The organism is Pseudomonas segetis (assembly GCF_900188155.1).
Classification (GTDB): domain Bacteria; phylum Pseudomonadota; class Gammaproteobacteria; order Pseudomonadales; family Pseudomonadaceae; genus Aquipseudomonas; species Aquipseudomonas segetis.
The window spans coordinates 882447-1281898 of sequence record NZ_FZOG01000001.1 but is presented as its reverse complement, the minus strand read 5'-3'; the positions used below and the strand labels follow the sequence as shown (position 1 = coordinate 1281898).

Annotated in this window: 325 protein-coding genes, 5 tRNA genes, 6 pseudogenes and 1 riboswitch (1 of these 337 only partly in view); of the genes and pseudogenes, 157 read left to right on the top strand and 179 right to left on the bottom strand. The window is 56.1% G+C overall.

Going from position 1 to position 399452, the window contains the following annotated elements:
• The coding region (locus tag CHB79_RS05740) for a TRAP transporter large permease subunit (RefSeq protein WP_141133416.1) at positions 1-401 on the top strand (401 nt) is incomplete at its 5' end.
• A 44-nt stretch (positions 402-445) separates the two neighbouring features.
• Here CHB79_RS05740 and CHB79_RS05735 read toward each other — a convergent pair.
• The gene (locus CHB79_RS05735) at positions 446-823 is read right to left on the bottom strand and encodes a Rho termination factor N-terminal domain-containing protein (protein ID WP_089359164.1); all 378 of its coding nucleotides are present in this window, start codon (positions 821-823) and stop codon (positions 446-448) included.
• A 178-nt stretch (positions 824-1001) separates the two neighbouring features.
• On the opposite strand from CHB79_RS05735, the gene CHB79_RS05730 reads away from it, so the two are divergent.
• On the top strand, positions 1002-1493 hold the full coding sequence (locus CHB79_RS05730) for an MgtC/SapB family protein (protein WP_089359163.1): 492 nt from the start codon (positions 1002-1004) through the stop codon (positions 1491-1493).
• A gap of 100 nt (positions 1494-1593) precedes the next feature.
• Here the strand turns inward: CHB79_RS05730 and CHB79_RS05725 are convergent, their stop codons facing one another.
• The 3 genes from CHB79_RS05725 to CHB79_RS05715 form a co-directional block, all read right to left on the bottom strand.
• A complete protein-coding gene (locus CHB79_RS05725; RefSeq protein ID WP_089359162.1) occupies positions 1594-2091 on the bottom strand; it encodes a YkgB family protein in 498 nt (165 codons plus the stop codon).
• 112 nt (positions 2092-2203) lie between these two features.
• Complete coding sequence (locus CHB79_RS05720) at positions 2204-3079, bottom strand: alpha/beta fold hydrolase (protein ID WP_089359161.1); 876 nt, start codon at positions 3077-3079, stop codon at positions 2204-2206.
• A gap of 291 nt (positions 3080-3370) precedes the next feature.
• On the bottom strand, positions 3371-4000 hold the full coding sequence (locus CHB79_RS05715; RefSeq protein ID WP_010678662.1) for a CGNR zinc finger domain-containing protein: 630 nt from the start codon (positions 3998-4000) through the stop codon (positions 3371-3373).
• A gap of 191 nt (positions 4001-4191) precedes the next feature.
• Here CHB79_RS05715 and CHB79_RS05710 point away from each other — a divergent pair, with 191 nt between their 5' ends.
• From CHB79_RS05710 to CHB79_RS05640, 16 genes and pseudogenes are all read left to right on the top strand, one after another.
• Positions 4192-5166 (top strand): zinc-binding alcohol dehydrogenase family protein, encoded by a 975-nt coding sequence (locus CHB79_RS05710; RefSeq protein ID WP_089359160.1) that lies wholly within the window; start codon positions 4192-4194, stop codon positions 5164-5166.
• A 74-nt stretch (positions 5167-5240) separates the two neighbouring features.
• Entirely contained in the window at positions 5241-5939 is a 699-nt protein-coding gene (locus CHB79_RS05705; protein ID WP_089359159.1) for an extensin-like domain-containing protein, read from the top strand.
• A gap of 400 nt (positions 5940-6339) precedes the next feature.
• The gene (locus CHB79_RS05700; protein WP_089359158.1) at positions 6340-7269 is read left to right on the top strand and encodes a LysR substrate-binding domain-containing protein; all 930 of its coding nucleotides are present in this window, start codon (positions 6340-6342) and stop codon (positions 7267-7269) included.
• A 240-nt stretch (positions 7270-7509) separates the two neighbouring features.
• Complete coding sequence (locus tag CHB79_RS05695) at positions 7510-8700, top strand: aromatic ring-hydroxylating oxygenase subunit alpha (RefSeq protein ID WP_010678658.1); 1191 nt, start codon at positions 7510-7512, stop codon at positions 8698-8700.
• A 10-nt stretch (positions 8701-8710) separates the two neighbouring features.
• Positions 8711-10156: an aldehyde dehydrogenase family protein gene (locus CHB79_RS05690; RefSeq protein ID WP_089359157.1), complete on the top strand. Its 1446-nt coding sequence runs from the start codon at positions 8711-8713 to the stop codon at positions 10154-10156.
• Between the two features lie 11 nt (positions 10157-10167).
• Positions 10168-10329, top strand: a pseudogene (locus tag CHB79_RS22160) (rubredoxin); the annotation flags it as partial.
• Positions 10318-11562, top strand: a complete 1245-nt coding sequence (locus CHB79_RS05685; RefSeq protein WP_245851365.1) for an FAD-dependent oxidoreductase — start codon at positions 10318-10320, stop codon at positions 11560-11562. The pseudogene CHB79_RS22160 and the gene CHB79_RS05685, both read left to right, overlap by 12 nt.
• Positions 11563-11572: 10 nt before the next feature.
• Positions 11573-12904, top strand: coding sequence for an NAD(P)/FAD-dependent oxidoreductase (locus tag CHB79_RS05680; protein ID WP_089359155.1), 1332 nt, complete (start codon positions 11573-11575; stop codon positions 12902-12904).
• Complete coding sequence (locus CHB79_RS05675; protein ID WP_089359154.1) at positions 12901-13293, top strand: ethanolamine utilization protein EutQ; 393 nt, start codon at positions 12901-12903, stop codon at positions 13291-13293. The genes CHB79_RS05680 and CHB79_RS05675 overlap by 4 nt, the downstream gene beginning before the upstream one ends.
• Positions 13294-13532: 239 nt before the next feature.
• Positions 13533-15086, top strand: a complete 1554-nt coding sequence (locus CHB79_RS05670; RefSeq protein WP_089359153.1) for a BCCT family transporter — start codon at positions 13533-13535, stop codon at positions 15084-15086.
• A gap of 324 nt (positions 15087-15410) precedes the next feature.
• Entirely contained in the window at positions 15411-15953 is a 543-nt protein-coding gene (locus CHB79_RS05665) for a fimbrial protein (protein WP_010678651.1), read from the top strand.
• A gap of 56 nt (positions 15954-16009) precedes the next feature.
• The gene (locus CHB79_RS05660; RefSeq protein ID WP_089359152.1) at positions 16010-16750 is read left to right on the top strand and encodes a fimbrial biogenesis chaperone; all 741 of its coding nucleotides are present in this window, start codon (positions 16010-16012) and stop codon (positions 16748-16750) included.
• Between the two features lie 222 nt (positions 16751-16972).
• Entirely contained in the window at positions 16973-19441 is a 2469-nt protein-coding gene (locus tag CHB79_RS05655) for a fimbria/pilus outer membrane usher protein (protein WP_089359151.1), read from the top strand.
• 150 nt (positions 19442-19591) lie between these two features.
• Positions 19592-20629 (top strand): fimbrial protein, encoded by a 1038-nt coding sequence (locus CHB79_RS05650; RefSeq protein WP_176443128.1) that lies wholly within the window; start codon positions 19592-19594, stop codon positions 20627-20629.
• Positions 20630-21017: 388 nt separating this feature from the next.
• Positions 21018-21758 (top strand): fimbrial protein, encoded by a 741-nt coding sequence (locus tag CHB79_RS05645; protein WP_176443127.1) that lies wholly within the window; start codon positions 21018-21020, stop codon positions 21756-21758.
• 223 nt (positions 21759-21981) lie between these two features.
• Entirely contained in the window at positions 21982-22998 is a 1017-nt protein-coding gene (locus tag CHB79_RS05640; protein WP_089359148.1) for a fimbrial protein, read from the top strand.
• A 70-nt stretch (positions 22999-23068) separates the two neighbouring features.
• Here the strand turns inward: CHB79_RS05640 and kce are convergent, their stop codons facing one another.
• Genes kce through CHB79_RS05625 form a run of 3 tightly spaced genes read right to left on the bottom strand, consistent with a single transcriptional unit; the run spans position 23069 to position 25667 of the window.
• A complete protein-coding gene (gene kce, locus CHB79_RS05635) occupies positions 23069-24001 on the bottom strand; it encodes a 3,5-dioxohexanoate:acetyl-CoA acetone transferase (protein WP_089359147.1) in 933 nt (310 codons plus the stop codon).
• A gap of 20 nt (positions 24002-24021) precedes the next feature.
• On the bottom strand, positions 24022-24939 hold the full coding sequence (locus CHB79_RS05630) for a 3-hydroxyacyl-CoA dehydrogenase NAD-binding domain-containing protein (protein ID WP_245851345.1): 918 nt from the start codon (positions 24937-24939) through the stop codon (positions 24022-24024).
• Positions 24936-25667, bottom strand: a complete 732-nt coding sequence (locus tag CHB79_RS05625) for a GntR family transcriptional regulator (RefSeq protein ID WP_010678643.1) — start codon at positions 25665-25667, stop codon at positions 24936-24938. The genes CHB79_RS05630 and CHB79_RS05625 overlap by 4 nt, the downstream gene beginning before the upstream one ends.
• Positions 25668-25868: 201 nt before the next feature.
• Here CHB79_RS05625 and CHB79_RS05620 point away from each other — a divergent pair, with 201 nt between their 5' ends.
• The 4 genes from CHB79_RS05620 to CHB79_RS05605 all read left to right on the top strand — a co-directional run bounded on the left by CHB79_RS05620 (position 25869) and on the right by CHB79_RS05605 (position 29483).
• Positions 25869-26852, top strand: a complete 984-nt coding sequence (locus CHB79_RS05620; protein WP_010678642.1) for a TRAP transporter substrate-binding protein — start codon at positions 25869-25871, stop codon at positions 26850-26852.
• Between the two features lie 64 nt (positions 26853-26916).
• Positions 26917-27408: a TRAP transporter small permease gene (locus CHB79_RS05615; protein ID WP_089359145.1), complete on the top strand. Its 492-nt coding sequence runs from the start codon at positions 26917-26919 to the stop codon at positions 27406-27408.
• 3 nt (positions 27409-27411) lie between these two features.
• Entirely contained in the window at positions 27412-28680 is a 1269-nt protein-coding gene (locus tag CHB79_RS05610) for a TRAP transporter large permease (protein WP_089359144.1), read from the top strand.
• Between the two features lie 35 nt (positions 28681-28715).
• Positions 28716-29483, top strand: a complete 768-nt coding sequence (locus tag CHB79_RS05605) for an SDR family oxidoreductase (protein ID WP_089359143.1) — start codon at positions 28716-28718, stop codon at positions 29481-29483.
• A gap of 96 nt (positions 29484-29579) precedes the next feature.
• On the opposite strand, the gene CHB79_RS05600 is transcribed toward CHB79_RS05605, so the two are convergent.
• Complete coding sequence (locus CHB79_RS05600) at positions 29580-31376, bottom strand: ABC transporter ATP-binding protein/permease (protein ID WP_089359142.1); 1797 nt, start codon at positions 31374-31376, stop codon at positions 29580-29582.
• A gap of 198 nt (positions 31377-31574) precedes the next feature.
• Here CHB79_RS05600 and fhuF point away from each other — a divergent pair, with 198 nt between their 5' ends.
• Positions 31575-32264: a siderophore-iron reductase FhuF gene (fhuF, locus tag CHB79_RS05595; protein WP_089359141.1), complete on the top strand. Its 690-nt coding sequence runs from the start codon at positions 31575-31577 to the stop codon at positions 32262-32264.
• A 10-nt stretch (positions 32265-32274) separates the two neighbouring features.
• Here the strand turns inward: fhuF and CHB79_RS05590 are convergent, their stop codons facing one another.
• From CHB79_RS05590 to CHB79_RS05555, 8 genes are all read right to left on the bottom strand, one after another.
• Positions 32275-33927 carry a cyclic peptide export ABC transporter gene (locus tag CHB79_RS05590; protein WP_089359140.1) on the bottom strand — a complete coding sequence of 551 codons (1653 nt, stop codon included), beginning with the start codon at positions 33925-33927 and terminating at the stop codon, positions 32275-32277.
• Position 33928: 1 nt separating this feature from the next.
• Positions 33929-37780, bottom strand: a complete 3852-nt coding sequence (locus CHB79_RS05585; protein WP_089359139.1) for a non-ribosomal peptide synthetase — start codon at positions 37778-37780, stop codon at positions 33929-33931.
• On the bottom strand, positions 37777-47988 hold the full coding sequence (locus CHB79_RS05580; RefSeq protein ID WP_089359138.1) for a non-ribosomal peptide synthetase: 10212 nt from the start codon (positions 47986-47988) through the stop codon (positions 37777-37779). The genes CHB79_RS05585 and CHB79_RS05580 overlap by 4 nt, the downstream gene beginning before the upstream one ends.
• Before the next feature lie 95 nt (positions 47989-48083).
• Positions 48084-62042 (bottom strand): non-ribosomal peptide synthetase, encoded by a 13959-nt coding sequence (locus CHB79_RS05575; protein WP_089359137.1) that lies wholly within the window; start codon positions 62040-62042, stop codon positions 48084-48086.
• Between the two features lie 52 nt (positions 62043-62094).
• Complete coding sequence (locus CHB79_RS05570; RefSeq protein ID WP_089359136.1) at positions 62095-65157, bottom strand: non-ribosomal peptide synthetase; 3063 nt, start codon at positions 65155-65157, stop codon at positions 62095-62097.
• Positions 65158-65267: 110 nt separating this feature from the next.
• The gene (locus tag CHB79_RS05565; protein WP_089359135.1) at positions 65268-66311 is read right to left on the bottom strand and encodes a TauD/TfdA family dioxygenase; all 1044 of its coding nucleotides are present in this window, start codon (positions 66309-66311) and stop codon (positions 65268-65270) included.
• A gap of 17 nt (positions 66312-66328) precedes the next feature.
• A complete protein-coding gene (locus CHB79_RS05560; RefSeq protein WP_089359134.1) occupies positions 66329-69766 on the bottom strand; it encodes a condensation domain-containing protein in 3438 nt (1145 codons plus the stop codon).
• Positions 69767-69773: 7 nt separating this feature from the next.
• On the bottom strand, positions 69774-70751 hold the full coding sequence (locus tag CHB79_RS05555; RefSeq protein WP_089359133.1) for a TauD/TfdA family dioxygenase: 978 nt from the start codon (positions 70749-70751) through the stop codon (positions 69774-69776).
• 259 nt (positions 70752-71010) lie between these two features.
• On the opposite strand from CHB79_RS05555, the gene CHB79_RS05550 reads away from it, so the two are divergent.
• The 4 genes and pseudogenes from CHB79_RS05550 to CHB79_RS05535 all read left to right on the top strand — a co-directional run bounded on the left by CHB79_RS05550 (position 71011) and on the right by CHB79_RS05535 (position 76052).
• Entirely contained in the window at positions 71011-73074 is a 2064-nt protein-coding gene (locus tag CHB79_RS05550) for a TonB-dependent receptor (protein ID WP_089359132.1), read from the top strand.
• Between the two features lie 299 nt (positions 73075-73373).
• Positions 73374-73628, top strand: a pseudogene (locus CHB79_RS05545) (molybdopterin cofactor-binding domain-containing protein); the annotation flags it as partial.
• 166 nt (positions 73629-73794) lie between these two features.
• Positions 73795-74571 carry a thioesterase II family protein gene (locus tag CHB79_RS05540; protein ID WP_089359131.1) on the top strand — a complete coding sequence of 259 codons (777 nt, stop codon included), beginning with the start codon at positions 73795-73797 and terminating at the stop codon, positions 74569-74571.
• A 62-nt stretch (positions 74572-74633) separates the two neighbouring features.
• Positions 74634-76052 carry a diaminobutyrate--2-oxoglutarate transaminase gene (locus CHB79_RS05535; protein WP_425439579.1) on the top strand — a complete coding sequence of 473 codons (1419 nt, stop codon included), beginning with the start codon at positions 74634-74636 and terminating at the stop codon, positions 76050-76052.
• A gap of 584 nt (positions 76053-76636) precedes the next feature.
• Here CHB79_RS05535 and CHB79_RS05525 read toward each other — a convergent pair.
• The 4 genes from CHB79_RS05525 to CHB79_RS05510 all read right to left on the bottom strand — a co-directional run bounded on the left by CHB79_RS05525 (position 76637) and on the right by CHB79_RS05510 (position 80111).
• Complete coding sequence (locus CHB79_RS05525) at positions 76637-77941, bottom strand: HipA domain-containing protein (RefSeq protein WP_089359128.1); 1305 nt, start codon at positions 77939-77941, stop codon at positions 76637-76639.
• Positions 77941-78255 (bottom strand): helix-turn-helix domain-containing protein, encoded by a 315-nt coding sequence (locus CHB79_RS05520; protein ID WP_089359127.1) that lies wholly within the window; start codon positions 78253-78255, stop codon positions 77941-77943. The genes CHB79_RS05525 and CHB79_RS05520 overlap by 1 nt, the downstream gene beginning before the upstream one ends.
• Before the next feature lie 201 nt (positions 78256-78456).
• Positions 78457-79587 (bottom strand): MFS transporter, encoded by a 1131-nt coding sequence (locus CHB79_RS05515; RefSeq protein ID WP_089359126.1) that lies wholly within the window; start codon positions 79585-79587, stop codon positions 78457-78459.
• Positions 79584-80111 (bottom strand): TetR/AcrR family transcriptional regulator, encoded by a 528-nt coding sequence (locus CHB79_RS05510; RefSeq protein WP_089359125.1) that lies wholly within the window; start codon positions 80109-80111, stop codon positions 79584-79586. Before CHB79_RS05510 ends, CHB79_RS05515 begins: the two co-directional genes overlap by 4 nt.
• A gap of 317 nt (positions 80112-80428) precedes the next feature.
• Between CHB79_RS05510 and CHB79_RS05505 the strand changes: the two genes are divergently transcribed.
• The 6 genes from CHB79_RS05505 (at position 80429) to CHB79_RS05480 (ending at position 88602) form a co-directional block, all read left to right on the top strand.
• Positions 80429-81343 (top strand): bestrophin family protein, encoded by a 915-nt coding sequence (locus CHB79_RS05505; protein ID WP_089359215.1) that lies wholly within the window; start codon positions 80429-80431, stop codon positions 81341-81343.
• Between the two features lie 536 nt (positions 81344-81879).
• Positions 81880-83136, top strand: coding sequence for an OprD family porin (locus CHB79_RS05500; protein ID WP_089359124.1), 1257 nt, complete (start codon positions 81880-81882; stop codon positions 83134-83136).
• Between the two features lie 351 nt (positions 83137-83487).
• Entirely contained in the window at positions 83488-83970 is a 483-nt protein-coding gene (locus tag CHB79_RS05495; RefSeq protein WP_089359123.1) for a formate dehydrogenase subunit gamma, read from the top strand.
• A complete protein-coding gene (locus CHB79_RS05490; RefSeq protein WP_089359122.1) occupies positions 83964-85523 on the top strand; it encodes a formate dehydrogenase beta subunit in 1560 nt (519 codons plus the stop codon). The genes CHB79_RS05495 and CHB79_RS05490 overlap by 7 nt, the downstream gene beginning before the upstream one ends.
• A complete protein-coding gene (gene fdhF, locus CHB79_RS05485; RefSeq protein WP_089359121.1) occupies positions 85520-88396 on the top strand; it encodes a formate dehydrogenase subunit alpha in 2877 nt (958 codons plus the stop codon). Before CHB79_RS05490 ends, fdhF begins: the two co-directional genes overlap by 4 nt.
• Complete coding sequence (locus CHB79_RS05480) at positions 88393-88602, top strand: formate dehydrogenase subunit delta (protein ID WP_089359120.1); 210 nt, start codon at positions 88393-88395, stop codon at positions 88600-88602. The genes fdhF and CHB79_RS05480 overlap by 4 nt, the downstream gene beginning before the upstream one ends.
• A gap of 10 nt (positions 88603-88612) precedes the next feature.
• Here CHB79_RS05480 and CHB79_RS05475 read toward each other — a convergent pair whose 3' ends face one another.
• Complete coding sequence (locus tag CHB79_RS05475) at positions 88613-89818, bottom strand: MFS transporter (RefSeq protein WP_089359214.1); 1206 nt, start codon at positions 89816-89818, stop codon at positions 88613-88615.
• A gap of 161 nt (positions 89819-89979) precedes the next feature.
• The gene (locus tag CHB79_RS05470; protein WP_089359119.1) at positions 89980-90900 is read right to left on the bottom strand and encodes a LysR family transcriptional regulator; all 921 of its coding nucleotides are present in this window, start codon (positions 90898-90900) and stop codon (positions 89980-89982) included.
• 200 nt (positions 90901-91100) lie between these two features.
• Between CHB79_RS05470 and CHB79_RS05465 the strand changes: the two genes are divergently transcribed.
• The gene (locus CHB79_RS05465) at positions 91101-92762 is read left to right on the top strand and encodes a VRR-NUC domain-containing protein (protein ID WP_089359118.1); all 1662 of its coding nucleotides are present in this window, start codon (positions 91101-91103) and stop codon (positions 92760-92762) included.
• Positions 92747-95041, top strand: coding sequence for an ATP-dependent DNA helicase (locus CHB79_RS05460; protein ID WP_425439570.1), 2295 nt, complete (start codon positions 92747-92749; stop codon positions 95039-95041). The genes CHB79_RS05465 and CHB79_RS05460 overlap by 16 nt, the downstream gene beginning before the upstream one ends.
• Here CHB79_RS05460 and CHB79_RS05455 read toward each other — a convergent pair.
• Positions 95015-95977: a LysR family transcriptional regulator gene (locus tag CHB79_RS05455; protein ID WP_089359117.1), complete on the bottom strand. Its 963-nt coding sequence runs from the start codon at positions 95975-95977 to the stop codon at positions 95015-95017. The two genes, CHB79_RS05460 and CHB79_RS05455, sit on opposite strands and share 27 nt — an antisense overlap.
• A 172-nt stretch (positions 95978-96149) precedes the next feature.
• On the opposite strand from CHB79_RS05455, the gene CHB79_RS05450 reads away from it, so the two are divergent.
• Positions 96150-97349: an MFS transporter gene (locus CHB79_RS05450; protein ID WP_089359116.1), complete on the top strand. Its 1200-nt coding sequence runs from the start codon at positions 96150-96152 to the stop codon at positions 97347-97349.
• Positions 97350-97361: 12 nt separating this feature from the next.
• Here the strand turns inward: CHB79_RS05450 and CHB79_RS05445 are convergent, their stop codons facing one another.
• Positions 97362-98297: a LysR family transcriptional regulator gene (locus CHB79_RS05445; protein ID WP_010678622.1), complete on the bottom strand. Its 936-nt coding sequence runs from the start codon at positions 98295-98297 to the stop codon at positions 97362-97364.
• A 147-nt stretch (positions 98298-98444) separates the two neighbouring features.
• Here CHB79_RS05445 and CHB79_RS05440 point away from each other — a divergent pair, with 147 nt between their 5' ends.
• Both CHB79_RS05440 and CHB79_RS05435 read left to right on the top strand, forming a co-directional pair.
• Entirely contained in the window at positions 98445-99506 is a 1062-nt protein-coding gene (locus CHB79_RS05440) for an HlyD family secretion protein (protein ID WP_089359115.1), read from the top strand.
• A 40-nt stretch (positions 99507-99546) separates the two neighbouring features.
• Positions 99547-100575 carry a DUF2955 domain-containing protein gene (locus CHB79_RS05435; RefSeq protein WP_089359212.1) on the top strand — a complete coding sequence of 343 codons (1029 nt, stop codon included), beginning with the start codon at positions 99547-99549 and terminating at the stop codon, positions 100573-100575.
• A gap of 125 nt (positions 100576-100700) precedes the next feature.
• Here the strand turns inward: CHB79_RS05435 and CHB79_RS05430 are convergent, their stop codons facing one another.
• A complete protein-coding gene (locus CHB79_RS05430; protein WP_089359114.1) occupies positions 100701-100907 on the bottom strand; it encodes a hypothetical protein in 207 nt (68 codons plus the stop codon).
• Positions 100908-101167: 260 nt separating this feature from the next.
• On the opposite strand from CHB79_RS05430, the gene CHB79_RS05425 reads away from it, so the two are divergent.
• Positions 101168-103279: a TonB-dependent siderophore receptor gene (locus CHB79_RS05425; RefSeq protein WP_089359113.1), complete on the top strand. Its 2112-nt coding sequence runs from the start codon at positions 101168-101170 to the stop codon at positions 103277-103279.
• A 17-nt stretch (positions 103280-103296) separates the two neighbouring features.
• Entirely contained in the window at positions 103297-104025 is a 729-nt protein-coding gene (locus CHB79_RS05420) for a DUF4198 domain-containing protein (protein ID WP_089359112.1), read from the top strand.
• Between the two features lie 52 nt (positions 104026-104077).
• Here CHB79_RS05420 and CHB79_RS05415 read toward each other — a convergent pair whose 3' ends face one another.
• From CHB79_RS05415 to gorA, 3 genes are read right to left on the bottom strand one after another with little or no spacing between them, the layout of a single operon-like run.
• Positions 104078-104455 (bottom strand): VOC family protein, encoded by a 378-nt coding sequence (locus CHB79_RS05415; RefSeq protein WP_089359111.1) that lies wholly within the window; start codon positions 104453-104455, stop codon positions 104078-104080.
• Positions 104456-104457: 2 nt separating this feature from the next.
• Positions 104458-105081 (bottom strand): trimeric intracellular cation channel family protein, encoded by a 624-nt coding sequence (locus CHB79_RS05410; protein WP_089359110.1) that lies wholly within the window; start codon positions 105079-105081, stop codon positions 104458-104460.
• Positions 105082-105095: 14 nt separating this feature from the next.
• Positions 105096-106454 (bottom strand): glutathione-disulfide reductase, encoded by a 1359-nt coding sequence (gene gorA, locus CHB79_RS05405; protein WP_089359109.1) that lies wholly within the window; start codon positions 106452-106454, stop codon positions 105096-105098.
• A 193-nt stretch (positions 106455-106647) separates the two neighbouring features.
• Here gorA and CHB79_RS05400 point away from each other — a divergent pair, with 193 nt between their 5' ends.
• On the top strand, positions 106648-107070 hold the full coding sequence (locus tag CHB79_RS05400; RefSeq protein ID WP_089359108.1) for a VOC family protein: 423 nt from the start codon (positions 106648-106650) through the stop codon (positions 107068-107070).
• A gap of 72 nt (positions 107071-107142) precedes the next feature.
• Here CHB79_RS05400 and galU read toward each other — a convergent pair whose 3' ends face one another.
• The 4 genes from galU to CHB79_RS05380 form a co-directional block, all read right to left on the bottom strand.
• The gene (galU, locus tag CHB79_RS05395) at positions 107143-107982 is read right to left on the bottom strand and encodes a UTP--glucose-1-phosphate uridylyltransferase GalU (RefSeq protein ID WP_087516843.1); all 840 of its coding nucleotides are present in this window, start codon (positions 107980-107982) and stop codon (positions 107143-107145) included.
• Positions 107983-108163: 181 nt separating this feature from the next.
• Positions 108164-109525: a UDP-glucose dehydrogenase family protein gene (locus CHB79_RS05390; protein ID WP_089359107.1), complete on the bottom strand. Its 1362-nt coding sequence runs from the start codon at positions 109523-109525 to the stop codon at positions 108164-108166.
• Positions 109526-109862: 337 nt separating this feature from the next.
• Positions 109863-110600: an LrgB family protein gene (locus CHB79_RS05385; protein WP_089359106.1), complete on the bottom strand. Its 738-nt coding sequence runs from the start codon at positions 110598-110600 to the stop codon at positions 109863-109865.
• Positions 110597-110962, bottom strand: a complete 366-nt coding sequence (locus tag CHB79_RS05380; protein ID WP_089359105.1) for a CidA/LrgA family protein — start codon at positions 110960-110962, stop codon at positions 110597-110599. The genes CHB79_RS05385 and CHB79_RS05380 overlap by 4 nt, the downstream gene beginning before the upstream one ends.
• A 312-nt stretch (positions 110963-111274) precedes the next feature.
• On the opposite strand from CHB79_RS05380, the gene ccoG reads away from it, so the two are divergent.
• Together ccoG and mapR are read left to right on the top strand one after the other, a co-directional pair.
• Positions 111275-112690, top strand: coding sequence for a cytochrome c oxidase accessory protein CcoG (gene ccoG, locus CHB79_RS05375; RefSeq protein WP_089359104.1), 1416 nt, complete (start codon positions 111275-111277; stop codon positions 112688-112690).
• 65 nt (positions 112691-112755) lie between these two features.
• On the top strand, positions 112756-114165 hold the full coding sequence (gene mapR / locus CHB79_RS05370) for a GntR family transcriptional regulator MpaR (protein WP_089359211.1): 1410 nt from the start codon (positions 112756-112758) through the stop codon (positions 114163-114165).
• A 66-nt stretch (positions 114166-114231) separates the two neighbouring features.
• Here the strand turns inward: mapR and CHB79_RS05365 are convergent.
• The 7 genes from CHB79_RS05365 to CHB79_RS05335 all read right to left on the bottom strand — a co-directional run bounded on the left by CHB79_RS05365 (position 114232) and on the right by CHB79_RS05335 (position 117989).
• A tRNA-Leu gene (locus CHB79_RS05365) sits at positions 114232-114318 on the bottom strand.
• Positions 114319-114430: 112 nt separating this feature from the next.
• Positions 114431-114504 (bottom strand) — tRNA-Cys (locus tag CHB79_RS05360).
• 41 nt (positions 114505-114545) lie between these two features.
• Positions 114546-114621: transfer RNA gene (locus CHB79_RS05355), tRNA-Gly, on the bottom strand.
• Between the two features lie 67 nt (positions 114622-114688).
• Positions 114689-115249, bottom strand: coding sequence for a CDP-diacylglycerol--glycerol-3-phosphate 3-phosphatidyltransferase (gene pgsA, locus CHB79_RS05350; protein ID WP_010678606.1), 561 nt, complete (start codon positions 115247-115249; stop codon positions 114689-114691).
• Positions 115250-115279: 30 nt separating this feature from the next.
• Positions 115280-117118, bottom strand: coding sequence for an excinuclease ABC subunit UvrC (gene uvrC, locus CHB79_RS05345; protein WP_029529346.1), 1839 nt, complete (start codon positions 117116-117118; stop codon positions 115280-115282).
• Positions 117105-117749, bottom strand: a complete 645-nt coding sequence (gene gacA / locus CHB79_RS05340) for a response regulator transcription factor GacA (RefSeq protein ID WP_089359103.1) — start codon at positions 117747-117749, stop codon at positions 117105-117107. The genes uvrC and gacA overlap by 14 nt, the downstream gene beginning before the upstream one ends.
• 152 nt (positions 117750-117901) lie before the next feature.
• Positions 117902-117989 (bottom strand) — tRNA-Ser (locus CHB79_RS05335).
• Positions 117990-118183: 194 nt separating this feature from the next.
• Between CHB79_RS05335 and CHB79_RS05330 the strand changes: the two genes are divergently transcribed.
• From CHB79_RS05330 to CHB79_RS05300, 7 genes are all read left to right on the top strand, one after another.
• A complete protein-coding gene (locus CHB79_RS05330) occupies positions 118184-118852 on the top strand; it encodes a Bax inhibitor-1/YccA family protein (protein ID WP_089359102.1) in 669 nt (222 codons plus the stop codon).
• 112 nt (positions 118853-118964) lie between these two features.
• Positions 118965-119357: a sulfurtransferase complex subunit TusD gene (gene tusD / locus CHB79_RS05325; RefSeq protein ID WP_089359101.1), complete on the top strand. Its 393-nt coding sequence runs from the start codon at positions 118965-118967 to the stop codon at positions 119355-119357.
• A 1-nt stretch (position 119358) separates the two neighbouring features.
• The gene (gene tusC, locus CHB79_RS05320; protein WP_089359100.1) at positions 119359-119715 is read left to right on the top strand and encodes a sulfurtransferase complex subunit TusC; all 357 of its coding nucleotides are present in this window, start codon (positions 119359-119361) and stop codon (positions 119713-119715) included.
• Positions 119715-120014, top strand: coding sequence for a sulfurtransferase complex subunit TusB (tusB, locus tag CHB79_RS05315; protein ID WP_089359099.1), 300 nt, complete (start codon positions 119715-119717; stop codon positions 120012-120014). The genes tusC and tusB overlap by 1 nt, the downstream gene beginning before the upstream one ends.
• Positions 120011-120346 carry a TusE/DsrC/DsvC family sulfur relay protein gene (locus CHB79_RS05310; RefSeq protein WP_010678599.1) on the top strand — a complete coding sequence of 112 codons (336 nt, stop codon included), beginning with the start codon at positions 120011-120013 and terminating at the stop codon, positions 120344-120346. Before tusB ends, CHB79_RS05310 begins: the two co-directional genes overlap by 4 nt.
• Entirely contained in the window at positions 120343-121326 is a 984-nt protein-coding gene (locus CHB79_RS05305) for a glycosyl transferase family protein (protein WP_089359098.1), read from the top strand. The genes CHB79_RS05310 and CHB79_RS05305 overlap by 4 nt, the downstream gene beginning before the upstream one ends.
• Before the next feature lie 120 nt (positions 121327-121446).
• A complete protein-coding gene (locus CHB79_RS05300; RefSeq protein WP_089359097.1) occupies positions 121447-122448 on the top strand; it encodes a glutathione S-transferase family protein in 1002 nt (333 codons plus the stop codon).
• A gap of 22 nt (positions 122449-122470) precedes the next feature.
• On the opposite strand, the gene cysG is transcribed toward CHB79_RS05300, so the two are convergent.
• The 6 genes from cysG to ftsK form a co-directional block, all read right to left on the bottom strand.
• Positions 122471-123865 carry a siroheme synthase CysG gene (cysG, locus tag CHB79_RS05295; protein ID WP_089359096.1) on the bottom strand — a complete coding sequence of 465 codons (1395 nt, stop codon included), beginning with the start codon at positions 123863-123865 and terminating at the stop codon, positions 122471-122473.
• Positions 123866-123929: 64 nt separating this feature from the next.
• On the bottom strand, positions 123930-125210 hold the full coding sequence (gene serS / locus CHB79_RS05290) for a serine--tRNA ligase (RefSeq protein ID WP_089359095.1): 1281 nt from the start codon (positions 125208-125210) through the stop codon (positions 123930-123932).
• A 166-nt stretch (positions 125211-125376) separates the two neighbouring features.
• Positions 125377-125751: a fluoride efflux transporter CrcB gene (gene crcB / locus CHB79_RS05285; protein ID WP_010484279.1), complete on the bottom strand. Its 375-nt coding sequence runs from the start codon at positions 125749-125751 to the stop codon at positions 125377-125379.
• The gene (locus tag CHB79_RS05280; RefSeq protein ID WP_089359094.1) at positions 125748-127073 is read right to left on the bottom strand and encodes a replication-associated recombination protein A; all 1326 of its coding nucleotides are present in this window, start codon (positions 127071-127073) and stop codon (positions 125748-125750) included. The genes crcB and CHB79_RS05280 overlap by 4 nt, the downstream gene beginning before the upstream one ends.
• Positions 127074-127092: 19 nt before the next feature.
• Positions 127093-127719, bottom strand: coding sequence for an outer membrane lipoprotein periplasmic chaperone LolA (gene lolA, locus CHB79_RS05275; RefSeq protein ID WP_089359093.1), 627 nt, complete (start codon positions 127717-127719; stop codon positions 127093-127095).
• A gap of 29 nt (positions 127720-127748) precedes the next feature.
• Positions 127749-130121, bottom strand: a complete 2373-nt coding sequence (gene ftsK, locus CHB79_RS05270; RefSeq protein ID WP_089359092.1) for a DNA translocase FtsK — start codon at positions 130119-130121, stop codon at positions 127749-127751.
• A gap of 274 nt (positions 130122-130395) precedes the next feature.
• On the opposite strand from ftsK, the gene trxB reads away from it, so the two are divergent.
• From trxB to infA, 4 genes are all read left to right on the top strand, one after another.
• The gene (gene trxB / locus CHB79_RS05265; protein ID WP_089359091.1) at positions 130396-131346 is read left to right on the top strand and encodes a thioredoxin-disulfide reductase; all 951 of its coding nucleotides are present in this window, start codon (positions 130396-130398) and stop codon (positions 131344-131346) included.
• 99 nt (positions 131347-131445) lie between these two features.
• On the top strand, positions 131446-132135 hold the full coding sequence (gene aat / locus CHB79_RS05260) for a leucyl/phenylalanyl-tRNA--protein transferase (protein WP_089359090.1): 690 nt from the start codon (positions 131446-131448) through the stop codon (positions 132133-132135).
• A gap of 54 nt (positions 132136-132189) precedes the next feature.
• Positions 132190-132897 (top strand): arginyltransferase, encoded by a 708-nt coding sequence (locus CHB79_RS05255; RefSeq protein WP_010483952.1) that lies wholly within the window; start codon positions 132190-132192, stop codon positions 132895-132897.
• A gap of 216 nt (positions 132898-133113) precedes the next feature.
• Positions 133114-133332, top strand: a complete 219-nt coding sequence (gene infA / locus CHB79_RS05250) for a translation initiation factor IF-1 (RefSeq protein WP_002553999.1) — start codon at positions 133114-133116, stop codon at positions 133330-133332.
• A 196-nt stretch (positions 133333-133528) separates the two neighbouring features.
• Here the strand turns inward: infA and clpA are convergent, their stop codons facing one another.
• Complete coding sequence (gene clpA / locus CHB79_RS05245) at positions 133529-135799, bottom strand: ATP-dependent Clp protease ATP-binding subunit ClpA (RefSeq protein ID WP_010483950.1); 2271 nt, start codon at positions 135797-135799, stop codon at positions 133529-133531.
• Positions 135800-135828: 29 nt separating this feature from the next.
• Positions 135829-136191 (bottom strand): ATP-dependent Clp protease adapter ClpS, encoded by a 363-nt coding sequence (gene clpS, locus CHB79_RS05240; RefSeq protein WP_010483948.1) that lies wholly within the window; start codon positions 136189-136191, stop codon positions 135829-135831.
• A gap of 232 nt (positions 136192-136423) precedes the next feature.
• On the opposite strand from clpS, the gene cspD reads away from it, so the two are divergent.
• The gene (gene cspD, locus CHB79_RS05235; protein ID WP_010483946.1) at positions 136424-136687 is read left to right on the top strand and encodes a cold shock domain-containing protein CspD; all 264 of its coding nucleotides are present in this window, start codon (positions 136424-136426) and stop codon (positions 136685-136687) included.
• A gap of 44 nt (positions 136688-136731) precedes the next feature.
• Here cspD and icd read toward each other — a convergent pair whose 3' ends face one another.
• From icd to CHB79_RS05210, 5 genes are all read right to left on the bottom strand, one after another.
• Positions 136732-137988, bottom strand: a complete 1257-nt coding sequence (icd, locus tag CHB79_RS05230) for an NADP-dependent isocitrate dehydrogenase (protein ID WP_089359089.1) — start codon at positions 137986-137988, stop codon at positions 136732-136734.
• Between the two features lie 170 nt (positions 137989-138158).
• Positions 138159-139310, bottom strand: coding sequence for a beta-barrel domain-containing protein (locus tag CHB79_RS05225; protein ID WP_089359088.1), 1152 nt, complete (start codon positions 139308-139310; stop codon positions 138159-138161).
• Between the two features lie 61 nt (positions 139311-139371).
• Positions 139372-141486, bottom strand: coding sequence for a type I secretion system permease/ATPase (locus tag CHB79_RS05220; protein ID WP_217898852.1), 2115 nt, complete (start codon positions 141484-141486; stop codon positions 139372-139374).
• A gap of 117 nt (positions 141487-141603) precedes the next feature.
• On the bottom strand, positions 141604-150366 hold the full coding sequence (locus tag CHB79_RS05215) for an Ig-like domain-containing protein (RefSeq protein WP_089359086.1): 8763 nt from the start codon (positions 150364-150366) through the stop codon (positions 141604-141606).
• 39 nt (positions 150367-150405) lie between these two features.
• Positions 150406-151758 carry a TolC family outer membrane protein gene (locus CHB79_RS05210; protein WP_089359085.1) on the bottom strand — a complete coding sequence of 451 codons (1353 nt, stop codon included), beginning with the start codon at positions 151756-151758 and terminating at the stop codon, positions 150406-150408.
• 879 nt (positions 151759-152637) lie between these two features.
• Here CHB79_RS05210 and CHB79_RS05205 point away from each other — a divergent pair.
• The 23 genes from CHB79_RS05205 to nuoN all read left to right on the top strand — a co-directional run bounded on the left by CHB79_RS05205 (position 152638) and on the right by nuoN (position 179191).
• Positions 152638-154863 carry an NADP-dependent isocitrate dehydrogenase gene (locus CHB79_RS05205; protein WP_089359084.1) on the top strand — a complete coding sequence of 742 codons (2226 nt, stop codon included), beginning with the start codon at positions 152638-152640 and terminating at the stop codon, positions 154861-154863.
• An 81-nt stretch (positions 154864-154944) separates the two neighbouring features.
• Positions 154945-155385: an NUDIX hydrolase gene (locus CHB79_RS05200; RefSeq protein WP_089359083.1), complete on the top strand. Its 441-nt coding sequence runs from the start codon at positions 154945-154947 to the stop codon at positions 155383-155385.
• 77 nt (positions 155386-155462) lie between these two features.
• Positions 155463-156596: a tRNA 2-thiouridine(34) synthase MnmA gene (gene mnmA, locus CHB79_RS05195; protein WP_089359210.1), complete on the top strand. Its 1134-nt coding sequence runs from the start codon at positions 155463-155465 to the stop codon at positions 156594-156596.
• Complete coding sequence (hflD, locus tag CHB79_RS05190) at positions 156593-157213, top strand: high frequency lysogenization protein HflD (RefSeq protein WP_089359082.1); 621 nt, start codon at positions 156593-156595, stop codon at positions 157211-157213. Before mnmA ends, hflD begins: the two co-directional genes overlap by 4 nt.
• Positions 157214-157397: 184 nt before the next feature.
• A complete protein-coding gene (purB, locus tag CHB79_RS05185; protein ID WP_010483925.1) occupies positions 157398-158768 on the top strand; it encodes an adenylosuccinate lyase in 1371 nt (456 codons plus the stop codon).
• Positions 158769-158845: 77 nt separating this feature from the next.
• Positions 158846-160012: a ribosomal protein uL16 3-hydroxylase gene (locus CHB79_RS05180; RefSeq protein WP_089359081.1), complete on the top strand. Its 1167-nt coding sequence runs from the start codon at positions 158846-158848 to the stop codon at positions 160010-160012.
• Positions 160005-160430 (top strand): GNAT family N-acetyltransferase, encoded by a 426-nt coding sequence (locus CHB79_RS05175; RefSeq protein WP_010483921.1) that lies wholly within the window; start codon positions 160005-160007, stop codon positions 160428-160430. The genes CHB79_RS05180 and CHB79_RS05175 overlap by 8 nt, the downstream gene beginning before the upstream one ends.
• A 62-nt stretch (positions 160431-160492) precedes the next feature.
• Positions 160493-161134, top strand: a complete 642-nt coding sequence (locus CHB79_RS05170; protein ID WP_089359080.1) for a DUF7931 domain-containing protein — start codon at positions 160493-160495, stop codon at positions 161132-161134.
• Positions 161131-161940, top strand: a complete 810-nt coding sequence (locus tag CHB79_RS05165; RefSeq protein ID WP_089359079.1) for a secretin N-terminal domain-containing protein — start codon at positions 161131-161133, stop codon at positions 161938-161940. The genes CHB79_RS05170 and CHB79_RS05165 overlap by 4 nt, the downstream gene beginning before the upstream one ends.
• 497 nt (positions 161941-162437) lie before the next feature.
• A complete protein-coding gene (locus tag CHB79_RS05160) occupies positions 162438-164033 on the top strand; it encodes an isocitrate lyase (RefSeq protein WP_010483916.1) in 1596 nt (531 codons plus the stop codon).
• A gap of 293 nt (positions 164034-164326) precedes the next feature.
• Positions 164327-164740 carry an NADH-quinone oxidoreductase subunit A gene (locus CHB79_RS05155; RefSeq protein ID WP_010483914.1) on the top strand — a complete coding sequence of 138 codons (414 nt, stop codon included), beginning with the start codon at positions 164327-164329 and terminating at the stop codon, positions 164738-164740.
• Positions 164741-164750: 10 nt separating this feature from the next.
• Complete coding sequence (locus CHB79_RS05150; protein WP_010483912.1) at positions 164751-165428, top strand: NuoB/complex I 20 kDa subunit family protein; 678 nt, start codon at positions 164751-164753, stop codon at positions 165426-165428.
• A 58-nt stretch (positions 165429-165486) separates the two neighbouring features.
• Positions 165487-167268, top strand: a complete 1782-nt coding sequence (gene nuoC, locus CHB79_RS05145) for an NADH-quinone oxidoreductase subunit C/D (RefSeq protein ID WP_089359078.1) — start codon at positions 165487-165489, stop codon at positions 167266-167268.
• Positions 167269-167270: 2 nt separating this feature from the next.
• Positions 167271-167765, top strand: coding sequence for an NADH-quinone oxidoreductase subunit NuoE (gene nuoE, locus CHB79_RS05140; protein WP_089359077.1), 495 nt, complete (start codon positions 167271-167273; stop codon positions 167763-167765).
• Positions 167762-169135 (top strand): NADH-quinone oxidoreductase subunit NuoF, encoded by a 1374-nt coding sequence (gene nuoF, locus CHB79_RS05135; protein ID WP_089359076.1) that lies wholly within the window; start codon positions 167762-167764, stop codon positions 169133-169135. The genes nuoE and nuoF overlap by 4 nt, the downstream gene beginning before the upstream one ends.
• Before the next feature lie 96 nt (positions 169136-169231).
• Positions 169232-171961, top strand: a complete 2730-nt coding sequence (gene nuoG, locus CHB79_RS05130) for an NADH-quinone oxidoreductase subunit NuoG (RefSeq protein WP_089359075.1) — start codon at positions 169232-169234, stop codon at positions 171959-171961.
• On the top strand, positions 171958-172950 hold the full coding sequence (gene nuoH, locus CHB79_RS05125; RefSeq protein ID WP_089359074.1) for an NADH-quinone oxidoreductase subunit NuoH: 993 nt from the start codon (positions 171958-171960) through the stop codon (positions 172948-172950). Before nuoG ends, nuoH begins: the two co-directional genes overlap by 4 nt.
• An 11-nt stretch (positions 172951-172961) precedes the next feature.
• Positions 172962-173510 carry an NADH-quinone oxidoreductase subunit NuoI gene (gene nuoI / locus CHB79_RS05120; RefSeq protein WP_010483902.1) on the top strand — a complete coding sequence of 183 codons (549 nt, stop codon included), beginning with the start codon at positions 172962-172964 and terminating at the stop codon, positions 173508-173510.
• Positions 173511-173518: 8 nt separating this feature from the next.
• Complete coding sequence (gene nuoJ, locus CHB79_RS05115; protein ID WP_089359073.1) at positions 173519-174028, top strand: NADH-quinone oxidoreductase subunit J; 510 nt, start codon at positions 173519-173521, stop codon at positions 174026-174028.
• Complete coding sequence (gene nuoK / locus CHB79_RS05110) at positions 174025-174333, top strand: NADH-quinone oxidoreductase subunit NuoK (protein ID WP_010483897.1); 309 nt, start codon at positions 174025-174027, stop codon at positions 174331-174333. The genes nuoJ and nuoK overlap by 4 nt, the downstream gene beginning before the upstream one ends.
• Positions 174330-176177, top strand: a complete 1848-nt coding sequence (gene nuoL, locus CHB79_RS05105) for an NADH-quinone oxidoreductase subunit L (RefSeq protein ID WP_089359072.1) — start codon at positions 174330-174332, stop codon at positions 176175-176177. Before nuoK ends, nuoL begins: the two co-directional genes overlap by 4 nt.
• A 15-nt stretch (positions 176178-176192) precedes the next feature.
• Positions 176193-177722, top strand: a complete 1530-nt coding sequence (gene nuoM / locus CHB79_RS05100) for an NADH-quinone oxidoreductase subunit M (protein ID WP_010483894.1) — start codon at positions 176193-176195, stop codon at positions 177720-177722.
• Between the two features lie 8 nt (positions 177723-177730).
• Positions 177731-179191 carry an NADH-quinone oxidoreductase subunit NuoN gene (gene nuoN / locus CHB79_RS05095; RefSeq protein WP_010483892.1) on the top strand — a complete coding sequence of 487 codons (1461 nt, stop codon included), beginning with the start codon at positions 177731-177733 and terminating at the stop codon, positions 179189-179191.
• A 59-nt stretch (positions 179192-179250) separates the two neighbouring features.
• Here nuoN and mntP read toward each other — a convergent pair whose 3' ends face one another.
• The gene (gene mntP, locus CHB79_RS05090; protein WP_089359071.1) at positions 179251-179814 is read right to left on the bottom strand and encodes a manganese efflux pump MntP; all 564 of its coding nucleotides are present in this window, start codon (positions 179812-179814) and stop codon (positions 179251-179253) included.
• Between the two features lie 7 nt (positions 179815-179821).
• Positions 179822-179988, bottom strand: a riboswitch (yybP-ykoY riboswitch).
• 173 nt (positions 179989-180161) lie between these two features.
• Positions 180162-181484 carry a Na+/H+ antiporter family protein gene (locus CHB79_RS05085; RefSeq protein ID WP_089359070.1) on the bottom strand — a complete coding sequence of 441 codons (1323 nt, stop codon included), beginning with the start codon at positions 181482-181484 and terminating at the stop codon, positions 180162-180164.
• A gap of 263 nt (positions 181485-181747) precedes the next feature.
• Between CHB79_RS05085 and CHB79_RS05080 the strand changes: the two genes are divergently transcribed.
• From CHB79_RS05080 to CHB79_RS22365, 3 genes and pseudogenes are all read left to right on the top strand, one after another.
• Positions 181748-182344 carry an NADPH-dependent FMN reductase gene (locus CHB79_RS05080; RefSeq protein ID WP_089359069.1) on the top strand — a complete coding sequence of 199 codons (597 nt, stop codon included), beginning with the start codon at positions 181748-181750 and terminating at the stop codon, positions 182342-182344.
• Positions 182345-182570: 226 nt separating this feature from the next.
• Positions 182571-183809, top strand: a pseudogene (locus CHB79_RS22370) (PDC sensor domain-containing protein); the annotation flags it as partial.
• Positions 183810-184199: 390 nt separating this feature from the next.
• Positions 184200-184715, top strand: a pseudogene (locus CHB79_RS22365) (methyl-accepting chemotaxis protein); the annotation flags it as partial.
• A gap of 70 nt (positions 184716-184785) precedes the next feature.
• Here CHB79_RS22365 and CHB79_RS05070 read toward each other — a convergent pair.
• The 4 genes from CHB79_RS05070 to CHB79_RS05055 all read right to left on the bottom strand — a co-directional run bounded on the left by CHB79_RS05070 (position 184786) and on the right by CHB79_RS05055 (position 187473).
• Complete coding sequence (locus tag CHB79_RS05070) at positions 184786-186120, bottom strand: sensor histidine kinase (protein ID WP_089359067.1); 1335 nt, start codon at positions 186118-186120, stop codon at positions 184786-184788.
• Positions 186117-186785, bottom strand: a complete 669-nt coding sequence (locus CHB79_RS05065; RefSeq protein ID WP_010483884.1) for a response regulator transcription factor — start codon at positions 186783-186785, stop codon at positions 186117-186119. The genes CHB79_RS05070 and CHB79_RS05065 overlap by 4 nt, the downstream gene beginning before the upstream one ends.
• A complete protein-coding gene (locus tag CHB79_RS05060) occupies positions 186786-187100 on the bottom strand; it encodes a PepSY domain-containing protein (protein ID WP_010483882.1) in 315 nt (104 codons plus the stop codon).
• Positions 187101-187164: 64 nt separating this feature from the next.
• Positions 187165-187473: a PepSY domain-containing protein gene (locus CHB79_RS05055; RefSeq protein WP_010483880.1), complete on the bottom strand. Its 309-nt coding sequence runs from the start codon at positions 187471-187473 to the stop codon at positions 187165-187167.
• A 196-nt stretch (positions 187474-187669) separates the two neighbouring features.
• On the opposite strand from CHB79_RS05055, the gene CHB79_RS05050 reads away from it, so the two are divergent.
• From CHB79_RS05050 to CHB79_RS05030, 5 genes are all read left to right on the top strand, one after another.
• Complete coding sequence (locus CHB79_RS05050) at positions 187670-188749, top strand: patatin-like phospholipase family protein (protein ID WP_089359066.1); 1080 nt, start codon at positions 187670-187672, stop codon at positions 188747-188749.
• 253 nt (positions 188750-189002) lie between these two features.
• Positions 189003-189272: a hypothetical protein gene (locus tag CHB79_RS05045; protein WP_010483876.1), complete on the top strand. Its 270-nt coding sequence runs from the start codon at positions 189003-189005 to the stop codon at positions 189270-189272.
• Positions 189273-189481: 209 nt separating this feature from the next.
• Entirely contained in the window at positions 189482-190477 is a 996-nt protein-coding gene (locus CHB79_RS05040) for a GlxA family transcriptional regulator (RefSeq protein ID WP_010483874.1), read from the top strand.
• Between the two features lie 85 nt (positions 190478-190562).
• Entirely contained in the window at positions 190563-190808 is a 246-nt protein-coding gene (locus CHB79_RS05035; protein ID WP_010483872.1) for a DUF1272 domain-containing protein, read from the top strand.
• A gap of 1 nt (position 190809) precedes the next feature.
• Positions 190810-191976, top strand: coding sequence for an MFS transporter (locus CHB79_RS05030; RefSeq protein WP_089359065.1), 1167 nt, complete (start codon positions 190810-190812; stop codon positions 191974-191976).
• 60 nt (positions 191977-192036) lie between these two features.
• Here CHB79_RS05030 and nfuA read toward each other — a convergent pair whose 3' ends face one another.
• On the bottom strand, positions 192037-192621 hold the full coding sequence (nfuA, locus tag CHB79_RS05025; RefSeq protein WP_010483868.1) for a Fe-S biogenesis protein NfuA: 585 nt from the start codon (positions 192619-192621) through the stop codon (positions 192037-192039).
• 153 nt (positions 192622-192774) lie between these two features.
• Between nfuA and CHB79_RS05020 the strand changes: the two genes are divergently transcribed.
• A complete protein-coding gene (locus CHB79_RS05020; protein ID WP_089359064.1) occupies positions 192775-193512 on the top strand; it encodes a DUF1223 domain-containing protein in 738 nt (245 codons plus the stop codon).
• A gap of 41 nt (positions 193513-193553) precedes the next feature.
• On the opposite strand, the gene CHB79_RS05015 is transcribed toward CHB79_RS05020, so the two are convergent.
• Complete coding sequence (locus tag CHB79_RS05015) at positions 193554-195839, bottom strand: fatty acid cis/trans isomerase (RefSeq protein WP_089359209.1); 2286 nt, start codon at positions 195837-195839, stop codon at positions 193554-193556.
• A gap of 162 nt (positions 195840-196001) precedes the next feature.
• Here CHB79_RS05015 and metH point away from each other — a divergent pair, with 162 nt between their 5' ends.
• Positions 196002-199706 (top strand): methionine synthase, encoded by a 3705-nt coding sequence (gene metH / locus CHB79_RS05010; protein ID WP_089359063.1) that lies wholly within the window; start codon positions 196002-196004, stop codon positions 199704-199706.
• A 63-nt stretch (positions 199707-199769) separates the two neighbouring features.
• Here the strand turns inward: metH and CHB79_RS05005 are convergent, their stop codons facing one another.
• Positions 199770-200072 (bottom strand): DUF1883 domain-containing protein, encoded by a 303-nt coding sequence (locus CHB79_RS05005; protein ID WP_010483862.1) that lies wholly within the window; start codon positions 200070-200072, stop codon positions 199770-199772.
• Between the two features lie 374 nt (positions 200073-200446).
• Between CHB79_RS05005 and CHB79_RS05000 the strand changes: the two genes are divergently transcribed.
• Positions 200447-201028 (top strand): GNAT family N-acetyltransferase, encoded by a 582-nt coding sequence (locus CHB79_RS05000; protein ID WP_245851339.1) that lies wholly within the window; start codon positions 200447-200449, stop codon positions 201026-201028.
• A gap of 26 nt (positions 201029-201054) precedes the next feature.
• On the opposite strand, the gene CHB79_RS04995 is transcribed toward CHB79_RS05000, so the two are convergent.
• On the bottom strand, positions 201055-201984 hold the full coding sequence (locus CHB79_RS04995; RefSeq protein WP_089359062.1) for a ZIP family metal transporter: 930 nt from the start codon (positions 201982-201984) through the stop codon (positions 201055-201057).
• 140 nt (positions 201985-202124) lie between these two features.
• Positions 202125-205304, bottom strand: a complete 3180-nt coding sequence (locus CHB79_RS04990; RefSeq protein WP_089359061.1) for a DUF1631 family protein — start codon at positions 205302-205304, stop codon at positions 202125-202127.
• Positions 205305-205477: 173 nt separating this feature from the next.
• Here CHB79_RS04990 and CHB79_RS22290 point away from each other — a divergent pair, with 173 nt between their 5' ends.
• The 4 genes from CHB79_RS22290 (at position 205478) to CHB79_RS04970 (ending at position 208897) form a co-directional block, all read left to right on the top strand.
• A complete protein-coding gene (locus CHB79_RS22290; RefSeq protein WP_010483853.1) occupies positions 205478-205942 on the top strand; it encodes an OsmC family protein in 465 nt (154 codons plus the stop codon).
• 81 nt (positions 205943-206023) lie between these two features.
• Positions 206024-206242, top strand: coding sequence for a DUF2970 domain-containing protein (locus CHB79_RS04980; protein WP_010483851.1), 219 nt, complete (start codon positions 206024-206026; stop codon positions 206240-206242).
• 515 nt (positions 206243-206757) lie between these two features.
• A complete protein-coding gene (locus CHB79_RS04975) occupies positions 206758-208416 on the top strand; it encodes a nitrite/sulfite reductase (RefSeq protein WP_010483847.1) in 1659 nt (552 codons plus the stop codon).
• A complete protein-coding gene (locus CHB79_RS04970; RefSeq protein ID WP_010483845.1) occupies positions 208400-208897 on the top strand; it encodes a DUF934 domain-containing protein in 498 nt (165 codons plus the stop codon). Before CHB79_RS04975 ends, CHB79_RS04970 begins: the two co-directional genes overlap by 17 nt.
• 67 nt (positions 208898-208964) lie before the next feature.
• Here the strand turns inward: CHB79_RS04970 and CHB79_RS04965 are convergent, their stop codons facing one another.
• Complete coding sequence (locus CHB79_RS04965) at positions 208965-209447, bottom strand: DUF1289 domain-containing protein (RefSeq protein ID WP_010483843.1); 483 nt, start codon at positions 209445-209447, stop codon at positions 208965-208967.
• Between the two features lie 547 nt (positions 209448-209994).
• Here CHB79_RS04965 and acnB point away from each other — a divergent pair.
• From acnB to alaC, 5 genes are all read left to right on the top strand, one after another.
• A complete protein-coding gene (gene acnB, locus CHB79_RS04960) occupies positions 209995-212595 on the top strand; it encodes a bifunctional aconitate hydratase 2/2-methylisocitrate dehydratase (protein ID WP_089359060.1) in 2601 nt (866 codons plus the stop codon).
• Between the two features lie 215 nt (positions 212596-212810).
• Positions 212811-214019 (top strand): CmpA/NrtA family ABC transporter substrate-binding protein, encoded by a 1209-nt coding sequence (locus tag CHB79_RS04955; protein ID WP_010483840.1) that lies wholly within the window; start codon positions 212811-212813, stop codon positions 214017-214019.
• A gap of 18 nt (positions 214020-214037) precedes the next feature.
• A complete protein-coding gene (locus tag CHB79_RS04950; protein ID WP_089359059.1) occupies positions 214038-214616 on the top strand; it encodes an ANTAR domain-containing response regulator in 579 nt (192 codons plus the stop codon).
• A 152-nt stretch (positions 214617-214768) separates the two neighbouring features.
• A complete protein-coding gene (locus tag CHB79_RS04945) occupies positions 214769-216133 on the top strand; it encodes a pyridoxal phosphate-dependent decarboxylase family protein (RefSeq protein WP_089359058.1) in 1365 nt (454 codons plus the stop codon).
• 111 nt (positions 216134-216244) lie between these two features.
• Positions 216245-217471 (top strand): alanine transaminase, encoded by a 1227-nt coding sequence (gene alaC / locus CHB79_RS04940; protein ID WP_089359057.1) that lies wholly within the window; start codon positions 216245-216247, stop codon positions 217469-217471.
• Between the two features lie 45 nt (positions 217472-217516).
• Here alaC and CHB79_RS04935 read toward each other — a convergent pair whose 3' ends face one another.
• Positions 217517-217909 carry a hypothetical protein gene (locus tag CHB79_RS04935; protein WP_089359056.1) on the bottom strand — a complete coding sequence of 131 codons (393 nt, stop codon included), beginning with the start codon at positions 217907-217909 and terminating at the stop codon, positions 217517-217519.
• Between the two features lie 186 nt (positions 217910-218095).
• Between CHB79_RS04935 and CHB79_RS04930 the strand changes: the two genes are divergently transcribed.
• The 10 genes and pseudogenes from CHB79_RS04930 to cobA all read left to right on the top strand — a co-directional run bounded on the left by CHB79_RS04930 (position 218096) and on the right by cobA (position 229099).
• On the top strand, positions 218096-218410 hold the full coding sequence (locus CHB79_RS04930) for a transcriptional regulator (RefSeq protein ID WP_010483831.1): 315 nt from the start codon (positions 218096-218098) through the stop codon (positions 218408-218410).
• Positions 218411-218791: 381 nt separating this feature from the next.
• On the top strand, positions 218792-220180 hold the full coding sequence (locus CHB79_RS04925; RefSeq protein WP_089359055.1) for a CmpA/NrtA family ABC transporter substrate-binding protein: 1389 nt from the start codon (positions 218792-218794) through the stop codon (positions 220178-220180).
• Positions 220181-220283: 103 nt separating this feature from the next.
• On the top strand, positions 220284-221273 hold the full coding sequence (locus tag CHB79_RS04920) for an ABC transporter permease (RefSeq protein ID WP_010483825.1): 990 nt from the start codon (positions 220284-220286) through the stop codon (positions 221271-221273).
• A gap of 16 nt (positions 221274-221289) precedes the next feature.
• Complete coding sequence (locus CHB79_RS04915) at positions 221290-222084, top strand: ABC transporter ATP-binding protein (RefSeq protein ID WP_010483823.1); 795 nt, start codon at positions 221290-221292, stop codon at positions 222082-222084.
• Positions 222085-222237: 153 nt separating this feature from the next.
• Positions 222238-222927 (top strand): polysaccharide lyase family 7 protein, encoded by a 690-nt coding sequence (locus CHB79_RS04910; RefSeq protein ID WP_010483821.1) that lies wholly within the window; start codon positions 222238-222240, stop codon positions 222925-222927.
• Between the two features lie 100 nt (positions 222928-223027).
• Positions 223028-223468 carry a thioesterase family protein gene (locus CHB79_RS04905; RefSeq protein ID WP_010483820.1) on the top strand — a complete coding sequence of 147 codons (441 nt, stop codon included), beginning with the start codon at positions 223028-223030 and terminating at the stop codon, positions 223466-223468.
• Positions 223469-224280: 812 nt separating this feature from the next.
• Positions 224281-225862 (top strand): annotated as a pseudogene (locus CHB79_RS04900) (NAD(P)/FAD-dependent oxidoreductase); the annotation flags it as partial.
• Between the two features lie 12 nt (positions 225863-225874).
• Positions 225875-227710: pseudogene (locus tag CHB79_RS04895) on the top strand (molybdopterin oxidoreductase family protein); the annotation flags it as partial.
• Positions 227711-227953: 243 nt separating this feature from the next.
• Positions 227954-228334: a (2Fe-2S)-binding protein gene (locus CHB79_RS22360; RefSeq protein ID WP_425439578.1), complete on the top strand. Its 381-nt coding sequence runs from the start codon at positions 227954-227956 to the stop codon at positions 228332-228334.
• Positions 228335-228361: 27 nt separating this feature from the next.
• The gene (cobA, locus tag CHB79_RS04890) at positions 228362-229099 is read left to right on the top strand and encodes a uroporphyrinogen-III C-methyltransferase (RefSeq protein WP_089359052.1); all 738 of its coding nucleotides are present in this window, start codon (positions 228362-228364) and stop codon (positions 229097-229099) included.
• Between the two features lie 90 nt (positions 229100-229189).
• Here cobA and CHB79_RS04885 read toward each other — a convergent pair whose 3' ends face one another.
• The 8 genes from CHB79_RS04885 to ppsA all read right to left on the bottom strand — a co-directional run bounded on the left by CHB79_RS04885 (position 229190) and on the right by ppsA (position 237190).
• Entirely contained in the window at positions 229190-230152 is a 963-nt protein-coding gene (locus tag CHB79_RS04885; RefSeq protein WP_010483812.1) for an OmpA family protein, read from the bottom strand.
• Positions 230153-230261: 109 nt separating this feature from the next.
• The gene (gene sigX / locus CHB79_RS04880) at positions 230262-230852 is read right to left on the bottom strand and encodes an RNA polymerase sigma factor SigX (RefSeq protein WP_029529340.1); all 591 of its coding nucleotides are present in this window, start codon (positions 230850-230852) and stop codon (positions 230262-230264) included.
• An 86-nt stretch (positions 230853-230938) separates the two neighbouring features.
• Complete coding sequence (locus CHB79_RS04875; protein ID WP_010483809.1) at positions 230939-231763, bottom strand: mechanosensitive ion channel family protein; 825 nt, start codon at positions 231761-231763, stop codon at positions 230939-230941.
• Positions 231764-232012 (bottom strand): hypothetical protein, encoded by a 249-nt coding sequence (locus tag CHB79_RS04870; protein WP_010483807.1) that lies wholly within the window; start codon positions 232010-232012, stop codon positions 231764-231766.
• Positions 232013-232067: 55 nt separating this feature from the next.
• A complete protein-coding gene (locus CHB79_RS04865; protein ID WP_010483805.1) occupies positions 232068-233063 on the bottom strand; it encodes a zinc transporter ZntB in 996 nt (331 codons plus the stop codon).
• A 64-nt stretch (positions 233064-233127) separates the two neighbouring features.
• Entirely contained in the window at positions 233128-233613 is a 486-nt protein-coding gene (gene rraA, locus CHB79_RS04860) for a ribonuclease E activity regulator RraA (RefSeq protein WP_089359051.1), read from the bottom strand.
• Between the two features lie 163 nt (positions 233614-233776).
• Positions 233777-234751 (bottom strand): alpha/beta fold hydrolase, encoded by a 975-nt coding sequence (locus CHB79_RS04855; RefSeq protein WP_089359050.1) that lies wholly within the window; start codon positions 234749-234751, stop codon positions 233777-233779.
• Positions 234752-234820: 69 nt separating this feature from the next.
• A complete protein-coding gene (gene ppsA, locus CHB79_RS04850) occupies positions 234821-237190 on the bottom strand; it encodes a phosphoenolpyruvate synthase (protein ID WP_089359049.1) in 2370 nt (789 codons plus the stop codon).
• Positions 237191-237367: 177 nt separating this feature from the next.
• On the opposite strand from ppsA, the gene ppsR reads away from it, so the two are divergent.
• Positions 237368-238186 carry a posphoenolpyruvate synthetase regulatory kinase/phosphorylase PpsR gene (gene ppsR / locus CHB79_RS04840; protein ID WP_010483799.1) on the top strand — a complete coding sequence of 273 codons (819 nt, stop codon included), beginning with the start codon at positions 237368-237370 and terminating at the stop codon, positions 238184-238186.
• A 96-nt stretch (positions 238187-238282) separates the two neighbouring features.
• Here the strand turns inward: ppsR and prpF are convergent, their stop codons facing one another.
• The 5 genes from prpF to CHB79_RS04815 form a co-directional block, all read right to left on the bottom strand.
• Complete coding sequence (gene prpF, locus CHB79_RS04835; RefSeq protein WP_089359048.1) at positions 238283-239464, bottom strand: 2-methylaconitate cis-trans isomerase PrpF; 1182 nt, start codon at positions 239462-239464, stop codon at positions 238283-238285.
• Positions 239465-239528: 64 nt separating this feature from the next.
• On the bottom strand, positions 239529-242123 hold the full coding sequence (gene acnD / locus CHB79_RS04830; RefSeq protein ID WP_089359047.1) for a Fe/S-dependent 2-methylisocitrate dehydratase AcnD: 2595 nt from the start codon (positions 242121-242123) through the stop codon (positions 239529-239531).
• A gap of 68 nt (positions 242124-242191) precedes the next feature.
• Complete coding sequence (gene prpC / locus CHB79_RS04825; RefSeq protein WP_089359046.1) at positions 242192-243319, bottom strand: bifunctional 2-methylcitrate synthase/citrate synthase; 1128 nt, start codon at positions 243317-243319, stop codon at positions 242192-242194.
• Between the two features lie 80 nt (positions 243320-243399).
• Positions 243400-244287 carry a methylisocitrate lyase gene (gene prpB / locus CHB79_RS04820; RefSeq protein ID WP_010483791.1) on the bottom strand — a complete coding sequence of 296 codons (888 nt, stop codon included), beginning with the start codon at positions 244285-244287 and terminating at the stop codon, positions 243400-243402.
• Complete coding sequence (locus CHB79_RS04815; protein WP_010483790.1) at positions 244284-245021, bottom strand: GntR family transcriptional regulator; 738 nt, start codon at positions 245019-245021, stop codon at positions 244284-244286. Before CHB79_RS04815 ends, prpB begins: the two co-directional genes overlap by 4 nt.
• A 293-nt stretch (positions 245022-245314) precedes the next feature.
• On the opposite strand from CHB79_RS04815, the gene rloA reads away from it, so the two are divergent.
• Genes rloA through CHB79_RS04800 form a run of 3 tightly spaced genes read left to right on the top strand, consistent with a single transcriptional unit; the run spans position 245315 to position 248373 of the window.
• Complete coding sequence (gene rloA, locus CHB79_RS04810; protein ID WP_089359045.1) at positions 245315-245851, top strand: retropepsin-like aspartic peptidase RloA; 537 nt, start codon at positions 245315-245317, stop codon at positions 245849-245851.
• Positions 245852-245856: 5 nt separating this feature from the next.
• Positions 245857-247383, top strand: coding sequence for an osmotic stress tolerance membrane protein RloB (gene rloB / locus CHB79_RS04805; protein ID WP_089359206.1), 1527 nt, complete (start codon positions 245857-245859; stop codon positions 247381-247383).
• Between the two features lie 3 nt (positions 247384-247386).
• The gene (locus tag CHB79_RS04800; protein WP_010483784.1) at positions 247387-248373 is read left to right on the top strand and encodes an alpha-L-glutamate ligase-like protein; all 987 of its coding nucleotides are present in this window, start codon (positions 247387-247389) and stop codon (positions 248371-248373) included.
• 82 nt (positions 248374-248455) lie between these two features.
• Here the strand turns inward: CHB79_RS04800 and CHB79_RS04795 are convergent, their stop codons facing one another.
• The 7 genes from CHB79_RS04795 to CHB79_RS04765 form a co-directional block, all read right to left on the bottom strand.
• The gene (locus CHB79_RS04795; RefSeq protein ID WP_089359044.1) at positions 248456-249607 is read right to left on the bottom strand and encodes a MalM family protein; all 1152 of its coding nucleotides are present in this window, start codon (positions 249605-249607) and stop codon (positions 248456-248458) included.
• Positions 249608-249620: 13 nt separating this feature from the next.
• Positions 249621-251213 carry an outer membrane protein transport protein gene (locus tag CHB79_RS04790; protein ID WP_089359043.1) on the bottom strand — a complete coding sequence of 531 codons (1593 nt, stop codon included), beginning with the start codon at positions 251211-251213 and terminating at the stop codon, positions 249621-249623.
• A gap of 16 nt (positions 251214-251229) precedes the next feature.
• Positions 251230-252234, bottom strand: coding sequence for a transporter (locus tag CHB79_RS04785; RefSeq protein ID WP_089359042.1), 1005 nt, complete (start codon positions 252232-252234; stop codon positions 251230-251232).
• A 56-nt stretch (positions 252235-252290) separates the two neighbouring features.
• The gene (locus CHB79_RS04780; protein WP_089359205.1) at positions 252291-253049 is read right to left on the bottom strand and encodes a C39 family peptidase; all 759 of its coding nucleotides are present in this window, start codon (positions 253047-253049) and stop codon (positions 252291-252293) included.
• A 77-nt stretch (positions 253050-253126) separates the two neighbouring features.
• Positions 253127-253570 (bottom strand): DUF6160 family protein, encoded by a 444-nt coding sequence (locus CHB79_RS04775; RefSeq protein WP_010483774.1) that lies wholly within the window; start codon positions 253568-253570, stop codon positions 253127-253129.
• A 225-nt stretch (positions 253571-253795) separates the two neighbouring features.
• A complete protein-coding gene (locus CHB79_RS04770) occupies positions 253796-256516 on the bottom strand; it encodes a winged helix-turn-helix domain-containing protein (RefSeq protein ID WP_089359041.1) in 2721 nt (906 codons plus the stop codon).
• The gene (locus CHB79_RS04765; protein ID WP_425439577.1) at positions 256513-259224 is read right to left on the bottom strand and encodes a winged helix-turn-helix domain-containing protein; all 2712 of its coding nucleotides are present in this window, start codon (positions 259222-259224) and stop codon (positions 256513-256515) included. The genes CHB79_RS04770 and CHB79_RS04765 overlap by 4 nt, the downstream gene beginning before the upstream one ends.
• A 167-nt stretch (positions 259225-259391) precedes the next feature.
• On the opposite strand from CHB79_RS04765, the gene pabB reads away from it, so the two are divergent.
• A complete protein-coding gene (pabB, locus tag CHB79_RS04760; protein ID WP_089359039.1) occupies positions 259392-260759 on the top strand; it encodes an aminodeoxychorismate synthase component I in 1368 nt (455 codons plus the stop codon).
• Between the two features lie 40 nt (positions 260760-260799).
• Here the strand turns inward: pabB and thrH are convergent, their stop codons facing one another.
• Positions 260800-261417: a bifunctional phosphoserine phosphatase/homoserine phosphotransferase ThrH gene (thrH, locus tag CHB79_RS04755; RefSeq protein WP_010483766.1), complete on the bottom strand. Its 618-nt coding sequence runs from the start codon at positions 261415-261417 to the stop codon at positions 260800-260802.
• A gap of 188 nt (positions 261418-261605) precedes the next feature.
• Between thrH and CHB79_RS04750 the strand changes: the two genes are divergently transcribed.
• Entirely contained in the window at positions 261606-262340 is a 735-nt protein-coding gene (locus tag CHB79_RS04750; RefSeq protein ID WP_010483763.1) for a phosphoadenylyl-sulfate reductase, read from the top strand.
• Positions 262341-262410: 70 nt separating this feature from the next.
• Here the strand turns inward: CHB79_RS04750 and cysB are convergent, their stop codons facing one another.
• From cysB to CHB79_RS04730, 4 genes are all read right to left on the bottom strand, one after another.
• Positions 262411-263385, bottom strand: a complete 975-nt coding sequence (gene cysB, locus CHB79_RS04745) for an HTH-type transcriptional regulator CysB (RefSeq protein WP_010483761.1) — start codon at positions 263383-263385, stop codon at positions 262411-262413.
• A gap of 125 nt (positions 263386-263510) precedes the next feature.
• Positions 263511-264023, bottom strand: a complete 513-nt coding sequence (locus tag CHB79_RS04740; RefSeq protein WP_010483759.1) for a universal stress protein — start codon at positions 264021-264023, stop codon at positions 263511-263513.
• A 135-nt stretch (positions 264024-264158) separates the two neighbouring features.
• A complete protein-coding gene (locus tag CHB79_RS04735; RefSeq protein ID WP_010483757.1) occupies positions 264159-265073 on the bottom strand; it encodes a 5'-nucleotidase in 915 nt (304 codons plus the stop codon).
• Between the two features lie 7 nt (positions 265074-265080).
• Positions 265081-266037 carry a putative 2-dehydropantoate 2-reductase gene (locus CHB79_RS04730; RefSeq protein ID WP_089359038.1) on the bottom strand — a complete coding sequence of 319 codons (957 nt, stop codon included), beginning with the start codon at positions 266035-266037 and terminating at the stop codon, positions 265081-265083.
• Positions 266038-266467: 430 nt separating this feature from the next.
• On the opposite strand from CHB79_RS04730, the gene CHB79_RS04720 reads away from it, so the two are divergent.
• A complete protein-coding gene (locus CHB79_RS04720; protein ID WP_010483751.1) occupies positions 266468-267544 on the top strand; it encodes a 3-deoxy-7-phosphoheptulonate synthase in 1077 nt (358 codons plus the stop codon).
• A 129-nt stretch (positions 267545-267673) separates the two neighbouring features.
• On the opposite strand, the gene CHB79_RS04715 is transcribed toward CHB79_RS04720, so the two are convergent.
• The 3 genes from CHB79_RS04715 to CHB79_RS04705 all read right to left on the bottom strand — a co-directional run bounded on the left by CHB79_RS04715 (position 267674) and on the right by CHB79_RS04705 (position 270683).
• Positions 267674-267952: a GNAT family N-acetyltransferase gene (locus tag CHB79_RS04715; RefSeq protein WP_010483749.1), complete on the bottom strand. Its 279-nt coding sequence runs from the start codon at positions 267950-267952 to the stop codon at positions 267674-267676.
• An 18-nt stretch (positions 267953-267970) separates the two neighbouring features.
• Positions 267971-269236 (bottom strand): hypothetical protein, encoded by a 1266-nt coding sequence (locus CHB79_RS04710; RefSeq protein ID WP_089359204.1) that lies wholly within the window; start codon positions 269234-269236, stop codon positions 267971-267973.
• A 70-nt stretch (positions 269237-269306) separates the two neighbouring features.
• On the bottom strand, positions 269307-270683 hold the full coding sequence (locus CHB79_RS04705; RefSeq protein WP_089359036.1) for a GntP family permease: 1377 nt from the start codon (positions 270681-270683) through the stop codon (positions 269307-269309).
• Positions 270684-271001: 318 nt separating this feature from the next.
• On the opposite strand from CHB79_RS04705, the gene CHB79_RS04700 reads away from it, so the two are divergent.
• Positions 271002-271253 carry an Lpp/OprI family alanine-zipper lipoprotein gene (locus tag CHB79_RS04700; protein WP_010483743.1) on the top strand — a complete coding sequence of 84 codons (252 nt, stop codon included), beginning with the start codon at positions 271002-271004 and terminating at the stop codon, positions 271251-271253.
• 121 nt (positions 271254-271374) lie between these two features.
• Here the strand turns inward: CHB79_RS04700 and CHB79_RS04695 are convergent, their stop codons facing one another.
• From CHB79_RS04695 to CHB79_RS04685, 3 genes are all read right to left on the bottom strand, one after another.
• Complete coding sequence (locus CHB79_RS04695) at positions 271375-272337, bottom strand: L,D-transpeptidase family protein (protein WP_089359035.1); 963 nt, start codon at positions 272335-272337, stop codon at positions 271375-271377.
• Between the two features lie 158 nt (positions 272338-272495).
• Positions 272496-272777 carry a hypothetical protein gene (locus CHB79_RS04690; RefSeq protein ID WP_010483740.1) on the bottom strand — a complete coding sequence of 94 codons (282 nt, stop codon included), beginning with the start codon at positions 272775-272777 and terminating at the stop codon, positions 272496-272498.
• Between the two features lie 63 nt (positions 272778-272840).
• Complete coding sequence (locus tag CHB79_RS04685; protein ID WP_089359034.1) at positions 272841-273458, bottom strand: arylesterase; 618 nt, start codon at positions 273456-273458, stop codon at positions 272841-272843.
• A 10-nt stretch (positions 273459-273468) separates the two neighbouring features.
• Between CHB79_RS04685 and CHB79_RS04680 the strand changes: the two genes are divergently transcribed.
• Genes CHB79_RS04680 through greB form a run of 3 tightly spaced genes read left to right on the top strand, consistent with a single transcriptional unit; the run spans position 273469 to position 277197 of the window.
• Positions 273469-274152, top strand: a complete 684-nt coding sequence (locus CHB79_RS04680) for an ABC transporter ATP-binding protein (RefSeq protein WP_089359033.1) — start codon at positions 273469-273471, stop codon at positions 274150-274152.
• Positions 274152-276656: an ABC transporter permease gene (locus tag CHB79_RS04675; RefSeq protein WP_089359032.1), complete on the top strand. Its 2505-nt coding sequence runs from the start codon at positions 274152-274154 to the stop codon at positions 276654-276656. The genes CHB79_RS04680 and CHB79_RS04675 overlap by 1 nt, the downstream gene beginning before the upstream one ends.
• A gap of 43 nt (positions 276657-276699) precedes the next feature.
• Positions 276700-277197, top strand: a complete 498-nt coding sequence (gene greB, locus CHB79_RS04670; protein WP_089359031.1) for a transcription elongation factor GreB — start codon at positions 276700-276702, stop codon at positions 277195-277197.
• A gap of 12 nt (positions 277198-277209) precedes the next feature.
• Here the strand turns inward: greB and CHB79_RS04665 are convergent, their stop codons facing one another.
• The 3 genes from CHB79_RS04665 to CHB79_RS04655 all read right to left on the bottom strand — a co-directional run bounded on the left by CHB79_RS04665 (position 277210) and on the right by CHB79_RS04655 (position 279759).
• Positions 277210-277524, bottom strand: a complete 315-nt coding sequence (locus tag CHB79_RS04665; RefSeq protein WP_010483730.1) for a hypothetical protein — start codon at positions 277522-277524, stop codon at positions 277210-277212.
• A gap of 291 nt (positions 277525-277815) precedes the next feature.
• Complete coding sequence (locus CHB79_RS04660) at positions 277816-278250, bottom strand: DoxX family protein (protein ID WP_010483728.1); 435 nt, start codon at positions 278248-278250, stop codon at positions 277816-277818.
• Between the two features lie 99 nt (positions 278251-278349).
• Positions 278350-279759, bottom strand: a complete 1410-nt coding sequence (locus CHB79_RS04655; RefSeq protein WP_089359030.1) for an MltF family protein — start codon at positions 279757-279759, stop codon at positions 278350-278352.
• Between the two features lie 324 nt (positions 279760-280083).
• On the opposite strand from CHB79_RS04655, the gene CHB79_RS04650 reads away from it, so the two are divergent.
• The 3 genes from CHB79_RS04650 to CHB79_RS04635 all read left to right on the top strand — a co-directional run bounded on the left by CHB79_RS04650 (position 280084) and on the right by CHB79_RS04635 (position 283539).
• Positions 280084-280908 carry a TatD family hydrolase gene (locus tag CHB79_RS04650; protein WP_089359029.1) on the top strand — a complete coding sequence of 275 codons (825 nt, stop codon included), beginning with the start codon at positions 280084-280086 and terminating at the stop codon, positions 280906-280908.
• A gap of 588 nt (positions 280909-281496) precedes the next feature.
• On the top strand, positions 281497-281940 hold the full coding sequence (locus CHB79_RS04640) for a putative pterin-binding protein (RefSeq protein ID WP_141133415.1): 444 nt from the start codon (positions 281497-281499) through the stop codon (positions 281938-281940).
• Between the two features lie 6 nt (positions 281941-281946).
• On the top strand, positions 281947-283539 hold the full coding sequence (locus CHB79_RS04635) for a GGDEF domain-containing protein (protein WP_089359027.1): 1593 nt from the start codon (positions 281947-281949) through the stop codon (positions 283537-283539).
• Here CHB79_RS04635 and CHB79_RS04630 read toward each other — a convergent pair.
• Positions 283523-284323 carry an acyl-CoA thioesterase gene (locus tag CHB79_RS04630; protein ID WP_089359203.1) on the bottom strand — a complete coding sequence of 267 codons (801 nt, stop codon included), beginning with the start codon at positions 284321-284323 and terminating at the stop codon, positions 283523-283525. The two genes, CHB79_RS04635 and CHB79_RS04630, sit on opposite strands and share 17 nt — an antisense overlap.
• A gap of 186 nt (positions 284324-284509) precedes the next feature.
• Entirely contained in the window at positions 284510-285283 is a 774-nt protein-coding gene (locus tag CHB79_RS04625; protein ID WP_089359026.1) for a CHAD domain-containing protein, read from the bottom strand.
• 227 nt (positions 285284-285510) lie between these two features.
• Here CHB79_RS04625 and CHB79_RS04620 point away from each other — a divergent pair, with 227 nt between their 5' ends.
• A complete protein-coding gene (locus CHB79_RS04620) occupies positions 285511-285831 on the top strand; it encodes a hypothetical protein (RefSeq protein ID WP_089359025.1) in 321 nt (106 codons plus the stop codon).
• A 21-nt stretch (positions 285832-285852) separates the two neighbouring features.
• Here the strand turns inward: CHB79_RS04620 and CHB79_RS04615 are convergent, their stop codons facing one another.
• The 7 genes from CHB79_RS04615 to selD form a co-directional block, all read right to left on the bottom strand.
• A complete protein-coding gene (locus CHB79_RS04615) occupies positions 285853-287835 on the bottom strand; it encodes a transglutaminase TgpA family protein (RefSeq protein ID WP_089359024.1) in 1983 nt (660 codons plus the stop codon).
• Positions 287832-288809 carry a DUF58 domain-containing protein gene (locus CHB79_RS04610; RefSeq protein WP_089359023.1) on the bottom strand — a complete coding sequence of 326 codons (978 nt, stop codon included), beginning with the start codon at positions 288807-288809 and terminating at the stop codon, positions 287832-287834. Before CHB79_RS04610 ends, CHB79_RS04615 begins: the two co-directional genes overlap by 4 nt.
• Positions 288806-289723 (bottom strand): AAA family ATPase, encoded by a 918-nt coding sequence (locus CHB79_RS04605; protein ID WP_010483706.1) that lies wholly within the window; start codon positions 289721-289723, stop codon positions 288806-288808. Before CHB79_RS04605 ends, CHB79_RS04610 begins: the two co-directional genes overlap by 4 nt.
• Positions 289724-289865: 142 nt before the next feature.
• Entirely contained in the window at positions 289866-290474 is a 609-nt protein-coding gene (locus CHB79_RS04600; protein ID WP_010483702.1) for a flavin reductase family protein, read from the bottom strand.
• Between the two features lie 35 nt (positions 290475-290509).
• Positions 290510-290788 carry a hypothetical protein gene (locus tag CHB79_RS04595; RefSeq protein WP_089359022.1) on the bottom strand — a complete coding sequence of 93 codons (279 nt, stop codon included), beginning with the start codon at positions 290786-290788 and terminating at the stop codon, positions 290510-290512.
• Positions 290789-290865: 77 nt separating this feature from the next.
• Positions 290866-291966, bottom strand: coding sequence for a tRNA 2-selenouridine(34) synthase MnmH (mnmH, locus tag CHB79_RS04590; protein ID WP_010483698.1), 1101 nt, complete (start codon positions 291964-291966; stop codon positions 290866-290868).
• Positions 291966-293000: a selenide, water dikinase SelD gene (gene selD / locus CHB79_RS04585; protein ID WP_010483696.1), complete on the bottom strand. Its 1035-nt coding sequence runs from the start codon at positions 292998-293000 to the stop codon at positions 291966-291968. Before selD ends, mnmH begins: the two co-directional genes overlap by 1 nt.
• 110 nt (positions 293001-293110) lie before the next feature.
• Between selD and CHB79_RS04580 the strand changes: the two genes are divergently transcribed.
• Entirely contained in the window at positions 293111-294142 is a 1032-nt protein-coding gene (locus tag CHB79_RS04580) for a patatin-like phospholipase family protein (RefSeq protein ID WP_010483694.1), read from the top strand.
• A 121-nt stretch (positions 294143-294263) separates the two neighbouring features.
• Here the strand turns inward: CHB79_RS04580 and CHB79_RS04575 are convergent, their stop codons facing one another.
• From CHB79_RS04575 to CHB79_RS04515, 13 genes are all read right to left on the bottom strand, one after another.
• A complete protein-coding gene (locus tag CHB79_RS04575; RefSeq protein WP_089359021.1) occupies positions 294264-295100 on the bottom strand; it encodes a 5'-nucleotidase, lipoprotein e(P4) family in 837 nt (278 codons plus the stop codon).
• Between the two features lie 204 nt (positions 295101-295304).
• Positions 295305-296393, bottom strand: coding sequence for an AI-2E family transporter (locus CHB79_RS04570; protein ID WP_089359020.1), 1089 nt, complete (start codon positions 296391-296393; stop codon positions 295305-295307).
• A 117-nt stretch (positions 296394-296510) separates the two neighbouring features.
• Entirely contained in the window at positions 296511-297284 is a 774-nt protein-coding gene (locus tag CHB79_RS04565; RefSeq protein ID WP_238530353.1) for a DUF4892 domain-containing protein, read from the bottom strand.
• 35 nt (positions 297285-297319) lie between these two features.
• Complete coding sequence (locus tag CHB79_RS04560) at positions 297320-297982, bottom strand: glutathione S-transferase family protein (protein WP_089359019.1); 663 nt, start codon at positions 297980-297982, stop codon at positions 297320-297322.
• Positions 297983-298032: 50 nt separating this feature from the next.
• Positions 298033-298902, bottom strand: a complete 870-nt coding sequence (locus tag CHB79_RS04555; RefSeq protein ID WP_089359018.1) for an alpha/beta hydrolase — start codon at positions 298900-298902, stop codon at positions 298033-298035.
• Positions 298899-299720 (bottom strand): alpha/beta fold hydrolase, encoded by an 822-nt coding sequence (locus CHB79_RS04550; protein WP_089359017.1) that lies wholly within the window; start codon positions 299718-299720, stop codon positions 298899-298901. The genes CHB79_RS04555 and CHB79_RS04550 overlap by 4 nt, the downstream gene beginning before the upstream one ends.
• Before the next feature lie 86 nt (positions 299721-299806).
• Positions 299807-300463 (bottom strand): LysE family translocator, encoded by a 657-nt coding sequence (locus tag CHB79_RS04545; RefSeq protein WP_089359016.1) that lies wholly within the window; start codon positions 300461-300463, stop codon positions 299807-299809.
• Positions 300464-300494: 31 nt separating this feature from the next.
• Entirely contained in the window at positions 300495-301304 is an 810-nt protein-coding gene (locus CHB79_RS04540) for an AraC family transcriptional regulator (RefSeq protein WP_010483683.1), read from the bottom strand.
• 99 nt (positions 301305-301403) lie between these two features.
• The gene (locus CHB79_RS04535; RefSeq protein WP_089359015.1) at positions 301404-301844 is read right to left on the bottom strand and encodes a hotdog fold thioesterase; all 441 of its coding nucleotides are present in this window, start codon (positions 301842-301844) and stop codon (positions 301404-301406) included.
• 81 nt (positions 301845-301925) lie between these two features.
• On the bottom strand, positions 301926-303593 hold the full coding sequence (locus tag CHB79_RS04530; protein ID WP_089359014.1) for an AMP-binding protein: 1668 nt from the start codon (positions 303591-303593) through the stop codon (positions 301926-301928).
• A 295-nt stretch (positions 303594-303888) separates the two neighbouring features.
• Entirely contained in the window at positions 303889-304350 is a 462-nt protein-coding gene (sixA, locus tag CHB79_RS04525) for a phosphohistidine phosphatase SixA (protein ID WP_010483677.1), read from the bottom strand.
• Positions 304350-304697 (bottom strand): DUF4389 domain-containing protein, encoded by a 348-nt coding sequence (locus CHB79_RS04520; RefSeq protein WP_010483675.1) that lies wholly within the window; start codon positions 304695-304697, stop codon positions 304350-304352. The genes sixA and CHB79_RS04520 overlap by 1 nt, the downstream gene beginning before the upstream one ends.
• A 45-nt stretch (positions 304698-304742) precedes the next feature.
• Complete coding sequence (locus tag CHB79_RS04515; protein WP_010483673.1) at positions 304743-305765, bottom strand: NAD(P)H-dependent glycerol-3-phosphate dehydrogenase; 1023 nt, start codon at positions 305763-305765, stop codon at positions 304743-304745.
• Between the two features lie 529 nt (positions 305766-306294).
• On the opposite strand from CHB79_RS04515, the gene fabA reads away from it, so the two are divergent.
• Both fabA and fabB read left to right on the top strand, forming a co-directional pair.
• Entirely contained in the window at positions 306295-306810 is a 516-nt protein-coding gene (fabA, locus tag CHB79_RS04510; protein WP_089359013.1) for a 3-hydroxyacyl-[acyl-carrier-protein] dehydratase FabA, read from the top strand.
• Between the two features lie 11 nt (positions 306811-306821).
• Entirely contained in the window at positions 306822-308042 is a 1221-nt protein-coding gene (gene fabB / locus CHB79_RS04505) for a beta-ketoacyl-ACP synthase I (RefSeq protein WP_010483670.1), read from the top strand.
• Positions 308043-308109: 67 nt separating this feature from the next.
• Here the strand turns inward: fabB and CHB79_RS04500 are convergent, their stop codons facing one another.
• Complete coding sequence (locus tag CHB79_RS04500) at positions 308110-308574, bottom strand: DUF3859 domain-containing protein (RefSeq protein ID WP_010483668.1); 465 nt, start codon at positions 308572-308574, stop codon at positions 308110-308112.
• Positions 308575-308659: 85 nt separating this feature from the next.
• Positions 308660-309703 carry an amidohydrolase family protein gene (locus CHB79_RS04495; RefSeq protein ID WP_089359012.1) on the bottom strand — a complete coding sequence of 348 codons (1044 nt, stop codon included), beginning with the start codon at positions 309701-309703 and terminating at the stop codon, positions 308660-308662.
• Positions 309704-309876: 173 nt separating this feature from the next.
• Here CHB79_RS04495 and CHB79_RS04490 point away from each other — a divergent pair, with 173 nt between their 5' ends.
• On the top strand, positions 309877-310743 hold the full coding sequence (locus tag CHB79_RS04490; protein ID WP_089359011.1) for a pirin family protein: 867 nt from the start codon (positions 309877-309879) through the stop codon (positions 310741-310743).
• Between the two features lie 94 nt (positions 310744-310837).
• On the opposite strand, the gene CHB79_RS04485 is transcribed toward CHB79_RS04490, so the two are convergent.
• The 5 genes from CHB79_RS04485 to CHB79_RS04465 all read right to left on the bottom strand — a co-directional run bounded on the left by CHB79_RS04485 (position 310838) and on the right by CHB79_RS04465 (position 315861).
• The gene (locus tag CHB79_RS04485) at positions 310838-311569 is read right to left on the bottom strand and encodes a dienelactone hydrolase family protein (protein WP_089359010.1); all 732 of its coding nucleotides are present in this window, start codon (positions 311567-311569) and stop codon (positions 310838-310840) included.
• A 70-nt stretch (positions 311570-311639) separates the two neighbouring features.
• Positions 311640-313544, bottom strand: a complete 1905-nt coding sequence (gene htpG / locus CHB79_RS04480; RefSeq protein ID WP_010483663.1) for a molecular chaperone HtpG — start codon at positions 313542-313544, stop codon at positions 311640-311642.
• Positions 313545-313653: 109 nt separating this feature from the next.
• On the bottom strand, positions 313654-314907 hold the full coding sequence (locus CHB79_RS04475) for an MFS transporter (RefSeq protein WP_089359009.1): 1254 nt from the start codon (positions 314905-314907) through the stop codon (positions 313654-313656).
• Positions 314908-314944: 37 nt separating this feature from the next.
• Positions 314945-315388: a PaaI family thioesterase gene (locus CHB79_RS04470; protein WP_010483660.1), complete on the bottom strand. Its 444-nt coding sequence runs from the start codon at positions 315386-315388 to the stop codon at positions 314945-314947.
• On the bottom strand, positions 315385-315861 hold the full coding sequence (locus CHB79_RS04465; RefSeq protein WP_010483658.1) for a PaaI family thioesterase: 477 nt from the start codon (positions 315859-315861) through the stop codon (positions 315385-315387). Before CHB79_RS04465 ends, CHB79_RS04470 begins: the two co-directional genes overlap by 4 nt.
• 203 nt (positions 315862-316064) lie before the next feature.
• On the opposite strand from CHB79_RS04465, the gene CHB79_RS04460 reads away from it, so the two are divergent.
• Complete coding sequence (locus CHB79_RS04460) at positions 316065-316355, top strand: hypothetical protein (protein ID WP_010483656.1); 291 nt, start codon at positions 316065-316067, stop codon at positions 316353-316355.
• Positions 316356-316427: 72 nt separating this feature from the next.
• Here the strand turns inward: CHB79_RS04460 and CHB79_RS04455 are convergent, their stop codons facing one another.
• From CHB79_RS04455 to CHB79_RS04430, 6 genes are all read right to left on the bottom strand, one after another.
• Entirely contained in the window at positions 316428-316820 is a 393-nt protein-coding gene (locus CHB79_RS04455) for an MAPEG family protein (protein ID WP_010483654.1), read from the bottom strand.
• Positions 316817-317551: a DUF599 domain-containing protein gene (locus CHB79_RS04450; RefSeq protein WP_010483652.1), complete on the bottom strand. Its 735-nt coding sequence runs from the start codon at positions 317549-317551 to the stop codon at positions 316817-316819. The genes CHB79_RS04455 and CHB79_RS04450 overlap by 4 nt, the downstream gene beginning before the upstream one ends.
• A gap of 131 nt (positions 317552-317682) precedes the next feature.
• Complete coding sequence (gene brnQ, locus CHB79_RS04445) at positions 317683-318999, bottom strand: branched-chain amino acid transport system II carrier protein (protein ID WP_010483651.1); 1317 nt, start codon at positions 318997-318999, stop codon at positions 317683-317685.
• Positions 319000-319329: 330 nt separating this feature from the next.
• Positions 319330-319902 carry an elongation factor P gene (gene efp, locus CHB79_RS04440; RefSeq protein ID WP_010483650.1) on the bottom strand — a complete coding sequence of 191 codons (573 nt, stop codon included), beginning with the start codon at positions 319900-319902 and terminating at the stop codon, positions 319330-319332.
• Positions 319903-319949: 47 nt separating this feature from the next.
• A complete protein-coding gene (earP, locus tag CHB79_RS04435) occupies positions 319950-321086 on the bottom strand; it encodes an elongation factor P maturation arginine rhamnosyltransferase EarP (protein ID WP_089359008.1) in 1137 nt (378 codons plus the stop codon).
• A 185-nt stretch (positions 321087-321271) separates the two neighbouring features.
• On the bottom strand, positions 321272-321481 hold the full coding sequence (locus tag CHB79_RS04430; protein ID WP_010483647.1) for a hypothetical protein: 210 nt from the start codon (positions 321479-321481) through the stop codon (positions 321272-321274).
• A 453-nt stretch (positions 321482-321934) separates the two neighbouring features.
• Between CHB79_RS04430 and aroQ the strand changes: the two genes are divergently transcribed.
• From aroQ to CHB79_RS04405, 5 genes are all read left to right on the top strand, one after another.
• Entirely contained in the window at positions 321935-322375 is a 441-nt protein-coding gene (gene aroQ, locus CHB79_RS04425; protein ID WP_010483645.1) for a type II 3-dehydroquinate dehydratase, read from the top strand.
• 5 nt (positions 322376-322380) lie between these two features.
• Entirely contained in the window at positions 322381-323238 is an 858-nt protein-coding gene (locus CHB79_RS04420) for a shikimate dehydrogenase (protein WP_089359007.1), read from the top strand.
• Between the two features lie 74 nt (positions 323239-323312).
• Entirely contained in the window at positions 323313-323840 is a 528-nt protein-coding gene (locus CHB79_RS04415) for a TRAP transporter small permease (RefSeq protein ID WP_010483641.1), read from the top strand.
• The gene (locus CHB79_RS04410) at positions 323837-325117 is read left to right on the top strand and encodes a TRAP transporter large permease subunit (RefSeq protein ID WP_089359006.1); all 1281 of its coding nucleotides are present in this window, start codon (positions 323837-323839) and stop codon (positions 325115-325117) included. Before CHB79_RS04415 ends, CHB79_RS04410 begins: the two co-directional genes overlap by 4 nt.
• A gap of 57 nt (positions 325118-325174) precedes the next feature.
• Positions 325175-326191: a TRAP transporter substrate-binding protein gene (locus tag CHB79_RS04405; protein ID WP_010483636.1), complete on the top strand. Its 1017-nt coding sequence runs from the start codon at positions 325175-325177 to the stop codon at positions 326189-326191.
• Positions 326192-326254: 63 nt separating this feature from the next.
• Here the strand turns inward: CHB79_RS04405 and CHB79_RS04400 are convergent, their stop codons facing one another.
• A complete protein-coding gene (locus CHB79_RS04400) occupies positions 326255-326923 on the bottom strand; it encodes a TetR/AcrR family transcriptional regulator (RefSeq protein ID WP_089359005.1) in 669 nt (222 codons plus the stop codon).
• A gap of 102 nt (positions 326924-327025) precedes the next feature.
• A complete protein-coding gene (gene quiC / locus CHB79_RS04395) occupies positions 327026-328951 on the bottom strand; it encodes a 3-dehydroshikimate dehydratase QuiC (RefSeq protein ID WP_089359004.1) in 1926 nt (641 codons plus the stop codon).
• Between the two features lie 754 nt (positions 328952-329705).
• Between quiC and CHB79_RS04390 the strand changes: the two genes are divergently transcribed.
• Together CHB79_RS04390 and CHB79_RS04385 are read left to right on the top strand one after the other, a co-directional pair.
• Positions 329706-330929, top strand: coding sequence for an OprD family porin (locus tag CHB79_RS04390; protein WP_425439576.1), 1224 nt, complete (start codon positions 329706-329708; stop codon positions 330927-330929).
• Between the two features lie 364 nt (positions 330930-331293).
• Positions 331294-332127 carry an aldo/keto reductase gene (locus CHB79_RS04385; RefSeq protein WP_089359002.1) on the top strand — a complete coding sequence of 278 codons (834 nt, stop codon included), beginning with the start codon at positions 331294-331296 and terminating at the stop codon, positions 332125-332127.
• A 70-nt stretch (positions 332128-332197) separates the two neighbouring features.
• On the opposite strand, the gene pcaC is transcribed toward CHB79_RS04385, so the two are convergent.
• The 14 genes from pcaC to CHB79_RS04315 form a co-directional block, all read right to left on the bottom strand.
• Entirely contained in the window at positions 332198-332593 is a 396-nt protein-coding gene (gene pcaC, locus CHB79_RS04380) for a 4-carboxymuconolactone decarboxylase (protein WP_089359001.1), read from the bottom strand.
• Positions 332594-332607: 14 nt separating this feature from the next.
• The gene (pcaD, locus tag CHB79_RS04375) at positions 332608-333396 is read right to left on the bottom strand and encodes a 3-oxoadipate enol-lactonase (RefSeq protein WP_089359000.1); all 789 of its coding nucleotides are present in this window, start codon (positions 333394-333396) and stop codon (positions 332608-332610) included.
• Positions 333397-333405: 9 nt separating this feature from the next.
• Positions 333406-334767 carry a 3-carboxy-cis,cis-muconate cycloisomerase gene (locus CHB79_RS04370; protein WP_089358999.1) on the bottom strand — a complete coding sequence of 454 codons (1362 nt, stop codon included), beginning with the start codon at positions 334765-334767 and terminating at the stop codon, positions 333406-333408.
• 107 nt (positions 334768-334874) lie between these two features.
• A complete protein-coding gene (gene pcaF / locus CHB79_RS04365) occupies positions 334875-336080 on the bottom strand; it encodes a 3-oxoadipyl-CoA thiolase (protein ID WP_089358998.1) in 1206 nt (401 codons plus the stop codon).
• A complete protein-coding gene (locus CHB79_RS04360; RefSeq protein WP_089358997.1) occupies positions 336077-336859 on the bottom strand; it encodes a CoA-transferase subunit beta in 783 nt (260 codons plus the stop codon). Before CHB79_RS04360 ends, pcaF begins: the two co-directional genes overlap by 4 nt.
• Positions 336859-337710 (bottom strand): CoA transferase subunit A, encoded by an 852-nt coding sequence (locus tag CHB79_RS04355; protein WP_010483617.1) that lies wholly within the window; start codon positions 337708-337710, stop codon positions 336859-336861. The genes CHB79_RS04360 and CHB79_RS04355 overlap by 1 nt, the downstream gene beginning before the upstream one ends.
• Positions 337711-337870: 160 nt before the next feature.
• Entirely contained in the window at positions 337871-339214 is a 1344-nt protein-coding gene (pcaK, locus tag CHB79_RS04350; protein ID WP_089358996.1) for a 4-hydroxybenzoate transporter PcaK, read from the bottom strand.
• A 185-nt stretch (positions 339215-339399) separates the two neighbouring features.
• On the bottom strand, positions 339400-340242 hold the full coding sequence (locus CHB79_RS04345; protein ID WP_010483592.1) for an IclR family transcriptional regulator: 843 nt from the start codon (positions 340240-340242) through the stop codon (positions 339400-339402).
• A gap of 99 nt (positions 340243-340341) precedes the next feature.
• A complete protein-coding gene (locus CHB79_RS04340) occupies positions 340342-341283 on the bottom strand; it encodes an AEC family transporter (protein ID WP_089358995.1) in 942 nt (313 codons plus the stop codon).
• Between the two features lie 10 nt (positions 341284-341293).
• On the bottom strand, positions 341294-342310 hold the full coding sequence (gene zapE, locus CHB79_RS04335) for a cell division protein ZapE (protein WP_245851336.1): 1017 nt from the start codon (positions 342308-342310) through the stop codon (positions 341294-341296).
• Positions 342311-342332: 22 nt separating this feature from the next.
• Positions 342333-342938, bottom strand: a complete 606-nt coding sequence (gene pcaG / locus CHB79_RS04330; protein WP_089358994.1) for a protocatechuate 3,4-dioxygenase subunit alpha — start codon at positions 342936-342938, stop codon at positions 342333-342335.
• Positions 342939-342949: 11 nt separating this feature from the next.
• On the bottom strand, positions 342950-343666 hold the full coding sequence (gene pcaH, locus CHB79_RS04325) for a protocatechuate 3,4-dioxygenase subunit beta (protein WP_089358993.1): 717 nt from the start codon (positions 343664-343666) through the stop codon (positions 342950-342952).
• 242 nt (positions 343667-343908) lie between these two features.
• Positions 343909-344841, bottom strand: coding sequence for a pca operon transcription factor PcaQ (gene pcaQ / locus CHB79_RS04320; RefSeq protein WP_010483583.1), 933 nt, complete (start codon positions 344839-344841; stop codon positions 343909-343911).
• 11 nt (positions 344842-344852) lie between these two features.
• Positions 344853-345722 (bottom strand): helix-turn-helix domain-containing protein, encoded by an 870-nt coding sequence (locus tag CHB79_RS04315; protein ID WP_089358992.1) that lies wholly within the window; start codon positions 345720-345722, stop codon positions 344853-344855.
• A 129-nt stretch (positions 345723-345851) separates the two neighbouring features.
• Between CHB79_RS04315 and pobA the strand changes: the two genes are divergently transcribed.
• The gene (gene pobA, locus CHB79_RS04310) at positions 345852-347036 is read left to right on the top strand and encodes a 4-hydroxybenzoate 3-monooxygenase (RefSeq protein WP_089358991.1); all 1185 of its coding nucleotides are present in this window, start codon (positions 345852-345854) and stop codon (positions 347034-347036) included.
• Positions 347037-347240: 204 nt separating this feature from the next.
• Here the strand turns inward: pobA and CHB79_RS04305 are convergent, their stop codons facing one another.
• From CHB79_RS04305 to CHB79_RS04295, 3 genes are all read right to left on the bottom strand, one after another.
• Positions 347241-348971, bottom strand: coding sequence for an amidohydrolase (locus CHB79_RS04305; RefSeq protein ID WP_089358990.1), 1731 nt, complete (start codon positions 348969-348971; stop codon positions 347241-347243).
• A gap of 49 nt (positions 348972-349020) precedes the next feature.
• Entirely contained in the window at positions 349021-350337 is a 1317-nt protein-coding gene (locus CHB79_RS04300; RefSeq protein ID WP_089358989.1) for an OprD family outer membrane porin, read from the bottom strand.
• A 603-nt stretch (positions 350338-350940) separates the two neighbouring features.
• Positions 350941-351030: transfer RNA gene (locus CHB79_RS04295), tRNA-Ser, on the bottom strand.
• 344 nt (positions 351031-351374) lie between these two features.
• Between CHB79_RS04295 and CHB79_RS04290 the strand changes: the two genes are divergently transcribed.
• The 3 genes from CHB79_RS04290 (at position 351375) to CHB79_RS04280 (ending at position 354023) form a co-directional block, all read left to right on the top strand.
• Entirely contained in the window at positions 351375-352064 is a 690-nt protein-coding gene (locus CHB79_RS04290; RefSeq protein ID WP_010483530.1) for a crotonase/enoyl-CoA hydratase family protein, read from the top strand.
• A gap of 145 nt (positions 352065-352209) precedes the next feature.
• Entirely contained in the window at positions 352210-352932 is a 723-nt protein-coding gene (locus tag CHB79_RS04285; protein WP_089358988.1) for a 1-acylglycerol-3-phosphate O-acyltransferase, read from the top strand.
• A 116-nt stretch (positions 352933-353048) separates the two neighbouring features.
• Positions 353049-354023, top strand: coding sequence for a magnesium and cobalt transport protein CorA (locus CHB79_RS04280; protein WP_089359201.1), 975 nt, complete (start codon positions 353049-353051; stop codon positions 354021-354023).
• 55 nt (positions 354024-354078) lie between these two features.
• Here the strand turns inward: CHB79_RS04280 and CHB79_RS04275 are convergent, their stop codons facing one another.
• Positions 354079-354804: an amidotransferase gene (locus CHB79_RS04275; RefSeq protein ID WP_089358987.1), complete on the bottom strand. Its 726-nt coding sequence runs from the start codon at positions 354802-354804 to the stop codon at positions 354079-354081.
• A gap of 315 nt (positions 354805-355119) precedes the next feature.
• Here CHB79_RS04275 and CHB79_RS22285 point away from each other — a divergent pair, with 315 nt between their 5' ends.
• From CHB79_RS22285 to CHB79_RS04265, 3 genes are all read left to right on the top strand, one after another.
• The gene (locus CHB79_RS22285; protein ID WP_274377954.1) at positions 355120-355248 is read left to right on the top strand and encodes a hypothetical protein; all 129 of its coding nucleotides are present in this window, start codon (positions 355120-355122) and stop codon (positions 355246-355248) included.
• 37 nt (positions 355249-355285) lie between these two features.
• Positions 355286-355480 (top strand): type III secretion system co-regulatory protein PtrC, encoded by a 195-nt coding sequence (gene ptrC, locus CHB79_RS04270; protein WP_010483522.1) that lies wholly within the window; start codon positions 355286-355288, stop codon positions 355478-355480.
• A gap of 200 nt (positions 355481-355680) precedes the next feature.
• Complete coding sequence (locus CHB79_RS04265) at positions 355681-355920, top strand: hypothetical protein (RefSeq protein ID WP_010483520.1); 240 nt, start codon at positions 355681-355683, stop codon at positions 355918-355920.
• Between the two features lie 58 nt (positions 355921-355978).
• Here CHB79_RS04265 and CHB79_RS04260 read toward each other — a convergent pair whose 3' ends face one another.
• Both CHB79_RS04260 and CHB79_RS04255 read right to left on the bottom strand, forming a co-directional pair.
• Complete coding sequence (locus tag CHB79_RS04260) at positions 355979-358123, bottom strand: 3-hydroxyacyl-CoA dehydrogenase NAD-binding domain-containing protein (RefSeq protein ID WP_089358986.1); 2145 nt, start codon at positions 358121-358123, stop codon at positions 355979-355981.
• A gap of 74 nt (positions 358124-358197) precedes the next feature.
• Positions 358198-359403, bottom strand: coding sequence for an acetyl-CoA C-acetyltransferase (locus tag CHB79_RS04255; protein WP_089358985.1), 1206 nt, complete (start codon positions 359401-359403; stop codon positions 358198-358200).
• A 737-nt stretch (positions 359404-360140) separates the two neighbouring features.
• On the opposite strand from CHB79_RS04255, the gene CHB79_RS04250 reads away from it, so the two are divergent.
• Positions 360141-360500 carry a rhodanese-like domain-containing protein gene (locus CHB79_RS04250; protein ID WP_089358984.1) on the top strand — a complete coding sequence of 120 codons (360 nt, stop codon included), beginning with the start codon at positions 360141-360143 and terminating at the stop codon, positions 360498-360500.
• Complete coding sequence (locus tag CHB79_RS04245) at positions 360497-361309, top strand: c-type cytochrome (protein ID WP_089358983.1); 813 nt, start codon at positions 360497-360499, stop codon at positions 361307-361309. The genes CHB79_RS04250 and CHB79_RS04245 overlap by 4 nt, the downstream gene beginning before the upstream one ends.
• Before the next feature lie 6 nt (positions 361310-361315).
• Here CHB79_RS04245 and CHB79_RS04240 read toward each other — a convergent pair whose 3' ends face one another.
• The 10 genes from CHB79_RS04240 to speE form a co-directional block, all read right to left on the bottom strand.
• Positions 361316-362050, bottom strand: a complete 735-nt coding sequence (locus CHB79_RS04240) for a proteasome-type protease (RefSeq protein ID WP_089358982.1) — start codon at positions 362048-362050, stop codon at positions 361316-361318.
• A 77-nt stretch (positions 362051-362127) separates the two neighbouring features.
• Entirely contained in the window at positions 362128-362925 is a 798-nt protein-coding gene (locus CHB79_RS04235) for a transglutaminase family protein (RefSeq protein WP_089358981.1), read from the bottom strand.
• Positions 362922-363872 (bottom strand): alpha-E domain-containing protein, encoded by a 951-nt coding sequence (locus CHB79_RS04230; protein ID WP_089358980.1) that lies wholly within the window; start codon positions 363870-363872, stop codon positions 362922-362924. Before CHB79_RS04230 ends, CHB79_RS04235 begins: the two co-directional genes overlap by 4 nt.
• A gap of 2 nt (positions 363873-363874) precedes the next feature.
• On the bottom strand, positions 363875-365284 hold the full coding sequence (locus CHB79_RS04225) for a circularly permuted type 2 ATP-grasp protein (protein WP_089358979.1): 1410 nt from the start codon (positions 365282-365284) through the stop codon (positions 363875-363877).
• A 217-nt stretch (positions 365285-365501) separates the two neighbouring features.
• Positions 365502-366236 (bottom strand): type 1 glutamine amidotransferase, encoded by a 735-nt coding sequence (locus CHB79_RS04220; RefSeq protein ID WP_089359200.1) that lies wholly within the window; start codon positions 366234-366236, stop codon positions 365502-365504.
• Between the two features lie 116 nt (positions 366237-366352).
• A complete protein-coding gene (locus CHB79_RS04215) occupies positions 366353-366700 on the bottom strand; it encodes a ribonuclease E inhibitor RraB (protein ID WP_010483500.1) in 348 nt (115 codons plus the stop codon).
• A gap of 348 nt (positions 366701-367048) precedes the next feature.
• Entirely contained in the window at positions 367049-367813 is a 765-nt protein-coding gene (locus CHB79_RS04210) for an SDR family oxidoreductase (RefSeq protein ID WP_010483498.1), read from the bottom strand.
• On the bottom strand, positions 367810-370203 hold the full coding sequence (locus CHB79_RS04205) for a flavin-containing monooxygenase (protein WP_176443124.1): 2394 nt from the start codon (positions 370201-370203) through the stop codon (positions 367810-367812). Before CHB79_RS04205 ends, CHB79_RS04210 begins: the two co-directional genes overlap by 4 nt.
• Before the next feature lie 257 nt (positions 370204-370460).
• Positions 370461-372542 (bottom strand): LTA synthase family protein, encoded by a 2082-nt coding sequence (locus CHB79_RS04200; protein WP_089358978.1) that lies wholly within the window; start codon positions 372540-372542, stop codon positions 370461-370463.
• A gap of 331 nt (positions 372543-372873) precedes the next feature.
• Positions 372874-373743: a polyamine aminopropyltransferase gene (gene speE / locus CHB79_RS04195; RefSeq protein ID WP_010483489.1), complete on the bottom strand. Its 870-nt coding sequence runs from the start codon at positions 373741-373743 to the stop codon at positions 372874-372876.
• Positions 373744-373974: 231 nt separating this feature from the next.
• On the opposite strand from speE, the gene CHB79_RS04190 reads away from it, so the two are divergent.
• Both CHB79_RS04190 and CHB79_RS04185 read left to right on the top strand, forming a co-directional pair.
• Positions 373975-374862 (top strand): DNA-3-methyladenine glycosylase family protein, encoded by an 888-nt coding sequence (locus tag CHB79_RS04190; RefSeq protein ID WP_089358977.1) that lies wholly within the window; start codon positions 373975-373977, stop codon positions 374860-374862.
• A gap of 2 nt (positions 374863-374864) precedes the next feature.
• On the top strand, positions 374865-375362 hold the full coding sequence (locus CHB79_RS04185) for a methylated-DNA--[protein]-cysteine S-methyltransferase (protein WP_089359199.1): 498 nt from the start codon (positions 374865-374867) through the stop codon (positions 375360-375362).
• On the opposite strand, the gene CHB79_RS04180 is transcribed toward CHB79_RS04185, so the two are convergent.
• On the bottom strand, positions 375357-375539 hold the full coding sequence (locus CHB79_RS04180; RefSeq protein ID WP_010483482.1) for a PLDc N-terminal domain-containing protein: 183 nt from the start codon (positions 375537-375539) through the stop codon (positions 375357-375359). The two genes, CHB79_RS04185 and CHB79_RS04180, sit on opposite strands and share 6 nt — an antisense overlap.
• A gap of 112 nt (positions 375540-375651) precedes the next feature.
• Between CHB79_RS04180 and CHB79_RS04175 the strand changes: the two genes are divergently transcribed.
• Complete coding sequence (locus CHB79_RS04175) at positions 375652-376080, top strand: group II truncated hemoglobin (protein ID WP_089358976.1); 429 nt, start codon at positions 375652-375654, stop codon at positions 376078-376080.
• Between the two features lie 62 nt (positions 376081-376142).
• On the opposite strand, the gene CHB79_RS04170 is transcribed toward CHB79_RS04175, so the two are convergent.
• Positions 376143-378446, bottom strand: a complete 2304-nt coding sequence (locus CHB79_RS04170) for a tetratricopeptide repeat protein (RefSeq protein ID WP_089358975.1) — start codon at positions 378444-378446, stop codon at positions 376143-376145.
• A gap of 369 nt (positions 378447-378815) precedes the next feature.
• On the opposite strand from CHB79_RS04170, the gene qhpR reads away from it, so the two are divergent.
• Complete coding sequence (gene qhpR, locus CHB79_RS04165; RefSeq protein WP_089358974.1) at positions 378816-379859, top strand: AraC-like transcriptional regulator QhpR; 1044 nt, start codon at positions 378816-378818, stop codon at positions 379857-379859.
• A gap of 69 nt (positions 379860-379928) precedes the next feature.
• Here qhpR and CHB79_RS04160 read toward each other — a convergent pair whose 3' ends face one another.
• Together CHB79_RS04160 and sohB are read right to left on the bottom strand one after the other, a co-directional pair.
• Positions 379929-380918: a YhdH/YhfP family quinone oxidoreductase gene (locus CHB79_RS04160; RefSeq protein ID WP_010483473.1), complete on the bottom strand. Its 990-nt coding sequence runs from the start codon at positions 380916-380918 to the stop codon at positions 379929-379931.
• A 68-nt stretch (positions 380919-380986) separates the two neighbouring features.
• Complete coding sequence (gene sohB, locus CHB79_RS04155) at positions 380987-382006, bottom strand: protease SohB (RefSeq protein ID WP_089358973.1); 1020 nt, start codon at positions 382004-382006, stop codon at positions 380987-380989.
• A gap of 364 nt (positions 382007-382370) precedes the next feature.
• On the opposite strand from sohB, the gene CHB79_RS04150 reads away from it, so the two are divergent.
• The 4 genes from CHB79_RS04150 to CHB79_RS04135 all read left to right on the top strand — a co-directional run bounded on the left by CHB79_RS04150 (position 382371) and on the right by CHB79_RS04135 (position 385637).
• The gene (locus CHB79_RS04150) at positions 382371-383081 is read left to right on the top strand and encodes a histidine phosphatase family protein (protein WP_010483469.1); all 711 of its coding nucleotides are present in this window, start codon (positions 382371-382373) and stop codon (positions 383079-383081) included.
• Positions 383082-383136: 55 nt separating this feature from the next.
• Entirely contained in the window at positions 383137-383448 is a 312-nt protein-coding gene (locus CHB79_RS04145) for an SCP2 sterol-binding domain-containing protein (RefSeq protein WP_010483467.1), read from the top strand.
• A gap of 330 nt (positions 383449-383778) precedes the next feature.
• On the top strand, positions 383779-384846 hold the full coding sequence (locus CHB79_RS04140; protein ID WP_089358972.1) for a phosphotransferase family protein: 1068 nt from the start codon (positions 383779-383781) through the stop codon (positions 384844-384846).
• Positions 384847-384869: 23 nt separating this feature from the next.
• The gene (locus tag CHB79_RS04135; RefSeq protein ID WP_010483463.1) at positions 384870-385637 is read left to right on the top strand and encodes an SDR family oxidoreductase; all 768 of its coding nucleotides are present in this window, start codon (positions 384870-384872) and stop codon (positions 385635-385637) included.
• Between the two features lie 72 nt (positions 385638-385709).
• On the opposite strand, the gene CHB79_RS04130 is transcribed toward CHB79_RS04135, so the two are convergent.
• Positions 385710-386357, bottom strand: a complete 648-nt coding sequence (locus tag CHB79_RS04130; protein WP_089358971.1) for a hypothetical protein — start codon at positions 386355-386357, stop codon at positions 385710-385712.
• 107 nt (positions 386358-386464) lie between these two features.
• On the opposite strand from CHB79_RS04130, the gene CHB79_RS04125 reads away from it, so the two are divergent.
• The gene (locus CHB79_RS04125; RefSeq protein WP_089359198.1) at positions 386465-387244 is read left to right on the top strand and encodes a TSUP family transporter; all 780 of its coding nucleotides are present in this window, start codon (positions 386465-386467) and stop codon (positions 387242-387244) included.
• Here the strand turns inward: CHB79_RS04125 and nudC are convergent.
• From nudC to CHB79_RS04095, 6 genes are all read right to left on the bottom strand, one after another.
• The gene (gene nudC / locus CHB79_RS04120) at positions 387212-388042 is read right to left on the bottom strand and encodes an NAD(+) diphosphatase (protein ID WP_089358970.1); all 831 of its coding nucleotides are present in this window, start codon (positions 388040-388042) and stop codon (positions 387212-387214) included. The two genes, CHB79_RS04125 and nudC, sit on opposite strands and share 33 nt — an antisense overlap.
• On the bottom strand, positions 388042-389718 hold the full coding sequence (locus CHB79_RS04115; protein ID WP_089358969.1) for a FimL-related protein: 1677 nt from the start codon (positions 389716-389718) through the stop codon (positions 388042-388044). Before CHB79_RS04115 ends, nudC begins: the two co-directional genes overlap by 1 nt.
• 50 nt (positions 389719-389768) lie before the next feature.
• Positions 389769-390581 (bottom strand): crotonase/enoyl-CoA hydratase family protein, encoded by an 813-nt coding sequence (locus CHB79_RS04110; RefSeq protein WP_010483453.1) that lies wholly within the window; start codon positions 390579-390581, stop codon positions 389769-389771.
• Positions 390582-390830: 249 nt separating this feature from the next.
• Positions 390831-393086 carry an Orn/Lys/Arg family decarboxylase gene (locus tag CHB79_RS04105; RefSeq protein ID WP_089358968.1) on the bottom strand — a complete coding sequence of 752 codons (2256 nt, stop codon included), beginning with the start codon at positions 393084-393086 and terminating at the stop codon, positions 390831-390833.
• 121 nt (positions 393087-393207) lie between these two features.
• A complete protein-coding gene (dnaQ, locus tag CHB79_RS04100; protein WP_089358967.1) occupies positions 393208-393984 on the bottom strand; it encodes a DNA polymerase III subunit epsilon in 777 nt (258 codons plus the stop codon).
• 51 nt (positions 393985-394035) lie between these two features.
• Positions 394036-394923, bottom strand: a complete 888-nt coding sequence (locus CHB79_RS04095) for a LysR family transcriptional regulator (protein ID WP_010483447.1) — start codon at positions 394921-394923, stop codon at positions 394036-394038.
• A gap of 116 nt (positions 394924-395039) precedes the next feature.
• On the opposite strand from CHB79_RS04095, the gene CHB79_RS04090 reads away from it, so the two are divergent.
• The 3 genes from CHB79_RS04090 to CHB79_RS04080 all read left to right on the top strand — a co-directional run bounded on the left by CHB79_RS04090 (position 395040) and on the right by CHB79_RS04080 (position 397730).
• The gene (locus tag CHB79_RS04090; RefSeq protein ID WP_010483446.1) at positions 395040-395738 is read left to right on the top strand and encodes a CoA transferase subunit A; all 699 of its coding nucleotides are present in this window, start codon (positions 395040-395042) and stop codon (positions 395736-395738) included.
• Positions 395739-395765: 27 nt separating this feature from the next.
• Positions 395766-396422 (top strand): CoA transferase subunit B, encoded by a 657-nt coding sequence (locus tag CHB79_RS04085; RefSeq protein ID WP_010483444.1) that lies wholly within the window; start codon positions 395766-395768, stop codon positions 396420-396422.
• Between the two features lie 108 nt (positions 396423-396530).
• The gene (locus CHB79_RS04080; RefSeq protein WP_089358966.1) at positions 396531-397730 is read left to right on the top strand and encodes an acetyl-CoA C-acetyltransferase; all 1200 of its coding nucleotides are present in this window, start codon (positions 396531-396533) and stop codon (positions 397728-397730) included.
• 14 nt (positions 397731-397744) lie between these two features.
• On the opposite strand, the gene rnhA is transcribed toward CHB79_RS04080, so the two are convergent.
• Both rnhA and CHB79_RS04070 read right to left on the bottom strand, forming a co-directional pair.
• The gene (gene rnhA, locus CHB79_RS04075) at positions 397745-398197 is read right to left on the bottom strand and encodes a ribonuclease HI (protein ID WP_010483440.1); all 453 of its coding nucleotides are present in this window, start codon (positions 398195-398197) and stop codon (positions 397745-397747) included.
• A gap of 55 nt (positions 398198-398252) precedes the next feature.
• Positions 398253-399029 (bottom strand): class I SAM-dependent methyltransferase, encoded by a 777-nt coding sequence (locus CHB79_RS04070; protein WP_089358965.1) that lies wholly within the window; start codon positions 399027-399029, stop codon positions 398253-398255.
• 77 nt (positions 399030-399106) lie between these two features.
• Between CHB79_RS04070 and gloB the strand changes: the two genes are divergently transcribed.
• Positions 399107-399452, top strand: the 5' portion of a protein-coding gene (gloB, locus tag CHB79_RS04065) for a hydroxyacylglutathione hydrolase (RefSeq protein WP_089358964.1). Its footprint extends 428 nt past the window's final position; only the first 346 of its 774 coding nucleotides appear in the window; the start codon lies at positions 399107-399109; its stop codon lies off the right edge, out of view.

Genomic DNA, 399452 nt, shown 5'->3' with positions numbered 1-399452 from the left:
AGCAAATCCCGCAGACCATCACCGCCTGGGTGATCGAAGCGGGCTTGCAGCCGTGGCAGTTCCTGTTGGTGGTGAACATCGTGCTGCTGGTGGCCGGTGCCTTCATGGAGCCCTCGGCCATCATCCTGATCCTGGCGCCGATCCTGTTCCCGATTGCGGTGCAACTGGGCATCGACCCGATCCATTTGGGCATCATCATGGTGGTCAACATGGAGATCGGCTTGATCACCCCACCAGTGGGCCTGAACCTGTTCGTTACCTCGGCGGTGACCGGCATGCCGCTGACCCAGGTCATCCGCGCCGCCTGGCCGTGGCTGATGCTGCTGCTCGGCTTCCTGATGGTGATCACCTACATCCCGGCCGTTTCAATGGCCCTGCCAAACTGGCTGGGGATGAACTGACCCAACGGCGCCTGCAGCCCCAGCAATGGGGCTGTGGGTGGCAGTCATCTAGCCTCGCGTAGCGCATCGAGCAATTGCTGTTTGCGCATGGTCGAGCGGCCAGCCAGATTGCGCTTGCGCGCCAGATCCATAAGCTCGGTCTTGGTCATTCGGTCCAGTCGTTGACCGGGTCGTGGCGTGCCTTTGCGCGTAGCCGCAGCCCGGCGTGCAGATGATCGGCGGGCGGCCTCTTTGCTGGCTTCATCAGTCTGTCGACCCGAACCGCCGGCCTTGTTGCCTCCGCCTGACTGCTTGTTCACCGTGGCCCAGGCCCGTGCTTGGGCCTCATCTTCTGGCACGCCCTTAGCCTTGTAGCTGTCTTCTATATGTTCGGCTTTACGCTTTTGTTTCTCGGTGTACTTGTCCTTGCTTGCGCGTGTCATGACATGTTCTCCCGATTTGCCGTGGTGCCGGATTGCCCCGCAGCGCATAAGGCAAGAGAACCTTGTAGCGGGGCTTTGGTTCCTGTGAGCGGATGGATGGAAGTATGCAGTGCTGAGTAGATGAACCTTTGCCGTGTTTTCACCTCAGAAACAGAAGGGTTCCATTCTGGAGAGGCTGATGGACATTAGCGAACGCATTATCGCGACCCTGATTCTCGAGTTTTCTGATCTTGGCCAAGTAGAGCAACTGACCCGGGCCAGCCTACGCCTGTTGTTGGCGATGTTCCTTGGCGGGCTGCTCGGCTACGAGCGTGAGGTGATGGGCAAGGCCGCAGGCATACGCACACATATGCTGGTGTGCCTAGGTGCGACTATCTTTGTGATGGCCCTGGAACAGGAAGGTGCCGAACATGACGCCATGAGCCGGGTCATCCAGGGGGTGGCCACGGGCATCGGTTTTGTTTGCGCGGGTACGATTCTCAAAGGTGACAGTATCGCCAACGTCAAGGGGCTGACCACGGCTGCCGGATTGTGGGCCTCGGCGGCCATAGGCGTAGCAGTTGGTCTGGGGCGAGAGGCAACTGCGCTGATCTCGACAGTTATCGTGCTATTGGTATTGCATGTGATGCCATTGCTTCAAGGCTCAAACACGGACGACAAAAAACACTAGATGCCCGGCGCCATGGCCGCCAGAAGCGAGGGAAGAGGTCACCCAGTCGACGGCTGTAGAGCGTCGACTGGGTGAACTGCAAGCGTCGCGTCGATCTCGGCTAGACGCCCAGGCCGCGCGCCGCAATAACACGGCTGACGTCTTGCTTGAGCAGGTAGACCGACACCGCCAGCAACACCAGGTCCTTCAACAGAAAAGCTGAAACTATGGTCATGGCGGGAAAACCGCCAGCACCTTGGTGCCAGGCACCCGGTGCAAAGGGAAAGATGCTAAGGGTGCCAAGGAAGGTCGCACATGACCCCAGAGCGCCAAGTACTCCCAGCTTTTTGTGCCAGAAGCCCATAAACAATAACGTGGCAAAGGTCCATTCCGAAGCACCTAGGAAAATGCTCGTGCCATTGACCCCGAATACTGGAATCGTCCAGGAAATAAGGGGGCCGTTATTGATCAGTGGCAGCAAATCAACTATTTCGGCTTCGAACCATTTGTCATAGCCAAACCACAGAAAAATGATCACCATCACGGTGCGGAGCAGATGGTAATCAAGGTCGCGCTTGAGAAGCCCCGAGCGGCCAAGCAGTTCTATAAAGTAATTCATGATCAACTCCAGACGTAATAGCAGGAAGCGGTGAGCACCAGGCTTCAGTGAAGAAATCGTTTTGGCTCTGGGCTTGTGCCATCCATGGCCGCAGTCGCCAGTACCGCTTCGCTTAGCCTATGGTTTGAATGATTCGCCGGGCAATGTGCTCAGCGTGAGTCTCAAGTGCGAAATGGCCGGTATCCAGAAGCTCGACAACCGCATTGGGGTTATCACGCTTGAACGCTTCAGCACCTGGTGGGATGAAAAATGGATCGTGCTTGCCCCAGATAACCAAGGTCGGGATCTTGTGACTGCGGAAGAATTCCTGGAACTCTGGGTAGCGCTCCAGGTTATTGGCGTAATCAAGAAACAGATCCAGCTGGATGTCCTTGTTTCCGGGACGCTCCATCAGCAGGGTATCGAGTCTGTATGACTCAGGTGCGACCAACTCTGGCCGCTCAACACCGTGCAGATACTGCCAGCGTGTACCTTCGAGACTGAGGACATTATCAGCGATCACTTGGCGATTGGCGGCAGTGGGTTCGGCCCAATAAGCCCTGATCGGAGCCCATGCATCACCCAATCCCTCCAGGTAGGCATTGCCATTCTGGCTTATCAGGCCTGTCACCCGGCCGGGGTGTTGCACAGCCAATCGCAAGCCCACTGGGGCGCCATAGTCAAAGACATACATTGAGTAGGCCTTCAGGCCCAACACCTCAACGAAATCCCCCAGCGTTTTGGCCAGGGCGTCAAAACTGTAGAGGTAGGCGCGCGAATCTGGCACCTCTGTGAAACCAAAGCCGGGCAAGTCTGGCGCGATGATGTGGTAGTGAGCCGATAGCAATGGAATGAGCTGGCGAAACTGATGCGAGGAGCTGGGATAACCGTGAAGCAACAACATCGTTGGCTTGTTCCGGTCTCCGGCTTCCCGATAGAACATGCTTACGCCATCGGCTTCGGCGAAGTTATAGGTGATCAACCTTGCGGTGTCATTTGCACTGGACATGATTTGTTCCTCAAGTGATGTGGGAATAAACACTGCATCTACGGAATAAACACTGGCATGGATTTAGTAACCTGTCAAAATGATTTTGAGAGGTTACTTGATTGTTCGGTTTTTATAACTGGACATGCCCAAGGCAAAACAGGCGCGAGGCGCTGTGCACGAAGCAATACAGGGACAGGGGGGAAGTCAGACGGCGTGTGGGCTCTACCAATGCCAGATCAGGCATTGGCAATCAGTTGAGCAGGTGGGAGCAGCGGCAGGCGAGCGCCCAAGGTAGGAGAGCGCGCTAATCTAGTCGTCAGTCGCTTTTTGGCGTTCGCGATGCGCCGCCGCTTTTGCACGATTGCCGCAGACTGACATGCTGCACCAACGACGCTTCTTGCCACGCGTATGGTCAACAAACATGAGGGTGCAGCGCGTTCCTTCGCAGCTTTTGATATTTGAGAAGTCTTCCTCGCAAATAAACCTAGCCAGCACTTCTGCAATGGGAAGGAGTAGTGCGTCAGGGGTCCGCCAACGCCGGTGAGACTGCAGCTCAAGCTGGGCAGGGCTGTGTTGAGACGCAGCTATCTGGCTGAACTTATCGTCCCTGTCCAGCAAACGGTTGAGGGTTGCCAGATCACTCAAAGCCTCGGTTGGCAGCGTGTTTCCAGCATATTTGGAGACAAAGGTCCTGAACCAGTCACGTAGCGCCCTGGTTTGTGTCGCAACGGCCTCCAACTCACCTGGCAACGCACCTGCCTCGATATGCGCCAGGGTTTGCGGGGCAACCCAGCCGGACTGCGCCAACCAATCAAGTAAGCCACGCGCATCGGCGAGCCAGTCGACCTCTTCATCGACAGGTGTGGCTATTGAGTTGAGGAAGTCCAGGGCTGGTGCATCAGCGACGAAAATTGCAGGCACAGCTGAGATAGGGGGCATTGGCTGCTCGCTTTAGGTCGGGTATGGCTGAAGGGTAACCAGACAAACTACCTTTGACAAGTTATACAGTCTTTAATAACCTGATTATTGCCTCTTGAGCGGTTACCGGTCGATTGGCCTTGGGCAGCTTGATCTCTCGGAGCACTGTCAAATCGAGCCGATGCCTTTGCGCACCCTGGAAGGAGAATTTTATGAAAGCGATCGTTCTGGAAAAATTTGGTGGCCTGGATAGCATGGTTTATAAAAATATTGCTGAGCCTGAAGACAAGGAAGGCTACGTCATTATCGAAATCAAGGCATTTGGTATTAACCATGCAGAGATGCATATGCGGCGTGGTGAATGGGCTGAAGCCGCTCCGGTAAGCGGGATTGAATGTGTAGGCATTGTTAAATCCTGTCCAGGAGGAGAGTTCCCTGTAGGGGCCAAGGTCGCCGCGTTGATGGGCGGGCTTGGCAGGACGATCAATGGCAGCTATGCCGAGTACACCCAGGCACCAGTCACCAACGTTGCGCTTATCAATGCCGATCTTCCATGGGCGCAGTTGGCTGCCATTCCTGAAACCTATGCCACGGCCTGGACCTGCCTGTTCCGCAATCTCGAAATCGAGCGGGGCCAGACGCTGCTGATCAGGGGCGCTACCTCTTCATTTGGGCAGGCTGCAATCAAGTTGGCTGTAAACGCCGGGATTCGCGTGATTGCAACAACCCGTAGCCAGAGGCGTGCACAGATGCTCAAGGCGCTCGGCGCTGCCGGTGTTGAACTTGAAGGGCCCGCCTTATCAACCCGTATTGCCGGGGCCAAAGGCTTTGATGCCGTGCTCGACCTGGTGGGCAACAGTACGGTACTCGACTCCCTGGCAATTGTGCGGCGCGGTGGTCGTGTATGCCTGGCAGGATGGTTGGGTGGGCTTGATCCTATAGGTGATTTCAACCCATTGCTGCAGATGGCGAGTGGCGTTTACCTGACATTTTTTGCAAGCTTCGTCTTTGGCACCCCAGGGTTTCCTCTCGCGGATGTGCCACTGCAAGCCATTGCCGAAGAGGCTGCCGCCGGACGCCTTGATGTAAAGCCATCACGGGTATTCGGATTTGAGGAGATTCACGAAGCGCACCGCGTGATGGAAGCCAATGAAGCAGAAGGCAAGATGGTTGTCGTTATGCGCTAATATCAAGGCCCAATGGCATATGCTTGGGACTGTCACAGGCTAGCTGGCACACCAATTTATAACCGGGAGTCGTCGTGCGGGTTGTGAAAGTGCTTTTGTTGTTGTCCGTGCTGGGCTTTGGCGTGCTGTTCGGAGTCTGGCGCGGTTGGGTGTCCTTGCCTGATGCCTGGAATCCATGGGCGCCACTGGATGTGGCCGCCCAACCCAATTGGCTGACGCGCTACAAGCTGATGCGGCTACGCAATGATCCGCAGCTCTGTGAGCAGGCCCTGGAAGGCTCTGGCTTGCGGTTTGTAAAGCAGCAAGACAGTCCCGCAGATGCACGTTGCCCGCTACAGAACGTGGTGCGGGTCCAGGGTGGCAATCCTGGGTTGAGCAGCAGTTTTCTGGCCAGTTGTCCACTTGCCGTGGCCTTTGCCTTGTTTGATCGCCATGGCTTGCAGCCGGCAGCGCAGGCTGTGTACGGGCAGCCCGTCAGCCAGATCGACCACTTGGGTAGTTTCGCCTGCAGGAATATTTACAACCGCAAGAACGGAGCCCTCAGCCGGCATGCAAGTGCCGACGCGCTTGATATAGCTGGTTTTCGTTTGGCTGACGGACGTCGCATCAGCGTACTCAAGGATTGGTCGGGGCAGGGGGAAGATGCACGCTTTCTGCGCCTGGCACGCGATGGTGCTTGTGAGGCGTTCAACGTGGTTCTGAGCCCTGATTACAACGCGGCACATCGCAATCACTTTCACCTTGATGTGGGATCATGGTGGGTTTGCCGTTGATCTGGGCCGGATGCCAGCACACATTGTGCTGGTCAGCTGAAGAAGAGCACGGCAGTGAGCCGTAGTTCCGCAGTCTTGAAGGCCAGAACTAACGCTTGATAGCAGATCTACTGTTCATGTCGAATCACCGTCATAGCCCCTTGCGGCGACTTGAAAGCATGCTGTCGCTGCATAAAAAAACACTGGCGGACTCTCTAGGGGATGGCGTAAAAAGCCATGCTTGCAGTAAACGACTCATCGGTCATTTTATTTTAAGCATGTTGATAAAGCCCGCTTTGCGCTCGCAAAAAGCACCTGTGCCTGCAGGTTCTTGAGCCCGACTCAAGTCGACTGGCTTTATCAAATCAGGCTTCAAAGTGAAGTGCGATGAGCTACAAACATAAGAATAAGTGGTCGCCTGATGAAAATTAATCCATTGCCACCCTTGAATAGCCTGGTTGCCTTTGAGAGCGCTGCTCGTAATTTGAGCTTCACCCTTGCCGCCCATGAACTCAATGTGACCCAAGGGGCGGTAAGTCGTCAGGTCAGGTTGCTGGAGGACTACCTGGGCAAGGCGCTTTTCGAGCGTACGACTCGAGCCATGAACCTTACGCCAACCGGTAACCAATATTACGAAGTCGTTCGCGAGACCTTGATTCAACTGGCCAGCGCCACTGGAGAAATTCGTCACTGGAAAGGTTCGCAGCAAGTCACGGTCGCGACCAGCACTGCGATGGCCTCATTGTGGCTGTTGCCAAAAGTAGCCGAGTTCCAGCGTGACAACGAAGAAATTGACCTGCGCATCATCGCCTACGATCACGTCAAGGATTACTCGCGGCTCGATTGTGACTTGGCGCTTTACTATTGCCGCACCTTGCCAAAGAACATGCAGGTCACTCCCTTGTTCACCGAGGAAGTATTCCCGGTGTGCAGCCCGGCTTATCTGGCCAAGCACCCTGAACTGGAAAGCGTTGAGCAGTTTTCATCCTGCACCTTGTTGTGGCTGGAAGACCCACAGCGCGATTGGATAGGCTGGTCGGAGTGGTTTACCCGGCTGGGTACAAAAATGGTCCAGCCACGGCATCGAATCAATATCAACAGCTACTCGATGTTGCTGCAGTCGGCCATAGGCGGGCAGGGCATCGCTTTGGCCTGGTCGAACCTGGTCGACAACCATCTGCAGACGGGCGCCTTGGTCCGCCCGGTTGAATCGACCTTGATGACCGAAGGGCAATTTTGCTTGCTCGAACCGAACAGTCGGGCTGCAACACGCCAAAGCGTGAAGCAATTTCGTTCCTGGTTAATTTCCCAACTACCGCTTGCCACAAGCGATCCTGAATCCGGCGCTTGATGGTTCAGGCAATAGTTTTTCTCTTCAATTAATGACTTTTAATCATATATAAAAATAATAAGTGCTCTTAGCAGCTTGCATAGGGCATTTAATAAATTATTAATGATTAAAAGTCATAAACGATCATGTAAAAAATCGTTTGTCGAAAATCGCTGTTTTTCTCGAAACTCGCGGTCAACGGAGCGTGGCTAATGCACCTGCCGAACTTGACCCAACCGTGCCCAGCAGGGGAGAAAAACAATGAACAATTCTATCTCTCAACGTATTCCGGTCCAGCAACTGGAAACCGTTCTCAACCCCATTCACCAAGCCACCGGGCTCAGCAATGAGTTCTATACCGAGCAGCGTTATTTCGAGTTAGAGCGTGATCAAGTCATGGGCAAGACCTGGGCATGCATCGGCTTTGCCAGCGATCTTGTACAGAAAGGGGCGGTCAAGCCAGTTGATTTCATGGGGCTGCCATTGCTGTTGATGCGTAATCGCGAAGGGGTGGTGCAGGTATTCCACAACGTATGCAGCCACCGCGGCATGAAACTGGTCGAAGAAGAAGGCGTTGTGCAAGGGGTCATCCGTTGCCCTTACCATTCCTGGACTTACGATTTGAATGGCGCACTGCGCGGCACGCCTCACGTGGGCGGAATCGACAAGCACAAGGATGAGCGTTTCGCTTGCGAAAAACATGGCCTTAAAGCGCTGCGCAGCGCGACCTGGATGGACATGGTGTTCGTCAACCTGTCGGGTGACGCTCAACCGCTGGAGGAAATGCTTGCCCCCCTGACCGACCGTTGGAGCCAGTTTCTGGGAGACGACGGCATGAGCCTGCTGCGTCGCCGACCAGGTTTCGATGCCACCACCCTGGATATCAACTGCAACTGGAAACTGGCCGTTGAAAACTACTGCGAGGCATATCACCTGCCTTGGGTCCACCCCAGCCTGAATACCTATTCACGCCTTGAAGACCACTACAACATCATGTTCGGCGACAACTTCGCAGGGCAGGGCAGCTACGCCTACAACCTGTCAGATGTAGCAGGCACGCATATGCCGAAGTTTCCGAGCTGGCCGCAAGACCGTCTGCGCAATGCCGAGTACGTAGCCTTTTTCCCCAACGTTCTGCTGGGTATTCAGGCCGATCACGCTTTTGCCATGCAACTGGAACCGGTAGCGCCGGGGCGCACCCTGGAACATCTACGTGTGTTCTACGTCGGCGATGAAGCGCTGAACGATGAATACGCTGCTTGCCGCAATTCAATTCTGGAGTCTTGGAAAGTGGTGTTCGCCGAAGACGTGAGTTCGGTGGAGGGCATGCAGAAAGGTCGTCACTCGCCGGGTTACAAAGGTGGTGCCTTCTCGCCCGAGATGGATATTCCGACCCATTTTTTCCATACCTGGGCTGCTCGCCAGTTCCTGGAAACCGACAAGTCGGCCTAAGGAGACAGACATGACCAACATCAATGCTCACTGGCTCAACTATATCGATGGAGAATGGGTCGATAGCGCCAATCAGCTCAAGGTGCATCAACCTGCCACTGGCGAACCATTGGCGACCATCGCCCAGGCCTCTGTGGTCGATGCTCAGCGCGCACTGGATGCTGCTCGCCGCTGCGCTGACAGCAACGAACTAAACCGTGTACGACCAGCTCAGCGGGTAACCTGGCTGTTGCAGATTGCCGCTGAGATCCGGGCGGTTGCCGAGGAGGGCGCCTGGGTGCTCTGCAAGGAAAACGGCAAAAGCCTCAATGATGCCCGTGACGAGTTCACCGAAGCTGCGCGTTACTTCGAATACTACGCTGGCATGGCCGACAAGATCGAGGGCACCTCGATCCCACTGGGCAATGGCTATATGGATTTCACCCAGTACGATCCGATGGGCGTGTCGGCGCAGATCGTACCCTGGAACTTCCCGGTATCCATTTGTGCGCGCTCACTGGCTCCGGCTTTGGCGGCCGGAAATGCGGTGGTGATCAAATCGCCAGAGCTGTCACCGCTTGGCATGTGCGTGTTGATCCGTGCAATTGCCAAAGTCGGGCTGCCCAAGGGAGCGGTCAACCTGATCTGCGGACGCGGCCGGGAAGTGGGTTCATACCTGGTCAGCAGCAAACAGGTGGATCAGATTGTATTCACCGGATCAGTTCCAACAGGGCAATCGATTCTGCACGCTGCGGCTGAAAACGCTACTCCGAGCGTGATGGAGTTGGGCGGTAAATCGGCGGCGCTGGTGTTTGCCGATGCGGATCGCCAACAGGTATTGAGCAGTGTCAAAAGCGGTATTTTCTTCAATGCCGGCCAGGTCTGTTCAGCCCTGTCGCGACTGCTCGTGCAGCGCGAGATCTACGATGAAATCGTTGATCTGGTTGTGAATATGGCCGAAGGCCTGAGTGTCGATATTGGCGAACACAATCCCGACCTGACGCCAGTAATCAGCGCCGGACAGCTTGCAGGCATCGAACAGCTGTGCCGCACTGCAGTTGAAGAAGGCGCAGTGATTGCCACTGGTGGCGAGTCCTTTAATGATCGCGCCGGGCACTTTATGCGGCCAACGGTGATACGCGATGTCAGCCCGCAAATGAGCATTGCCCAGGATGAAGTATTCGGCCCGGTGCTGGCGGTTATTCCCTTTGATAGCGAAGAAGATGCCCTGGCCATAGCCAACGGCACCGAGTTTGGGTTGGTTGCCGGTGTCTTCACCCAGGATATCAGCTGCGCCATGCGTTGCACGCGCCGCTTGAAAGCAGGCCAGGTGTTCGTCAATGAATGGTATGCCGGTGGTATCGAAACACCATTTGGCGGCGTCGGCTTGTCTGGTTTCGGCCGCGAGAAAGGGCAGGAAGCGCTCTACAGCTACGTTCGGACAAAAAACGTTGCCATCCGTGTTACCGGCGAGTAGCGGAGACGATCATGAAAAAGTGGTTATGTGTGGTTTGTGGCCTGATCTACGACGAAGCCGAAGGCTGGCCCAAAGATGGAATCGCTGCCGGGACGCGCTGGGAAGATGTACCTGAAGACTGGGTCTGCCCGGAGTGCGGCGTTGGTAAAAGTGATTTCGAAATGCTTGAAATCGACGAACCCGTCATTGCGGTAGCAACGCCAGCAGTTGCGCCCACGCCAATTGTTGAAGCGCCAGCAAGCGTGCAACCACGCCAGCCGATCGTGATCATCGGCAGTGGCTATGCTGGTTATGGTTTAGCCCAGGCGTTACGCCGGGCAGATGCCAAGGTTGAAATTCGTTTGCTTACCCAGGACTCCGGGCATTTGTATTCCAAGCCTGGACTGTCCATTGCTCTTGCCCAGGGCAAGAGCGTCGAAGGTCTTGCTAGCGAGTCGCCACTGGCTCTGGAAAAGCGTCTGAACATCCGCATCTACCCACACTGCAAGGTCGAGCACATCGACAGTGCCAAGGCTGTGTTGCATACCAGTTTGGGTGAGATGGAATATGGCCAGTTGGTGCTGGCCAGTGGCGCCGCACCCATTCGCCTGCCGATTGCAGGCGATAGCGAGGCCATGCTCAGTGTCAATAACCTGCAGGACTACCAAGCCTTTCGCCAGCGCCTGGCCGGTGCCAGGCATGTGGCGATCCTGGGGGATGGTCTTATTGGTTGTGAGTTTGCCAATGACCTGGTCGGCAAGGGTTATCAGGTCAGCGTCATAGGCCTGGGGCAGTGGCCTATGGAGCGCCTGCTACCGGCGCAGGCCGGACAGCATCTACAAGAGGCGCTGAGCGAGCAGGGCGTCAATTGGTACCTGCAAAACTCGCTGACGCAGATTGACCGGCTGGAACAGGGCTATAGGTTGCAGCTAAGTGATGGTCAAGAGCTGGAGGCCGACCTGGTGCTGTCTGCGGTCGGGCTACGACCCAACCTGCAGCTTGCGCAGAGCGCCGGGATTGCAACCGACCGCGGGATCAAGGTCGACGCGCACTTGCGGACCTCGGTGCCGGGCATTTATGCCCTGGGTGACTGCATTGAAATCGACGGGCAGTTATTGCCCTATCTGGCACCAATCAACCAGGGAATCCAGGCACTGAGCAAAACCTTGCTCGGACAATTGAGCGCGACTGACTACCCACTGATGCCGGTCATGGTGAAAACACCAGCGGCGCCCCTGTGCCTGCTACCACCTGCAACAGGTATCCAGGGAGAGTGGCGCTGCACCTCGACAGAAGATGGCATGAGCGCCGGGTTCTATTGCGCTGCCGGGAAACTGCATGGGTTCGTGCTGCTTGGACGCCAGGCCCAGTTGCAACGCAATAGTTGGCTGCAATCGTGCGAAACCGCGCAACAAGCCGTGGCCTGAGAGGCGCATCATGACGAATAAGAACGCAAATTTACCCTTGGACGACTCAAGTTGCGGCTGGTACAGCGCATTGCATGATCTGCCAGCCGCCAAGCGCCTGCAGGGCCAGCAGCGTGCAGACTACGCCGTCATCGGCGCAGGCTTTGCCGGCCTGGCTGCCGCCAGGCGCCTGGCCGAGCAACTGCCTGAGGCGCGCATCCTTTTGATCGATGCACAGCGCGTTGGGTACGGCGCTTCGGGGCGTAACTCGGGGTTTGTGATTGACCTGCCGCACAAGTTTGCCCTTGAGCATCCGGACCCCGCCCATAAGCAACGCCTGCTAGGGCTTAACCGTGCAGCAATCAGTCAATTGCAAGGCCTGGTCGACCAGCATGGCATTGATTGCCAATGGTCGCACGCCGGTAAATACCAGGGGGCGGTAGGTCCTCGCGGGCAAGCCTACCTTGAGCACTTTGCAAAACTGATGAAAGACCTCGGCGAGCCTTTTGAGTGGGTTGATCGCGGGGCATTAGCCAAGGTCATCGGCAGTCAACATTACAGCCAGGCCATTTTCACCCCGGGCTGCTACCTGATGCAGCCCGCCGCTCTGGTCAATGGCTTGGCTCGTAGCTTGCCGGCCAATGTCGAGTTGCTTGAAGAATCGCCCATCCAGCGGCTTGAGTCGGATGCCAATGGCGGCTGGGTTCTGCATGGCTCACAAGGCCGTATCACTACGCCAAAGCTGCTGTTGGGCACCAGCATATTTACTCAGGAATTCGGTTACCTGCGTAATCGCCTGCTACCAGTGATGACGTTTGCCAGCTGGACGCGGCAACTCACTGATGCTGAGCTCGCCGAGTATGGCGGTCAGCTGGATTGGGGCCTGACTCCGGCTGATCATGCCGGGACCACTGTTCGCATGACTCAGGATCGCCGCTTGATTATCCGCAACACCTACAAGCACGTTCCCAAGTACGGCCGTAGCACCAGTGATGCAATGCGCCAGCAAATTGCGCGAGATCATCGCAAGGCATTTGTGGCGCGCTTCCCGCAACTGGCCGCAGTGCCGTTTACCCATACCTGGGGCGGGGTGTATGCCATTTCTCGCAACTTCACCAACTTCTTTGGTGAGTTGCAGGACGGTGTTTTTGCCTCCGCTTGCGACAACGGTGTCGGCGCGGCATGGGGCACGATTTCCGGCACTTTGCTGGCCGATCTAGCCATAGGCGCAGACTCAAGCCAGTTGCGTGATATTCAAGCGGTTACCGGCATGCCATCGCTCAATCCGCCAGAACCTTTTCTGGGGTTGGGAGTGCGTTCACGCATTCGTTTAGCTGCATTCAACAGCCGGAGTGAAATATGAACAGCCCAACTTCGAGCGTAAAGGTTTCAGGCACAGGCCCGGTGTTGCAGGTTGACCACATGGATCTCGACTTCACCTTGCGCAGCGCCGGTCAGGGCGATGGACAAGCCTTTGTGGCCCGGGCTGTCAGCAACGAAGTCTCGCCCAATATAGGCATTGGATTTGCCCGGTGGGAAGGTGCGCAAGTGGCCTGGACGCTGCTCTATGACGAAGTGGTTTTTGTCATAGAAGGTTGCTTTGAGTTGCAGGCCAATGACCAGCTCTATCGCGTAACACCCGGGCAGTTGTTGTGGATTCCCGAGGGCACCGAGCTGGTCTATGGCGGCCATGCATTGTTCGGCTATGTAGTGCACCCAGGTGACTGGAAGCAACGTCATGGGCTTGTTTGATCAAGGCCAAGAGCCGCCGGTTTTCCAACTGCTCAACAGGATGGAAAACCTTGGCCATGGAAAAAATATCAGTGATAAAAAGTCATAAATCAACTCAATAAAATGGTTTGTACAGCGGTTGGACCTGACTGAATATCGCTCTCCAGCACAAGTCCGGAACCTTGCCTTGTGGTGATTTCGCATTGACGAAACACGCCCCGGAATTGCTTTGAATACAAAAATAATAGCGAGGCCTTGTAATGAAAGAGATAGCTGCAGAGGGTGCTCATGCGCCCGCATTCAATATGCGCATCATGGGGTTGAACTTCCATCGCGTGATCTTCCCTGCATCATTTTTTATCGTGCTGGCACTGGTATTGGCCGCGTTGTATGAGCCTGTTGCCTTTGGCCAGGCCCTTGAGGCGATCAAGGGCTGGATTCTCAAGAATTGTGATTGGTTCATCATGATCATGGGCAATCTGGCCGTGTTGTTTTGTGCCGGTATTGCCCTGTCGCCTTACGGTAGAATCCGCCTGGGCGGTGAGAATGCAAAGCCTGAGTTCAGCACGCTGTCATGGTTCTCCATGATGTTTGCCGCCGGCATGGGTGTCGGCTTGCTCTACTGGGGCGTTGCCGAGCCGGTTGCGCAATACACCGAATGGTGGAAAACACCACTCAACGTGGTTAAGAACACACCAGAGGCGGCTCATGCAGCAATGGGGGCAACCATCTTTCATTGGGGGCTGCACCCCTGGGCGATTTACCTGACAAGTGCCCTGGTAATTGGCTATTTCGCGTTTAACAAAGGCATGCCTTTCTCACTGAGCTCAGGCTTGAAGCCGCTAATAGGCGATGCCTACAAAGGCTTGCCTGGGCAAATCGTCGATGTATTCACAGTCGTGCTGACCGTGTTTGGCCTGGCTACTTCGCTGGGCCTGGGTGCCATGCAGGCAACCGCCGGCATCACCCATGTGCTGGGTATTGCCAACTCCTTCAGCTTTCAGTTGTTGTTTATTTTCACGGTAACCGGCCTTGCAGCTCTTTCATTATGGCGCGGCATGCATGCCGGGGTGAAACTGTTGAGCAACGTCAATATGCTGCTGGCGTTGGCGCTGTTCGTATTGGTGGCTATTGCCGTTGGCGTGGGAACCTTTCTTTCATCAGTGCTGACCGCAGCAGTGGATTATGTCGAGTACTTTGGCCCGCTGGCCAACTGGATCAATCGTCCAGACCCGGATTGGTTTCAAGGCTGGACGGTTTTCTATTGGGCGTGGTGGTGCACCTGGGGACCAATTGTCGGTGTGTTTGTGGCAAGGGTTTCTCGCGGTCGTACGCTGCGGCAATTGGTCTGCGTGGCAATGGTATTTCCAACCATAGCGACTGTTTTCTGGTTTGCCGCTTTTGGCCTTGGTGCCATCAATCAGGTCGCAGCAGGAGAGGGCGCACTCGCAGCAGGGCTGGCCGATATAAATATGGCATTGTTCCAGTTCCTGGAAGTGCTGCCGATGTCGACTATTACCTCCATGCTGGTGGTCGTGCTGCTGGTTATATTCATGGTCACATCGATGGATTCCGGCGCCCTGGTGGTTGATAACCTGGCCGCTGGTGGTGAGCCTGATACCCATGCGGGTCAGCGAATCCTGTGGCTGTTTATGGTGGCGTTGGTCACAGTCACTTTATTCGTGATTGGTGGCGACACTGCACTCAAGGGGATACAGGCTGGGGCTGTCGCGATGGGCCTGCCGTTCATGGCCATTATGCTGCTGATGATGGTCGGCTTTATCAAATCCCTCGTTACCGAGAGGCCAAGCTGAGTCCATCCCTTGGCTGATCAGCAATAACTTTCAAAACCGTTAGCGAGCAGTCGCTAGCGGTTTTTTTGCATCAGCGCTATTGCACTGGGCCATGCATTGATCTTGGCTGAAAGAATTATCAAACACCCCAGCTTATAGGATAAGCGCATAAATATTTCATCTGAGAATGAGATGCAGCCTTGCATTTCTCAGTATCTCGGAATTTTCCTACAGACCCCGAAGAAGCACACTACATCCAGCTGAGTAGTGGCAAAGTAACATTTGCGCCACTCCAAACCGAGGATGGTTCCGGAGTTTATTGAACAGATTCTATTGGAGTTTTACATGAAAACGCTTTCCGCTGCATTTCTGGGTCTTGCCAGTGTCGGTTTGCTGAGCGCCTCGGGCGCCTATGCTGCTGATGGCACTATCACCATTACTGGCCAAGTGGTTGACTCTTCTTGTGATATCGCTGTTAACGGTGCTACTGGCGACGCCACTGTCGTTCTGCCATCCGTATCCAAAACTACCCTGGCCAATCCAGGCGATACCGCTGGCGCGACTTCAGTGAGCATGTCGCTGACCGGTTGCCCCGCTACTGGCAGCGTACGTGCCTACTTCGAGGCCCTGAACGTCGACCAGGCCACAGGTTATTTGATCAACACCGCAGCTGCAACTCCTGCTGAGAATGTACAGGTACAGGTGACTGATGCTTCTGGCACCGGTATCGATCTGCGTACCAATGATAACAACAACTTCGTAGGTTTTACCGACGATGGTGGTACTGGTACCGCGAACCTTGAGTACGGTGTGCAGTACGTCGCCACCGATGCTGCGACAGCTGGTCAGGTAGAGACTCAACTGGTCTATAGCCTCGATTATCAGTAACTCGTTGCCCGGCCGTGGAAGTGATCTGCGGCCGGGGTATTCAGGAGGAGGTTGGTATGCGTAGCGCTCTGAGAAAAATGACATCCTGTTTGCTTGCGGGGCTATTGGTTGCTCCACTGATGGTGCAGGCAGGGGTTCAGATCGCAGGGACGCGCTTTATCTATCCGGCAGGTGAACGTGAGATCAACGTTCGCTTGACTAACACAGCCAATAAACCCGCATTGGTGCAGGCATGGCTTGATGCAGGCGATCCTTCGGTACAGCCAGGTGCCGAGCAGTTACCTTTTGTCGTGTTGCCACCCTTGGTACGGGTTGAAGCCAACAAAGGGCAGACGCTGCGTGTGGTACATGTAGGTGGTCAACTGCCAAAGGATCAAGAGTCGGTGTTCTGGCTCAATGTGCTGGAGGTACCGCCCAGGGCCGAGGGTACAGATGATCGCAACGTCATGCAGTTGGCATTTCGTACACGACTCAAGCTGTTCTACCGTCCCGAAGGGCTTCAGGGCAAGTTGCAAGATGCAGTTGAAAAACTGAGCTGGACACTGGTTCACGCCAGTACCGGTTATGCATTGCAAGCACGCAATGACTCCGCCTTTCATGTCAGTTTTGCCCATATAGAACTGAAGGCGGGCGGCAAGAAGTACAGCCTCGACAGCGGTGGCATGGTTGCACCGCGTGCGACGCAAGATTTTCCTTTGAAAGGGCTCAATGGCCCAGTTTCGAGCGGGCAAGTCCAGGTGAACTGGCTTGATGATTTCGGTGCTAGCCGAGAGCAGAGCTATGAACTGAAACGCTAGCCAAGGATTGCTGCTTTACCTAGCTATCGCTGGCGTCACTAAGTGAACTTGCCTGGTTTCCAGTAGGTGGGTTTGTTCGCCTCGCATAAAAGTCTTTCTGGAAGATTCTAGGTCATCAAAATGAAGATTTTCCGCTGCAGTCATGCAACGGGTGGGCAGACTGTTGCTTATGGAAAGCTACGGCTCACTCCTTTGGCACGGTTAATATGCACAATTATCGGCATGTCTTCAGCCGCAAATACACTGGCTGCTGTCGACCCTGTCGAGGTCGCCACCAGTCCTGTTTTCGATAGCGGTTTCTTGCGTGGAATGGGGCAGGATATCGACCTTTCGCGTTTTGCCAAGGCGGGCATTGTCGTGCCTGGCACCTACACCTTGAATATCACCCTCAACGGCAAGGAACGTATACGTCAGGACGTACGAGTAACTGACGTTGAAGGTAATCAACACTTCTGTTTCTCTACCGCAGACGCCAAACGTTGGGGCGCCAGGCTTGAACAGTTGCCCGACCAGGAGCAGGTTGCGCGAGTTCTGGCCAGCGATTGCGTTGAGGTACAGGCACTCATACCGGGCGCCAGCTTCAGTATGGACGTGGCCGAACTCAGCGGAACCTTGAGCATCCCCCAGGCTTATGCCGGGCGCGTCAAGCGCGGCTACGTCGATCCGACCGAGTGGGATGAAGGCATCACCGCCGCCATCCTCGGTTATCACGGCAACGTATTTCGCAACGAGCGCGATGGCGCGGATACCACCACCGACTACAGCGTAAACATCAATGCTGGGTTGAATGTAAGTGGCTGGCGCCTGCGCCATAACGGCAATTATCGCGACAGCGACGATGGCCCGAGCGAGTACAGCTCGCAAAACAGCTATGCGCAAACCGATATCGACATGTTGCAGTCGCAACTCACCCTCGGTGAATACTTCACTCCGGGCAGTGACTTCGACAGCATCCCGTTCACCGGTATCCAACTGGCCAGCGACGACAGCATGCTGCCGGAGAGCGAGCGTGGTTTCGCGCCTATTGTCCGCGGTACTGCCGAAACCAACGCCAAGGTCACCATCAGCCAGAATGGCAATGTGGTTTATGAGACCAGCGTGGCACCTGGTGCTTTCGTAATCGACGATCTCTACGCCACCGGTTATGCCGGTGACCTTGAGGTTACCGTCACCGAGGCAGACGGGCGTGAAAAAAGCTTTATCGTCCCCTTTGCTGCAGTGGTGCAAATGCTGCGTCCGGGTTCTTCGCGCTTTAACATCGCTTCGGGCAATTATCGCGATGACAACCTTGAAGATGAGCCCTGGTTCACCCAGGCCACTTATCGTCGCGGTATAAGCAACAAGCTGACCGCATACGGCGGCGGTATCCTTGCTGAAGACTACAGCTCGGCCCTGGCCGGTGCGGCTTTCGCTACCCCCATTGGTGCGGTGGCATTCGATGCAACCTTCACCCGAGCCAAAGGCTTGCCCACCATTGGCTCGGGCGAAGATGCCATAGGCGGCGACCTCAATGGTCAAAGCTACCGGATCAGTTACAGCAAGCTGCTGGACGCTACCCGTACCAATTTTTCCCTGGCGGCTTATCGGTTCTCAAGCGAGGAGTTCCTCAGTTTCGGCGACTTCGCCCGCCTGCGCGAGAACGCTGACTCGGCGTCATTGCGTGAACGCAACCGCTTTCAGGTCAATATCAGCCAACCGCTGGGTGATTACGGCGACTTCAACTTCACCGGCCTGACCCGCAACTATTGGGGCGATCAGTCCAACAGCACCACCTTCCAGCTCGGCTATGGCAAAGGCTTCAGTTGGGGCTATATGAACCTGACCGCCAGCCGCGAGATGCAGGACGGCGAGAACAATGACACCTACATGCTCAGCGCCAGTATTCCGCTGGGCTCAGGGGCGCGTCGGCCGATGTTGACCACCACGGCAACACTGGACGATGACAATAACAACTCGATACGTAGCAACCTTTCAGGCTCGGCTGGCGAGTACGGCGAAATGAACTACGGCGTGTACGCCAGTCGCTCGGAAACCAACAACGAGAGCGACAACACCTACGGTGGCAACCTCAACTATCGCACCTCCGCAACCCAGCTCGGTGCCAGCTACAGCCATGGTGATGACTACAAGCAATATTCAGGTTCGGCCACCGGTACTGTGGTCGTCCATTCTGGCGGCGTAGTGTTCAGCCCGGAACGTGGTGAAACCATGGCATTGCTGGTTGCCGAAGGTGCTCCAGGCGCAGAAATAACCAGCGGCCAGGGTAACCGTCTTGATGGCAATGGCGAAGCGCTAAAGGCAGGCCTGACGCCTTACCGTCATAACCCGGTTGGCATCAGCCCGCGCGGCTTGCCGGTGGATGTCGAGTTGCAAACCACTTCGCAGAATGCGGTGCCGCGCCGTGGCGCCGTGGTGCGGCTCGACTATGCAACCATTAGCGGCAAGCCGCTACTGCTACGGGTACAGAACCCCGAGGTGCCATTTGGTGCGAGCGTGGTTGATGCCGACAACCAGGCTGTCGCCATGGTCGGGCAGGGTGGTTTGATCTTCCTGCGTGGCGAGCACCAGGGTTTGAAAGTGGTGTGGGGCCAGTCCTCACAGGAATCCTGCCAGTTGAACTATCAAGTCCCAGCCGATGAGCAGGGCGACAATCCCTATGTGCAAGTGGAAGCAAGTTGTGCCCATGGTTGATGGGGCCAGCGTGTTCCACGCAATTATGTGTGGAACACGAATGTTATTTTTGGGTTTATCGATTTTTAATTCGAAGCAGTTATCAATATATGTTTAACCATGGGTTGTGCGTCTTACGGTGTGCCAGCTATGGAACGGATGGGTCTTCTGATGAAAACTTATAACTGTGCCATACGATCTTTAACTCACACAGAGACAGGCCGGATTCTTGCTTTAGTAGTCGCCTTGGGATGGTCATTTAGCGCCCATGCAGAGCCACCTGCCTGGCAGTGCGAAGGCGCGCCGGTGATAGAGCACAATAACGTGATTGCGCTTGATTTTACTGAGCAAGCATCAATAGGGGAGAGGGTTGATACAACGTTCAACACCGGGCAAGGTGGTGTAGGCAACTGCAATTGTCCAGAGTCTGGGAGTTACACCTCCTACTTCACTAGCACAACTGGCCTGACAGTGACATCGGATGGCTGGTTAAAACTCAACGATAATATAGACGCCAGACTCCGTATTTTTGTCTTGGGCTCTAATAATGTTCTCGTTCCCTTCAGCAAAGTGCCCAATACTGCGAGTTCACCTTGTTCACCTGAGAATGGCATTGTCAACGCCAGCACTGGTAGCCGAGGTCAAGTAGCCTTCAGGATTACTAAACCCTTCGTAGGCGAAATCATCTATTCAGGGCGCCTGGCCACTATGTATTGGCAGATCAATGACAGTAGCGCTGCAGTCGATATGAACTATCCCTACGCGCATGTTAATGCTGATATTAGGCTCAAGGTGCTTGCTTCTTGCCAATTCAGAGCAGGCGATACCTTCACCATTGACTTGGGCGACATCGACAAGGCGGCGCTGACCGAAGGCGGCCTGCCAAAATATGGCTTTACGCCCAAGTCCATTGACCTGAGCTTGGATTGCGTAAATATCGGTAGTTCCGGAAAGGTCAGCTACATGTTCCAGAGCGCCTCGGGTTCAGAGGGGAATCTCTTGTTGACCGACTTGCGAGGTCTAGGAATTGGATTGCACGATGGTGACGACAACCCTGTAGGTTTGGGCGCTGAAAATGCTATCGAAGTGCCTGTTGTTTCCGACACCACATCGTTTTTGCTCAAACCCTATCCTAGCAAGCTACCGGGGGCTGCTGTGGAAAGTGGGAGTTATACAGCGCAGGCAATTGTGACTGTTACTTTACCTTAGAGTATGCCGACAACAACTGAACATCGGTTGCTGGCTCTGACTAAGTATCTGATGTTATCTGCTTTAAGTGTTTTACTATTTACAATTGAGAAAAGCGATGAGCCGTAACTTACTATTTCTAACCATATGCTTGGTGGTGTCTCTTATCCTGATACCAGTCAAACCGGCCATGGCAGGTACCACGAACAATTGTAGCTCGGCTCAATTGCCCTGGAATGGTGTGCTTGATAGCGCAGCCGCAGAGAACCTACCGATAGGGTCTGTTGTTCCCGGTTCGGATGCCATGACTGTGGTGACTATCAATTGCACCAGTGCCTGGGACGACAATCAAGCCTATTGTGCAGGAAACTCTGGGTGGACTGTAAACCCGGTGGGAGGCGCAACACCAATGGAAACCACCATTCCTGGTGTCTATACCTATGCAGGCATGCCAAGTGGTATTGGCTACCAGTTCCTCGACGGCAGTGGGCAGTCATTGCCTTTGGACTCAACCAACCGACATGACACTGGGGTTCCCATACAAACGGGGGACCAGACGATTCCTTTGCATTTTCGTATGGTCAAGACTTCCAATGCCCTGTCATCAGGAAGTCTGAATATCCAGATGTATCTGAGTTGCAATGGCTCCGAATGGTCGAACCGCACCGCAGCCGGCAGCATATTAAATCTTACGGTCAACGCCGAGGTGATTACTGAAACCTGCAGTTTGGTGACTCCCGACGTCCAGGTGCAATTGCCAGAAGTTGCGCGCTCGGACTTCAAGGGTGGCGTTGGCAGCACTGCGGGCTCGACACCCTTTACCTTGGATTTTGAATGTGGTTCCTATGTCGACGCGCGTTTCAATATCAGCGACATGGCTGATCTTAGCAACACCAGCGATACACTGAAGTTAGTCTCCGGATCGACCGCCAGTAATGTCGGGGTGCGCCTGTTGCATCAGGACAGCCCTGTGTACTTGGCGCCAAACGAGGTGTTCGACCAAGGAGGTAGCCTGTTTCCTTTGCTCAACCCGCAAGCGGATACGAGCGTCATCAGCTTGCCGTTTACCGCCGAGTACGTACAGACAGGCGCACCAGTGAGGTCTGGCAGCGTGCAATCCCAAGCCGTTGTGACCATCAGTTACAACTGAGTAACAGTTAGCCATGCAGGCCAGAGTCAACCAAGGATGGATGGCTGCGACTACACTGGGATAGACTGATTCAGTAACTTGATGCAATGGAGTGTGCAAATGCCTGGACAGGCTACTGGGGATGATAAGCGCTTGACGCTTAGGTTGTTGTTCGGGCGGCAGGCTGAAACCTTGCGCAAGGCTGGAAAAAAACATAGGACAATCAGGCCAAAAGGGTGATGCAATGACATCGCGACATATGGCCGGTCAAGGGGATTGCCATGCCCCGTATACACTCAAGCACATTCGCCTAAAGTACCTGGCCGTCCTAATTGTCGCTTTGTTCCTGCCCTTAGTGCTCGGCACAGCCCAAGCTCAGTGCAAGTTTATCAACGGCTTTTCGGTTGAAAACAAGTACCTGGTGCCTAACTCTGGGGTTATTGCTTCAACGAATACGGCTTTTGGCACTCCAATTGGCGCCTATTCAGAACGGCCTAAATCGCTTTCGGCCAACTATGCCAATTGCACCAGCCCCGGCACCGCCAGCCGGACAGTTGCGGGTACGCTGCTCTCCAGCGAGCCTTACACTTACGCGACAGACAATCCTTCAGTTGGGATACGATTCTTCGATGACTCCGCTGCCTATGGTCGGCGTTATTGGGGAGGAGGGGCCGCAGAGTCGAAAACAGGCAACTGGAGCTGGATTGACGGACGGATTGGCGCCGAGCTCATTGCCCTTGGCCCACTGCAAACCACCAGGATCAATATCAGCGCCGTTGCAACGTTCTCCCTGGACGGCCTGGTTGTCATGACTGTACGGGTTGCCAGTGTGACAATCAGTGTACAGACATGCAAAACCTCGGATGTGGCGGTGGACCTCGGTGCGCAACTGGTTAGCAGCTTTTCCGGCCCAGGCTCTACGACGCCGGCGAAAGCCTTCAATATCGAGCTGACAAGTTGCCCGCCAGGTGCCGACGGCATTTTCTATCAGCTCGATCCACTCACAGCGATTCTTCCAGAAGTCGGCCAGTCGGTCGTAGCGCTCGACAGCTCATCATCGGCTACAGGAATTGGCATACAACTGCTCGATGGCAACAGCAATCCTTTCGCCCTGGCGACCAAAACGCAGTTGGCTGAGTACGACAGTGGCCGCGTGGCCGATTATTCGATTCCGTTCGCGGCCCGGTATTACCAAACAGCCTCTAAGGTGACCACTGGCACTGCCAATACAGCCCTGATTTTTACCATTACCTATCATTAATGCCCTAATCATCCGCCAGGTGCTGACAGGGCCTGGCGGATGATTGTGCTGGGGTTGTTTCCGAGAGGGCTTAAAAGGCTACCTTGCCAGGCCCCTTGAGTTGCAGCATTTCGCGTGCTTCATCGGGGGTGGCTATTGTCAGCCCCAAGCCTTCGATAACCTGCCTTGCAGCCAGTACCTGTTCTGCACTGCTAGTTGCCAGGCGACCAGGCCCAGCCCATAGCGAATCCTCAAGTCCAACACGTACGTGGCCGCCCATGGCAACCGACATTGCTGCGATTGGCAATTGATTGCGACCCGCCCCTAGAACCGACCACTCATAGGTGTCGCCAAACAGGCGGTCGGCCGTACGCTTCATATGCATCACATCATCTGGATGCGCGCCTATGCCTCCCATCAAGCCAAAGGCTGTCTGGATAAAAAGCGGACCGCTAACCAGGCCAGCATCGACGAAGTGCTTGAGGTTATAGAGGTGGGCAGTGTCATAGCACTCAAACTCGAATCGCGTGCCGTTGGCGCCCAGGGTTGTGAGCAGGTATTCAATATCCTCGAAGGTGTTGTGGAACAGAATGCCTTTGTCGCCAATGTAGTTGCGTTCCCATTCGTGCTTCAGTTGTCCTTCGAAGCGTTTAAGCATTGGAAACAGGCCAAAGTTCATCGAACCCATATTCAGAGAGGCAACCTCGGGCTGCCATTTGGCGGCGGGGCGAACCCGTTCCTGGATACTCATGGTCGGGGCACCACCGGTGGTGATGTTGACCACGCAATCCGAACGCTGCTTGATCACTTCCAGGAATGGCTGGAAGGCCTCGGCAGTCTGGTCGGGCCGACCATCTTCTGGATTGCGCGCATGCAGATGAACAATGGCAGCCCCCGCCTCAGCAGCGCCAATTGCCGCTTCTGCAATTTCATTGGCAGTAACGGGCAAGTACTCAGACATCGATGGCGTATGGATTGCACCGGTGACGGCACAGGTAATGATAACTTTGCGTTTGCTGGACATGATGACTTGTTCTCCTGATGCTAGTTGTTGGAATGAAGAAATCGGCTCAGTTGAGCCAGCAGCGCATCTCGCCGCAGACTTAGCTCCGGGACCTCGGATGGCGCAGGCATCTGGGCTGCAACTATTTGTGCAGCTCGTTCGCTAAAGGCTTCTCCACGGGCTGCGTTGTCGCTTAGGCGCGCCATGGTTGGGCCGTAGCGCTTGAGATAATCTTTCACTCCGCCAGGTGCGTTCAGGTTGATGGTTGCCATCGGGCCCAGAAATACCCAGCGCCGGCCCAGGCCATGACGGATAGTGTCATCCAGCCCCAGTGGGGTAACCACGCCTTGCTCGATTAGGCTCAATGCTTCGGCAAGGACGACGGCTTGCAGCCGGTTAAGAACGAAACCGTCGATCTCTCGGCTTAGCCGGACTGGCACCTGGGCCACGGCATGCATCAGTGCTTCAGCACGGTTCATTACCTCTGGTGCCGTGTCGGGGCCAGGGCATAGCTCGACGACTGGAATGACATGGGGAGGATTTACCGGGTGCGCCACTAGGATGCGTGCACGGCCAGCTAAGCCTTGGGCGAAGCTTGAAGCAACCAAGGCTGAGCTAGAGGAGGCGAGAATAGCCTGCGGTGCAGTGAGACGATCAAGCTCGGCGTAAATTTCACGCTTTATCTCAAGGTTTTCCGGGCCGTTTTCCTGCACCCATTCCACCTTGTCTACGGCCTCGGCCATGCTGCTCAAGACAGTTACATGGGCGAGGGCAGCAGGATCGTCGCCACTGCGGCGACATGTTTCCGAGAGTTCATCCATTACCCGTGCACGAACATCCTGATCCGGGTCCCACAGCCTGACGTCGCACCCTGCGCGGGCAAAAACCAAAGCCCAAGCGCGACCGATAAGCCCGCCTCCGATAATGGCGATGCACCGAGTTGTCTGCTCTTGGCTCACTTGGCCTCCCATTTGCGCAGTGCTTGGCACAGATCACTTGCCGCACCAGAAATGTCGCTGGCAATGGCCAGCTGCAGGGCGTCTGCATCACCAACCCGCAGGGCTTGCAGTGCTGCACTGTGGCTGGCCATCGAGTGCTCGAAATGCAGTGGCTCGGTCAAGGCAATGCGAATGAGCGGCCCAACCCGCAGCCACAGGCTTTCGATTTGGTTCATCAGTATTGGCCGATCGGCAGCGCGATAGATCAGCGAATGAAAACGCCAGTTGTTTTCAAGGTACATATCGACATCGCGGGTTTCAGTGGCGCGTGTCATCAGGTTGAAGGCGTTATTGATAACGCGCATCTGGGCTGACCCGATCCGATTGATCGCCTGGGCTGCAGCAAAACCTTCGAGGTTGACGCGAATATCGCGAATCTCAGTCAATTCTGCGTCGGTCAGGATAGGGACCCGCAGAACTCGATTACCGCCAAAGGTCTCCAGGCCGCCATCTCCCTCAAGCCGTCGCAATGCCTCGCGCACCGGTGTGACGCTGGTCTCCAGGACTGCCGCTGCCTTGCGCAGGCTGATCTCCTCGCCAGGATGGAAGTATCCGCTGATCAGTGCGTGACGAAGCGTTGCGTAGACCAGTGACTGCGCTGTTGCGCCTTCCTGAAGGGCCAGCGGTCCCAGTCGTGCCCAACTGTCATGTGGGCCATCTTTCGCCAGAGGTGGAGTTGACTGATCCAAAGTGTGATCTCGCTTTTATCGAATATTTTTTAGAATGCAGCACGAATCGAATATTAGTCAATCAATATGGGTTCTGCCAAACGTGTTGACGCTTCAAAGTCGCGTACATATAGTAACTGTGATCACGGTTTGTGACGATCGCTTAACCATTGATTGCCAATCAGCAGTCGAGAAATGGGTTTTCAGAGGAAGAATAAGAAAATGAAAAACTTTATTTTTGCCATCGCAGCCACGGCTGCCACCTGCTTCATGGCCAGCACTGCCACAGCTGAAGAAACCCGGGTGTTTGATGTGAGTCTGCCGCTGGGCAAGGAATCGCATCACGCCGTGGGTGTACTGAAATTCGGTGAAGAGCTTTCAAGGCTATCTAACGGACGTCTGACAATCCGCCCGCACTATGACAACGCACTTGGTGGCGAGCGTGAGGTAGTGGAGGGCATTGGCTTTGGCCTGATCGATATGGGCATCAGCTCGACTGGCCCCATGGGCGGTTTTGTCGATGAATTCATGCTGTTCGATCTGCCGTATATCTTCCGTACCCCTGAACAGGCCTACGGCTTTCTTGACAGCAAATACGGTGACCAACTGGCGAAAAAGCTGGAGGATCAAGTGGGTGTGAAGATTCTTTGCTGGATGGAAAACGGATACCGGCATAACACCAACAATGTGCGGCCCCTGCACACCCCTGATGACCTCAAAGGCATCCGCCACCGTACCCAGGAAAGCCGGGTACAGGTTGATACCTGGACAGCGCTGGGCGCTGATGCTTCCCCAATGGCCTGGACCGAAGTCTTTACCGCGCTGCAGCAAGGGGTGATCGATAGCCAGGAAAATCCGATCGCGACCATCTATGACGTCAAGTTCTACGAGGTGCAGAAATACCTGAACCTGACTCAGCATGTGTACTCGCCAGCCCCCTTCATGATGGGGGCGAAGCTGTTCAACTCCCTGTCCGAGTCAGACCAGGCGATCGTTCTCCAGGCTGCAAAAACGGCTTTGACGGTGCAACGCGAAGCATCCCAACGCATGGAGAAAGAACTTATCGTCAAGCTTGGAGAGCTGGGGATGGTTGTCACACGCCCGGATCTCGACGCGTTTCGCGAGCGCGTACAACCTGTGATCAGCAAGTGGAAAGAGAAAGTCGGCCCCGAATTGGTGGATGCCGCAATCAACTTCAAGCCTTGATTGCACGCTCTTTTAAGCGGGTCTTCTACCTGGCCCGCCACTTTGAATATTTCAGGAGATTCTCATGCAAGTCGTCATGCGCAAGCTAGTGCAGGGAGTGGATCGCATCAATTGGTTGTGCGGTTGGTTTCTGGCAGCACTGCTGCTGGTAATGACTGTACTGATCAGTTGGCAGGTCTTCGCTCGATACGTGATGGGGCACTCGCTCACATTCTCCGAGGAAGTGGCACGTTTCTCGATGGTCTGGATGACCATGCTGGGTGCGGCATATGCCTATCGACATGGTTCGCTGATTGCTGTCGAGTTGCTGTCGGGGTTTGCGAATGGTCGTTTTGCCCGGGAACTGCGCCTGCTGGTTGCGCTGGTGTCCTGCGTCTTTGCGTGGGTATTGCTGACAGAGGGACTTCACATCACGGAACGGGTAGTGGGGCAGACCTCGCCTAGCCTCAGAGTGTCGATGGGCTGGCTCTACGCCGCTGTTCCGGCGGGTGCGGCGATGATATTTATCAACGCCTTCGCGATCATCGCTGACACCTTTACCGCGAAAAAGGACTAGGTCATGGCCGCGCTTTTATTTGGATCACTACTATTATTGCTGGCCATCGGTGCGCCCGTGACTTTCGCGCTTGGGCTGGCGGCGATTATCGCAATCTGGATGGGCGATATCATGCCGATGCTGATCGTCCCACAAGAGATGATCCGTTCAGTCAATTCATTTCCGTTGCTGGCTATCCCATTTTTTATTCTCGCCGGCGACTTGATGCAGCGTGGTGGCATCTCGCACCGGCTGGTTGAGTTCTCGCGCACGCTGGTTGGCAGCATGAATGGCGGCCTGGCCATGGTTGCAATTGTCACATCGGCGTTTTTCGCAGCCATTTCAGGCTCTGGCGCAGCAACCACTGCAGCAGTCGGGGCAATCTTGATTCCGGCGATGATCAGCCAAGGCTACAGCGCTTCATATGCCGCAGCCAATCAGGCCGCTTCAGGTGCCCTGGGCGTGATTATTCCGCCGAGTATTCCGCTGATTCTCTATGCCATTGCCGCAAACCAATCCGTTGGCGCCATGTTCACCGCAGGGTTCTTGCCTGGGTTTGTCGTTGTTGGGTCGCTGATGATCTTTGCCTACTGCCGAGCACTGCAACATCCGGCAACCCGTGGCGAGCCTTCAAGTATCGGTGAAATATTCAGGGCAGGGCGCAAGGCTATCCTCGCTTTGCTGATGCCTGCGCTGATCTTGGGTGGCATCTATGGCGGCATAGTCACGCCAACAGAAGCAGCCGTTATTGCCGTGGTCTATTCATTCATAGTCGGGGCCGTTATCTACCGTGAGCTACCGCTGCGTGATATCCCGAATATCTTGCGCAGGTCCGCCATTACTTCGGCAGTTGTGCTGAGCATCATTGCCACGGCAGGTCTCTATGGACGAATTATCCTTTCCTTGCAGATTCCAGCGGCCATTTCAGAGCTAGTCGTCGGCGTCATCGAGAGTCCATGGCAGTTCATTATCCTGGTCAATGTGCTGCTGTTGTTTGTTGGAATGTTCCTCGAAGCAGCTGCTGCGATCCTGATCTTCACGCCTATTCTTCTGCCGATTGCCCTTAATTTCGGAATTAATCCAGTGCACTTCGGCATCATCATGGTGGTGAACCTGGCCATGGGCATGTTCACGCCACCGGTTGGGCTCAACCTGTTTATTGCCTCACAGATATCACGTACTTCAATCGCGAATCTGACACGGGCAATCCTGCCATTTGTCGCGCTTATGCTCGCGGTTCTGATGATTATCAGCTTCGTTCCCTGGCTTTCGCTGTCGATACTCGGCAGGTAGAACAGCCTCAATCTAATAATAAAGGAGTGCTTTAAATGGAGCTTTCTCTTACAGATGCCCGCATCATTGTCACGGCGGGCGCTGGCGGTATAGGGCGCGCGATTGTCGATGCTTTTCGCGAGGAGGGCGCACAGGTCGCCACCTGTGATATTGATGACTCAGCCCTTGCCACGTTGCCCGACGATGTCTTCAGACAGAAGGTGGATGTCGCGGATAGCCGTGCCTTGACGCAATTCATAGAGGCTGCCGTTAAGCACCTTGGCGGGCTTGATTGCCTGGTCAACAACGCTGGCATTGCTGGTCCTACAGGACGAATCGAAGCGCTTGAAGTTGGCCAGGTTGAGCAATGCCTGGCGATCTGTCTGACCAGCCAGTTCGTCACTATCGGTCGTGCCGTGCCGCACCTGCGACAGAGCCGGAATCCATCGATCGTTAATATTTCTTCGCTGGCCGGACGCCTGGGCTTCAAGCTGCGCAGCCCTTATGCCGCGGCCAAATGGGGCGTGATCGGCTTGACCAAGTCCATGGCGATTGAACTGGGACCAGACAAGATCCGGGTCAATGCGGTTCTGCCTGGTATCGTTTCAGGTGATCGCCAGCGCAGGGTGCTGGAAGCTCGCGCCGAGGCAAAAGGCGCTAGTTTCGAAGAGACAGAGCGTGAGGCGTTTTCATTTACGTCGATCCATGACTATGTCACTCCGCAACAGATCGCCGACCAGGTTGTCTTCCTGGCCAGCCCGCGCAGCAAAACCCTGTCAGGACAAGCCATTTCAGTGTGCGGAGATACGGGAATGCTTGGTTGATCAGAAGGTTGTTAAACGCAGGCCAGGTGGCCAGGGTATAGTCCGTTACGCTCGAGGCGGGTTGCAGCACCTCGAGCCAATGCCAAGATTACGACATTAATCAAACTCTAACTTTGTGTGGCTCAGTGTTTGCCCGGCTGTCATGCCATGCTGTCGCTTGTTCTCATCTGGGTTAGCTTTTGATCGCATCGGGGCACCGCAGTTCGCGGCTCGATACTCCCAGCGGTTCTCGCTCAGCAATTCCAAAACTTGCCGGTGGAAACGCTCCAGCGAAGCATTATGGCCGATGCTGATCAAGATGGTTTCGGGCAGTGCCTGCTTGAGCAACTGATAACAACCTTCCTCGTTCGCGGCATCCAGTGCCGAACTGCTTTCGTCAAGAAATAACACGGATGGGCGGGCCATCAACGCTCGCACGAAGGCGCAGCGCTGCTGTTCGCCGATGCTCAGGGTTTGCGCCCAGTCATGCACCTGATCCAGTTGCTCGATCAGGTGTTGCAGGCCGATTTGCTGCATGGTCTGGATGAGCGTGGCATCTTCTTCGCGCTGAGGTGGGTTTGGATACCAGAGCGCCTCGCGCAGGTTGCCCAATGGCAGGTAGGGTTTTTGCGAGAGTGTGAGCGCATGCTCCCGGTCGTAATAAGTCGAACCCGAAGCATGGGGCCACAGCCCTGTAATCGCCCGAACCAGCGTTGATTTACCATAGCCTGACGGTGCGCTGATCAATAGGCTGTCGCCGGGTTCGAGTGAAAGATTGAAGCCGTTGAGCAAGCGCCGACCACTTGGCAGCCAGATGGCTAAATCCTTGACCTGCAGAGCTTTGAGCTGATGCTTGTGCACGACCCCTGAGTTCACATCGACCTTGTCAAGACGTTTCTGGAAACCGATCAATCGGTCGATCACCGATTTCCACTCGGTCAATTCCGGGAACACCTCCACCAGGTAGGCAATGGCTGCGTGCACTTCACCAAAGGCGGAACTTATCTGAGTCAGGCGGCCGAGGGGGAATGCGCCAGCAAAGAATTGCGGTGCCATGATAAACATGGGAATAACCGTGGCGCTGCGCAAGTAGAAGGTTGAGTAACCCATGATCAGCTTTTGCTTTTTCACCAATTCCCAGAAGTTCTGCAGCGCAGCCTCCAGGCGTTGGTTGAAGCGGGCGTTCTCCAGCGTTTCGCCTTGATACTGGGCGACCGAGTCGGCGTTCTCCCGCAGGCGCATCAGGGAGAAGCGAAAGTCGGCTTCACGGCGCTGTTGAATGAAGTTCAGCCGGGGTAATGCACGCCCTAGCCAGAACGCGAAACCCGTGCCCAGCAGGGCATAAATCAATGCGACCCATACCAGCAAACCCGGAATGACCACGGACTCACCGGCGAACGGCACGTTGACCAGGCTAGAGGCTTGCCAGAGGATGTGCAGGAAGGAAAACAGCGACACCACGGATGTCATTAACCCCAGGCTCAGCTTGAGCGACTTGATGATGAACAGGTCAATGTCTTCGGCAATCCGCTGATCGGGGTTGTCGACGTCGGTTTCGGTCAGTTTAAGCTTTTGATAACGCTGCTTGCCCAGCCATTGCTCAAGCATGTTGTTGGTGGCCCAGCGACGCCAGCGCAAGGTTAATTTTTGCTGGAAGTGAAACGCCGCAACGGTAAAGCTTGCCAAGCCAATTTGCAGCAGGATGAACTGCACGCCACCCAGGAGAAAACCAGGATAATCCTTGGCCTGCAATGCGTTATAGAAGTGCAGGTTCCAGAAATTGTTGAGGATATTGACCCCCACCAGACACAGGTTCATTAGTACAGTGGCCAAAAGCAACAGCAGGGCCGGGTACTTTTGTTCAGAGACCCAGAAAGGCCGAGAAATGCGCCAGAAACTGCGGAGTGTATGCATAGGGGCTTGGGGAATCCGGTTGCTGACGACGTTGAGTTTGCACGGGCGGAAGGATAGGATTCGCCAATGCTAATCGTTTGCATTCAATAGTGAAAGTCACGGGAGCCCCATATCGAATTTCCAGAATGGCTAAATCAGGCCTGGCCGCCGATACAAAGGGTAATCCGGCATGACTCTGGTATTCAGTCGTCCATTGCATTGAGCCGGGTTGCCGAGTCCGAGACGCTGCTGCCCTTGCTGGCCCAATTCGCCTTGCTTTATCCAGGGATCAACCGCGCAGCGGTGGTTTCACAGTGGTCGATGAACTATATGAGCATTGTCCTGCCCGCCACTCTGGCCTGTGTCCTCACCCGTGACTGTGCGATCGATTTCTGGGGCGAGGGGGCTGTGTTGTTGCACGATAATGGGCAACCTCTGGCTCTGGGATTGCCCAGCCAACCCTCATATTTAGCCACCGAAGAACGTACGGACTATTGGTCACGGCTGACCCATGAACACCTGGCACCGCTTTTCACCACCCTTGCTGGTGCCGGGGGGCTGGCGCCGAAAATTCTCTGGGGCAATATGGTTGCCATCTGGGACGGGGCCTTCGCACGAATGGATGCCGATTTGTCCCGAGACGGATTCGCCAAGGCGCACCGCTGGCTGGAGCAGGCAACAGTGAACGATGGCCGCCTGAAATTACGGGGCCTGCAACGCATGGTTGAGTCCCCCGCGCCGCAGGTTTGTCCCTGTTTGCCGCTGCGCCGACATTGCTGCCTGCATTACCAATTGCATGCGCCCGTCGAGGGTCAGACGCCTGTGCTTTGTGAGTCGTGCCCCAAACTGCATCGTCTGCCCCTGGAAGAGCAGGTGAGTTACCTGCAATCCATCTATCAAGACGATTAAACCCTTGCCTCTATGAACAGGCCTCAGTCAGCGGGGGCGCTTTTGCGTTGGCTTGGGCTGTTATTTCGCTGAGTGCTCCGTGCTCGATACGAAGCAGTCGGTCGGCCAGATTGAAGTAGGCATCGTCATGGGAAATGACAATCACCAGTTTGTCGCGCTGACGCAGGTCGGGCAGGATTCGGGTGTAGAAAAAGTGTTTGAACACCGGGTCCTGGTCGGCGGCCCATTCATCGAACAGGTAGCAGGGACGGTCCTCCAGATAGGCACTGAGCAGGGCCAGGCGCTTGCGTTGACCGCTGGATAGCGCCAAGGTCGTCAACTGGCCGTTGTCGATTCGCACTTTATGATCCAGTTGCAGATGTACCAGATAGTCCTGTGCCTGCTGCACCAGTTGCGGATCATCACCATTGAGCAGGTTTTCGAACAGGCAAAAGTCGGTAAAAATCGCCGAGAAATGCTGCCGGTACTGGTGATTGTCGTGACTTGAGGACACTTGTTCGTCAAGCACGATATCGCCGCTTTCGGGGCGGTAAAGCCCGGTCAACAACAAGGCCAGGGTGGTCTTGCCACTGCCGTTGCCGCCGGTGATAAACACCGTCTCGCCAGCATTGAGACTGAGGTCGATGGGGCCGAGGGTGAAATGACCATCCTCGCGCTCGCGGTAGTAGGTATGGGTCACTTGCTGACACACCAAGCTACGAACCTGGGTCGCCGGGATTGATTCCACTGCCTCGTCGTTGGCTTGCATCTCGCCCTCCAGCGAGCGGATCTTGTTCAGCGCGACGCTGGCCCGGCCCAGGGTTGGCAATGCGTTCATCAGCTCCGAAAGCGGGGTGATCATGTAGAGAATGGTCAGGATATAGCCGGTGACGAGGCTGACGCCAAGGTCGATAAAGTGCGGTGCGGCGAACAACACTATGCCGATCAACAGATAGAACACGGCATTGCCCCAATTGAGCACCAGGGTATAGATGCTCATGCCTCGGACAAAGTCCCGACGGTACTGCTGGCTCACCGGGATAAGCAGGCGAGTGAAGAAGTGCTGCCGACGCGGGTGGTTGAGTTGCAGTTCCTTGCTGCCATCGGTGAGCAGACGGTATTGGTCGAACAATTGATCCTTGAGTTCGCGCGCCCGCGCAATCGAGGTCAGTGCGCGGCGTTGCGGCCAATTGAAGCTGAGGCTGCCCAGGACAATCAGCAGCAAGGTCAAACCGAGCAACGGCAGGCTGAGCCAGCCCAGATAGCCAAGGCATGCGGCGATGATCCCAACGTTGACCAGCAATATCGGCACCAGTTCGACCGCCTGGCTGATGGTCTGGGTGTCATCCGTCAGCATGGCCAGAAGCCGGTGCTTGCCCAGGCGTTGCAATTGCGCGAAAGGTGTTTCGATCAATTTGGTGCTCAGGTGCAGGCGCATGTCGTGGACGGCGCCTTGCCCCAGGCGTAGCAGGCTGACGTCAGCAATTACCCGCGAGATGGCGACCAGCAATACCAGCCCGGCAAAGTAGAGGCCATCGGCAGGGTGTAACTGATCAAACACTTCCAGGCTGTGGTTGATATTTGCGATCAGACCCGCCGCCGCCAGCCCGCAGATCAATCCCGTCAGGGTTGCAATCAATAGCACGCGCCATGAACGCTTGGCCATGAGTAATAACAAGTTCATTTCAAGCTGCTCCGTCAGTGGCGGTGGCTTCAAGGCGCGCAACCAGTTGCTGCTGTAGGCTGTGTTGTTCAAGGATGTTCAGGTGTTGGGCTTCAATGACTTCACAGGACACGGCTCCGCTGCTCAGGCGCTGCCAATGCGGGTCGGCGAAGTCATTATCGGCCAGGGTGTCGCTGGCCCACCAGACATGCACCGGGCAGCTTAGCTGCGGAGGCTGGAAAGTCGCCAGCAGATGCTGCGTATGTTGTTGGTAGCGCAGCCGTGTCTGCAGGTGTTCCCAACTGTCGCCATCCAGTTGCAGACCTTGCTGGCGGGCCCATTGGACCAGTTCCGGCAGCCGTGTCGATGGGGATAAGGCATTGAGTCGTTCCATCAAGACCTCCATGACAGGCGGCGGCAACTGGCGCAGCAGGACTTGGCTGTCCGTGGTCAGCGCTTGGGCCGCCGACTCCAGCAGCGCCTCGACGCTATCTTCCACGGCTGCTCGTTGGTATTGAGAGTCGATGATGCCAAGGAAAGCTACTTGTTCGCCCTGACTTTCCAGCTGCGCGGCTGCGCGAATCGCCAGCAGCCCGCCGAGTGAGAAGCCCAGCAGATAATAGGGACCATGGGGTTGCTGCTGGCGCAGGTGCTCGACATAAACCGAGCACAGGCTTTCGATATCACCGTCGAGTGTGGCGCTGTCCTGGGCCAGATAAGCCGCTTGCAAGCCCCATAGGTTCCAGGTTGGTAGCAGGTTTGGCAGTGTGCGGTAATCTTGCACATGACCGGTTGAGGGATGGAAGCAGAACAGGTTGGCATCGCTCGCAACAGCATCGGGCGCCGACAACCTGACCAGTGGCGAGAGCTTGAGCTGCGCCTGTACCAGCTCCGCAAAGGCTGCAACGCTGGGCGCGGTAAACACCGCGTTGACCGTCACCGGTGCCGACAGCGCCGTCTGCAAGCGACTGGCCAGTGTCACGGCTGCCAAGGAGTGGCCACCGAGGGCAAAGAAATCATCGTCGATTCCAAGCCGTTCCAGCCCCAGCACTTGCGCCCATACCTCTGCCAACAGTGCTTCAAGCGGCGTGCGCGGTAAGGTGCCGCCGACTGTGTCGAGCACTTTGTCAGCCCATTGCTGCAAGGTTTTGCGGTCGAGCTTGCCGTTGGCCATAAGAGGCAGCGTTTCGACGATGCGCAGGCTTGGCAGCATGTAATCCGGCAGACGATCCTGAGCTTGGCCATGAAGTTGTGCAACTGTCACCGAATGCCCGTGCTGCAGGGTCAGGAAGGCAAACAGCTGTTGGCCAAGTTCGCCCCTTGGCAGACATTCAACCGCAGCCTGGACCACACCGGGGAGGCTGGCCAACTGCGTCTGGATCTCGTCGAGTTCCACCCGAAAACCACGAATTTTCACCTGCCGGTCGGCACGGCCAGTGATTTCCAGGCTGGCGTCATGCCGGTAACGTGCCATATCGCCGGTGCGATAGAGGCGTTCGCCAGGAAACTGCGCAAGCTCGATAAAGCGGTCGGCATTTTGTTCTGTATCCAGATAGCCACGCGCCAGTTGCGGGCCTGCGATATAAAGCTCGGCGTTTTGTCCGGGAGCAGCCAGTGCTTGCTGGTCATCGAGCAGATACAGACGCATGCCATCTAGACGATCGCTCAGGGGCAAGCGGCGATAGTCGCAGGCCGGATCAGCCTTGTGCATCACCACCCCGACAGTGGTTTCAGTCGGCCCATAATGATTGAAGATCGTCAGCTCCGGTGCAAGATCGCGAATGCTTCGTAACAAGCGTTGCGAGCAAGTCTCGCCACCGAGGATCAACTGCTTGCGTGGCAAAAGCGCTGCACTTTGAGCGTGGTTTAACCAGGCGCCTAGCAGCGATGGCACGACTTTCAGGTGATCAATTGGATACTGTGCCTGCCAGGCTGCCCACGCCTTGGCGTCCATGGCGGTTTTCTTGTCCAGCAGGTGTAACTCGCCAGCGCTGAGCAGCGCCGGGAACAGCAATGTGTAGCCCAGGTCTGCCGCCAGCGAAGTAACTAGCGCACTGCGCTCGCCCGGCAACAGTTGCAGCCGCCGGGACACACTCTGAACATAACTGGCAAGTTGGCCGTGCTCGACTATTACGCCCTTTGGCGTGCCGGTACTGCCTGAGGTGAACAGCACATAGGCAGCGTCTTGCGGCTGGATTTCAATGTCTACAGCGGTCATTGGGCTCTGCTGCCATGCGGCTGCATCCCGCAGGTCAAGGCTGCCCGCCGAAGGTAGCGTTGGTGCGCTGCCAGCTGCGCCACTGAGTACAAAGACCGGCTGCGCCTGTTGCAGTATTGCGAGGGAGCGCTGCGCAGGTTGTTGAACATCCAGCGGAACGAAGGCCGCGCCGCTTTTGAGTACGGCTAGCATAGCCAGAACCATCTGCGCCGATCGATCCAGGTACAGGGCCACGCGGTCTTCGCGGCCTACACCTTGGGCCCGCAGGTAATGCGCCAGTTGGTTACTGCGGCTGTGCAGTTCGGCGTAGTTCAGGTGTTGGTTCTGGTCGCGCAACGCCACGCGCTCTGCAGTTTGTTCGGCACTCAGGCTGAAGCGCGTGGGTACACTGATAAAGGGCTGCGCAACAGCTTCCGGCGCAGGTTGAAGCGCATCCAATGTCGCAGCAAAACTCGGCGCCTGCAACGACAGATCGGCCAGCCTCTTGTCTGGGTTAGCCAGAGCGTCGAGCAACAGCGACTGAAATTGTTCCAGCAGGATCAAGGCCGCTTGTTCGCTGTAGCGGCTCGGCATATGGCACAGATTCAGGCGATAGCCGTTGGCGTTATTTTCGCAATCGATGCTTTCTGCGGTCAGAAGCAGTTCAATGCTCGGAGGAATGGCTTGAACGGCCAGCACTTTCATCCGTGATGCGGCATTGCCGAGTGTATAGAGCGGCTTGGGCAACCGTGCTCCCCACTGGAATCCATACTGCGCAGCGCTGGCTGGCAAACCAGTGTTTACGCCACAGTATTCCTGCCATTCGCAGGCTTGCTCGCAAAGTTCCTGCATCTTCGCAATCGCTTGGGCGAGTGTGTTGTCAGATGCAGCTTGCCAGCGCAAGGGCAGGGCCTTGGCGAACAGTCCCCAGCAATCTTCGAGCTCTTCATAGTCGTCACGACAATCGTGAACCCAGTTCAATGTCAGGGCCGGGGTGTCGCCGGTGCTCAGCCGCTGCAACAGCATACTCCAGGCGGTCATCAGCACCTGTTCGGCCGAGACGTCCTGACCCTGGCAATAATTATCCAGTGCTGCAGTCAATTGCGTGTTAGCGATCAGGCTGGTGATTACCGGGCTGTCGGTCTGGTCGGTGCGCAGCTGACGATAGAGCAGTTCGCTGCCGACCGGTTCGTCCAGTGTTTGGCTGGCCCAGACTCTGCGGCCGTGTTCGGCGTCTTCATCGGCTTGCAGTTCATGGAGCCAGGCACTGTATTGGGTATAAGTCATGGCTTCATCGTCGGCTGCCGGTGCATCCGTTGCAGCCAGTGCCCGCGCCAAACGCAGCAAAGTCCCGCGATCGGCGCTCAGGGCTGGCAATTGCAGCGTAACCCTGTGCAGATCAGCAGCCAGCGATTGCACCTCAACGTCAATAAGGCCAGTTGCAGAGGCCGGTTCAACAACCTGCAAAGGCATCAGCAATCCCGGTTCCGGACGAACACGCAAGCGCAGGGCCTCGTGGCAAGCGCTCAGGGCGGCGAGCCGTTCGTGCAAGTGCTCCAACTCCAGCGCACCGCTAATTTCCAGTTCCAGACGCACCGGAGCCAGCCCCGCCAACCACTGGCTGCGCTGCTGCGGCGACAGGGCGAAGGCGTGTTCAGGTTGCTCAAATACAGTCATGCCTGCACCTCCGTGCCTGTCAATGGCTTGGCTGCGGCTTGGCTGCTCGCCAGTTGCTCGCGATTCATCATTTGGCCCATGGCAACACAGATTTTGCGCTCGCCTTCAAATGGGTCCCGGGCATGGGCTACCAACATGTTGTCGAGCATGACCATATCGCCCTTGTGCCAGTCAAAACGCACTGCACAGTCCTCGTAGGCTGCACCAATGACGTCCATCACCTGATCTTCGATGACGCTGCCATCGCCGTAATACACGTTGCGCGGCAAGTTGCCGAGGCCGAACAGATTGATCAGATTGCTGCGCACCTCAGGTTCAAGGCATGAAGAGTGGTGCAGTTGCACCTGATTGAAGAATGACAATTGACCGGTCTCCGGATGTTCGATGATCGCCGGGCAGTGCTGGGCAATGCGCAGATTGTCGGGCCCCAGCCACTCCCACTGCATGCCTGAGTTCTGGCATTGGCGTTCTACTTCCTCGCGTTGCTCGGTCTTGAAAAAGTCTTGCCAGCGCACGTCCAGCTTGTCGGTGAAATGCCTTACGTAAAGCAGGCCCTGGGCCTTGAGGCGAGTGACAATATCCTCTGGCAGGCGCGCCAACACTTCGCGGCAATCGACAATGGGGGTGCAGCCGCCACGCGGGGCTGGCGTTTCACAATAGAACCACTGCTTGCGTGGCCATTGCGGCAAGTGCGAGCTCTCGTTGTGGAAGAGAATCATGTGCTGTTCCGGGTACGGGGTTGAATGGTAGATATTCTTGCCGGAGCTGTTTTTCGGCAGATCACCGTAAGTCCCGTAGAGGTCTGGCTCTATGGCTTGGGCGAACTGCTCGAAGGCAGCGGCATTTGGCAGGTTGAATCCGCGGAACAGCAAGCCTCCGTGGTTGAGCAGTTGTTGGTTGATCCACCCGCGGGCTTGCAACGCCCAGTGCACAGGGTCCAATTCAGCAAGCAATGGCTCGATTACCAGTGGCAAGGCTTGCCCATGACCCAAGGTGCGGGTGCGTACCTGTTCGTGCGCAACCTGGCTGACGGCTGTGGCACGGGTTTGCTTGAGCTTGCTCAATTTTGACTGCTTGCGCGCGCTGCGTGCCGCCACGTCGTTGCCCGGTGAGTCAGGCTGGGCGACTGCTGTGCTGTCAGTGGTTCTGGGCAGCTGCCACGACCACTGATCCAGTGCTTGCTCGGGCGCCGCAAGGATGCATTCCAGCAAGCTGGCGAAACCTTGCTCAAGGCGGCTGATGGTGGGCGCGGTCAAGACGCTTGTGCGATAGACCCAGCGCACATTCAGGCTTTGATCCGGGTTCTCTTCGACAAACACAGCCAGATCGAACTTGCTGCTTTGCTGGCCCGGCATCAGTTGTTCTTCAACCTCAAGCCCCGGCAGGCTGGCGCTGGAACCCGGTGTGTTCTGCATGACAAACAGCACCTGAACCAGCGGATTAACCCCCGGCGTGCGCGGCGGTTGCAGCTCCTCAACCAGCTTGTCGAACGGCACTTGCTGATGCTGGAAGGCTGACAGGCAGTCATCACGCAAGCGTTGCAGACGCGTGGTGAAGTGTTCGCCCTCGCTCATGCGGGCCCGAATTGGCAACACATTGACGAAGAAACCGATCAGGTTTTCCAGAGCAGGGTGCTCGCGGTTGGCCAGATCGGTACCGACGATAAAGTCGTGGCTGCCGGTGACGCGCTGCAACAGACTGTTGAAGGCATTGAGCAAGACCATAAACAAGGTTGCCCGCTGCTGCTGGGCATAGCCCTTGAGGGCCTGAGTCTGAGCCGGGGTGAAATGCTGCTCAAGCGCGGCGCCCTGATAATCAGGGCGTGCCGGACGCGGGTTGTCCAGCGGCAGTGGGATCAAGGTCGGCGCGCCGTCGAGCTGGCGACGCCAGTAGTCGATAGCGTGTGCCAGCAACCGCTGCTGTGCTTCGCTGCGTTGCCAACAGGCGTAGTCGGCGTACTGAACGGGTAGCGGTGCAAGGGTTGGTGTCGTGCCCTGAGTGAAGGCTTGATACCCGGCGATCAGTTCCTGCATCAGAATGCCCATGGACCAGGCATCGGTCGCGATGTGATGAAGTACCAACTGCAACACATGATCATCCGTGCCCAGACATAACAGACTGGCACGCAACATCGGAGCCTGTTGCAAATCGAACGGGCGGGCAGACGCTTCATCGATCAGGCGCTGAAGGCTTTGTAGCTGCTCTTCGCCCTGAAGGTGGGCCAGCTCGGTAGGCGTCAGGTCAATCACTGGCGTCGGGTTAATCACCTGGCAAGGCTGGTCGCCATTGAGTTGGAAAGCGGTACGCAATGATTCGTGACGCTCGAGTACCAGTTGCAACGCGCGTTGCAATGCCGCGATGTCCAGCGCGCCGCGCAATCTGGTGACAGCGCTCATGTTGTAGGCCGCACTCGGGCCTTCGAATCGGTCGAGGAACCACAGCCGTTGCTGGCTGTAGGACAGTGGCAGCGGCTGGTTGCGCGGCGCGAGGACAATTTCGCTCTCGCCATCGGCCTCAGTCTGGGCGTTACGTTGTTGATCGACCGCTTCGGCCAGCTGTTCCAGAGTGCCGCGTTCAAACAGAGTGCGCAGCGGCAGCTTGACGTCCAGCCTGCGGCGGATACGTGACAGGACTTGGGTTGCCAGCAACGAATGGCCACCAATGGCGAAGAAATCGTCGTGCACGCCGACTTTGTCCAAGCCAAGGATTTCCTGCCAGAGTTCAGCCAGTACCTGTTCAGTGGCTGTGCGCGGAGCCATGCACAGTTCCAGACCTTGCTCGGTCTGGGGCACGCCGAGAGCGGAAAGGGCGCGGCGGTCGACCTTGCCGTTGGCGTTCAGCGGCAACTGGGCCAGTTCCAGCCAACGGGCCGGAACCATATAGCTTGCCAATTGCTTGCCCAAATAAGCACTGAGTAGCTGCTGCGCTGACTCACCGCCCAGATCGGCGGTGCTGTCGAGCACATACCAAGCCACCAGTTGCAAGGCGCCACGTGCGTCGGGCAGTGCCAATACCGCCGCGCTGTCAACCGCAGGATGCTGCATCAGCCGGTTTTCGATTTCGCCCAACTCGATGCGGTAACCACGGATCTTCACTTGCTGGTCGCGACGACCAAGGTATTCGATCACACCATCGGCGCGCATGCGACCAATGTCACCGCTGCGATACAAGCGTGCCTGCGGCTCGAACGGGTGGGGAACAAAGGCCTCGCGGGTGCGCTCTGGGTCGCGTAGATAACCACGGCCCACGCCGACACCACCTATGCACAGTTCGCCGGGCACACTCACAGGCACGAGTCGTAGCGCCGAGTCGAGGACGAACACCTGATTGTTGGCGGTCGGACGGCCAATAGGCATATGCAGGCAATCATCGGCGGGCGGCTGGGTGATCGGGTGGAAGGCAACGTCATCCGAACACTCTGCCGGGCCATAGGCATTCATCATCGGGGTTGACGGAAAACGTGCAAGCCAGTCCCGTGCCAGTGCCGGTGGCAGTGCCTCGCCGGTTGGCAACAACCAGCGCAGGCTGGCCAGACGATGTTGCGGACGGTTTTCCTGGAGCATGCCGCGAATCAGGGCAGGCACGGTTTCCAGCAGTGTAAGGTGCTGTTCTTCCACGGCATCTAGCAAGGCAAGCGGATCATGGGCCTGGGTGTCGGGCAGGATGTGCACCGTGGCGCCAAACAGCGGTGCTGCGAGGAACTGCCAGACACTGATATCGAACGCTGGCGAAGCGGTCTGGGCGATACGATCGTCTTCGCTCAAGCCCAGGCTTGGCACTTTGCCGAACATGTTGTTGAGCATGCCGCGCTGTTCGACCATCACCCCCTTGGGCGTGCCAGTGGAACCCGAAGTGAAGATCACATAGGCCAGTTGATCAGGCTTATGTGAGTAGGTAACTGGCGGTTGCTCGTTGCTTTGCCACAGTGCTTGTACATTCAAGCAGTTGGGCTGCTTGCGCATCTGTGGCAGAACCTGATCCAGCGTCGGGGCCGCCTGCTCGCAGACCAACAACAGCGGCGCTTCACCCAGATCAAGCAGCTCCGCCAGACGGGTCGCCGGTTGCTGGATATCCAGCGCCTGGAAGGCAGCGCCGACCTTGAGCGTGGCGATCATCATGGTTAACAAGGCCAGGCCGCGTTCGGCAAACAACGCCACCAATGTTTCAGGGCCTGCACCGGCTGCTTGCAGCGCATGGGCGATATTGTTGGCGCGGCGATCCAGTTCAGCATAGGTCAGGGATTGCCCCTGGCATACGGCGGCAATGTGATGTGCGCGGTTGCGTACCTGATCGGCGAAAAGCGCGGCATAACCCCGTTCCAGCGGGAAGTCGACGGCGCTGTTGTTCCATTCGACCTGCAACGCCTGGCGCTCCATTTCGGGGAGCATATGCAAACAGCCCAGTTGGGCATCGGGCTGATCGAGCATGGCCGACAGCAATTGCACCAGATGGCCGAGCATCCGCTGCACGGTATCGCGGGTGAAACGCTGGCTGTCGTAGGACAAGCGAATGCCCAGCCGGTCACCCGGATAGAGCACCACCGTCATCGGGAAGTTGGTGTGCACCCGATCTTCATAGATGTCGATGCTAAAGGCATCCAACTGCACGCTGCTGATGTCCAGCGGGGCGTTTTCGAATACCACCAGGCTGTCGAATAACTGCTGGCCGCGCGGTACATCGCTGTAGCGCTGGATATCCACCAGGGATGCGCTTTCGTGTTCGCGCAATTGGGCATTGTGCGACAACAGCGCCTGTAGCCAGTCGGCCACCTTCGCTTGTGGGTCGACATCGATACGCAGGGGTAGGCTGTTGATGAACAGGCCGACCATTTCTTCAACGCCCGCCAGATCAGTGGGACGACCGGCCACGGTGACGCCGAACAGCACATCGCGGTTGCCACTGTAGCGCGACAGCAGCAACGCCCAGGCGCCTTGAATCCAGGTGTTGGGCGTCAGTTGGTAGGTCTGGCACAGCTGCTGCAAACGCTGAGTCTGGCTGATGCTCAGGGTCTGATCGAGATCGCCGACCTGTTCAGGAGCCTGTTCTTGGCGGTTCAGCGGGCTGTCTACATGCAGTGGCGTCGGTTCGCTGAACCCTGCCATTTGCGCCTGCCAGAAGGCGTGAGCGGCAGCCATGTCATGGCGTTCCAGCCAGCTCATGTAGCCATGGAACGAACGCAGCAGCGGACGGGCCACGGGCTCCTGACGCACTATTGCTTGATAAATCGCCAACAGGTCTTCCATCAGCAGGCCGAAGCACCAGGCGTCAGTCAGAATGTGGTGGAAGCTGCGCACCACGGCAAAACGGCGTTCGTCGAGCTGGAACACCCGCAGATGGGTCAAGGGTGCGCAAGCCATGTCGAAACCTTGCAGGCGTTGCGCTTCCAGCGCCTGATCCATCGCCAGCTGCTGTTGCTCGTCATCGAGGTGGCGCAGGTCTTGCCAGTCGAACGCCTGAGCGGTCTCGCGGTACACGCACTGCAGCGGTTCGTGATCGTCCTGCCACCAGAAGGCGGTGCGCATCATCGGATGGCGCTTGAGAAACAGTTGCCAGGCGGCTTCCATGGCCGGGCGTTGTAGCACACCGTCCCAACTGTAGCGTTGTTGCATTAGATAGATGCCACTGTGGGGTTGCAACAGAGTGTGCAGCAACATGCCTTGTTGCATGGAAGACAAGGGATAGACATCTTCAATGTTCGACCAGTCCAGCGCTTCGCAAGCCAAGGTTGCCGCCTGTTTATGGCAAAGCGGGAAGGCATGGCTTGCGGGTCGCAACTCGGGTTCAGCAAGGAGCCCGGCCAGTTCGGCCAGCTGTTGCACAAGGCAGGGCATCCAACTGGTGGCGAGCGTGCCTTCACCGCGCAGATGCAAGCAACCGTCCTGCCAGTGGGCGTCCAGAGTCAACGGGCTGCTTGGGGCGGTCGGCTGGCTTGCGGCCTCGACCTGCGCCAGCATGCCACGTTGTTCGCGATGGCTGTCGCGGTTACCCCGCCAGCGAATGCTGACTAAGGCGTTTGGCAGCTCGCCCAGCGGTTCCTGAAGATACGTATTGTCGGAGAGGTAACGCAATACACCATAGTCAGCGCCATGTTGCGGGTAGCTGCGTAGTTGCCCGGCCAATGCTTGTAAGCGTTGCAGCAAGCTGTCGCCTTGGGACTGGAGGAAGTAGGGGACTGCCAGCTCCAGCGGGCCGAGAATGCGTGCCGGATCGAGATCGGCCAAGGCAATCGGGGCGTGAACAGGCAGTTGCTCTGCTGCCGGGCGGTCGCCCTGAATATTCAATGCGACCAGACCCGCGCCGCATTGCGCTTGGCAATGTTCAACTACAGCGCTGGCCAGCAAACAGTTCCAGTCCAGATGCAGCACTTCGCCCAAACGCTTGATGTCGGCTGAGATACTGGCTGGAAGCTTTTCTTCAATCAGAGTGACCGGCTGTTGGCTGTCAGGCAATTGCACGGTGTCCATGCCTGCGTATTGCAGCCAGTGCTCCCAGACCTCATCCAGCGTATCGCCTTGGGCATAGCTGTGCTGGTGGCGGGTCCACTGGGTGAAGTCGCCACCGGCATAGGACAGCCGCACTGGGCGCTGATAGAGCAGTTGGCCCAGCGCCAGATTGAGATCGGTGAGCAGCAGCGGCCAGGACGCTTCGTCCAGAATCAGAGGATGAGCAGCCAGCAGCACATAGTGTTTGCCGTCATTCTCTAGCAGGCAGGCATGCAGTGTTTGCCCACGCGCCAGATCAAGGGCGTCGACACCTGCCTGAGCCATGGCCTGCAAGCGCGCTTGGTTGCAGTTGGTAAGGTTCTGGTGCTCGACGACCGGGGCCGGAGGGGAGACCAGTACTTGCTGCTGCCATTCACCGTCCGGCAAGGCCTTGAGTGCCAGACGCAGTGCTTGATGATGCTGTTGCAAGGCGGCGATTGCCTGGCCCAGCAGTTGGCTGTCAATGGCTTGACTGAGCGCGACACAACGCCAGGTGGCGTCCAGCGGACCTTGCTGCAAGCGCGCCAGTTGACCTGCGCCCAATGGCAAGTCGTAGCCGTCGGCAGCATTTTCAGTTACTGCGTGAGAGGCATCGGCACCTAGAACCCGGGCGATATCAGCGATGGTACGGTTTTCGAATAACTGGCTCGGGGTGAGCTTGAGTCCCTGCTGGTTGGCACGGGCGATGATTTGCAAATTGAGGATCGAATCGCCGCCGAGGGTGAAAAAGTTGTCATGCACGCCAATTCGTTCACGTTTGAGCACTTCCTGCCAGATATCCGCCAGCAGCGTCTCAACTTGATTGCGCGGCGCCACATGTGTGGCGCTGTCATCCGTCGGTTGTTGCGGCATCGGCAGGCGCTGAACATCGACCTTGCCGTTGCGGTTAAGCGGCAACTCGTCAAGGGTAATGAAGTGCGCAGGTACCATGTAATCGGGCATGCGTGCGCTGAGATCATTGCGCAGTTTGGTGGCTGAAATTGACTGGCTGGCGACCAGATAGGCCACCAGTCGCAGGCTGCCGTCCAGCTCCACGGCGCGTACCAGCGCCTGCTCGATCAGCGGCGACAGGCGCTTGATCTGTGCTTCGACTTCACCGAGTTCCAAGCGGTTGCCACGGATCTTGACCTGGCTGTCGACCCGACCGATAAACCCCAGCTGTCCGTCCACCTGCCAGCGCACGCGGTCACCAGTTCGGTACCAGCGTTGCTGGTCCTGATCCAGTTGGAAACGTTCGTCGGTAAGGTCAGGCCGGTGCAGGTAACCGCGGGCCAGAGCACCCTTGATGAGCAACTCGCCAGACACCCCGGTTGGTACCGGATGCCCGTTGCCATCGACCACTCGCAGTTGCCGGTTCGGCAGCGGACGACCGAGGGCAATGCTGCGCTGGCCTGCGCTCAGTTCGGTGGCAGTAGCCCCGACTGTCGCTTCGCTCGGCCCATAGTGGTTGAACACCTTGAGCTCCGGCGCCAGATGGTTGACTTGTTCCAGCAGCGCCGGGCTGAGTGCATCGCCACCAAAGACCAGCAGAACGCGGGGCAGCAGGCGTGCATCGGGAAGCGCCTGCAGCAACCCGGCCATATGACTTGGGGTGATCTTCAACACATCAACAGGGTGCTGATCGAACAAGTCAGCCAGTGCCAGCGGATTGAAGCCGATGTCCTCATCCACCAGCAACAGGCTGGCGCCACTGCAAAGGGCGCCGAACAATTGAGTGTGGCCAAGGTCTGCGGCGACACTGGACAGCAAGCCATAACGGGCTGCTGCTGGCGGGTTGAGGACGGTTTGCACCGCCGTCAGGTAATTAAGGATGGACTGATGCTCAACCACTACGCCCTTGGGCGTTCCGGTTGAACCTGAGGTGTAGATCACATAAGCAGCATCGCTCGGACTGTGCGTGACTGCGGGCGGGGTAGCTGGCTGCGTGGCGATGACCTGCGCCTGTTCCGCCAGCCATAGCACCGCGGTGTGCTCGGCGAGCCCCTTGAGCAAGGGCGATGGCGCCGCACCGATCAGCAGCGCGGCGCGGCTGTCATTCAGAACATCAGCCAAACGTCCGGCGGGTTGTTTGATATCCAGCGGCAGATAGGCCGCACCGGCCTTCAAGGTTGCAAGCAGGGCAATAACAAACTCGGTGCTGCGTTCCAGAGCAAGGGCTACAACGCTGCCATGGCTGATGCCCTGTGCGCGCAGGTAGTGGCTGAGGCGGTTGGCTTGCTGGTTCAGCTCTGCGTAGGTCAGCGCCACCTTGCTGTCACGGATTGCAATCTGTTCGGGGTGAGCCGTTGCCTGCTGTTCGAAACGCTGATGCAGGCAGACTTCAGGCACTGGCAGTTGCACGCCGCGCCCTTGCGCGATCAGGTGCTGAGACTCTTCAGGGCTGAGCCACTGCAGTTCGTTGACCGGGCATTGCGCTTGCGCCGTCATTGCCAACAGGATGTCGCGTAACTGGGCAGAGAGCACCGCGACTTCGGCATCGCTGAAGCGTGAACGGTTGTAGCTGATCAGATAGTGCAGTTGTTTGTCCGGCACAACGATCAGCGACAGCGGGAAATGGTTGCGGCCTTGGGTGAGCCTGATGCCGTCGTCTTGTTGGTCGCTTCTCGGGGCAGTGAAACTCAATCCGCCGGTGTCTTGATTGAGCGCGTCGGTGACCGGGAAATTCTCGAACACCAGGATCGAGTCGAACAGCGCCTGTTCAGCGGCAATGCCGGTCATCGCCTTGAGTTTGCCCAGCGGCAGGTAAGCGTGGTGACGCAAGTCGCTGTTGGTTTGCTGCAAGTGCTGCAGCCAGTTCACCAAGGTCGTGCCGTCAGCCCATTGCACGCGCAACGGCAGGGTATTGATAAACAGCCCGACAGTGCTGTCTACAGCAGCCAGGTTCTCGGGACGACCGGCAACAGTGACGCCGTAAACCACTTCGTCACGGCCTGCGTGTTGACCGAGTAGAAGCGCCCAGGCACCTTGGATCAAGGTATTGATGGTTAGGTCATTGGCGCGGGCGAACTGTGACAATTGCTCGGTTTCGCTGGCGGTCAGCAGGCTTTCACGTTCAGCGAAGGGCGCCCCGACAGGAGCAGCCTGGCGTTCGGCGAAGTTGGGCAGCGGGGTCGGTTCGCTGACCTCCTGCAACTGATCGCGCCAGAAGCCTTCGGTGGCGGTCATGTCTTGTTCCGCCAGCCAGGCGATGTAATCACGGTAAGGACGGGTTGCTGGCAGGTTGGCGGGGCGTGCATGGGCCTGTTCGTAATACAGCGCAAGCCATTCCTGAACAGCAATATCCACGCTCCAGCCGTCCATTAGGATGTGATGGAAGGTCCAGATCAGGTGCCAGCGTTCAGGGGCCAGGCGCACCAGGCAGACACGCATCAGCGGTGCATCATTGAGCTCCAGAGCTTGTGCACGTTGTTCCAGCGCCAACTGTTCAAGCGCGCCCTGTGGCTCGACACGGTCTTGCCAGTCCCGCTCGGTCAAGGGCAATGCCACTTCTTGCTGCACCACCTGATAGGCGTCGTCCAGGTCTTCCCAGAGAAAGGCGCTGCGCAATAAGGCGTGGCGTTTGATCAACGCCTGCCAGGCGCCACGAAACGCGCTCAATTGCAGGGGGCCATTCATTTCCAGGCTCAGCTGTTGGTAATACACCCGCGACTCAGGCTGGGCCACGCTGTGGAACAGCAGGCCATGCTGGGTGGGTGAAAGCGAGTAGATGTCTTCAATATTGTTCATGCTTGCTGATCCGTTTCAAAGGCTAGGAAAACTTAGTGAGTTCGGTTCAAGACCCGCGACAGCCAGGCAGTGGCATCGCGGGTGCTCGTCACTCGCTAGCTTTGGGAATTCTCTTTGGGCTTGAGTTTGCTCAACAGTTTGTCCAGGGACTTCTGATTCAACGCCTTGGCCAAAGGGAAGTCGGCTGGCATCAGCGCTCCCGCCTGTGGGTCGAGGCAATGCTCGACCAGTGCCTGCAAGTGCTGCAGCAAGCGCGCTGGCAAGTGGCTGTCGGTAGTTGGGCTCACGCTGTGCCATTGCAGATGCAGTGCACCATCCTCCAACCACGCCACCACTTCTCGACCATGGGTCACCCGGTTGGTAAGCGCTACTTCAGGCGGTGGAGTCAGGCTACTGGCGCGCAACCATCCCTCAGGCGCTTGTTCATGCCCCAGATAGTTGAACAGCACATCACCATGGCCAACCGGCAACTCACCGCGTTGGCGCAGGAGTCCGTAACCCAGTCCCATTCCCGGAACGGCGCGCAAGGCTTGCTTGGCATTGCGCACCCAATCAGCGTGCGCACCGCTGGAATTTACCCGCAGCGGATACAGGGTGGTGAACCAGCCGACGGTACGGCTGACATCCAGCCCGTCGAATGATGCATCACGACCATGACGCTCCAGATCGACCACTATGTCAGCGCGGTTTTCAGCTTCTGCCAGAGTGGCGGCGAGGGCGGCGATCAGCAGCTCTTCCGGTTGGGTGCGATAGGCTGCGTGCGACTCTGTCAGCCACTGGTGAGTGCGGGTTGCATCCCAGCGGGCGGATAGAGTCTGACGCTCGGCGACTGTGGCCAGCGGCGCAGGGGAAGCCGCTGATTGATCAGCCCAGTACTGTTGTTCAGCCCTGACCTTGTCGGCATGGGCTTGCATATGTTCGGCCCACTGACGGTAAGAGGTTGTCTTCGCTGGCAGGCTCGGGTTCTCACCACGCTCCAGGCCTTGATAAAGCTGCTGGAAATCTTCCAGCAACGGCGTCCATGACACCGCATCGATCACCAGATGATGAGCAACCAGATACAGGCTTTGCGGTTGACCCTCCAGCAGAGCGGCTGCAAACAGCGGGCCTTGCTGCAGATCCAGGCTTTGGGCGACATCCAGCAGTTGCTCCGGTCGCTCGCAACAGGTCAATTGTGCTGGCGACACTTGCGCGATGTGCGCTTGCCATTGGCCATCGACCTCAGAAAAACGCAGGCGCAAGGCGTCGTGATGAGCGATCAACCGATCCAGCGTGGCCTGCACCAAGTCCGGTTGTAGCAGACGATCACTGTCAGCCAGTACCGACTGATTCCAGTGCGCGGCCTGCGGTAGTTGTTGGTCGAAGAACCACTGATGCAAGGGCATCAGCGGCATCGAACCACTGACTTCACCTTGTTCAGCCTGACACAGCAACGGAGTGACCAACTGCGCGAGCGCCGCCGGAGTCGGCGAACGGAACAGGTCTCTTGGGGTAAGCGAATAACCTTGTTCGCGCAGGCGGGAGATCAGCTTCAGGCCAAGAATTGAATCGCCGCCCAAGGCAAAGAAACTGTCCGATGTACCGACCTTGCGGCCACCGGTCAGGGTTTCGCCAAGTAGCTCGCCAAACAACTGGCAAAGCAGGCTTTCCAGAGCATTGCGCGGTGCGGTGTAGTCACTTTGGGTTTGCGGCAATGGCAGCTTGGCCAAGGCTTTGCGGTCGATCTTGCCATTGCTGGTCAGTGGCATAGCCGGTACTTCGACCCACACCGCTGGCACCATGTACGCAGGCAACTGGGCAGCAAGCAATGCGGTAAGCTCAGGCTGCTTTGTATTGCTGCTGTAGAACGCCACCAACCGGTTATCCAACACCAGTGTGCAGGCGCCGGTTATTGCCGGTAAGTCGAGCAGCGCCGCATCTATTTCCCCAAGCTCGATGCGTTGGCCACGCAGCTTGACCTGATGATCAAGACGTCCCAGGTATTCGACATTGCCATCGGCCAGGAAGCGGCAGCGGTCGCCGGTGCGATACAGGCGATCACCCTCGACAAAGGGGCTGGCAAGGAAACGTTCCTGAGTCAGATCCGGGCGTTTCAGGTAACCACGGGCCACACCGACACCGCCGATATAGAGTTCACCGATACTGCCGATTGGCAGCGGCTGCATGCTGTCATCGAGGATATACAGGCGCAGGTTGGCGATTGGCTTGCCAATCGGCACTATCAAATCGTCCTTCGAGCAGCGCCATACCGAGACGTCGATGGCCGCTTCGGTCGGACCGTAAAGGTTGACCAGCACCGCCGGGTGCTTGCCCATGAAGCGACGCACCAGATCAACCGGCAGTGCTTCGCCGCTGGCAAACACCTGACGCAGGCTTTTGCAATCAGCCATGCTCGGCTCCTCGACAAAAGCGCGCAGCATCGAGGGCACGAAGTGCAGGGTGGTAACTTGTTCCTGCTGGATCAACCGGCTCAGATAAGCCGGGTCGCGATGGCCATCGGGGCGTGCCACCACCAGCGTTGCGCCCGTGATCAGCGGCCAGAAGAATTCCCACACCGACACGTCGAAGCTGTACGGCGTTTTCTGCAACACCCGGTCATTCGGGCCAATGGGGAAGGCGTCCTGCATCCAGTGCAGGCGATTCATCAAGGCGCCGTGCTCGTTCATCACCCCTTTAGGCTGGCCGGTCGAGCCTGAGGTATAGAGCACATAAGCCAGATCATTGGCGTTGACGCTGATTGGTTCACCTGTTTGAGCTTCTGGTAAGGCATCCAGCGTCCAGACGGTGTGACCGGCTGGCAATTTTGACAACCACTGCGCTTGGCTCAGGCTGACTTGCGCATCGGCGTCTTCGATCAGGAAGGCCAGCCGCGCGGCAGGCAATTCAGGGTCTAGCGGCAACCAGGCAGCACCTGCATGGACGATGCCGAGCAGGGCGACGACCATTTCAACCGAGCGCTCCATGCACAGTGGCACAATCGACTCGCGACCGATACCGGCACCGCGCAAGGCACGGGCCACATGCTGGGCACGCTGATCCAGCTCGGCGTAACTCAGGCGCTGGCCTTCAAATACAAGCGCCGTGGCGTCTGGGCTCAAGGCTGCTTGCTGGCTCAGGGCGATGTGAAGATTGCTCGGGCCAGGGTATGGACGTTCGGTGGCGTTCCAGCGCGCCAGTTGCTGCTGATCCTGTTGTTGCGGGAACAGCTCGACCAGTTTGCGCTGCGGTGCAGCCACCAATGCATCCAGCAAGGCGCACCATTGACTGCTCCAGCGCTGCATCGTGAGCGGCTCGTACAAAGCCGATTGGTATTCCAGACTCAGCGTCATGTCGTTGCCATCGTCCTGGACTTCCCAGCTTTGCTCGAACTTGGCGTCGATCACCGGCAGCATCTGCTCTTCGATATTCAGCCCAGGCCACTGGCTGCTTTGCATCCGGCCATAGTTGAGAGAGAACAGCACCTGGAATAGCGGTGTACGGTTGAGGTCGCGTTGCTGGGCGACAGCGCCGACTAATGTGGCGAACGGCAGATCGGCATGGGCTTGGGCTGCGCGCAGATCGGCTTCAAGGCTGGTGAGTAGCTGCTCTGCTGGCGCCTGCTGATCGACGTCACTGCGAATCACCAGGGTATTGACCAAACAGGCCAGCAGCGTCTGGGATTGCACTTGGTCACGTTGGTCCGCCGGGGTGCCAAAGCGAATCTCGCGCTGACCGCTGTATCGGGCCAACAGCGCGCTAAGGGCCGTGGCCAGCACCACATAGGCGGTGGTGCCGCGCTGGCGAGCGAACCGGCGGATATTTTCAGCACGCTGGCTGCCGAGATGCAGGGTCAATTGCCCAGCACTGCGATCAGCTTCGGCGCCGCGAGGATGGTCGAGGGGCAGGTCGAGTTGGTAATTGTCCTGGCCCAGATGGTTTTTCCAGTAATCCAGGCTGTGGTCACATCGCGCCTGGGTGTCCGGCTGTTGTTGCCACAGGGCGAAATCAACATAATCGATTTGCAGCGGCGTCCATCCAGGCGCCTGCCCGCGTACACCTGCGGCGTAGGCCTGGGTCAGTTCGTCAATAAGCAACTGCATGGCCCAACCGTCAGTGGCGCTGTGATGCAGACAGACCAGCAACAGATTTTCATCGCTGCCCTGGCGTTGCAGCAAGTGCGCACGCCAGGGCGCAGCAGCGGCCAGATCGAACGGTGCCATCAAGTTGTTGCGGGTTTCGGCACAAGTCGACGTCCAGTCTTGCGTTGCCACTAAACTGAGCGTCAGTTCAGGTCCATGGTCATCGATCAACAGTTGCGGCTCACCCTCGGTTTCGATAATACGGCTGCGCAGCACCAGGTGACGCTGGCTGAGCTGTGCGAAGGCTTCACGCAAGACCTCAACCTGCAACTCACCGCGCAAGACCAGGGCGAACGGCATGTGGTACTCACGGGATTCTGGCACCAAACGGCTAAGCATCCAGAACCGGCGCTGAGCCAGCCCCAGTGGCAATTGCGCCGGACGCGGTTGTGGGCTGATCGACTCACCCGGTGTGACCGCTTGCAGATGACCGGCCAGCGCCTTCACCGTTGGTTGGGCGAAGACCAGTGACAACGGCAGGGTTGCACCGAGACACTCGCGTACCCGTGCCACCAGTCGAGTGGCCAGCAAGGAGTGACCGCCAAGTTGGAAGAAGTGATCTTCGATACCCACGGATGAGCATTCAAGCAGTTCGCTGAACAACTGGCAGAGCACTGTTTCCGTGGCATTTCGTGGCGCGATCTGGCTCTGCTTGCCTTGGGCTTCTGGCAACGGAGTGGCGGCCAGTGCCTTGTGGTCGAGCTTGCCGTTATTGTTGAGCGGCAGACTGTCGAGCGCCACCAAGAGGCTGGGCTGCATATGGGCAGGCAGGCTGTCGTTCAGGGCTGCGCGAATGAAATCCTCATCGGCCTCACCGCACCAGAAACTGACCAAGCGCTGTTCAAGCAGCAAGGTAGCAGCCTCGCGTACGCCAGCCTGTGCCAGTAGCGCCGCATCGATCTCCCCAAGTTCAATCCGCTGGCCACGCAGCTTGACCTGATGATCGAGACGCCCCAAATATTCGATATTGCCGTCAGCCATGAAGCGGCAACGGTCGCCCGTGCGATACAGGCGATCACCTTCAACAAATGGGCTTGCAAGGAAACGTTCCTGGGTCAGATCCGGGCGTTTCAGGTAGCCGCGGGCCACGCCGACACCGCCGATATACAGCTCGCCGATGCTGCCGATTGGCAGCGGCTGCATGCTCTCATCAAGGATGTACAGGCGCAGGTTGGCGATTGGTTTGCCGATTGGCACTATCAAATCGTCCTTCGAGCAGCGCCATACCGAGACGTCGATGGCTGCTTCAGTCGGGCCGTAAAGGTTGATCAGCGCCGCTGGGTGCTGGCCCATAAAACGGCGCACCAGATCAACCGGCAACGCTTCGCCGCTGGCAAATACCTGACGCAGGCTTTGGCAATCGGTCAGGCTCGGTTCTTCGACAAAGGCGCGCAGCATCGAAGGCACAAAGTGCAGGGTGGTGATCTGTTCCTGCTGGATCAACTGGCTCAGGTAAGCCGGGTCGCGATGGCCATCGGGGCGCGCCACCACCAAAGTTGCACCGGTGATCAGCGGCCAGAAGAATTCCCACACCGAGACGTCGAAACTGTACGGTGTTTTCTGCAACACCCGGTCGTTCGGGCCAATGGGGAAGGCGTCCTGCATCCAGTGCAGGCGGTTCATCAAGGCGCCGTGCTCGTTCATAACGCCTTTGGGTTGGCCGGTGGAACCAGATGTGTAGAGCACATAAGCCAGATCATCAGATTTAACGCTGATGGGTTCACCCACTTCAGCATCCGGCAAGGCATTCAGCGTCCAGACGTTATGCCCGGCTGGCAATTTTGACAGCCACTGCGCTTGAGTCAGGCTGACTTGCGCATCGGCGTCTTCGATCAGGAAGGCCAGACGCGCGGCAGGCAACTCAGGGTCCAGCGGCAACCAGGCAGCACCGGCATGGACGATGCCGAGCAGGGCGACGACCATTTCAACCGAGCGCTCCATGCACAGCGGCACAATCGACTCACGACCGACACCGGCACCGCGCAAGGCACGGGCAAGCTGTTGCGCACGCTGATCCAGCTCGGCATAACTCAGACGCTGGTCTTCAAATACCAGCGCCAGTGCGTCTGGACTCAAGACGGCTTGCTGGCTCAAGGCCGTATGCAGATTGGTCGGGCAGGAGTACTGGCGTTCGGTGGCGTTCCAGTCAACCAGCTGCTGATTGCGCTGTGCCACAAGCAAGGGTGTCCAATCGCCGAGGCGGGTCTGGGGCGCGTCGAGCATGGTTTCGAGCAGTTGCTGCCATTGCTGCAACCAGCGCCGGGCCGTGGTTTCGCTGAACAGCGCGGCGCGGTATTCCAGCAACACCGACAGCACCTCTCCGTCGTGTACTTCCCAGTTCAGGTCGTATTTGGTGGATTGGGCGGTCACGGCCCGCTCGCTAACCTGCAATTGCGGCCAATGCTGGCTCGACGAATCGGCGTTCTGCATGGCGAACAAGACCTGGAACAACGGCGTCTGGCCGAGGCTGCGTGATGGCTTGAGGTGTTCCACGACCTGATCGAAAGGCACGTCCTGATGCTGCTGGGCATCCAGCACACGATTGCGCACCTGGCTCAGCAAGCCCTCGAAATCAAGGGCCGGATCAAGATCGGTGCGCATGACCAGTGTGTTGACGAAGCAGCCAATCAGCGGTTGCAGCTCAGCGAATGGACGCTGGGCCACCGGACTGCCAAGCCGCACGTCACGCTGGTTGGCGTAGCGTCCCAAAAGCAGTTGCGCCGCAGCCAGCATCAGCATGTACAGGGTGGCGCCGCGTTGCTGGGCGAACTGGCGCAGGCGCTCAACCAAGGCGCTCGGCAGTTGCAGTTGTACCGCGCCAGCAGTTGGATCGAGCTGGTTCGGACGCGCCTGATCGGTCGGCAGATCGAGTAAGTAATCGCCGTCTTCCAGTTGTTTGCGCCAGTATTCAAGCTGGCTGCTGAACGCTGCCTGTTGCTTGGGTTCGTGCTGCCAAAGGGCGTAATCAGGATATTGCAGGGCCAGCGCAGGCAGGGTCGCCGTGGAACCTTGGCACTCGGCGGTATAGAGCTGGCGCAGCTCATCCAGCAGGTTCTGGCTGGATGCATCGTCGGTGGCGCAGTGATGCAGGTTGAGCAGCAGCAGCGACTGAGCACAGTCGCTGCGTTGTATCAGCGCGGCCCGAATGGGTAGCTGGCTGGCGAGATCGAAACGGCGTCCGGTTTCCGCGTGGATCGCCTTGTCGGTCAGTTGCAGCCAGTGTTCGTCGCTGGTCGCCTGCAATACAGTCACTGGCAGCTCGATATCGACCTGAGGTTCGATGAGTTGCATCAGCTCGCCGTCGGCATCGCGCAAGATTCGGCTGCGCAGGACTTCGTGGCGTTGAACCAGACTGTTGAGAGCAGTTTTCAGGGCTTGGCTGTTGAGTTCACCTTCCAGTTGCACGGCGCTGACGACGTTGTATTCGCCACCTCCGGCACTCAGTTGTTCCAGAAACCACAGGCGTTGCTGTTCAAACGAAAGCGGCAGCCGCGCCGGGCGAGCTGCCGGGACAAATGCCGCCGCAGGTGCCTGCAGCGGATTGCCCAGCGTTGCGGCCAGTGCTTCAAGTGTCGGCTGTTCAAACACCGCGCGCAGCGCTGGCACTGTGGTGAATTGTTGGCGCAGTCGGGCAAACAACACCGCCGCCAGCAGCGAGTGTCCGCCGAGGTAGAAGAAGTGGCTGTCGCGACCGATCTGAGCAAGCGGTACTTTCAGCAGTTCGGACCAAAGTGCGGCGAGCTGCTGTTCGGCGACTGTGCGCGGCGGATTCTGGGCGTCAGGTGCGGCTTGAATCTCTGGTGCGGGCAAGGTCTTGCGATTAAGTTTGCCGTTATCGGTCAGCGGCAGCTCATCGAGCAATACGAACGCTGAAGGCACCATGTAGTCGGGCAGGGCAGCACCAATAGCCTTGCGCCAGGCATCGATGTCGGCTTGGGCATCGCAGGTGACGTAAGCCACCAAGCGCTTGTCCCCGGGATCGTCTTCACGGGCCAGCACCACGGCCTGGCGTACGTCGGGCTGGGCGCCGATCAGCGCTTCGATCTCGCCCAACTCGACCCGGAAACCGCGGATTTTAACCTGGTGGTCCATGCGTCCGAGGTATTCCAGCTGGCCGTCAGGCAACCAGCGCACCAGATCGCCGGATTTATACATCCGTGCGCCTGGCAGCGGCGAGAACGGATCGTTGATGAACACCTTTGCGGTCTGCTCAGCACGGTTGAGATAACCCAGGGTCACGCCAGCGCCGCTGATGTGCAGTTCCCCCGGTACGCCAACCGGCAACGGGTTGAGGAAAGGATCAAGAACATAAGTACGCACGTTAGCGATGGGGCGACCGATGATTGGCCGATCCGGGAAGTCGTCTACCGCGCAACCTGTGGCATCGACCGTGCATTCGGTCGGCCCGTAAGTGTTGAAGAAGCGGCTGCCAGCAATCGATGGCAGGCGTTGCCAGAGTTGCGCATCCACCGTATCGCCACCGAACAGGACAAAGCGCGGCAGATAGGTTTCGCCACGGCGTACGCCGTCGCTTTCGAGCAGGACCTTGAGCTGCGCCGGGGTGCATTCGAACGCATCCAGGCGGGTGTCGCGGAAGAACTGGGCCAATGCTTCGGGGTCGTAACGCACCGCTTCTGGTGTCAGGTACAGGCTGTGGCCGTCGAGCAGCAGGATGAGTTCCGCCACCGAGCTGTCAAAGGCGAATGAGTAGTTGAAACTGGCGCGCATTGGCTGGTCGGTATAGCGGCGGTACAGGCCATGAATGCGCGCCCAGGCCAGGTTGACCACCGATCCGTTGGTGACCAAAGTGCCCTTGGGCTTACCTGTGGAACCTGAGGTGTACATGATGTAGGCCAGATCATCCGGCCCGGCCAGTGGTGCTGGGTTGTTCTCTGGTTGATCGGCGAACAACGCGGCATCGCTGTCCAAGCGCAGACGCGGCAAATGGATGCCGAGTTCCTCCAACAAGCCATGCTGGCCAATGAGCAATGCTGGTTGTGCGTCTTCGAGCATGTACGCCAGACGATCCAGCGGATAAGTCGGGTCCAGCGGCACATAGGCGCCGCCAGACTTGAGAATGCCCAGCAACCCCACCAGCAGTTCCAGCGAACGCTCGACACAGAGCGCAACCGAACTATTGGCCACCACCCCACGACCTCGCAAGTAATGCGCAACCTGGTTGGCTCGGCGGTTGAGTTCACCGTAGCTCAGGCTCTGTCCTTCGAAGCACAGGGCATCACGGTTCGGAGTACGCTCGGCTTGCTGTTCAAACAGCTGGGCGAAGCACAGATGTTGCGGCACCGCCATTTCGGTACGGTTCCACTCGACAACGGTGCGTTGCCATTCCGCCTCCATCAGCAACGGCAAGGCTGCTACCGGACGCTGCGGCTCGGCGAGCATGTAGTCCAGCAAGTGCTCAAGGCGGGCCAGGGTTTGCCGCGCGCTGTCGGCAACAAACAGGTCGAGGGCGTACATCAACTCCAGTTGGATCGGTGCATTGGCTGGACAGAGCACATGCAGATCAAGGTCGCATTCGGATTGCTTGAGCGGCGTGTCAAGCGCTTCAAACTCAAGATCGGAGAAGCGCAGGCGCGACTCCATGGCTAGCTGTTGGGCGACCATCACCTGATACAGCGGTGCATGGCTCAGGCTGCGCGGCAGTTGCAGGCTGTCGACCAATTGCTCGAAGGGCAGATCCTGATGTTGCAGGCCTTCACGCAGACGCTTGGCCACCTGACTCACCAGCGCGGTGAAATCGGCGTGGGGTTCGAAGTCGGTGCGGATCGCCAGATTGTTGAGCAAAATGCCGAGCAAGCCTTCGGTACCCGGTTGTTCGCGATGAGTGACCGGTGTGCCGATCAAAACAGTGGCATCGCCGCTCAAGCGATGCATCAGCACGGCGAAACCAGCAAAGATCACCGTAAAGGGCGTGGTGCCCAGGCGACTGGCAAAGGCCTGCACCCGGCTGCTGAGTTCGGTGCTCAGTTCACGCTGTACGATGCCGGCGCGATAGCTTTGCACCGAAGGCCGCGCAAGGTCGGTGGGCAGCGCGAGCAAGGGGCTGCTGTCACTGTTGCTGCGATCCAGCGTTTGGCTCCAGTAATCGAGTTGGCGCTTGAGTTCATCACCTTGCAAATGCTCGCGCTGCCAAAGGGCGAAGTCGGCGTACTGCACCGGCAAATCCGGCAGTTTGGCCGCTGCACCATTGCAGCGGGCGTCATAACCCTGGGCCAGCTCACGCAGGGCGATGGTCGCCGACCAGGCGTCCGAAACCAGGTGATGCAGGGCAATCGCCAGCACATGCTCGCCCGGCGCCAGGCGCAACAAATGCGCGCGCAACAAAGGTGGGGTGCTGAGATCGAAGGGTTGGCTGAAGGCGTCTTGCAAGGCACTGAACTGCGCGCCTTCGCGGGCGGTGGTTGGCAAGCCGGACAAATCATCGAACGGCAAGGCAATGCTCAATGATTCGCTGATGTGCTGGCACGGTACGCCATCAATGTCTCGAATGCCGGTGCGGAGGATTTCGTGGCGGGCCAGCAGGTCATTAAGGCTGGCGTGCAGTGCCTGGATATTGAGATCGCCTTTCAAGCGCAGGGCGAAGGGAATATTGAACAGCGTGGTTCCGGGTGTCAGTTGCTCGATAAACCATAAGCGCTGTTGCGAGAACGACAGCGGCAACTGTGCTGGGCGCGGCAGGGTTTTCAATGCCGGGGCCACAGCGGATTGCGGCGTGGCGGCTTCTGCCTGGCGCTTGGCAATCGCCAGAGCAAGCAGCGCCACAGTGGGCTGCTCGAACAACAGTCGCAGCGGCAGGTCGAGTTTGAAATGGGCTCGCAGTCGCGCCACGATTTGTGTGGCCAGCAGCGAATGACCGCCGAGAGTAAAGAAGTTGTCTTCCACGCCAATGCTGTCGCGGCCCAGCACTTCGGCCCAGATCGCGGCTACAGCCGCTTCCTGTTCGTTGCGCGGGGCGACGCTTTGCTGGGTGTCGGCTTGCCAGTTCAGCTCCTGAGCAGCCAGAGCCTTGCGGTCGACCTTGCCGTTGGCGTTCAGGGGCAGACGGTCAAGGCAAATAAAGGCCGCTGGCACCATGTACGGCGGTAATTGCCCGCGCAGGTGCTCGCGCAGTTGGCTGCTCAGTTCGTCGTGGCCCAGACGCTCGTCGTGAGCCGAATAGTAAGCCACCAACCAGGCTTCGCCGACATGATTTTCCCGCAGCAGCACCGCTGCCTCACGCACGCTTGGATGTTGAGCCAGACGGTGTTCGATCTCCGTGAGCTCAATACGATGGCCGCGCAGCTTGACCTGTTGGTCGCGGCGGCCCAGGTATTCGATCAAACCATCGGCGCGCCAGCGTCCCAGGTCGCCAGTGCGATAGATCCGACCCTCGAGTTGCGGATGATCAATAAAGGCGTCGGCTGTGCGCTGTGGATCATGCAGATAGCCACGACCGACACCGACTCCCCCGACACAGATTTCCCCGGCTACACCAACTGGCAGCGGGCGCAGGGCTTCGTCCAGCACATAGAGGCGATTATTGGCTGTCGGCTGGCCAATGGGCATGTGGCTGACGTTGGCATCCGGTGCGGAAAAGATCGGTTGGAACGCCACATCATCGGCACATTCGGCGGGGCCGTAGGCGTTCATCAGCGGGATGTCCGGGAAGCGCGCGAACCAGTCACGAGCCACGGTCGGCGGCAGGGCCTCACCGGTAGGCATCACCCAACGCAGGTCAGGCAATTGCAAGTCGCAAGGGCATAGTGCGAGTAGCGTGCGCATCAAGCTCGGAACAGTTTCCAGCACACTCAGGCGCTCGCTGACCACTACCCGCAACAGGCGTTGCGGATCATGGGCCACCTCATCCGGCAGGATATGCACGGTAGCCCCCAGGACAGGCGCGGCAAGGAACTGCCAGACTGAAATATCGAAGGCCACCGATGCGGTTTGTGCAATCCGGTCTTCGGCATTCAGGCCCAGCCCAGGCACCTTGCCGAAGATATTATTGAGCATGCCGCGTTGTTCGATCATCACCCCTTTGGGCGTACCGGTCGAACCCGAGGTGAACAGCACATAGGCCAAACTTTCCGGACCACCGAGCCAGGGCAAGAGTGCATCATTGTTGGCTTGCCAACAGGCTTCGGCGAACAGGGCGTCAGGTGCCTGCTCTAGACCACTCAGCAACTGATCAAGCAAATTGCTGCACTCTTCAGTGGCCACTAGCAACGGTGCACGGGACAGCGTGAGGATTTCTCGCAGTCGCTCTGGCGGATGGTTGACCTCCAGCGGCAACATGGCGGCACCCGTCTTGAACACGGCGATCATCATGGTCAACAGCGCAAGGCCCCGAGGGGCGGCTAGCGCGACCAATTGATCTGCACCGGCGCCCGCTTCACGCAGGGCATGGGCCAAACATGTGGCGCGGCGATCCAGTTCGGCGTAGGTCAGCGACTCGGTATCGCAGACCGCGACCACCTGATCACCCCGTTGAGCCACTTGTGCGGCAAACAATTGAGCGTAGCTCTGCTCCAGCGGAAATGCCTGTGGGTTGTGTGCCCATTCGCCCAGCAGTTGTTGGCGTTCTTCACCGCTCAGCAGTTCGAAGCTGCCCAGCGCGGCGTCCGGTGCCGCGAGCATGCCGCGTACCAGACTGGCCAGGTGACCAAGCAGGCGCTGCACGGTTGCAGCATCGAAGCGGTCGCGGTCGTAGGACAGTCGAATACCCAGTTGTTCACCGGGCAGAATTACCAGGGTCAGGCCGTAATGGGTGTGAACGCTATGATCCATGCCATCAAGGCTGAACTGGAAACCGCCCTCGAGAATCTGTTCGTCGATAGGCGCGTTTTCAAATACCAGGATGCTGTCGAACAGGGTTTCACCGCGAGGAAAGTCGCTCCAGCCCTGAATATCGGTCAGCGGCGTGTGTTCGTAGTCGCGCATATCCAGGTTCAGCCCTTGCAGGGCGCCGAGCCACTGGCCAAGCGATGCCTCGGGGTCTACCGATACTCGCAACGGCAGGGTGTTGATAAACAGGCCGATCATCTCCGCCACACCGGTCAGTTCCGCCGGGCGCCCAGCCACGGTAACGCCGAACATCACGTCCCGTTGGCCGCTGTAACGCGACAGCAGCAGTGACCAGGCGCCCTGGAAGAAGGTATTGGGCGTGATTCGCTGGCTTCGGCAGAACGCGGCCAGCGCCTGGGTTTCCTGGGCGCTCAAGTGAATCAGCCGGTCGTCCACCAGCACTGCGTCGGTGTAGCGGTCGCGACTGACGCCGTTGTCCACCGTCAATGGCGTAGGTGCATTGAGCCCTTGCAATTGGCCGCGCCAGAACTGTTCTGCCTTGTTTGCATCCTGATGTTGCAACCACTGGATGTAATCACGAAACGGGCGTGGGCGCTTGAATTGCGGGATACGGTCGTTGCACAGCGCTTCATAGGCTTTGAGGAAGTCCACGGTCACCAGTGAAATGCACCAGGCGTCCATCAGAATGTGGTGGAAGCTGCGGATGAACTCGTAAGACTCATCGGCCAGCCGCACCAGGCGAAAACGGATTAGCGGTGGCTTCGACAGGTTGAAGCCGATTTTCTGCTCATCGGCCAGCAAGCTGCGAATCCGCGCGTCCTGTTGGTCTGGAGCCAGCCCACGCAGATCGATTGTGTCCAGCGGAACCTTGACCTCACGGTGGATCACTTGCACTGGCTGCTTCTGGGCTTTCCACTGAAAACTGGCGCGCAGGGAAGGGTGCAACGCCACCACTTGGCGCCAAGACTCAAGGAACGCCACTTCGTCGATGGCACCGCCGATGCGGTAACGGTCCTGCATCAGGTAGACGCCTGAGTCTTCATGCAACAGGGAGTGGAACAGCATCCCTTGCTGCAACGGCGATAGCGGGTAAACGTCTTCGATCGGGTTGCTGCTGGTTTTATCGTGAGTCATTTAAAGCGTCCTGCAAAAAGAGGGGCGACAGCGTGGCGAGCGGAGATAGCGGTCAAAATTCGGAATCATTGAGTTCGTCCAGCAGCGCCTGCATTTCGTCTTCGCTCAGGCCCGAGGCGCTGAACTCGCTGCTCTGGACCTGGGGCTGTATGGTGTCGGTGGTCAGCAACTGTGCGACCTCGGCCATTCCCGCAATGGTCTGGCGTTCGAATACATCTTTGGCCGACAGCGCGATGCCTCGTTCGCGTGCCTGGGCGACCACTTGCAAGCTGAGGATCGAGTCGCCGCCGATGGCGAAGAAGCTCTCGGTAACACTCACGGAAGGCAGTTTCAGGACTTTGCCGACAATCGATTGCAGGGTGCTTTCCATGTCGTTGCGCGGCGCTACATGGGCGCTTGCGTCGAGCTGGTCCGGGTCAGGCAACTGGCTCGGGTCAAGTTTGCCGTTGGGGGTACGCGGGAAGCTCGCCAGGGTCAGTACCTGGGCTGGCACCATGTATGACGGCAGGCGCTCGCCGAGGAAGCGCTTGATGGCCTCCGAGTTAGGTGCGTAGCCATGGGCGGCCAGAACGTAAGCCAACAGGCGTTTGCCCGTGGCGTGTTCCTGGACGATCACTGCAGCTTCACGCACATCGCTGTGGCTGCACAGTTGTCGCTCGATCTCGCCGAGTTCGATGCGGTAGCCCCGCAGCTTGACCTGATGATCCTTGCGGCCAAGGAACGTCAAGCGGCCGTCCGCCAGCCAGCAGGCGAGGTCGCCTGTGCGGTAGGCGCGGGTGCCATCAGCGAGGCTGATAAAGGCTTTGGCGGTTTCTTCGGGTTTGTTGCGATAACCTCGCGCCAGAGTTGGGCCTGCAAGTACGATTTCCCCCGGCTCACCGACACCGCAGGTTAGTCCATGCTCGTTCAACACCCGCAAGTCCATACCGGCAATCGGCCGACCGATGCTGAGGCTGCGGTTCGGGTCGAGCACTTCATAAGTGGCCCAGACAGTGGCCTCGGTGGGACCGTATTCATTGACTAACGCGGTGTTTGGCAAGGACTTGCTGTGCTGAGCAACCAGCGACGGCGGGCAGGCTTCACCGGCGACTATCCAGCATTCGAGGCTGTCGGCCCCGGCAGTGCGTTGCAGTTGTTCGAGCAGGGCTTGATACAAGGAGGGCAGCGACAGGCCATGGCTGACCCGGTGCTGGACAATCAACTGGGTCAATCTCGGCATCTCCAGTTCTTCGCCTGGGGCCGGTAATACCAAGCGGCCGCCTTGGGCCAGAGTCCAGAAAATTCCCGCCACCGAACTGTCGAAGGCAAACGACGACAGCAGCAAGTAAGCCTGCACTGGCGTGGCATAGGTGGCCATGCGCACCTGAGTCGAATAACTCAGGGCAGAGTGGCTGATTTCCACGGCTTTCGGCGCGCCGGTGGAGCCCGAGGTGTAGATCAGGTAGGCCAGATCATCGGCACCCGGCCAAGCCAGCGGTGGCAGGTCGTGGACATCGGTCGCGTTCAGGTCGTCGAGAACAAAGCGTTGCAGGCTGGCGGGTACGCTGTCGGCCAGTTCGGGGCTGACCACAATGTGTGCAATGGCGCTGTCGGCCAGCATGTAGGCGCGACGATCCGCTGGATAACTCGGATCAACCGGCAGGTAGGCGCCACCAGCTTTCAATACCGCGAGCATGGCGACTACCGCAGCATTGCCACGGGCAAACAGAATGCCCACAGGTACGCCGGGACCAATCCCAGCAGCCACCAATTGATGGGCCAGGCGGCTGGCGTTGGCATCAAGCGCCGCATAGCTCAGGTCGCCATCCTTGTCGCTCAGGGCGATGGTGTTTGGCTTTTGCCGCACTTGACGGTCGATCAGCTCGACCAAGGTCACAGGTTCAATAGCGGGCTGGGTCGCCTCGGCGCTGATGGTTTGCAATTGAAGCGGCCCAGCCAATGGCAGTTGCGTCCAGCCCTGTTGCGGTTCGTTCAACGCGCCTTGCAGCAGCTGTAACCATTGTTCGCCGAGGCAGGCTGCGGCATTGCCACTCAAAATATGGCTGTCGTAAATCAACTGAGCCTGAATAGCATCCGCTGCCTGATACAGATTCAGGCAGGCTTTCACTGGATTCAACACAGCGCTGGCATAGCGTTGCTTGGCATCGAGCTGACGCCAGGCGAATGCGTAGCCGCCATTGAGATCATGGGTGTAGTAATCCTGCCAACCTATGCTGCACTCAAGGCTGGCTGCGATAGTCTTGCTTTGCTCCAGCAACGTTGCCTGGGTATCCAGATCGAAACGCAGCGGCAGGCATTGCTCAAATAGGCCAAGCGCGCTTTCCAGCTCGGGGCCACGGTTTTCATCAATTACCGTCAGTGCAATCTGTTGTTGACCAGCGAGGCGTGCCAGCAAGACAGCCCAGGCCGTGAGCATCAGGTTCGATGTCAGAGCCGGGTGCCGGGCAAGCTGTGCGGGGAGGGTGAAGTCTAGTTGCTGCGGGGCAAAACCATCGCCCGAGGCGGACTCCAGCGATAACTGCAAGTTGGGTTGTTCACTTCCCGTCAGCTGTTTCCAGAAGGTCACGCCCGGATGGTCAGGCTCATCTTCGCTCAGGTTCCAGCGCCATTCGGCGTAGTCGGCATATTGCAAGGTTTCGGCGTGCTGAGTGTTGCTGTCTTGCAGCAATGCCCGGGCCAGCAGCTTCAAACTGCTCAGGTCGAAGTGAGTGCTGGCACCTGCCAAATCGAGCAGCGATTGTTCATCAGGTAGCTGTACCAGCGTCACTGTCAGCGGCTGCCTCCAGTCATGGGTTTGCTCGCGAAGGCGTGCCAGCGCCGCGTCCTGCGCGGCAGGGTCAAGGGCGCGCAAGTCGAGCACGGCAATGGGCAGTTCAACAAACTCATCGATCACCTGAACCGGATGACGCAGGCCCGGCACGGGCACCAGGCGGGTGCGCAGGATTTCACTGGCGGTGATCAGGTCGTTCAACCGTTGCGTGAGGATCTCGGCCGATACAGGAGAGCAGCAGTTCCACTGCAAATGGCAGCTCAATGAATGTTGGGCGCTACCGTTGATGTGCTGATACACCGAAGCCTGTTGCGGCGAAATACGAAAACCTTGGAGTCCGTTCATTTTTAACTCGACTGCAAAATGTGAGTAAATCCGGGCTGACCTGAGACAGGAATCCACTGACTGGAGTCAGTTGGGCCTTTGCTGTCTGGCTGGAGGCACCCATTGAAAGATCAAACAGCTACGTCACCTTGCAGCAGGGCTTCAGCCATGCCGGTGAGGATGGCGCGCTTGCCGGTAAAGGGTTCGCGACCGTGTACCGCGAGCATGTTGTCGATAAAGAGCACGTCGCCCTGTTGCCAGCTGAACCGCACCAGTGAGTCGAGGTAAGCGGCTCGTAATGACTCCAGCACCTCTGGCTCGATCAATTCGCCGTCGCCATAGAAAGTGTTGGTCGGCAGGTCGAGATCGGTGAAGTTGCTTTGCAAGGAGTCGCGAATAGCCGGTGGCAAGGTGCTGATGTGGAAGAAGGTGGCATGGTTGAACCAGACTTCTTCGCCAGTGCGCGGATGGCGCACCACGGCAGGGCCGCGTTGACGGGTTCGCAGGCGGTTGTTGGCCTTCCATTCCACTTCGATGCCGACAGTGGCGCAGTAGCTTTGCACTTCGTCACGGTCTTCGGACTGGAACACGCTTTGCCACGGCAGGCCGAAACCATCGCCGTAGTTGCGCACGTAGAGCACACCTTTTTCACGGAAGCGGGCTTCGATTTCCGGACTGATCCTTGCTTTAACCGCGCGGGTCGAACCAATCGGGGTTTCGCCGCCGGTCTCGGATGGGGTCTGGCAGTAAAAGAACAACCGCAGCGGGAAACGTGGCGAGTACGAATGCTCGTTGTGCGGGAAAATCATCTGGTCGGCTGGGTAATCGGTCGAGGTGTAGATGTTGCCGCCAACTCGGGTGCGCGGGGACGCTCGAAACATATACTCCAGCGCGCCGGGGGAGAGTGCGGCTATCACCTGATCGAACTGCTCCACCGACTGCACCGAAAACCCGCGAAACAGCAAGGCGCCGTATTGCAGCAGCTTGCGCTCCAGACTTTCACGTTCACCGGCCGCCCAGGCGGCCAGATCGACACCGCTGATCGCCGGTTCAATCACCAGCGGCAAGGCATAATCCGGGCTGAGCAGCCGCTCGCTGACCAACTGTTGCGAGACATTCATGGCTTTACGACGCACGCCGCCAAGAGCGCGAGACGGTGGGGGCACGATAGGCATAAAGGCATCCAACTCGGTTAGAGGGTCAATGAGCGGCGTTTGGCTTGCAGCAACGAGCTGCGACCGACCTGCGCACGGGATTGCTGTTGTTCACGCTGGAATTCCTGATCCCAGGTGGCGAGCCGTTCAGCGATTGCCGACAATGGCTGGTCCAGCAGCTTGTGGCTCTCATCCAACAGGCGTGTCCATAGTTGTTGCAGGCGCAGAGCCCGGTTCTGATCGAAAAACTCAGCGCGGAACTTGAGTGTCGCCTCGATACCTTCGCTGCCGTGAACCAGATCAAGCACCAAATGGAAATCCCCCGGCGCTTGCGTCACTTCAAGCCCGGTCATGTGTGCACCGGCGATAGCAGTCGGTGTCACTCGGGAAGGCTGGTAATTAAGCTTGACTTGGAACAACGGCGAGTGACCGGGGCGACGTTGCGGTGCCAGCGCTGATACCACCAGATCGAACGGCAGCTCTTGGTGGGCATACGCCAGACGCGCCTGATCGCGGACCTGCTTGAGCAAGGCAGCGAAAGTCGGATCGCCGCGCAGGTCGCAACGCAAGGTCAGCTGATTGACGAAGAAGCCAATCACCTCGTTGTGCTCAGCCAATGGACGTCCGCCGACATCGGTGCCCAGCAGAAACTGTTGCTGGCCACCCAATTGCTTGAGCACCAGTTGATAGCTCGCCAGCAGCAACATAAACAAGGTCATGCCTTGCTCACGGGCGACGAGTGACAGGGATTCGCAACTGGATTGGGCGAGTGTGAAGTTCAGGCTGTGGGCGCCATGGCCCGATCCAGTTCCGCCCAGTTCGATGCTTTGCGGTATATCCGCCAGATGTTCGCGCCAGAAGTCTTGTTCCGCCGCGATTCGTGCATCGCTCCAGTGTTCGCTTTCCCAAAGGGCGAAATCCAGGTACTGCGGCGGCAACTCGGCGGTGGATGTACCGGCCAGTTCCGCCAGCAGCAGTTGCGCCGAGCGTCCGTCGAAGGCGATGTGATGCAGACTCAATAACAGGTCGTGCTGTTCATCGTCGCGGCTGAGTAATTGCGCGCGCAGCAATGGGCCGCGCTGCAGATCAATTGGTGTGAACTGTTCCCGGGTCAGGCAATCAGTGAGCGCTTGTTGCTGCTGCGCTGCGGGTTGATCGCGCAGATCAATCCACTTCAGAGCCACAGCCTCAGTTGGCAAAATCCGTTGTTGCGGACCGTCTACACCATCGTTATATACGGTGCGCAATACGCTATGACGATTGACCAACGCATTAAGTCGCGACGCCAGGGTTTCAGTGTCCAGTGCGCCTTGCAGGCTCAGGTGAAATACCAAATTGTGCTGAGTGTCCTCGGGATTCAGTTGGCGCAGGAACCACAAGCGGCTTTGGGCAAAGGATTGACGGCCTTGCTCTTGGTTGGTGTGGCGGCGCTCGGTCAAGGTGTCTTCAGGGTGCGATGTGGGCTCGGCGAGGAAGGACAGCAGTTCCTGCGCCCAGTCGGCAAGGCTTTGCTCACCGAACAGTTGTTGCTTGTTCAGGTTCCAGCCCAGATCCGTGTGCAAACGCGCGGCGAAGTCGGCAATGCTGATGGAATCCAGCCCCAAGCTGATCAAACTATGGTCGAAGTCTACCGCCAGATACGGATTGACCTCGCGCAGCGTCTGTTCCAGCCATTGGCGGCAAGCGGGCAGGGCGGAAACAGAAGCATCGGCAACAGACTCGAAAAGCTGCGCACGGTTGAGGTGCTCGCCAGTGTCCGAGGTTTGGTCGCCGTGCTGGGCAATAATGGACAGGGTGCCAGCGGCCAACTGCTTGCGGGCGCCTTGGCGAGCGATCTTGCCGCTGGTGGTCATCGGGATGGTGCCAGCTTCCACTAACACGATCTGATCGATGCCACACTCGGCGGCATCCCGTACGGCGTTCTGCATTGAAGCAAACAGAGCTGGATGATGCGCTTGATCGACAAATTTTCGCTGCGGTTCAGCGACAATCACCAGTTTTTCGCGGCCCAGTAATGGGTCCATCTCAGAGAACGCAGCTATGCGCCCGGTGCGAATGCCCGGCTCGGCATCGGTAATGGCAAATTCAATATCGTGAGGATAGAGGTTGCGGCCATTGAGGATCAGCAGGTCCTTGAGCCGGCCGCAAATCACCACTTGGCCTTCATGGATAAAGCCCAAGTCGCCGGAGCGTAGATAATGCCCTGATTCACCGACGATGCGCGCCTCGAAGGCCTCGCGACTGGCTTCCGGGTTTTTCCAATAGGCTTCAGCGTTGCTCGGCCCGCTTAGCCAGACTTCGCCGATGCAATCAGCCGCGCACCGCTCATGACTGTGCGGATTAACGATGGCGATATCGTGCAAAGCTTGCGGATAACCGCAGGCGACAAACTCCACGGCAGGAGCTCCACCTGTTGCCAAGGCGACGCGACCGGCTTCCAGCGCGGACTTGTCCAGGCGCAGCACCACGGGCGCGGCATCGGCTGGCGTAGCACTGACACACAGAGTGGCTTCAGCCTGACCATAACCGGGGCTGATCGCCAACGGGTTGAGGCCGCAGGCGGCAAAGCGCTGGGCGAAGGTTTCGAGTGTGGCGGGGTGGATGGGTTCGGCACCGTTGATTGCATGCTGCCAAGCGCTGAGGTCAAGCTGAGCGATCAGGTTGTCGCTGACAACACGATTACACAGGGCGTAGGCGAAGTTGGGGGCGAAACTGGCGGTGGCGCGGTAACGGCTCAAGGCCTGCAACCATGTCGATGGTGCGTTGACAAAGGTTTGCGAGGCCATCAGGTAGCAAGGCATTCCGCTATACAGCGGTGCCAACAAACCACCGATCAAACCCATGTCGTGGTACAGCGGCAACCAGTTGACCATGCCGCCATGTTCATCAAAACCATAAGCCTGGCGCATCAGTTCAACATTGGCGATCAGGTTGCGTTGGCGCACCTCGACGCCTTTGGGCGTGCCGGTGGAGCCGGAGGTGTATTGCAGGAAAGCGACAGTTGCACCGTCCACATACGGGCGCGTCCAGGCACTGGCTGGCGGTGTGCCGAGATCCTCGATCGTCAAAACATCAATCTGGTTTTCGACCAGCTCCCGCAGGCTCTGGCAGTGATCTGACGGTGTGAGGATCAATGCCGGTTCGGCATCGACCACAACCTTGCGTACGCGATCAAGGTGACGAGGTTTACGCGATGGCGGTGGAAACAGCGGCACAGCGATCAGCCCGGCATACAAACAGGCGCAGAAGGCGCGGGCATAGTTGAGGCTACTGGGCAGCATCAACAATACGCGCTCGCCCGGCGCGTAGCGGGCCTGCAGCGCAGCCGCGAGAGACTGGCTCTGCTCGTGCAGTTGGGCAAAGGTCAGGGACTGGCCAATCTCGACGCCGTCCGGCAAGAAATGCAGGGCTGCGCGCTCGCCGAAACGTGCGGCATTGCTTTCCAGTACTTCGATCCAATGATTGAAAGAGAACATGTGCAATTCACGCCATGGCAACGATGACTTTGCGGTCACCGGTGTAAGGATTACGGCCGTGTGCGACCAGTCGATTGTCGAGCATCAAGATGTCGCCGGGTTGCCAGGGGAAACTGATGGCGGTCTGGCGATACACCTCGCGCACGCTGTCGAGCACTTCGTCAGGGATGGGCGAGCCATCGCCGAAATACACATGGCGCGGCAGATTTTCTTCACCTACGGCCGCCAGCAGACTGGCGCGCACACTGGGCTCGATGGCTGATACGTGGAACAGGTGCGCCTGGTTAAACCAGACCCATTCACCCGTCTCGGGATGCTGCAGCACTGCTTGGCAACGCTGACGGGTGCGCAGTTCGCCGTCGTCTTTCCATTGCCACTCGATGTCGTTATCAAGGCAGTAACGTTCGACCTGAGCGCGATCTTCGGTGTTGAATACTTTCTGCCAAGGCAGATCAAGCGCGCCGCTGTAATTGCGTACATAAAGCAGCTCGCGGCTGGCAAACAGTTCGCGTATGTCGCTGGGCATGCGTTGATAGATTAAGCGGCTGTCGGCAATCGGCGTTTCGCCGCCGGTTTCACTGGCCTTGATGCAGTGGAACCAGATACGCGAAGGCCATGGCCGGGTATAGGCCTGCTCATTGTGCAAGGGAATGAATTGATGGGCTGGGTATTCGGTGGAGCTGTACACCCCAGCGAAGACTTTGCTGCGCGGCGTAGAGCCAAACTCATAGCTGGCCAGCGGGGCGCCGAAACTGGCGGCGAAACGCTTGAAATCAATGGGAGTTGGGACGTTAAAGCCGCGAAACAGCACGCCGCCAACGGTGACCAGTGCATGGTCTAAGGTGCTGCGAATCGACGCATCTAGATCCTGAATAGACTGTCCCGGAGTTGCCTGTATCAGCACTGGCAACGTCTGTTCATGGCCAGTCCCTGGCGTATTGGGTAAGGGGTCGGAACGCCCGTTCAGGTGTTCGGTTGAAGTCATCCTAGCGCATCCTTTTGAGTCTCACTGCAGTCAGACGCTGTGGCGTAGGCAAACCTGGAAAACCTGGCAGAGGCCGCTACGCTAATTACGACTGATATGTATTCTCGCTTATCCACGACAGCATATTTATTACAAATGAGATTAATTATCAATCTTGTTTACTTTTTGTTTTCAGATTAAACTCCCGCAGGCTGGGGACAGCGGCGTTGTTCGGGACAATAGAAAAAAAACACTAATATTTGCCAAAGGAGAGCGGGGCGTGAACTTCAAGAAAAATACAATCGCACTGGCCGTGGGGTCGGCAGTGTGTCTGGCTAACAGCGGCGTATGGGCAGCCGAGGAGACGAACTCGGTGGAGCTGGCTCCGGTCACTGTGACAGGTGAGAAAATCAATCGCAGTCTGGAGCAAACCCAGTCGAGCGTGGCGGTGTTTACCGAGCAACAATTGCGCGAGAAACAGGACCATGACCTGGTCGATGTGTTCGCGCGCACGCCGGGCGTCTACACCCAATCCGGTAACGAAAACTGGGGTATCCGTGGCGTACCTGTGACTGGTTTCGACGAACAAGGGCCGGCCGCACTCAACGGTGCAGTTTCGGTATTCGTCGACGGCGCGGTGCAGCCCAACCGCACACTGACGCTAAGCCCCGTCCCTCTCTGGGATGTGGAGCAGGTGGAAGTGTTCCTCGGCCCGCAGTCCACCACCCAAGGCCGTAACTCCTTGGCAGGCGCGGTAGTTATCCAGACCAAGAATCCAACCTTTGAACCGAGCTTTTCCGCACAAGCCAATGGGGGCAACTACAACGAGCGCGGCGGGGCTGTCGCCGGTGGTGGCTCGATCATTGATGGCAAGATCGCTGGCCGTATCGCCGTCGATTACCAGGAAGGTGATGGCTATATCGAGAACCTGTTCAACGGTGATGATGCCAACAAGACTCGCACCGCAAATACGCGCGGCAAGTTGCTGATCCTGCCTAACGACGATACCGACGTGCTGTTGTCCTACGCTCACGGTGAAAGCCGCAAGGGCGATAATGCATCTATTCGTCAGGGTGGCAGGGTTCGTTATTACAAAATCGACTCCAACACCGAGGCTTACGACAAGCTCAAACAGGACACTTTCAGCGCCAAGGTAGATTACCGTCTGGATAATAGCTGGTCGATTACCAGCCTCACGGCAAATACCGATTCGGACTACGACGCGCGCCTGGACTTTGATCAATCGTCCTCGGCCGATCAGTTCGTATTGCGCAAGCAGGACGGTGGCTTGTTCAGCCAAGAACTACGCCTGAACTATGAAGGCGACACGGTGAAGAGCTTTGCTGGCCTCTATTACGGCCACAACACCAACGACTTCCACGACCGCTTGTACGCTGGTGATAGCTTGTTCGGTGTCGTCAAGGGCGACACCACCATCGAAAACAAGGCTGTTTTCGGTGAAGTTAACTGGACTTTTGTCCCGCGCTGGACCTTGATCACCGGCCTGCGCTACGACCACGAAACCAACGATACTAACGTCAAACAAGATGACTTCTCTGAGCCTGGCAAAGACAAGCAGACCTCCGATGCAGTCCTGCCAAAACTCGGCCTTGACTATGAGTTGGCTGCCCACCAATACCTTGGGTTCATGGTGCAGCGCGGCTATCGCGGCGGCGGCGTGAACGTTCGAGCTGGTAGCGGTCACGAATCCTACGATCCGGAATACACCACCAACTACGAGTTGTCCTACCGGGGTTCGTTCATGAATCAAACCCTGCGTACCCGCGCCAACATGTATTACACCGAGTGGAAAGACCAACAGGTCAGCGTGCTGAATCCGCAAACCGAGTTCCTTGAAGTATTCAACGCCGGTCGCAGTGACATCAAGGGCCTGGAAGTCTCTGTCGAAAAAGACTTCGGCCAACAGTTGACCCTGAACGCCGGTGCTTCCATAACCGATGGTGAATACAAGGACTTTGTCACCAGCGACGGCCGTGATATGAGCGGCGAGAACTTCCTGTTTTCGCCTAAGTACAAGATGACCATGGGCGCCACCTATCGCTGGAATGACCGCGTGACCCTGAACACCGACGTTGTCTATCAGAGTACTTCGCCTTCAGAATATGAGTTCGACGCCGCCGGCAAGGTCATTGACGAACACAAGAGCGACAACTATTGGCTGGCTAACGTCAATGCTGAGTACAAAGTCACCAAGAACGTCGCGGTTTCGGGCTACGTGAAGAACGTCTTTGACAAGGAATACATCACCAACAATCGCAATGACGACATCATTGATGCCGGTGCCCCACGCACCATGGGTTTGATTCTGCGTTACGACATGTAAAACCGCTGGACGCGGGGAAGCCAATTCTCCGCGTCCGGTTTCACCGCTGTCTGAATTCTTCAGGATTTAGCCAGCAGCTTTCAAGCTCAATCAGACTTGCCTCGTTGAGTCGTCATCTCTGTGTTTTAGAGCACTGCCTTGCACACATTTTCCACTTGAACCACTCCCGCCTCAGCGCCAGAAACGATGCGCGCTGTTATGACAGTTGCCACATCAGCTGTTAACCCAATCATTCTATCTGTTCACAGCCATACCGAGTCTGTCGGCGTGGGTTGCGCACTCGCCTGTAGCAGGCTTGCCGCACAGTAGCTGACCTCTCTGGTGATTGGAAGCGCGGACCTTTCACCGCCGAAGATGGCTCACGTCGCGCGCGGGGCGTAGCTATGGCTTCACCGTTCGGTACCGAAACGGCAGTGGTTGCCGAAGTGTCGATAGAAAATGGTCAGGTCAAAGTTCACGACATTTGGCAGGCAATTGACCCGGGCAGCATCGTCAATCCAGCCATCGTGGAAGCGCAGGTTAATGGCGCTGTGGCGCTCCTGATGATGCATACCAAGCGTTCTATTAACCCTTGATCTAGATGATTCGGCTGCAGAGGTGGGGGATTTGTTAAATTATTATTTAAAACGAATGATAGGTATTATCATTCGCATTAGATTATGTTTAGATTAGGCTCACGCTCGGGCGAACCATCTACTGCCTGCCAAATTAAGGACGCAAATGCCTGCTTCCCCCAATCCTTGGTTTTCACTGCTGCGTGGCACAGTTCCGCCCACGCAACGCCTATATTGCTTTCCCTATGCAGGGGCTGGGCACACTGTGTATCAGCATTGGCGTGCTCAATTGCCAGCGGAAATAGAGCTGGCACTGATCAAACTGCCTGGGCGCGGCGAGCGCTTCGGCGAACCTCAAGCCACTTCGCTTGATGCGTTGGTCGGCACGCTGGCTCAGGCAATAGCGCATGCAGAGCAGGGGCCAGAGCACTTTGCCTTCTTCGGCCACAGCATGGGGGCTCTATTGGCCTTCGAAACCGCGCGAGCCTTGCAAAAGCGCGGCTTAGTGCCTAATGCTTTGCTGGTTTCCGCGCGCACGGCACCCTCGGTTCATGGCTGGCGTGAGCGCCTGTCCGATCTGCCGGATGCAGCCTTTCTTGAGCATATCCGCAGCATGAATGGCCTGCCTCAAGAACTGTGTGACAACCCGGAATGGTTGGCGTTATTCCTGCCGATCATTCGCGCCGATTTCGCCCTTTGCGAGAATTACAGTTATCGCCCCGACCAGCCTTTGACCTGTCCAATCAGCGTACTGGCCGGTCGCGACGATGCCAACGTGCCTTTGGCATTGCTCGATGCCTGGGCCATCGAAACCCAGGCAGGCTGTCAGACCCAACTCTTCGCGGGCGGGCACTTCTATCTATTCGAGCGTCAAGCCGAGCTGCTGAGCCTGATTCAACACCAACTCGGCCCACAACGCCGATCCGGGTATGCCGCTATGTGAGGCAAGGCGCCGCTTTACCCAGACAAATTGCCACTCCCCAAGGGAAACTTATCGTGGAATCTATCCAGAACCTGCCCCCGTCCAGCACTACATTTAACCTTGAACACTTTCGTCAACAAGGCCTGCGTGACCTCAACAGCAATGCTTATTTGCAGCGTCAGACTGCCCGCGAATCCAATGCACGTTCATACCCGCGACGTATTCCTCTTGCGCTAAAGGAAGCTCACGGGCTTTATGTACAAGACACTCAAGGACAGCTGTTTATGGATTGCCTGGCCGGTGCCGGAACTCTGGCGCTCGGACACAATCATCCGCAGGCTATCGCAGCCATGCGCCAGACGCTGGACTCTGGTTTGCCTTTGCATACTCTGGACCTGACTACGCCAGTCAAAGATAGCTTTGTAGAAACTCTATTCGCTGCCTTGCCCGCCAGCTTTGCCCAGCACGCCCGCATTCAGTTCTGTGGCCCGACCGGAGCCGATGGCATAGAGGCGGCGCTCAAATTGGCTCGCACCGCAACCGGGCGCAACCCGATATTGTCCTTCTCCGGTGGCTACCATGGCATGACCCATGGCGCATTGAGCTTGATGGGCAATTTGGGGCCGAAACTGGCCTTGGGCGCAGCGATGGCGGAGGTGCAGTTCTTGCCTTATCCCTACGATTATCGCTGCCCCTTTGGCCTGGGTGGCGAGGCTGGAATAGACGCAGGTTTGCACTATATAGAGCAGTTGTTGAGCGACCCGGAATCCGGCGTATTACCTCCGGCAGCGGTGGTCGTCGAAGTAGTCCAAGGGGAGGGTGGAGTGATTCCGGCGCCAGTGCGTTGGCTCCAGGGCTTACGTCATCTGACCCGCAAGTACGGAGTCACACTGATCATTGACGAAGTGCAGACGGGCCTGGGTCGAACCGGCAGCCTATTTGCTTTCGAGCAAGCCAATATCGAACCCGATATTCTGGTGCTGTCCAAGGCAATTGGTGGGGGCTTGCCGTTATCCGTACTGGTTTACCGGGAAGAGCTGGATAGCTGGAAACCAGGTGCCCATGCAGGCACATTCCGTGGTAATCAAATGGCAATGGCTGCTGGCACAGCAACCTTGCGCCACATTATTAGCGAGAATTTGCCAGTTCATGCAGCCACTATGGGCGAACGCTTGATGAACCAACTGCGGCAATTGCAGGCTGACTATCCATGCATTGGTGATGTGCGTGGCCGTGGCCTGATGGTTGGCACAGAAATAGTCGGTGCCGCCGATGGTAACGCTGTACCGCCGGCGAACTCGGCACTGGCCTCAGCCATACAGCAACAGTGCCTGCGCCTGGGCATCATACTTGAGCTGGGTGGACGTCATGGTGCTGTGGTGCGGTTCCTGCCGCCGTTACTAATTCAGGCTGAAGAAATTGATTTGTTGGTCGAGCGCTTCCAACAGGCTTTGGATCAAGCACTGAAAGCAACCACGAGCAAAACACTGCAGATGGTTTAGTGTTTATGACCGGCAGCTCATTAGAGCTGCCGATTCCCAGTCATATCCAAAAGCTACGATTGGCTGAAATACTAGATCGCCGATTCGGTACGGTTCCTAAAGAGACTATTGCGCAGAAAACCTAAGGGTTGGATTATCAAGCCTAATTTCTATTTGGGGCTTTCCGATGTCCATGCAAGACCGAGATTGGTATCGCGCCGAGAAGCGTCAGGAACAAGCTGGTAATGCTCAGCAGGTACCATTCAAGCCAAAGCGCGCACGCCCGGTTTTCTTTGTTCACTATTTCGCTGGGTTTTGGCCCGGAATGATCTTCGGATTAATTTTAGGTTTCGCCTTAGGCGCTCTGACATAAAGCTTCACATAGAGCTTAGCGGATTTCATGCTGTACGCTTACTGGGAGGATTGCCGCAGATGATTGAGGCCAATGCTTCGCATAATGTATATTATGTTAAATTGAGTATTCTGTTTGAATGGCAGTCTTGTGGCTACGCCTCCGCCTCGTGTCTCGTTCTGATCAAATACATCCCAATGCTAATCAAGATGCACAAGCTCCGTCGTTCAGTCTTCAGCTTTTAAGTTGAAGCCTAACGCGCAAGCTGCGCTGTCATCTCGTTGATGACGATTGCATTGATACTTCGCAGCAGCCGAATCTCGCCTGCTAAGGTAGGCCCAAGTTCAGGTCTGTTCCTAAGCAGTTGTTTATTCTCATGGATGACTTCATCCAACAGCTTCGGTGCTTCTATGCCCAGGCGCTCTACTAGCTTTTGAATGTTGTCGCGCGCAGTTGTTGGTTTGATCCCCATGGATTCGCCGGCACTGACTAAGAGCGACACTGAAATATCCAACAGACGCTGCGCTCCGTTAATTGGCCAGGCCAACTCTGAACGTGCAGGCCACTGATCCTTCTCAAAAGCGCGTGTGCCATACACCGCTGTGCACAGCAAATCGTAGAACGGCGACAAATGCACAGTCTTTGCCGAGAGCAAGAAACTAAGATTTTTCAGGTGTGCATCCTCATTGCCCACCAGCACGTTAAAGATCAGCCATTGATACAACCGCAGCCTGGCCAGTGCTGCAGGTCTACACTGATTAGCCAGATCTGCAATGCGCTCCATGCTTCCAGCGCTGTATTTGAACTCTCTGGAAAGCCCTGTTAATTGACAGGCGTCGATACAGTGCAGGCGCGCCCATCTGTGCTCTTGTTCAAACCGGTCAAAACGCGTAATAAGGTACACCGGTTGCGGCACATACAGGCGATGCACACTAGGTACAGGTAACCCAACCCGCTCAGCCAGTTTCATCACGAACCACTCATTGATTACGCTGTGTGGCCAGGAGTCATCGGGGTGATCGGGCTTGAGTATATGGGTCGATGGCTCGCTCCCGGTTGGCTCAAATATCCGGCCATCTCTATATATGACAGCCACCTTGTGTTGCGCGCCCGCCAGGGACATCTTTTTGGCTGCCTGCTCAGCCAGGGGTATTCTGGGCATCGCCGTTATACGTTTCGACAGTTCAGCGTCGGGCAGTGCCGCCATGCTTCCAGGTCCGGGCTTTTGCCCTGGAGGCAAGAGCGTCAGGGAACCTGCTGACTCAGCGCCGAAATGCTGCAGCAAGGCGAAGGCATCCTCAATTGCAACATGTGCGGCTTTGGCGATGAGTTGCCGCTGCCCCTCCTCCGGCAACAGATTATCGAAATACCACTGCACTGGACGAGTCGTTGCACCGTCGCAATGCTCTTCGTTCTGGAGAGCAAGCAGTGGGCACAAAGGATGGGCTAACGGGTCGGCCAACCACTGTTCGCTGTAGCAAAAGGCCCATAAACCGTTGTTCTCGCGCAGCGTGCCGACAAGTGTCTGGTTGATCCAGGCATTGAGTGAGCGTTCCATCAACCCGCCTCAGGCTTATTGATTTTGGCTGTAGCTGTGGATTGAGCAGCCTTCTTCTGCGTGTCGGTGAGCACCTTTTGGATCTCGTCAGCGAATTGCTCCGGGACCTCGATCGTTATCGACAGGCCAAGCCCCTGCATCACTTGAAACAGCTTGCCCCATTGGACAGTTTCACCGCCACGCTCAACTTTACCGAGGAAGTTTTCCGAGACGCCGATAAGGCCTGCCGCATCATCTTGGCGTATCTGCATAGCCTTGCGGCTGGCTCGTATGAGTTGCCCAACTTGCTCAGCAGATTCGATGTCGATTTTCATTTGAAGACCTCTACTCGCAGCCTTGTTTGCATATACGCAAACAAGGAAAAATCCACACGCTTGTGTGGACTTTAGTTGATCAGCACCCAGGTTTCAATAATTCCGCACGATCATGAGGTTTTTATGTTTTACAGCTAATTTAAGCAATAATCCTCACAGGCATGAGGATTAACAGGGCAGCTAACCGATTTAGCACCGCGGCTAAGCCAAACACTGGCCTCTGCGCGCCAGCCCTGCTGTGCAGGCAAGACATGCAAACAGAGCAACCGCGTAATTGGCAGTGAGGTTATCCATCAACAAACCGAAAACCGGTGCGCCTGCAGTCTGCCCGATGGCAATACAAAGAAAGCCAATCATCAGCCCCGTGGCGGGACGCTCGGGTAAAGCCGAAACGCCCCAGACCAGGTAGACACCAGTAAGCATGATGTAGGCAGCACCGAAGAGAACCCCGCCAGCAACCGTCAGCGCTGGGGTGGTATTGGCGATTCCTATAAAAAGAATGCCGCAGGCCATGGCCGCCAGGAAGGCCCGATGTACCCGGTCAACTCCAAAGCCTGTAACCAGGCGCCCAGCCCCTGCCCCCACAATCCCGGCAGCACCTATTGCGATCCACAGCCACCCGGCACCAGATTCGCTCCAGCCCAAGCGTAGCCTGACCAGTTGGCTGCCAAATGACCAGATGGCGGTACTGGCGGCGCCCATCAGCAGCGATGCGATAATCAGACGCTTGAGCGCCCTATTGAATACAGGCAATCCCGTTACGCTATTCGTGATGGTTTTGGTCTTGGCCGGCATGCTCACCGCTGCGGCAATCGCCATGCACAACGCAAGTGCGGCAAAGACCGCGAATGCTAGTCGCCATTGACCACCCAGCATCAACGCTACTGGCCCCGAAAGCACAACACCGGCCCCGGTACCCGCATTAATGACTGTATTGATGGATTCCTGCCGATCGGGTTGGACCGCAGCGGCCACTGCGGCGGCCATGGGCGGTGACGCCAAGCCTGTGCTCGATCCTGCAAGCATCACGGCACACGCGAGCCAAAGTGAAGAAGGCGCAGTTGCAATTCCAACCATACCAATCGCCGCGACCAGCGCTGCGCCAATGGCAACGGCACGAGCACCTAAGCGCTCGGTTAGATGTGCAGACAGGATGATAGCGCCGCAATAGCCCAAAAAAGACCCTCCTGCTATCAATCCGCTCAATGTCGTAGACAAGGACAAATCAGCGTCGATCCGGGGCAGGAACAAACCGAAGGCGAAACGGGCCAGGCCATAACAAACGGCGATCAGCCCGAACCCTGTCGCAGCGAGGGATAAGCTCGACCTCATGACCTTGCCTTTTCCAGCAGTGCGACAGCCGCAAGGCGCGCTGACACTACGGCCTCTGCGCCACGATAGGCCGCTACAGCAGTTGCACCTTCAAATAAGATGAGGATTTGTTCAACCAAGGCCTTGTCGCCCGCCCCGCCGGTTTCAGACCTGACAATTTCCTCGATCTTTTCCCTTAGCCGGTCTTTATGGGCCGCTACAGCCTCGGCAATCTCCGCGATGTCGCCTCCGGTTTCGCCATGAGCGCGCAAGAACAGGCAGCCTCGACAACTCTCCAGCCTCAACCAATCTTCTAGCTTCAGGAACAGCTCATTGATGCTATCCACCTCCAGCCGGCTCATGAAGCGTTGGTCCCGCGCCTTGAGTACTTGGACGATCAGTGAATGCTTGCTTCCTGCATGCTTGTAGAGCGTTCTACTCGACATACCCGCGGCGTTGATGAGACGGTCCATTCCGGTGGCAGTGAAACCATGCCGATCGAAAAGGGATTCCGCAGTGCAAATAAGCTTGGTTATGGTATCCATGCCTTGAGAGTAAAACGATCATTTTACTCTGTCAAACCCACTGCATCGAACCTGCAAGTCCGCGTTCAGCATCAACAATGGTTATCAACTGTAAAAAAATATGACTGCAGCTTGATGGCCAGTTGCGGATCAATTTTGAGCTGTGCTCAAGCCAGTACAGGGGTTTCGCTCATGCAACTGTCCCCGAGCTGCAGCCGTGAATGAATCAGGCAACCGCAAAACCATCCGGATGAACTTGTTCACCGAACCTTTTGATCGCTTGAAGCGTCCGAGCTAGAGCATTGCATTGATGTTCAACGCAGATCAGAGGTTTGAGCTTGAAAGCAGCCATCGCCAAAAAATATCGCCTGATTATCAAAACCCTTGGCTATGTAGGTTGGTCGCTATTTTGGTTGTTGCTTTGGGATATCGCGATCACTGTGGACTTCATGTTGTTTCTCGACACCAGGGTCAAGCTGCCGCCGATGCCACTGACCTTATTGGGTTCTGCACTGGTGGTGCTGATCAGCTTCCGCAATAGCAGTGCCTACAATCGTTGGTGGGAAGCGCGAACGTTGTGGGGCGCGATGGTCAATAGTTCGCGCAGCTTTGCTCGTCAGGTTCTGGTGTTGCTGGATGACCTCGGCGATGAGATCAACCCGGTAAAATCGACTTTACTGCGACGCCATGTAGCCTATGTAAATTGCTTGGCAGCTCACTTGCGAGGCAAGCCGTGCCCCAAAGAGATCAATGCGTTTCTTCCCATGGAAGAGTTCGCCCGCTGTGGCACGACCAACAATTTTGCCAATGATATTCTTAATGGCTCTGCTGCCTTGCTCGCCAAAGAATACAAGGCCGGACGCCTGGATAGCATTCGTCTGGCGCGTTTGGAGTCAACCCTGGTTGATCTGTCCAACAGCCAAGGTGGGATGGAGCGCATTGCCAGCACGCCGCTGCCCTACCCCTATGTCTACTTTCCACGGCTGTTTATTTCGCTGTTTTGCGTGATAGTGCCGATAGGCTTGGTGGAGTCTTTAGGCTGGTTCACGCCCGTAGCCTCCACTGTGGTGGGTTTTATGCTGCTGGCAATCGAACAAATCGGCACCGACTTGCAAAGCCCATTTCACAACAGCAAACACCAGATCCAGATGGAATCCATCTGCGAAACCATTGAGATAAATCTGCAATCCATGCAGCGTGATGCACTGATTGCAGGCAGACACTTTACTCAATCGGAGTCGGCGCTTGCCTGATAATCCACATTGCCATGGATGAAGGCTTATGCCAAAAACCAATGATAACTACAATAAAATTGCAAGAGCATTTTAATAACTTATGGCGATTATCGAGCATTTCATTTTATGGCCGTAAGACATATTTAAATAAAACATGAAAACCACCTTAGGCGAAAACTGCTTACATCAGCAAAGCATTGATCCAAAAAGAAAAAAACCGCCTGTTAAGGCGGTTAAAAAACACAAAGGATTGATGAATGGAGCACGCTGCATTGCTGATGCAAAGCAATGCAGGTTCGTGAATTCATCAACGATAGAATACAGAGCCGAAGGGACAAGCAATTATCATAGATGCTGATAGTAAATATCATGTTCATCGAATAGATCGATTTTTCAATAGATGCTATTTATTTTCCGTCGCAACGAACGACCAAGTAGCTTATAAGATTGATGTACAACTCCCCCTGCCTTTTACGCCTAACGATGACATCCAAACCAAAGGCGATGTTATAGGCCACACTGTGAACAACTATTAGAAATCGCCAGGAGCAGCTATGTTCAATAAAACACTCATTGCAATCGCCTGTGCATGCAGCGCGATAGGGACCAGCGCTGCGTACGCCAGCGAGCAATCGGAATCCAAGGGGTTTGTCGAAGACAGCAGCCTCAATTTGTTGCTGCGCAACACCTATTTCAACCGGGATTACAAAGACGGGGTCAATGACGCCAAGACTTGGGGTCAAGGCTTTATCACCACCTTCGAGTCAGGTTTTACCCAGGGAACCGTTGGCGTTGGTGTCGATGCTTTCGGGTTGCTGGGCATCAAGCTGGACAGCGGACGCGGCCGTAACTATGGCGCGATGTTCGACACCTACAGCGATGGCCGCCCGGTCGACGATATCTCGCAAGCTGGCGCTGCAGTGAAACTGCGAATTTCCAACACCGTGATCAAGTACGGCAACCAGTTCCCTTCCCTGCCCGTTCTGGCCTATGACGACAGCCGCTTATTGCCACAGTCTTTCACCGGTACATTGGTGACCAGCAACGAAATTGAAGGCTTGGAGCTTAATGCGGGGCGTTTCACCGCTGACAGTCCAATGGCTGACTCCTCACGCGACCCTAATCACTTGAAAAGCATTGATGTTGTCGGCGGTACTTACGCTGTGACCGAGAATATCGTCACATCGCTGTATTACTCCGATGTCGAGGATGAGTTCGAGAAATCCTACGTCAACCTCAACTACAACCTGCCAATCGCGGCTGAGCAGGCATTGAATTTTGATTTCAACCTGTACCACACCAAATACGATGACGGCTCGATTGCCGCCACTGATTTCGGCGGTGATGGCGATAACGACCGCAACACCATCTGGAGCCTGGCAGCCAAATACAGCATCGGCGCCCACGCATTTATCCTTGCACACCAGCGCAGCTCTGGCGATGCTGGTTACGCCTATGACTACGGCGATGGCGGTAGCACTATCTATCTGGCCAACTCTTACTATTCCGACTTCAACCTCAAGGATGAAAACTCCTGGCAGGCCAGCTACGAGTTGGACTTCAGCGAGTACGGCGTACCGGGCCTGAGTTATAAGTTCGCCTATGTGCGCGGCGATAACATCGACAGCGGCACTGGCAGCGATGGCACCGAGCGTGAAATCTTCAACCAGGTCAGCTACGTGCTCCAGGATGGCCCGGCCAAGGATCTCTCCTTGCGTCTGCGCAACTCGATCTATCGCGCCAGCAATGATGTAGGTCCCGATCTGAACGAGATTCGTGCCTTTATCGAATACCCGCTTAGCATCCTCTGACCTGCTTGCCGCGCCAGGCCTTCTGGCGCGGTTTCCCTTCTAGCCGACTCACTGCATAGAGCTGTTATGCAGTCATTCATGATGAAATCGCTGCAGCTGGCCTCTGTGCAATGCAAGGGTCACAAGCAAGTCGGTTTCAGGATGTGAAAAGTCGCTCAGGCGCTATCTCCTGCCAACGGCAATGGCAAGCTAAAAGCCTAACTCGGACCAGGTACGCTCAAGATGCCTGGCCGAAGGACATAGTGGGCGATCGTGCAGACCGTATGCCGTGAAATGGTCCGTTCGCCGTAGCCAATGACTCCGAACGTCTAATCTTCAGATTAGTTGTTCGTGATGCCAAGGTACCTTTGTATGCCTGATGAAGCGTTGCATCTGCCCCTGATTAACCGCATTTTGGCTCTGGAGAAAGACACTCCAGGCAGCCTCTTGCCGATCCTCCATGCGATCCAGCAAGGGGCTGGCTACATTCCCAGTATCGCCGTGCCCGAAATCGCCCAGGCGCTTAACCTCAGCAAGGCTGAAGTCCAGGGCGTAATCAGCTTCTATCACGACTTCCGTACCACACCGCCAGCACAGCACATCTTGAGGCTGTGCCAGGCCGAGTCTTGCCAAAGCATGGGCTCTGGGCTTCTAGCCGCGCAACTCAAGGAGCGGCTTTCACTCAATGAAAGTGGCGACAGTGCCGATGCGCGGGTCAGTTTGCAGACGGTGTACTGCCTGGGCGCTTGCGCCTGCTCACCAGCCATGGAAATCGATGGCCGCCTGCACGCTCGCCTGACACCAGAGCGCCTGGACGATCTGGTCAACCGCTGTTTGGAGGGTCAGGCATGCTAAAGCTATTTATTCCCTGCGACTCACTGGCGCGCGCCGTTGGCGCCGATGAGGTTGCGACGGCCCTGACCCGAGAGGCGCAGCTCAGGGGGCTGCCTCTGGAGTTACAGCGCACCAGTTCGCGCGGGCTTTACTGGCTTGAGCCAATGCTGGAAGTAGAAAGCGCCAACGGGCGCCTCGGTTTTGGGCCTGTAACCTGTGCGGACGTGCCCAGCCTGCTGGATGCATTGACCGCTGGTTCAAATGAACACCCGCGGGCACTGGGCCTGGTTGAAGACATTGCCTACCTGAAAAGCCAGCAACGGCTGCTATTCGCCCGAGCAGGCATTACACGCCCGTTGTCACTGGATGATTATCTAGCCCACGCCGGTTTCAAGGGGCTGGAACAATCGATCAAGATGGATGGCGCCGATGTAGTGGCCGCCGTACTGGACTCAGGCCTGCGTGGTCGCGGTGGCGCAGCCTTCCCCGCCGGGATCAAGTGGCGCACGGTACGCGATGCACAAGCAGTGCAGAAATACATCGTCTGTAACGCCGATGAAGGTGATTCCGGCACTTTTGCCGATCGCATGTTGATGGAAGGCGATCCGTTTCTATTGATTGAAGGCATGACCATTGCTGGCCTCGCTGTTGGGGCGAGCAAGGGTTACATCTATGTGCGCTCGGAGTACCCGGACGCCATAAACACCCTGAATAATGCACTGGAAATAGCGCGTCAGGCTGGCTACCTGGGCACGGATATCTGTGCCAGCGCGCAGCCGTTCGACATTGAAGTGCGAGTGGGCGCAGGTGCCTATATTTGTGGTGAGGAAACTGCCCTGCTTGAATCGCTTGAGGGCAAGCGCGGTACAGTAAGACCCAAACCGCCACTGCCAGCACTGGAAGGCTTGTTTGGCCTGCCAACGCTCGTCCATAACGTCCTGACCCTAACCTCGGTGCCGGTGATCATGGCCCGTGGCGCGCAGTATTACCGCGACTTTGGCATGGGGCGTTCCCTGGGCACCATGCCTTTTCAACTGGCTGGCAATGTGCGTTACGGTGGCTTGGTCGAGCGCGCCTTTGGCCTGAGCTTGCGTGAACTTATCGAAGGCTACGGGGGTGGCACGGCCAGCGGTTTGCCATTGAAAGCGGCACAGGTTGGCGGGCCATTGGGCGCCTGGATACCTCCTGCGCATTTCGACACGCCGCTTGACTATGAAGCCTTGGCCGGGATCGGTGCCATGCTTGGTCACGGCGGCGTTGTGGTGGCCGACGAAAGCCTGAATATGGCGCAGATGGCCAGGTTCGCATTGCAGTTTTGCGCTGAAGAATCCTGCGGTAAATGCACCCCCTGTCGTATCGGCTCGACCCGTGGTGTTGAGGTAGTTGAGCGGCTGATAGCCAGCACCGCTCCTGCTGCCCGCGAGGAGCAGGCCCAACTGTTATGGGACCTGTGCGACACCCTTCAGTATGGCTCGCTTTGCGCATTAGGCGGGATGACATCCTATCCGGTCAGCAGCGCACTCAAGCACTTTCCCGCCGACTTCGGCATGGCCACCACGGAGGCCACCCAATGATTACCCTGTTCGATCCGAAAACTGATATCGACTACGGAACCCCCGCGCGTAAAAGCGCTGTAGAAGTCAGCCTGACCATCGACGGCCGCGAAATACGCGTGCCATCCGGCACTTCGGTGATGCGTGCGGCGGCCCTGCTTGGCAATCAAATTCCCAAGCTTTGCGCAACCGACAGCCTGGAGGCTTTTGGCTCCTGCCGCATGTGCCTGGTAGAAATCGAAGGCATGCGTGGTTACCCCGCGTCATGCACCACGCCTGTCAGCGAAGGCATGAAGGTGCGTACGCAGACCAGCAAACTGGCCGGGCTGCGGCGCAATGTAATGGAGCTGTACATCTCCGATCATCCGCTTGACTGCCTGACCTGCTCGGCCAACGGCAACTGCGAGTTGCAAACCGTGGCTGGCCAGGTCGGCCTGCGCGAGGTGCGATACGGCTACGAAGGTGCCAATCACCTGGATGAAGCCAAGGATACCTCCAACCCCTACTTCGATTATGATCCGAGCAAGTGCATTGTCTGCAACCGTTGCGTGCGCGCCTGTGAAGAAACCCAGGGCACCTTTGCCTTGACCATCAGCGGTCGCGGCTTTGAGTCACGAGTGGCTGCAGCAGGTGGCGATAACTTTATCGAGTCTGAATGCGTCTCTTGCGGTGCCTGCGTGCAAGCCTGCCCAACCGCCACGCTGATGGAGAAAAGCGTTGTGCAGCAGGGCCAGCCTGAGCGCAGCGTCATCACCACCTGCGCCTATTGCGGCGTGGGTTGCTCCTTCCGAGCAGAAATGAAGGGTGATCAACTGGTGCGCATGGTTCCGGACAAGAACGGCCATGCCAACCACGGTCACTCTTGCGTCAAAGGACGCTTTGCCTGGGGGTATGCCACCCATCCAGACCGCATCACCAAACCCATGATCCGCAAGCATATTGGCGACCCCTGGCAAGAGGTCAGTTGGGATGAGGCGGTCAATTACGCTGCCAGCGAATTACGCCGCATACAACTCAAGTACGGCCGCGACTCAATCGGAGGCATCACCTCCAGCCGCTGCACCAACGAAGAAACCTACCTGGTGCAAAAACTGGTTCGTGCAGCCTTTGGCAATAACAATGTCGACACCTGCGCGCGCGTTTGTCACTCGCCCACAGGCTATGGCTTGAAGCAGACCCTGGGCGAATCAGCCGGTACCCAGAGTTTCGACTCGGTGATGCAGGCCGATGTCATTCTGGTGATGGGTGCCAACCCCACGGACGCCCACCCGGTATTCGCTTCCCAGCTCAAGCGCCGTCTTCGCCAGGGCGCGCGCTTGATTGTGATTGATCCGAGGCGCATCGACCTGGTCGACTCGGCCCACGCCCGCGCTGAACTCCACCTCCAGCTGCGACCCGGCACCAACGTGGCCATGCTCAATGCCCTGGCCAATGTGATCGTCAGCGAGGGGCTGCTCAACCAGCGTTTTATTGAGGAGCGCTGCGAGGATGCGGATTTTGCCCGCTGGCGCGATTTTGTCAGCCAGCCGGAGCATGCCCCCGAGATCCTGGGCCCAATCTGTGGCGTGCCTGCCGAACAAATACGCGCAGCCGCCCGCCTCTACGCCACCGGTGGCAATGCAGCGATCTACTATGGCCTGGGCATCACCGAGCACAGTCAAGGCAGTACCGCTGTGATGGGCATTGCCAACCTGGCGATGGTCACCGGCAATATTGGCCGTGAAGGCGTTGGGGTCAATCCGTTGCGTGGCCAGAACAATGTACAGGGCTCATGTGACATGGGCTCCTTTCCCCACGAACTGCCCGGGTACCGGCATATTTCCAACGAGGCTGTTCGCAACGAATTCGAAGCGGCCTGGAATGTCAGCCTGCAACCTGACCCTGGGCTACGCATTCCGAATATGTTCGAGTCAGCCTTGGATGGCAGCTTCAAGGCGCTCTACTGCCAAGGTGAAGACATCGCGCAAAGTGATCCAAATACACAGCATGTGACAGCGGCGCTGTCGGCGATGGAATGCATTATCGTGCAGGACATTTTCCTCAACGAGACAGCCAAGTTCGCCCATGTATTTCTGCCGGGCAGTTCCTTTCTTGAGAAGGACGGCACCTTTACCAACGCCGAGCGCCGGATAAACCGGGTGCGCAAGGTCATGGAGCCGCTGGCTGGCAAGGCCGACTGGCAAGCGACCATGGCACTGGCCAATGCCTTGGGTTATCCGATGGACTACCGGCATCCTGCACAAATCATGGATGAAATTGCCCGCCTGACGCCGACCTTTTCCCGGGTGAGCTATGCCGAGCTTGATCGCCACGGTAGCTTGCAATGGCCATGTACCGACGAAGCCCCGGCAGGCACGCCAACCATGCACATCGAACAGTTCGTGCGTGGCAAGGGCCGTTTTATGCTCACCGGATACGTGCCCACCGAGGAAAAGGTCAACAGCCGCTTCCCGCTCCTGCTGACCACCGGCCGGATCCTCAGCCAATACAATGTCGGCGCCCAGACCCGCCGTACCGACAACATCGCCTGGCATGAAGAGGATCGCCTGGAAATCCACCCAAGTGATGCCGAGAGCCGAGGCATCAATGACGATGACTGGGTGGGTATTGGCAGCCGTGCCGGGCAAACCGTATTGCGAGCCAAAGTCAGCGAGCGAGTCGCGGCGGGCGTGGTCTACACCACCTTCCATTTTCCGGAGTCAGGCGCCAACGTAATCACCACAGATAACTCTGACTGGGCCACAAACTGCCCTGAATACAAGGTCACGGCAGTCGAAGTGTCGCGGGTTTATCACCCATCCGAATGGCAAAAGCGCTATCAGGCGTTCAGTGATGAACAGCATCGACTTCTCAAGCAGCGACGTCTGCCTGCAAAAGCCGGGGTGGCCAAATGAGCAATGAAAACCTGGTAAAAATGGCCAATCAAATTGCGCAATTCTTCGCCAGTGAAAGCGACACCGCCCTGGCGGTACGCAGCGTCCAGCAGCACCTGCAGAGCTACTGGACGCCAGCCATGCGACATGACTTGAGTGCTTTGCAAGCGCAGAATAACCTGCACCCGCTGGTTAAGGCTGCGCTGTCCGAATCAGGGGGCGTCTAGCCAGCCGAGTTCAGGCCTGGCTGGACGCATGCTCTTTAAACAGAAATACCAGCAATGCAATCAAGGGCAAGGCGCCGCCGGCAATCACAACCCCTGTCCAGCCTGCAGCCTCGTACAGGGGGCTGGCGATTGCCGAACCGATGGCACCACCGATAAATATAGTGGTCATGTACAGCGCATTGAGGCGGGCGCGGCTATGTGCGTCAAGCGCATACACCGCGCGCTGGCCCAGGACCATATTCATCTGGCAGGCGAAATCCAGCAGTACGCCAGTCAAGGCCAGGCCAATCACGCTGTAGCCCACGCCAGTCCAGCCAATCAGGAAAGCACCAGCAGCGATCAACATGGCCGCACCGGACGCCTTGTAGGTGTGCCCCGCATCAGCCATGCGCCCCGCAATTGGCGCAGCTAATGCGCCGATCGCACCGACCAGGGCGAAAATGGCGATTTGCGTCTGTGACAGGCCGTGATGACGCATCAGCTCGATCGGCGCAGCCGTCCAGAACAGGCTGAAACTGGCAAACATAAACCCTTGATACAACGCACGCTGGCGCAGCACTGGCTGGGTACGCACCAGGCTGATCAACGACCCCATAAGCCTTGCATAGGTGGTGTGCTGGGTTGGTTTGCGGGCCGGAATGGTCAAGCCCATGACCAGAATAATGACCAGCATCACAGCCGCTGCGCCGAAAAACACCATGCGCCAGCCAAAGTGATCCGCCACCAGACTGGAAATCGGCCGCGCCAGAAGTATGCCTAACAACAGGCCACCCATGATGTTGCCAACTACCCTGCCGCGACTTTCTTCCGGGGCAAGGTGCGCGGCCAGTGGGATCAGCATTTGCACTGAAACCGAGCTGAAGCCAATCAGCAACGATAACAGCAGGAACACATTGGGTTGCCTGGACATTCCCGCAGCCAATAAACAGGCACCCGCAATCAGGGCGCTGCCAATCATCAACTTGCGATTTTCAAAAAGATCGGCCAAAGGTACCAGGAGCAGGAGCCCGAGTGCATAGCCAATCTGGGTAAGCGAAACGATCAAGCTGGCGCCATCGGCTGAAAGCCCGATATCAGGCGCAATCAACTCGACAATTGGCTGTGCGTAATACAGGTTGGCGACTATGGCGCCACAGCAGAATGCAAACAGGGTAACCAAGCCACCCGTCAAGGTGTGTGTGGTCATGCGAGCCTGCACAGTCGTTGCATCGGTCATGGTAATTATCTCTTCGAAAAGGTGTAGCGCCCGGCCCGGCTCCATTAGCCTCGGCATTAGTGGCTTGCCGTGTCGAGCTGTGCAATCACCTTAGTGCCGCAGGGCGACCAAGAGAATGGGAAGGGCCTGCAACTCAGCATTGCATAAACTGCAATAGCGTATTATTCCGGCGTGGGATGGCTTGTTTCGGCAAGTATCTGTTGCAAGAACTCGATAAACACCCTCACCCGTGTCGACATCCTGTGATTGGGCAGATAAAGCACATTTATCGTTGCCTGTGCCTGGCCGGGGCTGACTTGATAGTCCTCCAACAGCCGCGTCAAACGTCCCGCTCTGACATCCTCCTCGACCAGCCAATCTGCAAGCAGCGCGATTCCACAGCCATCCAGTGCAGCCTGGCGAAGAGTGCCGGCATTATTGCTTCTCAAGCGACCTTGCACGGCTACGCTGATGCTTTGCTCAGCGCCCTCAAACACCCAGCTCGGCTTGCCGTTACCAAAGTCAAATGCCAGGCATTGATGCTGTGAAAGATCGGCCGGTTCAACGGGCAGCGAGTGCCTGGCCAGGTAATCGGGACTGGCAATGGCCCACCGCTGGAAATGGCCGATGGTTCGGCATACTACGTTGTCGTTGACCAACGCGGCGCCCAGTCGAACCGATAGATCGACACGCTGACTGAACAGGTCGATGATTTCATCACTCTGGGTCAGGTTGATTTCCAGGCGTGGATAACGCGCCAGCAGCCGGTGCAGCTGCGGAATAATTACGCTTCGGCCAAACTCGACCGGCACGCACACGCGCAACACCCCGACAGGCTCATCTCCCTGATCGGTAACCTCGGCATCCGCGTCCGCCACGGCATCAAGAATCAGCCGTGCACTGTTGTAGTAAACACCGCCAGCTTCAGTCAGACTGATTTGTCGCGTGGAACGGTTGAGCAATACGCTGCCCAAATCGGCCTCAAGCGAATCGACCATTCGCGTGACTGATGAAGTCGCCAGTCCAACCTTGCGGGCGGCGGCTGAAAACCCCTTGGCTTCGACCGTTTCGACAAACATGCGCATGGCCATGAGTTTATCCAAGGCGGTGATCCATCCATCGTCAGTTCAAGGAAGAATTGGCTTAAACGCCGTCCCTATTAAATCACGCCAGCGACCTGCTGAAGCAGATGAGCAACCATTGGGCGCCTACTGAAAATTAATACTGTATAAACAAACAGCCAAGGTTAAACTGTCGGGATAAATCGCAGCGCGCTTCCATCCACTGTGCATGGCGCTTGTCCATGCAATCAGCAACCGGCACGGCCATGCAGTCGCATCCCAGATTTTATTACCTATCCAATTTCAAGCAGGCGCTCTCCTGGCTGCAACAACGCTATGCCGATTTGCTCGATGAATCGGAATCTCGCTTTATCCAGCAATTCTCGCTCATCGATACTCAGTCGCAAGCCTTGCTGGTACGCATGATCATGCGCAAAGGCAGGCATTTCCGCCTCGACAAGCTGAACTATGAAGAAATTTCCTGCAGCCGTTCAGCGGCCCAGCCTTTGCTTGATGCTGGCTGGATAGAACATGACGCTGCTCTGAGCCTTGATGAACTGTTCAAGCTGTTGCGCAAAGATGAAATCCTTGTGCACCTGGGCGAAAAAACCGCACTTACATGTTCCATGAGCAAGACCCAGCTGTTTGAGCGGCTAGCTGATGAGCAGCCCGAACCACGCGCCTTCGCAAGTTGGTGCCCCAACAGTGCTGAGCAAATACTGTCGCTGACCATCGACCCGTTGTGCCAACGCCTGCGGCTGATGTTCTTTGGCAACCTGCGCCAGGACTGGTCAGAATTTGTCCTCGCAGAGCTGGGTATCTTTCGCTACGAGCAGGTCGAGCTTGGCGCCGATTCCCGCGCCTTTCGCTGCAGTGCCGATGTGGATTGCTACCTGGATCTGCATGAGTGCCGCGAGCAATTCGAGTCAGGCCAGGCAATTGAGCCCATTCTCCAACGCATCGGCAGCCTGCCCTGCGACACGGCCTTTCTCGCCGCGCGGCGCAACAAGCTGTTGTTCGCCATGGGACAGCAACTGGAGCGTGAGGCTCAGCTCGAAAGCGCATTGGCCTTTTATGCAGATTGTCGCTATGTCGGTGCACGGTTGCGACAGATCCGCGTATTGGAGCGACTAGGACGCCATCAGCAGGCCTATGAGCTGGCTAGCCAGGCGCTGCAAGCGCCGGAAAATGACGCCGAAGCCCAAGCAGTGGTCCGTGCCTTGACCCGTCTTGCTCGCCAGCTAGGCCTGCCACTTCCGGCCAAAGCCAAGCCTGCAAATCCGGCGCGAATTGACCTGGTGCTACCCAGGCCCGAGGCCCAAAGTGTCGAGTTTGCGGTGGCCCAACACCTCGATCAGCCCGATGGGCCGGTGCACTACGTCGAAAACAGCCTGATCTGCAGCCTGTTTGGGCTGCTGTGCTGGCAAGCCATTTTCGCGCCTGTGCCGGGTGCGTTTTTCCACCCCTTCCAGAGTGGCCCGGTCGATTTGCTCAGTAGCGAGTTTTATAGCCAGCGCCAGTCATTATTTGTACGCAGCCTTGAACTGCTGGAGTCAGAGGCTTACAAGGATGTGATACGGCAAAACTATGCCGAAAAATTTGGTATCCAGTCACCCTTTGTATTCTGGGCCGCCCTCGATCAACATCTGCTGGAGCAAGCCCTGGAATGCCTGCCCGCCGCGCACCTGCGGGCATGGTTCGAGCGCCTACTGGTCGATATCAAGGCCAACCGCGCGGGCATGCCCGATCTCATTCAATTCTGGCCCGAACACAGGCGCTACCGCATGATTGAGGTCAAGGGCCCGGGCGACCGTCTACAAGATAACCAGCGCCGTTGGCTGGCCTTTTGTGCCGAACACAATATGCCGGTGGATGTCTGCTACGTGCAATGGGCCGACGCTTGAAGTATCAGGTCGCGGTACGCGCGCTCTGCGAGTTTACCGCCAAGGTCGGTGACCTTGATTTGCGCTTCACGCCCTCGCCCACGGCCCAGGAAGGCATGGCCGGCCATGCCATTGTGGTCGCCAGGCGCGGACCGGGTTACGTCCCCGAATTACCTTTGAGCGGTGAACACCAGGGACTGCTCGTACGTGGACGCGCCGATGGCTACGACCCGGAGCAGAACCTGCTTGAAGAAATCAAGACCCATCGTGGCGATATCAGCCGTATACCTGCAAATCACCGGCTACTGCACTGGGCTCAGGCGAAAGTGTATGGCTGGTTGCTCTGCGCCGAGCGGGGGCTGCCGGAAATAAACCTGGCCGTGGTCTATTTCAATGTGCTGACCCAACATGAGACGGCCTTTCACCAAAGCCTCAGTGCCGATGAATTACAGGCCTTCTTCACCCTGCAATGCAGCCGGTACATCCATTGGGCGCAATACGAACAAGCTCATCGCCTGCGCCGCGACCAGTCGCTGCTAAACCTCAAGTTTCCCCACCCTGAATTTCGCAGCGGCCAGCGCCAATTGGCCAATGCCGTTTACCGGGCCGCGCGCGACGGCCATTGCTTGATGGCGCAAGCGACCACTGGGATTGGCAAGACACTGGGTACGCTGTTTCCTCAACTCAAGGCGTTTGCTGGGCAAAAGCTTGATCGCTTGTTCTTTCTGACAGCCAAGACACCGGGCAGGCGCTTAGCCCTGGATGCCCTGCGCACCCTGTGCAAACAGGAAGCCCTCATGCCGTTGCGAGTGCTCGAACATGTTGCCCGGGACAAAGCCTGCGAACATCCAGACAAAGCCTGTCACGGCGACGCTTGCCCACTGGCCAAAGGTTTTTATGACCGCCTGCCCGCTGCGCGCCAAGCGGCGCTCGAAGGGCAATGGCTCGACCATGCGCGTGTACGCAGCGTTGCCCTGGCGCATCAGGTTTGTCCGTACTACCTGAGCCAGGAGTTATGCCGCTGGGCCGATATTGTGGTTTGCGACTACAACTATTACTTCGACATGGGCGGCCTGCTGTATGGCCTGACGCTGCTCAGCGAATGGCGCGTGACCTTGCTGGTGGATGAGGCCCACAACCTGATTGAGCGGGCGCGGGGCATGTATACCGCAGAGCTCAACCAACAGCGTTTTGAAGCTGTGCGATCAATAGCACCACGGGTGATGAAGGCCCCGCTCGAGCGCATTAGCCGGCACTGGCGTCAATTGGAGCTTGAGCAAAAACTGGCGTATCAGGTCTATCCGATGGCGCCGGAGCTGTTTGTCATGGCGCTGCAAAAAGCCGTCAGCACCCTGACCGACCATCTCAGCGAACAACCCGCGGGCAACGCTACTGAACTGCTGCATTTCTATCTGGATGCCATGCTGTTTTGCCGACTGGCCGAGGCCTTTGGCCCTCACTCCTTGTTCGATATCAGCCGCGACGACAACTCTGGCTCGACCCTGTGTATTCGCAATATAGTGCCGGCCCCTTTCCTGGCGCCACGCTTTGAGGACGCACACAGCTGCACCCTGTTTTCAGCGACCTTGAGCCCGGCCGACTATTACGCAGACTTGCTCGGCCTGCCTGAAGATACGCCCTGGATCGATGTGGAATCCCCCTTCAGTGCCGAACAACTGCAGGTCCAGGCGATCAGTAATCTGTCCACTCGTTACGCCCATCGCGACTACTCCTTGCAGCCTATTGCGGCATTGATCGCCCGCCAATACGGGGAGAAACCCGGCAATTACCTGGCATTTTTCAGTAGCTACAGTTACCTGCAGGCGGCAATAGACGAACTGCGCCTGGCACATCCCGAAATCCCGGTTTGGCAGCAGTCCCGGCAGATGGGAGAAGCTGAGCGGCAAGGCTTCCTTGATCGCTTTACCACAAGCAGTCGAGGCATTGGTTTTGCGGTACTGGGCGGCGCATTTGGTGAGGGTATCGATTTACCCGGTGAGCGCCTGATTGGCGCATTCATCGCCACCCTTGGCCTGCCGCAAATCAACCCGGTCAATGAACAGGTAAAGCTGCGCATGGAAGCCATGTTTGGCGACAACAAGGGGTATGGCTACACCTATCTGTATCCGGGTCTGCAAAAGGTTGTTCAGGCCGCTGGAAGGGTTATTCGGACGGTGCAGGATCAAGGCGTGGTCTACTTGATCGACGATCGCTTCAATCAACCCGCCATTCGCAAACTCCTGCCGACCTGGTGGAAGGTCGATCGTTTTCGCTTACCGCTCAAGCCGGTGCACAGTTGAAGATCCAGATTTATCACGGACGCTACCCGAGGGTTTGAGCCTGAGGCTTAGGTATTCAACAAGCGCCTGGACCTTGGGCAGGTTTTCACGGCTTTTCAACCACACCAGGTTCATCGGCAAACTATCAGTGGCCAGTTGCGGTAACACTTCGACCAGGCTGCCTGCATCCAGATGCCCTTGGGTTAACCAGGTCGGCAGTTGGGCAATGCCAAGCCCGGCAAGCGCTGCCATCACCTCGCCTTCACCATCACCCACGGCAATATGTGCATGCATGACACGGCGTTCCATGTCGCCTGCTTGACGGCCCTTGAAAAACCAGGGACCAACCATGCCGTCACCCTGACAGTAACCAACGCAGCGATGCTGCTCCAGATCCAGTACGCTCAAGGGTGTGCCATGGGCCTGTAGATAATCTGGAGAGGCACAGAAAATAAGGCGTTGGCGGCCGAAATAACGGTGGCCTAAATTTGCAGCCCAGGCATCAGAGCCGCCGATACGCACTACGATGTCGATGCCTTCCAGGGCCGGATCTACAAATCGGTCAGAAAATGAAACCTGAGGATGCAAGCCCGGATGCTGCTCGACGAAGTCGAGGATCAAGGGCAATACATGTAAGCGGCCATACGAGGCAGGCAAGTCGATTCGTACCCTGCCCTGCGGTTCCAATTGCTCGGTGGTCAGTGTCAGCTCGACTTCTTCAAGATCATTCAGCACTGCGCTACAGGTGCGATAGAAGGTAGCCCCCGCCTCTGTCAGCGACAAACGCCGGGTGGTTCGCTGGAACAGGCGCACACCGAGTCGCCCCTCCAGCCGCGCGACACTTTTGCTGACCGCCGAACTGGTCAGGTTAAGGCGCTCGGCTGCCGCAGTGAAGCTGCCTAGCTCGGCAACGCCAACGAAAACATCAATGCCTTTGAGGCGCTCCGAGGAAAACATCGTCACTCCAATTTTGCCGGACTATTAGTGAATTATATTCAACTCACTTGGTAATTAATGCCACGAATATACGCAAAATTCTCTAATAAGCTAGGCGATCTTTAACCAGGCGGCGATCCATAAGCGCGAAAAACAGCCTGGTGCAAGATGCACCCACCACTGGAGTAACACAATGCCCCCCGTTGCAGTCGCGCATGTCCCGCATGCCAATGCCAGCCAGTCTCGTACTGGCGTGCAAATCCTGATTATGGCAATTGCGGCATTTATTATTGTCACCACCGAGTTTCTGATTGTCGGCCTGCTCCCATCATTGGCGCGTGATCTGAATATCTCCATCACCCTGGCCGGTCAGGTGGTGACACTGTTCGCCTTCACCGTGATGCTTTTCGGCCCCGTGCTAACCGCCAGGTTGGCTCATGTTGAACGCAAGAAACTGTTCAGCATCATTCTCTTGGTGTTTGCGGCAGCCAATGTGCTTGCAGCTGTGGCAACCAACATTTGGGTCTTGGCCCTGGCCCGTTTTATTCCAGCCTTGGCCTTGCCGGTTTTCTGGGGTACCGCAAGTGAAACGGCCGGGCAGCTGGCAGGCCCTGGCATGGCGGGCAAGGCAGTTGCCAGGGTCTATCTGGGAATTAGCGCCGCCCTTGTATTCGGTGTGCCGCTGGGAACTGTGGCGGCCGATACAGTAGGTTGGCGCGGTAGTTTCTGGATATTGGCGGGGATCTCCTTGTTGATCGCCCTGCTCATGCACCTGTTGATGCCAACTCTGCCTAGCTCGCCGACAAAACACCCGGGTGAAAAACAGACCCAGATTCTGCGCAACCCACGCTTTATTGCTCATGTGCTGTTGTCAGTCCTGGCCTTTACCGCGATGTTTAGCGCCTACACCTATCTCGCCGATGTTCTGCAGCGCCTGGCTGAAATACCGGAAAGTCAGGTCGGTTGGTGGTTGATGGCATTCGGCGCCGTCGGCATGATCGGTAATTACCTGGGCGGCAACATGGTCGACCGTACACCTTTGGGCGCCATGGTGCTGTTTCTGCTGGTGCTGGGCGCTGGCATGTTGGTGGCCATCCCATTCGCAGCAACAACTTGGGTGTTGGTCCTTGCACTGGCAGCGTGGGGAATTGCCTACACGGCGCTGTTCCCTGTGTGTCAGGTCCGGGTGATGCAGGCCGGAGCCAAGGCTCAAGCCTTGGCTGCAACCATGAATATCTCTGCGGCGAACGCAGGTATTGGTTTTGGCGCCATTCTGGGTGGGCTTGGCATCAGCCAGTTTGGTTTGCAGTCCCTGGGCATTATCGCCACGCTTATTGCAGCCTGCGGCGTGATCATGGCCTTGTTGATGATGCGCAACGGTTCCAGCCGCTGAACCAACACACAATCAGGCCCAGTATGCAGGGTTTTCCACTACCGCTCGATTATTGGCGAAGGCCTGGGGTATCTGCTCCTTGAGGAACTCGACCCAGGTCCTCACCTTGGCATCTAGAAATCGTCGTGAAGGATAGAGCGCATAAACCCCGCGCTCATGCAGCCGGTGTTCAACCAGCACCCGCACCAACTTGCCCTGCTGGAAGGCCTTGGCCGCAACCAGGTCCGGCAGCAGGCAAATGCCCATGCCTGCCGCTGCCGCCTGGGCCATCGCCTCGGCAACATTGACCTGGAAGGTTTCGCCGAGGCTGATTGCGCGCTCAACACCATTGTCATTGAAGGTCCAGCTGTCGCCGAACACAGGATCGATCAAACGCAGGCATCGATGCTCGGCCAGGTCATCCAGTGTATGTGGAATACCCCACTGCTCAAGATAAGATGGCGCCGCACACAACACGCTGTAGTTACAGCCCAGTAATTGCGCTACCAGTTCCGAATCCGGCAACTCGCGGGCCATGGTAAAGACCACATCCTGGCCATCATCAATAAGGTCCGGGTGGAACTGAGACAGGGTCATGTCGATGTGCACCTCGGGGAACAGCTCGCAATAGCGCGCGGCAAGTGGCGCCAAAAGCTGGGTGCCAAGCCCGGTGATCGAATGCACCTTCAATCGTCCTCGTGGCATCAAGTGCGCGCCGCTGGCTTCGGCGTTGGCATCCTCTATCTCATTGAGTATTTGCCGGCAGCGTTCGAGGTAGCGGCTGCCCACTTCGGTCAGGCGCAGACGCCGCGTGGTGCGCTGGAGCAACCTGGCTTGCAGATGGCTCTCAAGTTCAGAAACCAGTCGCGATACCTGGGCGGTTGAGAGATCAAGTACCTGCGCTGCCGCAGTGAAGCTGCCCGAGTCCACCACCCTGGCAAAAACTCGCATTGCCTGGAAAACATCCATCTACTGTTACCTTTCACGTAATTGTGCTTTGCACATTTCGCTTATTTTTACATTAATCAACAGAAAATATACTAGACCATTTGCTCGACTGGATTTGCGCCCTGCGCTGAATGTCCGCCCATCCAATGTGTCTTATTGAGGTAGTTAATGACTCCGGATCAACGATTTGCCCGCTGGGTACAAATCGCAATTGCGGCCTTGACCTGTTGCTTCATATATTTTCTGACCGCTGACCTGAGTATGCCGCTGACACCACAAGCCAAGCTGACCCGCTCAGTACTCAAGATCGCGCCGCGGGTATCAGGACAGGTCAGTGAACTGGCGGTGTTCAACAATCAACATGTGCAGCCCGGCCAACTGTTATTTCGACTCGACGCCCAGCCCTTTGAAGTGGAGGTCCGCCAGGCCGAATTGGCTGTCGAGCAGGCGCAACAGGACAACATGGAGCTTGATGCCCAGCTCAAGGCGGCCCAGGCTGAGGTCAGCGCCGCCAAGGCTAAAGCCACTGACCTGGCCGCGCAAAGCAAGCGCATGCACAGTTTGATCGGTCGCCAGCTGGTTTCGCGCCAGGCCTACGACACCCTTGAGGCACAACACCTTTCAGCACTGGCGCAAGTCAGTGCTGCCCAAGCCAAGATCACAGAACTCAAAGCCCGCCGCGGCACTAACGGCAATGACAACCTGCGTGTTCGCCAAGCGCGCAATGCCTTGCGCCGGGCTCGTTTGAACCTCGCATACACCGAGGTCCGCGCCCAGCACAGCGGCGTGATCAGCAACCTGCAACTCAGACCTGGCACCTATGTTGCTGCTGGTGCGCCCGTTGCCGCGATGGTTGAAGACAGTATCGACATCATTGCCGACTTCCGTGAGAAAGCCCTGCGTTATGTAGAACCTAAAACGCCGGCGGTGGTGGTGTTCGACGCCCGGCCAGGAGAGCTGTTCAATGCAAGAGTCGGGCATATCGATGCCGGTGTGCGCGAAGGCCAGATTGAAGCCAATGGCCAGTTGGCCGCGCCGGTACAGTCGGAACGCTGGGTGCGTGATGCCCAGCGCCAACGCTTGCATCTACAGCTCGATCAAGGATTACCCTTCACTTTACCTACTGGGGCCAAGGCCACTGTTCAGTTGATTCCGCTCGACAACGCTTTCGTTGCGGGCATTGCCAGGCTGCAAATCCGCATGATCAGTTGGCTGCACTATGTCTACTGATGCCAGGTCTACTGACACCAGCTCTGCCGATGTCAGCGTCATGCACGGCCACCAGCCATTGAGCGACAACGATTTACGCCAGTGCCTGCGCATAGCCACAGGCGGTGCCCTGGCCTTGTTGATCTGTAAATTGCTGAACCTGGAATATGGCTCGTTCTTCTGTGTTTACCCGATGCTGCTACTGGGGCTGGTTCCCAGGCTCAACGCGCACCTGATCCGCCAGTTCTTTGCCCAGGGGCTCGTCGTCAGCCTGGAAGTCGCCCTGCTCTATGGGCTGTTCGGCGGACGCCCCCTGCTCATGGTGCCGTTGGTGTTTCTGCTATTTTTCTATCGCTTTGCGCTGATGGCCAAAGGTCCATTGTTTTTATTCGGCGCGCTCGGCTCGGTATTTCTTTCCATACAGCTGAATTTCGCCAGCTACCCGCAAACCAATGTCATCGACATGCTCTGGTACAACAGCTGCGCAATTTTTCTGGCTGGCGCAATCGCCGGGTTGATGTTCTATCTGTTTCCCGACGTTGAGCCACGAGCGCCGCGCCAACCGGTCAGCAAGGACCTACCCAGTCGCCGCCACGAAGCATTGCTGGGAGCAACAGTGGCTACGCTGTCGTTCATGGTGTTCCAGAGCCTCAACCTGCATGACTCGTTGTCCGCTCAGGTTGCCAGCATCCTGGTTTTATTTCCGATGCATTGGAAAGGCGTACATTTTGCCGGTCGGGTGCGAGCCGTGGGCACATTGTTGGGCTGTACAATTGCCTTGCTGATGATGCTTTTGCTTTACAACCATCATGATGTGTTGCCGCTGGTGGTGCTGCTGGTATGGATTGCGGCAATGTTTTGCGCACGCTGGCATATGCTCGAGAACGGCGTGCCGGGCATAGGCTTCGGCGCACTGACCACACTGGCTATTTTGTTTGGTCAATCGCTGACGCCTGATCACGACATTATGTATGCAACCCTGTACCGTTTGAGTTCCGTTTGCATTGCGGTGCTGCTGACCCTGTTCAGCGTGTTTATCCTGCATCGCCTGCTCAATTGTTTCGCAAGCACCCGCCACTTCAGCCACTAAGGAGTCAGGCATTCGCCAATGGCTGCGGATTTCGGGCCAAAAAAAACCGCTCTGAATGAGCGGTCAAGAAAGACGTCGACAAAGGGGCGGGAGCAAAACAATCAACGTCTCGAAGTCACTGAGTCTCAGCTGTCTTTAGTGGTTTCAGACTGCTTTTTGCTGACGGTTTGAGATTGCTTGGCTAGCGTCTCGCGCTGAGCATTGTTATTGGCTTGCGCCTGCACTCGTTCATTTCGCGCAACAAAACTTGCAGACTCTTCAGCTTGGCTAATTTGCGAGAAAAGAAATGCAAATGCGCATAACGTGCTTGCAAAAATCAGATACGGCTTCATTTCATGACCCTCGAGCAATAATACGTCTGGATAGGTAGTCAGTTTATTGAGTGGTCATAGGTTGAAAAACCAGCAATCTAGCAAATTACTATTACCTGATATGCAACAGTCACTTTAAGTACCCTCCCACCAACCTCGCCCTCGCCTCTGCTATTGCCCGATTGGGTTAAAACACTGAAACATTCAGTTACTTGCGACTGATGGCATTCTGCAGCAATAGAAACGTTATACTGTTACATCTTGCATAAGGATGAGATGTAATGTCGCGCAAAATTGCCTGCATGGCCGGGCTAACCATCGGATTGTTCGGCGATGCCAGCTTCGCTGAGGAAAATAAAGACCAACTGCAACTTGAGGCCATGACCATTACCTCTGAATTCGACTATGAATCAGCCACAGGTCCGGTCGACGGCTACCAGGCAACCCGCTCTGCAAGCGCCACCAAGACGGATACCGCGATCAGAGATATTCCCCAGGCAATCAGTGTGATCCCCTCCTCGGTGCTTGAAGATCTCAACACTTCTGATGTCGAGCGCGCCCTGGACTTTGCTGGCGGCGTATCCAAACAGAATAACTTCGGTGGCCTGACCCTATACGAGTACAGCATTCGCGGCTTTGCCACTTCAGAGTTCTACAAGGATGGTTTCAGCGCCAACCGCGGCTATCCCACTACCCCAGACACGGCCAATATCGAGCGTATTGAGGTGCTCAAAGGTCCCGCGGCCAGTTTATATGGCCGTGGGGACCCGGGCGGTACGGTCAATATCGTTACCAAAAAGCCGCAGGCTGAAGCCTTTACCAAACTGCAGGCCAGTGCAGGAAGCTGGGACCAGTACCGTACGACCCTGGACGTCAATACACCGCTTGACCAGCAAGGCGACCTGTTATCGCGGGTCAATATCGCAGTAGAGGACAACAACAGCTTTCGTGACCATGTCGGCAGCGAACGCCTGTTCATTGCCCCTTCCTTCAGTTGGCAGATTGATCCAGACACACAGCTACTCGTCGAAACGGAATTCGTGCGGCACAGCTCAACCTTCGACCGCGGCATTGTGGTGCCGACAATGAATAAAAGCGGCCTGTCACGCAGAACCTTCCTCGGTGAACCCAATGACGGTGACATCGACAATGACAACAACATGATCCAGGCCGCGCTTGAGCATCACCTCGACGAGACCTGGTCCCTGCGCCTGGCGAGTCATTACAAGCAAGGTGAACTCTCCGGTTTCGCCAGCGAATCGCGCCCACTGAACGCCGACGGTCATTCAGTCAACCGCCGCTATCGTGAACGCGATAACGACTGGCATGACAGCGTTACCCAGCTTGAGCTGCGCGGTTTGTTTGATAGCGGCGACTGGCAGCACGAGTTGTTGATCGGCACCGAGTATGAAAACTACCGCAAGAATGAGCGTGTCACTACTATCGCTGGCAGCCCTTACGCTATCGATATCTACAATCCAATATACGGCCAGCCCAAGCCGGACGGCGCCCGCAGCGGTTCTGACTTTTATCTGCTGGTAAAAAGCCAGGCGTTGAATCTGCAAGATCAAATTGTCTTCAGTGAAAAACTCCGAGGCTTGATCGGTGCGCGCTTTGAACACGTCGAGCAACAGATAGATGACTACGCCGCCAACGCCAGCAGTGAACAGCGCCACGATGAAATAACTTACCGATCAGGCCTGCTTTACCAACTGACGCCTGAAATAGGCGTATTTGCCAATGCTTCGACCTCTTTCAAACCCAACAATGGCCTGGATGCCAGGGGCAAGGCCTTTGATCCGGAAGAAGGCATTGGCTATGAGCTGGGCTTCAAGACCGAGCTGTTCGATGACCGCCTGAGCGCAACCATCGCGGCATTTCATATAGAAAAGGAAAACGTGCTTGCGCTCGACCCCAGCACCGACTCAAGCCGGGCGATTGGTAAAGCGCGTAGCCAAGGCATGGATATCCAGTTCGCCGGCCAATTGAGCGACGCCATGCGGGTGATTGGTGCCTTTGCCTATATCGATGCCGAAGTCACCAAGGGCGATGCCAATATTCCGACCGGCAGCTCGCTGCTTGGCGTGGCAAAACGCAGCGGCAGTGTTCTGGCGGTGTATGAGTTTCAGGATGGCCTGCTGCGCGGCTCGGATATTGGCGCGGCCTACAGCTATGTCGGCGACCGTTCTGGCGAAGCAGGCACTGACTTTGAGCTTGATGCCTATCAGACCCTTGACTTGCTCGCCCATTACAAAGCCAGTGAAAACCTCACTGTCGGCCTCAACCTCAACAATATTTTTGATGAAAACTATTACGAACGCTCGTACAGCAGCTACTGGGTTGCTCCCGGCGCGCCCCGTAATTTCAGCCTGAGCCTGTCGCTAAACCTCTAGCCCTTTAAGGACTTCACATGCATCGCACACTTACAGCCGTATCGCTTTCACTGTTCGGGCTGATCTTTGCCAACGAAGCCATCGCCCATGGTCTATGGACCGAACAGCGGCGCGGCAATATCGAAACGGTCTACGGCCACGGGGCCGAAGATAACGCCTTTAAAGCCAGCAAGATCAGTGGAGCCTGGGCCTACAACACAAAGGGCAAGATGATTCCTGTCACCGTAGAGCGGCTCAGTGATCACGCACGGTTAGTGCCACTAAGCCCTCCCGCCATAATGGCCGTGGCGCTGGATAACGGCATGTGGTCACAAACTGCCGACAAGCAATGGATCAACCAGGGCCGTTCGAAAGTACCGGGGGCCATTGCTTCGCTGCAGACATTCAAATACAGCCTGGCGATCTACCAGGAAGGCGCTAAACTGCCAGCACTTGATCGCCTGAAACTGGTGATTGTGCCGCAAGCAGACCCGCTTGGCGTCGGGCCGGGCAAACCGCTGCCGGTGATCGTCAAGCTCAACGGCAAGCCGTTGGCTGGGGTCAAGTTGATTGGAGACTACCGCAGCGCCCCCGATGAGATCAGCGCTGAAACTGACGCCCAAGGTCGCGCCCAGGTTATCGTCAGGAACCAGGGACTGAACGTCATTGCCGCACAAACTGTGGTGCCAGTGGCCAACAACCCTGATATCAGTGAGCAGGGGTTTTTCACGTCACTGACTTTTGTCGGTGCGCCCCATCACGAGTAAGTGGTGATGATTCTGGTGCCTGGGTTCAGGTGCCAGAATCATTCTTGGCAACTTAGAGGTAATGACTGACTTCAATCAGGTTGCCGTCAGGATCACGAAAGTACAACGACTCAATTGGCCCGGTCGCACCTGTACGCTTAACCGGCCCCTCGGTGACAACCACGCCCTGCTCCGCCAAATGTGCCAGCACCTTGTCGGTTGGCCAACTGGTGATCAAGCACAAATCCATGGCCCCCGGAGTTGGTAACCTGGCCTTGGGTTCAAACTCCTTACCCAGCTCATGCAGGTTGAATTTCTGTTGGCCGAAGACCAGAGCACTGCGCCCTTTGCCAAAGGTTTCATGACGCACGCCCAGTACACGGGTATAGAAATCGACAGTCTTGTTGATACTGGCAACGGTGAAGACCAAGTGATCCAGGCGTTCAATCATGGTTAATCCCTATCGAGCAGGTGGAACCTGGGCAGCGAGAAATGCCAGCGAATGGCAGCCAGGCGCGTGGCCAGAACCGTCAGCATGGCCACCCCGGTGTCGAGCCAGGGCGGCGTCGCTAGCGCCCTTAGCGCAATAAACACCAAGGCGCCGGCAATGCACGCGGTGGCATAGATTTCTTTCTTGAAAATCAGCGGTATTTCATTGCAGATGATGTCGCGCATCACGCCGCCTGCGACGCCGGTAATAACCCCCATTATCACTGCCGTACTGAGCTGAAGTTCATGCTGGAGCGCCACTTCAGTGCCGTAGACTGTGAACACCGCCAGGCCAAATGCGTCGGCGATCAGCAGGCCTTTTTCGTGAATCGGCTGCGTTAGCCTGACCCAAACCACGGTACCAACCGCTGCAATTGACGCCACCAGGATATAGGTGTCATCACGAATCCAGCTCACAGGATGATTGCCGAGAATCACATCTCGCAATGTGCCGCCGCCCAATGCTGTGATGATTGCGATCACCAGTACACCGAACAGGTCCATCGACTTGCGCCCAGCCATAAGCGCGCCCGTAATAGCAAATACGGCCACGCCAAACAGGTCGGCGGCGTAGAACAACTGCGCCATGGTCACTGCTGCAATTACTCGGAAACAGCTGTGCGCATGGTGACAAACTCTTCTGCAGCCGTGGGGTGGACGCCAATGGTGTCATCGAAGATCGCTTTTGTCGCGCCGGCCTTGAGCGCAATGGCCAAGCCCTGGATGATCTCACCGGCATCAGGGCCAACCATGTGACAGCCCAGAACCCGATCAGAATCAGCATCAACCACTAGCTTCATCAAGGTGCGCTCAGTTGAGTCGCCGAGGGACAGTTTCATGGGCTTGAAGCGACTTTCGTAGATCTTGAGTTCGTGCCCTGCTTCGCGTGCCTGTTCTTGCGTCATGCCAACGGTGCCAATATTCGGCAAGCTGAATACCGCCGTTGGAATCATCTGATAGTCAACGCTGCGGTATTCATCGGCCTTGAACAACTGGCGCGCCACGGCCATGCCTTCAGCCAAGGCAACTGGGGTTAGCTGGACGCGTCCAATCACATCGCCGATCGCAAAGACCGACTGAGCCGTGGTCTTGTAGTGTTCATCAACCTCGATATAACCGCGCTTGTCGAGCTTGACCGAGGTGTTTTCAAGGCCGAGGTTGTCCAGCATTGGACGCCGCCCCGTGGCATAGAACACGCAGTCAGTTTCCAGGGTGCGGCCGTCATTCAAGGTGACCGACAAACTACCATCGGACTGCTTTTCGATTTGCTTGATATCGGCATTGAATTGCAGGTCAATGCCACTCTTGGTCAGCTCTTCTTGCAAATGCTTGCGCACTGAACCGTCAAAGCCACGCAGGAATAACTCACCGCGATACAACTGGGTCGTTTGTGCGCCCATGCCATTGAAGATAGAGGCGAATTCAACCGCAATATAGCCGCCGCCGACAACAATCACGCGCTTGGGCAACTGATCCAGGAAGAACACTTCATTTGAGCCAATGGCATGCTCGTGCCCTGGAATATCAGGAATGCTTGGCCAGCCACCGGTGGCGATCAGGATGTTCTTGGCGCTGTAGCGCTTGCCATCGAGCTCGACATGATGATCGTCGAGCATGCGCGCATGCCCTTCAAGCAGCGTAACGCCGCTGTTTTGCAACAGGTTGCGATAAACCCCGTTAAGGCGATCGATCTCACGATTCTTGTTGCTGATCAAAGTTGGCCAGTCAAACGATGGCTGGCCAACATTCCAACCAAAGCCTTTGGCCTGCTCGAATTCATCAGCAAGGTGGGCACCATAGACCAATAACTTTTTGGGTACGCACCCGACGTTAACGCAGGTACCACCCAGGTAACGACTTTCGGCAACCGCTACCTTGGCGCCGTAACCCGCTGAAAACCGAGCTGCACGGACACCGCCTGACCCCGCACCGATTACAAAAAGATCAAAGTCGTAAGTCATGACTACCCTCCTTAGAAAGGCCCAATCATAACCCAGCCAAACGCTGGAAAGACGCCGTAAAACTGACAAAGCCGGCATTATTGAGGCTAAAAGACTTGGCTCGCCCAGGTACAAGTCGCTGACCGGTGCCGGAGCCGGCGCCTGCAAAATTGCTGCAAGCGCCTAGGCTTAAACAATGCTTGGAGGAGGATTTATGCACCCAACCCTGACCCACATAGCCCTGCATGTTCCCGATCTGGACGCCTGTATTGAGTTCTATCGCGAGTTTTGCGCCATGGGCGTCATCCACCAAAGGGCTGGCAAAGGTTCACGTATTGTGTGGATGGCTGAGCCTGGTAAAGAGCACCAGTTTATCTTGGTCATGATGCCCGGCGGCCAGCAGCGCCAGTTGGCTGCGACTGATTACTCTCACTTCGGTTTCGCCGTTGAAAGTCGCGAGCAGGTCGATATGCTCGCCAACAAGGCGCGTGCTGCTGGGTGCCTGATATGGGAGCCTCGTGACGAGCCCTATCCTGTTGGCTATTACTGCGGCGTTGTTGATCCGGGTGGCAACTACATTGAGTTCAGTTATGGCCAGCCGCTTGGCCCTGGTTCAGAGCAGATGCCAATACCTTGAATGCAAAAGACCTCCGCCAGCTGGGCTAGCGGAGGTCTTTTACGGTATTGATCTACGGCTGGAGGCTGTAGATTATTTGGATTTACCCGTTTTATACAGGTGTTCAAAGCAGAAGTTGGTGGCTTCGATATAGCCCTCAGCTCCACCGCAGTCAAAGCGCTGGCCCTTGAATTTGTAGGCCAGCACACAGCCATTCTGGGCCTGTTTCATCAAGGCGTCGGTGATCTGGATTTCACCGCCTTTGCCTGGCTCCGTTTGTTCGATCAGGTCGAAGATATCGGGCGTCAGAATGTAGCGACCAATGATTGCCATATTGGTGGGCGCATCTTCTTTCTTCGGTTTTTCCACCATGCTGTTAACACGGTAGATGTCATCGCGGATCATTTCGCCAGCGATTACGCCGTATTTGTGCACTTCATCTTCTGGCACTTCCTGGATTGCCACGATCGAGCAGCGGAACTGGTTGTACAGTTTGACCATCTGCGCCAGAACGCCGTCACCTTCAAGGTTGAGGCACAAGTCATCGGCCAGAACTACCGCAAAGGGCTCGTCACCAATCAAGGGGCGGCCGCTGAGGATCGCGTGGCCAAGACCTTTCATCTCGACCTGGCGGGTATAGGAGAAGGTGCACTCATCGATCAGACGACGAATACCGACCAGGTATTTCTCTTTGTCGGTATCGCGGATCTGGTGTTCAAGTTCGTAACTGATATCAAAGTGATCTTCGAGCGAGCGCTTGCCGCGCCCTGTGACCATTGCAATTTCTGACAAGCCAGCGTCTAGCGCCTCTTCGACGCCGTACTGGATCAGCGGCTTGTTCACGATGGGCAACATTTCCTTGGGCATGGCTTTGGTGGCCGGGAGAAAACGTGTGCCGTAACCGGCTGCAGGGAACAAGCATTTCTTAATCATGGGACTCCATTTAGAGTTATTAAAAGCACCTTGGGAACCTCTAAAAAAGGTAACGAGCGACGATAGGACAAGGCAAAAAAGTGCGAAAAAGCGGAGTTTAGTGGCCTAAATGAGCATTTTTAGCACTTTTTTAACGCAGTAATATCTAGCGCAGTAGTTTTTCAGAGGCTCTCTTAGTCTATCAGGCCGCGCTAACCATACAACTGCCTAGCTGTGGCCTGCCGATGCCTCGATATAAAAAACCCAGCTCTGCAAGTTGCCTGGCATCGTAGATATTGCGTCCGTCGAACAGCACGGGCATGCGCATCATGCCGCGTATTCGCGCAAAATCCGGTTGGCGAAATTGCTTCCATTCAGTCACCAGTACCAGTGCGTCAGCACCTTGAGCTGCGGTGTAGGGTGAATCAGTTAGACTCAGTTGACCTGCTTGCAGTTCCATCTGATAGCGCATGGCTACTGCCGAGGTAGCGACCGGATCACAGGCTTTCACCGTTACCCCGGCAGCCAGTAATGCATCAATTAGCACCAGACTCGGCGCCTCGCGCAAATCATCGGTACCAGGCTTGAAGGATAAGCCCCAGATAGCGATGACACGGCCCTGCATAAACCCTGAAAAATGTTCACGCAACGCCTGGAAAAGCAGGGTTTTCTGCAAAGCATTGCGAGCCTCGACCGCACGCAAGATGCCTGGTTCTATGCCCTCTTGCTCGGCTGTTCGAATCAGTGCGCGTACATCCTTCGGGAAGCAAGAGCCGCCGTAACCGCATCCTGCGTAAATGAAATGCGTACCAATTCGCTTGTCACTGCCGATGCCACGGCGCACTTCTTCGATATCCACCCCCAGGCGCGTACAGAGCCCGGCCATCTCATTGATAAATGAGATCTTGGTCGCCAAAAATGCATTGGCGGCGTATTTGGTAAACTCTGCTGCACGAACGCTCATGCACAGCAAGCGCTCGTGGTTGCGAATAAAAGGCGCGTACAGACGGCGCAAGGTTTCGGTGTCCTGGCCGTCATCACAACCGATAATGACGCGGTCTGGCCGCATGAAGTCATCCAGCGCCGAGCCTTCTTTCAGGAACTCAGGATTACTGGCCACATTGACCTGGAATTTTTTATCGCGAGCAGCAAGCTGACGATTAATACGCTGGGCAACCCGCTCGCCGGTCCCGACCGGAACCGTGGATTTATCAACGATCAAGCAGCGACTTTGGATATGGCGACCCAGTTCTTCGGCGACATTGAGCACATGACACAGATCAGCTGATCCATCCTCCCCACTTGGTGTTCCCACCGCGATAAAGATCACCTGGGCCTGGCTGATGCCTTCAGCGAAATCCTGGGTAAAACGCAACTGGCCATTGTTCAAGTGCGCAGCAATCAATGATTCCAGGCCCGGCTCATATATAGGCACCCGCCCCTGACTAAGCAGCTGGAAGCGCTCGCTGTCTCGCTCTATGCAAGTAACTTGATTACCCATTTCAGCAAAACATGCTGCTGAAACCAGGCCCACATAACCAGCTCCGATCACGCAAATCCGCATCGTCATCTCTCCTTGGCAGTCACGACGATTTGAGCGAACTTCAATGGCAAGTCCGTGACCGGCATATGTCGATGCGATGACAAGGTGTTTGAATGGTTGTTGCAGAGCGCTCCGATAAAAAATGTCTATAAATTGATCAATTTGGACTCTGATGGCGTATTAATGGCAAAAAGTTCCCTTTAGATTCATTTTTTTGCCAAGTTTTTCACGAAATTTTCATAAATAAATCGTATGATCGGTACAGCTGAAGGATCAGCCCCATCAGCAAAAAGCCCGCTTCGGCGGGCTTTTTGCTAACTATTTGCTCAGTCACACAGTGGCTGTCGAGTTTTCTGCACTATTGGCTGCTATACAACCAGACCAACAGTGTTGCGGACAACGGCAAAAACACCGCCGTCAATGCGCCGAGCAAACTCATGGACAGGGCGGCAAACGCCCCACACTCCTCACCTTCCTCAAGCGCCCTAGCCGTTCCAATCGCGTGTGCATTCATGCCGTATGTCATGCCCCGTGCAGCTGGATGATCAACCCCCACCCAACGCAGCATAGTGGGGCCAATTGCGGTGCCAACAACGCCCGTGATCATGACAAAAACCGCCGATAACGCAGCAATGCCGCCAATCTGATCTGCCGCCAACATGGCAATCGGCATGGTGACCGACTTGGTAGCCAAGGTCAGCAGTATTTGCAGGTCAGCGCCCAGCAAATGGGCAATGGTCAGGGTCAGCAGCAAGGTAAAGACGCCACCGACAACAATTGTCAGGATTATTGGCCAGAACAGCAGCTGAATGCGCCTGAGGTTACGATACAAGGGCACGGCAAGCGCAACTGTCGCCGGCCCAAGCAACAATGCAATCGGCGCTGCGCCCTCGCGGTAAGTGTTGTAGTCGATACCGAGCAACAACAAGGTTGTTACCACGATGAGCATGGACACCAATACCGGTTGCAGTACCAGCCAACCGGTACGCCGATAGAGCGCCAGGGCCAGCTGAAAAGCAATCAATGTCAGGCCGATTGAAAACAGAGGATGCTGCTGAACTACCAACCAAGTGTTATCAACGGATGCATTGATCATGAGCGGCCATCCAGGCGACGCTCAATCCTGCGCGCAAGGGCTTGCATCAACCAGCCACACAGCGGAACGGTTATGAACAACGACAGAACCAATGCCCCGGCAATGGGCAGCAAGTTATCAAGCAACGCCTGACTGCTGGTGATAATGCCGGTGGCAGGCACGACCAACAGCAGTGGCAAATATTGTAGAAGCGTATTGGCGGCTGTATTGAGCGACTCATCGACCTTGCCGCGAACCAGGAGAAATACCAGCAGAAGCAGCAAGCCAATAATCGCGCCTGGCAGCGCTGGCAGTAATGCGTGGTTGATGGCAACCCCCAGGATCTGGAACATCACCAACCAGGTCAGACCTCTCAATAACACAGCGCTCTCCTTATTGTTCATGTGCTTTGCCGGGCGGCATGAAGCAGTGAAACGCCCACTATGGCCTAGCCCCGCCCAGCTAGCCAGACTCAGAAGCAATAAAAACCAGCAGATCAGTTTTCCAGGCGGATATCGATCTGTACCAACTTCTGTTTGCGCTGGAGCAAGTACGACTCAAGGCCCTTGCGCCGCATTCAACGTCAATGACGACCCATCTGATATGTATTTTATTTAAAAAACTGAGTCTGTTATCAGTACAGAAGTATCTTGATCATAGCCCTCGCCTGAAATACAGCCTGTGAGGCGCTAGCCATGACCGACCGCATCCCCGTCACGATAATCGACAGCATCGATTCATCTTCGCCGCTGCGCATTACCCCTGCGCAAGCCGGCGGCCCCATCCATACCCGAAGCTTTACTGGGCTTTACCGAAACTTGCGTCTCTATGGCGCCGGTTTTTTGTGCCTGCTCTACTTCGGCACAGCCTGGTTGAACTGGGGAGATCGTCAAGCGGTGTTGTGGGATCTTGCTGGTCGAAAATTCTATATTTTCGGCGCTACGTTCTGGCCCCAGGATTTTATTTTGCTCTGCGCCATCTTGATCATCGCCGCTTTCGGGCTGTTCTTTATTACAGTTTTTGCCGGACGCGTCTGGTGTGGCTACAGCTGCCCGCAGAGTGTATTTACCTGGATATTCATGCGGATTGAGCAATTTGCCGAGGGCGAACGTCATCAGCGCCTGAAGCTGGATGCCGCACCAGTCACGCTCAACAAGTTACTGCGACGCACGATCAAGCACGTCCTGTGGTTAGCGGTGGGCCTGGCAACAGCTCTGACCTTTGTTGGCTATTTCACCCCTATACGGCAATTGATAATCGACAGCCTGCAATTGAATATCGACGGCTCCACCGCGTTCTGGTTGCTGTTCTTTACCGCAGCGACCTATATCAATGCGGGCTGGTTGCGTGAAAAAGTCTGCCTGGACATGTGCCCCTATTCGCGCTTTCAAAGTGTCATGTTCGATGACAATACACTGGTGGTCTCATATGACAGCGCACGCGGCGAGTCGCGTGGCCCAAGACGCAAGGGCACTGACTCCAAAGCCCAGGGACTGGGGGACTGCATTGATTGCACAATCTGCGTCCAGGTTTGCCCCACCGGCATCGATATTCGTGATGGTCTGCAACTCAATTGCCTGAGTTGCGGTGCCTGTATCGATGCCTGCGACACAGTCATGGACAAGATGGGCTATGCGCGCGGACTGGTACGCTACAGCTCCGAGCGCGCACTAAATGGCGCAAAGACCCGACTGCTACGCCCTCGCCTTGTTGCCTATGCGGTTGTGTTACTGCTGATGATTGTCGGTTTCGCCTGGGCCTTGCAGGCGCGTGCGCTGATCTCGCTGGACGTCAGCAAGGATCGCGCTATGTTCCGTGAAAACAGCCAAGGGCAGATCGAAAATATCTACAGCCTGAAAATCATCAACAAAACCCAGCAGCCTCAACGTTACGCCATCGCACTCGGCGACAACTCCTCATTTGCCCTGCTGGGCCCACAACAGATCAAGCTCGCCCCCGGAGAGATTGTTGATATGCCAATCAGTGTTGTCTTGCTCAAGCCCGAGGCAGTTAAAAGCGCCGAACACCTGAGCTTTGTGGTAACCAATATGGAGATGCCCAAGCAGCAAGTCAGCACTGGAAGCACCTTTATTTCGCCCGTAGTTCGCTGAGCAATCGCATGCACAGTGCGCTGCCAGTAAAGTATGAGACCTTAACCACCGGCATTCAGAACACTATGAAACGCTACGAAAAAGTCGCGGACGAAATTGCAGAGCTGATACGTAGCTCGGTGTTGATACCGGGTGAACGCATACCTTCGGTGCGCCACGCCAGCAGGACATTCGGCGTCAGTCCTTCCACGGTATTTCAAGCCTATTACCTGCTTGAAGACCGAGGCCTGATCCAGGCCCGTGCCCGCTCTGGCTACTTTGTCCGGGAGCAGGCCCAGCAGCCGCTTGCTGAACCGGAAGCCATTCATCAAAAGGCCAACCCCACAGATGTTGATGTCAGCGACCTGGTCTTTTCGGTGCTGGGTTCACTCAAGGACCCGGACACTGTTCCCTTTGGCTCGGCATTTCCATCGCCCGATCTTTTCCCACTCGAGCGCCTGGCACGTTCCATGGCTCAAACCCTGCGCACCATGCCTGCCAGCGCAATCATTGCCGACATGACCGAAGGCAATCCCAACTTGCGCAGGCAGATTGCCCTTCGCTATATGCTCAGTGGCGTGATGTTGCCGGTCGAGGAGCTGGTTATTACCAACGGCGCGATGGAGGCACTGAACCTATGCCTGCAATGCGTCACCCAGCCTGGCGACCTGGTTGCCATTGAGGCCCCGGCGTTCTATGCCACATTGCAGGTACTGGAGCGACTCAAGCTCAAGGCGGTTGAAATCCCGGTCCACCCCCGTGACGGCATCGATCTCGACTGCTTGGCGCATAGCCTGGCGAACCTGCCGGTCAAAGCCTGCTGGTTTATGAGCAGCCTGCAAAACCCGGTGGGTGCAACGATGAGCGATGCTAAAAAACAAGCGCTCTATTCGCTGCTAAAACAGCACCAGGTGCCCATGATTGAAGATGATGTCTACGCCGAACTGAGTTTCAATGCACGACCGCCTCGCCCGGTCAAAAGCTATGATGAAGATGGCCTGGTCATGCATTGTGGATCCTTTTCCAAGTGCCTGGCACCTGGCTATCGCATTGGTTGGGTAGCGGCTGGACGCTTCGCCCAGCAAGTCAGTCGCCTGCGGCTGATGACCACAATATCGCCCTCGGTGCCCGCCCAGGCGGCGCTTGCAGATTATTTGCAGCACGGAGGCTATGACCGACACTTGCGTAAACTCAGGCACAGCCTGGAAACCCAACAGGACGCAATGCTTGCCGCGGCTGCACGGCACTTTCCCGCTACAACCCGCGTCAGTCGCCCGTCTGGCGGTTATTTTCTGTGGTTTGAATTTCCCAGGCAGGTTGACTCGCTGCGCCTGTTCAAGCTGGCTTTGGCCCAAGGTATCAGCTTGGCCCCCGGGCCTATTTTTTCCGCCAACCGCCAGTTCGGCAACTGCGCACGCTTGAACTGCGGTCATCCCTGGACCTCACGCAGCGAAGACGCAATGGCCACGCTCGGCAGGATAATTGCCTCGTTTTAAAGATTGCGCGGCACAACAAAAAGCCCCGCTGAGCAGTTAGCTCAACGGGGCTTTTTGTATCGAAGATGGTGCCCCGAGCCGGAATCGAACCGGCAAGACCTTTCGGTCGGCAGATTTTAAGTCTGCTGTGTTTACCAATTTCACCATCGGGGCGGTGTTGGTATCTTGCGTGGTTGAGGACTATATACAGCAGAGGCAGGCCTCGCAAGTCCCTATTTCACAATAAAAAAGCCTCGTAAATCATTGATCTACGAGGCTTTCTATTTGGAGGCTGAGGTCGGAATCGAACCGGCGTTCACGGATTTGCAATCCGGTGCATAACCACTCTGCTACTCAGCCTTGAAACTAAACGGGCCGCTATAAACGGCCCGTTGAAAAACTGGAGCGGGAAACGAGACTCGAACTCGCGACCCCGACCTTGGCAAGGTCGTGCTCTACCAACTGAGCTATTCCCGCTTGTCTTGTCGACGGGCGCCATTCTATATGTTCCGCGCCCGACGTCAACCCCTTGATTCAAAAAAGTTTATTTCTTTTCCACTGAAGGGCTCAGATGGGGCCAGGCCGCCAACAAGTAGTGCACCATCGACCACAAAGTTAGAACCGCCGCAACGATCAACAGCCCGTAGCCGAAAGCAACCCAGGCGGTAATCAACGGTGGATTGGCCAGCAGTATGACTAATGCAACCATTTGCGCAGCTGTTTTCCACTTGCCCAGGTTCGATACCGCCACATGGGCCCTTGCCCCCATCTCTGCCATCCACTCGCGCAGTGCCGAAACAACGATTTCACGGCAGATAATCACTGCCGCCGGCAGGGTAAGCCATAGATTGCTGTGCTCGGCAACCAGCAGCACCAAGGCCACGGCTACAATCAGCTTATCGGCCACAGGGTCCAGAAATGCCCCGAAAGGTGTGCTTTGCTGCCACAGGCGCGCGAGGTAACCGTCCAGCCAGTCGGTGATGGCAGCGATGGAAAAGACAATGCTCGCCGCCCAATAGCTCCATGAAAACGGGAGATAGAACAGCAGCACAAAAATAGGGATCAGCAGTACACGAAGTACTGTAAGCAGATTGGGGATATTCATCAGCACGACTGTTCAGGGTGAGCCGGCATTCTACTCGCTGTGCAATGCCGCATAAATGAGCTCTGCAAGCTTTTTGCTAATGCCGGGGGATTTAGCAATTTCTTCGATACTCGCACGCGACAACTCTTGCAGGCCACCAAAATGATTGAGCAATTCACGCCGACGCTTTGGCCCAACGCCAGCAACCCCCTCCAACGTTGAGGTACGCCGGGTTTTGCCGCGACGGGCGCGGTGGCCGGTAATTGCAAAACGGTGAGACTCGTCACGAATTTGTTGAATCAGGTGCAGCGCGGGCGAATTACCGGGCAAGGTAAATTCATGGGCAGCATCATTGAGGTAGAGGGTTTCCAGGCCTGGCTTACGGGTCGTACCTTTTGCCACGCCCAGGAGAATCAACTCCGGCACCGCCAACTCCTCAAGCACCTCACGAGCCATGGCCAACTGGCCCTTGCCGCCATCGACCAGCAGGATATCCGGCAGCTTGCCCTCGCCGTCCTTTACCTTGCTAAAACGCCGCGTAAGCGCTTGGTGCATAGCGGCATAATCATCGCCGCCGGTTATGCCTTCAATGTTGTAGCGCCGATAATCCGACTTAAGCGGGCCTTCAGGGCCGAACACCACACATGACGCGACCGTCGCCTCGCCGCTTGAATGGCTGATATCAAAACACTCGAGGCGCTGGGGGATCTCATCAAGCTTGAGCGCCTCGGCCAATGCCTCGAAGCGCGCCGCGACATGCTGGCGGTTGGCCAATCTCGCACTCAACGCCTGCTCAGCGTTGGTTACCGCCAACTGTTGCCAGCGCGCGCGCGTTGCTCTCACCCGATAGCTAATGGCAAGTTCACGGCCGCGCGACGCCTCAATGGCAGCTATCAGCGTTGGATAATCTTCATTCTGCACATTGACGATCAGCTCGGTTGGCAAATCGCGTTCGTGACTGCTCAGGTAATACTGCGAGAGAAACGCCAGCATTACGGCGCTGCTGTCTTCTTCGATGGCGACCTGTGGAAAGAAGTTTTTGCTGCCCAGCACCCGTCCGCCCCGCACCGTAATCAGATGCACACAGGCACCGCCCGGGGTCACGATGCTGGCGACCACGTCGACATCACCTGTACCGCCTTCCATGCTTTGCTGGTCTTGCACACGGCGCAGCAGTGATATCTGGTCGCGAAGCTCGGCTGCCCGTTCGAAATTGAGCTCTTCGGATGCTTTTTGCATGGCCGTGGACAGCTCGCCGGTGAGCGCATTGCTGCGCCCTTCGAGAAACATTACTGAGTGACGAACGTCCTCGGCGTACTCTTCAGGCTCGACCAGACCGACACAGGGCCCCTTGCAGCGCTTGATCTGGTATTGCAGGCATGGCCGGGTACGATTCTTGAAATAACTGTCTTCACACTGGCGAACCAGAAACGTCTTCTGCAACAAGCCCAGGCTTTCACGAATGGCCCCGGCACTTGGATAGGGGCCGAAGTAGCGACCTTTAAACCTTTTGGCTCCGCGATGAATACTGAGCCGCGGAAACTGGCCATCCGAGAGAAACACATAAGGATAGGACTTATCGTCTCGCAGAAGAATGTTATACGGCGGTCGCCACTCCTTGATGAGTGTCTGCTCAAGCAGCAGCGCTTCGGTTTCATTGGCGGTAATGGTGGTTTCAACTTGCGCAATCCTGGCCACCAACGCCGCTGTCTTAGGCGCCAAGCCGGTTTTGCGAAAGTAGCTGGACAGCCGACTTTTCAGGTTCTTGGCTTTGCCAACGTAAAGCAGCTTGCCCTCGGCATCGGACATCCGGTAAACCCCGGGACGCCCGCTGCAGGTAGCTAGGAAAGCGCTGGAATCAAAAGCGCCATGCTCATTACTGGGATGCATCGACCATGCCGTGGCGAACGGCCAGCAAAGCCAGTTCGACGTCACTGGTAATGGCTAGCTTTTCGAAAATGCGATATCGATAGGTATTGACTGTTTTCGGCGACAAGCAAAGCTTGTCGGAAATGCTCTGCACTTTTTGGCAGCCAGCAATCATCAAGGCGATCTGGATTTCGCGCTCTGAAAGCAAATCGAATGGAGAGTTGCTGCTTTGCGGCTGAAATGACTTCAGCGCCAGCTGCTGGGCAATTTGCGGGCTGATGTAACGCTGCCCTGCGAACACCATGCGGATTGCCTGCACCATCTCGTCCAGCGCTGCGCCCTTGGTCAGGTAGCCTGAAGCGCCAGCTTGCAGTAAGCGCGTGGGGAACGGGTCTTCCTCGCAGGCCGTCACGGCGACAACCTTGACGTCTGGATTACTGCGAATCAGTTTGCGCGTGGCTTCAAGACCACCAATGCCCGGCATCTTGACGTCCATGAGAATGACATCAGGCTTAAGCTCACGGGTCTTGAGTATTGCTTCTTCACCACTTTCAGCTTGACCGACTACGGCAAGACCTTCGATATCAGCCAGCATTCTGGTGATTCCGGTACGAACCAGGTCATGATCATCAACCACTAGCACTCGAATCAATGGGACACCTCGCTATACTTGCCGCATGATACAGCGGTCCATTTCATCTGTCTGGCAGCCCTGCCTATAAAGCGCGTGCGCTATCTCTAGCGTGGTGAATCGCAGCTCAAAGAGCAAGCGCTTGTTTGGCACTTGCTCTTTGAGCCAAAAGATGGCGGAAGCGTAGAGATTCGAACTCTAGGACAGTTTCCCATCGACGGTTTTCAAGACCGTTGCCTTAAACCACTCGGCCACGCTTCCAATATTGCATACGCAGTTCCGTTTAAGATCAACACATTAACTCTGGTTAATGTACTTCTCCCTGACTGCGGGCGGCAATCTTACCCGAACGAAACACGCTGTCAAACTCTCTGAAGCGTTTTTTTTCAACACAGTGCTAATATCGGTGTCAGTATCGCTTACGGAACCAATGGTTTTTTATTAGGAGTGAGGCCATGCAACAACAAAATTACGCAATCGACCACACGCAGGTCGAGCAACAGGAAGTAAGCCGCGTATTACGCAATACCTACGGCTTGCTGGCAATCACCCTGGCTTTCAGTGGCCTGGTCGCTTTCTTGGCACAGCGCGCCAACGTTGCCTACCCCAACTTCATTGTTGTGCTGGTCGGCTTCTATGGCCTGTTTTTCCTCACGGCAAAACTACGCAACTCGCCATGGGGCCTGGTTTCGACCTTGGCCTTGACCGGTTTCATGGGTTACACCCTTGGGCCAATCCTCAACCGTTACCTGGGCATGGCTAACGGCGCGGAAGTCGTCAGCTCGGCGTTTGCCATGACCGCCCTGGTGTTTTTTGGCTTGTCCGCCTACGTACTGACCACGCGCAAGGACATGAGCTTCCTCAGTGGCTTCATCACTGCAGGTTTCTTTGTCCTGCTCGGCGCCATGGTTGCTAGCTTCTTCTTCCAGATTAGCGGCTTGCAACTGGCGATCAGCGCTGGCTTCGTACTGTTCTCGTCGGTCTGCATCCTGTTCCAGACCAGCGCCATCATCCATGGTGGCGAGCGCAACTACATCATGGCCACCATCAGCCTGTATGTCTCGATCTACAACCTGTTCATCAGCTTGCTGCAGATCTTTGGCATCATGGGTAGCGACGACTAACAGTCACTACGCTTGCAAAAAGCCCGCTTTGTGCGGGCTTTTTCGTTGCTATGGCGAGCATCTTGGCGCGCCAGGCTTTATTATTCACAAAGTAATAACTGACTGGCCCACCATGAAATTCGCCATAGCATTGTTTGCAGCACCCCATCAGCCCTCCTCTCGTCGAGCCCTGCGCTTTGCCCAAGCGGTAATAGCACAAGGCCATGAGATAGTTCGGCTGTTTTTCTATCAGGACGGTGTATACAACGCATCTAGCGCAGTGGTCAGTGGCCAGGATGAAATTGATCTGCCCAGCCAGTGGCGTGAGTTCGTTGACCAGCATCAACTCGATGGCGTGGTCTGCATCGCCGCCGCATTGCGGCGCGGTGCGCTGAATGATGAGGAAGCTGCACGCTATTCGCGTACGGCTGCAAGTGTTCAGGCCCCGTGGCAGCTTTCCGGGCTGGGCCAATTGCATGAAGCCAATCAAATCGCAGACCGTCTAATCTGTTTTGGAGGCGCCTGAGGTGAAGTCCTTGTTGATCATCAATCGTCAGGCGCCCTGGTCTGGCCCCGGCGCACGCGAAGCGCTGGATATCGCCCTGGCCGGAGGTGCATTCGACTTACCCATTGCTATGCTGTTTCTTGACGATGGCGCATTGCAGTTGATGCCCGGGCAACACCCACAAAAACTGCAGCAGAAAGATTTGGGCGCAAACCTGCAGGCGCTGCCAATGTTCGGTGTCGACTCACTCTACGTCTCTGCGCGCAGCCTGGCTGAACGCGGCATGCCGCAAACTTCACTCACACTTCCCGCCGAAGTCCTGGATGACACGGCGTTACGCGCACTTATAGAGCGTTACGATCAAGTGGTGACAATCTGATGCCTACCTTGCACGTACTCTCCGACTCCCCGTTCACTGACGCCAGCCTCAGTAGCTGCCTGCGCCTGCTCAACGAAGATGACGGCTTGCTGCTCTGCGGTGATGCCGTTTACGCGCTGCTTGCCGATACTCCGCAACTGCAGGCCCTTGAGCTGATCCCTGACAGTATTCAGCTCTATGCGCTCGAAGAAGATGTCCAGGCACGCTCTATTGATGCCCCTGCCTGCGCGCAAGTGATCGATTACCCTGAGTTTGTCCGCCTAAGCCTGAAGTTCGCCAAGGTCAACAGCTGGTTATGAGCGAACTGACAGTTGCAGGGCAGATCATTGCCCTGGATAAAGACGGGTATCTATGCAAGCTTGATGACTGGTCTGAAGCCGTTGCCGCCGCGCTGGCCCAACGCGAGGCGCTGATCTTGACCGAAGAGCACTGGCAAGTGCTCAAACTACTGCGTGAGTTCTATGCCGAATTTCAACTCTCGCCCGCCAATCGCCCGCTAATCAAGTATGTAGCCCTCAAGCTCGGCCCTGAACAGGGCAACAGCCTGCACCTCAACCGATTATTCAATGGCACCCCCGCCAAACTTGCCGCCAAGCTGGCGGGACTGCCCAAGCCGACCAATTGTCTATGAAGCTTCAGACACCTGCAGAACACCCTTTCGCCCAGTTCGTTCGCATTTTGGGCAAAGGCAAGCGCGGCGCGCGCAACCTCACCCGCGACGAAGCCTATTCAGCCATGGGCATGCTGCTCGATGACAAGGTTGAAGACACCCAGCTCGGCGCCTTCCTGATGCTGCTCAGGCACAAGGAAGAAAGCGCTGAAGAAATGGCTGGCTTTGCCCAGGCGGTGCGCGAGCGCCTGAATGCGCCGGCAATAGAGGTTGATATCGACTGGCCCAGCTATGCCGGTAAAAAACGCCACCTGCCTTGGTTCCTGCTTGCAGCCAAAGCCCTTGCAGCCAACGGCGTGCGGATCCTCATGCACGGTGGCGGCGCCCACACAGCTGGCCGACTCTACAGCGAGCAACTGCTGACCCAGCTCGAGATCCCGCTGTGTCGGTCGTGGACGCAGGTTGATCAAGCGCTCAAGCAGCACTCGCTGGGCTTTATTCCTCTGGGAGACTGGTCGGCGCCACTGCAAAAAATGATCGATCTGCGCAATACCCTTGGCTTGCGTTCGCCTATCCACTCGCTCACCCGGATCATCAACCCCTTGAGTGCACGCTGCTGCCTGCAGAGTATCTTTCATCCCGGCTATCAGGCCGTACACCGCGAAGCCAGCCAGTTGCTTGGCGATTGCGCCATTGTGATCAAGGGCGAAGGCGGTGAAATTGAAATCAATCCTGATGCAACCAGCCATCTCTACGGCACCGCCAATGGCCAGAACTGGGATGAGGACTGGCCTGCCTTGTCTGCGCAACGCCATGTCAAACCAGAAAGTCTTGAGCCTGAACAACTACTGCGCTTTTGGCGCGGCGAGAGCGATGACAGCTACGCGAAGATGGCGGTAATCAGCACCATGGCGCTGGCCTTGCGCGGGCTTGAAACAAGCCGCGAGCTGGCTTTCGAACGCGCCGAGCGCTACTGGACAGCACGATTAACATCGAAATAATCGATCAAAACCTTGGGTAATTTGAGACTTTAAATCAATTTACCCACGTTAGACTGTGCCCATCAATCACTAGCAGGCCCGGCACCCATGCTGCCCGGCTTGCCTGAAAGGACACAGATCATGGGTTTATTAGTCGATGGCAAGTGGCAAGACCAGTGGTATGACACCAAAGCCGATGGCCGTTTCAAACGCGAAAACGCCCAGCGGCGTAACTGGGTAACTGCAGATGGCGGTGCCGGCCCCAGCGGCGACAACGGATTCAAGGCCGAGGCCGGGCGCTATCATCTCTATGTGTCACTGGCCTGCCCCTGGGCCCATAGAACCCTGATTTTTCGCCAACTCAAAGGCCTTGAGTCGTTGATTGATGTATCCGTCGTCAGCTGGCTGATGCGCGAAAATGGCTGGACCTTCGATAAGACCAAAGGCTCCAGTGGCGACAAGCTCGACGACTTCGAGTTGCTGCATCAGCGCTATACCCGCGATGACCCGCAATACACTGGCCGAGTGACCGTGCCTGTGCTTTGGGACAAGCAACAACAACGGATTGTCAGCAATGAATCCGCGGAGATCATCCGCATGTTCAATACAGCCTTCAACCACCTGACCGAAAACAACCTCGACCTCTACCCCGAAGCGCTGCGCGGCGAGATCGATCAGCTCAACGAGCGGATCTATCCGGCGGTGAATAACGGTGTGTACCGGGCAGGTTTTGCCACCACACAAGAGGCCTATGAAGAAGCCTTTGATCAACTGTTTGCAGAGCTGGATGCGATCGACGCGCTACTTGAGCATCGACGCTACCTGGCGGGGCAATACCTGACCGAAGCTGACTGGCGTCTGTTCACCACCATAGTTCGCTTTAACGCCGTGTATCACGGCCATTTCAAGTGCAACCTCAAGCGCATTGAGGATTATCCGAACCTGTCGAACTGGCTGCGCGAACTCTACCAATGGCAAAACATTGCGCCTACGGTCAATTTCGAACACATCAAGCATCACTACTACGCCAGCCATGCCACCATCAACCCAACAGGCATAGTGCCAAAGGGGCCGGGTCTGGATCTTTTGCGCGCGCATGACCGCTTGCGCCTGCCAGGCAAAGGCATCTTCAAAGCGGGCTGACACCCGCCCGATGGAGCAGCGCTCAGACCTTGGCCTGAGCGCCTTCAAACCATGCCAACTGCTCACGCAACTGCACCACTTCCCCGACAATCACCAGGGTCGGTGCGCGAACCTCATTCTCTGCAACCAATGCTGGTAAATCTGCCAGGGTTCCGGTGTAGACCCGTTGATTCTGCGTGGTGCCTTGCTCAATCAGGGCAGCCGGTGTGTTCGCGGCGCGGCCATGGGCAATTAATTGCTGGCAGATCACTGGCAAACCAACCAGGCCCATGTAGAACACCAGTGTCTGGCTCGAAGCGGTTAGCTCGCTCCATGGCAGGTCGCTGCTCCCGTCCTTGAGGTGCCCGGTAACGAAGCGCACGGATTGGGCATGATCCCGATGGGTCAAGGGGATTCCAGCGTAGGCCGCGCAACCACTGGCAGCAGTAATACCCGGCACAACCTGGAATGGAATGCCATGGGCAGCCAGTTGTTCGATCTCTTCGCCGCCGCGCCCGAAGATAAAGGGATCGCCGCCTTTCAGGCGCAGCACACGCTTGCCTTGCTTGGCCAGATCGACAAGACGCTGGTTGATCTGCTCCTGGGGCAATGCGTGATCCGAACGCTGCTTGCCCACATAAACCCGCTCAGCATCGCGCCGGCACAGCTCAATAATGGAGGGGGCAACCAAACGATCATAGAGCACCACATCCGCTTGCTGCATCAAGCGCAAAGCGCGGAACGTCAGCAAGTCGGGATCACCAGGACCCGCACCTACCAGGTACACCTCCCCCAGCATTTGCGGCGCGGCACCCTTGACCTTCTCGCTCAGCAAACGCTCACCTTCGTGCAACTTACCCGCGAATACACTTTCGGCAACCTGCCCCTGAAAAACATCCTCCCAGAACACCCGGCGCTGCTGGACATTTGGAAATAGCGTTTTGACCTGAGCGCGAAATTTTTTAGCCAGACCGGCCAGTTGACCGTAAGTCGATGGAATCCAGGTTTCGATCTTGGCGCGGATCAAGCGCGCCAACACAGGGGCATCGCCGCCGCTAGTGATGGCCACGATCAATGGCGAGCGATCGACAATCGCCGGAAATATCACGCTGCACAATGCCGGCGCATCTACCACGTTTACCGGAATACTCAGGGCTTGAGCCTGGGTCGATATTTGCGCGTTGAGCGGCTCATCATCCGTAGCTGCAATGATCAGGGCTACGCCTTCGAGATCTTGTGCCTGATAGCCGCGCAGCAACAACTCACCGCCGCCCGCCTCGACCATATCGCTGAGTTCCGTACGGATCTCGGGAGCGACTACACGCAAGCGCGCACCGGCATCCGCCAGCAAACGCGCCTTGCGCACGGCGACTTCACCACCCCCAACGACCAACACCAAGCGGTCCTTGAGTTTGTGGAACAAGGGCAGAAAATCCATGGCAGCCTCAACAGACAGCGAATCAAAGAGGCCAGGACGTTGGCACGCCTGGCCAAACCCAGTCTCAGCCTATGACTTCGATACCACCCATGTAGGGCTTGAGCACTTCTGGCACCTTGATGCTACCGTCAGCCTGTTGGTAGTTTTCCAGCACGGCAACCAGTGTGCGACCGACCGCCAAGCCAGAGCCATTAAGCGTATGCACCAGCTCAGGCTTGCCGGTTTCCGGGTTACGGTAGCGGGCCTGCATGCGTCGCGCCTGGAAGTCCCCACAGTTGGAGCAAGAAGAAATCTCGCGGTACTTATCCTGGCTTGGCACCCAGACTTCAAGGTCGTAGGTTTTGATCGCGCTGAAACCCATATCACCCGTGCACAAAGAAAGCACTCGATATGGAAGCTCAAGCAGTTGCAATACTTTTTCCGCATTGGCAGTGAGATCTTCGAGCGCCTGTTCGGAAGTGCCTGGCTCAACCACCTGGACCATTTCAACCTTGTCGAACTGGTGCTGGCGGATCATGCCGCGGGTATCACGCCCCGAAGCCCCTGCTTCACTGCGGAAGCATGGCGTGTGCGCCACAAACTTGAGCGGCAGTTGTTTGAAATCAAGGATTTCACCGGCAACGATGTTGGTCAGCGACACTTCAGCTGTTGGGATCAGGTAGAAATCAGCTTCACCCTCGCGGCTGATCTTGAACAGGTCTTCTTCAAACTTGGGCAACTGGCCCGTGCCCTGCAGCGCAGGCGCCTGAACCAGATAAGGTGTGTAGGCCTCTTCGTAGCCATGTTCGGCAGTGTGCAGGTTGATCATGAACTGCGCGAGCGCGCGGTGCAGGCGAGCAATCGGGCCACGCAGCAAGGCAAAACGGGCGCCGGACAACTTTGCAGCGGTTTCGAAATCCAGCCAACCATGCTGCTCACCCAGGGCAACGTGATCCTGCACCGAGAAATCGAACTCTTTTGGCGTGCCCCAGCGGCGGACTTCAAGGTTGTCGTCCTCGTCGGCGCCCACTGGCACGGACTCATGGGGCAGGTTTGGCAGGTTAAGCAAAATGCTATCGAGCTCGACCTGAATGGCATCCAGATCACGCTTGCCCTGCTCCAGTTCGCTGCCCATGCGATCAACTTCCGCCAGCAAAGGCGCAATATCTTCGCCGCGCTGCTTGGCCTGGCCAATGGACTTGGAACGTGCGTTACGCTCGGCTTGCAGTTGCTCGGTACGGGTTTGCAGGGTTTTGCGCTGCGCTTCAAGGTCTTCGAAACGCGCTACGTCGAGCTGAAAACCACGAGTGGCAAGGCGCTGAGCGACTGCTTGAAGTTCGGTGCGCACCAGTTTGGCGTCGAGCATGCTGATATCTCAATACAAAGGGTGTGAATTGCATGGCCGGGGCCATGAGACAGAATGGAGACAAGTTTAAGGGTTAGCGGCGCCGAGTGCTAAGCATGAGCCGAAAAAAATGCGAATCGCCGCCATTAGCCAGGCAAAAGACCTAAAACGGATGACACCGACCGAGTCATAAGCGGGTCAAGGACAACCCGCCCCACGCAGCCAGCAGCCCGCCAATCAAACTTGCCGCCAGGTAGCCAAAGGCAATCGCAGCCTGGCCGCCCTCAATCAACCTTATAGTTTCCAGGCTGAATGATGAAAAAGTCGTCAAGCCACCGAGTACGCCCACGGTAATGCCGGTCCGCAATTCGAGCGGAATATCGGTGCGCAACAAAAACAGCCCGCTTAACAGGCCAATCAAAAAACACCCGATAATATTGACGCTGAAGGTGGCCATGTAAAAATGCTGCGGCCAGTGGCGCTGCACCCAATAGCTGGTTAAAAAGCGCAAGGTACTGCCCAACGCCCCACCGGCAGCGACCGCAGCAACCACTTTGATCATGACTCTCTCCTTTTACGCGGGCTAGCGGCATCCTGCGCGGATAAATGCTTGAGCTTATCGCCAATTTTCAACTCAAGGCCACGGGGCACAGGCTGGTAATACTGGCGCGGCTCAAGCTGCTCGGGAAAGTAGTCTTCGCCAGCCGCATAGGCATCAGGCTCGTCATGGGCGTAACGATACTCATCGCCATAACCCAATTGCTTCATCAATTTTGTCGGTGCATTACGCAAATGCAGCGGCACTTCCATGGAGCCGTTTTCGGCCACGTCACGCATGGCGGCCTTGAACGCGCTGTATACCGCATTGCTTTTGGGTGCACAGGCCAGATAGACAATCGCCTGGGCGACTGCCAGTTCACCCTCGGGGCTGCCAAGGCGCTCCTGAACATCCCAGGCGGACAAACACAGGCTCAGGGCTCGCGGGTCAGCGTTGCCGATGTCTTCGCTGGCCATGCGCACCACTCGACGAGCAATGTACAGCGGATCGCAGCCGCCATCGATCATCCTTGCATACCAGTACAGCGCACCGTCAGGACTGGAGCCGCGCACCGACTTATGCAACGCGGAAATCTGGTCATAAAAAGCCTCGCCGCCTTTATCGAAGCGTCGACGACTGTCGCCCAGCAGGTCCCGTAACAACTCAGCGGTGATTTCCCCGCCGTCATCTGCCAGGTCTGCGGCATTTTCCAGGAAGTTAAGCAGGCGCCGGCCATCGCCGTCCGCTGCCGCCATAAGGATGGCAAAGCTTTCTTCTGGCAAGCTCAGCTGACGATCACCCAAGCCCTTGGGGTCATACAGGGCGCGGTCAACCAGCTTGCGCAGCGCTGCTTCATCCAGGCTTTTGAGCACATAGACCCGTGCCCGGGAAAGCAATGCGTTGTTCAGTTCAAAGGACGGGTTTTCTGTGGTTGCGCCGATAAAAATCAGGGTACCGTCTTCAACATAAGGCAAGAACGCATCCTGCTGTGACTTGTTGAAGCGGTGGACCTCATCGACAAACAGTATGGTTTGGCGCCCGTATTGCGCCGCATGTTGCTGCGCGACCTCGACCGCCTGGCGAATCTCCTTGACGCCGGAAAGCACCGCCGAGATGGTTTCAAAGTGCGCATCGGAAACCTGGGCCAGCAGTCGTGCCAGGGTGGTTTTACCCACACCAGGCGGCCCCCAGAAGATCATCGAATGCAGCGCGCCCTGCTCAAGTGCTTCGCGCAGCGGCTTGCCACGGGCGAGCAAGTGCTCCTGACCGACATACTCATCCAGCGTAGTGGCCCGCAAACGCGCGGCCAGGGGTTGAGCAACAGGAGCCTTGCGAAACAAATCCATAAAGGCGAGCTACGACCTCTTACTCTTGAATGACATCCGCGCCCTTGGGCACTTCGAAAGTGAATTCACTGTCCTTGATCGGCTGATTCATCTTCACATTGAGAAACAGGATGTTGGTACGCTGACCAATACTGTCAATCAACTGCATGTCATTGACAACGCCACTGCGAAACGACAGGCGCAGGTTATCGAACAAGGTGTCCTTGGACTTGGGCTTCAAGGTGAAATCGACCACGTTACCCGCCTCCTTGTAGCTGATATCAAAGCTTTCGCTGATCTTCGACACATCGCCAGACAACAAAAGTGCCGGGGTGTGGGTCAGGCGCTGATCCATTTTCTGGATGGTCACCTGCTCAAGATCCGGATCGTATAGCCAGACCTGCTTACCATTGGACACCAGCAACTGCTCTTGCGGCGCATCAGTGTGCCAGCGGAACAGGCCCGGGCGCTTTAGGGAAAGCTCACCGGCGGTTTCCTGCAACTGGCTGCCACTGCCATCGAGGGTCAACTGCGAGAAGCGCGCAGAAATGGTTTGCGCCTGGCTGAGCAGTTCAGTCAAACGCTTGACCGCGGCACTGTCATCAGCCATGGCATTGAGGCAAGTCAGGCTCAGCACACTCAGTAACAACATGCGGAAAAGGCGCATGGGACTCCTTAGGATCAGGTTGAAAACAATTAATCGCGAACAGGGCTTGGCGCAATAACTTCACGTGAGCCATTGGTACCCATTGAGGTTACGACACCGGCGTTTTCCATTGATTCGATCATCCGCGCGGCACGGTTGTAACCAATCTTGAGCTTACGTTGCACGGCTGAAATCGATGCGCGACGACTTTCAGTCACAAAGCGTACCGCCTCGTCGTAAAGCGGGTCATCTTCGCTGTCATCACCGCCTTCGCTGCTACCCTCAAAGCCACTGCCCGACTCTTCAACGCCAGCCAGGATTTCTTCGATATAGTCCGGTGTGCCACGCAGTTTCCACGCTTCGACCACGCGGTGTACCTCGTCATCCGAAACAAATGCGCCATGCACGCGAATCGGCAGACCGGTGCCAGGCGGCAAATAGAGCATGTCGCCATGGCCCAGCAACTGTTCGGCGCCACCCTGGTCGAGAATGGTCCGCGAGTCGATCTTGCTCGACACCTGGAACGCCATTCGCGTTGGGATGTTGGCCTTGATCAAGCCGGTGATCACGTCAACCGATGGGCGCTGCGTCGCAAGGATCAGGTGAATACCCGCGGCCCGGGCTTTCTGGGCGATACGGGCAATCAACTCCTCGACCTTCTTGCCGACGATCATCATCATGTCGGCAAATTCGTCGACTATCACCACGATTGTTGGCAACGGCTTGAGCAATGGTGCTTCGTCTTCCATGCTTTCACGGCGATACAACGGGTCAGGAATCGGCGTGCCCGCTTCTATTGCATCTTTGACCTTGCGGTTGAAACCGGCCAGGTTACGCACGCCCATCTTCGACATCAGCTTATAACGGCGCTCCATCTCGGCAACGCTCCAGCGCAGCGAGTTGGCGGCCTCCTTCATGTCGGTTACCACCGGGCACAGCAGGTGTGGAATGCCTTCGTAGATCGACAGTTCAAGCATTTTCGGGTCGATCATGATCAAGCGCGCCTCTTCTGGCGTCGACTTGAACAAAATAGACAGGATCATGGCGTTAACACCAACCGACTTACCGGAGCCCGTGGTACCGGCAACCAGCAAGTGTGGCATCTTCGCCAAATCGGTAATGACCGGCTTGCCGCCAATGTCGTGCCCCAGGGCCAGGGTCACTGGCGACTTGGCCTCATCGTATTCGGGGGAAGACAGGACTTCGGAGAAACGCACCATCTGCCGGTCTTCGTTGGGGATTTCGATACCAACGGTGGTCTTGCCAGGAATGACCTCGACCACGCGCACACTGATCACCGCCATCGAGCGCGCAAGGTCTTTTGCAAGATTGGAAATACGGCTGACCTTGACCCCGGCGGCTGGCTGGATCTCGAAACGCGTGATCACCGGGCCTGGATGGACCGACTCGACAACAACCTCGACACCAAACTCCTTGAGCTTGATTTCAACCAGTCGCGACATGGCCTCAAGCGACTCTGGCGAAAATTGCTTTTGGACTTTCTCGGCCGCATCAAGCAATGAGATGGGCGGCAAGGTGCCTTCGATCGCACTGTCGACAAACAACGGCACCTGCTTCTCTTTCTGCACGCGCTTGCTTTGCTCAGGCACTGCTGGCGCCGAAGGTGGCGTGATAATGGGCGCAGGACGCCCTTCACGGGCACTCATGTGCTTGCTCAGCGAATCCTCACGCTCGATAATGCGCTCCTTGGCCTTGACCTGGTCGCGCCGATCGCGAGCCACCGGAGCCGCCACTTGCGCCACTCGCTCATCAACCTCGCGCAACTGAATACGCAACTGCTTACGCTCGGTCCGGGCGCTCCACCAGCGATTGGCCAGGCTCTGGATCAGCTCAATCAAATCCAGGGTAATCTTGCCAGTCAGGTCCATGACCTTGAACCAGGACAAATCGGTAAAGATGGTCAAGCCAAACAGGAACAAAGCAATCAGCAACAGTGTGCTGCCTTGAACATTCAAGGCATTTTCAGCCAATTGGCCGATACTTTCGCCCAGCGCGCCACCTGATGAGGCGGGCATGCTGTTACCCGCCGGAAAGTGTATGTAGGCCAGCGCGGCTCCCGAGAGCACGAGGAACACCAGGCCAATCAAACGCCAGGAGAATAGCCAGCCACTCCACTGCCAAGGCTCATGCCGGGCACGAAACACCTGCAGGGTCTTGACCCCGAGCAACAGGGGAAACAGATAAGCAAAATAGCCCAGCGCCATGAACAGGATGTCTGCCGACCAGGCCCCGGCGCGACCGGCCGCGTTCTGCACCTGGGCGACATTGCTGGTGTGGGTCCAGCCCGGGTCATTCGGGTCGTAGGTCAGCAAGGCCATCCAGACGTACAGGCACAGTGCTCCGAGGGCAATAAGCGCCCCTTCCTTGAGTCGATACGGTAATTGCTGACGCCACATGGGCATTTGAGCTGTAGGGCTAGTTTTCTTCAAAACGCATCTGTTCCTGTGCCATGGCCTGCAACCAAGCCAATGGCGAGTTATGACTTATCCACCTATTGTACGGGTTTAGCGGCGCGACGCCATGCTCCATGCAGGCTTGCGCGTGGTTTTGCCGCAGACAATAGTCCTTGATTCCCGCTCAAGCCTGCTTCGGTGTAGCATAGCCGCCAAGCTATTTCCGCGCAGTTCAATTTGAGCATGCATTCTCTTTGGTGACAAAGGCTTATGAGGTGTTTCTATGAGCGAAGTCAAGCATTCACGTCTGATCATTCTAGGTTCCGGCCCTGCCGGCTACAGCGCAGCGGTCTACGCGGCACGGGCCAATCTCAAGCCTGTGATCATCACCGGCATCCAGCCCGGCGGCCAGCTAACCACCACGACCGAGGTCGACAACTGGCCGGGTGATGTCGAAGGCCTGACCGGGCCGGCGCTGATGGAGCGCATGCAAAAGCACGCCGAGCGCTTTGACACCGAGCTAGTCTACGACCACATCCACACCGCCGAGTTGCAGCAGCGCCCGTTCATCCTCAAGGGCGACAGCGGCACCTACAGCTGTGACGCCCTGATTATTGCCACTGGCGCCAGCGCCCAATACCTCGGCCTGCCATCGGAAGAAGCTTTCTCCGGCCGGGGTGTTTCCGCCTGTGCCACTTGCGACGGTTTCTTCTATCGCAACCAGGTCGTTGCGGTGATCGGCGGCGGTAATACTGCAGTCGAGGAAGCGCTGTACCTGTCCAATATTGCCAAGGAAGTCCACCTGGTACACCGCCGCGACAAGCTGCGCTCCGAGAAAATCCTGCAAGACAAGCTGTTTGACAAGGTTGCCAATGGCAATATGCGCATGCACTGGAACACTACCCTCGAAGAAGTCCTGGGCGATGCCAGTGGCGTCACCGGCGCGCGCCTGAAAAGCACCGAAACCGGTGAGACCCAGGACCTGCCGCTCGCTGGCGTGTTCATCGCCATTGGCCACAAGCCAAACACCGACCTCTTTCAGGGCCAGCTCGACATGCATGACGGCTACCTGAAAATCAAAGGTGGCAGCGAAGGTAACGCCACGGCCACCAGCATCGAGGGTGTGTTTGCCGCCGGCGACGTGGCTGATCACGTTTATCGCCAGGCCATTACCTCTGCAGGCGCCGGCTGCATGGCCGCACTGGATGTCGAAAAGTTTCTCGACGACAACTGATGACAGCCCAGCAGGCACGTCCTGCTGGCTTGTCAGGCACGGCTTACAGATGAACCGGGCGGCTGCGCATGCACCGCCCTACCCTTTCGGGCCAATTCAATGCTGACCTGGTTACAACGCGATTCACTGCACTTCCCAGCACTCGACAAAGCCCTGCAAGAACCCAACGGCCTGCTCGCAGCGGGTGGCGACTTGAGTGCAGAGCGCCTGATCATGGCTTATCGTCATGGATGCTTCCCCTGGTTTAGCGACGGCCAGCCGATTCTCTGGTGGTCGCCTGATCCTCGCACCGTCCTATTCCCGAACGAACTGCATATTTCGCGCAGCCTGGGCAAAGTAATGCGCCAGGGGCGCTACCGTGTCACCTTCGACCAGGATTTCGCCGCGGTCATTACTGCGTGCTCTGAGCCGCGTGCCTACGCTAATGAAACCTGGATCACCAGCAGCATGCGCAAGGCCTATCTGGAGCTGCACAAGCGCGGATTGGCGCATTCGGTCGAGGTTTGGCAAGACCAGCAACTGATTGGTGGCCTGTATGGCCTTGCGATGGGAAGGCTGTTTTTTGGTGAGTCGATGTTCAGTCGCGCCGACAATGCCTCTAAAGTCGGCTTTGTAACCCTGGTCGAACATCTCAAGGCCGCCGGCTTCGTGATGATCGATTGCCAAATGCCAACCCAGCACCTGCACAGTTTCGGCGCCAGGGCTATCAGCCGCGAACTGTTTGCCAGCACCTTGCGCCAAAACCTTGATCAGCCCTGCACAATTGATTGGCAATCCTGTATCGGCTAGTCGAGTTAGCTTGTCTGGCTTACACTGATTAAAGGCATTCCACGAGAGCCAAATATGACCGAGCTGGCCCGTCTGAAGTTTTATGCGACCCAGCCTCACCCTTGCAGCTATCTGCCCGACGAACAGGCGACAACACTGTTCCTCGACCCTAGCCAGCCAATGGATGGCCAGGTGTATGCAGAGCTATCGGAAATGGGTTTTCGGCGCAGCGGCGACCACCTGTACCGCCCACACTGCCAAGGCTGTACGGCGTGCGTGCCTGCGCGTATTCCTGCGGCTGATTTCAGCCCCAATCGCCAGCAGCGACGGATTATCAAGCGCAACGCTGACATTCAGGTCACAAGCGTACGCCCAAGCTTTACCGAAGAGTATTACGCGCTGTACTCGCGCTATATCGAGCAGCGCCATGCAGACGGTGACATGTACCCGCCCAGCCGCGAGCAGTTTTCGACCTTTCTGGTGCGCGACCTGCCTTTTTGTCGATTCTTCGAGTTCCGCCTTGACGGCCAACTCCTTGCACTCGCCGTAACCGATGTCTTGCCCAATGGTCTGTCTGCGGTCTACACCTTCTACGAACCTGGTGAAGAACGCCGCAGCCTCGGTCGCTTCGCAATTCTTTGGCAAATAGCCGAGACAGTCCGACTTGGACTGCACGCGGTGTACCTAGGCTACTGGATAAAAAACTGCAGGAAGATGAATTACAAGACTCAATACCGTCCGATTGAGCTCTTCATCAACCAACGCTGGCTGAGCCTTGTGTAACGCCAGGAATACTTTGCTGGAGTCATCGCACGGCTGATGGCGAATAACTAGCACTTAAATGCTGTTTTACCCGTTTTTGACCTTGATTGCCGACAGCTTGTTACCTTTTTCTGAGGATCACTTGGCGTAAGCACCTGTTTTCGGGCACAATGCACGCCGCTTTTGCCTGGCGCCAGTTGCACCGGGCCATTCATTGGATACCGAGGGCTTTACTGCATGTCGAAAGAAGACAGCTTCGAAATGGAAGGCACTGTCGTCGACACCCTGCCCAACACCATGTTTCGCGTGGAGTTGGAAAATGGGCACGTCGTAACTGCGCACATCTCCGGAAAGATGCGCAAAAACTACATCCGTATCTTGACCGGCGATAAGGTGCGCGTTGAGCTAACGCCTTACGACCTCAGCAAAGGTCGCATCACCTACCGCGCTCGTTAATACCTGCGAACCGCCTTGCGCCAACTGGGCCGGATCTATCAGGACGGCTTTTGCTTCGTCCTTGGCTTTTGCCTAGAACCTTAAGCGCAATGCACCTAGCACGTTTGCTCAAGCAGCAGATACAAAAAATGCCCGGTTATCAGCCGGGCATTTTTGTTGTTGCATCGACCAGGCGAACCTGGTCGAGCAATACCGATCAAGCCATCTCGGCCGTGGTTTCAAACTCGAAGGTCAGCTCACCGCCTTCAAGGTCGACATGCACCACACCACCATGATCTGACAACTCGCCAAACAGAATCTCTTCTGCCAGCGGACGCTTGATCTTATCCTGGATCAAACGTGCCATCGGACGAGCGCCCATGGTTGCGTCATAACCCGAATCCGCAAGCCATGTCCGTGCCGCCTCACTGACCTCAAGCATGACGCGCTTGTCCTCAAGCTGCGCCTGCAACTCGGTGAGGAACTTATCAACGATGCTCTTGATCACCTCGGTGCTCAAGCGACCAAACTGGATAATGGTATCCAGGCGATTGCGGAACTCGGGGGTGAAGCTCTTCTTGATGACTTCCATGGCATCACTGGAGTGATCCTGGTGGGTGAAGCCAATCGACGCACGGGCTGCTGTTTCTGCGCCAGCGTTGGTCGTCATGATCAGAATCACATTACGGAAATCGGCTTTACGGCCGTTGTTATCGGTCAATGTGCCGTGGTCCATCACCTGCAGCAGCAAATTGAACACCTCGGGGTGAGCCTTCTCGATTTCATCGAGCAGCAGCACGCAATGCGGTGTCTTGGTGATGGCTTCTGTCAGCAACCCGCCCTGATCGAAACCGACATAGCCCGGCGGCGCACCAATCAAACGCGAAACGGTATGGCGCTCCATGTACTCGGACATATCGAAACGAATCAGCTCGATACCCAGCGACTTGGACAACTGACGCGCGGCTTCTGTCTTGCCAACCCCGGTCGGACCCGCAAACAGGAACGAACCGACAGGCTTGTCTGGCGCCTTGAGTCCGGCACGGGAGAGCTTGATGGCAGTGGACAGCGAATCGATTGCCGCCTCCTGGCCAAATACGGTCAGTTTCAAGTCACGCTCAAGGTTGCGTAGCAACTCCTTATCAGAGCTGCTGACGTGCTTAGGCGGAATTCGCGCTATTTTAGCGACGATGTCCTCAACTTCAGCCACATCAATGCGCTTGACCCGCGTTTCGATTGGCTGCAGACGCTGGTAGGCGCCTGCCTCGTCGATCACATCAATGGCTTTATCCGGCATATGCCGGTCGTTGATGTAGCGCGAAGCCAGCTCGGCGGCGGCACGCAGGGCCTCGTCGCTGTACTCGATATTGTGATGCTGCTCGAAACGCGCACGCAGGCCACGCAGAATACTGATGGTGTCATCTACCGACGGCTCGACTACATCGACCTTCTGGAAGCGCCTTGCCAGCGCCCGGTCTTTCTCGAAGATCCCCCGGAACTCCTGGAAGGTGGTCGAGCCAATACAGCGGATTTCACCTGACGACAGCATGGGCTTGAGCAGGTTGGAGGCATCCATGACGCCGCCAGAGGCCGCACCGGCGCCAATGATGGTATGGATCTCATCGATAAATAAAATCGCGTGAGGGCGCTTACGCAGCTCGTTGAGCAACGCCTTGAGACGCTTCTCGAAGTCGCCCCGGTATTTGGTGCCGGCCAGCAGCGCACCGAGATCCAGCGAATAGACGATGCTGTCAGCCAGCAGATCCGGAACCTGGTTGTCGACAATACGCTTGGCCAGGCCTTCGGCGATTGCGGTTTTACCGACTCCCGCCTCGCCCACCAACAGCGGGTTGTTCTTGCGCCGCCGCGCAAGGATCTGCGCAACACGCTCAACTTCGGTTTCGCGACCAACCAGCGGATCAATACGCCCCTGGCGGGCTAGCTCGTTGAGGTTGCTGGCAAAGGAGTCCAGGGGATTGCCGGAAATCGAAGATTCACCGCCTTCTTCATCGCCCATATCCTGTTCACCGTCAGGCTGACCACCGTGCCCAGGCACCTTGGAAATGCCATGGGCAATGAAATTGACCACATCGATGCGCGCAACACTTTGCTGCTTGAGCAAAAACACTGCCTGACTTTCTTGCTCGCTGAAAATGGCCACAAGCACATTGGCGCCAGTGACTTCGCGCTTGCCGGAACTCTGCACATGGAACACCGCGCGCTGCAATACACGCTGAAAACCCAGGGTTGGCTGGGTTTCACGCTCTTCGTCGTGCAACGGGATCAGTGGCGTGGTTGAGTCAATGAACTCCAGCAAATCGTGCCGTAGCTTATCGAGGTTTGCACCACAGGCACGCAGCACGCTGGCTGCCGCCTCATTGTCCAATAGGGCCAGTAGCAAGTGCTCTACTGTCATGAATTCATGACGTTTTGTACGAGCCTCCTTGAATGCCAAGTTGAGGGTAACTTCGAGCTCTCGATTTAACATAGCTTCACCTCATGCCCAAGCGAACGGCATTAGCCGTCCTTCTCGATCTCACAGAGTAGTGGATGCTGGCTTTCTTTAGCGTATTGGTTTACCAGCATTGCCTTGGTTTCGGCAACATCGCGGGTAAACACACCGCATACGGCCCGCCCTTCTGTATGGACGGTCAGCATAATTTTGGTTGCCAGCTCGCGATTAAGGCTGAAAAACATCTCCAGCACCTCCACCACAAAATCCATTGGCGTGTAGTCATCATTAAACAAGACGACTTTGTACATTGGCGGCGCCTGCAGTGCGGGCTTTGACTCCTGCACAACCGTGCCTGTGGAGTCGTCCTCATGTTGTGCAGGTTGATCCTGATTGAATGTTAGTCGAATCTGGCTACTTGCATGCATGGTTGTAAAAGTTCGTTGTAGGGCGAATGGATGACCCAATCCAAAGTATGGTGCAGCTCACTGTTTATGCACTCAATCACCTTGACTATCGGCAAATCGGTGTTACAAACAATAAATACCCGGACTGGGTGTAAGGGGTTCCGCGCTTTACCCCACATATGGACTAAGGGATGGCGCGCAATCAAAGTGGATGATACCCCAGAGACGGGGTCCTTTGCAGAGGGATATCAGCATGCTAAGCGGTAAGGTCAAGTGGTTCAACAACGCTAAAGGTTATGGTTTTATCGTGGCTGATGGCGGCGATGAGGACCTGTTCGCCCATTATTCGGCGATCCAGATGGACGGCTACAAAACGCTGAAAGCCGGACAGCCTGTGAGCTTCGACATTATTCAGGGCCCCAAAGGACTTCATGCTGTCAATATCAGCAATGTCACAACCAGCACCGAGGCGCCAGCTACCGTCACTCAAACCCAAGATACGACAGCAGAAGCCTAGCCATGGATGAAAAAGCCGGTTAATAACCGGCTTTTTCTTGCCTGCTACATGTGCGAAATCATCTGATCTCCGAACTCAGAGCAAGACATCAGCTTCGAGCCCTCCATCAGTCGCTCGAAATCATAGGTCACGGTCTTGGCCTCGATCGCGCCCTCGGTCCCCTTGATCAACAAATCAGCCGCTTCGACCCAGCCCATATGCCGCAACATCATTTCGGCCGAAAGAATCAGGGAGCCCGGGTTGACCTTGTCCTGGCCTGCATACTTGGGTGCAGTACCGTGCGTCGCCTCGAACATGGCAATGGTGTCGGAAAGGTTCGCACCTGGCGCAATACCAATACCTCCCACCTCTGCAGCCAGAGCATCCGACAGGTAGTCACCATTGAGGTTGAGCGTGGCGATCACATCGTATTCGGCAGGACGCAATAAAATCTGCTGCAGCATCGCATCAGCAATCACGTCCTTGACCACGATGTTCTTGCCGGTTTTCGCGTTCTTGAATTGCATCCATGGGCCGCCATCGAGCAATTGGGCGCCAAACTCATCACGCGCGACTTCGTAGCCCCATTCCTTGAACGCACCTTCGGTAAATTTCATGATATTGCCCTTGTGCACCAAGGTCACCGAGCTGCGATCGTTATCGACCGCATACTGCAGCGCCTTGCGAACCAAGCGCTTGGTACCCTCAAGTGAAACAGGCTTGATACCGATACCGCAGTTTTCAGTGAAGCGAATCTTTTTGACACCCATTTCCTCCGTGAGGAACTTGATGACCTTTTCGGCTTCAGGTGAGCCGGCCTTCCACTCGACCCCGGCGTAGATATCTTCAGAGTTCTCGCGAAAAATCACCATATCGACATCGCCTGGCTTCTTGACCGGGCTGGGTACACCGGTAAACCAGCGCACCGGGCGCTGACAGACATACAGATCAAGCTCCTGGCGCAGCGCAACGTTCAGCGAGCGAATACCGCCGCCTACGGGGGTGGTCAACGGCCCCTTGATCGAGACGACATAGTCTCGCACCGCTTCCAGGGTTTCCTTGGGCAGCCAAGTGTCCTGATCGTAGACTTGGGTGGCCTTCTCGCCCGCAAAGACCTCCATCCAGGAAATCTTGCGCTTGCCGTCGTAAGCCTTGGCAACAGCTGCATCGACAACCTTGATCATGACCGGGCTGATATCGGCGCCGATGCCATCCCCTTCGATATAGGGAATAACCGGATTATTCGGGACGTTGAGCGACATATCTGCATTAACGGTAATTTTGTCACCGACTGCCGGTACCTGGATCTTTTGATATCCCATGCTGAACTCCTTTGCTTGAGTGAAACCTCTGGTTGCCTTTGAGCTTAGCCCAGTAAATCCGGGCAACCACTAACACTAGGACCCAGCCTACAGGTTTTGGTGCCTTTTGACGGCCCGCGGAGTGTTACTGAAACCTGCAAGGCCTCAAGCAACACAGCCCTGGCATGAACCTAGCGCTCGCGTAACGCCTCCCTGGCCTTGTTGAAGGGTTTGATCAAGTAGGTCAGGACTGTCTTTTTCCCCGTGGCGATATCGACAGTCGCAATCATCCCCGGGAAAATCGGAAATTTTTGATGCGCCTGGTTTTCCAGTTCAGCGGAATCCGTCTGGATATAGACCCGGTAATAGAACTCATCGCGCCTGACTTCATCCCGGATAGTATCCGGGGAGATGATCGCCACTTCCCCGGTCAAAGCGCCATAGATCGAATAGTCATAGGCCGTGATCTTGACCAATGCTCTTTGCCTGGGATGAATAAAGGCGATGTCTCGTGGCGATATTCGGGCCTCGACCAGAATACTGTCATCCAAGGGCACAATGGTCAGCAACTTGCCATTGGGCGGAATGACGCCTCCCGTTGTAGTGACCTCGACATCCTTGACGATGCCTCGTACAGGGGCCGCCAGAGTCGAACGACTCAGGGAGTCCTGACGGCCACGAATAACCGAACGCAGGGATTCGACATCTGCACTTGACCTGGCCAGTTCCTCCCGCGCCTTAACCAGGTATTGACTGCTGGTATCGGTCACCTTGTTTTGCAATTCGCTGATCTGCCGGCGCAAACGCAGTACATCCACAGCACTGGCCGCTCCTCTGGACACATAGGGCGCGGTCATGCGTAATTCTTCCCTGACCAGCTCAAGCTCGCGATTGAGCCCGGCCAGCGTGGTCTCCAGGCTATTACGTCGCGACCTGTAGAGCTGGGTTTCCGACTTGATCAACTGCGGCTGGGCTTCAAGCTCCGCAGGAAACGCAAGCGGCGTACCATCGACTTCAGCACGCAATCGCGAGGCTGTTGCCAGGGCAGCGGCATATCGGGAGCGACTCTCCTGCACAGCAGACTCAGACTTGATGATATCAAGCTGGGCCAGGGTCTGGCCCTTCTCCACGATGTCGCCCGTCTTTACATAAAGCTTTTTGAGTATGCCACCCTCAAGCGATTGAATGGTTTGCTCGTGGGCGGAGGGAACAATCTTGCCGATGCCTGTAGTGACCTCTTCAAGCTCAAAGTACCAGGCCCAGGCCAGAAAGCTGCCCAGCAACAGCAAGATGACGAGAATCGTGATGCTCGACCCTGGCAAGTGCTGCTCCCGATGGCGCATGGTTACCGAAGGTCTGGCTGATTGGGATTCGATATTCACAGCGCACCTGCTTGATAAATACTCAATGTCCCGCGACCCTTTTCAGGATTTCGTTCTTTTCACCGTCCATCAGGATTTTCCCGTTATCCAGGATGATGACCCGCTCGACCAACTCAAGAAGCGCGGGCCTGTGCGTTGCAAGGATCATGGTACGCGCCCCTAGCCAGTCCTTGAGTTGAGCAATGACTTCGCGCTCGGTCACGTCATCCATTGCCGCAGTCGGCTCGTCAAGCAGCAGGATATTGGGCTGGGTGAGCAGCATGCGGGCCAGGATCAATGCCTGGCGTTGCCCGCCCGAGAGACCGTAGCCACCTTCAAGAATCATGTAGTCGAGCGCCTTGGTCTGCTTCTGCACGAACCGCAGTGCACCGCTCATAAGCAAGGCCCGATAGATTTCATCATCCGTGGCAAGTGGTCGACCCATGGTCAGGTTTTCGCGAATCGAACCGAAGAACAACCTTGAGTTTTGATGCAAGAAACCCATGTCCCGGCGCAGATCGGCGGTATCCAGCGAGGTGATGGCAATATCATCCAGCAACAGCTGGCCATGGGTAGGGAAACGCATACCGGACAGCAGTTGCAAAACCGTGGACTTACCTGCGCCATTGCGGCCCAGAATGGCAATTTTCTCCCCTGCCCTGATTGTCAGTGCCGAAATACACATGTCCGAGGTTTTGCCATCGGGGTCGTAACGGAACTCCACCTCGCTGAGCTGATAAGTACCGCGCAAGCACGCCTTGTGTACCGCCTTGCCCCGCTCAGGTTGATCAATGGGCCGACTCATCAGCTCGTCCAGCCCCTTGCGTGCCACCTTGGCTTGCTGCCAGCGTGACAACACACCCGTGACCTGCGACAGCGGCGCAATGCTGCGTGACGACAGCAAGGTCATGGCAACCAGTGAGCCTGTGGTCAGATCGCCTTGTATGACCCTATAGCAGCCGATCAACAACACGGCACCGTAGACCAGGGTCGACACTTGCTGGGTCCAGGTCATCAGCAAGGAGGTCCAGAATCGTTGGGCCATGCTGATTTTCGCCGCAACCTCGTTGTTATGGTTCCATTGATTCTGGAAGCGCTGTTCCGCGCGCTGCAACTTGATATCCTCGATGCCTTCCACCGTCTCGACCAAGGTGGCATTACGTATGGCGGACTCGCGCATCCCGTCATTGCACAATCTGGCCAATGGCCGCTGCACCAGCAAGCCAGGAATCACCAGCATTGGCACCGCAGCCAGCACCACAAACACCAGCGGGCCACCAATCATCCAGAGGACAAATATAAACAAGAGGAAAAACGGCAGGTCCGCGACTGCGCCGATCGTTGTCGAGGTAATCAACTCCCGAACCTGCTCCAACTCACGTATCTGCGAAATAAAGGAGCCCGTTGACTTTGACCTCGCGCAGTTCCGGACCCTAAGCGCATGGCCGAGCACTCGATCGGAAATTCTAAGATCCGCCCGCCTGCCAATTGAGTCTGAAATGTGGGTGCGCACCATGCGCAGGATGAACTCGAAGACAACCGCCAACAGCAGGCCACCAAACAAGACCCACAAGGTTGGATATGACTGTGCCGGAATAACCCGGTCATAGACCTGCAGGGAAAATACGATACTGGCGAGTGCCAGGACATTCACGGCCAACGAAGCAGCAATAATCTCGCCGTAGCGTCGCCAGTCACTCAGTGCAATGTCCCAGAACCAGCTTTTCTTGTAGGGCTTGATGTATTCATCAACCCGAATGTCCGTGACAGTCGTCAGGGGCCGCAATATCAACAGGCGTTTAACCTGTTCGGACAGTTCTCTGACACTCATGCTCAGCGCCAGGCCAGCTTCATTGCTGAACTGCACTGAAACTTGCCCGGCATTGTCCATGCCATTGAGCACAGCGACATCACCATTGCGTAGCAGCACAATATACGGCAAGCGCCAGGGGTCCAGAAACTGCTCGGAGAATTCGGTGATATACAGGTCGAGCCCAAGCTGGCGCGCCATGTCTTCAAGCAGCAGGTCCATGGAAGTTCCTTGCTCCCAGCTTAGTGCAACCCGCACATTTTCCTCTGAAAAATCCAGGCGATAATGTTTGGCCACCATCAGCATCGCTGACAGCCATGATTCATGACTTGATGTTAAGCGACTCATTAAAGACATCCTGTCCAGCAATAGCCACGGTCCTGTGTTCGCGATTGCGAACGCCTGCGATTGAAAGCCTGTGCGTGTCAAAAGGGGCATATAGCGCCCCTTTTGACCTGGTCGCCATCAAACCAGCAATTGATGATTGGCCAGCAGCGTTGCCAAATCGACTTGCACGCCGCTTAATGAAACCACCGTAGTCGGCAGGGACGCGCTGCCAAGTCCGTCGTGATCGAACTGAATCTCAGTATTGGCGCCGTTTTGCAGCACATTGAGGTAGTCCTCGATGTTTCCTGTCGAAGCATCCAGCGTTGCCACTCCATCGACATAAGTGGCGCTGCCTGTGCCGGTGTAACCTGCGCTGTTGAGCAACTCGCTGATATCGATGCGATCCGTGTCGTCGGTGCCCTCCCAGGTGCCGATGGTAAAACCATGGACGCTATCGCTTCCGTTGCCCAGGGTTGGATCGAAGGTATTGAGCAGCTTGTATATCAGCGTGTCGTGCCCGCCGTTGCTGATATTGATGATGTCGTTACCACCACGGCCGTTGAACAGGTTGTCCCCGGTGCTGCCAGTGAATGTTTCGTCAAAGTCGCTACCGGAAACACCTTCAATATCCACAAGTTGGGACAGATTGAACCCAGTGTCCTGCACTGCGCTGGAGCTCAGGTCGACAGTGACACCACTGTTTGCGAGGCCGTAGTCGACAATATCCATCCCGCCACTGGCCGCAACCCAAGTACCGTGCCCAGAGCTGTAGTTCCAGCCACCTGCGCCGTTATAGGCGTCGGAGCCGGCTGTTGCCATGAATGTGTCGTTGTATCCGGTACCGATAAAGGCGCCATCATTGTTGGCATTACCCGCCTCGGCCGATAAAACGTAGTTATGCGCGGCATCGCCTGTGGTCAAGCTCCCCCAGCCAGTATTGAGGCTCTCGCCCACATCGGCACGCACACCATCGACGATGCGGACCAGCTTCACAGAATAGGTTTCGCTCGCGCTCAGGCCATAGAAGTTCAGCAGTGCCGAACTGTCATTCACACCGACTCCGGATTGTGGGTTAAGTATCTGGCTCGAGACTAATGCACCACCGCTGTCAAACAACTGCACAGTGTTGCCATAAAAAGCGTTGATGCCGTTCTGATCGAGTATCCGCAGGTGTAATGATGTCCCTTCGGCAACAGTGTTGCTGTTCTCCACCACAAAAGCGTTGCCATTGCTGGTAAAGCCAATGAGGTCGACAGCACCATCCCAGTCATAATCCAGTGCAGCCGCACCGGTCAGCCGCGAACCGTAGCTGTAGTCAAGGTTGGCATCGGTCCAACTCAAGCCATTGCCATTGTTGAGAATTATCTGGATGCTGTCGCCGTTGTTGTAGCCACCCATCTTGGCAATGTCGATGGTGCCGTTATGATCCCAGTCGACAGCCAGGGCAATGCGTGAACGGATATCCGGCCCTGCGCTGATTTCAACGAAGTTGTCCAAGGTCCCGTTGTTGTTGATTATGACCGCGGCCTTATTCGAGCTGGCAAAGTGCTGGTTAAGGTAGAGGTCGAGGTTGCCATCGCCATTGAAGTCGGCCCAGGTCATGCTCGTGCCTACATTGTCGACACCACCGCCATCATTGAACACATTGTTCACCACCTGGCCAATGCTCATGCTGCCATCGCCATTATTGGTGATGACACCAAGCGCGTAACCGTTACTGGCGCCTCCCCCATTGATCTGGGCCGTGATATCAATGGTGCCATCATTATTGATATCTACGCCGGACACGCTGGCACCAAAGGTATAGGACGGGGCTAAGCCACGAGTCGTGATGTCCTGCGTGAAGGTGCCGTCTTGATTGTTGTTGAACCAGCCGGCCGAATAGCTATCCAGGTTGCTGTCACCCAGTACCAGGTCGAGATAGCCGTTACCCGTGCGGTCATATGCGACAGTGCCGCCATAGAAGGTATCCAGACCTCCGTATGCGATTGTTTTGCTGGTATAGCTGCCACTGTCGTTCTGCCAGTATTGAAATGGCCGCGTGTAGTTACTTTGGGTCGCAAAGATATCCATATCGCCATCTCGATCCAGATCGAAATAGCTGTAGTTGACCGTGTTGCCAGTCAAGCTTTCCTTGACCAGAACATCGGTGCTGTAGGCGTTCAAGTCGCTACTGCGGTAAACAGCCGTGTTGGATACGATGTTCCACAGACCATTTTCGCCAATGCTGTAGCCCAGCCCTTCCTGGTTGGTTGTCCTGGTTGGAGGTGCAGCGCCAGCCCATTGCGTATCGATAGCCAGCTCAGCCACTACAACCTGCGCCCCGCTGAAGGTTTGGCTTGTCAGGTTGCCATTATTGCCCTCATTGACCACCTGAGCGATCACGTCATAGGTGTTGAGGCCAAGGGGGTGACTGCCAGGGATTTGCAGATACCAAGTGCGATTTTCCGGATCGATCACAACCCCGCCGTCACCATAGCTGGCACTGGACGAGTAGGTGATGCCATCAACCTCCACATACAGCACTTGCCCGGCACTCAGCTCTTCCATCAAGGTGCCGCGCAGCACAGGCGTTGTGTCCGAGGTCACTTGTGAATCAAGGGTGACAGTCCCCGGGGCGCTGGTATCCACATTCAAGGTGTAACCGGTCGATGTGGTCGTATTGCCTGCCGCGTCAGTAACCACCGCCTGGTAGTCGTATGAATTTGCATTTTGCAGGCCACTGAGCGCATAGGTCCAGGTAGTCCCGCTCACAGCTGCGGTGCCCAGATAAATACCATTCTGGAAAATCCTGAGTACTTCACCGCCTTGCAACTCAGCCGTAAGCCCACCCCGCAGGACCGGCGCGGTGTCGTCAGTAATGTTCTCGGTGCTCTGAATGCCCTGGCGCCCGCCCTGGTCGTCGTAGTAGCCGGTAATTGTTGCCTGCTCCAGCGGTGCAGTAGTGTCCACTACAACCTCTTGGCTTGTCATGGGGCCCATGTTTCCAGCCTGATCAATAACCCGGAGCTGGTAGCTATGGTTTCCATCGTTTAGTAAGCGCGAGTCGGCGTAGCTCCACTGGATACCATGAACATCAGTCAGGGTGGTCCAGGTAGCCCCCCCGTCAATGCTGATTTGTGCATATTCATCGCTTTCCAGCGCTTTGCCCAAGGTGCCAGACAACGTCAGGCTTGTATCTCGGGTGACAAAATCCGTTGCTGACAGTCCTGTGTCGTCGCTGATGCTGTCGACACCGACCAATGTGGTGGGCGCCGTGTGGTCGACCCTGACGATCTGCTGCTCGACCGGCCCCGAGTTACCGGCAAGATCAACAACTCGAACTTGATAGCTGTAAAAACCATCGGATAGCGAGCGGCCGTCGGTATAGCTCCAGGTCAAGCCACTGGGCACCAGACTGATCCAGGTGACGCCCGCGTCAAGGCTAATCTGTGCAACTTCATCTAGATGCAGGGCTGCACTGAGTGTGCCGTTCACCATTAGGCTGTTATCGCGGGTGATGTAGTCGGTTGCAGAGCCCCCGGTATCATCCGTGACGCTGTCAATGCTAATTGTGGTCAGCGGCGCGGCGGTGTCGACAACCACTGTTTGCGTATAGGTTGAGCCGATGTTGCCGGCCGCATCGATCACGCGCGCCGTGTATTGGTATGAGCCATCAACCAAGGCCCGGCTGTCGACATAATTCCAGCTTGTACCCGCAACGCTCAAGTCAGTCCAGTTCACCCCGCTGTCCAGGGTGATTTGCGCCCGTTCGTCAACCGCAAGCGGGCTGGATAAGCTGCCATTGACCCTCAGGCTGGTGTCCTGCGTGATGTAATCGGCGAATAACCCAGTGTCATCGGTGATGCTGGTGATGGCTATGGCTGATGCAGGCGCACTGGTATCAATCGTTACCAACTGGCTGGCGGTTGAGCCCAGGTTTCCCAGGGAGTCGATCACGCGAACTGCATAGTCATGGTTGCCATCAACCAGCACTCGGTTGTCTATATAGGTCCATGCCGTACCGGACACATGGTGGTCTATCCAGCTGGCTCCGCCGTCGAGGCTGATCTGCATCAGCTCGCCTGCCCCCAACGCAGCGCCCAGCGTCCCGTTGATCGCCAAGGCGGTATCATGGGTGATGAAGTCATTGCTGGATGAACCCGTGTCCTGGCTGATGCTGTCGATCGTCAGCGTCATCGATGGGCCACTGAGATCAACACTAAAAGAGCGATCGCTAAAACCGGTATTGCCCACGCTGTCTGTTGCCGCCGCGTGGATAGTGTAAACACCAGAATCGACCAAGGCAGCCAGGTCAGTCGTGCCTATCACCAGGCTCCAGCCATGGTCAGCTTGTACCGTGGCGCTGTAATCCTTGCCGTTTAGTGTCAGGGTGACGGTGCGCCCGACATCAACCGATGACGTACCCGAAATGACCTGGACGGAACCTTGCTCAAGCTTGCTGAGAATGTCGTCAACGGTGAAGCTGTCGATGGTTACACTGGGCGCATCCCCCTGCAGAGATACAGAAGCGTCTCGAGCTCCGCTGTTGCCGGCCTGATCAGTCACTGCTGCGCTGATTGTGTAGTTACCATCTGGCGTATACAGGAAATCACGCGCATCAACATTCACACGCCAGGCGCCATCATCGGCCACCACCGAGTGATAAGTACGACCGTTGAAAGCGACCTCTACAATTTGGCCCGGCTCGGCGTCAGTCGTGCCACTGATAACCTGCCCGGCTTTCTGTTCGGTTCCATCAATGACATTGTCACTGGCGACCGTATCAATGCTGACCGCAGGCGCATTGACATCCAGCGTCACGGGGCTCAGTTCAGTGACTCCACCGACAGTTGCCGTGATCGGCACAGTGCCACTTGCAATGCTGTTCCAGATGCTACCCGGTAGATCCAGCGACCAGTTCAGGTTGCCGTCAATGCTGGTGCTGTAGTGCTGGCCATCAATCTCGATGCTTAGGGCCTGACCAGCAGCAACGCCCGTGACATTACCGGTCAAGATCTGGGTTGCAGCTGCTTCGGCACTATTGATTGTGTTGTCGGCTGTTAGCGGGTCAATAGTAATCGTGGGCACAGCCCCATCAACGGTGATTGTTCGCATGCTGGTACCAAGGTTACCAATGGCATCGCTGCCCTGCGCGGTAATGGCCAGGTCGCCCTTGCCGAACGAGGCGACATCAGTGTCAGGCAGGCTAACACTCCATGCACCATTACCATCTACGCTGGCACTGTAGTTGCGCCCATTGAGGCTCACTTCTATGCCTGTACCTGCAGCCAGACCACTGGAAGTACCGCTGATATCAAGCGACTGCATCTTCTCGGCGGCACTGATCACATCATCGCCAGAGACCACACCGATAGTCACAATGGGGGGCTCCAGGACCACATTGGCCCCATGGCTCGCGCTGCCGAGATTACCCGCAGTGTCTGCGACGCTGGCATCAATGCTGACTGTGCCGGTCGGCAGTGCCGCTACATCGCCCCTGGGAATGGTTAGCCCCCAACTACCGTCAGCATTGACAGTGGTGGCATAGATCCGGCCTTCGAGACTGACCCTGATGACTTCACCACCCGCCAAGCCGCTGGTTCCACCTGTGATTTCAAGCGCCTGGTTGTGCTCGCTTGCATTGATGACATCATCACCGGCAACACTATTGATGGTCACAACCGGCGCCGTGAAATCCACGACAACATCGCGACTGGCGTAGGCATTGTTGCCTTCGACACTGGACACACTGGCGTCGATAGTCAGACTGCCCTCGGCCGCGGCCGACCATGCCGAACTGGGCAGGCTTACCGCCCAGGACAGGTCATCATTGACCGTTGCGGTATAGTCCGAGCCGTCCATGGACAAGTTAACGACCTGCCCTGGCTCAACATTGAGCACGCTGCCGCTAACCATGACACTGGCCCCAGCCTCAGCCGCGTTTATACGATCGTCACCGGCAATGGTATCGATGCTGATAACTGCGTTGAGCGTACCTATCACCACAGTGGTGTAGGTGATTGCCTGATTGCCAATGTCATCCACGGCTGATGCCGACAGTTTATGCTGGCCATCGTGCGCAGCGTCAAAATCACCAGGCTGGATCTCGGTACTCCAATTGCCATCAGCCGCTACAGTCGCCTGATAATCCTTGCCGTTAAGCACTACAGAGACAATTGCACCTGAGTCCAGGCCGGTGGAAGAGCCGCTGATTTCGACAGGGGCACTCTTTTCGACGCTATTGATAACGTTGTCACCGGCAACAGTGTCGATCCTGATGGTTGGCAACTGGGTATCGAGTTCAACGTCGTGATGCGTCGAAGCACCATTGCCAGCTGCGTCTGCAACCTGGGCAACGATGCTGTACTGTCCATCGGGCAGAGCTGCAATATCGGCAGCAGCAACGGAAAGACCCCAGTCACCATCAGCCCCGACAGCAGTGGTGTAATCCTTGCCATTGAGGCTGACTGTCAGGACTTCCCCGCCACTCAGTCCTCTTGCATGCCCGCTGACCTGAACTGCATCGGCTTTCTCGTTCGCATTGATGATGTCGTCGCCAGCAAGGCTATTGATGCTGATCACCGGAGCCGCCGTATCGACGGTCAACTCGCGCGACTGCTGCACACGATTGCCCGCTTTATCGGTGGTCGTTGCCGTGATCGATAAAGGGCCATCGGGAGCAGACGAAAAAATCGCGGAGGGAATGCTCAAGCTCCATGCTCCAGCCTCGCCAACCACGGCCTGGTAATCCTGACCATTTAGACTAATCGTCAGGGGCTGTCCTGCCTGTGCAGAAGTCACGCCACTGACCAGAAGATCCTGATTGACCTCCGAGCTATTGAGCAGATCGTCCTGCGCCAAGCTTGATCCATTGCCACTGGTGGTCGGGTCGATAACCAGTATCGGCGAGGTCAGGTCAACCTCAACGATCTGCCCACTGCGCGCAACGCTGCCTTGGGTATTGGTGACCTGAACCTCCAGGTTGCGATAGCCATCAGAGAGCCCCGCAAGGTCGGCAGCAGGCACGGCAACCGCCCATTCCCCGTCACCCGCTACTGTTGCTTGATATTGATGGCCCGCAAAGTTGATAACCACGACCTGGCCAGCTTCGACATTGGCTGTTGCACCCGAAAGCAGCAAGCCAGACCCTTGCTCGTCACTGTTGATGATGCTGTCCTGCGCCACGGCATTGATACTGACCGCAGTGTCAGCCAGATCAACCATGAGCTGATGATTGATCGCCACAGGGTCGCCTGAAGCATCGGCACTGCTGACATGTATGTCCAGCGGGCCTTGCGCATAGGTTGAAACGTCACTGGCCTGCAAACCAATCTGCCAACTGCCATCGGCATTGATTGCGGTCAGGTAGCTTTCACCCGCGATAGTGACTGTTACTGTCTGGCCGGGTGCAAGTCCGCTGCTTGTACCAAAGACAGCCAGGTCCTGGGCGTGTTCTATTGCGTTGATAACATCGTCGCCAGACAGGGTCGAGACGCGTAAGCCAGGCAGCCCCGCAGCAATCGAGATACCACGGCTAGCCTCGCCCGTATTTCCGGCAGCATCGGTAATGCTGGCGGTGATTGTCAGTGCGCCATCCCCCATTGCAGTCCACATGGCGCTTGGAATATCCACAGCCCATCTATGGTCAGCGCCCAACAAGACCTCATGCAGGGTGCCCCCAACATCGACCCTGACAGTCTGGCCTGCCTCAGCTCCCATCACTGAGCCACTGATGGTCTGGGCGGTCGTCACCTCCGAAGCATTCAGTACGTCATCCAGCGCGACGGCATTGATGCTCACAACCGGGGCCGAAGTGTCCACAAAAAAACCTTGTGAAGCCGCATACGAGTTCCCGGTAGGATCGGTAGCGCTCGCCTGGGCGGTGTAAAACCCATCATGCAGGCCAGCAACCACCTCGACTGGCAATTCGATACGCCACCCGCCGGCCTCGTCAACCTGGGTTATATAGCGCTCGCCTGCGATTGAAACCATGACTTGCGTACCTGATTCAAGGCCGGTTGCACTGCCGCTCAGGCTAAGGGGGGCACCCGCCTCGCTTTCACCAAGCTGGTTGTCGCCGCTTATGGGATCAATCGCCAGCTCGATGTTATTACCAAGAATTTCGATGCTGATCCTGCCTGCACTCAGAATGCTGTCACCACTGTGCTGGATTACTTCATAGCTATGTTGCCCCAGGGCCTGATCGGCAAGCGTGACGGTCCAGGTACCATCAGCACCTACCTCGGCACTGGCAACAACCACAGCCTGCTGGTTTATGATCTGGATGTTTGCACCGGCCTCACCGCTACCGCTGAATGTCGGACTCAGGTCATCGGTCCTGCTCCCTGAGGTCAACAAGGTCTGCAACTGGCCCTGGTTGTCAGTCGCTATAAATGAAGGCTGGGCAACTTCAGCCGGCAAGCTGTTATCGACATATTGAATCCGGTCATGTCCGCCACCGTCATCATCCAGCCCCGCCCCCACCAAGGCGCCACCCAAACCGGCACCAATCAGGCCCAACAGCCCATATCCAGCGAAGTCGTCGCTGCCATAGAGCAAGGGATCAATGCTGTTAAGCACTTCGACCTGGGGGGTTAGCGGCATCAACTGCCCCGGGGCAAGCCCGGGCATCTCGGCAAAGCTGACATGAATCAGCGCAGCGTTTTGATCTTGAAATACAAGCTCGCTGTGCTGCTGGGTTTCATCGACTTTGAAATAGTCATCACAACGAATGACGCTGCCATCCTTCATATGTATCAACAGATCATTCCCGTCTCGCTCATAACCACGAACATCGGAAATGGAGGCCTGCACTAATACAACACTGGGTTCATTCAATGTCAGGGTTAGACTGCCGTTGGCTAGCAGGTTGACTTTATTGCTGGCAGCGCGATCAATTACTTCAATAGACCTTTTCATATCAACTCTCCACCTCTGCAGTTAACCATTACACCGGGATTAAATATCTGGAAGCCCCTCCGGTGTTTCAGGCGTGTATATACCTAGCACATCGATAAGCCGATCAACGGCCGACGCGTAGTCAACCGCGGCATCCCAGCTATCAAACTCAGCGTTGAGCAAGGCCAGATGTGATTGATATAAATCCTGCTCGACACTAATAAGGTCGTTGACGCTGCGCCGACTAAGCTTGTATTCATCCAAGTAAACACCGCGTGCGCGCTTGGCCATTTCAAACTGGCGGGCACTGACTGCATAGTTGCTGCGCGACCCTGTATAATTTGAATGCGCCACCGAGGCATTGCTCATGGCATCAAACTTTGCCTTATTGATGTTCTGTTCAGCCGCAACTTTGGCACCCTCTGCCTGGGCAATACGCGCGGACACGGCACCGCCGGTATAAAGCGGAACATCAAGATTCAAATAGAGTTGATTATCCCAATAAGGATCGTTTTTATTTTGGTAACGCGTACGTCCCGCTTCGAGCTTGAGAGTCGGCAAGTACCCTGCTTTGTTTTTTGCAATAACCTTGACAGCCGCTTCGTATTCAGCCATCGCCCTTTTAACAGCAGAAATACCTGAATAGTCTATGGCTGCCACCTGCATTATTTGCTCGTTGAGCGCCACTGGCGGAGTGGCATAACTTACAGCTCGAACCCCGGTTAATACTTCGAGTTGTGCAATAGCTGTTTCTCTTTGGGTTGAAAACTGCTCGACCTGGGACTGCATGCTGGCAATTCTGGACTGAGCCTGCAGGTGATCCGAGCTGGAGCTGAGCCCGCTGGAGGAACGGACCCTGGCAATGCGGTCGACAGCCCGCAGCGACTGAACACCTTGTTCAGCAGCACGTTTCAACGCGCCAAACCGCTTGATCAACAAATAGGTTCTGGCCGTTTTTCCTGCCACCTCTCCCATGCTTTGCTGGAGCGCATGGATATAGCTCTGCTTGATACTTCTTTGCTGCAAGATATTGTTATGGGTTTTCCCAAAGTCATAAACCAACTGCGTCAACGTAACGCCGTAGGTTTTATCGGTGTAGTTATCATCCTCATTGGGCAGGCGGCCATGGGCACCACCGAATCCGGACTGCAATCCTATTTGTGGCTTCCATGCACTCTCGGCTTCATCGATCAACGCCTGGCCAATGCCAACCTGCGCAACCATACGGGCAATAGTCGGATCATGGGAAAAAGCCTGAATGACACTTTCGCGCAACGTCATGGTTTGCGCATCACCCAGTTCAGGCATGTCATAAGAAAGAGGTTCGGCTGCGACAGCTGTTGATATGAATGATCCACAAGCACCGACTAAAACAGCCCACGCAAAACGATTGAAGTACTGATAATGCCTCATCAACTCGTTACTCCCTGTAGTGAGCTGAGAATTCAACCATCCCTGAAACCAAGCATTTCATTTAAAGTGACGACAACCAAAACCAAACAGTCAGGCCGATATCATCACAAACAGCAACCTCCTATTGCATAAATAAAACCATCATATAAATACGCAACACTCCAAGCACGGAGCCTATATGAACTAAAAGATAGTCAAGCCTTTGCAAGGGTGCACGTAGGAAGCATCCCATGCCTATTATGAAAACTCCGATACATCGCGCATGATATATCGCACCGACTTACAACTTTCTGTCAATGAACACTTGCAATGCATGACTTACCCAACAGAACTTTAGAACTGAAACAGACACTTTATATTTACTGAACTGACCAGCTGCCCAGTCAGACGAACTGGAGTTCCAGTGCTGATTATTCAACCTGCCAAGCATGGGCGATTCCCTTGCCCCAAACGCCATTCTCTGCTGGCATGAGGTGGTTCAAGTACCCAGGCGTGGCAACAGCTCGCCTTGACCGCCCTTCGACCATTCGCACCGGCGCCTGGACCGGGACTACAGGCGTCATCATCAAGAGTGCTCGGCAACCGCCCGGGTTCTAGACCTTGGTCTACAGTTTGAAGTTCTTAGTTTGGGTTGCACGGTGCTATAATGCTCAGCCGTGACCTTACAGTCATAGAGAGCGGCGGGTTCGTAACAAGGCCTCCGCCTCTCGAAACGTCAGTCACTATCATCCTAGCGCTGGCGAATAACACTCTACTGGTACAACCAACCTTGCGTGGTAACTACTCGAATTCCGACTCAAGCCAAGCCGTTGAGTGGAAGTGCCTACAGGGCGCACCTCGAGATCATGTCCGCGCCTAGCAAAGAAGAGAGTTTTCTTGATGTCAAACCGCTCGAAGATCATCTATACCTTCACCGACGAAGCTCCAGCTCTCGCTACCTATTCGCTACTTCCTATCGTCAAAGCTTTCGCCGCCTCCGCTGACATTGATGTCGAAACCCGAGATATCTCTCTTGCTGGCCGTATCCTTGCTGCCTTTGCTGATCAGCTCGGCGCCGATCAACAGATCGAAGACGACCTAGCCAAACTGGCAGTGCTGGCCACAGAGCCAGAAGCAAACATCATCAAGCTGCCTAACATCAGCGCTTCGGTACCTCAGCTCAAAGGCGCCATTGCCGAGCTGCAAGCCCAGGGCTTCAATATCCCCAACTACCCGGAAGACGCCCAAACCGAACAAGACAAAGACACCCTGGCCCGTTACAGCAAGGTCCTGGGTAGCGCGGTCAACCCAGTCCTGCGTGAAGGCAACTCCGACCGCCGTGCACCAGCAGCGGTAAAGGCCTATGCCCGCAAGCACCCGCATTCGATGGGTAAATGGAGCATGGCTTCGCAGTCCCACGCCGACTACATGCGCGACGGTGACTTCTTCTCCAGCGAACAATCCTTCACCCAGGACAAGGCTGGCGATGTACGCATTGAGTTCGTCGGCAAAGACGGCAAGGTGCAGTTGAAGAAAGTTGTCAGCCTGCAGGAAGGTGAAATCTTCGACGGCATGCGCATGAGCGCTCGCAAGCTGCGCGACTTCTTCGAGCAAACCCTGCAAGACTGTAAAGAAACCGGCGTTATGTGGTCCCTGCACGTCAAGGCGACCATGATGAAGATCTCCCACCCGATCGTCTTCGGCCACGCCGTTAGCGTTTACTACAAAAAAGCCTTCGAGAAGCACGCCAAGCTGTTTGACGAGCTGGGTGTCAACCCGAACAACGGCCTCAACAGCGTCTACGAGAAAATCAAATCACTGCCAGCTTCGCTGCAGGAAGAAATTCTCCATGACCTGCACGAGTGCTACAGCGACCGTCCAGAAATGGCCATGGTTGACTCGGTCAAGGGTATTACCAACCTGCATATCCCAAGCGACGTCATCGTCGACGCCTCGATGCCAGCGATGATCCGCAGCTCGGGCCAGATGTGGGGCAAGGACGGCAAGCTCAAAGACACCAAGGCCGTCATGCCTGAAAGCACCTATGCGCGCATCTATCAGGAAATGATCAATTTCTGCAAAACCAACGGCGCGTTCGACCCAACCACCATGGGTTCGGTACCAAACGTTGGCCTGATGGCGCAAAAAGCTGAAGAGTACGGTTCCCACGACAAGACCTTCGAAATGGAAGCCGACGGCATCATGCGCGTCGTGCTGGCCGACGGCACTGTCAAGATCGAACACCAGGTTGAAGCCGGCGATATCTGGCGCGCCTGCCAGACCAAAGACGCGCCTATTCGCGACTGGGTCAAGCTGGCGGTTACCCGTGCACGCGCCTCCAACACCCCGGCCATTTTCTGGCTGGACCCAGAGCGTGCGCACGATGAGCAGCTCAAGCTGAAAGTAAATGCCTACCTCAAGGATCATGACACCAGCGGTCTGGAGCTGATGATCCTTGATTACAACCAGGCGATCCGCGTCAGCATGGAACGCATGATCCGCGGCCTCGACACCATCTCGGTCACCGGCAACGTACTGCGCGACTACCTGACCGACCTGTTCCCAATCATGGAGCTGGGTACTTCGGCCAAAATGCTTTCCATCGTTCCCCTGATGGCGGGTGGCGGCATGTACGAAACCGGTGCTGGCGGTTCTGCACCCAAGCACGTGCAACAGTTGGTCGAAGAAAACCACCTGCGCTGGGATTCCCTGGGTGAGTTCCTCGCACTGGCCGTTTCCCTGGAAGAAACCGGGATCAAGAGCAATAACCAGAAAGCCAAGATTCTTGGCACCACGCTGGATATCGCCACCGGCAAGCTGCTCGACAACGGCAAGTCCCCTTCGCGCCGCACTGGCGAACTGGACAACCGTGGCAGCCACTTCTACCTGGCGCTGTACTGGGCCCAGGCTCTGGCAGCACAGACTGAAGACGCCGAGCTGGCCGCCCATTTCGCACCACTGGCCAAAACCCTGGCCGAGCAAGAAGAAACCATCGTTGCCGAACTCAATGAAGTGCAAGGCAAGCCGGTTGATATTGCTGGTTATTACCGCTCGAACCCGGAGCTGACTGCCAAGGTCATGCGTCCGAGTGCAACCCTCAATGCGGCGATCAACCCTTTGATCTAAGCCTGCTGCGGGTTACAAGCAACTCCACAACCCCCGGCCAAGTGCCGGGGGTTGTGTTTTACGACAAACAAGGATCAGAACATGAGCTGGCAACCGCATATCACCGTTGCGACTGTTGTCGAAGACAACGGTCGCTTCCTACTGGTCGAGGAGCACGCCGAAGGCCGCCAGGTATTCAATCAGCCTGCAGGTCACCTTGAAGCCAATGAAACCATTGGCCAGGCGGCGCTGCGCGAAACACTCGAGGAAACCGGCTGGGAAGTCGAACTGACGGCCGTAACCGGCATTTACCTCTATACGGCACCGAGCAATGGCGTGACCTATCAACGCGTATGCTTTGCCGCCAAGCCCATCGCCCATCACACTGAGCTTGCCCTGGATGACGGAATCATTGGCCCACAATGGCTGACTCGCGACGAACTGGCCGCACAACCCGAACGCTGGCGTAGCGAGCTGGTATTGCGCTGCATTGACGACTACATCGCTGGCGAGCGGTTTTCCCTGAGCCTGCTTCGCGACTGAGTAGAACCTCAACCGTCGCCGCCAGCGGCGCATCCTGCTAGAATCGCGTCCTTTTGAGCTTCATGCCAGATACCGCCATGCAAACGACACCGCTTCACGACCCAGCCACAACCCGCGTAATCGTCGGCATGTCCGGCGGCGTCGACTCGTCTGTGTCCGCCCTGCTCCTGCTTGAACAGGGTTACCAGGTCGAAGGCTTGTTCATGAAGAACTGGGACGAAGACGATGGCACTGAATATTGCACGGCCATGGATGACCTGGCCGACGCCCAAGCTGTTTGCGACAAGATAGGCATCAAGCTGCACACTGCCAACTTTGCCGCCGAATACTGGGACAATGTATTCGAGCACTTTCTGGCTGAATACAAAGCCGGTCGCACCCCCAACCCGGATATCCTGTGTAATCGCGAGATCAAGTTCAAAGCCTTTCTCGATTACGCCCTGATGCTCGGCGCCGACCTTATTGCCACGGGCCACTACGTGCGCCGCCGCGACATTGATGGCCGTACAGAGCTGCTCAAGGGCCTCGACCCGAACAAGGATCAAAGCTACTTCCTGCACGCTGTCGGTGGCGAGCAAATCGCCAAGACCCTGTTCCCGGTGGGCGAACTTGAAAAACCACAGGTTCGTGAAATTGCCGAGAAATACCAGCTTGCCACGGCCAAGAAGAAAGACTCGACCGGCATCTGCTTTATCGGCGAGCGGCGCTTCAGCGACTTCCTCAAGCAGTACCTCCCCGCGCAGCCGGGAGATATCGAAACCACCGAAGGCGAAGTCATCGGCCGTCACCACGGCCTTATGTACCACACCATTGGCCAGCGCCAAGGCCTGGGCATTGGCGGCCTGAAGGACGCCAGCGACGAGCCTTGGTATGTGCTGCAAAAAGACCTGGAGCGCAATGTGCTGATGGTTGGCCAGGGCAATGATCATCCATGGTTATTTTCCAGCGCCCTGCTCGCCTCTGACATTTACTGGGTCAACCCGGTCGACCTGAGCCAACCCCTTGAGCTGACCGCCAAGGTTCGCTATCGCCAGGGCGACCAGCACTGCACACTGGAAAAAACCGCCAGCGGCTACCGGGCAACCTTCGCCATGCCGCAACGCGCTGTCACCCCAGGCCAATCCGTGGTGTTTTATAACGGTGAAATCTGCCTCGGTGGTGGCGTCATCGAAGTCGCAGAACCCTGGAGCAGCAAGGATATGCGTCGATGAACCAGACTCAAGAGCAACTTATCGCCCTTGGCGCTGTATTTGAAGCAGCCGTGCAGGTCGACAAACTCGCCCGTACAGGCCAGTGCAGCGAAGCGGTCACAGCCTGCCTGATCGGCAGCCTGCTGGTGCGCAACCCGGACTCGACCCTTGAAGTCTACGGCGGTGATGATCTCAACCTGCGCGACGGCTATCGTGCATTGATCAGCTCTCTGGAGCGCGACCCTGCAAGCCTGCAGCGTGAGCCACTGCGCTATGCACTGGCCCTGCTTAACCTCGAGCGCCAGTTTGCCAAGCGCGACGACCTGCTGCAGATCATGGGCAGCCGCCTCGACCAGATCCAGCAACAAGTCGAGCACTTTGGCATCACCCACCAGAACGTCATAGCCAACTGCGGGTCGCTCTATCAAGACACCATCAGCACCTTCCGTCAGCGCATCCAGGTGCAAGGCGATATGCGTCATTTGCAGCAAAGTGACAATGCGGCCAAAATCCGCGCCCTGCTGCTGACCGGTATTCGCTCAGCACGGCTTTGGCGTCAGCTGGGCGGTCACCGCTGGCAATTGGTTTTTGGTCGGAAAAAATTGCTCACCGAGTTATATGCCATGTTGCGTGGATGAGATATCCGCCGCAGCCTGTTGATTTAAATACGATTCAGTAATTTCGCAGCAATTGCCTGCAATCATGTGCATGGATTACGAAGACAGCTACCGCTGAACGGCCATCACCGAATGCGGAAACTCGCTTGTTTTCATGTATGATATGCGCCCTTTTCAATGCCCGACTGTCCGAGAACGCCTTCTTATGCAGCTTTCCTCGCTCACCGCGGTTTCCCCCGTTGATGGCCGCTATGCCGGCAAAACCAGCGCTCTGCGCCCTATTTTCAGCGAATATGGCCTGATCCGCTTCCGTGTAATGGTTGAAGTACGCTGGCTCCAGCGCCTCGCCGCCCATCCAGGCGTGCCTGAAGTGGCGCCATTTTCAGCCCAGGCCCAGGCTGTGCTCAACGAACTGGCAGAAAACTTTGCCGAAGAGCACGCCCAACGGGTCAAAGAGATCGAACGCACCACCAACCACGACGTCAAAGCCGTCGAGTACCTGCTCAAAGAGCAAGCTGCAAAGCTGCCCGAGCTGGACAAGGTCAGTGAGTTCATCCACTTCGCCTGCACCTCGGAAGACATCAACAACCTTTCGCATGCATTAATGCTGCGTGAAGGTCGCGACACTGTATTGCTGCCGCTGATGCGCCAGATTGCCGGTGCCATCCGCGAACTGGCGATCCGCTTTGCTGACGTGCCGATGCTCTCGCGCACCCACGGCCAACCGGCATCGCCAACAACCCTGGGCAAAGAACTGGCCAATGTGGTTTACCGCCTCGAGCGCCAGATCACCCAGGTTGCAGCAGTACCGCTGCTGGGCAAGATCAATGGCGCCGTGGGCAACTACAATGCCCACCTGTCGGCCTACGCCGATATTGACTGGGAAGCCAACGCCCGTGAGTTTATCGAAGGCGACCTGGGCCTGCAGTGGAACCCCTACACCACGCAGATCGAACCGCATGACTACATCGCAGAACTGTTTGACGCGACCGCCCGCTTCAACACCATTCTGATCGACTTCGACCGCGACATCTGGGGCTACATCTCGCTTGGTTACTTCAAGCAGAAGACCATCGCAGGCGAAATCGGCTCCTCGACCATGCCGCACAAGGTCAACCCGATCGACTTTGAAAACTCGGAAGGCAACCTTGGCATCGCCAACGCCCTGCTCCAGCACTTGGCTAGCAAGTTGCCAATCTCACGCTGGCAGCGCGACCTGACTGACTCCACCGTACTGCGCAACCTCGGTGTTGGCTTTGCTCACAGCGTTATTGCCTATGAAGCCAGCCTCAAGGGCATCAGCAAGCTGGAGCTCAACACCCAGCGCATTGCTGCCGATCTGGACGCATGCTGGGAAGTATTGGCTGAGCCAATCCAGACCGTGATGCGCCGCTACGCCATCGAAAACCCATACGAAAAGCTCAAGGAGCTGACGCGTGGCAAGGGCATCACCCCCGAAGCCCTGATGGACTTCATCGACGGCCTGGATATGCCAACCGAAGCCAAGGCCGAGCTCAAGCAGCTCACCCCGGCCAGCTACATTGGCAACGCGGTCGCCCAGGCCAAGCGCATCTAAGCAACCCAGCCGTTTAAACGCCCGGCAGTGCCGGGCGTTTTTATTTAAGGCTAAACATTAATTTCAAAGGCTTAGCGATGAATCCTGATAATCCACTGCAATTGCTGGGCGGCTTGACTCCTCGCGAATTCCTGCGCGACTACTGGCAAAAGAAACCCTTGCTGGTGCGCCAGGCAATCCCGGACTTTGAAAGCCCGATCTCGCCAGACGAACTTGCTGGCCTGGCCCTCGAAGAAGAAGTCGAGTCGCGCCTGGTCATCGAGCATGGCGAGCGCCCCTGGGAACTGCGCCGTGGCCCATTTGCGGAAGATGGCTTCAGTCAATTGCCGGAAAAGGACTGGACCCTGCTGGTCCAGGCCGTTGACCAGTTCGTCCCGGAAGTCGCTGAACTGATGGAAGGCTTCAAGTTCTTGCCAAAATGGCGCATCGACGACGTCATGGTCAGCTTTGCTGCACCCGGCGGCGGTGTCGGCCCGCACTTTGACAACTACGACGTTTTCTTGCTCCAGGGTTATGGCAAGCGCCGCTGGCAGGTTGGCCAGATGTGCGATTCCAGCAGCCCGTTACTCGAACACTCGGATCTAAAGATCCTTGCTGAATTTGCACACACTGAAGAATGGGTTCTCGAGCCTGGCGACATGCTGTACCTGCCGCCGCTCCTGGCTCACTGTGGTACCGCTGAGGATGATTGTATGACGTATTCCGTAGGCTTCCGCGCGCCTAGCGCCGCCGAAGTACTCACCCATTTCACTGACTTTTTAAGCCAGTTCCTGCCAGAGGAAGAACGCTACAGCGACGCTGATGCGCAACCCACCAGCGACCCCCATCAGATTCAGCACGACTCGCTAGACCGCCTCAAGGCGCTACTCAACCAGCACATGGGCGATGAGCGCCTGCTGATGACCTGGTTTGGACAATTCATGACCGAGCCACGCTATCCGGAGCTGGTCAATGGAATCGAAATCGACGAAGAGCAGTTCCTTGACCATATAGAAGCTGGCGCCATTATCGTACGCAATCCAAGCGCGCGCATGGCCTGGTCCGAAGTGGGCGACGGCCTGGTGCTCTTTGCCAGTGGTCACAGCCGCATGCTACCGGCCAACCTGCGCGAAATGCTCAAGTTGATCTGCTCCGCCGATGCCCTGCACATCGAAAACCTGGGCCGATGGCTGGCGGATGATGAAGGTCGCCTTCTGGTTCTGGAACTGATCAAGCAAGGCAGCCTGGAGTTTGCAGATGAATAAAATCAGCGTCCGGCTGGCCGACTGGAGCAAGGACAATGCCGATATCCGGCGTATTCGTGAAGCAGTGTTTATTGCCGAACAGTCCGTTGCGCCGGAACTTGAGTGGGACTCCGAAGACGCCCAGGCCTCGCACTTTCTGGCCTGCGAAGGTGATTATCCAGTTGGCACCGCTCGCCTGCTGGACGACGGCCATATCGGCCGTGTCTCGGTACTCAAGGATTGGCGCGGCCTGAAAGTCGGCGATGCACTGATGGAAGCAGCAATCGCCGAGGCCGAAAAACGTGGACTGCGCCGCCAAATGCTCAGCGCCCAGGTGCATGCCAGCGCGTTTTATGAAAGGCTAGGCTTTAATATTATCAGCGAAGAATACCTTGAAGCCGGTATTCCTCATGTCGATATGGTGCGCAACAGCGACTAAGAGACCGACCAGCACAGCGGTTAGTCTTCCAGCCGCTGTCCAGACAGGTTTCCGAGGTCACGATGGTCAATGAATCAGCCCCGAGCGACGCCCTCGACGAACAGCAAGCCGATGAGCTTCCTGTTATCGAGTTTGAATCGCCGGGGCTTTTTTCCGTGCACAATCCAGAGCCTTTAGTTGCCGCCAGCCAAAACCCCGAGCCTGCAGCCTTCCGGCTCGGCGAACATGATCAGCTTGAGCGTTTCGGCAACCAGGAGCAGGCTCGCGCCCATGCACTTGCCCTGCTGCAGCAAGCCAGACGCAGCCTGTGCATTTATAGCCAGGATCTCGAACCATGGCTTTATCATCACAGCAGCGTGCAGCAAGCCTGCACCGACTTCCTGCTGGCCAGCTCCAGAAATCGCCTGCGGATCCTGGTCAAAGACCTGAGCTTTGCCATCAGAGACGGTAACCGGCTTATTAGCCTGTCTCGACGTTTATCCAGTAACTTATTGATTCGTAAACTAAACCCTGATTATCCAATCGAAGATATCGGCTACCTTCTGGCTGACGACCGTGGCTTGCTGTTGCGACCCGAAGCTGATCAGTTTTCCGGTTATGCAAGCTATCAAGATGCGGGCCGGGTTCGACTGCGCCAAGCGCACTTCAACCAAGCCTGGGAGACCAGCATTACCGATCCTGACCTGCGGAGCTTTTTGTTATGACTGCGCGCCCCCTGCTGTTGGCCGCCCTGCTCTGCATTAGCCAAACGCTAATGGCAGAGACCCAAGTGATTGACCTGAACTTCCGCACGGCCGGTGAAATACTGCCGGTCATTCAATCGACCCTGGGCAGTGAAGGCAAGGTCACGCCCTACGGCAACAAGCTGATCATCAACAGTTCAACCGAGAAAATTGCCGAAGTCCGCAGCCTGCTTGAGCAGCTCGATACCAAGCCACGCCGCCTGTTGATCAGCGTCGACACCAGCGACTCAAATGTACAAAGCAACCGTGGCTACAGCACCAATGGCACTATTAGCGCGGGTAATGGCGAGGTGGTAGTCGGCCGTGGCGAGATCAATGGTCGCGACCAGGTGCGGATCATCAATCGCAGCACCAATAGTCGTGGCGGCGGCGTGCAACAGGTGCAAACCAATGAAGGCTATCCCGCACTTATACAGGTCGGCCAGAGCGTGCCACTGACCTCAACCGGCACCGGCCCTTACGGCCAGGTGTACAGCAACACCGAATACCGCAATGTCACGCGCGGCTTCTACGTTACTGCCAGCCTGACTGGCGACCAGGTGCATATCTCCCTTAGCAGCAATCGTGATCGAGTCAGCCAAAGCCGCCCCGATGTGATTGACCTGCAAAACACTGACACACGGGTCAGCGGACCTGTCGGCCAATGGATTACCGTCGGCGGTGTCAACGAACAAAACCAGAGCCAAGACAGTGATTTCCTGCAACGGCGCTCGACCCAAGGCAGGGAAGATATGACCCTGCGCGTCAAGGTCGATGTAGTCGATTAATGCCTGACCGGTACTGACTTGCCGGTCATCCAGATAATTATGTAGTAGTGATGAAAAACCACTACAAAACGTTTGACGAACGCCTGGCAGCGATGCATTATGGCCTCGCTCCCGCTAATCAGGGGCTCTGGAAAGAGCTTCCGGGTTGTTCAGGCTTACCGCCCGAACAACCCGTGTTGTAAAAGCCCACAAGGCAGATCGACGAGATTGCGACTGGAACGAAGTTGTCCTGAGGGACGGGGAAGCGCTTTCAACCGGCATGACCGTAACAGACACTGCATCGCCTGAGACATCCACGAGTCAAACGGCGAAAAATGACCCGCTCATGAGCAGATACTGGCGTCATATCACTGGTCGACATCCCCACCTCTGATCCAACTCCGTATTTAGTCACTTTCTCCTTATCTGTTGTGAGCCCCCGCTGCTGGCATCTGTCTACTACAGTTGCCGAGCGGGAAAGCGGTGCTCAACCAAACACATACTTTGAAGGATTGACCATGTCAGCTTATCAAAACGACATCAAAGCCGTTGCGGCCCTTAAAGAAGCCGCCGGCAACAGCTGGAGCGCTATCAACCCTGAGTCCGTTGCTCGCATGCGCGCTCAGAACCGCTTCAAAACCGGTCTTGATATCGCCAAGTACACTGCCGCCATCATGCGCAAAGACATGGCCGAGTACGATGCTGACAGCTCGGTCTACACCCAGTCGCTGGGTTGCTGGCATGGTTTTATCGGTCAGCAGAAGCTGATTTCGATCAAAAAGCACCTCAAAACCACCAACAAGCGCTACCTCTACCTGTCGGGCTGGATGGTTGCTGCACTGCGTTCCGACTTCGGCCCACTGCCTGACCAGTCGATGCACGAAAAAACCGCAGTATCCGGCCTGATCGAAGAGCTGTACACCTTCCTGCGTCAAGCCGACGCCCGTGAGCTTGACCTGCTGTTCACCGATCTGGATAACGCTCGCGAAGCTGGCGACAAGGCCAAGGCCGCTGAAATCCAGGACAAGATCGACAACTACGAAACCCACGTAGTACCAATCATTGCCGACATCGATGCAGGCTTCGGCAACCCTGAAGCCACCTACCTGCTGGCCAAGCGCATGATCGAAGCAGGCGCGTGCTGCATCCAGATCGAAAACCAGGTTTCCGATGAGAAGCAGTGCGGCCACCAAGACGGCAAGGTAACTGTTCCGCACGAAGACTTCCTGGCCAAGATCAACGCTGTTCGCTACGCCTTCCTCGAGCTGGGTATTGACGACGGTGTAATCGTTGCCCGTACCGACTCCCTGGGTGCAGGCCTGACCAAGCAGATCGCAGTGACCAAGACTCCGGGCGACCTGGGCGACCAGTACAACTCGTTCCTGGATTGCGAAGAAGTTTCGGCTGCCGACCTGGGCAATGGCGACGTTGTGATCAACCGCGGCGGCAAACTGCTGCGTCCTAAGCGCCTGCCAAGCAACCTGTTCCAGTTCCGCAAGGGCACAGGCGAAGATCGCTGCGTACTGGACTGCATCACGTCACTGCAGAACGGCGCCGACATGCTCTGGATCGAAACCGAGAAGCCACACGTTGGCCAGATCGCAGCCATGGTCAACCGCATCCGCGACGTGATCCCGAACGCCAAGCTGGTTTACAACAACAGCCCATCGTTCAACTGGACACTGAACTTCCGTCAGCAAGTGTTCGATGCATTCGTCGAGCAAGGCAAGGACGTGTCTGCATACGACCGCGCCAAGCTGATGAGCATCGAGTACGACAACACTGAGCTGGCTCAGGTTGCTGACGAGAAGATCCGCACCTTCCAGCGTGATGGTTCAGCTCAGGCCGGTATCTTCCACCACCTGATCACCCTGCCGACTTACCACACTGCTGCACTGTCTACCGACAACCTGGCAAAAGGCTACTTCGCAGACCAGGGCATGCTGGCCTACGTTAAAGGCGTCCAGCGTGAAGAGCTGCGCCAAGGCATCGCCTGCGTCAAGCACCAGAACATGGCTGGCTCCGACATCGGTGACAACCATAAAGAGTACTTCGCTGGCGAAGCGGCTCTGAAGGCTGGCGGTAAAGACAACACCATGAACCAGTTCAGCTAAGTCGAACCAGTTCAATCCACGGCTGTTAATGCGTGATAAAGCCCGGCACAACTACCGGGCTTTTTTTATTGGGCAGGCAAACAGAGCCATAAAAAACTGATCAAATGGTCAGCTTATTTGAATCCGTGCAGAGTTCGACTTAATATGGCGCGTATAAATAAACCTGCGCTGTTTGTTTTGGATACAATTTGGCGCAAATAGTCATACTTGCCTAGTATTGAATTGGCCGATGTGGCAAGATTCACCCCGAATAAAAATGTAACTAAAGTCTTCGGTTACGAGGTACGAATAGCATGTCAGACCCAGTCTCCAATTTTTCCCAAAACTGGGCGTTTGCTGTATTCATCCTCGGCGTTTTCGCCCTTATCGCCTTTATGCTCGGTCTATCCAGCTTGCTCGGCAGCAAAGCCTGGGGACGCAGTAAAAACGAACCTTTCGAATCGGGTATGCTGCCAACCGGCACCGCACGCCTGCGCCTCTCGGCAAAGTTTTATTTGGTCGCGATGCTCTTCGTGATCTTCGACGTTGAAGCCCTCTATCTTTTTGCTTGGTCAGTCTCCGTACGCGAAAGCGGTTGGGCGGGACTCATCGAAGCTACAGTCTTTATAGCAATTCTGTTGGCAGGTCTTGTCTACCTATGGCGAATCGGTGCGCTCGATTGGGCACCGCAGAGCCGTCGCGATCGACAGGCGAAGCTAAAACAATGAGGCTTTGGCGATGCAATACAACCTTACACGGATCGATCCGGATGCGCCTAACGAGCAGTATCCGGTCGGCGAGCGGGAGACCGTAGCCGATCCCTTGCTGGACGATCAGGTCCACAAGAACATCTACATGGGCAAGCTCGAAGACGTCTTGAGTGGTGCCGTCAACTGGGGTCGCAAGAACTCCCTTTGGCCCTATAACTTCGGGCTATCCTGCTGCTATGTAGAAATGACCACGGCTTTTACCGCCCCTCACGACGTTGCGCGATTTGGTGCGGAAGTTATCCGTGCATCTCCCCGCCAGGCCGACTTCATGGTCATCGCCGGTACCTGCTTCATCAAGATGGCACCGGTCATTCAACGCCTGTACGAACAGATGCTTGAGCCCAAATGGGTTATTTCCATGGGTTCATGTGCTAATTCAGGCGGCATGTACGATATCTACTCGGTGGTTCAAGGCGTGGACAAGTTCCTGCCCGTGGATGTCTACATCCCCGGCTGCCCGCCTCGTCCAGAAGCATTCCTTCAAGGTCTGATGCTCCTTCAGGAGTCAATTGGCCAGGAGCGTCGTCCGCTGTCTTGGGTCGTCGGCGATCAGGGCGTTTATCGCGCTGACATGCCTTCGCAAAAAGAACAGCGCCGCGCCGAGCGAATTGCTGTGACCAACCTGCGCAGCCCCGACGATGTATAAGCCAGGCTCATCAAGAAGCCTGCTTACCGATGCCGTACCCTGATTAGTGACTGAGACCATGACAGCTAATAGCGTTCTGTCCATCGCGCCCTATACGCCAGATGACCATAGTGTCATTGGCGAGTTGAGCGCAAAATTTGGCGCTGAGGCCTTCACCGTACAAACCACTCGCACAGGCATGCCAGTGCTGTGGGTTGCCCGTGAACAGCTGACCAATATCCTTACGTTTTTGCGCAACCTGCCGCGCCCGTACGTCATGCTGTATGACCTCCACGGCGTCGATGAGCGCCTGCGCACCCAGCGTCGTGGCTTGCCAGACGCCGACTTCACCGTGTTCTATCACCTGATGTCGATAGAGCGTAACAACGACGTGATGATCAAGGTGGCCCTGTCTGAAGGCGACCTAAACCTGCCCAGCATCACCAGCATCTGGCCGAACGCCAACTGGTATGAGCGCGAAGTCTGGGACCTGTACGGCATCCACTTTACTGGTCACCCTCACCTGACGCGGATCATGATGCCGCCCACCTGGGAAGGCCACCCGCTGCGCAAAGACTATCCCGCACGGGCCACTGAGTTCGACCCATTCAGCCTGACACTGGCCAAACAGCAACACGAAGAAGAAGCTGCACGTTTTCGCCCGGAAGACTGGGGCATGCAGCGCGGCGGCGCCCATGAAGACTTCATGTTCCTCAATCTGGGCCCCAACCACCCCTCCGCACACGGGGCATTCCGCATTATCCTGCAGCTTGACGGCGAGGAGATCGTTGACTGCGTCCCCGAGATTGGCTACCACCACCGTGGCGCCGAGAAGATGGCCGAACGCCAGAGCTGGCACAGCTTCATCCCCTACACCGACCGTATCGATTACCTCGGCGGCGTGATGAACAACCTTCCGTATGTACTCTCGGTGGAAAAACTGGCGGGGATCAAGGTCCCGGATCGGGTTGATTTTATCCGGGTGATGATGGCCGAGTTCTTCCGCATCACCAGCCACCTGCTGTTCCTAGGTACCTATATCCAGGACGTAGGGGCAATGACCCCGGTGTTCTTCACCTTCACTGACCGCCAACGGGCCTACAAGGTCATCGAAGCCATCACTGGCTTCCGCCTGCACCCGGCCTGGTATCGCATTGGCGGTGTTGCCCATGACCTGCCGCGCGGCTGGGACAAACTGGTCAAGGAGTTTGTCGACTGGCTGCCAAAGCGTCTCGACGAATATGAAAAGGCCGCGCTACAGAACAGCATCCTGCGTGGTCGCACCATTGGAGTCGCCCAGTACAACACCAGGGAAGCCCTGGAATGGGGCGTTACCGGTGCTGGCCTGCGTTCGACCGGCCTGGATTTCGACCTGCGCAAAGCACGGCCCTACTCGGGCTACGAACACTTCGACTTTGAAGTACCGCTGGCCAACAATGGTGATGCCTACGATCGCTGCATGGTTCGCGTGGAAGAAATGCGCCAGAGTATTCGGATCATCGATCAATGCCTGCGCAATATGCCGGAAGGCCCGTACAAGGCAGACCATCCACTGACCACGCCGCCACCGAAAGAGCGCACGCTGCGTGATATCGAAACCCTGATCACGCACTTCCTGCAAGTCTCGTGGGGCCCGGTCATGCCCGCCAACGAGTCGTTCCAGATGATCGAGGCAACCAAGGGCATCAACAGCTATTACCTGACCAGTGATGGCGGCACCATGAGTTATCGCACGCGCATTCGTACGCCAAGCTTCGCGCACCTGCAGCAGATCCCTCCGGTGATTCGCGGCAGCATGGTTGCAGACTTGATTGCCTACCTGGGCAGTATCGATTTCGTTATGGCTGACGTGGACCGTTGATTATGAATACCCTTATTCAGACTGACCGTTTTGCCCTTAGCGACGCCGAACGCTCAGCTATCGAACACGAAATGCATCACTACGAAGACCCACGCGCGGCCTCCATCGAAGCCTTGAAGATCGTGCAAAAGCAGCGTGGCTGGGTGCCTGATGGCGCCAGCGAAGCCATTGGCCAGGTGCTGGGCATTCCCGCCAGTGACGTAGAAGGCGTGGCTACCTTCTACAGCCAGATCTTCCGCCAGCCAGTGGGTCGCCACATCATCCGCGTGTGCGACAGCATGACCTGCTTTGTCGGCGGCCATGAAAATGTCCTGGCCAGTATCAAGGATCAGCTTGGCATCGAGCCAGGGCAAACCACCGCAGACGGTCGCTTCACCCTGCTCCCGGTGTGCTGCCTGGGCAACTGTGACAAAGCCCCTGCAGTCATGGTTGATGACGACACCTTTGGCAATGTCCAGCCCGACTGTGTTGCCAGCATGCTGGAGGCCTACTCATGAGCAACCAATTCAGTCGCAGTACCGAGGTGCTGACCTCCATTGGCCCGGCCAACCTGATCAAGCGCAGCGAAGAAACCCATCCATTGACCTGGCGCCTGCGCGATGACGGCCAACCGGTCTGGCTTGAAGAGTACCAAGGCAAGAATGGCTACAGCGCCGCCCGCAAGGCGCTGAGCGAGATGGCCCAGGCCGATATAGTGCAGCAGGTCAAGGATGCCGGCCTCAAAGGCCGTGGCGGTGCAGGCTTCCCAACCGGCGTGAAGTGGGGGCTGATGCCAGCGGATGAATCGCTGAATATCCGCTACCTGCTGTGCAATGCCGATGAAATGGAGCCCAACACCTGGAAAGACCGGATGTTGATGGAGCAACTGCCACACCTGTTGGTTGAAGGCATGCTCATCAGTGCCCGTGCCCTCAAGGCCTATCGCGGCTACATCTTCTTGCGTGGCGAATACGTCGACGCCGCCACCAACCTCAATCGTGCAATTGCCGAAGCCAAGGCCGCTGGCCTGCTGGGCAAGAACATCCTCGGCAGCGGCTTTGATTTCGAGTTGATCGTGCATACCGGCGCCGGTCGTTATATCTGCGGTGAAGAAACCGCGCTGATCAACTCGCTCGAAGGCCGTCGGGCCAACCCGCGCGCCAAGCCGCCCTTCCCTGCGGCTGTCGGGGTCTGGGGCAAGCCAACCTGCGTCAACAACGTTGAAACCCTGTGCAACGTACCGTCGATTATCGACCACGGCGTTGACTGGTACAAAACCCTGGCCCGCCCAGGCTCCGAAGACATGGGTACAAAACTCATGGGCTTTTCCGGCAAGGTCAGGAACCCTGGCCTTTGGGAGCTGCCATTCGGCGTGCCCGCCCGTGAGCTGTTCGAAGACTACGCTGGCGGCATGCGTGATGGCTTCACCCTGAAAGCCTGGCAACCTGGCGGCGCTGGCACCGGCTTTTTGCTCCCCGAACATCTCGATGCGCCCATGTATGCAGCGGGCATCGCCAAGGTCGGCACGCGGATGGGCACCGGCCTGGCGCTGGCGGTGGATGACTCGGTCAACATGGTGTCCTTGCTGCGCAACATGGAAGAATTTTTCGCCCGCGAGTCATGCGGCTGGTGCACGCCTTGCCGCGATGGCTTGCCCTGGAGCGTAAAAATCCTGCGCGCACTGGAGCGCGGCCAAGGCACCCGTGAAGACATTGAGACCTTGCTGGGCCTTGTGAACTTCCTCGGCCCGGGCAAGACCTTCTGTGCTCACGCACCGGGCGCGGTTGAGCCGCTGGGTAGCGCAATCAAGTATTTCCGCGAAGAGTTCGAGGCAGGTGTTTGCAGCTCGACTGCTCCGGCAACGACGGGGCAATTCGTCCCCGCGTAACGATTTCAGGCTCTGGCGGCCAGGTCAAACTGGCCACGGAGCAAACCGTTTTCCATTAGCCAAGCCCGCTTCGGCGGGGAAGAAGAAACCTCAACCATGGCCACTATCCACGTAGACGGCAACGATTTTGAAGTCGATGGTGCGGACAACCTGCTACAGGCCTGTCTGTCCCTGGGACTCGACATTCCCTATTTCTGCTGGCACCCCGCTCTTGGTAGCGTCGGTGCGTGCCGCCAGTGTGCGGTCAAGCAATACAGCGATGAGAACGACAAGCGCGGACGCCTGGTCATGTCCTGCATGACACCTGCGACCGACAACAGCTGGATCTCCATTGACGATGAAGAAGCCAAGCAGTTTCGCGCCAGCGTCGTTGAATGGCTGATGACCAACCACCCGCATGACTGCCCAGTGTGCGAGGAAGGCGGTCATTGTCACCTGCAGGACATGACCGTCATGACCGGTCACAATGCACGGCGCTATCGTTTCAGCAAGCGCACGCACCAGAATCAGGAGCTCGGCCCGTTCATCGCCCACGAGATGAACCGCTGCATCGCCTGCTATCGCTGCGTTCGCTATTACAAGGACTACGCAGGCGGCACCGACCTTGGCGTATACGGCGCCCATGACAACGTTTACTTCGGTCGCGTTGAAGACGGCACCCTTGAAAGCGAGTTCTCCGGCAACCTTACCGAGGTCTGCCCGACCGGCGTCTTCACCGATAAAACCCACTCCGAGCGCTACAGCCGTAAGTGGGACATGCAGTTCTCGCCGAGCATTTGCCATGGCTGTGCCAGCGGCTGCAACACCAGCCCAGGCGAACGCTACGGTGAAATCCGTCGTATCGAAAACCGCTTCAACGGCTCGGTTAACCAGTATTTCCTTTGCGACCGCGGCCGCTTCGGCTACGGCTATGTCAATCGCAAAGACCGCCCGCGCCAGCCGATGATGATGCTCAGCAAGATGAAAATGGGCATCGACTCGGCACTGGACCAGGGCGCCGCATTGCTCAAGGGCAAACGGGTCGTGGGGATTGGCTCACCACGCGCCAGCCTGGAGAGCAACTACGCGCTACGCGAATTGGTCGGTGCCGAGAACTTCTACTCTGGCATTGCCGCAGCCGAACAGGCCCACATCGCCATGGTGCTCGACATCATGCAAAACGGCCCGCTTCCGGTGGCCAACCTGCGCGATGTGGAAAGCCACGACGCCGTATTCGTACTGGGTGAAGACCTCACTCAAACCGCGGCTCGCCTGGCCCTGGCCCTACGCCAGTCGGTCAAGGGCAAGGCCACTGAGATTGCCGCCTCGATGAAAATCCAGGACTGGCACATGGCAGCGGTGCAAAACGTCGCCCAGGATGCAATCAACCCACTGTTTATTGCCAGCGTGACCGCCACCCGCCTCGACGATATCGCCGAGCAATGCGTACACGCCGCCCCCGATGACCTGGCCCGTATTGGCTTTGCCGTGGCCCATGCCATCGATCCAGCCGCACCCGCCGTAGCCGGCCTTGAGGCTGAAGCCGCCGAGTTGGTGCAACAGATTGCCGATGCCTTGCTCAATGCCAAGCGTCCGCTGTTGGTTGCGGGTACGTCCTTGGGCAACAAGGCTTTGCTCGAAGCTGCGGCCAATATTGCCAGCGCCCTGAAAAACCGTGAGAAAAACGCCTCGATCAGCATGGTCGTAGCCGAAGCCAACAGCCTCGGCCTAGCATTGCTGATGGGTGACGACTTCGCGACCAAGACGGTCGATGCCGCGCTCAACGCCCTGACCACTGGCGAGGCTGATGCACTTGTGGTGCTGGAGAATGATCTCTACCGCCGCGCCGATACCGCCAGCGTGGACGCTGCCCTTGCAGCCGCTAAAACCATTATCGTTGCCGATCACCAGCACACGCCAACGGTTGCCAAGGCGCATCTCGTGCTGTCGGCAGCCAGCTTCGCCGAAGCCGATGGCACCCTGGTGAGCAGCGAAGGACGCGCCCAGCGTTTCTTCCAGGTCTTTGAACCAAGCTATTACGACGACAAGATTCTGGTTCGCGAAAGCTGGCGCTGGCTACACGCCCTGCTCGCCACACGTCAGGGCCAGCCAGTCGATTGGACCCAGCTCGACCAAGTAACGGCAGCCTGCGCGGCAAGCAGCCCGCAATTGTCTGCCATCACCGAGGCAGCGCCAAACGCCTCGTTCCGCATCAAAGGCCTGAAACTGGCCCGTGAACCACTGCGCTACAGCGGCCGCACGGCGATGCGCGCCAATATCAGCGTGCATGAGCCGCGCCAGCCACAAGATAAAGACACCGCCTTTGCCTACTCGATGGAAGGCTATTCAGGCAGCAAGGAAGATCGCCAGCAAGTTCCATTTGCCTGGTCGCCAGGCTGGAACTCGCCACAGGCCTGGAACAAGTTTCAGGATGAAGTCGGCGGCCATATTCGCGCCGGTGACCCGGGCGTTCGCTTGATCGAGGCCAAGGGCCAGGCGTTGCCATGGTTTGCACCAACCGCTGCATTCAACCCGGCGCAAGGCACCTTGCAGGCTGTGCCGCTGCATCACCTGTTCGGCAGCGATGAAACCTCGGCAATGGCCGAGCCTATCCAGCAGCGCATCCCTGCGGCCTACATTGCATTGGCCAAGGAACATGCCGATCAGTTGGCCATCAATGATGGCGCCCTGGTCAGCTTCAGCATCAATGGCCAAACCCTGCGCCTGCCGGTGCGGATAACTGAAGAGTTGGCGATTGGTCTTGCCGGCCTGCCGGTTGGCCTAAGCGGTATTCCGGCCATTATTGCCGGCGCCAGCATCAGCAATCTGCAGGAGGCCGCGCAATGAGTTGGCTCACGCCTGAACTGATGGACATGCTGATTGCGGTGCTCAAGGCCGTGGTCATTCTCCTGGTTGTAGTCATTGCCGGTGCCTTGCTGAGCTTTATCGAGCGTCGTCTGCTCGGTTGGTGGCAAGACCGTTATGGTCCGAATCGTGTCGGCCCATTTGGTATGTTCCAGATCGTTGCGGACATGCTCAAGATGTTCTTCAAGGAGGACTGGACGCCGCCCTTCGCCGACAAATTCATTTTCACCCTGGCACCGATGATCGCCTTTGCCGCGATGTTGCTGGCCTTTGCGATTATCCCGATCAGCCCGAATTGGGGGGTCGCTGACCTCAATATCGGCATCCTGTTCTTCTTCGCCATGGCCGGTCTGTCGGTCTATGCCGTGCTTTTTGCGGGCTGGTCGAGTAACAACAAGTTCGCCCTGCTCGGCGCGCTGCGCGCATCGGCGCAAACCGTGTCGTACGAGGTATTCCTGGCCCTGGCCCTGATGGGCGTAGTGGCGCAGGTCGGCTCGTTCAACATGCGCGATATCGTTGAATATCAGGCCCAGCATCTGTGGTTCATCATTCCGCAGTTCTTCGGTTTCTGTACCTTCTTCATAGCTGCGATCGCGGTGACCCACCGTCATCCTTTCGATCAGCCAGAAGCAGAGCAAGAACTGGCCGACGGCTACCATATTGAATACGCCGGTATGAAATGGGGCATGTTCTTCGTTGGTGAATACATCGCCATAGTCACCGTCTCGGCGCTGCTGGTCACCCTGTTCTTTGGCGGCTGGCATGGGCCGTTTGGGCTGCTGCCACAGATTCCCTTTATCTGGTTTGCGCTCAAGACCTGCTTCTTCATCATGATTTTCATCTTGCTGCGCGCGTCTATTCCGCGCCCTCGATATGACCAAGTCATGGCATTCAGCTGGAAGTTCTGCCTGCCGCTGACCCTGATCAACCTGCTGGTGACCGGCGCATTAGTGCTGGCCTCGGCCCAGTAAGGAGTTTTTGCATGTTCACTTATATCAAGGACGTCGTTTACGGCACCTACACCCAGCTTCGCAGCATGGTGATGGTGTTCAGCCACGGCTTCCGCAAACGCGACACCCTGCAATATCCTGAAGAGGAGGTTTACCTGCCGCCGCGCTACCGTGGCCGGATCGTGTTGACCCGCGACCCTGATGGCGAAGAGCGCTGTGTGGCCTGCAACCTCTGTGCAGTCGCTTGCCCCGTTGGCTGCATCTCGCTGCAAAAGGCTGAAACCGAAGATGGGCGCTGGTATCCGGACTTTTTCCGGATCAACTTCTCACGCTGCATCTTTTGTGGTTTATGCGAAGAAGCCTGCCCAACCACCGCTATCCAGTTGACGCCCGACTTTGAGATGGGTGAGTTCAAGCGCCAGGACCTGGTCTATGAAAAAGAAGACCTGCTGATTTCCGGCCCCGGCAAGAACCCTGACTACAACTTCTATCGCGTTGCCGGTATGGCCATCGCCGGTAAGCCCAAGGGCGCCGCGCAGAATGAAGCCGAACCGATCAATGTGAAAAGCCTGCTCCCGTAAGGACGCATATGGAATTCGCCTTCTATTTCGCTGCGGGTATTGCCGTAGCCGCCACATTCAGGGTTATCACCGGCACCAACCCAGTGCATGCCCTGTTGTACCTGATCGTCTCGTTACTGGCGGTCGCCATGACCTTCTTTGCCCTTGGCGCACCGTTCGCCGGTGCGTTGGAGATCATCGTCTACGCGGGTGCGATCATGGTCTTGTTCGTGTTCGTGGTGATGATGCTTAACCTGGGCCCTGTTGCCGCCGAACAAGAGCGCAAATGGCTGAGCCCCGGTATTTGGGTCGGCCCTTCGATCTTGTCCTCGCTACTGCTGGCCCAGGTGCTCTATGCCCTGTTCAGTACCCCAAGTGGCGCGGTAATCGGCACCCAGATGGTCGATGCGAAAGCGGTCGGCATCAGCCTGTTTGGCCCCTATTTGCTGGTGGTCGAACTGGCTTCCATGCTGCTGCTGGCGGCGCTGGTCGCGGCCTATCACCTGGGCCGTCATGAAGCTAAGGATATGAAGCCATGAGTGCAATTCCAATGGAGCATGGCCTGGCGCTGGCCGGCTTGTTATTCAGCCTTGGACTGATTGGCTTGATGGTCCGACGCAACATCCTGTTCGTCCTGATGAGCCTTGAAGTGATGATGAATGCCACCGCCCTCGCCTTCGTGGTCGCGGGCAGCCGCTGGGTCCAACCCGATGGCCAAGTGATGTTCATTCTGGTGATCACTCTTGCAGCAGCCGAGGCCAGCATTGGCCTGGCCATCCTGTTGCAGCTGTATCGCCGCTTCAACACGCTCGATATCGACGCAGCCAGTGAGATGCGCGGATGAATCTATTATTTTTAACCTGCCTGTTTCCCCTGCTTGGCTGGCTTGCCCTGTCGTTCTCACGCGGACGAATCTCGGAGAACCTCGCCGCATTGATTGGCGTAGGCTCGGTCGGCCTCAGCGCCCTTACGACTGCCTGGGTCATCCTGCAGTTCAATATCAATCCACCGGCAGACGGCGTCTACACCCAGGTGCTGTGGCAGTGGATGAGCGTGGAAAGCTTCAACCCAAGCTTCACCCTGTACCTGGATGGCCTGTCGATCACCATGCTGGGTGTAGTGACTGGCGTAGGTTTTCTGATCCACCTGTTCGCCAGTTGGTACATGCGTGGTGAAGAAGGCTATTCGCGCTTCTTCTCCTACACCAACCTGTTTATCACCAGCATGCTGTTTCTGGTGCTGGGCGATAACCTGCTGTTCCTGTACTTCGGCTGGGAAGGCGTAGGCCTGTGCTCGTACCTGCTGATTGGTTTCTACTTCAAGCATCGCGCCAACGGTAATGCAGCGCTCAAAGCCTTTATCGTCACCCGTATTGGTGATGTGTTCATGGCGATTGGCCTGTTTATCCTGTTCCAGCATCTGGGCACGCTGAACATCCAGGAACTGATGATCCTGGCGCCGCAGAAATATGCCGCTGGCGACAGCTGGCTGTGGATTGCAACCCTGATGTTGCTCGGCGGTGCCGTAGGCAAGTCGGCGCAACTGCCGCTGCAAACCTGGCTGGCGGATGCAATGGCTGGCCCGACGCCAGTCTCGGCACTGATTCACGCCGCAACCATGGTGACCGCCGGGGTTTACCTGATCGCGCGGACCCACGGCCTGTTCCTGCTGACCCCGGAGATTCTGGAACTGGTGGGTATTGTCGGTGGCGTGACCTTGGTCCTGGCCGGTTTTGCGGCCCTGGTGCAGACCGATATCAAGCGCATCCTTGCCTACTCGACCATGAGCCAGATTGGCTATATGTTCCTTGCGCTCGGCGTTGGCGCCTGGGATGCGGCCATCTTCCACCTGATGACCCACGCCTTCTTCAAAGCCTTGCTGTTCCTGGCTTCTGGCGCGGTGATCAATGCCTGCCATCACGAACAGAACATCTTCAAGATGGGCGGGCTGTGGAAGAAGCTGCCACTGGCCTACGCCAGCTTTATCGTCGGTGGCTCGGCGCTGGCTGCATTGCCGCTGATCACCGCCGGCTTCTACTCCAAGGATGAAATCCTCTGGGAAGCCTTTGCCAGCGGTCACAGCTACCTGCTTTATGCGGGCTTGCTCGGTGCATTCCTGACCTCGATCTACACCTTCCGCCTGATTTTCATCACATTCCATGGCGAACCCAAGATCGAAGCCCACGCCGGGCACGGCGTTGCCCATTGGCTGCCGTTGACAGTGCTTATAGTACTTTCGACCTTTATTGGCGCGCTGATCACACCACCACTGGCTGGCGTGCTGCCGGAAAGTGTTGGCCACGCAGGTGGCGATGCACAGCACCGGCTGGAGCTGGCTTCGGGCCTGATCGCCATTGCCGGGATATTGCTGGCAGCGCTGTTATTCCTTGGCCAGCGCCGCGTTGCCAGTGCCATTGCCAGCAGTGCTCCTGGGCGTTTCTTGTCTGCCTGGTGGTTTGCCGCATGGGGGTTCGACTGGCTGTATGACTGGCTGTTCGTCAAACCCTACCTGCTCATTACGCGCCTGCTGGCTCGCGATCCTTTTGATCGCACGATCAGCATCATTCCGCGCAGCACACGAATCGCTCACCTGGCGCTGAGCCGCACCGTAACTGGTGGCCTGCGCTGGTATGCCATGTCCATTGCCGGGGGCGCCGTTCTCGTGCTTGCCCTGCTGCTTCTGAATTAAGGAAAACCGACAGTCATGATTCTGCCCTGGCTAATCCTTATCCCCTTTATTGGCGGCCTTTTGTGCTGGCAATTCGAACGCTACAGCAACACGCTGCCGCGCTGGATTGCCCTGTTCACCATGCTTTCGCTCTTTGTGTTGGCGCTCTGGCTGTGGATCACCGGTGACTTCACCCTTGCCCCGGCCCCGGGCGGCGATCCTGTCTGGGCGCACGAGTTCAAGATGCAGTGGATCCCACGCATGGGCATCACCATCCATCTGGCGATGGATGGCTTGTCGGTACTTATGGTAGTGCTAACCGGTCTGCTCGGCGTGTTATCGGTACTCTGCTCCTGGAATGAAATCCAGAACCGGGTAGGCTTCTTCCATCTCAACCTGATGTGGATTCTCGGCGGCGTGGTCGGCGTATTCCTCGCCGTCGACCTGTTCCTGTTTTTCTTCTTCTGGGAAATGATGCTGGTGCCCATGTACTTCCTGATTGCCTTGTGGGGACACAGTGGCAGCGAAGGCAAGACCCGGATCAACGCGGCAACCAAGTTCTTCATCTACACCCAGGCCAGCGGCTTGGTGATGCTCATCGCGATACTGAGCCTGGTATTCATCCACTTCCAGCAGACAGGCGACTGGACATTCAACTACGCCGACCTGTTGCGCACCCAGTTCGCCCCGCACACTGAATACCTGTTGATGCTCGGCTTCTTCGTAGCCTTCGCGGTCAAGTTCCCGGTGGTGCCCTTTCACTCCTGGCTGCCTGACGCCCATGCGCAAGCGCCAACGGCGGGCTCGGTCGACCTGGCGGGTATATTGCTCAAGACTGCGGCCTATGGCCTGATCCGCTTTTCTCTGCCGTTGTTTCCCAATGCATCGGCGGAATTCGCTCCGATCGCCATGTATCTGGGCGTATTTGCGATTATCTACGGCGCGCTGCTGTCCTTTGCCCAGACGGATATCAAGCGCTTGATCGCCTACTCCAGCGTTTCGCACATGGGCTTTGTACTGATCGCCATCTATTCGGGCAGTGAGATCGCCATGCAAGGCGCCGTGGTGCAGATGATGGCCCACGGTCTTTCAGCCGCCGCATTGTTCATCCTCTGCGGTCAGTTGTACGAGCGCCTGGGCACCCGCGATATGCGTCAAATGGGCGGTATCTGGGGGCGCATGCCTTGGCTCCCGGCAATCAGCCTGTTCTTTGCCGCTGCAGCATTGGGCATGCCCGGCACGGGGAATTTCGTCGGCGAGTTCCTGATTCTCATTGGTAGCTTCCCCGGTGCCCCATGGGTCACCTCGATCGCAGCGACCGGCCTGGTGTTTGGCTCGGTCTACTCGCTGATCATGATTCACCGCGCCTACTTTGGCCCGAGCAAATCAGATGAGCCCTTGCTCGGCTTGAAAGCACGCGAGCTGACCATGGTTCTGGGTCTTGCAGGCCTGCTGGTATTGCTCGGCGTTTACCCGCAGCCGGTGCTCGACACCTCCGCCGCCAGCACCCACGGTGTAGTGCAGTGGATGAGCAGCGCGTTTAATCAACTTGATCAGGCTCGGTAAGCAGTTTTATGGACTTCACGACTCAACATCTACTCGCCCTGCTGCCACTGCTGATCACCAGCCTGACTATTGTCGCGGTAATGCTGGGGATTGCCTGGAAGCGCAATCACGCCATGACCTTTGGCCTTTCGGTCATTGGCCTGAACCTGGCACTGCTTTCAGTGTTTGCCGCCACCAGCGTTGCGCCATTACAGGTAACACCGCTGTTGATGGTGGACAAGTTCGCCTGTTTCTACATGGTACTGGTGCTGGCATCGACCCTGGCCTGCGTGACCTTGATTCATGCCTACCTGGGCGGTGAATCCGGCAAGGGCTATCCCGGAAACCGCGAAGAGCTGTACTTGCTGATACTGCTCAGCGCGGCTGGTGGCCTGGTCCTGGTCAGCGCCCAGCACCTGGCGGGGCTGTTTATTGGCCTTGAACTGTTGTCCGTACCAAGTTACGGGATGATCGCCTATGCCTTCTTCAACAAGCGCTCACTTGAAGCCGGCATTAAATATATGGTGCTCTCGGCGGCAGGCTCGGCCTTCCTCTTGTTCGGCATGGCGCTGCTCTATGCCGAGTCTGGCAGCATGAGCTTTGCCGGTATCGGTCAAGCGGTGGCCGGTGGCGCACCCAGCCTGTTGGTCGAAGTCGGCTTTGGCATGATGCTGGTCGGCCTGGCCTTCAAATTGTCACTGGTGCCTTTCCACCTGTGGACAGCAGACGTCTATGAGGGCGCTCCTGCTCCTGTCGCAGCCTTCTTGGCTACCGCGAGCAAGGTGGCGGTGTTCGCCGTGCTGTTGCGCCTCTACGAGGTTTCGCCCGCTGCAAGTGGCGGCTGGCTGACAGAGTTGCTGACGGTTCTCGCCATCGCGTCGATACTCTTCGGTAACCTGCTGGCGCTTCTGCAAAACAACATCAAGCGACTGCTCGGTTATTCATCCATCGCTCACTTCGGTTATTTGCTGATCGCCCTGATCGCCAGCAATGGCCTGGCGATTGAAGCGGTGGCGGTCTACCTGGCCATGTATGTGCTGACCACCCTCGGCGCCTTCGGTGTTATCACCCTGATGTCGACCCCCTACAAAGGCCGCGATGCAGACGCTCTGTACGAGTACCGTGGCCTGTTCTGGCGCCGCCCCTACCTGACAGCGGTCCTTACGGTGATGATGCTCTCGCTGGCCGGTATTCCGCTCACTGCAGGCTTTATCGGCAAGTTCTACATCATCGGTGTCGGTGTCGAATCGCAGCAATGGTGGCTGCTCGGTGCACTGGTGCTCGGCAGCGCGATTGGCGTGTTCTATTACCTGCGGGTCATGGTCACCCTGTTCCTTGTCGAACCAAACCTGCATCGCCACGATGCGCCATTCGACTGGGGCCAGCGTGCCGGCGGCGTGATGCTGATGGTGGTTGCCTTCCTGGCATTCTTCCTCGGTGTTTACCCGCAGCCGTTGCTTGTGTTGCTGGCGAAGTTCAGCATCGGCTAGGCCTGTACTGCTGTACAAAAATGGAGACCCTTTGGTCTCCATTTTTGTTTACGCCCTGATTACACCGTCAGATGCTCGTAAAGAATCGCAGCGCCGACCAACATAAGCACAACGCCACCAATCATTTCCGCACGCTTGCCAACTGCATTGCCGAGCACACGGCCAAGCATCACGCCAATAGTGACCATTACCGTCGTGGCAAGACCGATAGAGGCTGCCGCGACCCAGATATTCACATCGATAAATGCCAGGCCCACGCCGACAGCCAAGGCGTCGATGCTGGTGGCAAAGGCGGTCACTGCCAGGATCAGGAATGAATGCTGGCTAGGCTTTTCGACCGATTCGTCATCGTGCTGGAGACCGTTGTAGATCATGTGCAGGCCCAGCACCAAGAGCAAGGTGAAGGCAATCCAGTGATCCCAGCGCTCAACGTATTGGCTGGCAACCTGGCCAATGCTCCAGCCAATGACTGGGGTTATTGCTTCGATCACACCAAAGATCAGGCCTGTGCGCAGGGCTTCGCTTAAACGCGGGTTATGCAGGCTTGCGCCTTTACCAAGGGCCGCTGCAAAAGCGTCCGTTGACATGGCCATGGCAAGAAAAAACAAGGAAATGGGATTCACGGTTAGAGTCCAGTCGGGCTATGAGACAACGACGCAACCACACGCCCGACTTTAGGCATGGATGCATCGCTGGTCTCGCCAACCAGAAGGTGTTCGTACCACGGCATGCTGCCGAGAATGTTGATACGAACGCTCTACGACCACAGGTCAAGAGCAGGCTACTCCCCAACAAGGAATGCCACTATAGCCGCTTGGCTAGAAAAAGACCACGCTCAAACTTCGATCGGCTGCTGGTGAGCTGGGCTGTTGAACCTGGCACGGGTGCCGCAAACCGATATAAAAACGCGGCGGCCAATTGCTTGGCCGCCGCGCTAATTCATCTTACAAACCGACTGCTGGACAATGCATCACAACACCATCGCCGCAATCCAGCCGAATACCAGCAAGGGGATGTTGTAGTGCAGGAATGTTGGAACAACACTGTCCCAGATATGGTTGTGCTGGCCGTCGACGTTCAAGCCCGAGGTCGGCCCCAGGGTTGAATCGGATGCTGGTGAACCTGCATCGCCCAAGGCACCGGCAGTACCAACGATGCTGACAATCGCCAGCGGGCTAAAGCCCAGTTGCAGGCCCAGCGGCACGAAGATCGCGGCGATAATCGGCACGGTCGAAAACGATGAGCCGATCCCCAGGGTGACCAGCAAGCCGACCAGGAGCATCAGCAATGCGCCCACACCCTTGTTATTGCCGATTAGTGCTGCGGCATCGTCAACCAGGTGCTTGACGTCACCAGTGGCCTTCATCACCTCGGCAAAACCGGCGGCGGCAATCATGATGAAACCGATCATGGCCATCATCTTCATACCTTCGGTAAACAGGCCGTCGGCCTCTTTCCAACGCACCACGCCAGATACCGAAAACACCACGAAACCGGCCAGCGCACCGATGATCATCGAGTCCAGCCAGAGCTGTACGACAAAGGCCACAGCCACAGCCACCGCGGCCACCAGCAGGCTGCGCGGATTGTATTTAACCTCGACACGCTCGACCTGTTCGATCTTCTCAAGGTCGTACACACGTTTTTTGCTGTAGCTGAACAGCACCGCGACCAACAAGCCACAGAACATCCCCAGGGCAGGCAACGCCATGGCATGGGTCACACTGATACCAGTGACATCAACCCCAGCCTTGGCGACGTTTGCCAACAGGATTTCATTGAGGAAAATCCCGCCAAAACCAACCGGCAAGAACATATAGGGCGTGACCAGGCCAAAGGTCAGCACGCAGGCAATCAGGCGCCGGTCGAGCTGCATTTTGCTCAAGATATAGAGCAGCGGCGGCACCAGCAGAGGGATAAAGGCAATGTGAATCGGCAACACGTTCTGCGACGCAATCGCCACGCACAGCAGCAAGGCGATCAACAACCACTTCAATGCCCCCGTTGCGCCACCTTGGTCCTTGTTACCAACCAGGGCAACGGCTTTATCGGCAAGCGCATGGGCCATGCCTGACTTGGCGATGGCCACTGCAAAGGCGCCCAGCAGCGCGTAAGACAAGGCAACGGTGGCACCGCCACCCAGGCCGTTATTGAAAGCCTCTAGCGAGCCATTGAGGCCAAGGCCGCCAATCATGCCACCGGCCAATGCGCCGACGATCAACGCCACCACCACGTGCACCCTGCACAAACTGAGGACCAGCATGATGCCGACCGCTGCTATGACTGCGTTCATCAATTGCTCCCTAGAGCTCGACTAAATAATGGGTCTGGTAACGCCTTCGATTCGGCGATCCGCAAAAAAAGCCGGGTACTCTGCCCCATGCGCTCCGGGCTGTCAAAACTTCTTGCCGACTGGCGCCTGATCGGCGATTTCAGGCGGTAAAAATCAGCATTACCAAGGGTTTGGCCTGATCAGCCAGTGCAATTGTCGCCTGCATACTTGATGTACAGACCACTAACTCGCTAGCCTGCGTTTTTCTACTCAGGGAGTGATGCATGCTTAATATCGCAATTGTCGCGGGTTCGAGTCGCAATAACAGTCAATCGGGAAAGGTGGCGCGGTTTCTTCGCAAGCGCCTGATGCAAATGAACCTGACCAGCGAAGCGCAAAGCCAGGTCATCGACCTGGGTCTTGCGCCCCTGCCGCTTTGGCCTGCAGAAGATGATGGTCCCTGGGGACTTTACAGTGAGCAACTCAAGAGTGCTGACGCCGTTATCATCGTCGCCCCCGAGTGGAATGGCATGGCTTGCCCGGCGATAAAGAACTTCTTTATCTACGCCAGCAAAACCGAACTCGCACACAAGCCAGGGTTGCTGGTCGGGGTTTCGTCAGGCATTGGCGGCAGTTCCCCAATCAGTGAACTGCGCGCTTCGAGCTACAAGAACTGCAGGCTATGCTATCTGCCTGAACACTTGATAGTGCGTCATGCCGAGCAGGTTTTGAACATGCCCGAGCCACAGTCCGAAGATGATCAACGCCTACGCGCACGGATTGATTACAATCTCGACATCCTCGGCAAATACGCCCAGGCACTTAAGCCTGTCCGCGAGTCCATCGACATGACCCAGGCAGCATTTACCAACGGAATGTAAGCCGCCTACCTGTAACAACAAGCCATGACAGCCCGGTTAACTCCGGGCTTTTTATTATTCTCAGGTGCCTCCGACACCAGAACAGCTTATTTCGAGACTTGAAAACCATTTTTGCCCGCCCCCGCTGCCCAGACGCAATAAAACCGTCACGCAGGTGAATTTCCTATAAAGAAATAAAGGACCTAGCCGATAGTCCGGTATCAAAGGTTTTCACAAGGGACACTGCATGATGTTCAACCGGCTCTCAATCCAACTCAAAATCACTTTGCTGGCAGGTCTATGCCTGGTTGCGATTGTGACCTTGTTGGTAGGTGCATCACTTTATCAAGCAAAACAGAGTGCCGACCTGGTCAGCTCATCAAGCAGCGAGATGCTTAAAGACAGTGCCGAGCTACGTCTCAAATCGCGCGGGGAACTGCAGGCAATCCGCATCCAGCGCTATTTCATGGACTCCTATCAATACGGCAAGGGGTTTTCCCGGCAGATCTTGTTCCTGCGCGAACAAGCCGAGAAACGCTTCCTTGATGCCTTTGACCTGCGTGAAGACCTTACCCGCCAGGTACGTACAAGCCTTGAAGCCAACCCGGCGATTCTCGGCCTGTACCTGATATTCGAACCCAACGCCCTCGACGGCAAAGACGAGTTGTTCTCCGATCAGGCTGAGTTGGGTAGCAATGAAAAAGGTCGGTTTTCCTTGTACTGGTCGCAGTCCACGCCTGGCCAACTGGAGTCGGAAACCCTGCCAGAGGAAGACCTCAACAAAACCGAGACAGGCCCTAGCGGCGATCCTTATAACGCCTGGTACACCTGCCCGCGCGACACTGCCCAGGCATGCGTGCTGGAGCCTTACTTCGATGATGTGGCAGGCAAGCAAGTATTGATGACCAGCATTGCATTTCCGCTACAAGTCGAGGGCAAAGTAATAGGCGTGGTCGGCCTGGACATCAGCCTCGACAGCCTTCAACAGTTGAGCACCCAGGCCAGCAGCGAGCTTTACGACGGCCAGGCACACGTCAGCATATTCAGCCCGGCAGGCTTGATTGCAGGCCACAGCCTGGACGCCAGCATGCTCAGCAAGTCGCTGGACAAAGCCTTTCCCGAGCAAAGCAACGAAATCCAGGCACTGGTCAGCGCCGGGAAATCAGCCGCGTTGCACCAGGCCGAGATGCTGCGTGTGGTCGAGCCATTCAAGCCGATCCCTGAAGCCAAACCCTGGAGCGTGATGATTCAGGTACCGGAACAGGTTTTGCTGGCCCCTGCCCTTAAACTCCAAGCTCAGCTTGATGAACGCAGCACACAAGACAGCACGGTAGCTCTGCTCATTGGTCTGGTTGCGGCAGTGCTCGGCTTGCTCCTGATGTGGCTGACCGCACGCGGCGTGACACGTCCGATCATTGGTGTATCGACCATGCTCAAGGACATTGCCAGCGGTGAAGGCGATCTGACCAAACGCCTGGCCTACACCAAAGAGGATGAACTCGGCGAGCTTGCAAGCTGGTTCAACCGTTTTCTCGACAAGCTGCAGCCGATCATCGCCGAGGTGAAGCGCAGCGTCGTAGACGCTCGGGCGACCGCTGACCAGTCGGCATCGATTGCCAGCCAGACCAGCGCGGGGATGCAACAGCAGTTCCGTGAAGTCGACCAGGTGGCAACGGCATTCCAGGAAATGAGTGCAACCGCCCACGATGTCGCGCAAAACGCAGCACAAGCCGCCGAGGCGGCGCGCAGTGCCGACCACGCGACCCGCGATGGACTCGGTGTTATCGACAAAACCACCTCATCCATTGAGTTGCTCGCCAATGAGATGAGCGTCGCCATGCAAGAAGTCGAAGGGCTTGCTGCCAGCAGTGACCAGATCGGCTCGGTACTCGAAGTGATTCGCTCTATCGCTGAACAAACCAACCTGTTGGCGCTCAATGCCGCGATTGAAGCGGCCCGTGCCGGTGAAGCAGGCCGTGGCTTTGCCGTGGTTGCCGATGAAGTGCGCAGCCTGGCCAAACGCACCCAGGATTCAGTCGAGGAAATTCGCCAGGTCATCGAAGGCCTTCAAAGCGGCACCCGTGAAGTGGTCAGCACCATGAACAGCAGTCACCGCCAGGCTCAGGGCAGCGTCGAGCAGGTCGAACATGCCGTTGCCGCCCTACAGCGCATCAGTGAGGCAGTCAGCATCATCACCGATATGAACCTGCAGATTGCCAGCGCCGCTGAAGAGCAAAGCTCGGTGGCTGAGGAGATCAATCGCAACGTGGCTTCCATCCGTGATGTCACCGAGTCGATCACCAGCCAGGCCGATGAATCCGCACAGGTCAGCCAGGACCTCAACCGCCTTGCCAACCAGCAACAAAGCCTGATGGATCAATTCCGCGTCTAGGCTGGATGTGGGCGGTTATCCGTACACTACGGATAACCGCATCACTGCAGATCAACAGGCGCAGCGTTTCTTACTTGGCCTTGATCGCCAACCGCCGGGACGGCAACAGGATGCACACGCTCAAGCCGCCCAGTGAGCTTTCCCCCAGGGAAATATCACCCCCCCAGGCATCAACGATATCGCGCACTATCCCCAGCCCTAACCCATGGCCGCTGACTTGTTCATCAAGGCGAATTCCACGGTTGAGTACATCCTCGCGACGTTCGGCATTGATACCTGGACCGTCATCCTCAATGACCAGGCGATAGCCATCGCTGCCCTGGCTTAGCTGCAGCTGCACCTTGGAATCAGCCCATTTACAGGCGTTATCCAGCAGGTTACCCAACAGCTCGAGCAGGTCTTCACGATCCCAGGGCAGGCGCAATCCTGCCGGGGCATTCCAATCAAGCTGTAAACCGCGGTTGTGAATCATCTGCAGGGTGCTGAACAGTCCGGGCAGCTCGGCAGCACAATCAAAATGGGCACCGGGCAATGCCTCGCCAGCAAGCCGGGCTTTATTCAACTCACGGCTCAACCGCTGCTCGATTTGCTCAAGTGCTTCTTCGAGCTTCTTGCGTAGCGCTGGATGGGCTTCAAGCTCGCTGCGCGATGACAGGTTCACCAATACCGCAAGCGGTGTTTTCAATGCGTGACCGAGGTTGCCCAATGCATTGCGTGAGCGGCGCAGCGTTTCTTCGGTATGCGCCAGTAGATGGTTGATTTGCTCGACCAGCGGCTCCAGCTCAATCGGCACCTGGCTGTCCAATTCATTGAGCTGGCCTTGCTGCAATTGGGCAATCTGCTTGCGGGTGTTCTCCAGCGGCCCAAATGCCCGGCGAACGATGCTGCGCTGCAGGATCAGGATCAGCAGCAAGGCGCCGAGCCCAAGTCCAAGGCCTATGACCTGGACATTGCGGACGCTTTTGAGAATGGGCGTGTAATCCTCGGCCACGTAGATGACCAGTTTCTGGCCGAAGCGTTGATAGTCGCCTCGATAGGTCAACAACTGCTGGTCCTGGGGGCCTTGGCTCAAACCTTCCTGCAACCCCGGCTTGTCGCCCGGCTGCAACTCGCTGTCCCACAGGGAACGGGAACGCCAGGTTGTGTCGGCAAAATCAATACGGAAATACAGCCCTGAATAGGGCCGCTTGTACGCCGCGCTCAGGCGTTGCTCGCTCAGTTGGAAACCCTGTGGGCCACGCACCATTGCAACGATCAGCGACTCGGCTTCGTCTTTGAGCCTGACTTCTATCTGCTCGCGCAGGCTGTGCTCGAACACCCACAACAAGGCTTGCGCCAGCAACAAGCCAACAACCACCAGGACCGCGACAAGCCCCAAGCTTAGACGCCGCTGAATGGACTTCAAGCGCTGGCACTACCGAATCGATAGCCTTGGCCACGCCGGGTTTCGATCACTTCCCGGCCGAGCTTACGGCGCAGATGGTTGACATGCACTTCGATCACATTGGAATCGCGCTCGGTTTCACCGTCATATAAATGATCGGCCAAGTGGCTTTTAGAGAGGATTTTGCCCGGGTGCATCATGAAGTAGCGCAACAAGCGAAACTCGGCAGCGGTGAGATCAATCTCGGTGCCCTGGCAGACAACACTTTGCCGCCCTTCATCAAGTTGCAGGCCAGCAGCCTCGAGCTGTGGCTGGTTGGCCAGGCCACGTGCGCGTCGCAACAAAGCCTGAATGCGCAGCTGTAATTCTTCGGGGTGAAAGGGTTTACTCAGGTAGTCGTCTGCACCGGCTTTCAAGCCTGCAATGCGATCAGACCAGGAATCGCGGGCGGTCAGTATCAATACCGGCGTTGCCAATGCGCCGCTGCGCCATTGTTGCAACACCTCAAGGCCTGGCAGGCCGGGCAATCCCAAGTCCAGAATTATCAAGTCATAGGGCTCGCTCGCCCCTTGATAAACCGCATCGCGTCCATCGGCCAGCCAATCCACGGCATAGCCTTGCGCAGTCAGGCTGGCGAGCAATTCATCGGCCAATGGAACATGATCTTCTACCAGCAACAAGCGCATTCAGTCGTCTTCCTCATCCTTCAGGATTCGCCCATCCCGGGCATCCAGTTCCAATTCTCGCACCTGGCCTTGCTGGGTCAGGAGCTCGATTTCATAGACTAGTACATCATCCTCTTCCTCAAGCTCGGCTTCCAGCAAGGTCGCTTGCGGATAACGCTCCATGGCCGGCCGCATCAATTGCTCGAGTGGCTGTATCACGCCTTCACGGCGCAGACGCAAGGCTTCATCCTGATCGAGGTCACGCGCATATGCACCCTGCGACAGGGCCAAAGCAAGCAACCCTGCCAACAGAAAGGTTCTAGCCAGGACTTTCATTAAAAACCTCTGAATTAAAGGTCACGCCGACGGCCGTCCGAGCGGACGCAGGCCCGAAGTGTATTTAATCGTCCTGATGGTTTTTTAGCACTTTGCCAGTAGTCGCATCGAGCTCGACATCCCATTTGATGCCGTCTTTGTCCATGACCTCAAGCTGATAGACGTATTTGCCGTATTCGTGCTCAAGTTCAGTTTCGCTGATGCGGCCACCGGGATGCAGCTTCAACACGCTCTGGTTGAGTGCCTGGAAGTCCTTGATGGTTCCCGCGTCCCGCAATTTAAGCGCTTCATCCGGACCCAGGTCACGGGCGTTGGCGATGCCAGTACAAAGCCCGAGCACGGCGATCATGCTAACAGTGGCAAGGCGTTTCATGGTCGGTCTCCCATAAGGTTACTGTCGATGCTGTGCAGCTTACGCAGCTTGACTTAAACCAACCTGAATTAGCCTACACAAGCCGACAACAAAGGTAGGAAAAGGCCTAAGTTAGAGCCTGTCATTCACCTGCTGAAGTCACTTGGCCTGCGTGCCATACCCTCTATAATCGCTGCCTTGGGTGATGGAGACCAACATGAGCGCGATTATTATCAAAACCCCTGCCCTGACAATCAAAGCAGGGTCACAGGCCATGGCGCGTATTCAAGAACGCGGCTTGCAACCTGCTGATATCAGTATTTTGCCAGGCGCAGCAGGCGGCCCCAAGGCGCTGGGGATTCAAGGACTCGATCTCGCCCTCTTCGGGGAGTGGTTGCCGAAAGCACCCCGCGAGCGCTCGCTGATCGGTGCCTCCATCGGCTCCTGGCGCTTTGCCAGTGCCTGCCTGCCGGATGCTGCGCAAGGTATACGCCGCCTGGGCGAGCTGTACACCTCGCAACGCTTTGCCAAAGGCGTGACCATGGCAGAGATCTCCCACAGCTGCCGGGTCATGCTTGATGAATTGCTTGAAGGCCAGGACACAGCTGTTCTGAACAACCCGCATTACCGGCTCAACATTGTCGTGGTTAAAAGCCACGGCCTGCTCGCCCACGATCACCGCGGCATGCTCGGACTGGGGCTGTCCTCGGTAATCGGCAACAACATGCTGGCACGCTCACGCCTGGCACGCCACTTTGAGCGAGTCATTCTGCATGACGCCAGGCTTGCCCCGCCCCTCCATCCGCTCACCGACTTCCCTTCGCGTTACTTGACCCTTGATGCCGGCAACCTGCGCCACGCGCTATTGGCCTCGGGCTCTATCCCAATGGTGATGGAAGGCGTGCGCAATATTCCAGGAGCAGGTGATGGTACTTATCGCGATGGTGGCTTGCTTGATTACCACCTGGACCTGCCGTACAACGGCGACGATATCGTCTTGTATCCGCACTTCACCGACAAGGTCATCCCGGGCTGGTTCGACAAGACCATGCCCTGGCGTCGCGGCAATAGCGAACGGCTGAAGAATGTGGTGTTGCTGGCCCCCTCCAATGAGTACTTGGCCAACCTGCCCTACGGCAAACTGCCGGACCGTAAAGACTTCACCCGTTTCCTGGGGGACGATGCCAGTCGTGAACGTTACTGGCGCGTCGCCATGCAGGAAAGCCAGCGCCTGGGCGATGAGTTCCTTGAATTGACAGAAACCGGCCGGCTAGGCCACGGGTTGATCCCACTATGAGTCTCAAGATCGTCTGATAAGCCTTTGATTAACCCTGAATCAAGCCCACTTGATTGGGCAATAAAAAACAAAAAATCTCGCGTTTTATTGCCGCCGATCAGTGCAAACACATTTTTAATGCAAAAATCCATCTTTTTTCGAACTGATATGTGACTTCCGGGTCAACACCGGTCATCAACACTGTGAAGAGTCAGTAAAGACGCGCTCTTGCTGGCTTTCACATTTTTGGGACTAACTAGGAGTCACTGACCCAATGGACGCACAATTGCGTTGCAACGAAGCACTACTGATTGTCGACCGCGCCTTCCAACCGTTCCACTGTGTGGCCTGGTCGCCACAAAACGGCTCCGACGAGCTGACACTGACTGTCCTCGACCACACCAGCACGCGCCTCCTGGGCCGTACCAAGCTGTCGAGCAGCACATACAGCAACCCTGAGCTACTGGCCAAGGTGCTTACAGAATCTCGTGAAGAGTTGAGCCGCAAAGGTTTCAACCTCGCACCTTGGAGCATGCCGGCTTAATTTTCCGCCTGCTTATCAGGCTACCGCTGCGCCGCTCAGCAATCCTTGAGCGCAGCGGTGCCTGAATGTTTGCCTGCTTCTGCCGGGAAGACCTGTTCTACATCAAGATATTTGGCAATATCTGTGGGATTACTGTCCTTGTTGCCATACAACCCTTGAGCGCACACTGTATCCATCGCTCATCGAGTCAATCTTGATCGGAACGCCCCATGGATGCGCTTAAAACAATTGCCTGCCTGATTTATCCCGACTTCATGAGCCTTGATGCAATAGGCCCATTGCAGGTCTTTGCCTCTGCCAACGTCGAACGCCAGCGCCAGGGTTTGCCTGCCTATTACCGAACCCTGCTGCTGGCTGAGCAGGCAGGTCCAATCCGCACATCCGCCGGTATCGAGGTTATTGCCGCGCAGGCACTGGATGAAATCCAGGCCAGTGAAATCGACACACTGCTGATTCCTGGTGGCATTGGCGAGCACCAGCAAGTGTGCAACCAGCGGTTACTGGACTGGTTGCGCTCGGCCGAACCACAGATCCGTAGGCTCGGCTCAGTTTGCTCCGGCGCGTTGATCCTGGCTGCCAGCGGCCTGCTTGATGGCCGTCGCGCCACTACCCACTGGGCAGACGTGGAGACCTTGCGTCGTGATCATCCGAATATCGAAGTGCTCGCTGACCAGTTGCATACCTATGACGCCCATGACACACAAGGCAATGCCCATCTGTTCACCTCGGCGGGCGTGACGGCGGGAATAGACCTTGCGCTGGCCTTGATCGAAGCGGATTTGGGCCGGGTAATCGCCTTGGCCGTTGCCCGTCGCCTGGTGATGTTTCTGCGCCGCCCTGGTGGTCAAGCACAATTCAGCGCCCTGCTCAGCCCGGAGCCAAGCCGGACACCGCGCTTGGCGGCGCTGCTTGATTGGATTCCAACCCGAATCGGTGAAGACTTGAGCCTTGAGGTTTTGGCCGCGCAAGCCTGCATGACGCCACGAACCCTGTCACGGGTGTTTATCCAGGAACTTGGCGTTGGCCCCGGCAAATACGTCGAGAAGGTCCGCCTGGAAGCCGCCCGCAATTTACTGCAGGACGCACAGGCCTCAATCAGTACCGTGTCCAGGCTCACCGGATTTGGTCACCCGGAAAACCTGCGCCGTACTTTCCAGAAGCATTTGTCAGTAAGCCCGCAGGAATATGCGCAGCGCTTTACCTGACTAGCTTGTCTTGGACACTCAGTGTCCGACCAATCCCTTGCTGATCCACCACTGATACTTCACAACCCTGAGGTAAGGACTTTTCATGCTCGAATTACGCCCAGACTGCGAATGCTGTAACCGTGATTTGCCCGGGGACAGCGATAGTGCATTTATCTGTTCCTACGAATGCACATTCTGTCAAAACTGTGCCACTGAGCGTTTACAACTTAAATGCCCCAACTGCTCGGGTGAACTGGTGCCACGCCCGCGCCGGGCGCTTGAAACGCAGCCGCAATCGCCCCCTGAACCCGAGCGTCCAAACACAAGGCCAGCCCAGGAGGATCACTGATATGGCATTGATCACTCAAGCAACGATTGGCCGGTTATTCATTTGCCAGGCCCTGTATTGGTGCTGCTCCATGATTGGCATCACCTTGACCGCCTTGATCGGCCTACAGCTCGCGCCATTGAACATTCTCGCCACCCTGCCACTGGCGCTACTGGTGCTGGGTAACCTGTTGGCGGTTCAGCCACTGTCGTTGTACATGCAACGTCATGGTAGGCGCGCAGGCTTACTGTTGGGTGCTGGTAGTGGCGTGCTCGGCGGCTTGATCAGCGCATGGGGCGTGTGGCTGGGAGACTTCAGCATTCTGTGCCTGGGAGCCCTGCCTATTGGTGCCTACCAGGCTTCGGCAATGTATTACCGCTTTGCCGCACTAGAAGCAGTACCCGAGTCAGCCAGAGGACGCGCCAGCGCCTATGTGATCGGTGGTGGCGTGATAGCCGCGTTGATTGCGCCCAGCCTGGCGCTTTGGTCGAAAAATGCATTGGACACACCTTTTACCGGTGCCTATCTGATGATGGCCGCCTTGGCCCTGGTTGCTGCTGGCGTACTCAGCCAATTGCCACAAGGCGCCATACCGACTGCAAGCACCGGCGGCTGGGCAGTCATGCGTGAGCTGTTGGGTCGTCCGGTGGTGCGTGCCGCTATCGCCACGACTGCCATTGGCCACGGCCTGATGATTCTGGTCATGAACGCCACACCACTGGCAATGCGCGACTGCGGTCTGTCCCTGGAAACCAGTGCACGGGTTATGCAATGGCACATGCTTGGTATGTTTCTGCCAGCATTTGTCGCCGGGCGTTTGGTCGATACGCTGGGTAGTCGGCGCGTTGCCGTGATCGGCAGCGGCGTGTTGTTAGTCAGTGCGTCTATTGCCATGAGCGGTATAGCCCGCAACCAGTTCTTGATCAGCTCGTTCTTGCTTGGACTGGGCTGGAACCTGATGTTGATCGCTGGAACCACTTTGCTCGCCCAGGGGCATACACCGGCTGAGCGGGGTCATGCTCAAGGTTTGATGGAGTTGAGCAACGGTTCGGTAGCAGCGAGCGCTTCATTTGCCTCTGGTGCATTGATCAGCGCAATTGGCTGGAATGCCGTCAATATCAGCATTTTGCCGCTGATCGTCATTGTGCTTTTTATGCTGATCCCTGGTAAGCGCACGCAACTGGCCTAAGCCGTTAGGCACCCACAACAAAGGCGCCATCAAGGCGCCTTTGTTCACTGCAATCGCTGCTTAGTAGTAAGCATTTTCCTTGTTGCTGTGATCGGTCACGTCACGAACGCCCTTGAGCTCAGGGATACGCTCAAGCAGGGTCTTCTCGATACCTTCCTTGAGCGTCAGGTCAGCCTGGCCACAACCTTGGCAACCACCGCCAAATTGCAGCACGGCAATTCCTTCGTCAACCACATCAATCAGGCTGACTTGGCCACCGTGGCTGGCCAGGCCCGGATTGATCTCGGTTTGCAGATAATAGTTGATGCGCTCATTGATCGGGCTGTCTTCATTGACCATCGGCACCTTGGCGTTGGGTGCCTTGATTGTCAGTTGGCCGCCCATGCGGTCAGTAGCGTAATCAACCACGGCATCTTCCAGAAACGGCTCACTTACTGCATCAATCCAGGCAGTAAAGCTGGCCAGGCCTAGCGCTGTGTCTTCTGGTTTCTGCTCACCCGGCTTACAATAGGCAATGCAGGTTTCGGCATACTGGGTGCCAGGCTGGGTAATAAATACGCGGATGCCGATGCCCGCTGTGTCCTGCTTGCTCAGCAAATCAGCTAGATAATCGTGGGCAGCGTCGGTAATAGTGATAGTGCTCATGGCAACTCCTCGCAAACATGGGTGCAGTGTACGCCAACAGGCACCATTTGATAAAGCCCGAGCATTTTTGTCGGATTAAATCCAGCTGTAACAACCCAGTCCTCCAGCCGTCCAGTCTTTATCACCACACTGGCTTAGCGGAGACACCCACCGATGAAAAAATCCTGGCAATTCTGGCCCGTCGTTTTGCTCCTGGGTTGCGCAATGGCCCAAGGCTCGGTGCAGACGCTGACCAGCGGCGAACAACCCACCAGCGTGCTGGAACTCTATACCTCCCAAGGTTGCAGCTCTTGCCCACCTGCCGAGAAATGGCTGTCATCCCTGGTCCAGTATCCTGATTTATGGACAAAGCTCATTCCTCTGGCCTTCCATGTCGACTACTGGGACTACCTGGGCTGGCAAGACCCCTTTGCCAACCAGAGCTATAGCGCCCGACAACGGGCCTATACGCGAACCGGGGGCACCCAGTCGGTCTATACACCTGGTTTCGTTGTTGCCGGTCATGAATGGCGTGGCTGGTTTCAACATCAACCACTCACCCTACCCGAACAGCAAGAAGCCGTTGGCAAATTACAACTAAGCCTTGATGACGATGACCTCAAAGTAGAATTCGAGCCTCGAAAAACGCCGCCCAAGGGGCTCCTCCTCTATGTCGCCCGCCTTGGATTTGGCATAGACACACAGATAACCAAAGGCGAGAACGCGGGCAAAACCATCAAGCACGACTTTGTCGTCCTGAGCCTGCAACAGGTCAGCGCAACCCGCGACAACCACTGGCGCACCAAGCTGCATAAGGATCCGCGCGGCGAGCGCCAGGCCGTGGTTGCCTGGCTGGGCGCACCAGGCGACCCAACGCCTTATCAAGCCGTGGGTGGCTGGATCAGCCCATAAGGCTCCATAGCCGCGCAGAGCGCCTGCGCGGCCATGATGACTCAGAGGTTCTCGTAGCGGTTCATGTCCAGCACACCCGTCTGTACTGGGTCAGTTTCCTCGATATAACGGGTCAGGTCATGGAAGTAGCGCCAGAAGTCCGGATGGGTCCGGCGAACGCCCCAATGGTCAACCACCTTTTCGAATGCCTCGGCATCCTTGGCCTGCTCAAGGGCGCTGACAAAGTCCGGCACCTCTTGCGCCGGTACGTTGAAGATAAAATTCGGGTAGCTGCTCATGATCCCTGGGTAGATGGTCAGGGTATCCAGCCCTGGCTCATAGCGCAGCCCTTCGCCCGCGATAAAGGCAACGTTGCTGTGCATGCGGTTGCGCAAAATGCTGTAGATATTGCGTTTGCCACCGGGCTCCTCCACCCGCAGCATTGTCGCTTCAGGTAACTGATGGATCACCTTTAGACCAGCCGCGGGCTTATTCACCAAACGGCTCAATGCTTGCTCGGCATGTTGCATCTGCGGATCGGAACTTGCCTGGTAGCAATGGCCGTCCAGGCAGCGGTTGATAGGGTCTGGCGCGACGTTCAGATCACCTGAACGCATCAGCAGTTGCTCTGCAAAATCACGCTTGGGATGCTTGGGATCAAGCGAAAGCGCGGTCTTGGTATCGGTGTCGATACCCTCGTAGTAGTTTAACCAGAGCTTCAGACGACCACTGTTGCGGTACCAGTCCTTCAATATCCCTTCGCGTGAGTCCGCCGGCATCAAGCGTAGAAAGTTCTGCTCGGCGCCGTTACGGATCAAATCAAAGTACAGCCGTGTTTGCGCCTGATGCGAGACATTGCCGAACACATCAAAATTGACCACCAGTTGATAGTAGGTGCGCTCCAGCAGTGGATAATCCATCCACCAGATGGTTTGCGGAATGCCACCAATCAGGCCTCGGCGTACCGTCGCACTGTCAAACTGACGAAAGATCGACAGCAGGGATTGATCATTTCCCGACCAGATATTGGACCAACTCGGTAGCGGCGCATCTTCATAACGATCTCGACGCAGCTCTTCATACTCATTGCGCTTGTCATGATAGTCATCCCACATGCCGACCAGGCTACCGATGTCATCGAACTGGCCAGGCATCGCCAGCAAGGGAGTCGCCTCTGCGCGATATTCCGGATCGGTGATGTACAGGTCGTGCTTGGGGTCCTGGAAGAACGTCCAGAAATTATCACGTATCACATCAGTGGCAATTTGACCTCGACAAACCGGGCCACGAATAAAGGTACGGACAAAGTACTCGGCATCATCGAGCATGAATTGATAACGGGCCTCGGCCGGGATCGCCTTGTAGGTCTCGAACGGATTGGCCCTGCGCTGTGCACCGTAGCCAGGTATCGCATCGGCCGTCCAGGATGAGTCAAGGAACATCGACTTGATATGCGCCATTTTCTTGCGACTCAACGCATAGGTAATATGAGTCTTGTGCACAATGACATCAGGCACCATCGCTATGCGGTAATAAAAGTCAGTGCCTGGATCTTCGTTGGGACGGCGGGTGGCGATTGGATCAATCGGTTTTCCGCTCGGAGTCCGTGAGCGCACCAATTGGAAAAAATGCCGGGTTTTGCCATCGTCAAAATACAAATGCGCAAGGAACAGGTGTTCGTAAAGCCAGCGCGAAACCAGTTCTTCACGCGCACCATGCTGGTTGAAGAACGCTTCCCATTCCTGCACCTGGGCTATTTCAGCTGGCGTGGCAACAGGCACTGACTTATCGACAGGCGCCCCACTGGCGAGCCAGCGTTGCAGGGTTTGGTAGTCTTCAGCTGTAAGGCCCGTCACCGCGAATGGCATGCCGACAGCGGGATTTTTTGCGGCAAACTTGTCGAAATCACCAGGCAAGGTGCATTGATTGACTCTGTTGATGCCAAGGTCAAGTTTTTCAGGCAGCTTGCTATTGGGGGCAAAGCTATTGTTGTCGTGCCCGAGCTTGAGCATGCGCGACATTAATGCAGCCTGGCTGCCTTGCTGGTCGAGTACCGAATTGAAGCCCTTGTTACGCCACTCGGTCACGGTATGGGCGTCGTAGAACAAACGCGTAGGGTCCTGGGCTTTTTTACGCGAGCCATCATATACAGGAGACTGACTGGCACCACGCTCTGCCCCTTCACCACTTTCAAGCTTGAGCTGGCAAGGTGCGTCATAGCAGGCATGGCAAGCAACGCAGTTTTTAGTGAAGATCGGCTGAATGTCTTTGCTGTAAGAAATTTGTTCGGCCGCCAGCAACGGGCTGGCCAAGGCAAAACATGCCGAGATAAATGAACGATACTGCATCACCACATCCTTATAGAGCGTTGCGGCGATTTTAGCCTCCAGCACTATTACGTGGCTATCGTCATCATCATGAATCAAATTCATGTTTATCCGCACGCGCTGCAAAAGCGTGCAGCTTTGCTATTATCGCGCCCTTCTGTATCCCGTAATTCTTAGGTATTCGTGTCCATGTCTTTGTCAGATCGTAGCGCCCGCACACTCGCTCTCCAGCAAGCCCTCAAGGATCGCATCCTGATCCTGGACGGCGGTATGGGCACCATGATCCAAAGCTACAAGCTCGAAGAACAAGATTATCGTGGCGAGCGTTTTGCCGACTGGCCGAGCGATGTCAAAGGCAACAACGACCTGCTTATCCTGAGCCGTCCTGACGTTATTGGTGCCATCGAGAAAGCCTATCTCGACGCAGGCGCCGACATTCTCGAAACCAACACCTTCAATGCCACCCGTGTATCGCAAGCCGATTACGGCATGGAGGCGTTAGCCTACGAGCTCAACGTCGAAGGGGCTCGTCTGGCGCGCCAGGTGGCCGATGCCAAGACCGCCGAGACACCAGATCGCCCAAGATTCGTTGCCGGGGTTCTCGGCCCGACCAGCCGTACCTGCTCGATTTCCCCAGACGTCAACAACCCAGGTTATCGCAACGTTACCTTCGATGTGCTGGTTGAAAACTACACCGAAGCCACCCGTGGCTTGATCGAAGGCGGCGCGGACCTGATCTTGATCGAAACCATCTTCGACACGCTCAACGCCAAAGCCGCCATCTTCGCGGTGCAGCAGGTGTATGAAGACCTGGGCGTTGAATTGCCGATCATGATCTCCGGCACCATTACTGATGCCTCAGGCCGCACCCTGTCTGGCCAAACCACTGAAGCCTTCTGGAACTCCGTGCGCCATGCCAAGCCCATTTCGGTGGGCCTGAACTGCGCCTTGGGAGCCAAGGACCTGCGCCCCTATCTGGAAGAGCTCTCCAACAAGGCTGAAACCCACGTTTCTGCCCACCCCAACGCGGGCTTGCCTAACGCTTTCGGTGAATACGACGAAACACCAGCTGAAATGGCTGCGGTGGTTGAAGAGTTTGCAGCTTCTGGCTTCTTGAACATCGTCGGCGGCTGCTGCGGTACCACGCCCGGGCATATCCAGGCGATTGCAGAAGCCGTCGCTAAATATGCACCACGCGCCCTCCCGGACATTCCCAAGGCCTGCCGCCTGTCTGGCCTTGAGCCCTTCACCATCGATCGCAACTCGCTGTTCGTCAACGTTGGCGAGCGCACCAATATCACCGGCTCGGCCAAGTTTGCCCGCCTGATTCGCGAAGACAACTACACCGAAGCACTCGAAGTCGCCCTGCAACAGGTCGAAGCCGGCGCCCAGGTGATTGATATCAACATGGACGAAGGCATGCTTGATTCAAAGCTTGCCATGGTCACCTTTCTCAACCTGATTGCCGGTGAGCCGGATATTTCGCGCGTACCTATCATGATCGACTCCTCCAAATGGGAGGTAATCGAAGCAGGCCTCAAGTGCATCCAGGGCAAAGGCATCGTTAACTCGATATCGATGAAAGAAGGTGTTGAGCAGTTCAAGCACCACGCCAAGCTGTGCAAGCGCTACGGCGCGGCCGTTGTGGTCATGGCCTTCGACGAAGATGGCCAGGCCGACACCCAGGCGCGCAAAGAAGAAATCTGCAAGCGCTCCTACGACATTCTGGTCGATGAAGTTGGCTTTCCGCCGGAAGACATTATCTTCGATCCGAATATTTTCGCCATTGCCACCGGCATTGAAGAACACAACAACTACGCTGTCGACTTTATCAATGCCTGTGCCTACATCCGCGACAACCTGCCCTATGCCCTGACTTCGGGCGGGGTATCCAATGTGTCGTTCTCATTCCGTGGCAACAACCCGGTGCGTGAAGCCATTCACTCGGTGTTCTTGTATTACGCGATCAAGAACGGCCTGAGCATGGGCATTGTCAACGCCGGGCAACTGGAGATCTACGACCAGATCCCGACCGAGTTGCGTGACGCCGTGGAAGATGTGGTGCTCAACCGCACGACCAATGGCACCGATGCCCTGCTTGCCCTGGCCGATCAATACAAGGGCGACGGCAGCGTTAAAGAAGCCGAGACCGAAGAGTGGCGTGGCCTTGCCGTGCAGCAGCGTCTTGAACATGCGCTGGTCAAGGGCATCACCGCGTTTATCGTTGAAGACACCGAGGAATTCCGCCAACAATGCGCCCGTCCGATCGAGGTGATCGAAGGTCCATTGATGAGCGGGATGAACATAGTCGGCGACCTGTTCGGCTCCGGCAAAATGTTCCTGCCGCAAGTGGTCAAGTCTGCACGCGTGATGAAGCAAGCCGTGGCCCACCTGATTCCGTTTATCGAAGCGGAAAAAGGCGACAAGCCGGAAGCCAAGGGCAAGATCCTGATGGCAACGGTCAAGGGCGACGTCCACGACATCGGCAAGAATATCGTTGGAGTGGTGCTCGGCTGTAACGGCTATGACATCGTCGACCTTGGCGTGATGGTGCCCGCCGAGAAAATCCTGCAAACCGCCATCGCCGAAAAGTGCGACATCATCGGCTTGTCCGGCTTGATCACGCCATCGCTCGATGAAATGGTCCACGTCGCCCGCGAAATGCAGCGCCAGGGCTTTACCCTGCCACTGATGATCGGCGGTGCGACCACATCCAAAGCCCATACTGCGGTGAAGATCGAACCCAAGTACCAGAATGATGCCGTGGTCTATGTGGCCGACGCCTCGCGCGCCGTGGGCGTTGCGACCCAGTTGCTGTCCAAAGAACTAAAGACCGCATTCGTTCAAAATACCCGTGAAGATTACGCCGTGGTTCGTGAGCGCACAGCCAATCGCAGCGCCCGCACCGAGCGCCTGAGCTACAGCGAAGCCATCGCCAGGAAGCCACAATTCGACTGGGCCAGCTATCAACCGACAGTGCCGACGTTCACCGGCGTCAAGGTTTTGGAAGATATCGACCTGGCGGTGCTGGCTGAGTTTATCGACTGGACGCCGTTCTTCATTTCCTGGGATCTGGCGGGCAAATACCCGCGCATTCTCACCGATGAAGTCGTCGGCGAGGCCGCCACTGCGCTCTTTGCCGATGCCCAGGAAATGCTCAAGAAACTGATCGATGAAAAACTGATCAGCGCCCGCGCCGTACTCGGCTTCTGGCCAGCCAGCCAGGTGCAAGACGACGACCTGGAGATTTATGGCGATGATGGCCAACCGCTGGCCAAGCTGCATCACCTGCGCCAGCAGACCATCAAGCCTGACGACAAGCCCAACCTTTCACTTGCCGACTTTGTTGCTCCCAAAGAGTCCGGCGTGCAGGACTATATCGGTGGATTTATCACCACGGCGGGAATTGGCGCAGAAGAAGTGGCCAAGGCCTACCAGGATAAAGGCGACGACTACAACTCGATCATGGTCAAGGCGCTGGCTGATCGACTGGCCGAGGCCTGCGCAGAATGGCTGCACCAGCAAGTGCGTAAAAACTACTGGGGCTACGACCCAGAAGAGCAGTTGAGCAATGAAGAACTGATCAAGGAAGCCTACAAAGGCATCCGCCCTGCTCCAGGTTATCCGGCCTGCCCCGACCATACCGAGAAAGGCACCCTGTTTGACCTGCTCAATGATAACCAGCAGAGCGGCGTGTTCCTCACCGAACACTATGCCATGTTCCCTGCGGCCTCCGTCAGCGGCTGGTATTTTGCCCACCCACAAGCGCAGTACTTTGCTGTCGGCAAGATTGATAAAGACCAGGTCGAAAGCTACACCGCACGCAAACAACAAGACCTGCGCACAACCGAGCGCTGGCTTGCCCCAAACCTGGGTTATGACGACTAGGTTTGACTGCACCTCAGCACAAAGAAGCCCGCAATTGCGGGCTTCTTTGTGCTTGACGCCAACTTAGCTGAACTTTGACTCGGAACGACGAACCAGTTTGATCGAGTGCTTGAGCGTAGGCTTGCGCGTAACGCTGATCGCCTTGCGCGAAACGGTATCAATCGTAATATTCCAGAAACCAGTGCTCGGCACAGTGATGCGCACCGGGAACTTATCGAACGCGCCACCATGATAGGTGTGACGCCCGCCGTTTTTGAAACTGCGGAAATTCGCGTCGTTCATCAGGCGGATATTGCAGGTTTGTGAACACTCGATAACGACCAGGTCGTCTTCATTGAGATGTTCACGCTGATGTATAAATTTCATCGACCGCTCCACGCAGCTGTAAGCAAACCAGTGACTAGTATATAGCCTGCACTGCCTAACCACTCTCTGAAAATCTCTGTACGCAGCCTGCATCGATGGATTCAGTGCATTTTGCGCTCATGATTGTGCTACAGAACCCGGAACAAACCGCTAAACTAAAGGGCCATTGCAACTGCCCAGGCCCGTGGTTTGTCCCTGAATACTGTTTATCTAGCGTTGCTGATGTTGTGCGTTACTGCGTCAGCTTCAGGCCGTGGCAGACAACAGCCAATTAACCGACGAGCAACTGGATAGCGCTTACCCAAGGCTTGAAGCAGCTGAAACAGCCGGATGGATTGACGGATCACACGCCTTGCTGGCCCTGTGTGGTTATCATGGACGCTATCACAGATGCCAACGCCCACCCGCCGCTTGATAAACCATTGCTGCTAACAGACTGCCAAATGTTGATTCGTGTACTAAAGCCCGCTGATGCCCACGCCTACAGATCCTTGATGCTGGCCGCCTACAGTGCCCATCCGGATGCCTTTTCCTCGACCCGCCACGAGCGTGAAAAGAAATCCCTGGCATGGTGGCAAGCTCGCCTGACTGATACCAAACAGCCAGGCTCGGTGGTTCTTGGGGCGCATGACGATACAGGCGCGCTATGCGCAGTGGTCGGCGTATCCTTCAAGAGCCAAGAGAAAACACGGCATAAAGCCACATTATTTGGCTTGTACGTTGCCCAGGACCATCGTGGGCAGGGCCTTGGCCGAAGCCTTATTGAACAGGCGCAACAGCTGGCAAGCAAGCGCGGTGGCATCAAGCTGATGCAACTCACCGTCAGCGAGACCAACCCCGCCGCCATTGCGCTGTATCGCAGTTGTGGCTTTGAGCAATTCGGCCTGGAGTCGATGGCAATAGCACTGGCTGACCGTTATATCAGCAAGCTGCATATGGCATGCCTGATTGACTGACGCTTGATTAACGACTCACCCCGGCATCACCCCAGAGCAGTATCAAGAAACATCATCAAGGCAAAACCGCCCATCAATCCCAGCGTCGCACTGGTTTGATGACCGTTGCGGTGGGTTTCCGGAATAATTTCATGGGATACAACGAATAACATGGCGCCTGCCGCCAAACTCAGGCTGATCGGGTAAGCCAAGGCATAGCCACTGGAAATACCCACGCCAATCAAAGCACCAATGGGTTCCATCAAGCCGGTTGCAATTGCGACCAACGCGGCAGTAAGCGTCGACAGCCCAGTGGTACGCAGCGCCAAGGCTACGGCCAGGCCCTCGGGTATGTCCTGGATCGAAATGGCACTGGCCAGTGGAATACCGACACTCAGATCGCCGCCAGCAAAACCGACACCCATGGCCATGCCTTCTGGCAGGTTATGCAACGTAATTGCAAATATGAACAACCAGACCCTGTTGATTCGCTCTGCGTTGGGCCCGCAAGGCCCGGTGCTTTCATGCTCGTGCGGGGTAAAGTGGTCCAGGCCGAGCATCAATAGCGTGCCAAGCCCCAGTCCAAGCACCACGGTTGCAGCCGATAAAATGCTACTGCCGGTTATATCTTTTGCAGCGTCCAGCCCAGGAAGAATGAGCGAAAATGAACTGGCCGCAAGCATCATCCCGGCAGCAAAGCCAAGCATGCTGTCCTGGGTACGGTTGCTTATTTGTTTAAGCGCAACGGCCAATACAGCGCCAAACCCTGTTGCCACAAAGCCTGCTCCGCCGGCATAGAATGCATAGCGCAGACGCTCGGTATGCTCAGCATCGGCCGCACTGAACACAGCACTGATCAGCAGGTATACAACCGCCAGTACCGCACCAAAAAAACCAGCCGTTACCCAAGGATTTGCCTGGGCTTGAGCAAGCCAGGCAGCCCGAAAGTTCGCATAGTCGGCTTGCGTTGAATCCATAGCAGTCAGCCCCCTGAAATTGAATGCTTACTATCTATGCGCGGGACTGCCTATACAAGGGTAAGGCGCTTATTACCACGATAGATGAAAAGCATCATGGGCTGGGGCCAACAGGCAATACCTGCCCACAATGCACACGGCTATGCATCAGCCAGTAAACCAACAAAGCTTCTTGGCATTTGCACTCCATAGCCTTGGACATAGTCCACGCCTATGTCGATCAATAGCTCGCGGATTTGTTGATTCTCAACGTATTCGGCCACGGTAACGCGACCCAACGTATGGGCCAGATCATTGATTGAACGAACCATCGCCAGATCGCTGGATGAATGAGCGATCTCACGCACAAAACTGCCATCAATTTTTACGATATCGACTGGCAAGCGCTTGAGATAATCAAACGAGGAGAAACCAACGCCAAAATCATCCAGCGCGAACGAACAGCCAAGCCTTTGCAAGCGACGCACCAGGTCTGCAACATTGGCCAGGTTGGCAACCGCCGTGGTTTCCGTAATTTCAAAGCAAATGCGCTGCGGCGCGACCTCGTAGCGCTCAAACAACTCCTCGACAAAAGCTAGCAAGCCGCCATCATTCAAACTGTTGCCTGATAAGTTGATCGAGATCGAAGAACAGCGCTGCCACAGATCCGGAGCTTTTTCGAGCTGGCTAAATGCCTGTTCAAGCACCCAGCGATCAACCTTGGCCATTCGGTTATAGCGTTCGGCAGCCGCTATAAAATCTTCGAGTGGCAGGTCGTTTTCCATTACCAGCAACAACTCGTAGTGAGGAAGTTGACGGGCATTGATGTCAGTCGTAGCAATCTGTTGAACCCTTAGCGAGAGCTCTTCACACCTGATGATCTGATCAATCCGTGCCGCGATCGCCAACAACCCCACTCGTTCATCATCAGCCGGAACACTATAGCGATGGACCCGGTTACGACCTGATTCCTTTGCGTGATTGCTCGCCGCATACAGGTTGCTCAACACACTGGCTACATCATGGCTTTCGGCGTTGCTGACGATGCCAATACTCAGGGTTACGGTATGGCTGTGCCCTTGCCAGTCGAACACTTCGTTTTCTATGCCTGCCCGTAGTTTCTCTGCCAGCACCGAGGCGCTGTCCTCATCACATTGCGGGATCATTGCAGCAAACTCGACTCCATCCAGGCGTGCAAGCACGCCTTGTTCGGGCAACATGCGCTGTAGTGCCTGGGCTACATGCTTGAGACACGCATCACCAGCCACCAAGCCCAGATGGCTATTCAAGACACTGAACTGGTCAATCTGCGCGAGCAAATAACTCACCCTGACTTCACTGGACAAGCTTTTGGCCACCACGGCTTCAAAACTTCGCCGATTGAGCAAGCCGGTCAGCTCATCGTGACTTCGCGCATGGCTGATTTCACGATACAGCCGGCCCACAATACCTTGCAGTGCGCGCTGGATAATCCCTTGATCACCGCCGTCATTTTGCGCAATCAACAACAGTCCTTCAGAGACGAGCTCGCTCAGCTCGGCGATTGTCAAATGGCTCACCTCGACGCCTTTCTTATCAACCAGCACATATTGGTCTTTTTGCGAGCTACGCCATACCAACTGCAATGGCTGGCCATCCGCATTTTCCAGCCAGTCGCCTTCCTCAAGGCTTTCAAGGGACGCCTGCCAACGCTGTAATTGCGGGGGCACTTGTGAACGGGGTATTTCAGGCGTATCCAGCTCGCCCAGCTCCACCTCGTGCCCAGCCAGCATCTGCTGGCGCATCCTTTCAAGTATCAGTTTGCAATTGGCATTGGCGATACCAAACTCGTCGAGCTTGCGCCCCATGCTGGAGAGCAGATGATCAACCTCCAGGCTGCGCTTACGTCTTTCTGACTCGTTTCTATGGGTACTTGAAGACAGCAGATATTCTGCCAACAAGCGGGTCAGCTCCAGATCAGCACGCCATTGATCCTCAACATCGGCCCGTATGAACCTGTACACCAACAAGTCACGCCAGCCAGCTTGCAGCCATTGCAGCAACAACTTTGGCGGCCGAGCACCAAGCACCTCAGTCAACCCTAGAGAAACGCTGCACCTGGCATTAAGCAAGGCTTCTTGCCCGCGATAGAGCTCCGCCACACGTTTGACACTGCGCCGGTATGCGCGCTGTTGAACCTCAAGCAGCTCGTCCAGTTCAGCATCAATGCTGGAGAATGAAAGGCTATTGCCCTGGTAGTGAGTCACCAGGTAGTCGATCAGGACCTCAAGGCGCGCCTCCAGCAACGGCTCGGATAACTCTGCCAGCGACAGCAAGCGGTCAAGCGTAGCGCGTACAGGGTGGTGCTTATCCGAGATGGCGGCAGGTTCTCGGAGCGTTGCATCCAACACCGGCAAAAGAAGCTTGTTCAATGCAGGCTTTAACGAGTCGGCCATGGCCTGTTCATGTTGCAATGACTGAAACACCCCACTGACCAAATGGGTGTCTTCGCGTTGACGCTCATTGAGGTAGAAACCGTTGCTCTCGAAATACTTAAGCAGGCTATCGGCTGTCCAGCCTTGCGCCGGCGGCGGGCACAGCAACAGGCGCTCAAGAACATCACGCTGGATGGGACTGACCGCCACCTCCTCAGCCTGCTTGAACTCAGCATTGCCGCTATCCAGGCTATCGACCCGATAATCAGCATCGCGCCCTTGCTGGACCGGGAGCATCGGTTCAGGCAAAAGCGGCGTTATCTGATGCCGATCAAACGCTGTGGCGAGCGCCGTGTAATAGGCAACTAATGACGCTGGTAGAACCGCACACATTTGCGTAAAAAACACATGACGAACAGCTTCATCGCCCTCACTCAGGCTCAATGCCTTGAGCCAGTGAAGAACTAAATAGTCGAGGGAAAATGGATTCTCGGCATTAGCAACATGCTGTCCAACCATCCGACTGAAACAGCCGCAGAGGTTAAACTCCTGCTCGGCCAAGGTCTCACGAAGATGACTCGCAAGGGCATTGGCCAGCAACTGGTCTTCTACGTCCGAAAATTCAAGCAACGCCAGCTCTTGCTCACCCATCAGGGCCTGTCGGGCAGAACTGGGCTTTCGCAACAGGGCACTGTGAATACTGCTGACGCATTCACGTATCGACCGCGCACCTTGAAACTTGCAAAGCTTATAAGCCTCTTCAAAGGCTTGCGCCTCCTGATTGGAGAGCGCCTGTGAGGATTTGTCCTTGAGCGCCGCCCTCAGAGCCCCAAGCACTTGATCGAGCGCTTGAGGCAGCCGAATCTTTACAATGGAACTGAGCACACTTGTAAGCGCAAGCGATGAAGTATTTGATGTCAAACACATGCCTCCTGCATGAGATTGCTTCCCTGCCGAGACCACTCGTTGCTTTTACGTTAAGCACCGAGCTGCCTTTCTAGCTGACGAGCATGTACAGGCATAAATATCTTGGAGCATTATGCCGGCTCCCCTAGTCTATGACTTAACACCTACTTCATGGTTCGTATAGAGGCGTTCAAATGGCGGAATACACAGCTAAAGTTATGTGGACCAGAGGCTCTCAAAGCTTCTTGGATAATCGCTACAGTCGAGCCCATAGCTGGCAATTTGATGGTGGCACGCAGGTGCCCGCATCCTCCTCCCCGCATGTTGTGCCATTGCCCTATTCCGATCCCGCTGCAGTCGACCCTGAAGAGGCATTTGTCGCCTCGTTATCGAGCTGCCACATGCTTTGGTTTTTAGCTATCGCCGCCAAACAAGGCTTTGCTATTGATCAGTACGAAGACAATCCGGTCGGGGTCATGGCCAAGGACGCACAGGGCCGAATGGCCATGACACAGGTAACCCTGTACCCACGGGTGACATTTACCGATAACAATCCAACCCCGGAGCAACTTGGCACACTGCATCACCAAGCCCATGAGCAATGCTTTATCGCCAACTCCGTGATCACTGCCGTGGACTGCAAGCCTGTGCTCGCTTGAACGCCCATTTGCTCAAGCATGACAGCACGCGCCAATAAACGGCTAAACTGAAGGCCACACACTCATGAACAGGGAACCCTTATGAGTGACAATCAAGATGACAAGCCGCTGACCATCTGGGAAATGCTGCAAAGCGTTTTCGCCGCCGCATTTGGCGTTCAGAGCGGTAAGAACCGGAGTCGCGACTTCAGTCGCGGCAAGCCGAGCCAGTTTATTATCCTGGGGCTGCTGTTCACGGCGGGCTTTGTTTTGTTGATCGCAGCCATAGTGCAACTGGTGCTGTACTTTGCCGGTGTATGAGCTGCGAGCGAGACAGGCCGGGGCATAAAACAAGCCGCACAGGAGTGCGGCTTGTTGTCATGTGCTCGCCTTGGCAGGCCTATTGATGGCTGACCCAATACACGGCGGTCGCCACGGCAATAACGATCAAGGCAAAAATAGCCTTGGCGTCGATAGCACTGTCGGCCGGATCTGGCTCTGTTTGATCATTCATAGGCACCCCCTCGCAGTTATTATGATTGTGGCTGTACGCCTTGAGTAAAGACCAGGTATGCGACTTGCTCAAGAGCTGTGGTTATGCATGCCTCGTCACTTAGAGCTTTAAGTTCTTTCCATATATTGAAACATCACTTTTGCGCATAACCCTGAACTGGTATCTTCCATCGCCTCCGTATGGAGTGCGCGGCCGTGCGCGCAGTTTTGCTGTAAATGGCTATTTATGCATTGCGCTAAATGGGTTGACCGAACAACTGTCGTCTTAATTGCCGGCGGCAAAACATAAATAGAAGCTATGCAGCCTGATAACAGGACCCGTCATGTACGTTTACGACCAGTACGATCAAACCATCATCGAGGACCGCGTCAAGCAGTTCCGTGATCAAACACGCCGTTACCTGGCTGGCGAACTGAGCGAGGCTGAGTTCCGCCCGCTGCGCCTGCAAAACGGTCTGTATATCCAGCGCTACGCGCCAATGCTGCGTATTGCGGTTCCCTATGGCCTGCTCTCTTCAAAGCAAGTGCGCAAGCTGGCAGACATCGCCCGCAACTACGACAAAGGCTATGCGCACATCAGCACCCGCCAGAACGTGCAGTTCAACTGGTGTGAACTGGAAGACATCCCAGAGATCCTTGCTGAGTTGTCGACCGTGCAAATGCATGCCATCCAAACCAGCGGCAACTGCATTCGCAACACCACCACCGACCAGTTCGCCGGTGTTGCCAAGGACGAAATCATCGATCCTCGCCCATGGTGCGAGATCATCCGTCAGTGGTCGACATTCCATCCGGAATTCGCCCATCTGCCGCGTAAGTTCAAGATTGCCGTCAACGGCGCCGTCAGCGACCGTGCAGCGATTGAAGTACATGATATTGGTCTTGAAGCGGTCAACAACGAAGTCGGTGAGCTGGGCTTTCGCGTATCCGTAGGTGGCGGCCTGGGGCGTACGCCCATTGTCGGCAGCTTCATCAATGAGTTCCTGCCTTGGCAGCACTTGATCAGTTACCTGGATGCCATCCTGCGTGTCTATAACCGCTATGGCCGTCGTGACAACAAGTACAAGGCACGCATCAAGATCCTGGTCAAGGCACTGACCCCAGAAGTCTTTGCCGAGCGTGTCAATGCCGAATGGGCACACCTCAAGGACGGGCCAACCACCCTGACCGAGGCAGAAGTCCAGCGTGTCGCGGCACATTTCGTCGACCCGGACTACAAGACCCTGCAAGACCAGGACGCCGAACTGGCCGCCCTTGACGCCGAGCATCCTGGCTTTGCCCGCTGGCGCCAGCGCAACACCTTTGCCCACAAAAAGCCGGGCTATGTTGCGGTCACCCTGTCGCTCAAGCCAACAGCCGTTGCGCCTGGCGACCTGACCGACAAGCAGCTCGATGCCGTTGCCGACCTTGCTGATCGCTACAGTTTCGGCGAAGTGCGCAACAGCCATAACCAGAACATTATCCTGGCCGACATAGAACAAGCCCAGCTTTTCACCCTCTGGGGTGAGCTGCGCGAAAAGGGTTTTGCCACGCCAAACGTTGGCCTGCTGACCGATATCATCTGCTGCCCGGGCGGCGACTTCTGCTCGCTGGCCAACGCCAAGTCGATCCCGATCGCCGAAGCGATTCAGCGTCGTTTCGATGACCTCGACTACCTGTTCGATATTGGTGAAATCGACCTCAATATCTCAGGCTGCATGAACGCCTGCGGACACCACCACGTAGGCCACATTGGCATCCTGGGTGTGGACAAGAAAGGCGAAGAGTTCTACCAGGTTTCACTCGGCGGCAGCTCTGGCCGTGACGCCAGCCTGGCCAAGATTCTCGGCCCGGCATTTGCGCAAGATGATGTGGCAGGCGTGATCGAGAAAATCATCAATGTCTACGTCGAAAAGCGTGACGATGAAGAAAGCTTCCTCGACACCTTCCGCCGTGTCGGTGTGGACCCGTTTAAGGAGCGCGTATATGCAGCGAATAATTAAGAACGGCCAGATCATCGACGAAACCTGGCATCTGCTGCCTAAAGACGCGACGCTCGAGGGCTTGTCAAACTGTGACGACCTGATCGTACCGTTGGAGCTGTGGTCCGAGCATGCCCATGCCCTCAAGGCCCGCGATGGCGGCCTGGGTGTTTGGCTCGAAGCCGGTGAAGAGATCGAAGAGATTGCCGACCAACTGGATAACTTCCAGGTCATTGCCCTGAATTTCCCAGCCTTCACCGATGGCCGCCACTCCTCGACGGCTTATATGCTGCGCACGCGTTATGGCTACAAAGGTGAAATTCGCGCCATCGGTGACGTACTGCGTGATCAACTGTTCGCCCTGCGCCGTTGCGGCTTTGATGCCTTCGCCCTGCGTGAAGACAAAGACCCGCAAGATGCCCTGCAAGCCTTTACTGAATATTCAGAGGTTTATCAGGCATCGAGCGATCAGCCTTTGCCATTGTTCCGCCGCCGTGCTTGATCGCGGCTTAACGCGGTAAAACAAAAAGCCCGACGCAGTGATGCATCGGGCTTTTTTACGACGCAATTTAAGGCTTTGGCTCGACGCTCAATGCATCACTGAGAAAGCCCGGGGCGATATAGCGCTCATAGTGCGCCTCGGAAAGAATGAAGAACTCACGATCAATGGCGTCGCGCAACTCCGGCAACGACCAATTGCGAAACTCGGGCAGCAACGCCATGCCATATGCTTCGAGCTGGTTGATCACGCGCGCGCCCCGGGCGATCAACTGATAAGCCCAGCAATAAGGCGACTGATTGGGCACAAAGCGAATCTGGCGCTGGACCAGCTGATCCCGTAATCGCATTGCATCAAACACTTCGACCTTAGCCTCCATGACCTGTACCAACAGCACCTCCAGACGCTGCCATACAGCTTGCTTGGCTTGCTCGTCGTAGCCATTCCAGGCAATCACCTCATGATGAAAACGCTTGCAGCCACGGCACACAAGGTCGCCATAGACCGTCGAGCACAGGCCAACACAGGGCGTTTTAATCGGCTGACTGGACATAACAAAAACAAGATTCACATGACTAACAGGCGGGCATATTAGCCCTTTGTCCAAGTCAGTTCACCCATGAAAAACTGTGTGAATAGATGTTTTTCTAAAAAGCCGTTTCAGGCAAAAGATGACAAAACGGCCATTATCCAGACTCACAAGACCCCAAAATGGGCTTGGAGAAGGCTTTTAGGAGGCTTTTGATTGTTTTTTGTACAAACATGCAGAATCAAGGCTTTAGCTTAACTTTACTTGCGCTTTCCAGTAGAATCGTCGGGCCTTTTATAGGCACCAAAGTCCGTTGGAAGCTGTTTTCAAAGCGTCACGAGCACAGTTAATCCTGCAGGTACGATGTTGGCACCGCTATTTGGTTACCCCAAATACTGGTGCCAGCCCTCATCGATCTCGTCCTGCCGGCGTAAAACTTTGAAAGCAGCTTCTGGAAGAAATCCCTGAAATCTCGGCTGATTGGCCCATAAAGCCTTTACAGCGCTTGATTCGGTGCTTTCTGGATATGCGTCCCGGACAGAATTTGGGACCACTGATGAGGGTAATAACTGTGCTTGAAGCCTATCGCAAACACGTAGCAGAGCGTGCCGCTCAGGGTATCGTGCCCCAGCCGCTGAACGCCGAACAAACTGCAGGTCTTGTTGAACTGCTGAAAAACCCGCCTGCTGGCGAAGAAGAATTCCTCGTCGACCTGATCACCAATCGCGTACCACCAGGGGTGGACGAAGCAGCCTACGTCAAGGCTGGTTTCCTCTCCGCTGTCGCCAAGGGTGAAGCAACCTCCCCCCTGATTGACAACAAGCGTGCAGTCGAACTGCTGGGCACCATGCAAGGCGGCTACAACATCGCCACCCTGGTTGAACTGCTCGAAGACGCGACCTTGGGTGCTGTTGCCGCCGAACAACTGAAGCACACCTTGCTGATGTTCGACGCGTTCCACGACGTAGCTGAAAAAGCTAAGGCAGGCAACGCCAACGCTAAAGCTGTGCTGCAGTCCTGGGCAGAAGGCGAATGGTTCACCAAACGCGCCCCGATCGCCGAGAAATACAGCCTGAGCGTGTTCAAGGTTACCGGCGAAACCAACACCGACGACCTGTCTCCGGCGCCTGACGCCTGGTCACGTCCAGACATCCCGCTGCACGCCCTGGCCATGTTGAAAATGGCTCGCGACGGCATCGTGCCTGAGCAACAAGGCGTGACTGGCCCACTGAAGCAGATCGAAGAGATCCGCGCTGCTGGCTTCCCAGTTGCCTATGTGGGCGACGTTGTCGGTACCGGTTCATCGCGTAAATCCGCAACCAACTCGGTATTGTGGTTCTTCGGCGACGACATCCCTTACGTGCCGAACAAGCGCGCAGGCGGTTTCTGCTTCGGTAACAAGATTGCGCCTATCTTCTACAACACCATGGAAGATGCTGGCGCCCTGCCGATCGAGTTCGACGTTTCCAACATCGCCATGGGCGACGTGATCGACGTCTATCCGTACGCCGGTAAAGTGTGCAAGCACGGCACTGACGAAGTTATCACCACCTTCGAACTGAAAACCCCTGTGCTGCTCGACGAAGTTCGTGCAGGCGGCCGTATTCCGTTGATCGTGGGTCGTGGCTTGACCGACAAGGCACGTGCTGAGTTGGGTCTTCCACCTGCTGACCTGTTCAAGAAACCTGAGCAGCCAGCCGACAGCAACAAAGGCTTCACCCTGGCGCAGAAGATGGTTGGCAAGGCTTGCGGCGTAGCAGGCGTGCGTCCAGGCACTTACTGCGAACCCAAGATGACCACCGTCGGCTCGCAAGACACCACAGGTCCAATGACCCGTGATGAACTGAAAGACCTGGCATGCCTGGGCTTCTCCGCCGACCTGGTGTTGCAGTCGTTCTGCCACACTGCGGCTTATCCGAAGCCAATCGATGTGACCACTCACCACACCCTGCCTGACTTCATCCGCACTCGCGGTGGCGTCTCGCTGCGTCCTGGTGACGGCATCATCCACAGCTGGCTGAACCGCATGCTGCTGCCGGATACCGTTGGCACTGGTGGTGACTCGCACACCCGTTTCCCAATGGGCATTTCGTTCCCGGCAGGTTCGGGCCTGGTCGCATTCGCAGCAGCCACTGGCGTTATGCCGCTGGACATGCCGGAATCCATCCTGGTTCGTTTCAAGGGCAAAATGCAGCCTGGTATCACCCTGCGTGACCTGGTCCATGCAATCCCTTACTACGCTATCCAGAAAGGCCTGCTGACTGTTGAGAAGAAAGGCAAGATCAACGCCTTCTCCGGCCGCATCCTCGAGATCGAAGGTCTCGACGAACTGACCGTTGAACAAGCGTTCGAACTGTCTGACGCCTCCGCAGAGCGCTCCGCTGCTGGTTGCACCATCAAGATGCCGGAAAAGGCAATTGCCGAATACCTGCAGTCGAACATCACCCTTCTGCGCTGGATGATCAGCGAAGGCTACGGCGACGCACGCACCATGGAACGTCGCGCTCAAGCGATGGAAGCATGGCTGGCCAACCCTGAACTGATGAGCGCTGATGCTGACGCCGAATACGCTGAAATCATCGAAATCGACCTGTCAGAGCTGAAAGAACCCGTTCTGTGCGCACCAAACGACCCGGACGATGCTCGTCTGCTGTCGACTGTTCAGGGCGAGAAGATCGACGAAGTGTTCATCGGCTCGTGCATGACCAACATTGGTCACTTCCGCGCTGCTGGCAAGCTGCTGGATAAAGTCAAAGGTGGCATTCCGACTCGTCTGTGGCTGTCGCCGCCGACCAAGATGGACGCTCACCAGCTGACTGAAGAAGGCTACTACGGCATCTTCGGCAAGGCTGGCGCACGTATGGAAATGCCGGGCTGCTCGCTGTGCATGGGTAACCAGGCACGTGTAGAGGCCAACTCCACCGTGGTTTCCACTTCGACGCGTAACTTCCCGAACCGCCTGGGTGATGGCGCCAACGTGTACCTGGCCTCTGCCGAACTGGCTGCGGTCGCTGCAATCACCGGCAAACTGCCGACGGTTGAAGAGTACATGGCGTATGCGAAAGACATCGACAGCATGGCTGCCGACGTTTATCGCTACCTGAGCTTCGACCAGATCGCTGAGTTCCGCGAAGCCGCTGCGAACGCCAACATCCCGGTCGTTCAAGCCTAAGCGTTAGCTGCATCGAAAGAGCCCCGCCCAGTGCGGGGCTTTTTTTTGCGTGCGATCAAGCTGTTGCTCAAGTCCGCTGGCACATGGATTGCTTTGCTAGGGACACTGCAAGCAGCTCCAGCTACGGAACTCGCTTATCGACAATGGCGTCGTCTCGGAACTGCTTTGCGCAGCGACTGAAACGGCGCTTTTTTGTGTTGCAAAGGGAATGCTAAATGGGTGATCAAACACTTAACCGCACAGATGTACTGGATTGGGTTAACGGCTCCGACGCTCCAGAAAAGAGCACGCTCAACCTGGGCTTTATGGCCCTGACAGACTCGGCGTCATTGATTGTCGCCGCCACGCAGGGCTTCGCCCAACCCTATGGCTTGACCCTCAACCTGCAGCGCCAATCATCCTGGGCCACCCTGCGCGACAAGCTGTTGAGCCGAGAGCTCGACGCCGCGCAAACGTTATACGGCCAAATCTACGGCACCCACTTGGGAATTGGCGTCCAGCCCACAGAGATGGCAATTCTGATGGGCCTTAATCACAACGGCCAGGCGATTAACCTCTCGGAACAACTCAAGTGCGAAGGCGTGACCAATGGCGATGCACTCAAGCAATACGTGCATCAAAGCAGTGCAAAGCTGACCTTCGCTCAAACCTTTCCCACAGGCACGCACGCCATGTGGCTTTATTATTGGCTGGCCAGCCAAGGCATACACCCGCTCACTGACGTCAATACCGTAGTGGTGCCGCCCGCACAAATGGTTGCACACCTGAACGCGCAACGTATCGACGGTTTCTGCGCAGGCGGGCCATGGGGAGCCCTGGCAGTAGATCAAGGCCAAGGTTTTACCGTGGCCACCAGCCAAGCGATCTGGCCAGACCACCCGGAAAAGGTATTGGGCCTGACGCGCGAGTTTGTCGAGCTTTATCCCAACACCGCCCGGGCCTTGACCATGGCCATCCTTGAAGCCAGCCGTTTCATTGACGAAAACCCGGAAAACAAACGCAGCACGGCCAAGCTGATCAGCAGCGCCGACTATGTTGACGCGCCCTTGTCTGCCATAGAACCGCGATTTCTTGGCCACTACCAGGACGGTCTCGGCAATGCCTGGGCCGACCCACATCCACTGCGCTTCCACGCCGGTGGCGCAGTCAACATGCCGTATTTATCCGACGGCATCTGGTTTATGACCCAATTCCGCCGCTGGGGCTTGCTGCGCGATGATCCCGACTACCTGGGTGTCGCGCAACGTATCCAGCAGATCGATATCTACAGCCAGGCGGCGCAGGCATTGAATATCCCGGTGCCACCTGCGATGCGCAGCAGCACCCTGCTCGATGGCAAAAGCTGGGACGGCAGCAACCCGGTGGACTATGCGCGAAGTTTTGCCCTTCACGCCTTGAGCGATAGCTCAGTCACCGCCCAATAACTGGCAGGAGGCCAAGATATGCTGCGCATACTGCTGATAAACGACACACCGAAAAAAGTCGGCCGGCTCAAAGCGGCACTGACCGAGGCCGGATTTGAAGTCATCGATGAGTCCGGCCTGACCATCGACCTGCCCGCTCGGGTTGAGGCTGTGCGCCCGGATGTAATCCTGATCGACAGTGAATCCCCCAGCCGTGACGTCATGGAGCAAGTGGTATTGGTCACCCGTGATCAACCGCGGCCAATTGTCATGTTCACTGACGAACACAACCCCAACGTCATGCGCCAGGCGATTCAATCCGGTGTCAGTGCCTACATAGTCGAAGGGATTCATGCCCAACGCCTGCAGCCCATACTTGATGTGGCCATGGCTCGCTTCGAGAGCGATCAAGCGTTGCGCGCGCAATTGCACGCACGGGACGCACAACTGGCTGAACGCAAACGGATCGAACTGGCCAAGGGCCTCTTGATGAAAATGAAGAGCTGCGATGAAGAAGCCGCCTACACCCTGATGCGTCGCCAAGCCATGAGCCGTCAGCAAAAGCTCGCGCAAGTGGCTGAACAGATTATTGCCATGCACGATTTGCTCGGAAAATAAGCGGACTGTACCGCTTGCAACCCCACTGTTCTGCTCACACCTGTAGCGGCCAGCTAACTGTATAGCTGCCTCAATGGCCGGTTGTATCTGCGCCTGCAACCGGCCAATGGCTAAGATCAAGCATTCATCCAGCCACCAATAGTGAGCGCAGCATGACCCCGCATAATGACGAGACAGCGCTTCTTGCCGACGCAGACCGGCGCGCCCTGAAATATCTCGACAGCCTGCCCCGGCGCCCAGTATTCCCTGCTCAGCAAGCCATTGCCGGACTCAAGGCACTGGACCAGCCCTTCCGCGAACAAGGAATAGCTGCAAAGGAGGTACTGCGTCTGCTTGATGACATAGCATCCCCGGCCACTGTCAGTTCCAATGGCTCACGCTATTTCGGCTTTGTTATCGGCGCCACGCTACCTGCCGCCGCTGCCGCCGAGCGGCTGGTCCTAGCCTGGGATCAATGCGCCTCTTCGTTCGACAACTCACCCGCGATTGACCGCATTGAGCGTATTGCCGGTCACTGGGTGCTGGATGCGCTGGGGCTGCCTAGGAACAGCGCGGTCGGCTTTGGCACCAGTGCAACGGCCTGTACCCTGGCGTGCCTGTCAGCGGCCCGACGCTCTCTGCTGGCACGCAAGGACTGGGACTTTGATGGCGATGGCCTGATCGGTGCCCCCGAGATACGCGTCGTAGTCTCGGCCAGCGTACACATTACTGTTAAGAAGGCATTGCGCGTGCTTGGCTTCGGCATGAATCGGCTGGTCATTGCGCCTGTCGACGAGCATGGCCGGATTGATCCACTGCAGTTGCCTGCGCTGGATGATATGACGATCCTTTGCCTGCAGGCGGGCGAAGTCAATACCGGCGAGTTCGACCCCTTCGGCACCCTGATACCCAAAGCCAAGGCAGCGGGTGCCTGGGTTCACGTTGACGGTGCCTTTGGCCTGTGGGCTCGCGCTTCATCTTCTGCCGAGCTTGTCGAAGGCGTCGAGCTGGCGGATAGCTGGACCACCGATGGACATAAATGGCTGAACACGCCATACGATGGCGCCATGGCTATTTGTCGCGACGCGGACGCACTTGCCACCGCCATGAACAGCGATGCAGCCTACGCCACGGCATCAAAGGATGCACAGAAAAACCTGACCCTGGAGTTCTCGCGCCGAGCCCGCGGCATACCCATCTGGGCAGCCCTCGCCTCGCTTGGTCGCGAGGGCTTGCGCCAGATGATCGACAACCACATTCGTCAGGCCAGCCATCTTGCAGAATGCTTGCGCGCTGCCGGGTATCAGGTGTTGAACCGGGTTGTGCTTAACCAGGTTCTGGTACGGGCGGACACTGATCAACAGACCACTGCAATACGTCTGGCCGCCCAGGCGTCAGGTCAAGTCTGGTTTGGACCGACAGTCTGGCAAGGACGCCCGGCCTTTCGCCTGAGCATTTCATCCTGGCGCACCACGGATGCGGATATCAAGCTGCTCGCTGACCTGCTGATCAGACTCAAGCAGGAAATCACCGACTGAAGCTGTAATTACTCGACAAGCCTGGCTCACTGCGTTTATCTTCATCACCGGCCACCGCAGTGGCCAGCGTCGCTCGGACGGTTCCGGGCGCTTACGTACTTTGAGGTTTACATGGCTGAGCAAGCTAAGCGCCGCTTTGCGCGCATCGATCGTCTTCCCCCCTATGTTTTCAATATCACCGCTGAACTGAAAATGGCAGCCCGCCGCCGTGGCGAGGACATTATTGACTTCAGCATGGGCAATCCAGACGGCCCCACGCCTTCCCATATCGTTGAAAAGCTCTGCACTGTTGCCCAGCGCGAAGACACCCACGGCTACTCGACTTCACGCGGTATTCCGCGCCTGCGCCGAGCGATCTCACGCTGGTATGCCGACCGCTACCAGGTTGATATCGACCCTGAAGACGAAGCCATAGTCACCATTGGCTCGAAAGAAGGCTTGGCCCACCTGATGCTGGCAACGCTCGATCACGGCGATACAGTCTTGGTCCCGAACCCCAGCTACCCGATCCATATTTATGGTGCCGTGCTTGCTGGCGCCCAGGTACGCTCTGTACCGCTGGTGCCCGGCGTCGATTTCTTTGCTGAACTGGAGCGCGCCATTCGCGAGTCCATTCCCAAGCCAAAGATGATGATCCTGGGGTTCCCCTCGAACCCGACGGCGCAGTGCGTGGAACTGGACTTCTTTGAACGGGTTGTGGCGCTGGCCAAACAATATGACGTATTGGTGGTACATGACCTCGCCTACGCCGATATCGTCTATGACGGCTGGAAAGCGCCATCGATCATGCAAGTTCCCGGCGCCAAGGATGTCGCGGTGGAATTCTTTACCCTGTCCAAGAGCTACAACATGGCCGGCTGGCGAATTGGCTTCATGGTCGGCAACAAGGAACTGGTAAACGCGTTGGCGCGGATCAAGAGCTATCACGACTACGGCACCTTTACCCCGCTACAAGTCGCCGCTATTGCAGCGCTGGAAGGTGACCAGCAGTGCGTACGCGATATTGCCGAGCAATACCGGCAGCGGCGCAACCTGATGGTAAAGGGCCTTCACGAACTCGGCTGGATGGTCGAAAACCCCAAGGCCTCAATGTACGTCTGGGCCAGGATACCCGAGGCCTATGCCGAGCTTGGCTCACTGGAGTTTGCCAAAAAACTGCTGGCCCAAGCCAAGGTCTGCGTCTCTCCTGGCATCGGCTTTGGCGATTACGGTGATGATCATGTGCGCTTTGCCTTGATCGAGAACCAGGATCGCATTCGCCAGGCCTTGCGCGGCATCAAGCATATGTTCAGAGCCGATGGCTTGCTGCCGGGTGCGGCGACCAAGCCCGTCAAATAGCATCCAGGGTCTTGCCCGGTAGTCATTGGTTACCGGGCACTTGGCTTAGCTGGAATAATCGAGCACTGTCCAGATACTGCTCAAGCCTTCCCCTATCACGCACTTGGACTCAGTCAGCGCCGGGTTGTAATTCAGCGCCATCAAACTGGTCGCACCATCGACCACATCATCATGCTGCGCCATCCACTGCACGCGCCCGCAATTAGGTGTGTCAATCACGTAGCTGTTGGCCACGACTGCGCCTGGGGTCGACATACCGATGGCATCCACAACCAATCCGTGCTCCTCAACCCGCTTGCCATCAGAAATGACTACGGCCCACGCATCGTTATTGTCGATCACCAGGTAGGTGCCATTCGCCTTGGGCTGCTCAAGCGATGGTTGCGCGCATCCCGTAAGCATCACCAATACCAAAACTGTCATCAGTATCTGTTGCATTGTTTGCGACCCCTTTGCCTATCCGATGGGCTGGGGCTTGGTTGCCTTCAGGCCATCGCAATGAGTGAAATTTGCAGCGCGATGACAAGACTATTAACCAATACTGTTTATTTGTACAGTATTTTTGTACTAAACTCATTTACGCCATCTGACAGATACCGCACAGGCTTGATTGGGAGCGCAACGATGCTGGACGTAATGCAATTAAAACAAGCAGTTAACCGAATGCCTCTGGAAAAAATACGGGCCACCGTGGACGAGCTTCACCTCGAAGGGATAGTCACTGAAGGTAAAACCCCTTTCAACAGGCTGCACTTCAATACCTGCTTTGCGGAAATAGAGGCGCTTTTCCAGCGTGCGGGATACCACCGGCCGCTTGATGTTGTCGGCTACCAGGGCTTGGTCTACGCGATGTTCGACCCCACTCGCTGGGAAGCTGTCGAAGTCCTGCGCTGGCTCAAGGACTTCGTCGAGGAGCCTCGCAAACGCCCAGCCAGCTAAGTCCTGTACGGCACTCAGAAGCCAGGTCAATCGCTGCGCTGTTATTGCGCACGTTAAGCGGCACGCAAATGAACCACGCACCAGCCTGGCTCAGAGCCGAGCGCTTTTGATGCTTATACAGCCGCCAGCGAAATCTCTATTCAACTTTAAAATACATAGGTAATTTATTGTTTTTGATGATTTTTTATCTTATACAAAAATCTTCATACAGCATCTGAGTCGTTGCCTGGCAAGGGCTTTGCAATAACCTCGCTACATCCGTCTTCGGGTCGCCAACGGCGGTGATCGAGACGAAATAGACAAAGACGTCAAGGCTGCACGCATTGTTCTCGCGTGCAGGTTTAGACGTCTTTTTTCGTTTCTGATAGCTGAGGAATTTCAATGCGCCATTCCACACTACCGTGCTCATTATTGAAGAAGACCCTGGCCAGTGTCAGTTGCGCCGCGTTTCTTGTATTCGGCTCAGTCGCTGCACCTTTTGCCAGTGCCGCCGAACCTGAGAAAGCAGAGCTCAAACTGGGCTTTATCAAGCTCACCGACATGGCGCCCCTGGCAATTGCCTATGAGAAAGGCTACTTCGAGGACGAAGGCCTGTATGTCACCCTTGAGGCCCAGGCAAACTGGAAAGTGTTGCTCGACCGGGTGATCACTGGCGAGCTCGACGGTGCACATATGCTGGCTGGCCAGCCACTTGGCGCAACAATCGGCTTTGGCACAAAGGCGCAGATTGTCACTGCGTTTTCCATGGACCTCAATGGCAACGGCATCACTGTTTCCAATGAGGTCTGGGCTGAAATGAAAGAGCACATCCCCATGCAGGATGGCAAACCGGTTCACCCCATAAGCGCTGCTGCGCTAAAACCGGTTATCGAGCGCTATAAGGCCGAAGGCAAGCCGTTCAACATGGGCATGGTCTTTCCCGTGTCCACCCACAACTACGAGCTGCGTTACTGGCTCGCGGCTGGAGGTATAAACCCGGGTTACTACGCCCCAGCCAAGGGCGATATTTCCGGCACATTGAATGCCGATGCCCTGCTCTCGGTTACCCCGCCACCGCAAATGCCTTCGACCATGGAGGCTGGCACCATAAGCGGCTACAGCGTGGGCGAGCCCTGGAACCAGCAGGCTGTGTTCAAAGGCATTGGCGTACCGGTGATCACCGACTATGAAATATGGAAGAACAACCCGGAGAAAGTCCTCGGGGTCTCTAAAAAGTGGGCCGACGCCAACCCTAAAACCCACAAGCGCCTGGTCAAGGCCCTGATCCGCGCCGCCATGTGGCTGGATGAGGGCAACAATGCCAACCGCCAGGAGGCCGTGGAAATCCTGTCGCGCCCTGAATACGTGGGGGCGGATGCCAAGGTCATCGCCAATTCCATGACTGGAACATTCGAGTACGAAAAAGGTGACAAACGCAGCGTTCCGGACTTCAACGTGTTCTTTCGCTACAACGCCACCTACCCGTTTTATTCCGACGCAATCTGGTACCTCACGCAGATGCGCCGCTGGGGCCAAATCACCGAGACCAAGCCAGACAGCTGGTATTTCGATATCGCCAAGCAAGTCTACCAACCCGCCGTATATCGCCAGGCTGCCGAGGAGTTGATTGCCGAAGGCAAGGCCAAGGCCAGCGACTTTCCTGCAGCAGATGAAAGCGGCTTTCGCGCGCCGACCCATGAATTCATCGACGGCCTGACCTATGACGGGCGCAAGCCCAACGCCTACATCGAGCAAATGAAAATTGGCTTGAAGCAAGACTCAGTGCTCTAAGGCGCTTGTGACAATTAGAGCACTGCAACCGCCCCTGCGGTCCAGTGCCACCAGACAACCCGCCTTCAGCCTGGCTGAGGCCGTATAAGCCGAGGATTGGACGATGAGTAACCCTGCCATCTCCGAGCAAATCACCCAGACAGTCAAAAGCGCAAGAACCGCAGCGTTCAAACGCTGGCTGCCAAACCTGCTGATGCCAATCATTGGCCTGGCTGCCTTTCTGATGTTCTGGCAAATGATTGCCGGCAGCATCAATACCAGCCTGGGAACCTTTCCCGGGCCCGCACAAGTTGCCAGCCAGTTCAGCAACCTGGTCGACGAGCACCAGCGCGAAGCCAAGCGTGAAACGGCGTTCTATGAGCGCCAGCAACTACGTAACCAGGCCCAGCTCAGTAAAAACCCAGAGGCCAAGGTAAAGATCCGTCCCTACACCGGCAAACCGACCTTCTTCAAGCAGATAGTCACCAGCCTGTATACGGTAATGACCGGCTTTGTGATTGCTTCGCTGATAGCCATTCCACTGGGCATTGTCTGTGGCCTGAGCAAGCCGCTGTACAACGCCATCAACCCACTGATACAGATATTCAAACCCATATCACCACTGGCCTGGCTGCCACTGGTGACCATGGTTGTCAGCGCGGTCTACACCAGCACCGATCCGCTGTTTGCCAAGTCATTTATTACCTCGGCAGTGACGGTGGCCTTGTGCTGCCTCTGGCCAACGGTAATCAACACCATTGTTGGCGTGGCAAACCTGGATAAGGACCTGCAGAACGTAAGCCGCGTGCTGAGCCTGTCCCCTCTCAACCATATACGACGCATCGTGCTGCCAGCCGCCATTCCCATGATTTTCACTGGCCTGCGCTTGTCACTGGCAACTGGCTGGATGGTGTTGATTGCAGCCGAAATGCTTGCGCAAAACCCCGGGCTGGGCAAATTCATCTGGGATGAGTTCCAAAACGGCAGTTCCAACTCGCTTGGACGGATCATGGTAGCCGTGATTGTGATCGGCCTGATCGGCTTTGCCCTCGATCGCCTGATGCTGGCCCTGCAAAAATATGTGAGCTGGGATAAGAGCGCCGACCTGCGTTAAACACAGAGGATATTCTATGAGCACTGCACATCTTGAACTGACAGGCGTAGGCATTAGTTTTCCGACGGATAAAGGCCTGTTTTGCGCACTTAAAGACGTTAACTTGAAGATAGCCAAGGGGGAATTCGTTTCGCTGATCGGCCACTCAGGTTGTGGCAAGTCAACCGTATTGAATATTGTCGCCGGCCTTTATCAGGCCACCACGGGCGGGGTGATTCTCGACAATCGAGAAGTGAATGCACCTGGGCCGGAGCGCGCCGTGGTGTTTCAAAACCATAGCTTACTGCCTTGGTTGAGCTGCTACCAAAATATCGAACTGGCCGTGCGCCAGGTATTCAAAAACAGCAAAAGCAAAACCGAGATGCGTGAATGGATTGAGCACAACCTCGACTTGGTGCACATGAGTCACGCACGTCACAAGCGCCCCAGCGAGATATCCGGCGGTATGAAGCAGCGCATAGGTATTGCCCGGGCGCTGGCGATGCAACCCAAAGTATTGTTGATGGACGAGCCCTTTGGCGCCCTTGATGCACTCACCCGCGCGCACCTGCAGGATTCTCTGATGGAGATTCACGCCGATCTCGGTAACACGGTGATCATGATTACCCATGACGTTGACGAAGCGGTGTTGCTGTCGGACAGAATCATCATGATGAGCAATGGGCCTTCGGCAACAGTCGGCGAGATTCTTCAGGTCGAACTGCCCAGGCCCCGGGAGCGCATGGCCTTGGCTCACGATTCGCGCTATCACGAATATCGCGCAGCGGTGCTTGAATTCCTTTACCAGAAGCAACATCGCCCAGCAGCCTGAAACCAGCTTGGCTAGTATCAAGAAATGGCCATAAGCCGTCTGGAATAGAGGTTGGCAGCCCGTTGGTCAGATACGTTGAACCTAGCAAAGCTGAGGTCGCCGAACAGTTGCAAATAAATTGTTCACTGAACGGCGACCCTCTAAGGACCTAATGTGTTTGATCTGTCCACTTGGAACCTGTCTGTCCCCACACCACCGACCCCCACTGAAATCAGCGCGGCGCGGATACAAAACGGTTACTCCAGCCAATACTTCCGTAATGACGGCAATCAAACCGTCGTATTCTGGGTGCCTGTCACCGGCTCACGCACCGAGGACGCCAGTTATCCGCGTAGCGAACTACGGGAAACCTACGCCGATGGCAGATTGCACAACTGGTACTACAAAGATGGTGACAACTATTTAAATGCAGTACTGGCAGTCAACGTGGTGCCGAGTAAAAACAAAGTTATTGTCGGCCAAATCCATAGTAAGGATCAGCCGGGAAGTGAAAATGATCCGTTGGCAAAGCTGCAATACCATTATAAAAATGGCACCGGGAGGCTCGAACTTCTGTATCGAGCACAGCCGGGAAGTTCGAGCGTACAAAATATACTTCTGGCACAGAACGTCGACCTCAATGAACGCTTCAGCTACCAGCTTCGTATCACCTCGACCGGCCGTTTGGGCGTGACCGTCAAAAGCAGCGGCGACAATGGTTCGTTTTATAAACAGTTGAGCAGCAGTTGGAGCCGGCAATTGCTGTATTACAAGGCAGGCGCATACATACAAGACAACCAGGGCTATTCAATCGAGGGCGGTCGCGTAACCTTCTACTCACTTAATACCTTGCACCGCCATTAACCCGTTTTTCTGGGCAGTTGAGATGTCACTGCCCATCATCCAGCCATGGCCGTACAATAGGGATTTCCATCGCCCAGACAGCTGCTGTCGAAGAGACCCCATGGCCCGCCTGACACTTAGCTTTCCACAAGACCAGTTTTGCTTCAGCACCCACCTGACCGTGCGCGTAACCGATATCAATGCGGCCAACCACCTCGGAAACGACTCAATGATCTCCATGATTTCGGAAGCTCGCGCTCGCTTCCTGTTTGACTTTGGTATTGAGGAGGCCAGCGAAGAAGGCGTCGGAATCATCGTCACCGACCTGGCCACCACTTATCGCGCAGAAGCCCACGCGAGGGATCAATTGCTGTTTGAAGTCGGGGTCATGGATTTCAACAAATACGGTGGCGATATTACCTTTCGCATTACCCGCCCAGCCGATGAAAGCCTGATCGCAATGGCCAAGTCGGGATTTGTATTTTTTAACTATAAAACAAGCCAGGTGGCGCAAATGCCCGGCGCATTCAGTGATAAGTTTCCCCGGGTCAATTGGCTCTGAAAAAAGTAGCGGCCTTCATGGTCATTTGATTCGCGTTGCTCGCCCCTTTACCGACCAGGCAACGGCTGCCGAACTGAAGTTTACTCAGTTTATAGGCTGACCCCGTAATACCGAGCGCAATGTTTTTCAGAACTTCCATAACGGCACATTCAATGCATAAAACTAATGCAACGTAAAAAGGCGTTGCAGAAAGTTACATTGCGCACGACTCCTCTGCTCCGCTTTTATGCACTTAGGTGTTCCATAGCAAATGCAGGGGGAACTGTAATGCCAGTCACATCACACCACACCCGCCTGGCAGGGCTAACAACCAATATTCTCGCCATTACTCTGCTCGCGCTGCCTATTCCAACCCATGCAGCGCTGAAACAACCAATTGCAAGCACGATATCGCTCGCGACGCAGCATCCTGCAGCCACTGTTATCTTGTCCTCGGACAAGCAGTAAGGCAGGAATAAGGCGTTAATCAGCGCCTTGCAATAATTAATAAGACTCGCCCCCAGGCCAAGGGCATGACAGCTTGTCCCATACCGAAACCCCTCGTCGCGCACTGCGACTGAGCAAGGCGCCTTAAAGCGGTGCAAAACAGCTGCTGATCAACACTTCTGATTGGGCAAAACCGGGCAAGCCACAGGCTTTGCTTACTTGGCACACAGCCTGCATAAGCATTTGCACAATTTAAATAAAGCGCGATCTTCAACGAAGAAGACTGCTCTTCCCGATAGAACGGGACTTGGACAAAGGCGTCCTCGCTAGGTAACTAGCGGGACGCCTTTTTTGTTTTCCGTGATTTTATCCAGGAGAAAATCGGGATGAAAAAGCTCAAGTTAGTGATGATCGGCAACGGCATGGCCGGTGTTCGCACCCTCGAAGAGTTGATCAAGCTCAGCCCCGAGCTTTATGACATCACGGTATTCGGTGCCGAGCCACATCCCAACTACAATCGAATCCTGCTTTCGCCCGTGCTCGCTGGCGAACAAACCTTTGATGACATCCTGCTCAACGACCACAGCTGGTACGCTGATAACAACATCAAGCTGCTACTGGGACGCAAGGTTACCCAGATCAATCGCAGGCAACGCCTGGTAACTGCCGACGACGGCAGCACGGCTGAATACGACCGCCTGCTCATCGCAACTGGCTCCACCCCCTTTATGCTGCCAATACCCGGCAACAGCCTTGAGGGCGTCATCGGCTACCGGGACATTGCCGATACGCAAGTGATGATGGACACCGCCAAAACCCATAGTCACGCGGTAGTCATAGGTGGCGGACTGCTGGGGCTTGAGGCTGCGCATGGCCTCAAGCTACGCGGCATGGATGTCACTGTTGTGCACATTGGCGAAACGCTTCTCGAGCGTCAACTCGACAGTACTGCAGGCAAGCTGCTGCAAAAATCCCTCGAAGAGCGTGGCCTGAAATTCATGCTGCCAAAACAGACGGCCGAGCTGCTGGATAATGGCCAAGGTCGAGTTTGCGCGGTCAAGTTCACAGGCGGCGACATAATTGCCGCCGATCTGGTGGTGATGGCAGCCGGTATTCGCCCCAATACCCGGCTGGCAGAAGCCTCGGGGATCGCCTGCAATCGCGGAATTCTGGTCAATGACACCCTGCAAACCTTTGACCCCAGGGTCTATGCAATTGGTGAATGCGCCAATCACCGGGGCACCGCCTATGGTTTGGTTGCACCGCTATTTGAGCAGGCCAAGGTCTGCGCCAATCATCTCGCACAACTGGGTTACTCACGCTATCAAGGCTCGGTGACATCAACCAAGTTGAAAGTCACAGGTATCGACCTGTTCTCGGCCGGTGAATTTATCGGCGGCGAAGGCACCGAAACCATCACCCTGTCGGATCCCATTGGCGGCATCTACAAGAAGCTGGTGATTCGTGATGACGTACTGGTCGGCGCCTGTCTCTATGGCGATACCGCCGATGGTGGCTGGTATTTTCGACAAATACGCGAGCAACACAACATCAGCCAGACCCGTGACCACCTGATGTTTGGCGAAAACGCCATCGAGGCAGTTGGCCCTCAAGGCCAGGATCAAACAGCAAATATGCCCGGCAACGCGCAGGTTTGGAGCGATAACAGTGTCTACCAATACAAGATAGGCACAGCCATCCAAGCCGCAGGGCTGGAGCATAATCATGAGCTGCGCTGAAAATACCCGCGTAACGGCGTCTACCTGCTGTTACTGCGGCGTGGGTTGCGGGGTATTGATCGAACACAGCAATGACCGGATCATCGCCGTTTCGGGAGATCCTGCACACCCGGCAAACCATGGCAAGCTATGCAGCAAAGGCGCAACCCTGCACCTGACCGGCGATATTGACGCACGGGGTTTATACCCACAACTACGGCTGGATAAATCCCAGGCCCCTACAGGCTGCGATTGGAACAGCGCCCTGGATCATGCCGCCCGGGTATTCGCCCAGACAATCAAAGACCATGGCCCGGACAGCGTGGCCTTCTATATCTCCGGCCAGTTGCTTACCGAAGACTATTACGCATTCAACAAACTCGCACGCGCCCTGGTTGGCACCAATAACATCGACAGCAATTCGCGACTGTGCATGTCATCCGCCGTGGTCGGATATAAACGCAGCCTGGGTGCGGACGCCCCGCCTTGCAGCTATCAGGACGTGGAGCTGAGCGACTGCATACTTATCGCTGGCAGCAACATGGCGTACGCCCACCCGGTGCTCTTTCGCCGCCTCGAAGAAGCCAAAGCCAGGCGCCCGCAGATGAAGGTTATAGTGGTCGACCCGCGGCGAACCGATACCTGCGACATCGCTGACCTGCACCTAGCAATACTGCCCGGCACTGATGTCGCCTTGTTTCACGGCATCCTCCACATATTGATAGACCAGGGCTGGCTGGATCACGACTTTATTGCCCAACATACGGATGGCTTTGATGCGCTTAAAGCGCGGGTACAGGACTTCAACCCGGTTTCAGTAGCGACTATTTGCGGTATCTCGCAAGCGCAATTACAGGCCTGCGCCCAGATGATAGGCCAAGCGCCGAGCTTTTTATCCCTCTGGTGCATGGGCCTCAATCAGTCGACCGCCGGGACCGCTAAAAATAGCGCGCTGATCAATCTGCACCTGGCCACGGGGCAAATTGGCAAAGCAGGCGCAGGCCCCTTCTCCCTCACCGGCCAGCCCAATGCCATGGGTGGCCGCGAAACCGGTAGCCTGGCCAACTTGCTGCCAGGACACCGCGAAGCAGGCAATTCAGAGCATCGAAACGAAGTTGCCGGGTATTGGGGAGTCGAGGCATTGCCAGAAACCCCAGGCCTCAGTGCAATCGAATTGTTCGAACAGGTGCGCAGCGGCAAGGTCAAGGCACTGTGGATTGCCTGTACCAACCCCGCGCAATCACTTCCAGATCAAACCCGGGTCCATCAGGCGTTGGCCAGTTGCCCCTTTGTTGTGGTTCAGGAAGCCTTCTTCACCACCGAAACCTGTGCCTATGCAGACTTGCTGCTACCTGCGAGCAGCTGGGGCGAAAAGGATGGCTGTGTAACCAATTCAGAGCGCAGGGTGAGTCATGTACGCAGTGCAATCGCCGCGCCTGCCGAAGCCAAAGCGGACTGGCAAATTGCCTGCGAATTCGCCCGTAAACTCGAGACGCTGATACGCCCTGGCCTGCCGAGCCTGTTCAACTTTACCAGGCCCGAGCAATTGTTCGATGAGTACAAAGCCCTGACCCAAGGCCGTGACCTGGACCTGAGCGGCCTTAGCTACGCCATTCTAGACCAGCATGGACCGCAACAATGGCCGTTCCCCAAAGGTGCGCAACAGGGTACGGCGCGCCTGTACCAGGACCATGTATTTGCCACGGCCAATGGCCGGGCGCAATTTCAGGCTGAAACCTATTGCGCCCCGCTCGAAGAGACGAATGGGCGGTATTCGCTGGTGCTCAACACTGGACGCTTACGCGATCACTGGCATGGCATGAGCCGCACAGGCACAGCTGCACGCCTGTTTGGTCACGTAGAAGAAGCAGTACTGAGCCTGCATTCTGACGAATTACGCCGCAGAAAGCTCAATGATGGCGAGCTTATCAAAGTGCGTAGTCGTCGCGGCTCGTTGATAGTCCCGGTACAAGCCGATGACGACATCCGGCCTGGGCAGGCATATCTGCCAATGCACTGGGGCGACCGTTTTCTCAAGGGCCTGGGCACCAATGTATTGACCCAGCCCGGATACGATCAGCAGTCAAAACAACCCGAACTCAAACATGCAGTTATCGACATCGATAAAGTCGAGTTGCCCTGGACCTTCTTTGCCTTGGTCGAGGGCGACATCCAAAAGCGCTTCAGCCAACTTCGCCCCCTGTTCGAGCATTTTGCATACGCCAGTTTCACATTGACCGGCTCCGAGCACCCTGCGCTGCAAATTCGTGCGGCCAACCCAGCTGCCCCAGATGGCGAACTGCTTGCCAGCATCGATCGCCTGCTCAGTATCGACTCAGCAATGGTGTTGGCCTATGACGACCCCAAGCGCGCCATAGGCAAACGCGTCCGCCTGGATTCTGGACGGATAATCGCCCTCCGCCTTGCGGGAGAAACCAGCGCCCAGGACTGGCTCAAAAGCATGTGGCGCGAAGCGCAAACCGACGACCAACTGCGCCGCTGGTTGCTTGCGCCCTTGTCTGCAGCAGCACGCCAAGGCAGTAGCGCAGGCAATAAAACCCTGTGCAACTGCATGAGCGTCAGCCAGCAGACCATTTGTGACGCCATTGGACAAGGCATGGACCTGAACCAACTGAAACAAAACCTAGGTTGCGGTACCAGCTGCGGCTCCTGTGTCCCGGAAATAAAACGGCTGCTGCAAGCACAACTTACTGTTTGCTGAGCGATCAAACCATCACGCGAGGTTCATATGAGCACTAAAGTCTGGCTGGTTGGCGCTGGCCCCGGAGATCCCGAACTACTGACTCTCAAAGCTGTTCGTGCACTGAACCAGGCGCAGGTGGTGATGATTGACGATCTAGTCAATCCAGCTGTACTTGAGCACTGCCCACAGGCACGCGTTATCGCCGTTGGTAAACGTGGTGGCTGTCGCTCGACGCCGCAAGACTTTATCCAAAGGCTGATGCTGCGCTATGCCCGCCAAGGCAAATGCGTTGTTCGCCTAAAGGGCGGCGATCCGTGCATTTTCGGACGCGGCACCGAGGAATACAGCTGGCTGCGCTCGCACGGCATAGAAGCAGAACTGGTCAATGGCATCACTGCTGGCCTGGCCGGGGCGACCAATTGTGCAATTCCCTTGACCCTGCGTGGTGTTGCGCGCGGTGTCAGCCTGGTTACAGCTCATACCCAGGACGGCAGCGAACTGAACTGGCAGGCGCTGGCAGACGCGGGCACAACGCTGGTGATTTATATGGGGGTGGCCAAACTCGCGGATATTCGCCAGCAACTACTCCAGGCTGGTATGAATGGCGAAATGCCAGTTGCGATGATCGAGAATGCTTCACTGCCTGAACAACGTGAACGACGCAGCACGGTCAAGCGGCTACTTGATGACGCCCAGGACTTTCGGCTCAAAAGCCCGGCAATCCTGATCATTGGCGAGGTCGTCAGCAACAGCTCGGCGCAGCTCAATCAATTGAGCGCTTAACTGCCTGGCGCTTGAGTCATTGCCACTACTAAATCCAGGGCAAAGAAAAACCCGGCCGAGGCCGGGTTTTTCTTTTCAGCTTTAAACCAATTACTTGGCTTCAGCTTCTACAGAGGCTTCAACGCGACGGTTGATAGCGCGGCCTTCGGCAGTAGCGTTATCCGCAACTGGCTGAGACTCGCCGTAACCAACAGCGTTCACACGCTCGCCGCCAACACCGTACTGGTTGACCAGTACGTCACGAACTGCGTCAGCACGCTTCTCAGACAGAGTCTGGTTGTAAGCGTCAGTACCAACGGAGTCAGTGTGACCTTCTACGGTAGTAGTGGTCTGTGGGTATTGGTTCATGAAGTCAGCCAGGTTTTTGATATCGCCGTAGCTATCTTCTTTAACCTTGGACTTGTCGAAATCGAACTTAACGTCCAATTCAACACGAACGATTTCAGCTGGCTCTTCAACAACTGGAGCTGGCTCTGGCTCAACTACAGCTGCAACAACTGGCTTGGAGCCGCCGAAGTTCAGACCGACACCAACGCCAGCTTGCCATTCGGTTTCGCCTTGGTCGATGTTGTACAGCGCATCAACGCCAGCACGGGCATACAGCATTTCAGTGAAGTAGTACTTCGCACCAGCGCCAGCAGTGGCGAAGGTGGAGTGGTCACGACCGCCAGCATCTACGTTGCTGATGCTCTGGTGGGCGAAGCCGCCAGAAACGTAAGGACGCAGGCCTGGGCCAGGCTCACCAAAGTGGTACAAAGCCTTCAGGTCAGTCATGTTGCCTTTGATGTCTTTGTTACCCAGTGCTTTGTCACCGTTCAGGCTATGGTATTCGCCATATGCCAGAGCCAGTTCAACATCCTTGGTCAGGAAGTAACCAATGGAGCCGCCATACTGGCTGCCTTCATCGTGAGCGAAATTGCGGCTCGAGTCGGTGAAGTATTCGTTCACAAAGCCTTCCACCTCGACTGCGCCTTGACCTTGAGCCATCACGCCCATGGAAGAAGCAGCGACAAAGGAGCCAATGACTGCGCCTAAGGTGTTTTTAAGTTTCATCCGTAAATCCCCATCTTGGTGATTGATTGCACTACGTACAGGTAGACACGCAGAACTTCGACAAGTTTATCAGAACTTGCCTTTATGCCAAAGAATATTTGCATCCGAACTAACTTTCGGCGATGCCTGCAAATTTCTCACGCAATTTGTCAAGGGCCCTTTTGTAACGCATTTTCGTTGCACTAAGCCCCATGTGCATAATATCCGCTATCTCTTGAAACTCTAGCTCTGCGACAAAGCGTAGCACTAAAATTTCACGGTCAATCGGATTTACATGTACCAGCCATCGGTCCAATCCACCTCGTTCCGCTACCTCAGGCGTCTTGTCTTCAGACGCCTCTTCCAGCGGATCGAGGCTTAAGGCATCCATCAAGCGACGTTTACGTCGCTCTTTGCGGTACTGGGTAATACACTCGTTATAAGTAATGCTGTACAGCCAAGTCTTAAACTTAGACTTGCCCTCAAAGTTCTTTAAACCATAAAGCACTTTAAGCATCACTTCTTGACAGACATCATCCGCATCGCGTTCGTTCCCTAAATAACGCGCACAGACGTTAAATAATGTGCGCTGGTAGCGACGCATGAGCTCTTCATAAGCCCGCGTGATGTGGAACAACTCACTATGCGCACGCACCACAAGCTCCTCATCCGAGAGCTCGTGTGGGTCATAACGCATAGGCAACGATTGGGCTTTATTCAAATCGAGTCGGGCCGACAGTCAGGTCAAAGCCGCCATCAGCTGCGAACAGCCTGCTGGAGGGCGGCATAGATTAGCAGAATTTGGGTCTAGTGACTGCGTACCCGCTGTTCAAGCAGGACACGGTTCGCCACAGAGACAAGTTCTCCGGCATCGGTCATGAGCGTCGTCTTGACCGTGCCGATTTCCTCAATCTGCCCTTCGACATCATCGACCTGGACATGTTGCCCAACTTGATACAGCTCACGCACATAAATACCTGCAAGTATCTGCCCGGCGATCTCACGACTGCCCAAACCCAACGCCAAGGCAGCGGCCAGGCCGATGGTAATAAGCACGATGGCAATGACGTAGTTGAGCAGCTCGGTTTTCACCTCAAGCTGACCAATGGCCACCGAAATACTGATGATAATGACCAGGCCTTGGGCGATACGCGCTACACCATGGGCATACTCAAGGCCTACGCTGTCAGCCGCGCCCCGCACGATTCCGCTGACCAGGTGCGCCAGCAGCACACCGATAACCAGCACCAGGGCGGCGCCAAATACTTTTGGCAGATACAGCGCCAGCACATCAAGCGTGGCCGAAACCCGCTCCAGTCCCAGGGACTCCGCAGCAGAAACCATGAAGACCAACAGGATGAACCAGTAGACGATGCGCCCGATCAATGTCGAAACGGGCACCTGAAAACCGGCACGGCTGAGCAGCTTGGTCAAACCGGTGCCTGCCATCAACCGATCAAGACCAACCTTTCCGAGCAACTTGGAAATCAAGGTATCAAGCAGTTTGGCCAACACAAAGCCAATCAGCACCAGAATCAGAGCGACAAAAAGGTTTGGAATAAAACCAGCGACTTTGGTCCACAGGGCGGTCATGGCCGCCACCAGGCTTTGAGTCCAGGGATCAAGTTCCATTTATTCAGCCTTATCAGTAGTACGAGCAGTTGGTTTGCGGCGCGAAACTGGAGATAGGTGTGCCGAGCCCTTGTTCAGGGCGATCATCAACGCCTCAACCCAATGCCCCATGAGCGCGAACATGTCCCCTGCGCCCACTTGGCGATTTGCCGTTTTCAATACGCGATTGAGTGTCGCATCGTCATCGTGATCGGATGACGGCTGCGAATTCAGCATATCGCGCAGTGATTGTTCAAATGGATCGTGCATTTACGCACCTCTATTGATGTGCTGATTCGACGCAATAACAACAAGGCAAGTCACATCAGACCCAACGCAGGCGGCGAAACAAGAACCATTGGACTACCGCCAACACCACCATAATGGCGCAGGCAATAAGGAAGCCATAGGGATTCTCGGAGCCAGGGATACCGCCCACATTGATTCCCAGCAGCCCGGTGAGGAAACTCATTGGCAAAAAGACCCCGGTGATAATGCCGAAGCGGTACATGATGCGATTCATCTTCACATCCAGGCGGCGATCTTCAGCCTCCAGCACCAGGCCAACTCGCTCCCGCGTAAGGTCCAGCTCCTCGATGTAGCGGGTCAAGCGGTTATTGAGCTCGTTCCAGTAGTCCGCATCGTCAGCAACGAACCAGGGCTGCTGATTACGCGTAAGCTGCGCATACACCTCGCGCTGCGGCGCCAGAAAACGGCGCAAGCCAGCTGCCCGCCGGCGCATTTGCAACAAGGTGTCGTGATCAGGCTCGAAGCTGGGGTCGTTATCGATTTGCTCTTCCTGCTCGTCTATACCTTCAGCGAAATCACTAACCAGGGATTCGATCTTGTCGGTCATGTGATCCGCCAGGGCCAGGATAAGCTCCGAGGAGGTCTTCGGTCCCTTCCCTGCGCGCAGGTCAACCAGCAAGTCCTCCACCGCCCGCAAATGGCGCAGGCGCAGGCTGATTGCACGCTTGGCCGCTGCAAAGATACGCAGCGAAACCATATCTTCGGGCACTGCCCCCGGGTTCAGGTTAACCCCGCGCAGAAACAGCAGGATCTTACTTTCAGGCAGTTGCAGAAAGCGTGGACGGGTGTTTTCTTCGAGCAGCAAGTCACACACGAACTCATTAAGCCCGCTTTCCTTGCGTAGCCAGTTCTGGGTTTGTGGATGACTTCGATCCCAGTGCACCCACAGGCTTTCCCGCTCGGCCAACACCAGGTCGGCCAGCTCGTCATAGCTGACCGGTCGCCCGCCGCCCTTGCCGTCCAGCACATAGGCATGGACCAGCCCCCACTGTTGACTGTCCTGTTCAGACATTCACGACTCCAAAACTAAACACCTTTGATGCCTCAGCCACGGCCGATGGATTGGCGTTCACCATTTACTCAGGTATGACCAATGCGGTTGGCGAAACAATGATTCCGTTATTGTCGGCATAAACGAAATGCCCTGGACGGAAAGTCACCCCACCAAAGGTCACGGCCACATTGAGATCGCCAATGCCACGCTTATCGGTTTTCATTGGGTGGCTGGCCAGGGCCTGAACCCCGACTGCAGTTTGAGCCAGCACATCAACATCACGCACGCAGCCATAAATAATGATGCCTTCCCAACCATTTTTCGCGGCCTTCTCCGCCAGCATGTCGCCCAGCAAGGCGCGACGCATCGAGGCGCCACCGTCAACGACCATGACTTTACCTTTGCCTGGCAGCTCGACTTGTTCCTTGACTACCGAGTTATCTTCAAAACATTTGACAGTGACAATCTCGCCACCAAAGGAATCACGGCCGCCGAAATTGCTGAACATCGGCTCGACCACCTCAACCTCGGGGTAGGCGTCACACAAATCAGGGGTGATGTAATGCATGAGAAAGCTCCTTTACCCATCAAAAATCGTAACCAAGTGGTTTATTCAAGATTTGCAGCCATTATCCGATGCAAACCTGGCCCATGGATATCAACGCCCAGCCTAGCGCAGTCAGCGCTCACAGACCACCGCTGGCAGTCGATGCAAAGCGCTTAAAAACGCTCTACTGCGCCTGTTGCAGCTGGTTCAAACTGGCTACACCATTGAGCCACTGCTCGACCCGAGGCCAGACTTCGCCTTGCGCAGCCTTGCTGACCAACATTTCAATATGCCCAAAATCACTGCTAAAACCCTGCTCCTTGCCCAGACAGAGGAACTCCTTGCAGGGTGAAGCAAACTGCTCAAATAACCGCTGGCAAGCCCATGCGGGGTCTTGGTCATCGCCTTGGGCGCTAACGGCTAAAACCGGCAGCTGGACCTCGGTCAAACCCGCCCACCAATCATCCCGGCCATCGCCAAAACGAGCAAACAGGCCATACCAGCGTAACGACTCCAAGATTACGCCTATAGGCTCGTCTTCAGGGCCGCGCTTCAAGCGAGAACCTGAAAGCACGCGAAAACGCTTTAACAACAACTTGATGCCCCAGACCAGCGGCGGGATTTTCAATGGCCAGTAATTACGGCTGACCTGGCTGCCAAACAGCGCAACAGAAGCAATCATCGACTCATCAAGGTAGCGCCCGCCCAAGGCCGCCGCGATTGTAGTGCCACCCAGAGAATGGCCCAACCAATGTACAGGCTGTGGGTTCTGCTCATGAACGAACCGGGTAATGGCTGGCAAGTCGTAGCGCGCGTAGTCACTGACCCGGTTGGATACATAGTTCTGATTGCGCGGCGACAACCCATGCCCGCGCATTTCAACTATCCACACATCAAAGCCTGCACGCGCCAGATAGGGCCCGAGCCCTATGCACTTGGGCGAATACCAGAAACGACGATTGGAAAAGCTACCGTGCAATAGAATCACCGGCGCGCCACGATGCTGCTCGTGATCCGCACGACCAAGTCGTGTCAGCACCAACTCAACACTGGGGTCGGGGCTGTTGCCGGGCTTGAGACGATAGACATCTTCACTCAAATCACCGCGCAGTTCGGCACTGATCAGGGCGACGGGAAATAGCTCACTGCTGCTTTGCATTTTATCTCTGACACAAAAAAGGGTGGGAACATGTCCCACCCTGATTCTTGAAGGGTTAGCGATGAGGGATCAGGCCTGGCCTTCCGCAAGGAAGAACCAAGTCTCAAGTACCGAGTCGGGGTTCAACGAAACGCTCTCAATACCCTGCTCCATCAGCCAGCGCGCCAGATCTGGGTGATCCGAAGGCCCCTGGCCACAGATACCGATGTACTTGCCCGCCTTGTTACAGGCCTGAATCGCGTTGGACAGCAGTTTTTTAACCGCCGGATTACGCTCATCGAACAGGTGCGCAACGATACCCGAATCGCGATCAAGGCCGAGTGTCAGTTGGGTCAGGTCGTTGGAGCCAATCGAGAAACCATCGAAGAATTCAAGGAACTCCTCAGCCAGAATCGCGTTTGAAGGTAGCTCGCACATCATGATGACCTTCAAGCCATCCTCGCCACGCTTCAAGCCATTCTGCGCCAGCAGGTCAACCACCTGACTCGCCTCGCCCAGGGTGCGTACGAATGGCACCATGATTTCGACGTTGGTCAGGCCCATCTGATTGCGGACTTTCTTTAGCGCACGGCATTCAAGCTCGAAGCAATCACGGAAGTTTTCGCTGATGTAGCGCGAAGCACCACGGAAACCCAGCATCGGGTTTTCTTCTTCTGGCTCATACAGCTTGCCGCCGATCAGGTTGGCGTATTCGTTCGACTTGAAGTCAGACAGGCGCACAATAACTTTCTTCGGCCAGAAGGCCGCAGCCAGGGTACTGATGCCCTCAACCAGCTTCTCTACATAGAAACCGACTGGATCGTCATAACCGGCAATACGCTTTTCAACGCTGTCCTTGATATCGGCTGGCAGGCCGTCAAAGTTGAGCAGTGCCTTGGGGTGTACACCGATCATGCGGTTAATGATGAACTCAAGACGCGCCAGGCCGATACCTGCGTTTGGCAGCTGGGCGAAATCAAATGCGCGGTCTGGGTTGCCGACATTCATCATGATCTTGAACGGCAGGTCCGGCATCGCGTCGACCGAGTTCTGACGCACATCGAAGCCCAGCTCACCTTCAAAAATGAAGCCTGTATCGCCTTCAGCGCATGAAACTGTTACGCCCTGGCCGTCTTGCAACAATTCGGTTGCATTGCCACAGCCCACTACAGCTGGAATACCCAGTTCACGCGCAATGATTGCTGCGTGGCAGGTGCGCCCACCACGGTTGGTGACAATGGCGCTTGCACGCTTCATGACCGGTTCCCAGTCCGGGTCGGTCATATCGGATACCAGGATATCACCCGGCTGGACTTTATCCATTTCGCTGACGTCTTTGATAATGCGTACGCGGCCAGCACCGATTTTTTGACCAATGGCACGGCCTTCGACCAGGACCGTACCTGTTTCTTTCAACAAGTAACGCTCCATGACGTTGCCGCTGGAACGGCTTTTCACCGTTTCCGGACGCGCCTGGACGATATACAACTGGCCGTCATCACCATCTTTGGCCCACTCGATATCCATAGGACGCTGGTAATGCTTCTCGATGATCATCGCCTGCTTGGCCAGCTCGGAGACTTCGGCATCGGTCAGGCAGAAGCGCGCACGATCGGCGCGCTCGACATCGACGACCTTGACCGATTTACCGGCCTTGGCTTCGTCGCCGTAGATCATCTTGATGGCCTTGCTGCCCAGGTTGCGCCGCAAAATGGCTGGGCGACCGGCTTCAAGCGTGCCCTTGTGAACGTAGAACTCGTCAGGGTTGACCGCGCCCTGCACCACGGTTTCACCAAGGCCGTAGGCACCGGTGATAAATACTACGTCGCGGAAACCGGACTCGGTATCCAGGGTAAACATAACCCCGGCAGTCCCGGTTTCGGAACGCACCATGCGCTGCACGCCGGCAGACAAGGCAACCAGCTTGTGATCGAAGCCCTGGTGGACGCGATAGGCGATAGCACGATCGTTGAACAGCGAGGCGAATACTTCTTTGGCCGCACGAATTACGTTTTCAACACCACGGATGTTAAGGAAGGTTTCTTGCTGGCCGGCAAACGAGGCGTCTGGCAGGTCTTCGGCTGTCGCCGATGAACGAACGGCCACAGCCATGTTGTCATTGCCATTGGCCATTGCCGCGAAGGCCGTGCGGATCTCGCTGTTGAGCCGCTCAGGGAACTCGGCCTCCATGATCCACTGCCGAATTTGCGCGCCAGTCTTGGACAAGGCCGCAATATCATCGACATCCAATGCATCAAGCGCCTGGTGGATCTGGGCATTGAGGCCGCTGAGCTCAAGGAAGTCGCGATAGGCTTGGGCGGTCGTGGCAAAACCACCGGGAACCGAAACGCCAGCGCCGGCAAGGTTGCTGATCATCTCGCCAAGGGAGGCGTTCTTGCCCCCTACGTGCTCAACATCATGTGCGCCGAGCTTATCGAGGGAAACTACGTACTCTACCAAGGTGATCTCTCCAGTTCTGGTGTTGGAAAAGCTCAAGGGGCTGGGGAAGTGCACGGGGTAATCCGCGTGCCTGTGGCCTGGCCCTGGAAAATAAGTAACAATGCAGACCTCTACAGGCCCGCGATTCGGGGCCTATGATAGCCAAAAAACGTTCTCAGCTTAAGGCCCACAGCGCAAATGAAACGGACAGCATTTTTTATCTCTGACGGCACCGGCATCACTGCCGAAACCCTGGGTCAAAGCTTGTTGGCGCAGTTTGAAACTATCACCTTCACCAAACTAACTCGACCGTACATCGATAGCGCGGAAAAAGCGCGCGCCATGGTACTACAAATCAACCAGGCTGCGAAAACAGACGGTGTGCGCCCGATTATATTCGATACCATAGTCAATGGTGACATCCGTGAGATCCTGGCCCAGTCCGAAGGTTTCATGATCGACATCTTCTCCTCGTTCCTGGCTCCACTCGAACAAGAGCTAAGCTCGCACTCATCCTACTCGGTCGGTAAATCACACTCCATTGGCCACAACTCCAACTACATGGAGCGCATTGAGGCTGTTAACTTTGCCCTGGACAATGATGACGGCGCACGCACACATTATTATGACAAGGCAGACTTGATACTGGTGGGCGTCTCGCGCTGCGGCAAAACCCCGACCTGCCTCTATATGGCCATGCAATACGGTATTCGGGCAGCCAACTATCCGCTGACCGAGGACGACATGGAAAGCCTGCAACTGCCTGCCGTACTGAAAAAGTACAAGGACAAGCTGTTTGGCCTGACCATCGACCCGGACCGTCTCACCGCCATTCGCAACGAACGCAAGCCCAATAGCCGCTACGCGAGCTTTGCCCAATGCGAGTTTGAAGTGCGTGAAGTCGAAAACCTGTTTCGCCGCGACAACATAAACTTCATCAATTCGACCCATTTTTCTGTCGAGGAGATCTCCGCAAAGATCCTCGTTGAAAAAGGCGTTGAGCGTCGCCTGAAATAACCACCTGAGCGCGTAGCAAGGTGCCAGCTCAAGTCGACACCCTGCTCCCGCTCGGAACCAACATAGGCCAAAACCGAACGGCGCCCTAGCCCGCCTTTAGCACGGCACGCGCACCCAGCCCTCCATCAAGACCCGGGCACTGCGGCTCATAATCGCCTTGGCAACCACCCACTGCCCATCGACTTGCTTGGCCTCGGCTCCCACGGTCAAGGTTCCGGATGGATGGCCAAAACGCACGCTGGCACGCTCACCACCCCCGGCAGCCAGGTTGACCAGGGTTCCGGGAATTGCAGCTGCAGTACCGATTGCCACTGCTGCGGTACCCATCATGGCGTGATGCAACTTGCCCATCGACATCGCCCGGACCAGCAAATCGACATCAGTTGCCGCCACGGCTTTGCCACTTGAGCTGATGTAATCGCTTGCCGCTGCTACAAAAGCCACTTTGGGCGTGTGCTGGCGCTTAGCCGCCTCGTCGATATGCTTGATCAACCCCATGCGCATGGCACCATGCGCCCTTATGGACTCAAACATGGCCAGGACCTTGGCGTCGCCATTGATTGCATCCTGCAGTTCAGTACCACTGAAACCGATGTCCTGGGCATTGATGAAAATGGTCGGGATCCCGGCATTGATCAGGGTCGCCTGCAAGACGCCAACACCAGGCACTTCAAAGTCATCGACCAGGTTACCGGTCGGGAACATGGAGCCACCTGCCCCCTCCTCGTCATCAGCCGGATCGATAAACTCAAGCTTCACTTCGGCAGCAGGAAAAGTAACGCCATCCAGCTCGAAGTCGCCGGTTTCCTGTACTTCACCATTGGTAATGGGCACATGCGCAACTATGCTTTTGCCAATATTGGCCTGCCAGATACGTACCGTGGCGATGCCATCATGTGGAACCCGCTCAGGATCGAGCATGCCGCTACGAATCGCAAAGGGGCCGACAGCCGCCGACAAATTGCCACAGTTGCCGCTCCAGTCGACAAAGGGCTTGTCGATTGAAACCTGGCCAAACAAATAGTCGACATCATGCCCAGGCTGGCGGCTTTTGCTCAGGATGACAGTCTTGCTGGTGCTTGATGTCGCCCCACCCATACCGTCAATCTGCTTGCCGTAAGGGTCTGGACTGCCGATAACCCTGAGCAATAATGCATCACGTGCCGCACCCGGAACCTGCGCAGCAGCGGGTAAATCCTCGAGGGCAAAGAAAACCCCCTTGCTGGTACCACCTCGATAATAAGTCGCAGCTATTTTTTGTTGCGGTGCATGAGCCATATCGAAATATCCTGAATAACCCCTGCGCGACGCCCGTGGTGCAGCGCAGGGCAGACCAAAAGATTTACAGCGCGCCGCTAGACTCCAGGAAATCCTGAGCAAAACGCTGCAATACACCGCCAGCCTCATAAATCGAGACTTCTTCGGCGGTGTCCAGCCGGCAAATCACTGGCACCTCGACTCGTTCGCCGTTTTTGCGGTTGATCACCAACGTCAAGGTGGCGCGCGGCGTGCGCTGGCCTTCAACGTCATAGGTTTCTGTGCCATCAATGCCCAGCGTATGGCGCGTTACCCCAGGCTGGAACTCAAGTGGCAGAACACCCATGCCAACCAGATTGGTCCGGTGAATACGCTCGAAGCCTTCAGCCGCAATAGCCTCGACTCCTGCCAGACGCACGCCTTTGGCCGCCCAGTCGCGTGACGAGCCTTGGCCGTAATCCGCGCCGGCAATGATGATCAGTGGCTGCTTGCGCTGCATGTAGGTTTCAATCGCCTCCCACATCCGCGTGACCTTGCCTTCGGGCTCAATTCGCGCCAGCGAGCCCTGCTTGACCACCCCATTTTCCTGAACCATTTCGTTGAGCAGCTTGGGGTTGGCAAAGGTTGCGCGCTGAGCGGTCAAGTGATCGCCTCGATGGGTTGCATAAGAGTTGAAGTCTTCTTCTGGCAAGCCCATCTTCGCCAGATACTCGCCAGCTGCACTGTTCAACATAATGGCGTTGGATGGCGACAGGTGATCGGTGGTGATGTTGTCTGGCAGCACCGCCAGCGGGCGCATTCCCTTGAGCGAACGCTCGCCGGCCAGGGCACCTTCCCAATAGGGCGGACGACGAATATAGGTACTCTGCGGGCGCCATTCATACAGCGGGCTGACCTTGGGCCCGGTGTCCTCTTCGATGGCAAACATGGGGATGTAAACCTGATTGAACTGCTCCGGCTTGACGCTGGCCTTGACCACTGCATCAATTTCTTCGTCCGACGGCCAAATGTCTTTCAGGGTGACCGGCTGGCCATCTTTATCAATGCCCAGCACATCTTTTTCGATATCAAAGCGAATGGTACCGGCAATCGCATAGGCGACCACCAACGGTGGCGAAGCCAGGAAGGCTTGCTTGGCGTATGGATGGATCCGACCGTCAAAGTTACGGTTACCTGACAGTACAGCTGTTGCATACAGGTCGCGATCAATGACTTCTTTCTCAATCACTGGATCGAGCGCACCGCTCATGCCATTGCAGGTGGTGCAGGCAAAACCGACGATGCCAAAACCAAGTTTTTCCAGCTCAGGCAATAGCTTGCCTTCCTCCAGATACAGCTGGACGGCTTTGGAACCGGGCGCGAGGGATGTCTTTACCCAGGGCTTGCGCGTCAAGCCCCGCGCGTTGGCATTGCGCGCAAGCAGACCGGCAGCAATCACGTTGCGCGGGTTGCTGGTGTTGGTGCAACTGGTAATGGCAGCGATAATCACCGCGCCATCAGGCATCAAGCCTTCATGATTCTTGACAACACCACTGATACCCTGGGCTGCAAGTTCTGAAGTCGGCACGCGACGATGTGGATTGGACGGTCCCGCGATGTTACGCACCACAGTCGAGAGATCGAATCTCAGGACTCGCTCGTATTCGGCATTAGTCAGGGTATCGGCCCACAAACCCGTGGTCTTGGCGTAGTTCTCAACCAGCTTGACTTGCTCGCTATCACGCCCGGTCAATGTCAGGTAATCAATGGTCTGGCCATCGATATAGAACATGGCGGCCGTCGCGCCGAACTCAGGCGTCATATTGGATATAGTCGCGCGGTCTCCCAGGGTCAGTGCATTGGCCCCTTCGCCGAAGAACTCCAGATAGGAAGAAACCACCTTCTCCTTACGCAGGAACTCGGTAATGGCCAAGACAATATCAGTGGCAGTAATGCCTGGCTGACGCGTGCCTGTGAGCTCTACACCGATGATGTCAGGCAAGCGCATGTAAGACGCACGACCAAGCATGACGCTTTCAGCCTCGAGCCCGCCCACGCCGATTGCAATCACGCCAAGCGCATCGACATGGGGCGTGTGGCTGTCGGTCCCGACCAGGGTATCCGGAAAGGCAACGCCATCACGCGCGTGCACCACTGGCGACATGCGCTCCAGGTTGATCTGGTGCATGATGCCGTTGCCCGGCGGAATCACATCAACATTTTTAAAGGCTTTCTTGGTCCAGTTAATGAAGTGAAAGCGGTCTTCGTTGCGACGGTCCTCAATCGCCCGGTTCTTTTCAAACGCGTCAGCCTCGAAGCCACCATGCTCTACGGCTAGCGAGTGATCGACAATTAGCTGCGTCGGCACAACCGGATTGACCTTAGAAGGGTCGCCCCCTTTTTCGGCAATGGCATCACGCAAGCCTGCCAGGTCGACCAATGCGGTCTGCCCAAGAATATCGTGACAGACCACCCGCGCCGGAAACCATGGGAAATCCAGGTCACGCTTGCGCTCAATGATCTGCGACAGCGCTGCGGTCAGCATCGATGGCTCGCAACGGCGAACCAGGTTTTCGGCCAGAACCCGCGAAGTGTACGGAAGCTTGTCATAAGCGCCGGGCTTGATCGCATCAACCGCAGCGCGGGTATCGAAATAATCCAGCTGAGTGCCGGGCAAGGGTTTGCGGTAATCGGTATTCATCAGTCAGAGCTCATCAGGTCTGTTATCGGAATGCCCCGCACGGTTAAATCCGGGGCATCCGCGCGCGATTAGCGCTGGTCGAGTGGCGGTACTGGGCGTTGGGCAACGCCGATGTACTCGGCACTTGGGCGAATAATGCGGTTGTTGGCGCGCTGCTCGAACACATGCGCAGCCCAACCAGTAACGCGCGAACACACGAAAATCGGAGTAAACAGCTTGGTCGGGATGCCCATGAAATGATAGGCCGAGGCATGATAGAAATCCGCGTTCGGAAACAGTTTCTTCTGCTCCCACATGGTTTTATCTATTGCCTCGGAGACCGGATAAAGCACGCTGTCGCCGACTTCGTCAGCCAGTTTTTTCGACCAGGCCTTGATCACCTCATTGCGCGGGTCAGAGTCTTTGTAGATGGCATGGCCAAAGCCCATGATCTTGTCTTTGCGCTCAAGCATTGCCAGCGTGCCTGCCTTTGCATCTTCAGCCGATGAAAACTTCTCGATCATTTCCATCGCGGCTTCGTTAGCCCCCCCGTGTAGCGGGCCACGCAAGGTGCCAACTGCCGCCGTGACGCAGGAATACAAATCGCTCAAGGTCGAAGCGCAGACCCGTGCAGTGAAGGTTGAAGCATTGAACTCATGCTCGGCGTACAGGATCAGCGAAACATTCATCACCTGAACATGCAGCTCGCTCGGCTTCTTACCGTGCAGCAAGCGCAGGAAGTGACCGCCCAGCGAGTCTTCATCCGTGACACAGTCAATACGCACGCCGTCATGACTGAAGCGGTACCAATAGCACATGATCGCCGGGAAAATTGCCAGCAGGCGATCCGCTGTATCTTGCTGCTGATCGAAACTCAACTCCTGCTCAAGGGTGCCAAGAACGGAAGCGCCTGTACGCATGACATCCATTGGATGGGCACTGGCCGGAATTTGCTCCAAGACCTCCTTGAGGGCCTGCGGTAAATCACGCAGCGACTTGAGCTTGCTTGTGTAGGCCGCCAACTGCTCGGTGTTCGGCAGCTCACCGTACAGCAGCAAGTAGGCAACTTCTTCAAAACCTACGCTTGCAGCAAGGTCACGCACGTCATAACCGCGATAAGTAAGCCCCGCTCCCTCCTGACCAACTGTCGACAGGGCGGTTTGTCCGGCGACCTGGCCACGCAGGCCCGCACCACTCAATACTTTAGCTTCAGCCATTGCTCTCTCCTCTTGAACTTGTTTTGGATACTGCAACACCGTTCGCGCTAGCCACTTAACCCGCGCTGAACAGCTTGATCTCAGGCCTTCTTACCTGCAAACAAGGCATCGAGGCTCTGCTCGAATGCGTGATAATTGATGCGCTCATAAAGCTCCATGCGGGTCTGCATGGTGTCGATCACATTCTTCTGCGTGCCGTCACGACGCACCGCGTTGTAAACATTTTCCGCAGCCTTGTTCATCGCCCTGAATGCTGAAAGCGGGTACAGAACCAGGGAAACATCGGCAGATTTCAATTCATCGGTGGTAAACAAGGGCGTCGAACCAAACTCGGTGATGTTGGCCAGAATCGGCGCCTTGACCTTGTCGGCAAACAGCTTGTACATCTCAAGCTCGGTGATTGCCTCGGGAAACACCATATCGGCCCCCGCCTCGACACATGCAGCAGCGCGCTCAAGGGCAGACTCAAGCCCTTCGACGGCCAAAGCATCAGTGCGCGCCATGATCACGAAGCTATCGTCTGTGCGCGCATCAACGGCGGCCTTGATGCGATCCACCATTTCCTGTTGCGAGACGATTTCCTTGTTCGGCCGGTGGCCGCAGCGTTTGGCGCCAACCTGGTCTTCGATATGAATGGCGGCAGCGCCAAACTTGATCATCGACTTAACGGTTCGTGCGACATTGAACGCAGAGGCACCAAAGCCCGTGTCGACATCGACCAGCAGCGGCAAATCGCACACATCGGTAATCCGGCGGACATCGGTCAACACATCGTCCAGCCCAGTTATGCCAAGGTCCGGCAAGCCAAGCGAGCCTGCGGCAACACCGCCACCGGAAAGGTAGATGGCCTTGAAGCCCGCGCGCTTGGCAAGCAACGCGTGGTTGGCATTGATCGCACCAATAACCTGCAATGGATGCTCTTGCGCAACCGCATCGCGAAACCGCTGACCTGGAGTTTTTGAGCTCATGACTCACCTCGTGAAGTTGATGGCTGTGTTCGCCCAGACGTTGATTGCTCGCCCAGGTAATGACGTTCGATATTGCGCTTGGATGCGGCAATGTGCCGACGCATCAGGAGTTCGGCGAGTTCGCCGTCGCGATCTGAAATGGCATCAAGAATCCGGTGGTGCTCGGCAAATGCCTGATGCGGACGATTAGGCGTGGATGAGAACTGAATGCGGTACATGCGCACCAGTTGATACAGCTCACCGCAAAGCAACTGGCTGAGCGTGCGATTGCCACTGCCTTGAATGATGCGATAGTGAAAGTCGAAGTCACCCTCTTGCTGGTAATAACCGCGACCTGCCTGAAAAGCTTCGTCGCGCTCATGGGTTTCCAGCACGCGACGCAGCTCATCTATCTCCTGCTGCGTCATTCGTTGCGCGGCCAGCTTACAGGCCATGCCTTCGAGCGACTCGCGAATTTCGTAGAGTTCGATCAACTCCTCATGGTTGAGCGACACCACCCGCGCACCGACATGAGGAATGCGAACCAGCAAGCGCTGCCCTTCAAGCCGATGTATAGCCTCACGTAGCGGCCCGCGACTAATACCGTAAGTACGCGCCAGCTCAGGCTCGGAGATTTTGCTGCCAGGAGCAATTTCACCTTTAACGATAGCCGCTTGAATTCGGCGAAACACCTGCTCGGAACGTGTCTCGCCCTCATCTTGCCCGGCTTCAGGAACTTCTATCGCATCTAGCATATTGTCGACACCAGGTGGAATACAGGCTGAAAAATACGCCTATAAACACCTTTAATCAACTACCGCCCTACTAATTGTCGACAATCAGCCTGCCACAGCATTTAGCTCAAAAGTTTGAGTTACTATCTAAGAAAGCCTTGTAAGAGCCTGTTACTGCACAAAACGGCCATGTTAGAATACTTTTCTCTCAGGCCAGCTAAAATGCATAACAGCTACTCTCAATCGTAGGCGCATGGATAGCAAAGCCTAATCGCCTTGTTTACCCATCATGCCCGGACCATCGAATAGGACTTATGAGACTGAAGCCCTTTGCACTGATTATTTGCCTGCTTCTCTCTCCCGGCCTGAGCATCGCTGCAGGCAAGACTGTCTATGGCTTAAACGAGTACGTAAACCTGTCGGGCATCAATACAGAAGTAGCCGCTAAACTGGATACGGGGGCTAAAACGGCATCACTCAGTGCACGAGACATTGAACGCTTCAAGCGCGATGGCGAGACTTGGGTACGCTTCTACCTGGCCATAGATGATGCGCATGACAACCCGATTGAACGACCGCTGGCCCGCGTCAGCAAGATCAAAAGGCGTTCCGGCGACTTTGATCCTGAAGAACAGAAAACCTACACCGCTCGACCTGTAATCGAACTGAAAGTGTGCATGGGTCAAGCCCAACGCACGATTGAAGTGAACTTGACCGACCGAAGTGCATTCCAATACCCGCTGCTGATTGGATCTGAAGCGCTCAAACGCTTCAATGCACTTGTAGATCCAAGCCTTAAATACGCATCAGGGAAACCTGCATGTGCCACTGACGCAACCCTTGGCGAGTAATGTCCATGCGCTCTCTTACCCTGCATCTGAAAATCCTGATCACTATCTTGGTGAGCCTGGGTGTTCTGATAACGGCATACCAAATTTTCATCCTTGGTATTCCACTGACATCAGACGAAACTGATGACCTCTGGAACATTGATGCCAAGATCGAATTCCAAGCCAGTTCGAAAGAGCCGGTCAAACTGCAAATGTTTGTACCGCCATTGAACCAGGACTACGTCAGCCTTAACGAAAGCTTCATCTCGAATAACTACGGCGTAAGCGTTAACCGCGCAGACGGTAACCGCAAGGTTACCTGGTCGGCTCGTCGTGCTAGCGGCAAGCAAACCATCTACTACCGCCTGGTTTTGACCAAGCGCTACAGTGGCGAGCAAGCGAAAGCCAAAGGACCGATCTTCCGTGACAGCCTGCCAGTCGAAGGCCCGGAAAAAATCGCTGCTGATGCCCTGCTCGCACCGATTCGCCAGCACTCGGCTGACGTTGAAACCTTCATCAGCGAAACCATCAAGCGTGTGAATAACACCAACGATGACAATGCCAAGCTCCTGCTCAGCGGCGACGCTTCGACTGCCAACAAGGCAAAGGCTGTTGAGTTGCTGCTGTCGATCGCCCACGTGCCCATGGAGCGTGTTCACACTGTACGCTTGCTGGCTGAAACCCAGCAGTCTCCTGAACTCTGGCTGCGCAGTTTCAACGGCGACAAATGGCTTTACTTCAACCCAGAAACCGGCGAGCAAGGTTTGCCTGCAGACCGCCTGGTATGGTGGATTGGCGACGAAGACCTGATCAAGCTTGAGGGCGGCAAACAGGTGCAGGTATCGTTCGCCCTGAACAACAGCGAAATGAATGCAATTCGCCTGGCGAAACTGACAGACGAAAGCACCGACGCGGACTTCTTGTCCTACTCGTTGTATGGCTTGCCGCTGCAGACGCAGAACAACTTCCAGATCATGATCATGATTCCAATTGGGGTATTACTGATCCTGATTTTGCGCAACCTTGGTGGCCTGCAAACCCTCGGCACTTTCACACCAGTACTGATCGCCCTGGCCTTCCGCGAAACACAGCTTGGCTTTGGTATTGTTCTATTTACCCTGATAACCACCCTGGGCTTGTCCTTGCGCTCATACCTCGAGCACCTCAAGCTCCAGATGTTGCCAAGGCTATCGGTGGTGCTGACATTCGTGGTGGTACTGATTGCAGTGATCAGCCTCTTCAGTCACAAGCTTGGCCTTGAGCGTGGCTTGTCTGTCGCCCTGTTCCCAATGGTAATTTTGACCATGACTATTGAGCGACTCTCAATCACCTGGGAAGAGCGCGGCGCAGCACACGCCTTCAAAGTGGGCCTCGGCACACTCATTGCCGCTTCCCTGGCGCACCTGCTGATGAGCGTGCCTGAGTTGGTGTACTTCATGTTCACCTTCCCGGCCGTACTGCTTATTTTCGTAGGGTTCATGCTGGCAATGGGTCGCTATCGCGGCTATCGCCTGACTGAACTGTTCCGCTTCAAAGCCTTCCTCAAGGATTAAACCATGCTAGGTCTATGGAAAACCTGGAAGGCCCTTGAAGCCAAAGGCATCATGGGCATCAATCGCCGCAACGCGGATTACGTGCTGAAGTACAATAAGCGGCATCTGTATCCATTGGTGGACGATAAAATCCTAACCAAGGAGCGCGCCATCGAAGCAGGTATCAATGTGCCTGAGATGTACGGCGTGATTTCTACGGAAAAGGAAATTGATAAGCTCAGCGAAATCATCGGCAACCGAACCGACTTCGTAGTCAAGCCCGCACAAGGTGCAGGCGGCGATGGGATCTTGGTCGTTGCCGATCGGTTTGAGGATCGTTATCGCACGGTCTCGGGCAAAATCATATCGCACGAGGATATTGAGCATCAGATCTCAAGTATTCTCACCGGGCTTTACTCACTGGGCGGTCACCGCGACCGCGCACTGATCGAATACCGGGTTATTCCGGACCAAATCTTCAAAAGCATCAGCTACGAAGGCGTGCCGGATATTCGCATCATTGTCCTTAAAGGCTATCCGGTAATGGCCATGTTGCGACTGCCCACGCGCCAATCCGGCGGCAAGGCAAACCTTCACCAAGGCGCGATTGGTGTTGGCGTCGACTTGGCAACCGGCCTTACCCTAAATGGCACTTGGTTAAACAACAAGATCACCAAGCACCCGGACACGACCAACGCAGTAGATGGCGTTCAGTTGCCGAATTGGGATGGTTTCATGAGCCTCGCGGCAAACTGTTACGAGCTGTGCGGGCTGGGCTATATTGGGGTCGACATGGTTCTTGACCAGGAAAAAGGCCCACTAATCCTTGAGCTCAATGCGCGCCCTGGCTTGAATATTCAAATCGCCAACGACACAGGTTTGACGCTTCGCGCCCATGCGGTTGAGGCGCACATTGCAAAGCTGGCCAAAGACGATATCCAAGAAACCCCGATCGAACGTGTACGCTTTGCACAAGGCTTGTTCGGCCACAAATTCGCGGCTGAAATCTAGCTCAACCCACAACCAGAAAAGGTCGCTGCAAGCGACCTTTTCTTTGCCCGCTAGATAACTGCGATAGCAGCCGCGACTGGGTTCAACGAACAACTGCAAGCTCAAAGGAACCCATCCCTGAATGGCTGTGCACTTGTATCCCCGCATCATCAACCACAGCCTTCTGTAAGGGGCGATTGAACGGCTGGTTGTCAAAGGTTTTCAAGCCCTTGTCTTCATCTGTTGTCAGCACCAAGACATAGCTTTCGTTTGCGGCAGGCCGAACTTTAACTACACCCTCAATAAATGCGAAACGATACCAAGTCTCCGCATGCAACTGATACACAGCATCACTGACCAATCGAGTGGGTCGTTTCTGTGCATCCAGAAACAGCAGAGAAGGATAAACCACCTCTTTGTTCGCAAAGCTGCGAACGCGTAGCCCATAGCTTTGCTTGACCTTGGGCAGTTTTATAGCCGCGTAGAAACTGCGCCCCATTGGAAAATCAAAGCTGGGTGAAAAGCGATTCAGCTCCTCAAAGCGTGGTTCATCAATGGACAGCGGAGTAAAGTTCTCCTCAACCATTTGCGCACAGCATCTATCGATCAACTCAGCATACAGAACTGCCTCAGGCTGCGAGCTTCCCGCCAACAGATCATTCATGGCTGCAGTCCGCCGACCATCGAGATTGGGTAATAACACTGGCTTTTTGGCGAATTTTATTTGGCGCCCTTCTGTGTACTCGACTGCGGCAGTATTGATGCTGGTAGCTGAACCCGTACTCGGATTTAACCGGGAATTACGCATGCGTCCTTGCTCGTCCACCCAGGTGTAATACTGACCGTCATCACCTTCACGCTGATAACCACGCCCTTCTAGCACATCGGCATCGATATACTCCGAAGACGACTCCCCGGTTGACAATACAACCTTGGAGCCAGCTTCAAACAAGGGGCGACCAGCATAAAAGCTGTTTTGCAGCACGCCACTACTATCAACCCAGGTAAAATAACGTCGCTTGCTCTCATTCGTGGACTGACGCAGCAGGGTTTTACCTGGATTGTTCAATCGTGCATGGTCGCTCAACAACACTTCCCGGTTTGCACGACTCTGCTGCGTAGCAAAAGCCTCATTCAAAACCGTATTGTGTACACGCCCCTGATCATCCACCCACGTAAGGTAACGACTGCCCGCTGACAAGTCAGCCGTACTAACCAGCATGCAGGTCATGAGCAACGATTTAAGTGCGTTCATGGCAAAGCACCTGTCAAAAAGTTGTTCTATACGTCAGGGCAAACACATAGGCTTTTACGGTTGATTTAACATCAAGGTCAGCGTAGGGGTTGTAGACAAGGCCGTCGATTCTTGAGCAGTTGATACTGCAACTCGAACCTGCTGGAATATTTTGCTTGCTGACCAAATAGTTGAAGCCAAAATCAATAACCGTGTCTTTGTCCCACTGATAACCAGCACCCAGACCGTAAAGTGTCGCATCACCAATTGGCACCAAGATGTCCGCTTTATTACCCGGAATTGCAGAAGGCCTTGGTTCATACCCCGCACGCAAGCTAAGGCGATCGTTGAATTGGTATTGCACACCTAAAGCCCAGCTCCATACAGACTTGTAGCCTCGATCCAGAATCAGGCTTCTTGAGGTGGCATTATCAGGCGACAGTAGACTGGCTATCGCCAAAATATCCAGCTCACGATCAAATTTGATCTCAAACTCATTCCAGGCGGCATAATCCGTCCATTTCACATCAAAATTGATTTGCCACTTTGGGGTAGGTTTAAGCTTAATCCCCGTTGAAAAGTGTGCAGGATAAGTCAAATCCAGTGAAACCTTGCCGCGCTCATTATCAAAGACTCCATCAGGGGTGATACTGCTGAAAATTGCGCCAATCAGTGAACTGTCCAACCCCTGCCAGAATCCCTGCCAGTCATCACTGTACGAAATATTGTAGTCACCCTTGAGCTTCATTTTGGCTTCACTCTGATAGACGGCTCCAAGTGCAAACCAATCAACAGGTTCCCATAAGAAGCCGATATTCCAGGTCGGTGAAAGTGACTGTTGCAAATCCAGCTTAATGTTTGCGACATCGGTGAATGGACCTAAATCCCCGCCGCAAATGTTCAACAGAACTTCGAATGGATTACCTTCAATAGTGCACAGCGCGTCTTGAGCTGCCCCTGTAAAGCCGGTTAATACACCTGGGGCACGAAAATCCTCATTTAACGACAATGCTTGATGGGAAAAGCCTATTGAAAGCCCGACAGACAGATCATCATTCACCTGATAGGCGACCGAAGGCGATAAGTAGGTGATCCTCTGCATAACAACTTGCTTGCCCTGGTAACGTCCCGGATCATTGTCATCACGAGAGAAGCCAAGCGCTTGTGGGGCATAAACATTATTCGCAAAGGTAAATTTCGAACCCGGTGGCGAAATAGAAATACCTGCCAGAGGTGCAAAGATCACAGGTACATCACGCGCACCACCCAACCCTGGGAAATACATTGCCGGCGTAGTCGTTCGGCCTGAGCGATTCGCAACGGGATCATCCGACAAACCAAAAAAGCTGTCACCATAATTTTCAGGTGCTTTAAATTCGGATCTGATATCCAACAAACCCGTTACAAATTTTACTGCTACTTGGCGCCCTTTAAGTTTAGTTAAAGCGGCCGGATTATAGTGCACCGCATCTATTCCGGATGAGTCTGCAGTAATAGCATTCCCAAGCGCCATGGCCTTTGGATTACCAATGGTTAGATTTTGAGACAGCTGCGCCTGTGCACTACCAATGAAAAAAGTCATTGCAACAAGCAGCCCATAGTTTTTTTTATAAATAACGAGTTTCATAGCAGTTACTCGTCTATTATTCAGGCTTCAAGCCGGAAATATCGAGAGGCATTGACAAACCCAGCAATACATCTGGTGAGTCTTCAGTCATACCAAATCCGGCATTTACATTAACGATGTAATCGGGCGACGTTCTCAGCCCCAATGAAAAATTCATGAGCGCACTAGTTTGTTCACGACCCTTTAGAGTCGTATCTTCAAATTCAAACCTTGGAGCAAGGCTATATGCCATTTGATAGGATGCGGCTAAGGAAACATCGTAGGACAAGGCATAAGCAAAGCCCATATTGAACGACAACGACGAGCCTGTATTAACTTTTTTAAGCAACCGCCCACCACGGACCTGGTTAATATCTTTTATTGGTAAATAGTAGGTATAACCAAGTGAACCAAACAAAACGACCGGATCAATAACATAAGACAGATTTAAACCAGCAGCTAAGCTGTAACTACCGGTTCCTGACGATAAGTTATCTTGAGCTTCGCCATCGTATGGACTGTCGCCTGTCGGCAAGCCGACTGAAGCATACAACGTTGTCACAGGCCTACCTGGTTGCGCATTCCAGGGTTGCCACCGCAGGCTTGCGGAAATATCACCTAGACTGTAGGCATTTAGGTCTCGCTCAGTATCATATTTCGCCACAAATGGTAGCCTGATACTGAATGTCAGGTTATTCCATATACCGTAGTCAAAGGTGAATGAATTGGTAAATGTATGCTGAGCTTCGGATTGCCCCACTACACTGAATGAATTTTCTCCCGTCCTAATGCTCTCTATAACGGTGTCCCGAACCAAGCTGTAATCAATTCCATATGTGAGTGTTCGCTCACCTTCTTTAAGCAAGGTATAGCTTTTTTCGGCCGCTTGAAAAACCTCTTCCAATGCTTGTGCACTATCGGCATCATCTTCTTCCTTACTTAAAGCATCCCTGGCGCTATCAACAGTTTCAACATTTGCTAATACACCAACACTTTCAAACAGGAATAACGCACATACAACTCCAGCGCATGTAAGTCTCATCGACAGTACTCCACTATTATTATTGCTGGAAACGGCATCCCATCTAGGGCGAAGAACTACTTACGGCGAATGTATTGTATAGCGCCGTCAGAACCGAGCTCTGTCGCTTGATTCTCAGTAAATTTAGTGATTGATGGAAACGCTCTAAATGCTAACAATGACACCGTACGGTCATCAATGATTCGCATATCCTCATCTTTTAATGCAAGTGCATTGTCTAGCCGACTTTCACCTGGGTATATGACGAACAATACATTTTTATCCCAAACTTCCTCGAAGCGAGCACGGGTAAAACTTATATTTCCAATGGCAGGATCAGCCACAAATACATGCTCATCATACACATCACGCACAACAACAAAATGCTTGAACCCTGCATACTCAATGGGAACTATTACCGGATGCTCAAGAGCCTCCAAGTCCGAAAAATTTGCACGAAACCCACCACTGTTATATCCCAGCGCAGCGACTAGCCGTTTCATATCCAGCAATGAAAACCCACGACGCTCTACGATCTTGTCAGCTTCACCAAACTTTAGAAGCCCCTCCATGACTTGACGCTCTTCCAGATTCAAGCCCAGGAAATAGTCAAGCAATGTCGTAAGAGCAGCAGAGCCACAACTATAGTCATATGCCTGACGAACAACATGTTTGAACTGCAGTTGATTTAAGGGCTCCACTTCAACTGATTGCCTGAAGGGGCTGCTTAATGCGTCTTGAGTTAAATTGACTCGCCCAGGAGGTTGCGACTTAACATCAACCGTTTCAGTGATACCGAAAATACCGATTAAACTTCCGAGTAGAATTTCAATCATCAGGGCACCCTCTCTTAGATCAAGGTCCCTGCCAGTGATGGCTGGCAGGGTTATCATCGCTAAGAAAGACTTGTGGCCTAGTGGCCCCAGACTTTTACGGTTGTACCAGCCATGTTGATGTCGCTGATTGCGAGCGAGCCAATGCTGGGAGCTGCAGTGCTACCGACTTTGATAGCACCAACGGATAACTGGCCGGTTACTGATGGCAGGCCAATCTGCAATTGCTCGGTATCCGCGCCACCGATACTGGTTGTTACAACGTCAACCAGGATGGGCGCATCATCAGAAATGTTAAAACCATCAAAGGCAATGGTTTCAAGGCGCAGTGAGCCACCAGAAGGATCGTTATCGGTGTATACGACGCTGCCGATACTACCGTTGAACTGACCTGAAATACTGATGCCATCTTGACCGGTCACTGTTGCCAGCGAGGAATCATCCATGGCTTTCAGCTCAGCCTGCGCCATGAGCGGAGTGGTAAGAAAGGCTGCTACTAGGGCGAATTTATTAATGAATTTCATTATTGTTCTCCACAGTTCTCGGTTTGAATATCCCGAAGGATGCTGCCATTGACTCCTGTCGCTAGCAGCAGGAGCGACAAATTCCGTCGCTGTTCGAGGTGACATTGCTTCCATAGTCATGCCCCCCCGAACACTTAATGCTGTTGCATCAAGTCCTGCTATAAACCTACTGTTGCAACCCGCCGCTGCCTCCCTAACCAAGGAATGGAGGATAAAGTCAAGAGGCTATGCCTCGCTCAACAACCCCAAGCTTTTGCCTTTGAGTACTGCCTGGGTCCGGCTACGCACCCCCATCTTTGAGAACAGGTTGTGTAAGTGCCATTTGATAGTTGCTTCCGACAAATGCACGGCCTGTGCAATATCACGGTTAGATAATCCAGCACCAACAAACCGCAGAATCTCTCGCTCCCGTCGACTAACATCTTGATTATCTTCAAGTTCTTGATAATCAATTGAGAACTTCTGGCACTGATCACGCAGCATTTCAGCTAAATACTGCCACTTCTCGGCATGGGCTTTATCCGAGGCTATCCATGCATCCATTACAGGCAGCAGCCAAATAGCGTCATCAATGAATAAACGTTGATAACCACGACTGACACCACTTTCAACAAGGGTTCTGAGCAACTCGAATGCTCTATCGGTGTTACCTTTTCTCCAGCAAGCAACTGAAAGTAACAACGATACCCTGAGATTCCGATCGCTCGTTGGCATGCTGTCACCCTCAGAGAGACAGGCCTCAAGAGATGCCAATGCTTTATCTGCACGTCGCTCGGAAAGCGACAACCTTGCTTCCGCTAGAATCAAGCTGATGTTGGCGCTTGCATGGCGCGAAGCAGGCAAGGTGGCCAGATGCTGTTTAAGCTGCATACAAATACGCTCAGCTTCATTAGGCCTGCGCAGCCACAACAAGAACTGCACTTTGCAACCCATCGCCTGTGCATATACACGCTCGTAACCCGGCGCGTGCAAGCTGAGAATCCATTCATCCAGTTCATGCAGGGCTTGATCGCTGTAGCCCTCATAAAAACGATTACGCACTATGGCTAATTGGCCACGATTTAAAAGCTCTACCGGGGTGACAACATCGCGCCAGGTTGCAGCCTGGTCGATCTCACTCAACGCATCTTTATCGGCACCTTGCTCATAAATGATATCGGCGCAGGCCAACCATAGCGGCCCACCTACACGGCTCTGCTCACCCAGGAAGCAATCTGCGAGCTCGCGCGCCCGATCAGCGATCTCCGCCCCTTTACGCAGCTCACCAAGTTCTTTGCACAGGCAAACCTCGATTAGACTGGCAACAACACTCAGATAATCGCTTTGGCTTTCGCTGAGTTTCGACCGCGCCGTAAAGATTGCTTTTGAAGCCTCCGCATAAGCCCCCTGAAGGGTGTAGCAAGCGGCCTGCAAACATGACAAGCATGCTAAAAACAAGGGTTGTGACGCCGGGGCTCGTTTAAGCCACTGCCCTGTCACCTTGAGACAACTATCGAGCTTGTCTTGATAAAGTAACACTAGAGCCTTGACGATTTGCGTCGCGGCTAATAATTCAAGGAAGCCTGGACGCATTGTTTCTGCACTTGCATCTTGCAACTGCAGGCTGATTTCCTCTATCAGGGACTCAGACTCAAGGTATTTTTGTTCGAATGCCAACTGCCACGCGAAAAATATTTGAAAAACGCAGTGCTCTTGAATGACTTCGGTAGGGATATCCTGCAAACACCCCAAAACCTGATAAATCTTTTCCTCGGCAATCACTTTCCAGCCATAGGTCTCAAGCAACTGAGCCGCGAATGCATAATCATGCGAATGAACAGCATATTTGATGGCTTTCTCGAACAGGCCTCTTGCCTCGCACCAATGCGCTGCAGCATGCAATAAATGAGTTGGATCCTCAGCTTTAAGCAGCCTACGCTGTAGAAATTCTGCGAATAATGGATGATATCGATACCAGCCATCCTGACGCTCAGCCTCGACAATAAACAGTTGTTCATCACATAGGTAACGCAGGTTTTTTAGTGCATCCTCGCGACCGGTCAATGCATTGCAAAGCTCGGCATTGAACTCATCAAGCACCGATGTAACATTCAGGAAATGCTGTATTTCACTCGGTAAACCAACAAGCACATCCTCGCTGAAATAGTCCGCAAGGTTGCGCTCAGTACCCGGCATGCTCGATGTTGGCGTGAATCGGCGACTGAGGCTTGGAACAATAAGCGAAGCAAGATGAAGCGCGGTTATCCAGCCTTCGGTTTGCGTACAAACCTTGGCAATATCTGCATCACTGGCTTGGATTGACTTGATATCACGATAATACTCACGCACTTCATCCTGACTGAAGCGCAGGTCATCAACGCCAAACCAGCATGTAGCATCTCCCTGAGCAGCAGCACAGAAAATTCCAACCTTGAATCGTGTACTGATCACGAAGCGAATTTGGCTGGGCAATTGGTTGAGCGCCCGCCCGACCAAACCTGAGAAGCTGCAATCACGGATACAATGAAAGTCATCCATCATCACATAGAGGTCACCGTCGATTTGCTTCAAGCCATCGACAAACCGCTCCAGCAGTTGGTGCTCCTCCAGCACCTCACCACCTTCCAGCAGTTGCTTCATGGGCTCAGAAAATCCAGGAGATTGAATAGCAATCGCCTCCCCCAGATAACGCAACAGCCGCTTCAGGTCAACATCCAGGGCATCGCATGTCAACCAGGCGACCTTTGCCCCCTCGGCCAGCAACCGCTGCCTGTACTCGGCCAGCACAGCGCTCTTGCCGTAGCCAGCAGGAGCATTCAAGACCATCAAATGCTTTTTACGCTGGCGATACATTTTGTCGATCAACGCTGTGCGTGACATTAATTGAGCTGTACTGAAATTCTCTGGCACGAGCTTGCATGACAGCAGGTTAAAATCTTGCGAAGTTAATTCATTTTGACGACTCATGATCCCAGCATCCCCAGCTCGCGAGCACGCCTTATCGCTTGGGTGCGGTTACGTACCTTGAGCTTCTCGTAAATATTATGAAGGTGCCATTTGACGGTACCCAGTGCGAGGTTCAATTGCTGACCAATATCATTGTTGGACATGCCTTGTGCCGCGAGCCTGATCACCTCCTGCTCACGCTCGGTCAGCTCTTCCTCAATGACCTCAAGTTGACGCTGAGCAGACTGTCCTGGCCAAAGAGCCAAGAGGCTGCGGATAAAATTTTGCAGTGCCGGTTGACGTTCGGCCATCTCGAGCTGATGAAGCATGTTGCGGATAGGCTCACCTTCTTCTAGAAAAAGGCTGCGCACTTCTTCTCGTTCAGCCGCAATCAAGCACTGTACAAGCAGGCTCTGCGAGCGTTCCTGATAGCCCAGTTGCTGATAGCTATGGGCAGCCAGGAGATCCAGGCGAATATGTTCGAGCCCTTCCCAGTCGTCCTGCAGCATTCCACGCAGTTGCAGAATTTCATGTATGGCCTCGCTGTAGTGGCCACGCGCCTGTTGCAAGCGTGTTCGTGACAAGCCTTGAACCCAAAGCACTGGGTTCAAACGCATGTGGGCATAGTTGGATGCTAATTCATTCCAGTTGATACTCTTCAAGCGCTGTTCCGCACGCTTGGTTCGGTCGTCACCAGCCTCTTGCAGAGTTCGTAAAATTTCATAGCCGACTGCCTGCGCATAGAAGCGCCAGGCCTTGTTGCGTGCGGCCAGGTTCTGGATATAGATCAGTGTCGAATGGGCTTCCTTGGTATTGCCTTGCATGTACTGGAGGTGCGCCAGGCAAAGTGTGCCCTGGGCACAAAGGTCCACCGGACTGATGACATCCACGATTGACAGCATGCGCTTCAGAAGGCTTGTCACCCCTTCAAACCGCCCCTGCTGATAAGCAATCAGGCACTGGGTGATTTTCGGCAAGACGGTAGCTTTGGATTTTTCGTTAAACCAGGAAGTCGTACGTTCGCGCAAGCGCTCAAAGAGCAACTCTGCCTGCTTGATCTTGCCTTGCTCAAGCAGCAACATCACCTCGACGTTGATAAGCTGCATTTGCAGATAATTACCATCGAGGAAGTGATTTCTCTGATTGGCCAGGGTCAACAACTTGCGCGCGGCGTCATGCCATCCCATCATGACGTTCGCAAAAGCACCAATGACTAGCATCGCGACTTCAAGAAAAGCGGTTCTCGAGCCTAATTGAAGCTCAACACGCCGCGCCAACTTGACGCATGTGCGCAAATCATCCTTTTGCAATGCGATCAACGATTTGATTGCCAACGCAGCCAGCATACTGTCCGTCAACTGCGTTTTTGAATCACTATCCCCCCAGCGCAGAAGTAGATCATCTAGCGCTCGATTCGCTTCATCCAGCCCCAGATCGACCACGCGCACCCACAGATCCGTAAGCACCAGCACAGGATATTTGACCGCAATATCATCCGGCACATGTTGGCGCCACTTATGCACGAGACTCAGTTGGCCGCGGTTGATCAGACTCAGGCCACAGCCATCAACCAATGCGGCAAGCAACTCCACGTCTTGTGCATGGTAGGCATGCTCGATCGCAAAGTTTTGCATGTGATTGTTGGTAAACCACAAACTGGCGTTGAAATGAATCTGCTTGAAACGCTCAGGGTCTTGCTGCTTCAGACGTGCGCGAAGGAACTCAGCGAAAAAACGGTGGAATCGAAACCATCGGCGATCGCTGTCCAGTGGCACCAGGAAAAGCTGCATCACCTCCAGGTCTTCCAGCAATTGCTGCCCGTTATCGCAACCGGTGAGTGCCTGGACCAGGCTGCCATTAAAGCGGTGCACCACACTCATATTGAGAAGTGCGTCTTGGCGCTCGACAGGCAGTCCTTCGAACACCGCATCGGACAGGTATTTACCCACCGAGGTATGATCTTCCTGATACTCAAGCAACGCATCCGGCTTTTGGGGCGTTGACTTGAGCCACTTGATGACCTGCAAGACGCCGGTCATCCAGCCTTCCGTATAACTGTAGATTTTCTTGAGTGAGAGAGGCTCGACATTGAGCCCATGTAGTTGCAGGTAAACCCGGGTGTCGTCCTCGCTCAAACGCAACTCACGCTCGCCAATCTCGACCAGGTAACCCTTTGCCCGCCAAGTGGCCAGGCTCAGTTTCGGTTTGACCCTTGATCCTATAGCCAGCGTAAACCCATCGGGCGCATAGTTAATCAGCCTATCGATTGCGCTAAGCAGGTCGGGGTTTGAAATAGCCTCGAAGTCATCCAGCACCAGCAACAGCGACTTACGCATCCGTAGGATATTTCCTAAAACCAATTCCATGACCTGTAATGTGTCCAAACAGGCAGAATTGTCAGTAAGCGCAGAGTCAAAATCCCCAAGACTGGCTTGAACGCTCTCCAGGGTATGGGCAAGTTGCTGGAAAAAAATCAGGGAGGTGTTCGATTCCGCAGTCAAGGTCAACCAAGCGACACATTGCCCCTGCTCAACGCGTTTATTGGCAAGCACTGCCAACTCGGTGGTCTTGCCAAAACCAGCGGGCGCCACGAGCAGAATCAAGCGCTCTGGCAGTGCTGCGAGTTCTGATTGAACAGTCGGTCTTAAGAAATAACGCTCCGAAACCTGTACTGGAACTACTTCTGATGTCAGATTGTAATCCGCAGGCTGATCTAGCACTTCATTCATGTCATCCATGACCCGATCCCTGTGATTCATACACCGTTACAATGTTCACTTCCTTGGATAAGCTAACACTAACCAGCAATCTATTAGCGCGCAAATCAAGCAAAGCCTATAGGCCCAGCAGCGCTGGCACCTTACAATAGGTGTCCACGCTTGTCTGAACGCTACGTATGCCATCTTTCCAGGTTCATGCCTTACCCTATCATGCCAGCCCAGATGCATATTTCGGCCGCCTCAGGAGTGCTCCCGGAGCCATACTCCTGGACACAGGCAGGCCCGTAGCGCTACATGGACGCTATGATCTTATGTGCGCTTGGCCATTGGCTGAAATGTCACCGTTCTCTGATGAATCGGCCAAAGATTTCCTACAAAGGTTGCGTGTTGCCAGCGACACCTTGAGTGTCCAAGACATTCCTAAAGATCTGCACCTGCCATTCGCTGGCGGCTTGATCGGCTACTTTGGCTATGACTTTGGCCGACGCCTGGAAACGATTCCCGGCCATGCAGCAGACGACTTGAAATTACCCGACGCGCGCGTGGGTTTATATTCATGGGCACTGATCAGCGACCACCAGTTGCTCACTACGCAACTTGTATTCCATCCGCAGGTCAGTCCCAGCGAACGGCGCAGGCTGATCGACCTGTTTGAGTCAGCGGCCAGCCCGCGCTCGGATACCTTCCATCTTGTCAGTCGATTTCAAGCCGGCATCAGCGAAGGAAAATACCAACAGGCCGTAGAGAAAATCCAAGCCTATATCCGGGCTGGCGATTGCTATCAGGTCAATTTTGCACAGCGATTCCAGGCCCAATACCAGGGTGATCCCTGGGTTGCTTATCAAGCGTTGCGAGCAGCCTGCCCAACACCATTTTCCGGCTTTCAAGCCTTGCCTGGCGATGCGGCGATCATTAGCCTGTCGCCTGAGCGTTTTATGCGCGTCAGCCAGGGCCGGGTTGAGACTCGCCCCATCAAGGGCACGCGACCACGGGATATCGACCCGGACAAGGATGCAGCTCAAGCAGAAGAACTACTGCACAGTGCCAAGGATCAGGCTGAGAACCTCATGATTGTCGACCTGCTGCGCAACGATCTTGGACGCTGTTGCCGAACAGGCTCGGTCCAGGTGCCCGAGCTATTTGCCCTTGAAAGCTATCCCAATGTTCATCATCTGGTCAGTGCAGTCACCGGGCAACTCGCGGATGACAAGGACCCGCTCGACTTGCTTGCCTGTAGCTTTCCTGGCGGTTCGATTACCGGCGCTCCGAAAATTCGCGCCATGCAAATCATTGACGAACTGGAAGACACCCGCCGCGGACTTTATTGCGGCTCGCTGTTTTATCTGGATATTCGCGGTGAAATGGACAGTTCGATCACCATTCGCAGCCTGCTGGCCAAGGACGGCACAATCACTTGCTGGGGTGGCGGTGGGATAGTTGCAGACTCGCAATGGCAGGCTGAGTATCAAGAGTCCCTGACCAAGGTCGACGTCCTGCTGCGCACTCTCGAGCAGCTTGGCCAGCCAGCATCAGCCGGCACCTGAAAGACCCGCCTTGTGCGCGCCTTTCAGGTGTCGAACCAAGTTAGAGGCTAAGCTGTCGATTTGAAGCCTTGAGAAACTCGCGCTTCAAATCCTCATAGCTATGCACGGCCGGGAACTGCGGAAACTCACGAATCACATTGTCGGGTGCATGGAACAAGATGCCGGCATGTGCCTCGCTGAGCATGGTCGTATCGTTATATGAATCACCCGCGGCAATGATCCGGTAGTAAAGGCTTTTCAGCGCAATGACCGACTGGCGTTTCGGGTCTTTCTGACGCAACTGATAACCGACCACGCGATCAGTTTCATCGGTGACCAGCTTGTGGCAAAGCAAGGTCGGGAAGCCCAGCTGGCGCATCAAGGGCTGCGAGAATTCGTAGAAAGTATCCGACAAGATGATGACCTGGAACCGCTCACGCAACCAGTCGACAAACTCCACCGCGCCATCGAGAGGCTTTAGCGTCGCAATCACCTCCTGAATGTCCGCCAGTTTTAGTCCATGCTCATCAAGGATGCGCAGGCGCTGCTGCATCAACACGTCGTAGTCAGGAATATCGCGGGTTGTCGCCTTCAGCGACTCGATACCGGTTTTTTCCGCAAAAGCGATCCATATCTCAGGTACCAACACGCCTTCAAGGTCGAGACAAGCGATTTCCACAGGACACTCCTAGCTGTATTTTTATAGAAGACGGCACTCTAACGGCTCCCCATACACGAAGCAACGCGCCGCTATATGCACAAAACCATCAGTCGCAATGGCAGTTGGTTATTTAGCGGCATATCCACGATTTGTTACCATCGCCGCTACAAAGCGCCAAGCGCCATGATAATTAGGAATAATCCCTGATGAGCCACCCATTTGATGTAGCTGAAACAGCGGCAGCCTACGCCACAAAATCACCGCAGGAAATTCTCAAGCTGGCCTTCGAACACTTTGGCGATGAGTTGTGGATTTCGTTCAGCGGTGCCGAAGATGTTGTACTGGTGGATATGGCCTGGAAGATCAACAAAGGCGTTAAGGTCTTCAGTCTCGACACGGGACGCTTGCATCCTGAGACCTATCGCTTTATCGACCAGGTTCGCGAGCATTACGGCATCAGTATTGACATACTCTCGCCTGACCCAGCCGCGCTTGAGCCAATGGTCAAAGAAAAAGGCCTGTTCAGCTTCTACAAGGATGGGCACTCCGAATGCTGCGGTATTCGTAAAACTGCGCCATTAAGACGCAAGCTCTCGACGGTTAAAGCCTGGGCAACCGGACAGCGCCGCGATCAAAGCCCGAGCACACGCAGTGAAGTCGCTGTACTTGAAATTGACAGCGCCTTTTCCCCGGCTGATCGCCCGCTCTACAAGTTCAACCCTTTGGCGCAGATGACCAGCGAAGAGGTCTGGAACTATATTCGTGCACTTGAGCTGCCTTACAACGCCTTGCACGAGCGCGGCTTCATCAGCATTGGCTGTGAACCCTGCACCCGCCCTGTGCTTCCCAACCAGCACGAGCGTGAAGGTCGTTGGTGGTGGGAAGAAGCGACGCAAAAAGAGTGCGGCCTGCACTCAGGCAACATCATCAGCAAAATTTGATTCGTTCTGGCGAATTTCTGCTGCATCCAAAAAAACCGGCAACTGCCGGTTTTTTTGTTAACGCAGAAGATCAGTAGGTCGGTAACTCAACGCCCTCGAACAACTCCTCAAGCTCGGACTTGTTATGGCATTGCACCGCCTTGGCCAAGACCTCGCGAGTCAGGTGTGGGGCGAACTTCTCGATAAAGTCGCACATAAACCCGCGCAGGAATGTACCGCGCCGGAAACCGATCTTGGTCACGCTCGCCTCGAACAACTCGCTGGCATCAAGTACGACCAAGTCAGGATCGAGTGCTGGATCCACAGCCATTTCCGCGACAATGCCAACCCCCAGCCCCAGACGCACGTAGGTTTTGATCACGTCGGCATCGGCTGCGGTAAACACAACCTTGGGCGTCAGCCCCCGATGGCTAAAGGCCTCATCAAGTTTGGAACGTCCGGTGAAGCCAAAGACGTAGGTGACAATCGAATACTCAGCCAAGGCTTCCAGCGTCAGCTTGGGCAGCTTAGTCAGCGGATGGCCTTGTGGGACAACCACGCAGCGGTTCCAGCGATAGCACGGCATCATCACCAGATCATTGAATAGCTCAAGCCCCTCTGTCGCGATGGCGAAATCGACGGTGCCATCAGCGGCCATTTCGGCAATCTGCAAGGGTGTCCCTTGGTGCATATGCAGTGATACGTCCGGGTATTGCTTGATAAAACCACTGATCACCTTAGGCAAGGCATAACGCGCCTGGGTATGGGTGGTGGCAATTGATAGGGTGCCCTTCTTCTCGTTGGAAAACTCTTGGGCGATCTGCTTGATGCTTTCGACCTTGCGCAGGATTTCTCCGGCGGTGGTGATAATCCGCTCACCTGCTGGCGTAACGCGCGTCAGATGCTTACCGCTACGCGCGAAGACTTCGACCCCCAGCTCATCCTCCAATAGACGAATCTGCTTACTGATGCCCGGCTGTGATGTGTATAGACTCTGTGCAGTAGCAGACACGTTGAGATCGTGGTGCGCAACTTCCCAGATGTAGCGCAATTGCTGGAGCTTCATAACTATCCCTCAAAGCAGATAAGCGCCGTGCTAGTTTCGGCTCTCTCATATAACCATAAGAACGGTTCAATCGTTCAATTTAGACGATTTTTTTAAAGTTGCAGCTTTAATCGTCAAGCGCCCATTCAGAAAATAATCCCGGCATCCCCACGGCTGCGATGCTGCAGCATCGGCACCAGGTAGATCGGCACCTCTGCGAGCTGTAAAAGTCGTGTCGCAGTTCGTCCCATTGGAATATCCAGATCTGTTCCGTGGCTATGACTGCCTATGACTAACAAATCCACTTCTAGTTTCTGTGCTTGAGCCAATATCACCTGCGGCGGATCGCCCTGCACTACGCGCACGGCTCGAATCAACGCAAGGTCGTCCGGAGAGTCGGCGATTTCATCCTTGAAGCCCTCCAGGACTCTCGCCTCGATTCCCGCCATGACCGTCTCCAGGCCTTTGTGGCGAAGCGTTTTCAAATGCTCCTCGTCGAGATAGGTTTTAAGTACTGATTCTGCAAACAACCCCATGGGCTCAACAGCATGGATCACATACAAGCTGGCATTGAACGCCCGGGTCATGGCTAACGCATGCTGCAATACATACGGCGCATAGAGCCCAAGGTCTGTGGCATAAAGAATAGTTCGGATCATGCTGGCTCCTTGTACCCGCATGACGGGTCCTACTTGAGCTTAGCAGTGCGGCCAGCATGTCAATTTAAAAGCGCGCCTAAATAAGATCAGCGGAAATCGGGGCAAGCGTTTCAATGCCCACGCAAACGGGGGCCTTCACCCCTTGATCGGCTGCAACTCGTTGCTTACGCCATGGGGAACATGCCCGGTGGCGACCACTGCCCTGGCCTTTTCGCAGTGACTGGCCTGGTCGTCGAAAAATACATCAGCGCCGAAGGTGTCGAGAATCGACGACTTATCCAACCCACCAAGGAAAAACGACTCATCCAGACGGATATTCCACTCGCGCAAGGTTCGGATGACACGCTCGTGAGCTGGCGCAGAACGCGCTGTAACCAATGCAGTGCGAATGGGGCATGACTCTTCAGCGAACTCTTGCTGTAGCTTGTGCAGGGCGGCCAGGAATGGTTTGAACGGCCCACCACCGAGCAACTCCCGGGCAGATTGCTTCTCATGACTCTGAAACGCCTCAAGCCCACCGGACTGATAGACACGTTCGGACTCATCAGAGAACAAAACCGCATCACCATCGAAGGCAATTCGCAATTCATTGCTGGCTTCTCGCCGACTGCCACCGGAAAGAATAGTGGCGGCACCAAAACCGGCACGCAGCGCGCTGCGCACATCTTCGGCGTGGGTGGATAAGAACAGATGGCAACCAAAGGCCGCTAGATAAGGGTCGGGACTGCGACCGCCGACAAAGGCTGCCCGTGAAATTCCCAGCCCGTAATGCTGAATCGAGTTGAATGCACGCAGACCTGTATCGGCACTGTTACGTGAGACCAGGATCACCTCGACCCTTTGCTGGCCCAGGGTCTGGTTGAGAGCGAGCAGCTTTTCTACCAGCGCAAAGGCATCGCCCGGCATGAGTATTTCGTCTTCGTGATCAATCTGATACTGGCGATAAGCCGCAACGCCCTCGCCAACATAGACCTGATGACTTTCACGCAGATCGAACAATGCACTGGACGAAATCGCCAGGACCAATTTGTCGCCCAGTACCTTGCTCATAGTGTTCTCACTCCTGGGAATTGCGCTGGTCAATAAACTGCAGGGCCTGATACAACGCCTCAATGCGCGGCATGGAACATCCGGCAGCGGCTGCGGCGGCGAGCGGCGCGGCATAGATAGCCTTTAGCTCAAGAGGGCGCTTGTGGGCATGGTCGTGATACATGCTGGGCAGGTAATCCGGCATGCGCTCAGTTGCCTTGAGCATCTTCGCGGCAAAATCAGCAGGGATTTGATAACCACAAGCCCCCGCACCGGCGACCACTTCACCCATGATTGCAGCGATCAGTTCACGGCTGCTCTGGCTAGCCATGAGGCCGCTGGTGCCTGAGTCAAGTAGAACCGACAAACCGTTGTATGGCACGTTCCACACCAGCTTTTGCCAGCGCGCCTGACCCAGTTCGGCCGCGACCGTTGAGTCAATGCCAGCCAAATTGAACATCGCCGCCCCGGCTGCTGTGATCTGCTCACGCTCTTGGTCCGAAGCCGGACCTGAGTGATAACCCAGGTTCACCGTACCCAATGCCTGATGCTCGATGACGCCTGCCTGGGCACGATGCACACAAATCAAACACAAGCCACCGAGTAAATGCAGGTTGTCGGGCAGTAAAGGCCGCAGCTCATCTTCAACCCCTAGACCGTTTTGCAATAACAGGATTTTCGCGCCATCTGCAGCCGCCTGGGTTATGGCAGGCACCAATGCGGCATTACTGGTGGTTTTAGCTCCAACCAGCAACCAGTCACAACGCGGCATATCCGCTGCATTGCTGTATGCCTGCACCGGATTGAGCGTCAACGCACCATGCACAGCACTGTTGAGATGGATGCCATTTTCAACAACAGCGCGATACTCGCTGCGCAGCAGGAAATGAACATCAAAGCCTGCTCGGGCGAGCATCAGGCCATAAAAGCCGCCAATTGCGCCGGTACCGATAATGCCTATACGTGGACGTGGTGTGCTGGACATCAAGGAAACTCCTCAGCGGGACGCGAATGGGCCGCATCCAAAGCAAGGCGCAGATCATCTGCGCGTAAACGACAACTCAGCCGATCATAAAAACTGCCACCCTTAACTGCAAACACCGCCGGCAAATGAAACAGTCAAAACAAGGCGCAGGCGACTATTGAGCGGATCAATCTCCAATCCTGCGTTCTGTTGCCATGCCAGCCGCACCGCTGCTGGCAGCTGGTTTTGCCAATAAAGCCCCTGTTTACGGTTTAATTTGCCAGAGTCGCGATTAATCCGCAGCACAATTGCGTTCAACCATTGTCGAGTCTGCCTGTTACGCGATAAGGTTCTGTTTCCCCGCTGTGCTCATTATTGCTGTGCTCCGCCACACGGGGAACGCTGGCGGCCGGCACCCGTGACCTGACGAATCTGACTGATGAATAGCACGATGGCTGATTTACCGATTGATGACCTTAACGTTGCCTCCAACGAAACGCTCATCACCCCCGAACAACTCAAGCGTGAAATTCCGCTGACCGAAGCCGCATTGCGCACTGTCGCCTCTGGCCGTGAAGTAGTGCGTAACATTCTTGATGGTAAAGACCATCGTTTGTTTATTGTTGTCGGCCCCTGCTCTATCCACGACATTAAAGCGGCCCATGAGTATGCCGAACGCCTGAAAGTACTGGCGGCTGAAGTCTCAGACACCCTGTATCTGGTCATGCGCGTTTATTTTGAGAAGCCGCGCACCACAGTGGGCTGGAAAGGCTTGATCAACGATCCATATCTGGATGACTCATTCAAGATCCAGGATGGCTTGCACATTGGCCGCACCCTGCTGCGCGACCTGGCCGAGATGGGCTTGCCGACAGCAACCGAAGCGCTGGACCCTATTTCGCCCCAGTACCTGCAGGACCTGATCAGCTGGTCAGCCATCGGGGCTCGCACCACCGAATCCCAGACCCACCGGGAAATGGCCTCGGGCCTGTCTTCAGCGGTCGGCTTCAAGAATGGTACCGATGGCGGCCTGACTGTTGCGATCAACGCCCTGCAGTCGGTTTCAAGCCCTCACCGCTTCCTCGGCATCAACCAGGAAGGTGGCGTATCGATCGTCACCACCAAAGGCAATGCCTATGGCCACGTTGTATTGCGCGGTGGTAACGGCAAGCCCAACTATGACTCGGTTAGCGTTGCAGTCTGCGAGCAAGAACTAAGCAAAGCAGGCATTACACCCAACATCATGGTCGATTGCAGTCACGCCAACTCCAACAAGGACCCAGCGCTACAACCCCTGGTGATGGACAACGTGGCCAACCAGATTCTCGAAGGCAACCAATCCATCGTTGGCCTTATGGTCGAGAGCCACCTGGGCTGGGGCAACCAGTCGATCCCCAAAGACTTGTCACAGCTCAAATACGGTGTATCTATTACCGATGCCTGTATCGACTGGGAAAGCACGGAGAAGACCCTGCGCAATATGCACGCCAAACTCAAGGATGTGCTACCCAAGCGCCAGCGCGGCTAGGTTCCAGACCTATACATGGTTGCAGTTACACCGCTGCAACCATGTATACAGTTGCTGCGCCATGTCTGGATGCAATGCAAAAAGCCGGGAAATCCCGGCTTTTTTGTGAGTGCTGACCTGGATCGAAAATCAGTTGTTGCTCAAGCGCTGTTGACGCTCCATGTAGCGCTCGACATAGGAGCATGACGGAATCACCGTGTACCCCATGCGCTCGGCATATTGCAGCGCATGCTCGGTTAGTTGCGCCGCAATGCCGCGCCCGCGCAAGCTGTTGGGCACAAAGGTACGATAGATGTCCAAGGTTTGCTTGCCCAGGTCCATATAGGCCAAGTAGGCACGATCACCATCCACTGTGATTTCGAATTGGTGACCAGCCTGGTCATGATGAATGGACAACGCCTCGCTCATTACTACTCCTCAATAGGATTACTGCTCAACCCGAACCTTATCAATCTTTCTCAGGCGCAGCGACATTTGTGCTGTGCCGTTGCCACCTTGGACGGTCAGGTAGGCCTTTTGGTTCGCGACCCGGGTCAAGACACCTTGATAATACATCCCATCATAAGTGATAAAACGCATACGCCTACCAATATAATCAGGCAAGGCATCAACATGCACGAAACCTGACGAAACCAGAACAGGCTCTGTCGATACTACATTGGCCAGCGCGGCCTTGTCTGCAGCAGCGACCTTCAGCGCAACGGGGTCAACCCATTCAAAGCCAACATCCTTGACCAGCGATTGGTTAACAATAACCGTTGGCCGCATCATGCTTAATGCATCCTTGGCCTCAAAGAACTGCAGGCCGTCCCAGACCATACCCTCCGTTGGCTCCAGCTCGACTCGCAGTGATTGCGGGTCGGCCAGGTAGCGGGCGTATGCATCGAGCAGCGACTGGTTGAGCGCAACACGTTGATGGCGCAAGGACTGATCGACCTTGGCAATGGCAACCTTTCGATAGGCCTCAGGCGTCAAGCCCATCTTGGCGGCACAGTAGGTCTGCACTTTGCGCTGGTACTCGTTGTCACTCAACTCGACACTCAGGCGTTTGATCCGCGGGGGGTTATTGCGAATATCCGCCGGGTTATCAGACATATTCGCCAACGACAGGCTGACCTGCATTGCCCCCATCTCGCGCGTATCTGAATCCAGGTGGAAAGTCAGTTTCTGCGCGGATGGCTCGAACAGATAGGAAAACTCCCCATCGGTTTCAAGGGTGCGATACCCCATATCAAGCAACTCATTGGCACCAATATGCTTTACATCACCACAGGCCACATCACTCAAGGCACTGTAGATATCGGTTTGCGCCGGTGGCTGGTAAAACGCCTGAGCAAGCGGGCCAAACACATCGACCGACAGGCCCTTGATGCTGACCGCCAGTTGCTCGGGAACCTTGCGCTCTGCCAGGCGTTCCTTGAAACGCAACAACTCAGATAGACCATTGAACTTCAGCTCTGCGTGGGCAATTTGCAACTTATCGCCAGCAGCGGGTATGCGGATGGATACATCCTCAAGCCCGACACGGCCATCGAATGAAGACGTGATACCGCCATAGCTGATATCAACAATCGGTGCCAAACGATCCCTGGCATCGTTCATGATCGAGCGAACGGAGAGGTACAGCGATAACTTGATAATTATCGCCACCAGCAAAATAGACAGCACGCCCCACTTGATCAGCTTTCCCATAACCATCCCGCCCCTGGCCATCAATCCAATATCACCGCATATTAGCAAGCAAATGGTTTAAATCAGGGACTTACAGCACACTTATGATGCCGATGCAGATCAATACCGCAATGACGGGGACCACCACGGTGACGACAAAAATGTCTTTGTAGGCGTTTTTGTGGGTCAGGCCCATGATCATCAACATGGCAATCACCGCACCGCAATGCGGCAACGAGTCCAGCCCACCCGCAGATATATTGGCGATACGGTGCAAGACCTCCGGCTCGACGCCCATGTCCAGATACCTGGGCGCCAGGCTTTGCATGAAAATCTGCAAGCCGCCAGAAGACGACCCCACAATTGCCGAGACCACGCTGACCGAGGCAAAAACCGACAACAACGGCGGCAAGTCAAGGGATAACACCCACTGCGAAAACTGCATGAAACCTGCGGTGTGAGTCACCACGCCACCGAAGCCAATCACTGCGGCCGTATTAAGTAGCGGCATGATCGAATCATCTGCCCCCTGCCCCAATATCCCGAGCGTGTTACGGCGCAACCCGGCAAACAAGATGATGGCAGTTGCAGTAGCAATTACCAGTGCCAGGCTCGGCCAGAGAATCGGCTGCTGCAGGCTAAACTGCAGCAAGCCGGCAAGCGCTCCGCCCGCCCCTGCATCGACTCCGGCAGCCATCAACAGGCGTGGCAACAAAATCACCCCGAGCACCACGGCGATAGGCACCAGTGCCAAGGCCCAGTGAGGTCCTGCTCCTGGTGTTCCTGCGATTTGCTGCATGCGTTCATCCTGGGCGTTGGACTCGAACCCCTCGCCCCTGGCAATAGCCAGCCGCCACTCACGCTGCACATAAAGCATGCCCAGCGCAATCATGATCACCGAGGCGACAACTCCAATCCAGGCCCCTGCAAACAGATCCGTTCCCAAGGCATTGGCGGCGATAACGTTGTGAATCGAGGGGGTGCCCGGCAAAGCGGTCATGGTGAAAGTACCGGCTCCCAGGGCAGTAGCCGCGCAAAACAGACGCTTGGGCAGATTGGCTTCACGCATCAAACCTATGCCCAGCGGGTACATGGTAAAAATCACGACGAACACCACAACACCGCCGTAGGTCAAAAGTGCGCATACCAGCATGGTTACCCATAATGTGCGCTTGACGCCCAGCCAGCGGGTGATCGCTTGTGCGATGCTGCTGGCCGCCTGGCTGGCAGCCATTGCCTTGCCAAAGATGGCTCCGCACAGAAACAGCACAAAGAATTTACCGGCAAAGGTGAATGCACCCAGGGGCCCGAACGGAAAGTACTCGAGCAGCGCCTGGGGCACTAACAAGTCGTTTGTGAGCGCAACTATTATCGAACTGCATAACGTAGCGATAAATATATTCACGCCGCGCAAGGCCATGAATATTAGTAACCCCAATGCAACCAACAAGCCTAAATTACCCAGCATAGCCCCTGCCTTTTTTGTTTTTTAGATGACAGTTCAGTGAACTAATGTAGCCCTAGCGTGGTCGGTTTAGAGTGCCCGTCGAGTGCCAATGAGCTTATACCGCCGGGCACTGTCGAAGCCTTGCCACAAGCGGATTGTATGTTTTTTATACAACGGATGTAAGCGTCAAACACATTGCTGGAGTAAACGCAAAAAAACAGGCTAGACTTGCACTTTGTCAGTTTACTTACTACAGGTTATGAGTAGTATGTACGCCGGCTAATCCCCCATAACTGGGGAATTGCTTTTATGGAAAAACTCCACATTTAGGGGAACACAATGAACAACGTCCTGAAATTGTCTGCTCTGGCTTTGGCCGCAGTATTGGCTACTGGTTGCAGCAGCATGTCTAAAGAAACTGAAGCTCGTCTGACTGCTACTGAAGACGCTGCTGCACGTTCGCAAGCCCGTGCTGATGAAGCCTACCGCAAGGCTGACGAAGCTATGGCTGCTGCTCAGAAAGCTCAGCAAACTGCTGACGAAGCTAATGAGCGTGCTCTGCGTATGCTGGATAAAGCCAGCCGCAAGTAATAGCCTTCAGGCTAAAGAAAGCCGGCCCATTATGGGCCGGCTTTTTTTGTCGATGGTTTTGCAAGTGCAAATAAAAACCCGCCGGTTTCACGCGACGGGTTGCTTCAACACAGGCACCTAATCAGAACGGATTACTGATCTGTTCATTATTGATTGGTGCACTCTGCTCGGTGGCAATCTCGACGGGCAAGCCATCTTGCGCCGCCACAACTTCACGCACCACCTCCCAGTCCAAACGGAAGTTGGCAAACTCATCCTGCTTGAGCAATGTATTGATCACTGCGGTGTGCTTGTCGATAACCGATACCTTGCCCTCATCGTCCAGGGGCTCATGCGCCTCCAGGTACACCCGGCCATTACTGCGACCGAACTTGTAGGGCTGGTTGATAATACGTACCGAGGTGCCTACCGAAGTCATGGCCGCCAGTTCCAACACATTCTGATTGAACATGCGGAAGCAACCATGGCTGACACGCATGCCAATGCCGAATTTCTTGTTGGAGCCATGAATCAGGTAACCCGGAACCGAGAGCGCCATTTTATACGGGCCCAGCGGATTATCAGGACCTGGCGGTACCACCGATGGCAAAGGATCGCCATCCGCGGCATGTTCTGCGCGTATTGATTTTGGTGGGTACCAGGCGGGGTTGGGCGTCTTGGCAGTAATGCGCGCATTGGCAACTGGCGAACCCCAGCCTTCACGACCGATCCCCAGCGGATAGGTGTAGACCACATCCTTGCCCTTGGGGAAATAATAGAGACGGTATTCGGCAAGGTTGATTACGATGCCTTCGCGCGGACCTGGCGGCAGGATAAAGCGAGTCGGCAGAATGATCTCAGCGCCCTCGCCTGGCAACCAGGCGTCAATACCCGGGTTGGCCGCGACCATTTCCGAGTAACCGAGGTCGTTGGCTGTCGCAAGATCAGCAAAGGTATCTTCGTACTTGGCCTTGACCACCTGAACCTGGCCAACAATGTCATCGCCTGGTGGCGGCAATGGAAACTCAAGAGCACTTGCAGATCCTGCGACCAACAATGCGGCAACAGAAAGGCAGCGGGAAACCGCAGATACGTGCGACAACATCCGGAAATCCTTGGAGAAGGTGACTGATAAACGTGCGTTACTGATTTCGATTGTACACCGCGGCATTGAGCACAGGGAGCCCCGTACAGCGACAACAGCTAACTGGATGTGACAACCAGAATGGCCAGTGGTTGCCTTTGCACATGGCTTGGCGACGCTCAGTCAAGCAGCAGCATGGAGCGCTCGCCACGGCGCTGGGCCTCAAGTATCTGCCTGCACAAGGGACACAGGCGCTTATCACGCAACATGTCCTTTTCAAGCGGCTGCCAGCGTGGCTGCGAAGGCAGGAAGCCGCCACATAGGGTTCGATCACCCGAATTGCCCAGCTCAAGTTGACGCTCGACCAAATGCACACGCACCTCCCGACAGGCGAACAAGTCCAGCTGCTCATCAGGTTCGATCAGTTTATAGGCATGCAAAGACCAGGCAATACGCGGCATTTAGGGCTCCAGAAGGGGGCGCCACATTATCCGAAACACAGGACTCAGAAAAGCCTCAAACACTCATTCAGGCTTATTTAATAGTGGTTGCAGCTCAGGCCAGACGTTTTCCAGCAGAATCGGCTGGGCCGTAAGCCCGGGATGCAGGCCATCGGCCTGCATCATCCCAGGCACACCGCCGACCCCTTCCAGAAAAAAGGGCACAAAGGAGACTGATTTCTGCTCGGCAAGATCACTAAAGACCTGGGCAAATGCATGGGTGTAGCGCTGGCCATAATTAGGCGGCAGGCGCATGCCCAAGAGCAGCACCTTGGCGCCCTGCTCGCGCGACTGGTCAATCATTCCCGCAAGATTTTGTTGCAATTGGCTCGGTGCCTGTCCACGCAGCCCATCATTGCCTCCCAGTTCAAGAATCACCCATTGCGGCTGATGCTCCTTGAGCAACCCAGGCAAGCGGGCGGCGCCACCAGCACTGGTATCACCACTGATGGAAGCGTTGATCACTTCTATGTCATAACCTTGCTCGGTAATGCGTTTTTGCAACAAATTCACCCAGCCCTGACGGGTATCCAGGCCAAAAGCAGCACTGATACTATCGCCAACAACCAATATCGTCCCTGCAGATGCATTGCTGATCCACACCGTCAGTATCAGGACAACGCCGATAAACCCTGTACGCATTGGATTCTCCATGAGCTCATGTATTCTCACCGCGCGAAATCTCAGCAAAGTGGTGCCCAGCGCGGAAGGCGAGTTGAGCATATTGCACGCCCTCAGCCTCGACCTCAATGCAGGTGACAGCCTGGCAATTGTCGGCAGCTCCGGTTCGGGCAAATCGACCCTGCTGGGTTTGCTCGCCGGGCTCGACTTGCCGAGTACCGGCAATGTCGAGCTGGCCGGGAACAATCTCAGGGAAATGGATGAGGATCAACGAGCCCGGGTTCGCGCCGAACATGCAGGTTTCGTGTTCCAGTCCTTCCAATTGCTCGACAGCCTCAATGCGTTGGAAAACGTCATGCTGCCGCTTGAACTCGAAGGTCATCGCGATGCCAGAGAGCGTGCACGCGGGCTGCTTGAACGGGTCGGCCTTGGTCATCGCCTGACGCACTACCCACGCCAACTGTCCGGCGGAGAACAACAACGGGTCGCCATTGCACGTGCATTTGCCGCCGAACCCGATGTGCTGTTCGCCGACGAGCCAACCGGCAACCTTGACAGCCACACCAGCCAACGCATCAGTGACCTTCTGTTTGAGCTGAACCAGGAACGTGGCGCCACCCTGGTCCTGGTCACCCACGACGAACGCCTGGCACACCGCTGCCAACGCCTGATTCGCCTTGAAGGCGGTCATTTGATCGACGCAGTAGAACCTTGATGACCAAACTTCCCCGCTCCCGCCTTGTAGCCCTGGCCTGGCGCCAACTGCTGCGCGAATCGCATTCTGGTGAGCTGCGCATTCTGTTCTTTGCCTTGATCATTGCTGTCGCGGCCAGCACCGCAATCGGCTACTTCAGTGCGCGACTCAACGAAGGAATGCTGATGCGCGCCAGCGAATTCCTCGCCGCCGACATGGTTCTTTCCGGCAGTTCACCGGCAGCAGATGAACAAATCAGCCAAGGTCAGGCGCAGGGGCTAGATCATGCGCAGACGGTGGAGTTCTCAAGTGTGATTGCCACCGACGCTGGCATTCAGCTGGCCAGTGTCAAGGCGGTCGACAAGGCCTACCCTTTGCGTGGCCAACTCAAGCGCGCGGACAAGCTCTACGGCCCCGAGCAACCGAGCAGCGGCCCAGCACCCGGCAATGCCTGGGCCGAGGCGCGTTTGTTTGCAGCGTTAAATCTAAAGATTGGCGACAGTATTGATGTCGGCAACAAAAGCTTGAAGCTAAGTCACGTACTGACTTATGAGCCTGATCGCGCGGGTAATTTCTACAGCCTGACGCCACGGGTCTTGATGAATCTTGACGACTTGGCCGCAACGGGCATTGTGCAGCCAGGCAGCCGGGTCAAATACCGCGAGCTATGGCGCGGTACCCCGGATCAACTGGCGGCCTACAAGAACCTTATCGAACCGCAGCTCGAAGCCAACCAGAAAATCGAAGGCAGCCGCGACAGCAATCGACAGATTGGCGGTGCTCTGGGCCGGGCCGAACGCTACCTCAACCTTGCAAGCCTGGCCGCCGTGCTGCTTGCGGGCGTTGCCGTGGCGCTTTCCGCGACTCGCTTTGCTGCTCGACGTTTCGATGCCAGCGCACTGATGCGCTGCCTTGGTCTATCTCGCGGTCAAGCGCTGAGCCTGTTCGGCCTGCAATTGGCCATACTCGGTCTTAGCGCAAGCCTCATTGGCGCCTTGCTCGGCTGGTTAAGCCAGTTTGGGCTGTTCTATTTACTCAAAGAGCTGCTTCCGCCCGACCTTCCATCTGCCAGCTTCGGTCCCGCACTGGCAGGCATGGCAACCGGTTTAGTTGCACTTGCAGGTTTTGCCCTGCCGCCGCTGGCCGCCCTGGGGCGTGTTCCACCGCTGCGGGTACTGCGCCGCGACTTGCTGCCAGTGCCGGCCAGTTCATGGCTGGTCTACGGCGCGGCGCTGTTTGCCCTGGGCTTGATCATGTGGCGCCTGAGCCTCGACTTGCAATTGACCTTCGCCTTGTTGGGCGGTGGCCTGGTTGCCGCATTGTTGCTCGGTGGCCTGTTGCTGCTGGGCTTGAAAAGCCTGCGCAGAGTGCTGGCCAGGGCCTCATTGCCTTGGCGGCTTGGCTTGGGGCAACTGCTGCGCTACCCACTTGCAGCGGCGGGGCAATCGCTGGCATTCGGCCTTATCATTCTGGCCATGGCCTTGATCGCACTGCTACGCGGTGAGCTGCTCGACACCTGGCAAGACCAGTTGCCGGAAGATGCTCCCAACCACTTTGCCCTGAACGTGCTGCCCGAGCACAAAGCTGCTTTTGAGGCTCGACTTGCCGAACTGTCGCCCAAACCAGCGCATTTATATCCGGTTATTCCAGGTCGCCTAATCAAAATCAATGATCAGCCGGTACAACAAATCGTCAGTAAAGACAGCCGGGGTGACCGCGCGATTAATCGCGACCTGAGCCTCACCTGGGCCGCCGATTTGCCCACTGACAATGAGCTGGTCGCAGGAACTTGGTGGCACGCTGGCGAGCCACAAGACATGCCCGGCGTATCAGTCGAGTCGGAACTGGCTGAAAGCATGCAGTTGAAGCTGGGAGACCGACTCAGCTTTGTTGTTGGCGGGCTTAGCCGCGATGTGCGCGTGACCAGCCTGCGTAAAGTCAACTGGAACAGCTTCCAGCCAAACTTCTACATGATTTTCGAACCCGGCACGCTAAAGGACCTACCTGTCACCTACTTGACCAGCTTTTATCTCCCGCCCCAGCAAGATCGCCAGCTGGTTGAGCTTGCTCGCCAGTTTCCGGCCGTCACCTTGCTCCAGGTAGATGCCCTACTCGCTCAACTGCGCAGCATTGTTGCTCAGGTCACCGTGGCGATTGAGTTTGTCCTGTTGTTTGTATTAGCTGCGGGCCTGGCGGTTTTATTTGCCGGCTTACAGGCCACCCTTGATGAACGAATTCGTCAGGGTGCGCTGCTCCGCGCACTGGGTGCTGAACGCAAGCTCTTGGTCAAGGCCCGGCGCACTGAGTTTGGCCTGCTTGGCGCCGCAAGTGGCTTACTCGCAGCGCTGGGCTGCGAACTGATCAGTTTTCTCCTGTACCGCTATGCATTTGATCTAACCTGGCATCCGCACCCCTGGCTACTGGTCTTGCCCGTGATCGGTGCCGTGCTGGTTGCATCGGCAGGCATACTCGGTACCCGCAGGGCCTTGAATGCCAGCCCACTGACAGTGCTGCGCGAGGGTTGATAGACTCGCGTCATTTAGCCGACAAGGTCTACAACAGGTATTTATGAGTCGCTATCGCCCACCACGCTCTGCTGGCACGCCACTGATCACACCTGAAGGCGAAGCCCGCATGCGCGCTGAACTGCATGAACTCTGGCACGTGCGCCGCCCCCAGGTGACCCAGTCCGTCAGCGAAGCTGCCGCCCAAGGCGATCGCTCCGAAAACGCTGAGTACACCTACGGCAAAAAAATGCTGCGTGAGATCGACAGCCGAGTGCGCTTCCTGACCAAACGCCTGGAAAGCCTGAAGGTCGTCAGCGCCCGCCCCAGCGATCCAGACAAGGTTTATTTTGGCGCTTGGGTCACGGTCGAGGACGAAGACGGCAAAGAAGCGCGCTACCGTATCGTCGGGCCTGATGAGCTCGACCTGAAGCAAAATATGATCAGCATCGACTCGCCATTGGCCCGCGCACTGATCGGTAAATCACTCGATGCTGAAGTCAGGGTGCAGGCTCCAACCGGCGACAAAACCTGGTACGTGATTGCCATCGACTATCCCTAGCCTCGTCTGATATCAGGGTTTGATTCGCCGCGTGATCAGGCCCTGCCGCGCCACCCGTACCAATTGATGGACCCGCTCATCAAGATGCTCGGCCGCTATTGCAGGCAGCACGGCCATATCGAAACTGTCGCTGGCAAAGCGCGCCAGGCAATCGCTTGGTTCGACGAATTGGATCAAAAAGGCACGGGATGTACCGCCACGTCGTGGCCAGCCGTCCAGGTAACGCAGCAAGGTGGGTTGATGAACGCCACCGAGTAAGATTTTAGGGTTGCGCTTGATGAGCCCGGATGTGATCGGGGCTAAGCGAATATAGGGTTGGCAACTCATGCTCGCGTCTCCGCCTCAGAAATCCCGCTGGGCAGCGGTGAGAGGCGACACCGAACCAGCGCTTTAGCGGTATTTCGAAGCCTTTTAAGGTCTTCTCGGAGAGTTGCACTGGGCAATTCCCGCGGCGCCCCGCAAGTAGCTGTTTAAATCGGCGCGTTTGAATCCTAGAGAATCAGGCTTATCGCTGTCAATACAGGCGATACAAAAACCTGATGATTAATCAGTTATTCGTAGAACAAAACTATCGCACACAAAAAAGCCCGCAGTAGCGGGCTTTACGGGTCAGGATGATCAGATGGAAAGGCGCTGATCCACCGACAACTTCCCAGCACCTTCGATCAAAATAGCAACACTGGCTGCCAGCAGTGCCAAAGCGAATTCGTAGCCATTTGCACTCATGAAGAAGCCGTTGCTGATGTGTACGCTGAAAATTGCCACCAGCATAGTCACGCTCAAAGCCAGCGCCGCCGGACGAACCAGCAAGCCAATGATCAACGCCAGGCCACCGAAGAACTCGGCACTGCCCGCCAGCAATGCAAACAGATAACCGGGGGTCATGCCCAGGCTTTCCATCCACTGGCCAACGCCTTCGAGGCCTGGGCCATCGAACCAGCCAAACAACTTTTGCGAACCATGGGCAGCAAAGGTCAGGCCCACGATAACCCGCAGTACTGTCAAGCCATAGCCTGCATGGGTGGTTGTTAGGGATTTAATCAGAGCATTCATGTTGTCAGTCCTTGTCAGGTATTAAGTTGAGCCAAATAATAACCCATTAATTCGATATTAATTAACCATAAAAAGCATTAAACAAATCTAACAAATCGATCAATCCCTTGAACTGACTTTGCTGCGAGGCTCCAGTAGGTAGCGTTCGCGGTCATAAGCCAGATAGTACTTATTCACACTATTAACATAGCTGACAACGCCCATTCCGACCTGCTCCATGGCGATGCGCTCAACCTGAAAGAACCATTGATTCGGGTTCAGGCCGCGGCGCTTGGCCTCGGCTCGCATGCTCTGTACGCGTGCAGGCCCCATGTTGTAGCCAGCAAGTACGAAAGCCATGCGCTCACGCTCGTTGAGCTTTGGACTGTTGAAGTAGGACTTGCGAATCATCGCCAGGTACTTGGCGCTGGCCAGTACATTGTTATCCAGCACCGTGATATTGCCGACACCCACCGCGCGCGCAGCAACCGGGGTAATCTGCATCAAACCTGTGGCACCGCCGCTACCGCGCGCCTTTGGATTGAGGGTTGACTCTTTGAACGCCAGTGCCGCCAACGCCAGCCAGTCGAAATTGAGTTGCTTGGCATAGCGTTGCAGTACCGGGCGAACCTGCTCCAGGCGCTTGCGCTCGACCCGGCCCAAGGGATAGTGCACCTTATACAGGCGCCGGTATATCCGCTGAAATGCAACGTCCTGGTCTTCAGGCGCGCGATAGCTGTTGAAGAATCGATCAATGGCCGCGCTCAACATTGGCGCATCGCGACGTACGTACCAGCGCATCACGCCATTATTGGACAACACCAAGTGCCGCTCAATCCGCAGCTTCGGCATGACCTTGCTCCAGCGCTCGGCGATTGGCAACTCCACAGCCGTGGAGGTGAAAATTCCGGCCTGAACCATTTCCAGAACATCTTCGACAGCCAATGTCGGATCAACCCACTCGATCACGATCGGTGATTTGTTGCGCTTGATCAGCCGGACGTTGATTTCATTGATCGCCTCACCCGCCACGCTGCCCGCTGGCAGGGCAACACTTCGCCCTGACATCTGTTCCAGGTACTTGTAGCGTCGATCCCCCTGACGCCCGACTACGACTAACTGGACGTTGCGGCGTATGGCACCACTTGCGGTAACAGCCGAGGCCGTGCGCACCTTCAACAGTTCACCCGGCGCGACCAGGTCGCCCTCGCCTCGCTGCAAGGCGCCCAGGAGCTGGTCCTTGGCCATGGGTATGATCTTTAGCTTGATGGCTCGGCCATCATGGGCATTGCGATTGAGGTACTGCTCGAAGGCTCGCAGGCGATGGTACTCGACGCCGATGCTTTGCCCTTTCACTTCACCCGAGCTGTTCCGGCTTTGATTGACCAATACACGCAGCTCAGCGGCCCGGCGAATGCTCGCCAAATCACGCGACGCCGAGGGTTTTGCCACTTCCAATGGCCCAGCCACGCGCGCCACGGCCGTAAAAGGCAGCAGTAGCAAGCACAGTACTAGGAACACTCGTGGCATTAACACTCCGGACAATGACCCAATCGGGGAACCGCTAAATAACTACTGGGCTTGATATTGCGAGCTGCGTTAAAACGGCTCACAGTTTTGACTCGCTACCTGCTCAAAGACGCCTCAGGGCCTAGCCATTGGTCAGCTCGAAACTAACTGATAGCAGCCGAGCCTGCGCAAACGGCCGCGGAGACTCTCACAGTCGCTCGAATTCCGCCAGCACAACTTAGCAAGCAACATCACAATAAACTTACAAGCTAATGTTTTATAAGGATTTATTAATAAAACACAAAGCTCTGATATTCTTATGGATCACATCAACTGGGTAGCACCATGCAGCTCACTGACATCGGCGTCAATCTCACCCATCCCAGCCTAGCTGAACAATGCGCTGCGGTTCTCGATCGCGCCTACGCCGCAGGCGTGGCACAACTGCTTTTGACCGGCACCAGCCTGGTTGAAAGTGAACAGGCCATAAAACTCTGCGAGGAGCACGATGAAAGCCAAAGCCGACTGTTCAGTACAGCCGGTATCCACCCCCACGATGCCAGCAGTTGGAACAGTGACAGCGCCAGCCAGCTAAAAACGCTGCTAGCGCACCAGCGGGTGCGTGCCGTAGGCGAATGCGGACTCGACTTTAATCGTGATTTTTCACCTCGTCCCCAACAAGAAAAAGTCCTTGAGGAACACTTGGCGCTGGCAGTCGAGCTAAAGCTGCCGGTTTTCCTGCATGAACGCGATGCCAGCCAGCGTTTGCTCGAAATACTCACAGATTATCGCGACCAGCTGCCAGCAGCGGTGGTGCACTGTTTTACAGGCGAGAAACGCGCCCTGTTCAACTACCTCGACCTTGATCTGCATATAGGCATCACTGGCTGGATCTGTGACGAACGCCGTGGCACTCACTTGCAGCCCCTGGTCCGGGAAATACCCCAGGGACGCCTAATGCTAGAGAGTGACGCCCCTTTCCTGCTGCCACGTACCTTGCGGCCCAAGCCCAAGAATGGTCGCAATGAACCGGCCTACCTGACCGAAACATTGAAGACTGTAGCCGAACATCGCTGCGAGACAATTGAATCCCTTGCCGCGCACACCAGCGCAACCGCCCAGGCTTTCTTCCGCTTGCCTGCATTGAAAATGGCAAGCACCACTGACTAACCCGCCAATAGATTGCCTGGCGCTATATATTTGATAGCGACAAGCAATTCGTCGCAGCAGCCGCAATTCCATAGGGTTATCAAAACCCTATTGGAGATCAACCATCATGTCCCGGCCTAAAGCTGCCCGCCAAGCTTCAAACAGCCCAGAAGCTGGCGTCAGCCTCCAACTGCTGATCCCAGGCGCCTTGGCTGCTTCGGCTTTGTTTGTCACTGCCAACGCCCTGTATACAGCTAGCATCGTGCCTCTTTTTCTGGGCGTGATCGGCTTGTCAGCAGCTTATGCTATACATCGGCAAGCATTGAGTTTCACCCAAGCAAGTGACGCCCATGCTGGGAGCAACTTCTGCTAAGGCCAGTTGGATAAATCAACTCACCGATTTAAAGCTAGACTCATGCCTGACCGTGACTGAGCGTACGGAACAGAAGGGAGTGATCTTGTTATCCCAAGCAGCCACGCTCCTTGGTATTAGCGCTATATTTTGAAATCAATTGGCGTTGTACTTCACACAAGGATTTAACTGTGCGGCTCTTTCGGCTAACGCTTTTTGGCTTTTTAGTCTGTTGCCTTGGTGCTACCAGCGGCGTATTGGCTGCTCCTGCCTACCCGCCAAGCCGTCCTGCCCTATCCGTACAGCTGAACGACGGGCATTCGATAAACCTCAGCCTCAACGACCTGACAAGCATGCCCAAGCGCGTGCTAACGACCAGCGAGCCAAATGACAGCACTGTCGTTGAGTGGACCGGGGTTGATCTAGGTTACCTGCTGACTCACCTGAACATAGCACCGGACAGTTATTCATACCTTCGACTCGACGCGCTGAATATGTACTCGGTGATGGTCCCACGGGAAGATATTCAACGTTTCAACCCCATAATCGCCTATTTGCGTAATGGTAAATCGATGCCCATCTCGGAGTATGGGCCGCTCTACCTGATCTATCCTTTTGACCTATTCCCAGAACTCAATGCGCAGGTATATTTCAACCGCTCAATTTGGCAACTGAGCAAGATTAGCCTCATTAACGAGTGACCATCGATGCCAAATACTGATGTTGCACGTTTTCAAGCGAACCAAAGACGCATGATGGCGGTCCTGGTGGTCTTGGTGCTGGTGATGGCCGTTATCGTTGGCAGTGCCCTATGGATGGTTGTAAGACAGGCCGAAACCCTCGCGACGCCGGCGCTGCACAGCGAATTGTGGCGTTCACACCAAGCCAATGCACAAATACGCCGCACACTCTCAGCGGCGCTTGCCTACAAGCAGGGCAATATCAGTGCTGATGACCTGACCGTACAGATACAGGTTTTACGCAGCATTACCCGAACCTTTGAAAAACAACATGTGTTCCGTTTTCTCCCCGTCAGAAGGCCCTCGGCCGAACAGGCCCTCAATCAAGTCATTCAACTCAGCAAAGACTGGGATGAACGAGCCGCCTGGGGCGACCCCATAGGCGCGGACATTATTGCAGATGAAATTTCACAGCAACTTCCTGGCCTGCTTGAGCCCATGATCGACGTCCTGGTTTCAGCCAACATATCGCTATCCAATGAACTGGACGATGACCGCCAGAAGCTGCATTCGAGCTTTCTCTACCTGGGCTGGTCGCTGCTTGGACTGCTCATCGGCAGTGCGCTCCTGGTTGCCCGATTGATCGTCAGTTACCTGCAGGTTCGGCAGCTCTCGTTACGCCTGGGCGATCTTAATCAGAACCTTGAAGCGCGGGTCGAAGAGCGGACCCAGGAGCTATCCGAGGAGCAGGCATTGCTCAACTACATACTTGAGGCCAGCCCCAGCGATGTTGCCCTGTTGAACGCCAAGGATAGCCAGGTGCACTTTGTCAACGAGCGCCTGCTCAAGCGCAGCGGCATCAAGCAACAGCAAGACTTCTCCATCAATGCATTATTTGCGCATCCTGGTGAAGGTGAGCGCTTTCATGAAGCCCTTGAAGCCAGGCGCCAAATCAACGATTGGGAAGCACTTCTGGCAGGAGAGCAGCCCTATTGGGGAGTGGTTTCAGGCCGCGTCCTGGATCAGATTGGACGTACCTCCTACCTGATCTGGTCTTACGACATCAGCGTGCGCAAACAGATGGAACAAGAACTTCTGACCCTCGCCAACACCGACAGCCTGACCGGCATCAACAACAGGCACGCATTCATGCAGTTGGCGGAAGATTCTCTCAAGCTCAACCATCGTTACAGACGCCAATGTGCCGCCCTGATGATCGATATCGATCACTTCAAACAGATCAATGATGTGCACGGCCACCAAGTCGGCGATCTGGCACTGCAAGCGGCAGCGCAAACCCTGGTTAACGGTTTGCGTGAAGTTGATGTTCTTGGCCGCCTGGGCGGTGAAGAATTCGCCATATTGTTGCCCGAGACAGATTTCACTCAGGCTCGGCAAGTCGCCGAACGCCTGCGCAAGAACATCGAGAACATGCAGGTCCTGCTGCCCAGTCAGAATACATTGAGCATGACCGTCAGCATCGGGTTGGCGATGAACACGTCACAGGAGAGTCTCGACCACTTGCTGGGACGAGCAGATAGCGCGCTCTACCAAGCCAAGACCAACGGGCGCAACCGGCTCGAAACCGCTGGCGAAGCCGCTTTCAGGCAAAAACTGTAACTGTCTGCCGGCTGATTGCCAGCAAGTCCCCGTCATCGGACCACAATGCCGCTGCCACATGGCCATAGCCATCTCGCGCGTATTCAATATGTGCCCGGTACAAGAACCAGTCATCGGTGCTTGATTGCTTGAGCGGCTGGACAAATTCAATGGTCCAGGTCAGGGTGCTGCCAGGCGCCGGCGTCTTCAAGTGCGGCAGTACCGCGGGTGGCCAGGCATCGACCAACGCCAATAAATAAGCTTCGGTAACAGCCTGAGGCTGCTCTTCACCCCGAAGTTGCACCCAACCGCCCATTTGCCGCTCGGGCTTACCGGTATACGGCATGGCGCCGATGGCCCAACGCATCGCTAAATACCGGGTGAACTCTGGCGTAACCTTGGGTATATAAGGCAGTTCCTGGCAGTCTTTGGCCGGTTTGACCTGCGGTGCAGGCTCGGCCTCAACACTGATAACCGAATCACGGGGGCCGCCAAAACTGCCCTGGATCAATGTCACGACCTGCCCGTTCTGCACAGCGCGGCCCAGTACCTGGCTTACCGCCCGCCCCTCACGCAGTACTTCGGCCTCGAAACTGATAGGAACACCAGGCTCGGCAGGGCCAACAAAGGTCACAGCCAAGGAACGCACGGGGCGCCCGGAAACCACCTGCGCCTTCATGGTTTCATAGACCAATGCGGCAACCAAGCCACCAAAGCTTGCTCGCCCCTGCCCCCAAAGTTCCGGGATCACCAGATTGGCGGGGTTGCCACGCACGGCTTGGAGCAATGAGGAGAAGGTCGTCATAAGCATCTCGAGGATTCAGAGTGAAGCTGATCCTACGGGAAAACCAGACGTACACGAAAGTAGCGATGCCAGTATCGGTGATGGCTCTTTTCAGCCAGTTCCAGAGTTGACGCTGGATGCAGCCAGATAGCGATTAATCAGATGTCCGGATAAACCGCTCATTTGACTGCTTAGCCCTGCTCCTGCTCATTCATTTGCGAGCAGTCTTTTCCTTAAGCTCGCCAGCGCCTTGGCAACCTTTATCTCGGCACTGAGTAAATCTGCCTCCCAAGAAGACACGCAAGACGCCAAGTCTGTTTCAGTTTCACTGAGCAGTAACCACTGCAACAGGTCATGCCATTGCCCCAGCGCTTCCTGAGCCTGTTTTAGTGCTTTCTGACCAGGGCGATCGAGTCTTGCTACCTTGGGGTAAGCCTCGGCGTTGTAGCGCACGCGCTTGACCAGCAAGCGCAGGTCATGCCAGTCATGCAACGGATCAGCCAGGGCCTCAACCAACCGGCGTTGGGCCTTAATCAGCCGTGACTCAAGCTTAGACTCGACCCGCTTTAACGAGCCGTCCCGCTCAGCGAGTCGCCATTGCACGGACCAGTCGTCAAGGGCCTGCCAGAATGCGGACAATTGATCACTGCGCAGCGTTTGCAGGTAGCCGTCGACCACCCGTTGACGGCGCTGCTCGACAGGCCCCGACGCTTGTTGCTTGCGCTGCAACTCAGCCACAAGCACCTCAAGCTCACGCACCGGGCCAGTCAACTTGCCCAACTGCGCCGCATGCAGTTGCAATTGATCGCAGGCGGGCAATCCTCGCAATGGTTTGAGCAAACTGCGCAAACGGCGCAAATTAATACGCAAGTCATGCAATGCCTCAACATCAGTGCAAGCCTGCATACGCGCCGCGCAGGCAAATAGACTGACCTGGCGTTTCAAGACCTGGGCGCTGATACGATCAGCAAATGCTGACATTGCGATTCTCCTCGACAAGCAACTCCAGCCTGGCGCAAGCCAATACGCCCAGCCCCAAGACCACAGCGACGACTGCTGCAGCCAAATCTCATCCTTGCTTGGCTCCTGCGGCATTACAAGTCGACATTCGTCACAAAAGGTTTTGCAGCGCGCCTGCACTGGCTTGCAGAAATCATCCGCACAGCGGTTTATGCTTGAGCTTTGCTCCCGACAGGCAAGTTAGTTTGATGAAACCGATTAGGCTTCGCGGCCTTGGCCCCACGTTGGCTGGCGCCGGTAGCGGCGGATTCAGCCTCGCCGCTTTTGCGACAAGCCAGTGTCCGCCCGAATTTGCCGAGACAAGCCAGCTGAGCCTGGCCATGGGCTGGGCAGTCATAGCCCTGGGGTTGCTGCTGGGGTTGGTTGCCATGGGCTTTGCCTGGCGCTATTCACGCAAGCACAGCCTGGCAATCAAGCGTGCAAGCCTGGCGGCAGGGCTACTGACACTGTTGGCCTGCACGACAATAGGCTTGATTGCGGCCATAAACCGTTTTTTCCTGAGCTGCTGATTGAGTCCAACTCGCTCAACGCTAGGTCAAACGCCAAGGCAATGCCCTACGCAACGCCCGAAGATGCTGTTCAAGAATCGCCAGGGATTGGCCTTGACCGCCATAGCGCTGGGCCTCGAAAGCCCTGGCGAACTGTTGGATCTGCCTGGCTTGGCCCGGCAAGGCTTGCGCAGCACGCCGGGCGAAGTCTCGTGGCCCTTCTGCCGGTTGGCGAACGAGTGCGTGGCGCGCCAACAAGCGTTCAAAACGCCTGAAAACTCTCTGCTGCTGATCCCGCTGGTGCTGCCATGGTTTGAACAGAAACAGCGCAATCAAAGCCAGCACAATGGCGCCACCACCGACCAGGCACAAGGCCAACCAGCGGCCATCGACCTTGCCGAACCAGCGCTGAAACAACTCCAGTTGCTGCGCGCCTTGATAACCCAGCACCCAGCGTTGCCAGTCGTAATTGACTTGATCCCAGGCAAGCCTGAATTGATTGAGCCACGCCAACTGCCGATAGCGCAGTGGTGAAAATGGCGATTTTTCCAGGAAGCTATTTTCCCCCGCCACGGCTTCTTCCAGTCCCAGTTCGATACGTTCCGGCGCAACTTCAAATGTCGGGTCAACGCGAAGCCAACCCTTACCCGCCTGCCAGTATTCCACCCAGGCGTGCGCATCGAACTGGCGGACCTGCAGATAATTGCCAGACGGATTAAGCTCACCACCTTGATAGCCCGCAACCACCCGCGCCGGAATCCCCGCTGCACGTAAAACAAAGGTCATGGATCCCGCGTAGTGAGCACAAAAGCCGCTACGGGTTTCGAACAGAAAATCATCAATGCTGTTAACCCCAACCGCTTTGGGGCGCAATGTGTAGTGAAACGGCTGGCGATTGAAGTTGCGCAGCACCGCTTGCACCAATTGCTCGTCTTGCGGGTATTGCTGCTTGAGTTGCCGTGCCCAGGCGCGGCTGCGTGGATCACCACCGTCCGGCAGCTGCAATGCGCGTCGCAAAGTCTCTGTCGAGGCTGCCGGCTCCAGCAGCGCCTGTGGCCATGAAGTCAGATTGTACAGCAGGGAGCGATCCACCGGTTGTTTTCGCTGCAGACGGAAATCACTCATCATGCGCGTGCCTTCAAGGCTGGTCTGCGCCACATCCAGGCTAAACAACCAGGGCCTGGCACTTGGCTGCATGACGATCTGGTAATTGATAGGTTCGCCCTGCTTTCGCCACGACGGCTGCAGTGGCAACCGTGCAAATCCCGACTGTGACCAACGTCTGCCGTCAAAACGATCCAGTGTCAGCGCGCGCCAGTAGAGCTGATTCCGTGGCGGCGGTTGCCCCTCAAAGCTGGCGCGAAACGCCAGTTCACTGGACTGGCTCAGCTCGGCAATATCCGCCGGCGCCATGCTGTCCGAAAGACCGGTGACCCCTTTTGCGTTGGCCCCAGGCAGCGACCATAAAGGCCCCATCCGCGGGAAGAACAAAAACAACAGCAGCATCAACGGCAAGGCTTGCAGCAGCAGTGAGCCGGCCAGTTTCGCCGTTGCCCAGGGGCGCGTGGCCAGCGTACTTTGTTGCAGCCCGATCATCGCCGCCAGCAAGGCACTAACCGGCAACAGGCTGAAAATGGCGGAAAGCATGCTGTCATCGAACAAGTAGGCGGTAACAACGGTAAAGAAGCCCAGAAAGATAAGCACCAGGGCATCACGGCGAGTACGCACCTCGACCAGTTTCAGGACAAAAGCGGCAATCAGCAACACCACGCCCGCATCGAGCCCGACCAGGCTACCGCGTGAAACAAAGACACCAATGCCGGCAGCAAGCATCAAGGCGCCTTTCAACCAGGCATTGGGAAACCGGGCGCGCATGCGATAGATCTGTACCCGCCAGGCTGCGCAGCCAAGCCATAGGCCGACAACCCAGAGGGGCAAGTGACCAAGGTGCGGGATAATGACCAGCAACTGGGCAATCAATAGCCATGTCAGGCTGACGCGCGGAATGCTTTGCGGCTTGTTCATGCTGGCGCGCCCGGCTCAGCGAAACTCGAACCGAATAGTGTCAGCGCTCGCAAGCATCTGTCGCGATGCTGCTCGCCGCTGTCAACGCCGATATACACCCCTGGCAAGGCCAGTGAAAACGGTTGCTGGCGCTCGCTCAACTGCAACACCCAATAGCACAGCAGTGACAGACGGGCCTCGGTATCGCTGGCCAGCGCACTGAAGTCCAGGCTGATATCGCGGCCACTCAGTGCGGTAAAGTCCTTGACCAATAAGCCCAGCCCCCGGGAATAGGCTTTCCAATGCAGGCGGCGCTTAGAATCACTCGGCTGGTACGCCCTGAGCCCTTGGAAATCATCGGCACCACTGCCATGAGCCCGTGCGCCCTGCTCCTGCGGGTCATCACCAAGCCCTGCGCCAATTGGCAAATCGCCCTCAACCGGACGCGGATAAACCAGTAGCTGCAAATCCAGATCGACCCAACTCCAGGCCACCAGAATTCCCAAGGGGAATCTGCTCTCAACCCGCACCCTGCCTGGGCGTAACCAGCCACGCGACGTGGCCGGCAACCCTAGCTCGGCATCACTTCCCGACAACGCAGCCACATCAAGTTGCAGCATGCCTTGGGAGGGCCAACCCAGCACAATCGCCTCATGGGCCCGGCGCTCACTTTCAAGCCGTACGTTGAAACGCGCATGCTCGCCGACAAACACAGGCTCGGCAGGACCCGACTTGAGCATCAAGCCACTCAGGTTGAGGTAGGTGTGCAAGATAGCGACGATAAAGACCGAGCCCAGTAAAAACGTCAGGCCGTAGGCCAGGCTGTTTTGATAGTTGATCGCGGCCAGCAACATCAGGATCAACGCCAGGATAAACATCGCACCAACCCGCGATGGGATGATAAATATTTGCCGCTGGCTCAAGCGCAGGTTTTTCGCTGGGGGAATGCGCCGGGCCAACCAACGGTTCCAGCGCGACTGCAGACCTTGGATCAAATCGCTGCAACCTCGCGCAACAACCACTGCACCAAAGTACCGCCGCTGTGGCCCGCTGGGTCCGCACGCTCGCGTAGGCGGTGACCCACAACCGAGGGCAAGACAGCCTGCACATCTTCGGGTATCACATACTCGCGGCCTTCAAGAAGTGCCCAGGCCCGAGCAGCAGCCAACAATGCCAGGCTGGCCCGCGGAGACAGCCCCCAGGCAAACTGAGGCTGGGTGCGGGTTGCCTCTACCAGGCGCAATACATAGTCGACCAAGGCATCGCTGACCCTGACCTTTGGTACTTCATCTTGCAAGAGGGCTAACTGTGCGTGGTCGAGTATTGGCGCCAGCCTGGGCAACAGGTTGCGCCGTGCATCCCCCATCAACAAGGCCTTTTCAGCCGCCTTGGCGGGATAACCCAAGGACAAGCGCATCAGGAAACGATCGAGTTGAGACTCCGGCAAGGCAAAGGTCCCGCCTTGGCTAACCGGGTTCTGGGTGGCGATTACAAAAAATGGATCGGGCAAGGCGCGGGTTGCGCCCTCGATGGTGACCTGGCCCTCCTCCATGGCCTCAAGCAACGCACTCTGGCTTTTCGGCGTGGCGCGGTTGATCTCGTCCGCCAGGACCAGTTCGGCAAAGATCGGCCCCTGGTGAAAGACAAATTGCCCGGTGTCCTTATCAAACACCGAGGTCCCCAGAATGTCGCCAGGCAATAAGTCAGAGGTGAACTGAATCCGCTGAAAGCTCAGCCCAAGCACCTTGGCCAAGGCCTGGCTCAGCGTGGTCTTGCCCATGCCGGGCAAGTCCTCGATCAAGAGATGGCCACGCGCAAGCAAGCAAGCCAGCGCGAGCCTGACCTGCTGCTCTTTACCCAAGAGTATTTCGTTGACTGCGCTCAGGCAGGCATCCAACTGGCTGCGCATCATGAACTCCCACGACAAGTTAACCTGATGCTACTGGCAGCCGCAGTTGCGGCAAAGGGCTATGTAACCTTTGCTCACGAAACTGTGAGCAACACCCTCAAATAGCCCTTTGGACAACCGGTCTGTGGCTGTACGCAGCAGGTCAAGTCGGGCGGATCATCTCGAAGGTATCGCGGGTACGGGTGTACGACATCCCACCCAGGCGCCCGACTATATCCAGTTTATGTGGGTCGACCCGGCCTTTTTCATTGAGCACAGCATCATCGATATGCGCCAGCAGTACCTGGGCAAAAATCAGATTGCAGTTCGGGTTGTGCTGCGGAAAAGGCTGGATCTGCGAAACCTTGCACTCAAAGGTAACTGCCGCGCCTGAGACGCGCGGCACCGCAACCCGCTCGCTGGCAACACTGGCGATGCCGCAATGCTCAAACTCGCTGACACCATGCTCCAGGATGGCAGAGCTGGCGTTCATTGCCTCGGCGTGCTCAAACGACACCAGTTGGATAACCAGCTCGCCGGTTTCCTGGGCGTTGCGCAATGTGTCTTTCAGGCTGCCGTCGGGATGATGATTGACATTGACCAGCAAGGTCGGCGGCTCATCGCTGATGACCTGAAAAAAACTAAAGGGCGCAAGATTGCTCACGCCCGCAGCTGAACGACTTGAAACCCAGGCGATGGGCCGTGGAGTCACTGTCGAAGCCAGCCAACGGTAGGCATCAAGGGCGGCTAACTGAGTGAAATCGATGCGCATTGGCAATTTCCCTGTCAGGGTTTGTTTCGAGTGGATTAACGGCCCGCGCGGGACTCGTCGATATAAAAGCGTGCTTTCTGGGCCTTGCTGCTGCAACCCTCGTAGGCTTCAAACTGCTGCTGGGTCTTGGCCGCGGTCAACAATGACAAGGCCTTGGAGTAGCTGACAGTACCGGCAAAACCTTCAGCCTTGGCCAGGTCAAGCTGTTTCCAGGCGGCATCCAACTGATTGGCGCAACTATCACGATTGACCGTTTTGCCAGAACAACCGGCCAGCAGCGCAACGACTAGGGGTAAGCAGATCAATGCTTTCATGGTGCTTCTCCAATATTTGATATACCCGCTGGCCTGGGGCCAGCAGAAGATTGCGATTGTTATCAAAGCAAATTAGTTCAACCCGCTGCACGCTCACGCAAGTACTCGACCACCGCCGCTTGCTCACCACTGAACTCGATACGCCCGGCCTTGCTCTCATGCTGAAACACGTACATCGGGTCGTAATACTCGATTAATAGCGTTTCAATCCAGCCACGATGCAGGCTTACATCATTATTGACCTGCTGTTCAATCAGGGCTTGATCCATGATCGCAGCCAAGCGCTGATAACGCTCGCCCCCTAAACGCTTGAGAATATTAGCCAGGCTTTGTTGCAGGCGCTCAGCGAAGGCTGCAAAGCCCGCCTCCTCGCCAAGCAACTGAACAAACTCGGCCCGAAGATCTATTACATAATCCTTGAGGATACGCTCAACCCGCCCTTCTACACTGTCTTCCAGCCAGACCAGCGCAAAGCCTTGCATGCCTTGATATAGAGACAGGGGCAACGAGCAACGACCGATAATCCGACCTTCGTCCTCAAGTACGAATTGATTGATACCGCGTTCGCGCTTTTTCAGTATGTCGATGGCCAAGGCATTTTCAAAATCGATCTGCGTGGGCTGAGCCGTTGCGCGCTTGCCGAAGCTCGATCCACGATGGTTGGCATGGCCTTCAAGATCCAGGCTGTTTTCAAGTTGCGCAACCACTTCGGTCTTGCCCGTGCCGGTCATGCCGCCGACCAGTACGAACCGGCTTTGCTCGATGGCAAGTTCAGTTGTTTCAATCAAGAAATTGCGCATGGCTTTGTAGCCGCCCGCTACCCGCGGGTAGGCAATGCCCAGCTCCGATTTCAACCACTGCTGCACGAGCTGCGAGCGCAGGCCGCCTCGAAAGCAATAGAGATAACCTTCGGGATTGGCCTCGGCAAAAGCCGCCCAGGCCGCCAGGCGATCGGCCTTGAGCTGGCCGTTGACCAGTTGGTGACCCAGTTCGATTGCGGCTTGCTGGCCGTGTTGCTTGTAGCAGGTGCCAACCTTTTGCCGTTCGATGTCGTTCATCAATGGCAAGTTGACGGCACCGGGAAAGGCGCCCTTGCTGAACTCAACAGGGGCGCGGGCATCCATCATCGGGGAGTCTTGCAGGAAGATCTGGCGGTAGTCACTGGTGTCGTCACGCATTACACCACCTCAACCGCATGGCTCTGTCGCTCACACATTTGGCCAATAGCTTCAAGATGCAAACCACACTCGGCGGCCGTTTGCAGGAATTCGCCCTCGGCCTCGGGCTTAACGGCAACCAACAAGCCACCACTGGTTTGCGGATCACATAACAGCAACTTGCACAGCTGCGGCAGTGGCGCAATCTTGTCGCCATAGCTGTCGAAGTTGCGCAAGGTCCCACCCGGTATGCAGCCCTGCTCCAGATAATACTCAACGCTGGACAGGCGCGGCACCTTGGCAAATTCGATCCGCGCGGTCAGGCCGCTGCCATCGGCCATTTCAACCAAGTGCCCAAGCAGGCCAAAACCGGTAACGTCGGTCATGGCCATCACGCCGGCCAACTTGGCAAAGCGGCTACCGGGTTTGTTCAGGGTGCACATCCAGTCGCGCGCCAGGCCGATGTCCTCATCGCGCAGCTTGGCTTTCTTCTCGGCGGTGGTCAGAATGCCGATTCCCAAGGGTTTGCTCAGATAAAGCTTGCAGCCAGGCGTGGCGGTGTCATTGCGCTTCATGTGGCGCTTTTCAACCAGGCCTGTGACTGCCAGGCCAAAAATTGGCTCCGGTGCATCGATGGAGTGTCCGCCAGCCAGGGCGATACCCGCCTCGTCACAAATCGAACGGCCACCACGAATCACTTCACGAGCCACTTCAGGCGCCAGCACATTGACCGGCCAGCCCAAAATGGCGATAGCCATCAGTGGGTCGCCCCCCATTGCATAGATATCGCTAATGGCGTTGGTCGCCGCGATTCGCCCGAAATCGTAAGGGTCGTCAACGATTGGCATAAAGAAGTCGGTGGTGGAAACCACACCGCGCTCCGCGTCGATCTCGTACACTGCGGCGTCATCGCGAGAGGCATTGCCAACCCAGAGTTTGGGATCGAGATTCTGCGCGCCACTGCCGGCCAGGATCACTTCCAGCACCTTTGGCGAAATTTTGCAGCCACAACCGGCGCCGTGGCTGTATTGGGTCAAACGAATTGGCTCACTCATAATTTCTCACTGGTCGTGTCGACAGGCGGGCACATTCTAGCAAATACAGCCTTGGCGCTAGCGCCTCTCGCGGGTATGTTGTCAAAACAATGCGTTATGAGGGATTTACGGTGAAAAAGCGAGTCGCCCTGGTCTTGGGTTCAGGTGGTGCACGTGGTTATGCACACATTGGTGTTATCGAAGAACTCGAAGCCCGTGGCTACGACATCGCATGCATCGCTGGTTGCTCCATGGGGGCCGTGGTTGGCGGCATCTATGCTGCCGGAAAACTCAAAGAATACAGTGAATGGACGCAAAGCCTGGACTACCTGGATGTATTGCGCTTACTGGATGTCAGCTTTCGCCTGGGCGCGATTCGCGGTGAAAAGGTTTTCGGCCAGATCCGGGAAATTGTCGGCGACGTCAAGATCGAGGACCTGAGGATACCTTTCACTGCCGTGGCAACCGACCTCACCAACCAGCAGGAAATCTGGTTTCAAGAAGGTAATTTGCATCAGGCCATGCGCGCCTCCGCAGCCATTCCGAGCTTGTTTACTCCTGTAATCCAGGGCTCGCGCATGCTGGTCGATGGCGGTCTGCTCAACCCCTTGCCCATCGTTCCTGTGGTTTCCAGCCACTGCGACCTGATTATTGCTGTCAACCTCAATGCCACCAACCAGCAACACTATCAACTGCCTGTAATCGAGCGCCCTGCAGCAATCAAGGGCCGCTTTGACCAGATGATGGCATCGCTCGGCTCGCGCCTTCCCACTTTGCGTCGGAAAACCACCGAGGGCGAAGAACAGATGCTGCTGCTCGAGGATGATTCGGCGCTTGAGCATGAATACATCCTGCAACCTGACCAGCAACCCCCGGCGGCACCCGAGCCTGAAGCTGATGCAGCGCCCAAGTCGGCGTCAGGCTCGCGCATTGCCAACGTAGGCGGCCCGGCATCGTTGCTGGAGCTGGTCAACCAGAGTTTCGAGGTGATGCAGGCATCGTTGGCGCAGTACAAAATTGCCGGCTATCCGCCGGATATCCTGATCAATGTACCCAAGCGCGTATGCCGTTTCTTTGAGTTCTACAAGGCCCCTGAACTGATCATGCTCGGCCGCCAGATTGCCAAGGATACGCTGGACAAATATGAGCGCGGTGATCACTAGACGGCTGTAGGCACAGCCTTGCTAGCCATAATGGATAAGGCTGGGTAAAACAATGCCCAGCCTTGCTCCACGCCACAATATATCCCGCCAGGCGGGATATATTCCCTCCTAGGCCGCGCAATCAGTTTGCTGGTTTCCAGCCCCCACGCTCAGCCGCCTGGCGAAACCTGGCCCGGTTGGCCGGCGTATCTGCAGGTTCTGATTCACCAAATATGGCTTTGATCCAGTGGCCGTCGGTGGGATTAGGAAACAGGATGTACCGACCACCAAACTTGCCATGGTTGTCGTCCACCAACTGCGCGCGCTTCTCGACCGTATCGACATAATAACTGCGCTCGAAATCATTGAGGTTGTCACCCAACATCAACAACACATTGAACTGCTCGGCGATCTTGTGCTGTGCCGGCTCCTTGTTCGAGCTTTCGCGCAGAACGGTCACATGGGCTTCATCGGCATCAGGCAGCTTGTACTTGCGCAGGTTATTCAGCGCGTACTCGTATGTCTTGTCGCCCTGATCACGGCTGGATACATAGAAGATTTCCACCCCGCGCGACTTGGCGTAGTTCAGGAACTCCAGAGCGCCCGGGGTCAAGGTCGGACCATTGTCAGCCACCCAGCGATCCCAGCTAGGATCATCGAAAAACGCTTTATCCTGGGCGATCAAATAGCCCCAATAGCTGTTACTGCTGAGAATGGTGTCGTCGATATCACTGATGATCGCTGGTTTTTTGTCACCGGGCTTCTGCTCGGCCAATGCCTGATCCAGGCGCGCCTTTGCAATGTTGAAGCCTTGATAATAGAGCGCCCGATATTCCGCCGCAGTCTGGCGCCAGGCCACCGCATCAGTCAGCAGGTTCGAGTCAGGGGCCTCGGGTTCGGTGCTTGAGGCATTTACGCTGGCCACAGGTAAAGCCAACAATAACAACGACAGGCTAATAGCATTCTTGAGATGGGGCATGGATACATTCCTTGTAGTGCCTTGCGCTTGGGACAGCGAAAGCTGAACCAGTCATACACCGGCCGCTGTCATATCACAATCAGGAAGCCGCACAGGCACAACAATCTGGCGCGCCCGTATATGTAAGTGCAGAACCCGCATCCGCTAGGGTGCCAGCGACCGCTCTCACATCTCGAACGGCCGCCTATCGACGATCATCTGGACTCAGCTCGGGGGTTGATCTGTGCTGCGTATCACCACGCCGGTTTCGGTCTCGAATTTCGGCTGCCCGTGGGCCACCCAGTCTGTGACCAGATTGTAGGCGACCGCCAGTAAGGTCGGCCCCAGAAACAGCCCCATGAAACCAAAGGTCAGAATGCCGCCAAAAACGCCGAGCAACACCACCACCAGCGGTAAGTTACCACCCCGGCTGATGAGGTAGGGTTTGAGGATATTGTCGACCCCACTGATGATCAGCACGCCCCAGATGCCGAGGAAGATCGTCATGCCGACCTCGCCATTCCATGCCAGCCAAGCCACCGCCGGCGCCCAAACCAGGGGTGGGAACATGATCAGGCTTGCCCCAAAGGTCAGTAATGCCAGGAGCAACGCTCCCGGAACACCCGCGATCAAAAAGCCGATGTAAGCCAGTACTGCCTGCGCTGCAGCCGTACCAATCACCCCATTGACCACGCGCTGAATAGTGCCTGAAATCAAGTGGATATAGTGATCTGCCCGGTCCTCGATCAAGCGCTCGAGCAGGCTGCGGGCAAAAGCGGCAAGGCGCGGGCCGTCACGGTAGAAAAAGAACACCAGTACCAGGCTCAACGCCAGCTCAAGCATGCTTCCGCCAACCTGCGCGCTGCGCTCCAGGAGCCAGTTGCCAACCTGGCCAAAGTAAGGTCGCAGCGATGCAAAGAAAGCAGCGCCTTGCTGGTCGATGGTGATCCAGAGAGAAACCAGGCGATCCCCAACCAGGGGCACGTTCGCAAGCCATGCAGGTGGAGCTGGCAGACCGGTTACCTGCAGGTTCTTGATCAGGCCAGTGGCATCGCGAATATGATCGGCCAGGTTATAACCGAGCATGACCAATGGCACGGCCACCAGCACTATCCAGCACAGCGTGAGTATGGCCGCGGCCAATGACTCACGGCCCTTTAGCATATGGGTGAGCCAGCGCATCAGCGGCCAACTGGCAAACGCCAGCACTGAAGCCCAAAACAGCGCCGACCAAAATGGCGCAAGTACCCACAAGCTTGCGCCCAGCAATGCCAGCAGCAATATCTGCACCAGCAAGCGATCGTTATTGAGCATTTCAATGTCCTGAAAATATGAATGAAACGAACAAAGGCCCTGTGGGTTACACAGGGCCTCGTTAATCAGGCTGCCTTGGTCGGTATCGCAACTACGGCGGGTGGGATACTTGAGCGGTTAACGCAATACATTCACCTGCAAACCGCTAACATCGGCATTGCCCAACTCAAGTCGCGAGCTGCGCACCCGTTGCGCGACCAATGCCTCACGCCAGCTTTCAGCATTGTTACCGGCAAGGCTAACACGCATGGTGCTATCGGAATTCAATGCACGTGACAACACTTCGACCCAGGCTGGCGTTGGCTCCTGCTGGTTGGACAAGTTCAACACGCCAGTGGTTCGCAATTGACGTAATAATGTTGCAGGCGTTGGTAATATGTCCCCTAGCGCACTATCACTGGCGAGCAGTTCGGCATGCAGGTAGGCCCGGCGATTACCGCGCGTGATGCTGTACAGCGCCAGAACGCTGTCTTGTTGCGGTTCAGCCAGCCTGAACAAGGCGAACGACTGCTGATCATCCGGCCCATAGAGGATTGACTTGGAGAACACCGAATTAGCCCATAGGCTACTCCCTCCGCAATCACGTCCCTTACACCAATAAAGCATCTGGGCATTCTTGGCCAACAACGCTTCCCGGGTGCTATTGAATACCTGATCTGAGCTGTGTGTGTCGGGCAATCGATAGGTGATTGCGGTGAGATCGCCCTTGAGTTGAATTTCATTTTCATAGCGCAGACGGCCACTAATTCTGCGAATGGAGCCTTGCGGGTAGATACGTTCCTGCTCCGCCTGCTCGCTGTAATCGACGATCTGGCTGCCGGTAAAGCGCGGCATTACCGATAAATCCTTGCTGCCCGGCACATCCGCCAGTACCGCGGAACTGAATACCATTGCTAGCGCGACACAAACACTACGTATACCAGCCATTAGCGAGCCAACATTGTCTGGGCGGATTTGACGACCTTCACACCGTCATCTTCGCTGTGTGGAATGGCCAGGCCGCGCTGCACGGCCGGGCGTTGAGCAATGACATCAAGCCAGCGCTGGAGGCTGTCAAGGCCGTCAATCGAGACGCCAGCCCAATCGTGTAGCCGCACCCATGGAAAGGTCGCGATATCCGCGATGCTGTATTCCCCAGCTAAAAACTCCTCCTCTGCAAGACGAGTATCGAGCACTTTATATAGACGTCGGCATTCGTGCTGATAGCGATCGATTCCCACCTGGATTTTCTCGGGCAGATAACGATAAAACACGTTGGCCTGTCCTTGCATCGGGCCTACACCACCCATTTGGAACATCAACCACTGCATCACCCGTGAACGACCTTTGACATCTTGCGGCATCAACCGGCCAGTTTTCTCCGCGAGATAGACCAGGACCGCACCGGACTCAAACACCGCAAAATCATCGTTATCATGGTCGACAATTGCCGGGATACGGCCATTGGGGTTGACGCGAAGAAAGGCCGGGCTTTTCTGCTGCTTCTTGTCGAAGCTCAACGCGTGCACCTTGTAAGGCAGGCCAAGCTCTTCGAGAGCAATCGCTACTTTGTGTCCATTGGGTGTGGCCGCGGTGTAGAAATCAATCATGTACTTCTCCATTGCAATGGCACCACCATTCCCCAGTTCGGTTTGCCAAGTCAAGAAGACAGCATGAAGCGATTGAAACAGTCTGCTACAAGCTGCGCGCCGCGTTCGTCATCAAGGTGCAGGTGATGTCCTCCCGGCAGTTGGGTGACCTCGAAGTCAAGTTCGCTCATGACCTTGTCGTAGGTGGCTTTGGCCTTGCCCAGCAAGATGCCCTGCTCGGCCACGACCAAGCTAACCGGGCAAGCGACTCGCTTGGCAAATGCCATTGCCTGGGCCTGCGTCAATAGTAGTTTAGACGGCAATGTGAGCCGGCTGTCTGCGCTCCATGAATAGCCGCCAGCTACCTCGATCAAGCCGCGCGCAGCCAACAGTTGCGCAGCCTCAAGGCTGACCGAGGTCATGCCGTTCATGCGCATTTCTACAGCACGCCTGAATTCGGGATGCACTGTTTTGCGCTTTTTGGCCAATTGCATCTGCGCCATCAACGCATCGCCAAAGCGCTGCGGAGCAGCTTCAGCCTCGAGTGTATGGGGAGTCACGCCATCGATCAGCGCCAGGCGCTCAATCCGCTCAGGCAAGGCACCGGCCAGCAGAACCCCAACAATTGCCCCCATTGAATGACCGATGATGCTGAATGTCTCCCACTCGAGAAATTCAGCCGCAGCCAATACGTCGTAGACATAATCCCAGATCGCATAACTGACGCCCCCAGGGCGATGCCCGGATAAACCATGCCCTGCCAGATCCAGCGCTACAATTCGCAGCCCCTCCAGCTTGGGCGCAAGGCGTGCAAAGGTGGCGGCATTATCCAGCCAGCCATGCAGGGCCAGCACCGGCTTGCCGTCGGTGGGCCCATAAACCTGGGCTGCGAGTTCTATATGCGGCAGACGCAACCGCAACTCCTGGATGTTTGAGCTCATGCAGTGTCCTTACTTGAATCGTGGCTGTCGATATCGGCCCAGCGCTGGAAAAATGACTTTAACAGCTCCGCCGTTTGCAACGGATGTTCCAGGGGAAACATGTGACCGCCCGGCATTGTCAGGTACTCACCCTTTGGTATCCGCCGTACATGCCGCGTGTGATGCGCAAGAACCACCCGGCTATGCTGGCCACGCACCATGGCCAATGGCACTTTCAATTGATGTGCAGGGCCAGCGCTGATGTGCGGCACATTGCGATAGATATTGATTTCCGTGGCTGGGTCAAAGCGCAAGCGCAGCCCCGTTCCAGTTGCTTGCAAACCATGCTCGATATAGGCACTCAAGCAATCTGGATCGAACCTGCGGAACAGGCTCTTGGCCGCGAAATAACGGTGTGCCTCGGCGGCATCGGCAAATGCCTCGCGTCGTCCAATGGTTCGTCCGGCCGGGGTGATGCGATCGATAAAACCGAAACGCTTGGCCGCGCGGATCACCCACTGATCAGCCAGGGTCAACAGCGGCGAGTCGAGCATGGCGACGCCCAGGTACAACTCGGGGCGCAACTGGGCGGCATGATAGTGCAAGACACCGCCAAGGGAATGCCCTACTCCCCACACCGGCTGTTCGCGTTGTTCGAGATGATGGATTAGCTCGCGAACCAGGTTGCTCCAGTTCGCATTTACCGGGAAATCGGGGTCGTGCCCATGCTGGCCGATATGCTCGACCTTGTAGTGTGGCCCCAGCGCGTCAAATAACTTGGTGTAGGTCGCTGCCGGAAAACCATTGGCATGGGCAAAAAATACCGTTTGATGGGGCATTGGCTAACTCAATCAATCAAAACCGAATGAATTGTCCAGCACCCTGAGGGTTATCACAATGAGCGTAATTGCCAGTGATGATGGTGCTATGGCCAAACACCTGTAGCCATGGCTACACGCCCCAGGATTACCACCGCCACCAGTAGAAACACCACTCCACAACATAGATCGATAGTGGGTACCAGGCGCACCAGGCGCATTTGCAGGCTCCGATGCGTCAAGCCGATGCTCAGCGCACTGAACCAGAGCAAACCGACGACAAACAAGATGCTCGCAGCCGCCAGTTTACCTGCCACCGACATATGCGCGGGAATCAAGCTGCTCAACAGTGCCAGGAAGAACACCAATGCCTTGGGATTGAGGATATTGGTGGCAAAGCCGCGTAGCCACGGGCCCAGCACCGAAGGTTCCAGGGCACGGGTGAACTGCCCGGTTTGGGCGGCCGAGGGCGAACTGAAACGTGAGCGTAGCGCGCCAAACCCCAGCCAGGCCAGATAACCCGCACCAGCGACCTGGATCAGGTTGAACAGCAGCGGAGAACGGCTGAGCAGCAATGACACGCCGGTCAACACCAAAATCCCGTGCAGCAAAATGCCACAGGCCAGCCCCAGGGCACTGAGCAAACCGCTGCGCCGACCTTGATGAATCGAGGTGCGCACAACCAGCGCAACATCCGGTCCTGGGCTGATAAGTGCTATCAAAAACACAGCCGTCAGCGACAGCAAGACGGAACTCTCCTGCATGGCAATCTCCACAAGATCAAATAAAGTCGGGTCAGCTGCTTGAACGCAACCTTGCTGGGGGCAACCCGTAGGTTCGCCGGAACAGGCGGGAAAAATGCGCTTGATCGTAAAAGCCCAGCTGCAGGGCTATGTCACTTAGCGAATCGCCGCGTAGAACCCGTGGCAGCGCTCGCTCCAGACGCAATTGAGTCAACCATTGATGTGGCGGCAAGCCACACTGGCGACTGAATCTACGCAGTGCTTGCCATGGACTCAGGCCGCAAAACGCGGCCAGCTCTTCCAGAGACGGTGGCTGATCGAGCCGTGACTCCATCCACTCACGCAGACGCCCCCATGTGCGCAGGTCAAACCCTTGATCCTGCTCCTTGATCCTCAGGCTCGAGCCGAGAGCCAGTAATGTCGCAAACATGCTCAGCAGGTTACTTTCCTGGGCCAGGGTCGAATCACCGTTGACCAGCGAGGCATGCAACACGCCCAGTTGCCGTTGCAGCTGGACATTGCGCAAGGAGGAACTGGTCAGGCGCGGCGTGCCGTGGCGCTCATCACTCAAGCTGCGACTCGCCTGCTCGAGCCGTTGCGGATCAAGGGCAAGCACGCGAATGCGATAGCCCTCGCCAGTGAGGCTTGCACCGTCGTGGATTTGCTCGGGCGCCATCAGCAAGGCATCACCTACCGTCGCCTGCAGGCGTTCACCCTGGCACACATAGCGGTGCTGCCCGCGCAGCAGCAAACCGATGTGGTATTCAAGGTGAAAGTGCCGGGGAAAGGCAAAGTTATGGTACTCGGCGTTGATTAAACGCACGCCGGGTAGGCCACTGATGATGTGTTGAGTCTGTTCCATGGCCGCTACTTTAACGCTTTGCAGCAGCCTGATCTTGGACAAAATTGCAGAGGGCAACGCGATCAATCACCGCCTGGCCGAACCGCGCGCCCTAACGGTTCACTTTGGTAACTCGCTACCCAGGGCGACAACCGCAACCGTCAATCGCGAAATACAACTGGTTTTACCCTCTTCGGTTGTCAGCCGAATATCCCACACATGGGTAGAGCGCCCCAGGTGGACGGCTCGCGCAACGGCTGTAACCCGCCCGCTGCGGACAGCGCGCAGATGGTTGGCATTGACCTCCAGGCCTACACAGTAGAACTTCTCTACATCGATGCACTGGTAGCTAGCGGTAGAACCCAATGTTTCGGCAAGCACCACCGATGCGCCGCCATGCAGCAGCCCATAGGGCTGATGGGTGCGGGAATCGACCACCATGCTCGCGGTTATCGACTCATCGTCAAATGACTCAAAGCGAATATCCAGCTGTTCACCAATGGTGTTTTTCAGCGTTGCATTCAACCCGTCGATATCGGGCGTTCGGCGCCACAGACTCATATGCGTTCCTTTTCCATAGCGTGGCATCACCACCGATCAAGCTGAATCAAGCACGAACGGTGAATATTGCTCACAGCAAAATTAGTCGTGCCAGACAAGAGGCTGGCGACTGTCACTCCAGGCCGCAAACCGACTGGAGTATGTGTCCTCGACCACATTACGCTTGATTTTAAGCGTGGGCGTAAGGAACCCATTCTCAATCGACCAGGTATCCTTGACCAACACCAGCCCTTGCAAACGTTCGTGCTGATCAAGCTGTGCATTGACCTCCTCCAACAACTTCACCAAGCTGCTTTCCAATTCGCTTCGGCTACTGTTGGCTGCATCCTGGCGACCTGTTTCCGACAGCACGCAAAGCGCCATGGGCTGCGCCATGCCGTCACCGACCACACACACCTGCTCGATGCGCGAATGCACCGCCAGGCGATTTTCGATCGGTGAAGGCGCGACATACTTGCCTTTGCTCGTCTTGAATATTTCCTTGATCCGTCCAGTCAGGCGCAAATTGCCCTCGCCATCCTGCTCGCCCTTGTCACCCGTGCGCAGAAAGCCATCCTCGGTGATAGTTTCAGCGGTCTTTTCCGGGTCTTTGAAATAGCCCTGCATGGTTGCCCCGCTGCGCACCTGCAACTCGCCATCGTCGGCAATTCGCGCCTCGACACCCGTGCTGTTTTGACCGATCCAGCCTTTTTTATACTTGCCGGGGCGGCAGACATGGGAATAACCGCAATTCTCGGTCATGCCATAGACCTCAAGCACATCCAGCCCCATGCGTTGATACCACTTGAGCAAGGCTTCAGGCACGGGCGCCGCGCCAGACAAGGCAAAACGGATCGCATCCAGGCCGAGCCCGGTCAGGACTTTCTTGCCCACAACAGGGCCGATGATGGGCAACTTGAGCAGGAAATCGAGCCGCTCGGCAGGCATCTTGCTGTAGACCCCCATCTGGAATTTGGTCCAGATGCGCGGTACGGCGAAGAACACTGTCGGTCGTGCACGCTTTAGGTCTTCAAGAAAGGTATCGAGACTGGCAGCAAAGAACACCGTCGGCCCACCGTAGAAGGATGAAAGCTCAATAAACATGCGCTCGGCGACATGGCACAGCGGCAGATAGGACAACAACCTGTCGTCTTCAGTGACACTAAATAGCGTACGCGCATTGCTCGCGGCAAAACCGAAATTACCGAAGTTATGCATCACCCCTTTGGGCAAGCCAGTGGTGCCCGAGGTGTAGATGATGGTGGCGAGCTGGTCCGGGGCCGGGCTCGGGCTGTCCTGGATAGGTGAGCAAGCCTGCAAGTCGCTCCAACTGAAGTCAAAGCGGCCCTCGGGATGCAACGGCATTGCGACCGTTGGGATGGCGTCGGAAATTCCCGGTGCCATGCTCGGCCAATTATCAAGCTTGCCAATGAATGCCAGTACCGACTCAGAATGCTCAAGCACATGGCTGATCGATTCGGCCGTCAGGTTGGGGTACAGCGGCACCGACACATGCCCGGCCATCCAGATCGCCAAGTCTGTGATTATCCAGTGCGCACAGTTTTTTGAAATGATTGCGATATGACTGCCGGGGGGGAAATCCCGGGTGCGTAGCCAGTGCGCCGCGCGCCGGGCTTGTTCACCCACTTCGGCCCAACTCAGCCTCTCAAGGCTGCCATCCGGCAGTGGTTGGACCAAATAGCATTTATCGGGGTGCCGTGCTTCTCGATGGTAGAAGGCATCGAGCGGCAGTTGGAACGCATCAGCCATGAAGTTTCTTCCCTTGTTATTATTTTCGGGGTAAACCAAGCAATTGCTTGGTTGACTATTTCATGCCCAAAGGCATCCCGCAAGAGAAGAAATGTTTCCGTGTGTAGTGATATTTCAGTTAGAGGAATCGCTTAAAAGGATAGCGGCCATGTTCGGGCCAGGCACAACGAGCAACGGCACTAACAACCTAAGCCGCGCACAACCATGGGCGCGTCAAATACGCATTCTGGGCACTTCTTTAACGAAGCCCCGACCGCCCCACTCATATCTGGCGCAATAGTTGTTCAGCGGCTATTTAATGATGGGCGTGAACCACGGCCAGTAGATCCATGGCTCCGGCAGCAACCATTGGCCCATCCAGCTCCGCCAGGCTTGCCGTCATCATCGGCAGCGGCTGTTCGCGATGACCATGGATCAGCAAGCCCGCCAAATCACCGACTAAAGGCTGATGAGTCACCAGCAAGATCTCTTCATCGGCATATCGGTCCAGTTGGCGAATGACATTACGCGACTGGCCGTCAGGCGTCAGCCAGGGCGCGGTTATGATTGGGGAGCCGTAGCCTAGCGTCTCGGCAACCAGGGCCGCCGTCTGCTGGGTACGCAGGTATGGGCTGGCAATGATCTGCCGAATGGGACGCCCCTCAAGCTGCAGCGCCGCCTTGCGCACCTGATCGCAGCCGTGCGCAGTCAAGGCACGGGCAGCATCAGTGGCAGCCTGGGGCTGCGCCTCACCGTGGCGCAACAACCACAAACGCATTACAACTTGGGCTCTTCGTCGCGCACCGGATGCGGCGCAGGTTCAACTGAATGCGGGGCCTCTCCTTGGGGGGCTTGCGGGGTTGGCCAATCGGAAAACGGCCAAGGCTTGGCCTCGGTATTGAAGGTGCCGAAACGCCCAATCTGCGCCAGGTACTGACTCAGGCTGTCACCAAAGGAAAGCAGTGTCTTGCTGGGCGCGCCGTAGAACAGGCGGTAGGCCAACTGCACCACGACCGTCACCCCCAGCACCACGACCACGGCTTGCCAGATAATGCTGAACAGCACCATCCAAAGGATCCTGAGCAGCAGTGACTCGCGCTCGATAAGGGTATTTTTCTCAGCCATGTGATTCTCCCTGAATAATCTGGACGCAACCCGCTCAAGGGCTGCCTAAAAACCGGTGGTGGAAATAAAGTCGACGTCTGTCTTGGGTTCGGCCTGCATCAATTTATCAATCACCTGGCCCAATGTACGCCCGCCAAACAAGATGGCGTACAAGCCACTAACCAGAGGCATGTAAACCTCCATTTCGTCAGCTTTGGCCTTGAGCACCTTGATCGTATTGACGCCTTCGGCAACCTCGCCCAGGCGCGCCACGGCGTCATCAAGGCTGAGCCCCTCGCCCAAGGCGAAGCCAACCTGATAATTGCGGCTCTTGGGCGAAGAACAGGTCACAATCAAATCGCCAACGCCCGCCAACCCCAGAAAAGTCATCGGATTGGCCCCCAGTTGCACGGCAAAGCGGGTCATTTCAGCCAAGGCGCGGGTGATCAGCATGCTTTTGGTGTTCTCGCCCATGTCCATGGCCGCAGCCATGCCCGCGATGATCGCGTAGACGTTTTTCAAGGCCCCGCCCAGCTCGACACCGAAGCGATCATTACTGGCGTATACACGGAAGGTCTTGCCGTGCAGAACCTCTTGTACACGCTGGCACAAGGCTTCGTTTTCACTGGCTACCACTGTGGCAGTCAAGGCACCAACTGCTACTTCCTTCGCCAGATTCGGCCCGGAAATGACACCAATGCACGCATTCGGTGCAATTTCTTCAATAATCTGGCTCATCAGCTTGAAGCTCTTGGCTTCAATACCCTTGGTGGTGCTCACCAGCATTTTACCGCCAAGCAACGGCGCGACAGGCTGCAACACTTGCCGCAGTGCGCTGGATGGCAAGGCGACGAAAATCAATTCACAACGTTCGACGGTTGACTGCAAATCGCTCAACGGCTCCACAGCCGGATGAATTTTAATCCCCTTGAGGTAGCGTGGATTCTCGCGCGTGGCCAATATCGCTTCGACCTGAGTCTCGTCGCGCATCCAATGCAAAACGCGCTGGCCGTTTTCAGCCAAGAGGTTTGCGATAGCCGTGCCGAAACTGCCGCCACCCAAGACGGCGATAGGTTGTTGCTCTGTCATAAAAAATCCGTTGTGCGCCATTTACACTGGCATTCTGAACGCATTATACGGGCCAAAGACCCAGCGGCTAGCCCAAACCGGAGCGAGATAGGCTGCACGACAGCTAAAACCACCTGCCCAGCCAAGACTAATAGCAGCATGGCGTTACAGTTTATCGCCCTGGCGTCGAAGCAATGCATGACACACCGGGTAATTCTGCTAGGTTGAAACCCAAAGCGGGCTTGGCACGCAGGCTGCACCGATTGCAAGTGAACGATTGAGCACTGCAGGCTTCATACAATTAAGGCTTGTGGTGACTTAAACTAACCGCCAGCGAGTGACTAAAGTGCTAGAGGCGAACGCTCAGCTAACAACTAAAATGTGCTTTCAGGCTACAATTGGCAAGCAGAGTACAACTGTACACTGTAAGCTGTGACTTTCATGGCGACCTAGCAGTCTATTAGTGTAAGCAAGCTGGCCTGCGACCTGTCGCGTGACCAGCCCGAACGACTTGCCCAGCCATGGAGCATGGGATTATTGAGGAGCTCGCATGACCAAACAAAACGCCTTCACCCAAGAAGACCTGTTGCGCTGCAGCCGCGGCGAACTGTTCGGCGAGGGTAATGCGCAACTGCCCGCCCCTAACATGCTGATGATGGACCGCATCGTTCATATCAGCGAAGCTGGCGGTAAGTACGGTAAGGGCGAGATCGTCGCTGAGCTCGATATCCACCCAGACCTGTGGTTCTTTGGCTGCCACTTCGAAGGCGATCCAGTGATGCCTGGCTGCCTGGGCCTTGATGCCATGTGGCAGCTGGTTGGCTTTTACCTGGGCTGGCAAGGAAACCCCGGCCGCGGTCGTGCGCTGGGTTCAGGCGAAGTCAAATTCTTCGGCCAGGTTTTACCTACGGCCAAGAAGGTCACCTACAACATTCATATTAAGCGCACCATCACTCGCTCGCTGATCCTGGCTATCGCAGATGGCACGGTCAGCGTTGATGGCCGCGAGATTTACAGTGCCGAAGGCTTGCGCGTCGGCCTGTTCACCTCCACTGACAGTTTCTAAAGGATTTTTCCATGCGTCGCGTCGTAATTACCGGCCTCGGCATCGTTTCTTGCCTGGGCAATGACAAAGAAACAGTCTCCGCCAACCTGCGCGCGGGTCGTTCTGGCATTCGCTTCAATCCGCAATACGCTGAAATGGGCCTACGCAGCCACATTTCCGGCTCGATTGATCTGAACCTCGAAGAATTGATCGACCGCAAGCTCATCCGATTCATGGGTGACGCGGCGGCCTACGCTTACTTGTCCATGGCTGAGGCGATCAAGGATTCCGGGCTGACCGAAGAACAGGTTTCCAACCCGCGCACCGGCCTGATTGCCGGCTCTGGTGGTGCCTCGACCGTCAACCAGATGGAAGCCATCGATACCCTGCGCGAAAAAGGCGTCAAGCGCATTGGCCCGTACCGCGTGACCCGCACCATGGGCAGCACTGTTTCAGCCTGCCTGGCCACTCCGTTCAAGATCAAGGGCGTCAACTTCTCGATCTCCTCTGCCTGTGCGACCAGTGCCCACTGCATCGGCCAGGCCATGGAGCAGATCCAGCTTGGCAAGCAGGATGTGGTTTTTGCCGGCGGTGGTGAAGAAGAGCACTACAGCCAGAGCTGCCTGTTTGATGCAATGGGCGCGCTCTCGACGCAATACAACGACACTCCGGAAAAAGCGTCCCGCGCATATGACGCCAAGCGTGATGGTTTTGTCATCGCTGGCGGTGGCGGCATGGTTGTAGTCGAAGAACTCGAGCACGCCCTCGCCCGCGGCGCAAAAATCTACGCTGAAGTCGTTGGCTATGGCGCAACTTCTGACGGCTACGACATGGTCGCCCCAAGTGGCGAAGGTGCTATCCGTTGCATGAAGCAAGCGTTGTCCACCGTTGACACGCCTATCGACTATCTCAACACCCACGGCACCTCGACACCGGTTGGCGACATCGCTGAGATGCGTGGCGTGCGCGAAGTGTTTGCCGACAAAGCACCGGCGATCAGCTCGACCAAGAGTCTGTCCGGCCACTCGCTTGGCGCTGCTGGCGTTCAGGAAGCTATCTATTGCATGCTGATGATGGAAGGCAATTTCATCGCCGGCTCAGCAAACATCGATGAACTGGACCCGGAAGTTGCGGATATGCCAATCCTGCTGAAAACCGAGGAGAACGCACAGATCAACACTGTGATGAGCAACAGCTTCGGTTTTGGCGGCACCAACGCAACATTGGTGATGAAGCGCTGGACTGGCAAGTAGGCTGTTGCTGAGCCTGCGACACTAAAAAGGGAGCCAATGGCTCCCTTTTTGCTGCCCGCGATTTAACTCAACGCACAGTGAATTTTTGCTCGGCGAGTTTGCGATCCCCCTGAAAAACCATGAACTGCCACTGCCCCGGAACCACTTCATAAGGCTCGGTAAACTCAAACGCCATGGTGTCCAGCACAGCACCGGGCGCCAGCTTTTGCGTCACCACGAACTTGTCGTGACGCTGGCCATCAGGGCTGTTCACCCCAGGGGTAAGGTAGAGCAGTGTCAGCGGCTCGCCATCGACAGTCTTGCCAGCCAGCTTATAGCGCATACCAAACTTGGTGCCCAACTTGGCTGGCACGCTGTCAGTGGTTTCGATTTCTTGATTGGCTCGCGTCAGTACACGCTCACCGGGCTTGAAATCTTTGTATTGAGTGGCAAACACACCGTATTCGACCGGCCCTTCGACGCGCACCTGCGCGTGCACAAGCCCAGCCATCATTGTCAGTGCCACAGCGGCGCCAATACGAATGCAATACATGTCTCGCTCCTTGTTTTCGATGGCGCGAGCCTATGACGCCATCATGACAAGACAATGACAGTCTGCATATTTTCAGCCCACAGGGTCACTCGGCGCTGGGTTGCTGCTCGGCAAGCTCAGCCTGAACGGTGCGCGGCAGGACTGCGAGAAAGTTGTCATGTGCCACTTTCTGCGCCACATCTGCTGGCAAGGCATCCAGAAACGGCACGAAGCTGTCCATGTACTCCTTGAGACTGTCAAAGCGCCCAACCACATCGGAGCCCAACATAAAGCGCGCCGGGTAACTGCTGACAAGCCTGACCCATTCAGGATCCGGGTTTCCCTCTTTGTCCAGCAAGTAGGGATGGGCGACTGTCCACGACAGATCGATATACAGGTTGGGATAGGTCTTGAGCATGCGCTCGAGCGTTGGCAAGAGGAAATCCAGCTTGGTCTGGTGACGGTGAATCTCCATGCTGGTGCCAGCATGGGCCCAGATGAAACGTACGCTTGGATGATTGCGCAATGGCTCTTCAATTTCCGGCAGGTACAGCGGGTTGCGCTCGCGCTTGGAGGTGATATTAGAGTGCAGCATGACCGGCAAATCGTACTCTGCCGCCAAGTGATAGATCCTCGACAACGCCTCGTTATTGGCGCGCGGCGTGTCACCCTCGATCAACGCCGTGAGATCGTCGTGACGGGTAAATATCTCACCTATTCCCTGCCACAGCCCTGGGTCAAGCTCCAGGGTCTTGCGCACCAAGGCATCGGCATTCTTGTCATTCGGATTGAAACCGGACAAAAACGGATGAAAGCGCCGGCGTTGCTCAGCGGGGAGTTTGTTATATGCATGGGCAATCAAGGTATCGGTCGCGCTGTACCAATAGGCATTGGCATCATCACCGGCGTAATAACGAGGGCGCTTGGGCTCGTCCTCGTGCCATTTCTTGGCAACCGGAATACCCGAGAGCATCACATGCTCGATATTGGCTGCGGCCATATTGGCGACCAGGTCATCAAGCCCCGCGCTTTCCTGGAAGAAATCAACAAAATGCAGGTGCGCATCGCTGAAGCGATAATCCCGTGCCTCAACCGTACTTGTAGCGCAGGCTGCAATCAATGCAGCTATACCCAGGCGAAATAATGACAAACGCGAATACTCCCTATAACGTGATTTAGATAGAGTCAGTTAAGCTCTGGAGAGTTCAGCCGGCAATAACGCCCATTGTTACAAGAAGTCAGTGAGCCAAGGCATTATCTAAGCCCAAGTATGGATTAAGTGGCGCAATGAGCACGTATTGCCGTCATTTTGGAGAGCAGTGAATGAGTGAGCTTCAAGTAATTCAGCCGCGTCTGGAAGAGATTGAAGGGCAGCCCATACTGCGCCCTCTTCCTTCGGCCAAATGCCGCAGCGTCGGCCCCTTCGTGTTCTTCGATCACATGCTCGAGCACAACTATCCGGCCGGCAGTGGGATGAATATCAACCAGCACCCGCATATTGGCCTGTCGACACTGACCTACCTGTTTGAAGGTCAGTTGCAGCACAAGGACAGCCTCGGTTCCGACCAGCTGGTACAGCCCGGTGATGTCAGCTGGATGACGGCCGGCAAGCAGATCGCTCATGTCGAAAGAACCCCGCATGCCTTGCTCAAGACAGGTTCGAACCTGCATGGCCTGCAAGTCTGGCTGGCACTACCCGAAGCCAATCAACTTGATGAACCAAGCTACAGCCACCATCGCGCCGAAACCCTGCCGCGCAGTGAAAGCATGGGCGTTGAAATCTGCATGATCGCAGGCCACGGCTTTTGCCTGGAGTCACCGGTGCCGGTCAAGTCAGCCACCCTCTATGCCGAAGTCAAACTGGTCGTGGGCGCCAGCCTGGCCATTCCCGCCGAGCACCGCGAACGGGCGATATACCTGCTTGAGGGTGATGCGCAACTGGGTTGCAGCGACCTGACCGTGCGCGCACTGACGATCTTACCTGAATCCGAAGCATTGACGCTGCTGGCCTGCTCCACCTGTCACCTGGTGATTATTGGTGGCGAGCCACTCGGCCCAAGACGGATGAACTGGAACTTCGTCTCCAGCGACCCGCAACTGATCGAGCAGGCACGACAAAATTGGGCCGCCCAGCAGTGGCCGTCTGTGCCAGGTGAAACAGCACGTATCGAACTACCTGGCCAAGGCTGACTGCGGCTCACTCCACCACAAGCCCTAGCCCCCTTTCGCCAGCCTATAAAAAACGCAGCCAGTGGCTGCGTTTTCAGTACTGCCCCTTGCGCTGTCAGGCGCTGAAGCACTCATCCAGCAAGTTGCGCATAGCGGTGAAGGCCCGCGCCGCAGTCTTCTCATCATACTGCGCCGTCCCCGGCATATTGGCGTGCGGATCAGTAAAGGAATGCACCGCACCGCCGTAGGTGACCAGTTGCCAATCGACTTTGGCCTCGGTCATTTCCTTGGCAAACTCGGCAAGTTGCTCACGAGGAACCAAGGGGTCGGCCGCACCGTCCAGGACCAGGACAGCCCCCTTGATGTTCTTCGCATCAGCAGGATTTGGCGTGTCCAGCGTGCCATGGAACGAGACGGCAGCTTGCAGCGGCGCACCATCACGCGCCAACTCCAGCGAGCAACAACCGCCAAAGCAGAAGCCAAAGGTAGCCTGCCTGGAATTATCCAAGGCCACCTTGTCTGCCTGGGCCAGCAAGGTCTTCAGCGAGCCTTGCATGCGTTTACGCAGCAGTGCCCGGTCATCCTTGAGCGGCATCATCGCGGCACCGGCTTCATCGGCATTACCGGGGCGCAGGTCTTTGCCGTATAGGTCAGCAACAAACACCACGTAATCATCGCCAGCGACCTTGCGCGCGATATCGATCGCACCATCGCTCACGCCCATCCAGTTAGGCGCCATCAACAAGGCTGGGCGTGGCGTCTTGATTGCACTATTGAAGACCAACTGACCTTCAAACTGCACACCATCGACCTCGTATGCGATGGCTTGAACCTTCATATTGCTCATCTGTGCTCTCCCGATTTCAGGCTGAACGATATGAAAAAGCCCGCGTTCGCGGGCTTTTTCGTTGCACTTGCTAGGCTGACATTTCAACCAGCAGCTTGTTCAGACGCTGCACATAAGCGGCAGGGTCTTTCAGGCTATCACCAGCAGCCAAGGCCGCCTGGTCGAAGAGGATATGTGTCAGATCGCCGAAACGGTCTTCATCCTGCTCCGCATCCAGACGCTCGATCAACGGGTGGGCCGGGTTGAATTCAAAGATAGGCTTGGACTCCGGCACCTTCTGCCCGCTCGCCTCAAGAATCTGGCGCATCTGCATCCCCAGGTCCTGCTCGCCGATGGCCAGAATAGCAGGCGAATCGGTCAGACGATGGGATACACGCACTTCGGCCACCTGCTCGCCCAGAGCAGACTTCAAGCGCTCGGTCAGGCCTTCTTTGGCCTTGGCCACTTCTTCCTGGGCCTTCTTGTCTTCTTCAGAATCCAGGCTGCCAAGGTCAAGATCGCCACGGGCTACATCGACGAACGACTTGCCATCGAACTCGGTCAGGTAGCTCATCAGCCACTCATCGATACGATCGGTGAGCAACAGTACTTCGATGCCTTTCTTGCGGAAGACTTCGAGATGCGGGCTGTTCTTGACCTGCGCGTAAGACTCGCCGGACAGGTAGTAAATCTTGTCCTGGCCTTCCTTCATGCGGGCAATGTAGTCGGCCAGGCCAACCTCTTGCTCACCCTCGGAACCGGCGGTGGAGGCAAAGCGCAACAAGCCAGCAATCTTGTCTTTGTTGGCAAAGTCCTCTGCCGGGCCCTCCTTGAGCACCTGGCCAAAGTTTTTCCAGAATGTCTTGTACTGCTCGGCGTCGTTCTTGGCCAGTTTTTCCAGCATGTCCAGCACGCGCTTGGTCAGCGCCGACTTCATGGAGTCGATAACCGGATCTTTCTGCAGGATTTCACGGGAGATATTGAGCGACAGGTCATTGGAGTCGACCACGCCTTTGATAAAGCGCAGGTACAGCGGCAGGAACTCGTCGGCCTGATCCATGATGAACACGCGCTGCACATAGAGCTTCAGGCCACGGGGCGCCTCGCGTTGGTACAGGTCAAAAGGAGCGCGGCCAGGCACATACAGCAGCGAGGTATATTCCAGCTTGCCTTCGACCTTGTTGTGGCTCCAGCTCAGTGGGTTCTCGAAATCATGGCCAACGTGCTTGTAGAACTCCTGGTATTCCTCGTCCTTGACCTCGCTACGTGGGCGAGTCCACAGCGCGCTGGCGCGGTTGACGGTTTCCCACTCTTGCTCGGCAGGCTGTTCTTCTGCTTCGCTGGCCGCCTCTTTCGGCAGCTCGATTGGCAATGCAATGTGGTCGGAATACTTCTTGATGATATTGCGCAAGCGCCAGCCATCGGCGAACTCGTCTTCACCTGCCTTGAGGTGCAAAACGATACGCGTGCCGCGCTCGGCCTTATCGATGGTGGCAATTTCGAAATCGCCCTCGCCCTGCGAAGACCAGTGAACGCCCTCGCCTGCGGCCAGGCCTGCGCGACGGGTAAACACATCAACCTTGTCTGCAACGATAAATGCAGAATAGAAACCCACGCCAAACTGACCAATAAGGTGCGAATCCTTTTTCTGGTCGCCGGTCATGTTCTTGAGAAATTCGGAAGTGCCCGACTTGGCGATGGTGCCGAGGTGCGTGATGGCTTCCTCGCGACTCATGCCGATACCGTTATCTTCGAGCGTCACGGTCTTGGCTTCTTTATCGAAGCTCACACGGATTTTCAGCTCTGCGCCACCTTCAAGCAACTCTGGCTTGGCCAGGGCTTCAAAACGCAGTTTATCGACGGCATCCGATGCGTTGGAAATCAATTCGCGCAGGAAGATTTCTTTATTCGAATACAGCGAATGGATCATCAGGTGAAGCAGTTGCTTCACCTCTGTCTGGAAGCCCAGGGTTTCTTTTTGAGTTTCCACACTCATGGTCGTTTAACTCCACATTTGATGGCTGAGCCTTTTATAGGCGGTAGTCATTCAAATGGGGGCAGTCACAGGCATTTCAAGGGCTTGACTGAATTGAAAATTTTCAGGCTCAGGGTTCAAGCAGCTCGATGGTTTCAATCTGTTGCGGATCGACGGTGAAACTGGCCTCCCCCGCACCATTTCTGACTTGGCGCAAAACAATCTGCCCCTGGTCGTCCACTCCCCGGAAGCGACCCTCGACCCGGCTGCCACGCAAGGTAACCGCATGCATGGCCAGGCCATAGTAGCGCTCGGGATTGCGAAGCAATCGTTTCAAGGAGAAACGTGAACGGCGGTCTATCTGCCGTGTTGCAACTTCTGGCGACAGCTGTTTTTCGGGTTCAACGGTGGAAACAACCGCAGGAGCCTTAAGGTCTTTTGGCAACTTGGCGTAACGATCTCCCTTCACACTCCACCCCGCTCCGGGCGACTTGACCAGTTGCAGCGCCAGTTGTCGGGGCTCTTCATTGATTTGCGCATCGACCTTTAGATCAAGGCTGCTGGATGTGAAGCTGGGCATGGACAAAGGACGCAGTTGCACCTGGCGGGTGATAAAGCGCCGCTGCAAGTAATCCTCGATGATATAAGCCAGGGTGTCGCGCGAGTCGACGCTGCGATCAACCTTGCCGTCAACGTAGCGCAAGCCATTACTGAACAGCTCGACCTTGCCGCTTAGGGTTGTCTTGAATTGTGGCGGCAGCACCAGGTGGAAGTCACCTTCAAGCTTGTTCGGCGCTAGAGGCGTCAATGCCAGGTGCAAGGTATAACCATGACGCACGCGACGTGCTTCAGGCAGTTCTTGTTCGGGCAATAGCCAACTGATTTCGACTTCGGGTAGACGGCCGGTGTCCCTTGGCAGCACATCAACATTTACCGCACCATCTGGCTGTTGAGGCAGGCGGATAACCACTTCACGACGGGCAAAGAAATCCTGCCCTTCACGCAGCGTCAGCACGCCGTCGATCAACTCACCCTGTTGCGGGTTGAATGGCTGGCCATTGAGCTCTCCGTTCAAGGCAAAGTTGAGTGCCGAAGGTGCTGCCGCGTCAGGCTGCAGCCATTGCAGGCTAATGATCTGGGCCAAGCGCTGGCTGTCATGACTGGCCAGCATCGTCAGGCCGACCACCAACGGGATCACGCCCAACCCACAAAGCCCAATCGGCTGTTTGGCTGACCTCCAGTGGCGAAACACATAGCCCAGGGTCAACGGCGGCAACAAGCTGGCCCAGCCCCATAGCAGGCTGGTGCCAAAGGCACGCATCACCAACCAGACCAAACCTGCCAAAATCAGCAGTAAGCCACCGAGGATCAACAACGAATCCATGCAACGTCCTTAAGCAAAATATCTGACAGCGAAGCTGTTACGGCTCGTCGACCTTGAAATGCGCGCGAGCAGTTGCAATTGGCTCCGTCTGGTTGGTTTGCCAGGCGGTAATAGCAACGTTGGCGACCCGGCGGCCCTGACGCCATACCTGGCAACGAACGAAGGTGTCACGATAATGACCTGCGCGCAGGTAATCTATCGAGAAGTCGATGATTTTAGGTAAATGTGGAATTTCCATGAACATCAGCAGGTGCAACATTGCCGAGTGCTCCATGAAGCCGGCGATAACCCCGCCGTGAATCGCGGGCAACACCGGGTTACCGATGTTGTCTTTATTGGCTGGCAGCCGAAAAACCATGTCATCGCCCATACGCAAGCACTCGATACCGAGCAGGCTGGCGTAGGGAAACAGGCTGATCAGCTTGTCGTAATCATTACGCTCATGCGCATCGCGTACACATTGATTGAGGTCGAGGCTCATTGCGCGCCCCCCTGGATGTCTTTTTTCAGATTGCCACCGCCCTGCGCGATCTTGCCCATGCGCATAAAGGTGCCAACCACATGCGCAATAGGTTGCGTGGGATCATCTTGATAGGCATAGCCACGGGTAAAAATAATGTTAGGCGTGACCCGATAGCATTCGGCAAACCCATATACGTTCTTATGCGGCTCTGCGGGATGCATGTAGTCAATACGCAGATCGAGGGTTGGGCAAATCTCGAACTCCGGCAATACACAGACCGTTGAAATACCGCATGTAGTGTCCATCAAGGTGGTGATCGCACCACCGTGAATAACCCCGGTCTCTGGGTTACCAATAATCTGCGGACTGTAGGGCAGGCACAAAGTAAGCCCTTCAGCCGTCGCCTGATGAACCTGTAAACCCAATACCTGACAATGACGTAGCGCGCTTAAAAAACGCTGCGCCCGTTCGAGAATAGCCGACTCACTCATTCTACAGTCCAACCGCAAAAGCCGGCATGATAACGTCTTGTCCCGTGGCAATGCATCGACTCATGCGCAATCAACGCCAGGTCAGCCAATCACTTAGCCGGAATCCTTGTATCCAATAGTGAACTAAAGTCTTAGCGCTGTGTTCAAAGCAGCATGCTTAGGGGAAACCCGGCACTTACGATACTTACAAGGAGTACCTAACCGTGCAAAAACCATTTTCCTATGCCCTTATTCTTGCCTCCATGCTTGCCTTGGGTGCGTGCGAGAAAACCCCGGAAGACAAGATGGAGTCGGCTAAAGAGTCAGTTTCTGAAGCAGCCGAATCCATGAGCGACGCCGCAAAAGACGCCGGCGATGCCATCAAGCAGAAAGCAAACGAAGCCGTTGGCAATGAGCCAACCACTGGCGAAAAAGTCGAAAGCGCGATGGATGATGCATCCGACGCAGTTGAAGAAGCTGGCGACGAAACCAAGGATGCGATTGACGGCAACTAAGTTTTTGCGCCGATAAACAAAGCCCCGCAAATGCGGGGCTTTGTTTTGTCTGACGGCTTTACTTCAAAGCTTTTACAGCGCAGGCGACAACATCAGCAGCAAGCTACAGAGCAAACCCACAAGCCAGGCCAGGCTGCGCTGCCAATGCATGTCCGCCCAGTAGAAAACCAGATACAAGACCCGCGCAACCACGAAAATGATCGCCAGGGTATCAATCAGGTAACCCTGGGTCTGGGTCACATGCGCCATCAGCACCCCGACGGCAAACAGCGGAAAGGCCTCGAAGCTGTTCATATGCGCAGCTAGCGCACGCGCGCCGAAGCCTGTGAGCTGCGACTGCTGGGTCCGTGGATGATGATTATCGTAGACACCTCCGCCCTGCTTCTGCATCGCTTTGGCCACAGGAGCCTTGGCGACGAAAATCAAAAGCGCACTGATGAACACACACCAAAACGGCAGACTCATTCGACTTTCTCCTTAACCGGCTCAATTGTCGGGGTTTGCGTATAGACCATGACTTCCAGCACGTCTGAATGAAACTCGCGGCGATACAGGATCATCACCACACCCGTGGTGACAAGGATGAAAAACCATGGGTTGATAAACCAGGCCAAAGTCGCCATGCCGAAGTAATAGGCGCGCAAACCATAGTTGAACTGGTTGGCCGCCATGGAAATAACCCGCGCCGTGCGCTCACTGAACGCCTTGCGTTCCTGCTCAGTCACATTGCGCTCACCCACCATTGGCGCCGACCCCACCAGGATCGCAGCAAAATTGTACTGGCGCATGCACCAGCTGAAGGTGAAAAAGGCGTAGACAAACACCACGCCCAGGCCCAGCAGCTTGACTTCAGACAGGCTGCGGCTGGCTTCCTGCACAAAGGGCAGGTCCGCCAACAACGAGAGCGCCCGGTCCGATGAACCCAGAACAGTGAGGATACCGGCCAGGATGATCAGCGTACTGGATGCAAAAAAAGAAGCGTTACGTTCCAGGTTACCGATGACGTTGGCGTCGGCAATGCGGTTCTCACGCAACAGCATGCGGCGCATCCAGTCTTCACGATACAAATGCAGGACACTGGCCAGGCAAGGCGTGGTCTTGGCTTTTGCCAGGGAATAACGGCTATAGCCGACCCAGCAAATCAAGAACCAAATGACTGCAATTACATGTGGCAGGTGAAAATCACTAATCGGCATGAATACTCCTTGTTGACCCTGACGATTATAGACAAGGCGCATCCCTCGTTGCCTCATAAAACACCAACCTGCCGAACAAAAAACGCCCACTAAAAAGCCGCCTCGTGGGCGGCTCTTAGCGACAAATCGTGCTAGGCGGTGGCGATAGCCTTATGCCCAGCGATCCGGTCGACAATGATCGCAACCACCAGTGTTGCCAGCACCGGCAATACCCAGCCCAGGCTCTGCTCTGACAGCGGCAACTGCGAGAAAATGCTCGGCACAAGGTTCTTGAAACCGGCGGCAGACAGTGCAGCTTCAAAGCCGAAGATCAATGCAATCGACATCACCGGAATAAACACCCGGCGCGAAGACAGCCAGAAACGATCAAGCAGGCTCAAGCCAATCAGCACAATCGCCAGCGGATACAAGCCGACCAGGACTGGCACCGACAGGCTGATCAACTGCGTCAATCCCTGGTTCGCCACCAACAAACTGAAGACGCCCAAGGCCACCACAACCACGCGATACGGCAATACTGGCAACAACTCGCTGAAAAACTCACCACAAGCAGTCAGCAGGCCAACCGCAGTAGTCAGGCAGGCCAAGGTAATCACCACCGCAAGCAGCAGGCTGCCAGTGGTGCCGAATGTGTGCTGTACGTAAGCGGTGAGAATCTGCACACCATTCTGCGCCTCTGCGGCAATGCTCTGGCTGGTCGCTCCGAGATAGAACAGTGCGAGATACACCAGCGACAACCCGGTTGCAGCAATCAAACCGGCAATGATCGAGTAACGTGTAACCAGCTTGCTGTCGGTGATACCACGGTCGCGAATCGCCATGGCGATGACAATGCCGAAGACCAGGGCGCCCAGGGTGTCCATGGTCAGGTAGCCCTGCAAGAAGCCTTGTACAAAGGGTGCAGACTGGTATTCAGCGGTGGACTGCCCCACCTCGCCCGCTGGCGACAGCAATGCCGCGCCACCGAGTACCAGCAAGGCGGCAATCAATACCGGCGTAATGAACTTGCCGACACGATCAACCAGGCGTCCCGGATTTAATGACAAGAACATCACCGCGGCAAAATACGCCAAGGTGTATATCAGCAATGCAGAACCATCCGTGCCCGTGAACGGGGCGATCCCCATTTCAAAGGAAACCACTGCGGTACGGGGGGTCGCGAACAATGGGCCAATCGCCAGATAAACCGCCACGGCAAACACTATGCCCGCCGCCTTACCCAATGGCGCTGTCAGCAATGCCATGCCGCCACCGACACGGGCCAACGCCACTATGGTCAACAATGGCAGGCCTACGCCAGTGAGCAAGAAGCCAAACGCGGCCATTCCCATGTTGCCGCCAGCAGCCATGCCTGCACTGGGTGGGAAAATAATATTGCCTGCACCTAGAAAAAGCGCAAACGTCATGAAGCCAAGGGCCAGGAGATCCGAGCCTTTTAAACGAGTCATAAAGGGGAATACCACATGCAGAAAATAATGAGTTCCGAGGGTTTCCCGAAGGATCGGGGGAAACGTCGCCGTGCAGGTTAAGCACAACCACTGGGATGCCGAAGGCTTCTTGTGAAAGCCCCACCAATTAATCGTTGTAATACTAACGAATTCAGCCGTGGAACGGCATTGACACAAGCCTGGGTGTCGAAGCGCAATAACTTGGTGTCGCATCGACTACTTTTATCAGCAAGACATTGACGACCGGTCAATCACCAACGTCCAGGGCCACGCACCTGCAGGCACAAAAAACCCGGCACTGCGGCCGGGTTCTGCTGCTAAAAGCTCAGATCAAACTGGAGCTTTGGCGCGCGACTTGTACTCGCCAGTGCGGGTGTCGATTTCGATCCAGTCGTCGATCTCGCAGAAGTCAGCAACCTTGACTTCAGTACCGTTGCTCAGCTTGGCTGGCTTCATCACTTTGCCAGAAGTGTCGCCGCGAGCGGAGCCTTCGGTGTAGGTGATCTGGCGAACGATAGTGGTCGGCAGGTCAACGGAAACAACTTTGCCTTCGAAGAAAACGGCTTCGCAGACATCAGTCATGCCGTCAACGATGTAAGGCAGGACGCTTTCGAGGTCTTCTTTGTTCAATTCGTACTGGTTGAACTCTTCGTCCATGAACACGTAGTTAGGCTCGCTGTAGTACGAGTAAGTCACGTCGATACGGTCCAGGATCACGGGCTCGAGCTTGTCGTCAGCCTTGTAGACGGTTTCGGTCGAGGAACCCGTCAACAGGTTGCGCAGCTTCATTTTTACGATGGCGCTGTTACGACCGGATTTGGTGAACTCGGCCTTCTGGATAAGCCAAGGTTGGCCGTCGATCAGAGCCACACTGTTGGGCTTCATTTCTTGTGCGGTTTTCATACTAGTATCCGGATATGAATGGGGTTACAGAATTCGTAGGTGGCGTATCATATCCAATTTTGCTGAAACTGCACCAGCGCGGCAGCAAGATCTGTGCGAGAAGCCTGTTCCAGACACCATTTTTCTGCATGAACGGTCAGTTCTTCGGCCTGCTCCTGCCACAAGGACCAGCTTTGAGTCATCATTTGCCCGCCATTCCAGTCGCGCCATAGCGCCAACAATGCCTCGCGGGCCGGTGCCGACAAGCCTTGGCTGTAAAGTTGCAAAAACGCATCAAGCTTGTCCCAATGCGCACCCTCCTCTTGCGGATAGATATGCCAAAGCATGGGTCTTCCCGCCCACTGCGCGCGCAAGAAAGAGTCTTCGCCGCGCACCGCGTTGAAATCGCAGCTCCACAGCAACCGGTCGTATTGGCTTTGCTCAAGGAAAGGCAGGACGTTGACCTGCAACTGACCACGCACCCGGCAATCACCAGCTCGCAATTGCGGGCCTCCGAGCCAGCGCTCGACATCCTTGAGGATTCGCCCTTCCGGAACCAGGAGCTGGGTTGTCGATTGCATGGCCGCCAGCCCATCAAGCCAACTGCCTAGCGCTGCATTCTCGTAGGCGAATAGCGAGATCAGCCGCGCCCCGGCAACAGGCTCAACCGCCAATTCGCGCCAAAAGCGTGCTGCAGTCCCCGCATCCGCCTGAAATGCATGCCGCTCGGCCATCAGCCCAGTCTCCCGCAGCAGACCGCCGGTTTGGCCAGTAAAGCCTGGGAAGAAGAAATATTTTTGCAGGCCATTGGACTGCATTGATGGCAAACCATGACAGCCGCCGACCCATTTTTCGGCACTCAGGTATTCCAAGTTCAGCCACAGTGGCTTGGGTTCACGCGCTGCCATTGCCGCCACGTAGGCATCTGGCAGGTGACAGGCAAAGCCTTCAACCACCACATCGCCAGGCTCAATCGCTGTCCACTGGCCATGCCAGGCATGAATGGCAACACCGTGCTGGACCTGAGAATCAAGTCGTGGATCCACTGCAGGGCAAATCCGGGCAAAGGCGCTGAGATCATCCACCCACAAGCGCACGGCCACGGCATGCTCGGCAACCAGTTGCCTGGCCAACCGCCAAGTCACCCCGATATCGCCGAAGTTATCTACCACACTGCAGAAAATATCCCACTTCACAGCACGCACCGTTCACATTCGATACGCCAGTTTAACCCGCGCCACCTGACGCAACATCGTCGGCAGACTACGCAGCGCAAATAAATCGCCATGCCGGTTATTGCGGACAAAGAAAACCCGCCACAAGGGCGGGTAAAGGGAGGAGCAACACAAGGAGTAAAGCGAAACGGTAAAACTATGGCTGGACTCAATAATCAGGCAGCAAATGACTGGAGACCCTTATGACGCATGAGCAGCTCGAATTCCCATACCGACTGGTTGGCAATGGCAGCATCAAGGGATGTGAAAGGTCCTGACTTTTGCACGCCATCAACTACGACATACCAACAGGCTATGGATCCTGCGGCCCGTAACGCCGCCGGTACTGCACTGCCTACTACTGACATGATGTTGATGTGTGACATGGTCGCCTCCAGAACTTTGCTTGGGACAAACGATATGCCAGAGGCCCCCGGAGGAGAAATCAGTCGAATTGATAGTCGTTATCTATAGAAAGCATGCCCCTGTTTGTAACATTCAAATCAACGAGCAAGCCGCTGCCAGACCGGCCTTCAAACCCGTGCCTTGATCAGACATTGACTGCCGGTTTAGGCGAAAAACGATCACAACGAACAAATTTGATCGATAAACGAACGCTTTACAACAAAGCACACAATGCCAAACCCAGCTTGGATAAAGCCACTAAACCCTTAATAAACAGCTAGTTATCCAATAAAAACCATAGCAATGCCTGGTTTGGATGCTGGCACCTTAGCCAATAAGCTAGTTGACCAAACTAACCAGTTGGTACATTTTCTTCCCAAGCGTTCCGGGCATTGCACCCAGAACCACAAAAATAAAACCGGAGTACCTTTTTAATGCCTCGCACCCTCTTGGTTCTTAACGGGCCAAACCTAAACATGCTCGGCACACGCGAGCCTGCAACCTACGGCCACGAAACCCTGGCCGATATCGCCGAACTCTGCCGCCACAGCGCCGAACAGCATGGGTTTGAGTGTCAGTTCCTGCAGACCAACCACGAAGGCGAGTTGATCAACTGGATACACGAGGCACGTGGCCGCTGTGCAGGGATTGTCATAAACCCTGCGGCCTGGACCCACACCTCGGTGGCCATTCGCGATGCGCTGGTCGCCAGCGAAGTGCCGGTAATCGAAGTACACCTGTCCAACGTGCACAAGCGCGAAGCTTTTCGTCATCATTCATTCGTTTCAGCAATAGCGGTTGGGGTGATTTGCGGCCTCGGCAGCAACGGCTATCGCCTGGCGATCGAACACTTCGCTCATCTTCTGCAGGACTAACTTCTATGCCGTCCCCAAGTACCGCCAGCATCCTGGCCGGCCTCATTGGCGCAGGAATCCAGGCCTCGCGCACCCCCGCCCTGCACGAACATGAAGCCGACGCCCAAGGCGTACGTTGCCTGTATCGGTTGATTGACCTGGATGCCTTGCAACTGGATTTGAACGCCCTGCCTGAACTCATCAGCGCGGCGCAGCACACCGGCTTCACCGGACTCAACATCACCTTCCCCTGCAAGCAGGCAGTGATCCCGCTGCTTGACGAACTCTCACCCGAGGCCCGTGGTATTGGCGCAGTCAACACTGTTGTCTTTGCCAATGGCAAGCGGATCGGCCACAACACCGACTGCCTTGGCTTTGCTGAAGGTTTCCGCCGTGGCCTGGCCGACGTTGCTCGTGAGCAGGTCGTGCAGATGGGGGCCGGTGGCGCTGGTGCGGCAGTCGCGCACGCATTGCTCAGCGAAGGCGTGCGACAACTGATTATTTTTGATGTCGACGCCAGCCGGGCACAAAACCTTGTCGATAACCTGAACCAGAACTTTCCCGGCGACCGTGCCCAGCTTGGTGTAGACCTTGCCGATGCAATGCAGAACGCCAACGGACTGGTCAATACGACGCCAATGGGCATGGTCAAGCTGCCCGGCATGCCGGTGCCAAAAGCATTGTTGCGTGCTGACCTGTGGGTTGCCGAGATTGTCTACTTCCCACTCGAAACCGAGCTGCTGCGTGAAGCCCGAGCGCTGGGTTGCCGCACGTTGGACGGCAGCACCATGGCGGTATTCCAGGCGGTCAAGGCGTTTGAGCTGTTCAGTGGTTTACAAGCAGATGCACAGCGCATGCAGCAACATTTCCACGGCATGGGCTGAGTGATCGGCGCTGAGGCTTAACAATAAGAATGGCACCGGGTGCGCTGCACACTGGCTAGCCTTGTGAGGTCGAAATGACAAAAATCGTCAACCTGTACTTTAGCCTGCTCAAACTGATCATCGTCCTGTGCATGGGTGTAATGGTGGTCATGGTCTTTGGCAACGTGGTCATGCGCTACGCCTTCAACTCCGGCATTACTGTTTCAGAAGAGCTCTCACGCTGGCTGTTCGTGCTGATGGTGTTCCTTGGTGCGCTGGTTGCCTTGCGCGAGCGCAGTCACCTGGGCCTGGACCTGATCATCAAGAAAATGCCAGCGGCAGGACGCAACCTGTTCCTGGCCCTTGGCCACCTGATGATGCTCTTGATTGCCTGGCTGATACTCAGCGGTAGCTGGCAGCAGGCAAAGATCAACCTTGATGTCGCCGCGCCCGCCTCTGGCCTGTCGATGGCCTGGTTCTATGGCATTGGCGTGGTGTTCGGAGCGAGCGCGATACCAATCATCACCTACGACCTGATACTGGCACTGCGCGGACGCCTGCCCCAAGGCAAGTCCGAAATCGAATCAACACAGTTACCTGACAACGAGGGGATCAAGTCATGACCCTGGCCCTGTTTCTCGGCACCCTGCTTGGCACCATGGCGCTGGGCATTCCGATCGCCTTTGCCCTGCTGATGGTGAGCGTTGCGCTGATGTGGCAGCTGGATTTGTTCGATGCCCAGATCATCGCGCAGAACCTGCTTAATGGCGCCGATAGCTTCCCTTTGCTGGCTGTGCCATTTTTCATGCTGGCTGGCGAGATCATGAACGCTGGCGGCCTGTCCAAACGCATCGTCAACATTGCCATGGCCTTGGTTGGCCACAAGCGTGGCGGCCTCGGCTATGTAGCCATTATCGCTTCATGTCTGCTGGCTTCGCTGTCCGGCTCTGCGGTTGCCGACGCTGCGGCCCTGGCGGCGCTGTTGGTGCCGATGATGGTACAGGCCGGGCATAATCGCGAGCGCGCTGCCGGGCTCATTGCCTCTGGCGGCATCATTGCCCCGATCATTCCACCAAGTATCGGCTTTATCGTCTTTGGTGTTGCTTCCGGCGTGTCGATCTCCAAGCTGTTTCTCGCAGGCATAGTGCCAGGCATCATGCTCGGCGGCGCGCTGGCAATTGCCTGGTGGTTTGTTTCACGCAGTGAAAACGTTGAAGTTCCCGCCAAGCGCAGCCGCCAAGAGGTCATCAAGACCTTGCTTGACGGCAGTTGGGCCATGGGTCTGCCGATCATCATTATTGTCGGCCTCAAATTCGGTATCTTCACCCCGACCGAGGCGGCCGTGGTTGCGGCAGTCTATGCCTTGTTCGTGTCACTGGTGATCTACCGCGAACTGAAGATAAGCCAGCTGTTTGAAGTCGTGCTGTCTGCTGCCAAGACCACCTCGGTGGTGATGCTGCTGGTCGCGGCGGCCATGGTTTCGTCATGGCTGGTGACTATCGCCGACCTGCCTGGCCAACTGACCGACTTGCTCGAACCATTCCTTGAGTCGCCAACGCTGTTGCTGCTGATGGTCATGCTGCTGATCATCCTGGTCGGCATGGTCATGGACATGACGCCCTCGATCCTGATTCTGACGCCGGTATTAATGCCAGTGATGAAACAAGCGGGCATCGACCCGGTTTACTTTGGCGTACTGTTTTTGGTCAACACCTCCATTGGACTCATCACTCCGCCAGTGGGCACTGTGCTCAACGTGGTATGTGGCGTATCCAAGCTGCGTATTGATGAAATTACCCGAGGCGTCTGGCCGTTCCTGCTGGCACAGGTGATCGTCCTGATACTTCTTGTCCTGTTCCCCCAACTGGTTCTGGGTCCGTTGAAGTTTTTCACCGGTTGAACCTGTGATCCACCGCAAGCCCCGTAACTCAAACAATAACGATGGAGTGCCTTACTCATGAACAACTGGCTTAAACCACTGCTGACCTCCGCCTGCCTCGCAGGCTTACTGCTCAACAGCCTGTCTGCCCATGCAGAAATTGGCGAGCACACACTGCGTTTTGCTTTCCAGAACGTTAAAGAGCACCCGCAGGGCCAAGGCGCACAGAAGTTTGCCGACCTGGTCAAGGAGAAAAGCGGTGGCAAGATGAAGGTCCGCCTGTTTGCCGGCGGCGTGCTCGGTGGCGACCTGCAAACCGTTTCCGCACTGCAAGGTGCAACCCTGGACCTGACCGTGCTCAACTCCGGAATTCTTGCAGCCCAGGTGCCGGAGTTTGCCCTGCTCGACTTCCCGTTCCTGTTCAACAATACCGCCGAGGCCCAAGCCGTGATTGATGGCCCGGTTGGCCAGGAACTGTCCAAGCGTTTGGAAGGCAAAGGCCTTAAAACCCTGGGCTACTGGGACCTTGGTTTCCGCAACCTGACCAACAGCAAGCACCCAGTAGCCAAATGGGAAGATATGGCTGGCTTGAAGATTCGTGTAATCCAGTCACCCATCTACCTGGAAACCTTCAAGGCCCTGGGTGCAAACCCAGTGCCAATGCCATTCCCCGAGGTGTACACCGGCCTTGAGCAACGCACTGTAGACGGCCAGGAAAACCCGTTCACCGTGATCAAGGGCAACAAGTTCAACGAAGTGCAGAAATACCTCTCGGTAACTCAGCACATCTACAACCCACAGTCGTTCATCATTGGCGAAAAGAGCTGGGCCAAGCTCAACCCCGAGGAACAGGCCGTCATTGTGGATGCAGCCAAGGAAGCAACTGCCTACCAGCGCAAGATTACCGCGGCAGCCCAGGATGCAGCCTATGCAGAACTGTCGAAAGACATGCAGGCCAACGCTGTGACCCCGGCTGAGATGGATCGCTTCCGCGAGAAGGTCAAGCCTGTTATCGAGCAGTTCTCCAAAGACATGGACCCGGCTCTGGTCAAGGCCATGTACGACTCAGTCGAGAAGACCCGCGCAGCGCACTAAACCGGCGCTTTGCCACCCACAAAAAAACGGCCAGCTGGCCGTTTTTTTGTGGGTGGCAATTGATCAGCGCTGAAGAAAGCCCAGGACCGACTCACAGATCATGCGCTTTTGCCGCTGCTTGACTTCATCATCTTGCAAGTCGATCTGGAAGATTGAGCTGAAGGTGTGGCGGTTTGAAACCCTATAAAAGCTGAATGAGCTGATCAACATATGCACATCAACCGGATCAAGGCCCCGGCGGAACAGCCCGGCTTCGGCGCCACGATCCAGGATTTCGCCCAGCGACTTGAGCACATGGCTGCTCATGGTGCGAATGGTTTCCGACTGGCCGACGTACTGGCCAAAGTTGATGTTTTCGATACTGACGATGCGCACGAAGTCGACATTGCGGTCATGGTGATCGAAGGTGAACTCGACCAAGCGGCGTATCGCCTCGACGGGCCCCAACTTGCCTAGGTGCAAGCTCTGCTCAGTAGAACGAATGTCGCCGTAAAGTTTTTCCAAAGTAGCCTGGTAGAGCTGCTCCTTGCTGCCGAAATAGTAATAGATCATGCGTTTCGAGGTATGCGTGCGCTCGGCAATGGCATCTACGCGCGCCCCGGATAGACCAAACTGGACAAACTCGGTGATTGCAGCCTGGAGGATATTTTCGCGGGTTTTCTCGGGATTGTTCTTGCGGCTTTTGCGTGGCGCGCTCACTGCGCCCTCGGCAAGCCCTGTTGTTGTTGTCATAGTTAACCGATCGCTTGAATTCGTTGATGATGATTATGGTCGTGTCCGTGCAACGAAGAAAGCCCGGCACTGTTAGGTGCCGGGCCGGTATCCGATCAACGACTACAAGCGCTTTTTCCCACCTGCCCCGCTTCGGGCCTTGGCCATGGCTGCGAGCCGCACCGCAACGTTGGCGGCGCCATAACCGATATAGCCGTTTTTACGCTGCAATAGCTCGAAGAAAAACCGGTCTTCAAAAGGCTCGGTATACACATGGAACAGTTCGCCACCCTGGGCATCACGGTCGTAAAGCACATTGTAATAGGCCAACTCGCTTAAGAACTCGTCATCAAAATCGAAACGAGCGGCCAGGTCATCGTAGTAATTGAGGGGAATATCCAACAAGGGCACGCCAGCATCCTTGGCGCGATTGATCTCGGTGAACAAGTCATCACAGGAAAACGCAATGTGATGCACCCCCGAGCCACGATAGCTCGACAGGGCATGAGAAATCGCAGTATTGCGGTTCTCGGAAATGTTCAACGGCAAGCGGACACTGCCATTGCGGCTGCGCAAGGCACGACTTTTGACCAGGCCATAGGGGTCGGGCAGCACCACTTCGTCATCCGCTTCAAAGTCAAAGACGCTCTTGTAGAACAGCACCCAAGTGTCGAGATTATCTGCAGGTAAAGCCAAGGCCATGTGGTCGATGCGCTGCAAGTTGCCCTTTGGCTCGGCCTGTGGATCGACGATAAAGTCACTGTCATAGATAGTTGCGCCCTCAGGCGACTTGTCGAGCAGATATACCAGGCTGCCATCTGGTGCTCGCACCGCTGGAATTTCACGCTCGTTTGGACCGACCAGGCCACGATAAGGCTGGGCCTTGAACTGCCGGGCGCGCTCCAGTGAGTCGCTGGCATTACGCACCCTCAGGGCGGTCGCGCACAGCGATGGCCCGTGGGCCTCGAAAAAGCCATGGGCAAAGGAGTAAGGCTCGGCATTGAGCACGATATTGATATCGCCCTGGCGCATCAGGCTGACATCCTTGGAGCGGTGCTGGCCGGCATGGACAAAGCCAAGGCGTTCCAGCCAATTGCCCAGCCTGCTGCCTAGATCGCTGTCGACCGCAAATTCAAGAAATTCAACACCGTCGTATTGGCTGGCAGCCGGAGGATCGAACAACAGTCCAAGATCCGGCTGTGCGACCTCGACCTGTTCGCGAGCCTGTTTTTCAAGCAAATCGCGGGTCTTCTCTTCCAGATACAGCAATGAACGCAAGCCATCGGCGGCGTTTGCCCGTGGAGGCGCCGCACGGAAGCCATCGTTGAATATTTCCAGGGATAACGGGCCGTTGTAACCCGTGCGCAGAATCGGAGCAAGGAAACCTGCCAGGTCGAACTCCCCCTGCCCCGGGAAGCAGCGGAAATGCCGACTCCACTCCAGCACATCCATGGCCAGGATAGGTGCATCGGCCATCTGCACGAAGAAAATCTTGTCACCGGGAATATTGGCAATGGCTGCAGGATCGCCCTTGAGCGACAGGGTGTGGAAACTGTCGAGCAAGACACCCAGCGCCGGGTGGTTGGCCTGACGCACGATATCCCAGACTTGCTGGTAGCTATTGACGTGGCGTCCCCAGGCCAAGGCTTCATAGCCGATGCGCAGGTCACGGGCACCGGCACGCTCGGCCAGCAGGCTCAGGTCATCAATCAGGATCTGCTCATCACCCAATGAATCAGCAGCGACATTGCTGCACACCAACACCAGATCGGTGCCCAGTTCCTGCATCAGGTCAAACTTGCGTTCAGCTCGATCAAGGTTGCGCTGCAAGCGTTCACGACGGCAGCCCTCGAAGTCCCTAAATGGCTGGAACAAGGTGATGGCGATACCCAGATCGGCGCACATCTTGCGCACCTCACGCGGGCTGCCCGCATAGTAGAGCAAGTCGTTTTCGAAAATCTCCACACCGTCAAAACCGGCTGCGGCAATGGCTTCAAGCTTTTCTGGCAGAGTACCGCTCAAGGACACGGTGGCAATCGAACGCTGCATGCACAAACTCCTGTTTTTATTAGCACTGCCGGACCTGGCGCGGCACCTATTGAAGTACCTGACCTCAGACAGTCAATGGCGCTATCGAGCAGAATCGGATCAGGGTACATGGAGTATTCGAGCTTGCGCCCAATACCGCAAACACTTTGTACTAAATGGTTACCTTTATGTTCGATTATCGAACAAACACATGCACTACTCTTTCAGCCACGTTTCTAGATACTGGCCAAATAGCCATATACGGCAAGAAAACCGCGAATTAACAGGCATAAATGACTGAGCGCAAACAAAATTATGCACTGAATAGTTAATTAGCCGTTCGTTTATCGAACGAAACAGCTTAAAACGAATTGCGCAACCGGCAATGAACTTCCACTATCAAGGCCTGAATGAAGTGCGCTGCCCCACGACAGACGCCTTTATCGATGTGCCAATAAATACAAATAAAGGTTCATTGCCATGTTCACACTCCCTCGCAGTCCCATGTTTGTGCGCAGCATTGCCAAAGGGCGCAACACGCTTTGCGCCGATACCCGACTTGCCACCGACCAGGCCACGCAGGGCGCATGCCCCTGACGCGCCGGTATAGCGTTGCGACTGCTGTCAAGTCGCTCGCGCACGCCATTTAAATCCAGCAAAGCATCCCGCCTTGAGCCGTTCACCCGGCGAAATGGCATGACTGCGCTCGTCTATCCCATGAGCCCATGTATGCGCACCTAAAACAATAAACAAGGAAATAAACATGACCCTACGAATGCTGCCCGCCACCCTGGCAATTGCCGTATCCAGTGCCAGCCTGCCACTGCTTTCCCATGCGGCGGGTTTCGTCGAAGATGCCAAGGTCTCCACCAACTTGCGTAACTTCTATATCAACCGCAACTTCGTCGACTCCAACGCGCCGCAAAACTACGCCGAGGAATGGACCCAGGCCTTTATTCTCAATGCCCAGTCTGGGTTCACCGAAGGCACCGTCGGTTTCGGTCTCGACACCTTGGGCATGCTCGCGATCAAGCTGGACAGTGGTGGCGGCACCGCAGGCACCGCCCTGCTCCCGGTTCATCCGGACGGTCCATCGGATGATTTCGGACGCCTTGCAGTTGCCGCCAAGGCAAAGATTTCCAACACCGAACTGAAGGTGGGTGAATGGATGCCGGTGCTGCCAATCCTGCGCTCCGACGATGGCCGCTCATTGCCGCAAACCTTTGAAGGGGCGCAGCTGACATCGAGGGAAATCGATGGCTTGAGCCTGTACGGTGGCCAGTTCCGCCAGAACAGCCCCCGTGACAGTGCCAGCATGGATGACATGAGCTACGGCGGCGCGTTCTCTGACCGCTTCAACTTTGCCGGCGGCGAATACGCATTCAATGACAAACGCACCCAGCTGGGCGTTTGGTACGCCGAGCTGGAAGACGTCTACCAACAGCAATACTTCAACCTGCAACACAGCCAGCCAGTGGGCGACTGGGTGCTTGGCGCCAACATCGGCTACTTCATCGGCAAGGAAGAGGGCAGTGCGCTGGCCGGCGACCTGGATAACAAAACCATCTCCGCTTTGTTCTCCGCCAAGTACGCCAGCAACACCTTCTATATCGGCCTGCAAAAGCTTACGGGAGACAACAACTGGATGCGCGTCAATGGCACCAGCGGCGGCACCCTGGCCAACGACAGTTTCAACAACAGCTACGACAACGCCCAGGAACGTTCCTGGCAAGTACGCCATGACTTCAACTTCGCCGGGCTGGGCATACCGGGCCTGACCCTGATGAATCGCTACATCAGCGGTGACAATGTGCACACCGCGACCACCAGCGACGGCAAGGAATGGGGACGCGAAACCGAGTTGGCCTACACCATCCAAAGCGGCGCCCTCAAGTCGCTGAACATGAAGTGGCGAAACTCGACCCTGCGCCAGGACTTCGCCATGCGCGATATGGATGAGAACCGAATCATCATCAACTACCCCCTGGATATCCTCTAAGGAGCCGCTGAAAACGACTGGGTTCGATAGTACTGCGTGAAAAACGGCTCACAGCCTTCAGGCTGAACGCAGTTAAGTGCAGCTCCGCAGGGCCAGCCCTTGCGCGGGTTGCGTCTTGTACTCTTGTCGCTCGCTGCCTTTTCAGAAGGTTCCGAGCCCGGGCCGTGCATTGGTAACGGCCCGGTATTTTCAAAGCGCCACCCTGCTTGCTCCAGTGACTTTCAGCCCAGCTTCGTGCTGGGCTTTTTTATCGGTACTCGGATGTCCGTTTATCGACCGCTGATTGCCTGAACGGCCTGGCCATTTTGCCGGCGCCATCGGCAACAGTTGTAAGATCAACAGCCGTTCGACTTGGAGAATAGATATGCAGTCAATCATCACTCGTCAACAGTTGCAGCTGCCCAAACTTGGCCTGGGTACATGGCCGATGCTCGATGAAGAATGCAGCCGCGCCGTCGAGCAGGCGATCGAACTGGGCTACCGGCATATTGATACCGCCACCGGCTACAACAACGAAGCAGCAGTCGGCGCGGCACTGGCTCGCTCAAGCACGCCGCGCGAGCAGATTCATGTGACCACCAAGGTCTGGTGGGACAAGCTGCAACCGCAGGCCATGCGCCAATCACTCGACAACAGCTTGAAAGCCCTGCAAAGCGATTATGTTGACCTGTTCCTGATTCACTGGCCCGGCAAAGGCGGCAAGGACTGGAGCCTGGAACAGAGCATCCAAACCCTGGTCGAGCTTCAGCAAAGCGGCAAAGCCAAGCATATCGGCGTGGCCAACTTCACCCTGCCCATGCTGCGCCGTGCGATGGATGAATTGGGCGCCCCACTGGCCGCACTACAAGTTGAATACCATCTGATGCTCGACCAGCAACCCTTGCTGGATTTTGTTCGTCAGCACGGCATGGCACTGACCGCCTACACGCCACTGGCCCGTGGCAAGGCTGCAGAGGCTGCGCAGGTACAACAGGTTGCGAACAAACATGCCGTGCCACCGAGCCAGGTTGCCCTGCAATGGCTATTGGCCCAAGACAGCGTGGCCGCGATTCCCAAGGCCAGTGGCAAGGCCAATCAGCTCAGCAACCTACAAGCCCTGGATCTGCGCCTGGACGCCGACGACCTGGCCCTACTCGCACAACTGCCGAAGAACCTGCGCGTGGTCAACCCAGACTTTGCACCGCAATGGGATGACTGAACCAATACCCACGAAACAACAAAGCCAGCGATGAGTGCTGGCTTTGTTGTTACGGCGGCGGGTTGTAGCCTTAGTCTTTTAGCGACTCGACACCCATCTCGTCCCACACCTCCTCCGCCAGGTGGAAGGTGGCGTTAGCCGCGGGAATGCCGCAATAGATCGCGCTCTGCATCAGCACTTCCTTGATCTCGTCACGGGTCACTCCGTTGTTTTTCGCAGCCTTGAGATGCAATTTCAACTCACCTTCGCGGTTCATGCCGATCAGCATGGCAATGGTGATCAGGCTGCGGGTGTGTCGCGGCAGACCGGGACGGGTCCAGATATCACCCCAGGCATGACGGGTGATCATCTCCTGGAACTCTTCATTGAACGGCGTCATCTTCTCCAGGCTGCGATCAACATGCGCATCGCCCAATACCGAGCGACGCACTTGCATGCCTACTTCGTAGCGTTGTTTTTCGTCCATCGTCATCACTCCGATCAAGCCAGCAAGAAATCCAGCACGCGCTGACTGAACAAGTCACCTGCCTCGACATTCGACAGGTGCGCGGCATGGAATTCAACCTGTTGCGCCCCTGCAATCCTGGACGCCATGAATTGCCCGTCAGTTACTGTTGTCACTGCATCATGGATGCCACACACCACCAGGAACGGCAATGTGATTGTCGCAATCTGCTCACGAAAATCCGCATCACGAACCGCTGCGCAGTTAGCCGCATAGCCTTGAGGTGAAGTTTGCGCAAGCATGCCGACAATGGGCTCGACCTTGGCCGGCTCGGCCTCGGCAAACTCAGGCGTAAACCAGCGCGCAATCGATGCATCACGCAGGGCAACCATTGCCGCCGTGCCATCACGCAGCACGGTTTCGATGCGCGGATTCCACACATCAGGGTTACCGATCTTCGCAGCGGTGTTGCACACCACAACCTTATGCAGGCGTTGCGGCGCGTTGATCGCCAGCCACTGGCCAATCAGGCCGCCCATCGACAGGCCGCAGAAATAGGCCTTGCCAATGTCCAGCGCATCCAGCAGGGCCAGCACATCACGACCATTTTGCTCGATGCTGTAAGGCCCTTCGGTGACCAGGGATTGACCATGGCCGCGGGTGTCATAGCGCAGCACGCGAAAGTGCTCGGTAAATGCGGGCATCTGCGCATCCCACATATGCAGGTCGGTACCCAATGAGTTGGACAGCACCAGAACCGGCGCGTCCTCAGGCCCTTGCAGCAGGTAATTCAATTGGCCATCAGCCAGTTGCACAGCAGACATCAGGGACTCCTATTGGCAAAGATTGTGGTGTTCAGCCAATGCGCGTTCTACCCAGCGCCTTGCCTGACCAAGATAAAAGGCCGGATCCAGCAAGCGATCAAGCTCAGCTGATGACAGTTGAGCAGTCACTTGCTCGTTTGCCCCAAGCACTGCACGCAAATGCGTGCCTTGCGCCACCGCTTCGCGGCAACAGTGCTCGAGTAGATGATGGGCCGCGTCGCGGCCGATCTTTTGAGCCAGGGCAATGCTGACCGCTTCAGCCAGAACCAGCCCTTGAGTCAGGTCGAGGTTTTTGCGCATGCGCGCAGCCTGCACCTCGAACCCTGGCACCACCAGCAAGGCTTGTTGCAAAGCTCCCGAAACCAGGCAGCAAAGCTCGGGCAGACACTCCCATTCTGCATGCCACAAGCCCAGGCTGCGCTCATGCTCCTGTGGCATGGCAGAGAACATGGTTGATACCAGACCTGGAGCACGAGTAGCAGCTGCTATCAAAACCGCAGCACTGACTGGGTTGCGTTTGTGCGGCATGGTTGATGAGCCGCCCTTGCCTGGTGCGGCTGGCTCGAACAACTCGCCCGCCTCGGTTTGCATCAACAGGCTCAGGTCGCGGCCCAGCTTGCCCAGGCTGCCGGCCAGCATGCCCAACCAGCTGGCAAACTCGACCAATCGGTCGCGCTGGGTATGCCAGGGCTGATCCGGCAAGCTCAGCTTGAGCTCATCAGCCAAGGCCTCGCTGACTGGCCAGGCCTGATCGCCCAGTGCCGCCAAGCTGCCAGAAGCGCCACCGAACTGCAGGCACAGCAAGCGCGGCTTGAGTTCGTTCAAGCGTTGGCGATGGCGGCTAATGGCGCCGAGCACACCGGCCAGTTTCATGCCCAGCGTCACAGGCGTTGCATGCTGCAGCCAGGTACGTCCGGCCATGGGCGTATCCGCATGGCGCTCGGCCTGCAGCGCCAGCCCATCAGCCAAAGCCTGCAAGTCTTGCTCAAGCAGCTCAATGGCGGCGCGCAGCTGCAGGACCAGCCCCGTGTCCATTACATCCTGGCTGGTAGCGCCCAGGTGCAGATAGCGCTCGGCCTCGGTACTTTCACTGGCAACTCGCTTGCCCAGCGCCTTGGCCAGTGGAATCGCTGAATTACCTGCTACCGTGATGGCTTGAGCCAGCGCCGGGAAATCAAAGTGCCCCGCCCTGCATGCAGCCTCGATAGGACCTACGGCGGTCGCAGGAATCAGGCCGACACGCGCCTGGGCACGGGCCAGCGCCGCCTCAAAATCAAGCATGCCCTGCACCCGCCCCTGGTCGCAAAAGATTGCGCGCATCGCTGGCTGGGTGAAATAAGCGTCGAATAGTTGGTTGCTCGGGCTGTTCAAGCCAGCGCTCCAGAAAGTGGGAATGAGTGTTTGTTTTATAGCAGTCAACGTGCCGAGGCCAGTAGCGGATTTGCAACCAACGCAAATCCGCTACTGGCCATGGCCAATCAGACCCGCTCGAAGGCCAGCGCCAGGCCTTGTCCCACGCCCACGCACATGGTCGCCAGCCCCAGCTTGCCGCCGGTTTTCTCAAGCTGGTGTACGGCAGTAAGAACCAGCCGGTTGCCACTCATGCCCAAGGGATGACCAAGCGCGATAGCGCCACCATTGGGATTGACCTTGGGGCTGTCATCGGCCAAGCCCAGTTCGCGGGTGACGGCAAGGCCCTGGGCAGCGAATGCTTCGTTCAGTTCGATCACATCGAAGGCATTGATATCGAGGTTCAGGCGCGCCAGCAATTTGCGCACGGCCGGCACCGGGCCAACCCCCATCACTCGCGGCGCCACACCGGCGCTGGCCATGCCTAGCACTTTGGCACGTGGTTTGAGGCCGTACTTCTGCACGGCTTCTGCCGAAGCCAGGATCATGGCGCTGGCGCCGTCGTTCAGACCCGACGCATTGCCTGCAGTGACGGTTTTATCAGGACCGTTGACCGGCTTGAGCTTGGCCATGGCTTCGGCGTTGCTGTCGGCGCGTGGGTGCTCGTCAGTGTCGACAATGGTTTCACCCTTGCGGGTCTTGATCACCACCGGGACAATTTCCTCGGCGTAATAACCGCTTGCCTGTGCGGCGGCTGCACGTTGCTGGCTGCGCAAGGCAAAGGCATCCTGGTCGGCGCGACTGACAGCGTATTCTTGCGCCACGTTGTCGGCAGTGACAGGCATGGCGTCGACACCGTACTGCTCTTTCATCAAGGGGTTAACAAAGCGCCAGCCCATGGTCGTATCTTCGATCTTCTGGCCACGGCCAAACGCACTGTCGGCCTTGCCCATCACATATGGCGCGCGGGTCATCGACTCAACACCCGCTGCAATCGCCAGCTCCATCTCCCCCAGCGCAATGGCGCGGAACGCAGAACCCACCGCCTCCAGCCCCGAGGCGCACAGACGATTGAGCGTCACCCCTGGCACCGTTTGCGGAAGGCCCGCGAGCAACAATGCCATGCGCGCAACGTTGCGGTTGTCTTCACCAGACTGGTTGGCACAACCCATGAAGACTTCGTCGATTGCGTTCCAGTCAACCTGTGGGTTGCGCTCGATCAGGGCACGTAGGGGGATGGCAGCCAAGTCATCGGCACGCACCGCTGAAAGACCGCCATTGAGGCGCCCAATCGGCGTTCGCACGGCGTCGCAAATAAATACTTCGCGGCTCATTCGTCACCCCCGGCCTGGCCGTGAGCGGCGGCAGTACGGGCTTCGAGATCACGCAGCGCGGTCAGCTCTTCAAACTTAGGCGCTTCAGTGGTGGTCACTGTTTCGGCAAAGCGAATCTGCCAGCCGGTATTTTCAATCACCTGCTCGCGTGTTACGCCCGGATGCAGGGACGTGACGATAAATTCATTGCTGCCTTCTTCCGGCTCCATGATGCACAGGTCGGTAATGATCGCCACCGGCCCCTCGCCAGGCAAACCGAGGCGCTTGCGATGATCACCGCCCTCGCCATGGCCAACCGAGGTAATAAAGGCCAGCTTTTCAACAAAGGTACGATGGCCCTGCTTGAGGATGATCAGCACTTTCTTCGCCGAACCTGCAATTTCCGGCGCACCGCCAGCGCCTGGCAGTCGGACCTTGGGCTGGTGGTAATCGCCGATCACCGTAGTGTTGATATTGCCGTACTTGTCGACCTGCGCCGCGCCCAGGAAACCCACGTCGATACGCCCACCTTGAAGCCAGTAGCGAAAGATCTCGCCCGTGGGCACAACGGTGTCAGCGGTTTCGGCCAGCTCGCCATCACCAATCGACAGCGGCAATACACTCGGCTTGGCACCAATAGGGCCCGATTCGTAGATCAGCACCACTTCGGGTGCGTGGGTCAGGCGTGCGAGATTGGCAGCCTTGGAAGGCAAGCCGATACCGACAAAGCAAACACTGCCATTGCCCAGGCGACGGGCTGCAGCGACAGTCATCATTTCATTGGTTGTGAAGTCAGTCATCACTTGTTCTCCCCGTTCACTTTCGCTTTGTACTCGGCAAAATCCGCAGTGCCACGGATGTATTCATCAATCCAGGCAGTGAAGGTTTCCCGGTCACGGGCGATGGGGTCCCAAGCTTGATAGAAGCGGTTGTCGCGCTCGTAGTAGCCGTGAGCATAGGATGGATGCGCACCGCCCGGCACCAGGCAGACGGCGGCTATGGCCCAGGTTGGCAAAACGCAGGCATTCATCGGCGCTTGCAAGTCATCGACAATTTCCTCAACGGTCACTATGCAATGCTTGGCCGCCAGCGCAGCTTCTTTCTGTACGCCAAGGATGCCCTGGATCAGCACATTGCCTTTGCGGTCGGCCTTTTGTGCATGGATCACAGTCACATCCGGACGCACGCTCGGCACCGCTGCCAGGGTTTCACCGGTAAAGGGGCAATCGATGAACTTGATACGCGGGTTGACCTTGGCCAGGTCCGAGCCTTGATAGCCACGCAGCACAGCGAACGGCAAACCCGATGCACCGGACACATAGGCATTGGCCATGGCCGCATGGCTGTGCTCTTCAATCTCAAGCGGTTGCGGCCAGCCCTTCTCGACCGCGTCGCGCAGACGATGCAGCGAGCCAACGCCAGGGTTGCCACCCCAGGAGAAAATCAGTTTTTTCGCACAGCCAGCACCGATCAACAGGTCATAGACCAGATCCGGGGTCATGCGCACCAGCGTCAGGTCCTTCTTGTCCTGGCGAATCAGTTCATGAGCAGCGGCGGTTGGGATCAGGTGGGTAAAACCTTCGAGAGCAACAGTGTCGCCATCGGTGACGAAGCGTTGTACGGCTTCGCTTAGAGAAATAATGTCAGCCATGGTAAGTCTCAATTGGTAGACGGGACGTGGCAGCACGTCGTGTGGGTAAAAAGTACTCTGCCGCCTCGCCCCATACAATCCGATAATCGACTATCCGTGCGATTATCGAACGACACATAAGCACCCGCCGTACGGGCGCCGCATACATCCATGCGGATGCTCAGGTGGCGTCTGAGTGACTGACCAGCCCCTTGATAACCACTGCCGCCGTGGCGATGGCTGCAGGTACAACAAGTGCAGTCAGCACCTGCTCGAAGTTCCAGCCCAGCCCCAGCAATGTCGCCCCCATCCAGGCCCCAAGAATGGCGCCGAAACGACCAATGCCGAGCATCCAGGAGACACCAGTCGCTCGACCCTGTGTCGGGTAGAAACGTGCAGCCAGTGACGGCATGGCCGATTGCGCGCCGTTTACGCACATCCCTGCCAGCAATACCAGGGTAGCCAGCAACGTGACTTCACCCAGGCTTTGCCCAACCAGATAGGCAAACACGCCTGCAAACAAGTAAAAGGCACCAATGACCTTGTGCGGATTGAAGCGATCCATAGCCCAGCCCACGGCAACGGCACTGAGCACCCCGCCGAACTGGAATAAGGCCCCGATAAACGCCGCTTGCTCCATGCTCGCCCCACTGTCGCGCATCAGTGTGGGTAACCAGCTGGTGAGCAGGTAGACAATGACCAGGCCCATGAAGTAGGTCAGCCACAGCAACAGCGTACCGGCGCTGTAGGTGCCAGAGAAAACCACTCTGAGTACATTGCGGCTTTGCACGGTCTTCTGCTCAGGAACCGTGAATGCGCTGACCCCTTGCATGGCAGCTGGCGCAATGGGCTCAAGGACTTTACGCACCTTGCCTGCTCCACGATTGCGCACCACCAAAAAACGTGCGGATTCCGGCAAGTGCAGCAGCAACACCAGCGAAAGTGCCAAGGGCAAGACCCCACCGAGCAATAGCAAGCTGTGCCAGCCGTATGCTGGAATCAACGCCGCAGAGACGAAGCCGCCGCACGCCATGCCCAGGTTAAAGCCACAGAACATGCTGGTGACCAGCAGCGACTTGAGACGTTCGGGGGTGTATTCAGACAGCAGCGTAGTCGCATTGGGCATAGCCGCCCCCAGCCCCAGTCCGGTGAGGAAGCGCAGCACGACCAGTTGGTCGACAGTGCCACTGAACGCCGACAACAAGCTGAACAAGCCAAAGAGGAATACCGCGACCACCAAGACAACCTTGCGGCCAAAGCGGTCAGCAAGCGGGCCAGATCCCAAGGCACCAAACACCATGCCAATCAGGGCGGCGCTCATGACCGGGCCAAGGCTGGCGCGATCGATTCCCCAATCCTGAGTCAACGCCGGGGCAATAAAGCCCATGGCCGCAGTGTCCAGGCCATCAAGGAAGACTATCAGGAAACAAAGAATCATGATGCGCCATTGGTAGCGCGAAAGAGGTTGGGCATTGATAAACGACTGCACATCCAGGCTGGCAGTCGAGGAAGCTATGGCGGTCATGGTGATCTCTTATTGTGGTGAAGAAAGCGGCGCTAAATGCATCCGATACGCCACCTGCAACTTAAGCGTCCACCATGACCCACTCAATACGATAATCGATTCAGCGTTCGATTAACGAGCAGAAATAGACTTTGGTCTACCTCCCGCCCGAAAGTTGCGCAAAACGCCCTGCGCAAAAGGGTGTGTCAGTGAAACAAACGGGTGCTCAATTCCTTGCTGGCCTCGAGCAGCACCGGTAGAAAACGGCTTTCGAGTTCCTGGCGACTGGTACGACTGACGTGCGTGCCTACGTTCAGTGCAGCCAGTACCTGGCCAGCTGAATCCTTGAGTGGCACGGCGATCGAGCGCAAGCCAATCTCCAGCTCCTGGTCGATGATCACCCAGCCTTGCTGGCGGATCTGCTCGATATTCTCGCGCAATGCCTCGGGGGTATGCAGGGTGCGACTGGTCTTGATCTGCAGGTCGGCGTGCTCAAGGTATTCATCAAGGGTCAGGTTATCCAACCCCGCCAGCAGGATCCGGCCCATTGACGTGCAGTACGCGGGCAAGCGGCTGCCGACGCTGAGATCGACTGATATCAAACGCTGCGGCGTAGCCGAACGGGCGATGTAGAGGATTTCATCCCCTTCCAGGCTGGCCATTGAACAGGCTTCATGCAGCTGCTCGCTGATCCGGTCGAGGATTGGCTGGGCCGTTACCGCCAGCGGCGTCGAGGATAGATAGGCATGACCAAGCGTCAATACCTTCGGCAGCAATGAATAGGTGCGCCCATCGGTCGTGGCATAGCCAAGCTTGATCAGGGTATGCAGGCAACGCCGTACAGCCGCGCGGGGAATCTCGGTACGGTGGCTGATCTGGGCAATGGTCAGGTGCCGCTTGCGCTCCTGGAATGCATGAATCACGGCCAGTCCACGGGCCAGCGAGGTCATGAAATTAGGGTCGCCGGTCAGGGCTTCAATCCGTTTTGCTGGCGAGACCACAATAGGCGGCGCCAGGGTTGAAATCGGTTGGCGTTGCTCATCGCTCATTGCAGTTTTCCTTTATTGACATTCGAGCCCTTGCGCGATTATCGAACCAGTGCTCGATAATCGCAATCTCTGCTTGCAGACAGCTAGCATAGGCAGCATTCACAGGTGCGGCCCGGCGAGCCAGCCGATAAACAGGCTGTAGGTCACGAACGACAGCAGCGTGGCGCCGACCAAGGCCGCCGCGCAGCGTCCTTGCAAGCCGAAACGCTGGCCGACTATGGGGTAAATACTCATCATCGGCGCACAGGCGAACAACACGCCAGCCACGCGCAAACTCGGGTCTGACACAGGCAGAAAGCTGAAGCACAGCAACACTGCCAGAGGATGCAACACCAACTTGCCCAGGCTGATCTGCAGCAGGTCGGTGACCATGCCGCCAACGCGCATTCCCACCAGGCTGCCACCAATCACAAACAAGGCCACAGGTGCGGAAGACTGAGCCAGCATGTCTACCGCACGCATTGGTATGGCAGGCACATGCAAGCCCAGCAGCGCAACCAGCAACCCCAGGCAAATAGCAATAATGATGGGGTTGCTCAGCAGCCGCTTGCCGGTTGCAACTGCAGTTGCACGCAGGCCAAGGCCCTGGCTCTCGCCCACCTCGGCCAAAGCAAAAGCCAGCGGCAGCATCAGCAGGTTTTCGATCAACACGCCCATGGCCAACCCGACCGCAGCGGCCTCACCGACCACCAGGGCGGCAATCGGATAACCGATAAAGCCACTGTTGGACATGGACATGCCCACGGCACTGATGGCGCTGGCGCTGAGACCGTCACCACGCAAGCGCCGTGAAACGACAAAGCCCAGCGCGAACACCAGCAGCGAAGCCAAGCCATAGGCCAGCAGGTAATTGCGCTCGAACACCTCATCCAGCGGTCGTTCGACCAGCGCCTTGAACACCAGCACTGGCAGCGCAAAGCTGATAACAAAACGCCCCATCCCGGCCACTTGCTCGCGGCTGATCCATTGCAAGCGAGTGGCGATAAAGCCAATGCTGATAATCAGGAAAATCGGCGCTGTGATGCCCAGTATCTGCAACATAATGATGAACTCAATACTTCAGTTGGCTGAGTTGCTGCAAGCGGCTGCGAGTGCGTGAGAAGTCGACATGACTGCCCGCCAGGCACAGCTCATCCAGGCTCGCCTCACAGCCGAGAAGGAGCTGCACGCCGCTGTCGTAAGCGATATCGATGAAATTGAGAAAGCGCTGCTGTACATCAATCCCCTCGGCATCCAGGCAAGGCACGCCAGTCACCGCCAATTGTCGATACTGGTCGCAGAGCCAGAGAAAGTCCGCACTGGAGCGGGGTTTTCGACACAGCTCGCTGAAATCCAGCCAGAGCATCCCAGCCTCCCGCGCGCGTAGCCTCAGCGGGTGATGATTAAGGCTTGTTGCGCAGTCATATTCAGCGCTATCGCCAAGCCCCAGGCGCTTGCCAAGCACATCACTGGACGCCTCGACCGGCCAGATGTATTCACCCCAGCAATAAGCTGCGCGCTGGCGATAGTCGGCTCCGCCGTCAAGTTGCACAACCGCAAAGCGCTGCTCAAGCAAGCTGATGGCCGGTTTGAAACGTTCGCGATACAGCGGATTGGGACACAAGCCTTGAGGCGCATAGTTGGACGTACAGACCACACCGACGCCCTTTTCTACCAGGACCTTTAGCAAGCGCCCAAGCAATATCGCATCGCCAATATCGTGTACATGAAACTCGTCAAAACAGAGCAAGCGCACGCGCTTGGCGATGTCACCTGCAACCCGGGCCAATGGATCGGGTTGGCCGTTATACGCCAGCATCCGCTGTTGCAACTCCTGCAGGAATGCATGGAAATGCACCCGACGCTTGTCTTGCAAAGGTGCGGCAGCAAAGAACGCGTCCATGACAAAGCTTTTGCCGCGCCCCACCCCGCCCCACAGATAGACCCCGGCGACAGGTTTAGCTGACCAACGCGTACGCGATGCCAGAAACGCCGAAAGCCACTGACCGAGACGGTCAATGGCTAGCTGTTGTGCAGGGTCGGCGCTAAAGCCTTTGTCACTGAGCAACGTCGTAAAGTGCGCACGCACGAGTTGCTCAGGAAGGCGCTCGCTAGAAGTCAAAGAACACCGTCTCTCCCTCGCCCTGAATGGTGATATCAAACCGATAAGCCAGTTTGCCGTCCACTTCACAGCGCTGGGCGACTAAGGTCTCACGTCGCTGCGGCTGCTCGATCAGGTTAAGCACCGGGTCTGCGGCGTTAGCTTCTGCCTCATCGGAGAAATACAAGCGGGTTTGCAGGTGAATATTGATCCCCCGGGCGAACAGGGAAACATTGATATGCGGCGCCATGGGCACACCTGCGGCGTTGTTCACCACACCCGGCTTGATGGTGTGTAGTGTCCAGCCACCGGTTTCGAAGGTGGTAGCGGTACGACCAAAGCAATTGAAGGGCTTCTCCAGGTCGTAGTCGCTGTCGTAGCGGCCTTGATCATCAGCCTGCCAAAACTCCAGGAACGAATCCTTGACCAGATGACCGTTGCCGTCATGGACATTGCCGATCAACAGGATGTGTTCGCCTGGCGCCTCGGGTTTAGCCATCTGGTTCCAGATTTCCTGGGGGCGTGCAGGATTGCCCGCAGCGGCCAAGGCCAAGCCGATATGCACATAGGGGCCAGCGGTTTGCGAAGGGGTTTCGGTGAGTAATTCAATAGGCATGGCAGTTCCCCTCAACGATTTTCAAAATGGGTCTGACGCTGCCCGCGCAGCACGATATCGAAGCGATACGCCAGACAATCCATTGGATTGGCCGCACTCATATCAAGCTTGGCGATAAGGCTCTGCACCGCATCGGGATTGGCGATCGACCTGACAATCGGACACATCGGAATCAGCGGGTCGCCCTCAAAATACAGCTGGGTGATCAAGCGCGTGGAAATGGCCGGGCCACTGATGGAAAAGTGAATATGCGCTGGACGCCAGTCATTCGGGCCGTTGCGCCATGGATAAGGGCCAGGTTTGACCGTGCGGAAGCTGTAGTAGCCATCACGATCCGTCAGGGCACGGCCTACGCCACCAAAATTAGGATCAAGCGGCGCCAGGTAACGGTCATTCTTGTGGCGATAGCGACCGCCGGCGTTGGCCTGCCACATCTCAACCAGCGTGTGCGGGACTGGTTTGCCGTACTGATCGATCACCCGCCCAGCCACGATAATGCGCTCGCCCACAGGCAAACCGCCGTTGTTGAAATTGAGCAACAGGTCGTTGTCATGTTCGCCCATCTTCAGGTGCGAAAAATCCGGGCCAGTGGTCTCCGAAATTGATTGAGGAATACTCACCAGCGCCTGACGTGGTGAACGTGCAATCGAAGTTTTATAGTCAGGCGTCAGCGCCTTTGGGTGCCAATTACGGTCACGAATGACAAAGCGGCTCTGCGCATCAGACATATCGATATCCTCTTATTAGAATGCATGAGACTTGCTGCTGGCCGGTATGGACCAGCGGCAAGTCTCCTGCACAAAACCCCGGGTGGATATTGAAAAGATCAGCGTCATTCATAACCAATTGGTTATGGATATCTCCATAACCAATTCAATTTTCTCCGGCACGCCACTCGCTGCCTGCTTACGAATGCAGCAAAACTTTGACCGAGCGGCGCCGCGACGCCCAAAACTGATGCCTGGAGTGATCAGACTTCGTACTGTTCAAGGTATTCGACGGCGCTCGCACGCAGGGCCTCACGGCACCATTGCGCCGCCAAGGTAGCGGCCGTCGATGGGTTGCTGCAGATCCCTACCGAACCGCCCGGCTCTTTCAGTCCCAGGTCGAGCAGCACCAGCTCGCCGCGGGCCAGATCCTGGCGAACTGCATCATGGGGCGCCACCCAGACTGCCGCGCTGGATTGCACGTAGCGCCGACTCAGGGCGATGGACAAGGTTTCCAGGCGCTGTTGTGGCAGATGAATACCGCACTGCACATAAAGGCTGTCGGCAAAACGGCGAATAGTGGTGCCTGCCAGCGGCAACACCACGGGGTAATCGCCCAGGCGGCTGCGATCGTTCAAGTTGACCTGCAGCAAGGGATGGCCAGGGCTGACCACCAACACCATCGACTCGCTGTACAGGTGCTCGAATGTCAGCCCGGCAATCTGCGGGCTATCGGTCATGCGGCCGACCACCAAGTCCAATGCACCAACACGCAGTTGGTCCAGCAGATAGGCACTGGGTCCGGTTTCGACACTGACAACCAGGGCCGAGTGGGCTTGGTGCAGGCGCCTGACCACATCCGGTAGCAACGAGCTTTCGACAGTCGACAACACGCCCAGGCGCACCACGCCAGCTTCATGCTCCCCTGAACGCAGACTGCGCACACCTTCTTGCAAGGCTTGCACGCTTGGCCCGGCGTAACGCAAAAAAGCCAAGCCAGCGGCAGTTGGTGTCACGCCTTGCTTGCTGCGCTCGAACAAGCGGCTGGCGAGGATTTCCTCTAGCTCCTTGAGGGTCTTGGAAACCGCGGGTTGGCTGATTGCAAGCTCATTGGCGGCGCGCGCCAGGCTGCCTTGGCGCGCCACTTCGAGAAAGCACAGCAAATGACGAAACTTGATGCGGTTATCAATATTCATAGGGTTCAGGTTCAACGCTGTAAACGAAAGGCCTTGGGAGTGATCCCACAACCGCGCTTGAAAAAACGGGAAAAATACGCCGGTTCGGAAAACCCCAGGCTATCGGAAACCTGGTTAACCGTCATGGCGGTATAAACCAATGAACGCTTGGCCTCCAGCAACAACCGCTGATTAATCAGCTGCAAGGCGGATTGACCTGCCAGGCGCCGACACAAGGCATTGAGGTGAGCGGCGCTGATACCCAGTTCGCTGGCGTAAAACTCGATGGGCCTGTGGGCGCGGTAATGGATCTCCAGCAGATGGGTGAAACGCTGCAAATGCTCACGACCCCGGTCAGGTATTTGCGCTTCATTGCCATCAACTGCCTGTGAGCGCCGGGCAACCCACACCAGCAAAGCACTGATCAGTGATTGCAACATCACTTCGCGCCCCAGCGCTGGCTCGCTGTACTCCTGGGCGATGGATTCGAACAACGCATTGACATCACCCCGTTGCGAACCCAGCTCATAACAAGCGGCCGTGGCCAGTGGCGTGCTTTCCAGGGCGGTGCTGAGCATGTCCACCAGCGGTTGGGCAAGACTCAGGATGTAACCTTGTACATCCTCGGAAAAGCCAAATCCGTGAACACTCAATGCAGGCACCACTTGCAGTGATGCCTGGCTCACCCGATTGACCTGGCCCTCGACCTCGAGCTCGGCCAGCCCTGCCCCGACATACAACACCTGCACCAGGTCACCATGGCGATGCGGCTTTATTTGCCAGTCATGCAGGCGGCTGCGTTCGGCAATCGACTCACAATGAATCAGGTCAGGCGTCGGCCAAGCAGCTGTTTCGCCATACAGCTTGAACACCGGAACGCTATTGATCACGGCCTTGGTCACGGGCTGGCGATCCTCGAAAAGTCCATGAAAGTAATCGGATAGTGCCTTCAATTGCCCCGGCGATCCACCAAAAATACAGGCGACTTCACCACATCAAGCTCAATCGCCAGCTTGCACAGGACAATAACAATGAAGACTCAAGTCGCTATTATTGGCGCCGGCCCATCCGGACTTCTACTCGGCCAACTGCTGCACAAGGCCGGTATCGACAACATCATTATTGAACGCCAGCCCCCGGACTACGTGCTCGGTCGTATTCGCGCCGGGGTGCTCGAACAAGGCATGGTCGACCTGCTGCGCGAAGCTGGCGTGAGCCAACGCATGGACAGCGAAGGCTTGCCCCATGATGGTTTTGAGCTGGCTTTTGCCGGTCGCCGCGAGCGCATCGACCTCAAGCAACTCACAGGCGGTAAGACAGTGATGATCTACGGCCAGACCGAGGTCACCCGCGATTTGATGCACGCACGCCAAGCCAGTGGCGCCAGGACCTTCTATAACGTCAAGGATGCGCAACTGCATGATCTCAAGGGTCACAAACCCTCTGTAACCTTCAGCCACGACGGTGAAACAGTGCGTCTCGAGTGCGAGCATATCGCCGGTTGTGATGGATTCCATGGCATATCCAGGCAATCGATCCCCGATGGCGTGCTGCAAGAATTCGAACGTGTTTATCCCTTCGGCTGGCTCGGGGTCCTAGCCGATACGCCGCCGGTAAACGAAGAACTGATCTACGCCAACCACGAGCGTGGCTTTGCCCTGTGCAGCATGCGCTCCGCCACTCGCACTCGCTATTACGTTCAGGTCGCGGCAGAAGAAAAAGTCGAAGACTGGCCTGATCAACGTTTCTGGGATGAACTCAAAAGCCGCCTTCCCGCAGACACAGCAGCGCGCCTGATTACCGGTCCCTCGATAGAAAAATCAATCGCACCGCTGCGCAGCTTTGTGGTCGAACCGATGCAGTACGGCCATCTGTTTCTGGTCGGCGATGCCGCACATATAGTTCCGCCCACTGGGGCCAAAGGCCTGAACCTGGCCGCAAGTGACGTCAACACGCTGTACCGAATCCTGCACAAGGTCTACCACGAAGGCCGCAGCGACCTGCTCGAACGCTATTCAGAACTGTGCCTGAAACGCATCTGGAAAGCTGAGCGTTTCTCATGGTGGATGACCTCAATGCTGCACAAATTCCCAGGCACCGACGCCTTCAGCCAACGCATGCAACAAACCGAGCTGGACTACTTTGTAGGCTCTGAAGCCGGGCGCAAAACCATCGCGGAAAACTATGTTGGCCTGCCTTACGAGGTCGTCGAGTGAAGCACCTGAAGTTGCAAGCCCAGCTTTCGACATATAGTCCCAGACCAAATCCGGTTATCCACGACTCATAAATATCCTGACCCCTTTACCCGACTGCAGTAGCTACTTGGTTTTCTACGCTGATCAAGGCCTGCTACCCCACATCAGGCTGGAACAGGCGCTCGCGTTAAAGGGCCTGTTCAACAGGTCTTGCTCCAGCAGTGATCATGGTTCTGGATATACTTTGTTCCCCTCAAAGTAGGTCGAAAGGATTCGGGTCTCACTGATGTCATCGACGGGAACCTCGAAAAGGTTCTGGTTGAGCACAATAATGTCAGCTGCCTTGCCTACTTCCAAAGAGCCGGTAAGCTCATCGGCACCCAAGGCCTGGGCGCCGTTTTTGGTAAAGATCTTCAACGCTTCCTCCAGGGTGATAGCCTGCTCGGGCCAGAGCGCACCTGCATGCTGCCCACTTGGATCACGGCGAGTGACAAGCGCCTCGATTGCATTCCACGGGGTCAGGTCGGGCACTACAGAAGGCCAATCTGAACCGGCAATGATTGTTGCCCCGCTGTCGAGTAAATCCCGTGCTGGCCATGCTTTCTGGGCTCGCGCGCCCACAACCGACTCGATGGCATCGCTAATGGGTGACGGATACCAGATGTAAGGTGAAAAATCAGCGGTGGCGTTCAGCTGCGCAAAGCGCGGCAAGTCAACCGGGTCAATAAATTCAGCATGCGCCAGTTCCGGCTTCAGACCACTGCTGCCATTGACCTTGCGCATCGCTTCGATGGCGTCGAGGGAGCTGCGAATGGCTTGGTCCCCTGCGGCATGAATTTTCACAGTAAAACCTTGTTTATCCAGCTCGACCAAAGCTGACTTGAGCTCATCGGCATTGAGTAGCATGTGGCCGTGCTGGTTGCCTTTGTGCGAGTTTTCCTCAGCTTTGTAGGGCGAAATCATCGCCGCGGTGCGCGCGGCGGTTGGCACACCATCGAGGTAGATCTTGGCGAAGCGGGTATTGACGTGCCTGGAGCGGTATTTGTCTCGAATACGCATGATCTGCGGCATGTCGAAAATATTTTTCCTGTGCTCGTCAGAGATCCTGATCGCCACACCAACATGGGCATTGAGCCCAGCCTTCTGGTCGAGCCTGTAATATGCCTTGGCTACATTTTCGTTGGCGTCTGCATCCTTGATCCCGGTAATACCAACACTGTTGGCCAAATTGATGGCGTACTCGGCAGCTTGAAGGTACTGGGTGTCGCTCCAGTCGGACAATTGGCTTTTTATGAAGCCATTGGCTTCAAGCAATATGCCTGTGTAGTCGCCGGTAGCAGAGTTCTTTTCAAAGGTACTGCCTTTCGGAGCCTGGGTGTCAGCCTTGATGTTCAACAGCGCCATGGCCTTGCTGTTGGCCCAAAGATTGTGGCCGGTATCATCGGTCAGCAAGATGGCCTTATCGCCAGATATCGCATCCAGCCATTTACGCGGCGAGCCAATCGCGTTTTTCTGGAAGAACTCTGCGGTCCATTGCCCACCGCGAATCCACTGTGCCTGGGGTTGATCTTTGATACAGGCGGAAATCTGCGTCTTGATCTGCTGCGCTGAACTCGATGCCGGGAAGTTGCATTGAAACAGCTGCTTCAAACCACCCCAGGTTGGATGTGCATGGGCATCGTTGATACCAGGCATCGCCATTTTTTTATCCAGGTCTACGACGCTGGTATTAGCATTTCGGTAAGCCATGACATCATCGGCTCCGCCTATCGCGATGATTTTACCCGCCTTGATTGCAATGGCTTCAGCCCAGGGCTGCTGGCTGTTTCCGGTGTAGATCTTGCCATTTTGCAGGATCAGGTCCGCTGGACGATTATCAGGCTCGACTGTTGCAGCATAAGCATGGAAAGAAGCGGCAATAGACAATAACAAGACGGTGGTTTTATTGAAGAACATGGAAACTCCTGCTGTAACGCTACGCAATATCATTGCGCCATTAATTAAATTAAAAGTTGTAGATGTAGTTCATATAAAACCGATTGGCATGATGAGTAATGATCCCAGCTGGTCCATAGGAAGCCGCAAAGCGATTGACTTGATCGGGCGTGCCCTTTGTCGTGAACTCATTATGCAACCAGGCCAGACCAAGCCCGCTCAACATACCGGTGAAGTTATATTGGAGAACGGTTTGAAACTCGCGCCTAGAGAACCCGTTATAACCGGCGGCATGATCGGAAAACGCATAGTGGCTGTCCAAACGTAATTGAGGCACGCCGATAAAATCAAAATCCGTACCGGCAGATACGCGGTACATCTCTTCGTTTTCCGCACCAAAATAATAGAAAAGCTTGGCGCTGCTATTCCAAGTGCCATGATCGGCACTAAAGAACAATCGATCGAAATCATCACCGCTGACTTTGTTGTAGTCGACACCCGCATATGCATGACCGAAGCGATACTTAGCCGACAGTTCGATATAGCGGGCATCGTGCGAGTTCTCGGCCTCGTACAAGCCAGGCACACCTTGGTAATCGAACAGTTTGCCAGCATCCTGCTGCATGCCATGAGTGGCATACAGGTCCAGGAATTGATCAGCCGACAATTGAAAGCTGTGCTTGATCTTGATCGAGGACGCCTTCAGGTAGTCCTCAGATTCAGCATACTCGACAAGGATTTGCGTGCCATCGTCAAAGGAATAGTTCAGCGCATAGAGCTGCATGGCATCAATTTTTTCACCTGAAAAATTAGTCAGGTCGTCGGCCCAACCGGACTCGTTCCTCGCGCTGAAACCATTGATATAGCTGTACCTTGCCTCAAGGCCACCGAATCGATACTCCATATCGGCACCCAGTGTTGAAGGCGGCAGAATGCGTGAAATGGGATCGTCGAAATACAACCCATAGCGCCGGCTTTTCTTGCCAACACCATAATTGAACTCGCCCGCCTCCCCGACCAGATGCCCACGCAGATAAGCCTCCACCGGTTTGGCGATACCGTGGGGCGACTGCACCGTATCCCCGGCTTCGAGATTGCTGATACTGGTCGCTTTATTTCCAACCTCCAGCGCATCGGCCAGTCCATAGCTATAGTCCAGTCCCACCAGATCTTCGTACCATCCAGACTTGTAACTTAACAATGTCGCCTGAACCCACTCATCTCGCGTGGGCCCAACACCATTGCCATGATCCTCGTTCCAATAATACTGGCTATAACGAATGGACATGCGGCTGTCCGCCACAAATGAGTTGCGCTCTTGCGCCTGGGCAGATGCAATCATGGCAAGCGACAAGGCACATAAAGTAAATGACTGGCTGTTGTTCACAAGCGACCTTTTTATTATTGGAGGTTGTCATAACATCCGATCCTACCTGCCACGAAATTTTTGCTCTTTTGAATACGTGCCAAAGTTATTTAGATTCCCTGCCAATCTAATAAGCACTCAATGAAGTATCGAAAAAAAAGCACGATCATTCTTCCTGCATCATATCTTTGACCAAATGCAACCAGCCTTAGATTTGGAATACAACCGACTAACGTGTTTTAAATTAAAAAGAGGCCGACACTGAAATTGGACAGTGAGGGCAGCGCTAATGATCAACTCGCCCAGCCATATCCGCGCCTCACCGACACACTAGAGTTCAGCGCAGCTGTAATATGCATTGATGGGTTCTTTGCAGCATCGGCATTGCTGATGTTGGCAATGGACGCCCGGCCACTGCACAAACTCGAACCTATGGGAGGAAGAAAAATGAGCGACACATGGAAGATCAAGCCCTACAGGAACGCATCACTGCTGAATTCCCAGAAAAGTCCGCCGAAATGACAAAGCAAACACAGAACCTTGCGCCCTGAGCAGCACCATTTCCATCTACACCAGAAAACAAAAAGCCCCGCAGATCGTTGATCTGCAGGGCTTTTCTGAAAGTGGCGGTGAAGATGAGATTCGAACTCATGATACGATTTCTCGTATACACACTTTCCAGGCGTGCTCCTTCAACCGCTCGGACACTTCACCGGATCTCGTCAGGCATTGCTGTCTGTCGAGGCGCGCTAATGTATCCGAACAAAGCCTTAAAAGCAAAAGTTTTTTCCGAGTTTTCATGCGCTTACCCTCTGCCCTGCTCCTGATGCGGTAAATCCGGGCAGGGCCTGTTTTTAATTCGACAGGCCAGGATAAGGCATTGCAATGCCGCGGCTGGATCAAGCCCACTCTCTACAAGACGGTTGGTGTTAGCGAGACCCTCAAAGCTCTATGCGTGATAAAGCGCGCCATTGGTGACTCACTGGTCGCTCATTGTGCTTTACCGGAACGTGCCGGATGGGTAACGTCAGCCCATCTTCAGCACAAGGATTCCGACCATGAGCGACTTGATCAGCTACCAACTAGAAGATGGCATTGCCACCCTGACCCTGAACAATGGCAAGGTTAACGCCATCTCGCCTGATGTAATTGCTGCCTTTAACCAGGCGCTGGATAAAGCGGCGCAGGATAAAGCGGTGGTGATCATCACAGGTCAACCGGGCATCCTTTCGGGCGGTTATGACCTTAAAGTCATGACTTCCAGCCCGCAAAATGCAATTGACCTGGTCGCTGCTGGTTCGACCCTGGCTCGACGCATGCTGTCGTTCCCCTACCCGATTGTTGTCGCCTGCCCTGGCCATGCAGTTGCAAAAGGTGCGTTTATTTTGCTCTCTGCCGACTACCGCATCGGCACTGAAGGCAAATTCAGTATTGGTCTCAATGAAGTTCAGATCGGCATGACCATGCACCATGTGGGCATTGAGCTGGCACGTGATCGCCTGCGTAAGTCTGCATTCCATCGTTCGGTAATCTGCGGTGAGATGTTTGATCCGCAAGGTGCTGTAGAAGCAGGCTTCCTTGATAAGGTCGTGCCCGCGGAACAGCTTATGGCGGCAGCACAAGCAGCGGCCCAGCAGTTGAAGAAGATCAATATGACCGCGCACAAGAACACCAAGCTCAAGGTCCGCAAAGCACTGCTGGAAACACTCGACACAGCGATCGAACTGGATAGGACCATCAGTCTGTAATACTTCGCCAATAATGCTAAGGCCCGGATTTTCCGGGCTTTTTTATGTCCTTCATCTCCGCACACAGCTGAGTGATCAGCTGCAATTGCTGAAAACAGTTTACAGCCGTACACTGCGCGGCTTTTAGGTTGATTGGGTGTACCAAATGCTTTTCATTCTGCGCATGGCGTTAATGGGCGTGCATTTTATCGTTGCCGGAGTGTTGGGCTTGGTGGTGGGTATTTGCCGGCCATTCAATCCAGATAACAGCCGCATTTGCGCCCGAATCTACTCATTGCCTGCATTGCGCATTCTCAACCTAAAGCTCAAGACCCAGACTGAAGGGCTGCGTGATCACAGCCAGTCATGCGTGATAATTGCCAACCACCAATCCAATTACGACCTCTACGTACTGGGTCGGGTTGTACCCTATCGCACCGTGAGCCTCGGCAAGAAAAGCCTCAAGTGGGTCCCTTTCTTCGGTCAACTGTATTGGCTGGCTGGCAATATTTTGCTCGACCGTGGCAACTCGCGCAGCGCCAAGCAGGCAATGTTGCAGACCACCGAAACGCTCAAGCACAAGAACACCTCGATTTGGGTGTTCCCGGAAGGGACACGTTATCCAGGCCCGCAAATGCTGCCATTCAAGAAGGGCGCTTTTCTGATGGCAATTGCTGCAGGCGTGCCAATTATCCCGGTCTGTACCAGCACATATGCCAACAAGCTACGCATCAACCGATGGAACAGCGGCACGATAATGATCCGCTCGCTGCCCGCAATTGCGACCACGGGCCTGACCATCGCTGATGTGCCCGCACTGATGGAAAGCTGCCAAGCACAGATGCAGGCCTGTATCGACAGCATGAATAAAGAGATGGCCGAAGTCTGAGTTGCCCAGCCCGCCTTAGTAGCGGGCTTTTTTGTACCCCAAATGCGCCCGGATGCAGCCATTGATGATCATCTCAGGCTAAGCTGGGCGCCATGTGCAAAAAAACCGGGTCGAAAATGGATAACAGCGTCGTTGCCGCAGCAGTTTACAGCCACGGGAAAAAAGTCACGGACATCAGCCTGGAAGATGGCGTTAGCTGGCTGGGCAAGCCCGGCCACTTCGCCTGGATTGGCCTGAAAGACCCTCAGCCCCATGTACTTACCACTCTCCAGGCGCAATACAACCTGCACGAGCTGGCAATTGAGGATGCACTGCTGCGCCATACCCGGCCAAAGCTGGAGACCTTTGGCGACGCGTTATTCATGGTGCTTTACTCACCGATTTTCGAAAACGGTGAGCTTGAGTTTGTCGAGACTCAATTATTTGCTGGCACCGGCTACGTGATCAGTGCTCGCTACGGCCAGTCCGCGCCCTATTCAAGCGTGCGCCAGCGCTGTGAAGCCCGCCCCTTGCTGCTCGAACACGGCGAAGACTTCGTGCTCTACGCCCTGCTCAGTTTCGTGACAGAAAACTACCGGCCGATCATGGACAGCTACAACAGCACGCTTGAGGAAACCGAACAAGCGGTGCTCAAGGATGCTCTGACCATGGCCGATGCAGTGAAAATCCAGGGCCTGCGCCGTGACCTGCTGCGCCTGCGCCGTAACATCGGCCCCTTGGTGGAAATCTGCCAAGAACTGCAACGCCTCGACTTTCCCTTTATCGATAAACAAATGCGTCCGTACTTCAGGGATGTGGCGATCCATGTCAACCGCCTGCTTGAAGACCTCACCGCACTGCGCGAAATGGCTGACCATGCGATCGAGATAGGCTTGCTGGTGGAGTCTGCGCGCCAGAGCGTTACCCAACGCAAGTTCGCGGCCTGGGCGGCGATCCTGGCCTTCCCAACGGCCATTGCCGGCATCTATGGCATGAACTTCCACAACATGCCCGAATTGAGTTGGCAATACGGTTACTTTGGTGTGCTTGGCTTGATTGGCTCAGGCTGCATCGGCCTGTATGCCAGCTTCAAGTACAACGGCTGGCTGTAGAAGCAGAAGACCCAGCACAGGGCTGGGTCTTTTGCTTGAGACTAGAGCCTGGTGATCAGGCCTGCGCCTGGCGCCCGTTGGCAACAAAGCGCATCATCCATTCGGCAACAGTTGTGCCCTGGTGATCATCCTTGAGGCTGTCGACACCCTTGCGATAGTTGTGCTCGCCAATATGCTGCTGGCGGATATCCAGCAAGGTCTTCGAGTACTCGTGGACGAACTCGGGATGGCCCTGGAAGCACAGGACCTGGTCTTCAATGCAATAAGCCGCAATCGGACAGAACTCGCTGGACGCCAGCAAGGTGGCATTTTCTGGCAGCCTGGTCACCTGGTCCTGGTGGCTGATCAGCAAGGTCAGGTTGTCCAGCGCCGGGGTCATCCACTGGGCTTTGCTGGCCATCTCATAACGATGAATGCCCACGCCCCAACCTTGGGCAGCACGCTTGGCCTCACCGCCCAACAACAGGGCCAGCAATTGGTGACCGAAGCACACGCCAAGCAGTTTGTCGCCACGCTGATAGCGCTCAAGCAAGTAGGCCTTGAGGGTCTGAATCCAGGCGTCTTCGCCAAATGAATCAGCCTTGCTCCCGGTGACCAGGTAAGCATCGTATTGCTCGCTATCGGCCGGATACTCGCCTTGCATAACGTTGTATACGGTGAACTCGGCGGCAATTGGTTGATGCGCGAACAGGCGCTCAAACATCTTGCCATAACCTTGATATTGATCGATCAGCTCGGGACGAAGTACGTCTGTTTCAAGAATACAAATTTGCAGCGCCATGGAATTGTCCCTGATGCACCAGTGGTGGTAATTCGTTTTTCGGTTGGTTTGTAGCAAAAATCTTTCCAGGGACGATAAACGGCGCGATCAGTGCCGCCAATCCCCCACGGTTTTTGCGAGCGCCCGTAGCCTGCCTTGAGAAACCCTGCATGGCAATAGGCTGATGTTAAATCTGACCGACGTCGAGATACAGCCTGTTTATCTATCAGTGATCGTAATAGTCACCATAACGACCATTCACTTCTGTTAATACCCGGCGCGGAGGATTATCGCTCCATCGGGCAGCCGCCCACATTGGATAAAAGGATACTCGCCATGAACAACTTTGCCGCAATCGCCAGCTTGATCGCCGCCTCAGCCTTCGCTGCACCCGCCAACGCGGACAACCAACGCACCCAGAGTGCGCAACAGGCACAGAAGCCGGTTATTTCGTCCAGCAAATAAACCAGACGCGGCCTCACAGCAGCGCAGGAAACGAGCCATGACTGTCGAATTCATCACTCAGCAAAATGTCTACGCAGTAACTTACGCCACACTTGATGAGCGCGGGATTCACTACGAGTCCGAGCTGGCGATCCAGCTAGCTGATGGCAAGTTGACCACGCTACGCATGCCGACCCAACTCAGTGAGCGCAAGGCGATTGAACGAGTGCTTTGCCAGCAGTACAGCTGTTAAGCAAGGTTTCCCGCTGTTCTCAACCAATGCTGTAGCCCGGGGAAAACCGGATAGTCCGGGCTAACGGCCCGTCGCAAAATTCACAGACAACTTCCAGCCCTGACAAGTGGTGACGCTTTAGTGTTGCTCAAAATCAGCACTTACAGGGCTCACCCTTACCAACCAAGGACCCATGACACCTCATTCAAGGCCAGTGCATCATGAAACTGAAAAATCGTAACCTGCTTATCATCGCGGCACTGGCAATAATGACCAATGGCCTGTCTTTACTGGGATTCAACTACGGTTCGGCCGGGGCGCTGGCACGCACCATCGAGTGCAATTCACAAATTGCGCACAACCTGAAGGTCGCCCAAGGCTTGAAACCCATTACCGGCAAACCACCAAGCCGAGTTGCCCTTGCCTTTGCCAACAGGTTCGAGCCGGTGGATTTCGCCTAGGCAAAATGCACAAGAAAGCCGGCCCTGACAGCCGGCTTCCGAATCGAACCAAGCCTTGTTAAAAGGCTTCGCCCTTGGCCGCCTTGTCCAGCAACAAGGCAGGCGGGTTGAAGCGCTCGCCGTACTGCTGGGCCAGGTATTCGGCGCGAGCCACGAAATCCTGCACGCCATATTGGTTGATGAATTGCAGCGTACCGCCCGTCCAGGCCGCGAAACCTATGCCAAATATCGAACCGACGTTGGCATCGGCAACCGAGGTCAAGACGCCCTCTTCCAGGCAACGCACTGTTTCGATTGCCTGGATAAACAGGATGCGATCACGCACGTCTTGCTGGGATATTTGTGCAGATGCCTGCTCGAACCGTGCCTTCAACTCAGGCCACAGATGTTTCTTGGCGCCTTGCGGGTACTCATAAAAACCGCCACCGGCTGCCTTGCCTGGGCGCTTGTATTCGTTGAGCATCATATCGATAACCGCAAAAGCCTTGTGCTCAGGCAGTTGCTTGCCCTCTGCGGCGAGGTCCTTGATGCTTTGCTGGCGCACGTGGTTCATCAAGCTCATCGAGACTTCGTCACTGATCGCCAACGGTCCCACTGGCATCCCGGCTTTGCGAGCCTCATTTTCAATCAGCGCGGCACTGACGCCCTCGCCCAGCATGGCAATACCTTCGTTGGTAAAGGTACCGAACACCCGCGAGGTGAAGAAGCCACGGCGGTCATTGACAACGATCGGCGTCTTTTTGATCTGCATGACATAATCGAAGGCACGGGCCAGGGTTTCATCACTGGTGTGCTCGCCGCGAATGATTTCCACCAGCGGCATTTTGTCGACCGGGCTGAAAAAGTGCAGGCCAATAAATTTTTCGGCCTTGGCCACCGCCTTGGCCAGGCCTGTAATCGGCAAGGTTGAAGTATTTGAAGCGATCACCGCATCACTGAGTGCATGTTGCTCGGCGGCCGCAGTGACCTTGGCCTTAAGCTCGCGGTCTTCGAAAACAGCTTCGATGATCAGGTCGCACCCTGCGAAATCAGCTTCGTTGTCGCTCGGCTTGATCAAGGCTAAAAATGCATCACGCTTTTCAGCGCTCATGTGGCCCCGTGAAACTTTCTTATCAAGCAGCGTGGCTGAATAGGCCTTGCCCTTTTCGGCGGCCTGCAACGATACATCCTTGAGCACCACTTCAATGCCAGCCGCGGCTGAGACATAGGCAATACCTGCGCCCATCATGCCCGCACCAAGCACACCGACCCTTCGCGTGACACTGGGTGCGAAACCTTTGGGCCGCGAACCACCAGCGTTGATTTCATTGAGCTGGAACCAAAAGGTGCCAATCATGTTTTTCGCGACTTGGCCGGTGGTCAACTCGGTGAAGTAACGGGTTTCAATCAGTTGCGCCGTGTCGAAATCAACCTGTGCCCCCTCGACTGCCGCGCACATGATTTTCTCAGGTGCAGGGAAACAGCCTTTGGTCTTGTCGCGTAATACTGAGGGTGCAATCGCCAGCATCTGCGCCACATTTGGACTAGCCGGAGTTCCGCCCGGAATCTTGTAGCCTGGGGTGTCCCAAGGCTGTTTTGCATCTGGATTAGCGTTAATCCAGGCCCGGGCCTTGGCCATCATGTCGTCTTTGTCGGTCGCCAGCTGATGAATCAAGCCAGCCTTCAAGGCTGCATCCGGCCGCGCTTTCTTGCCTTCAGCCAGATACGGCAATGCCTTCTCAAGACCCAGCAGGCGAACCATTCGTACGACACCGCCACCGCCTGGCAATAAGCCAAGGGTGACTTCAGGCAAACCAATTTGCACGCTGCTGTTATCCAAAGCGATGCGCTGATGGCAAGCCAGGCAAATTTCCCAGCCCCCGCCCAATGCAGCACCATTGATAGCAGCCACTACGGGTTTGCCAAGCAGTTCGAGGCGACGTAATTGCGCCTTGATGCCGAGTACCATGTGATAGAAATTACTGGCATCTGCCTTGGTGACCTTGATCAACTCGTTCAAGTCGCCACCGGCGAAAAAGGTTTTCTTGGCTGAAGTGATGATCACTCCAGCGATACTGTCTTTCTCAGCTTCAAGTCGATCAACAGTCGCCGCCATCGCTTCGCGGTAGACCGCATTCATGGTATTGGCGCTTTGCCCCGGCATATCGATGGTCAGGACGACTATATTGTCCTGATCTTTGTGGTAGCGGATTGCATCTGTCATTTTAGTTTGTCCCTACACTTGGCAGAGGTTCAGCGCAGCAGGACACAACCGCTGCCCGTGACGCTGACCGCTCGTTAAATTCGTTCGATGATGGTGGCAATACCCATGCCGCCGCCGACACACAGGGTGGCAAGGCCGTAGCGCAGCTCGCGTTTTTCCAGCTCATCGAGCAAGGTGCCGAGAATGGCACAGCCGGTTGCTCCCAGCGGATGGCCCATGGCGATCGAGCCGCCATTGACATTGACCTTGTCTTCGCTGACGCCCATGTCTTTCATAAACTTCATGACCACAGAGGCGAAAGCTTCATTGACCTCGAACAAGTCAATATCGGCGATATTCAAGCCAGCCTTGGCCAGAGCCTTGCGCGTTGCGGGCGCAGGGCCGGTAAGCATGATGGTTGGATCAGTGCCCGTTACAGCAGTGGCGACTATACGCGCACGAGGTTTGAGCCCAAGCTCGCGCCCCTTGGCCTCGGAGCCAATGAGCATCAATGCGGAGCCATCGACGATGCCTGAGCTATTGCCCGGCGTATGCACGTGGTTGATACGCTCGACGTGGCTGTAGACCCGAAGTGCCGTGCTGTCGAACCCCATCTGCCCCATCATTTCGAAGCTTGGTTTCAGCTTGGCCAAGCCTTCCTGGGTCGAGTCGCCGCGAACGAACTCATCGTGATCAAGCAGCACTATGCCGTTTTGATCAACCACAGGAACCAACGACTTGGCGAACGAACCATCTGCCTTGGCCCGCGCCGCCTTCTGTTGCGAACGCAAGGCGTAGGCATCGACATCCGCACGGCTGAAACCTTCGAGCGTAGCGATCAAGTCTGCGCCAATCCCTTGCGGGGTGAAGTGGGTATGTAGATTGGTTTCGGGGTCCATCACCCATGCGCCACCATCGGACCCCATTGGAATCCGCGACATCGATTCAACGCCACCGACCACCACCAGATCCTCGAAGCCCGAGCGTACCTTCATGGCTCCAATATTGACCGCTTCAAGACCCGAGGCGCAAAAACGATTGAGCTGCACACCCGAGACACTGACATCCCAGTCGGCAACCATGGCTGCTGTCTTGGCAATGTCCGCGCCTTGGTCCCCGACCGGCGTGACGCAACCCAGCACGATGTCATCAACATGACTGGTATCAAGGTTGTTGCGAGCTTGCAGGGCATTGAGCAACCCTGCAATCAGGTTGACCGGCTTGACGCTGTAGAGCGCCCCGTCCTTCTTGCCTTTGCCGCGTGGCGTGCGTACCGCATCAAAAATATAGGCTTCGCTCATAACGTCTTCAAACCTCCTGTGGAAGGTGATCGCAGCGCCAGTCGGCAACATGCTTGATCTACTAATGAGCACCATACGCCGTGGAACGCCAGCCTCAATGACCAATGTGCTCAGCGCCATTGACCGCTCTGATCAACCGTACAGTCCTGCCAGCGCAACCTCGGTCAACTCTCAGACAAACGGTTCTGTGATGGCATTTTGTTATAAAAAAGCAATGGATGCCTCTGGCACAAGGGTTGCTTGAGAGCCACAAGAAAGAAACATAACAATGAGTTACTAAAGCTTGAGTGCTAACAACCAAGTCTTCTAGATTTTTTATGCTCCGAGCCTAAAGTTAGATTTCCACATTCAAATAACAACTTTGCTTAACCACCCGTAAGAGCTGCCGTACCTGTAAAAATTAGGCGCGAAGTTTCTTCAATTGAAGAGTTGACGTGCGTGCCCGGATGTTCGCTTGCTACTCCAACAATAAAAGGCAATTGCCATGCGTAATCAGCCCAAAATCCGCCAAGCCAGCCTGATTGTATTTGTCGTTACAGTCGTGCTGATCATCCCGAACCTGACTCACATCATCAGGTAACCCTCTATAGCTTGCCTATAGCTTGACTATAATTGATAGCGACTTGCTGGCTGTATCGCAGGTTTAGCCAGCCGTTGTATCGCCCAGGAAAACATCGACAACAAAAGCGGGTTTGCTGGTATGTTTAACTCACCAGCAATGATCGAAGGAGAGGATCATGCGCACCTTGATAGCTTTGCTCGTCCTATTTTCAAGCGCCACTATTCACGCCGCCGATGTCGATCAGCTCGCCGCTATAGATGCGATTCAGACAGAGGATGCCCTGTTAATTGATGTGCGCACCGATGAGGAGTTCTCAACCGGTACCTTGAAGGGTGCCCAGCATGTCGAATACCAGGATATTGCTGGCAAGATCAGCCAATTGCAGCCCGACAAAACGGCGCCAATCGTATTGTTTTGCAAGAGCGGCCGTCGTTCGGGCATCGCCCAGGACGAACTGATCAAATTGGGTTATAGCAATGTCATCAATGCTGGCGGCTATGAGGAACTGCAATCGGTACTTGAGGCGAGCGATTGAAAGGCTATTTTCTCCCCTGTGCGGCGCTGCTCTCATTCTGTTTGAACATTGCAACCACCCAAGCTGCCGAGCTGACCCTAGAGCTAGGCGACCAAGGGCAAACCTGGTCGACCGCCGAACTGCTTGCACTGCCGCAAACACGCGACATCACTATTGCCAGCGACGTAAGCTATAAACGCAAGATGCACTACAAAGCAGTGCCGCTGGCAGTTCTGCTCAAGTCGGTAAAGCCTGGCGAGCATATCCAGGCAATCGCTGCCGATGGGTTTGCCGCCGAATTACCCGCCGCTCCCTTGCTCAGCACGCAAGGGGCTAGAGCCTGGTTGGCGATAGAAGAACCGTCAAGGCCATGGCCGATACTGGGCAACAAAGGCTACAGCGCTGGCCCCTTCTACCTGGTTTGGGAAAATCCTGAGGCGAGCAATATAGGTTCAGAACAATGGCCTTATCAGGTTGCCAAGTTTCGCTTGTTACCTTCGGTTGCCGAGCGGTTCCCTAACCTCTTGCCAGCGAATGATGCCAGTGAAGATGTACGACTTGGCTTGGCTCAGTACCAGAAAAACTGCATGGCTTGCCACCGCTTGAACAAGGCTGGTGACTCCCAGTTTGGCCCGGACCTGAACCTGCCGCACAACCCGACCGAATACTTCAAGCCTGGGTTTCTCAGCCGCTATATCCGCGACCCGCAAAGTATGCGGCATTGGCCCCAGGGCAAGATGCCAGGCTTCGGTGAAGCCAGCATTAGCAACACCGAGCTCAACCAATTGCTGGCGTATTTAAGCCATATGGCGAGCCGCAAGATCGAGTAAATCCCGTTAACCCAGGTATTGCCCAGGTGCAGGCGGCAGTTCAAGCAAGGTCCGTTGCAAGGCCTCGCCCCACTGCTGGCGAATCCCTTGGTAATAAGGGTCGTCCTGGGTCACGCGAAAACCATTTGGCACTTGCAGGCTGTTGGCGTTATAGACCAGCACATCCAAGGGCATGCCAACAGAAAGATTGCTGCGAATCGTGGAATCAAATGAAATCAGGGCCGTAAGCAAGGCATGCTGCAGGCTTGAACTGTTATCCAGCGAGCGATCGAGAACCGGTTTGCCATATTTGCTTTCACCAATCTGGAAATAAGGCGTGTCTTCGGTCGCCGCAATGAAGTTGCCTTGCGGATAGATATTAAAAAGCCCCGCTGCCTCACCGTTAACCTGCCCGCCGACAATAAACGAACAGCTCAGATCGACGCCTTGCATCATCACGCCATTGCCATCACGAGCCATCACTTCACGCATGGTTTCACTTACGAGGGTGGTCGCCTGGTACAGGCTTGGCACGTTGTTTAGGTTGACGCCTTCACCGTTCAGGCGCTGCTGCAACAGACTGATCACCGATTGCGAAGTAGCCAGGTTGCCAGCAGTTTGCAAAACAATAATTCGCTCGCCCGGTACACCAAATACATGCAGCTTACGAAATGTGGCAATGTGATCTACCCCTGCATTGGTGCGCGAGTCAGATACAAACACCAAGCCTTGCTCCAAGCTTATGCCGACACAATAGGTCATAAGAAATCCTTTCGTAAAATGACAGGGCCCAGCATTTGCTGGGCCTTAGAGGTGTATTGCCGTTATGCAAAAAACGGCTATTGGGCCTGCACCATGAACATAGAGGAAACATCGACATGGGCATGCATTTGCTCGCCACCACCGCCACGGCGCATGCCACGTACCGGGCAGGCATCGAGGTAATCCAGGCCAACCGCGAGCTTGAGGTGACGCTCGGGCAGGGTCAGGTTATTGGTGATATCAAAGCTGTACCAGGCATCGTCCAACCATGCCTCAGCCCATGCGTGACTGGCGAGGTGGTCGCTGTCATCGGTGTACAAATAGCCTGAGACATAACGCGAAGGAACACCGAGACTGCGTGCACATGCCAGGAATGCATGGGTGTGATCCTGGCAGACACCACGACCGGCGGCGAACGCATCGGCGGCACTGGTCTCGGTCGAGGTGACGCCTTTCTCATAGCGAATATGGGCGTTCAGGGCCTGCATCAAATCAATCATTGCCGTGCGGTCACGCCGAGTCTTGCATTGAATGCTGGCAAACTCGCGCAAGGCTTGGCTGGGCTCGGTCAAGCGTGTCACCCGTAAAAACGGCAGGGCCGACTGCGACTCATGCTCGAACTCGCAGTTTTCATCGATATCAACCTGGCCGTGGGCGCCAATGACGATATTGTCATGGGGGACGTCAACCGTCAGCACATGCAGGATATTGCCATAGGGGTCGCGCTGGGCACGTACCGGGCGCGGCAAGTTAAGCTCCCAGTTGATGACTTGCTGCCTCTCGCTCTGCTGCGGGGTTATACGCAGGTACTGGATGCTGGAGCGAACTTGTTCATCGTATTGATAGGTGGTGTCGTGGCTAATGGACAGTCTCATGCGACCTCCAGGTAAGAGCTATGGATGGCTTGGCCCAGTTCACGAATCAGCAGAATCAAATCATTCAGCCAAGTGTGCAGGCCTTCGTCCAACACTTCGTCAATGGTTGTGTAGCGCAAACGCGCTTCAAGCTCTGCAGCCAGACGTTGTGCCGGGCGACCGTTGTCACCTGGCAAGCTAGTCAGCATCGAATACAGCTCTTCTGTGCACGAACGCAGTGAGCGTGGAACCTCGGTACGCAGTAGCAACAGCTCGGATACTTTGCGTGCCCCAGGCGACCCACGATAAATCTCGGCAAATGCCTCGAATGAAGACAGTGCACGCAACAAGGCAGTCCACTGGTAATAGCTACGTGCCGAACGCCCTTCTATTTCGTCGATGTCTTCACCCAGCAGCTCATAGCGCGCATCAAGCAGGCGCAGGGTGTTATCCGCACGCTCGATAAAGGTTCCCAAACGGATAAACCGGTAGGCTTCGCCGCGCATGATGGTGCCGAACGTGGCGCCACGGAACAGGTGCGAGCGTTCCTTGACCCATTCGCAAAAATGGCTGATTCCGTATCGAGCGATCCCCTGCTGGGCAATATCGCGGACCTCTAGCCAGCTGGCGTTGATGTTTTCCCACATATCAGCGGTGATACGGCCGCGCACGGCATGGGCGTTGGTCCGGGCAGCTTGCAGGCAGCAATAGATACTGGCTGGATTATTGGCGTCGAGCCCGAAAAAATTGAGCATGCGCTCGGCATGCATTTCCCCGTGCTGTTCCAGATACTCATCCAGCGTACCCGTGATGATCAGCGGCATGGCCAGCTCATCAAGGCCATTGCCGTGATCGTCCTGCGGCATCAAAGACAGCGAGTAGCTGACTTCGAGCATTCGCGCGAGATTCTCTGCGCGCTCCAGGTAGCGTGACATCCAGTACAGGTTGGAGGCTGTGGTACTGAGCATAATTAGTCCCCCACTATCCATGTGTCTTTGGTTCCGCCACCTTGCGAGGAATTGACCACCAGCGAGCCCTCTCGCAGGGCCACGCGGGTTAATCCTCCGGGTACAAGACGGGTTTCCCGACCTGACAATACAAAGGGTCGCAAATCGATATGCCGCGGCGCGATGCCGTTTTCAACAAAGGTCGGACAGGTCGACAAGGACAAGGTTGGCTGGGCGATGTAGGCCTCAGGCCGGGCAATCAAGCGTGCGCGGAACTCTTCGATCTGGGCCTTGGTTGAGGCAGGCCCGACCAGCATGCCGTAGCCGCCCGAGCCTTGCGTCTCCTTCACGACCAAGTCAGGCAGGTTGGCCAGCACATGTGACAAGTCCTTGGGCTTGCGGCACTGCCAGGTCGGCACATTCTTAAGGATAGGCTCCTCTGCCAGGTAGAAACGGATCATTTCATCAACGTACGGATAGATTGATTTATCGTCCGCGACCCCAGTGCCCACCGCATTGGCCAATACCACATTGCCCGAGCGATAGCTTGCCAGCAGTCCCGGCACGCCCAGCATGGAATCGGGGTTGAAGGCCAGCGGGTCAAGGAAAGCGTCATCAAGGCGGCGATAAATCACGTCAACGGGTTTCGCGCCAGCAGTGGTGCGCATGTAAACCTTGTCGTCGCGCACGAACAAATCGGCTCCCTGGACCAACTCGACCCCCATCTCGCGGGCCAGAAACGCATGTTCGAAGTAGGCACTGTTGAATCGTCCAGGTGTCAGCACAACCACCGTTGGATTTTCCATCGGACTAGATGACTTCAGCGTATCAAGCAGCATGTCCGGGTAATGATTGATGGGTGCGACCCGCTGGGCTGCAAACAACTCAGGAAACAGTCGCATCATCATCTTGCGGTCTTCGAGCATATAGCTCACACCACTTGGCGTACGCAGGTTGTCTTCAAGCACGTAGTAACTGCCATCACCGTCGCGCACAAGGTCAACGCCGGAGATATGCGAGTAGATATTGCGGTGCAGATCGAGTCCTTGCATCGCCAACTGGTAACCTTCGTTGGCAAGTACTTGCTCGGGCGGAATGATGCCTGCCTTGAGAATGCGCTGGTCGTGATAAATATCGGTCAGGAACAGGTTGAGCGCCTGCACCCGCTGGATGCACCCACGCTCGACAATGCGCCATTCGCTGGCTGGGATACTACGGGGAATAATGTCGAATGGAATCAGTCGCTCGGTGCCCTGATCATCACCATAGAGCGTGAAGGTAATACCTGCGCGGTGAAACAGCAGATCTGCTTCGCGCCGTCTCTGCGCCAGCAGATCACTGGGGGTATCTGCCAGCCAACGGGTAAACTCCCGGTAATGAGAACGGCACTCACCATTGGCCAAGTACATCTCATCATAAAAGGTGTGGGTCATGCCTAACTCCTTGTCACCCATATGTTCCATCACGTTGCAAAGCCCGAGCCACATGATATTTTTGTTGTAAATCAGATAGTTATTTAACAACCGAAAATATCAGGCACCGAAATAGTGCAACGCATCAAGTGCCCCGGCATGTCCTGCGCCAAGGCGAAGCATCTTCAATTTATTCTTTATCTCCCCTACTTATTTAAATATAGACAGCTTCAGCTCTTTAACTCAGACCGTTCAGCCGAGCGTAAAGTTCGGGCGCCTGGCTCAACCAGTGGCGATAGAAGCCCTCGGCAACCTGGTTCAATGCCCCAACCTTGTCATCAAGCTTGTCCAGCATGACTTCGCACGACTGCTGGCTGGGCTGGCTGGCATCGAGCAAATGCGACCAGTCATGCAACCATTGGCGGACCAGTTCTGCGGTCATTTCTGGATGCCCCTGCAATGCCAGGATCTTATCGCCCCAAGAAAACGCCTGGTTAGCGCACCAGCGATTAGACAATAGCGGCTGGGCTCCTTCAGGCAGAGCAAAGGTATCGCCGTGCCACTGGAAAATATCAAAGTCGTCAGGAAGGTGTGCCAGCCACGGGCTTTGCTCAGCACCTGCAACGACGTCCATGGCTTGCCAGCCACTTTCGGTATAAGCCATCTTGCTGACTTGCGCACCTAGAGCCTTAGCCAGCAACTGGCCGCCCAGGCAGTGGCCAAGCAGCGGAATATCACGGCTGATAAAGTGCTTCAGCGCGTTGATTTCAACCTGCAGCCAAGGCAATGGGTCATTGACGCTCATTGGCCCACCCATGATGGCCACGGCCTTGGGCCTGTCCAGGTCGTAGCCTTCCAGCTGGTTAAGGTCTGCCCGCAACTCGGTGAACGACAGTTGCGCGTCATCGAGCACCTTTGCCAGATGGCCCGGCGTGCAGTAGTCGATGTGGGTAATAATCAGAATATCAGTCATATGGCCTCCGTTGTGCCAGTCTCGCGCATAAGCGCGTCGGAGGTCGACAGGTATCGCGAAAAGATGCTTGAGGTGCACGCCAGCCGACAGCTGTTGGCCGGCATGCATTGCCTGGGTCAACCGACCGGCAACAGGTCCTTGCGCTCTTGGGTTACGCCCCAACCCTCAAGTTTCCCACCCAAGGGGTGAACCACGGAGCCCAGATCCTGCTCAAAATCACCAATGCCGTAGTAGGTCGCGAACATTACCTTGCTGACCTGTAAATGCCAGGCACCATCTTCACGGGGTGTGACTTGGGCATTGAGCGATTCACCACGAAAATTTGTAGCCGCCATGCGAGCCCGTTCCTCGTCGGGAAAAATGGCGTAGAACTCGATGGGATGAAAGCGCGCGAAATCAAAACCACCTTCTTTCATGCGCTTTAGGACATTGCTGCTGACATCATCTTGCATGACTATGCTCATGATACGAACTCCTCAGGCGATGGTTGGATGCTGCTCTTCCATTGCAACCGCTTGGACTTCAGCGGTGTCGCGACACCTAATAGCGTGTCGCCCGAGTATCAACAAAGTGCAAACTAGGTCCTGACTGATGTGTCATAGGCTTGGCATGAGACCAAAACCTGAAGACGCTGCGTTATTGAGTGCAATGGTCCTCCTTCCGTTACACACCACTGATGATGTTTTATCTGCACGCGTCTGTATGCAGAATAGCGCCGTAAAAAAAATTGTGCATGCTTTGCTTATAGCTTGTGACATTTCCATTGCAGCCCGAGCACGCTGCTGAACGCTCGGGCCTATGATGCAGGCGCCCTATCGACGGCTCAACCAGCGCATACTCAAACGCGTGAGCCATGCCGGCGAAACCTGACCTGCCCAGTACATCAACTTAAATTGCAGGCTGATCGGTTGATGTACAGCATGGCTATCGACTTGCCGCCAAACTGCATCGGCTATTTCGCTGGCCTGCAGGTTAACCCCCATGCGCAACAAGCTTGCCGGCACATGCTGCTGACTGCTGACCATTGGGGTATTCACAAAGGGAGGCATCAGGTCTGCTACCTTGATCCCATGACGAGCCCACTCCAGCTCCAATGCCTCGGTAAAACCACGAATGGCAAACTTCGAGGCCGAATAGGTTGCCATTTCTGGCACACCATAAAGCCCGGATGCCGACCCCATGTTGATCACTTGCCCAGTGCGTGCTGCCTTCAGGTAAGGGAATGCGGCGTGGGTCATGTTACAAACACCCAATACATTTATCTGCATGATGCGGACATGCTCGGCATGTTCGATTTCTTCGAAATAGCCAAATCGCAATATGCCTGCACAGTTGAACAACAATTGGAGCTGGCCATCATTTTTTGCGCAAAACTCAGCCAGTGAGGCCTTGACCTCGGCAATATCGGTAACATCCAGTTGGCGATACCAGCAACCACCGAGTTCGGTAGCCAGATCGGCCAGCGCTTCGGTATTGATATCCAGCAAGCCAACCTGCCATCCGCGCGCATGGAACAACCGCGCAGTAGCCGCGCCAATACCCGAAGCGGCACCTGTGATCAGGATATTATTGTTCATGAAAGCCCCTTTTCGCGTATGAAACTGACAACCTGCGCAAGTGCGTAGTCGGATACCTTGAGTAAACCAGCATGGGCTTGAAATACATGCCAGACGCCTGGGTAAAACTCTAGCCGTACATCCAAGCCAGCCTGCTTGGCGCGCTGCTCAAAACGCAAGCTGTCATTGAGTAACAGCTCTTGCTCCGCCACCTGAATCAATATCGGTGGCAAGCCAGTTAAATCAGCAAAGGCTGGAGAGACAGACGGGTCCTGCGGGTCTATCTGGCTGGGCAGAAAATCACGTCTTGATTGCTCCAGCCATGCATGACTGAGCATCGGGTCGCCCCCTTCAGGCTCATGCAACTGGGCAAGGCTGAAGTCCGTCAGAGGCGACAAGCAAACCAGGGCGCTGGGCAACGCAAGCCCAAGATCGCGCAGACGCAAAGCGGTGACCAGGGCCAGGTTTGCGCCTGCTGAATCGCCCGCAATAACGATTTTACTGGGCGCAAAACCCTGCTCGAGCAACGCTTGGTACGCAGCCACAGCATCATCACGGGCAGCCGGAAACGGATGCTCCGGCGCTAACCGGTAATTCAATGCGCAGAGTTGAACCTGTGCGGTGCTCATCAATGTTTTACAGATAGCCCGGTGCGTATGGGCGCCACCGATGAGGTACGCACCGCCGTGCAAATATAGAATGATGCAGTCACTTTCCTGGCTTGGCTTGTACCACTCACATGAACGCCCAGCGATCTGGCCTTTGGTGCGACTGCCGTCGGTTTCAACCAGGTGCACCATCGTCAGCGCTGTCACCAGCCCGCGTTGCAGTGCAACAGGTACAGGTGGCCTGACGATGCTGCGAAACAACAGCCGCAACACGCCACGCAAGACCGAGCGCAACACAGGCTGGGCATCGCTTGGTGGGGTGAAGCGCTCAGGGGTGACGTGATAATCCTGCAGGTCCGGGGCCCGTGTAATAAATCGATAGCTGAAGGTATAGCCCGGCCAGTTATTGGTGTTCTTGCCAGAAGCAGTCTGATACCAGCTGGTGCACCCCTGATCCCACACCGTACGGTGGATAGCGCTTTGCACCTTGCTATTGAATCGACGCTGCACAAGCGGCTTCACATCCAGCGCCGTCAGGTTGAAACGGTCCAGGGCTGCAATACAGCCGAGCACATAGCGAAACTGGCTCTCGAGCATATAAATGATCGAGTTATGCCCCAGGTTGGTATTGGGTCCGTACAGCAGAAACAGGTTCGGAAAACCACTGACACTGATGCCTTTATAGGCTTCGGCGCCCTCTGCCCACGCCTGATTCAGGTCCAGACCATCGCGCCCGGTTATTTTCATCGGTGCCAGGAAATCGGTAGCAGTGAAGCCTGTGCCGTAAATCAGCACATCACAGGGGTAAGCCACGCCGTCTTCGCTAATAACCTTATCGCCAGCGATTTCCTTGATCCCCTGGGTGACAACCTCGACATTGGCCTGGGCGAGCGCCGGGTAGTAATCGTTGCTGATCAGAATGCGCTTGCAGCCCATGGGGTAATCAGGCTCCAACTGCTTGCGCAATTGCTGGTTGTTGATGTTACGGGCGAGCGCATGCTCAAAGCGAAACCTCATGGTCTTGAGCAGGGCCGGATATGATACAAATGCCAGCGCACGTGCTTCATGCTGGATATATTTGAGACAACGATCCACTTTCTGCAGCCAGCCAAAACGCCCCATCACCGCCAACTCCCAAGGCCGGTAGGCGCGATCAGGCTTGCTGATCACATAGGCCGCGGAGCGCTGAAACAGTGTCAGGCGAGCCACTTTTGGCTGGATCTGTGGCACAAACTGAATGGCTGAGGCCCCGGTACCTACAACCGCGACGCGCTTGCCTGCCAAATCGATGTCATGGCGCCAGCGAGCCGAGTGAAAAACCTCGCCTGTAAAGCTGTCACGCCCTGGTATCGAAGGGTATGCAGGTTGATTCAACTGGCCGCAGGCACTGACCAGTACTTGTGCAAAAAACTGCTCGCCACTGACCAGGCTAACTCGCCACCCCGAGTTTTGTTCCTCATAAACGGCGCCAGCGACCTCACTGTTGAAACGAATATTGCGCCGCAACTGATACTTGTCTGTGCAATGGCGAATATAGCTGTGGATCTCGGCTTGCGGAGCAAATTTACGGGTCCAGTCCAACTTGGGTTCGAACGAGTACGAGTAGAGGTGCGACGGCACATCACAGGCCGCGCCTGGATAGCTGTTGTCACGCCAAGTACCACCTACGTCATCGGCCTTCTCCAGGATCAAGAACTTGTCGATGCCTGCTTTTTGCAACTGTATGGCAAGCCCAAGACCGGCGAAGCCGCTACCGATTATTAATACGCGTACGTCCGTACATGTTTCGGGTTTTTTATTCATTTTTAGAAGCCCAGAATGCTGACATGTCTCGCGAAATGCGGTTTATCTCCCACCTCGGGACTTATGGCATAACCGGGCTGCGGATTGTGCCCGCAAATAAAATATGTCCTGTCGAATGGCTGATATGCCGCACTGACAGGCAGTAAACCTCTACAACTATTCTTACAGCCGGGTCACTAAAATACCCAAGGCCAGTGGCAGCCAGGCAAAAAAAAGCCGCACATTCAGTGTGCGGCTTTCGGCTCAACCCATGTGGCTTACTTCTGGTTGAGGCTGTCTTTTACCCCGGCACTGTTATCAAGCAAACTCTTGGTTGCGGTTTGGATAAAGGCTTCAAGATCCTTCTGCAGCATTGGGTCTATATCAGTATGCAGGCGGGTCGCACTCGGCTTGGCACCCAACTGGTATTCATAGAGGCGAGGCTCAAAGCCCTTTGGCTGAATCAGTATGCGTTGAGGGGTGACTATTGCGACGGTCTGCTCACCGCCCGAAGGCTTGATCACACCCATGCCCTGGTCCCCTTCTGGCAAATTCAACAGGTCGCGCCCCCAGCATTGATGCCGCACCTCGCCACCGAGACGGCCCATGATAGTGGGCACAACATCAACCTGCGTGCCCACATTGTGATTGACCTTGCCAAATTTCTCCTGGATGCCGGGTGCAATCAGGAGCAAGGGAACATTGAAGCGGAACAGGTCCATTTCGGTCAGTTGCACGTCACTGCCCCAACCATGGTCGCCAACGACTACAAACAAGGTGTCCTTGTAGTACTTGGACTTCTTCGCCTTTTCGAAGAACTGACCCAATGCCCAATCGGAATAACGCATGGCGGTCAGGTGTTGGTCGGCAGAACCGTGACCGGTGACAGGCTCAACCGGCAAGTCTTCGGGCAAGGCATAAGGCGTGTGGTTGGACAGGCTTTGCAGCAAGGCATAGAACGGCTTGTCCTTACCGGAAAATCTCTGCTCCAGTTCAGCGGCACCACGGTCAAACATGTCCTGGTCCGAAACGCCCCAGGTCGGGTCCATATAGACAGGATCAACAAAGTCTTCACGACCGATAAAATTCTTCATGCCCTGATTGCTGAAGAACCCCGACTGATTGTCCCACTGGAAATTACCGTTGTAGACATAGAGATCGTCATAGCCGCGGGCACTGAGCAACTGTGGCAACCCTGAAAACTGGTGCGCGCCTTCTGGTGTGCGCATCAGGTATTCAAAACTTGGCAGGTTAGGGAAACAGGCCATGGTCGCAAACATGCCCTGATGGGTATGGGTGCCATTGGAGAAGAAGCGATCGAACAGCACGCCCTCCTCTGCCAATTTGTCAAAATAGGGCGTGATGTTGCCTGGTGCACCAAGCGCGCCGACAAAGTGGCCAGCAAAGCTTTCCAAAAGGATGACCACCACGTTTTTGACTGGCAGGGTGTTCTCCACTGGCGGGGTGAAGTCACGGCGGATTGCCGCGGTATCGGCATCGACCAGCTTGTCATGCGGGGTCAGTAGCATTTTGCGCACTGTTGCCAACGCTTCCTCATCCGGCATGGTTGATTTCCATGCGTTGTCGCGATGCGAAGAGAAGCTGGCCATTGCAGCAGACGTCAAGGTCAGCGTGCCATTGAGGCCAAGTTGGTTAGCGAACATCGATTCAGTGGTATAGGCATCGCCCCAACGCAATGGCGGGCCCTGGCGCAGGTGGCCACGAGCGGCGACAACTGCAATCAGCAAGCAGACAACAAATACCGAACCGCGAAGATACCAGGCTGGAGCCGATGCATCGCTGCGGGTCGGTGTTTTCGGCCGGCTGAGCAGGTCCAATGCTTTGAACAGCTTGGCCAGCAGCCAGGTCGCAACCGCCCAGGCGATCAAGTAGCGCGCGACTGGAAAGCCGTTCCAGATCATGCTCATGACGGTCTTGGTGTCTTCCTGGAAGTACTGGAAAACCAGGCTGTTCAAGCGCTGGTGAAACTCCCGGTAGAAATCCAGTTCGGTAATCCCCAGGAACAAGGTCACACTGGCGAAGAAGGTCAACCAGACACGATGAAATCCACGGGCAGCCATGGCTTTAACGCTGAGCAGTGACAACAGCAATGGCGCACAGGCATATACAACCAGGCGAAGATCGAAACGCAAACCGTTGTAAAACGCTTCGATGAAACTGGAAACCGGCGCATCGTCAATCAATTCGCGGTTGTAGACCAACAGCGCCACGCGCAATAACGCATAGATAACCAATAGCGCCACGGCACAAAGAGCTGTGAAGCCCAAGTGACTTCTAATCGTCGGCGTGAAGCCCTCCGCAGCAGGTGCCCCGGCTGTCTTGTTAACCTTGGTAGTCATGTAGTTCCAAATCCGTTAAGCAAACATTGATAACTGACGTCAGCACCTTGGTTTCATGCAGGCTGCGCGGTAACAGGTGCGCCAGCCCAAGCGGGGGCACAAAACCTGTGAATAGATTCAACCTGGTTAAACACTGACTCTTGCCACAGGCGCTAGAACGTCCTGCGCAGCGCCTCTGGGCGGTGCTGAGAATAATTCAAGCCACTGGCTGCAAGTGTGAAAATTCCGTTTTTTGCCCTGCATTTCTAACCGCAGCGCTGGCACAATTTGTTTCTGCTTGGCATTGACCCACAAAAAAGGGCCTTGGCAGGCCCTTTGTATTGCTTGGAAGTTACTCAATACAGTCATTGCTGGGCTTGTTGATCGCCTGCAACACGTACTGCGGCAAGGCAAACGCGCCGATGTGAATCGCCGGATTGTAATAGCGAGTCACAATGCCACTACCGGAGAAGCGCGCGCACAAGGTCTCCAGCGAAACCTTTCGGTACGAAGGATCAGTACTGCCCCAGGCAAATGTCATGCTGCCGCCGATATAGGTCGGCACCGCCGCCATGTAGAAATGCCAGTCGCTGAACAAGCCATTCATGCGCCCTGCTGTGGTTTGCACTTCCGACAGTTGCATAAAGGGCGTGCCGTTTTGTGTAACCAGGATGCCGCCATCGTTCAAGCAACGGCGACAGGCCTGGTAGAAGTTTTCAGAAAACAGCACTTCGCCCGGACCTATGGGGTCAGTCGAGTCGGAAATGATCACGTCGAATTTTTCTTCGGTGGTGGCAACAAAGCGCATGCCATCATCAATGACCAGGTTTAACCGTGGGTCGTCATAGGCGCCGCTGGAGTGATTGGGCAGGAACTCCTTGCACATATCGACCACGGTGCCATCGATTTCAACCATGGTGATGTGCTCGACCGTATCGTGCTTGCACACTTCACGCAGCATGCCGCCATCACCTCCACCGATGATCAAGACCCGCTTGGCCAGGCCATGGGCGAGGATAGGAACATGGGTGAGCATTTCGTGGTAGATGAACTCATCAGCTTCAGTGGTCTGAATCACGCCATCAAGTGCCATTACCCGGCCCATGCGGGCATTTTCAAAGATCACCAAATGCTGATGTTCAGTGCGAACCTCGTGCAGCAGTTTATCCATTGCAAAGCGCTGGCCGTAGCCTGGGTAAAGGGTTTCTTGATAATCGGACAAGGGCGTGCTCCTGGCAAACTCAGAACATGACTGACATCCGTAACTGCGGCGGATGTCGAGAAAAATCAACGAAAACCGATATCGCGGTAGTGGCCTCAGCCTGCGCGATTACCGGCCATGGTAGCGGTCAAACAGATCAAGGTCGCTATTCTACGTTGCGCCTTATGACAGGTCGAACCTCGATTGCGTTTAGCCCCTGACAAAACAACCCCACAAAGGTATTGTCAGGTAATGCAAACCATCAACGACTCAGCCGTGTTGCTGACTTACAACCCGCCATGGAACTGGCAACAGTTCCATGCACATTTTGCTCTGCGCAAGCTCACGGGGGTCGAACACCTGAGCGATAACAGCTATACGCGCAGTTTCCAACTCGGCGCTCACTGCGGCTGGTTCAAGATCGAGCCGCTGACGCAGCAAAATGCCCTCAAGCTCAGCTTTAGCCCATCGGCGCTTGGCTGCACCGACGAATTAACCCTGCGCGTTCGACGCATGTTTGACCTGGATGCCGACCCTCTGGCAATCGCCCGACACTTCAGCAGCGACCCGCATGTTGCTCAGTTGGTCGAGCGAATGCCTGGGCTGCGCCTGCCCATTGCCTTCGATCCGTTTGAACAAGCGGTGCGCACAATCGTGGGCCAACAGGTTACGGTAAAGGCTGCCGTCACCGTGACCGGCCGATTGGTCAGCCGCCTGGGCGAACCCCTGAGCGGTAGCAATCCACAAGGCATTGAGCGACTGTTCCCATCGCCCCGCGCCATCGCAGAGGCGAACCTTGAAGGTATCGGCATGCCCGGCAAACGTGTCCAGACACTGCAATATTTTGCTGGGCAGATAGCAAGCGGAGAATTGAACCTGAGTATGCAGCAGGGTTACCTCGCCTTGGTCGAAAAGCTCTGCGCCCTGCCCGGCATTGGCCCGTGGACCGCGGAATATATTGCCTTGCGTGCGTTCGGCGAACCCGATGCATTTCCTGCCAGCGACCTGGGCCTGCTCAAGGCTCCAATCTGGGGAGAGCAAGGTATCAGCGCCCGGCAGTTGCAGGCCCATGCCCAGGCATGGCGACCCTGGCGAGCCTATGCAGCGGCCTATCTGTGGCAAAACTATTCGGAGTTATGACGGTGTTCTACCGATACCACGACAGCCCAATCGGCCGCTTGTTTCTCAGTGGCGACGACAAAGGCCTTCAACAACTATTGATGGATGTACCGCGGCATCCATGGAACATCGGTGAAGACTGGCAATTTGCAGCCAGACAGTTCGATGATGTGTGCCTGCAACTGGATGAATACTTTGCCGGACGACGCCGACGCTTCGACCTGCGCCTGTCGCCCCAAGGCACGGTTTTTCAGCAAAGTGTGTGGAAAGCCCTGCAAGCTATTCCCTACGGCCAAACCAGCTTTTACAGCCGGCTCGCCGAACAGATTGGCAAGCCCAAGGCCGTGCGCGCGGTGGGCACGGCGAACGGTGCCAACCCGATTTCGGTGATCATTCCCTGCCACCGCGTCATAGGTCGCGACGGCAGCCTCACCGGCTATGCTGGCGGCCTGCAGCGCAAGGCGCAGTTGCTCGCCCTGGAAGGTGCCTCATTCCCCGAGCAGGCGCTGCTGTCCTTATAGCTTGACGTTGCCTCGCGGCCCCATGATCGCCCAGATAATCAAGCCAACAACTGGCAATAACAGCACCAGGATGACCCACAATATCTTCTTGCCGGTATCGGTATTACTCTTGACGATATTGATGATTGCCCAGATATCCAGGGCCAGAATTATCAGTCCAAAAATTTTAGATCCCATGTGCCGGCTCCCTGATTTAGGCTAATGCTCTGAGCATAGACTGCAATTGGCCTCTAATCGCAAACAACCGCGCCAGAGGCTGCACAACGCTGAAACTAGGACATTCATTGCCATGACCACAGCAAACCAATACGGCAACGCCGATGCCTCTTACCAGGCAGCCGGCGGTATTGAAGGTATACGTAGACTGGTCGATGACTTTTACCTGCTGCTGGACAGCGAGCCAAAAGCTGGAGAGGTGCGGGCAATGCATCCTGCCAGCCTGGATATGGCGCGCGACAAGCTCGCATGCTTTCTAAGCGGCTGGTTGGGCGGGCCCAGGCTGTATAGCGAAAAATACGGCTCGATCTCAATCCCGGCATTCCATGCCAAGTGGCCAATCGACCAGGCTCACAGCGAAGCCTGGCTGCACTGCATGAAGCTTGCCATAGAACGACAAGGCTACCCTGCCCCCTTCGCGGAGTATCTCTTGCGACAATTGCGGGTTCCGGCTGAACGGGTGGTCCAAGCCAGCGCCAACCGCCGAGCCGCGCAATCCTAGGCGTCATCCATAAATAGCCGTTCGCTTGCAGGCTTGCCATTTGAGCAAGCTTGCAAGCTGCCCTAGCGTGGACCGCCCTGCTTCTGCAGTTGCTGCAAGCGTGGGTCGTTCGGTGCAACCTGCTGCATGCGCTGGAAGTATTCAGCAGCTTTTTCACGATTGCCCGACGTGGCATTCAAAAACAGCAATGCGTAGAGCACATCCGCATCATTGGGGTTTCGCGCATTGCTCGCCTCCAGTGCTTTGACCGCCTGTTCAGGTTGCTGGAGCTTCATGTAGAGCAACCCCTGGTTGTACAGGACTCGCGGATTATCAGGCAGCTCCTCGGCGGCAGTACTCATCCACTTCAAGCCCTCCTCCGGCTTGCCTGACTCGACCAGCAACAAGGCGAACATATAGGCCAGGTTGCCGTGATCCCCCTTGGGCATATCAGGCAGCGCCAGGCCTTCGCGCAGCGCCTTGATCGCCTCGTCCTGGCGCAGGTTGTTATTCGCCAGTGTCACCAGGTTAACCCGCGCTGGCGAGAAGTAAGGATCAAGCTTCAATGCTTCACGGTACTGTTCAAGCGCCTCAAGTACACGTCCCTGGCGCTCCATCAGCACTGCAAGGTTAAGGCGATTGCCTGGCAGATCGGCATTGCCGCGCAAGCGTTTTTCATAATCCTTCAGCGCAGCCTGGAAGTCTTCGCGGCGATCCTTGGGCAGTGCGATCAGTGGAATACCGGCCAGGGCGCGCACGGCTTCATCTCTGACGGCCAAATGCGGGTCATCCATGAGCGGCAACAGATGCTTGACCCGATCGACAGGGGCCAAGCCGACAAAGCCTGAAGCTGCACTGGCGCGCACCCAGGCACTGTCATCCTTGAGAGCAGGCTCCAGTGCCGAGACAGCTGGCGCGCCCAGGTTCGAAAGCTGATCAGCTGCCGTTGCCCGTACGATTTCAGGTTTGCCCATGTCGGCAATCAAGCCAGCCAGTTGGCTAATCGAATCCGGATGGCCCTGGCGCACAGCCTGGAAGGCCTCACCATAATGGGTGGGTAACGCAGGTTTACCAAACCAACCCTTGATCGCATCAGCGGCCCACTTCGGCTTTTGATCGGTATGACATGCCGTGCAAGCATCCGGACTGCCGGTAACCTCATCCAGGTCGGGGCGTGGAATACGGAAGCTGTGGTCACGCCGGGGGTCGACCACCATGTAGGTCTTGCTCGGCATGTGGCAGTTAACACACTGAGCGCCTTCTGAACCAACCGGGTGATGATGGTGCTCAGGGGTATCGTAGTTTTTCGCCCGCAGGCTTGGAAAGCGCTCTGGCGGAGTTTCGGTATGGCACTGCAGGCACAGGCCATTGCCTTCAATCTTGACCTTGTTGCTGTGGGGGTTGTGGCAATCCGTGCATGTCACCCCGGCCGCAAACATTTTGCTTTGGGTGAATGAGCCATAGACATAGACCTCGCCGTCAATCTGGCCATCGGCATGATAAAGATCCGGACGCAAGGTCGACGGCAACATGGCGTTCAACAGCGGCTCCCCAGGAGCCGGCCCCACATCCAATGACTGGCGACGACTGTGGCAGCGTGCACATTGCTCGACCAGGCCGTGGCTGCCCAGTTTTTTGAAGTCGACCGACAATCCGATATCCGCAGCCGAGCTGTAGCTTTGCTCTGTAGGGGACTGCGCTTTGAGCTTGCCTGCCCAATCGACGTGCGCTTGTCCCGGACCATGGCAGCTTTGGCAGCCCACATTCTGCTCATGCCAGGTGGTCGCGAACGAGTCGGTTTTGTCGTCGTAGTTTTTTTGCAGGTTGCTTGAATGGCAATCTGCGCACATCGCATTCCAGTTTTGATAACGGCCCGTCCAATGCAGCCCGTCATCAGGCGTGAACTTCTGCCCTGGATACAAAGAAAACCACCGCTGGCCACCCGCAGCCTTGGTGCGGGCATCCCAAGCGATAGTCAGGCTTTGCAAGCGGCCGCGATCAAGCTCGACCAGATACTGCTGCAAGGGATCGTGACCAAAGGTGTAGGCAATCTCGAAATCCTTGAGCTTGCCGTCTTCACCTTCGATATTGACGAAGTACTTGTTGTCGCGCTTAAAGAATCGCGCCTTTACGTCGCCATCTTTAAAGGTCGCGTTATTGAAATTACCCAGGACACTCTCTGCCGTGGCCTTGCGCATCGCCCAATCATGGTCGGAGCCTTTCCAGTCTTTGACCTGCTGAGTGTGGCAAGCATCGCATGCACCCTCTGCTGCATAGCCTTCGGAATGTTGAGCCATAGCCGGAGCGGGTGACTCATTTGCCAACAGGGGGGTATTTCCCAGCGCGACCATCAGCAAACCAATCAGCAAAGTGCGAGCGTAAAACAAAACCTAATCCTTATTATGCTGGGGAGCTAACCCATTGAATCATCAGTGCGTCCTGTCGCCGATTGAATAGTCACTTCATTGCGTTTGCAAGCTTTACTCAGCAACATTTTGCGCATGGAGTTCTGCGCCCTGTAAATCAACCTAAAACTTGACATTAAATGACAACAACTAGACTATTAGCGCCACCTCAATTCGCTTGAAAGCAGCTGGCCAAGGCCGTGCGATACCGCAATACGCGGTGTGAATTATGGGCACTTCATTTTGCTCAATGGTTCTGCACCTGGCCAGGAAATTGCCCAAGCAAAGCCAGAGAATAGGGTTTAGCAACTTTTTGCCTGACCACCAGATAAAACAATAAATGGCCAAGGTATGACTGACTTTGCACGCGCCTCTGTGTTATCGGGTTACCACGAATTCGCCCTCAGCAAGGGGCTGGATCCCAGCGCGCTTCTCGCTGAAGCCAAGCTGCCCGCCGATGTCCTCGAAAGCCAGGAATCGATGATTTCATACCGCAAGTTTGTCAACTTGCTGAACATCAGCGCGCAAAGAAGCAATGACGCCTTGTTCGGCCTGCACTATGGCCTGCACCAGGGTATCAGTGTATTTGGGCCGCTGATTTACTTAATCCGCAATGCACGCAATGTTGGCGATGCACTGCGTGACCTTGGCAATTACTTCCATCTGCACATGGGCGCCGCCGAAGTTCGTATCGAAGTTCAAGGCAACCATGTATTGCTCTGCTATCACACAGAAGAACAGAACTTACTGGGCCTGCCCCAGGCGGCTGAACTTGCCATTTCAGTAGGTGCTCAACTGATGCGTACCCTGCTTGGCACGCGCTGGCGACCACAAGGGGTGCTGTTGCAGCATGCAGCGCTCGCCAACCTGAACAGCTACCGGCGCGCCTGGGATGTGACGCCTCAGTTCAACAGCCCCTACAACGCCTGGTTGTTTGACGCAAAGCTGCTGGAGACGCCCTTGAGCTCTGCCGATGAGGAGTTGCACAAGGTCCTGCAAAAGCACTTGGACAGCCTGGATGAGCTGCAAGTCAATGAACTGCCCAGCTACGTGCAGCAACTGCTGCGTAATTTCCTGCCCAATGGCCGTGTCACGATCGAACAGGTTGCTGACTATATGATGCTTAGCAGCAGAACCTTGCAGCGCTATCTGGCCGAAGAACAAACCTCATTCCAGGACTTGCTCGACCAAACGCGACAATCTTTGGCAACGCGCTACCTGCGTGACTCTTCAATCAGCCTGACCCAGCTTGCCGAACTACTGGGTTATTCGGAATTGAGCGCATTTTCACGCGCCTTTCAACGCTGGACGGGCATAAGCCCTCGCCAATGGAAAAAACAAAACACCCACCAACGTTCGATCAAACGCCTTCGAGTAACCTCAAAGCGTCAATAATGCTCGCTCTTCATCAAACGGCTGTGCTTGAAGCACAGCCGATACCAATGCCTGACCTGGGCGACTGAACTACAAGGCCACCACTACGCGCCCGACCATCTGGCCTTCAAGCAGCTTTGCCAAGGCTTCAGGCACTTGCTCAAGGCTGATCTCTGTCACCAGGTTGTCCAGGGTATCGAGCTTCCACTCATTCGCCAGCTTGTTCCAGACCGCTGTTTTCACCGCCAGCGGCAACTCCACCGAGTCAACGCCAAGCAAATTGACCCCACGTAGAATAAACGGCAGCACGGTGCCATTCATGTCGACACCCGCCGTCAAGCCGCATGCGGCCACACTCGCACCGTAGCGTAGTGACTTGACCAGGTTACACAGGATCGCACCGCCAACCGTATCGACGGCTCCGCCCCACTGCGCCTTGAGCATCGGTCGCTCTTCGCCTTGCTGAAGCTCGCTGCGCAATACCACCTCGCTGGCCCCGAGAGCTTTGAGAAAATCACTCTGCCAAGCCTTGCCAGTGGAAGCTGTCACGCTATAGCCAAGCTTGGTCAACAGCGACACTGCAACAGTGCCGACGCCACCCGTGGCACCGGTAACCAGGATAGGTCCGGACTCAGGGTTGGTGCCTACCGACTGCAACTTATCAATGCACAGCGCAGCCGTGAGGCCAGCAGTCCCCAGGACCATGGACTCGCGCAGGCTCAGGCCTTGCGGACGCTTGACCGCCCAGGTTGCAGGAATGCGAATGTATTGAGCCAAACCACCCGCAGTGTTCATGCCGAGGTCATAACCGGTGACGATCACTTCATCGCCGGCCTTGAAGTCACTGACGCCGGAGTGCTCCACGACCCCGGCTGCATCGATGCCAGGGGTGTGCGGGAAATGCTTGGTCACCGCCTTGCTTCCGCTGGCGGACAATGCATCCTTGAAGTTGACGGAGGAGTACTTGACGCGAATCAACAAATCACCCGCCGGCAAGTCGGTTATGTCGCGCTGAACAACCACTTGCTCAAATTGACCATCGGACTTCTCCCGCGCAATCAACGCATTGAACTTAGTCATCACAACTCTCCAGAAACTATCCATGGGTTATCAATCAAGCGTCAGCTGTTTTGGCGCAGGTCCAAGGCTTACCAGAAACGCTGCTGAGTGAGACGGCTTAGCCAGTTCAAAACAAACTTGTCGAGGGCGATGCTGGCACCAATCCCGACACGCTCCTGCAGGCTTTTCTTCTGCGAAAAATGCAGATGGAACAACTCGGCTTGCTTGGCCCGGCTGGCAAGGTACTCATCGCTGGTCTTCAACTCATCGACCAGCATTTTTTCCTGAGCGGCCATGCCCAGCCAGACCTCGCCAGTGGCAATGGCATCAATATCAAGCTGCGGCCGATAACGTGAAACAAAGCCTTTGAACAGCTCGTGCGTAGTTTCCAGATCGTCCTGGAACTTCTCCCGCCCCTTATCGGTATTTTCACCAAAGACCGTCAGGGTGCGCTTGTATTCACCGGCGGTGAGTACCTCAAAATCGATTTCATGCTTTTTCAGCAGGCGGTGCACATTGGGTAACTGTGCGACCACGCCAATAGAACCAAGAAGCGCAAATGGGGCAGAAATGATCTTCTCGCCAATGCACGCCATCATATAACCACCACTGGCAGCAACCTTGTCGATGCAGACGGTCAAGGGCACGCCCGCATCACGGATGCGCACTAACTGCGAGGAAGCCAGCCCGTAGCTGTGAACCATGCCACCGCCACTTTCCAGACGCAGTACAACCTCGTCCTGGGCAGTGGCAATACTCAACAAGGCTGTGATTTCGTGACGCAGGTTCTCGGTTGCGGAGGCCTTGATATCTCCGTCGAAATCCAGCACGAATACCCGAGGCTTGCTGCTTGGCGATTTCTTCTCCAGCTTGGCCGCCTTGCTCTCGGCCTTATGCCGCTGCTTGAGCTGGTCCTTGGTCAACACAGCCTCTTCAAGGCCATGGCGCAGTTGCTTGTAGAAGTCATTGAGCTTTTTGATCTGCAGGTGCCCAGGCGCACGCCGGCCCTTGCTGCGCGCGGCACCGATGGCCACCAGCACCATCAGGATCGCCACCACCAAAGTGACCGTTTTGGCCAAGAAACCTGCGTAATCAGCAAGAAAATCCACGTCATCCCCTCAAGATATGTCCAACACTACAACGCACACCGCGCTTCCGAACACCGTGCCGGAGGCTGCTAGGCGGCAGATCGACCAAGCATACCGATCTCCCCCGGTAACGCCTAGCAAGAGGGACAAACCTAATAACAGCGACAAATGCCAACTCATACAGCAAGGCTCAGGTACTAGGCCCAATGCAGCGCATCAGCTATTACAAGGCGATAGCTGCTGAATAGCTCGATTATCCAGCAACTTGATCGCGAGGCAGATGGTGCAACACAGAGATTCAAACAAGCGTATGTTTTTTCGTTGACAGTATCCCTGTGAAGCTCATACCCTCATTAAACTTCAACGTACCTGGATACCAGCGCACGTGGGCAAAATTTACCTGATTAGACACGGCCAGGCCTCCTTTGGCATGGATGACTACGATGTACTGTCACCGATTGGAATCCGCCAGGCCGAGATCGTTGGTGCGCACCTGGCAGCGCAAGACATAAGGCTTGATCGCTGCTTCAGCGGCAGCTTGAAACGCCAGCAACACACGGCTACCTCAGCCCTGGCCGCGCTTGGTAGCCTGGGCAATGCAACACCGCAACTGCAGATTGACCCGGCCTTTAATGAGTTTGATGCCGAAGCCGTTATTCGCACCCTACTGCCGGACATGCTGCCGGAGGAACCCCACGCACTGGAGGTATTACGCAACGCGGTACACCACAGGAGTGAGTTCCAACGCTTGTTCGTCCGCCTGATCGGACGCTGGATCAGCGGCGAGTACGACACGCCTGAGCTGCAAAGCTGGGCCAGTTTTGTGAATCAAGTCAGCCAAGGCCTCAACCGCGTGCTCGAAAGCGCCCATGACAAAGAAAACATTGCAGTCTTTACCTCGGGCGGAACCATTACCGCCCTGCTCCACCTGATAACTGGAATTGGCCCGGACAAAGCCTTTGAGCTTAACTGGCAAATCGTTAATACCTCATTGAGTTGCCTGCGCTTTCGCGGCAACCAAGTGAGCCTGGCTTCCTTCAACAGCAATGTGCATTTAACGCTGGAGAAGACCCCAGAACTCATCACCTATCGCTGAGTTCTGAACCCATGCGCCACAGGCGCAATAAAACCTGAAAATAAAGGAACACACCATGAGCGTTGCAGACATCGTCCAATCCATGAATTCCAAGTTCAACGCCGGTGCCGCAGCTGGCCTGGACCTGGTTTTCCAGTTCAACATCGAAGATGGCGAAAACCACTATCTGGTCGTCAAAGACGGTACTTGCGCCGTTCACCAAGGCGAAAGCGATGACGCCAACGTGACCCTGATCATGGACACCGAAACCCTCAAGGGCATCACCAGCGGTGAAACCGACGGCATGCAGGCCTTCATGGCTGGCAAGCTGCGCGCCGAAGGCGACATGATGCTGGCAATGAAACTGGGCGAACTGTTCCCGGTTTAATAACCGCTTGATGACCGGCCGAGCCAGGTGACTTGTTACTCAAGCACCCGACTCACTGCTTTGATCAAGACTGTTATGCAGACATCTGTAGAACCGGAGCCTTGGCTCCGGTTTTTTTTCACCAGAAACAAGCCCAGCCGATAATCAGGAAGACCGCCTATCCTTACCAACCAATGGTCGTGGACGCCTCAAACTCATGGCAAGAATCAGGCACCTTGATTAAGTAGAAACACTCCCATCTATAACGATGTGAATTGCTTGTCGCCGCATACGACCGATATTAGATTAGTCAATAATCCAAGCCCATAATCATAAGCAAAAGGGATAAAAATGGCGCTTACTGATCAGTCCACCCGCATCCGAGAAGGCGAAGAACTTGATGCGGCGACCATAGACAGCTACCTCAAGGCACATATTCCCGGTCTGACCGGCACGCCGCGCATCAGTCAGTTTCCGGGCGGCGCCTCGAACCTGACCTATTTGCTTGAATACCCGGACAAAGAGTTTGTACTGCGCCGCCCACCATATGGTCACAAGGCCAAGTCGGCCCACGATATGGGTCGCGAGTTCCGTATTCTCAATCAGCTCAATGACGGTTTTCCCTACTGCCCCAAAGCCTATGTGCACTGCACAGATGAGAGCGTGATTGGCGCCGAGTTCTACGTCATGGAGCGGGTCAACGGCATTATCCTGCGCTCTGACATCCCTGCCGAACTCAATTTTGACGCGCAAAAAACTCGCCAGTTGTGCATGAGCTTCATCGACAAGCTGGTCGAGCTGCACAACGTTGACTACCAGGCCTGCGGCCTGGGTGACCTGGGCAAGCCTGAAGGCTACGTGCAACGTCAGATCAGCGGCTGGTCCGACCGCTATGAAAAGGCCCTGACGCCTGATGCACCGCTGTGGGAACCGGTCAAGGCATGGCTGTGCGACAAAATGCCTGCCGATCATCACAAGCCAGCAATAGTGCACAACGACTACCGCTTCGATAACGTCATCCTCGACCCGAATAACCCGATGCAAATCATCGGCGTGCTCGACTGGGAGCTGACCACCATTGGCGACCCGTTGATGGACCTGGGCAACACCCTGGCCTACTGGATCGAAGCGAACGACTGCGCGCCCATGCAGCTGATGCGACGCCAACCGAGCAATGCGCCGGGGATGCTCACGCGCCAGGAATTCGCCGATTACTACGCCGAGCGTGCTGGCATCAAAATCGCCAGTATCGATTTCTACTACACCTACGGCTTGTTCCGCCTGGCCGGTATTGTCCAGCAGATTTACTACCGTTTCTACCACGGCCAGACCCAGGACAAACGCTTTGCGCAGTTCATCCAGATGAACAAGTTGCTGGAGCAAATGAGCCTGCAGGTCATTAATAAATCACAGCTTTAGGCTAGTCATTTCAGGAGAATTGTATGTCCAAGACGCAACTGTTTGACCTCGACGGCAAGATCGCATTTGTTTCAGGTGCAAGCCGTGGCATTGGCGAAGCCATTGCCAAGCTACTGGCCCAGCAAGGCGCTCATGTAATTGTTTCCAGCCGCAAGATCGAGGGCTGCCAGGCGGTTGCCGACGCGATCATCGCCGAAGGCGGAAAAGCCACAGCCATTGCTTGTCACATTGGCGAAATGGAGCAAATCCAGAACGTTTTCGCGCAGATTCGCGAGCAGTTTGGCCGCCTGGATATCCTGGTCAACAACGCGGCGACCAACCCACAATTCTGTAACGTGCTTGACACCGATCTTTCGGCTTTCCAGAAGACCGTCGACGTCAACATCCGCGGCTACTACTTCATGTCCATCGAAGGCGGCAAGCTGATGAAGCAAAATGGCGGTGGCAGCATTATCAATGTTGCCTCAATCAACGGCGTGTCGCCGGGCGAGTTCCAGGGTATTTACTCGGTCACCAAGGCGGCGGTCATCAGCATGACCAAGGTCTTTGCCAAGGAATGCGCACAGTTCGGCATTCGCTGCAATGCGCTGCTGCCGGGCCTGACAGACACCAAGTTTGCCTCGGCACTGACCAAGAACGACTCCATTCTCAAGGTTGCCCTGCAACGCATCCCGCTCAAGCGAGTAGCTGACCCAAGCGAAATGGCAGGTACCGTGCTCTACCTGGCCAGTGACGCTTCCAGCTACACCACGGGCGTTGCGCTGAATGTCGATGGCGGCTTCCTTTCATAGCAAGCTCGCAACATACCCGCCTATAAGCAAAAGGGACCAACAAGGTCCCTTTTGCTTAGGCAGATCAGTGGATCACTTCCAATCCTTGAGCGCCTGTTTTGCGGCCGAATTCATCGGCTCCGCCAGCAAGCCGGTTGGCGTCAGGCTGACCCTATATTGTGCATTGTCGGCAATCGGCAGGTAGGTCACGCGTAGCGCCTGGGGATCGAACATCATCAGGTCGTGCTTGCCCAGGCGCAGCCAGCGCCACAGATCAATACCATACGGGCTTTGCGCAAGCTCGGCTTGGGCATGTACCGACATCGACTGCTGTTCAATGGCAAGGAAGCGCCCCGTGAGCTTTTGCAGGCGATAGCCAGGCTTGAGGCCAATGAGTTCAGCAATGCCTTTCCAGCGCAGCAAGCGTGCATCCAGTTGCCACAGGTCACCCTGAATAATGACGTTGTGAGTGGCTTCGCCTTCGGTGACCTGTACCTGGTACCTATCGCCATCGGCCTTGAAGCTCAGGGTCGCCAGCGGCCCGCTTTCCGGTAACGGCGAATAGCTGTAGAGGTCGTAGGCAACCAAGCCGACCAGAACCGCCAAGCCCAGGAAAAACAAGCCACAGGTGCCACGGAGCCAACCAAGCAACCAATTGCCGCCAAACAAAATGCGTGCGGCAACCAGCACCGTTAAAACCGCCAGTAACGCTGTTACCCAGGCCAAGCCATCGTATTGCATCAAGCAGATCCCTTATTGATGAAAATGCTGGCATTATGCGCAGCGACTGCCACACCGCCCAGCGCCAGAGCTGAACAATCGAACACAGGTCTTGTTTTCTTATGCTACTGCCTTTCGAGCTTGCTGTTGACCCAACCACTTTACTAATTCTGGTGGGCGTCGCATTTATTGCCGGTTTTATTGATGCAATTGCCGGCGGCGGTGGTTTGCTGACCATTCCTGCACTGCTCACCGCTGGTTTACCGCCGCACTTGGTGCTGGGTACCAACAAGCTGAGCTCTACATTTGGCGCCGCCATTGCCAGCTACACCTTCTATCGGCGCAAGCTGTTCAACCCGGTCAACTGGCGCAACGCATTGATTGGCACTGCTGTTGGTGCCCTGCTGGGCGCGGCAATCGCCCAATGGCTGCCGGCCGAGTGGCTTAACCAGATGCTCCCGGTCGTAGTCTTTGGCTGTGGCCTGTACCTGTTGTTCGGTAAATCACCGGACGCGCCCCTGAATCCCGATGCACCAATCGCCAAGGGTCGCCAATGGCCACAAAGCATCAGCCTCGGCTTGTATGACGGCGTTGCCGGCCCAGGCACGGGGGCATTCTGGACTGTCAGCACACTGCTGCTCTACCCGCTTGACCTGGTCCGCGCCAGCGGCGTTGCCCGGACCATGAACTTTGTCAGCAACATTTGCGCGCTGGCGATATTTATCGCCAGCGGCCAGGTCGCCTGGATACTGGGCATCTGCATGGGCTCAGCCCTGATGGTTGGCGCTTATATTGGCGCACGCACCGCCATTAGAGGTGGCTCCAGGTTTATTCGCCCGGTGTTTATATTGGTGGTATTGGCGTTGACGGCGCGTCTAGCTTGGCAGCACTGGTTCGGGCATGCCTAGCCGGCGCGCCACATAGACGTCGATCAGGTAACGGGCAATTGAGCGGCTGGCGGGCAATGGCGGCAGCTCATGCACACTGAACCACTGCGCATCTTCGATTTCTTCTGGCTGCATGACGATATCACCAGCGGCATATTCAGCATGGAAGCCAAGCATCAATGAATGCGGAAACGGCCAGCCCTGGCTGCCCAGATACTGCACGTTCTTGACCTGGATGCCGACCTCTTCGAATACCTCGCGTTCAACGCACTGCTCCACCGACTCACCCGCTTCGACAAAACCAGCCAAGGTGCTGTAGATGCCGCTGACAAAGCGTGGGGAACGCGCCAGGAGGATTTCATCGCCACGTGTGACCAAGACAATCATGCTCGGTGACAAACGCGGGTAATGGCGCAACTCGCAACGCGGGCATTGCATGGCTCGCTCACCCGGCACTTGCTGCATCGCCGTTGCACAACTGCCGCAATAACGATGCTCGCGCGACCAGGTGCCTATCTGAGCGGCATAGCTGAGCAGGCGGAACATATCCGCATCGCCTTCAAGCATCACCTGGCGCAGGCTGTGCCAACTGAAGGCTGGCAGCTCGAGCGCGGATTCAAGCTCAAGCAAGAAAATACTGTCGCCGTCAAAGTGGCCGATTCCGTGCTCGGCTATCACTTCAATGTCTTGTTTTTTCAGCCACTCTCGCGGGAACAGGACACCGTTACTGTCGGCCAGGAAGTGTTGCCTGCAATGGGCAATCGCCCAGCCGCCGGGCTGGCGATGATCAATAATAGCGGGCTGCCAGCGGTTGTTCATCAGGCGGCAACCGTAAGGCCCAGCGTACGCACGCTATCAGCCGCAAGATCCAGCACGCTGGGGCGCGTCTCTTCTCGCATCACAGCCCCGGCTTCCAGGTAATACTCGAGGCTGCTGAGGGCGTCGGCCAGGGTTTCAAGCATGTGTTCGCTCGGCATTTGGGTGGTATCGACCATCTGCGTCTGGATGTATGAAGCGCACGCGCCGATCAACTCGGCAGCACGCTCCTGCCCGAGAAACCACAGGCCGCCACGCACAGCCTGGAGACTAAATGGCACATTGGACAGGTGCATGCGATCACCGTTGGACTCAAGGTAGGCGGTAATTGCCCGCTTACTCAAGGCCAGGCCCGCTTGCGCCTCATCGATCACGACTATTCGTGCTTCGAGTAATTGATGATAGGCAAAGAGTTCGGCCTCGCTACGTTGCGGCTCGACCGCTGGGCGCATGCGCGGCTGGTCCGTATCCAGGCTGGAAACCATGCCTTCGACATAGAGAATGGTATCTGCCAGCTTATGCAACTCGGCAACAGGCGGCACGCTGCCCTCGCTCCACGTCGCGACAACCAGGACTTGCTCGCTGAGCGAGTTACCCGCCGAGCTTAATCCGACCATGCCCAGGGTTTTGCTCATTTTGCCGAGCAAGGCATGCAGGCTGGTCAGGACATCCGCTTGCACGGTGCCGCGCTCAATCAGGTCGAGCATGTCCTTGACGCTGGAAAGCTCTTCGCGGATGGCAGCGCTGAGCGAACGCATCACCGATTTACCAGGCCCAGCCAGGCGCTGTGATTCTTCTTCGATCAGATGATCGGTAAACGGCAGTGGTGTCAGGCCGAATACAGCCCGCAAAGCAGAGACTTGCGGGCCATTGCTGTCGGACAAGGCAACCAGATAAAGCAGTTCCTTGAGCAAATTGCGCGGCGGCTCATAACTGCTGTTGAGAAACATCTTCTTCAGTTCGCGATCAACCCGTCCGAACAATTGCTTGCGCGGCTGACGAGCAAGCAGCAGACCCTCATTTTGCGCTTCCAGGGCGGCTGCACAAATCCAGCAGAGTCGGCCACGCGGCTCGTTGGCAAACAGTCCATCAAGGCGCTGCATGGCCCGGGTCATCAGCTTGAGACTGCTTTTCGGATTCGGCTCGCGAATAAAGCCCAGCAGCCCGACCTGATACATCTGACGCAAGCGCCGCCCTTCTACTTCCTTGGCGGCTGCATCCAGCGCCGCCGACGCTATGCGCGGACGCGGCTGATCAAGGCGCACGCTAAAAAAGAAGCTCTCGGGCAAAGGCTGCTGGCCACCGGCCTGGCGCAGATCGTTTATGGCAGGCAGCAACAGCTCAGGCATTTCCTGGCGATGCACATCAACATTTTCAAGATAACGACGCAGTACATGCAGGGCATTGCTCAGCGCGGCAATCTGCACATCACGCTCTTCACCGGCACCGGCTGGAATATCAGTGGCCTGGTCGAGTACTTCCTGAGCCAGAAGCTCAGCACCGGCCAATTCGATCAAATTGAGTGTGCCGCGCACCTGGTGCAGGCTTTCCACCGCTTGTTGCAGCAGGCTGCCGTTGTTGCGCTCAAGAATAAATTGCTCAAGGCTCGATTCAGCCTCGAACATCGTCGTAAACAGTTCATCACGTACCAGGTTAAGCGAAGTAGCACCGGAAACCATGAGCTATTGCGCCTCCCGCGCTTTGGATATTGATAATTGCGGGCACTGCATCAGTCGGCGAACTCCGGCTTTTGCTTGCTCATATGAGCAGCCATGGCGACACGCAGGTCGGCCGACTGCAACATGGCGGCGTTCCAGGTAGCGATGTACTCAAGGCCATCATCGACACGATGGTCGCGCATATAGCGAATCATCTCTTTAGTACCGCGGATGGCAACGGGTGACTTCTCGGCGATCTGCCCAGCAAGCTGCATGACGCCGTCGAGCAATGCCGATTGATCGGCGTAGGTGCGGTTGACCAAACCGATTTCACGGGCTTCATGACCGTCGATTGTACGTCCGGTAAAGGCCAGCTCACGCATCATGCCGTCGCCGATAATGCGGGGCAGCCGCTGCAAGGTTCCAACATCGGCAGCCATGCCCATATCGATTTCCTTGATCGAAAACTGCGCATCTTCGGTGCAATAACGCATGTCGCACGCCGACACCAGGTCAATCGCCCCACCCAGGCAATAGCCCTGGATCGCCGCCAGCACAGGTTTGCGACACTGGTCCACGGCGTTGAAGGATGCTTGGAGCTGAAGAATTTTGCGCCGCAGAACGTCGGCATTACGGCCAACATCCTTACCAAGGTCATTAGCGACTTGGGCCAGCATCATCAGGTCGATGCCCGAAGAAAAATGCTTGCCTGCACCTGAAAGCACGACAACCCGAACCTCGTCCGTCTCATCGATCCAGCGGAAGATCTCGATGATTTCCGACCAGAAATCCACGTTCATCGCGTTGATTTTTTCCGGGCGATTGATTTGCACATGGGCAATTTTATCTGCCAATTCAACCTGAAAGGCTTTGTATTCGGCCATGGCTTGGTTCCTCAGCGGCAGGGGTGGCGCGCAAAATTTTCTTCTAGTTACAGCCGCCCAACTATAACAAGCACGGCATAAATGTCGATCCTATCCATTGTGACGCAGGCCACCTTCTCAGGCTAAAGCATCACTTTGACTGCTACAGCTAACATATTGATCTATCGAAAATAGCCATCAGCCGAGTCTGATCGACTGATGGCGACTCCACAGGGCAGGCATGCCTGATCAAGGCCTGTAGCCGAGCATTTACTGGCTGATGCAGTCGACGGTATACACCACTCCGTCAGCATCCTCGCGACGCTGCAGCCCGTGCACATCGGCATCAAAGCCCGGGAAGCTGTTATCGAAACGACGGGCGAATTCCAAATAATCAATGATTGAGCGCGTGGCGGCGGTAAACCGCTCGCCCGGCATGATCAGCGGGATACCTGGCGGATATGGAACCAACATCACGGCGGCGATGCGACCTTGCAACTGACTCACAGGCACCGCTTCAACTTCGCCGCGCACCAGCTGGTTATAGGCATCCGCCGGCTTGATGGCGACCTCGGGCAAGACCGTGTACATATGCTTGAGGGCCTTGGCCGTGGCGTTCTCCCGGTAACAGTCGTGCAGTGCATCGCACAAATCACGCAACCCCAGCCCCTGGTACTGCGCACCACCAGCCCTGGCAATGGATGGCAATACGCTGGTCAACGGCAAGTTGGCATCGTAGCTGCGCTTGAACTCCAGTAGCTCAGTGAGCAATGTGCTCCATTTGCCCTTGGTAATACCCATCGAGAACAACACCAGGAAGGAGTACAGGCCGGTTTTCTCTACAACCAGGCCGCGCTCCCAGAGGAACTTGCTGACCACGGCTGCTGGAATACCGCGTTCATCAAGCTTGCCGCCCGCTGTGAGCCCAGGCATGACCAAGGTAACCTTGATCGGGTCAAGCAGCACATAATCTTCGGCAATGTCACCAAAGCCATGCCAGTCGGCCTGCGGCTGCAACACCCAGTCGGCGGTTGCAACTTCATCGGTGCCCGAGGCTTGCGGCGGCTGCCAGATGGTGAACCACCAGTCATCGGCGCTGAGATTTTGCCCCAGGTTGGCCAATGCGCGTCGGAAGCTGAGGGCTTCGTCAAAGGTTTCCTGGATCAATGAGCGCCCCGCCGGGCCTTCCATCATCGCAGAGGCCACGTCGAGCGAGGCGATAATGCCGTACTGGGGCGAGGTTGAAATGTGCATCATGAAGGCTTCGTTGAAGCGATCGGTGTCGAGCTGGCGCACGCCGCCATCTTGCACATGAATCATCGATGCCTGGCTGAATGCTGCGAGCAATTTGTGCGTCGAATGGGTGGTAAACACCAGCGGCGTATTTTCAGTACAGCTGGTGCCCATGCCGTAGCGTCCGCTATAGAACTCATGGAAGGCAGCATAGGCAAACCAGGCTTCGTCAAAATGCAGCACTTCAACGCTGTCGCCCAGGGTTTGCTTGACCAGCTCGGCGTTGTAGCAGAGCCCGTCATAGGTCGAGTTGGTGACCACGGCCAGCTTGACCTTGGCTTCTCGACCCCGGGCAAGCGGACTGGCATCGATCTTTGCCTGAATCGACTCGCGACTGAACTCGCTCAAGGGAATCGGCCCGATAATCCCCAGCTCATTGCGCTCCGGGCACAGATACAGCGGAATGGCACCGGTCATGATGATCGAATGCAAAATCGATTTGTGGCAATTGCGATCCACCAGCACCAGGTCATCGCGGCCAACCATGCTGTGCCAGACGATCTTGTTGGCGGTCGAGGTGCCATTTATCACGAAATAGGTGTGATCCGCGCCGAAATTACGCGCCGCACGGGCCTCGGCCTCGGCCAACGGGCCGGTGTGATCGAGCAATGATCCCAGCTCCGGCACTGAAACCGAGAGGTCCGAACGCAGGGTATTTTCACCGAAAAACTGGTGAAACGCCTGCCCCACCGGGCTTTTACGGTAAGCCACCCCACCGCCGTGTCCCGGCGTGTGCCAGGAATAGTTGGACTGCGAAGTGTGTTGCACCAAAGCCTTGAAAAACGGCGGCAACAGACCGTCCAGGTAGTTGCGTGCCGCCCTGGCAACCTGGCGTGCGAGAAAGGGAACAGTGTCTTCAAACAGATAGAGAATGCCGCGCAACTGGTTCAAGTCAGCCATGGCCTCGGCGGGGGCATTTTCGATAGTGACTTGCTCGCCAAGGGCGAAAATAGGCAGTTGCGGGGCACGGGCGCGGGCAATGCGGATCAGCTCGACCATATCCTGCAGCAGGTGCTTGTTTTCCCCCGCACCTTCGGCGGTCACCAGGATGCAGGCCAGACCGTGATGGGTCGAGGCGACGATACGCCCTTCAGCCGAACTGGCCGTTGACAGAATGCTGAAACCATCCTGTTCAAGCTCTTGCGCAATCGCCCGCACCCGATCGCCGGCGACTGTGTCGGCCTTGATGTCGCGATGCACAATCAGTACAGGAAACTTTAGATCTTTATGCATTGTGTTGTCCCTGAAAGTGACAGGTCTAGGCCTGCCTATCACCTCAGGTTAGAGCCTGCGCAACGCTGGCGGAACCCCCCACTGCTTCACAGTGTACGAAAAGGTCGCGCGCGAATAATTCTCAGGACTCGGCCTCGACCTTGGGCTGATCCATCTGCAGCCACAATGGCAATGCTCCGGACGACTTTTCAATCGCTGCCAGACGCGCCGCATGCTCGCCCAGCTCCACTTCGTTGGCGGCAATGATTCTGGTCATGGGACGATCAGCAGCCAAGCGCTTGATTGGCGTAGGTTGCTGACGCCCACCGGTACCATCGCCTTCGGAGCCATCACCGGCCAAGGAAAGGTTGGTCTGCCCCCCGGTCATCGCCAGATAGACATCGGCCAGAATCTCGGCATCGAGCAAGGCGCCGTGCAGATCACGGCCCGAGTTGTCGACATCGTATCGCTTGCACAATGCATCCAGGCTGTTGCGCTGGCCCGGATGGCGCTCACGGGCCATCACCAGAGTATCGAGCACCGAGCAATGATCGGTCAGGTCGGAACGATCCTGGCGCCCTTGCAGCACAAACTCATTATTGATGAAGCCAATGTCGAACGGCGCGTTGTGGATGATCAACTGGGCGCCGTTGATAAAGTCAAAGAACTCATCGGCGATGTCTTTGAAGTGCGGCTTGTCGGTGAGGAACTCGTTGGTAATGCCGTGGACGGCGATGGCGCCTTCATCGATCTCGCGATCAGGCTGCAGGTACACATGAAAATGACGACCCGTTAGGCGCCGGCCGATCATCTCAACACAACCGATCTCGATAATCCGATGGCCATCGGTGACCGGCAAACCGGTCGTTTCCGTATCGAGAACTACTTTTCTATCAGCCGTTTGATTGTTAACCGTCATTGCATACCCGCCTCTAAACACAAGCTGAATCTTAACATGGGTGAACCAATCCTAGCGCCTGTTAGTGGTCTCAATCAGTTTCTCGATCAGCGCCTTTGCCGCAGCCGAGAGAGTACTCCCGACCAGATGAACCAAACCCACCCGCTGCTCCACCCGTGGTTGGCTCAAGGCCACGCAGCATGCTCCAAGCGCCAGCATTTGCTCCCGGCACAACCCTGGTACCACGCTGACCCCCAGGCCTTGGGAAACCATGCGTCCAACGGTCACAAGCTGGTGACTTTCGAATGCCACAGGCAGGCGACCATGGCATTCGCTTACGCTCTTCTCCAACAGGCTTCGCACTGCAGAAGGTCGTTGCAGGGCGATAAAGGGCTCGCCAAGCAAATCACTCCATTGCAGCTCTGGATAGCTGGCCAGCGGACTGGTGCCAGGCACCACAGCAATGAAGCGATCCAGATACAGCGGGATAAAGGCCAAGCCCTCGAGAGATTCCGGCTCCAACACCACACCCAACTCAACACGGTGGTTGCGCACCATTTCAACCACCTGCTCATTGATCACATCGTGCACTGTGACATTGATATTCGGATGCTCATCGCGAAACGCCCTGAGCGCAACGGGCAGCAGGCTTGCGGCAAATGACGGCAGCGCGGCAATCGCCACCCGACCAAGCTGAAGGGTGAAATGTTGGCGCAGGTGCTCCTCGGCATTATCCCAATCGGCGACCAGCCTGCGCGCCATTGGCAACAGCACCTCACCTTCACGGGTGAGCGCCACGCTGCGGGTCGTGCGCACCAGTAACGGACCACCAAGCGACTCCTCAAGGGTCTTGATCGCCAGGCTCAAGGCCGGCTGGGACAGGTGCAAATGCTGGCAGGCCTGGGCAAAGGACAAGGTCTGGGCAACAGCCAGAAAGGCGCGAAGCTGCTTGATGGTCATTATTCAGAAAAACCTATCAATACCAATAAAAAACAAACTTAACAAATAATACCCAGCAAACGACACTGAAGCCATCTCCGGTCCAGGACCGATGCCACATCCATAGGAGCAAGCAGATGGCAGGGCTCGATAAACGCGTGAACAGCTACGAGGAGGCACTCGCCGGCCTCACTGATGGCATGACTGTATTGGCCGGGGGCTTCGGTCTTTGCGGCATCCCGGAAAACCTGATTGGCCAGATCCGCCGGCTCGGGGTCAAGGGCCTGACCGTGGTTTCCAATAATTGCGGCGTCGATGGATTTGGCCTGGGTGTATTGCTCGAAGACCGGCAGATTCGCAAGATGATTGCCTCTTACGTCGGCGAAAACGCGCTCTTTGAACAACAGTTGCTCAACGGCGAGCTGGAAGTCGAACTGACGCCACAAGGCACTCTCGCGGAAAAGCTGCGCGCAGGTGGGGCCGGGATTCCAGCGTTCTTCACCGCCACCGGGTACGGCACGCCCGTGGCCGAAGGCAAGGAAGTCCGTCAATACGGCGATCGTCACTACATCCTGGAGCCTTCGATTACCGGTGACTTCGCCATAGTCAAAGGCTGGAAGGCCGATCATTTCGGCAATGTCATCTATCGCCACACGGCGCAGAACTTCAACCCGCTGGCCGCGACTGCAGGACGCATCACAGTGGTCGAGGTTGAAGAAATCGTCGAACCCGGCGAGCTCGATCCGGCGCAGATCCATACCCCCGGCATTTACGTCGACCGCATCATCCAGGGGCACTTCGAAAAGCGCATTGAAAAACGCACCGTACTGGCGTGAGCCACCCATATTAAGGAGAGGCCGCTCATGGCACTTACCCGCGAACAAATGGCTCAGCGCGTTGCCCGCGAGCTCAAGGACGGTTACTACGTCAACCTGGGCATTGGCATTCCAACACTGGTAGCCAACTATGTACCGGATGATATCCAGGTGATGCTGCAATCGGAGAATGGCCTGCTCGGCATGGGTGCATTCCCCAAAGATGAGCATGTTGATGCCGATATGATCAACGCCGGCAAACAGACTGTTACCGCAGTCAAGGGCGCATCGATTTTTTCATCGGCCGAATCCTTCGCCATGATCCGTGGCGGCCATGTCGACCTGACCGTGCTCGGTGCTTTCGAGGTGGACGTCGAAGGCAACATTGCCTCCTGGATGATTCCCGGCAAGCTTATCAAAGGCATGGGCGGCGCCATGGACCTGGTTGCAGGGGCCGATAATATTATCGTGACCATGACCCACGCCTCCAAAGACGGCGAATCCAAGCTGCTCAGTCGTTGCACCCTGCCCCTCACAGGCGCGGGTTGCATCAAGAAAGTGCTGACCGACCTGGCCTACCTTGAGATCGAAAACGGTGCATTTATCCTGCGCGAACGAGCGCCCGGAATCAGCGTCGAGGAAATTGCCGAAAAAACAGCTGGCCGCCTGATCATCCCCGATCATGTCCCGGAAATGACCTTCTAATTCCCCTTCCCTCGCCTTGCCATCTCCACCGTCGGTGGCAAGGCTTTTTTATTCATTGCTACTCGCCGCAGCCTTGCCAGGCACGGATCCTTTACGAGGTAACCTCAAATGAATGATGTCGTCATCGTAGCCGCAACGCGCACAGCCATTGGCAGTTTTCAGGGTTCATTGGCAACTGTACCAGCGCCGGAGCTGGGCGCAGCCGTGATTCGCCGCCTGTTGGAACAGACCCGGATTGACGGCGCGCTGGTTGATGAGGTGATCCTCGGCCAGGTACTGACTGCTGGCAGTGGCCAGAACCCGGCCCGCCAGGCATCGATCATTGCCGGCTTACCCCACGCCGTCCCGGCCATGACCCTGAACAAGGTATGCGGCTCGGGTCTCAAGGCTCTGCATCTTGGCGCCCAAGCCATTCGCTGCGGGGATGCAGAGGTGGTTATCGCCGGCGGCATGGAGAACATGAGCCTGGCACCCTATGTCATGCAAGGCGCACGAACCGGCCTGCGCATGGGGCATTCGAAACTGGTGGACACTGTGATTCAAGATGGCCTGTGGGACGCGTTCAACGACTACCACATGGGTATCACTGCCGAAAACCTGGTCGACAAATATGCAATCTCCCGCGAAGAACAAGATGCTTTCGCGGCCAGCTCCCAGCAAAAAGCCGTTGCCGCCATTGAGGCCGGCCGTTTTGTCGAGGAAATCACTCCAATCCTGATCCCCTCGCGCAAGGGCGATCCCGTGACCTTCGCCACTGACGAGCAGCCTCGCCCTGGCACGACCCCTGAAAGCCTCGGCAAGCTCAAGCCCGCCTTTAAAAAGGACGGCACTGTCACCGCCGGCAATGCTTCGAGCTTGAATGATGGCGCCGCCGCCGTGCTGCTGATGAGCGCCAGCAAAGCCCAGGCGCTCGGACTGCCAGTATTGGCAAGGATCGCCAGCTATGCCAATGCTGGTGTCGACCCGGCGATAATGGGCATCGCCCCGGTGAGCGCGACAAAACGCTGCCTGTCAAAAGCAGGCTGGACACTGGAGGACCTGGATCTGATTGAAGCCAATGAAGCCTTCGCCGCTCAAGCGCTTGCAGTAGGCAAGGAACTGGACTGGGACAGCCAGAAGGTCAATGTCAACGGCGGTGCCATCGCCCTGGGCCACCCGATTGGAGCCTCGGGTTGCCGTGTCCTGGTAACCCTGCTGCATGAGATGATCAAGCGCGATGCCAAGAAAGGCTTGGCGACACTGTGCATCGGCGGCGGCCAGGGCGTGGCGCTGGCCATTGAGCGGCCAGACCAGGGCCGCGACGAATAGAGGAAGACTGCAGGTTAGCCGAACTGGGTGCTTCTGACTTCATCGACACCGCGATTAGCCAGTTGATCGGCCCGCTCGTTGCCTGGATGGCCGGTGTGGCCGCGCACCCACTGCCAGGTCACTTGATGGCGATTTACTTGCTCATCCAACTGCTGCCACAGGTCGGCATTCTTCACCGGCTGCTTGGCGGCGGTTTTCCAGCCACGCTTCTTCCAGTTTGGCATCCAGTCCTGGATACCCTGCATGACATATTGGGAGTCGGTTACCAGACGCACATTGCACTCGCGCTTTAGCTCAGCCAGGGCGCGGATTGCCGCTGTCAGCTCCATGCGATTGTTGGTGGTCTCGGCTTCGCCGCCCCACAACTCCTTCTCGACACCTTTAAACACCAGCAAGGCACCCCAGCCACCTACACCAGGATTTCCCTTGCACGCGCCATCGGTATAGATCTCAACTTGTTCTGACATGCAGCGCTTTTCTCTCGATAAGGTAAATCAAACCGCCCGGTATCAGGCATATTGGCTAGGGCTTGCCAGCAGCCCGGCGACTAACCTTGGCCACCGGCATCGGCACCAGCGCCCCCATGGGCTCACGCTGGGATTGGCGCAATGGCCGCAAGCCCACGACCAGCTTGCGCGCCACCAATAGATAGAAACCACCACAAGGCGCTTGCCAAGACCGCCCCCAGGACTCCAACGGCGCCAGCCGGCCCTGCCAGGCGCGGGAAGCAAGCGGCGGACGATAACACCCGAAGCGACGTTTCTCCAGCGCAAAGCCCAGCAGGTGCAGCCAATCACAAACCCGATTGGGGGAGATGCAGCGCGCCTGGTGCAGTACGTCGCGAACCAACAGATGACGCAAGCCCCAACTGCTGGCCGGGTTGATGCCAACGATCAACAAATGCCCGCCCGGCCTGACGCTGTGCGCAGCCTCACGTAGCAATCCGTGTGGAGACAGGCTGAAATCCAGGCCATGCTGTAACATCACTACATCGGCAGCGTGTTCGGTCATGGGCCAGGCCTGTTCTTCGCAAACGATATCCACCCCTGCAAATGGTGGCCCGACACGCACGCTATGTTGAATTTGAGCGGCCTCGGGCAGCTCGCCTGCAGTTGGTCCATAGTGCAGCATGTAACTGCCGAAGAAGCGTGCGAGTTCCTCTTCGAGCACAGGCTGCTCACTTTCAAGCAGTAGCTGCCCATAAGGCCCCTCAAACCAATGTCGGGCACTGGCGATCAAGCTCAGCCACTGTGCATCGGCGTCGGCAAACGGCTTTTCTGAGCGTTGCTGATCTGACATTAATCAATTCCTGCGTAGCCCTTAGGGCGAGTCAAGCCTAAGATGCGCTTTTGTTTAAACCTTGGCGACTGACGACCATGATAAACATCGAAGCCCTACCTGCATTCTCTGACAACTATATCTGGTTGTTACAAGACCCCGAGCTAGGCCACTGTGCCGTGGTTGATCCAGGCGACGCCGCCCCCGTCGAGAACTGGCTGGCCAGCAACCCTGGCTGGAAACTTACGGATATCCTGATAACCCACCATCACTTTGACCACGTGGGCGGTGTCGAGCAGTTGAAAGCAACCACTGGCGCCCGCGTGACCGGCCCCGCCAATGAAAAGATCCCGGCCCGTGACCTGGCATTGGGCGAAGGTGATGAAGTCCAAGTATTGGGGCAAACCTTCAAAATCATTGAGGTTCCAGGCCACACGCTGGGGC

Coding starts and splice junctions, on each gene's coding strand:
- CHB79_RS05735 (WP_089359164.1), bottom strand. CDS start 823: ATGACACGCGCAAGCAAGGACAAGTACACCGAGAAACAAAAGCGTAAA.
- CHB79_RS05730 (WP_089359163.1), top strand. CDS start 1,002: ATGGACATTAGCGAACGCATTATCGCGACCCTGATTCTCGAGTTTTCT.
- CHB79_RS05725 (WP_089359162.1), bottom strand. CDS start 2,091: ATGAATTACTTTATAGAACTGCTTGGCCGCTCGGGGCTTCTCAAGCGC.
- CHB79_RS05720 (WP_089359161.1), bottom strand. CDS start 3,079: ATGTCCAGTGCAAATGACACCGCAAGGTTGATCACCTATAACTTCGCC.
- CHB79_RS05715 (WP_010678662.1), bottom strand. CDS start 4,000: ATGCCCCCTATCTCAGCTGTGCCTGCAATTTTCGTCGCTGATGCACCA.
- CHB79_RS05710 (WP_089359160.1), top strand. CDS start 4,192: ATGAAAGCGATCGTTCTGGAAAAATTTGGTGGCCTGGATAGCATGGTT.
- CHB79_RS05700 (WP_089359158.1), top strand. CDS start 6,340: ATGAAAATTAATCCATTGCCACCCTTGAATAGCCTGGTTGCCTTTGAG.
- CHB79_RS05695 (WP_010678658.1), top strand. CDS start 7,510: ATGAACAATTCTATCTCTCAACGTATTCCGGTCCAGCAACTGGAAACC.
- CHB79_RS05690 (WP_089359157.1), top strand. CDS start 8,711: ATGACCAACATCAATGCTCACTGGCTCAACTATATCGATGGAGAATGG.
- CHB79_RS05685 (WP_245851365.1), top strand. CDS start 10,318: ATGCTTGAAATCGACGAACCCGTCATTGCGGTAGCAACGCCAGCAGTT.
- CHB79_RS05680 (WP_089359155.1), top strand. CDS start 11,573: ATGACGAATAAGAACGCAAATTTACCCTTGGACGACTCAAGTTGCGGC.
- CHB79_RS05675 (WP_089359154.1), top strand. CDS start 12,901: ATGAACAGCCCAACTTCGAGCGTAAAGGTTTCAGGCACAGGCCCGGTG.
- CHB79_RS05670 (WP_089359153.1), top strand. CDS start 13,533: ATGAAAGAGATAGCTGCAGAGGGTGCTCATGCGCCCGCATTCAATATG.
- CHB79_RS05665 (WP_010678651.1), top strand. CDS start 15,411: ATGAAAACGCTTTCCGCTGCATTTCTGGGTCTTGCCAGTGTCGGTTTG.
- CHB79_RS05660 (WP_089359152.1), top strand. CDS start 16,010: ATGCGTAGCGCTCTGAGAAAAATGACATCCTGTTTGCTTGCGGGGCTA.
- CHB79_RS05655 (WP_089359151.1), top strand. CDS start 16,973: ATGTCTTCAGCCGCAAATACACTGGCTGCTGTCGACCCTGTCGAGGTC.
- CHB79_RS05650 (WP_176443128.1), top strand. CDS start 19,592: ATGAAAACTTATAACTGTGCCATACGATCTTTAACTCACACAGAGACA.
- CHB79_RS05645 (WP_176443127.1), top strand. CDS start 21,018: ATGGAAACCACCATTCCTGGTGTCTATACCTATGCAGGCATGCCAAGT.
- CHB79_RS05640 (WP_089359148.1), top strand. CDS start 21,982: ATGACATCGCGACATATGGCCGGTCAAGGGGATTGCCATGCCCCGTAT.
- kce (WP_089359147.1), bottom strand. CDS start 24,001: ATGTCCAGCAAACGCAAAGTTATCATTACCTGTGCCGTCACCGGTGCA.
- CHB79_RS05620 (WP_010678642.1), top strand. CDS start 25,869: ATGAAAAACTTTATTTTTGCCATCGCAGCCACGGCTGCCACCTGCTTC.
- CHB79_RS05615 (WP_089359145.1), top strand. CDS start 26,917: ATGCAAGTCGTCATGCGCAAGCTAGTGCAGGGAGTGGATCGCATCAAT.
- CHB79_RS05610 (WP_089359144.1), top strand. CDS start 27,412: ATGGCCGCGCTTTTATTTGGATCACTACTATTATTGCTGGCCATCGGT.
- CHB79_RS05605 (WP_089359143.1), top strand. CDS start 28,716: ATGGAGCTTTCTCTTACAGATGCCCGCATCATTGTCACGGCGGGCGCT.
- CHB79_RS05600 (WP_089359142.1), bottom strand. CDS start 31,376: ATGCATACACTCCGCAGTTTCTGGCGCATTTCTCGGCCTTTCTGGGTC.
- CHB79_RS05590 (WP_089359140.1), bottom strand. CDS start 33,927: ATGAACTTGTTATTACTCATGGCCAAGCGTTCATGGCGCGTGCTATTG.
- CHB79_RS05585 (WP_089359139.1), bottom strand. CDS start 37,780: ATGACTGTATTTGAGCAACCTGAACACGCCTTCGCCCTGTCGCCGCAG.
- CHB79_RS05580 (WP_089359138.1), bottom strand. CDS start 47,988: ATGAACAATATTGAAGACATCTACTCGCTTTCACCCACCCAGCATGGC.
- CHB79_RS05575 (WP_089359137.1), bottom strand. CDS start 62,042: ATGACTCACGATAAAACCAGCAGCAACCCGATCGAAGACGTTTACCCG.
- CHB79_RS05570 (WP_089359136.1), bottom strand. CDS start 65,157: ATGAACGGACTCCAAGGTTTTCGTATTTCGCCGCAACAGGCTTCGGTG.
- CHB79_RS05565 (WP_089359135.1), bottom strand. CDS start 66,311: ATGCCTATCGTGCCCCCACCGTCTCGCGCTCTTGGCGGCGTGCGTCGT.
- CHB79_RS05560 (WP_089359134.1), bottom strand. CDS start 69,766: ATGTTCTCTTTCAATCATTGGATCGAAGTACTGGAAAGCAATGCCGCA.
- CHB79_RS05555 (WP_089359133.1), bottom strand. CDS start 70,751: ATGACTTCAACCGAACACCTGAACGGGCGTTCCGACCCCTTACCCAAT.
- CHB79_RS05540 (WP_089359131.1), top strand. CDS start 73,795: ATGCCTGCTTCCCCCAATCCTTGGTTTTCACTGCTGCGTGGCACAGTT.
- CHB79_RS05525 (WP_089359128.1), bottom strand. CDS start 77,941: ATGGAACGCTCACTCAATGCCTGGATCAACCAGACACTTGTCGGCACG.
- CHB79_RS05520 (WP_089359127.1), bottom strand. CDS start 78,255: ATGAAAATCGACATCGAATCTGCTGAGCAAGTTGGGCAACTCATACGA.
- CHB79_RS05515 (WP_089359126.1), bottom strand. CDS start 79,587: ATGAGGTCGAGCTTATCCCTCGCTGCGACAGGGTTCGGGCTGATCGCC.
- CHB79_RS05510 (WP_089359125.1), bottom strand. CDS start 80,111: ATGGATACCATAACCAAGCTTATTTGCACTGCGGAATCCCTTTTCGAT.
- CHB79_RS05500 (WP_089359124.1), top strand. CDS start 81,880: ATGTTCAATAAAACACTCATTGCAATCGCCTGTGCATGCAGCGCGATA.
- CHB79_RS05495 (WP_089359123.1), top strand. CDS start 83,488: ATGCCTGATGAAGCGTTGCATCTGCCCCTGATTAACCGCATTTTGGCT.
- CHB79_RS05490 (WP_089359122.1), top strand. CDS start 83,964: ATGCTAAAGCTATTTATTCCCTGCGACTCACTGGCGCGCGCCGTTGGC.
- fdhF (WP_089359121.1), top strand. CDS start 85,520: ATGATTACCCTGTTCGATCCGAAAACTGATATCGACTACGGAACCCCC.
- CHB79_RS05480 (WP_089359120.1), top strand. CDS start 88,393: ATGAGCAATGAAAACCTGGTAAAAATGGCCAATCAAATTGCGCAATTC.
- CHB79_RS05475 (WP_089359214.1), bottom strand. CDS start 89,818: ATGACCGATGCAACGACTGTGCAGGCTCGCATGACCACACACACCTTG.
- CHB79_RS05465 (WP_089359118.1), top strand. CDS start 91,101: ATGCAATCAGCAACCGGCACGGCCATGCAGTCGCATCCCAGATTTTAT.
- CHB79_RS05460 (WP_425439570.1), top strand. CDS start 92,747: ATGGGCCGACGCTTGAAGTATCAGGTCGCGGTACGCGCGCTCTGCGAG.
- CHB79_RS05455 (WP_089359117.1), bottom strand. CDS start 95,977: ATGTTTTCCTCGGAGCGCCTCAAAGGCATTGATGTTTTCGTTGGCGTT.
- CHB79_RS05450 (WP_089359116.1), top strand. CDS start 96,150: ATGCCCCCCGTTGCAGTCGCGCATGTCCCGCATGCCAATGCCAGCCAG.
- CHB79_RS05445 (WP_010678622.1), bottom strand. CDS start 98,297: ATGGATGTTTTCCAGGCAATGCGAGTTTTTGCCAGGGTGGTGGACTCG.
- CHB79_RS05440 (WP_089359115.1), top strand. CDS start 98,445: ATGACTCCGGATCAACGATTTGCCCGCTGGGTACAAATCGCAATTGCG.
- CHB79_RS05435 (WP_089359212.1), top strand. CDS start 99,547: ATGCACGGCCACCAGCCATTGAGCGACAACGATTTACGCCAGTGCCTG.
- CHB79_RS05430 (WP_089359114.1), bottom strand. CDS start 100,907: ATGAAGCCGTATCTGATTTTTGCAAGCACGTTATGCGCATTTGCATTT.
- CHB79_RS05425 (WP_089359113.1), top strand. CDS start 101,168: ATGTCGCGCAAAATTGCCTGCATGGCCGGGCTAACCATCGGATTGTTC.
- CHB79_RS05420 (WP_089359112.1), top strand. CDS start 103,297: ATGCATCGCACACTTACAGCCGTATCGCTTTCACTGTTCGGGCTGATC.
- CHB79_RS05415 (WP_089359111.1), bottom strand. CDS start 104,455: ATGATTGAACGCCTGGATCACTTGGTCTTCACCGTTGCCAGTATCAAC.
- CHB79_RS05410 (WP_089359110.1), bottom strand. CDS start 105,081: ATGGCGCAGTTGTTCTACGCCGCCGACCTGTTTGGCGTGGCCGTATTT.
- gorA (WP_089359109.1), bottom strand. CDS start 106,454: ATGACTTACGACTTTGATCTTTTTGTAATCGGTGCGGGGTCAGGCGGT.
- CHB79_RS05400 (WP_089359108.1), top strand. CDS start 106,648: ATGCACCCAACCCTGACCCACATAGCCCTGCATGTTCCCGATCTGGAC.
- galU (WP_087516843.1), bottom strand. CDS start 107,982: ATGATTAAGAAATGCTTGTTCCCTGCAGCCGGTTACGGCACACGTTTT.
- CHB79_RS05390 (WP_089359107.1), bottom strand. CDS start 109,525: ATGCGGATTTGCGTGATCGGAGCTGGTTATGTGGGCCTGGTTTCAGCA.
- CHB79_RS05385 (WP_089359106.1), bottom strand. CDS start 110,600: ATGATCAATGCATCCGTTGATAACACTTGGTTGGTAGTTCAGCAGCAT.
- ccoG (WP_089359104.1), top strand. CDS start 111,275: ATGACCGACCGCATCCCCGTCACGATAATCGACAGCATCGATTCATCT.
- mapR (WP_089359211.1), top strand. CDS start 112,756: ATGAAACGCTACGAAAAAGTCGCGGACGAAATTGCAGAGCTGATACGT.
- pgsA (WP_010678606.1), bottom strand. CDS start 115,249: ATGAATATCCCCAATCTGCTTACAGTACTTCGTGTACTGCTGATCCCT.
- uvrC (WP_029529346.1), bottom strand. CDS start 117,118: ATGCATCCCAGTAATGAGCATGGCGCTTTTGATTCCAGCGCTTTCCTA.
- CHB79_RS05330 (WP_089359102.1), top strand. CDS start 118,184: ATGCAACAACAAAATTACGCAATCGACCACACGCAGGTCGAGCAACAG.
- tusD (WP_089359101.1), top strand. CDS start 118,965: ATGAAATTCGCCATAGCATTGTTTGCAGCACCCCATCAGCCCTCCTCT.
- tusB (WP_089359099.1), top strand. CDS start 119,715: ATGCCTACCTTGCACGTACTCTCCGACTCCCCGTTCACTGACGCCAGC.
- CHB79_RS05310 (WP_010678599.1), top strand. CDS start 120,011: ATGAGCGAACTGACAGTTGCAGGGCAGATCATTGCCCTGGATAAAGAC.
- CHB79_RS05305 (WP_089359098.1), top strand. CDS start 120,343: ATGAAGCTTCAGACACCTGCAGAACACCCTTTCGCCCAGTTCGTTCGC.
- CHB79_RS05300 (WP_089359097.1), top strand. CDS start 121,447: ATGGGTTTATTAGTCGATGGCAAGTGGCAAGACCAGTGGTATGACACC.
- cysG (WP_089359096.1), bottom strand. CDS start 123,865: ATGGATTTTCTGCCCTTGTTCCACAAACTCAAGGACCGCTTGGTGTTG.
- serS (WP_089359095.1), bottom strand. CDS start 125,210: ATGCTCGACGCCAAACTGGTGCGCACCGAACTTCAAGCAGTCGCTCAG.
- crcB (WP_010484279.1), bottom strand. CDS start 125,751: ATGATCAAAGTGGTTGCTGCGGTCGCTGCCGGTGGGGCGTTGGGCAGT.
- CHB79_RS05280 (WP_089359094.1), bottom strand. CDS start 127,073: ATGGATTTGTTTCGCAAGGCTCCTGTTGCTCAACCCCTGGCCGCGCGT.
- lolA (WP_089359093.1), bottom strand. CDS start 127,719: ATGCGCCTTTTCCGCATGTTGTTACTGAGTGTGCTGAGCCTGACTTGC.
- ftsK (WP_089359092.1), bottom strand. CDS start 130,121: ATGCCCATGTGGCGTCAGCAATTACCGTATCGACTCAAGGAAGGGGCG.
- trxB (WP_089359091.1), top strand. CDS start 130,396: ATGAGCGAAGTCAAGCATTCACGTCTGATCATTCTAGGTTCCGGCCCT.
- aat (WP_089359090.1), top strand. CDS start 131,446: ATGCTGACCTGGTTACAACGCGATTCACTGCACTTCCCAGCACTCGAC.
- CHB79_RS05255 (WP_010483952.1), top strand. CDS start 132,190: ATGACCGAGCTGGCCCGTCTGAAGTTTTATGCGACCCAGCCTCACCCT.
- infA (WP_002553999.1), top strand. CDS start 133,114: ATGTCGAAAGAAGACAGCTTCGAAATGGAAGGCACTGTCGTCGACACC.
- clpA (WP_010483950.1), bottom strand. CDS start 135,799: ATGTTAAATCGAGAGCTCGAAGTTACCCTCAACTTGGCATTCAAGGAG.
- clpS (WP_010483948.1), bottom strand. CDS start 136,191: ATGCATGCAAGTAGCCAGATTCGACTAACATTCAATCAGGATCAACCT.
- cspD (WP_010483946.1), top strand. CDS start 136,424: ATGCTAAGCGGTAAGGTCAAGTGGTTCAACAACGCTAAAGGTTATGGT.
- icd (WP_089359089.1), bottom strand. CDS start 137,988: ATGGGATATCAAAAGATCCAGGTACCGGCAGTCGGTGACAAAATTACC.
- CHB79_RS05225 (WP_089359088.1), bottom strand. CDS start 139,310: ATGCGCCATCGGGAGCAGCACTTGCCAGGGTCGAGCATCACGATTCTC.
- CHB79_RS05220 (WP_217898852.1), bottom strand. CDS start 141,486: ATGAGTCGCTTAACATCAAGTCATGAATCATGGCTGTCAGCGATGCTG.
- CHB79_RS05215 (WP_089359086.1), bottom strand. CDS start 150,366: ATGAAAAGGTCTATTGAAGTAATTGATCGCGCTGCCAGCAATAAAGTC.
- CHB79_RS05210 (WP_089359085.1), bottom strand. CDS start 151,758: ATGAGGCATTATCAGTACTTCAATCGTTTTGCGTGGGCTGTTTTAGTC.
- CHB79_RS05205 (WP_089359084.1), top strand. CDS start 152,638: ATGTCAAACCGCTCGAAGATCATCTATACCTTCACCGACGAAGCTCCA.
- CHB79_RS05200 (WP_089359083.1), top strand. CDS start 154,945: ATGAGCTGGCAACCGCATATCACCGTTGCGACTGTTGTCGAAGACAAC.
- mnmA (WP_089359210.1), top strand. CDS start 155,463: ATGCAAACGACACCGCTTCACGACCCAGCCACAACCCGCGTAATCGTC.
- hflD (WP_089359082.1), top strand. CDS start 156,593: ATGAACCAGACTCAAGAGCAACTTATCGCCCTTGGCGCTGTATTTGAA.
- purB (WP_010483925.1), top strand. CDS start 157,398: ATGCAGCTTTCCTCGCTCACCGCGGTTTCCCCCGTTGATGGCCGCTAT.
- CHB79_RS05180 (WP_089359081.1), top strand. CDS start 158,846: ATGAATCCTGATAATCCACTGCAATTGCTGGGCGGCTTGACTCCTCGC.
- CHB79_RS05175 (WP_010483921.1), top strand. CDS start 160,005: ATGAATAAAATCAGCGTCCGGCTGGCCGACTGGAGCAAGGACAATGCC.
- CHB79_RS05170 (WP_089359080.1), top strand. CDS start 160,493: ATGGTCAATGAATCAGCCCCGAGCGACGCCCTCGACGAACAGCAAGCC.
- CHB79_RS05165 (WP_089359079.1), top strand. CDS start 161,131: ATGACTGCGCGCCCCCTGCTGTTGGCCGCCCTGCTCTGCATTAGCCAA.
- CHB79_RS05160 (WP_010483916.1), top strand. CDS start 162,438: ATGTCAGCTTATCAAAACGACATCAAAGCCGTTGCGGCCCTTAAAGAA.
- CHB79_RS05155 (WP_010483914.1), top strand. CDS start 164,327: ATGTCAGACCCAGTCTCCAATTTTTCCCAAAACTGGGCGTTTGCTGTA.
- CHB79_RS05150 (WP_010483912.1), top strand. CDS start 164,751: ATGCAATACAACCTTACACGGATCGATCCGGATGCGCCTAACGAGCAG.
- nuoC (WP_089359078.1), top strand. CDS start 165,487: ATGACAGCTAATAGCGTTCTGTCCATCGCGCCCTATACGCCAGATGAC.
- nuoE (WP_089359077.1), top strand. CDS start 167,271: ATGAATACCCTTATTCAGACTGACCGTTTTGCCCTTAGCGACGCCGAA.
- nuoF (WP_089359076.1), top strand. CDS start 167,762: ATGAGCAACCAATTCAGTCGCAGTACCGAGGTGCTGACCTCCATTGGC.
- nuoG (WP_089359075.1), top strand. CDS start 169,232: ATGGCCACTATCCACGTAGACGGCAACGATTTTGAAGTCGATGGTGCG.
- nuoH (WP_089359074.1), top strand. CDS start 171,958: ATGAGTTGGCTCACGCCTGAACTGATGGACATGCTGATTGCGGTGCTC.
- nuoI (WP_010483902.1), top strand. CDS start 172,962: ATGTTCACTTATATCAAGGACGTCGTTTACGGCACCTACACCCAGCTT.
- nuoJ (WP_089359073.1), top strand. CDS start 173,519: ATGGAATTCGCCTTCTATTTCGCTGCGGGTATTGCCGTAGCCGCCACA.
- nuoK (WP_010483897.1), top strand. CDS start 174,025: ATGAGTGCAATTCCAATGGAGCATGGCCTGGCGCTGGCCGGCTTGTTA.
- nuoL (WP_089359072.1), top strand. CDS start 174,330: ATGAATCTATTATTTTTAACCTGCCTGTTTCCCCTGCTTGGCTGGCTT.
- nuoM (WP_010483894.1), top strand. CDS start 176,193: ATGATTCTGCCCTGGCTAATCCTTATCCCCTTTATTGGCGGCCTTTTG.
- nuoN (WP_010483892.1), top strand. CDS start 177,731: ATGGACTTCACGACTCAACATCTACTCGCCCTGCTGCCACTGCTGATC.
- CHB79_RS05085 (WP_089359070.1), bottom strand. CDS start 181,484: ATGAACGCAGTCATAGCAGCGGTCGGCATCATGCTGGTCCTCAGTTTG.
- CHB79_RS05080 (WP_089359069.1), top strand. CDS start 181,748: ATGCTTAATATCGCAATTGTCGCGGGTTCGAGTCGCAATAACAGTCAA.
- CHB79_RS05065 (WP_010483884.1), bottom strand. CDS start 186,785: ATGCGCTTGTTGCTGGTAGAAGATCATGTTCCATTGGCCGATGAATTG.
- CHB79_RS05060 (WP_010483882.1), bottom strand. CDS start 187,100: ATGAAAGTCCTGGCTAGAACCTTTCTGTTGGCAGGGTTGCTTGCTTTG.
- CHB79_RS05055 (WP_010483880.1), bottom strand. CDS start 187,473: ATGAAACGCCTTGCCACTGTTAGCATGATCGCCGTGCTCGGGCTTTGT.
- CHB79_RS05050 (WP_089359066.1), top strand. CDS start 187,670: ATGAGCGCGATTATTATCAAAACCCCTGCCCTGACAATCAAAGCAGGG.
- CHB79_RS05045 (WP_010483876.1), top strand. CDS start 189,003: ATGGACGCACAATTGCGTTGCAACGAAGCACTACTGATTGTCGACCGC.
- CHB79_RS05040 (WP_010483874.1), top strand. CDS start 189,482: ATGGATGCGCTTAAAACAATTGCCTGCCTGATTTATCCCGACTTCATG.
- CHB79_RS05035 (WP_010483872.1), top strand. CDS start 190,563: ATGCTCGAATTACGCCCAGACTGCGAATGCTGTAACCGTGATTTGCCC.
- CHB79_RS05030 (WP_089359065.1), top strand. CDS start 190,810: ATGGCATTGATCACTCAAGCAACGATTGGCCGGTTATTCATTTGCCAG.
- nfuA (WP_010483868.1), bottom strand. CDS start 192,621: ATGAGCACTATCACTATTACCGACGCTGCCCACGATTATCTAGCTGAT.
- CHB79_RS05020 (WP_089359064.1), top strand. CDS start 192,775: ATGAAAAAATCCTGGCAATTCTGGCCCGTCGTTTTGCTCCTGGGTTGC.
- CHB79_RS05015 (WP_089359209.1), bottom strand. CDS start 195,839: ATGCAGTATCGTTCATTTATCTCGGCATGTTTTGCCTTGGCCAGCCCG.
- CHB79_RS05005 (WP_010483862.1), bottom strand. CDS start 200,072: ATGAAATTTATACATCAGCGTGAACATCTCAATGAAGACGACCTGGTC.
- CHB79_RS05000 (WP_245851339.1), top strand. CDS start 200,447: ATGGACGCTATCACAGATGCCAACGCCCACCCGCCGCTTGATAAACCA.
- CHB79_RS04995 (WP_089359062.1), bottom strand. CDS start 201,984: ATGGATTCAACGCAAGCCGACTATGCGAACTTTCGGGCTGCCTGGCTT.
- CHB79_RS04990 (WP_089359061.1), bottom strand. CDS start 205,304: ATGTGTTTGACATCAAATACTTCATCGCTTGCGCTTACAAGTGTGCTC.
- CHB79_RS22290 (WP_010483853.1), top strand. CDS start 205,478: ATGGCGGAATACACAGCTAAAGTTATGTGGACCAGAGGCTCTCAAAGC.
- CHB79_RS04980 (WP_010483851.1), top strand. CDS start 206,024: ATGAGTGACAATCAAGATGACAAGCCGCTGACCATCTGGGAAATGCTG.
- CHB79_RS04975 (WP_010483847.1), top strand. CDS start 206,758: ATGTACGTTTACGACCAGTACGATCAAACCATCATCGAGGACCGCGTC.
- CHB79_RS04970 (WP_010483845.1), top strand. CDS start 208,400: ATGCAGCGAATAATTAAGAACGGCCAGATCATCGACGAAACCTGGCAT.
- CHB79_RS04965 (WP_010483843.1), bottom strand. CDS start 209,447: ATGTCCAGTCAGCCGATTAAAACGCCCTGTGTTGGCCTGTGCTCGACG.
- CHB79_RS04955 (WP_010483840.1), top strand. CDS start 212,811: ATGGGTGATCAAACACTTAACCGCACAGATGTACTGGATTGGGTTAAC.
- CHB79_RS04950 (WP_089359059.1), top strand. CDS start 214,038: ATGCTGCGCATACTGCTGATAAACGACACACCGAAAAAAGTCGGCCGG.
- CHB79_RS04945 (WP_089359058.1), top strand. CDS start 214,769: ATGACCCCGCATAATGACGAGACAGCGCTTCTTGCCGACGCAGACCGG.
- alaC (WP_089359057.1), top strand. CDS start 216,245: ATGGCTGAGCAAGCTAAGCGCCGCTTTGCGCGCATCGATCGTCTTCCC.
- CHB79_RS04935 (WP_089359056.1), bottom strand. CDS start 217,909: ATGCAACAGATACTGATGACAGTTTTGGTATTGGTGATGCTTACGGGA.
- CHB79_RS04930 (WP_010483831.1), top strand. CDS start 218,096: ATGCTGGACGTAATGCAATTAAAACAAGCAGTTAACCGAATGCCTCTG.
- CHB79_RS04925 (WP_089359055.1), top strand. CDS start 218,792: ATGCGCCATTCCACACTACCGTGCTCATTATTGAAGAAGACCCTGGCC.
- CHB79_RS04920 (WP_010483825.1), top strand. CDS start 220,284: ATGAGTAACCCTGCCATCTCCGAGCAAATCACCCAGACAGTCAAAAGC.
- CHB79_RS04915 (WP_010483823.1), top strand. CDS start 221,290: ATGAGCACTGCACATCTTGAACTGACAGGCGTAGGCATTAGTTTTCCG.
- CHB79_RS04905 (WP_010483820.1), top strand. CDS start 223,028: ATGGCCCGCCTGACACTTAGCTTTCCACAAGACCAGTTTTGCTTCAGC.
- CHB79_RS22360 (WP_425439578.1), top strand. CDS start 227,954: ATGGTGTTGGCCTATGACGACCCCAAGCGCGCCATAGGCAAACGCGTC.
- cobA (WP_089359052.1), top strand. CDS start 228,362: ATGAGCACTAAAGTCTGGCTGGTTGGCGCTGGCCCCGGAGATCCCGAA.
- CHB79_RS04885 (WP_010483812.1), bottom strand. CDS start 230,152: ATGAAACTTAAAAACACCTTAGGCGCAGTCATTGGCTCCTTTGTCGCT.
- CHB79_RS04875 (WP_010483809.1), bottom strand. CDS start 231,763: ATGGAACTTGATCCCTGGACTCAAAGCCTGGTGGCGGCCATGACCGCC.
- CHB79_RS04870 (WP_010483807.1), bottom strand. CDS start 232,012: ATGCACGATCCATTTGAACAATCACTGCGCGATATGCTGAATTCGCAG.
- CHB79_RS04865 (WP_010483805.1), bottom strand. CDS start 233,063: ATGTCTGAACAGGACAGTCAACAGTGGGGGCTGGTCCATGCCTATGTG.
- rraA (WP_089359051.1), bottom strand. CDS start 233,613: ATGCATTACATCACCCCTGATTTGTGTGACGCCTACCCCGAGGTTGAG.
- CHB79_RS04855 (WP_089359050.1), bottom strand. CDS start 234,751: ATGCAAAGCAGCAGTGAGCTATTTCCCGTCGCCCTGATCAGTGCCGAA.
- ppsR (WP_010483799.1), top strand. CDS start 237,368: ATGAAACGGACAGCATTTTTTATCTCTGACGGCACCGGCATCACTGCC.
- prpF (WP_089359048.1), bottom strand. CDS start 239,464: ATGGCTCATGCACCGCAACAAAAAATAGCTGCGACTTATTATCGAGGT.
- acnD (WP_089359047.1), bottom strand. CDS start 242,123: ATGAATACCGATTACCGCAAACCCTTGCCCGGCACTCAGCTGGATTAT.
- prpC (WP_089359046.1), bottom strand. CDS start 243,319: ATGGCTGAAGCTAAAGTATTGAGTGGTGCGGGCCTGCGTGGCCAGGTC.
- prpB (WP_010483791.1), bottom strand. CDS start 244,287: ATGAGCTCAAAAACTCCAGGTCAGCGGTTTCGCGATGCGGTTGCGCAA.
- CHB79_RS04815 (WP_010483790.1), bottom strand. CDS start 245,021: ATGCTAGATGCGATAGAAGTTCCTGAAGCCGGGCAAGATGAGGGCGAG.
- rloA (WP_089359045.1), top strand. CDS start 245,315: ATGAGACTGAAGCCCTTTGCACTGATTATTTGCCTGCTTCTCTCTCCC.
- rloB (WP_089359206.1), top strand. CDS start 245,857: ATGCGCTCTCTTACCCTGCATCTGAAAATCCTGATCACTATCTTGGTG.
- CHB79_RS04800 (WP_010483784.1), top strand. CDS start 247,387: ATGCTAGGTCTATGGAAAACCTGGAAGGCCCTTGAAGCCAAAGGCATC.
- CHB79_RS04795 (WP_089359044.1), bottom strand. CDS start 249,607: ATGAACGCACTTAAATCGTTGCTCATGACCTGCATGCTGGTTAGTACG.
- CHB79_RS04790 (WP_089359043.1), bottom strand. CDS start 251,213: ATGAAACTCGTTATTTATAAAAAAAACTATGGGCTGCTTGTTGCAATG.
- CHB79_RS04785 (WP_089359042.1), bottom strand. CDS start 252,234: ATGAGACTTACATGCGCTGGAGTTGTATGTGCGTTATTCCTGTTTGAA.
- CHB79_RS04780 (WP_089359205.1), bottom strand. CDS start 253,049: ATGATTGAAATTCTACTCGGAAGTTTAATCGGTATTTTCGGTATCACT.
- CHB79_RS04775 (WP_010483774.1), bottom strand. CDS start 253,570: ATGAAATTCATTAATAAATTCGCCCTAGTAGCAGCCTTTCTTACCACT.
- CHB79_RS04770 (WP_089359041.1), bottom strand. CDS start 256,516: ATGAGTCGTCAAAATGAATTAACTTCGCAAGATTTTAACCTGCTGTCA.
- CHB79_RS04765 (WP_425439577.1), bottom strand. CDS start 259,224: ATGAATGAAGTGCTAGATCAGCCTGCGGATTACAATCTGACATCAGAA.
- pabB (WP_089359039.1), top strand. CDS start 259,392: ATGCCATCTTTCCAGGTTCATGCCTTACCCTATCATGCCAGCCCAGAT.
- CHB79_RS04750 (WP_010483763.1), top strand. CDS start 261,606: ATGAGCCACCCATTTGATGTAGCTGAAACAGCGGCAGCCTACGCCACA.
- cysB (WP_010483761.1), bottom strand. CDS start 263,385: ATGAAGCTCCAGCAATTGCGCTACATCTGGGAAGTTGCGCACCACGAT.
- CHB79_RS04740 (WP_010483759.1), bottom strand. CDS start 264,023: ATGATCCGAACTATTCTTTATGCCACAGACCTTGGGCTCTATGCGCCG.
- CHB79_RS04735 (WP_010483757.1), bottom strand. CDS start 265,073: ATGAGCAAGGTACTGGGCGACAAATTGGTCCTGGCGATTTCGTCCAGT.
- CHB79_RS04730 (WP_089359038.1), bottom strand. CDS start 266,037: ATGTCCAGCACACCACGTCCACGTATAGGCATTATCGGTACCGGCGCA.
- CHB79_RS04720 (WP_010483751.1), top strand. CDS start 266,468: ATGGCTGATTTACCGATTGATGACCTTAACGTTGCCTCCAACGAAACG.
- CHB79_RS04715 (WP_010483749.1), bottom strand. CDS start 267,952: ATGAGCGAGGCGTTGTCCATTCATCATGACCAGGCTGGTCACCAATTC.
- CHB79_RS04710 (WP_089359204.1), bottom strand. CDS start 269,236: ATGGGAAAGCTGATCAAGTGGGGCGTGCTGTCTATTTTGCTGGTGGCG.
- CHB79_RS04705 (WP_089359036.1), bottom strand. CDS start 270,683: ATGCTGGGTAATTTAGGCTTGTTGGTTGCATTGGGGTTACTAATATTC.
- CHB79_RS04700 (WP_010483743.1), top strand. CDS start 271,002: ATGAACAACGTCCTGAAATTGTCTGCTCTGGCTTTGGCCGCAGTATTG.
- CHB79_RS04695 (WP_089359035.1), bottom strand. CDS start 272,337: ATGTTGTCGCACGTATCTGCGGTTTCCCGCTGCCTTTCTGTTGCCGCA.
- CHB79_RS04690 (WP_010483740.1), bottom strand. CDS start 272,777: ATGCCGCGTATTGCCTGGTCTTTGCATGCCTATAAACTGATCGAACCT.
- CHB79_RS04685 (WP_089359034.1), bottom strand. CDS start 273,458: ATGCGTACAGGGTTTATCGGCGTTGTCCTGATACTGACGGTGTGGATC.
- CHB79_RS04680 (WP_089359033.1), top strand. CDS start 273,469: ATGAGCTCATGTATTCTCACCGCGCGAAATCTCAGCAAAGTGGTGCCC.
- CHB79_RS04675 (WP_089359032.1), top strand. CDS start 274,152: ATGACCAAACTTCCCCGCTCCCGCCTTGTAGCCCTGGCCTGGCGCCAA.
- greB (WP_089359031.1), top strand. CDS start 276,700: ATGAGTCGCTATCGCCCACCACGCTCTGCTGGCACGCCACTGATCACA.
- CHB79_RS04665 (WP_010483730.1), bottom strand. CDS start 277,524: ATGAGTTGCCAACCCTATATTCGCTTAGCCCCGATCACATCCGGGCTC.
- CHB79_RS04660 (WP_010483728.1), bottom strand. CDS start 278,250: ATGAATGCTCTGATTAAATCCCTAACAACCACCCATGCAGGCTATGGC.
- CHB79_RS04655 (WP_089359030.1), bottom strand. CDS start 279,759: ATGCCACGAGTGTTCCTAGTACTGTGCTTGCTACTGCTGCCTTTTACG.
- CHB79_RS04650 (WP_089359029.1), top strand. CDS start 280,084: ATGCAGCTCACTGACATCGGCGTCAATCTCACCCATCCCAGCCTAGCT.
- CHB79_RS04635 (WP_089359027.1), top strand. CDS start 281,947: ATGCCAAATACTGATGTTGCACGTTTTCAAGCGAACCAAAGACGCATG.
- CHB79_RS04630 (WP_089359203.1), bottom strand. CDS start 284,323: ATGACGACCTTCTCCTCATTGCTCCAAGCCGTGCGTGGCAACCCCGCC.
- CHB79_RS04625 (WP_089359026.1), bottom strand. CDS start 285,283: ATGTCAGCATTTGCTGATCGTATCAGCGCCCAGGTCTTGAAACGCCAG.
- CHB79_RS04620 (WP_089359025.1), top strand. CDS start 285,511: ATGAAACCGATTAGGCTTCGCGGCCTTGGCCCCACGTTGGCTGGCGCC.
- CHB79_RS04615 (WP_089359024.1), bottom strand. CDS start 287,835: ATGAACAAGCCGCAAAGCATTCCGCGCGTCAGCCTGACATGGCTATTG.
- CHB79_RS04605 (WP_010483706.1), bottom strand. CDS start 289,723: ATGCGCAGCCAGTTGGATGCCTGCCTGAGCGCAGTCAACGAAATACTC.
- CHB79_RS04600 (WP_010483702.1), bottom strand. CDS start 290,474: ATGCGCATCGATTTCACTCAGTTAGCCGCCCTTGATGCCTACCGTTGG.
- CHB79_RS04595 (WP_089359022.1), bottom strand. CDS start 290,788: ATGAAAGCATTGATCTGCTTACCCCTAGTCGTTGCGCTGCTGGCCGGT.
- mnmH (WP_010483698.1), bottom strand. CDS start 291,966: ATGCGTGACGACACCAGTGACTACCGCCAGATCTTCCTGCAAGACTCC.
- selD (WP_010483696.1), bottom strand. CDS start 293,000: ATGAGTGAGCCAATTCGTTTGACCCAATACAGCCACGGCGCCGGTTGT.
- CHB79_RS04575 (WP_089359021.1), bottom strand. CDS start 295,100: ATGCCCCATCTCAAGAATGCTATTAGCCTGTCGTTGTTATTGTTGGCT.
- CHB79_RS04570 (WP_089359020.1), bottom strand. CDS start 296,393: ATGCTCAATAACGATCGCTTGCTGGTGCAGATATTGCTGCTGGCATTG.
- CHB79_RS04565 (WP_238530353.1), bottom strand. CDS start 297,284: ATGGTATTCAGTTCCGCGGTACTGGCGGATGTGCCGGGCAGCAAGGAT.
- CHB79_RS04560 (WP_089359019.1), bottom strand. CDS start 297,982: ATGATTGATTTCTACACCGCGGCCACACCCAATGGACACAAAGTAGCG.
- CHB79_RS04555 (WP_089359018.1), bottom strand. CDS start 298,902: ATGAGCTCAAACATCCAGGAGTTGCGGTTGCGTCTGCCGCATATAGAA.
- CHB79_RS04550 (WP_089359017.1), bottom strand. CDS start 299,720: ATGCCCCATCAAACGGTATTTTTTGCCCATGCCAATGGTTTTCCGGCA.
- CHB79_RS04545 (WP_089359016.1), bottom strand. CDS start 300,463: ATGCAGGAGAGTTCCGTCTTGCTGTCGCTGACGGCTGTGTTTTTGATA.
- CHB79_RS04540 (WP_010483683.1), bottom strand. CDS start 301,304: ATGGAACAGACTCAACACATCATCAGTGGCCTACCCGGCGTGCGTTTA.
- CHB79_RS04535 (WP_089359015.1), bottom strand. CDS start 301,844: ATGAGTCTGTGGCGCCGAACGCCCGATATCGACGGGTTGAATGCAACG.
- CHB79_RS04530 (WP_089359014.1), bottom strand. CDS start 303,593: ATGGCTGATGCGTTCCAACTGCCGCTCGATGCCTTCTACCATCGAGAA.
- sixA (WP_010483677.1), bottom strand. CDS start 304,350: ATGCGTTTGTGGTTGTTGCGCCACGGTGAGGCGCAGCCCCAGGCTGCC.
- CHB79_RS04520 (WP_010483675.1), bottom strand. CDS start 304,697: ATGGCTGAGAAAAATACCCTTATCGAGCGCGAGTCACTGCTGCTCAGG.
- CHB79_RS04515 (WP_010483673.1), bottom strand. CDS start 305,765: ATGACAGAGCAACAACCTATCGCCGTCTTGGGTGGCGGCAGTTTCGGC.
- fabA (WP_089359013.1), top strand. CDS start 306,295: ATGACCAAACAAAACGCCTTCACCCAAGAAGACCTGTTGCGCTGCAGC.
- fabB (WP_010483670.1), top strand. CDS start 306,822: ATGCGTCGCGTCGTAATTACCGGCCTCGGCATCGTTTCTTGCCTGGGC.
- CHB79_RS04500 (WP_010483668.1), bottom strand. CDS start 308,574: ATGTATTGCATTCGTATTGGCGCCGCTGTGGCACTGACAATGATGGCT.
- CHB79_RS04490 (WP_089359011.1), top strand. CDS start 309,877: ATGAGTGAGCTTCAAGTAATTCAGCCGCGTCTGGAAGAGATTGAAGGG.
- CHB79_RS04485 (WP_089359010.1), bottom strand. CDS start 311,569: ATGAGCAATATGAAGGTTCAAGCCATCGCATACGAGGTCGATGGTGTG.
- htpG (WP_010483663.1), bottom strand. CDS start 313,544: ATGAGTGTGGAAACTCAAAAAGAAACCCTGGGCTTCCAGACAGAGGTG.
- CHB79_RS04475 (WP_089359009.1), bottom strand. CDS start 314,907: ATGGATTCGTTGTTGATCCTCGGTGGCTTACTGCTGATTTTGGCAGGT.
- CHB79_RS04470 (WP_010483660.1), bottom strand. CDS start 315,388: ATGAGCCTCGACCTCAATCAATGTGTACGCGATGCGCATGAGCGTAAT.
- CHB79_RS04465 (WP_010483658.1), bottom strand. CDS start 315,861: ATGAGTGAGTCGGCTATTCTCGAACGGGCGCAGCGTTTTTTAAGCGCG.
- CHB79_RS04455 (WP_010483654.1), bottom strand. CDS start 316,820: ATGAGTCTGCCGTTTTGGTGTGTGTTCATCAGTGCGCTTTTGATTTTC.
- CHB79_RS04450 (WP_010483652.1), bottom strand. CDS start 317,551: ATGCCGATTAGTGATTTTCACCTGCCACATGTAATTGCAGTCATTTGG.
- brnQ (WP_010483651.1), bottom strand. CDS start 318,999: ATGACTCGTTTAAAAGGCTCGGATCTCCTGGCCCTTGGCTTCATGACG.
- efp (WP_010483650.1), bottom strand. CDS start 319,902: ATGAAAACCGCACAAGAAATGAAGCCCAACAGTGTGGCTCTGATCGAC.
- CHB79_RS04430 (WP_010483647.1), bottom strand. CDS start 321,481: ATGTCACACATCAACATCATGTCAGTAGTAGGCAGTGCAGTACCGGCG.
- aroQ (WP_010483645.1), top strand. CDS start 321,935: ATGCCTCGCACCCTCTTGGTTCTTAACGGGCCAAACCTAAACATGCTC.
- CHB79_RS04420 (WP_089359007.1), top strand. CDS start 322,381: ATGCCGTCCCCAAGTACCGCCAGCATCCTGGCCGGCCTCATTGGCGCA.
- CHB79_RS04415 (WP_010483641.1), top strand. CDS start 323,313: ATGACAAAAATCGTCAACCTGTACTTTAGCCTGCTCAAACTGATCATC.
- CHB79_RS04410 (WP_089359006.1), top strand. CDS start 323,837: ATGACCCTGGCCCTGTTTCTCGGCACCCTGCTTGGCACCATGGCGCTG.
- CHB79_RS04405 (WP_010483636.1), top strand. CDS start 325,175: ATGAACAACTGGCTTAAACCACTGCTGACCTCCGCCTGCCTCGCAGGC.
- CHB79_RS04400 (WP_089359005.1), bottom strand. CDS start 326,923: ATGACAACAACAACAGGGCTTGCCGAGGGCGCAGTGAGCGCGCCACGC.
- quiC (WP_089359004.1), bottom strand. CDS start 328,951: ATGCAGCGTTCGATTGCCACCGTGTCCTTGAGCGGTACTCTGCCAGAA.
- CHB79_RS04390 (WP_425439576.1), top strand. CDS start 329,706: ATGCTGCCCGCCACCCTGGCAATTGCCGTATCCAGTGCCAGCCTGCCA.
- CHB79_RS04385 (WP_089359002.1), top strand. CDS start 331,294: ATGCAGTCAATCATCACTCGTCAACAGTTGCAGCTGCCCAAACTTGGC.
- pcaC (WP_089359001.1), bottom strand. CDS start 332,593: ATGGACGAAAAACAACGCTACGAAGTAGGCATGCAAGTGCGTCGCTCG.
- pcaD (WP_089359000.1), bottom strand. CDS start 333,396: ATGTCTGCTGTGCAACTGGCTGATGGCCAATTGAATTACCTGCTGCAA.
- pcaF (WP_089358998.1), bottom strand. CDS start 336,080: ATGAGCCGCGAAGTATTTATTTGCGACGCCGTGCGAACGCCGATTGGG.
- CHB79_RS04360 (WP_089358997.1), bottom strand. CDS start 336,859: ATGACTGACTTCACAACCAATGAAATGATGACTGTCGCTGCAGCCCGT.
- CHB79_RS04355 (WP_010483617.1), bottom strand. CDS start 337,710: ATGGCTGACATTATTTCTCTAAGCGAAGCCGTACAACGCTTCGTCACC.
- pcaK (WP_089358996.1), bottom strand. CDS start 339,214: ATGACCGCCATAGCTTCCTCGACTGCCAGCCTGGATGTGCAGTCGTTT.
- CHB79_RS04345 (WP_010483592.1), bottom strand. CDS start 340,242: ATGAGCGATGAGCAACGCCAACCGATTTCAACCCTGGCGCCGCCTATT.
- CHB79_RS04340 (WP_089358995.1), bottom strand. CDS start 341,283: ATGTTGCAGATACTGGGCATCACAGCGCCGATTTTCCTGATTATCAGC.
- pcaG (WP_089358994.1), bottom strand. CDS start 342,938: ATGCCTATTGAATTACTCACCGAAACCCCTTCGCAAACCGCTGGCCCC.
- pcaH (WP_089358993.1), bottom strand. CDS start 343,666: ATGTCTGATGCGCAGAGCCGCTTTGTCATTCGTGACCGTAATTGGCAC.
- pcaQ (WP_010483583.1), bottom strand. CDS start 344,841: ATGAATATTGATAACCGCATCAAGTTTCGTCATTTGCTGTGCTTTCTC.
- pobA (WP_089358991.1), top strand. CDS start 345,852: ATGAAGACTCAAGTCGCTATTATTGGCGCCGGCCCATCCGGACTTCTA.
- CHB79_RS04305 (WP_089358990.1), bottom strand. CDS start 348,971: ATGTTCTTCAATAAAACCACCGTCTTGTTATTGTCTATTGCCGCTTCT.
- CHB79_RS04290 (WP_010483530.1), top strand. CDS start 351,375: ATGAGCGACTTGATCAGCTACCAACTAGAAGATGGCATTGCCACCCTG.
- CHB79_RS04285 (WP_089358988.1), top strand. CDS start 352,210: ATGCTTTTCATTCTGCGCATGGCGTTAATGGGCGTGCATTTTATCGTT.
- CHB79_RS04280 (WP_089359201.1), top strand. CDS start 353,049: ATGGATAACAGCGTCGTTGCCGCAGCAGTTTACAGCCACGGGAAAAAA.
- CHB79_RS04275 (WP_089358987.1), bottom strand. CDS start 354,804: ATGGCGCTGCAAATTTGTATTCTTGAAACAGACGTACTTCGTCCCGAG.
- CHB79_RS22285 (WP_274377954.1), top strand. CDS start 355,120: ATGAACAACTTTGCCGCAATCGCCAGCTTGATCGCCGCCTCAGCCTTC.
- ptrC (WP_010483522.1), top strand. CDS start 355,286: ATGACTGTCGAATTCATCACTCAGCAAAATGTCTACGCAGTAACTTAC.
- CHB79_RS04265 (WP_010483520.1), top strand. CDS start 355,681: ATGAAACTGAAAAATCGTAACCTGCTTATCATCGCGGCACTGGCAATA.
- CHB79_RS04260 (WP_089358986.1), bottom strand. CDS start 358,123: ATGACAGATGCAATCCGCTACCACAAAGATCAGGACAATATAGTCGTC.
- CHB79_RS04255 (WP_089358985.1), bottom strand. CDS start 359,403: ATGAGCGAAGCCTATATTTTTGATGCGGTACGCACGCCACGCGGCAAA.
- CHB79_RS04250 (WP_089358984.1), top strand. CDS start 360,141: ATGCGCACCTTGATAGCTTTGCTCGTCCTATTTTCAAGCGCCACTATT.
- CHB79_RS04240 (WP_089358982.1), bottom strand. CDS start 362,050: ATGACCTATTGTGTCGGCATAAGCTTGGAGCAAGGCTTGGTGTTTGTA.
- CHB79_RS04235 (WP_089358981.1), bottom strand. CDS start 362,925: ATGAGACTGTCCATTAGCCACGACACCACCTATCAATACGATGAACAA.
- CHB79_RS04230 (WP_089358980.1), bottom strand. CDS start 363,872: ATGCTCAGTACCACAGCCTCCAACCTGTACTGGATGTCACGCTACCTG.
- CHB79_RS04225 (WP_089358979.1), bottom strand. CDS start 365,284: ATGACCCACACCTTTTATGATGAGATGTACTTGGCCAATGGTGAGTGC.
- CHB79_RS04220 (WP_089359200.1), bottom strand. CDS start 366,236: ATGACTGATATTCTGATTATTACCCACATCGACTACTGCACGCCGGGC.
- CHB79_RS04215 (WP_010483500.1), bottom strand. CDS start 366,700: ATGAGCATAGTCATGCAAGATGATGTCAGCAGCAATGTCCTAAAGCGC.
- CHB79_RS04210 (WP_010483498.1), bottom strand. CDS start 367,813: ATGAACAATAATATCCTGATCACAGGTGCCGCTTCGGGTATTGGCGCG.
- CHB79_RS04205 (WP_176443124.1), bottom strand. CDS start 370,203: ATGAATAAAAAACCCGAAACATGTACGGACGTACGCGTATTAATAATC.
- CHB79_RS04200 (WP_089358978.1), bottom strand. CDS start 372,542: ATGACTACCAAGGTTAACAAGACAGCCGGGGCACCTGCTGCGGAGGGC.
- CHB79_RS04190 (WP_089358977.1), top strand. CDS start 373,975: ATGCAAACCATCAACGACTCAGCCGTGTTGCTGACTTACAACCCGCCA.
- CHB79_RS04180 (WP_010483482.1), bottom strand. CDS start 375,539: ATGGGATCTAAAATTTTTGGACTGATAATTCTGGCCCTGGATATCTGG.
- CHB79_RS04175 (WP_089358976.1), top strand. CDS start 375,652: ATGACCACAGCAAACCAATACGGCAACGCCGATGCCTCTTACCAGGCA.
- qhpR (WP_089358974.1), top strand. CDS start 378,816: ATGACTGACTTTGCACGCGCCTCTGTGTTATCGGGTTACCACGAATTC.
- CHB79_RS04160 (WP_010483473.1), bottom strand. CDS start 380,918: ATGACTAAGTTCAATGCGTTGATTGCGCGGGAGAAGTCCGATGGTCAA.
- CHB79_RS04145 (WP_010483467.1), top strand. CDS start 383,137: ATGAGCGTTGCAGACATCGTCCAATCCATGAATTCCAAGTTCAACGCC.
- CHB79_RS04140 (WP_089358972.1), top strand. CDS start 383,779: ATGGCGCTTACTGATCAGTCCACCCGCATCCGAGAAGGCGAAGAACTT.
- CHB79_RS04135 (WP_010483463.1), top strand. CDS start 384,870: ATGTCCAAGACGCAACTGTTTGACCTCGACGGCAAGATCGCATTTGTT.
- CHB79_RS04130 (WP_089358971.1), bottom strand. CDS start 386,357: ATGCAATACGATGGCTTGGCCTGGGTAACAGCGTTACTGGCGGTTTTA.
- nudC (WP_089358970.1), bottom strand. CDS start 388,042: ATGAACAACCGCTGGCAGCCCGCTATTATTGATCATCGCCAGCCCGGC.
- CHB79_RS04115 (WP_089358969.1), bottom strand. CDS start 389,718: ATGGTTTCCGGTGCTACTTCGCTTAACCTGGTACGTGATGAACTGTTT.
- CHB79_RS04110 (WP_010483453.1), bottom strand. CDS start 390,581: ATGGCCGAATACAAAGCCTTTCAGGTTGAATTGGCAGATAAAATTGCC.
- CHB79_RS04105 (WP_089358968.1), bottom strand. CDS start 393,086: ATGCATAAAGATCTAAAGTTTCCTGTACTGATTGTGCATCGCGACATC.
- dnaQ (WP_089358967.1), bottom strand. CDS start 393,984: ATGACGGTTAACAATCAAACGGCTGATAGAAAAGTAGTTCTCGATACG.
- CHB79_RS04095 (WP_010483447.1), bottom strand. CDS start 394,923: ATGACCATCAAGCAGCTTCGCGCCTTTCTGGCTGTTGCCCAGACCTTG.
- CHB79_RS04090 (WP_010483446.1), top strand. CDS start 395,040: ATGGCAGGGCTCGATAAACGCGTGAACAGCTACGAGGAGGCACTCGCC.
- CHB79_RS04085 (WP_010483444.1), top strand. CDS start 395,766: ATGGCACTTACCCGCGAACAAATGGCTCAGCGCGTTGCCCGCGAGCTC.
- CHB79_RS04080 (WP_089358966.1), top strand. CDS start 396,531: ATGAATGATGTCGTCATCGTAGCCGCAACGCGCACAGCCATTGGCAGT.
- rnhA (WP_010483440.1), bottom strand. CDS start 398,197: ATGTCAGAACAAGTTGAGATCTATACCGATGGCGCGTGCAAGGGAAAT.
- CHB79_RS04070 (WP_089358965.1), bottom strand. CDS start 399,029: ATGTCAGATCAGCAACGCTCAGAAAAGCCGTTTGCCGACGCCGATGCA.